The sequence below is a fragment of the Plantibacter sp. VKM Ac-2876 genome (assembly GCF_015350715.1).
In the GTDB taxonomy this organism is placed as follows: domain Bacteria; phylum Actinomycetota; class Actinomycetes; order Actinomycetales; family Microbacteriaceae; genus Plantibacter; species Plantibacter auratus.
Map to the genome: position 1 here is coordinate 1 of NZ_JADKSI010000002.1, position 456741 is coordinate 456741.

Annotated in this window: 413 protein-coding genes, 10 tRNA genes, 1 other RNA gene and 1 pseudogene (1 of these 425 only partly in view); 204 read left to right on the forward strand and 221 right to left on the reverse strand. The window is 69.4% G+C overall.

Annotated elements, in window-relative coordinates; translation table 11 throughout:
• Positions 1-898 precede the first annotated feature (898 nt).
• The 16 genes from ITJ62_RS06385 to der all read left to right on the forward strand — a co-directional run bounded on the left by ITJ62_RS06385 (position 899) and on the right by der (position 16374).
• Positions 899-1618 (forward strand): hypothetical protein, encoded by a 720-nt coding sequence (locus ITJ62_RS06385; RefSeq protein ID WP_228498095.1) that lies wholly within the window; start codon positions 899-901, stop codon positions 1616-1618.
• Positions 1619-1622: 4 nt separating this feature from the next.
• A complete protein-coding gene (locus tag ITJ62_RS06390; protein ID WP_370581854.1) occupies positions 1623-2624 on the forward strand; it encodes an HAD-IIA family hydrolase in 1002 nt (333 codons plus the stop codon).
• Positions 2625-2715: 91 nt separating this feature from the next.
• Positions 2716-2874 (forward strand): hypothetical protein, encoded by a 159-nt coding sequence (locus tag ITJ62_RS06395; RefSeq protein ID WP_162852287.1) that lies wholly within the window; start codon positions 2716-2718, stop codon positions 2872-2874.
• Between the two features lie 3 nt (positions 2875-2877).
• Positions 2878-3729 (forward strand): TlyA family RNA methyltransferase, encoded by an 852-nt coding sequence (locus ITJ62_RS06400; RefSeq protein ID WP_124769481.1) that lies wholly within the window; start codon positions 2878-2880, stop codon positions 3727-3729.
• 4 nt (positions 3730-3733) lie between these two features.
• Positions 3734-4744 (forward strand): NAD kinase, encoded by a 1011-nt coding sequence (locus ITJ62_RS06405; protein WP_124769480.1) that lies wholly within the window; start codon positions 3734-3736, stop codon positions 4742-4744.
• Positions 4741-6438: a DNA repair protein RecN gene (gene recN, locus ITJ62_RS06410; RefSeq protein WP_194600351.1), complete on the forward strand. Its 1698-nt coding sequence runs from the start codon at positions 4741-4743 to the stop codon at positions 6436-6438. The genes ITJ62_RS06405 and recN overlap by 4 nt, the downstream gene beginning before the upstream one ends.
• A gap of 86 nt (positions 6439-6524) precedes the next feature.
• The gene (locus ITJ62_RS06415) at positions 6525-8219 is read left to right on the forward strand and encodes a CTP synthase (RefSeq protein ID WP_194718987.1); all 1695 of its coding nucleotides are present in this window, start codon (positions 6525-6527) and stop codon (positions 8217-8219) included.
• Complete coding sequence (locus ITJ62_RS06420) at positions 8212-8850, forward strand: NUDIX hydrolase (protein WP_194600353.1); 639 nt, start codon at positions 8212-8214, stop codon at positions 8848-8850. The genes ITJ62_RS06415 and ITJ62_RS06420 overlap by 8 nt, the downstream gene beginning before the upstream one ends.
• A 3-nt stretch (positions 8851-8853) precedes the next feature.
• Positions 8854-9789 (forward strand): site-specific tyrosine recombinase XerD, encoded by a 936-nt coding sequence (xerD, locus tag ITJ62_RS06425; protein ID WP_194600355.1) that lies wholly within the window; start codon positions 8854-8856, stop codon positions 9787-9789.
• 85 nt (positions 9790-9874) lie between these two features.
• Positions 9875-10750, forward strand: a complete 876-nt coding sequence (locus ITJ62_RS06430; protein ID WP_194600357.1) for a ParA family protein — start codon at positions 9875-9877, stop codon at positions 10748-10750.
• Positions 10751-10766: 16 nt separating this feature from the next.
• Positions 10767-11621, forward strand: coding sequence for a ScpA family protein (locus ITJ62_RS06435; RefSeq protein ID WP_194600358.1), 855 nt, complete (start codon positions 10767-10769; stop codon positions 11619-11621).
• On the forward strand, positions 11614-12249 hold the full coding sequence (scpB, locus tag ITJ62_RS06440) for an SMC-Scp complex subunit ScpB (protein ID WP_194600360.1): 636 nt from the start codon (positions 11614-11616) through the stop codon (positions 12247-12249). Before ITJ62_RS06435 ends, scpB begins: the two co-directional genes overlap by 8 nt.
• Positions 12215-13036, forward strand: coding sequence for a pseudouridine synthase (locus ITJ62_RS06445; protein WP_194600362.1), 822 nt, complete (start codon positions 12215-12217; stop codon positions 13034-13036). Before scpB ends, ITJ62_RS06445 begins: the two co-directional genes overlap by 35 nt.
• Complete coding sequence (locus tag ITJ62_RS06450) at positions 13033-14133, forward strand: prephenate dehydrogenase (protein WP_194600364.1); 1101 nt, start codon at positions 13033-13035, stop codon at positions 14131-14133. The genes ITJ62_RS06445 and ITJ62_RS06450 overlap by 4 nt, the downstream gene beginning before the upstream one ends.
• Positions 14134-14141: 8 nt before the next feature.
• Positions 14142-14879 (forward strand): (d)CMP kinase, encoded by a 738-nt coding sequence (gene cmk / locus ITJ62_RS06455; protein ID WP_194600366.1) that lies wholly within the window; start codon positions 14142-14144, stop codon positions 14877-14879.
• Positions 14866-16374, forward strand: coding sequence for a ribosome biogenesis GTPase Der (gene der, locus ITJ62_RS06460; RefSeq protein WP_085514417.1), 1509 nt, complete (start codon positions 14866-14868; stop codon positions 16372-16374). The genes cmk and der overlap by 14 nt, the downstream gene beginning before the upstream one ends.
• A gap of 90 nt (positions 16375-16464) precedes the next feature.
• Here der and ITJ62_RS06465 read toward each other — a convergent pair whose 3' ends face one another.
• Positions 16465-17112, reverse strand: a complete 648-nt coding sequence (locus ITJ62_RS06465; RefSeq protein WP_194600369.1) for a TetR/AcrR family transcriptional regulator — start codon at positions 17110-17112, stop codon at positions 16465-16467.
• Positions 17113-17258: 146 nt separating this feature from the next.
• Here ITJ62_RS06465 and ITJ62_RS06470 point away from each other — a divergent pair, with 146 nt between their 5' ends.
• The 4 genes from ITJ62_RS06470 (at position 17259) to ITJ62_RS06485 (ending at position 22303) form a co-directional block, all read left to right on the forward strand.
• Positions 17259-18173 carry an NUDIX domain-containing protein gene (locus tag ITJ62_RS06470; RefSeq protein WP_194600371.1) on the forward strand — a complete coding sequence of 305 codons (915 nt, stop codon included), beginning with the start codon at positions 17259-17261 and terminating at the stop codon, positions 18171-18173.
• A 100-nt stretch (positions 18174-18273) separates the two neighbouring features.
• On the forward strand, positions 18274-18762 hold the full coding sequence (locus ITJ62_RS06475; RefSeq protein ID WP_194600373.1) for an NfeD family protein: 489 nt from the start codon (positions 18274-18276) through the stop codon (positions 18760-18762).
• A gap of 46 nt (positions 18763-18808) precedes the next feature.
• Complete coding sequence (locus ITJ62_RS06480) at positions 18809-20329, forward strand: flotillin family protein (protein WP_064295482.1); 1521 nt, start codon at positions 18809-18811, stop codon at positions 20327-20329.
• A gap of 279 nt (positions 20330-20608) precedes the next feature.
• The gene (locus tag ITJ62_RS06485; RefSeq protein WP_228498185.1) at positions 20609-22303 is read left to right on the forward strand and encodes a long-chain-fatty-acid--CoA ligase; all 1695 of its coding nucleotides are present in this window, start codon (positions 20609-20611) and stop codon (positions 22301-22303) included.
• A 78-nt stretch (positions 22304-22381) separates the two neighbouring features.
• On the opposite strand, the gene ITJ62_RS06490 is transcribed toward ITJ62_RS06485, so the two are convergent.
• Positions 22382-22582 (reverse strand): hypothetical protein, encoded by a 201-nt coding sequence (locus ITJ62_RS06490; RefSeq protein ID WP_194600376.1) that lies wholly within the window; start codon positions 22580-22582, stop codon positions 22382-22384.
• Between the two features lie 221 nt (positions 22583-22803).
• Here ITJ62_RS06490 and ITJ62_RS06495 point away from each other — a divergent pair.
• A tRNA-Pro gene (locus tag ITJ62_RS06495) sits at positions 22804-22880 on the forward strand.
• 63 nt (positions 22881-22943) lie between these two features.
• Here ITJ62_RS06495 and ITJ62_RS06500 read toward each other — a convergent pair.
• Positions 22944-23318 carry a helix-turn-helix domain-containing protein gene (locus tag ITJ62_RS06500; RefSeq protein ID WP_194600378.1) on the reverse strand — a complete coding sequence of 125 codons (375 nt, stop codon included), beginning with the start codon at positions 23316-23318 and terminating at the stop codon, positions 22944-22946.
• A 119-nt stretch (positions 23319-23437) separates the two neighbouring features.
• Here ITJ62_RS06500 and ITJ62_RS06505 point away from each other — a divergent pair, with 119 nt between their 5' ends.
• Entirely contained in the window at positions 23438-23803 is a 366-nt protein-coding gene (locus ITJ62_RS06505) for a DoxX family protein (RefSeq protein WP_194600381.1), read from the forward strand.
• 34 nt (positions 23804-23837) lie between these two features.
• Here ITJ62_RS06505 and ITJ62_RS06510 read toward each other — a convergent pair whose 3' ends face one another.
• Positions 23838-24800, reverse strand: coding sequence for a zinc-dependent alcohol dehydrogenase family protein (locus ITJ62_RS06510; protein ID WP_194600383.1), 963 nt, complete (start codon positions 24798-24800; stop codon positions 23838-23840).
• Positions 24801-24886: 86 nt separating this feature from the next.
• Between ITJ62_RS06510 and ITJ62_RS06515 the strand changes: the two genes are divergently transcribed.
• Positions 24887-25516, forward strand: a complete 630-nt coding sequence (locus ITJ62_RS06515) for a TetR/AcrR family transcriptional regulator (protein ID WP_194600385.1) — start codon at positions 24887-24889, stop codon at positions 25514-25516.
• A 15-nt stretch (positions 25517-25531) separates the two neighbouring features.
• On the opposite strand, the gene ITJ62_RS06520 is transcribed toward ITJ62_RS06515, so the two are convergent.
• The gene (locus ITJ62_RS06520) at positions 25532-25930 is read right to left on the reverse strand and encodes a glyoxalase/bleomycin resistance/extradiol dioxygenase family protein (protein ID WP_194600387.1); all 399 of its coding nucleotides are present in this window, start codon (positions 25928-25930) and stop codon (positions 25532-25534) included.
• 96 nt (positions 25931-26026) lie between these two features.
• Here ITJ62_RS06520 and ITJ62_RS06525 point away from each other — a divergent pair, with 96 nt between their 5' ends.
• Positions 26027-27019, forward strand: a complete 993-nt coding sequence (locus ITJ62_RS06525) for a YafY family protein (RefSeq protein WP_194600389.1) — start codon at positions 26027-26029, stop codon at positions 27017-27019.
• Between the two features lie 114 nt (positions 27020-27133).
• On the opposite strand, the gene ITJ62_RS06530 is transcribed toward ITJ62_RS06525, so the two are convergent.
• Positions 27134-28054, reverse strand: coding sequence for an SDR family oxidoreductase (locus tag ITJ62_RS06530; RefSeq protein WP_194600391.1), 921 nt, complete (start codon positions 28052-28054; stop codon positions 27134-27136).
• Positions 28055-28228: 174 nt separating this feature from the next.
• On the opposite strand from ITJ62_RS06530, the gene ITJ62_RS06535 reads away from it, so the two are divergent.
• Positions 28229-29086, forward strand: coding sequence for a helix-turn-helix transcriptional regulator (locus ITJ62_RS06535; RefSeq protein WP_194600393.1), 858 nt, complete (start codon positions 28229-28231; stop codon positions 29084-29086).
• A 160-nt stretch (positions 29087-29246) separates the two neighbouring features.
• Positions 29247-29807, forward strand: coding sequence for an NADPH-dependent FMN reductase (locus ITJ62_RS06540; protein WP_194600396.1), 561 nt, complete (start codon positions 29247-29249; stop codon positions 29805-29807).
• A gap of 36 nt (positions 29808-29843) precedes the next feature.
• On the opposite strand, the gene ITJ62_RS06545 is transcribed toward ITJ62_RS06540, so the two are convergent.
• Together ITJ62_RS06545 and ITJ62_RS06550 are read right to left on the reverse strand one after the other, a co-directional pair.
• Positions 29844-31232 carry an NAD(P)/FAD-dependent oxidoreductase gene (locus tag ITJ62_RS06545; protein ID WP_194602358.1) on the reverse strand — a complete coding sequence of 463 codons (1389 nt, stop codon included), beginning with the start codon at positions 31230-31232 and terminating at the stop codon, positions 29844-29846.
• Positions 31233-31252: 20 nt separating this feature from the next.
• On the reverse strand, positions 31253-31879 hold the full coding sequence (locus ITJ62_RS06550; RefSeq protein ID WP_194600398.1) for a dihydrofolate reductase family protein: 627 nt from the start codon (positions 31877-31879) through the stop codon (positions 31253-31255).
• Positions 31880-32064: 185 nt separating this feature from the next.
• Here ITJ62_RS06550 and ITJ62_RS06555 point away from each other — a divergent pair, with 185 nt between their 5' ends.
• Positions 32065-32550: a glutathione peroxidase gene (locus tag ITJ62_RS06555; RefSeq protein ID WP_056005205.1), complete on the forward strand. Its 486-nt coding sequence runs from the start codon at positions 32065-32067 to the stop codon at positions 32548-32550.
• A gap of 21 nt (positions 32551-32571) precedes the next feature.
• On the opposite strand, the gene ITJ62_RS06560 is transcribed toward ITJ62_RS06555, so the two are convergent.
• Positions 32572-33444 (reverse strand): oxidoreductase, encoded by an 873-nt coding sequence (locus ITJ62_RS06560; protein WP_194600399.1) that lies wholly within the window; start codon positions 33442-33444, stop codon positions 32572-32574.
• A 199-nt stretch (positions 33445-33643) separates the two neighbouring features.
• Here ITJ62_RS06560 and ITJ62_RS06565 point away from each other — a divergent pair, with 199 nt between their 5' ends.
• The 12 genes from ITJ62_RS06565 to ITJ62_RS06615 all read left to right on the forward strand — a co-directional run bounded on the left by ITJ62_RS06565 (position 33644) and on the right by ITJ62_RS06615 (position 47116).
• Positions 33644-34135 carry a PadR family transcriptional regulator gene (locus ITJ62_RS06565; protein WP_085514431.1) on the forward strand — a complete coding sequence of 164 codons (492 nt, stop codon included), beginning with the start codon at positions 33644-33646 and terminating at the stop codon, positions 34133-34135.
• A gap of 61 nt (positions 34136-34196) precedes the next feature.
• Complete coding sequence (locus ITJ62_RS06570; RefSeq protein ID WP_194600401.1) at positions 34197-35900, forward strand: AarF/ABC1/UbiB kinase family protein; 1704 nt, start codon at positions 34197-34199, stop codon at positions 35898-35900.
• Between the two features lie 179 nt (positions 35901-36079).
• Positions 36080-37366: a CaiB/BaiF CoA-transferase family protein gene (locus tag ITJ62_RS06575; RefSeq protein ID WP_194600403.1), complete on the forward strand. Its 1287-nt coding sequence runs from the start codon at positions 36080-36082 to the stop codon at positions 37364-37366.
• A complete protein-coding gene (locus ITJ62_RS06580) occupies positions 37366-38145 on the forward strand; it encodes an enoyl-CoA hydratase/isomerase family protein (RefSeq protein WP_194600405.1) in 780 nt (259 codons plus the stop codon). The genes ITJ62_RS06575 and ITJ62_RS06580 overlap by 1 nt, the downstream gene beginning before the upstream one ends.
• Positions 38146-38203: 58 nt before the next feature.
• The gene (locus ITJ62_RS06585) at positions 38204-40150 is read left to right on the forward strand and encodes a helix-turn-helix domain-containing protein (protein ID WP_194600407.1); all 1947 of its coding nucleotides are present in this window, start codon (positions 38204-38206) and stop codon (positions 40148-40150) included.
• Between the two features lie 145 nt (positions 40151-40295).
• Positions 40296-41456: an N-methyl-L-tryptophan oxidase gene (gene solA, locus ITJ62_RS06590; protein ID WP_194600409.1), complete on the forward strand. Its 1161-nt coding sequence runs from the start codon at positions 40296-40298 to the stop codon at positions 41454-41456.
• Between the two features lie 4 nt (positions 41457-41460).
• Positions 41461-42411 carry an ABC transporter permease gene (locus tag ITJ62_RS06595; RefSeq protein WP_071260690.1) on the forward strand — a complete coding sequence of 317 codons (951 nt, stop codon included), beginning with the start codon at positions 41461-41463 and terminating at the stop codon, positions 42409-42411.
• A complete protein-coding gene (locus tag ITJ62_RS06600) occupies positions 42408-43388 on the forward strand; it encodes an ABC transporter permease (protein WP_159878948.1) in 981 nt (326 codons plus the stop codon). The genes ITJ62_RS06595 and ITJ62_RS06600 overlap by 4 nt, the downstream gene beginning before the upstream one ends.
• Complete coding sequence (locus tag ITJ62_RS06605) at positions 43385-44956, forward strand: ABC transporter substrate-binding protein (protein WP_194600411.1); 1572 nt, start codon at positions 43385-43387, stop codon at positions 44954-44956. The genes ITJ62_RS06600 and ITJ62_RS06605 overlap by 4 nt, the downstream gene beginning before the upstream one ends.
• Positions 44957-45014: 58 nt before the next feature.
• Positions 45015-45884, forward strand: coding sequence for an ABC transporter ATP-binding protein (locus ITJ62_RS18970; protein ID WP_228498097.1), 870 nt, complete (start codon positions 45015-45017; stop codon positions 45882-45884).
• Positions 45881-46654 (forward strand): ABC transporter ATP-binding protein, encoded by a 774-nt coding sequence (locus ITJ62_RS18975; protein WP_159878942.1) that lies wholly within the window; start codon positions 45881-45883, stop codon positions 46652-46654. The genes ITJ62_RS18970 and ITJ62_RS18975 overlap by 4 nt, the downstream gene beginning before the upstream one ends.
• A gap of 36 nt (positions 46655-46690) precedes the next feature.
• Positions 46691-47116, forward strand: a complete 426-nt coding sequence (locus tag ITJ62_RS06615) for a cupin domain-containing protein (RefSeq protein ID WP_194600413.1) — start codon at positions 46691-46693, stop codon at positions 47114-47116.
• 14 nt (positions 47117-47130) lie between these two features.
• Here the strand turns inward: ITJ62_RS06615 and ITJ62_RS06620 are convergent, their stop codons facing one another.
• The gene (locus tag ITJ62_RS06620) at positions 47131-48936 is read right to left on the reverse strand and encodes a GAF domain-containing protein (RefSeq protein ID WP_370581855.1); all 1806 of its coding nucleotides are present in this window, start codon (positions 48934-48936) and stop codon (positions 47131-47133) included.
• Positions 48937-49138: 202 nt separating this feature from the next.
• On the opposite strand from ITJ62_RS06620, the gene ITJ62_RS06625 reads away from it, so the two are divergent.
• From ITJ62_RS06625 to ITJ62_RS06655, 7 genes are all read left to right on the forward strand, one after another.
• The gene (locus ITJ62_RS06625; RefSeq protein ID WP_194600415.1) at positions 49139-50413 is read left to right on the forward strand and encodes a hydroxymethylglutaryl-CoA reductase, degradative; all 1275 of its coding nucleotides are present in this window, start codon (positions 49139-49141) and stop codon (positions 50411-50413) included.
• Complete coding sequence (locus ITJ62_RS06630) at positions 50410-51390, forward strand: hydroxymethylglutaryl-CoA lyase (RefSeq protein ID WP_194600417.1); 981 nt, start codon at positions 50410-50412, stop codon at positions 51388-51390. The genes ITJ62_RS06625 and ITJ62_RS06630 overlap by 4 nt, the downstream gene beginning before the upstream one ends.
• A complete protein-coding gene (locus ITJ62_RS06635; protein WP_194600419.1) occupies positions 51387-52061 on the forward strand; it encodes an FMN-binding negative transcriptional regulator in 675 nt (224 codons plus the stop codon). Before ITJ62_RS06630 ends, ITJ62_RS06635 begins: the two co-directional genes overlap by 4 nt.
• Positions 52058-53527, forward strand: a complete 1470-nt coding sequence (locus ITJ62_RS06640) for an amidohydrolase family protein (RefSeq protein ID WP_194600421.1) — start codon at positions 52058-52060, stop codon at positions 53525-53527. Before ITJ62_RS06635 ends, ITJ62_RS06640 begins: the two co-directional genes overlap by 4 nt.
• A 32-nt stretch (positions 53528-53559) precedes the next feature.
• Entirely contained in the window at positions 53560-55197 is a 1638-nt protein-coding gene (locus ITJ62_RS06645) for an amidohydrolase (protein ID WP_194600423.1), read from the forward strand.
• Entirely contained in the window at positions 55194-56375 is a 1182-nt protein-coding gene (locus tag ITJ62_RS06650) for a M20 family metallopeptidase (RefSeq protein ID WP_194600425.1), read from the forward strand. Before ITJ62_RS06645 ends, ITJ62_RS06650 begins: the two co-directional genes overlap by 4 nt.
• 123 nt (positions 56376-56498) lie before the next feature.
• On the forward strand, positions 56499-57683 hold the full coding sequence (locus ITJ62_RS06655) for a GAF domain-containing sensor histidine kinase (protein ID WP_194600427.1): 1185 nt from the start codon (positions 56499-56501) through the stop codon (positions 57681-57683).
• On the opposite strand, the gene ITJ62_RS06660 is transcribed toward ITJ62_RS06655, so the two are convergent.
• A complete protein-coding gene (locus ITJ62_RS06660) occupies positions 57672-58217 on the reverse strand; it encodes a CGNR zinc finger domain-containing protein (protein WP_194600429.1) in 546 nt (181 codons plus the stop codon). The two genes, ITJ62_RS06655 and ITJ62_RS06660, sit on opposite strands and share 12 nt — an antisense overlap.
• A 25-nt stretch (positions 58218-58242) precedes the next feature.
• Between ITJ62_RS06660 and ITJ62_RS06665 the strand changes: the two genes are divergently transcribed.
• A complete protein-coding gene (locus ITJ62_RS06665; RefSeq protein WP_228498099.1) occupies positions 58243-58461 on the forward strand; it encodes a hypothetical protein in 219 nt (72 codons plus the stop codon).
• An 88-nt stretch (positions 58462-58549) separates the two neighbouring features.
• Entirely contained in the window at positions 58550-59014 is a 465-nt protein-coding gene (locus ITJ62_RS06670; RefSeq protein WP_079706065.1) for a carboxymuconolactone decarboxylase family protein, read from the forward strand.
• A gap of 6 nt (positions 59015-59020) precedes the next feature.
• Here the strand turns inward: ITJ62_RS06670 and ITJ62_RS06675 are convergent, their stop codons facing one another.
• Entirely contained in the window at positions 59021-59206 is a 186-nt protein-coding gene (locus tag ITJ62_RS06675) for a hypothetical protein (protein WP_086475374.1), read from the reverse strand.
• Positions 59207-59330: 124 nt separating this feature from the next.
• Between ITJ62_RS06675 and ITJ62_RS06680 the strand changes: the two genes are divergently transcribed.
• From ITJ62_RS06680 to ITJ62_RS06690, 3 genes are read left to right on the forward strand one after another with little or no spacing between them, the layout of a single operon-like run.
• Positions 59331-60008 (forward strand): response regulator transcription factor, encoded by a 678-nt coding sequence (locus ITJ62_RS06680; RefSeq protein ID WP_079706060.1) that lies wholly within the window; start codon positions 59331-59333, stop codon positions 60006-60008.
• A complete protein-coding gene (locus tag ITJ62_RS06685) occupies positions 60001-61359 on the forward strand; it encodes a HAMP domain-containing sensor histidine kinase (RefSeq protein WP_194600431.1) in 1359 nt (452 codons plus the stop codon). The genes ITJ62_RS06680 and ITJ62_RS06685 overlap by 8 nt, the downstream gene beginning before the upstream one ends.
• A 57-nt stretch (positions 61360-61416) precedes the next feature.
• Entirely contained in the window at positions 61417-61980 is a 564-nt protein-coding gene (locus tag ITJ62_RS06690) for a hypothetical protein (protein WP_194600433.1), read from the forward strand.
• Positions 61981-62063: 83 nt separating this feature from the next.
• On the opposite strand, the gene ITJ62_RS06695 is transcribed toward ITJ62_RS06690, so the two are convergent.
• Entirely contained in the window at positions 62064-63902 is a 1839-nt protein-coding gene (locus tag ITJ62_RS06695) for a DEAD/DEAH box helicase (protein WP_194600435.1), read from the reverse strand.
• A gap of 92 nt (positions 63903-63994) precedes the next feature.
• Positions 63995-64828, reverse strand: a complete 834-nt coding sequence (locus tag ITJ62_RS06700) for a DUF1206 domain-containing protein (RefSeq protein WP_194600436.1) — start codon at positions 64826-64828, stop codon at positions 63995-63997.
• A gap of 116 nt (positions 64829-64944) precedes the next feature.
• Here ITJ62_RS06700 and ITJ62_RS06705 point away from each other — a divergent pair, with 116 nt between their 5' ends.
• The 3 genes from ITJ62_RS06705 (at position 64945) to ligD (ending at position 68628) form a co-directional block, all read left to right on the forward strand.
• On the forward strand, positions 64945-65877 hold the full coding sequence (locus tag ITJ62_RS06705; RefSeq protein ID WP_194600438.1) for an alpha/beta fold hydrolase: 933 nt from the start codon (positions 64945-64947) through the stop codon (positions 65875-65877).
• Positions 65878-66050: 173 nt separating this feature from the next.
• A complete protein-coding gene (locus tag ITJ62_RS06710) occupies positions 66051-67532 on the forward strand; it encodes an MFS transporter (RefSeq protein ID WP_228498100.1) in 1482 nt (493 codons plus the stop codon).
• Between the two features lie 70 nt (positions 67533-67602).
• Complete coding sequence (gene ligD / locus ITJ62_RS06715) at positions 67603-68628, forward strand: non-homologous end-joining DNA ligase (protein ID WP_194600440.1); 1026 nt, start codon at positions 67603-67605, stop codon at positions 68626-68628.
• Between the two features lie 64 nt (positions 68629-68692).
• Here the strand turns inward: ligD and ITJ62_RS06720 are convergent, their stop codons facing one another.
• The gene (locus ITJ62_RS06720) at positions 68693-69013 is read right to left on the reverse strand and encodes a hypothetical protein (protein WP_064295440.1); all 321 of its coding nucleotides are present in this window, start codon (positions 69011-69013) and stop codon (positions 68693-68695) included.
• 259 nt (positions 69014-69272) lie between these two features.
• On the opposite strand from ITJ62_RS06720, the gene ITJ62_RS06725 reads away from it, so the two are divergent.
• Both ITJ62_RS06725 and ITJ62_RS06730 read left to right on the forward strand, forming a co-directional pair.
• Positions 69273-70316, forward strand: a complete 1044-nt coding sequence (locus ITJ62_RS06725; RefSeq protein ID WP_194600442.1) for an NAD(P)-dependent alcohol dehydrogenase — start codon at positions 69273-69275, stop codon at positions 70314-70316.
• Positions 70317-70337: 21 nt separating this feature from the next.
• On the forward strand, positions 70338-71561 hold the full coding sequence (locus tag ITJ62_RS06730) for an MFS transporter (protein WP_194600444.1): 1224 nt from the start codon (positions 70338-70340) through the stop codon (positions 71559-71561).
• On the opposite strand, the gene ITJ62_RS06735 is transcribed toward ITJ62_RS06730, so the two are convergent.
• Complete coding sequence (locus ITJ62_RS06735; protein WP_194600446.1) at positions 71558-72325, reverse strand: PIG-L family deacetylase; 768 nt, start codon at positions 72323-72325, stop codon at positions 71558-71560. The genes ITJ62_RS06730 and ITJ62_RS06735 overlap by 4 nt on opposite strands.
• Positions 72322-73554 (reverse strand): glycosyltransferase, encoded by a 1233-nt coding sequence (locus ITJ62_RS06740; protein ID WP_194600447.1) that lies wholly within the window; start codon positions 73552-73554, stop codon positions 72322-72324. Before ITJ62_RS06740 ends, ITJ62_RS06735 begins: the two co-directional genes overlap by 4 nt.
• A gap of 138 nt (positions 73555-73692) precedes the next feature.
• On the opposite strand from ITJ62_RS06740, the gene ITJ62_RS06745 reads away from it, so the two are divergent.
• The 4 genes from ITJ62_RS06745 to ITJ62_RS06760 all read left to right on the forward strand — a co-directional run bounded on the left by ITJ62_RS06745 (position 73693) and on the right by ITJ62_RS06760 (position 77232).
• Positions 73693-74115, forward strand: a complete 423-nt coding sequence (locus ITJ62_RS06745) for a VOC family protein (RefSeq protein ID WP_213014311.1) — start codon at positions 73693-73695, stop codon at positions 74113-74115.
• 273 nt (positions 74116-74388) lie between these two features.
• Complete coding sequence (locus ITJ62_RS06750) at positions 74389-75660, forward strand: HNH endonuclease signature motif containing protein (protein WP_194600449.1); 1272 nt, start codon at positions 74389-74391, stop codon at positions 75658-75660.
• A 265-nt stretch (positions 75661-75925) separates the two neighbouring features.
• Positions 75926-76651, forward strand: coding sequence for a TetR/AcrR family transcriptional regulator (locus ITJ62_RS06755; RefSeq protein WP_194600451.1), 726 nt, complete (start codon positions 75926-75928; stop codon positions 76649-76651).
• A gap of 65 nt (positions 76652-76716) precedes the next feature.
• Complete coding sequence (locus tag ITJ62_RS06760) at positions 76717-77232, forward strand: CarD family transcriptional regulator (protein ID WP_194600453.1); 516 nt, start codon at positions 76717-76719, stop codon at positions 77230-77232.
• Positions 77233-77298: 66 nt separating this feature from the next.
• Here the strand turns inward: ITJ62_RS06760 and ITJ62_RS06765 are convergent, their stop codons facing one another.
• A complete protein-coding gene (locus tag ITJ62_RS06765; RefSeq protein WP_194600455.1) occupies positions 77299-77697 on the reverse strand; it encodes a hypothetical protein in 399 nt (132 codons plus the stop codon).
• 67 nt (positions 77698-77764) lie between these two features.
• Here ITJ62_RS06765 and ITJ62_RS06770 point away from each other — a divergent pair, with 67 nt between their 5' ends.
• On the forward strand, positions 77765-78604 hold the full coding sequence (locus ITJ62_RS06770; protein ID WP_194600457.1) for a siderophore-interacting protein: 840 nt from the start codon (positions 77765-77767) through the stop codon (positions 78602-78604).
• 39 nt (positions 78605-78643) lie between these two features.
• On the opposite strand, the gene ITJ62_RS06775 is transcribed toward ITJ62_RS06770, so the two are convergent.
• Positions 78644-79642, reverse strand: coding sequence for an NAD(+)/NADH kinase (locus tag ITJ62_RS06775; RefSeq protein ID WP_370581856.1), 999 nt, complete (start codon positions 79640-79642; stop codon positions 78644-78646).
• Between the two features lie 160 nt (positions 79643-79802).
• Here ITJ62_RS06775 and ITJ62_RS06780 point away from each other — a divergent pair, with 160 nt between their 5' ends.
• Positions 79803-80576, forward strand: coding sequence for an alpha/beta hydrolase (locus ITJ62_RS06780; RefSeq protein ID WP_194600459.1), 774 nt, complete (start codon positions 79803-79805; stop codon positions 80574-80576).
• A gap of 42 nt (positions 80577-80618) precedes the next feature.
• On the opposite strand, the gene ITJ62_RS06785 is transcribed toward ITJ62_RS06780, so the two are convergent.
• Entirely contained in the window at positions 80619-81080 is a 462-nt protein-coding gene (locus tag ITJ62_RS06785; protein WP_194600461.1) for a DUF3817 domain-containing protein, read from the reverse strand.
• A gap of 197 nt (positions 81081-81277) precedes the next feature.
• Here ITJ62_RS06785 and ITJ62_RS06790 point away from each other — a divergent pair, with 197 nt between their 5' ends.
• Positions 81278-82327 (forward strand): LLM class flavin-dependent oxidoreductase, encoded by a 1050-nt coding sequence (locus ITJ62_RS06790; protein ID WP_194600463.1) that lies wholly within the window; start codon positions 81278-81280, stop codon positions 82325-82327.
• 6 nt (positions 82328-82333) lie between these two features.
• Here the strand turns inward: ITJ62_RS06790 and ITJ62_RS06795 are convergent, their stop codons facing one another.
• Positions 82334-83548 carry a sensor histidine kinase gene (locus ITJ62_RS06795; RefSeq protein ID WP_194600465.1) on the reverse strand — a complete coding sequence of 405 codons (1215 nt, stop codon included), beginning with the start codon at positions 83546-83548 and terminating at the stop codon, positions 82334-82336.
• 104 nt (positions 83549-83652) lie between these two features.
• On the opposite strand from ITJ62_RS06795, the gene ITJ62_RS06800 reads away from it, so the two are divergent.
• Positions 83653-84387 carry a response regulator transcription factor gene (locus ITJ62_RS06800; RefSeq protein WP_194600467.1) on the forward strand — a complete coding sequence of 245 codons (735 nt, stop codon included), beginning with the start codon at positions 83653-83655 and terminating at the stop codon, positions 84385-84387.
• A 27-nt stretch (positions 84388-84414) separates the two neighbouring features.
• Here the strand turns inward: ITJ62_RS06800 and ITJ62_RS06805 are convergent, their stop codons facing one another.
• The gene (locus ITJ62_RS06805) at positions 84415-86859 is read right to left on the reverse strand and encodes an ATP-dependent DNA ligase (protein ID WP_194600469.1); all 2445 of its coding nucleotides are present in this window, start codon (positions 86857-86859) and stop codon (positions 84415-84417) included.
• Positions 86860-86970: 111 nt separating this feature from the next.
• Between ITJ62_RS06805 and ITJ62_RS06810 the strand changes: the two genes are divergently transcribed.
• The 3 genes from ITJ62_RS06810 to ITJ62_RS06820 all read left to right on the forward strand — a co-directional run bounded on the left by ITJ62_RS06810 (position 86971) and on the right by ITJ62_RS06820 (position 90741).
• Positions 86971-87951 carry a Ku protein gene (locus ITJ62_RS06810; RefSeq protein WP_194600471.1) on the forward strand — a complete coding sequence of 327 codons (981 nt, stop codon included), beginning with the start codon at positions 86971-86973 and terminating at the stop codon, positions 87949-87951.
• Between the two features lie 32 nt (positions 87952-87983).
• On the forward strand, positions 87984-88466 hold the full coding sequence (locus tag ITJ62_RS06815) for a VOC family protein (protein ID WP_370581857.1): 483 nt from the start codon (positions 87984-87986) through the stop codon (positions 88464-88466).
• Positions 88467-88557: 91 nt separating this feature from the next.
• On the forward strand, positions 88558-90741 hold the full coding sequence (locus ITJ62_RS06820) for an ATP-dependent DNA helicase RecQ (protein ID WP_194600472.1): 2184 nt from the start codon (positions 88558-88560) through the stop codon (positions 90739-90741).
• Between the two features lie 7 nt (positions 90742-90748).
• Here the strand turns inward: ITJ62_RS06820 and ITJ62_RS06825 are convergent, their stop codons facing one another.
• The 7 genes from ITJ62_RS06825 to ITJ62_RS06855 form a co-directional block, all read right to left on the reverse strand.
• Entirely contained in the window at positions 90749-92251 is a 1503-nt protein-coding gene (locus tag ITJ62_RS06825; RefSeq protein WP_194600474.1) for an MFS transporter, read from the reverse strand.
• A 115-nt stretch (positions 92252-92366) separates the two neighbouring features.
• On the reverse strand, positions 92367-93149 hold the full coding sequence (locus ITJ62_RS06830; RefSeq protein WP_194600476.1) for an ABC transporter ATP-binding protein: 783 nt from the start codon (positions 93147-93149) through the stop codon (positions 92367-92369).
• On the reverse strand, positions 93146-93967 hold the full coding sequence (locus ITJ62_RS06835) for an ABC transporter ATP-binding protein (RefSeq protein WP_194600478.1): 822 nt from the start codon (positions 93965-93967) through the stop codon (positions 93146-93148). Before ITJ62_RS06835 ends, ITJ62_RS06830 begins: the two co-directional genes overlap by 4 nt.
• Positions 93964-94830 (reverse strand): ABC transporter permease, encoded by an 867-nt coding sequence (locus tag ITJ62_RS06840; protein ID WP_194600479.1) that lies wholly within the window; start codon positions 94828-94830, stop codon positions 93964-93966. The genes ITJ62_RS06835 and ITJ62_RS06840 overlap by 4 nt, the downstream gene beginning before the upstream one ends.
• Complete coding sequence (locus tag ITJ62_RS06845) at positions 94827-95795, reverse strand: ABC transporter permease (protein ID WP_079706032.1); 969 nt, start codon at positions 95793-95795, stop codon at positions 94827-94829. The genes ITJ62_RS06840 and ITJ62_RS06845 overlap by 4 nt, the downstream gene beginning before the upstream one ends.
• 62 nt (positions 95796-95857) lie before the next feature.
• Entirely contained in the window at positions 95858-97351 is a 1494-nt protein-coding gene (locus ITJ62_RS06850; RefSeq protein WP_194600482.1) for an ABC transporter substrate-binding protein, read from the reverse strand.
• A 57-nt stretch (positions 97352-97408) separates the two neighbouring features.
• Positions 97409-98173, reverse strand: a complete 765-nt coding sequence (locus ITJ62_RS06855; protein ID WP_194600484.1) for a DUF1684 domain-containing protein — start codon at positions 98171-98173, stop codon at positions 97409-97411.
• Between the two features lie 150 nt (positions 98174-98323).
• Here ITJ62_RS06855 and ITJ62_RS06860 point away from each other — a divergent pair, with 150 nt between their 5' ends.
• Positions 98324-98788, forward strand: a complete 465-nt coding sequence (locus ITJ62_RS06860) for an N-acetyltransferase (protein WP_085510980.1) — start codon at positions 98324-98326, stop codon at positions 98786-98788.
• Here ITJ62_RS06860 and ITJ62_RS06865 read toward each other — a convergent pair.
• The 3 genes from ITJ62_RS06865 to ITJ62_RS06875 form a co-directional block, all read right to left on the reverse strand.
• Positions 98785-99531, reverse strand: coding sequence for a GTP pyrophosphokinase family protein (locus ITJ62_RS06865; protein ID WP_082916274.1), 747 nt, complete (start codon positions 99529-99531; stop codon positions 98785-98787). The genes ITJ62_RS06860 and ITJ62_RS06865 overlap by 4 nt on opposite strands.
• Before the next feature lie 111 nt (positions 99532-99642).
• Positions 99643-100098, reverse strand: coding sequence for a VanZ family protein (locus ITJ62_RS06870; RefSeq protein WP_192017897.1), 456 nt, complete (start codon positions 100096-100098; stop codon positions 99643-99645).
• A gap of 97 nt (positions 100099-100195) precedes the next feature.
• Positions 100196-100567: an RNA-binding S4 domain-containing protein gene (locus ITJ62_RS06875; RefSeq protein ID WP_079002582.1), complete on the reverse strand. Its 372-nt coding sequence runs from the start codon at positions 100565-100567 to the stop codon at positions 100196-100198.
• Positions 100568-100605: 38 nt separating this feature from the next.
• Between ITJ62_RS06875 and ITJ62_RS06880 the strand changes: the two genes are divergently transcribed.
• From ITJ62_RS06880 to ITJ62_RS06895, 4 genes are all read left to right on the forward strand, one after another.
• The gene (locus ITJ62_RS06880; protein WP_194600486.1) at positions 100606-101304 is read left to right on the forward strand and encodes a CDP-alcohol phosphatidyltransferase family protein; all 699 of its coding nucleotides are present in this window, start codon (positions 100606-100608) and stop codon (positions 101302-101304) included.
• Positions 101297-101818, forward strand: coding sequence for an FHA domain-containing protein (locus ITJ62_RS19295; RefSeq protein ID WP_086473205.1), 522 nt, complete (start codon positions 101297-101299; stop codon positions 101816-101818). Before ITJ62_RS06880 ends, ITJ62_RS19295 begins: the two co-directional genes overlap by 8 nt.
• The gene (locus tag ITJ62_RS06890; protein ID WP_064297015.1) at positions 101818-102522 is read left to right on the forward strand and encodes a MerR family transcriptional regulator; all 705 of its coding nucleotides are present in this window, start codon (positions 101818-101820) and stop codon (positions 102520-102522) included. Before ITJ62_RS19295 ends, ITJ62_RS06890 begins: the two co-directional genes overlap by 1 nt.
• 202 nt (positions 102523-102724) lie before the next feature.
• Positions 102725-103273, forward strand: a complete 549-nt coding sequence (locus ITJ62_RS06895; RefSeq protein ID WP_064297014.1) for a MerR family transcriptional regulator — start codon at positions 102725-102727, stop codon at positions 103271-103273.
• Between the two features lie 219 nt (positions 103274-103492).
• Here the strand turns inward: ITJ62_RS06895 and ITJ62_RS06900 are convergent, their stop codons facing one another.
• Entirely contained in the window at positions 103493-104359 is an 867-nt protein-coding gene (locus ITJ62_RS06900; RefSeq protein WP_194602370.1) for a ParA family protein, read from the reverse strand.
• A gap of 73 nt (positions 104360-104432) precedes the next feature.
• Here ITJ62_RS06900 and ITJ62_RS06905 point away from each other — a divergent pair, with 73 nt between their 5' ends.
• Both ITJ62_RS06905 and ITJ62_RS06910 read left to right on the forward strand, forming a co-directional pair.
• The gene (locus ITJ62_RS06905) at positions 104433-107840 is read left to right on the forward strand and encodes a pyruvate carboxylase (protein ID WP_137241610.1); all 3408 of its coding nucleotides are present in this window, start codon (positions 104433-104435) and stop codon (positions 107838-107840) included.
• A gap of 89 nt (positions 107841-107929) precedes the next feature.
• Positions 107930-108421 carry a peptide deformylase gene (locus ITJ62_RS06910; protein WP_064297012.1) on the forward strand — a complete coding sequence of 164 codons (492 nt, stop codon included), beginning with the start codon at positions 107930-107932 and terminating at the stop codon, positions 108419-108421.
• A 54-nt stretch (positions 108422-108475) separates the two neighbouring features.
• Here ITJ62_RS06910 and ITJ62_RS06915 read toward each other — a convergent pair whose 3' ends face one another.
• Positions 108476-110305 carry a long-chain fatty acid--CoA ligase gene (locus ITJ62_RS06915; protein WP_194600488.1) on the reverse strand — a complete coding sequence of 610 codons (1830 nt, stop codon included), beginning with the start codon at positions 110303-110305 and terminating at the stop codon, positions 108476-108478.
• Between the two features lie 187 nt (positions 110306-110492).
• Between ITJ62_RS06915 and ITJ62_RS06920 the strand changes: the two genes are divergently transcribed.
• From ITJ62_RS06920 to ITJ62_RS06930, 3 genes are all read left to right on the forward strand, one after another.
• Positions 110493-111446 carry an ROK family glucokinase gene (locus ITJ62_RS06920; protein ID WP_064297010.1) on the forward strand — a complete coding sequence of 318 codons (954 nt, stop codon included), beginning with the start codon at positions 110493-110495 and terminating at the stop codon, positions 111444-111446.
• Between the two features lie 26 nt (positions 111447-111472).
• Positions 111473-112156 carry a 1-acyl-sn-glycerol-3-phosphate acyltransferase gene (locus ITJ62_RS06925; protein WP_064297009.1) on the forward strand — a complete coding sequence of 228 codons (684 nt, stop codon included), beginning with the start codon at positions 111473-111475 and terminating at the stop codon, positions 112154-112156.
• A gap of 119 nt (positions 112157-112275) precedes the next feature.
• Positions 112276-113622 (forward strand): class II 3-deoxy-7-phosphoheptulonate synthase, encoded by a 1347-nt coding sequence (locus ITJ62_RS06930; RefSeq protein ID WP_056005400.1) that lies wholly within the window; start codon positions 112276-112278, stop codon positions 113620-113622.
• A gap of 60 nt (positions 113623-113682) precedes the next feature.
• Here the strand turns inward: ITJ62_RS06930 and ITJ62_RS06935 are convergent, their stop codons facing one another.
• The 3 genes from ITJ62_RS06935 to pknB form a co-directional block, all read right to left on the reverse strand.
• Positions 113683-114084: a VOC family protein gene (locus ITJ62_RS06935; RefSeq protein ID WP_137241612.1), complete on the reverse strand. Its 402-nt coding sequence runs from the start codon at positions 114082-114084 to the stop codon at positions 113683-113685.
• A gap of 10 nt (positions 114085-114094) precedes the next feature.
• Positions 114095-114553, reverse strand: coding sequence for a helix-turn-helix transcriptional regulator (locus tag ITJ62_RS06940; RefSeq protein WP_192004856.1), 459 nt, complete (start codon positions 114551-114553; stop codon positions 114095-114097).
• A gap of 64 nt (positions 114554-114617) precedes the next feature.
• Positions 114618-116564, reverse strand: coding sequence for a Stk1 family PASTA domain-containing Ser/Thr kinase (gene pknB / locus ITJ62_RS06945; protein ID WP_236555473.1), 1947 nt, complete (start codon positions 116562-116564; stop codon positions 114618-114620).
• Between the two features lie 130 nt (positions 116565-116694).
• Here pknB and ITJ62_RS06950 point away from each other — a divergent pair, with 130 nt between their 5' ends.
• Positions 116695-117036, forward strand: coding sequence for an Rv2175c family DNA-binding protein (locus ITJ62_RS06950; RefSeq protein ID WP_086473210.1), 342 nt, complete (start codon positions 116695-116697; stop codon positions 117034-117036).
• A 25-nt stretch (positions 117037-117061) separates the two neighbouring features.
• Here ITJ62_RS06950 and ITJ62_RS06955 read toward each other — a convergent pair whose 3' ends face one another.
• On the reverse strand, positions 117062-118162 hold the full coding sequence (locus ITJ62_RS06955; protein ID WP_194600490.1) for a polyprenyl synthetase family protein: 1101 nt from the start codon (positions 118160-118162) through the stop codon (positions 117062-117064).
• A gap of 75 nt (positions 118163-118237) precedes the next feature.
• On the opposite strand from ITJ62_RS06955, the gene ITJ62_RS06960 reads away from it, so the two are divergent.
• From ITJ62_RS06960 to ITJ62_RS07075, 24 genes are all read left to right on the forward strand, one after another.
• Entirely contained in the window at positions 118238-118612 is a 375-nt protein-coding gene (locus ITJ62_RS06960) for a DUF3040 domain-containing protein (RefSeq protein WP_079002572.1), read from the forward strand.
• A 314-nt stretch (positions 118613-118926) separates the two neighbouring features.
• Positions 118927-119358, forward strand: a complete 432-nt coding sequence (gene mraZ / locus ITJ62_RS06965; RefSeq protein ID WP_064297003.1) for a division/cell wall cluster transcriptional repressor MraZ — start codon at positions 118927-118929, stop codon at positions 119356-119358.
• A 139-nt stretch (positions 119359-119497) separates the two neighbouring features.
• The gene (rsmH, locus tag ITJ62_RS06970; protein WP_194600492.1) at positions 119498-120451 is read left to right on the forward strand and encodes a 16S rRNA (cytosine(1402)-N(4))-methyltransferase RsmH; all 954 of its coding nucleotides are present in this window, start codon (positions 119498-119500) and stop codon (positions 120449-120451) included.
• Positions 120448-121041 carry a hypothetical protein gene (locus ITJ62_RS06975; RefSeq protein ID WP_064297001.1) on the forward strand — a complete coding sequence of 198 codons (594 nt, stop codon included), beginning with the start codon at positions 120448-120450 and terminating at the stop codon, positions 121039-121041. The genes rsmH and ITJ62_RS06975 overlap by 4 nt, the downstream gene beginning before the upstream one ends.
• A 73-nt stretch (positions 121042-121114) precedes the next feature.
• A complete protein-coding gene (locus ITJ62_RS06980; RefSeq protein ID WP_138947136.1) occupies positions 121115-122887 on the forward strand; it encodes a penicillin-binding protein 2 in 1773 nt (590 codons plus the stop codon).
• Between the two features lie 26 nt (positions 122888-122913).
• Positions 122914-124458 carry a Mur ligase family protein gene (locus tag ITJ62_RS06985; RefSeq protein ID WP_370581858.1) on the forward strand — a complete coding sequence of 515 codons (1545 nt, stop codon included), beginning with the start codon at positions 122914-122916 and terminating at the stop codon, positions 124456-124458.
• Positions 124458-125864, forward strand: coding sequence for a UDP-N-acetylmuramoyl-tripeptide--D-alanyl-D-alanine ligase (gene murF, locus ITJ62_RS06990; RefSeq protein ID WP_194600496.1), 1407 nt, complete (start codon positions 124458-124460; stop codon positions 125862-125864). The genes ITJ62_RS06985 and murF overlap by 1 nt, the downstream gene beginning before the upstream one ends.
• Positions 125861-126958 (forward strand): phospho-N-acetylmuramoyl-pentapeptide-transferase, encoded by a 1098-nt coding sequence (mraY, locus tag ITJ62_RS06995; protein ID WP_194600498.1) that lies wholly within the window; start codon positions 125861-125863, stop codon positions 126956-126958. Before murF ends, mraY begins: the two co-directional genes overlap by 4 nt.
• Entirely contained in the window at positions 126955-128466 is a 1512-nt protein-coding gene (gene murD, locus ITJ62_RS07000; protein WP_194600499.1) for a UDP-N-acetylmuramoyl-L-alanine--D-glutamate ligase, read from the forward strand. The genes mraY and murD overlap by 4 nt, the downstream gene beginning before the upstream one ends.
• Before the next feature lie 88 nt (positions 128467-128554).
• Positions 128555-129748, forward strand: a complete 1194-nt coding sequence (gene ftsW / locus ITJ62_RS07005; RefSeq protein ID WP_228498104.1) for a putative lipid II flippase FtsW — start codon at positions 128555-128557, stop codon at positions 129746-129748.
• Positions 129745-130842 (forward strand): glycosyltransferase, encoded by a 1098-nt coding sequence (locus ITJ62_RS07010; protein ID WP_194600503.1) that lies wholly within the window; start codon positions 129745-129747, stop codon positions 130840-130842. The genes ftsW and ITJ62_RS07010 overlap by 4 nt, the downstream gene beginning before the upstream one ends.
• Positions 130843-130869: 27 nt before the next feature.
• Positions 130870-132282, forward strand: coding sequence for a UDP-N-acetylmuramate--L-alanine ligase (gene murC, locus ITJ62_RS07015; protein WP_137241622.1), 1413 nt, complete (start codon positions 130870-130872; stop codon positions 132280-132282).
• Positions 132283-132292: 10 nt separating this feature from the next.
• Positions 132293-133387 carry an FtsQ-type POTRA domain-containing protein gene (locus ITJ62_RS19300; protein WP_194600505.1) on the forward strand — a complete coding sequence of 365 codons (1095 nt, stop codon included), beginning with the start codon at positions 132293-132295 and terminating at the stop codon, positions 133385-133387.
• A 159-nt stretch (positions 133388-133546) separates the two neighbouring features.
• Positions 133547-134803, forward strand: coding sequence for a cell division protein FtsZ (gene ftsZ / locus ITJ62_RS07025; protein ID WP_194600507.1), 1257 nt, complete (start codon positions 133547-133549; stop codon positions 134801-134803).
• Positions 134803-135516: a YggS family pyridoxal phosphate-dependent enzyme gene (locus ITJ62_RS07030; protein ID WP_370581859.1), complete on the forward strand. Its 714-nt coding sequence runs from the start codon at positions 134803-134805 to the stop codon at positions 135514-135516. Before ftsZ ends, ITJ62_RS07030 begins: the two co-directional genes overlap by 1 nt.
• A 44-nt stretch (positions 135517-135560) precedes the next feature.
• Complete coding sequence (locus ITJ62_RS07035) at positions 135561-136076, forward strand: cell division protein SepF (RefSeq protein WP_194600509.1); 516 nt, start codon at positions 135561-135563, stop codon at positions 136074-136076.
• Positions 136077-136083: 7 nt separating this feature from the next.
• The gene (locus tag ITJ62_RS07040) at positions 136084-136380 is read left to right on the forward strand and encodes a YggT family protein (protein ID WP_064296991.1); all 297 of its coding nucleotides are present in this window, start codon (positions 136084-136086) and stop codon (positions 136378-136380) included.
• A 174-nt stretch (positions 136381-136554) separates the two neighbouring features.
• Positions 136555-137196 (forward strand): DivIVA domain-containing protein, encoded by a 642-nt coding sequence (locus ITJ62_RS07045; RefSeq protein ID WP_079706011.1) that lies wholly within the window; start codon positions 136555-136557, stop codon positions 137194-137196.
• Positions 137197-137209: 13 nt separating this feature from the next.
• Positions 137210-137836: a signal peptidase II gene (gene lspA, locus ITJ62_RS07050; protein WP_194600511.1), complete on the forward strand. Its 627-nt coding sequence runs from the start codon at positions 137210-137212 to the stop codon at positions 137834-137836.
• A complete protein-coding gene (locus ITJ62_RS07055) occupies positions 137833-138756 on the forward strand; it encodes an RluA family pseudouridine synthase (RefSeq protein ID WP_159878867.1) in 924 nt (307 codons plus the stop codon). Before lspA ends, ITJ62_RS07055 begins: the two co-directional genes overlap by 4 nt.
• 191 nt (positions 138757-138947) lie before the next feature.
• A complete protein-coding gene (gene dnaE, locus ITJ62_RS07060) occupies positions 138948-142412 on the forward strand; it encodes a DNA polymerase III subunit alpha (RefSeq protein ID WP_199862116.1) in 3465 nt (1154 codons plus the stop codon).
• 61 nt (positions 142413-142473) lie between these two features.
• Positions 142474-143844: a histidinol dehydrogenase gene (gene hisD / locus ITJ62_RS07065; RefSeq protein WP_194600513.1), complete on the forward strand. Its 1371-nt coding sequence runs from the start codon at positions 142474-142476 to the stop codon at positions 143842-143844.
• Entirely contained in the window at positions 143844-144326 is a 483-nt protein-coding gene (gene nrdR / locus ITJ62_RS07070) for a transcriptional regulator NrdR (protein WP_064296987.1), read from the forward strand. The genes hisD and nrdR overlap by 1 nt, the downstream gene beginning before the upstream one ends.
• Positions 144327-144329: 3 nt before the next feature.
• Positions 144330-145367, forward strand: a complete 1038-nt coding sequence (locus ITJ62_RS07075; RefSeq protein WP_194600515.1) for a quinone-dependent dihydroorotate dehydrogenase — start codon at positions 144330-144332, stop codon at positions 145365-145367.
• 69 nt (positions 145368-145436) lie between these two features.
• On the opposite strand, the gene ITJ62_RS07080 is transcribed toward ITJ62_RS07075, so the two are convergent.
• The gene (locus ITJ62_RS07080; RefSeq protein WP_064296985.1) at positions 145437-146036 is read right to left on the reverse strand and encodes a DUF3043 domain-containing protein; all 600 of its coding nucleotides are present in this window, start codon (positions 146034-146036) and stop codon (positions 145437-145439) included.
• 43 nt (positions 146037-146079) lie between these two features.
• Between ITJ62_RS07080 and ITJ62_RS07085 the strand changes: the two genes are divergently transcribed.
• From ITJ62_RS07085 to ITJ62_RS07110, 6 genes are all read left to right on the forward strand, one after another.
• The gene (locus ITJ62_RS07085) at positions 146080-147525 is read left to right on the forward strand and encodes a dipeptidase (RefSeq protein ID WP_079706004.1); all 1446 of its coding nucleotides are present in this window, start codon (positions 146080-146082) and stop codon (positions 147523-147525) included.
• Between the two features lie 106 nt (positions 147526-147631).
• Positions 147632-147997 (forward strand): iron-sulfur cluster insertion protein ErpA, encoded by a 366-nt coding sequence (gene erpA, locus ITJ62_RS07090; RefSeq protein WP_064296983.1) that lies wholly within the window; start codon positions 147632-147634, stop codon positions 147995-147997.
• Positions 147998-148159: 162 nt separating this feature from the next.
• Positions 148160-149062 (forward strand): cytochrome c oxidase subunit II, encoded by a 903-nt coding sequence (coxB, locus tag ITJ62_RS07095; RefSeq protein ID WP_079706003.1) that lies wholly within the window; start codon positions 148160-148162, stop codon positions 149060-149062.
• The gene (gene ctaD, locus ITJ62_RS07100) at positions 149059-150786 is read left to right on the forward strand and encodes a cytochrome c oxidase subunit I (RefSeq protein ID WP_064296981.1); all 1728 of its coding nucleotides are present in this window, start codon (positions 149059-149061) and stop codon (positions 150784-150786) included. The genes coxB and ctaD overlap by 4 nt, the downstream gene beginning before the upstream one ends.
• A gap of 5 nt (positions 150787-150791) precedes the next feature.
• Positions 150792-151214, forward strand: coding sequence for a cytochrome c oxidase subunit 4 (locus ITJ62_RS07105; RefSeq protein ID WP_064296980.1), 423 nt, complete (start codon positions 150792-150794; stop codon positions 151212-151214).
• Positions 151214-151666, forward strand: a complete 453-nt coding sequence (locus ITJ62_RS07110) for a GNAT family N-acetyltransferase (RefSeq protein ID WP_064296979.1) — start codon at positions 151214-151216, stop codon at positions 151664-151666. The genes ITJ62_RS07105 and ITJ62_RS07110 overlap by 1 nt, the downstream gene beginning before the upstream one ends.
• A 646-nt stretch (positions 151667-152312) precedes the next feature.
• Here the strand turns inward: ITJ62_RS07110 and ITJ62_RS07115 are convergent.
• From ITJ62_RS07115 to ITJ62_RS07130, 4 genes are read right to left on the reverse strand one after another with little or no spacing between them, the layout of a single operon-like run.
• On the reverse strand, positions 152313-153947 hold the full coding sequence (locus ITJ62_RS07115) for a ubiquinol-cytochrome c reductase cytochrome b subunit (RefSeq protein WP_064296978.1): 1635 nt from the start codon (positions 153945-153947) through the stop codon (positions 152313-152315).
• The gene (locus tag ITJ62_RS07120) at positions 153944-155029 is read right to left on the reverse strand and encodes a ubiquinol-cytochrome c reductase iron-sulfur subunit (protein WP_064296977.1); all 1086 of its coding nucleotides are present in this window, start codon (positions 155027-155029) and stop codon (positions 153944-153946) included. The genes ITJ62_RS07115 and ITJ62_RS07120 overlap by 4 nt, the downstream gene beginning before the upstream one ends.
• Positions 155030-155064: 35 nt before the next feature.
• Positions 155065-155910 carry a cytochrome c gene (locus ITJ62_RS07125; RefSeq protein WP_138947123.1) on the reverse strand — a complete coding sequence of 282 codons (846 nt, stop codon included), beginning with the start codon at positions 155908-155910 and terminating at the stop codon, positions 155065-155067.
• Positions 155911-155928: 18 nt separating this feature from the next.
• Positions 155929-156597 (reverse strand): heme-copper oxidase subunit III, encoded by a 669-nt coding sequence (locus ITJ62_RS07130; protein ID WP_085510949.1) that lies wholly within the window; start codon positions 156595-156597, stop codon positions 155929-155931.
• A gap of 144 nt (positions 156598-156741) precedes the next feature.
• On the opposite strand from ITJ62_RS07130, the gene trpD reads away from it, so the two are divergent.
• The 5 genes from trpD to ITJ62_RS07155 all read left to right on the forward strand — a co-directional run bounded on the left by trpD (position 156742) and on the right by ITJ62_RS07155 (position 160586).
• Positions 156742-157803: an anthranilate phosphoribosyltransferase gene (gene trpD / locus ITJ62_RS07135; protein ID WP_194600518.1), complete on the forward strand. Its 1062-nt coding sequence runs from the start codon at positions 156742-156744 to the stop codon at positions 157801-157803.
• A gap of 116 nt (positions 157804-157919) precedes the next feature.
• A complete protein-coding gene (gene dhaK / locus ITJ62_RS07140; protein ID WP_194600520.1) occupies positions 157920-158921 on the forward strand; it encodes a dihydroxyacetone kinase subunit DhaK in 1002 nt (333 codons plus the stop codon).
• A 4-nt stretch (positions 158922-158925) separates the two neighbouring features.
• The gene (gene dhaL / locus ITJ62_RS07145) at positions 158926-159570 is read left to right on the forward strand and encodes a dihydroxyacetone kinase subunit DhaL (RefSeq protein ID WP_194600523.1); all 645 of its coding nucleotides are present in this window, start codon (positions 158926-158928) and stop codon (positions 159568-159570) included.
• Positions 159567-160277: a dihydroxyacetone kinase phosphoryl donor subunit DhaM gene (gene dhaM / locus ITJ62_RS07150; protein WP_194600526.1), complete on the forward strand. Its 711-nt coding sequence runs from the start codon at positions 159567-159569 to the stop codon at positions 160275-160277. Before dhaL ends, dhaM begins: the two co-directional genes overlap by 4 nt.
• 84 nt (positions 160278-160361) lie before the next feature.
• Entirely contained in the window at positions 160362-160586 is a 225-nt protein-coding gene (locus ITJ62_RS07155) for a hypothetical protein (protein WP_124769389.1), read from the forward strand.
• A 21-nt stretch (positions 160587-160607) separates the two neighbouring features.
• Here the strand turns inward: ITJ62_RS07155 and ITJ62_RS18985 are convergent, their stop codons facing one another.
• On the reverse strand, positions 160608-161186 hold the full coding sequence (locus ITJ62_RS18985; RefSeq protein WP_228498106.1) for a TetR/AcrR family transcriptional regulator: 579 nt from the start codon (positions 161184-161186) through the stop codon (positions 160608-160610).
• A 262-nt stretch (positions 161187-161448) separates the two neighbouring features.
• Here ITJ62_RS18985 and ITJ62_RS07165 point away from each other — a divergent pair, with 262 nt between their 5' ends.
• From ITJ62_RS07165 to ITJ62_RS07180, 4 genes are all read left to right on the forward strand, one after another.
• Positions 161449-162351 (forward strand): ABC transporter ATP-binding protein, encoded by a 903-nt coding sequence (locus tag ITJ62_RS07165; protein WP_194600529.1) that lies wholly within the window; start codon positions 161449-161451, stop codon positions 162349-162351.
• A 32-nt stretch (positions 162352-162383) separates the two neighbouring features.
• Positions 162384-163205 (forward strand): ABC transporter permease subunit, encoded by an 822-nt coding sequence (locus ITJ62_RS07170; RefSeq protein WP_194600532.1) that lies wholly within the window; start codon positions 162384-162386, stop codon positions 163203-163205.
• Positions 163206-163268: 63 nt separating this feature from the next.
• Entirely contained in the window at positions 163269-164480 is a 1212-nt protein-coding gene (locus ITJ62_RS07175; protein WP_194600535.1) for a sensor histidine kinase, read from the forward strand.
• A gap of 2 nt (positions 164481-164482) precedes the next feature.
• Positions 164483-165181, forward strand: a complete 699-nt coding sequence (locus ITJ62_RS07180; protein ID WP_194602376.1) for a response regulator transcription factor — start codon at positions 164483-164485, stop codon at positions 165179-165181.
• Positions 165182-165292: 111 nt separating this feature from the next.
• Here ITJ62_RS07180 and ITJ62_RS07185 read toward each other — a convergent pair whose 3' ends face one another.
• Complete coding sequence (locus ITJ62_RS07185) at positions 165293-167689, reverse strand: excinuclease ABC subunit UvrA (protein WP_228498108.1); 2397 nt, start codon at positions 167687-167689, stop codon at positions 165293-165295.
• Between the two features lie 142 nt (positions 167690-167831).
• Between ITJ62_RS07185 and ITJ62_RS07190 the strand changes: the two genes are divergently transcribed.
• Positions 167832-168425 (forward strand): HdeD family acid-resistance protein, encoded by a 594-nt coding sequence (locus ITJ62_RS07190; protein WP_194600541.1) that lies wholly within the window; start codon positions 167832-167834, stop codon positions 168423-168425.
• 70 nt (positions 168426-168495) lie between these two features.
• Here ITJ62_RS07190 and ITJ62_RS07195 read toward each other — a convergent pair whose 3' ends face one another.
• A complete protein-coding gene (locus tag ITJ62_RS07195) occupies positions 168496-169260 on the reverse strand; it encodes an SDR family oxidoreductase (RefSeq protein ID WP_079002548.1) in 765 nt (254 codons plus the stop codon).
• A gap of 194 nt (positions 169261-169454) precedes the next feature.
• Between ITJ62_RS07195 and ITJ62_RS07200 the strand changes: the two genes are divergently transcribed.
• From ITJ62_RS07200 to ITJ62_RS07215, 4 genes are all read left to right on the forward strand, one after another.
• Complete coding sequence (locus ITJ62_RS07200; RefSeq protein ID WP_194600544.1) at positions 169455-169946, forward strand: NfeD family protein; 492 nt, start codon at positions 169455-169457, stop codon at positions 169944-169946.
• Between the two features lie 2 nt (positions 169947-169948).
• Positions 169949-170968: an SPFH domain-containing protein gene (locus ITJ62_RS07205; protein WP_194600547.1), complete on the forward strand. Its 1020-nt coding sequence runs from the start codon at positions 169949-169951 to the stop codon at positions 170966-170968.
• Positions 170969-170975: 7 nt separating this feature from the next.
• Complete coding sequence (locus ITJ62_RS07210) at positions 170976-171755, forward strand: glycerophosphodiester phosphodiesterase family protein (RefSeq protein ID WP_194600550.1); 780 nt, start codon at positions 170976-170978, stop codon at positions 171753-171755.
• 127 nt (positions 171756-171882) lie between these two features.
• Positions 171883-172245, forward strand: coding sequence for an RNA polymerase-binding protein RbpA (locus ITJ62_RS07215; protein ID WP_064296965.1), 363 nt, complete (start codon positions 171883-171885; stop codon positions 172243-172245).
• A 60-nt stretch (positions 172246-172305) separates the two neighbouring features.
• Here ITJ62_RS07215 and lnt read toward each other — a convergent pair whose 3' ends face one another.
• From lnt to ITJ62_RS07260, 9 genes are all read right to left on the reverse strand, one after another.
• Positions 172306-173889 carry an apolipoprotein N-acyltransferase gene (gene lnt / locus ITJ62_RS07220; protein ID WP_194600553.1) on the reverse strand — a complete coding sequence of 528 codons (1584 nt, stop codon included), beginning with the start codon at positions 173887-173889 and terminating at the stop codon, positions 172306-172308.
• Positions 173886-176306 carry an RNA helicase gene (locus tag ITJ62_RS07225; protein WP_194600556.1) on the reverse strand — a complete coding sequence of 807 codons (2421 nt, stop codon included), beginning with the start codon at positions 176304-176306 and terminating at the stop codon, positions 173886-173888. The genes lnt and ITJ62_RS07225 overlap by 4 nt, the downstream gene beginning before the upstream one ends.
• Complete coding sequence (gene tatC / locus ITJ62_RS07230; RefSeq protein ID WP_071260381.1) at positions 176303-177064, reverse strand: twin-arginine translocase subunit TatC; 762 nt, start codon at positions 177062-177064, stop codon at positions 176303-176305. Before tatC ends, ITJ62_RS07225 begins: the two co-directional genes overlap by 4 nt.
• Positions 177065-177202: 138 nt before the next feature.
• Complete coding sequence (tatA, locus tag ITJ62_RS07235; RefSeq protein WP_194600559.1) at positions 177203-177472, reverse strand: Sec-independent protein translocase subunit TatA; 270 nt, start codon at positions 177470-177472, stop codon at positions 177203-177205.
• A gap of 81 nt (positions 177473-177553) precedes the next feature.
• Entirely contained in the window at positions 177554-178564 is a 1011-nt protein-coding gene (locus tag ITJ62_RS07240; protein ID WP_194600562.1) for a WYL domain-containing protein, read from the reverse strand.
• Positions 178557-179597, reverse strand: a complete 1041-nt coding sequence (locus tag ITJ62_RS07245; protein WP_079705985.1) for a YafY family protein — start codon at positions 179595-179597, stop codon at positions 178557-178559. The genes ITJ62_RS07240 and ITJ62_RS07245 overlap by 8 nt, the downstream gene beginning before the upstream one ends.
• Positions 179598-179675: 78 nt before the next feature.
• A complete protein-coding gene (locus ITJ62_RS07250; protein ID WP_194600565.1) occupies positions 179676-180632 on the reverse strand; it encodes an FKBP-type peptidyl-prolyl cis-trans isomerase in 957 nt (318 codons plus the stop codon).
• A gap of 71 nt (positions 180633-180703) precedes the next feature.
• Positions 180704-181768: a tRNA (adenine-N1)-methyltransferase gene (locus ITJ62_RS07255; RefSeq protein WP_194600568.1), complete on the reverse strand. Its 1065-nt coding sequence runs from the start codon at positions 181766-181768 to the stop codon at positions 180704-180706.
• Positions 181765-182469, reverse strand: a complete 705-nt coding sequence (locus ITJ62_RS07260; RefSeq protein ID WP_370581860.1) for an HAD family hydrolase — start codon at positions 182467-182469, stop codon at positions 181765-181767. Before ITJ62_RS07260 ends, ITJ62_RS07255 begins: the two co-directional genes overlap by 4 nt.
• 81 nt (positions 182470-182550) lie before the next feature.
• Between ITJ62_RS07260 and ITJ62_RS07265 the strand changes: the two genes are divergently transcribed.
• Positions 182551-183477, forward strand: coding sequence for a PAC2 family protein (locus ITJ62_RS07265; RefSeq protein ID WP_194600571.1), 927 nt, complete (start codon positions 182551-182553; stop codon positions 183475-183477).
• A 46-nt stretch (positions 183478-183523) separates the two neighbouring features.
• Here ITJ62_RS07265 and mshC read toward each other — a convergent pair whose 3' ends face one another.
• From mshC to ITJ62_RS07280, 3 genes are all read right to left on the reverse strand, one after another.
• A complete protein-coding gene (mshC, locus tag ITJ62_RS07270; RefSeq protein WP_194600575.1) occupies positions 183524-184762 on the reverse strand; it encodes a cysteine--1-D-myo-inosityl 2-amino-2-deoxy-alpha-D-glucopyranoside ligase in 1239 nt (412 codons plus the stop codon).
• Positions 184759-185583, reverse strand: coding sequence for an undecaprenyl-diphosphate phosphatase (locus ITJ62_RS07275; protein ID WP_194600577.1), 825 nt, complete (start codon positions 185581-185583; stop codon positions 184759-184761). The genes mshC and ITJ62_RS07275 overlap by 4 nt, the downstream gene beginning before the upstream one ends.
• A gap of 114 nt (positions 185584-185697) precedes the next feature.
• Positions 185698-187017 (reverse strand): M20/M25/M40 family metallo-hydrolase, encoded by a 1320-nt coding sequence (locus tag ITJ62_RS07280; RefSeq protein WP_194600578.1) that lies wholly within the window; start codon positions 187015-187017, stop codon positions 185698-185700.
• 176 nt (positions 187018-187193) lie between these two features.
• Between ITJ62_RS07280 and ITJ62_RS07285 the strand changes: the two genes are divergently transcribed.
• Positions 187194-187277, forward strand: a tRNA-Leu gene (locus ITJ62_RS07285).
• Between the two features lie 226 nt (positions 187278-187503).
• On the opposite strand, the gene ITJ62_RS07290 is transcribed toward ITJ62_RS07285, so the two are convergent.
• Complete coding sequence (locus tag ITJ62_RS07290; RefSeq protein ID WP_240043850.1) at positions 187504-189321, reverse strand: DEAD/DEAH box helicase; 1818 nt, start codon at positions 189319-189321, stop codon at positions 187504-187506.
• A gap of 148 nt (positions 189322-189469) precedes the next feature.
• Between ITJ62_RS07290 and ITJ62_RS07295 the strand changes: the two genes are divergently transcribed.
• Positions 189470-190279: an SGNH/GDSL hydrolase family protein gene (locus ITJ62_RS07295; RefSeq protein ID WP_079705978.1), complete on the forward strand. Its 810-nt coding sequence runs from the start codon at positions 189470-189472 to the stop codon at positions 190277-190279.
• Between the two features lie 39 nt (positions 190280-190318).
• Here the strand turns inward: ITJ62_RS07295 and ITJ62_RS07300 are convergent, their stop codons facing one another.
• Positions 190319-191563: a D-alanyl-D-alanine carboxypeptidase gene (locus tag ITJ62_RS07300; protein ID WP_194600581.1), complete on the reverse strand. Its 1245-nt coding sequence runs from the start codon at positions 191561-191563 to the stop codon at positions 190319-190321.
• A gap of 85 nt (positions 191564-191648) precedes the next feature.
• Positions 191649-192452 (reverse strand): RNA methyltransferase, encoded by an 804-nt coding sequence (locus ITJ62_RS07305; RefSeq protein ID WP_194600583.1) that lies wholly within the window; start codon positions 192450-192452, stop codon positions 191649-191651.
• Positions 192453-192590: 138 nt separating this feature from the next.
• Here ITJ62_RS07305 and ITJ62_RS07310 point away from each other — a divergent pair, with 138 nt between their 5' ends.
• On the forward strand, positions 192591-193493 hold the full coding sequence (locus tag ITJ62_RS07310) for a Sir2 family NAD-dependent protein deacetylase (RefSeq protein WP_085510927.1): 903 nt from the start codon (positions 192591-192593) through the stop codon (positions 193491-193493).
• A 4-nt stretch (positions 193494-193497) separates the two neighbouring features.
• Here the strand turns inward: ITJ62_RS07310 and ITJ62_RS07315 are convergent, their stop codons facing one another.
• Positions 193498-194400: an alpha/beta fold hydrolase gene (locus ITJ62_RS07315; protein ID WP_194600584.1), complete on the reverse strand. Its 903-nt coding sequence runs from the start codon at positions 194398-194400 to the stop codon at positions 193498-193500.
• A gap of 104 nt (positions 194401-194504) precedes the next feature.
• Between ITJ62_RS07315 and ITJ62_RS07320 the strand changes: the two genes are divergently transcribed.
• A complete protein-coding gene (locus ITJ62_RS07320) occupies positions 194505-195278 on the forward strand; it encodes a 3'-5' exonuclease (protein WP_194600586.1) in 774 nt (257 codons plus the stop codon).
• A gap of 72 nt (positions 195279-195350) precedes the next feature.
• Here ITJ62_RS07320 and ITJ62_RS07325 read toward each other — a convergent pair whose 3' ends face one another.
• From ITJ62_RS07325 to glgA, 3 genes are all read right to left on the reverse strand, one after another.
• A complete protein-coding gene (locus ITJ62_RS07325) occupies positions 195351-195599 on the reverse strand; it encodes a type B 50S ribosomal protein L31 (protein ID WP_056005588.1) in 249 nt (82 codons plus the stop codon).
• A 157-nt stretch (positions 195600-195756) separates the two neighbouring features.
• Positions 195757-196569, reverse strand: a complete 813-nt coding sequence (locus ITJ62_RS07330) for an ABC transporter ATP-binding protein (RefSeq protein WP_194600588.1) — start codon at positions 196567-196569, stop codon at positions 195757-195759.
• Between the two features lie 63 nt (positions 196570-196632).
• Positions 196633-197814, reverse strand: a complete 1182-nt coding sequence (glgA, locus tag ITJ62_RS07335) for a glycogen synthase (RefSeq protein ID WP_194600591.1) — start codon at positions 197812-197814, stop codon at positions 196633-196635.
• A gap of 45 nt (positions 197815-197859) precedes the next feature.
• Between glgA and ITJ62_RS07340 the strand changes: the two genes are divergently transcribed.
• Both ITJ62_RS07340 and serB read left to right on the forward strand, forming a co-directional pair.
• Positions 197860-199104: a glucose-1-phosphate adenylyltransferase gene (locus ITJ62_RS07340; RefSeq protein ID WP_064296946.1), complete on the forward strand. Its 1245-nt coding sequence runs from the start codon at positions 197860-197862 to the stop codon at positions 199102-199104.
• Complete coding sequence (gene serB / locus ITJ62_RS07345; RefSeq protein WP_194600592.1) at positions 199101-199796, forward strand: phosphoserine phosphatase SerB; 696 nt, start codon at positions 199101-199103, stop codon at positions 199794-199796. The genes ITJ62_RS07340 and serB overlap by 4 nt, the downstream gene beginning before the upstream one ends.
• A 58-nt stretch (positions 199797-199854) precedes the next feature.
• Here serB and fabG read toward each other — a convergent pair whose 3' ends face one another.
• On the reverse strand, positions 199855-200565 hold the full coding sequence (gene fabG, locus ITJ62_RS07350; protein WP_079705970.1) for a 3-oxoacyl-ACP reductase FabG: 711 nt from the start codon (positions 200563-200565) through the stop codon (positions 199855-199857).
• Positions 200566-200726: 161 nt separating this feature from the next.
• Between fabG and ITJ62_RS07355 the strand changes: the two genes are divergently transcribed.
• From ITJ62_RS07355 to ITJ62_RS07365, 3 genes are read left to right on the forward strand one after another with little or no spacing between them, the layout of a single operon-like run.
• On the forward strand, positions 200727-201035 hold the full coding sequence (locus ITJ62_RS07355; RefSeq protein WP_086473255.1) for a DUF3099 domain-containing protein: 309 nt from the start codon (positions 200727-200729) through the stop codon (positions 201033-201035).
• Positions 201032-201256, forward strand: coding sequence for a hypothetical protein (locus ITJ62_RS07360; RefSeq protein WP_079705968.1), 225 nt, complete (start codon positions 201032-201034; stop codon positions 201254-201256). Before ITJ62_RS07355 ends, ITJ62_RS07360 begins: the two co-directional genes overlap by 4 nt.
• Positions 201253-202101, forward strand: a complete 849-nt coding sequence (locus ITJ62_RS07365) for an SURF1 family protein (protein WP_071260209.1) — start codon at positions 201253-201255, stop codon at positions 202099-202101. Before ITJ62_RS07360 ends, ITJ62_RS07365 begins: the two co-directional genes overlap by 4 nt.
• 80 nt (positions 202102-202181) lie before the next feature.
• On the opposite strand, the gene abc-f is transcribed toward ITJ62_RS07365, so the two are convergent.
• From abc-f to sufB, 7 genes are all read right to left on the reverse strand, one after another.
• Positions 202182-203780 carry a ribosomal protection-like ABC-F family protein gene (gene abc-f / locus ITJ62_RS07370; RefSeq protein WP_056005615.1) on the reverse strand — a complete coding sequence of 533 codons (1599 nt, stop codon included), beginning with the start codon at positions 203778-203780 and terminating at the stop codon, positions 202182-202184.
• A gap of 120 nt (positions 203781-203900) precedes the next feature.
• Positions 203901-205067 (reverse strand): MalY/PatB family protein, encoded by a 1167-nt coding sequence (locus ITJ62_RS07375; RefSeq protein WP_194600595.1) that lies wholly within the window; start codon positions 205065-205067, stop codon positions 203901-203903.
• A gap of 93 nt (positions 205068-205160) precedes the next feature.
• The gene (locus ITJ62_RS07380) at positions 205161-205490 is read right to left on the reverse strand and encodes a metal-sulfur cluster assembly factor (RefSeq protein WP_056005622.1); all 330 of its coding nucleotides are present in this window, start codon (positions 205488-205490) and stop codon (positions 205161-205163) included.
• Positions 205491-205518: 28 nt separating this feature from the next.
• Entirely contained in the window at positions 205519-206295 is a 777-nt protein-coding gene (gene sufC, locus ITJ62_RS07385; protein ID WP_194600598.1) for a Fe-S cluster assembly ATPase SufC, read from the reverse strand.
• Between the two features lie 4 nt (positions 206296-206299).
• Positions 206300-206623, reverse strand: coding sequence for a non-heme iron oxygenase ferredoxin subunit (locus ITJ62_RS07390; protein WP_064296937.1), 324 nt, complete (start codon positions 206621-206623; stop codon positions 206300-206302).
• Entirely contained in the window at positions 206623-207831 is a 1209-nt protein-coding gene (sufD, locus tag ITJ62_RS07395; RefSeq protein ID WP_064296936.1) for a Fe-S cluster assembly protein SufD, read from the reverse strand. Before sufD ends, ITJ62_RS07390 begins: the two co-directional genes overlap by 1 nt.
• Complete coding sequence (gene sufB / locus ITJ62_RS07400) at positions 207831-209249, reverse strand: Fe-S cluster assembly protein SufB (protein ID WP_079705963.1); 1419 nt, start codon at positions 209247-209249, stop codon at positions 207831-207833. The genes sufD and sufB overlap by 1 nt, the downstream gene beginning before the upstream one ends.
• Before the next feature lie 307 nt (positions 209250-209556).
• Here sufB and ITJ62_RS07405 point away from each other — a divergent pair, with 307 nt between their 5' ends.
• Positions 209557-210528, forward strand: coding sequence for a COX15/CtaA family protein (locus ITJ62_RS07405; protein WP_194602382.1), 972 nt, complete (start codon positions 209557-209559; stop codon positions 210526-210528).
• Positions 210529-210595: 67 nt separating this feature from the next.
• On the opposite strand, the gene ITJ62_RS07410 is transcribed toward ITJ62_RS07405, so the two are convergent.
• The gene (locus ITJ62_RS07410) at positions 210596-213145 is read right to left on the reverse strand and encodes an RNA helicase (RefSeq protein WP_137241659.1); all 2550 of its coding nucleotides are present in this window, start codon (positions 213143-213145) and stop codon (positions 210596-210598) included.
• A gap of 4 nt (positions 213146-213149) precedes the next feature.
• Positions 213150-214070: a heme o synthase gene (locus tag ITJ62_RS07415; protein ID WP_064296933.1), complete on the reverse strand. Its 921-nt coding sequence runs from the start codon at positions 214068-214070 to the stop codon at positions 213150-213152.
• A 377-nt stretch (positions 214071-214447) separates the two neighbouring features.
• Between ITJ62_RS07415 and tkt the strand changes: the two genes are divergently transcribed.
• From tkt to pgl, 6 genes are read left to right on the forward strand one after another with little or no spacing between them, the layout of a single operon-like run.
• Positions 214448-216538, forward strand: coding sequence for a transketolase (gene tkt, locus ITJ62_RS07420; protein ID WP_194600601.1), 2091 nt, complete (start codon positions 214448-214450; stop codon positions 216536-216538).
• A 24-nt stretch (positions 216539-216562) separates the two neighbouring features.
• Positions 216563-217672, forward strand: coding sequence for a transaldolase (tal, locus tag ITJ62_RS07425; RefSeq protein ID WP_159878827.1), 1110 nt, complete (start codon positions 216563-216565; stop codon positions 217670-217672).
• Entirely contained in the window at positions 217669-219282 is a 1614-nt protein-coding gene (locus tag ITJ62_RS07430) for a glucose-6-phosphate isomerase (protein ID WP_064296930.1), read from the forward strand. The genes tal and ITJ62_RS07430 overlap by 4 nt, the downstream gene beginning before the upstream one ends.
• Positions 219283-219305: 23 nt before the next feature.
• Complete coding sequence (gene zwf / locus ITJ62_RS07435) at positions 219306-220850, forward strand: glucose-6-phosphate dehydrogenase (protein ID WP_064296929.1); 1545 nt, start codon at positions 219306-219308, stop codon at positions 220848-220850.
• Positions 220847-221809, forward strand: a complete 963-nt coding sequence (locus ITJ62_RS07440) for a glucose-6-phosphate dehydrogenase assembly protein OpcA (RefSeq protein WP_079705959.1) — start codon at positions 220847-220849, stop codon at positions 221807-221809. The genes zwf and ITJ62_RS07440 overlap by 4 nt, the downstream gene beginning before the upstream one ends.
• Entirely contained in the window at positions 221809-222597 is a 789-nt protein-coding gene (gene pgl / locus ITJ62_RS07445; protein ID WP_079705958.1) for a 6-phosphogluconolactonase, read from the forward strand. The genes ITJ62_RS07440 and pgl overlap by 1 nt, the downstream gene beginning before the upstream one ends.
• Before the next feature lie 84 nt (positions 222598-222681).
• Here the strand turns inward: pgl and ITJ62_RS07450 are convergent, their stop codons facing one another.
• From ITJ62_RS07450 to polA, 16 genes are all read right to left on the reverse strand, one after another.
• Complete coding sequence (locus ITJ62_RS07450) at positions 222682-223044, reverse strand: RNA polymerase-binding protein RbpA (protein WP_064296926.1); 363 nt, start codon at positions 223042-223044, stop codon at positions 222682-222684.
• A gap of 86 nt (positions 223045-223130) precedes the next feature.
• Positions 223131-223379, reverse strand: a complete 249-nt coding sequence (secG, locus tag ITJ62_RS07455) for a preprotein translocase subunit SecG (protein ID WP_056005661.1) — start codon at positions 223377-223379, stop codon at positions 223131-223133.
• A 135-nt stretch (positions 223380-223514) separates the two neighbouring features.
• Positions 223515-224318, reverse strand: coding sequence for a triose-phosphate isomerase (gene tpiA, locus ITJ62_RS07460; RefSeq protein ID WP_194600604.1), 804 nt, complete (start codon positions 224316-224318; stop codon positions 223515-223517).
• Positions 224306-225523, reverse strand: a complete 1218-nt coding sequence (pgk, locus tag ITJ62_RS07465; RefSeq protein ID WP_079705956.1) for a phosphoglycerate kinase — start codon at positions 225521-225523, stop codon at positions 224306-224308. The genes tpiA and pgk overlap by 13 nt, the downstream gene beginning before the upstream one ends.
• Before the next feature lie 136 nt (positions 225524-225659).
• The gene (gap, locus tag ITJ62_RS07470; protein WP_064296923.1) at positions 225660-226667 is read right to left on the reverse strand and encodes a type I glyceraldehyde-3-phosphate dehydrogenase; all 1008 of its coding nucleotides are present in this window, start codon (positions 226665-226667) and stop codon (positions 225660-225662) included.
• Between the two features lie 124 nt (positions 226668-226791).
• A complete protein-coding gene (locus tag ITJ62_RS07475) occupies positions 226792-227418 on the reverse strand; it encodes a superoxide dismutase (protein ID WP_064296922.1) in 627 nt (208 codons plus the stop codon).
• Between the two features lie 155 nt (positions 227419-227573).
• Positions 227574-228551 carry a DNA-binding protein WhiA gene (whiA, locus tag ITJ62_RS07480; protein WP_064296921.1) on the reverse strand — a complete coding sequence of 326 codons (978 nt, stop codon included), beginning with the start codon at positions 228549-228551 and terminating at the stop codon, positions 227574-227576.
• A 124-nt stretch (positions 228552-228675) separates the two neighbouring features.
• A complete protein-coding gene (gene rapZ / locus ITJ62_RS07485; protein WP_064296920.1) occupies positions 228676-229557 on the reverse strand; it encodes an RNase adapter RapZ in 882 nt (293 codons plus the stop codon).
• Between the two features lie 34 nt (positions 229558-229591).
• Complete coding sequence (gene uvrC, locus ITJ62_RS07490) at positions 229592-231517, reverse strand: excinuclease ABC subunit UvrC (protein WP_370581861.1); 1926 nt, start codon at positions 231515-231517, stop codon at positions 229592-229594.
• Position 231518: 1 nt separating this feature from the next.
• Positions 231519-234410 (reverse strand): excinuclease ABC subunit UvrA, encoded by a 2892-nt coding sequence (gene uvrA / locus ITJ62_RS07495; RefSeq protein WP_137241663.1) that lies wholly within the window; start codon positions 234408-234410, stop codon positions 231519-231521.
• A gap of 79 nt (positions 234411-234489) precedes the next feature.
• Positions 234490-236556, reverse strand: coding sequence for an excinuclease ABC subunit UvrB (gene uvrB, locus ITJ62_RS07500; protein WP_056777426.1), 2067 nt, complete (start codon positions 236554-236556; stop codon positions 234490-234492).
• 68 nt (positions 236557-236624) lie between these two features.
• Positions 236625-237254: a dephospho-CoA kinase gene (gene coaE / locus ITJ62_RS07505; protein ID WP_194600607.1), complete on the reverse strand. Its 630-nt coding sequence runs from the start codon at positions 237252-237254 to the stop codon at positions 236625-236627.
• Between the two features lie 121 nt (positions 237255-237375).
• The gene (gene rpsA, locus ITJ62_RS07510; protein WP_056005690.1) at positions 237376-238833 is read right to left on the reverse strand and encodes a 30S ribosomal protein S1; all 1458 of its coding nucleotides are present in this window, start codon (positions 238831-238833) and stop codon (positions 237376-237378) included.
• Positions 238834-239007: 174 nt separating this feature from the next.
• Positions 239008-239994: an epimerase gene (locus tag ITJ62_RS07515; RefSeq protein ID WP_194600609.1), complete on the reverse strand. Its 987-nt coding sequence runs from the start codon at positions 239992-239994 to the stop codon at positions 239008-239010.
• Positions 239991-241667 carry a DUF885 domain-containing protein gene (locus tag ITJ62_RS07520; protein ID WP_194600612.1) on the reverse strand — a complete coding sequence of 559 codons (1677 nt, stop codon included), beginning with the start codon at positions 241665-241667 and terminating at the stop codon, positions 239991-239993. Before ITJ62_RS07520 ends, ITJ62_RS07515 begins: the two co-directional genes overlap by 4 nt.
• Before the next feature lie 55 nt (positions 241668-241722).
• A complete protein-coding gene (polA, locus tag ITJ62_RS07525; RefSeq protein ID WP_194600615.1) occupies positions 241723-244383 on the reverse strand; it encodes a DNA polymerase I in 2661 nt (886 codons plus the stop codon).
• Positions 244384-244438: 55 nt separating this feature from the next.
• Here polA and ITJ62_RS07530 point away from each other — a divergent pair, with 55 nt between their 5' ends.
• Positions 244439-244861, forward strand: coding sequence for a hotdog fold thioesterase (locus ITJ62_RS07530; protein WP_124769356.1), 423 nt, complete (start codon positions 244439-244441; stop codon positions 244859-244861).
• Between the two features lie 74 nt (positions 244862-244935).
• Here ITJ62_RS07530 and ITJ62_RS07535 read toward each other — a convergent pair whose 3' ends face one another.
• Positions 244936-245541 carry an ANTAR domain-containing response regulator gene (locus ITJ62_RS07535; RefSeq protein WP_064296913.1) on the reverse strand — a complete coding sequence of 202 codons (606 nt, stop codon included), beginning with the start codon at positions 245539-245541 and terminating at the stop codon, positions 244936-244938.
• A 54-nt stretch (positions 245542-245595) separates the two neighbouring features.
• On the opposite strand from ITJ62_RS07535, the gene ITJ62_RS07540 reads away from it, so the two are divergent.
• Together ITJ62_RS07540 and ITJ62_RS07545 are read left to right on the forward strand one after the other, a co-directional pair.
• Positions 245596-245676, forward strand: a tRNA-Leu gene (locus tag ITJ62_RS07540).
• Between the two features lie 142 nt (positions 245677-245818).
• Entirely contained in the window at positions 245819-246091 is a 273-nt protein-coding gene (locus ITJ62_RS07545) for a hypothetical protein (RefSeq protein ID WP_124769355.1), read from the forward strand.
• Here the strand turns inward: ITJ62_RS07545 and ITJ62_RS07550 are convergent, their stop codons facing one another.
• The 43 genes and pseudogenes from ITJ62_RS07550 to ITJ62_RS07760 all read right to left on the reverse strand — a co-directional run bounded on the left by ITJ62_RS07550 (position 246092) and on the right by ITJ62_RS07760 (position 293166).
• Positions 246092-246754: a histidine phosphatase family protein gene (locus ITJ62_RS07550; RefSeq protein ID WP_194600618.1), complete on the reverse strand. Its 663-nt coding sequence runs from the start codon at positions 246752-246754 to the stop codon at positions 246092-246094.
• Positions 246755-246814: 60 nt separating this feature from the next.
• Complete coding sequence (locus tag ITJ62_RS07555) at positions 246815-248155, reverse strand: CoA transferase (RefSeq protein ID WP_194600621.1); 1341 nt, start codon at positions 248153-248155, stop codon at positions 246815-246817.
• A 114-nt stretch (positions 248156-248269) separates the two neighbouring features.
• Positions 248270-249685: a pyruvate kinase gene (pyk, locus tag ITJ62_RS07560; protein ID WP_064296910.1), complete on the reverse strand. Its 1416-nt coding sequence runs from the start codon at positions 249683-249685 to the stop codon at positions 248270-248272.
• Between the two features lie 92 nt (positions 249686-249777).
• Complete coding sequence (locus ITJ62_RS07565; RefSeq protein ID WP_138947089.1) at positions 249778-251235, reverse strand: glutamate synthase subunit beta; 1458 nt, start codon at positions 251233-251235, stop codon at positions 249778-249780.
• Positions 251228-255790 (reverse strand): glutamate synthase large subunit, encoded by a 4563-nt coding sequence (gene gltB, locus ITJ62_RS07570; protein ID WP_194600624.1) that lies wholly within the window; start codon positions 255788-255790, stop codon positions 251228-251230. The genes ITJ62_RS07565 and gltB overlap by 8 nt, the downstream gene beginning before the upstream one ends.
• A 118-nt stretch (positions 255791-255908) precedes the next feature.
• Positions 255909-256922, reverse strand: a complete 1014-nt coding sequence (gene lgt, locus ITJ62_RS07575; RefSeq protein ID WP_194600627.1) for a prolipoprotein diacylglyceryl transferase — start codon at positions 256920-256922, stop codon at positions 255909-255911.
• 75 nt (positions 256923-256997) lie between these two features.
• Positions 256998-257810 carry a tryptophan synthase subunit alpha gene (gene trpA, locus ITJ62_RS07580; protein ID WP_194600630.1) on the reverse strand — a complete coding sequence of 271 codons (813 nt, stop codon included), beginning with the start codon at positions 257808-257810 and terminating at the stop codon, positions 256998-257000.
• Positions 257807-259057 (reverse strand): tryptophan synthase subunit beta, encoded by a 1251-nt coding sequence (gene trpB, locus ITJ62_RS07585; protein WP_370281926.1) that lies wholly within the window; start codon positions 259055-259057, stop codon positions 257807-257809. Before trpB ends, trpA begins: the two co-directional genes overlap by 4 nt.
• Positions 259054-259830 (reverse strand): indole-3-glycerol phosphate synthase TrpC, encoded by a 777-nt coding sequence (gene trpC / locus ITJ62_RS07590; protein WP_194600633.1) that lies wholly within the window; start codon positions 259828-259830, stop codon positions 259054-259056. The genes trpB and trpC overlap by 4 nt, the downstream gene beginning before the upstream one ends.
• A 2-nt stretch (positions 259831-259832) precedes the next feature.
• Positions 259833-260063, reverse strand: coding sequence for a DUF6704 family protein (locus ITJ62_RS07595; protein ID WP_079705940.1), 231 nt, complete (start codon positions 260061-260063; stop codon positions 259833-259835).
• A 115-nt stretch (positions 260064-260178) separates the two neighbouring features.
• Positions 260179-260871 (reverse strand): Trp biosynthesis-associated membrane protein, encoded by a 693-nt coding sequence (locus ITJ62_RS07600; protein WP_194600635.1) that lies wholly within the window; start codon positions 260869-260871, stop codon positions 260179-260181.
• 13 nt (positions 260872-260884) lie between these two features.
• On the reverse strand, positions 260885-261274 hold the full coding sequence (gene hisI / locus ITJ62_RS07605) for a phosphoribosyl-AMP cyclohydrolase (protein ID WP_194600638.1): 390 nt from the start codon (positions 261272-261274) through the stop codon (positions 260885-260887).
• The gene (gene hisF, locus ITJ62_RS07610) at positions 261271-262035 is read right to left on the reverse strand and encodes an imidazole glycerol phosphate synthase subunit HisF (RefSeq protein WP_079002513.1); all 765 of its coding nucleotides are present in this window, start codon (positions 262033-262035) and stop codon (positions 261271-261273) included. The genes hisI and hisF overlap by 4 nt, the downstream gene beginning before the upstream one ends.
• A gap of 47 nt (positions 262036-262082) precedes the next feature.
• Positions 262083-262922: an ATP phosphoribosyltransferase gene (gene hisG / locus ITJ62_RS07615; RefSeq protein WP_064293848.1), complete on the reverse strand. Its 840-nt coding sequence runs from the start codon at positions 262920-262922 to the stop codon at positions 262083-262085.
• Positions 262923-262998: 76 nt separating this feature from the next.
• Positions 262999-263262: a phosphoribosyl-ATP diphosphatase gene (locus tag ITJ62_RS07620; protein ID WP_064293847.1), complete on the reverse strand. Its 264-nt coding sequence runs from the start codon at positions 263260-263262 to the stop codon at positions 262999-263001.
• Between the two features lie 65 nt (positions 263263-263327).
• Positions 263328-263996: a ribulose-phosphate 3-epimerase gene (rpe, locus tag ITJ62_RS07625; RefSeq protein ID WP_137241677.1), complete on the reverse strand. Its 669-nt coding sequence runs from the start codon at positions 263994-263996 to the stop codon at positions 263328-263330.
• Between the two features lie 10 nt (positions 263997-264006).
• Positions 264007-265494 (reverse strand): RsmB/NOP family class I SAM-dependent RNA methyltransferase, encoded by a 1488-nt coding sequence (locus tag ITJ62_RS07630; RefSeq protein WP_370581862.1) that lies wholly within the window; start codon positions 265492-265494, stop codon positions 264007-264009.
• Positions 265491-266420 carry a methionyl-tRNA formyltransferase gene (gene fmt, locus ITJ62_RS07635; RefSeq protein ID WP_194600641.1) on the reverse strand — a complete coding sequence of 310 codons (930 nt, stop codon included), beginning with the start codon at positions 266418-266420 and terminating at the stop codon, positions 265491-265493. Before fmt ends, ITJ62_RS07630 begins: the two co-directional genes overlap by 4 nt.
• A 28-nt stretch (positions 266421-266448) precedes the next feature.
• The gene (locus ITJ62_RS07640) at positions 266449-268383 is read right to left on the reverse strand and encodes a primosomal protein N' (protein ID WP_370581863.1); all 1935 of its coding nucleotides are present in this window, start codon (positions 268381-268383) and stop codon (positions 266449-266451) included.
• A gap of 26 nt (positions 268384-268409) precedes the next feature.
• A complete protein-coding gene (gene metK / locus ITJ62_RS07645) occupies positions 268410-269603 on the reverse strand; it encodes a methionine adenosyltransferase (protein WP_064293843.1) in 1194 nt (397 codons plus the stop codon).
• A gap of 201 nt (positions 269604-269804) precedes the next feature.
• Positions 269805-270062 carry a DNA-directed RNA polymerase subunit omega gene (rpoZ, locus tag ITJ62_RS07650; RefSeq protein ID WP_056005756.1) on the reverse strand — a complete coding sequence of 86 codons (258 nt, stop codon included), beginning with the start codon at positions 270060-270062 and terminating at the stop codon, positions 269805-269807.
• Between the two features lie 68 nt (positions 270063-270130).
• Positions 270131-271009 (reverse strand): guanylate kinase, encoded by an 879-nt coding sequence (gene gmk / locus ITJ62_RS07655; protein ID WP_064293842.1) that lies wholly within the window; start codon positions 271007-271009, stop codon positions 270131-270133.
• Between the two features lie 28 nt (positions 271010-271037).
• Entirely contained in the window at positions 271038-271883 is an 846-nt protein-coding gene (gene pyrF / locus ITJ62_RS07660; protein ID WP_194600647.1) for an orotidine-5'-phosphate decarboxylase, read from the reverse strand.
• Positions 271880-275170 carry a carbamoyl-phosphate synthase large subunit gene (gene carB, locus ITJ62_RS07665; RefSeq protein WP_138947079.1) on the reverse strand — a complete coding sequence of 1097 codons (3291 nt, stop codon included), beginning with the start codon at positions 275168-275170 and terminating at the stop codon, positions 271880-271882. The genes pyrF and carB overlap by 4 nt, the downstream gene beginning before the upstream one ends.
• The gene (gene carA / locus ITJ62_RS07670) at positions 275170-276336 is read right to left on the reverse strand and encodes a glutamine-hydrolyzing carbamoyl-phosphate synthase small subunit (RefSeq protein ID WP_194600665.1); all 1167 of its coding nucleotides are present in this window, start codon (positions 276334-276336) and stop codon (positions 275170-275172) included. The genes carB and carA overlap by 1 nt, the downstream gene beginning before the upstream one ends.
• Before the next feature lie 2 nt (positions 276337-276338).
• Entirely contained in the window at positions 276339-276926 is a 588-nt protein-coding gene (locus tag ITJ62_RS07675) for a hypothetical protein (RefSeq protein ID WP_194600667.1), read from the reverse strand.
• Positions 276926-278293 (reverse strand): dihydroorotase, encoded by a 1368-nt coding sequence (locus ITJ62_RS07680; RefSeq protein ID WP_370581864.1) that lies wholly within the window; start codon positions 278291-278293, stop codon positions 276926-276928. The genes ITJ62_RS07675 and ITJ62_RS07680 overlap by 1 nt, the downstream gene beginning before the upstream one ends.
• Positions 278286-279245 (reverse strand): aspartate carbamoyltransferase catalytic subunit, encoded by a 960-nt coding sequence (locus tag ITJ62_RS07685; protein WP_071260160.1) that lies wholly within the window; start codon positions 279243-279245, stop codon positions 278286-278288. Before ITJ62_RS07685 ends, ITJ62_RS07680 begins: the two co-directional genes overlap by 8 nt.
• Positions 279242-279787: pseudogene (pyrR, locus tag ITJ62_RS07690) on the reverse strand (bifunctional pyr operon transcriptional regulator/uracil phosphoribosyltransferase PyrR); the annotation flags it as partial. The gene ITJ62_RS07685 and the pseudogene pyrR, both read right to left, overlap by 4 nt.
• A 68-nt stretch (positions 279788-279855) precedes the next feature.
• Positions 279856-280266 (reverse strand): VOC family protein, encoded by a 411-nt coding sequence (locus tag ITJ62_RS07695; RefSeq protein ID WP_194600670.1) that lies wholly within the window; start codon positions 280264-280266, stop codon positions 279856-279858.
• Positions 280267-280268: 2 nt separating this feature from the next.
• The gene (gene nusB / locus ITJ62_RS07700) at positions 280269-280685 is read right to left on the reverse strand and encodes a transcription antitermination factor NusB (RefSeq protein WP_064293834.1); all 417 of its coding nucleotides are present in this window, start codon (positions 280683-280685) and stop codon (positions 280269-280271) included.
• A complete protein-coding gene (gene efp, locus ITJ62_RS07705) occupies positions 280682-281245 on the reverse strand; it encodes an elongation factor P (protein ID WP_056005785.1) in 564 nt (187 codons plus the stop codon). The genes nusB and efp overlap by 4 nt, the downstream gene beginning before the upstream one ends.
• A gap of 116 nt (positions 281246-281361) precedes the next feature.
• On the reverse strand, positions 281362-281805 hold the full coding sequence (locus ITJ62_RS07710) for a type II 3-dehydroquinate dehydratase (protein ID WP_194600672.1): 444 nt from the start codon (positions 281803-281805) through the stop codon (positions 281362-281364).
• Positions 281806-281857: 52 nt separating this feature from the next.
• Positions 281858-282955 (reverse strand): 3-dehydroquinate synthase, encoded by a 1098-nt coding sequence (gene aroB / locus ITJ62_RS07715; RefSeq protein WP_194600674.1) that lies wholly within the window; start codon positions 282953-282955, stop codon positions 281858-281860.
• A complete protein-coding gene (locus ITJ62_RS07720; protein ID WP_194600676.1) occupies positions 282952-283470 on the reverse strand; it encodes a shikimate kinase in 519 nt (172 codons plus the stop codon). The genes aroB and ITJ62_RS07720 overlap by 4 nt, the downstream gene beginning before the upstream one ends.
• Positions 283463-284677 (reverse strand): chorismate synthase, encoded by a 1215-nt coding sequence (gene aroC, locus ITJ62_RS07725; RefSeq protein WP_064293830.1) that lies wholly within the window; start codon positions 284675-284677, stop codon positions 283463-283465. The genes ITJ62_RS07720 and aroC overlap by 8 nt, the downstream gene beginning before the upstream one ends.
• A gap of 94 nt (positions 284678-284771) precedes the next feature.
• Positions 284772-285671 carry a shikimate dehydrogenase gene (locus tag ITJ62_RS07730; protein ID WP_194600678.1) on the reverse strand — a complete coding sequence of 300 codons (900 nt, stop codon included), beginning with the start codon at positions 285669-285671 and terminating at the stop codon, positions 284772-284774.
• Positions 285672-285687: 16 nt separating this feature from the next.
• Complete coding sequence (mltG, locus tag ITJ62_RS07735; protein WP_370581865.1) at positions 285688-287169, reverse strand: endolytic transglycosylase MltG; 1482 nt, start codon at positions 287167-287169, stop codon at positions 285688-285690.
• Between the two features lie 103 nt (positions 287170-287272).
• Positions 287273-287743: a Holliday junction resolvase RuvX gene (gene ruvX, locus ITJ62_RS07740; RefSeq protein ID WP_138947071.1), complete on the reverse strand. Its 471-nt coding sequence runs from the start codon at positions 287741-287743 to the stop codon at positions 287273-287275.
• 1 nt (position 287744) lies between these two features.
• Positions 287745-290399: an alanine--tRNA ligase gene (gene alaS / locus ITJ62_RS07745; RefSeq protein ID WP_194600682.1), complete on the reverse strand. Its 2655-nt coding sequence runs from the start codon at positions 290397-290399 to the stop codon at positions 287745-287747.
• 69 nt (positions 290400-290468) lie between these two features.
• A complete protein-coding gene (locus ITJ62_RS07750) occupies positions 290469-290702 on the reverse strand; it encodes a hypothetical protein (RefSeq protein WP_079002498.1) in 234 nt (77 codons plus the stop codon).
• Positions 290703-290862: 160 nt separating this feature from the next.
• Positions 290863-291492 (reverse strand): 30S ribosomal protein S4, encoded by a 630-nt coding sequence (gene rpsD, locus ITJ62_RS07755; RefSeq protein ID WP_064293825.1) that lies wholly within the window; start codon positions 291490-291492, stop codon positions 290863-290865.
• 222 nt (positions 291493-291714) lie between these two features.
• Entirely contained in the window at positions 291715-293166 is a 1452-nt protein-coding gene (locus ITJ62_RS07760; protein ID WP_082915828.1) for a replication-associated recombination protein A, read from the reverse strand.
• Between the two features lie 184 nt (positions 293167-293350).
• On the opposite strand from ITJ62_RS07760, the gene ITJ62_RS07765 reads away from it, so the two are divergent.
• From ITJ62_RS07765 to ITJ62_RS07775, 3 genes are all read left to right on the forward strand, one after another.
• Positions 293351-294157 (forward strand): peptidylprolyl isomerase, encoded by an 807-nt coding sequence (locus ITJ62_RS07765; protein WP_194600684.1) that lies wholly within the window; start codon positions 293351-293353, stop codon positions 294155-294157.
• A gap of 133 nt (positions 294158-294290) precedes the next feature.
• Positions 294291-295520 (forward strand): DUF349 domain-containing protein, encoded by a 1230-nt coding sequence (locus tag ITJ62_RS07770; protein ID WP_369808437.1) that lies wholly within the window; start codon positions 294291-294293, stop codon positions 295518-295520.
• 94 nt (positions 295521-295614) lie between these two features.
• A complete protein-coding gene (locus ITJ62_RS07775) occupies positions 295615-296292 on the forward strand; it encodes a hypothetical protein (RefSeq protein WP_194600687.1) in 678 nt (225 codons plus the stop codon).
• Here the strand turns inward: ITJ62_RS07775 and ITJ62_RS07780 are convergent.
• From ITJ62_RS07780 to thrS, 12 genes are all read right to left on the reverse strand, one after another.
• Complete coding sequence (locus ITJ62_RS07780) at positions 296279-298534, reverse strand: bifunctional (p)ppGpp synthetase/guanosine-3',5'-bis(diphosphate) 3'-pyrophosphohydrolase (protein WP_079705918.1); 2256 nt, start codon at positions 298532-298534, stop codon at positions 296279-296281. The genes ITJ62_RS07775 and ITJ62_RS07780 overlap by 14 nt on opposite strands.
• A 48-nt stretch (positions 298535-298582) precedes the next feature.
• A complete protein-coding gene (gene secF, locus ITJ62_RS07785) occupies positions 298583-299623 on the reverse strand; it encodes a protein translocase subunit SecF (RefSeq protein WP_079705917.1) in 1041 nt (346 codons plus the stop codon).
• Positions 299623-301374 carry a protein translocase subunit SecD gene (secD, locus tag ITJ62_RS07790; RefSeq protein WP_064293819.1) on the reverse strand — a complete coding sequence of 584 codons (1752 nt, stop codon included), beginning with the start codon at positions 301372-301374 and terminating at the stop codon, positions 299623-299625. The genes secF and secD overlap by 1 nt, the downstream gene beginning before the upstream one ends.
• Positions 301375-301438: 64 nt before the next feature.
• Positions 301439-301822 (reverse strand): preprotein translocase subunit YajC, encoded by a 384-nt coding sequence (yajC, locus tag ITJ62_RS07795; protein ID WP_064293818.1) that lies wholly within the window; start codon positions 301820-301822, stop codon positions 301439-301441.
• Positions 301823-301894: 72 nt separating this feature from the next.
• Complete coding sequence (gene ruvB, locus ITJ62_RS07800; RefSeq protein WP_079705916.1) at positions 301895-302926, reverse strand: Holliday junction branch migration DNA helicase RuvB; 1032 nt, start codon at positions 302924-302926, stop codon at positions 301895-301897.
• Entirely contained in the window at positions 302923-303549 is a 627-nt protein-coding gene (ruvA, locus tag ITJ62_RS07805; protein WP_079002492.1) for a Holliday junction branch migration protein RuvA, read from the reverse strand. Before ruvA ends, ruvB begins: the two co-directional genes overlap by 4 nt.
• The gene (gene ruvC, locus ITJ62_RS07810; RefSeq protein WP_194600690.1) at positions 303546-304178 is read right to left on the reverse strand and encodes a crossover junction endodeoxyribonuclease RuvC; all 633 of its coding nucleotides are present in this window, start codon (positions 304176-304178) and stop codon (positions 303546-303548) included. Before ruvC ends, ruvA begins: the two co-directional genes overlap by 4 nt.
• A gap of 96 nt (positions 304179-304274) precedes the next feature.
• Positions 304275-305036, reverse strand: coding sequence for a YebC/PmpR family DNA-binding transcriptional regulator (locus ITJ62_RS07815; protein ID WP_085510866.1), 762 nt, complete (start codon positions 305034-305036; stop codon positions 304275-304277).
• Between the two features lie 99 nt (positions 305037-305135).
• A complete protein-coding gene (gene pdxT / locus ITJ62_RS07820; protein WP_137241690.1) occupies positions 305136-305732 on the reverse strand; it encodes a pyridoxal 5'-phosphate synthase glutaminase subunit PdxT in 597 nt (198 codons plus the stop codon).
• A gap of 30 nt (positions 305733-305762) precedes the next feature.
• Positions 305763-306668, reverse strand: coding sequence for a pyridoxal 5'-phosphate synthase lyase subunit PdxS (gene pdxS / locus ITJ62_RS07825; protein ID WP_079705912.1), 906 nt, complete (start codon positions 306666-306668; stop codon positions 305763-305765).
• Between the two features lie 98 nt (positions 306669-306766).
• On the reverse strand, positions 306767-307327 hold the full coding sequence (locus ITJ62_RS07830) for an HIT domain-containing protein (RefSeq protein WP_079705911.1): 561 nt from the start codon (positions 307325-307327) through the stop codon (positions 306767-306769).
• Positions 307324-309246 carry a threonine--tRNA ligase gene (gene thrS, locus ITJ62_RS07835; RefSeq protein WP_199862131.1) on the reverse strand — a complete coding sequence of 641 codons (1923 nt, stop codon included), beginning with the start codon at positions 309244-309246 and terminating at the stop codon, positions 307324-307326. Before thrS ends, ITJ62_RS07830 begins: the two co-directional genes overlap by 4 nt.
• A gap of 194 nt (positions 309247-309440) precedes the next feature.
• On the opposite strand from thrS, the gene ITJ62_RS07840 reads away from it, so the two are divergent.
• Positions 309441-310124, forward strand: a complete 684-nt coding sequence (locus ITJ62_RS07840; RefSeq protein WP_194600692.1) for a lysoplasmalogenase — start codon at positions 309441-309443, stop codon at positions 310122-310124.
• Between the two features lie 99 nt (positions 310125-310223).
• Here the strand turns inward: ITJ62_RS07840 and ITJ62_RS07845 are convergent.
• The 7 genes from ITJ62_RS07845 to ITJ62_RS07875 all read right to left on the reverse strand — a co-directional run bounded on the left by ITJ62_RS07845 (position 310224) and on the right by ITJ62_RS07875 (position 312667).
• Positions 310224-310295 (reverse strand) — tRNA-Val (locus ITJ62_RS07845).
• A gap of 21 nt (positions 310296-310316) precedes the next feature.
• Positions 310317-310387 (reverse strand) — tRNA-Cys (locus tag ITJ62_RS07850).
• Between the two features lie 56 nt (positions 310388-310443).
• Positions 310444-310515: transfer RNA gene (locus ITJ62_RS07855), tRNA-Gly, on the reverse strand.
• A 309-nt stretch (positions 310516-310824) separates the two neighbouring features.
• Positions 310825-312096: an HNH endonuclease signature motif containing protein gene (locus ITJ62_RS07860; RefSeq protein ID WP_194600695.1), complete on the reverse strand. Its 1272-nt coding sequence runs from the start codon at positions 312094-312096 to the stop codon at positions 310825-310827.
• Between the two features lie 235 nt (positions 312097-312331).
• A tRNA-Val gene (locus tag ITJ62_RS07865) sits at positions 312332-312406 on the reverse strand.
• Between the two features lie 58 nt (positions 312407-312464).
• Positions 312465-312535 (reverse strand) — tRNA-Cys (locus ITJ62_RS07870).
• A gap of 60 nt (positions 312536-312595) precedes the next feature.
• Positions 312596-312667 (reverse strand) — tRNA-Gly (locus tag ITJ62_RS07875).
• Between the two features lie 168 nt (positions 312668-312835).
• Between ITJ62_RS07875 and ITJ62_RS07880 the strand changes: the two genes are divergently transcribed.
• Positions 312836-312908: transfer RNA gene (locus tag ITJ62_RS07880), tRNA-Val, on the forward strand.
• Between the two features lie 45 nt (positions 312909-312953).
• Here the strand turns inward: ITJ62_RS07880 and ITJ62_RS07885 are convergent.
• On the reverse strand, positions 312954-314594 hold the full coding sequence (locus tag ITJ62_RS07885) for an MFS transporter (RefSeq protein WP_194600698.1): 1641 nt from the start codon (positions 314592-314594) through the stop codon (positions 312954-312956).
• Between the two features lie 165 nt (positions 314595-314759).
• Between ITJ62_RS07885 and ITJ62_RS07890 the strand changes: the two genes are divergently transcribed.
• Positions 314760-315500, forward strand: a complete 741-nt coding sequence (locus tag ITJ62_RS07890; RefSeq protein WP_194600701.1) for a histidine phosphatase family protein — start codon at positions 314760-314762, stop codon at positions 315498-315500.
• The gene (locus tag ITJ62_RS07895) at positions 315487-316368 is read left to right on the forward strand and encodes an ADP/ATP-dependent (S)-NAD(P)H-hydrate dehydratase (RefSeq protein WP_194600704.1); all 882 of its coding nucleotides are present in this window, start codon (positions 315487-315489) and stop codon (positions 316366-316368) included. The genes ITJ62_RS07890 and ITJ62_RS07895 overlap by 14 nt, the downstream gene beginning before the upstream one ends.
• Here ITJ62_RS07895 and ITJ62_RS07900 read toward each other — a convergent pair.
• Together ITJ62_RS07900 and ITJ62_RS07905 are read right to left on the reverse strand one after the other, a co-directional pair.
• The gene (locus ITJ62_RS07900) at positions 316365-318791 is read right to left on the reverse strand and encodes a phosphoketolase (protein WP_194600707.1); all 2427 of its coding nucleotides are present in this window, start codon (positions 318789-318791) and stop codon (positions 316365-316367) included. The genes ITJ62_RS07895 and ITJ62_RS07900 overlap by 4 nt on opposite strands.
• Before the next feature lie 62 nt (positions 318792-318853).
• Positions 318854-319972, reverse strand: a complete 1119-nt coding sequence (locus ITJ62_RS07905) for a hypothetical protein (RefSeq protein ID WP_228498110.1) — start codon at positions 319970-319972, stop codon at positions 318854-318856.
• A gap of 106 nt (positions 319973-320078) precedes the next feature.
• Between ITJ62_RS07905 and ITJ62_RS07910 the strand changes: the two genes are divergently transcribed.
• The 4 genes from ITJ62_RS07910 to ITJ62_RS07925 are packed head-to-tail and all read left to right on the forward strand — an operon-like array spanning position 320079 to position 324263.
• Positions 320079-321215, forward strand: coding sequence for a hypothetical protein (locus tag ITJ62_RS07910; RefSeq protein WP_194600708.1), 1137 nt, complete (start codon positions 320079-320081; stop codon positions 321213-321215).
• Positions 321212-322354, forward strand: coding sequence for a glycosyltransferase (locus tag ITJ62_RS07915; protein ID WP_194600711.1), 1143 nt, complete (start codon positions 321212-321214; stop codon positions 322352-322354). The genes ITJ62_RS07910 and ITJ62_RS07915 overlap by 4 nt, the downstream gene beginning before the upstream one ends.
• Positions 322355-322398: 44 nt before the next feature.
• Positions 322399-323385: a glycosyltransferase gene (locus ITJ62_RS07920; RefSeq protein WP_370581866.1), complete on the forward strand. Its 987-nt coding sequence runs from the start codon at positions 322399-322401 to the stop codon at positions 323383-323385.
• Positions 323382-324263, forward strand: a complete 882-nt coding sequence (locus ITJ62_RS07925) for a glycosyltransferase family 2 protein (protein ID WP_194600717.1) — start codon at positions 323382-323384, stop codon at positions 324261-324263. Before ITJ62_RS07920 ends, ITJ62_RS07925 begins: the two co-directional genes overlap by 4 nt.
• On the opposite strand, the gene ITJ62_RS07930 is transcribed toward ITJ62_RS07925, so the two are convergent.
• The 3 genes from ITJ62_RS07930 to ITJ62_RS07940 are packed head-to-tail and all read right to left on the reverse strand — an operon-like array spanning position 324194 to position 327785.
• A complete protein-coding gene (locus tag ITJ62_RS07930) occupies positions 324194-325414 on the reverse strand; it encodes a glycosyltransferase family 4 protein (RefSeq protein WP_194600720.1) in 1221 nt (406 codons plus the stop codon). The two genes, ITJ62_RS07925 and ITJ62_RS07930, sit on opposite strands and share 70 nt — an antisense overlap.
• Complete coding sequence (locus tag ITJ62_RS07935; protein ID WP_194600722.1) at positions 325411-327108, reverse strand: ATP-grasp fold amidoligase family protein; 1698 nt, start codon at positions 327106-327108, stop codon at positions 325411-325413. The genes ITJ62_RS07930 and ITJ62_RS07935 overlap by 4 nt, the downstream gene beginning before the upstream one ends.
• Positions 327105-327785 (reverse strand): alpha/beta hydrolase, encoded by a 681-nt coding sequence (locus ITJ62_RS07940; protein WP_194602396.1) that lies wholly within the window; start codon positions 327783-327785, stop codon positions 327105-327107. The genes ITJ62_RS07935 and ITJ62_RS07940 overlap by 4 nt, the downstream gene beginning before the upstream one ends.
• Positions 327786-328033: 248 nt before the next feature.
• Here ITJ62_RS07940 and ITJ62_RS07945 point away from each other — a divergent pair, with 248 nt between their 5' ends.
• The 4 genes from ITJ62_RS07945 to ITJ62_RS07960 all read left to right on the forward strand — a co-directional run bounded on the left by ITJ62_RS07945 (position 328034) and on the right by ITJ62_RS07960 (position 334201).
• Positions 328034-329581 carry a DUF3375 domain-containing protein gene (locus ITJ62_RS07945; protein WP_194600726.1) on the forward strand — a complete coding sequence of 516 codons (1548 nt, stop codon included), beginning with the start codon at positions 328034-328036 and terminating at the stop codon, positions 329579-329581.
• A 1-nt stretch (position 329582) separates the two neighbouring features.
• A complete protein-coding gene (locus ITJ62_RS07950) occupies positions 329583-330428 on the forward strand; it encodes a DUF4194 domain-containing protein (RefSeq protein WP_194600729.1) in 846 nt (281 codons plus the stop codon).
• Entirely contained in the window at positions 330425-333805 is a 3381-nt protein-coding gene (locus ITJ62_RS07955) for an ATP-binding protein (protein ID WP_194600732.1), read from the forward strand. Before ITJ62_RS07950 ends, ITJ62_RS07955 begins: the two co-directional genes overlap by 4 nt.
• Before the next feature lie 72 nt (positions 333806-333877).
• Positions 333878-334201 (forward strand): hypothetical protein, encoded by a 324-nt coding sequence (locus ITJ62_RS07960; RefSeq protein ID WP_194600735.1) that lies wholly within the window; start codon positions 333878-333880, stop codon positions 334199-334201.
• A gap of 19 nt (positions 334202-334220) precedes the next feature.
• On the opposite strand, the gene ITJ62_RS07965 is transcribed toward ITJ62_RS07960, so the two are convergent.
• The 3 genes from ITJ62_RS07965 to zapE all read right to left on the reverse strand — a co-directional run bounded on the left by ITJ62_RS07965 (position 334221) and on the right by zapE (position 337354).
• Positions 334221-334766 (reverse strand): type II toxin-antitoxin system PemK/MazF family toxin, encoded by a 546-nt coding sequence (locus tag ITJ62_RS07965; protein WP_370581867.1) that lies wholly within the window; start codon positions 334764-334766, stop codon positions 334221-334223.
• A 98-nt stretch (positions 334767-334864) separates the two neighbouring features.
• A complete protein-coding gene (locus tag ITJ62_RS07970; protein WP_194600738.1) occupies positions 334865-336094 on the reverse strand; it encodes an ammonium transporter in 1230 nt (409 codons plus the stop codon).
• Between the two features lie 198 nt (positions 336095-336292).
• The gene (gene zapE / locus ITJ62_RS07975; RefSeq protein ID WP_138947040.1) at positions 336293-337354 is read right to left on the reverse strand and encodes a cell division protein ZapE; all 1062 of its coding nucleotides are present in this window, start codon (positions 337352-337354) and stop codon (positions 336293-336295) included.
• A gap of 136 nt (positions 337355-337490) precedes the next feature.
• Here zapE and ITJ62_RS07980 point away from each other — a divergent pair, with 136 nt between their 5' ends.
• Positions 337491-338393, forward strand: a complete 903-nt coding sequence (locus ITJ62_RS07980) for a sulfurtransferase (RefSeq protein WP_194600740.1) — start codon at positions 337491-337493, stop codon at positions 338391-338393.
• Positions 338394-338476: 83 nt separating this feature from the next.
• A complete protein-coding gene (locus ITJ62_RS07985; RefSeq protein ID WP_194600744.1) occupies positions 338477-338911 on the forward strand; it encodes a SufE family protein in 435 nt (144 codons plus the stop codon).
• Positions 338912-338927: 16 nt separating this feature from the next.
• Here ITJ62_RS07985 and ITJ62_RS07990 read toward each other — a convergent pair whose 3' ends face one another.
• Positions 338928-340184 carry a S9 family peptidase gene (locus ITJ62_RS07990; protein WP_079705892.1) on the reverse strand — a complete coding sequence of 419 codons (1257 nt, stop codon included), beginning with the start codon at positions 340182-340184 and terminating at the stop codon, positions 338928-338930.
• 25 nt (positions 340185-340209) lie between these two features.
• Here ITJ62_RS07990 and ITJ62_RS07995 point away from each other — a divergent pair, with 25 nt between their 5' ends.
• The 4 genes from ITJ62_RS07995 (at position 340210) to ITJ62_RS08010 (ending at position 345468) form a co-directional block, all read left to right on the forward strand.
• Positions 340210-340806, forward strand: a complete 597-nt coding sequence (locus ITJ62_RS07995) for a DUF3000 domain-containing protein (protein ID WP_194600747.1) — start codon at positions 340210-340212, stop codon at positions 340804-340806.
• Positions 340799-342046, forward strand: coding sequence for an HRDC domain-containing protein (locus ITJ62_RS08000; RefSeq protein WP_192017970.1), 1248 nt, complete (start codon positions 340799-340801; stop codon positions 342044-342046). Before ITJ62_RS07995 ends, ITJ62_RS08000 begins: the two co-directional genes overlap by 8 nt.
• Positions 342047-342120: 74 nt before the next feature.
• On the forward strand, positions 342121-343326 hold the full coding sequence (locus ITJ62_RS08005; protein WP_194600750.1) for a thiolase family protein: 1206 nt from the start codon (positions 342121-342123) through the stop codon (positions 343324-343326).
• On the forward strand, positions 343327-345468 hold the full coding sequence (locus ITJ62_RS08010) for a 3-hydroxyacyl-CoA dehydrogenase NAD-binding domain-containing protein (RefSeq protein ID WP_194600753.1): 2142 nt from the start codon (positions 343327-343329) through the stop codon (positions 345466-345468).
• Between the two features lie 122 nt (positions 345469-345590).
• Here the strand turns inward: ITJ62_RS08010 and ITJ62_RS08015 are convergent, their stop codons facing one another.
• The 7 genes from ITJ62_RS08015 to dut all read right to left on the reverse strand — a co-directional run bounded on the left by ITJ62_RS08015 (position 345591) and on the right by dut (position 354099).
• Positions 345591-346568 (reverse strand): aldo/keto reductase, encoded by a 978-nt coding sequence (locus tag ITJ62_RS08015; protein WP_194600756.1) that lies wholly within the window; start codon positions 346566-346568, stop codon positions 345591-345593.
• The gene (locus ITJ62_RS08020; protein ID WP_124769309.1) at positions 346565-346948 is read right to left on the reverse strand and encodes a MerR family transcriptional regulator; all 384 of its coding nucleotides are present in this window, start codon (positions 346946-346948) and stop codon (positions 346565-346567) included. The genes ITJ62_RS08015 and ITJ62_RS08020 overlap by 4 nt, the downstream gene beginning before the upstream one ends.
• A gap of 55 nt (positions 346949-347003) precedes the next feature.
• Positions 347004-348968, reverse strand: coding sequence for a 1-deoxy-D-xylulose-5-phosphate synthase (gene dxs / locus ITJ62_RS08025; RefSeq protein WP_194600758.1), 1965 nt, complete (start codon positions 348966-348968; stop codon positions 347004-347006).
• A gap of 143 nt (positions 348969-349111) precedes the next feature.
• On the reverse strand, positions 349112-351931 hold the full coding sequence (locus tag ITJ62_RS08030; RefSeq protein WP_194600760.1) for an aconitate hydratase: 2820 nt from the start codon (positions 351929-351931) through the stop codon (positions 349112-349114).
• A gap of 246 nt (positions 351932-352177) precedes the next feature.
• Complete coding sequence (locus ITJ62_RS08035) at positions 352178-352969, reverse strand: DUF3159 domain-containing protein (RefSeq protein WP_228498116.1); 792 nt, start codon at positions 352967-352969, stop codon at positions 352178-352180.
• Between the two features lie 3 nt (positions 352970-352972).
• Positions 352973-353593 (reverse strand): DUF3710 domain-containing protein, encoded by a 621-nt coding sequence (locus tag ITJ62_RS08040; RefSeq protein WP_086473327.1) that lies wholly within the window; start codon positions 353591-353593, stop codon positions 352973-352975.
• Positions 353590-354099: a dUTP diphosphatase gene (gene dut / locus ITJ62_RS08045; RefSeq protein ID WP_194600763.1), complete on the reverse strand. Its 510-nt coding sequence runs from the start codon at positions 354097-354099 to the stop codon at positions 353590-353592. The genes ITJ62_RS08040 and dut overlap by 4 nt, the downstream gene beginning before the upstream one ends.
• 38 nt (positions 354100-354137) lie before the next feature.
• On the opposite strand from dut, the gene ITJ62_RS08050 reads away from it, so the two are divergent.
• The gene (locus ITJ62_RS08050) at positions 354138-354584 is read left to right on the forward strand and encodes a DUF3093 domain-containing protein (protein WP_079705884.1); all 447 of its coding nucleotides are present in this window, start codon (positions 354138-354140) and stop codon (positions 354582-354584) included.
• An 87-nt stretch (positions 354585-354671) separates the two neighbouring features.
• Here ITJ62_RS08050 and ITJ62_RS08055 read toward each other — a convergent pair whose 3' ends face one another.
• The gene (locus tag ITJ62_RS08055; protein WP_056005937.1) at positions 354672-354965 is read right to left on the reverse strand and encodes a DUF4193 domain-containing protein; all 294 of its coding nucleotides are present in this window, start codon (positions 354963-354965) and stop codon (positions 354672-354674) included.
• Between the two features lie 199 nt (positions 354966-355164).
• Here ITJ62_RS08055 and sepH point away from each other — a divergent pair, with 199 nt between their 5' ends.
• Positions 355165-356283 carry a septation protein SepH gene (sepH, locus tag ITJ62_RS08060; RefSeq protein WP_194600766.1) on the forward strand — a complete coding sequence of 373 codons (1119 nt, stop codon included), beginning with the start codon at positions 355165-355167 and terminating at the stop codon, positions 356281-356283.
• A gap of 12 nt (positions 356284-356295) precedes the next feature.
• On the opposite strand, the gene ITJ62_RS08065 is transcribed toward sepH, so the two are convergent.
• The gene (locus tag ITJ62_RS08065; protein ID WP_228498119.1) at positions 356296-357438 is read right to left on the reverse strand and encodes an alkaline phosphatase family protein; all 1143 of its coding nucleotides are present in this window, start codon (positions 357436-357438) and stop codon (positions 356296-356298) included.
• Between the two features lie 87 nt (positions 357439-357525).
• Here ITJ62_RS08065 and ITJ62_RS08070 point away from each other — a divergent pair, with 87 nt between their 5' ends.
• On the forward strand, positions 357526-360033 hold the full coding sequence (locus tag ITJ62_RS08070) for a DNA topoisomerase (ATP-hydrolyzing) subunit A (protein WP_194600770.1): 2508 nt from the start codon (positions 357526-357528) through the stop codon (positions 360031-360033).
• An 88-nt stretch (positions 360034-360121) separates the two neighbouring features.
• Here the strand turns inward: ITJ62_RS08070 and ITJ62_RS08075 are convergent, their stop codons facing one another.
• The gene (locus ITJ62_RS08075) at positions 360122-362200 is read right to left on the reverse strand and encodes a type IIA DNA topoisomerase subunit B (protein ID WP_229938850.1); all 2079 of its coding nucleotides are present in this window, start codon (positions 362198-362200) and stop codon (positions 360122-360124) included.
• 231 nt (positions 362201-362431) lie between these two features.
• Here ITJ62_RS08075 and ITJ62_RS08080 point away from each other — a divergent pair, with 231 nt between their 5' ends.
• Positions 362432-362662: a hypothetical protein gene (locus tag ITJ62_RS08080; RefSeq protein ID WP_079705880.1), complete on the forward strand. Its 231-nt coding sequence runs from the start codon at positions 362432-362434 to the stop codon at positions 362660-362662.
• Between the two features lie 91 nt (positions 362663-362753).
• On the opposite strand, the gene ITJ62_RS08085 is transcribed toward ITJ62_RS08080, so the two are convergent.
• The 5 genes from ITJ62_RS08085 to ITJ62_RS08105 form a co-directional block, all read right to left on the reverse strand.
• Entirely contained in the window at positions 362754-363503 is a 750-nt protein-coding gene (locus ITJ62_RS08085) for a hypothetical protein (RefSeq protein ID WP_194600775.1), read from the reverse strand.
• Positions 363500-364762, reverse strand: a complete 1263-nt coding sequence (locus ITJ62_RS08090) for a MurT ligase domain-containing protein (RefSeq protein WP_194600778.1) — start codon at positions 364760-364762, stop codon at positions 363500-363502. Before ITJ62_RS08090 ends, ITJ62_RS08085 begins: the two co-directional genes overlap by 4 nt.
• Positions 364763-364766: 4 nt before the next feature.
• Entirely contained in the window at positions 364767-366089 is a 1323-nt protein-coding gene (locus ITJ62_RS08095; protein ID WP_194600781.1) for an RNA polymerase sigma factor, read from the reverse strand.
• 185 nt (positions 366090-366274) lie between these two features.
• Complete coding sequence (locus tag ITJ62_RS08100) at positions 366275-367582, reverse strand: MFS transporter (protein WP_194600784.1); 1308 nt, start codon at positions 367580-367582, stop codon at positions 366275-366277.
• Positions 367583-367591: 9 nt separating this feature from the next.
• On the reverse strand, positions 367592-368515 hold the full coding sequence (locus ITJ62_RS08105) for a proteasome assembly chaperone family protein (RefSeq protein ID WP_079705876.1): 924 nt from the start codon (positions 368513-368515) through the stop codon (positions 367592-367594).
• A gap of 120 nt (positions 368516-368635) precedes the next feature.
• Between ITJ62_RS08105 and ITJ62_RS08110 the strand changes: the two genes are divergently transcribed.
• The 3 genes from ITJ62_RS08110 (at position 368636) to ITJ62_RS08120 (ending at position 373132) form a co-directional block, all read left to right on the forward strand.
• Positions 368636-370138 carry a leucyl aminopeptidase gene (locus tag ITJ62_RS08110; RefSeq protein WP_194600788.1) on the forward strand — a complete coding sequence of 501 codons (1503 nt, stop codon included), beginning with the start codon at positions 368636-368638 and terminating at the stop codon, positions 370136-370138.
• 95 nt (positions 370139-370233) lie between these two features.
• On the forward strand, positions 370234-371607 hold the full coding sequence (lpdA, locus tag ITJ62_RS08115) for a dihydrolipoyl dehydrogenase (protein ID WP_064293772.1): 1374 nt from the start codon (positions 370234-370236) through the stop codon (positions 371605-371607).
• A 61-nt stretch (positions 371608-371668) separates the two neighbouring features.
• Complete coding sequence (locus tag ITJ62_RS08120) at positions 371669-373132, forward strand: 2-oxo acid dehydrogenase subunit E2 (protein ID WP_194600791.1); 1464 nt, start codon at positions 371669-371671, stop codon at positions 373130-373132.
• A 30-nt stretch (positions 373133-373162) separates the two neighbouring features.
• On the opposite strand, the gene ITJ62_RS08125 is transcribed toward ITJ62_RS08120, so the two are convergent.
• Positions 373163-374680 (reverse strand): hypothetical protein, encoded by a 1518-nt coding sequence (locus tag ITJ62_RS08125; RefSeq protein WP_194600794.1) that lies wholly within the window; start codon positions 374678-374680, stop codon positions 373163-373165.
• A 131-nt stretch (positions 374681-374811) separates the two neighbouring features.
• Here ITJ62_RS08125 and ITJ62_RS08130 point away from each other — a divergent pair, with 131 nt between their 5' ends.
• Complete coding sequence (locus ITJ62_RS08130) at positions 374812-375516, forward strand: DUF4191 domain-containing protein (RefSeq protein ID WP_064293769.1); 705 nt, start codon at positions 374812-374814, stop codon at positions 375514-375516.
• 88 nt (positions 375517-375604) lie between these two features.
• Here the strand turns inward: ITJ62_RS08130 and ITJ62_RS08135 are convergent, their stop codons facing one another.
• Positions 375605-376036 carry an RDD family protein gene (locus ITJ62_RS08135; protein ID WP_191941307.1) on the reverse strand — a complete coding sequence of 144 codons (432 nt, stop codon included), beginning with the start codon at positions 376034-376036 and terminating at the stop codon, positions 375605-375607.
• A 139-nt stretch (positions 376037-376175) separates the two neighbouring features.
• Here ITJ62_RS08135 and glnA point away from each other — a divergent pair, with 139 nt between their 5' ends.
• On the forward strand, positions 376176-377600 hold the full coding sequence (gene glnA / locus ITJ62_RS08140; RefSeq protein WP_056005986.1) for a type I glutamate--ammonia ligase: 1425 nt from the start codon (positions 376176-376178) through the stop codon (positions 377598-377600).
• Positions 377601-377675: 75 nt separating this feature from the next.
• On the opposite strand, the gene ITJ62_RS08145 is transcribed toward glnA, so the two are convergent.
• The 4 genes from ITJ62_RS08145 to ITJ62_RS08160 form a co-directional block, all read right to left on the reverse strand.
• Positions 377676-380669 carry a bifunctional [glutamine synthetase] adenylyltransferase/[glutamine synthetase]-adenylyl-L-tyrosine phosphorylase gene (locus ITJ62_RS08145; RefSeq protein ID WP_194600797.1) on the reverse strand — a complete coding sequence of 998 codons (2994 nt, stop codon included), beginning with the start codon at positions 380667-380669 and terminating at the stop codon, positions 377676-377678.
• Between the two features lie 21 nt (positions 380670-380690).
• Positions 380691-382046 (reverse strand): glutamine synthetase family protein, encoded by a 1356-nt coding sequence (locus tag ITJ62_RS08150; RefSeq protein ID WP_079705870.1) that lies wholly within the window; start codon positions 382044-382046, stop codon positions 380691-380693.
• A 97-nt stretch (positions 382047-382143) separates the two neighbouring features.
• A complete protein-coding gene (locus ITJ62_RS08155) occupies positions 382144-384111 on the reverse strand; it encodes a hypothetical protein (RefSeq protein ID WP_194600800.1) in 1968 nt (655 codons plus the stop codon).
• Positions 384112-384215: 104 nt separating this feature from the next.
• Complete coding sequence (locus ITJ62_RS08160; protein WP_064293764.1) at positions 384216-384401, reverse strand: hypothetical protein; 186 nt, start codon at positions 384399-384401, stop codon at positions 384216-384218.
• Between the two features lie 34 nt (positions 384402-384435).
• On the opposite strand from ITJ62_RS08160, the gene map reads away from it, so the two are divergent.
• On the forward strand, positions 384436-385338 hold the full coding sequence (gene map, locus ITJ62_RS08165; protein ID WP_194600803.1) for a type I methionyl aminopeptidase: 903 nt from the start codon (positions 384436-384438) through the stop codon (positions 385336-385338).
• 9 nt (positions 385339-385347) lie between these two features.
• Entirely contained in the window at positions 385348-386124 is a 777-nt protein-coding gene (gene ppgK / locus ITJ62_RS08170; RefSeq protein ID WP_085510829.1) for a polyphosphate--glucose phosphotransferase, read from the forward strand.
• Between the two features lie 69 nt (positions 386125-386193).
• On the opposite strand, the gene rnpB is transcribed toward ppgK, so the two are convergent.
• The 4 genes from rnpB to ITJ62_RS08190 form a co-directional block, all read right to left on the reverse strand.
• An RNA gene (rnpB, locus tag ITJ62_RS08175) (RNase P RNA component class A) lies at positions 386194-386560 on the reverse strand.
• A 71-nt stretch (positions 386561-386631) separates the two neighbouring features.
• Positions 386632-387369, reverse strand: a complete 738-nt coding sequence (locus ITJ62_RS08180; protein ID WP_194600805.1) for a C4-type zinc ribbon domain-containing protein — start codon at positions 387367-387369, stop codon at positions 386632-386634.
• A gap of 44 nt (positions 387370-387413) precedes the next feature.
• Positions 387414-388229, reverse strand: a complete 816-nt coding sequence (locus ITJ62_RS08185) for a Nif3-like dinuclear metal center hexameric protein (protein WP_194600826.1) — start codon at positions 388227-388229, stop codon at positions 387414-387416.
• A 36-nt stretch (positions 388230-388265) separates the two neighbouring features.
• Positions 388266-388883 carry a LysE/ArgO family amino acid transporter gene (locus ITJ62_RS08190; RefSeq protein ID WP_194600830.1) on the reverse strand — a complete coding sequence of 206 codons (618 nt, stop codon included), beginning with the start codon at positions 388881-388883 and terminating at the stop codon, positions 388266-388268.
• Between the two features lie 68 nt (positions 388884-388951).
• Here ITJ62_RS08190 and ITJ62_RS08195 point away from each other — a divergent pair, with 68 nt between their 5' ends.
• From ITJ62_RS08195 to ITJ62_RS08205, 3 genes are all read left to right on the forward strand, one after another.
• On the forward strand, positions 388952-389851 hold the full coding sequence (locus ITJ62_RS08195; RefSeq protein ID WP_194600832.1) for a LysR family transcriptional regulator ArgP: 900 nt from the start codon (positions 388952-388954) through the stop codon (positions 389849-389851).
• Positions 389852-389914: 63 nt separating this feature from the next.
• A complete protein-coding gene (locus ITJ62_RS08200) occupies positions 389915-390334 on the forward strand; it encodes an organic hydroperoxide resistance protein (RefSeq protein ID WP_064293757.1) in 420 nt (139 codons plus the stop codon).
• 80 nt (positions 390335-390414) lie between these two features.
• Positions 390415-390579 carry a hypothetical protein gene (locus ITJ62_RS08205; protein WP_194600836.1) on the forward strand — a complete coding sequence of 55 codons (165 nt, stop codon included), beginning with the start codon at positions 390415-390417 and terminating at the stop codon, positions 390577-390579.
• Between the two features lie 14 nt (positions 390580-390593).
• Here ITJ62_RS08205 and ITJ62_RS08210 read toward each other — a convergent pair whose 3' ends face one another.
• From ITJ62_RS08210 to ITJ62_RS08220, 3 genes are all read right to left on the reverse strand, one after another.
• Entirely contained in the window at positions 390594-390833 is a 240-nt protein-coding gene (locus tag ITJ62_RS08210; RefSeq protein WP_194600839.1) for a hypothetical protein, read from the reverse strand.
• Between the two features lie 133 nt (positions 390834-390966).
• Positions 390967-391893, reverse strand: a complete 927-nt coding sequence (locus ITJ62_RS08215) for an aldose 1-epimerase family protein (protein ID WP_194600842.1) — start codon at positions 391891-391893, stop codon at positions 390967-390969.
• 10 nt (positions 391894-391903) lie between these two features.
• Complete coding sequence (locus ITJ62_RS08220) at positions 391904-393202, reverse strand: kynureninase (RefSeq protein WP_194600845.1); 1299 nt, start codon at positions 393200-393202, stop codon at positions 391904-391906.
• A gap of 71 nt (positions 393203-393273) precedes the next feature.
• Here ITJ62_RS08220 and ITJ62_RS08225 point away from each other — a divergent pair, with 71 nt between their 5' ends.
• The gene (locus ITJ62_RS08225) at positions 393274-393918 is read left to right on the forward strand and encodes an FMN-dependent NADH-azoreductase (protein ID WP_194600848.1); all 645 of its coding nucleotides are present in this window, start codon (positions 393274-393276) and stop codon (positions 393916-393918) included.
• 89 nt (positions 393919-394007) lie between these two features.
• Positions 394008-395579, forward strand: a complete 1572-nt coding sequence (locus tag ITJ62_RS08230; RefSeq protein WP_194600851.1) for a molybdopterin-dependent oxidoreductase — start codon at positions 394008-394010, stop codon at positions 395577-395579.
• A gap of 25 nt (positions 395580-395604) precedes the next feature.
• Here ITJ62_RS08230 and ITJ62_RS08235 read toward each other — a convergent pair whose 3' ends face one another.
• The 4 genes from ITJ62_RS08235 to ITJ62_RS08250 form a co-directional block, all read right to left on the reverse strand.
• Entirely contained in the window at positions 395605-396381 is a 777-nt protein-coding gene (locus ITJ62_RS08235) for an SGNH/GDSL hydrolase family protein (RefSeq protein WP_194600854.1), read from the reverse strand.
• Between the two features lie 45 nt (positions 396382-396426).
• Positions 396427-397470: an LLM class flavin-dependent oxidoreductase gene (locus ITJ62_RS08240; RefSeq protein WP_194600857.1), complete on the reverse strand. Its 1044-nt coding sequence runs from the start codon at positions 397468-397470 to the stop codon at positions 396427-396429.
• 69 nt (positions 397471-397539) lie between these two features.
• Positions 397540-397890, reverse strand: coding sequence for a hypothetical protein (locus ITJ62_RS08245; RefSeq protein ID WP_064293749.1), 351 nt, complete (start codon positions 397888-397890; stop codon positions 397540-397542).
• A 177-nt stretch (positions 397891-398067) separates the two neighbouring features.
• Entirely contained in the window at positions 398068-398727 is a 660-nt protein-coding gene (locus ITJ62_RS08250; protein ID WP_194600860.1) for a ThuA domain-containing protein, read from the reverse strand.
• Between the two features lie 210 nt (positions 398728-398937).
• On the opposite strand from ITJ62_RS08250, the gene ITJ62_RS08255 reads away from it, so the two are divergent.
• Together ITJ62_RS08255 and ITJ62_RS08260 are read left to right on the forward strand one after the other, a co-directional pair.
• Complete coding sequence (locus ITJ62_RS08255; RefSeq protein WP_194600863.1) at positions 398938-400293, forward strand: O-acetylhomoserine aminocarboxypropyltransferase/cysteine synthase family protein; 1356 nt, start codon at positions 398938-398940, stop codon at positions 400291-400293.
• Complete coding sequence (locus tag ITJ62_RS08260; RefSeq protein WP_194600866.1) at positions 400290-401621, forward strand: LLM class flavin-dependent oxidoreductase; 1332 nt, start codon at positions 400290-400292, stop codon at positions 401619-401621. The genes ITJ62_RS08255 and ITJ62_RS08260 overlap by 4 nt, the downstream gene beginning before the upstream one ends.
• A gap of 12 nt (positions 401622-401633) precedes the next feature.
• Here the strand turns inward: ITJ62_RS08260 and ITJ62_RS08265 are convergent, their stop codons facing one another.
• Positions 401634-402620 carry an NAD(P)-dependent oxidoreductase gene (locus ITJ62_RS08265; protein ID WP_194600869.1) on the reverse strand — a complete coding sequence of 329 codons (987 nt, stop codon included), beginning with the start codon at positions 402618-402620 and terminating at the stop codon, positions 401634-401636.
• A gap of 111 nt (positions 402621-402731) precedes the next feature.
• On the reverse strand, positions 402732-403154 hold the full coding sequence (arfB, locus tag ITJ62_RS08270) for an alternative ribosome rescue aminoacyl-tRNA hydrolase ArfB (protein WP_159878673.1): 423 nt from the start codon (positions 403152-403154) through the stop codon (positions 402732-402734).
• A 79-nt stretch (positions 403155-403233) separates the two neighbouring features.
• Between arfB and ITJ62_RS08275 the strand changes: the two genes are divergently transcribed.
• The gene (locus ITJ62_RS08275; protein ID WP_370581868.1) at positions 403234-404241 is read left to right on the forward strand and encodes a diacylglycerol kinase family protein; all 1008 of its coding nucleotides are present in this window, start codon (positions 403234-403236) and stop codon (positions 404239-404241) included.
• A gap of 7 nt (positions 404242-404248) precedes the next feature.
• On the opposite strand, the gene ITJ62_RS08280 is transcribed toward ITJ62_RS08275, so the two are convergent.
• The 7 genes from ITJ62_RS08280 to ITJ62_RS08310 all read right to left on the reverse strand — a co-directional run bounded on the left by ITJ62_RS08280 (position 404249) and on the right by ITJ62_RS08310 (position 413844).
• Positions 404249-404953: a cyclodeaminase/cyclohydrolase family protein gene (locus ITJ62_RS08280; protein WP_194600876.1), complete on the reverse strand. Its 705-nt coding sequence runs from the start codon at positions 404951-404953 to the stop codon at positions 404249-404251.
• A gap of 24 nt (positions 404954-404977) precedes the next feature.
• Complete coding sequence (locus tag ITJ62_RS08285; RefSeq protein WP_194600878.1) at positions 404978-405988, reverse strand: LacI family DNA-binding transcriptional regulator; 1011 nt, start codon at positions 405986-405988, stop codon at positions 404978-404980.
• A gap of 49 nt (positions 405989-406037) precedes the next feature.
• Positions 406038-408290 (reverse strand): glycoside hydrolase family 127 protein, encoded by a 2253-nt coding sequence (locus ITJ62_RS08290; RefSeq protein WP_194600881.1) that lies wholly within the window; start codon positions 408288-408290, stop codon positions 406038-406040.
• Positions 408291-408292: 2 nt separating this feature from the next.
• The gene (locus tag ITJ62_RS08295; protein ID WP_194600884.1) at positions 408293-410653 is read right to left on the reverse strand and encodes a beta-glucosidase; all 2361 of its coding nucleotides are present in this window, start codon (positions 410651-410653) and stop codon (positions 408293-408295) included.
• Positions 410650-411543 carry a carbohydrate ABC transporter permease gene (locus ITJ62_RS08300; protein ID WP_079002436.1) on the reverse strand — a complete coding sequence of 298 codons (894 nt, stop codon included), beginning with the start codon at positions 411541-411543 and terminating at the stop codon, positions 410650-410652. The genes ITJ62_RS08295 and ITJ62_RS08300 overlap by 4 nt, the downstream gene beginning before the upstream one ends.
• Complete coding sequence (locus ITJ62_RS08305) at positions 411543-412502, reverse strand: carbohydrate ABC transporter permease (protein ID WP_079705845.1); 960 nt, start codon at positions 412500-412502, stop codon at positions 411543-411545. Before ITJ62_RS08305 ends, ITJ62_RS08300 begins: the two co-directional genes overlap by 1 nt.
• Positions 412503-412584: 82 nt before the next feature.
• Complete coding sequence (locus ITJ62_RS08310) at positions 412585-413844, reverse strand: ABC transporter substrate-binding protein (protein ID WP_167374535.1); 1260 nt, start codon at positions 413842-413844, stop codon at positions 412585-412587.
• Positions 413845-414102: 258 nt separating this feature from the next.
• Between ITJ62_RS08310 and ITJ62_RS08315 the strand changes: the two genes are divergently transcribed.
• The 5 genes from ITJ62_RS08315 to ITJ62_RS08335 are packed head-to-tail and all read left to right on the forward strand — an operon-like array spanning position 414103 to position 422622.
• A complete protein-coding gene (locus ITJ62_RS08315; RefSeq protein WP_124769272.1) occupies positions 414103-415101 on the forward strand; it encodes a LacI family DNA-binding transcriptional regulator in 999 nt (332 codons plus the stop codon).
• A 52-nt stretch (positions 415102-415153) separates the two neighbouring features.
• On the forward strand, positions 415154-417364 hold the full coding sequence (locus ITJ62_RS08320) for an alpha-galactosidase (protein WP_194600887.1): 2211 nt from the start codon (positions 415154-415156) through the stop codon (positions 417362-417364).
• A gap of 37 nt (positions 417365-417401) precedes the next feature.
• Entirely contained in the window at positions 417402-418937 is a 1536-nt protein-coding gene (locus ITJ62_RS08325) for an alpha-N-arabinofuranosidase (protein WP_124769270.1), read from the forward strand.
• A complete protein-coding gene (locus tag ITJ62_RS08330) occupies positions 418934-420232 on the forward strand; it encodes a glycoside hydrolase family 27 protein (RefSeq protein ID WP_228498123.1) in 1299 nt (432 codons plus the stop codon). The genes ITJ62_RS08325 and ITJ62_RS08330 overlap by 4 nt, the downstream gene beginning before the upstream one ends.
• The gene (locus ITJ62_RS08335) at positions 420232-422622 is read left to right on the forward strand and encodes a glycoside hydrolase N-terminal domain-containing protein (protein ID WP_194600889.1); all 2391 of its coding nucleotides are present in this window, start codon (positions 420232-420234) and stop codon (positions 422620-422622) included. Before ITJ62_RS08330 ends, ITJ62_RS08335 begins: the two co-directional genes overlap by 1 nt.
• 20 nt (positions 422623-422642) lie before the next feature.
• Here the strand turns inward: ITJ62_RS08335 and trxA are convergent, their stop codons facing one another.
• Together trxA and ITJ62_RS08345 are read right to left on the reverse strand one after the other, a co-directional pair.
• Positions 422643-423020: a thioredoxin gene (gene trxA / locus ITJ62_RS08340; protein ID WP_056006082.1), complete on the reverse strand. Its 378-nt coding sequence runs from the start codon at positions 423018-423020 to the stop codon at positions 422643-422645.
• Between the two features lie 115 nt (positions 423021-423135).
• Entirely contained in the window at positions 423136-423927 is a 792-nt protein-coding gene (locus ITJ62_RS08345; RefSeq protein ID WP_124769268.1) for a DeoR/GlpR family DNA-binding transcription regulator, read from the reverse strand.
• 91 nt (positions 423928-424018) lie between these two features.
• Here ITJ62_RS08345 and ITJ62_RS08350 point away from each other — a divergent pair, with 91 nt between their 5' ends.
• From ITJ62_RS08350 to ITJ62_RS08360, 3 genes are read left to right on the forward strand one after another with little or no spacing between them, the layout of a single operon-like run.
• Positions 424019-424666: a bifunctional 4-hydroxy-2-oxoglutarate aldolase/2-dehydro-3-deoxy-phosphogluconate aldolase gene (locus ITJ62_RS08350; protein WP_079705839.1), complete on the forward strand. Its 648-nt coding sequence runs from the start codon at positions 424019-424021 to the stop codon at positions 424664-424666.
• 60 nt (positions 424667-424726) lie between these two features.
• Entirely contained in the window at positions 424727-426025 is a 1299-nt protein-coding gene (locus tag ITJ62_RS08355) for an MFS transporter (protein WP_194600892.1), read from the forward strand.
• 9 nt (positions 426026-426034) lie between these two features.
• A complete protein-coding gene (locus ITJ62_RS08360) occupies positions 426035-426613 on the forward strand; it encodes an AAA family ATPase (protein ID WP_079705837.1) in 579 nt (192 codons plus the stop codon).
• Between the two features lie 8 nt (positions 426614-426621).
• Here ITJ62_RS08360 and ITJ62_RS08365 read toward each other — a convergent pair whose 3' ends face one another.
• Entirely contained in the window at positions 426622-427506 is an 885-nt protein-coding gene (locus tag ITJ62_RS08365; protein WP_194600895.1) for a DUF2510 domain-containing protein, read from the reverse strand.
• A gap of 143 nt (positions 427507-427649) precedes the next feature.
• On the opposite strand from ITJ62_RS08365, the gene ITJ62_RS08370 reads away from it, so the two are divergent.
• The 9 genes from ITJ62_RS08370 to ITJ62_RS08410 all read left to right on the forward strand — a co-directional run bounded on the left by ITJ62_RS08370 (position 427650) and on the right by ITJ62_RS08410 (position 437382).
• On the forward strand, positions 427650-428030 hold the full coding sequence (locus tag ITJ62_RS08370) for a hypothetical protein (RefSeq protein ID WP_194600898.1): 381 nt from the start codon (positions 427650-427652) through the stop codon (positions 428028-428030).
• Positions 428027-428869, forward strand: coding sequence for an AraC family transcriptional regulator (locus ITJ62_RS08375; RefSeq protein ID WP_194600902.1), 843 nt, complete (start codon positions 428027-428029; stop codon positions 428867-428869). The genes ITJ62_RS08370 and ITJ62_RS08375 overlap by 4 nt, the downstream gene beginning before the upstream one ends.
• A gap of 162 nt (positions 428870-429031) precedes the next feature.
• Complete coding sequence (locus ITJ62_RS08380; RefSeq protein ID WP_194600905.1) at positions 429032-430093, forward strand: ABC transporter substrate-binding protein; 1062 nt, start codon at positions 429032-429034, stop codon at positions 430091-430093.
• A gap of 8 nt (positions 430094-430101) precedes the next feature.
• On the forward strand, positions 430102-431199 hold the full coding sequence (locus ITJ62_RS08385) for an iron ABC transporter permease (protein WP_194600908.1): 1098 nt from the start codon (positions 430102-430104) through the stop codon (positions 431197-431199).
• Entirely contained in the window at positions 431196-432242 is a 1047-nt protein-coding gene (locus tag ITJ62_RS08390; RefSeq protein WP_194600911.1) for an iron chelate uptake ABC transporter family permease subunit, read from the forward strand. Before ITJ62_RS08385 ends, ITJ62_RS08390 begins: the two co-directional genes overlap by 4 nt.
• Before the next feature lie 11 nt (positions 432243-432253).
• Positions 432254-433042, forward strand: coding sequence for an ABC transporter ATP-binding protein (locus ITJ62_RS08395; RefSeq protein WP_194600914.1), 789 nt, complete (start codon positions 432254-432256; stop codon positions 433040-433042).
• On the forward strand, positions 433039-434691 hold the full coding sequence (locus ITJ62_RS08400) for an ABC transporter transmembrane domain-containing protein (RefSeq protein WP_370581869.1): 1653 nt from the start codon (positions 433039-433041) through the stop codon (positions 434689-434691). The genes ITJ62_RS08395 and ITJ62_RS08400 overlap by 4 nt, the downstream gene beginning before the upstream one ends.
• A complete protein-coding gene (locus tag ITJ62_RS08405) occupies positions 434684-436495 on the forward strand; it encodes an ABC transporter ATP-binding protein (protein ID WP_194600917.1) in 1812 nt (603 codons plus the stop codon). Before ITJ62_RS08400 ends, ITJ62_RS08405 begins: the two co-directional genes overlap by 8 nt.
• Positions 436492-437382 carry a siderophore-interacting protein gene (locus ITJ62_RS08410; protein ID WP_194600921.1) on the forward strand — a complete coding sequence of 297 codons (891 nt, stop codon included), beginning with the start codon at positions 436492-436494 and terminating at the stop codon, positions 437380-437382. The genes ITJ62_RS08405 and ITJ62_RS08410 overlap by 4 nt, the downstream gene beginning before the upstream one ends.
• 30 nt (positions 437383-437412) lie before the next feature.
• On the opposite strand, the gene ITJ62_RS08415 is transcribed toward ITJ62_RS08410, so the two are convergent.
• The 4 genes from ITJ62_RS08415 to ITJ62_RS08430 all read right to left on the reverse strand — a co-directional run bounded on the left by ITJ62_RS08415 (position 437413) and on the right by ITJ62_RS08430 (position 442284).
• On the reverse strand, positions 437413-439119 hold the full coding sequence (locus ITJ62_RS08415; RefSeq protein WP_194600923.1) for a glycoside hydrolase family 13 protein: 1707 nt from the start codon (positions 439117-439119) through the stop codon (positions 437413-437415).
• A 65-nt stretch (positions 439120-439184) separates the two neighbouring features.
• Positions 439185-440078 (reverse strand): carbohydrate ABC transporter permease, encoded by an 894-nt coding sequence (locus ITJ62_RS08420; RefSeq protein ID WP_194600926.1) that lies wholly within the window; start codon positions 440076-440078, stop codon positions 439185-439187.
• Positions 440078-440989, reverse strand: a complete 912-nt coding sequence (locus ITJ62_RS08425) for a carbohydrate ABC transporter permease (protein WP_079002413.1) — start codon at positions 440987-440989, stop codon at positions 440078-440080. The genes ITJ62_RS08420 and ITJ62_RS08425 overlap by 1 nt, the downstream gene beginning before the upstream one ends.
• Positions 440986-442284, reverse strand: coding sequence for an extracellular solute-binding protein (locus tag ITJ62_RS08430; protein WP_064293872.1), 1299 nt, complete (start codon positions 442282-442284; stop codon positions 440986-440988). Before ITJ62_RS08430 ends, ITJ62_RS08425 begins: the two co-directional genes overlap by 4 nt.
• 226 nt (positions 442285-442510) lie before the next feature.
• On the opposite strand from ITJ62_RS08430, the gene ITJ62_RS08435 reads away from it, so the two are divergent.
• Both ITJ62_RS08435 and ITJ62_RS08440 read left to right on the forward strand, forming a co-directional pair.
• The gene (locus ITJ62_RS08435) at positions 442511-443716 is read left to right on the forward strand and encodes an ROK family protein (RefSeq protein ID WP_194600929.1); all 1206 of its coding nucleotides are present in this window, start codon (positions 442511-442513) and stop codon (positions 443714-443716) included.
• A 26-nt stretch (positions 443717-443742) separates the two neighbouring features.
• A complete protein-coding gene (locus ITJ62_RS08440) occupies positions 443743-444639 on the forward strand; it encodes a triacylglycerol lipase (RefSeq protein ID WP_194600932.1) in 897 nt (298 codons plus the stop codon).
• Positions 444640-444762: 123 nt separating this feature from the next.
• Here the strand turns inward: ITJ62_RS08440 and ITJ62_RS08445 are convergent, their stop codons facing one another.
• From ITJ62_RS08445 to ITJ62_RS08465, 5 genes are all read right to left on the reverse strand, one after another.
• On the reverse strand, positions 444763-445404 hold the full coding sequence (locus ITJ62_RS08445) for an HAD family hydrolase (protein ID WP_194600935.1): 642 nt from the start codon (positions 445402-445404) through the stop codon (positions 444763-444765).
• An 80-nt stretch (positions 445405-445484) separates the two neighbouring features.
• Entirely contained in the window at positions 445485-446717 is a 1233-nt protein-coding gene (locus tag ITJ62_RS08450; protein WP_194600938.1) for an allantoate amidohydrolase, read from the reverse strand.
• The gene (locus ITJ62_RS08455) at positions 446714-447868 is read right to left on the reverse strand and encodes an FAD-dependent oxidoreductase (protein ID WP_194600941.1); all 1155 of its coding nucleotides are present in this window, start codon (positions 447866-447868) and stop codon (positions 446714-446716) included. The genes ITJ62_RS08450 and ITJ62_RS08455 overlap by 4 nt, the downstream gene beginning before the upstream one ends.
• The gene (locus tag ITJ62_RS08460) at positions 447865-449124 is read right to left on the reverse strand and encodes an ammonium transporter (protein WP_194600944.1); all 1260 of its coding nucleotides are present in this window, start codon (positions 449122-449124) and stop codon (positions 447865-447867) included. The genes ITJ62_RS08455 and ITJ62_RS08460 overlap by 4 nt, the downstream gene beginning before the upstream one ends.
• Before the next feature lie 93 nt (positions 449125-449217).
• Positions 449218-450372, reverse strand: coding sequence for a tyramine oxidase subunit B (locus ITJ62_RS08465; RefSeq protein ID WP_240043873.1), 1155 nt, complete (start codon positions 450370-450372; stop codon positions 449218-449220).
• Positions 450373-450521: 149 nt separating this feature from the next.
• Between ITJ62_RS08465 and ITJ62_RS08470 the strand changes: the two genes are divergently transcribed.
• On the forward strand, positions 450522-451427 hold the full coding sequence (locus ITJ62_RS08470; RefSeq protein WP_194600947.1) for a LysR family transcriptional regulator: 906 nt from the start codon (positions 450522-450524) through the stop codon (positions 451425-451427).
• 37 nt (positions 451428-451464) lie between these two features.
• Here the strand turns inward: ITJ62_RS08470 and ITJ62_RS08475 are convergent, their stop codons facing one another.
• Positions 451465-452073, reverse strand: coding sequence for a phosphatase PAP2 family protein (locus ITJ62_RS08475; RefSeq protein ID WP_194600950.1), 609 nt, complete (start codon positions 452071-452073; stop codon positions 451465-451467).
• 153 nt (positions 452074-452226) lie between these two features.
• Between ITJ62_RS08475 and ITJ62_RS08480 the strand changes: the two genes are divergently transcribed.
• Both ITJ62_RS08480 and ITJ62_RS08485 read left to right on the forward strand, forming a co-directional pair.
• Complete coding sequence (locus ITJ62_RS08480; protein WP_194600953.1) at positions 452227-452988, forward strand: SDR family NAD(P)-dependent oxidoreductase; 762 nt, start codon at positions 452227-452229, stop codon at positions 452986-452988.
• 94 nt (positions 452989-453082) lie between these two features.
• Entirely contained in the window at positions 453083-454027 is a 945-nt protein-coding gene (locus tag ITJ62_RS08485; RefSeq protein ID WP_194600956.1) for a GNAT family N-acetyltransferase, read from the forward strand.
• A gap of 66 nt (positions 454028-454093) precedes the next feature.
• Here the strand turns inward: ITJ62_RS08485 and ITJ62_RS08490 are convergent, their stop codons facing one another.
• From ITJ62_RS08490 to ITJ62_RS08500, 3 genes are all read right to left on the reverse strand, one after another.
• The gene (locus ITJ62_RS08490; protein WP_137241764.1) at positions 454094-454792 is read right to left on the reverse strand and encodes a hypothetical protein; all 699 of its coding nucleotides are present in this window, start codon (positions 454790-454792) and stop codon (positions 454094-454096) included.
• Between the two features lie 175 nt (positions 454793-454967).
• Positions 454968-456515 (reverse strand): GMC family oxidoreductase, encoded by a 1548-nt coding sequence (locus ITJ62_RS08495; protein WP_370581870.1) that lies wholly within the window; start codon positions 456513-456515, stop codon positions 454968-454970.
• On the reverse strand, positions 456512-456741 hold the end of the coding sequence (locus ITJ62_RS08500) for an alpha/beta fold hydrolase (RefSeq protein WP_194600960.1). Its footprint extends 1171 nt past the window's final position; the window shows 230 of its 1401 coding nt (coding positions 1172-1401); its start codon lies off the right edge, out of view; the stop codon is at positions 456512-456514. The genes ITJ62_RS08495 and ITJ62_RS08500 overlap by 4 nt, the downstream gene beginning before the upstream one ends.

Below are 456741 nucleotides of genomic sequence, written 5' to 3' on the forward strand. Positions count from 1 at the left end.
GGACTTCTTCGTTGAAATGGCCACCCAAGGTTCTTGGGTGGCCATTTTGCGTTAACACGCTTTGTGCGTGAAGTCGTCGTTTCGCGGGTACCGTGGGACAAGAATTCAACAGTAGGTTGACGCCGGGTGACGGCGTCCGAGCACCGTGGAGATCATCGTGAGTGACCAGTCAGCAGACCAGCCCGACAAGGGTGAGCGACGTCCTCCGAGATCTTCCGGTGACAACCGCGGGAACGGTGGTGCTCCACGGCGCGATGATCGTGCTCGCGGCGCTGACCGCCCGCAGCGGTCCGATGCGCCCAGGAGCGATCGTCCACGTACGGATCGTCCGCAGCGTTCCGACCGTCCAGCACGGAGTGGTGACCGTCCGTCATCGGGTGACCGTCCGTCATCGGGGGATCGTCCGCAGCGTTCGGATCGTCCTGCTTGGCAGAAAGATCGTCCGGCGTCCGGCGACCGCCCGCAGCGCTCTGATCGTCCCGCGTGGCAGAAGGATCGTCCAGCGTCCGGCGACCGTCCGCAACGGTCGGACCGTCCCGCCTGGCAGCAGGACCGGCCGTCGTCCGGGAATCGTCCGCAGCGGTCCGACCGTCCCGCACGGAGCGGTGACCGCCCGTCGTCAGGCGATCGTCCGGACCGTGGAAACCGGACCGACCGTGGACACTCCTCTGAGCGTGGTGGCCGTCCCGACCGCGGGCGCGACAGCGGTGGACGCGAGCTGTGGACGCGCGATGCCGCTCCGGCCCGCGGGGACCGCGACGCGTTCCGACGCGAGCGCGAGCTGACCGAGGAAGAGCGCATCGCCTTCGAGCTCAAGTCGATCCGTCCGCGCCACGACGACCCGGAGATCCCTGACGACGTCACGCCGCAGGACCTCGACAAGGGTGCGCGGAACGAGTTGAAGACCCTGAGCAAGGAGAACGCCGACGGCGTCGCCCAGCACCTGGCGATGGCGGCGCGACTGATCGACAGCGATCCTGCGTTGGCCCACCTCCACGCGATGTCCGCTGCCCGTCGGGCCGGCCGGATCGCGATGGTCCGCGAGACCCTCGCCATCACCGCGTACGAGACCGGCGACTACGCCCTCGCGCTTCGCGAGCTGCGGACCTATCGCCGTATCTCCGGCAAGGACGACCAGTTGCCGCTCATGGTCGACAGTGAACGCGGCGTCGGCCGACCGGAGCGTGCCTTGGAACTCGGACGGTCCGTCGATCGCTCGACCCTCGACGTGCCGGTCCGCGTCGCCCTCGCGATCGCGATGTCGGGTGCCCGGCTCGACCTCGGGCAGACCGAGGACGCGCTACTCGAGCTCCAGATCCCGCAGCTCGACCCGAAGCGTGCGTTCTCCTACAGCCCGGCGCTGTTCAACGCGTACGCCGAGACCCTCGAGGTCCTCGGTCGTGAGGAGGAGGCGGCCGTCTGGCACGACCGGGCGATGATCGCCTCCGAGGCGCTCGAGCAGTCCGCTGCGGACGACGAGGGCGAGACGATGGTGGTCGTGGAGGAGTTCCTCGAGTTCGACGACGAACCCGAGTCGCCCACGGCTGTTGCCCCTGAATCCGACGATCAGCCCGGGGAGGAGCCGTCCGGTGAGTCCGCTACTGACGAGAAGGCCTAAGCCCGTGACCCCGCTCGACGGCGTCGATGTAGTCCTCGCGGATCTGGACGGCGTGGTCTACGCCGGCCCGAATCCGATCCCGCACGCAGTCGAGTCGCTGAACCTGGCGGCGGAACACGTTCGCGTCGGATACATCACGAACAACGCTTCCCGGACGGACGCCTCCGTCGCGCAGCACCTGACCGAGCTCGGTCTCAGTGTCGCGCCGGCAGAGGTCGTCACGAGCCCTCAGGCCGCGGTCCGGCTGCTGGCCGGCCTGGTGCCCGCCGGGTCGACGATCCTGGTCGTCGGTGGTGCCGGACTCGTCGACGAGGTCGAGAAGGGTGGCTTCGTCGTCACCCGCTCGGCTGAGGACTCGCCGGCTGCGGTGATCCAGGGCTTCGCTCCCGAGGTCGGCTGGTCACAGCTGGCCGAAGCGGCGTTCGCACTGCAGACGCCGACCGCCGACGGTTCCGAGCTGCCGTGGGTCGCGACGAACACGGACTGGACCATCCCTCAGGCTCGTGGGGTCGCTCCGGGAAACGGCACGCTGGTGTCGGCCGTCCACACGGCGGTCGGCCGTCTGGCGACTGTCGCCGGGAAGCCGGAGGTACCGATCTTCGACGAGGCGAAGGTGCGTTTCGGCGCATCGAAGCCGCTCTTCATCGGAGACCGACTCGACACCGACATCCTCGGCGCGAACCGCGCCGGGATCGCGTCAGCTCTCGTCCTGACCGGCATCGATCGAGCCAAGCACGTCCTCGCGGCTGACCAGCACTCCCGGCCGACCTTCATCCTCGAGGACCTGCGGCAGCTGCACGAGCCCTATCCGGCCACCACCATGTCGCGCGACGGCAAGGCGGCGACGGTCGGTGCGGCCACGGTGCGGATCCGTGGGAACGACGTCGTGGTGGAGTCGGACGGCCCGTCCCGGATCGACCTGTTGCGCGCCGCGTGTGCCGCGATCTGGGCGTCCGGCCGTGCCATCTACGGGCTCAACGTCCCGGAGCACCTGTACGCGGAGTGATGCCCACCCCTCGGCAGGCGCGGGTCGCCAGCGGTGTTCGCCCACAGCGGTTCCCGGGGGCGGCGACGGCGGCGGCCGGTAGGGTTGCCCTGTGACGAACGAACCGGAGCACCCGACCGACGGCCTCGTGTCCCGCGTCCACCTCATCGACGAGCAACCGCTCGAGGAGCGGGCCGCCGCGTACAGCCAGCTCGTCGACGAACTGCGGGCGACGCTCGAGGGGAGCGACTCGCCGAAGACCTCGGCGTAGCGCATGGAGAACACACCCGAACCGCCGGCTGCAGCCGATTCGCCGGACGCCGCCGCGCAGCCCGCCCGCCTCGACGCCGCCCTCGCCGCGCGCGGACTCGCCCGCTCCAGGACCCATGCGGCCCAGCTCATCGCCGACGGGCTCGTGAGCGTCGACGACCGCACGATCGTGAAGGCCTCCCACCGGGTCCACCCGGATGCTCGGGTCGTCGTCGCCGGCGCCGACCACTACGTGAGTCGCGCCGCCCACAAGTTGCTCGCCGCCCTGGACGCCTTCCCGGTCGTGGTCGACGACGCACTCGTCCTCGACGCCGGCGCCTCCACCGGCGGATTCACCCAGGTCCTGCTCGAGCGTGGAGCGCGTCGGGTGATCGCCCTCGACGTCGGGCACGACCAGCTCGTGCCGCAGCTCCGAGACGACGAGCGGGTGCGAGTCGTCGAGGGGTGCAACGTCCGCTTCCTGACGCCGGAGCAGCTCAGCGAGCTCACCGGCCTGGACGAGCGTCCGTCGCTCGTGGTCGGCGACCTGTCGTTCATCTCCCTCACCCAGGTGCTCCCGGCACTCGTGTCGGTCGTCGCGTCCCCGGCGGAACTCGTCCTGCTCGTCAAACCGCAGTTCGAGGTCGGTCGTGGTGGCGTCCGTGAGGGCGTCGTCACCGATCCCGCGCTCCGTGCCGACGCCGTCGCAGGCGTCCTGTGGGCGGCCTGGGACCTCGGTCTCGGGACGGCCGGGCTCATCCCGTCGCCGATCGTCGGCACCCACGGCAACCGCGAGTACGTGGTGTGGATATCGGCGGAGCACGGAACCAATCCGACAGAATGGATGCAGCAGATCACCTCGATGGCTGGAGCGTAACCCGATGGCACATTCCACCGATCCTGCGGTCGCGGCGAGGAACATCCTGATCGTCGCGCACACCGGCCGCGACGACTCGCGCGACGCCGCCGTGCTCGTGTCCAGGCTGCTCCTGGAGGCGGGCGTCCGCCCGGTCCTCAGCGCGCTCGAGCGGGCCGATCTCATCGCCGTCGACCCGGAGCTCGACGTCGTCTCCATCCTCGACGAGGAGGTCTCCCTCGGCGACATCGAGCTGGCGATCGTCCTCGGCGGCGACGGCACGATCCTGCGAGCGGCCGAGGTCACGCGAGGATCGGCGGCGCCGCTGCTCGGGGTGAACCTCGGTCACATCGGCTTCCTCGCCGAGAGCGAGCGCGACGACCTCGCCGAGACGGTCGAACGGGTCGTGCGTCGCGACTACTTCGTGGAGGAGCGCATGACGCTCTCCGTCCGGGTCAAGGTCGGCGCGGAGGTCGTCTACGAGACGTGGGCGCTCAACGAGGCCACGGTCGAGAAGGCGAGCCGGGAACGCATGCTCGAGGTCGTGATCGAGGTCGATCAGCGTCCGCTCTCCTCCTTCGGGTGCGACGGGGTGGTCATCTCGACGCCGACCGGCTCCACCGCCTACAACTTCTCCGCGGGCGGGCCGGTCGTGTGGCCGTCGGTGGAGGCCATCACCCTCGTCCCGCTCAGCGCGCACGCCCTGTTCGCGAAGCCGCTCGTGGTCGGCCCGGAGTCGTCCCTCGCGGTCGAGGTGCTTGAACGCACCGACGGCCTCGGCGTGCTCTGGTGCGACGGCCGCCGGGCCAAGGACCTCCAGCCGGGCGCCCGGGTGGTCGTCAGACGCTCCTCGGTGCCGGTCCGCCTCGCGCGCCTCCACGAGAGCACCTTCACCGATCGACTCGTCAACAAGTTCCGGCTGCCGGTCACCGGTTGGCGTGGCCCCGTCGGACGCGAGGAGCCGATGACCGGCACGATCCACCTCCCGGCCTCCACGGCCACCCGACACCACAGCGATCAGGAGGGCACCGCATGATCGAGGAGATCGAGATCCGCGACCTCGGCGTCATCGCGTCCGGGACGCTCCCACTCGGACCCGGTTTCACCGCCGTGACGGGTGAGACCGGTGCAGGCAAGACGATGGTGGTCACCGCCCTCGGGCTGCTCCTCGGTCAGCGGTCGGACAGCGGCGTCGTGCGAGCAGGCCAGAAGCAGACGAGTGTCCAGGGACGCTGGTTGGTGCCGGGCGACGGCTCGGTCGCCGAGCGCGTCCGCGAGGCCGGGGGAGACCTCGATCCCGCGGGTGATGCGGCAGAGCTGCTGCTCGGCCGGATCGTGACCGCCGAGGGCCGCGGCCGCGCGATCGTCGGTGGCCGGACGGCGCCCATCGGTATCCTCTCCGAACTCGGCGAGCAGCTCGTCGTCGTGCACGGGCAGTCCGATCAGATCCGTCTGCGGGCCGCGCCGGCCCAGCGGGACGCCCTCGACCGCTTCGCCGGTGAACCGCTCCAACTGGCCCTCGGTGACTACCAGCGGCGCTACACGGAGCTCCTGGAGCTGCGGACGGAACTCGAGACCCTGACGAACGAGCGCGACACGCGACTCCTCGAGGCCGAGCAACTGCGCGTCGCGCTCGCCGACATCGAGCAGGCCGACCCGCAGCCCGGCGAGGACGCCGAGCTGGCAGAGCGCGCCGATCGACTGACCAACCTCGAAGAGCTCCGTCTCTCGGCTGCCGGCGCCCGAGAACTCGTCTCGGCCGAGGCCGGCGAGGAGAGCGACGTCGTCGGACTCCTCGAAGGCGCGAGGCGGCAGCTCGACCGGGCCTCGGTGCACGATCCCGCCCTCGGTGCGATCGCCGCGAGCGTCGCCAACGCGAGCTACCTGGCCGCTGAGATCGCCGCCGAGCTCTCGAGCTACCTCGCCGGACTCGACGAGGACGGCGCTCGCGAACTCGAGGTCGTCCAGGAGCGCCGCGCGACCCTCGCGACCCTCGCCCGGAAGTACGGGCCGACGCCTGAGGACGTCCTGCACCTGCTCGAGACGGGCAGCACCCGCCTGATGGAACTCGACGGCGACTCCGACCGCATCACCCAGCTCGAGGGCGACGTCGAACGACTCTCCGGGGAGGTCGACGCCGCTGCCGCGACGTTGAGCGCCGTCCGGGTCGAAGCCGCCGCTCGACTCGGTGCAGCCGCGAGCGCGGAACTGCGCTCGCTCGCGATGGCCGAGGCGGAGCTGGTCGTCGAGGTGTCCGATCGCGACGACCTCACGCTGCACGGCAAGGACGTGATCGCCTTCCTCCTCCGACCGCACGCCGGTGCCGAGCCCCGACCACTCGGCAAGGGCGCCTCGGGCGGAGAGCTGTCCCGCGTGATGCTCGCCCTCGAGGTCGTCATCGCCGGCGCGGACCCCGTGCCCACCTTCGTGTTCGACGAGGTCGACGCCGGTGTCGGCGGAGCCGCAGCGATCGAGATCGGGCGTCGCCTCGCGGCTCTCGCCGAGCGCTCGCAGGTGATCGTCGTCACCCACCTCGCGCAGGTCGCGGCCTTCGCCAACAACCACCTGAGCGTGGTCAAGGGCGGCGACGGTTCGGTGACCGCGTCGAGCGTGCGCCAGCTCGTCGGCGCCGAGCGGGAGGCGGAGATGGCGCGGCTGCTCTCCGGACTCGCGGAGTCCGACAGCGGCCTCGCCCACGCCCGCGAACTGCTCGCCCTCGCAGCCTCGTGACGACGAGAACGCCAAGGAAGCGACACATGAACCCGAACTGGATGGTAGGATAAAAGCCCGTGGTGAATACTTCTGAAGCGGGCAACCTGAACTCTCCGATCGACGGCATCGTCTCGGGCTCCAACGGCACGACCAAGCACATCTTCGTGACTGGTGGTGTCGTTTCTTCGTTGGGCAAGGGGCTCACCGCAGCCAGCCTCGGCAACCTGCTGACGGCGCGCGGGCTCCGGGTGGTCATGCAGAAGCTCGACCCCTACCTCAACGTCGACCCGGGCACGATGAACCCGTTCCAGCACGGCGAGGTCTTCGTGACCGACGACGGCGCCGAGACCGACCTCGACATCGGCCACTACGAGCGGTTCCTCGACATCGAGCTGAGCCAGGCCGCGAACGTGACGACCGGTCAGATCTACTCGACCGTCATCGCCAAGGAGCGTCGAGGCGAGTACCTCGGCGACACCGTGCAGGTGATCCCGCACATCACGGACGAGATCAAGCGCCGCATGCGCCTGCAGGCGTCCGAGACGCCCCAGCCCGACGTGATCATCACCGAGATCGGTGGCACGGTCGGCGACATCGAGTCGCAGCCGTTCATCGAGTCGGCTCGCCAGATCCGCCACGAGCTCGGCCGGAACAACGTGTTCTTCGTCCACGTCTCGCTCGTGCCGTACATGGGCGCCTCCGGTGAGCAGAAGACGAAGCCGACGCAGCACTCGGTCGCGGCCCTCCGGTCCATCGGCATCCAGCCCGACGCACTCGTGCTCCGCAGCGACCGTCCGGTGACCGAGAGCAACAAGCGCAAGATCGCGCTCATGTGCGACGTCGACGAGGACGCGGTCGTGAACGCGGTCGACGTCCCGAGCATCTACGACATCCCCACCATGCTGAACGACCAGGGTCTCGACGCCTACATCGCCGACCGCCTGGGTCTCGTCACCAACGAGGTCGACTGGAGCGGCTGGGCCGACCTCCTCGAGGCCGTCCACCACCCGAAGCACGCCGTCACCATCGGCCTCGTCGGCAAGTACATCGACCTGCCCGACGCCTACCTGTCGGTGACCGAGGCGCTCAAGGCCGGCGGCTTCGCCCACGACACCAAGGTCAGCATCCGTTGGATCCCGTCCGACGACTGCGAGACCGTCGAAGGAGCGATCAAGGCGCTCGCCGACGTCGACGGCATCTGCGTCCCCGGTGGCTTCGGCATCCGCGGTATCGAGGGCAAGCTCGGCGCCCTGAAGTTCGCCCGCGAGAACGGCATCCCGGTGCTCGGCCTCTGCCTCGGCCTGCAGTGCATGGTCATCGAGTACGCCAGGAACGTCGTCGGGCTCGAGGGCGCCAGCTCCTCCGAGTTCGACCCCGACACGCAGTTCCCCGTCATCGCGACGATGGCCGAGCAGGTCGAGATCATCGCCGGCGGCGACCTCGGCGGCACGATGCGACTCGGTCTGTACGCGGCGAAGCTCGACGAGGGCTCGATCGTCGCCGAGCTGTACGGTGCGGACGAGGTGTCCGAGCGTCACCGTCACCGCTACGAGGTGAACAACGGCTACCGCCAGCAGATCGCGGACGCCGGCCTCCAGTTCTCCGGCCTGTCGCCCGACGGCACGCTCGTCGAGTACGTCGAGCTGCCGCGCGAGGTGCACCCGTTCTACGTCGCGACCCAGGCGCACCCCGAGCTGCGGTCGCGCCCGAACCACGCGCACCCGCTGTTCGCCGGCCTCGTCGGCGCGTCGCTCGAGCGCCAGCAGGCGAGCCGCCTGTTCGACGTCGCCAATGGTTGAGTCGGTCGGCGACGCCGCGTCGTTGCGCGATCAGTCGCACCCCGTCCAGGTGGTGTCCTCCGAGCGCGCGTTCGCGGGCAAGGTCTGGGACATCCGTCGGGAGACGTTCCGCTACGGCGACGGCGAGGTCGTGCGCGAGTTCGTCGACCACACCGGGGCGGTCGCGGTCTTGGCGCTCGACGCTGACGAGCGCGTCCTGCTCATCCAGCAGTACCGCCACCCGATCGGTGAGCGCGACTGGGAGCTGCCGGCCGGCCTGCTCGACATCGCGGGGGAGGACCCGGCCGTGGCCGCGGGCCGCGAGCTGGAGGAGGAGGCCGATCTCGTCGCCGGTTCGCTCCAGCTGCTGACGGAGTTCTACACGACGCCCGGTGGCAGCAACGAGTCGATCCGCATCTACCTCGCGCGTGACCTCACCGCGACCGCCGAGGCCTTCGCCCGTGCTGAGGAGGAGGCGGACATCCTCGTGGAGTGGGTGCCCCTCGACGACGCCGTGGCCGCGGTGCTCGATGGCCGGCTCCACAACTCGATCCTGATGCTCGGTGTCCTCACGGCCGCCGCGGCTCGCGATCGCGGGTGGTCGACGCTGCGCGACAGCGGCGACTCCACGATCGGGCCGGGCGGAGCCTGAGGCGTGGCGCTCGATCGCGCGGTCGCCGACTACCTGCGGCACATCGCGATCGAGCGCGGCCTGTCGGCCAACACCCAGGCCGCCTACCGGCGGGATCTCGAGGGCTACCTCGCCTGGCTCGGCGCGCACGGTGTCGACGAGGCACCGGCCGTCACCGCTGCGCACGTGTCGGAGTACACGGCGTCGCTCCGGACACCGGAGGGTCAGCCGGTGCGCGCGTCCTCGCTCGCCAGGGTGCTGTCGTCCATCCGCGGACTCCACCGCTTCCTGCTCGACGAACAGCTCGTCGAGGTCGACGTCGCGCGCGAGGTCCGCCCGCCGAAGCTCCCGGGGCGGCTCCCGAAGGCGATCACGATCGACCAGGTCCGCGCGCTGCTCGAGACGACCGACGGCGACGACCTGATCGCCGTCCGCGACAAGGCGCTCCTCGAACTGCTCTACGCGACGGGTGCCCGCGTCTCCGAGGCCGTCGGGCTGAACGTCGACGACGTCATCGACACCGACATCGTCCGGCTCCTCGGCAAGGGCGGCAAGCAGCGGATCGTGCCGCTCGGCAGCTTCGCCCGTGACGCCGTCGACCGCTACCTCGTTCGTGTCCGGCCGGTCTTCTCCGGCCTCGGCCGGTCCACGCCGGCGCTCTTCCTCGGGCAGCGCGGTGCGCGGCTGTCCCGGCAGAGCGCGTGGCTCGTGCTCCAACGCGCCGCCGAGCGCGCAGGACTCGAATCGCACGTCTCGCCGCACACCCTCCGACACTCCTTCGCGACGCACCTGTTGCAGGGCGGAGCCGACGTCCGGGTCGTGCAGGAACTCCTCGGTCACTCCTCGGTGGCGACGACGCAGCTGTACACGCTGGTGACGGTCGACAACCTCCGCGACGTGTACACGCAGTCCCATCCCCGGGCCAGATGGACCACGGGCGGAGCGGCACCGCAGGCCTGACCCGTGGCCCGGTAGACTCGTCACTCGAACGACAGCAAGCGGGAGCGAGGCAACACCGGTGGCCGGTACGAAGCACACGAGCGCAGTGCAGGATTCTGCGCGCAAGACCGCCGCCGAACTGAACCCGAACGGCCCGACCGGCCGCCCGCGTCGTGAGTTCGCGGTGCCGCCCACGCTGGCGCAGCACGGTCCGGCACGCATCATCTCGCTCTGCAACCAGAAGGGTGGCGTCGGCAAGACGACGACCACCATCAGTCTGTCCGCCGCGCTGGCCGAATACGGCCGCCGGGTGCTCGTCGTCGACTTCGACCCTCAGGGTGCGCTGTCCGCCGGTCTCGGCATCTCCACCCACGACTCCAACACTGTCTACGACCTGCTGCTCGGCACCGTGAAGGACCCGGCCGAGGTCATCCAGCACACCGCCATCAAGGGTCTCGACGTGCTCCCGGCCAACATCGACCTCTCGGCCGCCGAGGTCCACCTCGTCAACGAGGTCGCGCGCGAGACGATCCTGGCCCGGGTGCTCCGCAAGGTGTCAGACGACTACGACGTCATCCTGATCGACTGCCAGCCCTCGCTCGGCCTGCTCACGGTGAACGCCCTCACCGCCAGCCACGGGGTCCTCATCCCGCTCGAGTGCGAGTTCTTCGCGCTCCGCGGTGTCGCGCTGCTCATCGAGACCATCGACAAGGTGCGCGACCGCCTCAACCCGGCGATCGAGCTCGACGGCATCCTCGCCACCATGTACGACTCCCGGACCCTGCACTCGCGTGAGGTCCTCGAGCGCGTCGTCGACGCGTTCGGCGAGAAGGTCCTCGAGACGGTCATCGGACGGACCGTGAAGTTCCCCGACGCGAGCGTCGCCGGAACCCCGATCACCGAGTTCGCACCGGAGCACGCCGCCGCGAAGGCCTACCGTCAGCTCGCGAGAGAGCTCATCTCCCGTGGCGCGATCGCCTGATCCCGCGCGGACGCCCGTGGCCGTCCTCCCTCCGGCCGGCGACACCGGCTCGCGCTCCGCTGAGGCGACGACCGTCGACCCCGCACCGGCTCCGTCGTTCCGGGTGTCGTTCGAGGGCTTCGAAGGGCCCTTCGACCTCCTGCTGACCCTCATCGGCAAGCACGAACTCGACATCACCGAGGTCTCGCTCAGCCGCGTGACCGACGAGTTCATCGCCTACCTTCGCACGCTCGAGGCCGACGACGAACTCGACCAGGCGAGCGAGTTCCTCGTCGTCGCGGCCACCCTGCTCGACCTCAAGATCGCGGGGCTGCTGCCGCAGGGTGAGCTCGTCGACGCGGAGGACGTCGCCCTGCTGGAGGCGCGAGACCTGCTGTTCGCGCGCCTGCTGCAGTACCGCGCGTTCAAGCAGGCGTCGGCGTGGTTCGCGGAGCGCCTCGACCTGGAGGCGGCGCGCCACTTCCGGGCGGTCCGGCTGGAGGAGCAGTACCGTCAGCAGACCCCGGAACTCGTCTGGACGCTGACCGCGCAGGACTTCGGCGCACTCGCGACGCTCGCCTTCACGCCGCGCGAGGTGCCGACCGTGGGCCTCGACCACCTGCACGCACCGCTCGTGAGCATCCGGGAGCAGGCGGCGCACGTCGTCGCCATCCTGCGCCGCGGCGGGTCCCACACCTTCCGCGAGCTCGTGGCCGGTGCGGAGCTGAAGGGCGTGGTCATTGCGCGCTTCATCGCCGTGCTCGAACTGTACCGACACGCCGCGCTGTCCTTCGAGCAGATAGAGCCGCTCGGCGAGCTCACGCTCCGCTGGACCGCCGAGACCTGGAACGACGACAGCCTCGCCAACCTGGGAGCCGATTACGATGCCTGACGCGACACCCGAGTCGATCGAGCGGCCGGCGGACGCCGCCCAGGGCCTGCCGGCCGAGCCCGCGCCGGTGCCCGCACCGGACGTCCCGAGGGCGCTCGAGGCGATCCTCATGGTCGCCGACGAACCGCAGAGCCTCGTGAACCTCGCTGCCGCCGTGCACGTCCCGGTCGGGGCCGTCCGACGGGCCATCGCCGAACTCGTCGCCGACTACGACGGCGAACGCGGTGGCGTCCGACGCGGGTTCGAACTCCGCGAGGTCGGCGGCGGCTGGCGGATCTACGTCCGAGCCGACTACGACGCGCTCGTCACCGACTACGTCGTGACCCAGAACCCGACGAAGCTGTCGCAGGCGGCGCTCGAGACCCTGGCCGTGATCGCCTACAAGCAGCCGATCAGCCGCGGCGCGATCGCCTCGATCCGCGCCGTCAACGTCGACTCCGTCGTCCGCACCCTCCTCGGGCGCGGACTCATCACGGAGATGTTCACCGACAGTGAGACGGGTGCCATCAACTACGGCACCACCGATCTCCTGCTCACCCAACTTGGTATCAACGCCATCGAGGAGCTGCCGCGGATCTCGCCGTTGCTCGACGATGGCCGGGAAGGATTCGACAGTGACCAGCACTGAATCAGAGGGCATCCGCTTGCAGAAGGTGCTGGCGAACGCCGGCGTCGCCTCGAGGCGCGTGTCTGAGCAACTCATCGAGGACGGCCGTGTGGAGGTGAACGGTGTCGTCGTCACCGAGCTCGGCTCGCGGATCGATCCGGAGCACGACCTCGTGTCCGTCGACGGCAGCGCCATCCAGCTCGACGCCTCGAAGCGCTACCTCATGCTCAACAAGCCGGTGGGCATCTACAGCTCGCTGAAGGACGACCGCGGTCGCCCCGACCTGCGCCGCTTCACCGAGCAGTACGAGGAACGGCTGTTCAACGTCGGCCGCCTCGACGCCGAGACGAGCGGTCTGCTGATCCTCACCAACGACGGCGACCTCGCGCACGTGCTCGCGCACCCGTCGTTCGGTGTGCAGAAGACGTACATCGCGAAGGTCACCGGCAAGGTGACCCCGCAGGTCCTCGCGAAGCTGACCGCGGGCATCGAGCTCGAGGACGGACCGATCTCCGCGGACAAGGCCCGCCTGCTCGGCACCGAGGACGGCTTCAGCCTCGTGGAGCTCACGCTGCACTCCGGGCGGAACCGCATCGTCCGTCGTATGCTCGACGCGGTCGGCCACCCGGTCGTCGACCTCGTGCGTCGTCAGTTCGGCCCCCTGCACCTCGGGACCCTCGGATCCGGCCAGCTGCGCGAGCTCAGCAAGGACGAACTCGGCGCCATCCTGACCATCGCCCGCGCTCACGGTCCTGAAGCCCGCGCGGCCGACGGCACGGCAGCGGAGGCGTCGGAGCCGACGGCATGAGCGACCTGAGTTCCGCGCCCGCGCGCGTGCAGGGGTCGGTCCGCATCGTCGGAGCCGGCCTCCTCGGCGCGAGCATCGGACTCGCGCTGCGCGCCAAGGGCGTCGACATCATCCTCGACGACGCGTCGCCCAGCCAGTTGCGCCTCGCCATCGACTACGGCGCGGGTCGTGCGGCGGAACCCACCGACGACCCGTCCGTCGTCGTCATCTGCGTCCCGCCGGACGTCACCGCCCGCGTCATCGAGACCGAACTCGCCGCGTTCCCGCGCGCCGTCGTGACCGACGTCGCGAGCGTGAAGCTCGAACCGTACCGGGCACTGCTCGAGCGCGGCGTCGACCTCACCCGGTACATCGGTTCCCACCCGCTCGCCGGCCGTGAGCGTGGGGGAGCGATCTCCGCCAGGGCCGACCTCTTCCTCGGCCGCCCCTGGGTGATCTGCCGCGACGCCGAGACACCCGCCTGGGCGCTGTCGCAGGTGGAGGGCCTCGCGCTGGATCTCGGCACCATCCCGATGGAGATGACGCCCGACGAGCACGACCGCTTCGTCGCGCTCGTCTCGCACACGCCGCAACTCGTCGCGAGCCTTCTGGCCGCCCAGTTGCAGGACGCCGAGGAGGGCGCCATCCAGCTCGCCGGACAGGGCCTGCGCGACACCGTCCGCATCGCCTCGAGCGCACCGGAGCTCTGGGTGCAGATCCTCAGCGCCAACCACGCCGAGGTCCTCCCGGTGCTGGAGCAGCTGTCCACCGACCTGGCGTCGGTCATCTCGGCGCTCCGGGATCCGGAGGTGCCGGGAGCTCGCCGCACGATCGCGGACACGATCGCGGCCGGCAACACCGGCGTCGCACGGCTCCCCGGCAAGCACGGCCAGAACCGCCGGTTCGCCAGCATCGTCGTCCTCCTCGACGACCGCCCCGGCCAGCTGGGCGCCCTGTTCACGGAGCTCGGCGAGATCGGCGTCAACATCGAGGACCTGCGTCTGGAGCACTCGCCCGGCGCGAACATCGGTCTCGCGGAGGTCCAGGTCCTCCCCGAGGTGAAGCAGCGCACCGTCGACGACCTCGAGTCGCGCGGCTGGCGCATCGCGGAAGTATAGGAAGAGACATGACCGAACAGCACCCCACCAGCACCGATGCATCGACGACGCCGGACGCACCCGTCGTGGTCGCGATCGACGGACCGGCCGGCAGCGGCAAGTCCAGCGTGAGCAAGGCCGTCGCCCGTCGGCTCGGCTACCGCTACCTCGACACGGGCGCCTGGTACCGCGCGCTCGCGCTCCACACGCTCGATGCGGACGTCGACCCCGAGGACTCGGCGGCGGTGATCGGCTCGCTCGACGCGTTCGGTGGCGCCTTCACCGTCTCCCTCGACCCGGACGTGACCGCGTTCTCGCTCGGGGATCGCGACGTCACCGACGAGATCAGGGGCCCTCGCGTGACGGCCGTCGTATCCGCCGTCGCCCGTGTCCCGGAGGTGCGTGCGTGGATCAACGAGACCTTCCGATCGCTCATCGCCGACGTCGACCGCCCGGGCATCGTCGTCGAGGGACGCGACATCACCACGGTGGTCGCACCGGATGCTCAGGCACGGATCCTGCTCACGGCATCCGAAGCGGCTAGAATGGCCAGGCGTTCAGCGGAATTCGAGAGCCACCCTGCCGGCGACGTCGCGGAACAACTGCAGCGGCGTGATCGGGCGGACTCCAGGGTCGTCGACTTCATGAACGCGGCGGACGGAGTGACCACGGTCGACTCCACGCACATCGACTTCGACGAGACGGTCGACGCGGTCGTCCGCGTCACCGAATCCCTCACAGCAAGGAACTCCCATGGCTCACGATGACGAGCAGTTCGACGGAGGCCCCGACGACCTCGCGGACCGCCTCCAGGACATGGACGAGGAGCTCGCTACCCAGCGGGCCGCGTCCCTCCGCTCCGGCCTGGCCGACTACGACCTCGAGGGCGACGACCTCGACATCCTCGACGGCGCGACGGAGGATCCGGACGAGATCCGCTTCCTGCCGGCGCTGCCCGTCGTGGCGATCGTCGGTCGCCCGAACGTGGGCAAGTCCGCGCTGGTGAACCGCATCCTCGGTCGTCGTGAGGCCGTCGTGGAGGACACCCCCGGTGTCACCCGCGACCGCGTCAACTACAAGGCTGAGTGGAACGACCGTCGCTTCACGGTCGTCGACACCGGTGGGTGGGAACCCGACGCCAAGGGGATCGACGCGTCCGTCGCGGCCCAGGCCGAGATCGCCATCGACCTCTCCGACGTCGTGATCTTCGTGGTCGACGCCATGGTCGGCGCCACGGCGACCGACGAGCAGGTCGTCAAGCTGCTCCGCAAGACCGGACGCCCCGTCTTCCTCGTCGCCAACAAGGTCGACGACGCCCGTCAGGAGCCGGAGGCCGCGGCGCTCTGGAACCTCGGTCTCGGCGAGCCCCACCCGGTCTCCGCGATCCACGGTCGTGGTGTCGCCGACCTCCTCGACAAGATCCTCAAGGTCCTCCCGCAGGTCTCGGCCGTCGCGAAGGACGAGTTCGGCGGCCCCCGCCGCGTCGCGATCCTCGGACGCCCGAACGTCGGCAAGTCCAGCCTGCTCAACAAGACCGCAGGCGAGGAGCGGGTCGTCGTCAACGACCTCGCCGGTACCACCCGCGACCCGGTCGACGAGCAGATCGAGCTCGGCGGCAAGATCTGGCGCTTCGTCGACACCGCGGGCATCCGTCGTCGCGTGCACCTGTCGCAGGGTGCCGACTTCTACGCGTCGCTCCGCACGAGCACGGCGCTCGAGAAGGCCGAGGTGGCCGTCGTCCTCATCGACGTCACCGAGGTGATCAGCGAGCAGGACGTGCGCATCATCGACCTCGTCCTCGAGAGCGGTCGCGCCCTCGTGCTCGCCTTCAACAAGTGGGACCAGCTCGACGACGAACGCCGGAAGTACTTGGAGCGCGAGATCGAACAGGACCTCTCGCACGTGTCGTGGGCGCCGCGCGTCAACATCTCCGCGCGGACGGGCCGTCACCTGGAGCGTCTCGTCCCGGCCCTCGAGGTCGCACTCGAGTCGTGGGACATGCGTATCCCCACCGGCAAGTTCAACGCCTTCCTCGCTGAGCTCACGGCGGCGCACCCGCACCCGCTGCGTGGTGGCAAGCAGCCCCGCATCCTGTTCGGCACGCAGGCCGCGAGCCGCCCGCCGACCTTCGTGCTCTTCACGACCGGATTCCTCGACCCCGGTTACCGTCGCTACGTGATCCGTCGCCTGCGCGAGATCTGGGGCTTCGAGGGCACGCCGATCAACGTCAACATGCGCGTCCGCGAGAAGCGCCAGCGCTGATCTCCCGCGTCCGTCTGCCGGACGGCGACGACGAAGGCCCGGGACCACTCCATGGAGTGGTCCCGGGCCTTCGTCGTGGTCGAGGCGGGTTCAGCGGCGCTCAGATGCGGCCTCTGCCGCCGGCGCGAGGGCGGATGCGGGCTCGGCTTCGAACGGCCACCAGCTCGGGAGCAGCTCGCGGATGACCCCGAGGAACGATTCGATGTCGCGCGGAGCGGGGGTGTCGAGCCACACGCGGAAGGTCGCCACCGACCCTGCGGCGACGAAGTGCGCCGCGGACCGCATGAAGAGGTCGCGCTGCTCCTCACCCAGGCATTCGGCGTGGGGGAGGGTGATCGCCCCGCGCTCGAAGATGTCGAGCACGGTGGATGTGAACACCCGGTTGAGCATCGGCTGGAGACTCGCACCGAGGAGGTCGTCGCCGAGCCCGACCCGGTAGATGTCGGCTCGTTCGTCGAGGTGGCGGAGCGCGGCGACCGTGGCCCGCGTGATCGCCGCTGGGGCGTCGTCCGCGGAGACGGTCGCCAAGTGGGTCACGCTCAGTTCCGTGAGCTCCTCGGCGAGGACCGATTCGAGCAGCTCGCACGGCGCCGCCGCGTGCTGGTAGAAGGTCGATCGGTTGATGCCGGCGCGTGCGGCGATCTCCGAGACGGAGATCTCGGAGGTGGGGCGTTCTGCGGCGAGCTGCAGGATCGTGCGCGCGAGCCGTGCCCGCGTCCGGCGTTGACGTGCATCCATGAGGGTCCTTCGCGTGGGTTCGGTGCGGCGGGCGCGAGCGCGGCCAATGCAATACTTGCGTTCAATATATAACATATTCTGCACGTGCTGGGGATGTCTGCACGTCCGAGGGCGTGGCGCACACCGTTTCGTGCCAGGCTGGTCCAATGACTGATGCGCATCCTCCCGGCGGCCCCGTCCGGGACGCCGGGGATGCCTGGGTCGAATCCGGGGACGGCCGCAAGTTCTGGGGGAGGTTCGGTGCAGCCGGACTCCTCGTGCACGATCGGGCGCGCGGCGTGCTGTTGCAGCACCGGGCCGGTTGGAGCCACTTCGGCGGCACCTGGGGCATCCCGGGAGGCGCTCGTCATCAGTTCGAGAGCGCTGTCGACGGTGCGGTCCGCGAGTCGCACGAGGAGGCGGGTGTCCCCGCCGAGTCGATCGAGCTACGGTTCGACTCCGTGCTCGATCTCGGGTTCTGGTCGTACACGACGGTGATCGTCGAGGCGGTCGAGCCGTTCGAACCCGTGGTGTCTGACCCGGAGAGCATCGCCCTCGCCTGGGTGCCGCTCGCCGAGGTCGAGACGTTGCCCCTGCACCCCGGCTTCGCCGATTCGTGGCCGGGCCTGCGGTCGCAGCTCGAGCGCCGCGTCACGGTCGTCGTCGACGTCGCGAACGTCGTCGGCTCACGTCCGGACGGATGGTGGAAGGACCGTGCCGGAGCCGCGCAGCGTTTCGTCGCGCGACTCGGCCGTCTCGCGCACGAGGGACTCGACGCCCAGGCGCTCGACCTCGACTTCAACCGCTGGTGGCCGGCCTACGTCGCCGTCGTCGAAGGACAGGCCCGTGGCGTCCACACCGATGACGACGTGCACGAGCCCGGGCACGAGCTGCGGGCGGGCGTCTCGGTCGTCGATGCGGCCGGGAGTGGCGACGACGCCATCGTGGACGTCGTCCAGGAGCTCGACGGGGCGGTCGTCGTGGTCACCTCGGACCGCGGATTGCGCGAACGCGTCGAGCGTCTGGGCGCGACGACGCGCGGTGCCGGCTGGCTGACGGACCTGCTCGACGCGGTGAACTGAGGGCCTCCGCAGTCGCTCCACAGGAGCCTGCAGCCCGTCGGCGCCGTCACGGGAGACCGCTTTCCCGCACGCCGCCTGGGCGTTCAGTAGGGTTGGTGCCATGACCCTGTTCATCATCGTCGGCGCCGTCGGTCTCGTGATCGTCCTCATCTCCCTGGTCTTCGGTGAGATCTTCGACTTCCTGGACGGGGCCGTCTCGGCCACCGCGCTCGGGAGCGCGTTCACCGTCTTCGGTGCGGTCGGCGCGATCGTGCTCGCGAACGGGCTACCTCCCTGGTCCGCGTATGTCATCTCGGCCGTCATCGGTGTCCTCGTGCTCGTCGGCGTCCAGCTGATGATCCGGAGTTTCAAGCGCTCGGAGGACGGCACGCCGAGTTCACCGCTCGGCCTCTACGGGGTCGCCCGGTCGACCATCTCGGCTTCCTTCGGCGAAGTCAGCCTCGACGGTCCGCACGAGATCGAGACGCGCCTCGCGTTCTCCGACACCCGGATCGAGACCGGCAGTCGGATCCGCGTGGTCGAGCTCCAGGGTTCCCGCGTGAAGGTCGAACCCGCGTCGAGCGGAGCCGCTGCCGGCACGCAGCCCTGATTCCATCCATCCACCAGCACGCCCTCGAGGGGAAGGCACCTGCCCTATGGACTTCATCACCACCAACATCACGGTGATCGCCGTGATCGCACTCGTCGTGGTGGCGCTCGCGATCGTCGCGTTCGTCGCCGGACGGATCAAGCGCGTACCGCCGAACCAGGCGCTCGTCATCGTCGGTCGGGGGGCCGGCGCCAAGACGGGTGAGCCCGATGGCGGTCAGCGCGTCGTCATCGGTGGGCGGGTGTTCATCTGGCCGATCCTGCAGCAGGGCTTCCCGATCTCGCTCGAGCAGCGCCAGATCGGCATCGTCGTGGAGGGCGTCGACACCAACTTCATCAAGGTCGCCATCCAGGCGAGCGTGAACTTCAAGGTGTCCGGCACGCCGGAGGGTGTGCGCCGTGCTGCGCAGCGCTTCCTCTCGCAGCAGGGGTCGCTGACACAGATCATCCAGCAGTCCCTCGAAGGTTCGCTGCGTTCCATCATCGGCAACATGCCGATCAAGGAGATCATCTCCAACCGCAACGCCCTGTCTGAAGCGGTGGTCGAGGCGACCAAGACGGATCTCGCCGAGCAGGGCCTCCAGGTCGACCTGCTGAACATCTCCGACATCTCGACGCCGGGCACCAACTACCTCGCCGACCTCGGTCGAGCGGAGAACGCGCTCGCCCGGCAGAACGCGGAGATCAAGGAGGCCGAGACCGCTCGTGCGTCCGAGTTCGCGCGGATCGAAGCGGCGGAGCAGGTCGCGGAGCGCCAGAAGGCCCTGAGCCTCAAGCAGGCGACCATCAAGGCGGAGACCGACCGCGCGAACGCCGAGGCCGAAGCCTCCGGTCAGCTCGCCACGGCGCAGCAGGACCGCCTGGTCGCGGAGCAGGAGCGTGAGGCGCTCGCCGAGAAGGCGAAGGTGGAGCAGGAGCGCCTCGACATCGAGGTGCGCAAGCCGGCCGAAGCCGACGCGTACGCGACGGTCCAGCGCGCGCAGGCGGCCCGAGATGCGGCCAATGCCGCAACGGAAGCCGACGCGTTCAAGCGCAAGACCATCGCCGAGGCGAACAAGGTCGCGGCGGTGCAGGACGCCCAGGCGGCTGCGGAGTCCGTGCGTCTCGCCGGTACCGCTGAGCGCGACAAGCAGATCGCGCTGGCCGAGGGTATCCGTGCCCAGGGTGACGCGAAGGCGTCGGCTGTGGCCGCGGAGGGTCTGGCGGAGGCCGAGGCGATCGACGCGAAGGCGGAGGCACTGAAGAAGTACGGTGAGGCCGGGCTCGCGTCCGAGATCATCGCCCGTCTGCCTGAGATCACGCGCGCCGTGTCCGAGCCGCTCGGCAACATCTCGAACCTCACGGTCATCTCGACCGAGGGCGCGTCCGCCGTCACGAAGACGGTCGGCCAGGTGGTCAGCGAGGTTCCGAAGGTGGTCAAGGACATCACCGGGCTCGACCTGTCCGCCCTCCTGGGCGGGGTCGCCGGTGGCGCGCTGGGGGAGAACCTCCAGCAGGCGATGTCCGACAACGCGGCTGCGGCCGCGAAGCGTCAGCCGAAGACGCCCGCGTCACCCGACGCCGTCTGAGTCGCCGTATCATCGGGAGCCGGTCGCCTTCGGGTGGCCGGCTTCTGGCGTTGTCCGACGACTCCTCGGGCGATTCACTGGTGTCGCTTTGGAGCTTGTCAAGCGGTCCGGTCGCATCCCCGGTCGGGCATACGCGCCCGCCTAGGGTGGAGGCATGCGTGCGGTGCGCGCGGTGTCATCTGGAGGATCGTCGTGGACCATCGAGGAAACACAGCCGAGCAGCGTGAGGGCGAGCAGTCGTCGGAGCCGACCGAGGCCGGCGAGGCCCAGCGTCAGCGTCTGGCCGAGCGGCCGTGGCTGTCCTCCTACGCCAGTGGCGTGCCCGCCGACATCGACGAGGTCACCGAGACGCTCGTCGACCTGCTCGACACCTCGGTGAAGCGCTTCGGTGATCGCATCGCCCTGGAGTTCTTCGGTGCCGAGACGAGCTACAGCGAGCTCGGCGAACAGGTCGCGCGAGCGGCCGAAGGGCTCCGCAAGCTCGGCGTGAAGCCGGGCGACCGCGTGGCGCTCGTGCTACCGAACTGCCCGCAGCACGTCGTCGCGTTCTATGCGGCGCTCCGGCTCGGTGCGACGGTCATCGAGCACAACCCGCTCTACACGGCTCGCGAGCTGCGGCATCAGTTCGAGGACCACGGCGCGCACGTCGCGATCGTGTGGGACAAGGTCTACGACCTCGTCGCCGACCTCCCGGCCGACGTGATGCGCGGCCGGATCGTGTCCGTCGACATCACGCAGGCCCTGCCGTTGTCGAAACGTCTGGCGCTCCGGCTGCCGGTGAAGCGTGCGCGTGAGTCGCGTGCGGCGATGACGGCCACGCCGTCAGCCAAGCACGTACTCCCGTGGGAGCGGTTGATCGGCGGACGGAAGCTGTCGAAGCGGGTCGTGCGTCCGACGCTCGACGACACCGCGCTCCTGCAGTACACGAGTGGGACGACCGGGGCACCGAAGGGCGCCATCCTGACCCATCGCAACCTGCGGGCCAACGCGGCTCAGGGTCGCGCCTGGGTGCCTGGGCTGAGCGAGGGCGGCGAGGTCTTCTACGGGGTGCTGCCGCTGTTCCACGCCTATGGCATGACGCTGTGCCTGACGTTCGCGATGAGCATCGGGGCGCGGCTCGTGCTGTTCCCGAAGTTCGACCTGGAGCTGGTGCTCACGGCGGCGAAGAAGTCCCCGCCGACGTTCCTGCCGGCGGTGCCGCCCATCTACGACGCGCTGTCGCGTGCTTCGAGCCGCAAGGGCGTCGACCTGACGAGTGTCCGCTTCGCGATCTCCGGTGCGATGAGCCTCCCGGTGTCGACGGTCACGCGGTGGGAGGAGGCGACCGGCGGTCTGCTCGTCGAGGGCTACGGGATGACGGAGTCGTCGCCGGTGGCGCTCGGCAACCCGATCGGTCCGTCGCGTCGGCCGGGCACCGTGGGTGTGCCGTTCCCGAGCACCGAGATCCGCGTCGTCGATCCCGAGAACCCGACGGTCGACCGTGCGGCGGGGGAGTCGGGTGAGTTGCTGCTCCGTGGTCCGCAGGTCTTCCAGGGCTACTGGGGTCGTCCGGACGAGTCGCGCGAGGCGTTGCTCGAGGGCGGCTGGTTGCGGACCGGTGACATCGTGACGGTGTCGGCGGACGGCTTCGTGACGGTCATCGACCGGGTGAAGGAGCTCATCATCACCGGTGGGTTCAACGTCAGCCCGTCCGAGGTGGAGGAGACGCTCCTGTCGCACCCGGACGTCGAGTCGGCCGCCGTGGTCGGCCTGCCGCGCGACTCCGGTGGCGAGGACGTGACGGCCGCGGTGGTCATGCGTGCCGGGACGGTGTTCGACGCCGGCTCGCTGCGCGACTACTGCCGGACCCGCCTCACGGCGTACAAGGTGCCGAAGCGGGTCGTGCAGCTCGACGAGTTGCCGACGTCGCTCATCGGAAAGGTGCTGCGCCGCAAGGTGCGCGACCAGCTCGTCGCGGATCGCAAGGCCGAGTAGCGCCTGTCCGGGCACCTGCCCGGACCTCCCGGCACGTCGAGGGATGCGTCCTGGAGATGCCTCGTCGTGTCGCGGTGGTCAGCCGCGGGACTCGGGGTGCAGCCAGTGGCGCACGACGGGGATGAGCAGTGACAGCGCGATGAAGGTGATGGCGCCGCCGATGATGGCGTCGTCGATCGGCGTGTTGCGGCTGACCTGCACGATGCCGGAGACGATCGCGACGGGCAGAGCGGTGAGGGCCGCGACGCGGACCTCTTTCCAGTAGTGGCTGTAGCGCATGGTGGTCCTTCGTCGGGTGACCGGATCGGTCGGTTCGTCCTGTCACGCGGGCGCGGACGAGTCACGGTAGCGTGCCCCGTGCGGGGGTGGGCAGGGGAGACCTCCCGCCCGACGAGCACGGCTTGTTTGGGCAGGGCCGTGGTCGCCGGAGCCGTGTCACGGAGCGCCCTCGGAATCCGCTAGACTGTTCGAGTTGTCTTCTCCGCCCGCGGAGATGGCATCGGGCTGTGGCGCAGCTTGGTAGCGCACTTGACTGGGGGTCAAGGGGTCGCAGGTTCAAATCCTGTCAGCCCGACCATGAAGTCCCGGAAACCATCTGGTTTCCGGGACTTTTTCGTTGGCCCGCAGCGCGGGCAGGCGGTCAGGACCGCTCGTCGTATGCCGTTCGACTCGCTTCGATCACGGGGACGTGCTCGCCGGCCCACTCGGCGAGTGCCACCGCATGGGGGATGAGCGACTGCGCGAGGTCTGTCAGCTCGTACTCGACCCGCGGCGGCACTTCGGCGAAGGTGGTGCGGATGACGAGCCCGTCGCGCTCCAGGTTCCTGAGGGTGAGGGTGAGCATGCGTCGGGAGATGCCCGGGATGCGCTGCTCGAGCTCGGTGAACCGGAATGGGCCGTCATGGAGCGTCGCGATGAGGAGGAGCGCCCACTTGTCGGCGATGCGGTCCAGGAGTGAGCGGATGGCCTTGCCCTGGTCGCCCCGGACGGAACACAGCCTCTGGTAGCGGAACACGGCACCCCTCGCGGCTCGGTCACACGCGTGTGCCTTTTGTACGCCGGTCCGATCCGGTTCACACTTGCGTCGGTTACCCATCGTAACCATCAACGCACACACGCACTCGGAGGTTGCACATGGTCATCGCCTATTGGATCGTCGCAGGACTGCTCGCGGTCCTGTACCTGTACTCGGGCGGCATGAAGCTCGTCCGCTCTGCAGAGCAGCTCCGCCCGATGATGGCGTGGGTCGACGGCATGCCGCTCTCGGCGGTTCGAGTGATCGGACTGCTCGAAGTGCTGGGCGTGGTCGGCCTCATCCTGCCCCCGCTCGTGGGCGTCCTCACCTGGTTGACCGTCGCTGCGGCGGTCGGGCTGGTGCTGGTGCAGATCGGTGGTATCACCCTGCATGTGCGTCGCGGCGAGATCCGGGTCCTCGGGCTGAACGTCGCCCTGCTGGTGCTCGCCGCCGTCGAGATCTGGCTGGCGACGATCTGGCTGTAGTGGTGGCGGATCTGTGCCTGCCTCGTCAGCCGACTCAGGGGACGAGCACGATGCGCCCGAACACGTCCCCGGCGTCCATGAGACGGTGCGCCTCGGCTGCGTCGCTCAGCGGCAAGGTGTCGTGGACCACCGACGTGAGCGCGCCTCGGAGGGCGTCGTCGAACACCTCGGCTCGCACCCGGGCGAGTTCCTCGCGCGGCACGGTGTCGAGGCTCAGGGTCCCGAAGGTGATCGATCGGCGGAAGCCGGCCAGGAGAGCCGTGCCGAAGTCGGCGGGCGGGAACCCGCCCACCACGCCCACGGCGATCAGGCGGCCGTTCGGCGAGAGCCGCTCGATGAACCGGGGGAGGTCGGGACCGCCGACGATGTCGAGGATGACGTCGAACTCCGCCGGGGCGTCCGCATCGCCTGCGCCGGAGCGGTCGAGCACGTGGGTTGCACCGAACGCCCGCAGGCGTTCCCCGCGTTCGGAGGACGAGGTGGTGACGGCGATGACGCCGGCGCGGGCACGAGCGGCCAGCTCGACGCCGGCCAGGCCGATACTCCCGGCGGCCCCGCGCACGAGGACGGATTCGCCCTCGGCCAGGCGAGCGCGTTCGAGCGCGAAGTGCGCGACCGGGAACGCGCTGCCCAGCGTCACCGCCTGGACGGACGTCAGGTCGGATGGCAGCTCGACGACCTCATCGGCTCGCGTGATCACGTACTCGGCGTACGCGCCTGAGGTCCCTGTGAACGCCCACACCCGTCGACCGACCCACGCGGGGTCGACGTCGGGCCCGGTCGCGGTGATGACGCCGGCTGCTTCACTCCCCGGGATCATCCCCGAGTCCCGGGCGGCTTCGGCGATCCCGCCCCGGCGGATCACGACGTCGACCCCGCCGACGCCTGCGGCCTCCGTTCGAACGAGGACCTCACCGGCCCCGGGCGTGGGGACGGGCAGGTCCGCCACCTCCATCCCACTCGGGTCGCCGAAGGTCCGGATGATCACTGCACGCATGGGTGCACTCCGTTTCGCGGCGGGGGATCTGACCCGCCTCCCGAAACGTAACGGACGCACCCGTCCACTTGAGTAATGTGAGACACATGCCCGCGACACTGCCTCAGAACCTGCGTTCCGACGCCCAGGAGAACCGTGACCGCGTCCTCGCGGCAGCCCGCGAACTGTTCGGGACCGACGGCCTCCACGTGACGATGCGAGAGATCGCCCGCCGAGCCGGTGTCGGGCCGGCCACCCTGTACCGACGGTTCCCGACCAAAGCCGATCTCGTCAGAGCCGCATTCGTGGACGAGCTCGACGACTGCCGCTCGATCGTGGTCGACGCCCTCGCGGACGTCGACCCCTGGCGTGGATTCCGCAGCATCATCGAGGAGGTTTTGGTCCTCAACGCGCGGAACCAGGGGTTCACGGACGCGTTCCTCGCCGCCTACCCCGATGCCGTCGACTTCCGGACCCAGCGTGAACAGGCCGTGCGTGCGATCACCGCCGTCGCTCAGAGTGCCATCGACGTGGGTGCGCTGCGCGCGGACTTCGTCCTCGACGACTTCCTCGTGGTCCTGCTCGCGGCTCGCGGACTCTCGAGTACGACGGAGACGGAGCGCGTCCGAGCTGCGCGACGCTACGCCGCACTCGTGATCGACGGACTGCGCGCGTCCGACCGGCACGGACCGCTCCCTCCAGCGCCGCGACTCATCCCGAGCGTCATCCCGGCGTAGGCCGCACGTCCAGGTTCACAATGCGACCCGCTTGCTCGCGTCAGCGTTGGTCGGGGTGAAGACGTTGACGAGGTTGCCGTCGGGGTCGCGGAACAGCAGCGACCGGTTGCCCCACGGCATGGTCGTCGGCTCGTTCACGAACGTCTCCACGACGCCCTGGAGCGTCGCATAGATCGCGTCGACGTCATCGACGAGCAGATCGAGGATGACGGATCGGTTGGCACGCGGTGCGGCGGCGTCCTCGCCCAACAGCGGGATGGTTGCTGAACTGGCGATGGCGAGCGTGCCGGTGTCGGTGCGCACCTCGGCGAACTGTGGGTGCAATCGTGTCGCGGTCGCACCGGTGACCCGCTCGTAGAACGTGACCAGGGTGTCGACGTCGTCTGTGATGATCCGGGTGGCTGCGAGTTGCATGCGTGTCTCCTTGGCTGGTGGTGTTTCCCCACAGGTGCGGGGCGGTGACGACGATAGAGCCAATACCGGACCGTTTCCGCCCGGTATTCTCAGGAGATGGGACATGCCAGCTCGCCGACTGCTCGAGCGCTGCAGTTGCTCGAGCTGCTGCAGTCTGCGGAGATCCGCAGCGTGCCAGAGCTCGCCGAGCGGTTGGGCGTCGATGAGCGGACCGTGCGCCGCTCCGTGCAGCGTCTCGTAGACATGGATGTCCCGATCGATTCGGTGCGCGGTCGCTACGGCGGGTACCGCCTCGCCGTCGGCCGACGGGTGTCGCCGATCATGCTCACTGACGAGGAAGCGGTCGCCGTCTTCCTCGGCTTGAGTGAAGCTCAATCGTCCTCGGACTCCCCGGACGTCGCAGCGCAGATCGCCCTCGCGAAGGTCCGGCGTTCCCTCCCGGCCGCATCCGCGGAACGCGTCGAGGCGGTCATGCAGGCCACAGTGCTGAGCCCGTCGCGCGTCCACGTGCCCGACGCCGGCGTCCTGCTCACCGTGTCGGATGCGCTCCGAGCAAGACGTCCCTTGGAGCTGCGCTACCGCGACGCGGAGGACACGCCATCGCGTCGCACCGTGCATCCGTTCGACCTGCTCGTCCATGCCGGTCGTTGGTACCTGGACGCGTTCGACGTCGAGCGAGCGGAGGAGCGCACCTTCCGGGTCGACCGCATCCGATCGGCGCGCGCGCTGCCCGGCGTCTTCCCAGACCCGGTCACTCGAGCCGAGCGCCCTCGACTCGTCGACCGCTTCGCAGGGGCGGACTACCGATGGCACGTCCGGTTGCGCATCCAGGCGAGCGTCCCGCAGATACGGGCCCACTTCCCGGAGAGCGTGGCCGTCGTGGAGTCGATCGAGGACGCACCCGGCTGGCATCGGGTCTCGATCCAAGCCAAACGCCTCGACTGGCTTCCAGCGGTGATCGCCGGGATGGGAGATCACGCGGTCATCATCGACGAGCCTGAGGATCTCCGTGAACTCCTCCGCGCGACAGCGACGCGGATGCTCCGCATCGCGTGCGGCGCGGACGGGGCGCCGTCCATCCCTGAGTAGCGCGCGAGCCTCCGGATCACCTCGGTGCCGGCCACCGGTGGGCGGTGGTGGCGGCCATCGTCACGAGTTCCGGCGGGCGTCCTCGGATCATCGACCGGTCGACGGTCGTGCGCTTCACCGTCGGATGAGCCGCTCGGATTCGTCCCAGAGCCGGCGGGCGTCGTCCAGGTCCCGCATCGGCGGCCACAGGGTCGGGAGGAGCGCGGGTCGGCCACCGATGGTCCTCACCGGGCCGTAGAACTCGTCGCCTCGCGCGGTCGAAGCCGTTGCGGCCATGAGCGCGGGCTGAGCGGCGCTCGACACCGAGCCTGCGACGCCGAGGCGTGAGAGCAAGCGGACCACGCGACGGGCTCCGGTGTCCCGCTGCCGGCCCATGCCCGGTTGGGCGGCCAACAGGTTGGTGGGGGAGACGCCAGGGTGGGACAGGTTGCTGGAGACACCCCAGCCGCCGGCGCTGCTGCGGGCATCGAGTTCGCGGGCGAACAATGCCACGGCGATCTTGGACTGCTGATAGGCCCGCATCCCGTCGTAGCTGCTCTTCCAGTCGAGGTCGTCCCAGTTGATCGAGCCGCTCCGGGCGGCGATGCTCGTCTGGTGCGTGACGCGTGCCCCGCCGACCTTGAGCAGCGGCAGCAGGCCGAGGGTGAGCGCGAAGTGGCCGAGGTGGTTGACGCCGAACTGGAGTTCGAAGCCGTCGCGCGTCTCCTGCCGCTCCGGTGGCGTCATGACGCCCGCGTTGTTGACGAGCAGGTCGATCGGGCGACCCTCCGCTGAGAGCTGGTCGACGAGCGCGGAGACGGACTCCAAGGAGGCGAGGTCCAGACTGCGGACCGACACCCTCGCGCCCGGAACAGCAGCACGGATGCCGTCGGCGACGTGCTCGCCCTTCGTCGTCGAGCGCACGGGCAGGACGACTTCGGCACCCGCCCGGGCGAGGTCGGTTGCGATGACCCGTCCGAGGCCGTCGCTCGCGCCGGTGACGACGGCGAACGACCCGGTCAGGTCGGGGATGGTGAACGTGGGTGTCCGAGGCATGGGTGGTCCTTCGTCGTGGGTGTCGCCGTGGTCCGGCGTGTGGGAACCACTCTCGACGGCCGGCCTCGGCCGGTCCAGGACCGGCTCATCCACTGATCGGCGATCCGTGGCTGGCGCCGCTCCCGCACGATAGAAAGGAGGTCCACGGACCGCCGCACGGCGAGGAGAGACGACATGATCGATCGGCCGGGTCTGGCGACCTTCCTCAGTCATCGTCGCCACCTCCTCCAGCCTGAGGACGTCGGGCTGCCGCGCGGTCCACGGCGCCGGACGGACGGCCTCCGCCGGGAGGAGGTCGCGGCGCTCTGCAACATGTCGACCGACTACTACGCCCGTCTGGAGCGCGGGGTGGGGCCGCAACCGTCCGAACAGATGATCGCCTCGATCGCCCAGGGCCTGCATCTCTCCCTCGACGAACGGGACCACCTCTTCCGGCTGGCCGGGCGCACTCCTCCCGCGCGGGGAGCGCACGGCGACCATGTCGGACCCGGTCTGTTGCGGATCCTCGACCGCTTGCAGGACACCCCCGCCGAGATCATCAACGAACTCGGCGAGACGCTTCGCCAGACCCCGATGGCCGTCGCACTCAACGGCGACGCTTCCCGATTCACCGGCGACGACCGGAGCCTGGGCTACCGGTGGTTCACCGACCCGACCGCGAGCGCGGCCTACGCGCCCGCCGATCGCCTGCTGCTCTCGCGCGTGTACGCCGCCGGGCTGCGGGAGGTCGTCACGATGCGCGGTCCCGGATCGCGTGCGGAACGACTCGCGAACGCACTGCTGGAACGGAGCGAGAACTTCCGCGAGTTGTGGGCCGCGCAGGAGGTCGGTCTCCGGCCGACGGAGGTCAAGCGGTTCCTCCACCCCGAGGTCGGCGAACTGGAACTGCACTGCCAGACGCTGCTGGACCCCGATCAGTCCCACCGGCTGCTCGTCTACACCGCCGAGCCGGGGAGCGAGAGCGCCGAGAAACTTCGACTCCTCGCCGTCATCGGCGCACAATCCCTGCCGGGGCGGCCGGCGGCCTCCTGATCCTGACGCCGGGCCTCGCCGCTCCAGCACGCCCGGAGCCCTTCGGCAAGCCCCACCCCGGACGCGGGCGCCTGCCAAGCCACCCGGCTACAGTGCGAGCCAGGCACCACCACGTCCCGTGACTCGCGGGACGGGCACGCACATCGAAGGAGCACACCCCATGTCAGACCTCCGTATCGCCATCATCCTCGGCAGCACCCGCCCCGGCCGCAACGGCAAGGCCGTCGCCGACTGGGTCGTCGAGCAGGCCGCCGGTCGGGCTGCGAGCTACGAGCTCATCGACCTGCTCGACCACCCGCTGCCGCTCCTCGACGAGCCGACGCCGCCGTCGTTCGGGGCATACGAGAACGAGCACACGAAGGCCTGGGCGGCGACGATCGCGCCCTACGACGGGTTCGTCTTCGTCACGCCCGAGTACAACCACTCCACGTCCGCTGTCTTGAAGAACGCCATCGACTACCTCTACGCCGAGTGGAACAACAAGGCCGCCGGGTTCGTGGCATGGGGCAGCCTCGGCGGTGCCCGCGCGATCGAACATCTCCGCGGCATCAGCGCCGAGCTGCAGATCGCGGACGTGCGGCAGCAGCTGAGCTTCTCACTGTTCGCCGACTTCGAGGACTTCAGCACCTTCACGCCCGGACCGCAGCACACCGAAGCCGCCGGGGTGCTGTTCGACCAGCTCGAAGCGTGGGCAGGTGCACTGAAGCCGCTCCGCGCCTGATCGCCTCCGGCAACGGCGAGAGCGCACTCGTGGTCGTTATCGGACCGGGTTGACGACCGGTACTGCGTTCTCGTCGCGCCAGAGGGTCTCGATCGGGATCGACTGACCAAGGATGCGTTCCGCCGCCCGATGGCCGGAGTGGAATGCCGCCGTCACCGTCGCGGGGTCGTCGGTCCAGGTCGCCTCGCCCGCGAGGTGCAGGACGCCACCGACCGGGCTCGCGAGGGCGTCATGGTCGTCGGTCGTCGAGCCGACGGTCATGTAGGCGTAGGACCCGCGGGAGAACGGATCGTCCTGCCAGCGCGTGACGTGCACCTCCGTCGGCTCCTCGACGCGGTCGCCGTACAGGCGCCGCAGCTGCTCGAGGTTCGACTCCACGACGCGCGATTCGTCCCAGTCCCGGATCTCCACGGCCGTCGGGCCGGCGGCGAACGTGAGCAGCGTCGGCGATCCGTGCGCCGTCGTGAGGTCGTACCAGGAGTGCCAGCGTCGACTCTCCGGGCCCTGCTGCCGGATGGCGTAGACGTCGTCGTCCCAGAACCTCCGCTCGAACCGCAGGAACACCTTCTCGAACGCGTTCATCCGCAACCGCGAGAGTGCGCCGGCGAGCGGCTCCGGCAGCGGGGGATCGATCACGAACTCCTCCGACTGCAACACCCCGACCGGCACCGTCACCACCACTGAGCCCGCATGCAGCACCACCTCGCCCATCGGTCCCTGCGCGCTGACCTCGACGCCGTCCGCGGACCACCGCACGTTCGTCACCACGTGCTCCAGGCGCACGTCGAGCCCCTCGGCCAGCCTCCGGGGGAGCACGTCGTACCCGTCGGGGAAGACGACCTCATCACCGTCGATCGCGTCGTCGTCGAGCCCGTGGGCCGCGAGGTCTTCGATCCATGCGCCGTATTGCTCCTCCGAACGATGCTCCAGGTACTCGCGGACCCGCTGCACCCGCTCGGCGTCCCAGTCCTGGAGCGCGAGCGCCGCCTCGGTCACGTCACGGTAGGACGCGTCCGATGCGGACTCGGCGACGACACCGAGTAGCGTGGCGTCGAGGGCGTGGACATCCTCGGCGAAGCCGCGAGCCTCGGCGCCCGACAGGCGCTCGCCGTCGGGACCGTAGTACGCGATCGGCCGGCTGTCCGGCTGGTAGCCGCCGACGGTGAACTCGACCGTCCGCATTCCGAACGCGTCGGCCGCCGCGGCCACCGCGCTGTCATTCACCCCGTGCACCCACGACGCGCCGAGATCGGTCACCTGACCGTCGCGACGCTCGGTCGACACCCGCCCGCCGACCCGGTCACGGGCCTCGACCACGACCACCGTTCGTCCGGCGGCCGCGAGGAGTCGTGCGGCGACGAGCCCGGCGACGCCGGCACCGACGACGACCGTGTCGAGGCGGGTATCAGTTTCGGGCGACTTCATCGACGCCTCGTCTGATGCGCTCATCGCGGGTCGCCCATGTCGCCGGTGGCCGGTGTGCCGTCGATCCGTTCGTACCTGAGGTGGACCGTCCCTGCGGGGGAGGTGGTCGCCGGGCCGAGCAGGCGCAGCGAGGACGGCACGGTGCCGGTGGCGAACACGCGCTTCCCGGTGCCGAGCGTGATCGGGTACACCCAGAGGTTCAGCTGATCGAAGAGTGCCTCAGCGAGCAGGGTCTGCACGAGGTCGAGGCTGCCGATGACGTGGATCTGTGAGTGACGCTCGCACAGCGCTCGAACAGCTTGGGGGAGGTCCGGTCCGAGCTGCGTCGAGTTCGCCCACCCCAGCTCCCGCGGCTCGCGTGACGCGACGTACTTCGGCAGTCGGTTGAAGAGCCGGGCGATGCCGTCGTCCTGGCCGCCCTCCTGATACGGCCAGTACCCGGCGAAGATGTCGTAGGTCCGGCGCCCGAGCAGGAGGGCGTCCATGCCCACCATGCCGGCGTCGATCTGCTCCCCGTCGACCTCGTCGATGAGCGGCGCCTGCCAGCCGCCGAACGCGAACCCGTCGCTGGGGTCCTCCTCGGGCCCGCCGGGCGCCTGCGCGACGCCGTCGAGGGTCATGAAGAGGTCGATGTGGATGCGTCCCATGTCCTGCTCCGATCTGCTGCACTCACGATCCACCGGCGGGCAGACGGTGTCAACGGCTGTCGGCTGGGAACGCCCTGCCGAAAGGGCGTCGGCCGTGTCCTGGGCGAGTAGCGTTCGGAGTGGATCCGCTTGCGCACACCAGTGCACGGGCAGGACGTCGTTCGACAGATGAGAGGCATCACACCATGACCGATCTGGACACCATCCCCGTCACCACCCTCGACGGCCGGGACACGACCCTCGCGGAGTGGGACGGGAAGGCCAAACTCGTGGTCAACGTCGCGAGCCGCTGCGGCCTCGCACCGCAGTATGAGAAGCTCGAGGCGCTCCAGAAGGAGTACGCCGACCGCGGCTTCACGGTGATCGGGTTCCCGAGCAACCAGTTCCTGCAGGAGCTCGGCGACAACGAGAAGATCGCCGAGTACTGCTCGGCCACCTGGGGCGTCACCTTCCCGATGATGGACAAGGTGAAGGTCAACGGCCGCAACCGGCACCCGCTCTACCAGGAGCTCGTGAAGACCGCCGACGCGAACGGCAAGGCCGGCAACGTCAAGTGGAACTTCGAGAAGTTCCTCATCGCACCCGACGGCACCGTGCACCGCTTCCGTCCGACGACCGAGCCGGACGCCCCCGAAGTCATCGCCGCGATCGAGGAGAGCCTTCCCGCGTGACGCCGCGACGGCCGGACGCGCTCACCGGTAGGTGACTCCGGTGAGCGCCTCGGCCGTCGTCCAGAGTTCGGCGGCGACGTGCTCGTCGCGGGCCGCCGAGGTCCGGCCGACGGGCTTCGGGGCACCGCGCATCTCGCCGAAGCCGCTCGGACCGTAGTAGCCGCCGGGCTCGACGTCGGGCGACGTCGCCGCGTAGAGCGTCGGAAGCGCGCCCATCTCCGCGCTCTGACCGAGAAGCCGGGTTCCCCAGGCGAGGAGCGGACCCTGCGCGGACTCGGTGTGGGACTGGAGTTCGGTCGACGCGAAGCCGGGGTGTGCGGCCACGGACAGCACCGAGGAACCCTCCGCCGTGAGGCGTCGCTGCAACTCGGCCGAGAACATGAGGTCGGCGAGCTTCGACTGGCCGTAGGCGGACCAGCGCCGATACGTGCGGTTGCGCCAGTTGAGATCGGCCAGGTCGATCTTGCCGGCACGGTGCGCAGCACTCGACAGCGTCACGACTCGCGTGGAGATGCGGTCGATCAGCAGGCCGGTGAGGGCGAAGGGCCCGAGGAAGTTCGTGCCGATCTGCATCTCGAAGCCGTCGGCCGTGCGTCGCTCGGGAACCGCCATGACGCCCGCGTTGTTCACCAGCACGTCGACCCGCTCGACACCGTCGGCGAATCGGCGGACGGACGCCAGGTCGGCGAGATCCAGCTGCCGCACCTCGACGTCGCCGGTCATCGTCGCCGCCGCACGCGCGCCCTTGTCCGTGTCGCGGCAGGCGAGGATCACGGCGGCACCGTGGGCGGCGAGCTCGCGGGCCGTGACCGCGCCGATCCCGCTGTTCGCGCCGGTCACGATCGCGACGCGGCCGTGCTGATCGGGGATGTCTGCTGCGGTCCAGGGGCTCATGAGGGCGACGTTACGCCATCACGATCTTCCGATTACACATATCGTTCACAGCTTCACCGATATATCGTTGAGCATCGTTCACGTACGACGAAGGAGAGCAATCATGGGTGGATTCCCAAGCGGTGGCGCAGGATTCGGTGGCGCAGGGTTCGGTAACGGTGGAGGCTTCGGCAACGGAGCCGGCTTCGGTACCGACGGCATGTGGCAGATGATGGAGCAGCTGCGTTCGAAGTTCGAGAAGAGCGCCGGATCGCGCGTCGGCCGAGGCGACGTCCGCTCCGCCGTGCTGGCCCTCCTGGCTGAGCAGCCGATGCACGGCTACCAGATCATCCGCGAGATCGAGGAGCGCAGCGGCGGCTCCTGGAAGCCGAGCGCAGGCTCCGTCTACCCGACGCTGCAGCTCCTCTCCGACGAGGGCATCATCACGGCCGAGGAGTCCGGCGGCCGTAAGACCTACGCGCTGACCGAGGCCGGTCGCGACGAGGTCGCCGAGTCCGGCGCATCCGCTCCGTGGCAGAACGCCGAGTCGTCCGAGCACCCCGGCTTCACCGCCCTGCCGAAGGCCGGCGTCGAGCTGGCCCAGGCCGCAGCCCAGGTCGGCCGCACCGGAACGCCCGAGCAGGTCCAGCAGGCTGTCACCATCCTCGACGACGCTCGCAAGCGCCTCTACGCGATCCTCGCCCAGGACTGACCGAGTGTCGTCGACCGGCGGGACGCCCAGCGACTCGGCGTCCCGTTTCGGCGAGCTCCCCATGAGCGGGCGGACCGGCGTTCCTGCCGGTCCGCCCGCTCACGGGCGCGCCCGGTACCGTCGCATCCTCCGCTTCGCGAGCTGGCACCTGGCCGCCGCCTGGTGGTTCGAGATCGTCCTGCCGCGGTTCGGGCTCATCAAGCTGACGGAGCGGACCCGCACGCGCCGCATGCAGAAGTTCGCACGACGGTTCCACGTGCTCGCCGTCGACCTCGGCGGCCTCATGATCAAGGTCGGCCAGTTCATGTCGTCGCGCCTCGACGTCCTCCCGCCGGAGATCACGAAGGAGCTCGAAGGCCTCCAGGACGAAGTCCCGCCCGTAGCCTTCCCGCGAATCCGCGCGCTCGCCGAGTCGGAACTCCGCGTGCCGCTCTCGCAGGTCTTCGCCGGCATCGATGAACGCCCCGTCGCAGCGGCCTCGCTCGGCCAGGCGCACCGCGCCCTGCTCGCTCCGGCGCTCGCCGCGGACACGGGGCTCGACGCCGTGGTGCTCAAGGTCCAGCGCCCGGGCATCGACGAGATCGTCACCGTCGACCTCGCCGCCCTGCGCAAGGTGGGCGGCTGGTTGCGCCGCGTCCGGCTCGTCTCCGACCGCGTCGACATGCCCGCACTCGTCGAGGAGTTCGCCGCGACGAGCCTCGAGGAGATCGACTACCTCCATGAGGCCTCGAGTTCCGAGCGGTTCGCCGCAGACTTCGCGGGCGACGACCGCGTCTCCGTACCCGCGGTGGTGTGGGAGCGCACGACCCAGCGCGTCCTGACGCTCGAAGACGTCACCGCCATCAAGATCACCGACGCGGACGCTCTGCGCGCCGCCGGCATCGATCCGGTCGACGTGGCACCCGTGTTCGCGGCCGTCATGTTCGACCAGCTCTTCACCAACGGGTTCTTCCACGCCGACCCGCATCCCGGCAACATCTTCGTGACGCCGGTCGACGCAGCCCCGGGCGAGCGGCCCTGGAAGCTGACCTTCATCGACTTCGGGATGATGGGCGAGGTCCCGCCGACCACGAGGCGCGGCCTCCGGAAACTCCTGATCGCCGCCGCATCGCGCGACGGCAAGGGCCTGGTCGACGCGATCCGCGACCTCGGCGTCCTCCTGCCCTCTGCCGACACGACCGAGCTCGAGCGGGCCATGACCGCGCTGTTCGGACGCTTCGGCGGTATGGGGTTCGCGGAACTGCGCGACGTCGACCCGAAGGAGTTCCGCGACTTCGGCAACCAGTTCAGCGAGGTCATCCGCACGCTGCCGTTCCAGCTCCCCGAGAACTTCCTGCTCATCATCCGCGCGATCTCGCTCACCTCCGGTGTCTGCAGCGCCCTCGACCCCGAGTTCAACCTCTGGGACTCCGTGGAGCCCTACGCGGCGCAGCTGCTGCGCGACGAGCGTGGCAACGTCGTCCAGGACCTCGGTCGCGAGGCACTCGACATCGCCACGGTCGCCGTCCGCCTGCCGAAGCGTCTCGACGCGGTCATCACGCGGGTCGAAGCCGGCACGGTCGCGACCACCAACCCGAGACTGGAACAGCGGATCGCGCGGCTCGACCGCACGACGGGCCGGGTCGTCTCGGCCGTGTTGTTCGCCGCGCTGCTCGTCGGGGGTGCCGTCCTCCGTGCCGACGACGCGGTGCTCGGCACCGTCTTCATGGTGGTCTCCGTCCTGCCGCTCCTCCACGCACTCTTCTCGGGGCGACGCGGGCGCTGACCGATCCGGCATGTGTCGTGGCCGTCCCTGAGGCCGCGGATGTGGTCCAGACGGACATGTCCGCGCCGTCGACAGCGGTGACAGGATCGCCACGCACGATCGGGACCGTTCCGAAGTGCAGAGCGGAGCGACATGCGCAGGCGGCCGGATCACACCACTTCGACGACGGGTGCCACCCGATGATCGACGATGACCTGCGTATCCGCCTCGCCGACCTCGGCGGGTTCGACACGGCACGCGGCTCGCTCGCGGGCGTGGTGGTCGTCGACGTCACCAGAGTCGTCGCCGGCCCGTACTGTTCGATGGTCCTCGCCGACCTCGGGGCCACCGTCATCAAGGTCGAGCACCCGGACGAACCCGACTACACCCGGGCCTTCCCGCCGTTGCTCGCGGCGGAGGACGACTCCGGCGACCCGGTGGGCGAAGACCGACTGAGCGGGTTCTTCGCGCAGTACAACCGCAACAAGCTCGGCGTCACCGCCAACCTCCGGCATCCCTCGGGTGCCGCACTGCTCGAGCATCTGGTGGCTCGCGCCGACGTGCTCGTCGAGAACTTCCGTCCGGGCACGATGGACCGCCTCGGCCTGGGTCACGAGCACCTGCGGACGATCAACCCGCGCCTCGTGTACGCCGCCCTCAGCGGCTACGGTCAGACCGGACCGTACCGTGCTCGACCGGCCTACGACAACAGCGCCCAGGCGACCGGCGGTCTGTGGTCGATGAACGGCCCGGCCGGTGGACCTCCGACGAGGGTCGGCACCATCATCGGCGACCTCGCAGCGAGCCTGTACGGGACGATCGGCGTCCTCGCAGCGCTCCGGCACGCCGACACCACGGGGTACGGGCAGCTCGTCGACATCTCGCAACAGGACTCGGTCCTCACCCTGACCGAGAACGCGGTCGTCGCCTACACCACCGAGGGCACGGTGCCGGTCCCGCTCGGGAACGCCCATCCCTTCGTGCGCCCCTACGAGGCGTTCCCCTGCCGAGACGGTTTCGTCTTCTTCGGCGGCTACACCGACAAGTTCTGGCGGATCTCCTGCGAGTTGTTCGGAGCCCCGGGGGAGTACGAGGCCCACCCCGAGCTCCACGCGATGGGTGACCGGTTCGACGAGGGGGTCTACGAGGGCGCGGTCCGTCCCCTCGTCGAACGCTGGTTCGCCGGCCGCACCAAGGCGGAGCTCGAGGCGCTCGCCGGGGACCTCGTCCCGCTGAGCGCGGTGAAGGACATCGGCGAAGTGGTGGCCGACCCGCAGATCGCGGCGCGGGACATGGTCGTCGAGACCGCCTATCCCGGGTTCGGCGCACTCCGGACCTTCGGCTCACCCGTCAAGCTCGACGCGACCCCGCCGCGGACGAACGGCCCAGCGCCGTCGACGGGGGCCCACACGGCCGCGGTGCTCCGGGAGCTCCTCGACTACGACGAGGCCGCCATCGACGAGCTGCGGGCGGAGGGGACCATCTGATGGGCGGAGTCCGACTGGACCGGTCCGGGGCGACCGCCGTCATCACGATCGACCGCCCAGGCAAACTCAACGCGCTGACCCTCGCGATGTACGACCAGCTCGGCGAAGCGTTCGCCGAGGTCCGCGACGACCCGCGCATCGGTGTCGCGATCCTGACCGGTGCCGGTGACCGGGCGTTCTGCGTCGGAGCGGACCTCAGCGAGTCGATACCGGCCCTGGCCGACGGCCGGTTCGACATCAGTGAGTGGGACGACGCGCATCAGAAGCACACCCGTCTCGACAAGCCGGTGATCGGCGCGGTCAACGGGCTCTGCCTCGGGGGCGGGTTCGAGATCCTGCTGTCCACCGACATCCGCATCGCCGCCGAGCACGCGGGGTTCGCGCTCCCGGAGACGGGTGTCGGCGTCGTGCCCGCGGGAGGCACGCTGAGTCGTCTGGTCCGCCAGATCCCGTACGCCTTCGCGATGGACCTCATGTTGCGCGGCGGTCGCATCGACACGGCGACCGCCCTCCGGTACGGCGTCGTCAACCGCGTCGTCCCGGCCACTGAGCTCATGGACACCGCGCACGACATCGCCGACGAGCTGCTCACGAAGAGTCGCACCGCCGTCGCCGCCGTCAAACGGGCGGTCCGCGAACTCTCGGACCTGCCTCTCGAGCAGGCCTTCCGCCGTGAGGCGGTCCTCGGTCAGGAGGCCTTCACCAGCGAGGACGCCCGCGAGGGGCTCGCCGCGTTCGCCGCCCGCACTCCGCCCGTGTTCCCCTCGCACGACTCCTAGACTGAGGCCATCCTGCCCGAGGCGGTCGTGTCCCGCCCCCCACGCTGATGGAGTCCGCATGAGTCCGTCGATCGGCTCCGACGAACCGCGCCCGAGCGTCGACGCTGCGAGGTCGGGAGCATCACTGGCGCTCGACCTCCTCGCGACGTCCCGCGACGAGCCCGGGCGTCCCGGCGCAGGTGTCCGGGACCTGCTCGCCCGGGCCGGTGTCGCCGGAGCCGAGGCGGAGGCGGTGGTCGAGTCCGTGCGCGAGTCGCAACTGCGTGGTGCACGGTTGCGGCGCCGGGCGAACGAGCTCGAGGCGCTCTTCTCGACCGCGCGAGAGCTCGTCCGCCTGCAGGACGTCGACGAAGTCCTACGCCGCCTGGTCGAGCGTGCGCACCAGCTCATGGGCACCGACGTCACCTATCTCTCCGAGGTCGAGAACGTCCGCGGAGACCTCCGGGTGCGGCACTCCGTCGGGACGGTGACGCCCGGGTTCCGAGACCTGGCCGTCCCGGCCGGGGTCGGGCTCGCCAGTCTGGTCGCCGGGACGCGTGAGCCCGCCTGGGTCGCGCGGTACGAGACGATGACCGAGGTCGGCCACGACGACCGCATCGACGCCGCCGTTCGGGCGGAGGGACTCGTGTCGTTCCTCGGTGTCCCGCTCGCGGTCGGGGACGAGGTGCTCGGCGCACTCTTCGCGTGCAACCGGTTCGGGTACGACTACACGCCGGACGACGTCCTCCTGCTCTCGGCGTTCGCCGACCACGCCGCGGCCGTCCTGCACACGGCGCGGGCGCTTGCGGAGCGGGCGGCAGCCGTCGTCCGCGCCGAGGAGGCCTACCGCGAGCTCGAACGTCACCTCGCCGCGACGGAGCTCGCGAGCGGAATCCATGAGGAGCTCACCTCGGCGGCGATGTCCGGCGGTACGGTGGTGGACCTCGTCGTGACCCTCTCCCAACGACTCGGACGACGGGTCTGGGCGTTGGACGACCAGGCGAGACTCCTCGACGGCGGTGGTGAGCTGCCGAGCAGACCGGTGCTCCGCGACGCGGTCGGTCGGAGCCAGCTGAGCGGGCACGCCGAGCTCGTGGAAGCCCGAGGGCACCGTTGGCTCGTCGTGGCGATCGTCGGAGCCGACCGCGTCCTCGGGTCGATCGTCGCGGAGGCCGGTTCCGGTCCCGACGACAGCGTCCTCCGCCGCACGCTGGAGCGGGCCGCCCAGGTGGCCGCGTTGGTCTCCTTCAAGCGCGACGCGGTGATCGCGTTGCGAGCCGAGCGTCGAGCGCGCTGGCTGCTGGCGGTCGTCGACGGTGCGGACGATGTCCTCTCGGCGGACGTCGAACCCTCGCTGCAAGCCATGGCGCCGGGAGCCTGCGCGGTCGTCGACGTCCTCGAGCGGGACGTCGCCGACGCGGCGTTCGTCGCCGCGGGTGCCGTCGGTGAGAACGGCGTGGTCGCCCGGCGCGATCACCGGGTGATCGTCGCCTGGTCGGTCGCGGACCCCGTCGCCGAGACGGAGCGGCTGCGTCGGCTGCTGGCCGACCGGCTGCACGAGTCGGCGCTCACCGCGGTGGTCTGCACCGGCCTCGGCGGATGGGCGGATCTCGGCCCGGCCGTCGAACGAGCGACGGCCGACCTGCGGTTCCTCCACCCACTCGGCATCGAGGCCGCAACGGTGGCCTCCGACAGTCTCGCGCCGTATCACGCGCTCACCTCGGGCGAGCCGACGGCGGTGATCCGCTTCGTCGACGAACTCCTCGGGCCGGTCCTCGCCTGGGATGGACGACGTGGCACCGCCCTGTTCGACACGCTGGCCGGTTTCTTCGATGACGGCGAGAGCCGACACGCGGTGGCGAGACGCCTCCGCATCCATCCGAACACGGTGCAACAGCGTCTCGACCGCATCCGCTCGCTCCTCGACGGTGACTGGGACGACAGCGAGTTCCGATTCCGGGTGCAGGCCGCTGCGCGACTCGAGCGACTCCGGCGGTCCCTGCGCGATGCGCACCCGGCCGGCTGAAGCCGCGCGGGCCGCCGCTCGGTGCCATCGGTCGTTCCGACACACTGTCAGCGCGGAAACATGGGTGCTCGGTCCATAGGCCGGTCTCCGGTGCTCCAGCACACTTGCCTGAATCGATCGGGCAAGCATGAGGGAGCACCACCGGATGGAATCGTTCGACGTCGCGGTTGTCGGCATGGGAGCTCTCGGCAGTGCCGCCGCCTACCACCTCGCCCGTCGGGGCGCGAAGGTCGTCGCCTTCGAGCAGTTCGAACTCGGGCACGTCCGCGGTGCCTCGCACGACACCTCGCGGATCGTCCGGACGTCGTACGGCGCACCGCAGTACGTGCGACTCGCGCAGTCGGCGTACCGCGACTGGGCCGACCTCGAGCAGGAGTCGGGCGAACGGTTGCTCACCATCACCGGCGGTGTCATCTTCCTGCCGGTCGACGGCCCCTACTCGGCCACCGACTTCACCGCGGCACTGGAGGAGTGCGGGGTCCCGCACGAGCTGCTGACGCCGGCCGAGGTGCAGGCACGGTGGCCGCAGTTCCGGATCCCCGAGAACGTGGAGACGGTCTACACCGCCGACACCGGCATCGCGCACGCCGCGCGCACCGTCGCGACGCTGCAGCTCCGAGCCCGCGCGCTCGGTGCGGACATCCGCGACCGCACCCGCGTCGACGCGCTGACCCCCGATGGCGCCGGCGTCGTGGTGCAGACCTCCAGCGGCCCGGTGCGCGCCGGCAAGGTCGTCCTCGCCGCCGACGCGTGGGCCAACGAGCTGCTCGAACCCCTCGGTGCGGCGATCCCACTCGACGTGATGCAGGAGCAGGTCACCTACTTCCGTCCGGCCGACGCCGAGCAGCTCGATCGTGAGCGGTTCCCGGTGTGGATCTGGGAGGACGAGGAGTGTTACTACGGCTTCCCGACCTTCGGGGAACCGACCGTGAAGGCCGCACGCGACGTCTCGGAGAACCGCATGTCGCCGGCGGAGCGCACCTTCGTCCCGTCGCCGGAGCTCACCGGGCAGCTGGCCGACTTCATGGCGGACCTCGTGCCGGCGTCGGGCGCCGAGCTCCGCACGGTGACCTGCCAGTACGCGCTCACCCCGGACCGGAACTTCGTCCTCGGCCCGCTCGAGGAGCACCCGGACGTCATCGTCGCCCTCGCCGCCGGTCACGGCTTCAAGTTCACGCCGGCGTTCGGACGCATCCTCGCGGAGCTCGCGCTCGACGGGGAGACGAGCGACGACATCGCGAGCTTCGCCCCGTCCCATGCCCGCGGCGCCGACCGCGTCTCACCGATGCCGACCTCCGCGAGCTGATCCCATGGCGCGATACATCGTCTCCCGGGTCCTGTCGTCGCTCTTCGTCCTGTTCGTCCTGTCGGTCCTCGTCTTCTCGATGGTCCGGGTGATCCCGGGCGACCCCCTGTCGGCGTTCGCGGACCCCTCGAACCCCGACCCGGCCGCGCTCGACGCGCTCCGCACGGAACTCGGCCTCGACCGACCCTGGCTGACGCAGTACCTCGCGTGGCTCCTCGGCGTCCTGCAGGGGGACTTCGGACGAGCCATCACCGTCCCCAACGAGGTGTCCAACCTCATCGCCCAGCGCCTCCCGCTCAGCCTCACCCTCGCCGTCATGGCGACCCTGTTCGGGACCGTCCTCGGCATCCCGGCCGGTGTCCTCGCAGCGACCCGGTGGCGTCGGGCCCCCGACAACGCGGTGCGCGGGCTGTCCTTCGTGCTCCTCGCGACCCCGCCGTTCGTGCTCGGCACCGTCCTCATCCTCGTGAACTCACTCACCCTGCGCCTGCCGCTCGTGGGTACCGCGGGGGCGAGCGGGGATCCGCTGCGACTCGTCGGGGTGCTCGTCCTGCCGGCGCTCCTCATCGGTCTCGTCCTCGCGGCCATCGTCGCCAGGTACACCCGCGGCACCCTGCTCGACACGCTCGGACAGGACTTCGTCCGCACGGCGCGGGCCAAGGGGGCGTCACCGTCCCGACTGGTCGGGCGGCACGCGCTGCGCAACGCCCTCATCCCCGTCACGACCGTGATCGGCATCGAACTCGCCGCGCTCGTCGGCGGGACGGTCGTCATCGAGACCGTGTTCGCGCTCCCCGGGATGGGCTCGCTCCTCCTCACCGGCATCCGCTCGTCCGACTACCCGATCATCCAGGCGACCGTGCTGCTCATCGGCGCGGTCTACGTGCTCATCAACTTCATCGTCGATCTGATCTACCCGCTGATCGACCCACGAGTGAGGGTCCACACGTCATGACGGTCACCCGCGCCATCGCGCTCGCGAAGATCGACGGCCGTCGCCGTCGCAACGGGTTCGGTCCCGCCTTCTGGAGTGGGTCCGGCATCCTCGTCGGCATCCTCCTGCTCGCCGGATGGATGACCCTCGCGCCGCCCTACGACCCGTTCGCCGCCTCCGGACCGGCCCTCGCCGCGCCGAGCCTCGACCACCTGCTCGGCACCGACAACCTCGGCCGCGACAACCTCACCCGCCTGGCGCTCGCCGCCCGGACGAGTCTGCTCATCTCGGGCGCCGCCGCCCTGCTCGGCGCCGTCATCGGTACGGCCCTGGGACTGGTGGCCGGGTACCTCGGCGGCTGGGTCGACGCGATCATCATGCGGATCGTGGACGCGGCGCTCGCCCTGCCGGCGATCCTCGTCGCGCTCGTCGTCGGTGTCGTCATCGGCACCGGGCCGTGGCCGCTCATCATCGCCCTCGGCCTCGTGTTCGCTCCGGGCTTCGCCCGTGTCATGCGAGCCCCGGTCATCGCCCTGCGCGAACGGGACTTCGTCCTCGCAGCGACGCTCAGTGGCGTGCGGGGACATCGGGTGATCGTCGAGCACCTGCTGCCGAACGTCCTGACGCCACTGTTCGTGCAGTTCGCGTCCGTCGCCTCGCAGGTGGTCCTCATCGAAGCCGCGCTCAGCTACCTCGGTCAGGGTGTCCAGGCGCCCGAACCCTCGGCCGGCCGCATGATCAGCGAGTTCACGCGCTTCATGCAGGTGCAGCCCCTCCTCATCGTCCTGCCCTCCCTCGTGATCATCCTGCTCTCGGCGGCCTGGAACCTCCTCGCCGACGGGCTCCAGGACCACTTCGCCCCGAGGCGGGAGCCCGCGTTCTCGCTCGGCCGCCCGCGCGGGCGCCGGGGAGCGGCAGCGGCGCACCACGGCACGTCATCCCGCACCACCATCGACGCGGCGTCCACGGACGACGCTCCAGAGAAGAGGCAGCAATGAAGACACGCATCCTCGCGGGGACGGTCGCCATCGTGGCGGCGTCCCTCGCGCTCAGCGGCTGTGCGCCCGGCGGATCCACGGCCGACGCGGGCGGCGACCCGGTCGCCGGTGGCACCCTGCACTGGGGTGTCCCGGCCGAGCCGTCGGCCGGCGGTCTCGACCCGATGGCCGCCAGCGCGATCGCCGCCGAGGTCATCAACGCCGTCGCGTACGACACGCTGCTCGCGAAGGACGACGACGGCGAGGTCATCCCGGCGCTCGCCACCGAGTGGTCGCAACCGGACGAGCTCACCTGGGTCTTCCAGCTGCGGGACGACGTCACCTTCGCCGACGGCAGCGCGTTCAGCGCCGACGACGTCGTCTACTCCTTCAACCTGATGAAGGAGGCGACCACCTCGGCGAGCACCTACCTCGCGAACGTGTCGAGCATCGAGAAGACCGGTGAGACCGAGGTCACGTTCCGGTTCAGCGCGCCGGACGGTACCTTCGTGGACGCGGTCTCCGCCCGACAGACGTTCTTCATCGTGAGCGAGGAGGGCTATGGCGCAGCGACCCCGGATGAGCGGCAGCGGACCACCTTCGGGACCGGCGCGTTCCAGGTGACCGATTGGAGCGACGGCGTCAGCGTCACGATGGAGAAGAACGAGAACGCCTGGCAGGACACGAAGCCGTATCTCGACGAGATCGTCTTCGATTTCATCCCCGACGAGTCCGCACGCCTCGCAGCGCTGCAGCAGGGCAGCATCCAGGCCGCGTACTTCACGGACGGGAGCCTCGCCGACCAGGCGGTCCAGGCCGGATTCACCCTCGGGGAGGCCTCCTACCGTCAGAACCTCGCGATCTACATCAACCCGGAGACCGGGCCGCTCGCCGACATCGACGTCCGTCGGGCCGTCGCGTTGTCCCTCGACCGCCAGGCCCTCGTCGACACGGCGATGCTCGGCTACGCCGCGCTGTCGTTCGTGCCACCGGCCGGTGACCCCGGCGCGCTCGACCCGGAGGGTCTGCCGTACTACGAGCGCGACGTCAGCCGCGCGAAGGAACTCCTCGCGGACGCCGGCCAGCCGAACCCGACGATCACGCTCAGCTACATGGGCGACGTCGCGCAGTCGCACCACCCCGTCTACGAGATGATGCAGCAGCAGCTCGCCGAAGCGGGCATCACTCTGAAGCTCGACGCGAAGCCGCTGTCGGAGATCGCCCCGGTCTTCACGACCGGTGAGAGTTGGACCGATCTCGTCGCCATCCCGGGCAGCCCTCGTGCTGCGTCGCTGTTCTACTACGACCCCGTGCTCGTCGACGGCGGTGTCTACAACCACTGGGAGGGGAACCCCGAGGCGGATGCGGCTCGAGCGCTGTTCCAGCAGGCGAAGCGTGAGTCGGATCCGGCCGAGTACGCCAAGCTCGTCGACCAGCTGGCAGCGGAAGCGGCCGAGCAGGTGCTCGAGATCGTGCCGGTCGCGGTCCCGGTCTACTTCGAGGTCTGGGACAGCGCCAAGCTGCACGACTACCAGAGCGACGCGTACTACTCGCGGTACCGGCTCGACGAGGCCTGGCTGAGCCAGTAGTCCTGTCGTCCACCCCACCGTCCCTCCCGCACCACTCGAGCGAAAGCTGGTCTGACCCATGGATCGAGACGTCGACGCCCTTCACGTGGAGGGGCTGAGCATCGCCTACGGTGGCGCTGCGCCATCGGTGCAGGACGTGTCCCTGCGCGTCGGTCCGGGGGAGATCGTCGGGGTGATCGGCGAGTCCGGGAGCGGCAAGTCCAGCATCGCCCTCGCGATGATGGGGCTGCTGCCGGACTCGGCGACGGTCACGGCGTCCCGACTCGACGTCGCGGGGACCGACATGCAGGGCGCCACGGAACGGGACTGGTCGGGGCTCCGCGGTACGCGCGCCTCGATGGTGTTCCAGGAGCCGATGTCCGCCCTCAACCCGTGCATGCGGATCGGGGCGCAGATCGCCGAGGTCCTCCGCATCCACGGGGTCGCCGACAAACGGCAGGCCCGGGCGCGGGCGTTGGAGATCCTCCACCTCGTGCGGATGCCCGACGCGGAACGACGGCTCGGCTACTACCCCCACCAGCTGTCCGGCGGTCAACGCCAGCGAGTCGTGATCGCCATCGCGGTGGCCGCCGGACCGACCCTGCTCGTCGCGGACGAGCCCACGACCGCGCTCGACGTGACGGTGCAGGCGCAGATCCTGGAGCTGTTGCGGACCCTGCGCGACGAGACGGGGATGGGCGTGCTGTTCATCAGCCACGACCTCGGCGTCATCGGGCAGCTCTGCGAACGGGTCGCCGTGATGTACCGCGGGCGCATCGTCGAGACCGGTCGCGCCGAGCGGGTCCTCGCGGACCCGCAGCATCCGTACACCCGGGCGCTCCTCGAGAGCATTCCGCGACCGTCGGTGCCGGTGCGGTCACCGTTGGCGGTCATCCCCGTCGACAACGACTTCGCCGAGGCGCCGGCGGTCTTGGAGGAGGTCCGATGAGTGACACCCTGCTCCGCGTCGACGGCGTCACGCAACGGTTCGGCCACGGTGAGCATGCGACGCTCGCGCTCGACGACGTGTCGCTCGAGGTGCGTCGGGGCGAGACGCTCGGACTCGTCGGAGAATCCGGCTCCGGGAAGAGCACCCTCGCCCGGGCGATCCTCCTGATGCGGCGACCGAGCTCGGGCCGCATCGAGTTCGACGGTGGCGACGTCTCGCGGCTCCGCGGGTCGGCGCTGCGGACGCACCGGCGGCGGGTGCAGATGGTGTTCCAGGACCCCAACGACTCCCTCGACCCGCGCTTCACGGTGGCACGTTCGATCGCCGAACCGCTCGTCGCCGCGGGGATGGGCGCGGCCGCGCGTCGAGCCCGGGTCGTCGAGTCGCTCCACCAGGTGGGGTTGCCAGGGGACGCCGCGGGGCGCTTCCCTCACGAGTTCTCCGGCGGGCAACGGCAGCGCATCGCGATCGCCCGGGCCATGGCGGCGAAGCCGGAGTTCGTCGTCCTGGACGAGCCGACCTCGGCCCTCGACGTCTCCGTGCAGGCGCAGGTGCTCAATCTGCTCGTCCGCCTCCAGGAGGAGACGGGCGTGACCTACCTCTTCATCACCCACAACCTGGCGGTCGTCCATCACGTCGCACATCGGGTGGCGGTGATGCGCAACGGCCGCGTCGTGGAGGAGGGGACGGGGGAGCAGGTCATGACCCGGCCTCAGGACGCCTACACGCGCGAACTCCTCGAGTCGATGCCCGTCCTCTACCGGACCTGATCCCACCACCGATCGACGACCACCAGGAGGAACCGGATGCGCGTGCAACGACTCGGCGACAACGCTCACGAGGTGGCGCTGTACGAGGGCCCGGGCCGGATCGAGCTGGAGTGGTACTTCCAGCAGACCACGGCCCTGCCGTCATCGGTCATGCGGTATCGCCTCGAACCCGGAGCGGCCGAGGGCGAGCACCTCCACCTGGAGGGGGACGACGCGAGTTGTTCGCCGAACAGCTCCGACGAACTGTACGTCGTCACCGCGGGTGAACTCGTCGTGACCTCGGGTGAGCACCGGAGGCTGTTGCGATCCGGCGACGCGTTCTACGCGCCGGCCGGGCTCGTCCACGGTGTCCGCAACGAGTCCGACGCCGTCGCCGAGATGATCCTCGTCTTCGGCTCGCCGACGGGGAACCCGTTCCCGCAATCGGGCGAGGAGACCTTCTCCATGGACTCGGACCGCTGAACCGGCGACCTCGCCTACCGTCCGGCCTGCAACTGCTCGCGGAGCTCGTCGAGGCGGACGGCGATGCCGAGCCGGAACATGCGCTCGTCCTCGCGCCAGGAGGCTCCGAGGACCTGGTCGAGCCGGTCGAGGCGCTGCAGGATCGTGTTCGTGTGGAAGTTCAAGGCGCGCGCCGTGCGGGTGGGGCTCGCGTTGTTCCGCACGAACGCGCGGAGCGTCCCGAGCAGGTCGGCGTTCCGCTCGGCGTCGTAGCGCCGGACGAGTCCGATGGTGTCGCGCAGGAAGTCGGCGAGCGCCCGCGCATCGGTGTCGAAGATCGCCGAGTAGGGCAGGAAGTCGTCGGTCGATGCGGTGAGGTCCGAGAGTTCCAGTGCGGCGATGAGTCTGGCGGTGCGCATCGCGCTGGTGAACGCGGAGGTGAGGGCGTCGGGGGCGGTGCGGGGCACGACGGCGACGACGGGCTGCTGGATGCTGCCGGCGACGTGTCGGCGGACGGCGTCGGCGTCGAGCGGCCGACGGCCGGAGGAGTGTGCGGCGACGACGTACCCGCGGTACTCGCCGACGAGCGCATGGTCGTCGAGTCGGCGGCCGAGCGCTCGGGCGGCGGTGGTCTGCTGGTCTCCGGGGACGGCGAGGAGGAGCAGGGAGTCGAGTTCGTGCAGGTCGATGCCGAGGCGCCTGGCTCGTCGTTCGACGTCGGATCGGCGTTCGGGCACGTCGTCGAGGAGGTCGGCGATGAGTTCGCTGCGGACCCGGTGGTCCGCGCCTGAAGCCGCCTCCTGCTGCAGTTCGAGGAGTGCCGCGACCTGCGCCGCGCGTTCGACGGTGCGGAGGTCCACTGCGCCGAGCTCGAAGTCGCCGTCACCGAGGATGAGGGCGCCGAAGTGCTGGCTGCCGGCGGACAGGGCGGCGACCGCTCCGACACCGCCGCTCGCGACCAGGACGCAGTGGCCCGAGCGACGGCTGTCGGTGATGGCCGCGCGCGTGACGTCGTCGAGGTCGAGCATGCCGGGGGAGAGCGGGAGCCCGGCTGCCGCGATCACCCGGTCCTGCGCGTCGGTCACGGCGACCGCACGGCCGAGTGCGGTGGCGAGTGTGTCCGCGACGGGTGCGAATCCGCCCCCGGCGAGGACCGCCTGGACGAGTTCCTGGTGGACGGTGTTCGCCCGGTCGCGTTCGACGAGGTGGGCGGTGAGGTCCGCGAGGTTCCGACGGCTGGCGTCCTCGGAGTCCTGCAGGTCGCGGAGGGTCTGCGTGGTCTGGAGGATTACCGAGGCGTGGTCCGCGAGCGCCGCCAGGAGCGCGACCTCGTCGGGGGAGAAGTCCTTCCGGTCGCGGTTGCCGACGAAGAGGACGCCGAGGACGTCATCGCTCGTGAGCATCGGCACGCCGAGCAGGGAGACGAGCCCCTCCGCTGCGACGGCGTCGTCGATGCCGCGCTCGTGTCGATCGGTCGAGTAGTCGGAGTAGTCCGCGACCCACTGGGCCGTGCGCGATTCGACGACGACGCTCGCGAGCCCGCGCCCGGGAGGGACGCGGAGCGTCTGGAACGACGGACTGACGGAGCCACTCGTCTCGCGGACCCGCAACTCGTGGGTGACCGGGTCGAACTCGGACAGGTAGGCCAGATCGACGCCCATCATCTGGTGGGCGCGCTGGACGAGTCTGGCGAGCACGGCGTCGCTGTCGCGGAGCTCGGCCAGTTCGCGGGCGCTCGAGAACAGGGCTGAGAGCTCGTGTTCGCGGCGTCGCAGCCGGATCAGCTCCCGCTCGGTGTCGTGGACGGGTTCGGCGTCGACGAGGTCGGTGGCCGTTCGCACGTCGGCAGGCTCTCGCATCGGGTCTCCTGACTGGTCCCTCAGGAGTCTAAAGCGACGGCCGGTCCAGCGGGGTGTGGGATCCACCCACACGATCGCCGATCCGCTGAGTCATCCACCCATCGTCGTCGGCGATCACCGCTCCTAGGGTCGTCTTGACCGCAGCACCGAGGATCCGGTGTCTGCCTGTACCGAAGGGCGACCCATGCCGAGAAACAGCCGAATCCAGGGGCTGCGCGACCACACGCCGGACGAGCGGCTCGACCTCGTCGCCGAGGGGGCCGGGATCGCGGCGGAGGCGCTCGCCGCACTGCGACCCGATGCCGGCCTGTCGATCGCCCAGGCGGACCACCTCGTGGAGAACGTCGTCGGCGTCATCGCCGTCCCGGTGGGCGTCGCGACGAACTTCACCATCGACGGCGAGGACCGTCTCGTCCCCATGGCGACCGAGGAGCCGAGCGTCGTCGCCGCGGCTTCCAACGCCGCCCGCATCGCGCGCGTGCACGGCGGTTTCCGGACGTCGTCGTCGGGCGACGTCATGATCGCGCAGATCCAGATCCTCGATGCGGTCGACCCGCACGCCGCGCGGCTCCGTGTCCTCGAGGCGAGAGACGAGCTACTCGCCCTCGCGAACGAGCTCGACCCGATCCTCGTCTCCTTCGGCGGTGGCGCCCGGGACATCGACGTCCGGATCCTGCCGACGCGCGCGGGGACGCAGGTCATCGTCCATCTCCACGTCGACGTCCGCGACGCCATGGGCGCGAACGCCGTGAACACGATGGCCGAGGCGATCGCGCCCCGCACCGCCGAGATCGCCGGATCGCGGACCCTCCTGCGGATCCTCACGAACAAGGCCGATCAGCGCATCACCCGTGCCAGGGCGGTGTTCGACGCCGACCTCCTCGGTGGTGCGCAGGTCGTCGCCGACATCGTCGCCGCGAGCGCGTTCGCCGAGGCCGATCCGTACCGGGCGGCCACCCACAACAAGGGCATCATGAACGGCATCACGGCCGTCGTCCTCGCCACGGGCAACGACACCCGGGCGGTCGAGGCCGGCTGCCACTCCCACGCGGCGCGGTCCGGTCGCTATTCGGCGCTGTCGCAGTTCGAGCAGGACGCCGACGGGAACCTCGTCGGCACGATCGAGGTCCCACTGGCCGTCGGACTCGTCGGTGGAGCGACGAAGGCACACCCGACGGCGCAGGCGGGCGTGACCCTCCTCGGCGTCGAGACGGCCCGGGAACTCGCGGCCGTCATCGCCTCGGTGGGCCTCGCCCAGAACCTGGCCGCGTGTCGGGCGCTCGCCGCCGAGGGCATCCAGCGCGGCCACATGACCCTGCACGCCCGGACGATCGCGGCGAGCGCCGGCGCCACCGTGGACGAGATCGGGGCGGTTGCGGCGAGGATCGTCGCAGACCGTCGGATCCGGGTCGAGTATGCGCGCGAGGTGCTCGACGAGCTCCGGGCGACGTCGGCATGAGCGGCCTGCCGCAGCCGCGGATGGAACCGGTGGACGGCCTCCCGACGCGGGTGCGCGTCTACGAGGTGGCTCCGCGCGACGGGCTGCAGGCCGAGACGGACATCCTGCCGACGGCGGTGAAGGCGGAGCTCTGTCGGCGCCTGTACGAGGCGGGCTCGCGGGACCTCGAGGTGACGAGTTTCGTGCCGGCCACCTGGATCCCGCAGTTCGCGGATGCGGAACGGCTCGTCGCGGGACTCGAGGTGCCGACGGGTGCGCGAGCGGTCGGCCTCGTGCCGAACCTCCGCGGCCTGCATCGGGCGATCGAGGCGGGTGTCCGGGAGGTCTCCGTCGTCGTGAGCGCGTCGGAGTCGTTCGCCAGGGCCAACCTCAACACCTCGCGCGAGGGTGCCGTCGAACGGGCCGAGGAGGTCGTCGCCGCCGCGATCGCGAAGGGCGTGCCGGTGCGCGGCTACGTGTCGATGGCGTTCGGGGACCCCTGGGAGGGTGCGGTCGATCCGGCGACGGTCGTCGAGGCCGCCGTCCGGCTGTACCGCGCCGGGTGTTCGACGGTCGCCGTCAGCGACACGATCGGGGTGGGGACGCCCGGGCTCACGACCCGGGTCGTCCGGGACGTGCTCGCCGCCGGGATCCCGGTCGAGGCGGTCGCGCTGCATCTGCACGACACCTACGGGCAGGGACTCGCCAACGTGTACGCGGCGCTCTCGCTGGGCGTCGCCGAGTTCGACTCATCCGTGGGTGGCCTGGGTCGCTGCCCGTACGCGAAGGGCGCCACCGGTAACCTCGCAACCGAGGACCTCGTGTGGATGCTCCACGGACTCGGGATCGAGACCGGGCTCGACCTCGGGGCCCTCGCCGCGACGACCGCCTGGTTGGCGCGCGTCCGGGGCGTCGGAGCCCCCTCGAACGTGGCGACGGCCCTGGCGGCCGCAGCGTCCGCGGTCGACACCCCGAGCACCGCAGGAGGCGGCAGATGAGGCACACCACCGAGTACGTCCAGGGCGACGTCGAAGCGGTCCGCGCACTCGTGCGCGAGTACCCCTGGGCGACGGTCGTCAGTCACGTCCCCGGTCGTGGGCTCGTCTCGTCGCACTATCCGGTCCTGCTCGAGGAGGACGAGGACGGGATCGTGCTCCTCAGCCACGTCGGGCGGCCGGATGAGCGACTGCATGAGCTCGGCCAGCACGAGGCCATGGTGATCGTCTACGGCCCCCAGGGGTACGTGTCGCCGAGCTGGTACGACACGTCGCCGGCCGTCCCCACCTGGAACTTCGCGGTCGCGCACCTGTACGGGGTGCCCGAACTGCTCTCGGACGAGGAGAACCTGCAGGTGCTCGACCGCCTCGTCGCTCACTTCGAGCGCGTGCTGCCCGAGCCGTACCTCATGAACGGGACGATCGCGAACAGCGAGTACGCGGCACGCATCGTCCATGGGACGGTCGGATTCCGAATGCGAGTGACCCGGTTCGAGGCCAAGGAGAAGATGAGCCAGGACAAACCGGCCGAGGTCGTCGAACGGGTCGTCACGGCGCTCGGGGAGCCGGGTCCGTACCAGAACCCGAGCCTCGCCGCCCGCATGGCGGCCCTCCACGGGCTCCACGCAGGGACAGCTGCGCCGACCACCGACGACGGGACACCGGCACGGTGACCGCGACCGACCTCACGCTCCGGAACGCACGGCCCTCCGGCGGCGAGCCCGTCGACATCCTCGTCCGCGACGGTCGGATCGCCGGGATCCGACCGGCCGGGACGGCCCCGGTGTCCGGCGAGGTCGTGGACGTCGCCGGACGCACGATCGGACCGGGGCTCTGGGACGCCCACGTCCACATGACCCAGTGGGTGATCCAGCGGCGACGGATCGACCTGACCGCCACCGCCAGCGCGGCCGACGTCCTCGCGGCCGTCCGTCGCGCGGTCGACACCGGTGCGCCCCTCACCGACGGGCTCCTCATGGGGTACGGCTTCCGCGACGGCCTGTGGCCGCAGCCGGCGACGCTCGCCGCGCTGGAGGCCACCGAATCGGACGTACCCGTCGTCCTCGTCAGCGGCGACCTCCACTGCGCCTGGATGAACACGCGCGCCGCGCGACGACTCGGCCTGGACCTCGACGCGAGCGGGGTCGTCGCCGAAGCACCGTGGATCGAGGCGCTGCAGCGGATCGACCAGCACTCGGGGCTTGCCGCGCACGCCTACCGGGACGCCTCCGACGCGGCAGCCCGACGCGGCGTCGTCGGGGTCGTCGAGTTCGAGAACACCGACAATCTCGGCGAATGGTCCGAGCGCATCGCGGACGGCGCGACGAGCCTGCGGATCGAAGCCGCCGCGTGGCCCGACCGCTTGGAGTCCGTCATCGCGGCGGGACTCCGCACCGGCGACGCGATCGACCCGGCCGGACTCCTCACCATGGGGCGACTCAAGGTCGTCGTCGACGGTTCCCTCAACACGAGGACCGCCTGGTGCTGGGACCCGTATCCGGGCGTCGACCCGTCGAGTGCGCACGCCTGCGGTGTCGAGAGCGTCTCGGTCGACGAGCTCCGCCGACTGCTGGAACGAGCGAGGGGCGCCGGGATCGAGGCGGCCGTCCACGCGATCGGCGACCGAGCCAACACCGAGGTCCTCGACACCTTCGAAGCGCTCGGGATGCGCGGCGTCATCGAGCACGCCCAGCTCGTGCGCGAGCAGGACTTCGCCCGGTTCGCGAGTCTCGGGCTCATCGCGAGCGTGCAGCCCGAGCACGCGATGGACGACCGGGACGTCGCCGACCGCCACTGGAGCGGCCGCACGGGTCGCGCGTTCGCGTTCGGATCCCTGCATCGCGCAGGCGTCGGCCTCCGACTCGGCTCGGATGCTCCGGTCTCGCCCCTCGACCCGTGGCAGGCGATCGCCTCCGCGACGAGCCGGAGTCGCGACGGCCGCGACGCCTGGCACCCCGAGCAACGGCTCCCGCTGGACGTGGCGATGGAAGCGAGCGTCCGGACGTCGATCGCGGTCGGGCAACCCGCCGACCTCGTCATCACGGACCTCGACCCGCTCGACGCCGACGCCGAACGGCTGCGGTCGATGCCGGTCGCCGCGACCCTGCTCGGCGGTCGCTTCACCTGGCGCGCGATCTGATGGCAGCTGAGACCGAGACGGATACCCCCACCATGACGCAGACCGACACCGCGACACCGACCCACTCGCAGCTCTTCACGAACGCCCGGGTGTTCACCGGCACCGACGAGACGGACGGCGCCTCCGCGTTCCGCATCGTCGACGGCCGCTTCGACTGGGTGGGAGAGGCGTCCGCGGTCGCGGGGGAACCCTCGGTCGACCTCGGCGGACGCACCGTGCTCCCCGGCCTCATCGACAGCCACACCCACCCGGCGCTCATGGCCGCCACCGCCGTGGCCGCCGAGTGCTTCCCGCCGTCGGTGGTCTCGATCGACGGACTCGTGGAGCGGCTGCGAGAGCATCAGGCGACGCTGACCGCGCCGAGCGCCTGGGTGCTCGGCCGCGGGTTCGACGACACGAAGTTCCCCGAGGGACGGATGCCGACCACGGCCGACCTCGACGCGGTGTCCGCAGAACGCCCCGTCCTCGTCTGGCGCTGCGACGCCCACTCCGCCGTCTGCAACACCGCGGCGCTCCGCCTCGCGGGCATCACGGCCGCCACGCCCGACCCGGCCGGTGCGCGTTTCGAACGCGGACCGGACGGCGAGCCGAACGGTGTCCTCACCGAGATCGCCGCGGTCGACGCGGTCGCCAGGTTCATCCCGGTGCCCGAACGCGACGAGCAGGTCGCCTCGCTCGTCGCGATCGGCGAGGAACTGGCCTCGCGAGGGATCGTCGCCGTGTGCGACCTGCTGTCCAACCGACTGCACGACCCCCTCGACGCCTTCCGCGCCGCTGCCGCCAAGGGGCTCCGCACCCGCGTCGCCCTCTACCCGGGCTGGGACCCCTCCGCGCCACTCGCCGAGCTGACTCCGGACGATCGCGAGGGGCGGATCCGCATCGGTGGGGTGAAGGTCGTCCTCGACGGGGCCTACTCGAACCGCACCGCCTGGGTCGCCGAACCGTATCCCGAATCCTGCGACCACGGACTCCGACTCGTCGAGGACGACGACGTCCTCGCAGCCGGCGCCTGGGCTCGCCGCAACGGCGTCCAGCTCGCGGTGCACGCCATGGGCGACCGCGCCCTCGACCGCGTCGCGAGCCTCTTCGAAGACCAGGAGCCCTGGCTCGACGGCATCCCCTCCGTCCGCATCGAGCACGCGACCATCATCAGCGAGGAGTACGCCGAACGGCTCCGCTCCGCGCGCATGACGTTCGGGATCGCCACCCACACCGTGTTCTTCTTCGCCGAATACGATGGCTACGAGCTCGCCCTCCGCGCCGAACAGGTCCCCGACGCCTACCCGATCGCCCGGTTGTTCCGCACCATCGGGCCGCTCGCGCTCTCCTCCGACCGCCCGGCCACCGCCTGGAGCGGCGCCGACGACGTCATGCTCTCCGTCGAGGCCGCCGTCCGACGCCAGGCCTACAACGGTGCCGACTTCGTCCCCGAGGAGGCCATCAGCGTCGCCCAGGCGCTCCTGCTGTACACGGGACGAGCCGGCCTGCTCTCGCCGCTCGACAGCGTCGGTCGGATCGCCACGGGATACGACGGCAGCTTCGCCGTCCTCGACCGCGACGTCTTCTCCGTCCCCGCGGACGAGATCGCCACCGTCCGGGTGGCCGAGACGTGGATCCGCGGCGAGCAGGTGTACCGGCGCTCGCCGCAGGACGACGGGGTGCGCTCGTGACCGGCTTCCAGGAGGACGCGACCGCGTTGCGCGACGAACTGATCGCCGTCCGGCGCGAACTGCACCACGCCGTCGAGGTCGGCCTCGACCTGCCCGGAACCCAGCGGATCATCCTGCGCGAACTCGAGGGCCTCGGCCTGGAGGTCACGACGGGCACCGCACTCTCCTCGGTCGTCGCCGTCCTCCGGGGCGGCGCCCCGGGCCCCACCGTGCTGCTCCGTGCCGACATGGACGGTCTGCCGGTCACCGAGGCGACCGGGCTGCCGTTCGCGTCGACCTCCGGGGCCATGCACGCCTGCGGCCACGACCTCCACATGGCGGGTCTCCTCGGTGCCGTCAGGCTGCTCGTCGCCCGTCGCGACGACCTCGCCGGCACGGTCGTGTTCATGTTCCAGCCCGGGGAGGAGGGCCAGGCCGGCGCGCGGATCATGCTCGAGGAGGATCTGCTCGACATCGCCGGAGAGCGACCCGTCGCGGCGTACGCGCTGCACGTCGACTGCAGCACCCCACGCGGTCAGCTCGTCACGCGGGAGGGCGCGATGATGGCGAGTGCCAACGCGTTGCAGCTCACCGTCCGCGGGACGGGCGGTCACGCGGCGTTCCCGCACCTCGCCGTCGATCCGGTGCCGGTCGCCGCACACCTCATCCTCGCCGTGCAGACCTTCGCGGCCCGTCGGCTTCCGGCCACCGACCAGGCCGTCATCTCCATCACCCGGCTGAGCAGCGACTCCGAGGCCAGCAACGTGCTCGCCTCGGCCGTCAGCCTGGAGGCGAACATCCGCACGCTGTCGAAGGCGACGCTCGAGACGGTGCGCGAGCAGCTGCCTGAGCTGCTGACCGCGATCGCCGAGGCGCACGGCTGCACCCTCGAGTCGACGTTCATCGCGTCCTACCCCGTCACCGTCAACGACCCGGAGGAGACGCGGTTCGTGCTCAGCACGCTCGACTCACTCGTAGGGCCCGACCGGGTCATCCGCCAGGAGGTGCCGTCGATGGCGTCGGAGGACTTCGCCTACATCCTCGACGAGGTCCCCGGCACGCTCGTCTTCGTCGGCGCCGCCCCCGACGAGGGATCCGTCGCCCTGCACTCCGAACGCGCGGTGTTCGATGACGGCGTCCTCGACCTGCAGGCCGCGGTGCTCGCCGAACTCGCCTGGAGGCGCCTCCAGCTCGAGTGAGCGACGGTCGACCGTCCGGGTAGCGAGTGGCACATCTCGGACGTATCCGACAGCCGGGGCAGTGCACGTGCCCTGGATGGGTAGCATGGACACGTTCCGGATTCCGACGACGAAAGGGCGCGCGTGATCACCGCAGAGGACATCACGAGGCGCTCCGCGATCGCCGAGTACCAGGTCGTCGGTCGTCCGCCCGAGACGGACCTCGAGAGTCTCGTCCACCTCGCCGCGGCCATGTGCGACGTGCCGACCGCCGTGATCAACATCATCGACGACCGGTTCCAGCACCAGATCGCCGCGGTCGGGTTGGAACCGGCGAGCTGCTCGCGCGAGGACTCGATGTGCGCGGTCGTGTTCCAACAGCGGGTGCGGACGATCGTCTCGGACGCTCGGCAGGACCCACGCTTCGCGGCGAACCCCTTCGTCACCGGTGAGCTCGCCAACGTCCGCTTCTACGCGTCGAGCCCGCTCATCACCCCCGACGGCGTCCCGATCGGCACCCTGTGCATCTTCGACGACCGTGTCCGAGAGCTGTCCCCGGAACAGGGCAAAGCCCTGGACCTCCTCGCGAGGCAGGTCGTCGACGTCCTCGAGCTGCTCCGCCTGACGCACGAGCTCGGCCAGTCCAACGAACAGCTCGCCCAGTTCGCCGGGCAGGTGAGCCACGACCTGCGCAACCCGCTCATGGCGGTCTCCGGGTTCCTCGAGCTCGCGACCGACAGCCCGGAGATGGTGAACGCGCCACACGCGGCGAAGGCGCTCGCGCGAGCCGAGTCCGCCGCCGACCGGATGGCGGCGATGATCACCGACCTGCTCGACTTCGCACGGATCGGTGGCGCCCGTCCGCGACGCGTCCCGATCGACCTCGAGCCGCTCGTGTCCTCCGTGGTCGAGGACCTCGACGCGACCATCACCTCGACCGGCGCGACCGTCGAGGTCGACACGCGCCTCCAGGTGCACGGCGACGAGACGCTGCTGCGAGCCCTGCTGCAGAACCTGATCGCGAACGCCGTGAAGTTCAGTGCGGCCGCCGGAGTCGTCCCGCACGTGCTCGTCCAGGCCGAGCGGGTCTCCGCCGGCGTGCTGGTCGCGGTCGAGGACAACGGTCCCGGCGTCGCTCCGGAGCAGCGTGAGCGCGTCTTCGACCTCATGGAACGCGCGGCGGGGAGCGAGGTCGCCGGCCTGGGCATCGGCCTCTCGACCTGCCGACGCATCGTCGAGGCGCACGGTGGCCGGATCGAGATCGACGAGTCGGGGCTCGGGGGAGCGAGCGTCTGGTTCCTGTTGCCCGACGCCCGGTCAGCGGGCTGAGCCGCCCGCGCGTGCGCGGTGCCTGCGGACTCCCGACCGGTTGGCGCACCGCACCGAGCAGTAGCGCTGACGGCCGTTGCGGGTGACGTCGACGACGACCCGCCGGCACGTGTCGCCGGGTTCGGTCCCCGCGGCACACCGACCGAGACGCTGCATCCCCCTCGTCGTCAGGTGGAGGGCGGTCCCGACGCTGATCACCGCGGCCAGGACTTCGGGGAGCGCCTGATGCTCGTCGCGGTAGTGCAGGTGCCACCCCTCGCCGTCGTGGTCCGTCAGCCGCGGGAACGCGGCGGCGGAAGCCATCTGGCGGTTGAGCGCGGACGCCCTGGCGTGATCGTCTGCCGCATCGACGACGGTCAGCCACTCGTCGACGACCTGGCGGACGCGGGCGTGGTCACGGGCCACCTCCGCGAAGGGCATCGTCATCCCGTGTTCGCGGGTGCGGGCGACGATGCCGTCCCCGTCGTCGGGCCAGTCGTTCGCCAGCGACGCGGCCAGGAGGACGGCGTACGAACCGTAAGGGTTGAGATGCATAACGCCATTACATCATGGTGGAGTCATGACCATCCTCGACGCACCCCCGCAGTCCTCCGAACCCTCGCCGAACGCCCTCGACGCCTGCCGGCACACCTGGGCGACGGAGTCGGCGCACACCACCTCGGAGGGGTCGCTGCGCTATCTCCGGTGTACCGCCTGCGGCAGTCGTCGGATGGAACTGCGACCCCACGACGACGCACCAGCGGTCCCGGTCACGCGTCAGGACATCCCGCCGCGGTGACACAGCACGGTGACGTCCTCGAGCCACGCGCGTTAGCGTGGACGAGTGGTGTGCGGGATCGCGCCCGCCCAGTGACGAGAGGAACCCCATGAGCGCCGACGTCTGGCTCGACAAGGAATCACCCGAGGTCTATCAGGCGCTCGTCGAGACCGGTCGTGCCGCGGGTCGCGCGGCACTCGACGCCGGCATCGACAAGCGGCTCATCGAGCTGATCCGCATCCGGGCCTCGCAGATCAACGGTTGCGCGTACTGCCTGCGTCTCCACGTCGCTGACGCGATCGCGCTCGGCGAGACCACGGAACGCCTCGCCATCCTGTCCGCCTGGCGCGACAGCGAGTACTTCAGCCCGGTGGAGCAGGCCGCACTCGCGATCACCGAGGACGTCACCCTCATCGCGGACGTGCAGCACCGCCGGCGCCTGCCGGACGACGACCTGTCGACGCTCACGAACGGTCAGATCGCCGCGGTCCGGTGGCTGGCGATCGTCATCAACGCCTTCAACCGCGTCTCGATCACGAGCCACTACCCGGTGCACCCGGAGCAGGCGGACTGACGGCGGTCAGTCCTTCCGGCGCCTCGCGCCACGGAACCACGCTGCGACGCGGGTGCCCAGTCCGTCGGAGTACTCGTTCGACAGGTCGAGCGTCTCCTTGCCGAGATCGCCGCCGTTCCTGATCGACTCGAGCGCACGCAGCGCCCGGGCCTCCTGCTCGGCTGCTCGCTTCCTGCGGTCCTCATCACCCATGCGCCCAGCCTAGACGCGGGTCCACGCCGGACCGTCCCGCTTCAGCGCTGCTTCAGCTTGTCCGCGCCAGACTGGGACGCGCCGCTCGACCGTCGATCGGCACGGAGCCTGGAGGTCGCACCGGATGCGGATACTCGTCGTGGACGATGAGGTGCGACTCGCCGACGGTGTTCGGAGGGGGCTCGAAGCGGAGGGCTTCGCGGTGGACGTCGCTGCGAACGGGGTCGACGGCCTCTGGATGGCCGGTGAGCATCGCTACGACGCCATCATCCTCGACATCATGATGCCGGGCCTCAGCGGCTACCGCGTCTGTCAGCAGCTCCGCGACGCGGGCGACTGGACCCCGATCCTCATGCTCACGGCGAAGGACGGCGACTGGGACCAGGTCGAAGCCCTCGACACCGGTGCCGACGACTTCCTGAGCAAACCCTTCTCCTTCGCGGTGCTCGTCGCGCGGATCCGCTCACTCGTCCGACGTGGATCGCGGGAGCGGCCGGCGGTGCTCGAGGTCGGCGAGCTGCGGCTCGACCCGGCGTCGAAGCAGGTCCACCGGGGCGACGTCCCGATCGACCTCACCTCGCGCGAGTTCGCGGTCCTCGAGTTCCTCATGCGACGCGGGGGCGAGGTGGTGTCGAAGCGCGAGGTCCTGCAGAACGTCTGGGACGACGACTTCGAGGGCGACCCCAACATCGTCGAGGTCTACGTCGGGCATCTCCGCAACAAGGTGGACCGCCCCTTCGAGCGCGCCTCGATCGAGACGGTGCGCGGGTTCGGGTACCGGTTGGCGGGCGGGCGTGGCTGACGTCGGGCCGCACGGAACGGTCGCGCCCCGACGGCGGCTGTGGCGTTCGGTCCGAGCCCGCGCGGCACTGGGATCGGTGCTCGCGGTCGGACTGTTCCTCGGGGTCGGCTCCGTGGCGTTCGTCGGCCTGTTCTCCGCGGCCCTCCGTTCCGGGGTCGAACAGAGCGCGTCGGCCGAGGCGGAGAGCGCCTCGGCGCAGCTGGTCGCGGCGGACGCGACGACGCTGCCCGAGGACGACGGTCGACTCCTGGTCCTCGTCGAGGACGGGCGCGTCGTGGACCGGACGGATGACGAGATCGAGCTCCCGACGCCGATCCCGGACGGTGACGTGTTCGTCTCGGTCGTCGACGACGAGCCGGTGGTGTTCGCCGGCGACGACGTCGACGTCGACGGCCGTGACCTGGTCGTCCTCGCGGGCCGTTCCCTCGAGGAGACCGACGACGCCGTCGGACTCGTGTCGATGCTCCTGCTCGTCGCTGTCCCCGTGCTCGTCGCCCTCGTCGGCGGGCTGACCTGGCTGCTCGTCGGGCGTGCGCTGGCGCCGGTGGAGCGGATCCGCCGCGAGGTCTCGGAACTGGGGGCCGGTGAACTGCATCGACGGATCGAGGTCCCCGCCACTGGCGACGAGATCGGTCGCCTGGCCGGGACGATGAACGGGATGCTCGAGCGGCTCGAGGACGCCCAGACGGCGCAGCGGCGGTTCGTGTCGGACGCCTCCCACGAGCTCCGCTCACCGCTTGCGGTGATCAGACAGTACGCCGAGGTTGCGGCGCTCCACCCGGACCGGATCGACCCGGCCGAGCTGTCCTCGACGGTCCTCGAGGAGGGCGCCAGGATGCAGGGGCTCGTCGAGTCGCTCCTGCTGCTCGCGAAGCTCGACGAAGGGGCGACGGGCACCGCACGGCGCACGGTCGACGTCGACGACCTCCTGCTGGCGGAGGCTGCTCGTCTCCGATCCGCCGGTGAACTGCGCGTCGAGTCGGCCGCCGTCGCGGCGGCGAGGGTCGACGGCGACGACGTCCTGCTCGCCCGGGTGGTGCGGAACCTCGTCGACAATGCCGTGCGGCATGCGCGCTCGGTGGTCCGACTGGGATCCGTTACCGACGGTCGGTTCGTCAGGATCTCCGTGGAGGACGACGGCCCCGGTGTGCCGGTCGAGTCCCGCGCACACGTGTTCGAACGGTTCGTCCGCCTCGACGAGAGCCGTTCGCGCGACGCCGGCGGATCGGGCCTGGGCCTGGCGATCGTGGCCGACGTCGTGCGGCTGCACGGCGGCTCGATCGAACTCGTCGACAGCGCGCTCGGCGGGGCGGCGTTCATCGTCACGCTCCCGGCGTCGTCCGCTTCCTGAACGCGGCTTCAGCTCGCTTCAGGTCCGCTTCAGCGCTCCTCGGACAGTCTGGGGCACATGAACGAGAACACCGCCTCCCAGCCCACCGATCCCACGCAGCCCAACGCAGCCACCGAGCGCATCGAGCCCATCGACCGTGTCGAGACGACCGATCACACCGCCATCCCCGCGACCCCGGCGACCACCGGGAAGCCGGCCTTCTGGCGCCGGAAGCCCGTGTGGATCACCGCGATCGTCGTGGGGGCCCTCGCCCTCGGTGGAGCTGGCGCCGCCTACGCCGTGGACGAGTTCGGGGACGCCGACGACGACCGCGTCACGGCGGCGTCGAACACCGACCGCGACGGCGGCACCGCCATCGACGACGGTGACACCACGGCGGCCACCGATGACCGCGACGCCCGTGACGCCGACGACGTGCCGCTGACCGACACGGAGTTCGACGCGGCCTCGAAGGCGGCGCTCGCCGAGGCGAAGGGCGGTACCGTGACCGACGTCGACCGCAGCGACGACCCGGGTGAGGCGTTCGAGGTCGACGTCCTCCTCGAGAACGGCGACGAGCTCGAGATCGCGCTCGACGCGGACTACGCCGTCGTCACGAGCGTGCTCGACCCGCGCGACTGACGGACGCACCCCGCCGGGTGCGGAACGACGAGGGCCGGACGGAATCCCAGGATTCCGTCCGGCCCTCGTCGTGTGTGTGCGAGCTAGGAACGCGGCTTGCGGTCGTACGAGCCGCCGCCCGTGCCGCCCTCGTCGTCGCGTCGGCGGGCCGGGCCGCCGCGGTCGGGACGGAGCTCGATGAGCTTGCCGCTGATGCGGGTGTTCTCGAGACGGTCGAAGACGTCGTTGCCGAGGCTCGCCGGCAGTTCGACGATCGAGAAGTCCGGCTTGATCTGGATCGCGCCGAAGTCCTCGCGCTTCAGGCCGCCCTCGTTCGCGAGCGCGCCCACGATCTGGCGCGGGTCGACCTTCTGGCGACGACCCACCGCGATGCGGTACGGGGCCATCGGTCCGCTGGACGGACGGCTGCGACGCTCGGGACGGTCGCCCTGTTCTCCACGGTCGCTACGGTCGCCGCGGTCGAAGCGCGAGCCACGGTCACCGGAGTCGCGACGGTCGCGACCGGCGCGGTCGTTGCCACGGTTGGTGCTGTCGAACTCCTCGCGGCGGCGGCGCTCGTCCTCCGCGGAGAGGAGCAGCGGCGTCTCGCCCTGGGAGACGACGGCCAGCGCCGCGGCGACATCGGCCTCGGGGACGTCGTGGTGGGAGACGTAGTGGCCGATGATCTCGCGGAACCGCTCGATGCGGTCGGTCTGGCCGAGCGCTTCGGTGATCGCGTCGTCGAAGCGGGTGAGGCGGGTGGCGTTGACGTCGTCGACGCTCGGCAGCTGCATCTGCGTGAGCGGCTGACGGGTGGCCCGCTCGATGGCCTTCAGCAGGTGGCGCTCGCGCGGCGTGACGAAGCTGATCGCGTCGCCCGTGCGTCCTGCGCGGCCGGTGCGGCCGATGCGGTGCACGTAGGACTCGGTGTCGACGGGGATGTCGTAGTTGACGACGTGGCTGATGCGCTCGACGTCGAGACCGCGCGCGGCGACGTCGGTCGCGACGAGGATGTCGAGCTTGCCGGCCTTCAGCTGGTTGACGGTGCGCTCGCGCTGCACCTGGGCGACGTCGCCGTTGATGGCGGCCGCCGAGTAACCGCGCGCCCGGAGCTTCTCCGCGAGCGTCTCGGTCTCGTTCTTCGTGCGCGTGAAGATGATCATCGCGCTGAAGTTCTCGGTCTCGAGGATGCGGGTCAGCGCGTCCACCTTCTGCGGGTACGACACCGTCAGGTAGCGCTGTGTGATGCTGGCCGAGGTCGTGGTCTTCGTCTTGACCGTGATCTCTTCCGGGTTGTTCAGGTACTTCGCGGAGATGCGACGGATGGACGACGGCATCGTCGCGGAGAACAGTGCGACCTGCTTGTCCTTCGGGGTGTCGGCCAGGATCGTCTCGACGTCCTCGGCGAAGCCCATCTTCAGCATCTCGTCGGCCTCGTCGAGCACGAGATACTTGAGCTCCGTGAGGTCGAGGGTGCCCTTCTCCAAGTGGTCCATGATGCGACCCGGCGTGCCGACGACGATGTGGACGCCGCGACGGAGGGCCGACAGCTGGACGCCGTAGCCCTGGCCGCCGTAGACGGGAAGGACGTGGACGCCGCGCAGATGGGTGGCGTACTTCTCGAACGCTTCGCAGACCTGGAGGGCGAGCTCACGGGTCGGTGCGAGGACGAGCGCCTGCGGCGTCTTCTGCGTGATGTCGAGGCGGGACAGGATCGGCAGGGCGAACGCTGCGGTCTTGCCGGTGCCCGTCTGTGCGAGGCCGACGACGTCGCGTCCCTCGAGCAGCAGCGGGATGGTGGCCGCCTGGATGGCGGACGGGGTCTCGTAGCCGACGTCCTTGAGCACCTTGAGCACCGCGTCGTCGAGGCCGAGGTCGGAGAAGGTCTGCGTAGCGCCGGCGGGTTCCGCCTCGGGCTGCGTCGTGGAATCAGAAGACGTCATACTCCTAACGGTAGTCGCAACGCAAGCGTTTGCAGGACATGGTCTGGAGCCGACCTGTCCGCGTCGTCGCCCGAGGCGCCCGCCGCACCGTCCTAGAGGCTGCCCCAGCGCGCCCGGGCACCGCAGAAGAGTCCGTAGGCGATGAGCCCGACGCCGACCACGAGCAGGATCACGACACCGAACGGGAGCGCGGCCAGTGCCGAGATGGCGCCGTCCATGCCGGAGGCCTTCTCGGGGTCCTGGGTGGCGGCCGCGACGAGGAACAGGATGCCGACGGTGATCAGCGCGATCCCCTTGGCGACCCACCCGACGATCCCGAGGACGACGACGGCGCGCTTCGTCGTGCCGGTGGGCGGGTGCACGTCCTCGAGGAACTTCTGCGTGACGCCCTTGAAGACGAAGAAGCCGCCGATGCCGATGACCACGAGGCCGACGACGATGACGACGAACACCCCACCGGGGGAGGACAGGAGGGTCGCCGTGAGGCCCTGGCTGGACTGCGAGGAGTCCTGGCTGCCACCGAGGGCGAAGGTCAGCGCGGTCGATCCGACGGCGAAGTAGGCGATCGCGCGTCCGGCGGTCGAGATCCGCTTGCTCCACCGCCTGCGGGTGTCGGATTCGCGCACGAGGAAGGCGGAGATCGCCGTCCAGAGACCGAGGGCGAACAGGCCGACGGCGACGACCCAGATGATGACGATCCCGCCGGGCGTGCCTGCAAGCGTCTTGAGCGCACCCGACTGGTCCGCGTCGCCGCCGCCGGATCCACCGCTCGCGCCGGACAGGGCGATGGAGATCGCGATCCCGCCGATGAGGACGTGGAGCAACCCGTTGACGGCGTGGCCGGTGCGGGCGAGGGTACGGAGGGCCGTGCTGTTCTGTGCGGTTCCAGCGGCTTGGTCTGCGGCGGCGCGTGCGTTCTCAGGCATCAGACCACGGTAGCGGCCGGGTTCCCGACCGGCAGGGGGGTTGCGCGCCGTGCCGGTGGACCGGCGTCGTCGATCGAGCACCGATCCGAGCGGCACCTCGTTTCCGAATGACACGCATGCCCGTGAACTCCTCGCGTCCTACCCCGGCGGACGACCCCTCCGTGATCACCGCCGATGCGACCGCGCTCGGCCTGGGACGCGTCACGGTGGACACGGACATCGGACCGGTCACCGTCCGGGCGGGTCGCGAAGCGGGCGGACCGGCAACGATCCTGCTGCACGGCGCCGCCGGTTCCTGGACCACCTGGTCGCCGCTCCTCCGAGCCGACGACGAGCGGGGCGCGGTCGTCGACGACGTCATCGCCGTGGACCTCCCGGGGTGGGGTGAATCGGCGCTTCCCACGGCCGAACCGGTGACGGTCGGAGACCTCTCCGCAGCCGTCGCGACGGTCGCCCGCTCGCTCGGCTACCGGTCCTGGCGCGTCGTCGGGCACTCGCTCGGCGGGTTCGTCGCGCTCGACCTCGCGGTCCGCGAGCCCGAGGCGACGATCCGGGTCGACCTCGTCTCGCCGACGGGGATCGGCGTCGTCGAGGCGATCCGCCAGCCGGTCGGTGGCGGCGCCCGGCTCCCGTGGTTCGCGGGCATGCTCCTCGGGATGCGCGTGCTGCAGGCACTCGGCGAACGCGGGCCCGGGCTCGTCCGCATGCTGAACCGGATCGGCCTGCTCGCACCGCTCATGTCGCCCCTGTTCGGACGACGCCGGGACCTCGACCGATCGGTCGTCGACGCGCTCGCAGCCGACGTCCGGCCGGCATCGTTCCTCCTGGCTGCCCGAGCGGCCGGCGCCTACGACCTGCACGTCTGGCGCGGCGTGCGGTGTCCCGTCCGCTGCATGATGGGCGACCGCGACGTCTTCATCGGGCCCGACGATGCGGCCGTCCTCGTCGCCCTCGTCCCGGACCTCCGACTGCGCACCCTGCCGGCGACCGGGCACTTCGCGGCGGTGGAACACCCGGAGGCCGTCCTGGAGCTCGTCACCTCGGAGTGATCCGCGTGGCCTCACGGGTGCAGCGACGTCGGCATCCGCTATCCTGGTCCTCTGCCCGACTTCGTGGTTGGGGTGGTTGATCGTCCGCACCGTGCTGCACTCGCGCCGTGTGTCGAGCATCGATCTGGGGCTGGAAACCCCCAGCACCCACACCCCTCGCACGGAGGTCCTCCTTGTCTGCATCCGCAGCCACCGCATCGCATCCCACCACAGCACCGTCCGGTTCCCCGGCCCGCCGCTGGTGGGTCCTCGTCGTCCTCGCGATGACGCAGCTCATCGTCGTCCTCGACGGCACGATCGTGAACATCGCCCTTCCGGCGGCCCAGCAGGAGCTCGAGCTGTCCGACACGCAGCGTCAGTGGGTCGTCACGGCCTACGCGCTCGCGTTCGGCGCGCTGCTGCTGCTCGGTGGCCGTATCGCCGACTACTGGGGTCGGAAGCGCACCTACCTGGTCGGCATGGTCGGCTTCGGCGCCGCGTCGGCCTTCGGCGGGTTCGCCCAGAGCGGGACCGAGCTCATCATCGCCCGCGGATTGCAGGGCGTGTTCGCCGCGCTCATGGCACCTGCCGCACTCGCGCTCCTCACCGTCACCTTCTCCCACGGACGCGACCGCAACACGGCCTTCGCCGTCTTCGGGACCGTCGCCGGTGCGGGAGCGGCCGTCGGCCTGATCCTCGGCGGCGTGCTCACCGAGTTCGTCGACTGGCGCTGGTGCCTCCTCGTCAACGTGCCGTTCGTGATCGTCGGACTCATCGCCGGCCTCATCCTCGTGACCGAGAGCAAGGCCGAGGGGGACAACCGCTACGACTGGCTCGGCGCGATCACGGTCATCCTGGGCCTCGGCTCCCTCGTCTACGGCTTCACGCTCGCCGAGGGCGGCTGGGGGAGCGCCGACACCATCGGCTTCCTCGCGCTCGGTGCGGGACTCCTCTCCCTTTTCGTCTTCATCGAGATGCGCGTTGCACAGCCCCTGCTTCCGCTGCGCATCGTGGCGGACCGGGTCCGCGGCGGTGCCTTCCTCATGCAGATGATCGTCGGCAGCGTCATGATCGGGGCCCTGCTCTACCTGACGTTCCACCTGCAGATCGTGCTCGGCTTCCCGCCGCTCGAGGCGGGCATCGCGACCCTCCCGATGACCGTCGCGATCATGATCGTCGCCCCGATCGCCACGAAGCTCCTGCCGGCCATCGGCCCGCGCCCGCTGCTCATCGTCGGTCCGCTCATCGCGGCGGCCGCCCTCGTGTACCTCAGCCGCATCACGGCTGACGGCGACTACTTCGTCCAGGTGCTGCCGGCGCTCCTCGTGCTCGGGATCGGCATGGCGATGATCTTCGTCCCGATGCAGAACCTCGCCCTGACGGGTGTCGCCCCGCACGACGCCGGTGCGGCCTCCGCCACGGCGAACGCCTCCATGCAGATCGGTGGGTCGATCGGCCTGTCGGTCTTCACCACGGTCTACGCGAGTGTCACCGACCAGGCGACGGTCACCGATCAGGCGTCACAGCTCGTGGCGTTCACCCAGGGTTACTCGGCGGCGTTCATCGCGGCTGCGGTCGGCCTCGTGATCGCGAGCGTCATCGCCATCGTCTGCATCCGCGGTCGCAAGGAGGACCTCCTGCCCTCGGGCGACCAGCAGGCCGTCCACCTGGGCTGAGCGGGACGGCCTTGCCTCGTCGAGCGCAAGCCTCCTGACAGCAGGGTGCCGTCGGCGTACGGTGTCCGACATGGCCAGCACCGCGATCGTCCTCACCGTCCCCGGACCGCACGGCGACCGCGAGGTGCGTCTCTCCAGTCCCGACCGCGTGCTCTGGGAGGAGTCCGGTGTCACGAAGCGGGAGCTCGCGGAATACCTCATCGAGGTCGCGCCGGCCTTCCTCGCCGCCAACGGCGACCGCCCGGTGTCCCTCCAGCGGTTCCCGGGCGGTGTGGACGGTGAGTGGTTCTTCTCGAAGAACCCGCCGAAAGGAGCACCCGAGTACGTCCGGGCGGTCGAGGTCGTGTATCCGAGTGGCCGGCGGCATCCGCAACTCGTCCTCGACGAGGCGGCTGCGGTCGTCTGGGCTGCGCAGATGAACACGGTCGTGTTCCACCCGTGGCCGTCACGGGCATCGGACACCGACCACCCCGACGAACTGCGGATCGACCTCGACCCGCAGCCGGGAACCGACTTCGCCGACGCCGTGCGCGTTGCGGGCTCACTGCGGGAGCTGCTGACGGAGGTCGGACTGACGGCGTTCGTGAAGACCTCCGGCAACCGAGGTGTTCACGTCTTCGCGCCCATCGTGCCGGAGCACGAGTTCCTCGACGTCCGGCACGCCGTGATCGCGGCGGCTCGGGAACTGGAGCGACGGGATCCCGACCGTGTCACGACCTCGTGGTGGAAGGAGGAGCGCGGTGAACGCATCTTCGTCGACTACAACCAGGCGAACCGCGACCGGACGATGGCCGGAGCCTACAGCCCGCGTGCGCTGGCCTCGGCGACCGTCTCATGTCCGGTGACCTGGGACGAACTCCCCGAGATCGACCCGGGCGCCTTCACGGTGCGGACCGTCCCGGAGCGACTCCGGACGACAGGAGACCCGTGGGCCGGCATGCACGACACCGCCGGGCGCATCGACGTCCTCCTGCAGTGGTGGGAGCGGGACCTCGAGCAAGGACTGGGGGAGCTCCCGTTCCCTCCCGACTTCCCGAAGATGCCGGGCGAGCCGCCGCGGGTGCAGCCGAGTCGCGCCAAACACTCCGAGGACTGACCCCGCGCGGACACACGAACGCCCGGTGATCGTGGATCACCGGGCGTTCTGCGGACTCAGGGCGCTATTCGGCCTTGCCGAGGGCGAAGCGGACGCCGCCCTGCTCGTCGATCTGCGCGTCGAGGACCGCGTCGCTCAGGGCGACGGCTGCGGACTCCTCGAGGAAGACGGTCGCTCCGGCGCTCTCGATGACCTGGTCAGCCTCGTGCGGCGTCGCCGTCATGGTGACTTCGAAGTTGTTGTCGTCGGAGCTGCTGCTGATGCGCAGTCCGGCGCCGTGCGTGAGCGACGACGCGTCGTCCGGGACGACCAGTCCCGGGGTGAGTGGTGCGTTCTCGGCGAGGGTCTTGACGACTCGGCCGGCGTTCTCGGTCAGGGTGAGCATGTGTGTTCTCCGTTCCGTTCGCGAATACGAGTTCCCCACCATGCTCCGGTTCGCGGCAGGATGCCACCCCGAGGCCGATCCTCTGCGGGAACTGCCAAGCAACTCTGCAGGGATTCACACCTCGGCGCCGCTCGTAGCACAGCTCGGGTGATCATCCCTTGGGGTCCGACCGGGGGAGTGGGCTGCTAGCGTCGAACGTGCTGTCCGGCGCGTGCATCCCGCCCCACGGCACCCCCAACACCCCAGCCCGAGGAGTCCTATGACCACCGTCGCCGCCATCATCAAGCCCACCGCCGACGCGCCTTTCGAGGTCGGCACCATCGAGCGCCGTGCGCCGCGCGCCAACGATGTCGTCATCGACGTCCACTACGCCGGCATCTGCCACAGCGACATCCACCAGGCCCGTGAGGAATGGGGCAAGGCCATCTTCCCGATGGTCCCCGGCCACGAGATCGCCGGCGTCGTCACCGAGGTCGGCGACGCGGTCACCAAGCACCAGGTCGGCGACCGCGTCGGCATCGGCTGCTTCGTCGACTCCTGCCGCGAGTGCGAGAACTGCCTCGCCGGCGAGGAGCAGTTCTGCCTGAAGGGCAACGTCGCCACCTACAACGGCCGTGAGTACGACGGCGAGCCCACCTACGGCGGCTACAGCAAGCAGATCGTCGCCGACGAGAACTACGTGCTGAGCATCCCTGAGGGCATCGAGCTCGACGTCGCGGCACCCCTGCTGTGCGCCGGCATCACCACCTACTCGCCGTTGAAGCACTGGGGCGCCGGTCCCGGCAAGCAGGTCGCGATCGTCGGGATGGGTGGCCTCGGTCACATGGGCGTCAAGATCGCCCACGCCCTCGGCGCAGAGGTGACCGTGCTCAGCCAGACGACCTCGAAGGAGGAGGACGGCAAGCGCTTCGGGGCCGACCACTACTACGCGACCGGCGAAGAGGGCACCCTGAAGTCGCTCCGCGGACGCTTCGACCTCATCATCAACACGGTCTCCGCCGACCTGGACATCGACGCCTACCTGTCGACCCTCAAGCTCAACGGCTCGATGGTCTTCGTCGGACTGCCAGAGAACACGCAGCAGTTCCGGGTGTTCTCGCTCGTCGGTGGCCGCCGCTCGCTCGCCGGCTCGAACATCGGCGGCATCCGCGAGACGCAGGAGATGCTCGACTTCTGCGCCGAGCACGGCATCGGCTCGCAGATCGAGCTCATCGGTGCCGACGAGGTCGAGGGCGCCTACGACCGCGTGGTCCGCAGCGACGTCCGCTACCGCTTCGTCATCGACACGGCGACGATCGGCTGATCGCACCGATACCCTGAGAGCATGATCCGGCTCCCGTTCCGTCGTCCAGGCGGAGCGGGAGCCGTTCCTCGTGAGCCCCTCGGCCGCGAGGTCCTCGTCCTCGGCGGTGTCGCGTTCTTCGTGATGCTCGGGTTCGGTGTCGTGATCCCGGTCCTGCCCGTGTACGTGCGCAGCTTCGGCGTCGGCTACCTCGAGGTCGGGGCGGTCGTATCCGTCTTCGCGCTCATGCGGCTCATCGCGAACCCGTTCGTGGGTGCGCTCGTCGATCGGATCGGCGAGCGGGTGGTGCTGGCCACCGGCATCGGAATCGTCGCGGTGTCGAGCGCGCTCGTCGGGCTCGCCGCGGACTACCCGCAGCTGCTCCTGCTCCGCGGGGTGGGAGGGATCGGCTCGGCGATGTTCTCCGTCGCCGCGATGACGCTGCTGCTGCGCACCACCCCTCCGCACCGTCGTGGGCGGGCGGTCGGGTTCTACCAGGGCGGGTTCCTCGTCGGCGGCATGGCCGGACCGGCCGTCGGTGGCCTGCTCGCGACCATCTCGCTCACGGCACCCTTCTTCTTCTACGCCGGGACCCTCGCGGTCGCCGGCGTCCTCGGACTCGTGATGCTGCGCGGCAGTCGGATCGCCGCGCCGGTCGAGACCGCCACGCAGGCCGAGCCGTTCCGCACGGTCCTCGCCGATCGCCGGTACCAGGCGGCGCTCCTCGCGAACTTCGCCAACGGGTGGGCGTCGATGGGTGTCCGAGGCGCACTGGTGCCGGTCCTCGTTGTGGAGGCGCTCCACGAGGAGGCCGCCTGGACCGGGATCGCCTTCGCGATCGCCGCTGTCGCGCAGACGATCGCACTCGGTCCCGCCGGTCGCTTCGTCGACACCGTCGGACGGCGACCCGCGATGCTCGTCGCGTTCCCGGTCGCGGCGGCGGCGCTGCTCGCCATGCCGTTCGTCGGCGAGCTCTGGCTGCTGGTCGTCGCCCTGTGCGTCTACGGTGTCGCGGCGGCCTTCCTCGGGACCGCTCCGGCGGCGGCCGTCGGAGACGCCGCGGGTGGCCGGGGTGGTCGGGCCGTCGCGGTCTTCCAGGCGACGTCCGACCTCGGCGCCATCGTCGGCCCGCTGGTCGCCGGCGCACTGCTCGACGCCTTCTCGTTCCCCGCGGCCTTCGGTTCCGCGGTCGTGCTCATGCTGCTCGTCCCCGTGCTCGCGGCCCGCATGCCGCGGGAGCACCGGAACCAGCCGGCGACCGCCTAGCGGGACCGGAGTCGCAGGCCCACCGAGGTGGTGATGTCCTCACGCTGACCGCCGGAGTGGACGAGCTGCTCGCCGTCGACCGTCAGCTGGCTGGCGTGTTCCGCCAGCGCTGCGGCGACGGTCGGGAGGCGGTGCCCGAGTGGGAACCACACGGCGTCGTCGCCCAGCGGTTCCAGATCGGTGCGGTGGTGCACGAGTTCCGCGAACGACACTCCGCTCCTCCGTGCCGCGACGATCGCGGCCTCGTGCATCCGGAGGTGGTCCGGGTGCCCGTACCCGCCGCCGTGGTCGTAGCTGATGACCAGGTCCGGCGAGACATGTTCGATGAGTGCGACGAGGTCGTCGGCGACGTCGTCGAGCGGAGCGAGTGAGAACGCGCCGGGGGAGACGTCGTCAGCGGGGCCGGCGAGTCCCTCGCGCACCCACCGCATGCCCGAGTCCACGTACCGCGTCGACGTCCCCGGCCGGGCCGCCGGACCCGTCCCCAACCAGAACTGCTCGGACACGCCGAGCGTCCGGCAGGCGGCGGCGAGCTCCGATTCACGGTGGGACGCGAGTGCAGCGGTGCCGGCGAGAGACCGGAGCGGGCCGTCGACGACCTCGCCGCGCTCGCCTCGCGTGGCCGTCACGAGGACGACGCGAGCACCGTGGTCCACGAGTTCGGCGATGAGCGCACCCGAGGCGAGGGTCTCGTCATCGGGGTGCGCGTGGGCGAACAGGACCGTGCGCCCGCTGCCGACGAGCGGGAGGAGTCCGCGGTTCACGAGGCGGAGGTCGCCGGGGCGGTGACGACGGCCGGAATGGTGTCGAGCAGGGTCCGGTAGACGTCGACGAGGGCGTCTCCCGAGCGCTGCCAGTCGAACCGCTCCGCCCGACGTCGAGCTGCCGAGCCGAGCTGCGCGAGCCGCTCCGGGGCGCCGAGGATGGACGCGACCGCAGCACCCCAGACCTGCGGGTCGCGGGAGTCGATGACGATGCCCGTCTCACCGTCGACGACGGCCTCCCGCAAGCCGCCCGAGGCGGCCACGACGGTCGGAACACCGCTCGCCGCGGCTTCCAGCGCGACGAGACCGTACGTCTCCGAGTGGGAGGGGACGAGCACGAGCGTGCTTTCGCGGAACAGCGTGGCGAGCCCGACGCGCGACTGCGGCCCGACGAAGCGGACGTCGTCGGCGACGCCGAGGTCGCGGGCGAGCGCGGCCAGTTCCTCGGCGTAGCGGTCGTAGTCGACCGAGACGTCCCCGGCGATGACGAGTTCGGGGCGGAGCTCGGGCGCGACCGCGGCGATGGTCTCGATGGCGAGGTCGAAGCCCTTCAGCGGGTGCAGGCGGCCGGCGACCACCGCGGTCGGACGACCGGACCGGGTGCCGTCGAGCGGATGGAACAGCGTCCCGTCGACACCGGGTGGCACGATCGACACCCGATCGGCGCGGGCTCCGAGCCGGGTGATCGCGGTGTCGGCCTCGGCTGCACTGATCGCGACGACCGCGTCCGACTCCGCGGCGAGCCGTGCCTCGCCGGCCAGGCGCCCAGGGGACTCGGCGCGCTCGCCGTGCGAGAGCGGCGTGGTGGACTCGGCGGCGATGCTGTGGAAGCTCTGCACGTGCGGGATCCCCAGCTCCCGCGCGAGGGGGAGTGCGGCCATGCCGGAGAACCAGTGGTGGGCGTGCAGGACGTCGTATCGCGGCAGTCGGGCGAGTTCGGAGCGGAAGTCCTCGACGAACTCCTCATGCCGACCCTTCGCCACCGGCTCAGCGGGACCGGCGTCGAGGAAGCGCAGGGTCACGCCGGGGGCGAGGGATGCGGCGGACGGCTGGTCGGCCGAAGAACGCCGGGTGATGACGTCGACCTCGTGGCCCGCTGCACCCATCGCGACGGCCTGATGACGGACCACGACGTTCATCCCGCCGGCGTCACCGGAACCCGGCTCGTCACCGGGACTGGTGTGGAGCGAGATCATCGCGATGCGGAGGGGCTGGGGTTGCGAGGGCACCAGACGAGCCTAGTAGCCGTGGGCGTCCCGGCCCCTCGTGACGGAGACGACAGAACATGCTCGCGCATCCGACGCCGGAGCGTGAGAATGATCGCGAGACGAGCGCGACGATGCGCCCGTCAGGCGAAAGGGACGATCATGACGACGCTCAACCCGTACCTCGGCTTCCGCGGGACAGCCCGCGAGGCGATGGAGTTCTATCAGGGGGTCTTCGGTGGCGAACTGACGGTGTCGACGTTCGGCGACTTCGGTGCCGCGGTCGAACCGGATGAGGTCGATCTGGTGATGCACTCCCAGCTGACCGGTGACGCCGGGGTCGTCTTCATGGGGTCGGACACGCCGAAGCACATGGATTACCGCGAGGGCAGCAACTTCTCGATGTCGCTGAGCGGGTCGGACACCGACGAGACCCAACTGCGCGAGTACTTCGAGCGGCTCTCGGATGGCGGCACCGTCCAGCAGCCGCTGAGCGTGGCCCCCTGGGGCGACTCCTTCGGCATGGTGCAGGACCGCTTCGGAATCACCTGGCTGGTGAACATCGCCGCCCCGGCAGCCGCGTAGCCGGGGAACACTTCCGCCTGGACAAACCCGGCGAGGGGGAGCGGTCTGCCCGAAAGGCGCTCGGTCCCTGAGCTTGTCGACGGGTCCACAGCGAACCCAACGATCCCGGCATACCTCCTCCGGTCCCTGAGCCCGTCGAAGGGCACACCAGAGACCCCGCGAAGCCGGTATCTCTCCTCCGGTCCCGGAGCTTGTCGAAGGGCGCCCGAGAAACTTCCACAATCGGCGCGACTCGTCATCTGGAATGTCAGTGGTCCATGGTGGACTGGTTCCATGACCGAGACCACCCGCACCGCGACCCGCGTCGGCGACGAATACGCCGCGCAGTTGGCGGAGTTCTCAGACGAGTGGGCGGAGATCCACCGGCAGCAGGCCACGTTGGACGCACGCAAGGCACGCCTCCTGGCCCGCTCGGCCGCCTATGCCGACGCCTTCGCCGAAGCCACGGTCCCGGCGATCTTCCCGCCGGCTGAACGACGGGCACTCTCCCGACGATCCACCTGCGCGGCCTTTGCGATGGCGACCCGGACACCGGAACGAACGGTGCAGCGAGCGACCAACGACGCCGAACGCCTCGTCAACGAAGCACCCGCCGTGCTCGAATCACTCGAGGCCGGCCGCATCTCCGCCCGGCACGCCCAGGTGATCACCGACCAGCTCTGCGACGTCCCTGCTGCTGGGCGGGCGGTGTTCCTCGAACAGGTTCTCGTCGTCGCCGGGCGCACCACTGTCGCTGGCCTCCGCACGAGCGCCCGCGTCCTGCGCGAGCGCCTCCACCCCGAATCCATGACGACACGCGCCGTCCGATCAGAGGCCGACCGCCGCGTCGAGTTCGAACCGGCCGCCGACGGCATGGCGTGGGTGCACCTCTTCACCACCGCCCCCATTGCGCAGGGCATCCTCGAGCGCGTCGAAGCGGCGGCGGCGGAGTCACGCAAGGCCGGTGACACCCGCACCTGCGCCCAGCTGCAGGCAGACGCCCTCGCAGCCCTCGCCCTCACCGGCGTGACCCCGGCAGACGTCATGACGAGCCCTGTCCTCCCGCACCCGATCGAGGTGCAGGAGCACATCAAGCCGACCGTGCAGATCACGGTGCCGGCGCTGAGCATGGCCGGCGTCTCGGATGCCCCGGCCACCCTCGATGGCTACGGTCCGATCGACCCGGAGACCGCGGCACGCATCGCGGTGAACGCACCCAGCTTCACCCGGATCCTCGTCCAGCCGGAAACCGGAGCAGTCCTTTCCGTCGGGCGGAATCAATACCGGGTTCCGGCCGATCTGCAGCGCGCGGTGCGGCTGCGGGACGGCACCTGTCGGGCGCCGGGCTGCGGCAGGCGCGCCAGGGCCTGCGATCTCGACCATTCGGTCGCGTGGGACGACGGCGGGACGACGGATGTCGGCAACCTTGCTTGCCTGTGTCGACATCATCACCGGATGAAGCACCTCCCCGGGTGGAACCTCGACCACGAGCCCGGCGGGGTCCTCGACTGGACGACACCCGACGGCAAACACCACCGGACCGAACCGGACCCCGCACCGTTCTGACTTGCCTCGACGTACTCAGATCGAAGGGTTCCTCGTGGGCACTTCGACAAGCTCAGTGACCGGAAGAGGTCCACCGGGAACGTTTCGGTCCCTGAGCCTGTCGAAGGGTACTCGGGTCGCGCTGCCTCGGTGAGCGGGAGAGGTGTGCCCGGATGGACCCGGTTGCTGAGCTGCACCGCACAGAGTCCGTCGCATGATGACTGGCTCAGAGCCGACAGGTGCTGTCTCGGACAGCTGTCCGAGAAGTCGTGGTACACTGGTGGGAATGCCTCGCACATCAGGAGTTCCCGCCCTCGGTGTCGAGCAGTCCACCACTGAACGTTCCGCTCCGCCGTCGCGCGTCGAGCGCTTCGCTCCCGTCCTCAGAGTGACGGGCGACCCACGTGCCGAGCGCACCAGGCAGACGATCTTCGACGCCGTCGCCACCATCCTCGCCGGCCGGCCTGAACGCGTGTCCGTCGGCGACATCGTCCGCGTCGCCGGCATCAGCCGAAGCTCGTTCTACGCCCACTTCTCCAGCCTCGACGACCTCACCGCGGCCTACCTGCGGCTGCAGTTCGCGGGCCTCGCCGCATCCGGCGCTTCAGTGCGTCCCGCGGGGGAGTCCCTGGGCAGCGCCGAGCGGGCTCGCGAAGCCTATCGGCGTTTGGTCGCCCAGCTCCTCGAAGACGCACCGCTCTACTCGAGTGTGCTCGAGCTCCCCGTGGCCCGCAGCGCGTTCGACGACCTCGTCGGTGAGCACGCCGACCACCTCATCGGCTCGCTGCTCGAGCGCACCGAGGTCCCGGTCGGCATCCCGGCGGGCCTGGTGTCCGCCTATGTCGCCGGTGGCACGCTCTCCCTCGTCGACGGCTGGCGCCGCGGACGCATCGACGTCTCGGACGACGAACTGGTCGAAGCCCTGGTCGCTCTGCTGCCCGCCTGGCTGCTCGACGAACGACCCGTCGGCGCGTCACCGCCATCACCGACCCCCGAACCATCCGGCCGCTGAACCGCCGGAGCACGACGACGCCGGTGCGCGAGTACCGGTGACGACCTGAGAAGAGAAGAGGAACCATGCAGTTCATCGTTGGAGAGACCCTGGTCTACCCGCACCACGGAGCGGTCACCATCACCGAGTTGTCGAAGGTGACGATCAAGGGTGTCGAGCAGGACGTCATGACGCTTCGCGTGCACACGTCCGAGCTCACCATCAAGCTGCCGATCGCGAACGCCGACCTCGTTGGTGTGCGCGACGTCATCGACCACGACGGCGTCCAGGCCGTCTACGGCGTGCTCCGCGAGCCGTTCGTCGAGGAGCCCGGCAACTGGTCGCGTCGATACAAGGCCAACCAGGAGAAGATGGCCAGTGGCAACGTCCACCGCGTCGGCGAGGTCGTCCGCGACCTGTGGCGTCGCGACCAGGACAGCGGCGTGTCGGCCGGCGAGAAGCGCATGCTCCAGAAGGCGCGCCAGGTGCTCGTCTCCGAACTCGCGCTCGCGCAGTCGATGACCGACGAAGAGGCGTCCGCGGGCCTCGACGAGGTGCTCGCCTCGTCGATCGCGGCCCCCGAAGCCGTCGCAGCCAAGTAGGACCCATGCCGACGAAGAGCGCCCCGCCGGTTCGGCGGGGCGCTCTTCGTCGTCGTGGAGGGTGCCTCAGCCCCCGGTGTTGCCGCTGACGATCGCCAGCACACCGACGACCGCGATGGCGACGATGGGACCGAACGACAGGGCGGCCTTGGTGATCGTCCAGGCGCGGCTCTCGCGTTCCGGTGCAGGCAGTTCGGCGGGCGACACGTAGACCGGGGCCTGCCCGCCGTCGCCGGACGCGCCGCCGCTGAGCTGCAACACCCGCGTGTCCGTCCACGCTCGTCCGTCGAAGTGGACCTGGCGTTCCTCGTCGGTCGGGTGCGGGTACCAGCCCGCGGCGTCGGCCTGCGACGGCTTGTCCCGCTGGAACCGCAGCACCCTCGAGTCGCCCCAGGTCTCGCCGTCGAAGTGGAGTTCCTTCGTCGGGTCGTCGGGGTGCGGGTACCAGCCTGCGGTCGTAGCCATCCCTCAAGTATGACAGCGGGATCGGGGCTGCCGAGACCGTCCGATGGGCGGCAGAATGGAGACAATCATGACGACGACACCGCGACCTCGAGCCCCACGTCCGCAGATCATCCTCGAGGTGGTCCGTAGTTCCTGGGTCACACCGCACCTCGTGCGCCTCACCCTCGGCGGTCCGGGCTTCGCCGACTTCCAGCCCAAGGACGCCACCGACAGCTACGTGAAGATCTCCTTCGCCAAGCCCGAACTCGGCCTCGAGCCGCCCTACGACATCGCGGCACTCCGCGAGACGCTGGCACCCGCCGACCTCCCGGTCACCCGCACCTACACGGTGCGACGCGTGGACCAGGCGGCGGGCACCATCGACATCGACTTCGTGGTGCACGGCGATGAGGGGATCGCCGGCCCATGGGCCGCTGCGGCTCAGCCGGGAGACCGCGTCGTGCTCGCCGGCCCCGGCGGTGCCTACCGGCCCGACCCGACCGCCGACTGGCACCTCTTCGCGGGCGACGAGTCGGCGATCCCCGCGATCGCCGCCGCCCTCGAGGCACTCCCGGCGGACGCGAAGGGGCTCGCGTTCCTCGAGATCGGTGGCCGGGACGACCTCGTCGACCTCGACCACCCGGCCGGGGTGCAGCTCATCTGGGTCGGACGTGCGGCCCGCGACGAATCGACGGCCGCGCTCCTCGCGACCGCCATCACCGGACACCCGTGGCCCGACGGACGCGTGCAGGTCTTCGCCCATGGCGAGCGGGAGTCGATGAAAGCACTGCGCGAGGTGTTCCTCACCCAGCGCGGGCTCGACCGCAGTCAGCTCTCACTCTCCGGGTACTGGGCCTACGGACGCACCGAAGACCGCTTCCAGGCGGAGAAGCGCGAACCGATCGGGGTCGTCCTGCCGGCCTCGTGACGGCCCGCCCCGGCATCGCGCAGCGGGTGGGCGCGGGACTCAGTGCGAGGGGTCGGCCGGCTTGCTGCGCGTCCGGCGGACCCGCGACGGACGCTCGACGCGCGCGCGGATGTCCGGTGGAACGAGGTCGAGCAGCTGATCGCGACGCAACGGGAGGTCGAGCAGGCTGAGCTTCATCCGGCCCTTGCGCGAGTGCCGGCTCGGGTCGAGTCGCACGACGTTGGCTGCGTCTCGCACGAGCCGGACGGTCACGACCGCGCCGCTCGCGACATCGGCGAGGACCTGGCCGTCGATCTCGACGGCGGCCTGCTTGGTCGCCGTCCCGATCGAGAACTGCAGACGCTCCGCCGGCCCGAGGATGAACGAGCGGTCGATGCCCGACATCGGGGCGACCGGCGTCACGACGGTGGCGGCGACGGCGGGGGAGAGCACCGGCCCGCCGGCCGCGTAGTTGTAGGCCGTCGATCCGGTCGGGGTGGCGATCACGATCGCATCGGCTTTGAAGTACCCGTAGGCGGTGCCGTCCACGGCGAGGTCGGCCATGACCACGCCGGTTCCCGGGCGCCGGGCGATGGAGACGTCGTTGAAGGCGAGGAGATGGGCTACCTGCTCGCCGGTGGTGATCGTCACCTCGAGGCCGTGGTGCGGTTCGAGGGAGAACTCGTTGTCGCTGACCCGTTGGAGCGCCTCCGCTAGTGCGGCCGGCTCGACCTCGACGAGGAAGCCGACGTTGCCGTAGTTGACGCCGAGCACCGGTGCGGACCGGCCGGCGAGCAGCCGCATCGCCCCGAGCATCGTGCCGTCGCCGCCCATGGCCACGGCGACGTCGACCGACGACGCGAAGGCGTCCTCGTCGAGCAGTTCGACGTCGTCGCCGAGCCGGTTGGCCTCCGCGCGGAGTCCGACGAGGCGCGCGCCGTGTTCGAGCTGCCATGAGCGGAGGATGCGGACGGAGTCGTCGATGTTCTTCGTCGGGTGCGTGATGAGGCCGATCGTCATCGACGGCCCGGCGGGGTGCTTCGTGCGAGTGGTGGTCACCCGTCGAGCATAGGCCGATCGCCTGACAGCGCGACCGGGACCCGGGCAGCCAGCGGGCAGCGGCGTGCCCTGCGTCCGACGCGCGCCGGGCCGCGTTTGGGATACTGGAAGGAGCCGGTCCGCCGTGATCCTCGCGGGGCGCTGAGCGTGGAGGAACGACATGAGCGATGTGACCGAGCACCCTGGCCCACCACGGCGGGCGGGGCGGCTGAAGCCGATCCTCATCGGGATCCTCGGCGCGGTGCTCGTCGTGGTCCTCGGGTTCGTCGTCTGGACCCAGATCGTCATGCAGGGCACTCGTCCCGCCGCACTCGCGGTGTGGGAGGACCCCGCGGTCTCCGTCACCGACGTCGGCGACGCGGTGGTCCTCGCCCCGACCGCGGACGCCGAGCACCCGGCCTCCGGTACCGGTCTCGTCTTCATCCCCGGGGCGAAGGTCGACCCCTACGCCTACCTGTACAAGTTGTCCGGCGTCGTCGAGGAGGCCGGCGTGACCGTGGTCATCACGAAGCCGACGCTGAACCTGGCGTTCTTCGACCAACGGCCGCTGGAGACGTTCACCGCCGCCGCCCCGGACGTCGACACCTGGTTCGTCGGTGGCCACTCACTCGGTGGGGTGCGCGCCTGCCAGCTCGCGGAGGATCCCGCAGTGACGGGCCTCGTCCTGTTCGGGAGTTACTGCGCGAACGACCTCTCCGACTCGGCCCTCGAGGTGCTGAGCCTCGCGGGGAGCGACGATGGACTGAGTACCCCGGAGAAGGTCGCCGACGCGCGCGTCCGGCTGCCCGCTGACGCGACGATGATCGAGATCGACGGGGCGAACCACGCGAGCTTCGGTGACTACGGAGTGCAGCCCGGTGATGGGTCGGCGACGATCTCCAGCGATGAGGCCCGCTCCGAGATCACGCGGGATCTGGTCGAGCTGCTCGGCTGAGCGGAGGGGGTGGGCCCCAGTGTTCAGCAGGGACCCTGATGATCAGCCCTTCGGGACCGGCGGCCCGACGACGAGCAGGGCCGTGAAGACGGCGACGACCACGAGGCCGCCGACGACCACGAGCAGGATCGGGTGTCGGACGAGCCAGCGCGTCAGGCGGTCGAGGACCCGCTGGTCGCGCGGGTCGGCCCCCGCCTCACGGCGCCACGCCCCGTCGAGTCGGCCGGTGCGGTCCGCCCAGAGGTCGAAGGGGATGGTCGCGTACGGGACGACGGCACTCGCGAGGCCCACGAGGATCGTGCCGATGGGCCAGCGCTGGTTGATCCCGATGAGCAGGACCGTCGCGCCGTAGACGAGGAACACGAAGCCGTGCAGCGCGCCACCGATGCTCACGCCGACGTCGGTCGTCTTCGTGACGTACTTGAGGATCATCCCGATGATGAGGAGGGTCCAGGTGATCGCCTCGGCGATCGCGATCAGGCGGAAGAGGCGGCGCGGCGACACAGGGGCTCCAAGGCTCGGGGTGCAGATCTTCCAGCTTGCCAGGGACGGCTGAGAGGGTGCTCCCAGCGGGCGCCCGGTTCTGCCACCCTGGGTGGATCGGGAATACCCGTCGGAGCGACGGGGTTCACCGATATGTATGCAAACACATACAATCGCCGTGATAGCCCGCGGTGAGCCACACGACGTTGGAGAACCCCATGACCACACCCCTCGAGTTCGGCATCGACACCTTCGGTGACGTCACGGTCGACGCCGACGGCGCACCACTGTCCCAGGCGCAGGTCCTGCGCAACGTGGTGGAGCAGGGCGTCCACGCCGAGGCGGTCGGCCTCGACTTCATCGGGGTGGGGGAGCACCACCGTGAGGACTTCGCGGTCTCGTCACCCGAGGTCGTGCTGGCGGCGATCGCGGCCCGCACCGAGCGCATCCATCTCGGATCCGCGGTCACGGTGCTGAGCTCCGACGACCCGGTGCGCGTCTACCAGCGGTTCGCGACGCTCGACGGCATCTCGGGCGGGCGGGCCGAGGCCATCCTGGGCCGCGGATCCTTCACCGAGTCCTTCCCGCTCTTCGGGTACGAGCTCTCGCAGTACGAGGAGCTCTTCGAGGAGAAGCTCGAGCTGTTCGTCGCCCTCCTCGAGCAGGAACCGGTCACCTGGTCGGGCAAGACGCGCGCGCCGCTCCGGGAGCAGTCGGTCTACCCCCGGGTGGAGCACGGGAAGCTGAAGACGTGGGTCGGTGTCGGCGGAAGCCCCGAGTCGGTCGTGCGGACCGCTCGGTACGGCCTGCCGATGATGCTGGCCGTGATCGGCGGTGGACCGCTGCGGTTCGCCCCCTTCGTCGACCTCTACCACCGCGCACTCGCGCAGTTCCAGCTGCCGACCCAGCCCGTCGGCATGCACTCGCCGGCCCACATCGCCGAGACCGATGAGCTGGCGCAGGAGCAGCTCTGGCCGCACTACCGGGCGATGATGGACCGGATCGGCCGCGAGCGGGGCTGGAGCCCGATGACGCGTGGGCACTTCGAGCAGGAGGCCGGCCCAGAGGGTGCGCTGTTCGTCGGTTCGCCCGAGACGGTCGCACGGAAGGTCGCGACCGCGGTCGACGGCTTGGGGCTGTCCCGCGTGGATCTGAAGATCAGCAACGGTTCGCTGTCGCACGAGCACCTCATGGACAGCATCGGTCTGTACGGCTCCGCGGTCGTCCCGCGCGTCCGCGAACTGCTGACCGAGACCTCGACCGCCTGATCCGGTTCAGCGGATCGCCGGCGAGCGGTAGGGCATCGTCAGCGTCAGGACGGTGCCGCCGGTCTCGTCGTCGGCTGCCGGGCCGACCCTGAGGGACCCGCCGAACGCGCCTGCCCGTCGATCCAGCTGCAGCAGGCCGCCGGACGGTTCGGCGTCGTCGCGGAGACCGGAGCCGTTGTCGACGACGCGCAGCTCGACGGCGCCCGCAATCGTCCCTCGCCGCTCGGTGGCGGGCGACGAGACCCGGAGGTCCACGACGAGTCGATCGGCCGCCCCGTGGGTCAGCGCGTTCGTCACGCCCTCCTCGAGCGTGCGGACGACGACCGCGCGCTCCGCGGTCGTGAAGACGTTGTCGATCGGGTCGTCGAGGAGCCGGAACTCCGAAGAGACGTCGAGACTGGTGGTGATCGACGGGGGCAGCCGTTGCAGGATCGCGCGGATGCTCGGGGCGATCCCGACCTCGAGCAGCGGCGGTGACAGGAGCCGGCTGAGTTCCCGCACGTCGCGCTCGCGCACGGTGCGGAGTTCCTCGCCGAGCGATCGCAGGGTCCTGGCCGCATCCGACCCGACGTCCGGGCCGCCCTGTTCGAGTGCTGTCGTGACGGACGCGAGCTGGGCGCTGATCAGGACGAGGTGCTGCTGCAGGGTGCCGTGCAGGCCTTCCGCGACCTCCCGCTTCACCCGCAGCTCCTCGCCCTGCAGGGACTGGAGGGCGAGGTCGGCCCGGTGTCGCTGATCCGCGTGCGCTCGCTCCTCCTCGCGGGCGCGTCGCCGGGCCGCACTGAGGCTGAACCCGAACGTCGCGCAGACCGCCAGGGCGAGCGTCGTCGTCCCGGCCTCGACGAGGACCGTCTGCAGGCTCGGATCGCGGTACACGCCCAGCAGGAGCTGGAGTCCGCTTCGCAGCAGCCCCGTCAGCATCGCCACGAGGAGGACGCCCGCGAGCACCTTCGGGCGCCACCATTCGTGGAGCGACGGTCCCCACCTCGACCACAGCAGGAGTGCGAGCACGAGGATCGCCGCGCTCAACGAGACGAGGTTCGCGGTGACCCGTTCGGCGAGCATGCCACGCGTCCCGCCCGGGGCGACCCAGGTGTAGATGTAGACGCTCTGGAAGGACACCGCGAGCCCGAAGACCGCGGCCATGGCGCCACTGGCCGTGATGAACGCCCGGCTGTCGCTCCAGCGCTCAGCGCGAGCGGTCCGGGCCTCCTGGGTCATGGCTCCATTCTGACCTGCCGTGCGCGCCACCGCCGACATCGACGTGCGGTCGCTCGGGAGCTTCCCCCTCGGTCGTTCCCCGGTCGATCCGGGATACTCGGAACATGCACCACCAGTCGCACTCCGACCCCTCGTCCGCCGCGCTGTCCACGGTCGGTGACGCGACGACGGACGCCGCGACCACCAGGCCGCTGCGTGTCGGCGTGATCGAGGATCAACCACTGCTCGGCGGCATGCTCGCCGAGCTGCTCGACGGGGCGCCAGGCGTGGAGTTCGTCGGGCGTGCCGGTACGGTCGCCGAGGCCCGCAGGCTGTTCCTCCCGGGAACGGTGGACGTGCTGACCATGGACATCGAGCTCCCCGACGGCAACGGGGTGAGCCTCGGCGTCTCCCTCCGCCGGGCGCAACCCGGCCTCGGTGTCGTCCTGCTGTCCGCCTACGACCTCATGGACATGCTGCTCGAGATGCCGGCGGATGTCCGTGACGGCTGGAGCTACCTGTCGAAGACCTCGTCACTCACGCGCGAGATCCTCCTTGAGGCCATCCGGGTCTCCGCTCGTGGCGAGACGATGCTCGATCCCGAACTCATCGACCGGACCCGGCCCAGAGCGGGGTCGAGTCTCGAGTCGCTGACCGACCGGCAGTACGCCGTGCTGCAGCTGCTCGCGACCGGTCGTTCGAACACCGGGATCGCGACCAGGCTCGGGATCGCGGAGAAGTCCGTCCAGAACCACCTCACGGCGATCTACGCGGCGCTCGGGATCGAGCACGACACCTCGAGCAACCCACGGGTGTCGGCCGTCCTCGCCCTCCTCGCCGAATCCGGTCGCTTGTCCTGACGGGACGTCCGCGGTCGATGCGCGGGCTCAGCGTCCGCGGTCCGGCGCTTCGAGGTCGTCCACCGTCCGATCGGGGCGCCACCCGCGCCAGACCGGATGCCTGAACCGCCCGTCCGGTGTCCACTCGCTGAAGCGGACCTCCCCGATGAGGACCGGTTCCACCCAGTTGGCGTCGGCCGCATCGGCCGGCGGGACACCCACGAGTGTCGTCGACGCCCGACCCAGCCGTTCGAAGCGGAGCGCGGTCGCCGCCAACTCCCGGTCGCTGAAACCGCTTCCGACCCGCCCCGCGTAGTGCAGCAGCCCGTCCGAGCCTGGCACCCCGAGCAGGAGCGACCCGATCCCACCCGAGCGCCCGCCCCGACCGGGACGCCAGCCGGCCACGACGACCTCCTCCATGCGTTCGTGCTTGAACTTGACCCAGGTGCTGCTGCGCCGACCCGGCCGGTAGCGGCCGTCGAGCTCCTTCGCCATCACCCCCTCCAACCGCAACCCGCGACTCACCTCGAGCGCGTCGTCGAGCGAGCCGTCGATCGTCGGCGGCACCTGGACGACGGTCCCGGATCCGATCGTCCGCTCGAGCAGCTCGCGACGCTCACGGTAGGGCAGCTCCGTCCGATCCGTGTCGTCCAGCGCGAGCAGGTCGAACAGCAGCAGCCGGACCGGCGTCCGTCGGCGCTCCCGTTCGACGTCCCGCTCCGCGGTGAGCTGCATCCGACGCTGCAGCAGCGAGAAATCGGGACGGCCGTCAGGTCCCGACGCCACGATCTCGCCGTCGAGGACGATCGCACGGCCGGCGAGCGACGCCGCGAGCTCCTCGACCACCTCCGGGTACGCCGCCGTGAGGTCCTTGCCGTTCCGGCTCGACAACCGCACCCGCCCCGTCGAGCCGTCGACGCTCGCGATCGCACGGATGCCGTCCCACTTCATCTCGAACGCCCAGGAACCGTCGTCGACCAGCTCGCCGGGTGCCGCGACACTCGCGAGCATGGGGGTGGGGATCCCACGAGGCCGTGCGACCGGTGGAGCCGGCGGGTCACCCGGGGCTCGCATCCGGTGGATGAGCCACGACGGCGCCTCCCGTCCCGTCCCGCCCGCGGTCCGGATGAGCGCGAACCTCATCGGCCCGCCGAGCGCGCCTCCCGCCCGGCCGTGCAGGGTCCCGATGACCTCGTCGTCGCGCCACTTCTCCAGCTCGTAGGTGCCCGCGTCCCAGATGGTCACCTCGCCGGCCCCGTACTCCCCGGCGGGGATCGTGCCCTCGAAACTGCCGTACTCGATGGGGTGGTCCTCCGTGCGCACCGCCAGATGGTTGCTGCTCGGATCCGTCGGCACCCCCTTCGGCAGGGCCCACGACACCAGCACGCCGTCGTGCTCGAGTCGGAAGTCATGGTGGAGTTTCCGGGCGTCGTGTCGCTGGATCACGAACGAGGGCGGTGTCCCGGCAGCGGCAGGCGACGGCGGTCCGTCCGGGACGGGCTCGGGCGTCCGCTCCGCGTCCCGCTTCCGTCGGTACTCCGCCAGCCGGTCCTCGTGCTCCGACGGGCGGATCGTGATCGACGGACGCGGGTCGCCGAGCACCCGCAACGGGTCCTCACCGTCCGCCAGACGCTCGAGCACCGCAGGGAACTCCAGCTGCGCCAGCCCGGGATCGTCGAGCTCCTCCCACCGGCGGGGAGCCGCCACCGTCGGCCGTGACCGACCCCGCAACGAGAACGGCGCGATCGTCGTCTTCGACCCGTTGTTCTGACTCCAGTCGACGAAGACCCTCCCCGTGCGTCGCTGCTTCGACATCTCGCTCACCACGAGGCCCGGCTCGTCCGCGGCCAGCGCCCGCGCGAGCTCATGCGCCACGAGCGACACCTCCGCGGAACTCTGCCGACCGTCCAACGCCGCATACAGGTGGATCCCCTTGCTCCCACTCGTGAGCGGAACCGGATCCAACCCCATGTCCACCAACACCGCCCGCGCCAGGCCCGCGACCCCAGCGCACTCGGCGAGGGACACCCCCTCACCCGGATCGAGGTCGAGGACGAGACGGTCGGGCGGACGGCGCTCGCCGGATCGGTCGAACCGCCACTGCGGCACGTGCAGCTCGAGCGCACCCAGTTGCGCCAGCCACGTGAGTGTCGCGAGATCGTCGACGATCGGGTACTCGTTCGTGTGATCGCTGTGCTCGATGGGGAGCCGTTGCACCCAGTCGGGAGCCGAGGCGCCCAGGTCCTTCTGGAAGAACCCGGACTCCGGCGACGCATCCGTCCCGACGCCGTGCACCCAGCGTTTCCGGGTCACCGGCCGATCGGCGAGGTGGGGGATGAGGTGTTCGGCGACCGCGGCGTAGTAGGCGAGGACCTCGGCCTTCGTCGTGCCGGTCTCGGGGTACAGCACCTTGTCGAGATGGGTGAGTTGGATCCGGCGTCCGTCGACGTCGACCCACTGCGTCTGCGCGCCGCCACCGCTCGTCCTCGCCATGGCGATCAGCCTGCCGCCCACGGGCGTCAAGGGCTAGCCCTTGACGATGTTCCGGGTGTCTACTGGTCACCACGACAGCGCGGGCGGATCCGCCGGCGGACGGGAGCGGTCATGCGCGCGATCTGGAAGGGTGCGGTCACCTTCGGCCTGGTGAACGTCCCGGTGAAGGTGTACAGCGCCACGGAGGACCACGACCTCTCGTTGCACCAGGTTCACGACGCCGACGGCGGGCGCATCCGGTATCAGCGCAAGTGCGAGGTCTGCGGCAAGGTCGTCACCTACGACCACATCGACAAGGCCTACCAGGACGGCGAGCAGACGGTGGTCCTCACCGCCGACGACCTGGCGTCACTCCCCGAGGAACGCAGCCGCGAGATCGAGGTCGTCGAGTTCGTGCCGAGCGACGACCTCGACCCGATCATGTTCGACCGCAGTTACTTCCTCGAACCGGACTCCTCCTCGTCGAAGGCCTACGTCCTCCTCCGGCGGACGCTCGAGGAGACCGACCGCACGGCCATCGTCCGGTTCGCCCTCCGCCAGAAGACGCGACTCGGCGCTCTCCGGGTGCGTGAGGACGTCATCCTCCTGCAGACACTGCTCTGGGAGGACGAGGTCCGCGAGGTGCGGTTCCCGGCCCTCGAGGAACGCGTCCGCATCTCCGCCAAGGAACTCGAGATGTCTGAGGCGCTCGTCGAGTCCTTCTCGTCCCGCTTCCGCCCGGACGCGTTCGTCGACGAATACCAGGCACAGCTCCGGAAGCTCATCGACGCGAAACTCGAGCAGGGCGACGCACTCGACACCGCCGCCACCTTCGGCGAGCAGCCCGAACCCGACGACGACACGGGCGCTGAGCCGATCGACCTCATGGAGGTGCTGCAACGCAGCATCGAACGGCAGCGCGGCACGACCGGCGCGAAGACGGCGAGTGGAGCGAAACGGTCCGGCACCGCCAAGCCCGCCGCGACGAGCAGCTCGGCGAAGACCGGTACAGCGAAGACGGGTACCGCCAAGACGAGTGGCGCGAAGACCGCTACCGCCAAGACCGCGGCGTCGAAGCCGTCGACCGCGACGAAACGCAAGAAGAGCGCCTGAGCGACGGAGCACGGGCTGAGAGGGAGCACGACATGATGGAGCACCGCATCACCCCGTTCCTCTGGTACGACTCGCAGGCCGAGGAGGCGGCGACCTTCTACGTGTCACTGTTCCCCGACTCCCGGATCACCTCGGTGAGCCGCTACCCGGAGGGCGGACCCATGCCGGCGGGCCAGGCGATGGTCGTCGAGTTCGAGCTCGAAGGACTGCCCGTCAGCGCGATGAACGCCGGGCCCATCTTCTCGTTCACCGAGGCGTTCTCCTTCTCCGTCAGAGCCGACACCCAGGACGAGATCGACCGGCTCTGGGACGCCCTCATCGCCGACGGCGGTGCCCCGAGCCAATGCGGCTGGCTCAAGGACCGCTGGGGACTGTCCTGGCAGATCGTGCCCGGCATCCTCGCCGAACTGCAGAACGACCCCGACCGGGGACGCGCGGCACGAGCCATGCAATGCATGATGGGGCAGACCAAGCTCGTCATCGCCGAACTCGTCGCCGCTGCGGACGGTCGGTAGCGGCTCCTCCACAGCCGACCGACCGACGGGACACCGCCCCTCCGGGACGCCGGCGCAGTCCACCGTCAGCAGCTCCTGACAGACTTGCCGCATGTCCCACCCCAGTGCTCCCACCCCCGCCCACCTCGAACCAGCCCCCACCGGATCGGTCGCCGAGGCGACGGCGGCGCTCGCCGCACTCACGGGCGTTCCGGGGGCCACGTTCCACGACGGTCAGCTCGAGGCGATCCTTGCGCTCGTCGACGAACATCGTCGTGCGCTCGTCGTCCAGCGCACCGGTTGGGGCAAGTCCGCCGTCTACTTCATCGCGACCGCCCTCCTGCGCCGACGGGGCGCCGGGCCGACGCTGCTGGTCTCGCCGTTGCTCGCGCTCATGCGCGACCAGGTGGCGGCTGCCGAGCGCGCCGGCGTGCGCGCGGTGGCGATCAACTCGGCGAACGCACACGAATGGGACGACGTCCGGGCGCGCCTGGAGGCCGACGAGGTCGACGTCCTGCTCGTGTCACCCGAGCGGCTCAACAATCCGCGCTTCCGCGATGAACAGCTCCCGACCCTCGTGGCCCGCACGGGCATGCTGGTGGTGGACGAGGCGCACTGCATCTCCGACTGGGGACACGACTTCCGACCCGACTACCGGCGGCTCGCCGAACTGATCGGGCGCCTCCCGGCCGAGGTCCCGGTCCTGGCGACCACCGCGACGGCCAATGCACGCGTCGTCCGCGACATCGCCGAGCAGCTCACCGCACCCGGCGCCGCAGGCTCCCACGGAGCCGAGGTGCTCACCATCCGCGGCTCGCTCGCGAGGGCGTCCCTCCGGCTCGGCGTGCTCCGGCTGCCGGAGTCACGGGACCGCCTCACCTGGCTGCTCAGCCACCTCGGCGGGCTCACCGGGTCCGGCATCATCTACACGCTCACGGTGTCCGCCGCGGAGGACACCGCGCGGCTGCTGCGCGAGGCCGGTCATGAGGTCCGGGCCTACACCGGCCGGACCGATCCCGACGAACGCGAGGAGTCCGAGCGACTCCTCAAGGAGAACCGCTTGAAGGCGCTGGTCGCGACGAGCGCGCTCGGCATGGGGTTCGACAAACCGGACCTCGGGTTCGTCGTGCATCTCGGAGCTCCGTCCTCGCCGGTCGCGTACTACCAGCAGGTAGGCCGTGCGGGCCGCGCCACCGAGCACGCAGACGTCCTGCTCCTGCCCGGAGCGGAGGACGAGGAGATCTGGCAGTACTTCGCGACCGCGTCGATGCCGGACGAAGCGCGGGCCACCGCGGTCCTCGACGCACTCGACAGCCAGCCGCGGTCCACGCCCGCGCTCGAGGCGCTCGTCAACCTGCGCCGCACACCCCTCGAACTCCTCCTCAAGGTGCTCGACGTCGACGGCGCGGTCCAGCGGGTGGCCGGGGGATGGGTGTCGACCGGCCAGCCGTGGGTCTACGACCGGGACCGGTACCGGCGGATCGCCGAGGCCAGGGTGGCGGAGCAACAGGCGATGCTGGCCTACGAACGGGGCGACGAGTGCCGGATGCTCGTGCTGCAACGTGAGCTCGACGACGCGAGCGCAGTGCCCTGTGGCCGATGCGACCGGTGCGCCGGGCCGTGGTTCCCCACCGAACTCGACAGTGCGGCGGCCGCCTCCGCTTCGGAGGCGCTCGGACGGGTCGGCGTCGAGCTCGAACCGCGAGCGCAGTGGCCCACGGGAGCCGACCGCCTCGGCGTCACCGCCGACGGCACAGCAGTGAAGGGACGCATCGCGCTCGACGACCGCCTCGAGGCCGGGCGCGCGCTCGCTCGGCTCACCGACCTCGGCTGGGGCGGTGTCCTCCGCGAACTCTTCGCCGCGGGCGCACCTGATGCTCCCGCCTCCCGTGCGGTCATCGACGCGAGCGTCCGCGTTCTGGCGGATTGGCCGTGGACGCAACGACCGGCCGCCGTGGTCAGTGTGCCGTCACGGTCGCGTCCGCAGCTCGTCGACTCCGTGGCGAGGGGCATCGCGTCGCTCGGGCGACTGCCCTACCTCGGGGAGCTCGACCTCGTCGGCGACGGCCCGCGCGGTGGTCCGGGCGGCAACAGCGCCTACCGGCTGGCCGGGGTCTGGGACGCCTTCACCGTCGGATCCGAACTCCGGGCGCAGCTCGCAGCGTTGGAGGGTGCGCCGGTCCTGCTCGTCGACGACCGCGCCGACAGTCGGTGGACGCTCACCGTCGCCGGTCGCGCGCTCCGCCGCGCCGGATCCGGACCGGTCCTCCCGTTCGCGCTCGGGATCGTGGGCTGATCGCCCGTCAGCCCTCGTGGAGGCTGGAGCGGGTGTCCTTGGACAGGTGCCGCGGCAGCAGGATCGTGCAGACGAGTCCGACGACGGCTGCTGCAGCGCAGATCGCGAAGCTCAGGCGGAAGGCGTCCGCACTGGGTGTCGTGACAGCTCCGTCGGTCACGACCTGGGAGGCCAGGATGGCGCCGATCACCGCACTCGCGATCGTGGAACCGAGCGTCCGCATGACGGAGTTGAGTCCGTTGGACGCCGCCGTCTCGCTGGGCGGGACGGCACCCATGATGAGCGTCGGCATGGCGGCGTAGGCGAACCCCACCCCGAAGCCGACCGCGGTGGCTGTGAGCACGGTGTGCCAGACCTCGGTCATGAGTCCGATCGCGATCGCGTAGCCGACCGCGATGATCGCGATGCCGATCAGCAGGCTCAACCGGGCACCCTTGGCCGCGGTCAGTCGAGCGGCGACCGGCGACATCGCCCACATGATGAGACCGCTGGGCATGAGGCAGAGGCTCGCGATGAGCATGTTCTGCCCGAGACCGACCCCGGTGCCGACCGGCGCCTCGAGGATGCCCGGGAGGACGACCGTGCTGCCGAAGAAGGCGAAGCCGACCGTGATGGATGCGAGGTTCGTGAAGAGCACCGTCCGCCTGGCGGCGATGCGCAGGTCGACGAGCGGACTGGCGGACCGTACCTCGAACCATCCCCAGAGCAGGAGCACGACGACGCCGCCGATCAAGCAGCTGAGGGTCCCGACGCTCGTCCAACCCCACTCGTTGCCCTTCGAGACGGCGAGGAGGATGGGGACGAGTCCCGCGGCGAGACCGATCGCGCCGATCCAGTCGAAACCGCCTTCGCTCCGGAGCGTGCTCACCGGGACGAAACGCGCGACGAGGACGAAGCCGATGAGGCCGAGGGCACCCGCGACCCAGAACAGCACGTGCCAGTCCAAGTACTGCGAGATCACGGCGGAGATCGGCAGGCCGACGGCACCACCGATGCCGAGCGTGGCACTCACGAGGGCGACCGCGGGGCCGAGCCGCTTCGCATGGAGCACGTCGCGCAGGATGCTGATGCCGAGCGGGATCACGCCCATCGCCATCCCCTGGAGGGCCCGGGCGACGATGAGCGGGACGATCGTGGACGAGAAGGCGGCGAGCACCGAACCGGCCATCATGATCCCGAGCAGGACGAGCACCATCCGTCGTTTGCCGTAGAGGTCGCCGAGCCGACCGGCGATCGGGGTCGCGACCGCGGCCGACAGGAGCGTCGCCGTCACGACCCACATGCTGTCGGAGGCGTGTACGCCGAGGATCGTCGGGAGCGACGGCACGAGCGGGGTGACGAGCGTCATCATGAACGCCGCGACGAGACCGGTGAAGGCGAGGCTCGTGACGACCGCCCGCTCCGGAAGTGGCTTGCTGAGTGCCGCGCGCTCCTCGTCGCTGAGCCAGGACTGCTCGGCCCCGGCCTGGTCCTCGTCGTGGTCGTCGGGCTGTGCTGAATCCTGCGTCACGGGTCCTGTTCCTGTGGAGAGTCGATGCGGCCGAGGCCACTCGGAGTCGAACACCGTCCGTCGGTGCGGTATTCCCGGCTCGTCCGGGCCGATGTCGTCCGGCCTCGTCGCCGACTCAGCGCGGGAGGCGGGGGATCGCCGCGATGAGCTGCTTCGTGTAGGCCTCGGCGGGATCGTGGAGGATCTGCGCGGTGGAGCCGGCCTCGACGACCTGCCCGTGTCGGAGCACCATCGTGCGTTCACACAGCGCTGCCACCGTGCCGAGGTCGTGCGAGACCATGACGAGCGCCAGACCGTTCGAGGCCCGCAGCTCGGCGAGGAGCTCGATGATCTGGATCCGGGTGCTCATGTCGAGGGCACTGACGGGCTCGTCGGCGAGGAGGAGTCGGGGGTTCGGGACGATCGCGCGGGCGATGGCGATCCGCTGCCGCTGGCCGCCCGAGAACTCGTGCGGGAACCGCGACGCCGCGTCGGCGGGCAGTCCCACCGCCTCGAGCGCCTCGGACGCGCGGACGGCCGCCTGCTCGGTCGTCGCCAGCCGGAGGGATCGCAATGGTTCGGCCACGATGCGTCCGATGCGCTGCCGCGGGTCGAGCGAGGAGTACGGATCCTGGAAGACGGCCTGCACCGATGCGCGGAACCGGCGGACCCGTGTCCGGTCGCGGGGGTCCAGAGCGCCACCGTCGAACCGGACCGAGCCCGTGGTCGGCCGGTCGAGGCCGAGCAGCAGCCGGAGGAGGGTGCTCTTGCCGGCGCCGGACTGACCGACGATCCCGACGGCCTCGCCTGCGCCGACGGCGAGCGACACGTCGTCCAGGGCCTCCTGGCCGCCGCGGTACCGGAAACCGACCGCGTCCAGCTCGAGGATTGGCGTCGCCGTGATCGGTGCATCGGTCATCGTGGGTCCTCCAGCGCGTCGTCGAGCGCGCGTGCGCTGGCGACCAGGCGACGGGTGTCGTCGTGCTGCGGTGCCGTCAGCACCTGCGCCACCGGGCCGCGCTCGACGGCACGACCCTCGCTCAGCACGACGACCTCGTCGACCATGGCCGACACGACGGCGAGATCGTGACTGATGAACAGGAGCGCCATGCCGCGTTCCCGGACGAGACGGTCGATGAGCGCGAGCACCTCCGCCTGGACGGTCACGTCGAGGGCCGTCGTCGGCTCGTCCGCGATCAGGAGCTGCGGGCGACCGGCGAGCGCGATGGCGATCGCGATGCGCTGCCGCTGCCCGCCGGACAGCTCGTGGGGGTAGGAGGCGGCGATGCGCGCGGTGTCGGTGAGGGACACCTCGACGAGGGCTGCTTCGACGGCCTCCTCGAGCCGTTCGCCCCGGAGTCCCAGATGGCGACGCAGGGGCTCGGCGAGCTGGGCGCCGACCCGCATGAGCGGGTCGAGTGCGGTCAGCGGTTCCTGGAAGACGAGCCCCGCCACCCGACCGCGGAGCGGCCGCAGCGCGCGGTCCGGGGCGCCGATCACCTGGGTGCCGGCCAGTTCGACGCTGCCGCTCGCGCACAGCTGGTCGCCGAGCAGCCCGATCACCGCGAGGGAGGTCAAGGACTTCCCGGACCCGGAACCGCCGATGAGGCCGAGCCGACCCCCGGCGGCGATGGTCAGGTCCAGCCCGTCGAGGAGCGGCCGGTCAGCGCCGTCGGGAGCACCGCGCCGGGTGCCCCGGGTGATGGTCAGGGCGGAGATGTCGAGGAGATCGCTCATGCGCCGCGCCTCCTCGTCGGATCGCCGAGGTCCCGCAGGCCGTCCGCGATGAAGTTCACGCCCACCACGAGCATCACCACGGCGACACCGGGAGCGATCGCACCGATCGGTGCCGTCGTGACGGTGGCCTGGGCCTCCTGCAGCAGGCGCCCCCAGGAGGCGTTCGGCGGCGGCGCACCGAGGCCGAGGTACGACAGGCTCGCTTCGGCGAGGACGGCGATGCCGAACTGCAGCGCGAGGTTGACGCTCAGGGTGGGCCAGATGTTCGGGAGCACGTGCTGGCCGATGACACCGGCCCAGCTCGTCCCGGCGGTCCTGGCCGCGACCACGTACTGCTCGCTGAGGACCCGCTTGGTGAGGATCCGGGTCAGGCGGGCCACGATGGCCGACATGGCGAGTCCGATCGCGATGATCGCGGTGCCGAGTGACGCGCCCTGGGCGGCCACGATGAGCATGGCGAGCAGGAGCACCGGGAAGGCGATCACGACGTCGAGCGCGGCGGAGATCGTGTCATCCAGCCAGGCCGATGCGAAGGCCGCGGCGAGTCCCACGGCGATCCCGATGACCGCCCCGACCGCGACGGCCCCGGCGCCGGTCGCGAGCGCGATGCGCGCGCCGATCATGAGCTGGGTCATGAGGTCACGACCGAGCTTGTCCGTACCGAGCCAGTGGATGCCGCTCGGCCCCTCGAGGCGACCGCCGGAGGTGTCCGTGGGGGCGAAGGGCAACCACACGAGCGAGACGGCCGCCAGGACGGCGATGACGCCGACGAGGACGAGTCCGACGGTCAGCGTCGCGGACCGGGCGCGGCGCCGCACGGGGCGCCGGTCGGCGAGCGCGGTCTGGGCGTCGACGGCGCTCATCGGAGCCCGTTCCCAGAGATCGAGGTGCGCAGACGCGGATCGATGAGCCGCTGCGCGATGTCGGCGACGAAGCCCGTCAGGAGGACGACGAGGGTCGAGACGAGGAGGATGCCCTGGATGTTCGGGTAGTCGTGCTGCTGGATCGCCGTCAGGAGCATCGATCCGAGGCCAGGCAGGCTGAAGACGCTCTCGACCACGACGGCTCCGAGGAAGGTGGTGGCGAGCTCGATGCCGAGGATCGCCACGACGGGCACCGCGGCGTTCCGGGCGCCGTGCCGGAGCAGGGCCTCGCCGAAGCCGGCTCCCTGCGCCCGGGCGGAGCGCAGATAGTCGCTCCCGACCACGTCGAGCGTGGCGGAACGGACGTATCGGGTGATGGACGCACTCATGACGATGGCGATGGTGATGACCGGGAGGGCGAGGCTTGTGAGCGCCGCGGCAGGATCGGCCCAGTCGTCGCGCGGGAAGCCGCCGGACGGGAACAGCCGGAGCGTCACCGCGAACACGCTGACGAGCAGGATGCCGACCCAGAACACCGGCACGGCGATACCGAGCTGCGAGAGGCCGGACAACGCGATGCCGTACCAGCGGTCGGCCCGGAGCGCGGACACGACACCGGCCACGAGGGCGAGCACCACGGCGAGGAGGAACGCGAGGAGCGTCAGCGGCACGGTCACCTGGAGACGCGATGCGATCTCGGGTCCGACTGGGAGCGAACTCACGAACGAGGAACCGAGGTCGAGGGTGAGGACGCCGCCGAACCAGGCGGCGAACTGCTCGCCGAGCGGTCGGTCGGCTCCCACCTGCTCGCGTGCCGCGTCGATCTGCTCCTGCGTGGCGTTCACCGAGAGCAGGGCGTTCGACGGGTCGCCCGGCAGTAGCCGGAGCAACACGAACAGCACGGTCATGGCGACGAGGAACGACACCACGAGGAACGCGGATCGGCGCAGCAGGTAAGCGAGCATGGTGGACCTCAGCGTAGCGAGGCCCGGGCCGACCGGGCGGTTCCGGTCGGCCCGGGCGACGACTACTTGCGGACGATGTCCGCCACGAAGAACTGCGAGTTCAGGCCGTTGACGCCGTACCCCGAGACGTCGCTCGCGGCGACGACGATCTGCGGGTAGAGGTAGAGCCACACGCTCGCGGCGTCCTCGGCGATCTGCTCGTTGACCAGCTTCAGCTTCGCCGTCTGTTCCTCGGTGGTCGTCGCCTGTTCGGCCTCCGACACCCACTGGGTCACCTCGGGGTTGTCGTAGCCCCAGTAGAAGTCCGGGTTGCCGTACCAGACGACGTCGCGGTCGTTCACGTGCTCCTGGAGGGTCGCCTGGAAGTCGCGTTCCTTGAACACCTTCGAGTACCACTCGTCCGCGCTGATCGTGTTGATCTCGACCGTGATGCCGACCTTCGCGAGTTCACTCTGGAGGAACTCGGCGACGGCCGGGTGCGGGTCGTAGCTCGGGGTGTCGAGGGTGAAGGTGAAGCCGTCGGCGAAGCCCGCTTCGGCGAGCTGCTGCTTGGCGAGCTCGGGGTCGTACGGGTTCACCTGCGTGAGGTCCTCGTACCAGGGGTCCGTCGGCGGGACCATCGATCCGATGAGCGTGCCGTAGTCGCCCCAGATGGACGAGAGCAGCTTCTTGGTGTCGATCGCGGAGTACACGGCCTTGCGGACGAGCGCCTGGTCGAACGGGGCGACCCGGTCGTTGAAGGCGAGCAGCTCCTTCGTCGTGGAGTCGCCGTCGGAGACGACGTAGTCCGCGTTGTCGGTGAACTGGCTCAGCTGGTCGGGGCTCTGCACGCTCGTGATGATGTCGATCTGCTTCGTGACGAGCGCATTGCTGAGCGCGGTCGCGTCGGTGAAGTAGGTGAAGACCACCTCCGCGTTCTTGGCGGGCTCACCCCAGTAGTCGTCCCAGCGCTCGAGGCTCAGGGTGCTGCCGCGCTTCCAGTCGCCGAGCGTGTACGGACCCGTGCCGTCCTCGGTGGTCTTGAGGTCCTTCGCCGCGTCGTTGACGATCCAGACGTAGCTCAGGTTGTAGATGAAGGAGATGGAGCGCTCGGAGAGGGTGATGACGACCGTCTTGTCGTCGGGGGTTGCGATGTCGGAGATCACCGCGAAGCTGCTCTTCCGCGCCGACTGCGAGTCCTCGGCGGTCACAGCTTCGATGCTCGACTTCACGTCCGCCGAGGTGAGCGGGTCGCCGGAGTGGAAGGTGACGCCGTCCTTGAGGGTGAAGGTGTACGTCAGGCCGTCGTCGCTCACCGCGCTGTCCGCGGCGAGCACCGGTTCGACCTCGCCGTCGTCCGTGAGGCGGTACAGGCCCTCGTACACGTTGCCGGTGAAGGCCTCCGTGACGCCCTGGCCGCCGCCGCCGGTGTTGCTGAGGTTCTGCGGCTCGTAGAGCGAGCCGACGGCGATGGTCGCGTCGTCGCCCGTCGCCGAACTGCCACCACCACCGGCGCAGCCGGCGAGGGCGACGGCGGCGGCGACGGACAGGGCGACGAGCCCGATGGTTCTCTTCACGGATACTCCTGTGGTGTGGGGGTGATGATGCTGGTGCAGGCTGTGGGGTGCTGGGGGTCAGACGGCGTAGAGGTCGAAGCCCTCGCGGAACCGGACGATCCGTTCCCCGGCGAGGACGTCTCCGGTGAACCGGTTCTGCGGCGGCGGCATCGGACAGTTGTACTGCACGGAGAAGCCGCAGGGCGGTACGAACGCGCGGTTGAAGTCGAGGACGACCTCACCCGCCGTACCGAAGCCGCCGTCGTCGGTCCGCTGCACGAACAGGAACCGACCGGCGCCGTAGGTGCCCGACTCGCCATCGCGGCCGTTCGTCGCATCGCCGAAGACGAGGAGGAGCGTGCCGCCGTCGTCGAAGGCGCTCATCGTGTACTCGACGCCGTCCCGCGTGAACACGATGTCGCCGGGGACGACGAGCTCCCGTGATCCGCCGTTGTCTCGGATGTGCTCGAACGGGACGGTCCGCGACCCGTCGACGGGGGTGAACCGCGCCGTCTGGACCCAGGCGGCGTCGTACGGGAACACCTCGATGCCGTCGAACGCGCGGATGGCGGGTGCGTTCGCGTCCCATCGGCGGATGCCGACCTCGTCCTGGCCGGTGTCGAGGTGGGTGCGGCGGAGCGTCGTCACCGTGATGCCGCTGGGCTGCTCGGCGGCGATGGCCGCTGCGGCCTCGTCGACGGTGGCCGGCGTCTCCTCCGGGAGCCACCGTGTCTCGACGAGGGCGAGGTTGCCGAGCGGCGCGGTCACGGCGGCTCGACGCTCGTCGCGCCAGGCATCGTGCTCGGCGATCGCGTTCGGCTGCGGGGCGGTGTGGATCGGCATGTCTCGATTCTCCGGATGACGACGGGCGGGTCCCAATCGTGTGTCCTTCGGAGTCCAGCTCGTTTCGGGCGGGAACTATTCCCGAGCCCGGCGACGACCCTGCGCGGGACGGCGAGCGACGGGGTCGCGACGTTCTGGGAGGATGTCCTCATGAACGCCACGCTCGTCCGCATGCCCGCCGATCGATTGCGGGGGTGGATGCTCGCCGCGAACGCGCAGTACCGCCTCGAACGCATCGAGGCGGGGGAGACCGAGGCAGAGGCCACGGCGAAGGCGGCGCAGTCGCTCGCCGAGACGTTCCCGGCCGGTCGGCTCCAGGTCGGACACCTCGTCTTCGAGGTGGTCCTCGACGAAGCCGCGGTCGGCGTGCTCTGGATCGGACCGCGGAGCACGAGCCACCCGGACGAGTGGTGGATCTGGGACGTGGAGATCGACGAGTCGTTCCGCGGACGTGGGCTCGGCCGGCAGGCCATGCAGCTCGCCGAGACGGCGGCCAAGGAGCAGGGCGCGAAGACCCTCGGGCTGAACGTCTTCGGATTCAACCGGATCGCGCGCGGCCTGTACGAGTCGCTCGGCTACGAGACGATGGCCGTGCAGATGCGCAAGGCGCTCTAACGCGGGTCCAGCCCGTCGATCAGCTCGGTCATGACCCGGTCAGCGAGTGACGGAGGCTTCGGGTGCCCGTCGGCGGTGGTCCGCGAGGTGGTCGCCCGGTCGAGCGCGAGGACCTCGCCGTGGAGGTGCTCCATCTTCGCGTCGAGCCTCGAGGCCGCCTCGGCGGCGTGCTTGAGCTCGGCGAGCAGGCTGTCCGGCACGGCCTTGTCGTACTTGTAGTAGATCTTGTGTTCGAGGCTCGCCCAGAAGTCCATGGCGATCGTCCGGAACTGGATCTCGACGGGCACCTGCACGACGCCGTCGGACATGAACACCGGCACCTCGACGATCACGTGGAGGCTCTGGTAGCCGTTCGGCTTCGGATTCGCGATGTAGTCCTTGACCTTCACCACGGTGATGTCCTGCTGGCTCGTCAGGAGTTCGAAGACCTTGTACGTGTCGGAGATGAAGCTGCAGGTGACGCGGATACCGGCGATGTCCGTGATGTGTTCGCGGATGTCGTCGATGTCCTGCCCGTACTGCTTGCGTTCGATCTTGCCGATGATGCTCTCCGGCGACTTCAACCGCGAGCTGATGTGCTCGATCGGGTTGTAGTCGTGGATCTGCGTGAACTCCTCCTTGAGGATGTTGAGCTTCGTGGTGATCTCGTCGATGCCGAACTTGTACAGCATCATGAACCGCGTGAACTCGTCCTTGAGGCGCTTCAGCTCCTCGAGGTTGTCCGACGACGTTGGTCCGGTCATGGGCGTGCACTCCAGCTCTGTCTCCGACGGGCCGACGGCCCGCTCGCACTCTACTGAAGCGGCCTTGGAACGCCTCTCAGCCTCCTGTGAATCAGGACCGCGCCGGGCCGTTCAGTGCTGCAGGGCCGCACGGCGGCGTGACGAGGCCTGGAGCCGGCGGGCGCGCCCGGCGGTCAGCATCAGGCCGAGGACGACCCCGGCGACGGCACCCGACGTGTTCGCGAGGAGGTCGCGGGGGTCGCTCACGCGTCCGGGGATCGCGAGCTGCGCGGCCTCGATGCCGACCGTCAGCGTGGCTGCGACGAGGATGGCGAGCCACCAGCGCCGTCGTCCGAGCAGGAGGAGGAAGAAGACGCCGATCGGGACGAACATGGCGATGTTCGCGCCGAACTCGAGGCGCTCGTAGGTGACCCACGCCGTCGACTCCCACCGGGCGAGGATGTCGACGAGTCGGTACACGAGGGACTCGGTCCGGCCGTCGAAGGGCCGTGGGCCGAGGGTGATGGCCGCCACGAGCGCGAGGTACACCACGGTGAGGGTGCTGAGCACGGGATGGCGGCGGAACATCGGCCCAGCCTGCCCGAGTCACCTTGGCGGCGCTTGAGTGTTCCCTGGACGGGGACGATGCGTCGCCGATGAGGCCGGGAGGGTCGTCAGCTGCGCGTCAGCGCCCCCGCAATCGCTCGATGTCGCGACGTTCACGCTTCGTCGGTCGACCGGCGCCGCGGTCTCGGACGGCCACGACCTGCCGTTCCGCCGGCGTCGGCAGCGGGGGAGAACGGTCGATGAGACATTCCGCCGCGACGTCCGCGCCGACCCGTTTCGCGATGAGGCGTCGTACCTCGACGATCCGGTCGAAGCCCGCCACGCGGAGCCGGACCTCGTCGCCGATCCTGACGGCCTGTGCCGGCTTCGCCCGGTCGCCGTTGACCCGGACGTGGCCGGCTCGGCAGGCGGTCGCGCCGGCGGACCGGGTCTTCGTCAGCCGGACCGCCCAGATCCATGCGTCGACGCGTACGCTCGACGGGCTGTCCATCCTCCGATGGTAGAGCAGCCCATCGGTAGACTCGACCCGTGACTGACGGGGCGGGGCGCGGGGCTCGACGGACCGGTGAAGACCGCGTCGTCACCCTCCCCAACGCGCTCAGCGTCTTCCGGATCCTCCTCGTCCCGGTCTTCCTGGTCCTCCTCGTGCAGGGGCAGGATCTCTGGGCCCTCGCGACGCTCGCGTTCTCCGGCGTCACCGACCTGCTCGACGGGTGGATCGCGCGACGGTTCGACCAGATGACGAAGCTCGGTCGACAACTCGATCCGGCCGCCGATCGCCTCTACATCCTCGCGGCGTTGATCGGTCTCGCGGCCCGCGGACTCATCCCGTGGTGGTTGCTCATCGTCGTCTTCGCCCGCGACCTGCTGCTCGTCGGGCTCGCCGTCGTCCTCCACCGGTCCGGTACGGGCGTGCTGCCCGTCATCCGCGTGGGGAAGTGGGGCACGGCACTCCTCTTCACCGGACTCCCGGTCCTCATGCTCGGTCAGGCGTTCCCCGCCGTCGCGATGATCGCGACGCCGCTTGGTTGGGTGTCGGCGATCGCCGGAGCGACGCTCTACTGGTGGGCCGGCATCCTCTACCTGCTGCAGACCGTGCGCATCTCGGGGGATGCCCGTTCGAAGCAGCGGGAACGGGCCGGATCCGGCGGATCACCCTCGACCGGGCGGCTCGACAGTGACGCCACATCGGATACGCTTGACGGAGAGGAGGTCGACGGTGGCTGAGCACGATGAGAAGTATCCCGCGACCGGGGCGTACACGCCGGGAGCCGTCGACGACGGTGCCCCGACGAGCGGCTCGGGCGATCGGGAAGTCGACACGACACTCACCTTCGGTGAAGACCTCGGAGCGGCCCTCGCGGCGATCGACTCCGACGTCACCGCCGAGGAGCACGAGGCGATCGCGGCCCTGCCGTCCGGCTCCGCGCTGCTGATCGTCCGTCGTGGTCCGAACGCCGGTGCACGGTTCCTCCTCGACGCCGACGTCACCACCGTCGGACGTCACCCCGAGGCCGACATCTTCCTCGACGACGTCACGGTGTCGCGTCGGCACACCGAGTTCCACCGTCACGGGACCGCGTTCGAGATCCGCGACCTCAACTCCCTGAACGGCACGTACTTCGACGGCGTCCGCATCGACAAGGCGATCCTGCGCGACGCCGCCGAGGTGCAGATCGGCAAGTTCCGCCTCACCTTCTACGCGTCGCGGATCGACCTCGCCTCCCAGCTGGGAAGCTAGTGGCGGCAGCCAGCGCGAACGCGCGAAGCGACGGCGCTCCGCTGCTGAGCATCGGGCAGGTCCTCGCACGCCTCACTCCGGAGTTCCCCGAGCTGAGTAATTCGAAGCTCCGGTTCCTCGAGGAGCAGGGGCTGGTGTCCCCGGCGCGGACGAAGTCCGGCTACCGGAAGTTCTCGAGCGAGGACCTCGAACGCCTGCGATTGATCCTGTCGATGCAGCGCGACCACTACTTCCCCCTCAAGGTCATCCGTACCTATCTCGTCGAGGTCGACGCGGGACGTTCGCCGCTGTTCCCGGGCAGTGGGCAAGCCGTCGGCGCGCCGTCGATCCATCCCGGGGTCCGCAGGTTCTCGCGGAACGAATTGATCCGCGAAGCCGGCGCCACCCCGATGCTCTTCAACGACGCCGTGAGCGCGTCGCTGATCCTGCCCGCCGAGAACTACGGCGAGGACGTCGCGTCCCTCCTGCGGATCCTCGTGGAGCTGCAGCGCTCCGGCATCGAACCACGGCACCTCCGCGGGTTCCGGGCCTCGATCGAGCGCGAGGTCGGGCTCATCGAGAGCGCGTTGAGCGCCGTCGCCAAGCGGAACGACGCGGCCGGCCGGGCGCGTACCGCCGACCGGGCGCTGGAGATCGCCGCACAGCTCGAGGGTGTGCGGTCGAACCTCGTCCGCTCCGCACTCGAGCGACACCAATCCTCCTGATCGACCGCCCAGGGCGTAGACTGCCCTCATCCATCACGGCCAGGTCACAGTTCGATCACTCGTCACGACACGCCGTCCGTTTCGAACGGATGTCGCAGCGTTGACCGGGGCGGATCGGTAGCGTGGTGGGAGCGGTCAAGCCGGCTCGACGCCCCCGTCGAGACCGTACCGACCGTGCAGCGAACATCGAGGAGAAGCAGACATGAGTGAACTCAGTCGCGACGGGGCGTCACGGTACGGTGACCTCGGGCTGCTGTTCACCGACGGGCTTCCAGAACTCGAAGAGGGCCAGGGCTACCGCGGAGCGGTCGCCGCCCGTGCAGCCGGCATCAGCTACCGCCAGCTCGACTACTGGGCCCGGACGGGTCTGGTCGAACCGACCGTGCGCGGTGCATCCGGATCCGGAACGCAGCGTCTCTACGGCTTCCGCGACATCCTCGTCCTCAAGCTCGTCAAGCGCCTGCTCGACACGGGCATCTCCCTGCAGCAGATCCGCACGGCTGTCGACCAGCTCCGCGAAGCGGGCATCGTCGACCTCGCCCAGACTACGCTCATGAGCGACGGCGCCAGTGTCTACCTCTGCACCTCCAACGACGAGGTCATCGACCTCGTCAGCCGCGGACAGGGCGTCTTCGGCATCGCCGTCGGCAAGGTGCTGCGCGAGGTGGAGTCCACGCTCATCGAGTTCGACGCACAATCGGCCGACCCCATGGACGAGCTCGCAGCACGTCGCTCCGCTCGTAGCGCCTGACCCGAGAGTCGAGGGCGCCGGTCCCTGAGTCTTTCGAAGGGCCGCTCCCTGAGCTTGTCGAAGGGCTCACCGACGCTCGCCACACGTTCCCTGAGCACCGATCCCCGGTCCCTGGTGCTCCTGCCGGTCCCTGACGCGCCTGCCGGTCCCTGAGCCTGTCGAAGGGCGACCTGAGCGAGCACCTGGTCCGTGAGTCGGCCGAACGGTCTCGCCGCGACCTCAGCTGTCGGTGGAGGGCGCCTCGACGGCGGTGGGGCTGGTGACGACAGCCGGCTCCGGGGGAGTGCCGTCGGCGTACTCGCCGACGCGGCCCGTGCGCAGCACGCGGTCGAGGAGGGAGTCGAAGTTCTTCGCCATCTCCTGCGCCGTGTCGCCCGGCCACACGTGGACGGGCTTGGCGGCACCCTGCGCCTGCTGGAGGGACGTGCGCTCCAACAGCTGAGGGTTGAGGATGAGGGGACCGAACATGTCGCGCAATTCCTTGATGCGGAACTGGTGCTCCATCGACTGCGGACGCACCCGGTTGACGATGATGCCGAGCGGCTGCAGCCGGGGGCTCAGGCCGCGACGGATCTCCTCGACGGCGCGGAGGGCGCGGTCGGCGGCGGAGACCGAGAACAGGCCCGGTTCCGTGACGACGGCGACGCGGTCGCTCGCCGCCCAGGCGGTGCGGGTGAGTGCGTTGAGCGAGGGGGCGCTGTCGATGAGGACGAGGTCGTACTCCTCCTCGACGTGCGCGAGTGCCTCTTCCAGGCGCCAGATGTCGCGGATGCTGGGGTGCGGGCCGTCGAAGTTGATCGCAGACGGGCTGCCGATCATGACGTCCATCTTGCCCGGGTGGATCTTCGTCCAGCCGCTCGCCACGATCGCCTGCTCGACGATCTTCTTCTTCGGCGAGGTCAGCACATCCGTCACCGTGAGGTGCCCTGCGACGTCGACGGCCATGCCGGTCGAGACGTCGGATTGGGGGTCGAGATCCACGACCAGCGTGCGGATGTCCTTCGAGAACGCGGCGGAAGCCAGGCCAAGGGTGACGGTGGTCTTGCCGACGCCCCCCTTCAGGGAGCTAACGCTGAGTACATGCACAAGGCTCAACGTTACCGTGACTAGGCTAGGGAATCTCAACGTTTGCTGAGTTGGCTGTTGTGGGAAGGGTTCCATGTTCAGGAAGATTCTTGTCGCCAATCGCGGAGAGATCGCCATCCGGGCGTTCCGTGCCGCGTACGAGCTGGGGGCGAAGACGGTTGCGGTGTTCCCCTATGAGGACCGCAACTCGATGCATCGGCTGAAGGCCGATGAGGCTTACCAGATCGGCACGGAGGGTCATCCGGTGCGCGCCTACCTCGACGTCTCGGAGATCATCCGCGTCGCGAAGGAGTCGGGCGCCGACGCGATCTACCCCGGGTACGGCTTCCTCTCCGAGAATCCGGAGCTGGCCGAGGCCGCCCGAGCAGCCGGCATCACCTTCATCGGTCCGCCGTCCTCCGTCCTGGAGATGGCCGGCAACAAGGTGACCGCCAAGGAGCACGCCATCGCGGCCGGGGTCCCGGTCCTGAAGTCGACGCCGGCCAGCCGCGACATCGAAGAGCTGCTCGCCGGTGCCGCCGACATCGGGTTCCCGATCTTCGCGAAGGCGGTCGCCGGTGGCGGCGGCCGTGGCATGCGCCGCGTCGACAACGCCGAGGACCTCCGTGGCGCCCTCGAGGCCGCCATGCGCGAGGCGGACAGCGCCTTCGGCGACCCGACGATGTTCCTCGAGCAGGCTGTCGTCCGTCCCCGCCACATCGAGGTCCAGATCCTGGCGAGCGCCGACGGCGAGACCATCCACCTCTTCGAGCGCGACTGCTCGGTGCAGCGCCGGCACCAGAAGGTCGTCGAGATCGCGCCGGCCCCGAACCTCGACGAGGACACCCGTCAGGCGATGTACCGCGACGCCATCGCGTTCGCCAAGTCGATCGGCTACGTCAACGCCGGGACGGTCGAGTTCCTCCTCGACACCGCGGGGGAGCGCGCCGGTCAGCACGTGTTCATCGAGATGAACCCGCGCATCCAGGTCGAGCACACCGTGACCGAGGAGGTCACGGACGTCGACCTCGTCCAGTCGCAGATGCGCATCGCCGCCGGCGAGTCGCTCGGCGACCTCGGCCTCACGCAGGAGTCCCTGCACCTCCGCGGCTTCGCCCTCCAGTGCCGCATCACCACCGAGGACCCCACGGCGGGCTTCCGTCCCGACACCGGGAAGATCACGACCTACCGCTCTCCGGGCGGCGGCGGCATCCGGCTCGACGGCGGTACGGTCGCCTCCGGCGCACAGATCAGCCCCCACTTCGACTCGATGCTCGCGAAGCTCACCTGCCGCGGCCGCACGTTCGAGGCGGCCGTCACGCGCGCCAAGCGTGCCCTCGCCGAGTTCCGCATCCGCGGCGTCTCCACGAACATCCCCTTCCTGCAGGCCGTCCTCGAAGACGCCTCGTTCGTGGCCGGCGACCTCAGCACCTCGTTCATCGACGAGCGTCCGCAGCTCCTGCGCGGGCACGTCTCGAAGGACCGCGGGACGAAGATCGTCAACTGGCTCGCCGACGTCACGGTCAACCAGCCCAACGGCTCGCGTCCGTCCGGAGCGGACCCGGTCGACAAGCTGCCCGCGATCGACATCACGACCGACGCGCCGGCCGGCTCGCGTCAGCGCCTGCTCGAGCTCGGCCCGAAGGGCTTCGCTGACGCGCTCCGCGCCCAGACCGCCCTCGCCGTGACCGAGACCACCTTCCGTGACGCCCACCAGTCACTCCTGGCCACGCGCGTCCGGACGAAGGACCTGCTCGCGGTCGCACCGTTCGTCTCCCGGCTCACCCCCGAACTGCTGTCCGTCGAGGCCTGGGGCGGCGCGACGTACGACGTTGCCCTCCGCTTCCTCGGTGAGGAGCCGTGGGAGCGGCTGGCCTCGCTGCGTCAGGCGATGCCGAACATCGCGATCCAGATGCTGCTGCGCGGCCGGAACACCGTCGGCTACACGCCCTATCCCACGGAGGTGACGAACGCCTTCGTGCGGGAGGCCGCCGACACCGGGATCGACATCTTCCGGATCTTCGACGCCCTCAACGACGTGTCGCAGATGCGCCCGGCCATCGACGCGGTGCTGGAGACGGGGACGACCGTCGCGGAGGTCGCCGTCTGCTACACCGGCGACCTGCTGAACCCGGCCGAGGACCTCTACACCCTCGACTACTACCTCCGTCTCGCCGAGAAGATCGTCGAGTCCGGTGCCCACGTGCTCGCCATCAAGGACATGGCGGGGCTCCTCCGTCCGTCCGCGGCGGCCAAGCTCGTCGCGGCGTTCCGCGAGCGGTTCGACCTGCCGGTCCACGTGCACACGCACGACACCCCCGGTGGACAGCTGGCGACCCTCCTCGCGGCGAGCAACGCGGGCGCCGACGCCGTCGACGTCGCGAGCGCGCCGATGGCCGGCACGACGAGTCAGCCGTCCGCTTCCTCGCTGGTCGCCGCGTTGGCCCACACGGAGCGCGACACCGGCATCTCCCTGCAGGGGATCGCCGACCTCGAGCCCTACTGGGAGGCCGTCCGCGCGATGTACCGGCCGTTCGAGTCGGGACTCGCGGGCCCGACCGGTCGCGTGTACACGCATGAGATCCCGGGCGGTCAGCTGTCGAACCTCCGCCAGCAGGCGATCGCCCTGGGGCTCGCGGACCACTTCGAGCTCATCGAGGACATGTACGCGGCCTCCAACAAGATCCTCGGTCGGGTGCCCAAGGTGACCCCGTCGAGCAAGGTCGTCGGCGACCTCGCCCTCCACCTCGCCGCCGTCAAGGCGGATCCGGCCGACTTCGAGGCCAACCCCGACAAGTACGACGTCCCGGACTCCGTCGTGGGGTTCATGGCGGGCGAACTCGGGGAGCTCCCGGGCGGATGGCCTGAGCCGTTCCGCTCGAAGGTCCTCGCCGGTCGCTCGGTCGACATCGGGATCACGCCGATCTCCGCTGAGGACCAGGCCTCGCTCGACGGCGAGTCCGCCGAGCGCCGCTCGACCCTCAACCGGCTGTTGTTCCCGGCGCCGACCAAGCAGTTCGAGCAGCAGCGCGACCTGTACGGCGACCTCTCCGTCGTCGACACCGCCGACTACCTGTACGGCCTCGAGCCGGGCATGGAGCACGTCGTCGAGATCGACAAGGGCGTCCGGCTGTTCGTCGGGCTCGAAGCGATCGGCGCGGCCGACGAGAAGGGCATGCGGACCGTCATGGCGACCCTCAACGGTCAGTTGCGTCCGGTGTTCGTCCGCGACCGCAGCATCGAGGTCGACTCCCGCGCTGCTGAGAAGGCCGACACCTCCGTCCCTGGCCAGGTGGCCGCGCCGTTCTCCGGCGTCGTGACCGTCAAGGTCGCCGTCGGCGACCGCGTCGAGGCCGGCCAGCCGGTCGCCTCGATCGAGGCCATGAAGATGGAGGCGGCGATCACGACCGCCGTCGCCGGCGTCGTCGAGCGCCTCGCCATCCCGGCGACCCAGCAGGTCGAGGCGGGCGACCTGCTCGTCGTCGTGAAGCCGAGCGCCTGACCCTCCTGAGACCGGCCGCGTCCCTCCTCGAGGCGACGCGGCCGGTCTCCGCGTCCACCACACCTGTCCCGCCCGGAAGGATCCAACCCGTGACGACACGACCCATCAGACACTTCGGCGACCCGGTCCTGAAGGCTCCGACGGCCGAGGTCGTCACGATCGACGACGACATCCGCAGCCTCGTCCGCGATCTCGTGGACAGCGTGGAGCTCCCCGGTCGCGCCGGCGTCGCCGCGACGCAGATCGGCGTCGGACTCCGCGTGTTCAGCTACAACGTCGACGGCGTCATCGGGTACCTCATCAACCCGAAGCTCGTCGAGGTGCGCGGCGAACTCGAGGAGATCGGCGAGGGCTGCCTGTCGGTGCCCGGGCTCTGGTTCCCGACGCCGCGCCATCCCTACGCCCGTGCCGTCGGCATCGACCTCGACGGGCAGGAGCTGGTCGTCGAGGGTGAAGGACTCCTCGCCCAGGCGCTGCAGCACGAGACCGATCACCTCGACGGCATGCTCTACCTCGACCGACTGTCAAAGGAGCACCGCCGCGAGGCGATGAAGCAGGTCCGCGAGAGCGACTGGTTCTAGACGCCGGTCGACGGGCCCGGCGGTCCTCGACCGACCGCCGAGCCCGTCGAGGCGCTACTTCAGGGACATCCCCTGGGTCTCGGGCGAACCCGCTCCGAGGTACATGCCCTCGATCGTCTCCGCGAAGTCCTTGAGGATCACGTTCCGCTTGATGCTGAGCTTCGGCGTGAGGTGACCGCTCGCCTCCGTGAGCTCGTCGTCGAGGATGACGAACTTGCGGATCGACTCCGCGCGGGACACCTTGGTGTTGGCCTCGTCGATGGCGCGCTGGACGGCGGCGAGCACCGCGGGGTTCCGAGCAGCCTCGGCGGCGCTCATCGACGCGTCCTGGCCGTTGTTGGCGAGCCATGACGGCAGCATCTCGGTGTCGAGCGTGATGAGGGCGCTGATGAACGGCTTCTGGTCGCCGACGACGACGACCTGGCCGACGACCGGGGTCGCGCGGATCGGGTCCTCGAGCGCCGCCGGGGCGACGTTCTTCCCGCCGGCGGTGACGATGATCTCCTTCTTCCGCCCGGTGATCGTGAGGAAGCCGTCGGCGTCGAAGGACCCGATGTCGCCGGTGCGGAACCAGCCGTCGTCGAAGGCCTCCGCCGTCGCCTCGGGGTTCTGCCAGTACTCCTTGAAGACGTTGATGCCGCGCACCTCGACCTCGCCGTCGTCGGCGATGCGGAGGGAGACACCGGGGAGTGCCGGTCCGACCGTCCCGATCTTCGACTTCTGGGCGAGGTTGACCGTTGCAGGCGCGGTGGTCTCGGTGAGGCCGTAGCCCTCGAGGATCACGATGCCGAGCGCGTGGAAGAAATGACCGAGTCGCGGACCGAGTGGAGCGCTCCCGGAGACCGCGTACCGCACCCGGCCGCCCATGGCCGTGCGGATCTTCGACAGCACGAGGCGGTCGAGGACCCGGAACTTCACCTTCAGGCCGAACGGCACGGAACCGCTCTCGAGGGCCTTCGAGTAGGCGATCCCGGTCTCGGCGGCTGCACGGAAGATCTTGCCCTTGCCGCCGGCCTCCGCCTTCTGCTCGGAGGAGTTGTAGACCTTCTCGAAGACCCGGGGGACCGCGAGGAGGAACGTCGGCTTGAAGGTGCCGAGCGAGGGGAGCAGCTGCTTCGTGTCGGGCTGGTGGCCCGTCTTCACGCCGGAGTGCACGCACAGCACGGCGATGAAGCGCGCGAAGATGTGCGCCGTCGTGATGAAGAGGAGGGTGGAGGCACCGGGAGCGGACACGACGTCCTTGAGCGCGACGGCCGAGTTCCGCGACAGCTCGACGAAGTTCGAGTGGGTGAGGACGCACCCCTTCGGCCGACCGGTCGAGCCGGAGGTGTAGATGAGGGTCGCCATGTCGGAACCCACCGCCAGGTTGCGGCGGCGTTCGATCTCCTCGTCGGGGACGTCGACGCCTCCGGCCGCGATCTTGTCGAGGTCACCGAGGTCGATCTGCCAGACCCGCGCCACATCGGGGAGGTCGCCGTGCACCTCGTCGAAGCGGGCGAACTGGTCGGGCGTCTCGACCAGTACGCTCGTCGCTCCCGAGTCGCTGAGGATCCACTGCACCTGGCTCGGCGAGCTCGTCTCGTAGATCGGGACGAGGAGTGCTCCGGCGAACCAGACGGCGAAGTCGATGAGGGTCCACTCGTACCGGGTCTTGCACATGAGCCCGATCTTGTCGCCGGGTTCGATCCCCGCGGCGACGAGCCCCTTCGCCAGGGCGACGACCTGCGCGTGGAACTCGGCGGTGGTCACGTCCACCCACTCGGACCCGCGGGGAACGGCGAACAGCGCGGCGTCGGGCGCAGCAGCCAGGCGCTTCACGAGCAGATCGGTCGCATTGGCGGATGGGTCTGCTGCGACGACTGCAGGGACGTCGAACTGTTCCACGGCAACTCCTTCGGTACCAGGTCGGCAAGATGTTGCTCCATCCTAGAGCACGGGTGTTTGCGCGGTTTCTGTGGCGCGCACACGCTCAGTAGACTCGACTGCGGCGCGCGGGCGACCGACTCGGCTGAGGGCCGGCCGCACGCCACTGCCGGTATCGGCGACATCAGGACAGGGAGACGGCACCGTTATGGCAAACGCGATCGGCATCGACATCGGCGGGACGAAGATCGCGGGCGGGGTCGTCGACGACGACGGCCGGATCCTCGCGGCCGGGCGCACGCCGACGCAGGCCTCCGATCCCGACGCCATCATCGACGACGTCGTGGCCATGGTCCGATCCTTGGACGACGGCAGCATCTCGAGCGTCGGTGTCGCAGCCCCCGGGTTCTTCGACGCCACGCGCTCGACCGTCTACTACTCGCCGAACATCGCCTGGCGGAACGAGCCCCTGCAGGCCCGGCTGGCCGCGCGGTTGCCAGACAAGGTCGTGACGATCGAGAACGACGCGAACGCCGCGGGTTGGGCCGAGTTCCGGTTCGGTGCGGGGCGCGAGGAACGCAGCATGGTCATGGTGACGATCGGCACGGGTGTCGGCGGAGCGATCGTCCTCGACGACCGGCTCCTCACTGGTGGCTTCGGCAGCGGTGCGGAACTGGGACACATGCGCCTCATCCCGGACGGGCTGCCCTGCGGCTGCGGCGCGCGTGGCTGCGTCGAGCAGTACTGCTCGGGGAACGCGTTGCTCCGACTCGCGAACGAGGCAGCGGACGCCGGTGGCGACGGTGCCGCCCTCGCCCGAGCCCGTGCCGCGGCCGGCGGGCTGCTGAACGGACACCACGTCTCCGCCCTGCTCGAGTCCGGTGATCCCGGCGCCCTCCGGTGCCTCAACGAGCTCGCCGATCTGCTGGGGCAGGCCCTCGCGAGCATGTCGGCCATCCTCGACCCCAACATCTTCGTGATCGGCGGCGGCGTCGCCCAGGCCGGCGACCTCCTCCTGGACCCCGTTCGTGAGGCGTTCCTGACGCACCTCCCGGCGCGCGGATTCCACCCGGAGCCGTCCTTCAGCATCGCGCAGCTCGTGAACGACGCCGGTGTCATCGGCGCCGGCGATCTCGCCAGGAGCGCCCTCGTCCTCGGCTGACGACGACGGCAAGACGGAGGAGCACGATGTTCTACTGGTTCATGAAGTACCTGGTCGCCGGACCGATCCTCAAGTCGATCTTCCGGCCGTGGGTGATCGGCGCCGAGAACATCCCGGAGCACGGCGGCGCGATCATCGCCAGCAACCACCTGTCCTTCATCGACTCGGTGATCCTCCCGCTGTGCGTCGATCGGAGGATCTCCTTCCTGGCCAAGAGCGAGTACTTCCGCGGCAAGGGATTCGGTGGCTGGGCCACGAAGACCTTCATGCTCGGCACGGGGCAGCTCCCGATCGACCGGTCGGGCGGCAAGGCCTCCGAAGCCTCCCTCAACACCGGGCTCGCGGTCCTCGGCGGCGGTCACCTGCTGGGGATCTACCCGGAGGGCACCCGCAGTCCCGACGGGACGATGTACCGCGGCCGAACCGGCGTCGCGCGGATGGTGCTCGAGGCCGGGGTCCCCATCGTCCCCGTCGCGATGATCGACACCGAGAAGGTCATGCCCATCGGCACGAAGCTGCCCCGGATCCGCCGGATCGGGATCGTCATCGGCAAGCCGCTCGACTTCTCACGGTTCGAGGGCATGGAGGGGGACCGCTTCATCCTCCGCAGCGTCACGGACGAGTTGATGGTCGAGCTCCGCAAGCTGTCGGGCCAGGACTATCGCGACGTCTACGCCACGAGCGTCAAGGAGCGCGCCGCGTCGGCGTGACGCTAAGCTGAAAAACCGGGCCGCGATCGCGGTCCGTTCCCCCTTCCGGGCGGGCTCCGGAGCGCGTCCGGTCGAAGAGAAACAGGAAATCCGTGTCCCACGCTACAGAACCAGTCGTCATGGCCGAACCCTCGGTGATCGCCGGACTGGACTATTGGCGTGAGCTGCCGATCAAGCAGCAGCCGTCATGGCCGGACCAGGCCGCGGTGGCGCGGGCCTCCGCCGAACTCGCGACCCTCCCTCCGCTGGTGTTCGCCGGCGAGGTCGACATCCTGCGCGACCGGTTGGCCCGGGCGGCGAGCGGCAACGCGTTCCTGCTCCAGGGCGGCGACTGCGCGGAGACCTTCGCCGGTGCGACGGCCGAGCAGATCCGCAACCGCGTGAAGACGGTCCTGCAGATGGCCGTCGTGCTCACGTACGGTGCGTCGATGCCGGTCGTCAAGATGGGCCGGATGGCCGGGCAATTCGCCAAGCCGCGCTCCAACGACTCCGAGACGCGGGGCGACGTCACCCTGCCCGCCTACCGCGGCGACATCGTCAACGGCTACGACTTCACCCCGGAGTCGCGCACGGCCGACCCCGCTCGGCTCGTCAAGGGGTACCACACCTCCGCATCGACGCTGAACCTCATCCGGGCGTTCACCCAGGGCGGGTTCGCCGACCTCCGCGAGGTCCACAGCTGGAACAAGGGGTTCGCCGCCAACCCGGTGAACCATCGATACGAGGGACTGGCGCGCGACATCGACCGTGCGATCAAGTTCATGGAGGCGGCCGGAGCCGACTTCGACCAGCTGCGCGGTGTCGAGTTCTACTCGAGCCACGAGGCGCTGCTCATGGACTACGAGCGACCGATGACGCGGATCGACTCGCGGACCGGCACACCGTACAACACCTCCGCCCACTTCGTGTGGATCGGGGAGCGGACCCGCGAGCTCGACGGCGCGCACGTCGACTTCCTGTCGCGCGTCCGCAACCCGATCGGCGTGAAGCTCGGCCCCACCACCTCGGCCGACGACATGCTGCGTCTCATCGACAAGCTCGACCCCGAGCGCGAGCCCGGGCGCCTGACGTTCATCACGCGGATGGGTGCGGGCAAGATCAGGGACGCCCTGCCTCCGCTGCTCGAGGCGATCAAGGGTGCCGACGCGACGCCGCTCTGGGTCACCGATCCGATGCACGGCAACGGACTCACGACGCCCACCGGCTACAAGACGCGTCGCTTCGACGACGTCGTGGACGAGGTCAAGGGGTTCTTCGAAGCCCACCGCGCCGCAGGGACGCACCCCGGCGGCATCCACGTCGAGCTCACCGGCGACGACGTCACCGAGTGCCTGGGCGGCTCCGAGCAGATCGACGAGGCCACCCTGGCGACGCGGTACGAGTCGCTGTGCGATCCTCGCCTCAACCACATGCAGTCGCTGGAGCTCGCCTTCCTCGTGGCGGAGGAACTCGCCGCCGCGAAGTAGGCCCGGCACCACGAAGCGCCCATGCCGGGTTCGGCATGGGCGCTTCGTCGTCCGCGTCACCTACGCCTGGGAGATCCTGACCAGGTTGCCCGACGGGTCGCGGAACGCGCAGTCGCGCGCGCCCCAGCCCATCTCCTTCGGTTCCTGGAGCACGTCTGCGCCGGACGCGCGGACCCGTTCGAACGTGGCGTCGAGGTCGTCGGCTCGGAAGACGAGCATCGGCAGCACCCCCTTCGTGAGGAGGGCCTGCAGCGCGTCCCCGTCAGCCTGCGAACGACCCGCGTGCGGTTCGGAGACGACGATGTCGAGGCCGGGCTGCGCGTCGCTGCCGAGCGTCACCCATCGGAAGCCGCCGTTGGCGACGTCGTTCCGGACCTCGAGTCCGAGTGCGTCGGCGTAGAAGGCGATGGCCTCGTCCACGTCGTTCACCGTGATGTTGCAGTACTGGAGTGAGATCGTCATGACGACGACGTTACGCCGGGCGTTGGAGGCCCGCTTCTCCGATCCTGCTCGATCCACTCGGACCGGACACCCGGCGATGGGCAGGCCTCGTGGTCGTCTTGGCGACGCAGTCCGGCATCGCGTCGACCGCATGATGTTCGCGCCGACGGTACGCGCTCGGCGTCTCGCCCGTGATGGCGGTGAAGGCCGAGCTGAACGATCCGAGCGAGGTGGCCCCGACGGCCAGAGCGGCGTCCGTCACCGAGCTCCCCGCCCGGAGGAGCGCCATCGCCCGTTCGATCCGCCGGGTCATGAGGTGGCCGTACGGCGTCTCGCCGTAGACGGCACGGAACCGCCTCGCGAAGTGCGACGGTGACATGAGCGCGGTCGACGCCATCAGCGGCACGTCGAGCGGTTCGGCGTAGTCGCGGTCGATCAGGTCGCGCGCCCGTCGGAGGCAGGCGAGTTCAGCGAGGTCCTCCGGGCTCATGCGGCGAGCGTAGCAGGACGGCGACGGCTCGTTCCGACGAGCGGACGAGCGCCGTCCGACCGGGTCACAGACCGAAGTCGGTGATGTTGACGGTCGAGCCCTTCTTGACGGACTTGCCTGCCGGGGGATCGGTCTTCTTCACCTTGAAGATGTCGCGGAAGGCCTCTGCCACGGCGATGTCGCCGACGGTGAATCCGGCGTCCTGGAGTGTCGTGATGGCCTGATTGATCGTCTGGCCGGTGGTGTCGGGGACGGCGACCAACTCGACGCCCTTCGACACGATCAACGTCACGTCGTCGCCCGGGATGAACGCCGTCTCGTTCCCGTCAGCATCGGTCTTGGCCTGGATGCCGATGACCTGCCCCGCGGGGATCGTGTCGTCGAACGCCTCGTCCGAGGCACCCACGCCGAGCCCGACGGATTCGAGGGCGTCGCGCGCCTGGTCCGGCGTCATCCCCGAGACCGAGGGCACCTGTCCGGCCGACACGAGCAACGTCACCGTGGAGCCTTGGAAGGACGGCCCGCCCTGGCTGTAGTCGGCGCCCGAGGTCGCGTCGGTCGCCGCGAGCACGATGTCCTTCGCGATACTCGGGTCGAACTGCTGGTTCACGGTGCCGACGGCGACGCCGAGCGCGTCCAACTGCTGTTCGGCGTCGGACTGTGCGAGCCCGGCGAGGACCGGGATGTCCACCGGCTGCGGTCCCTGGGAGACGAGGACCGTGACGGAGCTGCCCTTGTCGATCTTCGACCCGGACGGCGGATCGCTGCCGGCGACCGTGCCGGCCGGGACGGTGAGGCTGAACGTCGCCCCTTCGACGGGCACGAAGCCCAGCTCCACGAGTTTGGCGGACGCTTGGTCGAAACTCCCGTCGGCGACGTTCGGGACCTCGACGAGCGAGCCCGGGCCCTGGCCGAAGTACCATCCGGTCCCGCCGGCGAGCGCGGCGAGCATGAGGACGATCGTGAACAGCGCGACGCCCACGCGGCTGCGCTTGCGCGCCTTCGTGGCGAGCTTGCCCGGACCGTCCGTTGCGTCGGCGCGCACCGGGACTTGCTGCGGTTTGGTGTTGCGGCCGATGACCTGGGTGACGTCGTCGGCGTGCTCGCTCGAGTAGGAGGCCGGCATGACGATCGTGGGCTGCGCCCCGGTGGCGACCGAGGTGAACCCGAGACTGGACTCGATGGACCGCAGGCGCTCGAGCATCTCGCCGGCGTTCGACGGACGATCGTCCGGTTCGCGCTCGGTGGCCCAGAAGACGAGGTCGTCGAGTTCCTTCGGGACGGCGGGGTTCTTGGCGCTCGGTGCGGGGACCGACTCGTTGGCGTGCTGGTAGGCGATCTGCATCGGCTGCTCGCCCTTGTAGGGCTGCTCGCCGGTGAGCATCTCGTAGAGCATGATCCCGAGCGCGTAGATGTCGCTTCGCGCGTCGGCCTGTCCACGGGTGACGAGTTCGGGGGAGAGGTAGGCGATCGTGCCGAGGAGCGCTTGGCCGGTGGCCGTGTTCGCGCTCGCGGCTCTCGCGAGGCCGAAGTCGCCGATCTTGATTCGTCCGTCATCGGCGAGGAGGACGTTCTCCGGCTTGACGTCGCGGTGGACGATGCCGGCGCGGTGCGCGGCGGCGAGTCCGGACAGCACGGCGTCGAGGATGTCGGCCGCCTGCCGAGGGGTCAGCGTGCCGTTGTCGCGGATGAGGTCGCGGAGGGTGATCCCCGGCAGATGCTCCATGACGAGGTACGCCATGTCGGAGTCCTGGCCCTGGTCGAACACGCTGACGACGTGCGGGTTCGCGAGCCGCGCGGCGGAGCGCGCCTCCTGGATGAAGCGGTTCTTGAACGTCGTGTCGTCCGAGAGGTGGCCGTGCATGACCTTGATCGCGACGCGCCGTTCCAGCCGGAGGTCCGTGGCGAGGTAGACCGTCGCCATGCCGCCACGGGCGATGCGTGAGCGCACCTGATATCTCCCGTCGAGGAGACGGCCGATCATCGGATCGGTCTGCTGGTTGCTACTCACCAGTCGAGTGTATGGAACGTCGAGCGCGAAGAGCTGTCAACACCCCGGGAGGGCGGCGAGGCGCCTGGATCGTTACCCGAACGCGATCCGACGGCGCCGAGCGGAGCGCGGTCGTGGCAGACTGCTGTGCGTGACTGAGCAGAATTCCGAACTCGTGTGGTTCACCCTTCCCGATCTGGCGACCGAACTCGGGCTGCCGATCCGCCGCATCCGTCAGTACCTCGAGGAGCGCGACCTCCTCGCCGTCCGACGTGACGGCGTGCTGCAGGTGCCGTCGTCGTTCATCGCGGACGGCGGGCCGGTGCACAACCTGCGCGGCACGCTCACGCTGCTGTCCGACAACGGCTTCGACGATGAGGCCGCAATGGTCTGGATGCTCGAGGACGACGACGCGATCGGGACCTCGCCGATCGAAGCCCTCCGCGAGGGACGTCGGTCCGAGGTTCGCCGGGTGGCTCAGGCGCTGGCCTGATCCCACGCCGTCCGAGCCGGACCGCTCAGGTCTCGCGGCGTGCGACCGCGACCGCGAGGCCGCGCAGGTGGGCCCGGGCGTCGTCGTTGATCGGAGCCTCGCCCAATGCGGAGAGCGCCCGTGCGACGTGGTCCTGGATGAGCTTCTCCACCTGGTCGACGGCCCCGCTGTCGCGGATGGTCGCCTGGAGCAGACCGATCTGGTCGTCGTCGAGTTCGGGATCTCCGAGCAGTTCGTCGAGGATGGCGCGCGCGCCCGGCTGAAGGGCCTCCCTCGTGAGCGCGATGAGGATGGTTCGCTTCCCCTCGCGGAGGTCGTCGCCACTCGGCTTGCCGGTCATGGCGGGATCGCCGTAGACGCCGAGGAGGTCGTCGCGCAGCTGGAAGGCGATGCCGAGGGGGAGGCCGTACCCGCGGAGCGACGCGAGCTGCTGCTCGTTCCCGCCGCCGAGGAGCGCCCCGAGCGCGAGCGGGGACTCGATGCTGTACTTGGCCGATTTGAAGATCAGGACGCGCTCGGCCCGGCGGCGCTGTTCGTCGTCGGCGGCGTCGCGCCAGGCGCGCTCCTCGAGGATGTCGAGGTACTGGCCGGCCGTGACCTCGGTCCGCATCCGGTTGAACTCGGCCCGCGCTGCGCGAGCGGCGGCGCGGTCGTCCAGCTGATCGAGTCCGTCGTCGAGGAGTTCGTCGCTCCAGCCGAGGAGCAGGTCCCCGAGGAGCGTGGCGGCTCCGGTGCCGAAGGTGGTCGGGTCGCCGTCCCATCGGCTGCGACGGTGCAACTCCGCGAAGGAGACGTGAGCCGACGGTGCACCCCGGCGGGTGTCGGAGTTGTCGATGATGTCGTCGTGGACGAGCGCTGCGGCGTGGAACAGCTCGAGTGCTCCGCAGGTCGCGATGACGGTCTCGAGGCCGCCCTGACCACTGGCGTGCCTCCCGGTGGAGACGGCCTGCCAGCCCCGGAAACAGAACTGTGCTCGGAACCGCTTCCCACCGCTGAGAAATTCCCGGGAGAAGTCGAGGAACGGGGAGAGCTCCGGGCCGATCTGCGCGACAATGGAGCTTCGCGAGGAGAGAAAGTCGGAGAGCCCGCGGCCCACCAGGGTGGCGAGTTCATTGCTTTCGATCACGCACCTAGCCTAGTCATGCTTCGGTGGCTAGACTCGATCAACAACGTCGCGTCGTGTGACCTTGAGGGGAATCAGATGCCACTTTCAGAGCAGGAGCAACGGCTCCTCGATGAGATGGAACGCCACCTCTACCGCAGCGATGCCGATTTCGTCTCCAAGGTCAGCGCTGGCGCGGGCAAACCGAGTTACCGCGGAATCGCGCTCGGCTCCCTCATCGCGGTGGTCGGGGCGATCGGCCTCGTGCTGGGAGTCGTGATCCAGCAGCCCATCGTCGGTCTGCTCGGGTTCGCGATCATGCTCACGGGCGTGCTCGTGGCGACCAAGCCGACCCGAGCTCCACTCGAACAGCCGCGTCCTCGTCAAGCTGCTCCGGCCGGCCAGAAGTCCTCGCGTCTGATGGACCGCTTCAACGACCGCTGGGACAAGCGTCAGTCGGGCGACGAGCAGTAACGATGCCAGGTCTCCCGGTCGCTCCGCGGCCGGCCACTTGACTCCACCTCCCTCCCTCGCGGCGCCGCCGCACCACGACTCCAAACGGGGCCGATCTTCGGATCGGCCCCGTTTCGTCGTTTCAGGTCCTCCCTGATCGTCCCGGGTATGGCAAAACTCCTCCATTTCCCTCCACCCCGCAGAGTCTTGACTTTGCGGGGTTTTTTCATGGGCAAATGGTCCAAAGTGGGAGAATGTGCTGCACGGGTGGTGCAAAGTGGAGTAAAGTGGAGCCCAACCAAGATGTTGGCCAGAACGATTGGGGGCGGGGGCGTATGTTCCTCGGTAGTCACGCCCCCAAACTCGACGAAAAAGGCCGCATCATCCTGCCGGCGAAGTTCCGCGATGAGCTCTCCGGCGGGGTCGTCATGACTCGAGGCCAGGAGCACTGCATCTACGTCTTCAGCACGCGGGAGTTCGAGGCGCTCCACGAGAAGATCCGCCAGGCTCCGGTCACCAGCAAGCAGGCCCGCGACTACCTGCGCGTGTTCCTCTCTGGAGCGAGCGCCGAGACCCCCGACAAGCAGCACCGCGTGACCATTCCGTCCAACCTCCGCCAGTACGCCGGGCTCAGCCGCGACCTCGTGGTCATCGGCGCCGGCAGCCGCGCGGAGATCTGGGACGCCGAGGCATGGGAGTCCTACCTCGCCGAACAGGAGAGCGTCTTCTCCGAGACCGCCGAGGAGGTGATCCCCGGACTCTTCTAGTGCCCTGCCCCCTGACTCCCAGCCGTCCCGCCCTGACACACTTCCCCGGTGCCAGGTCGGAGCCCGCCCTGACACACTTCCCCGGTGCCAGGTCGGAACGGATGGGGATCAGGGGTCAGGGACCGTCCGGATTACGCATATGGCCATCAACGACATCCACACCCCGGTCCTCCTCGAGCGATGCATCGAGTTGCTCGCCCCCGCCGTGTCCCACGAGGGCGCGGTCCTCATCGACGCCACGCTCGGCATGGCGGGCCACGCCGAAGCCATACTCGAGCGGTTCCCGCAGTTGACCCTCATCGGGCTCGACCGCGACCTCGAAGCACTCGACATCGCTCAGGAGCGGCTCGAGCGCTTCGGGTCGCGAGCCCGGTTCGTCAAAGCCGTCTACGACGACATCGACGAGGCGGCCGAGGAGCTCGGGTTCCCACAGGTGGACGGGATCCTGTTCGACCTCGGTGTCTCCTCGCTGCAACTCGATCGGACCGAACGCGGCTTCTCGTACTCGCAGGACGCGCCCCTCGACATGCGGATGGACGCCTCGAGCGAGCTGACGGCGGAGACGATCCTCGCCACCTACGACGAGGTCGCGCTTCGGAAGATCTTCTGGGAGTACGGCGACGAGAAGTTGGCGCAGCGCTATGCACGCCGCATCGTCGAGGAACGCCAGCAGCGACCGCTGACGAGTTCCGGTCAGCTCGTCGAGCTCATCGATCGGGCCACTCCGGCGGCCGCACGACGCACCGGCCACCCGGCCAAGCGGGTCTTCCAGGCGCTGCGCATCGAGGTCAACGCGGAGCTGTCGGTCCTCGAGTCCGCCGTGCCCCGCGCGCTCGACCTGCTTCGGGTCGGAGGCCGGATCGTGTTCCTGTCCTACCAGTCGCTCGAGGACCGGATCGTCAAGCGCGAGCTTCAGGCGCGAGCGAAGTCGACCACGCCGGCGGGGCTGCCCGTCGAGCTCCCGGAGCACAGCGCGGAGCTGAAGCTCCTCGTCAAGGGCGCCGAACTCGCCACCGAGGCCGAGATCGACGAGAACCCCAGAGCGAAACCCGTGCGACTCCGCGCGGCCGAACGGCTGAGGAGGCCAGCATGAGCGGAGCGACCGCAGCACTCGATCTCGCACCCGAACGGCTCGGACGCGCTCGGCCACAGCCGACCCGGACGGCTCCCGAACGGCAGCACATCCGTGCGGTCACGACCGGGGCGCGCTCGAAGCTCCGACCACGGCCGATGTACGCGGTCATCGTCGTCGGTGCGGTCGTCGCCATCGTCGTCGGCCAGCTGCTGCTCAGCGTCGGGTTGAGCCAGGGTGCTTACCAGATCCAGCAGCTCGAGGGGAAGCAGGTCGAACTCGGCCGCACCTCGGCCGCGCTGGCCGAGGACCTCGACCGCCTGGCCTCCCCGCAGTACCTCGCCGTGAACGCGCAGGCGCTCGGCATGGTGGGCAACTCGCTCCCGACCTACCTCCGGCTCTCCGACGGTGCCGTGCTGGGGACGCCCACGCCGGCGTCGGCGAGCACGAGTCCGATCTTCAACGCCGCCCTCGTGCCGAACGCGCAGGCCGCGACGCTCCCGCTCGTCGGCGGACAGAACGCCGCCGCCGCAGACGGCGCGTCGAGCCAGGAAGCGGTCACCCCGCCCGTACCGTTGCAGGACGGGCTGCCGTCGCCGACCACACGATGACCGGACGGCTCACGGTGGAGGACGACGCCCTGCTCGGAGGTGCGACGTCGGGAGAGGACGCGGTGCGGGCATCATGGTGAGACACACGAAGACCACGCGCCGACGCCTCGCGTTCACCATCGTCGCGGTCTCCATCGTGATGACGCTCTTCGTCCTCCGCCTGGTCGACATCCAGGTGGTCCGCGCGAGTGCCTTGAGCGCCGAATCACTCGAGAAGACCGAGACGGGCGACACGATCCTCGCCACCCGCGGCAACATCCTCGCCTCCGACGGTTCGGTGCTCGCCGAAGCGGTCATGCGGTACAGCATGGCGGCATCTCCGAAGGACGCCGGTCCGTTCGAACGCGAGGTCGACGGCGCCGAGCAGACGATCACCCTCGAGCAGGCGACGAACGAGATCGGCGCGATCATCGGGAAGCCCGGTCCGGAGGTCCTCGCGCTCATCACGGACGCCCTCGCCGCGGACAAGGACTCGCTCTACGCCCTCATCGCGAAGAAACTCACCCTCGACCAGCTCCGAGCGCTCAAGGCGCTGGAGATCCCGTGGACGACCTTCAAGGAAGAGCCCTACCGGGTGTACCCGAACGGTGCTGTCGCCGGCAACATCGTCGGCTTCGTGGGCGAGGAGGGCGAGGCCCAGGCGGGCGTCGAACTCATGGAGAACTCCTGCCTCGCCGGCAAGGACGGTCGCACGACGTACGAGAAGGGCAGCGGCGGTCTCCCGCTCCCCGGCACCACGGTGACGAAGCCGGCGAAGGACGGTGGCGACGTCGTGCTCACGCTCGACAAGGACATCCAGTGGTTCTCGCAGCAGTCGCTCGCCGCGCAGGCCGAAGCGGTCGGTGCGAGCTGGGGCGTCGTCACGGTGATGGAGGTCAAGACCGGCAAGCTCCTCGCCGTCGCCGAGTACCCGGCCGTCGACCCCGGCAACGTCAGCGCGACGCCGTCCGAAGACCGAGGCTCACGGGCCTTCGCCGCGCCGTTCGAACCGGGATCGACGTACAAGTCGCTCACCGCCGCGGCGCTCATCGACCAGGGTGTCGCGAACCCGAACTCCCAGGTGGTCGCTCCGTTCCGGTACAAGCCTTCGAACGGTGCCGACATCAACGACAGCGAGTTCCACGCGGATCTGAACCTCACCCTGTCGGGTGTCATGGTCGAATCGTCCAACACGGGGATCTCGCAGTTCGGCGAGAAGATGAGTGCGGACACCCGCTACGCCTACTTCCAGAAGTTCGGTCAGCTGCAGAAGACCGAGGTCGGGTTCCCGAGCGAGTCCGGTGGCCTCATGGCGGACCCTGCGGACTGGGACAGCCAGACGGACTACGCGACCATGTTCGGTCAGGGCTTCTCGACGACCGCGATCCAGGGCGCCAGCCTGTACCAGACGATCGCGAACGGCGGTGTCCGCATGCCCGTCCAGTTGGTCGAGGGGTGCCGGAACGCCGACGGAACCATGACCGACGTCCCCGACGCGACCGGAACCCAGGTCGTCTCCGCCGACGCGGCGAAGCAGGTCAGCGACATGCTCGAGATGGTCGACCAGGAGAGCTGGGTCGCCAAGAATGTCGACGTCCCCGGCTACCGGGTGGCCATGAAGACCGGTACCGCACAGCAGCCCGACGGCGACGGCGGTTACAGCTCGAGCTACCTCGTCTCGATGGCCGGTTTCGCTCCTGCAGAGGCGCCGCAGTTCGTCGTTTCGGTGAACTTGGCCGACCCGGTTAAGATGAATTCATCGGCTGCAGTCGCTCCCATCTTCCGGGATGTGACCACCCAGGTGCTGAAGAGCAGGGGAGTGCAGCCGTCCACGGAGCCGGCACCGAACCTGCCGCTCAGTTTTTGAACGACCTCATGAAGGATGGGCTCAGCGTGAACAATCAGGGCCCGATCAGCCTCAGGCCGGAACATCCGCAACGGCGGGCGCTCTCGCAGCTGGTGACCGAATTCGACCTCGACCTGCACGGCTCGGCCGACGGCGTGGAGATCAGCGGTGTCAGCCTGAGCTCCGGTGCCGTCGAGCCCGGTGACCTCTACATCGGCATGCCGGGTGTCCGCGCCCACGGTGCCGCATACGCCGAGCAGGCGAAGGAACGCGGCGCGGTCGCCGTGCTCACCGACGACGCCGGACGAGACCTGGCCGCAGCGGCCGGCTTGCCGATCATCGTCGTGCCCGAGCCGCGTGCCGCCCTCGGGCACCTCGCAGCCTGGGTGTACCGCACCGCCGAGGAGCCGCCGACGCTGTTCGGGGTGACCGGCACCAACGGCAAGACGAGCGTGGTCTACCTCCTGAGCGGCATGCTCGCGCAACTCGGGATCGTCTCCGGGCTGAGCTCCACTGCGGAGCGGCGCATCGGCGACCTCGCGGTGACGAGCTCCCTCACCACGCCGGAGGCCAGTGAGCTGCACGCGCTACTCGCACGCATGCGCGAGTCCGAAGTGCGCGCGGTCGCCATCGAGGTCTCCGCCCAGGCGCTGACCAGGCACCGCGTCGACGGCATCGTCTTCGACGTCGTCGGCTTCACCAACCTCAGTCACGACCACTTCGACGACTACGGCGACTTCGACGAGTACTTCGCGGCCAAGCGGGAGCTGTTCGAACCCGATCGCGCACGACGTGGTGTCGTCACGATCGATTCCGAGTGGGGCGGCCGACTCGTCGAGCAGAGCCGGATCCCGGTGACGACCCTGACGACCCGCCCAGAGGTCGACGCCGACTGGCGCATGACGATCCTCGAGGAGACCGCCGGCTCCACGACGTTCCGACTCGACGGCCCCGGCGACCGGGTGCTCGTGACGAGCGTGCCCCTGCTCGGCTGGTTCATGGCGGCGAACGCCGCGCTCGCGATCGTGATGCTCGTCGAGTCCGGCGTGGAGTTCGACATGATCGCCCAGGCCCTCGAACGGGACGGTGGGATCGACGCCTACATCCCCGGGCGGGCCGAGCGGATCAGTGGCGACCGCGGCCCGGTCGTGTACATCGACTACGGGCACAGTCCCGACGCGTTCCTCAACACCCTCGCAGCCATCCGCGCCGTCACGCCGGGCCGCGTGATCATGGTGTTCGGCGCCGACGGAGACCGCGACACGACGAAGCGTCGCGACATGGGTGCGATCGCCGCACGGGGCGCCGACGTCGTGGTGGTCACCGACTTCCACCCACGGAGCGAGGACCCGGCGTCGATCCGACGCGTGCTCCTCGAGGCCGCCCGCGAAGCCGCGCCGGACGGCGAGCTGCACGAGGTCGCCGATCCGGCGACCGCCTTCCGCACGGCGCTGGCGCTGGCCGGTCAGGGCGACACCATCCTGTACGCCGGACCCGGGCATGAGGACTACCACGAGGTCGCCGGTGTGAAGCTCCCGTACTCGGCGCGCGACGACTCGCGTGAGGCGCTGCGAGAGGCAGGGTGGCTCTGATGATCGACCTGACCCTCACCGAGATCGCTGCTGCGACCGACGGTCGACTGATCCCCGGTTCGGCGGACCCCGGCGTCGTCGTGTCCGGCGTCGCCGACACCGACTCCCGACTCATCACGCCCGGCGACATCTTCGTCGCGAAGCCCGGCGAGGAGACCGACGGACACCTGTTCGCGGATGCGGCGGTCGCGAACGGCGCCGCCCTGCTCATCGTCGAACGGGAACTGGCCGTCGCCGTGCCGCAGATCGTCGTCGAGCACTCCGTGACCGCGCTCGGCGCCCTCGCCACCGAGGTCATCTCGAGGGTGCGCGCGCTCGGACGACTCCGGATCGTCGGCATCACCGGATCCAACGGCAAGACCACGACCAAGAACCTCCTCGCCGCGGTCCTCGAGCGGGTCGGCGAGACGGTCAGCCCGAAGGCCTCCTTCAACAACGAGGTCGGTGCACCGATCACCATGCTGCGCGTGACGAACGACACACGGTTCCTCGTCGCGGAGATGGGTGCCAGCGGCATCGGCGAGATCGCCCGACTCATCCGCATGGCGAAGCCCGACATCGGGGTCGTCCTGAAGGTCGGACTCGCGCACGCGGGGGAGTTCGGCGGGATCGAAGCGACCGTCACGGCGAAGACCGAGATGGTGTCCGAGCTGCTCCCGGAGGACGTCGCCGTCCTCAACCTCGACGATCCACGGGTGGCGGGCATGGCCGACGCCACCCGGGCACGCGTGCTCTGGTTCGGCCTCGACGATCGCGCCGCCGTTCGCGCGACCGACATCGTCGCGACGGCGTCCGGAACCGCGTTCACGCTGCACCTGCCCGACGGCTCCTCTGCGCCCGTCCGGTTCAAGGTGCTCGGTGAGCACCACGTCATGAACGCCCTCGCCGCGGCCGCAGCCGCCCACGAACTCGGTGTGGAGATCGACCTCATCGTCGACGCCCTCGCGAGCGTGAGCCGGGCGGAGCGCTGGCGGATGGAGCCCCTCGGCGGACGCGACGACGTGTCCATCATCAACGACGCCTACAACGCGAGCCCCGACTCGATGTCGGCCGCGATCCGGACCCTCGCCCAGATCGGTGCTGAACGCGGCCGGACCATCGCGGTCCTCGGCGCCATGAGCGAACTGGGCGACTGGGCGGGCGAGGAACACGACCGGATCGGGCTCCAGGTCGTCCGGCTCGGCATCGGCCGCCTCGTCGTGGTCGGCCCCGAGGCCCGCCGCATGCACATCACCGCGATCAACGAAGGGTCGTGGGACGGGGAGTCGGTGTACTTCGCGACCGCGGACGAGGCGTTCGCGTACTTGAGCGCGGAGATCGCCCCGGGCGACACCGTGCTCGTCAAATCGTCCAACGCGGCCGGACTCCGGTTGCTGGGCGATCGACTGGGGGAGTTGTACGCATGAGAGTCCTGTTGGCCGCGGGAGCGATCTCGCTGGCGTTCTCCCTCTTCCTGACCCCGCTCTTCATCAGGGCGTTCCGCAAGCTGGCCTGGGGCCAGTTCATCCGTGACGACGGACCACAGAGCCACCACACGAAGCGCGGGACCGCGACGATGGGTGGCGTCATCATCATCGTCGGCACCCTCGTCGGCTTCTTCGCGAGCTATCTGGTCTTCCAGGAACAGGTCGGCGTCTCGGCGCTCCTGGTCCTCTTGATGATGGTCGGTCTCGGCATCGTCGGGTTCATCGACGACTTCCTGAAGGTGCGGAAGAAGCAGAGCCTCGGCCTCGGCGGGTGGGCGAAGGTCGCCGGACAGCTCATCGTCGCGACGGTCTTCGCCGTCCTCGCGATCAACTTCCCGAACACCGAGGGGTTCACCCCGGCGTCGACCAACATCTCGATCATCCGCGACATCCCGATCAACTTCATGGCGATCGGCATCCCGGTGATCGGCATCCTGCTCTACATCCTCTGGACCTCGGTGATCGTGGCTGCGACGTCGAACGGCGTGAACGTCACCGACGGGCTCGACGGGCTGGCCACCGGCGCCTCGATCCTCGCGATCGGCTCGTACATCATCATCGGGTTCTGGCAGTTCAACCAGTCGTGCTTCAGCTCCTCGCTCGCCTCCGACGTGGCCTACAAGTGCTACGACGTCAGGGATCCACTCGACCTCGCCGTTGTCGCCGCGGCGATCGTGGGTGCGCTCATCGGATTCCTCTGGTGGAACACCTCGCCGGCACAGATCTTCATGGGTGACAGCGGTTCGTTGGCGCTCGGTGGAGCGCTCGCGGCTCTGGCCATCCTCAGCAAGACCGAGCTCCTCCTGGTGCTCGTCGGTGGGCTGTTCGTGATCGAGGCCGGTTCGGTGATCGTGCAGCGCGCCTACTTCAAGGTGACCCACGGCAAGCGCATCTTCCTCATGAGCCCCATCCACCACCACTTCGAACTCAAGGGTTGGGCCGAGGTCACCGTCGTCGTCCGATTCTGGATCATCGGTGGTCTGCTCGTCGCCGCGGGTGTGGGTTCCTTCTACCTCGAGTGGTTGAGCCGTTGAGCGCCGAGCGCCTCGACGGACTCCGGAGCTGGCACGCCGACTGGCGGGGACTCCGGGTCGCCGTCCTGGGGCTCGGGATGACCGGGTTCTCCGTCGCCGACACGCTCACCGAGCTCGGCTCGGAGGTACTGGTCCTGGCAGGCGAGGCCGCGGACGAACGCGCCGAACTCGTCGGCGTCATCGGTGCGCGGCTCATCCAGCGGGACCTGTCGACCGTTCCGTCCGAGCTCGTCGAGTTCGCTCCGGAACTCGTCGTCGTCTCACCCGGATTCCACCCCGACCACCCCGTCGTCGCCTGGGCGCAGGCGACAGGCGTCGCCGTCTGGGGCGATATCGAGCTCGCCTGGCGGGTCCGCGACAAGGTCGGCACCCCGGCCGAGTGGATCTGCGTCACCGGCACGAACGGCAAGACCACGACCGTTCAGCTGACGGCGTCGATGCTCGTCGAGGCGGGCTTCCGGGCGGCGCCCTGCGGCAACATCGGTGTCCCGGTCCTCGACGCCGTCCGTGATCCGCAGGGCTTCGACTTCTTCGTCGTCGAGCTCTCGAGTTACCAGTTGCACACCCTCGGCCTGCAGGGCGGTCGGAGCATCGTCTCACCGCTCGCCAGCGTCTGCCTGAACCTCGCCGACGACCACCTCGACTGGCACGGCTCCGCCGAGGCGTACCGGGCGGCGAAGGCCGTGGTGTACGAGAACACGAAGGTCGCGTGCGTCTACAACCGCGCTGACGCGGCGACGATGTCGATGGTCGAGGAGGCCGAGGTCGTCGATGGCGCCCGCGCCGTCGGGTTCGGCCTCGACGTCCCCGGACCGAGTGACTTCGGCGTCGTGGACGGCATCCTGGTCGACCGCGCGTTCCTCGACGACCGTCGGACGAGCGCCCTCGAGATCACGACGGTCGAAGCGCTCGCCCAGCGCGGGCTCGCCGCCCCGCACATCGTCGCCAACATCCTGGCGGCAGCGGCACTCGCCCGGGCCGCCGGCATCACGGTCGAGGCCGTGCGCGACACCCTGCTGTCGTTCGGTCTGGACGCGCACCGGATCCAGCTCATCGCGCGGAGACTCGAGGTGGACTGGATCGACGACTCGAAGGCCACGAACCCGCACGCCGCCGACGCATCGCTCGCCGCCTACCGCTCGGTGGTGTGGATCGTCGGAGGCCTGTTGAAGGGCGTCTCGATCGATCATCTGGTGGAGCGGCACGCCGACCACCTGCGCGCGGCCGTCGTGATCGGCGCCGACCGCTCGGAGGTCCTCGCGGCATTCGCGCGACACGCGCCGACGCTGACCGTCATCGAGGTCGACGCAGCGGAGACTGAACACGTCATGCCGGAGGCCGTTCGCCGGGCCGCCGAGGTCGCGCAGGCAGGGGACACCGTGCTCCTCGCTCCTGCAGCCGCCTCGATGGACCAGTTCACGGACTACGGACACCGTGGTCGCCTGTTCCAGGCCGCCGTCGAAGCAGAGCTGGGAGGTGAGGCGGATGATCGATCCGCCTCGCGCTGACCCGCGCCGCGTGCGGTCGTCGTCGCCCCGGATGACGACGACCGCCTCAGGTAGTGGGACACCCGACGCGCCGACGTCGCCGAGAGGCATGTCGAGTGCGCGGATCTCGCTGGGCAAGGTGCTGCGTCCGGAGTCGAAGAACTACTTCCTCCTGCTGGGTGTCACCCTCTTCCTCGTCGGGCTCGGGCTCGTCATGGTGCTGTCCTCGTCCTCCGTCGAGTCCTACGAGGCCGGCGACGGATATTTCGGGCTGTTCTGGCGCCAGGCGACGTTCGCGATGATCGGTGTCCCGCTCATGCTCATCGTGAGCCGCTTCCCGGCACGGTTCTGGAAGAAGTGGGCGTGGGTGTTCCTCCTCGTCGCCATGGGCCTGCAACTGCTCGTCTTCACACCGCTCGGCTACGAGATCGGCGGCAACCGCAACTGGATCGAGATCGGCGGCTTCACCGCGCAGCCCTCGGAAGCGGTCAAGCTCGCGCTGGTCGTGTGGCTCGGGCTCGTGCTGACGATCAAGCAGCCGCGCCTCCTCGAGTGGAAGCACGCCCTGATCCCGGTCATCCCCTTCGCCGGTCTCTCCATCGGTCTCGTCCTGCTCGGTGGCGACCTCGGTACCGTCGTGATCATGGCCCTGATCGTGTTCTCGGCGCTGTACTTCGCCGGGGTGCGACTGCGCTACATCGCGATCCCGGTGGTCGCAGGGGCCGTGCTGTTCCTCATCATGGCCGTCACGAGCGCCAACCGCATGCAGCGCATCATGGCGTTCTTCGGCGACGGCAAGGGCGACTACGAGAACGCCGACTGGCAGTCGACCCACGGCACGTGGGCGCTGGCGAACGGCGGCCTCTGGGGCGTCGGTCTCGGCAACTCGCGCGCGAAGTACGGGTGGCTGCCGGCGATCTCGAACGACTTCATCTTCGCGGCGATCGGCGAGGAGCTGGGCCTCATCGGCGCCGTCCTCGTCCTCGGGCTGTTCGTCTTCCTCGCCGTCATGTTCATCCGGGTGATCCGTACCAGCGACGACTCCTTCGTCCGGATCACCACCGGCGCCATCATGGCCTGGATCATCGGCCAGGCACTCGTGAACATCGGCGTCGTTCTCGGAGTCCTCCCGGTGCTCGGCGTGCCGTTACCGCTCCTGTCCTCGGGCGGCACGGCGCTGCTCACCACCCTCGTCGCGATCGGGATCGTCCTGTCGTTCGCCCGGGAGCGGGGGCGCCCCGCGTCCCAGCAGTCCCGTCGGTCACCCGCTCGACGTCCCCAATCCTCCGGAGTCACCCGATGACCACCTACCTCCTCGCCGGCGGCGGCACCGCCGGCCATGTCAATCCGCTGTTGGCGGTGGCCGACGGACTCCGCGCCAGAGACCCCGAAGCGACGATCCTTGTCGTCGGCACGGCGGAGGGCCTCGAGGCTCGACTCGTCCCGGAACGCGGTTACGAGTTGCTCACGATCCCCAAACTGCCCTTCCCCCGCCGTCCGAACATCGACGCACTCCGCTTCCCCGGTCGCCTCCGCCGGGCGGTTGCAGCCGTGGTCGCGATGATCCGGGAGCACCGCGTGGACGTCGTGATCGGTTTCGGTGGCTACGCGGCCGCGCCGGCGTACACGGCGGCCAGGCGCGCCGGTGTCCCGCTGGTCATCCACGAAGCGAACGCGCGTCCAGGCCTCGCGAACCGGCTCGGCGCGAGGTGCACGCCCTACGTCGGTGTCGCCTTCCACCACACGCCCATCCGCAACGCACGCTTCGTCGGCATGCCGCTGCGGCGCGAGATCGAGGAGTTGGACCGCGAGGCGCTCCGGCCGGTGGCCCTCGCCGAGTTCGGCCTCGTGGCGGACCGACCGCTGCTGCTCGTCACCGGCGGTTCGCTCGGCGCGAGACGGATCAACGCGACGATGAGCCAGAGTGCCGAAGACGTCGTCGCGGCCGGCTGGCAGGTACTCCACATCACGGGTGCGAAGAGCGAGATCTCGGATCCGGGTGTCGACCACTACCACCTGCTCGAGTACTGCTCCCGGATGGAGCTCGCCATCGCCGCAGCCGACTTCGCGGTGTCGCGTGCTGGTAGCGCCACCGTCAGCGAGCTGTGTGCGGTCGGGCTCCCGGCCGTCTACGTGCCCTACCCGGTCGGCAACGGTGAGCAGCGCTTCAACGCCGCCGACGTCGTGCGGGCCGGGGGAGCGGTTATGGTAGATGACGCGCAGTTCGTGCCGGCCTGGGTGCATGAGCACCTCGTCCCGTTGCTGAGCGATCGGCACCGGGTCGACGACCTGGCCGCCCAATCCAAGAGCGTCGGTGTCTCCGACGGCACGGCTCGCGTCATCGCCCTCATCGATGAGGCGCTCCAACCATCGGTGCAGCGCGTGCGCGGCCGGTGATCCAGTCTTCCCAGAAAGCGTGACACCGTGATCAAGCCAGACCCCACCGTCGAGATCCCCGCCGACCTCGGCGTCGTGCACTTCGTCGGCATCGGCGGCAGCGGGATGAGCGGCATCGCGCGGTTGTTCGTGAGCGCCGGATCACGCGTGACCGGCTCGGACGTGCGCGAGTCGAAGAACATCGACGCCCTGCGCGAGCTCGGCGTCCCCGTCGCCATCGGCCACGATGCACAGAACGTCGGCGACGCGGACACCCTCGTCGTGACCGGGGCGCTGTGGGCGGACAACCCCGAGTACCTGCTCGCGAAGGAACGGGGTCTGACGATCCTGCACCGGTCGCAGGCGCTCGCGTGGCTGACCTCCGGGACGCGACTCATCTCCGTCGCGGGGGCCCACGGGAAGACGACGTCGACCGGCATGATCATCACGGCGCTCCTGGAGCTCGGTGCCGATCCCAGCTTCGTCAACGGTGGCGTGATCGAGTCCCTCGGGCTGAGCTCTGCCCGCGGCGCCGGAGAACTGTTCGTCGTCGAGGCGGACGAGTCCGACGGTTCGTTCCTGCTCTACGACACGGCCGTCGCGCTCATCACGAACATCGACCCCGACCACTTGGACCACTACGGCTCGCTCGAAGCGTTCGAGCAGGCGTTCGTGACCTTCGCCCAGCAGGCTCGCGAGCTCGTCGTCATCTCCTCGGACGACGCCGGCGCGGTCCGGATCACCCCGGCGCTCCGCGCGGCCGCCGACGGCAAGCGCGTGCTGACCTTCGGAGAGGCCGCCGACGCGGACGTCCGACTGCACGACGTCGGCTCCACCGGCCCGGTCTCGTTCCAGCTCAGCTACGAGGGCACCAGCTACGCGGCGACCCTCCGCGTACCCGGGCGCCACAACGCCATCAACGCGGCCGGCGCCTTCGCGGTCCTCGTCGGTGTCGGGTTCGACCCGGCGGACGCGCTCCGAGGCATCACCGCCTTCGGCGGGACGCAGCGTCGATTCGAACTGCACGGTGTCGTCGACGGTGTGAGCGTCTACGACGACTACGCGCACCACCCCACCGAGGTCGCCGCCGCCCTCGCCGCAGCGCGCACGGTGGTCGGCGACGGACGCATCATCGCGGTCCACCAGCCGCACCTGTACAGCCGGACCCGCCTGTTCGCCCAGGAGTTCGCCGACGCCCTCGAACGGTACGCCGACCACACGGTCGTGCTCGAGGTCTACGGCGCGCGCGAGGACCCCGAGCCCGGTGTGACCGGTGCGACCGTGTCGACCCGGTTCTCCGACGCGGACCGCGTCGCGTACATCGACGACTGGCAGCGCGCCGCGGACTACACGGCGACGGTCGTGCGACCCGGCGACTTCGTCATCACGCTCGGATGTGGCGACGTCTACCGGATCGTGCCGCAGCTCCTCGAGGCCATCGCCGGTCGCGAGTCCGTCTGATGGGCGTCCGGTGAAACGCCCGGACGGCTTCGACCCCGCGGCCGGCCCGCGCCCCGAGCGTCAGACGCGACCGTCGGCGTCCGCGCCGGTCGACCGCGCCGTCGCGCCTGCCGAGCCCGTCGCCGAGCAGGAGACGGACGTCATCGAGCTGGACGCCGCGCGGCTCCGGCCGAAGCGGTCGGGTGCGGGCGCACCTTCCCAGCCGTCGGGCCCGAAGTCGAAGGCGAAGTCGAAGTCGGCCTCATCGACGCCGGCGGCATCGTCGAAGGTCGACGCGAAACCGGCGGCGACGTCCTCCGCCTCGGCGACGGCGACCCTGGAGCGCCCGGACGAACCTGGCGACGAGGCGTTCCTCACCCCGCGTGAGGCCGCCAAGCTGCGACGTCGTCACGAACGCCAGGAGATCCGTCGGTTCACGGCCCGCAAGCGCGGCCGCCACCGTCCTTGGGTGATCGCGGCCGCGATCCTCGGCGTCCTGATCGTCGTCTCGCTCGCCGGAGCCTATTCGCCGCTGCTGGCCGTCCGGTCCATCGAGGTCGTCGGTGCGAGCCGGGTGAACCAGGCCGAGATCACCGAGGCGCTCAGCGACCAGCTGGGTCGCCCACTCGCACTGGTCGACGCGGGAGCCGTCAAGGCGGTGCTCGTCGGATACCCGCTCATCGCGAGTTACTCCCTCGAATCCCAGCCTCCGAGCACACTCGTCGTGCGGATCGTCGAACGCGAGCCGGTGGGTGTGCTGCAGTCCGGATCGGTGTACACCCTGGTCGACGCCGCCGGGGTCACGATCGAGCGCAGCGACCAGCCGATCGCCGGGTATCCGACGCTCATGGTCACCGGCGGCCCGACCTCCAAGGGCTTCGTCGCCGCGGCCGCCGTGATCCGGGCGCTCCCGACGGATCTCCGCGCCCGCGTGGCGTCGGTTTCGGCGTCGACCGCGGACGACGTCACCCTCACGCTCGTGGACTCGCCCGCCGAGGTCGTGTGGGGGAGTGCAGAGGACTCGGTGCTGAAAGCGCGGATCCTCGCGACCACGATGGCGGCCACCGACCCGTCCCAGGTGAACCAGTACGACGTGTCGTCGCCGTCCGCCGCGATCGTCCGCTGAGGAAGCGCACCGGGATATTCCCGTCGATGTGCCGACACGCCCGGAAGCGTCCCGACACGGTCGGGGCTGGGCCCTAACGTCGTGCTCAGGACAGAAAATGCATACGCAGCATAACTTTAAACCTTAACTAGAGGTTGAGAGTTCTCACGGAGGCCTGAAGTGACTACAAACCAGAACTACCTCGCCGTCATCAAGGTCGTCGGTATCGGCGGCGGCGGTGTCAACGCGGTCAACCGCATGATCGAGCTCGGCCTCCGAGGCGTGGAATTCATCGCCATCAACACGGACGCGCAAGCGCTGCTGATGAGCGATGCCGACGTCAAGCTCGACGTCGGCCGCGAGATCACCCGCGGCCTCGGCGCCGGTGCCGACCCTGAGGTCGGACGCCGTGCGGCGGAGGATCACGCTGAGGAGATCGAAGAGGCAATCGCCGGCGCCGACATGGTGTTCGTCACCGCCGGCGAGGGTGGCGGTACCGGAACCGGTGGCGCACCCGTCGTGGCGCGGATCGCGAAGTCGATCGGTGCGCTGACCATCGGTGTCGTCACGAAGCCGTTCGGCTTCGAGGGTCGTCGCCGTCAGGCCCAGGCCGAGCTCGGCGTCGCCCGCCTGAAGGAGGAGGTCGACACGCTCATCGTCGTGCCGAACGACCGCCTGCTGGAGATCAGCGACCGCGGCATCAGCATGCTCGAGGCGTTCGCGACCGCCGACCAGGTGCTCCTCGCCGGTGTCCAGGGGATCACCGACCTCATCACCACCCCAGGCCTCATCAACCTCGACTTCGCCGACGTCAAGTCGGTCATGCAGGGGGCCGGCTCCGCCCTCATGGGTATCGGCTCCTCGCGTGGCGCGGATCGCGCCATCAAGGCGGCTGAACTCGCCGTAGCCTCCCCGCTACTCGAAGCGAGCATCGAGGGTGCCCACGGTGTCCTGCTGTCCATCCAGGGTGGCTCGAACCTCGGCATCTTCGAGATCAACGACGCCGCCAAGCTCGTCCAGGAGGCCGTGCACCCCGAAGCGAACATCATCTTCGGTGCGGTCGTCGACGACACCCTCGGCGACGAGGTGCGCGTAACGGTCATCGCCGCCGGATTCGACGGTGGTGAGCCCCTCACCAGGACGGCGGCCTCGCCGGCCGACGCGGTCATCTCCGGCGGCGTCATGAGTACCTCGGACGAGGCGCCCAGCGCTCCGATCAGCACCTCGGCCAACACGACCTCCGAGTCGTCCGAGCACCGCTCGGCTCCTGCTGCGGCACCGGTCGCCTCGGGTGGCGACTGGGGCTCCAGGCAGAACGCGTCTTCGCCCTTCTCCGGTGCGACGCACCGTCAGCCCGAGGCGGTCGTCGAGACCGCCGTCGTCGACCCCTCGTTCGACGACGAGGGTGAGCTGGACATCCCCGACTTCCTGAAGTAGTGGGCGGCGACACGATCACCCCGGCCGGGTCGGGCTCTTCGGAGCCCGATCCGGCTCTGCTCGATCGCCTCGCCGCGATCCGCGGGCGCGTCGCGGACGCTGCCCGTGCGGCCGGTCGCATCCACGAGCCGACGCTCATCGTCGTGACGAAGTTCCATCCGGTCGCACTCGTGCAGCAGCTCGCGGCCGCGGGGGTCACCGACGTGGGGGAGAACCGCCACCCGGAGGCCCGCGACAAGGCCGAGGCGGTCGCCGGACTCGGGTTGCGGTGGCACTTCATCGGCCAGTTGCAGACGAACAAGGCGAAGCAGGTGCGTCGATACGTCGACGCCGTGCACTCGGTGGACCGACCCGAACTCCTGCGCGCGCTGTCATCACCGGACCGCCTTCTCGAGGTGTTCCTCCAGGTGAACCTGACCGACGACCCGGGTCGCGGCGGTGTGGTCGGCGATGCGGCGCTGGAAGCGCTCGCCACGGAGACGCTCGAGGCCGAGGGTGTCGTCCTGCGAGGCGTCATGGCTGTCGCACCGCTCGACGAGCCGCCGGCCGCCGCGTTCGCGCGGGTCGTCGCGGCGTCCGCTCGGGTGCGATCCCTCGCTCCGCAGGCCGACGGCCTGTCGATCGGGATGAGCCACGACTACGTCGAGGCGATCGAAGCAGGCGCGACACACCTACGCATCGGCACGGCAATCACCGGGAATCGTCCGGTGTGACGTTAATCTCGAAGGTGCAAGGACCGCAGATCACGGAGGAAACGATGTCGAACCCACTGAAGAAGACCATGGTGTACCTCGGGCTCGCCGACGATGATCTCGAGTACGAGCAGCAGCACGCTGCCCAGGCCGAGCCCACGCAGCAGGCCGAGCCTCGCCGGGCAGAACGTCCCGAGCGCACAGAGCGGGTCGAGCGCGTCGAGAAGGCCGCTCCCGTGACCCCGCTGCGCAAGCCGGTCCCGGTCCGCCAGCCGGTCGCCCCGAGCTCGGACCTCAACGAGATCCTCACGGTGCACCCCAAGCAGTACCGCGACGCTCAGATCATCGCCGAGAGCTTCCGTGACGGTGTCCCGGTCATCATCAACCTCTCCCAGATGAGCGACGGCGACGCCCGACGCCTCATCGACTTCGCCAGTGGCCTCTCGCAGGGCCTCTACGGGAAGATCGAGCGAGTGACGAGCAAGGTCTTCCTGCTCTCGCCCGAGCACGTCGCCGTTTCCGGCGATAACGGGCAGGGCGCACCGGAAGCGACCGAGGCTACCTTCTTCGCTCAGTCATAATCGAGGGGTGGCTTCTCTCATCTCCGTGATCGGCACGATCCTCTATCTCGCGCTGCTCCTGTACTTCTTCGTCCTCTGGGCGCGGTTCATCCTCGACCTGGCTCGGGTCCTCCGCCCGCAGTGGCGACCGTCGGGCGTCGGCCTGGTCCTCGCCGAGCTCAGTTTCACGGTCACCGACCCACCGATCCGGTTCTTCCGCCGCGTCCTGCCGCGCGTCGCGGTCGGTCCCGTCGCGCTCGACTTCGGTTGGACGCTGACGATGCTGTGCTGCATCATCGCGATGACGCTCGTCCAGCTCCTTTAGCCGCCGACGTCGGTGCCCGCGCAGGGTTCACGACGATTGTGCGGCTACGATAGAACGCCCGTCACCTGACGGGAAGCTCCGACGCTGACAACATGTCTCACCCACTGGGTCAGACTTTGCTAGCGTGGGGGCGTTGTACACAGATTTTCGATTCGACAGTGAAGGTGGTTCGCTATGGCGCTCACTCCCGAAGACGTGGTCCAGAAGCGGTTTCAGCAGACCAAGTTCCGCGAAGGCTACGACCAGGACGAGGTGGACGACTTCCTCGACGAGGTCGTCGTCGAACTGCGTCGCCTCATCCAGGAGAAGGACGAGGTCCAGCAGAAGCTGACCGCGGCCGAGGCCAAGGTCGCCGAGCTGCAGAAGGGCGGCTCCTCCGCTCCCGCCGCGCTCGCAAAGGCTGAGCCCGCTCCCGCACCGGCTCCGGTCGTCGCACCCGCAGCGGCTCCTGCCGCCGAGTCGACCGACAACACGGCCGAGAGCTCCAACAACCTCCTGCAGCTGGCCCGCCGCCTGCACGACGAGCACGTCGCAGAGGGCGCTCAGCGTCGCGACGCACTCATCGCCGAAGGTCACGCGACCGCGGCACGTGTCGTCGCCGAGGCCGAGGCCAAGCAGCGCGCACAGATGCAGATCCTCGAGCAGGAGCGCTCCGTGCTGGAGCACAAGATCGACGAGCTGCGCAACTTCGAGCGTGAGTACCGCTCGCAGCTCCGCGGCTACATCGAGGGTCAGCTGAAGGACCTCGACGCCTCGTCGTCGAGTTCCGCACCCGATGCGAAGTCCGGCGTGACCGCCGACAGCGCAGCGGTCTAGCGCAGACACCCGGTTGTCTCCCGCATCACCGTCGAAGGCCAGCGCCAGGACTCTTGCAGTCCTGGCGCTGGTTGCCGTCGTGGCCTATTCGGCCGATCAGTTCACGAAGTTCCTCGTCACCACCAACCTGACGGTCGGTGAGTCCGTCCCCGTCTTCGGACAAGCGCTGGTCCTGTACTTCGTCAAGAACTCGGGTGCCGCCTTCTCGCTGGGGGCCGGCTACACCTGGATCTTCTCGATCCTCGCCGCGGTCGTCGTGGTCGTCATCGTCTGGTTCGCGCGCCGCATCCGTTCGCGTGCGTGGGCGATCGTCTTCGGTCTGCTCCTCGGCGGCGTGCTCGGTAACCTGACCGACCGCCTCTTCCGAGAGCCGTCCTTCGGCCTCGGCCACGTCGTCGACTTCATCTCGACGCCCTGGATGCTCCCCGCGATCTACAACGTGGCCGACATCTGCATCGTGGTCAGCATGGCGCTGTTCATCCTCCTGACGCTCTTCGGTGTCAACCTCGACGGCACGCGCACGACGCGAGCGAGTGAACGGGCCGCCCAGGAGGCGGAGGACCGCGAGGCTGCAGCCGACGCGGCCACCCTCGATCCTGCGGAGCCTGGCGACGCGAGCCCGGACGCAGGTCGCCCGTGAACGAGTCCCGCAGCCTGTACGTCCCCGACGGACTCGACGGCGAGCGCGTCGACGCCGGACTCGCCAAGCTCCTGGGCTTCTCGCGCAGCTACGCAGCCGAGGTGGCCTTGGCCGGCGGTGTCACCATGAACGGGAAGTCGGTCGACAAGTCCGATCGCCTGCTCGGCGGCGCCTGGCTCGAGATCGAATGGACGCCTCGACGGGAGGCCGTGATCGTCCCGATCGCCGTCCCCGACCTCGGCATCGTCCACGACGACGACGAGATCGTCGTCGTCGACAAGCCCGCGGGCGTCGCGGCGCATCCCTCGGTCGGTTGGGAGGGCCCGACGGTGCTCGGTGCCCTCGCGGCGGCGGGCTTCCGCATCTCGACCTCGGGAGCCGCCGAGCGCGCGGGCATCGTCCATCGGCTGGACGCCGGGACGAGCGGCCTCATGGTCGTCGCGAAGACCGAGCGGGCCTACACCTGGCTCAAGCGGGCCTTCCACGACCGCGAGGTCGAGAAGATCTACCGTGCGGTCGTGCAGGGGCATCCCGATCCACTCGCCGGCACCATCGACGGACCGATCGGCCGCCATCCGCGTCACGACTGGCGGTTCGCCGTGACCGCCGACGGCAAGCCGTCGATCACGCACTACGAGACGCTCGAGGCGTTCCCGTACGCCTCGCTGCTCGAGGTGCACCTGGAGACCGGCCGCACCCACCAGATCCGCGTGCACATGGCGGCCCAGCGGCACCCCTGCGTCGGTGACACGATGTACGGAGCAGACGCTGCGCTCTCAGCGCGGTTGGGGCTCACCCGCCAGTGGCTCCACGCCACGAAGCTCGGGTTCGCCCACCCGGCCACGGGGGAGTTCGTGCGGTTCGAGGCTGCCTATCCGGCGGACCTCCAGCACGCCCTGTCCGTGCTCGAACTCGACTGAGCCGACGCCAAGCCCTCCCGTCGCCATCCGTGACGACGTCGCAGGAGCCGACCGTCAGCGGTGACGGTTAGGCTGGATCACAGACCACCTCGGCGTCCGCGCCGAACCCCACAGCACGATCCCCGGAGGCGCCGTCCGTGCCCACGTCCACCGATTCGTTCGTCCATCTGCACGTCCACAGCGAGTATTCGATGCTCGACGGAGCAGCCCGCGTGAAGCCGCTCATCCAGGCCGCGGTCGAGCAGGGCATGCCCGCCGTCGCCGTGACCGACCACGGCAACATGTTCGGTGCCTTCGACTTCTGGCGCACGGCGACCGATGCCGGAATCAAGCCGATCATCGGGACCGAGGCGTACATCACCCCGGGGACCGCGCGCGGTGACCGGACGCGGATCAAGTGGGGCGACGGCGGGGGAGATGACGTCTCCGGCGCCGGCGCATACACGCACATGACCTTGCTCTCGGAGACGACAGAGGGGATGCACAACCTCTTCCGGCTCTCGTCGAAGGCGTCGATCGAGGGGTACTACTTCAAGCCGCGCATGGACCGGGAGATCCTGAGCCAGTACAGCGCCGGCCTCATCGCGACGACCGGCTGCCCGAGCGGCGAGGTGCAGACGAGACTCCGTCTCGGCCAGTACGACGAGGCGGTCAAGGCCGCTGCGGACTTCCGCGACATCTTCGGCGCGGAGAACTACTTCTGCGAGATCATGGACCACGGGCTCGGGATCGAGCGCCGGATCATGGCCGACCTCATCAGGCTGTCGAAAGACCTCGGTCTCCCGCTCCTCGCGACGAACGACCTCCACTACACGCACGCCGCGGACGCCAAAGCGCACGCCGCCCTCCTCTGCGTGCAGTCCGGTTCCACGCTCAACGACCCGAACCGCTTCAAGTTCGACGCCGACGAGTTCTACCTGAAGTCCGCGGACGAGATGCGCCGGCTGTTCCGCGAGTACCCCGAGGCGTGCGACAACACCCTCGCGATCGCCGAGCGATGCGACGTCGCCTTCGACACCTCGGCCAACTACATGCCGCGCTTCCCCGTGCCGGAGGGGGAGAACGAGGAGAGCTGGTTCATCAAAGAGGTCGAGACCGGGCTGAACCTGCGGTACCCGAACGGGATCCCCGCCGACGTCCGCGAGCGCGCGAACTACGAGACGCGCGTCATCGTGCAGATGGGCTTCCCCGGGTACTTCCTCGTCGTCGCCGACTTCATCCAGTGGTCGAAGCGCAACGGCATCCGCGTCGGGCCCGGTCGTGGTTCCGGAGCGGGTTCCATGGCGGCGTACGCGATGCAGATCACCGATCTCGACCCACTCCGCCACGGGCTCATCTTCGAGCGGTTCCTCAACCCCGACCGCGTCTCGATGCCCGACTTCGACGTCGACTTCGACGACCGCCGCCGCGGCGAGGTCATCAAGTACGTCACCGAGAAGTACGGCGACGAGCGCGTCGCGCAGATCGTCACGTACGGCACCATCAAGGCCAAGCAGGCGCTCAAGGACTCGTCGCGCGTCCTCGGCTTCCCGTTCGGCATGGGCGACAAGCTGACGAAGGCCATGCCGCCGGCGGTCATGGGCAAGGACATCCCGCTCGAGGGCATCCTCGACACCAAGCACCCGCGGTACAAGGAGGCGGTCGACCTCCGCGGCATACTCGACACCGATCCGGAGGCGCGGACCGTCTTCGAGACCGCGCTCGGCATCGAGAACCTGAAGCGCCAGTGGGGTGTCCACGCGGCCGGCGTGATCATGTCGAGCGACCCGCTCATCGACATCATCCCGATCATGAAGCGCGAGCAGGACGGCCAGATCGTCACGCAGTTCGACTACCCGGCGTGCGAGTCCCTCGGATTGATCAAGATGGACTTCCTCGGGTTGCGCAACCTGACGATCATCAACGACGCCCTCGACAACATCAAGAGCAACCGCGACATCGAGCTCGTCCTCGAAGACCTCGAACTCGACGACCGCGGTGCGTACGAACTCCTGTCCCGAGGCGACACCCTCGGGGTGTTCCAGCTCGACGGCGGACCGATGCGCGCGCTGCTGCGCCTCATGAAGCCCGACAACTTCGAGGACATCTCGGCGCTGATCGCCCTGTACCGGCCCGGGCCGATGGGCGCGAACTCGCACACGAACTACGCGCTGCGGAAGAACGGCCTGCAGGAGATCACCCCGATCCATCCGCAGCTCGAGGAACCGCTCTCCGAGATCCTGTCGACGAGCTACGGCCTCATCATCTACCAGGAGCAGGTGATGGCGATCGCGCAGAAGGTCGCCGGCTTCTCCCTCGGGCAGGCCGACATCCTCCGTCGTGCGATGGGTAAGAAGAAGAAGTCCGAACTGGACAAGCAGTTCGAGGGCTTCTCCGGCGGCATGGTCGCGAACGGCTTCTCGATGGAGGCCGTCAACAAGCTGTGGGAGATCCTCCTCCCGTTCTCGGACTACGCGTTCAACAAAGCGCACTCCGCCGCCTACGGGGTCATCTCCTACTGGACGGCGTACCTCAAGGCGCACTACCCGGCCGAGTACATGGCCGGTCTGCTGACGAGTGTCGGCGACTCCAAGGACAAGATGGCGCTCTACCTCAACGAGTGCCGCCGCATGGGGATCCAGGTCCTGCCGCCCGACGTCAACGAGTCCATCGGGTTCTTCGCCGCAGTCGGGGAGGACATCCGGTTCGGTCTGGGAGCCGTCCGCAACGTCGGTTCGAACGTCGTGGAGCTCATCCGGCAGGCACGCGAGCGCGAGGGCCGGTTCACCTCCTTCCACGACTTCCTCCGCAAGGTGCCGCTGCCGGTGGCGAACAAGCGGACCATCGAGTCGCTCATCAAGGCCGGCGCGTTCGACTCCATGGGCGACAGCAGACGTGCGCTCTACGAGATCCACGAGGACGCCGTCGACTCCGTCGTGAAGGACAAGCGTGCCGAGGCGTCCGGGAGCATCGGCTTCGACTTCGACAGCCTGTTCGCCGAGGTCGGCGAGGTTCCGCTCGCGAGCGTCCCCGCGCGTCCCGACTGGAGCAAGCGCGACAAACTCAACTTCGAACGGGAGATGCTGGGGCTGTACGTCTCGGACCACCCGCTGGCCGGACTCGAGATCGAGTTGGCGAAGCACGCCACCACGACCATCACCGACCTCATGACCTCCGAGGGCATGGACGGCGAGACCGTCGTGATCTCGGGGCTCGTCACGAGTGTCCAGCACCGGATCGCCAAGGCCTCCGGCAACCAGTACGGGATGATCCAGGTCGAGGACTTCGGCGGCGAGATGACCGCCATGTTCATGGGCAAGGCGTATCAGGAGTTCGCCTCCGAACTCGTCGGCGACTCGATCGTGGTGGTCCGCGGACGGGTCAGTGTCCGAGACGACGGGATGAACCTCCACGCGTACAGCATCTTCTCGCCCGAACTGCCCGAGGCCGGTGCCGACCGCATGCTCCAGCTGTCGATGGCGGACGCCCGGGCGACGACCGAGACCGTGACCACGCTCAGCGACGTGCTGACGCGGCACGCGGGATCGACCGAGGTGCGGTTGAAGCTCGTCCGAGGCGAGATCGCGCGGGTGTTCGAGCTACCCCATCGCGTCAGCCTCTCGTCCGGACTCTTCGGCGAGCTGAAGTCCCTGCTCGGCCCGAACTGTCTCGGCTGACCTCGCTCGGGCGCGGGCGGCAGCCGGGACGGACCGCTGCGGACGATAGGCTGTGACGGCCATGATCACCACCATTGACCTCAGGGGAGTGCGGCCGAGCCGCACCGAGCTCCTGGACATGCTGCCCCGTCCCGTCGTCGACATCACCGCGGCAGCGCATGCCGCTCAGGCGCTGATCGATGATGTCCGATCGGAGGGTTCCGAGGCGCTTCTGACGCAGGCGGACCGGTTCGACGGGGGACGACCTGAGCGGATCCGCGTCCCACAGGCCGAGATCGACGCGGCCGTCACGGCACTCGAGCCCGCCGTGCGCGCCGCGCTCGTGGAGGCCATCGACCGCGTCCGGACCGCCACCAGAGCGCAGGTCCCGCCGGAGCGCACGACCGAGCTCGGCGACGGCGCGACCGTCGTGCAGCGCTGGGCACCGGTCGGTCGTGTCGGCCTCTACGTCCCGGGCGGGAAGGCCGTCTACCCGTCGAGTGTCGTCATGAACGTCGTGCCGGCCCAGGAGGCCGGCGTCGGCTCCGTGGCGCTCGCTTCGCCCCCGCAGCGCGAGTTCGGCGGCCGTGTCCACCCGACGATCCTCGGCGCCGCCGGGCTGCTCGGGGTGACCGAGGTCTACGCCATGGGCGGCGCCGGAGCGATCGGTGCGTTCGCCTACGGGGTACCCGACCTCGCCCTCGACCCGGTGGACGTCGTGACCGGCCCGGGCAACATCTTCGTGGCGGCCGCCAAGCGCCTCGTGAAAGGGCAGGTGGGGATCGACGCCGAAGCCGGGACCACCGAGATCCTGGTCATCGCGGACGCCGGCGCCGATGCCCGGCTCGTCGCAGCCGACCTCGTCAGCCAGGCGGAACACGACGAGGCGGCGGCATCGCTGCTCGTCACCGACAGCGCGGCGCTCGCGACCGCGGTGGAGGAGTGGCTGCAGCGGTACGCCGCGGGCACCCGTCACGGAGCGCGCGTCGTCGAGGCCCTGGGCGGGCCGCAGTCGGCGATCGTGCTCGTGGACGACCTCGAGGCGGCCGTGGCGTTCAGCAACGCGTACGGGCCCGAGCACCTCGAGGTGCAGACCCGCGACCCCGAGCCGCTCCTCGGCGCCATCACGAACGCCGGCGCGATCTTCCTCGGTGACCACACCCCGGTGAGCCTCGGAGACTATCTGGCCGGGTCGAACCACGTCCTCCCGACGGGCGGCCAGGCACGGTTCTCCTCGGGCCTCGGAGCGTTCACCTTCCTCCGGCCGCAGCAGGTCGTCCGGTACGACGAACCGGCGCTCCGTCAGGTCTCGGCCCACATCGTCGCCCTCTCGGGCTCGGAGGACCTGCCGGCGCACGGCGAGGCGGTGACGGCCCGCTTCGGGCTCGTCGATGCCGAGATCCGTGCGGCGGACGACACCACCGCCCCCACCACCCCCGAGGGAGCCCGCTGATGTACTGCCCGTTCTGCCGCCACCCGGATTCCCGGGTGATCGACTCACGCACCAGCGACGACGGACTCGCCATCCGCCGACGCCGGCAGTGCCCCGAGTGCGGGAGGCGCTTCAGCACCATGGAGACCTCGAGTCTCGGCGTGATCAAGCGTTCGGGCGTGGTGGAGCCCTTCAGCCGGGAAAAGGTCGTGAGCGGTGTCCGCAAGGCCTGCCAGGGTCGCCCGGTGACGGACTCCGACCTCGCCGTCCTGGCTCAGCGGGTGGAGGAGTCCATCCGGGCCACCGGCGCGTCGCAGATCGACGCGAACGACATCGGTCTGGCGATCCTCGCACCGCTGCGGGAGCTGGACGAGGTCGCGTACCTCCGCTTTGCCAGTGTGTACCAGGCATTCGAATCGCTCGACGACTTCGAGTCCGCGATCGCGCTGCTCCGCGTCGAGCACGCTTCGGGCGCCGCCCCCGTCCCGTCCGAGGAGCTCTGAGCCGTGTACCGCCTCCTCTTCTCCCAGGTGCTGTCCAAGCTCGATCCCGAACGCGCACACCACCTGGCCTTCGACGTCATCCGCGCGCTTCCCGCGACCGGCCTCGGCCCCGCCATCAGGCGCTGGACGCTGCCGCGACTCGACCAGTCGGTGGAGACGCTGGGGCTGCGGTTCGAGACCCCGTTCGGTGTCGCCGCCGGCTTCGACAAGGACGGCAAGGGCGTCCTCGGCCTCGGACTGCTCGGGTTCGGCCATGTCGAGGTGGGCACGATCACGGCGATCCCGCAGCCAGGTAATCCCAAGCCCCGACTGTTCCGACTCATCGCCGATCGGGCGGTCGTCAACCGCATGGGCTTCAACAACGGGGGAGCCGACCAGGCCAGGCGTCGGCTCGAACGGACCGCGCGGGTGAGCCGCCGACCCGTCCTCGGCGTGAACATCGGCAAGAGCCGTGTCGTGGACGTCGCCGACGCCACGGCCGACTACGTCCGGAGCGCGACGCTCCTCGCGCCCGTGGCCGACTACCTCGTGGTCAACGTCAGCTCGCCGAACACCCCTGGGCTCCGCGGCCTCCAGGAGCTCGACCAGCTCGCGCCGCTGCTCGAGGCCGTCCGCGGCGCCGCCGGTTCGACGCCGTTGCTCGTCAAGATCGCACCCGACCTCAGCGATGCGGAGGTCGACCGCATCGCAGAGCTGGTCGTGGAACTCGGCCTGGACGGCGTCATCGCGACGAACACGACCATCTCGCGCGACGGACTGACCACCGATCCCGCCATCGTCGAGGCGGCCGGGGCCGGTGGACTGTCCGGAGCACCGCTGGCCGCCCGCTCGCTCGTCGTCCTGCGGCGCATCCGGGCCATCGTGCCCCCGGAGTTGTGCGTCATCTCGGTCGGGGGCGTCGACACCGCCGAAGACGTCCAGGAGCGCTTGGACGCAGGAGCAACCCTCGTGCAGGGCTACACGGCGTTCCTCTACCGCGGGCCGCTCTGGGCGAGGCACATCAATCGCGGGCTCGACCGGCTGGCCCGAACCGGCCGCTGAGCGGCACCACGCGCTGTCGACGACGAACGCCCGCCGGTCCGGGACCGGCGGGCGTTCGTGGTTCGGGGACTACTTGTTGGGGAACTGGCCGCGCTTGACCTGCGGCTTCGGCAGACGGAGCGGGCGCAGCTGCAGCGCTCGCATGGCGGCGTACCAGCGCACGCCGCGCTCGTCCTGCCCGAACTTCGCCCGCAGCGCCTTCCGGACGCGGAAGCCGAGGAAGAAGCAGTCGGCGATCGCGATGATGAAGAACACCCAGAGGGTGAGCATGCCGTAGACCTGGATCTCCGGCACCGGCATGAAGGTGAGGATGATCACGAGGAACATCACCGGGATCATGAACTCACCGATGTTGAACCGGGCGTCGACGTAGTCGCGGACGAACTTCTTCTGCGGGCCGCGCTCGCGTGCCGGGAGGAACTTGTCGTCGCCGGCGGCCATGCCGGCCTGCGCCCGCCGCCGTGCCTCGGCCTGCTGCGCCTTCGCCGCCTTCGAGGCCTCCTTGCGGTCGGAGGGGACGAGTGGACGCTTGTTCTGCGCCTCGCGTTCCGCCCGGGACGGGGTCGGTCGACCCTTCGCCTCCTTGGCGCCGCGGGCGAGGCGCTCAGCCGTCTGCGCTGCGGTCTCGACGATCGGCTCTGATGCCGGGGTGCTCTGCTGTTTGGCCACGATGGAACGTCCTTGATTCGGGGATTCCCTTAAGATTACTCGCATGACGACAGGTACCACGACGGAATCGACCCAAGACCCACGCAACGACCAGGAAGTCCTCGATCGGCTGCGCGAATCCGTCGCCGGTGCGTTGCCGTCGTCGATCGCCGATCTGTCGGCGCTCGTCCGCATCCCCTCGGTGTCGTGGTCGGCGTTCGACGCGGCCGAGGTGGCGCGGAGTGCCGAGGCGGTCGCGGAGCTCGCCCGCGGTCTCGGTGTCTTCGACGAGGTCTCGGTGCGCCGGTCCGCCATCGACGGCGGAGCGGAGCTCGGACAGCCCGCCGTGCTGGCCCGCCGCGAACCACGGAACGGCCGACCGACCGTGCTGCTCTACGCGCACCACGACGTCCAGCCCCCCGGAAGCGACGACAAGTGGGACTCGCCGCCGTTCGAGCCGACCGTCCGCGACGGCCGCATCTACGGACGGGGCGCGGCTGACGACAAGGCCGGCGTCATGTCCCACATCGCCGCGATCCGAGCCGTCACCGAGGTCCTCGGCTCCGACCTCGACCTCGGTATCGTGCTGTTCATCGAGGGCGAGGAGGAGTTCGGCTCGCGGTCCTTCGGTTCCTTCCTGGAGGAGCACCGCGACACCCTCGCTGCGGACGTGATCGTCGTCGCCGACAGCGACAACTGGGACGAGCGGACGCCGGCGCTGACGATCGGTCTGCGCGGCAACGTCACGTTCCGGCTGCGCGTGAAGACCCTCGACCACGCCTCCCACTCAGGGATGCTCGGGGGAGCGGTGCCGGACGCGATGCTGGCCACGGTCACCCTGCTCGCGACCCTGTGGGACGCGGACGGTTCGGTGGCGGTCGACGGACTCACCTCGCACGACGCCGTCACCCCGGAGTTCGACGAGGCGCAGCTCCGCGCCGAGTCCGGACTGTCCGAAGGCGTCTCGCCCATCGGCCGCGGCTCCATCCTCAGCCGGATCTGGTCGCAGCCCGCGATCACCGTCACGGGCATCGACGCACCGTCGGTGGCCAACGCCTCGAACACGCTCATCCCGGAGGTGTCGGTGCGCATCAGTGCGCGGATCGCCCCCGGGCAGGATCCGGCCGAGGCCTACCGTGCACTCGAGGCCCACCTCCTCGCCAACAGCCCGTTCGGCGCACAGCTGACGATCGACGAGGTCGACCAGGGGAGCCCGTTCCTCGTGGACACGAGCGGTTGGGCCGTCGCCGAGGCGAAGCGCGCCATGGCCGACGCCTGGGAGGTCGAGCCAGTGGAGACGGGTGTCGGCGGATCGATCCCGTTCATCGCCGACCTCGTCCGGGTCTTCCCGGACGCCCAGATCCTCGTCACCGGTGTCGAAGACCCGCACTCGCGTGCCCACAGCCCGAACGAGTCGCTGCACCTCGGGGTCTTCCAGAAGGCGATCCTCACGGAGGCGGTGCTCCTCGCCCGCCTGGCGGCCGCACCCCGCCCGTCCTCCGACGCGTAGTCGGCGCCGGACGCGCCGCCGGAACCACGGGGTGCGTCCGGCGCGGCAGGCGGTAGAATCTCACACAGGCGTCGACCCGGCGCCGCCAGACCTCGCGAGGAGCATCATGAGCGACACCATCCTGACCGAGACCAAGATCGACGCGGCTCACGGCGTCGGCCTGTCCGACACGGCGGCGCAGAAGGTCAAGAGCCTCCTCGAGCAGGAGGGTCGCGACGACCTCCGTCTCCGCGTGGCCGTCCAGCCGGGTGGGTGCTCGGGCCTCATCTACCAGCTGTACTTCGACGAGCGCATGCTCGACGGCGACGCCACGGTCGACTTCGACGGTGTCGAGGTGATCGTCGACAAGATGAGCGTCCCCTACCTCGACGGCGCCAAGATCGACTTCGAGGACACCATCCAGAAGCAGGGGTTCACCATCGACAACCCCAATGCCGAGGGCAGCTGCGCCTGCGGCGACAGCTTCCACTGAGCCAGATTCTTCCTGAAGGGGAAATTACCCGGTCGCGGATGGTTTCCCCTTCGTCATTCCGGTCACGATCCCGCACCGCGGACGCGAATGGTCCGGCGTTCACCGCCCATCCCCACTAGACTGGGGGGCGATCCACAGGTGTGTATTCGAAAGGTTTCAGAGGTGCGCTCGACTCGTCGTCTCAGATGGGCTGCCATTCCGGTCGCAGCCACACTCGCCATAGTCCTGGCGGGTTGTACGCAGGCGGAACTGCATGGTTACCTGCCGGGATTCGTCGAGGGCGAATCTCCCGTCACGAACCACACGGACCGCATCGCGGGCCTGTGGGTGACGGCATGGCTGGTGCTGCTCGCAGTCGGTGTCATCACGTGGGGGCTCATCATCTGGGCCGTCATCGTGTACCGACGCCGCAAGGGGCAGACCGGTCTCCCGGTCCAGCTGCGGTACAACATGCCGATCGAGATCTTCTACACGATCGTCCCGCTCATCCTGGTCCTCGGCTTCTTCGCCTTCACGGCACGCGACCAGAACGCGATCGAGACCCAGTACGAGGATCCCGACGTGGCCATCGAGGTCTTCGCCAAGCAGTGGGCGTGGGACTTCGTGTACGACGAGGCCGTCAACGGCCAGGACGTCTGGACCGCAGGCGTGCAGGCCGATGAGAAGCCCGGTGGCGTCATCGACCAGGACGCACTCCCCACGCTCTACCTGCCCGTCGGCAAGACGGTGAAGATCGCGCTGCAGTCGCGCGACGTCATCCACTCCTTCTGGGTCATCGACTTCCTCTACAAGAAGGACATGATCCCGGGCAAGACGAACTACATGTCCTTCACCCCTGAGCGCGAGGGCACGTACGCCGGCAAGTGCGCCGAGCTCTGTGGCGAGTACCACTCGCTCATGCTCTTCAACGTGAAGGTCGTCTCGCAGGCCGAGTACGACAAGCACCTCGAAGACCTGGCCGAGTCGGGCAACATCGGCGACTACGGCACGGAATACGATCGCAACAGCAACCTCCCCGGCACCAAGGCGCCGGCAGGTCTCGAAGAGCACGGAGACGGGGAATGACCTCCACCACGCTTCCCGCAGGCCAGGCGAGCGTCGTCGGACGCACCTCGGTCGAGCGCAAGGGCAACATCCTGGTCAAGTGGATCACCTCCACCGACCACAAGACCATCGGGTACATGTACCTGATCGCCTCGTTCATCTTCTTCTGCCTCGGCGGTGTGATGGCGCTCATCATCCGCGCCCAGCTCTTCGAGCCCGGCGGCACGATCGTGGAGACGAAGGAGCAGTACAACCAGCTCTTCACGATGCACGGCACGATCATGCTCCTCATGTTCGCGACGCCGCTCTTCGCCGGGTTCGCGAACGCGCTCATGCCGCTGCAGATCGGTGCACCGGACGTCGCCTTCCCACGTCTGAACGCCTTCGCGTTCTGGCTCTACGCCTTCGGTAGCCTCATCGCCGTCGGTGGCTTCCTCACCCCGCAGGGTGCCGCCGCCTTCGGCTGGTTCGCCTATGCGCCACTGTCGAGTACGACGTTCTCGCCAGGGCTCGGAGGCAATCTCTGGGTCCTCGGACTGGCGCTCAGCGGCTTCGGCACCATCCTCGGTGGCGTCAACTTCATCACCACGATCATCACGATGCGCGCCCCCGGCATGACGATGTTCCGCATGCCGATCTTCACGTGGAACGTCCTCGTGACGTCCATCCTCGTCCTGATGGCGTTCCCGGTGCTCGCCGCGGCCCTCTTCGGCCTCGCGGCGGACCGCGTGTTCGACGCCCACATCTACGACGCGGCCAACGGCGGGGTCATCCTGTGGCAGCACCTGTTCTGGTTCTTCGGGCACCCCGAGGTCTACATCATCGCGCTGCCGTTCTTCGGCATCGTGTCCGAGATCTTCCCGGTGTTCAGCCGCAAGCCGATCTTCGGCTACAAGACCCTGATCTACGCGACGATCGCGATCGCGGCCCTCTCCGTGACGGTGTGGGCACACCACATGTACGTCACCGGATCGGTGCTCCTGCCGTTCTTCGCCCTCATGACGATGCTCATCGCGGTTCCGACCGGCGTGAAGATCTTCAACTGGCTGGGCACGATGTGGCGCGGTTCGGTCACCTTCGAGACCCCGATGCTCTGGTCGATCGGCTTCCTGATCACCTTCGTCTTCGGTGGACTCACCGGTGTCATCCTCGCTTCGCCGCCGCTCGACTTCCACGTCTCCGACTCCTACTTCGTCGTGGCGCACTTCCACTACGTCGTGTTCGGCACGGTCGTGTTCGCCATGTTCGCCGGCTTCTACTTCTGGTGGCCGAAGTGGACGGGCAAGATGCTCAACGAGAAGCTCGGCTACTGGCACTTCTGGCTGCTCTTCATCGGCTTCCACACGACGTTCCTCATCCAGCACTGGTTGGGCGTCATCGGGTTCCCGCGCCGCTACGCGACGTACTCGCCCGAGGATGGCTTCACCTGGATGAACCAGCTGTCGACCGTGGGTTCGTTCATCCTCGCCATCTCGCTGCTGCCCTTCTTCCTGAACGTGTACATCACGATCCGGAAGGCTCCTCGAGTCACCGAGGACGACCCGTGGGGTTACGGTGGATCGCTCGAGTGGGCGACCAGCTCGCCCCCGCCGCGTCACAACTTCGTCTCCATCCCGCGCATCCGCTCGGAGCGCCCGGCCTTCGACCTCCATCACCCCGAGGTCGGTATCCCGGTCGGCGTCGGTCCCGCGAAGGACGCGCCTGACGCACCCACGCTCGACATCGACGCCGGAAAGGTGAAGTAGCCGCCATGCGCGCCAATATCATCCTCTTCACGATCCTGACGGTGTTCTGCGCCCTCCTCTGCGCGGTCTACACGGTGTGGTCGCTCGTCGACCCGCTCCACGGCCGGGTCGAATGGGTCGGCACGGTCACCCTGGCTCTCGCCGCGATCCTGAGCGCCTTCCTCGGCTTCTACCTCAGCCGGGTGCACAAGAGCCAGGGCGCCGAGCTCCCCGAGGACACGCTGACGGCGAACATCGACGACGGCGACCCGGAGATCGGGCACTTCAGCCCGTGGAGCTGGTGGCCCATCATCCTCGCCGGTGCGTGCGGTCTGCTCGTACTCGGTCTGGCGGTCGGGTTCTGGATCGCGATCATCGGCATCCCGCTGGTCGTCATCGCGGTCGTCGGTTGGAACTACGAGTACTACCGCGGATACTTCGCACGCTGATGGTCGCCTCGTTCAGCATCCGTCGCGGTCAGCCCGACGACCGTTCAGCCGTCTTCGCGCTGGCCGGCCAGCTGATCACCGGGTCCATCCCGCCTGCTGCGGACGACTTCATGGCGGCGTACAACAACGTCATGCGCCCTCGTGAAGACGAGACCAACGTGCTGTACGTCGCGGTCGACGAAGCGAACCGCGTTGTCGGATACACCCTGATGACGGTGTCGCGGCTGCTGCACGCGGCCGGCCTGACCGCCCACCTGCAGGAGCTCGTCGTCGACGAGACCGCCCGCGGCGCCGGCATCGGATCGGCCCTCGTCGAGGCGAATGAGCACTATGCCGTCGAACGCGGTGCACGCCAGCTGACGATGTCCACTTCTCGAGCCGGCGACTTCTACCGTCGTCTCGGCTACAACGTGACTGCGGAGTTCTACAAGAAGATCCTTCCGCTGGGCTGATCCCCAAGCTGTCATCGAAGAGCCCCCGAGCCACCGCTCGGGGGCTCTTTCGTGTTCTGGTGCTCGCCTGGACACGGAGAACAATCAAGCCGGCATTGGGGCGCGCACCCGCCCCCGAAGATCGCGATCGTCACCCGTCCGTCCGGCGAGGCTGCTCCCGGTGGGCAGCCGTACTGGTGACGCCTCCTCATGCCTGATAGACCGGGGGAGCGCCCACCGGTCTCTGAGGCTGTCGAGGGGCACACTCCGCCCGCAAAGGACTCAGTGTGCGTACGAAGAGACCTGGGCGCAGGCATTCGTGTCCCTGAGCCCGTCGATGGGCAGCTGTAGTCCTCTGTCTCCTCGGTACGGCCCCGATCACCCTGGGGCGGGAACGTCGCCCCCGGGGCCGGTCGACCGGCTCCCATCGTCTGCTGTCACTCAGGCATGCCGGTGAAGCGCGGTGAGCGAACTCGGGTCCCTGAGCTTGTCGAAGGGCTCGCCGCCGCATCCGCAGCGGCGTTCGGCGCCCGGAGAACGGGGGAGAGGGGCTGCTCGGACGTTCGCTACCACACGCGTCTGGTCGCGGCGCAGTTCGGCGATCCCGCCCTCAACGACGAAAGCCCCGCAGTCCGTCAGGACTGCGGGGCTTTCCCAGGGGATCCGCCTAGTGGTGGTCGCCGTGGGAACGTTCGATCTCCGTGTTCGTGACCGGAGCGATCCGATCCTCGAAGAACCAGCGGGACATCGCGGCGCGAGCCTTCTGGACACCGGTGATCTTGCCCTTGGCGTTCGGACGGATCATCAACGGCTTGTGGTCGTCGTAGCTCGCGAGGCGCCAGCGCTCGTACTCGTCGACGGGCTCGTGGACCTCGATGAACTCGCCACCGGGGAGGCGGACGATGCGCCCGGTCTCGTAGCCGTGGAGGAGGATCTCGCGATCCTTCTTCTGTAGCGCCAGGCAGGTGCGCTTCGCGATGAAGTAGGCGATGAACGGTCCGAGGATGAGGATCGCCTGCAGCGTGTGGATCACGCCCTCCATCGTCACCTTGAAGTGGGTGGCGATGATGTCCGAGCTCGCAGCAGCCCAGAGGGCGGCGTAGAAGGTGACACCGGCAGCGCCGATGGCGGTGCGGGTCGGCGCGTTGCGCGGACGGTCGAGGATGTGGTGCTCGCGCTTGTCACCCGTGATCCACGCCTCGACGAACGGGTAGATGAACACCGTGACGATGAACAGACCCAGGACGAGGACGGGAAGGATGATGTTGAACGAGAACGTGTGATCCCAGAGGACGAACTCGAGGTGCGGCGGAACCAGCCGGAGCGCGCCGTCGGCGAACCCGATGTACCAGTCAGGCTGCGTACCCGCCGAGACCGGGGAGGGATCGTACGGTCCGTAGTTCCAGATCGGGTTGATCGTGAACAGCGAGGCGATGAGCATCACGACACCGAAGACGATGAAGAAGAAGCCACCGGCCTTCGCCGCGTAGACGGGGAGGACGGGGAACCCGACCACGTTCTGCTCGGTGCGACCGGCGCCCGGGAACTGCGTGTGCTTGTGCACGACGACGAACACCAGGTGCAGGGCGATGAAGAGCAGCACCAGCGCCGGCAGGAGCAGGATGTGGAGCGTGTAGAGGCGGCCGACGATGTCGGTGCCCGGGAACTCTCCACCGAACAGCAGGAAGGTCGTCCACGTACCGATGATGGGCAGGCCCTTGACCATGCCGTCGATGATCCGCAGACCGTTACCGGAGAGCAGGTCGTCGGGCAGCGAGTACCCGGTGAAGCCCTCGGCCATGGCCAGGATGAATAGGACGAAACCGATCACCCAGTTCAGCTCACGCGGCTTGCGGAACGCACCGGTGAAGAAGATGCGCAGCATGTGCAGGCCAATGGACGCCACGAACAGCAGGGCCGCCCAGTGGTGCACCTGACGCATCAGGAGGCCGCCGCGGATGTCGAAGGAGATGTCGAGCGTCGACGCCATGGCGACGGACATCTCGATGTTCTTCAGCGGGACGAAGGACCCGTCGTAGTGGACCTCCGCCATCGATGCCTGGAAGAAGAAGGTGAGGAAGGAGCCCGACAGCAGGATGATGACGAAGCTGTAGAGCGCGACCTCGCCCAGGAGGAACGACCAGTGGTCGGGGAAGATCTTGCGGCCGAACTCCTTGACGGCGACCGAGATGGACGTCCGCTCTTCGAGGTAGTTCGCTGCGGCGCCGGTGAAACCACCGGAGCTCTTCGCCGGAGCGGCCTTGGCCTGCTCAGGGGCGCGTGTTGCGGTCGAGGTGCTCAATGACGCTCCCAGAAGCTCGGGCCGACAGGTTCGTGGAAGTCGCTCCGCGCGACGAGGTAGCCCTCGTCGTCGACGGTGATCGGCAGCTGCGGAAGCGGCCGGGCGGCCGGTCCGAAGATGACCGCGCAGTGGTTCGTGACATCGAACTGCGACTGGTGGCAGGGGCAGAGGAGGTGGTGCGTCTGCTGCTCGTAGAGCGCGACAGGGCAACCGACGTGCGTGCACACCTTGGAGTAGGCGACGATGCCGTCGTAGGACCAGTCCTTCTTGGACTCCTCCTCGACAAGGTCTTCGGGCTTGAGCCGCATGAGCAGCACGATCGCCTTCGCCTTCTCGTTGAGGACGTGATCGGCCTCGTGGAGGTTCTCGGGGATCACATGGAACGCGCTGCCGAGGGTCACGTCGGACGCCTTGATGGGCGTACCGGACGGGTCACGGGCGAGGCGCGTGCCTTCCTTCCACATCGTGTGCTGCATGAGCTCGACGGGGTCTTCGTCGTACGGCGCGAGACCGCGGAACAGCGCGATGCCCGGGAGCGGGAAGACGATGAGGGAGCCGATGAGGCTGTTGCGGATGAGCGCGCGTCGTCCGATGCCGGACTCGACGTTCGCCTGGTGCATGATCTCCACCGCGCGATCGCGGCTGACTTGGTTGCCGCCGACCTTGTGACGGTAGTCGATGCCCTCTTCGTCGTGCATGAGGGCCTTGCCCCAGTGCACGGCGCCGATACCGATCGCGAGCAGGGCCAACGCCATGCCGAGACCGATGAACAGGTTGTTCAGGCGGACCGAGGCGATGTCCTCGGGCTCGATCGGGAACGCCATGTAGGCGGCGACCGCCCAGACGCTGCCGGCGATCGACAGGTAGAAGAGGGTGTAGACGGCGCGCTCGGCCCGCTTGTCCTTCTTGGGGTCGAGGTCCGTCACGCGCTTCCGGTGCGGAGGCAAGCCGGGGTCGACGACGGCGTCGCGGGAGATGACCCCGGTACCGGTCGCGACCTGCAGCTCCTGCCCGTGGGCGGACGGATCGGCAGACGAGTCGGCGGCTGGGTGACCCGAGCCGCTCGAGTTGTCGTGAGCCATGGTGCTCCTTCTTACGTGTTGTCGATCCGCGTCGGTCAGTTCGACTTCGCGGTGATCCAGACGGTGAGGGCCACGATCGAGCCGAGGCCGAAGATCCAGAGGAACAGGCCCTCGGAGACGGGGCCGAGCGAGCCGAGGTCGTTGCCGCCCGGTGACGGGTTCTTCTCCATGAACTTGAGCGCGGTGATGATGTCGCGCTTGTCCTCGGGGGAGAGGTTCATGTCGTTGAAGACGGGCATGTTCTGCGGGCCGGTGATCATGGCCTCGTAGATGTGGGCGGCGCTGACGCCGACGAGCGAGGGCGCGTACTTGCCCTCGGTCAAGGCGCCACCGGCGGCTGCGACGTTGTGGCACATCGCGCAGTTGATGCGGAAGAGCTGTGCGCCGTTGGAGGCGTCGCCCTCGCCGTCGAGGTACTGCTCCTCGGGGATCTCCGGGCCGGGTGCGACCGAGGCGACGTACGCCGCGAGGGAGGAGATCTGCTCCTCGGTGAACTGCACGGGCTTCTCCGGGGCCTGCGGGCCCTGGTTCTGCAGCGGCATCCGGCCGGTGCCGACCTGGAAGTCGACGGCGGCGGCACCGACGCCGAGGAGGCTCGGTCCGGCGGTCGTGCCCTGCATGTCGAGGCCGTGGCAGGTGGCGCAGTTCGCGGAGAAGAGCTTCTCGCCCTCGTCGACGGAGGCCTGCGACTTGGCGGCGGCGACGGGCTCTGCGCTGGCCGTGCTGACGCTGACGGCTGCGTAGGCGCCACCGGTCACGAGGAGGCCGATCGCGAGCAGTGCCGCCGAGGCGAACGGGCTGCGGCGGCCGCTCTTGCGCGAGGCGCGGGCGGCCTTCTTGGACGCCTTGGTGGTCGTCGTCTGGGTGGGGTCAGTCTTCATGGAGTCAGTCATTCCGGGTCAGCGCAGGATGTAGATGACGAAGTAGAGGCCGATCCACACGACGTCGACGAAGTGCCAGTAGTACGAGACGACGATGGCGCTCGTCGCCTCCTTGTGGCCGAATCGTTTGACGGCGTAGGCACGGCCGATCACGAGGAGGAAGGCGATGAGGCCACCGGTCACGTGCAGGCCGTGGAAGCCGGTCGTGAGGTAGAACGCCGAGCCGTACGCGTTCGAGCTGAGGGAGATGCCCTCGCTGACGAGCGTCGCGTACTCGAGGATCTGGCCGGAGACGAACACGGCGCCCAGGGCGTAGGTGAGGAAGAACCACTCGACCATGCCCCACTTGCGCGGGCTCCAGCCCGTCATGCGGGGCTGCATGCGCTCCGCTGCGAAGACGCCGAACTGGCACGTGAACGACGAGGACACGAGGATGATCGTGTTGATCGTCGAGTACGGGACGTTCAGGCGACCGGCTTCGGCCGCCCACAGCTCGGGAGCCATCGATCGCAGCGTGAAGTAGATCGCGAAGAGGCCGGCGAAGAACATGACCTCGCTGCCCAGCCAGACGATCGTTCCAACCGCGACCGTGTTCGGTCGGTTGATCCGGGGCGCGCTCGGCGCAAGGTTGATTGAGGTGCTCGTCACCCCTCCATTATGGCCGAAAGCCGGAGCGGTTTTTCGCATTTCGGGGGCGGCGAGCACGCTCGGATCAGTAAGGCTAGCCTTATTTCCTGACCGGAATCTTCGGTTCTGCTGCGGGATTCATGTGATCTTCGCCTCCACAGGCCGCTCGAGGCGTCGGCGAGTCGCGCTTGTAAGATCGTCGACATGCCTCTCACGACCTGGCCGACGCTCATCGGTGACCTGCTCGCCGGAACCGATCTCAGTGTGTCCGAGTCGACGTGGGCGATGGAACGGATCATGACCGGCCAGGTGACGGACGCCCAGCTCGCCGGCTTCCTCATCGCGTTGCGGCGGAAGGGGGAGACGGTGGACGAGATCGTCGGGTTCCGCGACGCGATCCTCGACCACGCGAAGCCGCTCGTCGCCCCGTCCCGGGCCCTCGACATCGTCGGCACCGGCGGCGACCGCTTCGGCACGGTCAACATCTCGACAACCGCGTCCATCGTCGCGGCCGCGACGGGCATCCCCGTCATCAAGCACGGCAACCGCGCGGCGAGCTCCGCCTCGGGATCGAGTGACGTGCTCTCGGCGCTCGGCGTCGACCTCGCCCTGCCGACGGACCTGGTGGGGGAGGTGCTGGCGTCGACGGGCATCACCTTCGCGTACGCGGCGGCGTTCCACCCCGGTTTCGGCCACGCAGGGGCTGTCCGTGCGGAGCTCGGCGTGCCGACGGTCTTCAACTTCCTGGGCCCGCTCGTCAACCCGGCCCGCCCGGAGGCGTCGGCGGTCGGCGTCGCGCACGCCGACCGCATCCCGTTGTTCGTGGGCGTCTTCCAGACGCGCGGGGCGACCGCCCTCGTCTTCCGGGGCGACGACGGACTCGACGAACTGACGACGACGGGACACAGCCACCTCTGGGAGATCACCCGCGGAGCCGTCACCGAGCACGACCTGGATCCCCGGGAACTCGGCATCCGCCGTGCGTCGATCGACGATCTGATCGGCGGCGACGCCCAGCACAACGCCGGTGTCGTGCGCGCCACGCTCGCCGGCGAGGATGGGCCGGTCCGCGACATCGTCCTGCTGAACGCGGCGGCCGGGATCGTGGCGTTCGAGCTGTCGGAGGATCCGACGCAGGCCCAGCGGCCGATCCTCGAGCGGTTCGCCGTAGCGCTCGTGTCCGCCGCGGCCGTCATCGACTCGGGTGCGGCGACCGCGACACTCGACGCCTGGGTGGACGCCACCCGCACGCTCGGCTCGCGCTGATCCGCGCCGTGGCCGGGTCTTCCGGCCCTACCGGCGGTGGGCCGCAGCGCGTAGGTTGAGACCCGATGCCGGCGTACCCGGTCGGCGGACCCGAACCGATCTTGCAGGAGGATTCAATGAAGAAGCTCATCAATGATCCCAAGGACGTCGTCGTCGAGGCGGTGGCCGGCTTCGGCGCCGCGCACCCCGATCTCGTCACCGTGTCGCTCGACCCGGTGTTCATCGCCCGAGCCGATGCGCCGGTCGCCGGGAAGGTGGGGATCGTGAGCGGCGGCGGTAGCGGGCACGAGCCCCTCCACGGCGGGTTCGTCGGATTCGGGATGCTCGACGCCGCCGTACCCGGCCCGGTGTTCACTTCGCCCACTCCAGACCCCATCCTCGCCGCCACGAAGGCGGTGGACGGTGGTGCCGGCGTCCTGCACATCGTCAAGAACTACACGGGCGACGTCCTCAACTTCGAGACCGCGGCCGACCTCGCGCTGGCCGAGGGCATCGAGGTGCGCTCGGTCATCGTCGACGACGACGTCGCGGTGAAGGACTCGCTCTACACGGCGGGGCGACGGGGTGTCGCCGGCACCGTCCTCGTGGAGAAGCTCGCCGGCGCACGTGCCGAGGCCGGGGGAGGACTCGACGAGGTCGCCGACCTCGCGACGAAGGTCAACGAGCGCACCCGCACGATGGGCGTGGCACTCACCCCGTGCGTCGTCCCGCACGCGGGCGAGCCGAGTTTCACCCTGGCCGACGACGAGATCGAGATCGGCATCGGGATCCACGGTGAGCCCGGCCGTGAGCGCATCCCGCTGGAGCCCGCCGACCGGATCGTCGACCGCCTGCTCGCCGCCATCCTCGAAGACCTTCCGTACGCCTCGGGCGAGCGGGCCCTCGTCTTGGTGAACGGGATGGGCGGGACGCCGCAGGTCGAGCTCTTCATCGTCTTCCGCCGCGTGGCCGAGGCGCTCGCGGAGCGCGGGATCGAGATGGCACGGTCGCTCGTGGGGAACTACACGACCAGCCTCGAGATGCAGGGTGTGTCGATCACCCTCCTGAAACTCGACGACGAACTGATCGAATTGTGGGACGCCCCGGTGCAGACCGCGGCGCTCCGGTGGGGACGGTAGACGGATGGGATTGGACGGAACCTGGGCGATCGCCTGGATGCGGGGGAGTGCGGCGGTCGTCGCAGAGCATCGGGTGGAGCTGATCACCCTCGACCGTGACATCGGGGACGGCGACCACGGCGAGAACCTCGACCGCGGGTTCTCGGCGATCCTGCCGAAGCTCGACGAGCAGCCTGCCGACGCGACGCCCGCCGACATCCTCAAGCTCGCCGCGACGACGCTCATCTCGACCGTCGGAGGCGCGAGCGGCCCGTTGTACGGCACCGCGCTGCTCAAGGCGTCGATCGCCGTGGCCGGCCAGGAGGACCTCGACGCCGATGCCGTCGTCGCCCTGCTGGCGGCGGCGCGCGACGGGATCGTGCTCCGTGGCAAGGCCGAGGTCGGGGACAAGACCATGATCGACGCGTGGACACCCGCCGTGGACGCTGCATCCGCAGCGGCGGCGGCGGGGGAGTCGCCGGCACGGGTACTGGCCGCAGCCGCGGAGGCCGCGTGGGGTGGCGCCGCCGCGACCGAACCGCTCGTCGCCCGCAAGGGGCGTGCCAGCTACCTCGGTGAACGGGCCATCGGGCACCGCGACCCCGGGGCGCAGTCCACCTCCTTCCTCCTGCAAGCGGCGGCTGCCGCCGCTGGGGAGGGTGCCGCATGAGCGAGGAAGCCGTCGGCCTCGTCTTCGTCTCGCACAGCTCGCTGATCGCGGAGGGGCTCATCGCCCTGGCGCGCCAGATGGCGCCCGACGCGGCCCTCGCCGCAGCCGGTGGTACCGATGAGGGAGGGATCGGCACGAGCTTCGAGCTGGTCTCCGCCGGGATCGCCGCCGTGGACTCCGGGGCCGGGGTGGTGGTGCTGTGCGATCTGGGATCGGCGATCCTGACCGCTGAGACGGCACTCGACTTCCTCGACGACGACGTCCGAGGCCGGGTACGCATCGTCGACGCCCCGCTCGTCGAAGGCGGGGTCGCCGCAGCCGTGGCCGCGCAGACCGGCGCGTCGCTCGACGAGGTCGTGGCCGCCGCGCGGTCTGCAGCCGGCGGTGACCATGCCCAGCACGGCGCCGACGAGGCGACTCCGGCCGGTGGGTCCGACGACCCGACAGCGTCCCACGCCGCAGCCTCGGTGACCCTGCGGAACAAGGACGGGCTCCACGCTCGACCCGCTGCGGAGTTCGTGAAGCTGGCGAGCACGTTCGCGGCCAAGGTGGTCGTGAACGGGAAGGACGCCAAGAGCCTGCTCGGGATCATGTCACTGGGCCTCGTCAAGGGGGCGGTCGTGGAGCTGCAGGCGGACGGTCCGGACGCGGAGGATGCCATCGGAGCACTGGCGTCGCTCATCGAATCCGGCTTCGGAGAGGTCTGACGGGTCGCGCTCGGGACGGAAGCAGGTCGGCGTCCCGGGCGCAACGGGGTGGTCGACCCCGACGGTCGGCGTAGCATGACCCGCATGAACGAGCAGACGAAGACGTCGGACACCGAAGACCGCCAGTGCACGGTCTGTGGCCATCCGCTCGCCGAGCACACCTTCGACCGTTCCTCCGGGCACGATCACTTCATGACCTGCCCGACGGGGGAGCGGCTACCGGATCCGGCGCAGTCCGCCATCCCGGTCAACGAGTTCGGGATGCCGCTCTGGGACCAGGACCCCGATCGACCTGCTCCGTCGGCCTGACGACCCCGGTGGCCTGCGCCGTCATCCGAGGAGGAGCAACGACCGGACGGCGACGCTGACACCCGTTGCGCGCGATGCCGGCGTCTCGTGCAGTGCGCTGCCGTCGATGAGCCAGCGCACCCATCGGACGAGCTGCTCAGGCGTCGCGTCGGAGCGGGCTGCACTGGTGCGAACCGCCTCGGTGATGTGGTCGAGGAGGAAGCGGTCGACCATGTCCCGCTCGACGTCGAGGACGGCCGCCACGGCGTGGAGATGCGCCATGCCCTGGACCGCGCGAGCGAAACCGACCGTCTGGTCGGCCGCCCGTTGACGATCGAGTGCGCCGAGATAGGTGGTCAAGGCAGGGCGGCCTGGCCCGGCGCGCGTGGCGAGGTGCAGTTGCTCCTCGGTCCAGGCGGCGCTCACCCGCAGCAGCGTGACCAGGATGTCGAGTTTGGTGGGGAAGTAGTGGAACAGGGTCCCCGAGGAGATGTCCGCCGCTCGGCAGATGTCCGCCGTCGAGGTGGTCTCATACCCTTCGGTGGCGAAACAGCGGTAGGCCGCAGCGAGGATCGCGGTCTGGCGCGCGGTGAACCGCTGTGGGTCGACGATTCTCGGCATGACTGCTCCCGTATTCCTAGAGCACTTACTCTAGAGCAGACACTCTACCAATTCGGTCCAGGTCAGAGGCGACTTCCCGGCTGAGCGATCATGTCGCGCAGCTCGGAGCGCAAGGCGGTGCTCCCTCACGGTCGAACGCTCGGCGGTCAGCTCGCCGCTGAGTCCGATGATGACGATCAACCCCTGGTTGGCAGTCGCCGACGCACACGCGTCCGTAGCGTCGATGGCACGAGTCAACCGCTACCAGCAGGAGGAAGACGCCATGACGATCGACGTGGAGGGGCTGACCAAGGCCTACCGAGGCACGTACGCGGTGCGCGATGTGAGTTTCAGTGTCCGATCGGGCAAGGTCACCGGATTCCTGGGGCCGAACGGCGCCGGCAAGTCCACGACGATGCGATCGATCGTCGGGCTCGACCGTCCCACTGCTGGTCGTGCACGTATCGACGGCTCTGAGTACCGAGCGTTCGCCGCGCCGCTGCGCGAGGTCGGTGCTCTGCTGGACGCGAGGGCGGCGCACCGGTCGCGCTCGGCGCTGAACCACCTCGCCTCGATTGCGGCGACGCACCGCATTCCGCGCTCGCGCGTCGACGAGGTGCTCGAGGCGACGGGTCTCAGCGCGGTCGCCAGGAAGAAGGTCGGCGGGTTCTCCCTGGGGATGGGTCAGCGCTTGGGGATCGCCGCAGCACTGCTGGGCGATCCGGGCACGCTCATCCTCGACGAGCCGGTCAACGGCCTGGACCCCGAGGGCGTGACCTGGGTCCGGGAGCTCCTGGCCCGGCTGGCGGCCGAGGGGCGGACGGTGTTCCTGTCCTCGCACCTCCTGAACGAGCTCGCGCTCATCGCGGACCACGTGATCATCATCGGTCGCGGCGAGATCATCGCGGACGCTCCCATCGGTTCGCTCACCGAGCAGGGAGACGGTCGTGTCCGTGTTCGCACCCTCGATGCGCCTGCACTCACTCGCCGGATCACCTCAGCGGGGGCGAACGTCGCGTCGAGCGAGCCGGGCGTGCTGGAGGTGGAGGGCCTGTCCGCGGAGCAGATCGCCCGTGCCGCGCACGAGGCGGGAGTGCTGATCACTGAGCTGACGCCCCTGCGCCAGACCCTCGAAGAGGCCTACAACCGACTCACCCGCGACGCGCAGGAGTTCGTCTCCGCCTGATGTCGCGTCCCCCTCGAAAGGACACCATCCTCATGAGCACCACCACCGGCATGGCCGCAGCACCCGTCGTGCGGCGCTTCTCCGCAAGCGATGTCAGCCTCGGCGGCACCATCGTCTCCGAATGGATCAAGTTCCGTGGACTCGCCTCGAACCACGTCCTCGCAGGATTCGCGTTCCTGCTGCTGACCGCGAACGGGATCGCGATGCCCTGGGCGTACGTCTTCCGCGACCGCGGGTCACCGAAGGCGAACTACGACGCGTACCCCGAGATGATCGTCGACAAGACCGGCTACGTCGGCATCGTCCTCGCGGTGCTCGCCGTCCTGATGATCACGAACGAGTACCGGTCCGCTCAGATCGGCACGACACTACTCGCGGTTCCGCGTCGGACGGCGGTGCTCGTCGCGAAGGCCTCGATCATCGCGGGTGTCTCGTTCCTCGTCGGTGTCGTCAGCTCAGCCGTCGCGTTCGCGCTCGCGCCTGTCATCCTGGCAGGGGGCGGATACGGCTATGTGCTGGAGACACCCGACCTGGCGCGGTTGGTGCTCGGATCCGGGCTCTACCTGGCCACCATCAGCATCCTCGGAATCGCACTCGGCACCATCATCCGCAACGTCGTCGCCGCGGTGCTCGCGACGATCGTGCTCCTCCTCATCGTGCCGGTGATCCCGCAGATGTTCTCCGAATACGGCACCGAGATCACCCGCTTCTTCCCGATCCAGGCCGGCTCCCTGCTCCTCGCCCCGACCGGTACGGACCCGATGGGACCGTGGACCGGGTATGCCGTTCTGCTGATCTGGACGCTGGCTTCGTTCGTCGTCGCAGCGATCACGTTCCTGCGCCGGGACGCCTGAACGGTGCTCACGAGGGGCGCGAGGGAGAATGAGAGCCGAGCTCAGCGTGGAGGTGGCAAGGGTATGAGTGCGATCCGGCCGGTCGTGGACGCCGCGGAGGTCGACCGTGTCCTCGGCACACGCGTGCTGCGCTGGTTCAGCGCCCACCAGCGTGTGGTCGACGCACTGGTCGCTGTGACCTGTCTCCTGGTCCAGGCGCTCGGGCTGGTCCTGCCGGGTGCGCAACCGCTCTGGCCGGGGTTGCCGTTGGTGATCCTCTCGAGCGTGCTCCTGTTGTGGCGGCGTCGGTATCCGCGGGCGATCCTCGTCGCCGCCGCGCTCGCGAACACGGCGGGTGTGCTCCTGCCCGCCCCCGTCGCACCGTTGACGCTGCCCGCCGCCGTCGCACTGTATTCGGTAGCCGCCATGCTGCCCACCAGAACCGCGCTGTCGGGCTACGCGGTCCTCGTGGGACTCCCTGCGGCGGGACTGCTCGTCCGTCTGCTCATGACGGGGTCGACCCAGGCCCCGTCGTTGCTGGAACCGCTGGCGCTGCTCGCTCTTGCCGCAGGTGTCGCCGCCCGCGGTGTGACGCAGCGCCGAGCGGCCCTCACGCAACTCGTGAACCAACGACTCACCACGGCGCGGGTGGTGGAGCGGCAGCGGATCGCCGCGGAGATGCACGATGTCGTCGCCCACTCGCTGTCGACGATGATCTCCCTCGCGGACGGGGCGTCCAGCGGCTGGGAACGGCACCCCGAGCGGTCGGCCCGAGCGCTCGCGCAGCTGGGTGGTGTCGGGCGCAGCGCGCTGGGCGAGATGAACCGCGTCCTGCAGGTACTCCGAGAGGGGGATGCGGTGCTGGATCGGCGCCTGCAGCGGTCGGGACACTACGTCTCCGACGTGCAGGAGGTCGTCGAAATCTTTCGCAGCACCGGCATGCCCGTCACGCTCACCCGCTCCGGCGGGGCCATGCCGGAGCAGCCCGCTCTGGTGACGACGATCTACCGGATCGTCCAAGAGTCGCTCACCAACGTGTTGCGGTACGCCGTCGACCCCACGCGAGTCGAGGTCGGCATCGACGTGGCGCCCGGCACCGTCGCGGTGCGGGTCACCGACGACGGCCGCATCGACACCCACCGAACTCGAGCTCCGAGCCAGGGGAGTGGGCAGGGGCTCCCGGGTATCGCCGCTCGAGCCGCGGCGTACGGCGGCACGAGCGAAGCAGGGCCGTGCGCGGGCGGGGGCTGGTCGACGAGCGCGACGCTGCACATCGACCGAGGAGCAGCGACGTGAGCATGCCCAGTCCCTCGATCATCAGCGTGCTGGTGGTGGACGACCAGGAACTCGTCCGGGTGGGCAGCGCGCTGACCCTGGATTCCGCGCCCGACATCGAGGTCGTGGGGGAGGCGGCGACAGGTGAGGAGGCGATTCGGCGTGCACGGGAACTGCGACCGGACGTCGTCCTCATGGATGTGCGGATGCCCGGCATGGGCGGCGTCGAAGCGACCAGGATCATCACCACGGTCCACCCGGCCACACGCGTCCTCATCCTCACCACCTTCGACATCGACGCGTACGCGTTCGGAGGCCTCGACGCCGGCGCCAGCGCCTTCCTGCTGAAGAGCACCCCACCAGACCGGTTGCAGGAGGCTGTTCGGACGATCCATGCCGGCGAAGCCGTCGTCGAACCCAGGATCACGAAGCGACTCATCGAGCACTATGCCTCCGGTGGACGGTCGCGCGAGCACGGGGGAGCAGGTGAGACAGCCCATCCGCTGGACCCGCTCAGCCCGCGCGAGCTCGACGTGTTCGGATGCATCGTCGCCGGGCTGTCGAATCGTGAGATCTCAGACGCACTCCACCTGTCGCCGTCCACGGTCAAGACGCACGTCAACCGCATCTTCGCCAAGTTGCACCTCCGCGACCGGGTCCACGCGGTGATCCTGGGCCAGGACCTCCGAACCCGAGCCGCGGGGCAGGCCAGATTCGACTGAGTTGACATAATGTGCATTATCAGCTCTTTCCAACCCGCCGCGAGCGGGGTCGCATCGGGTCACGTGGGCCTGCATCACCGACATGAGGACCGCGGCGACGACCGGGGCGCGTCAGGAGCCGATGTACCGAGCGAGATGTTCTCCGGTCAGCGTCGAGCGATCGGCGACGAGCTCGGCGGGTGTCCCGCTGAACACCAGGCGTCCGCCGTCATGACCTGCGCCGGGTCCGAGGTCGACGATCCAGTCCGCATGTGCCATGACCGCCTGATGGTGCTCGATGACGATGACCGACTTCCCGGAGTCCACCAAGCGGTCCAGGAGTCCGAGCAGGTTCTCCACGTCGGCGAGGTGCAGGCCCGTCGTCGGCTCGTCCAGGATGTAGACCTCGCCCGAATCGGCCATCTGCGTCGCCAGCTTCAGTCGCTGTCGTTCGCCTCCTGACAGGGTCGTCAACGGCTGTCCGAGGCTGAGATAGCCGAGCCCGACGTCGGCGAGTCGCGCCAGGATGACGTGCGCGGCTGGCGTCCGGGCCGGCCCGTCGGCGAAGAAGGCCTCGGCCTCCGTCACCGACATCGCGAGCACCTCGCTGATGTCCCGCTCCCCCAACTGATATTCCAGAACGGAAGCATCGAACCGGCGACCCTCGCACACCTCGCAGACGGTCGAGACGCTCGCCATGACGCCGAGATCGGTGAAGACGACACCTGCGCCGTTGCAGTTCGGGCAGGCTCCCGCCGAGTTCGAGCTGAACAGCGCCGGCTTGACCCCGTTGGCCTTCGCGAACGCCTTGCGGATGGGCTCGAGCAGACCCGTGTACGTCGCCGGGTTACTGCGACGCGAGCCGCGGATCGGGCTCTGGTCGACCGTCACCACGCCGGGACGCCCGGTGACGGAGCCGTGGATGAGCGAGCTCTTGCCCGAGCCGGCGACTCCCGTGACGACCACGAGGACGCCGAGCGGCACGTCGACGTCGACGCCCTGCAGGTTGTGCCGGTCGGCGCCGCGGATCTCGATGACACCTGTCGGTCGACGCAACGCCGGGTTGAGCGCGGCGCGGTCGTCGAAGTGGCGTCCGGTGAGCGTGTCGCTCGCTCGGAGGCCGTCCACACTCCCCTGGAACGTCACCTGTCCCCCGCCGGTCCCGGCTCCGGGGCCGAGGTCGACGACGTGGTCGGCGATCGTGATCGTCTCCGGCTTGTGCTCCACGACGAGGACGGTGTTCCCCTTGTCGCGGAGCCGCAGGAGCAGTTCGTTCATCCGCTGGATGTCATGCGGGTGCAGTCCGACGGTCGGCTCGTCGAACACGTAGGTCACGTCGGTGAGCGACGACCCCAGATGGCGGATCATCTTCGTCCGCTGCGCCTCCCCACCCGAGAGGGTGCCCGTCGTGCGGTCGAGTGACAGGTACCCCAGCCCGATGGCGACGAAGGAGTCCAGCGTCTCCTGGAGGACCGTCAGGAGTGGGCGCACCGACGGTTCATCGAGCGCCCGGGTCCACGTCGCGAGGTCGCTGATCTGCATCGCGCACAGTTCGGCGATGTTCCGACCGGCGATGCGCGAACTCCGCGCGCCCTCACTCAGCCGGGTCCCGTCGCACGCCGGACACGTGGTGAAGGTGACGGCGCGGTCGACGAATGCGCGGATGTGCGGCTGCATCGCCTCACGGTCCTTCGAGAGGAACGACTTCTGCACCTTCGGGATCAGGCCCTCGTAGGTCATGTTGATGTCGCCGACCTTGACCTTCACCGGCTCCTTGTGGAGGAAGTCGTGGAGCTCCCGCTCCGTGTAGTCCTGGATGGGCTTGTCCGCGTCGAGGAATCCGGATCCGGTGAAGATCCGCACGCCCCAGCCGTCGGGTGTGTAGCCGGGGATCGTGAGCGCGCCCTGGTTGAGCGACTTCGTGGCGTCGTAGAGCTGGGAACGGTCGATGTCGTTCACCGTGCCCATGCCCTCGCACCGCGGGCACATGCCGCCGGTGATCGAGAAGCTCCGCCGCTCCTTCGTGCTCTGTCCCCCGCGTTCGATGGTCACCGCTCCGGCGCCGCTGATCGAGGCGACGTTGAAGGAGAAGGCCTGTGGAGACCCGATGGACGGGTCTCCGATCCGACTGAAGAGGATGCGCAGCATGGTGTTCGCGTCGGTCGCCGTGCCCACCGTCGAACGCGAGTTCGCGCCCATCCGCTCCTGGTCGACGATGATCGCCGTGGTGAGTCCCTCGAGCACGTCGACGTCGGGCCGCGCCTGCGACGGCATGAAGCCCTGGACGAACGCGCTGTAGGTCTCGTTGATCATCCGCTGTGACTCGGCGGCGATCGTCCCGAAGACGAGGGAGCTCTTCCCCGAGCCGGACACGCCCGTGAACACGGTGAGGCGGCGCTTGGGGAGGTCGACGTCGACGTCGCGCAGATTGTGCTCGCGGGCACCCCTGACCCGGATGACGTCGTGGCTGTCGGCTGCCCTGGTGTGCATCGGCGTCTCGGTCATGGCGATCAGCGTATCCGTCGTCATCGGCTGGCGTCTCGCCTCGATCGACACTGATCCGCGCGACATGGAAGGTCATGCTGTGAAACACCTGTGTGAATGCGTCACACTGGTGGAACGCACCCGGTCTGCTCGGGAGCGCCGCACTGTCCACCGTCAGGAGCCGACCATGTCCGAACCATCCGCCACCACCTACACGCTGAACTCCGCCAAGCTGACCGCGAGCCAGATCTCCGGTGTCCGATGGGCCTTCGCCGTCGGAGGGATCCTCACGATCCTCTTGGGTGTCTTCCTGCTGGTCGCGCCGAAGGCCTCACTGGTCGCCGTCGCGTGGATCTTCGCCGTCTACTTCCTGGTCGCCGGGATCGCCCGCATCACGCGTGGCGTCGTAGCTCGGGAGCACGGCGGACTCTGGCGGGTCCTCACGATCGTGTTCGGTGTGCTGCTGCTCGCCGCCGGCGTCTACATCTTCATCGATCCGCTGCTCGGCATCGGCGCACTCGTCTTCGTGATCGGTGTCTCCTGGATCGTCGAGGGCGTGGCCTCGCTGTTCGACTCGGCACCGGACGTGTCGCGGTGGATCACCATCCTCTACGGCGTCATCAGCGTCGTCGCCGGCGTGTTCGTCCTCGCGAACCCGTTGCTCGCCGCCGTGACCCTCCTGCTCGTCACCGCGTTCTTCCTCATCGCGGCCGGCGTCGTCGAGATCATCCAGGCGATCACCTTCGGCAAGCAGGTGAAGCGGGCCGGTCTCGCCGGCTGACCCCGGGTGGCAGGACGACGAACGCCCGGCCCCTCGAGGGACCGGGCGTTCGTCGTGTCAGGATCGTCGACTACTCGGCGATGAAGTCGCTCGTGTCCCCCACGTAGCGGGTGTGGTCCTCGGGGATCGGGTCCACGGCGGCCGAGGCGACCTCGGCCGCGAACTCGCCCACGTTGTAGAGACGACCGGCCGACTCCTTGCGGGAGCTGATCGCTCCGGGGTTGGCGCGTTCGAGCAGGGTCGCGGTGATGGTCCCCTCGATCATGTCGCCCGAGACGACCACGAACTCGACACCGGCCGCGTCGAACTGGTCCTGCTTGGCGCGGAGCGCATCCTCGCCCGCGCGCTTGGAGGTCGCGACCGGCACGTACTCGGGCATCGTCGGCGTGGTCCGGATGAAGTGCGCCTGGTGGCTCGTGACGAACACGATCCGCGAGCCGGGGCGGAGCAGCGGGAGGGCGTGTTCGACGACGCTCACCTGTGCGTCCCGGTTGAGCTGCATCGCGTAATCCTCGGCCATGCCGCTCTCCATCCCTCCGGAGGCGTTCAGCACCAGGACGTCGAGGTCGCCGAGTTCGGCCTTCGTCGTCGCGAACATCGCGGCGACCGAGGCGGGGTCGGTGAGGTCGGCCCCGACCACCACGGCCTGCACACCGAGGGCTCGCACCTCGTCGGCGAGCTTGACGGCGCGAGCCTCCTTGTTCCGGTAGTTGATCACGACGTTGGCGCCGGCACCGGCGAAGTACCGGATGGTGTCGGCACCGATGCCGCGGGACGAGCCCGTCACGAGGACGTTCTTCCCGGAGAGGGATCCGGCGGCCAGGGGGTTCGTCACGTGAGGGCTCCTTCAGATCTGGGGCCGCTCATCGGCGGCTGGTTCCAGCCAACGACCTTACCAACAACCGGCAGACGGATCCGGTTCGGTGGTCCGCCCAGCTGATAGCGTTGAACCCGACCGGCGCACCGTCTCGCGCTCCCCCGGACTGCGAGGCGGCAGACGCGAGAGCCGATCCGGGAGGAATCCGCACCATGGACGTCATCACCGAGTACGCCTGGATCGCCTGGTTGGTCCTGATCCTCGTGTTCGTCATCATCGAGATCCTGTCGCTCGAGTTCACCTTCCTCATGCTCGCGCTCGGCGGCGCCGTCGGGCTGCTCTCCGGCCTCCTCGGCGCTCCGTGGTGGCTCCAGCTGCTCATCGCAGCCGCTGCCGCCCTCCTGCTCCTGTTGGCCGTCAGGCCGCCGCTGCTCCGAGCGCTGCAACGCGGCGCGGACCCGGCGAAGAGCAACGTCGACGCGCTCCTCGGCATGCCGGGGCTCGTGCTCTCGACGGTCACCCCGCACGGTGGCCAGGTGAAGCTCGGCAACGGCGAGGTCTGGACCGCCAGGACCCCGCACGACTCCCCCGCGTCGTCCCTCGAGCCCGGCACGCGCATCGTCCTGTCCGTCGTCGACGGTGCCACCGCCGTCGTCGTCCCCGTCCCAACCCACCCGGCACCGCTGGGCGAGCAGAAGGAGTAGTCGTGAACGACATCTCATCAGGAGCGATCATCGGCTGGGTGATCGCGGCCATCGTCGTCATCTTCGTGCTGGTGGTGCTGTTCCGATCCATCCGCATCATCCCGCAGGCGAGCGCCGGCGTGGTCGAGCGGCTCGGCAAGTACCACAAGACCCTCTTGCCGGGTCTGAACCTGCTCATCCCCTTCATCGACCGGTTGCGGCCGCTCATCGATCTGCGCGAGACCGTCGTCTCCTTCCCGCCGCAGCCGGTGATCACCGAAGACAACCTCGTCGTCTCGATCGACACGGTCGTCTACTTCCAGGTGACCGACGCCCGAGCCGCGACGTATGAGATCGCGAACTACCTGGGTGCCGTCGAGCAGCTGACCACGACGACGCTCCGAAACGTCGTCGGTGGGCTGAACCTCGAGGAGGCGCTGACGAGCCGCGACGAGATCAACAGCAAGCTCCGCATCGTGCTCGACGAGGCGACCGGTAAATGGGGGATCCGCGTCGGACGCGTCGAGCTCAAGGCGATCGACCCGCCGCTCTCCATCCAGGACTCCATGGAGAAGCAGATGCGGGCCGAGCGCGACCGTCGAGCCCTCATCCTCACCGCTGAGGGAACCAAGCAGTCGGCCATCCTCACGGCCGAGGGTGCGCGGCAGGCAGAGATCCTCCGCGCCGAGGGTGATGCCCAGGCAGCCGTGCTCCGTGCTCAGGGTGAGGCGTCCGCCATCCAGACGGTGTTCAAGGCCATCCACGACGGCGACCCCGACGAGAAGCTCCTGGGCTACCAGTACCTGCAGATGCTCCCGAAGCTCGCGGAAGGCCAGGCGAACAAGCTCTGGGTCATCCCGAGCGAACTGACCGAGGCGCTCAAGGGCATCGGCTCCGCCTTCGGGCCGGGCAACACCCGCGACCCTGCCGCCACGGCACGGGCGGCGGCCGCAGCTGCGCAGACGCCCTCCTTCACCACAGCGCCGGCCGCGTCACCCCAGACGCCATCGGCGCCGACGACCCCCGTCCAGCCCGAGGGCTGAGCACGCGGTGACGACAGCGGTCCTCCCCTACTTCCGTCCGGCCCGCCCTCGGGTCCTCGCCCATCGAGGGCTGGCCGGGCCGGGGGTCCCCGAGAACACGCTGTCGTCCTTCCGCCGTGCCCTGGCGGCCGGCGCCGAGTACGTCGAGACCGACGCGCACTGCACGCGCGACGGACATGCCGTCCTTTTCCATGACCCGACCCTGCGCCGCATCACCGGCGATCCGAGACCGATCGCGGATCTCGAACTCGTGGAACTCCAGCGGATCGACCTCGGCGGTGATCGCATCCCGACGTTGTCGGAGGCGCTGGCCGACTTCCCCGGGGCACGCTTCAACCTCGACATCAAGGCCGCGGCCGCGGCTGCACCGGCGGCTGCCGCGATCATCGGTGCCGGTGCCGCCGATCGGGTGCTCGTCACCTCCTTCGACGAGGGCAGACGTTCCGCGATCGTGCGGGCCGTGGGACGGGAGGCGGGCGCCGACTCCGTGGCTTCCTCGGCGTCGGCCCGGATCCTGCTCCGCGTCCTCCCCGCAGCCGCCCTCGGGCTCCGTGGAGCACTCCGTCGGTCGCTCGACGGTGTCCAGGCGCTCCAGGTGCCCGAACGGTTCCGCGGCGTACCCGTCGTGACGAAGCGCCTCCTCGCACAGATGCACGCCCTCGGTGTGGAAGTGCACGTGTGGACGGTCAATGACCCCGCCGACATGCGACGACTGCTGGATCTCGGCGTCGACGGCCTCGTCACCGACCGCTGTGATCTCGCGCTCGACGTGGTCCGCTCGCGCTGACGGCTCAGCTCTCCGCATCCGGCGTGGCTGCAGCTGGGCATGAGCTGATAGCCAGATGGGTGAACGGAACAGTTTACCCAGCTTGTGGGTTTATAACTGTGGATGCCGAGCGAGAGGAGACCACACAATGGCAGATCGCAGTTTGCGCGGAATGCGCCTGGGCGCCCAGAGTCTACAAACGGAAGAGGGCGTCATATTCTCGGCGCGGAGCAACCACATCTACCGGTGTCAGAGTTGCGAGCGCGAGACCACCATGACCTTCGCCGCCGATGCGGAAGTCCCCGAACTGTGGGAGTGCCGGCACTGCGGTGCGGAGGCTGTCCTCCTCGTCGACTCGAAGCCCGTCGTCGTCGACCGCGGTGACGTGAAGACGCCCCGCAGCCACTGGGACATGCTGCTCGAGCGCCGCTCGCGCGATGAGCTCGAGGAGCTGCTCGAAGAGCGCCTCTCATATCTCCGGGCCCGTCGCGGCCAGCAGAAGAGCGCGTGACACCGAGCCCCTGACAGGCCTCCCCTCGATCGGCTGATCCGGTATCGGATCAGCCGATCGTCATGTCCGGGGACGGTTCGAGATGCGCCGAGGCCTGGCGGCGAACCCGGCGAGGACCAGCGAGGCGAGTCCCATGCCACCGATGAACATCTCGAGCTGGTGACCGAAGGCCATCGACGGCGTGACCGTGTCCGCGAGCGGCACCTCGGAGACCATCGATCCGGGGCGGAAGGCCGGGATGCTGTCGATCGTCGAGCCGTCTGGCCCGATGATCTGGCTGGTCCCCACCGTGGAGATGTTCACTACGGACCGAGCCGATTCGATCGCCCGGAGCCGTGCGATCGCCAGCTGTTGCTGGTTCTCGTCCGTTTGCCCGAAGTCCGCGTTGTTGGTCTGGGCGAACACGATCCGCGCGCCGCCCGCCACCGCGTCGCGGGTGAGCTGGTCGTCGGCGATGTCGAAGCAGATGCTGATCCCTGTGAGCACGCCGTCGATGTCGAAGACGTTGTCCTTCGTACCCGGGGTGTACTCGCGCTGGATGAGGCCGATGAGGTCGGGTGCGAACGGCTCCCAGAACTTCCGGTCCGGGACGTATTCACCGAACGGGACCGGGTGCTTCTTGTCGTAGACGTCGCGGACGCCGTCCGCGGCGTCCCAAAGGAGTGACGAGTTGTAGTAGCGGTCGCCGCGTTGGGAGATCGCACCGACGACGAACGGTGCGTCCATGCGGCGGCTCAACGCGTCAAGGGCTGCCGCCGATTGGGGAACCCGCTGCGGGTCGAGGTCTGCGCTGCCCTCGGGCCAGACCACGACGTCGACGTCCGCGTCGAGCACCTGCAGCGTCTCGTCGATCTGGGTCTGCATGACGGTGCCGGGTGCTGCGGCGTCGAAGTAGCCGGCGGGGCCGTTGCCCTGGATGGCAGCCACCCGCATGCTCCCGGTCGTCGCCGTCGGCCATGCCGGCACGACGAGCACTGCGATGACCGCGAGGACCGCGGTACCGACCCGGCTGACCGTCGGGAGCTCCGCGGTCGCGGCGAGCTGCAGGGCGAGTGCCACGAGCAGCACCATGAGGAACGACAGCCCCGAGAACCCGACCCAGGCGACAAGCGGCGCGAACGGGCTCTCGGACTGGCTGAGCGCCATCCTCGCCCACGGGAATCCGCCGTAGGGCCAGGTGCTCACGAGTGTCTCGCGCGCGGTCCACAGGGCTGCGACGACCGCGGCGGTCAACCAGACGCGTCCCCCGATCCCGGGGAAGGCGCGCGGCACCCAGCGGTACGCCAGGGTGATGAGCACGGCCCCGAGCGCGAAGAAGATGGCCTCGAGCGTCGACAGTGCCGCCCACGGGACGGGACCCAGGTAGGCGGTCGCCCACTCGATGTGGATGAGGTAGAACGACTCCCCCGCCAGGAAGCCGACGAGGAGCGCACCGCCGACGCTGCGCCCCATGAGGGTGAGGAGGACGAGGGCGATGCCGACGAACGTCAGGGGCCAGACCCCGCGGTCCGGGAAGCCGGCGTCGAGGACCGGGCCGGCGGCGATGGCCACGACAGCCGCGAGCCAGAGCGGGAGCGGCGGACGACGGTCGACCAGCGCGTCGGCCGGTCGGAGCCGGTCGCTCCGACGGTGCAGGGACCTCACAGCGAGCTGTACGCGACGATGCCGCGTCGGATCGAGTCCAGCGCCTCACGCGAATGACGGCCCACCGGTCCGTCGACGACGCGGAGCTGATCGAGCAGGTCGATGGTCTGCTTGCACCACCGCACGAAGTCGCCGGCGGCGAGTTCCGCCTCGATGAGCACCGTGTCGAGGTTCGCACCCTTGGCCCACTGGTGCATCGCGAGGGAGAGGCCGGTCGAGATCGGGTTGCTCCCCGGGAGACGGTGCTCCCGTTCGCTGTCGTCGAGCCGACTCCAGAGGTCCTGCGTCCGTTCGAGCGCGGAGCGGAACGGGCCGCGGGGCAGGAAGCGCTCCGGGGTGTTCTGCTCCTCACGCCGTGGTTCGTACACGATCGCGGCGGCCATCGCCGCGAGGGACGCGGCATCGAGGTCGTTCCAGGCACCGGTGCGCAGGCATTCCGCCACGAGGAGGTCCCGTTCTCCGTAGATGCGCTTCAAGGTGCGTCCGGGTGCCGCGACGACGACCGCGCCGTGCTCGTCGCGTGCCAGGTACTCGTACTCGAGCAGGACGTCGACGACCCGGTCGAACACGCGCGCGACCGCGCCCGTCCGCGTCTGGATCTGCTGTCGCAGCTGGTCGGTCTGCTTCTTGAGCTTGAACCATCGTTCCGCCCAACGAGCGTGGTCCTCGCGGTGCGGGCAGACGTGGCAGGCGTGAGCCCGCATCCGCTTGCGGAGTTCGGCGAGCTTGCGTTGGCGACGGTCCTTCGACGCGCGCGAGCCGTTCGGCTCGCCCTTGCGTTCGAGGTCCGTGAGCTCGCGCCGGATGCCCGCGTACTCGACGAAGTTCCCGAGGTGGCAGGCCATGGACTTCTCGTAGCCGGCGAGCGAGGACTCCTGCTCGCGCACCTTCCTGGCGATCCCGACGACGGCCCGGTCCGCCTGGAACTGCGCGAAGGACGACTCGAGGATCTGACGGGTGCGTTGACGGCCGAACTGGTCGATCAGGTTGACCGCCATGTTGTAGGTCGGGCGGAAGCTGGAGTTGAGCGGGTAGGTGCGTCGGGAGGCCAGCGAGGCGACGGACTGCGGGTGCAGCCCCTCGGTCCACTGGATCACGGCGTGGCCCTCGACGTCGATGCCACGGCGTCCGGCACGCCCGGTGATCTGGGTGTACTCCCCCGGGGTGATCGGGACGCGTGCCTCACCGTTGAACTTCTCGAGTTTCTCGAGGACGACCGTCCTGGCCGGCATGTTGATGCCGAGCGCGAGGGTCTCGGTCGCGAAGACGACCTTCACGAGCTTCCGCCGGAAGAGCTCCTCGACGACCTCCTTGAACGCCGGCAGGAGACCGGCGTGGTGAGCTGCGACGCCCCGCTCCAGACCGTCGAGCCACTCCCAGTATCCGAGGACGGCGAGGTCCTCGTCGAGCAGGGTCCGGCAGTGCTCGTCGACGATCTGACGGATCTCGTCGCGTTCGTGCGCCTCGGTCAGCCTGATGCCCGAGCGCAGGACCTGCTTGACCGCTTGATCGCACCCGACGCGGCTGAAGACGAAGAAGATCGCCGGGAGCAGGTGGTGGTCGTCGAGCATCTGGACGAAATGCCCGCGGTCGAGCTTCTCGGCCCGATGCGGGGCTCGTCGCTGGTTGTAGCGGCTGATGTCCTTGTACTGACGACTGTTCGGCGCTCGGCCGCCGAACTGGGCCATCCGGACGAGCTCCGGGTTGACCTGGTGGGTGTCGGCGAGGCTCGGCGCGGCGAACAGGTCGATGAGTTTGTTCCGCATCAGCACGTGCTGGGTGAGGGGCACCGGGCGTTCCTCGGACACGATGACGGCGGTGTCGCCGCGGACGGCCTGCAGCCAGTCACCGAACTCCTCGGCGTTCGACACGGTCGCGCTCAGCGACACCATCCGGACGGCCTGCGGGAGGTGGATGATGACCTCCTCCCACACCGCTCCGCGGAACCGGTCCGCCAGGTAGTGCACCTCGTCCATGATGACGAAGGCGAGATCGGTCAGCGCGTCGGAGTCCGCGTACAGCATGTTGCGGAGGACCTCGGTCGTCATGACGACGATGCGGGCGTTGCCGTTCACGTTCGTGTCGCCCGTGAGCAGGCCGACGTGCTCGGACCCGTACTCGGCGGTGAGCTCCTGGAACTTCTGGTTGCTGAGCGCCTTCATCGGCGTGGTGTAGAAGACCTTGCCGCGGTCGCCGTGCATTGCGAGGGCGATCGCGAACTCGGCGACGATGGTCTTGCCGGCACCCGTCGGAGCTGCGACGAGGACACTGCTGCCGTTCTCGATCCGCTCGCACGCCTCGAGTTGGAACGCGTCGAGGTCGAAACGCTGCCTCGCGCGGAACTCCTGGAGCCTCGGTGTCGCGTTCCGGACCGCCGCTGCCCGATACCGCTCGGCAGGCGAAGCGGTGTCGCTCATGCGAGCCCCGCGCTACCGAGTTCGGCGTCGATGCGTCGCTGCCGCTTGGCCGCACTGCGGTCGTGGAGGACGGCGACGCCGTAGGCCGCGAAGTACAACAGGACCATCGGGATCGCCAGGACGAACATCGACACGATGTCGGCGGCGGGCGTGGCGATGGCCGTGAAGAGCACGATGACGAGGATCGCGACCCGCCACGCCTTGATGATCGCCGCTGCGGAGAGCACACCGACGAAGTTCAACAGGACGAGGAACACCGGCAGGACGAAGGCGACACCGACCGCGAGCACCAGCTTCAGGACGAAGTCGTAATAGGTGGTGGCGTCGAGGAAGTTGGCCGCCGCCGTCGGGGTGAAGCCGAGCATGAGCTCGACGATGTGCGGCAACACGAACCAGCCCGCGTAGCAGCCCGCGAGGAACAACGGCACGGCGGTCGCGAAGAACCCGATCGCGTACTTCAGCTCCTTGCGCGTCAGGCCGGGCACGAGGAACGCCCAGATCTGGTAGAGCCACACCGGGCTGGACAGCACGACGCCGGCGGTGAGCGCGATCTTCATCCGTAGGTCGAAGGCGCTCGTGACGTTGGTGAAGTTCAGGAACGCCTGCCCGCGATCGTCGGCGATGACGAGGATGGGAGCGCTCATCGCCTCGATGATCCACTCGGAGGCGATGAAGCCCGCGACCATGCCGACGATGATGCCGATGGCGGAGTAGAACAGCCGCTTCCGCAACTCGACGAGGTGCTCGCCGAGGGACATCCGCCCTTCGCGGTTCTGTTTCTTGGGACGCTTCTCAGTCAGGGCCACGGCGACATCGTCCGTTCCTGAGCAGCGTGTTCGAGGCGCACTCGTCGGGGGCCAGGTGCTGGCGTCATCGGGCTCGGGTGGTCCTCAGGGTTACGGCTTGACCGGCGGGTCGGTCGGCTTCTGCGGGGCCGTCGCGGCCGGAGTCGGGTCGGCGGGCGTCGCACTCGCGGGCGGAACCGTGCCCGTCGCGTCGGGCGAGGCGGGCTCGTCGTCGCGCATGCTCTTGACCTCGCTCTTGAAGATCCGCATCGACTGGCCGACGCTGCGGGCGAGACCCGGGAGCTTCGGTGCTCCGAACAGCAGCAGGACGATGAGGAGGATGATGACGAGGTGCCACCCGGTGAATGCGTTGCCGAACATAGTCTTCGTTCCTGATCTTCGAGGTCGAGGTCCACTCACTCTACCCTGCATCTCCCGCTCGACCGCCGGGAGTCTCGGGAGTCAGCTCCCGGATGTCGTGCGGTACTGCGCGAGACCGGCGGCCGCCCAATCGGCGACCGCGTCGCGCGCGTCCGCCGGGCCGAGCACGGTGATGAGCCCGGGGTGTGCGGCGACCAGTCGTTTGAGGCCGTGATGGTGCGCGAGGCGCAGGGTCGCGGTCACCTCGGCGTCGCTGTCCTCGCGGGCTGCGGAGCCGCCCGGCGCGCTGTCGACGGCGACCACGTAGTCGTCGATGAGCTGCAGGACCGAGCGTCGGACGAGCACGGTGACGTTGCGGTCGGAGTCGCTCGGCTCGAACAACGCGGTCGGGACGACGACGTCCGCTTCCCGGAACACGACCTCGGCGTCGGTCTCCCGGAGCTCGGTCATCCGATCGAGACGGAAGCGACGCGTCGCCTCGCGCAGGTGGCACCACCCGTAGAGGTACCAGTCCTGGTCCTGGGACTCGAGACGCAGCGGGTCCACCAGCCTCGCCTCGGTCGCCCCACTCGCGTCGACGTAGTCGAACGCGACGCTGTGGCCGGCGGCCAGAGCCGATCGGATGATGCCGACCGCGTTCGCGGAGTAGGACTCGGTGACCGCGAGCTGCCCCGGAGCCGACGACGCCCCGCGGGCGAGCTTCGCCATGACGCCCCCGATGACGTCGCTGTCGACGAATTCGGGAAGGCGCTGGAGCGACTGCAGGCCGGCGATGAGGGCCGAGGCCTCGCGGGCTGAGAAGCGAGGACTGTCGTCGAGGGCGACCCGGTGGGTGAGGACGATCTCGTCGTCCTCCTCGAAGCTGCCCCAGTCGATGTCGAAGAGGTCGCCGGCGAGGTACTGCCGGGTGTCGCCAGGCACGCCGGACACCGTCAAGAGCTCGACCGCTTCTCGGATCTGGCGCGGGGACAGGCCGAAGTGCCGCGCGGCCTCGTCGACCGTGACCCGCTCGCGGTCGATGAGGTACGGCACGAGCGAGAGGAGGAAGATCAGCTTGTCCTGGGCGCGGGGCGCCGCCGGTCGCTTAGCCACGGGCGGTCTCCTCGGGGTGGGGTGCGTCGTCGGTCGCGCGGTGGCGGGCGACGACCAGCTCGAGTCTGGACGCCACGGCCTCGACGAGCGCCGGAGGGTCGAGGACGACGACCTCCGGGCCGAACCCGGCGAGCTCGTCGGCGAGGATGTGGTGGTCGAGGTACGGGATGGTGAGTTCCGTGCGCTCCGTGTCGCTGACGCCGTAGCGGTTGCCGAGGCGGGCCGCGGCGTCGGTCCCGGGCCGGACACGGACGAGGGCGCGCTGTGACGAGGACACGCGGCGCAGGCCGTCGATCGCGTCGGCGGCGTGGTCGCGGTCGTCGGCGGGGAACGACTCCCCCGTCGGCTTGACCGGACCGACGATCCGCGAGAGGAGGAACGTCCGGGGCTCGTCCACCGTCCGGTCGGTCGCGTAGAGGTGCCAGCGACCCTCGTGCTGGACGAGCGCCAACGGCGCGACGGTGCGGACGCGTGGCCGCGCCTCGCCGGGCTTCAGGTACGGGAAGGCGACCACGGACCGACGTTCGAGCGCCGCGTCGAGGGGTTCGAACGAGGCCTCCCGGGTGCGCAGTCTCGGCGCGTATCCGATGATCGGTTCGTCGGGCTCGATGCCGAGCGACCGCAACTTCGTCATCGCTCGCTGCGACTGGCCGGAGAGCGACCCCTCACGCCACACGGTGGCCGCGAGCGACAGCAGTGACAGCTCCGCCGGGGTGAACCGGACGTCGGTGGGGAGCTCGTAGGCGCCCTTCGGGATCCGATAGCGCATCGACTGGTTGTTGCCGGGTTCGCCCGGCTGCTCGATCGTCTCGAGCGGGACGCCGAGTTCGCGGATGTTGTCCTTGTCGCGCTCGAACTGTCGCTCGAGGCTGGCGTTGCCGCCGCCACTCGAATACTGCTGGCGGTACCCCTGGACCGTCGACAGGATCTCGTTCTTCGTCAGGCCGGTCTGCGTGGCGAGGAGCGCGAGCACGAGGCTGAAGAGTCGCTCCTCCACCGGGACCGGCTTCGGGGACTCGCGGGCTGAGGACACCGGTCCAGTCTACCGACGGACGGCCCGTCCCCCACCCGCGACGCGGGCGTGGGACGGGCCGTCTCCGAGGCGTGTCGGTTACTGCGCCGCGTGCTGGGTGCCGAGCACGTCGATGACGAACACGAGCGTCGCCCCTCCGGGGACGCCGGTCGTACCCTGGTCCCCGTATCCGTCCTTCGGCGCCACGACGAGGACGATCTGCGAGCCGACCTTCGCGCCGACGACCGCGTCGTTGAAGGCCTTGATCGTCTGCCCGCTGCCCGCCGTGAAGGGGTAGGGTTTACCCTTCTCCCAGGTGCTGTCGAAGACGCTCTTCTGATCCCAGAGCACGCCGGTGTAGTTGACGATGACCTGGTCGCCGGCCTTGACCGTGGCGCCGTCGCCGACGCGGGACAGGGTGTGCTTCGTCTCGGTCGGGGCGGGGGCCGCCGGGATGGTGATACCGGGCTGGCCGCTCGGAGCGGTCACGACGGACGGGAACCCTGACGGGATCGGGCGCTCGGCGCCGTCGGCCTTGGGCAGCGCCGCACCCTGGATGTCGGCGACGAGGATGATCGCGTCGTCCTTCTTAATGCCGTTCGCCTCGCTGCCACCGGTCGGGCCGAAGGCGTCCTCGGGTGAGATCGCCGCGACGACACGGGATCCGACCGTCGTGCAGGCGAACGCCTTCGCGAAGCCGGGGAGGCTTCCGGACAGGGCGATGAGGGTGCTCGCGGGCCCGTTGAAGTCCGTCTGCTGCAGGACGTCGCCCGTGCGTCCGTTGAGGAGCATCAGGTTGAGGTTGACGGTGCCGTCGGCCGAGACCTGCTGACCGTCGCCCTGGATGACGACCTGGCGCTCCGTCGTCTTCGTGTACAGCGGCGTCGGGAGGTCCACCTTCGGGGTGGATCCGAAGTCACCGGACACGCTGACGAGCTTCGTCGCGTCGCCGGCGGACGCCGCGGTGTCGCAGGAGGCCGAGCCCGGCGCGGTGCACCCGGTGAGGGAGACGAGCAGGAGGCCTGCTGCGGCGATGAGAGCTGGTGCAGTGCGCACGGATCCTCGTTTCGGTGGTACGGGTGGGACGGCAGGTCGCCGTCGCACAGTTTAGTCGACGTGAACCGGGGTCAACGATCGTCGCCGTGAGCCGGCTCAGCGGTGGATGGTTCGATCGACTCGTCCGGCCCCACGCTGTCGCCGTCGAGGCCCCGTGCCCGGGAGAGCTCGGCGCTCGCCCCGGCGCTCCGGGCGCGCTTCCGCAGGATCTTCGCACTCGCGGAACGTTCCCCGAGGGCGCCCGGGGTCCACAGCTCGACGTCCTCGGCGCTGAAGTCGCTCTTCGAGGCGCGTCGCTTCAGCTCGGGCAGGACCGTGCCGGGCGCGAGCTTCCGGGCGGTGATGAGGAAGCCCGTGTGTCCGATCATGCGGTGGTCCGGTCGCACGGCGAGCCCCTCGACGTGCCACCCGCGCATCATCGTCTCGTTCGACTGCGGGTTCGTGAAGCCGCCCGTCCCTCGGATCGCCTCGGCGACCCGGGACAGCTGGGTGACGGTGGCGACGTAGCAGAGGATCACTCCGCCGGGCTTCAGCGCCTCCCAGGCGACGTCGAGGCACTCCCACGGTGCGAGCATGTCGAGCACCACGCGGTCGACGGATTCGGCGGGCATCGTGTCGGGCAGGGTCTCCTGGAGGTCGCCGACCGTGACCGACCAGTTCTGCGGGTCGTAGCCGAAGAAGGTCGCGACGTTGCCTCGCGCGACGTCGGCGAACTCGTCCCGACGCTCGAAGGAGGCCAGCCTGCCCGACGGTCCGATGGCCCGGAGGAGCCAGAGGGAGAGCGCGCCGGAACCGACACCGGCCTCGACGACCGTCGCGCCGGGGAAGATGTCCGCCTGGCCGATGATCTCGGCCGCGTCCTTCGGGTAGATGATGGCGGCACCGCGAGGCATCGACATCACGAAGTCGACCAGCAGCGGCCGGAGCGCGAGGTGCTCGATGCCCTCGGTGTTGGCGACGACGCTGCCGTCCGGCAGACCGATGATCGTGGTGTGCTCGATCATCCCGCGGTGCGTGTGGAAGACCTTGCCGGCCTCCAGTGTGATGGTGTTCTTCCGCCCCTTCGGTCCGGTCAGCTGCACGCGGTCGCCCTCGCGGAAGGGGCCGCTGTTCGCCGGCTGGTGGTTCGCGCTCATCGCTGTGCTGCCTCTGTCTCGGGGTGGTGGGTGGTGCCGCTCGCGGTCGAGCGCAGCTCGGCGAGGTCGGCGACGGAGCGCCCGGCGAGGGTGTCCCAGGTGGTGTAGTGCGGGCCCTCCGGGATCGGCACGATGTGCGGGACCGATACGGCGATGGTCCCAGCCGCGAGTGCGGACGCGAGACCGGTGGCGGAGTCCTCGATCGCGATGCACTCACGAGGGTCGACGCCGAGTGCCTCAGCGGCCCTGAGGTAGGGGTCCGGATGGGGCTTGGGGTGCTCGACCTCGTCGCCGGCGACGATGAGGTCGAACGCGTCGAACGGGATGCCGCCCGCGATGTCCTCGGCCATGGACCGGATCGACATGGTGACGAGCGCGGTCGGCACGCCGGCCTCCCGGAGCTCGTGGAGCAGCTCCTGGGCGCCGGGACGGAACGGGACGCCGCGTTCCTGGATGAGGCGCCGCACGTGGTCCGTGAGGTGGGCGACGATCGTGTCCGCGTCCAGCGCGACTCCGCGGCCCTGGAGCACGGCGGCGGAGTCCCAGAGCCCGTTCCCGACGAGCAGGAGCCCGTCCTCATGGGTCCAGGTGCCACCGTGGGCCGCGACCAGCTCGGTCTCGGCCTCCATCCAGTAGGGCTCGGTGTCGACGACGGTGCCGTCCATGTCCCAGAGGACTGCGGCAGGGAGGAGAGTGGTCACGGGGTGCCATGCTACCGGGTGGTGAAGCGCCTATCCTGGATGGATGGTCGCGGAAGGTCCCCGTGCACCGAGGAGTGAGACGTGACGGAAGACACCAAGGAGCCGCTGGGCGGTCGCCTGCTCGTCGTGGCGTTCGAGGGTTGGAACGATGCCGGCGAGGCGGCGAGCGGCGCGGTGCGCGTGCTTCGCGACTCGCTCGCCCTCCGCCCGCTGCTCGAGATCGACCCGGAGCCCTACTACGACTACCAGTTCAACCGGCCGACGGTCGGCGTCGACGAGGACGGCAAACGGTCCCTGACCTGGCCCGGTACCACGATCTCGGGGCCCGACCCTGAAGCGGCGAAGCCTGCGACCCCCCTGGCGGAGGACGCCGCGCTCCGGGTCAGCGAGGGCGGCGGCGACAACGTCTACGTGTTGCTCGGTGCCGAGCCCTCGCGCGGCTGGAAGGCGTTCGTCGACGAGATCCTCGCCGTGATCACCGAGCATCGCATCACCGGCATGGTGATGCTCGGTGCGATGCTCGCCGACGTCCCGCACACGCGGCCCATCTCGGTCTTCGCCTCGAGCGAGAACGCTGAGCTGCGGCAGGCCCTGCAGCTCGAGCGCAGCACGTACGAAGGGCCGGTCGGCATCCTCAGCGTGCTGGCCGACGCCGCCGAGCGGCAGGGCGTCCAGAGTCTGTCGGTCTGGGCCTCGGTCCCCCACTACGTGCACAGCGCGCCCTCCCCGAAAGCCGTCCTGGCGCTGATCGACAAGCTCGAGGAGCTCATCGACGTCGTCATCCCCCGCGGAGCCCTCGTCGAGGAGTCCGGCGAGTGGCAGAGCGGGATCGACACGCTCGCCGCCGAAGACGAGGACATGGCCGCCTACATCCAGCAGTTGGAGCAGGCGCGCGACACCGTCGAGTCACCCGAGGCGAGCGGCGAGGCCATCGCCAAGGAGTTCGAGCGGTACCTGCGCCGGGACGAGGGCAAGGGCGACGAGCCCTGGCGGAAGGACCGCGAGTAGCCCGGTCCCATCGCGGTGGTGCGACTCCGGTGAGCCGCCGTCCTGCTCAGCGCACGCCGAGGAGCGCGTCGACGGCCGACCGCGCGAGGTCGGCGTCGTCGACGCCGGTCGTCGCTGCGGCGTCGACGAGTGCGATGGCACCCGGGGTGTCGAGGTCGTCCGCCAGTCGGACCCGCATCGCCCGCAGCAGCTCGACGGCGGACGCTCCACTCGCGGCGTCCGTCGCGAAGGCCGAACGCCAGGTCCCGAGCCGACGATCGGCCAGGACGAGGTGCTCGTCGTGCCACTCCCAGTCGCTGCGGTAGTGGTTCGCGAGGATCGCGAGTCGGATGGCCGAGGGGTCTGCTCCGTCGGCGGCCAAGCGTGAGACGAGGACGAGGTTGCCGAGGGACTTGGACATCTTGGTGCCCTCGTAGGCGACCATGCCGGCGTGGCTGAACACCTTGGCGAGCGGGCGACCGGACAGCGCTGCGGCGTGCCCGGCGCTCAGGTCGTGGTGCGGGAAGACGAGGTCGGAGCCGCCACCCTGGACCGTGAAGTCGGATCCGAGGTGCTGGAGGGCGATGACCGAGCACTCGATGTGCCAACCGGGGCGTCCTTGGCCGACGGGTGACTCCCAGCTCGGCTCGCCGTCGCGCGCCGCCCGCCAGAGCAGTGGATCGAAGGCATCGCGTTTCCCGGCGCGGTCGGGGTCTCCCCCGCGCTCGGCGAAGAACGCGGCCATCGTCGCCTCGTCGAGCCCGCTCTCCGCGCCGAGGTGCCAGACGTCGTCGGCCGCGGCGCGCACGTCGAAGTAGACGTCGTCTCCGGCGGCACTGTCCGGGGTGTCGACCCTGTAGGCGACACCGCGCTCGATGAGCAGCGCGACGGCGTCGGCGATCGGTCCGATGACCTCGGTGACCGCGACGTAGTCCTCGGGTGGCAGGATGCTGAGGCGTTCCATGTCGCTTCGGAAGAGTTCGACCTGGCTCGCTGCGAGTTCGATCCAGTCGACGCCGGTCGCGTTGGCCCGCTCGAGCAGCGGGTCGTCCACGTCGGTGACGTTCTGGGCGTAGTGCACCTCGTAGCCGGCGTCCAGCCAGACGCGCTGCAGGGTGTCGTAGGCGAGGTAGCTCGACGCGTGGCCGAGGTGGGTCGCGTCGTACGGGGTGATGCCGCAGACGTACAGCCGCGCCGTACGTTCGGCGGAGGCCTCGATGAGACCGGCGCTCGGGGTGTCCCAGAGACACGGGGCCGTGCCGGAGCCGGGCAGCTTCGGGACGACCGGGGCGGACCAGGCCCTCACGCGTTGATCACGCCCGTGCCGAGCAGCACCAGCAGGACGACGCCGAGCACGATGCGGTAGACGACGAAGGGCAGGAAGCTGCGCTTCGAGATGTAGCTCATGAAGAAGGCGATGACCGCGAGGCCGACGACGAACGCGATGATGGTGGCCACGAGCGTCTCGACCGGTCCGTACGGGCTCGGCTCGCCGATGCTCTTGAAGACCTGGTAGAAGCCACTGCCGAACACCGCGGGGATCGCGAGCAGGAAGGCGTACCGCGCCGCAGCACGGCGCTCGTAGCCCATGAACAGCCCCGCCGTGATCGTGCCGCCGGAGCGGGAGACACCGGGGATGAGGGCGAGCGCCTGGGCGCCTCCGAAGATCGCGCCGTCGCGGTAGGTCAGGCTCTTCAGGCGTCGCTTCTTCGCTCCGACGGCGTCGGCGACACCGAGCAGGATGCCGAACACGATGAGCATGATCGCGACGATCCACAGTGAGCGGAAGGTCGTCTCGATCTCGTCCTGGAACAACAGGCCGAGCACGACGATGGGGACGCTGCCGATGATGATCAGCCACCCCATGCGGGCGTCGGCGTCATCCCTCGGGATCTTGCCGACGAGGGCCTTGCACCAGGAGGAGATGATGCGGACGATGTCGCGCCAGAAGAACACCACGACGGCGGCCTCGGTACCGATCTGGGTGATCGCGGTGAACGCCGCGCCAGGGTCCTTCGCCCCCGGGAGGAACTCGCCGAGGATGCGCAGGTGCGCACTCGAGGAGATCGGGAGGAACTCGGTGAGCCCCTGGACGAGTCCGAGGATGATGGCGTTGATGAGGTCCACAGGGCACCTTTCTGCAGCCGGATGGCTGGTGTTCGGCCGGATCCGGCAGTCGTCGGCGGGGCGGCTCCTGGAGCGTCTCGCGGCGCGGAGGGCGCGGAGACGGACCGTGGGAAGTCAGTAGTCGAGGAGGAGGTCCGTGAGGACCTGCTTGCCAAACCCTAGCGCGTCGAGCGGCACGCGCTCGTCGACTCCGTGGAACATCGCGGGGAAGTCCAGGTGTTCCGGCAGGCGCAGCGGAGCGAAGCCGTACCCGGTGATGCCGAGGAGCGAGAGCGCCTTGTTGTCGGTACCGCCGGAGAGCATGTACGGGAGCACCGGGGCGCCGGGGTCATGGCGCCCGAGGGTCTCGACGACCGCGTCGACGAGCGGACCCGAGAACGGTGTCTCGAGGCCGATGTCGCGGTGCATGACGACGATCTCGATGTCCTCACCGACGATCTCCGCGACGCGCGCGAGCACGGCGTCCTCCTCGCCGGGCAGGGTGCGGATGTCGACGAGCGCCTCGGCGCGATCGGGGATCACGTTGTGCTTGTATCCGGCCTGCAGCAGGGTCGGGTTGCTCGTCGTGCGGAGCGAGGCCTGGATGAAGCCGGAGGCCGTACCCGTCGCGAGGGCGAGCTCGTCCGGGCCGAGCCGTTCGGGCGTGGTGCCGAGGATGGTGGCGATCTCACGGAGCAGCTGCTCGGTGGTGTCGGTGAGTCGGACGGGCCACTCGGTGCGTCCGATGGCCGCCACCGCTTCCGAGAGGCGGGTGACGGCGTTGTCCTGCACGTAGCGGGATCCGTGGGCCGCTCGTCCGGTCGCGACCAGTTTGATCCAGACGAGGGCCTTCTCCGAGGTCTGGAGGAGGTAGGAGCGGCGTCCGCCGAACGTGATCGAGTACCCGCCGACCTCGCTGATCGCCTCGGTCGCGCCGGCGAAGAGCTCCGGTCGTTCCGTCACGAGGTGGTGCGAGCCGAACACGCCGCCGTTCTCCTCGTCCGAGAACATCGCGATCACGAGGTCGCGTTCCGGCCGACGGCCGCTGCCGAGGATCTCGCGGAGCGACGCGAGGATCATCGCGTCCATGTTCTTCATGTCGACGGCCCCGCGTCCCCACAGCAGGCCGTCCTTGATCTCGCCGCCGAAGGGGTCCACCGACCAGTTCGCAGGATCGGCGGGCACCACGTCGAGGTGCCCGTGCACGACGAGCGCCGGCTTCTCGGGGTTCGCACCGGCGACCCGTGCGACCACGCTGGTCCGGCCCGGAGCGGCGTCGATCAGCTCCGGCTCCAGACCGAGGTCGCGGAGGCACGCCTCGACGTACTCGGCGGCCTCCGTCTCGCCGTTGGAGCGGCCCTCACCGTAGTTCGTCGTGTCCATGCGGATGAGGTCCCGCGCGATCCGCGTGGTCTCGTCGAGCGTGAGGTCGGATGCGTCTGAGCCGGAGGTCATGGTTCCACGCTACCCGTCGGCCCTGACCGCTGCACCTCTCCCCCGTTCTGCGCGGTCGGCGCACGGCCGGAAGCCGTCGAGAAGATCCTCTGGCGGTACGAGGTGGTGAACGGCTGTCGAAATCCGTGCTAGAGTTTCTTCTCGTGCCCAGCGAAAGCCGGACACGATCACAACACGCGCGGGTGGCGGAAATGGCAGACGCGCTAGCTTGAGGTGCTAGTGCCCTTACGGGCGTGGGGGTTCAAGTCCCCCTTCGCGCACACCGTGTTGAGACGGCGAACGGCCGGAGCGAAAGCTCCGGCCGTTCTTGTTTTCCCGCCGGACTCCACGACACGCCGACACCCGAGATCGTCTTCGGCCAGAGCGAATTCCGGCGCACCTCCGCCGGTCCCTGAGCCTGCACCGCCTGTCCCTGAGCCTGTCGAAGGGCAGCTCCGGCGGACCGACCGCGAAGCAGGCGAACGCGCGCGAGTAGAGGTGCTGTCCTCAGTGCCCGTGGCCGAGGCGCCGACGGAGCAGGTCGATGCGCGACTGCAGCTGCGTCACGCTCGCCTGTGCCACGGCGGGTCCGCCGCAGACGCGTCGCAGTTCGGCGTGCACGAGTCCGTGCGGCTCCTTCGTGTGCTTGGCGTAGAGACCGACCAGGGTGTTGAGCACCTGGCGCTGCTCCTTGAGGGTGCGGTAGAGCGGAGCGGGGATGTCCGCCTGCGGACTCGGCGAGGCGGCATTTTTGTCGACGAATGCCCCGCGCTTCGCCTGGCGGCTCTGGCGCTGCACGAGCAGCTCGTGCACCTGTTCAGGCTCGAGGAGCCCGGGGAACCCGATGAAGTCGAACTCCTCCTCGGTGCCCGGCTGGGCGAGCTCGCCGAACTCGTCGCCGTCGAACACCACCCGGTCGAAGTGCGCGTCCGAGGAGACGGCCTGCCAGGTGAACTCCTCGAGGAGTGAGTCGGAAGCCTTGTCCTCGCGCTCCGCGGCCGCCATCATCGCGTCCTCCGGGTTGAAGAGGTCGCCCTCCGCGTCCGGGTCGCTCGGGCGGTCGAGTGCGTGGTCGCGCTCGAGCTCGAGCTTCTCCGCGAGGGCCATCAGGTTCGGCACGTTCGGGAGGAAGATGCTCGCGATCTCGCCGCGTCGTCTGGCTCGGACGAATCGTCCGATCGCCTGCGCGAAGAACAGCGGCGTGGCGGACGACGTCGCGTAGACGCCGACGGCGAGTCGTGGGACGTCCACGCCTTCCGACACCATGCGGACCGCGACCATCCAGCGCTTGGTGTTCCCCGAGAAGTCGGCGATCCGGTCGCTGGCCTCCTTCTCGTCGGAGAGGACGATCGTGGGCTGCTCCCCCGTCAGCTCGTGCAGGATGGCGGCGTAGGCTCGCGCGGTCGTCTGGTCGGTGGCGATCACGAGTCCGCCGGCGTCCGGGACCGCTTGACGGACCTCGGACAGTCGGAGGTCGGCGGACTTCAGGACCGCCGGGATCCAGTCACCCTGCGGGTCGAGGGCGGTGCGCCAGGCCGCGGAGGTGATGTCCTTCGTGTTGCCCTCGCCGAGGCGGGCCTCCATCTCGTCGCCGGCCTTGGTCCGCCAGCGCATGTGACCGGCGTAGACCATGAAGAGCACCGGACGGACGACCCCGTCCTGGAGCGCGCGGCCGTACCCGTAGTTGTAGTCGGTGACGGACGTCCGGATGCCCTGGTGGTCCGGCTGGTAGACCACGAACGGGATCGGAGCCGTGTCGGACCGGAACGGGGTCCCGGTCAGCGACAGCCGACGGGTGGCCCGTGAGAAGGCCTCGTGGATGCCGTCGCCCCAGCTCAGGGCGTCGCCGCCGTGGTGGACCTCGTCGAGGATGACGAGGGTGCGACCCGAATCGGTCGTGCGCTGATGCACGGGCGGGTTCGCCGCGACCTGGGCGTAGGTGACCGCGACACCGTGGTAGTGGCGGCCGAAGACCTGATCGCGGTTCGCGAAGTTCGGGTCGAGGCGGATGCCGACCCGGCTCGCGGCCTCGGCCCACTGGCGCTTCAGATGATCGGTCGGGGCGACGACCGTGATGCGGTCGATCGTTCCGCGATGGAGGAGTTCGGAGGCGAGCCGCAGCGCGAACGTCGTCTTGCCTGCGCCCGGTGTCGCCGCCGCGAGGAAGTCACGGGGTTCGGTCGTGAAGTACTGCTCGAGCGCCTCGGCCTGCCAGGCTCGAAGTTTGCTCGCCGTGCCCCACGCTGCGCGTTCCGGGAAGGCCGGTGAGAGGTGTTCGGCTGCGGACCCGCCCAGGTGCTGGGTCGAAGAGATTTCCGCGTTCACTGGAGACCACTGTACCCGGCCGCACCGACACCGCCGACCATCGTGTGCGTCCCCGACACCCATCCGGATGTCCGACTCGCGACTGATCCGCCAGCCGAGGGGCGGGCGTACGCTGGAGGTTCCGGATGCACAGCAGGAGGAACCACCCATGACCGAACAGCACCATCCCTGGTCGCGGTACGTCGCCATCGGCGACTCGTTCACGGAGGGGATCGGCGATCCCGAGCCGGGGGCGCCGGGCGGGCACCGCGGATGGGCCGATCGCGTCGCCGAGGTGCTGGCCGCGCAGAACTCGGACTTCGCCTACGCCAACCTCGCGGTGCGCGGCAAGCTCGCTCAGCAGATCCTCGACGACCAGGTGGAGCCGGCCCTGGAGCTGCACCCGGACCTCATCACGATCTCGGCGGGCGGCAACGACGTGATCCGGCCCGGCACCGACCCCGACGACATCGCCAGACGACTCGAGCAGGCGATCATCCGACTCCGGAGCGACGGAGCGACGGTCGTGCTGTTCACCGGCGTGGACGTCGGCTTCTCCCCCGTCTTCCGGAGCATCCGCGGCAAGGTCGCGATCTACAACGAGAACCTGCGGGCCATCGCCGCCCGACACGACTGCATCATCGCCGACCAGTGGGCCCTCCAGGCGATCCAGGATCCGCGGATGTGGGCACCGGACCGCCTGCACCTGAACGCGCTCGGCCACCACGAGGTCGCCCGCCTCGTCCTGCACGCGCTGAACGTCGAGAACGACCTCAAGCCGCTGCAGCCGGAGCCGCTCCCCGTCAGGCGTTGGCGTCAGGCCCGGACCGAGGACTTCGCCTGGGCGCGTGAGTACCTCGTGCCGTGGGTGCTCCGTCGGGTGCGGCACCAGTCGTCCGGCGACCACATCACCGCCAAGCGACCGCTCGCCGGCCCGTTCCTCACGGTCGCAGCGCAGGACCAGGAACTCGACGTCTGACCGTCCGGCCGATCACCCGGGCTCCGGCGTCTGCTGCGGTCACGGGTTGGTCAGGCGCCACCAGGGCGTGACCGGCGTGACGTCCGCGTCGAGGGCCAGCGGGACGTCGATCGTCGCCGCGCCGCCCTCCGCGCCCGCCCCCACGGTGTAGCTGAGCTTCCCGACCGTCGAACCGGCGGCACCCGCGTCGATGGCTCTGGCGCGGCTCTCGACCGTGATCGGGGTGTCCTGCCAGACGAGCACGGAGGCGTCGGAGGCCACGACGACCTTCGCGGCCTGGTCCCACGCGGTCGAGTAGGAGCCGACCGACTGCCCGGCGGTGGCGAGCTGGACCTGGTGGAATCCGGCCGGCACGCTCTGCAACAGGGAGACCACGGCCTCGTTGAGCACGGTGTGGTCGTCGGCACCGAGGATGACGCCGACGACGGTCACCGTCCGCCCCGCCACCTGGAGGTCGGCGGAGAACAGCAGGCAGGCGCCCGAGGCGTCGTCGGTCCCCGTCTTCATACCGGTCACCCCGTACTGGCCGAGGAGGGCGTTCGTGTTCTCGACCTCGCCGATGGCGGGCAGCACCGCCGTGGGCTCCTTGACGATCGACGAGAGCACCGGGTCGGCGAGCACGAGCTTGCCGATGGTCACGAGGTCGCTCGGGGTGCTGACGTTCGTCTCGCCCAGGCCGCTCGTGTTCGTGACGGTCGTGCCCGTCAGCCCACGTGCATCGAGCCAGGCGCGCGCCGCGTCGAGGTACGCGTCGACCGAACCGAAGGCCCAGACGGCGAGCGAGATGCTGTAGTTGTTCGCCGACGGGAGGAGCAGCGCTTCGAGCATCTGCCGCTGGGTGAACACCGACCCGGCGACGACGGGTGCCGCTGAACCGTTCTCCGCGATGGTGTCGTAGTAGAACCCGACGTCGGCGTCGGTCAGCGTGATGGACGGGCCCTGGTCCCCCGCGGCGAGCGGCTTGGCCTCCAGCACGACGAGGGAGGTGATCGTCTTCGTGATGCTCGCGATGGGGAACGGTGTCTGTTCACCACTCGAACTCAGCACGCCGTCGAACCCGACGGCACCGATGGCGCCCCGCCCGAATCCGGGCCAGGCGACCGGCGTCGTCTGCTGGACGAGCGAGGTGGTGAGGGCGCCGCTGGATTCGAGCGTCGCAGCCGCGGCCGGCACCGGTCGGAGCAGCGCGCCTGCGCTGTACCCGAACACCCCGATGAGGATGGCGAGGACACCGAAGACGGCGAGACGGCGGCGGCGGTAGATCTGTCGTCTCGTGAGTGGCACCCGGTCATGCTACCCGGCGCTCCTGCGCGTACCCTGTCGCGACGTGCCGCTCACCGGGTGGTCGCCGGGCAGCGTGCGACCGTGGTCAGCGGACCCGGAGCTCCCAGAGGGCGACGGCACTGGCCGACGCGACGTTCAGCGAGTCGACGCCGTGGAGCATCGGGATGGTCACGATCGTGTCGGCGGCGGCGAGGGCCGAGGCACTCAGGCCGTCACCCTCGGCGCCGAGCACGATGGCGAGCCGTTCCGGCGCGGTCCGAGCATAGGTGTCGAGGTCCACGGCATCGTCGGCCAAGGCCAGGGCGGCCGTCTCGAAGCCGGCATCCCGCAGGACGCCGGATGCGACGTCCCATTCCGGCAGGCGGGTCCACGGCACCTGCAGGACCGTGCCCATGCTGACGCGGACGCTTCGACGGTACAGCGGGTCGGCGCAGCGCGGGGTGATCAGGACCGCGTCGGCACCGAGGCCGGCGACGGAGCGGAAGATGGCGCCGACATTGGTGTGGTCGACGATGTCCTCGAGGATGACCACCCGGCGGGCGTCGGCGAGGAGTTCGGCGGGGTCGGCGAGCGGTGGGCGGTGCATGGCCGCGAGCGCTCCCCGGTGCAGGTGGAAGCCCGTCAGCTGCTCGAGGAGTGCGGGCTCCCCGACGAAGACCGGGACGTCGTGGTCCTCGAGGAGTGGCGAGACGTCCTCGAGCCACTTCTCCTGCAGCAGGACCGATCGTGGTCGGTGCCCGGCGCGGAGCGCACGTTCCATGACCTTCGTCGACTCGGCGATGTACAGGCCACCCGCGGGTTCGGACACCCGACGGAGGGCGACGTCCGTCAGTCGCGCGTAGTCGTCGAGTCGTCCGTCGTCGATATCGGTGATCCGGATGACCTGCATGGGAGACGTCCTCTCGACGCGATGTTCGACCTCCACCTTGCCAGAGTGGGAACACGATCGAAAACGAGGCCGTTTAGACTCAGGGGAAGCGATGGCCCGGAGCACTCCGATCATCGCGGACGGATGGACGGAGCAGGCATGAGCACGCTGATCGCAGCAGGGGATCCCGCTGACGAGACGGCCGAGGCCGGGCTCGAACGGGCGATCGAGCTGCTCGCGGACCGACGTGTCGCCTTCCTCACCGGGGCCGGCGTGAGCACGGACTCCGGGATCCCCGACTACCGGGGCCAGGGCGCTCCGGTCCGGACCCCGATGACGGTCGACCAGTTCCTGTCCAACGACGACGCCGCGCGCAAACGCTACTGGGCCGGCAGCCACCTCGGCTGGAAGCGGTTCGACGGCGCTCGCCCGAACGCCGGCCACCGGGCGATCGCGCTCCTCGAAGAGGCCGGCATCGCCGACGGCGTCATCACGCAGAACGTCGACGGCCTCCACGTCAGGGCCGGCTCGCGCCGCGTCGTCGATCTGCACGGATCGATGGACCGCGTCAGCTGTCTCTCCTGTGGGCAGAGCTACGCCAGGTCGAGCATCGCGGAGCGCATGACGGCCCTGAACCCGTGGCTCGACACCGAGACGGACGTGACGATCAACCCGGACGGCGATGCCGAGGTCGGGCGCGTGGACGAGATCGTCGTCCCCGTGTGCACGGTCTGCGGTGGCATGTTGAAGCCGGACGTGGTCTTCTTCGGCGAGTTCATCCCGACGGAGAAGTACGCCGAGGCGGCAGCACTTGTGCGCGGCGCCGACGCACTCGTGATCGCCGGGTCGTCGCTCGTGGTCAACTCGGGGATCCGGCTCCTCGAACTCGCCCGCCGGAAGCGGTTGCCGATCGTCGTCATCAACCGCGGCGTCACGAAGGCGGACGGCCGCGCGGACGTGAAGCTCGACGCGGGTGCCAGTGAGACGCTCACCGGGATCGCCGCTCGCCTGGTCCCGTCCGCCTTCACGAGCGTCGTCTCGCAGGAGGCGACCGACGCCTGACGCCTCAGGCGTCGGTGCGGTCGTCCGCCAGGAACGCGGTGAGGCGCTGCGCCGCGTCGAGCGGCTCCTCGTAGTGGATGAGGTGTCCGACGCCCGGGATGACGTGCAGCTGCGCGTCGGCGAACCGCTTCGCGAGCGCGTACTGCGCGGCCACGGGCGTGATGTCGTCACGCTCGGCGGCGACGAGCAGCGTGCGGCTCGGGATCCGGTCGGCGTACTCGCTGACGTCGTGGCTGACCGAGGCGGTGAACGACTCGAGGACGACCTCCCGGTCGGCGAAGGCGCTGAAGTACTGGTCGTGCTGGGCGTGGATCCACCGACGGAGCGTCGGGTCCTTCGTCTTCGACATCGCGACGCTCATGATGCGCACGACACCCTTGTTCCGGAGGAAGGCGAATCCCAGGCGTTTCGGGAGCTTCGCGGACGACCAGTAGTAGAAGACCGCGAGCCTCGTCAGGACACCTCGAGGGCCCTGGAGCGCCGGGGCGGCGATCGGGTTCACGAGGATGAGGTCATCCGGTCGGAGTCCCCCGGCGACGGCGGCGCTCGACACGATCGAGCCGAACGAGTGCCCGAGCAGGACGACACGGCCGGTCAGGTGCAGTTCCTCGATGAACCGTCCCAGCCAGGCGGCGTACCCCTCGACGGAGTGGGTGGCCTCGGGGAAGGGAGCCGAGCTGCCGAAGCCGGGGAGGTCCGGAGCGATGATCCGGAACCCGGAGAGCTGCGCGACGACCGGTTCGAGGCCGTGGTGGTCGCCCCGGAACCCGTGCACCATGACGATCGTCGTCGACGCCTCGTGGTCGCCGTAGTCCCAGAACCGGGTCTCGGCTCCGTCCACGATGAGCGAGCGCTCCCGGACGGGGATGCGGTCGAGCTGGTCGGCGTACGGTGATTCGACGGGCATCCACTCAGTCTAGGCAGTCCGGCTCCGCGTTCACCCGACGACGCGGACCGTGCCGCCCCGGCGTGGCACAGGACCCTGTCGGAGGTGCGTCATAGGGTGAAGGCGTGAACACGGTCGATGCGAATCCCCACTGGACGGACCGCCTGGCGGTCTTCGATCTCGAGACGACGGGCATCGAGGTGGAGACGAGTCGCATCGTGACCGCCTTCGTCGGTGTCATCACCGCGGACGGTTCGGTCGACCGTTCGTGGTCGTGGATGGCCGATCCCGGGGTCGAGATCCCCGCTCGCGCCGCCGAGATCCACGGCGTCACGACGGAGCGGGCCCGGGCGGAGGGGCGTCCGGCGCCGGCCGTCGTCGGAGAGATCGTCGCCGTCCTCACCGAGCTGTTCGCCGCGCGGACCCCGGTGGTCGCCTACAACGCTCCTTACGATTTCTCCCTCCTGCACTTCGAGGCGGAGCGACACGGGGTGACGTCGATCACCGACCCGTCCCCCGTCGTCGACCCGCTGATCCTCGACCGGCGGCTCGACACCTTCCGGCGCGGCAAGCGGACGCTCGAGGTCGTCGCCGCCCTACACGGCGTTCCGCTCGAGGGTGCGCATGACGCGGGGGTGGACGCCGTCGCCGCCGGACGCGTCGCTCAAGCCATCGGTCGGCTTCATGCCGACGCCCTGCCGACGAGCGTCGACGAGTTGCACGAGGCCCAGCGGACCTGGTCGCTCGAGCAGGCGGAGAGCTTCCAGTCCTACATGCGCCGCGTGCGCGATCCCGAGTTCGTCGCCGACGGTGCTTGGCCCATCCGCACCGGACGCCCTGCCGCCCGACCCGAGGCGCCGATCATCGTCCCAGCGGACCAGCTGCCCATCGGCATCTGAGCTGTACGGCTCGGCACGACGACGAACGCCCCGATCCGAGGATCGGGGCGTTCGTGTATTCCAGCTGAAGGACTACTTGCCGAAGCCCTTGAAGCGCTGGTTGAACTTCTCGACGCGACCGGCGGAGTCCATGATGCGCTGCTTGCCCGTGTAGAACGGGTGCGACTCGGACGAGATCTCCACGTCGATCACCGGGTAGGTGACGCCGTCGAGGTCGATCGTCTTGCCCGACGAGACCGTCGAGCGCGTGAGGAACGTCGCGCCGGAGGCGAGGTCGCGGAAGACGACGGCTTCGTACGTGGGGTGGATGTCAGATTTCATCAGCAGTCCTTGTTGAGTGGATGGTGTGGGTAGTACCCGCGCTCGGAACTCCAGGCACGAGGCAGAAAGCTCTTGGCTCCGCGAGCCAAAGGTCGACTTTACCAGACTCGGCGCGCGTCTGCTCGCCAGCCGAGGACGACTCGCCGAGGCATGGCGGTCAGGAGGGGGCGACGGCCGAGCGTCCGGCGCGGGCGGAGCGGGCGTGGAAGCGGCCGTCCTCCTCGGTCAGTTCGATCGGGAGGTCGAAGGTCTCGCTGAGGTGCTCGGCCGTGAGCGTCTCGGCGATCGGGCCGGCGGCGACGATGGCGCCGTCGCGCACGAGCAGGACGTGGGTGAAGCCGACGGGGATCTCCTCGACGTGGTGGGTCACCATGATGATCGCCGGTGAGTCGTCGGCGCTCGCGTAGCCACCGAGCAGCTCGACGAGCTCCTCGCGCGTGCCGAGGTCGAGGCTCGCGGCCGGCTCGTCGAGCAGGAGGAGTTCGGGGTCCGTCATGATGGCCCGCGCGATCTGCACGCGCTTCTGCTCGCCGTCGCTCAGTGTGCCGAAGCGGCGGTCGGCGAGGTGGTCGAGCTTCCATTCCGCGAGGACCCGCGACGCGCGCTTCACGTCGATGTCCTCGTACTGCTCGACCCACCGCCCGGTGACCGAGTAGGCCGCCGTGAGCACGACGTCCAGGACGGTCTCCTCGGGCGGCACCCGCTTCGCGAGGGCGGAGGACGCGAAGCCGATGCGCGGGCGCAATTCGAAGACGTCGACCCGGCCGAGCGTCTCGTCGAGCACGGAGACCGTGCCCTTCGAGGGGTGGATGAGCGTCGCCGCGAGCTGCAGGAGGGTCGTCTTGCCGGCGCCGTTCGGGCCGAGGACGATCCATCGCTGGTCGCCCGTCACCGTCCAGTCGACGCCATTCAGGATGGGGTTGAGATTGCGGACGACGGACACATCGGAGAACTGCAACACGCTCGGCATGGTCCTAGCCTATCCGCCAAGACTCGTCGCGCGTCGCCGTCCTCCGAGGTGTCCGCAGGTGGTTCAGACCAGGCTGCGGTACAGCTCCGCCGTCTGGGTGGCGATGCGCGACCAGCTGAAGTCGGACTCCGCGCGTCGGCGACCAGCGGCCCCATAGGCCCTCGCCTGGGCGGGATCCTGGACGACCTCGGTGAGGGTGGCGGCGAGGTCGGCGACGAAACGCTCCGGGTCGAGCGGGGTGCCGGTGCCGTCGGACGCCTGCGCGAGCGGGACGATCCTGCCGGTCACACCGTCCTGCACGACCTCCGGGATGCCGCCGGTCCCCGTCCCGACCACGGCGGCACCGCAGGCCATCGCCTCGAGGTTGACGATGCCGAGCGGCTCGTAGATCGACGGGCACACGAAGGTCGTGGCGGCGGTGAGGACGGTGCACAGCTCGTGACGCGGGAGGAGTCGTTCGATCCACACGACCCCGGTGCGCTCGCGCTGCAGCTCCTCGACGAGCCCCTTGACCTCGGCGAGGATATCGGGGGTGTCGGGAGCGCCGGCGCACAGGATGAGCTGCACGTCGGGTGGCAGCAATCGCGCCGCGCGGAGCAGGTACGGCAGCCCCTTCTGACGGGTGATCCGACCGACGAAGACGACGGAGGGACGGGACGGGTCGATGCCGAGGGACCGCAGCAGCTCGTCGTCCACGCGTGGTTGCCAGTCGGTCAGGTCGATGCCGTTGTAGATGACCTGCACCTTGGCCGGGTCGAGGCTCGGGTACGAGCGCAGGATGTCGCGACGCATGCCGTCGCTGACCGCCACGACGGCCGCGGCGCCTTCGTAGGCGGACTGCTCGATCCAGCTGGACACGCGGTACCCGCCGCCGAGCTGCTCGGCCTTCCACGGGCGGAGCGGCTCCAGACTGTGCGCGGTCACGACATGCGGGATTCCGTGCAGCAGCGACGCGAGGTGACCGGCGCCGTTCGCGTACCAGGTGTGCGAATGCACGAGGTCGGCCCCGGCGACGTCCTGGGCGATCAGGAGGTCCGTCCCGAGTGTCGTGAGGGCGCCGTTCGCCCCTTCGAGCTCGGCCGGGACACCGTACGCGACGGTGTCGGCCTCGTCGCGTGGCGCGCCGAAGCAGCGCACGGTCACGTCGATGTCGCTGCGGAGGGATTTCACCAGCTCCGACACGTGGACGCCTGCGCCGCCGTAGATCTCCGGCGGGTACTCCTTTGTCACAAGATCAACTCGCATGTCTAGACGCTAGTACAGGTCTCGTCCGGCATCTATTGTGAAGCCATGGCCGCCTCAAAGAAGATCTTCGGAATCGTCCTCGCTGGTGGGGAAGGGAAGCGGTTGATGCCGCTGACCGCAGACCGCGCGAAACCGGCCGTACCGTTCGGCGGGCAGTACCGCCTGATCGATTTCGCGCTGTCGAACCTCATCAACTCCGGACTCACCCAGATCGTCGTCCTCACCCAGTACAAGTCCCACAGCCTCGACCGCCACGTCTCGCAGACCTGGCGGTTGTCCGGCCTGCTCGACTCCTATGTCGCGTCCGTGCCGGCGCAGCAGCGTCTCGGGAAGCGCTGGTTCAGCGGATCCGCCGACGCGATCCTGCAGAGCCTCAACCTGATCCGCGACGAGAAGCCCGACATCGTCGTGGTCGTCGGCGCCGACCACGTCTACCGCATGGACTTCGCGCAGATGATCGAGGCGCACATCGCCTCGGGCAAGAAGGCGACGGTCGCCGCGATCCGTCAGCCCATCTCCCTCGCCGACCAGTTCGGCGTCATCGACGTCGACGCGGACGACCCGACGACCATCGCCCGCTTCCTCGAGAAGCCGCTCGACGCGCCGGGCCTGCCCGACTCCCCCGGTGAAGTGCTCGCCTCGATGGGCAACTACGTCTTCGACGCCGACGCACTCATGCAGGCGGTCATCGACGACGGCGAGGTGACGAGCTCGAACCACGACATGGGTGGCGACATCGTCCCGTACTTCGTCGATCGCGGCGAGGCCGGCGTCTACGACCTCCAGCGGAACGATGTACCCGGATCGACGGATCGCGATCGCTACTACTGGCGCGACGTGGGGACGATCGAGTCGTTCTACGAGGCCCATCAGGACCTCATCTCGACGCTCCCGATCTTCAACCTGTACAACCGCGACTGGCCGATCTTCAGTTCGCAGCTGAACTCGCCGCCGGCGAAGTTCGTGCGGGACGCGAAGGGCAACCTCGGCCAGACCATCGACTCGATCGTCTCCCTCGGTTCGCTGCTGTCCGGTGCCCACATCGAGCGCAGTGTCCTCGGGCCGTGGGCGCTCGTGGAATCCGGTGCCCACGTCTCTGACTCGGTCGTGTTCGACAAGGTCCACATCGAACCGGACGCCGTCGTCAAGCGGGCTATCCTGGACAAGGATGTGGTGGTCACCTCCGGCGCGAGCGTCGGTGTCGACCACGACCGTGACCGCGCTCGCGGTTTCACCGTCACCGAATCCGGTCTCACCGTGGTTGGCAAGGGAGTACGCGTCGTTCCATGAGTACCGAGCGTTCGGCAGTGGCGGATCCCGAGGCAGCACTCCCCCCACAGGCCGGACGAGGCGTCCGGTTCCTCGCGGTCCTCGACGCCGACTCGACGCTCATCGAGAACGAGGTGATCGAGCTGCTCGCCGAGGAGGTCGGCAGCCTCCCCGAGGTCGCCGCCATCACCGAGCGCGCCATGCGCGGTGACCTCGACTTCGCCGACAGCCTCCGGGCCCGGGTCGCGACGCTCGCGGGCCTGCCCGTCGACCGGATCCCGGTGATCGCCGAACGGATCCGGACGACGACCGGCCTGGGGACGCTGATCGGCCGGCTGCATGCGCACGGGTCACGGATCGGTGTCGTGTCGGGCGGGTTCCATGAACTGCTCGACCCACTCGCCGAGGCACTCGGCCTCGACCATGTGCGGGCGAACCGCCTCGAGGTCGCCGACGGTCGGTTGACGGGAGGCCTCAATGGTCCCATCATCGACGCGGCGGCGAAGGCGGCCGCGCTGCAGGAGTGGGCCGACGAGGACGGCGTGCCGTTGGCACGGACGATCGCGATCGGCGACGGAGCCAACGACCTCGAGATGATGGCCGTCGCCGGGCTCTCGGTCGCATTCAACGCGAAGCCGATCGTCCGCCGCCATGCCGACGTCGTCGCCGGGCGGGTCGACCTCGCCGGCGTCCTCCCGCTCCTCGGGCTCTGATCCGCGCGTCGGGGTCAGCGCCCGAGGTCGGGTTCTGCTCGGTGCGGTGCTGCCCGGGTCAGTGACCCATGCCGAGGCCGCCGTCGACCGGGATCACGGCGCCGGAGATGTAGCCCGCGTCGTCACCGGCGATCCACGTGACGACCTTCGCGACCTCGTTCGCACTCGCGAAACGCGCTGCCGGGATGCTCTTCTTGTACTCGGCCTGGGTCTCGGCGGGCAGTTCGGCGGTCATGTCGGTCTCGATGAACCCCGGGGCGATCACGTTCGCCGTGATCCCACGTGCACCGAGCTCGCGGGTGATGGATCGCGCCATGCCGATGAGGCCGCTCTTCGAGGCCGCGTAGTTGACCTGTCCGGCGGACCCGTAGAGGCCCACGACGCTGGAGATGAGCACGATGCGTCCGAAGCGTGCCTTGAGCATGCCCTTGGACGCGCGCTTGACGACGCGGAAGGAGCCGCCGAGGTTCGTGTCGACCACCTGGTCGAAGTCGTCCTCGCTCATCCGCATGAGCAGGGTGTCCTTCGTGATGCCCGCGTTCGCGACGAGCACCTCGACCGGCCCGAGCTCCGACTCGATCTCGGTGAACGCCGCGTCGACGGAGGCGGCGTCGGTGACGTCCGCGCGGACCGTCAACGTGCCCGCGGGGCCCTCGCCGGATCGTGCGGTGACGGCGACGCGGTGACCCTGCGCGACGAACTCCTCGGCGATGGCGAAGCCGATCCCCCGGTTGCCTCCGGTGACGAGTACGGTGCGTGGTGCGGTCATGGTCGATTCCTCTCCTGCGGCGATACCGGCCGACTCGTGCGGCGGCCGTCGGGGCGCGCGGCGTTCCGGCCGCGGACCCGTACCAGCATATGGGGGTACTCCCGTTCTCCCGGTGATTTGGGGGCTTCGCCCACCCGCCGAGCGCGTAGGCTGGTCATGGCATGAAGCAGCAGAGCATCACCTCCCTCCCACCGGCTCCCGAACAGGAGCGCCGGCAGCGGCTCATCAAGTACTCGATCACCATGGGTGTCCGGTTGCTTTGCCTCGCTGCGCTCCCGTTCGTCCAGGGCGGCTGGATGTTCGCGGTCGCAGCCGGTGCCATCTTCCTGCCGTACGTCGCCGTGATCATCGCGAACGCCGGGTCGCTGCCGTCGCAGGGGGCAATCGAGCGCCCCACCGGTGTCGTCGTGTCCCAGCGGCCGATCATCGTCGACGACTCGGTTCCGCCTCGTCCGGCCGACCAGGCATGATCGGGTTCGGCGCCGAGCCCGACGGCGTGATCTGCTCCCGGGCCGGCTGCCGCGCGGCGGCGAGCTGGCGGATCGAGTGGCGCAATCCGAAGATCCACGCGGAGGACCGCGTGAAGGTCTGGACCGCCTGCGACGAGCACGTCGACTTCTTGGAGGCCTTCCTCGAAGCCCGCTCCTTCCCGCTCGAGCGGCGTCCGCTGGCGTCGGCGGTCGGCTCATGAGCGCGGGTTGGCGGTTCGCCTTCAGCCGCCGTTGGCTCGGCTACCTCGGTGTCGCGATCGTGTTCGCGATCGTGTGCGTCCTCCTCTCCAACTGGCAGCTCGCCCGGGCGAGCGAGAAGGAGGAGGAGGTCCAGCGCATCGAGACCAACTGGGACGCGACTCCGATCCCGCTCGACGAAGCGCTGCCCTCGCTCGACTCCTTCAGCGTGGCCGACGAATGGCATCCGGTGTCGATGAGCGGTACCTACCTGCCTGACGAACAGCTGCTGGTGCGGAACCGTCCCCGGAACAACCAGGCGGGCTTCAACGTCCTCACACCGCTCCGACTTGCCGACGGAGACGTGTTCATCGTCGACCGTGGCTGGGTCGCTGCGAACGATTCACTCGAAGCACCCGAGTCGGTCCCGGCGCCTCCGAGCGGGGAGGTCTCGGTCGTCGTCCGCATCCGACCCGGCGAACCGACGCTCCCGGGCCGCGGGGCCGCCGACGGCCAGGTGGCCACGATCAACCTCCCGCAGATCGCCGAACTCCGCGGCGAGACGCTCTACTCCGGTGCGTACGGCATGCTCCTCTCGGAGAGCCCGGCGCCTGCCGAGGCGGCACCGCTCGGTCCGATCAAACCCGAGCCGAACGAGGGGATGCACCTCTCGTACGCGCTGCAATGGGTGGTCTTCGCGCTGATGGGCTTCATCTTCCTCGCCTATGCCATCCGTCAGGAGTACCGCATCCTGAACTCCGACGACCCGAAGGAGCAACGGCGTGCGGCTGCGCGCGCCGAACGGCTCGCCGCGAAGGCACGGTCCGACGCCGACATCGAGGATGAGATCCTCGAAGCGAGCCGCTGACCCGACTGCCCCGAGCCGTCGACGGACGGGGCATACCCGGCCCGTGATGCTCACGGGCCGGGCGCGCTGGCCCGCTGGCGCTAGGCCAGGCTGACGAGGTCCTGGTAGTCCTTGTTCCAGTGGTCCTCGACGCCGTCGGGCAGGATGAGCACCCGCTCGGGGTTGAGCGCCTCGACGGCGCCCTCATCGTGACTCACGAGCACGACGGCACCCTCGTAGTGGGCGAGCGCGTCGAGGATCTCCAGACGGCTGGCCGGGTCGAGGTTGTTGGTCGGTTCGTCCAGAAGAAGCATGTTCGCGCCCGAGACGACGATCATCGCGAGAGCGAGTCTCGTCTTCTCGCCACCGGACAGCACGCCCGCGAGCTTGTTGGAGTCGTCGCCGGTGAACAGGAACGAGCCGAGGACCTTGCGCGCTTCCATCTCGGTGATGTTCGGCGACGAGGAGACCATGTTCTCGAGCACGCTGCGCTTCACGTCGATCGTCTCGTGCTCCTGCGCGTAGTAGCCGATCCGCAGGCCGTGCCCGGGCTCGAGCTGCCCGGTGTCGGGCTGGTCCACTCCGGCGAGGATCCGCAGCAGGGTCGTCTTGCCCGCACCGTTGAATCCGAGGATGACGACCTTCGAGCCACGATCGATCGCGAGGTCGACGGCCGTGAAGATCTCGAGCGAGCCGTAGCTCTTCGACAGGTTGCTCGCCATGAGCGGCGTCCGGCCACAGGGCGCCGGGGTCGGGAACCGCAGCTTGGCCACGCGGTCTTGCGCGCGGACCTCTTCGAGCCCGGAGAGCATTCGTTCGGCGCGAGCCACCATTTGGTGGGCTGCGGCCGCCTTGCTGGCCTTCGCACCGAACTTGGCCGCCTGGAGCTGCAGCGCCGTCGCCTTCTTCTCGACGTTGGTGCGCTCCTTCTTCCGGCGCTCTTCGTCGGCCTCGCGCTGACGCTGGTAGTTCTTCCAGTTCATGTTGTAGATGTCGATGACGGTGCGGTTCGCATCGAGGTAGAAGACCCGGTTGACCGTCTCGCCGACGAGCTCGATGTCGTGCGAGATCACGATGAACCCGCCCTTGTACTGCTTGAGGAACTCACGCAGCCAGACGACGGAGTCGGCGTCGAGGTGGTTGGTCGGCTCGTCGAGGATGAGCGTCTCGGCGTCGGAGAAGAGGATGCGCGCGAGTTCGATGCGGCGGCGCTGTCCACCCGAGAGCGTCTTCAGCTGCTGATCGAGGATGCGGTCGGGCAGGTTCAGGTTCGATGCGATCGAGGCCGCCTCGGCCTCTGCGGCGTACCCGCCGAGCGCGTTGAACCGGTCGGTGAGGTTGCCGTACTTCTTCATGGCGGCTTCCGCCACCTTCGGGTCGTCGCTCGCCATGGCCATGCTCGACTCGTGCATGCCGAGCGCGAGCTGGCCGAGACCGCGCGCATCGAGGATGCGGGTGCGGGCGAGGTCCTCCGGGTTGCCGGAGCGCGGGTCCTGCGGCAAGTACCCGATCTCGCCACCGCGATCGATCTTGCCGTTCGTCGGGAGGGTCTCCCCCGCCAGCGTCTTGGTCAGGGTCGTCTTACCGGCACCGTTACGGCCGACGAGGCCGATCTTGTCGCCGGCGGACACGCGGAAGTTCACGTGCTCCATGAGCACGCGTGCCCCCACGCGGATCTCGAGGTCGTGCACACTCAGCACAGGCATAGTCCATTTCTTCGGGTGCGTTTCGACAACGCGGAGGGTGGGGGTCAGCCTCCCAGTATAAATCGTGAATCCGATGCTCAGCACCGCGGCCGTTCCGGCGCAGCCGGACGACCGTCAACGCAGGGCGGAGATCCGTCCGACCGCCTCGGTGAGGAGCTCGGGTGAGCAGGCCAGGTTGAGTCGTGCGTGGCCGACGCCTCCGGGCCCGAACGGGGCTCCCTCCTGCAGGGCGACGCGCGCCTCGCGCAGGATGCGCCGCGCCGGGGGCTCGGTCCAACCGAGCGCGGTGCAGTCCAGCCAGGCGAGGTACCCGGCGGCAGGCGGACGGTAGCCGACCTCTGGCAACTCGGTGCCCAGCAGCTCACCGAGCAGCCGCCGGTTGCCGTCGAGCAACCCGAGGAGCCCGTCCAACCAGGGCTCTCCGGCCTCGAAGGCGGCGACCGAAGCCAGCACACCGAACTGGCCCGTCCGCCAGAACACCTCGACCGGCATCCCCGCGACCACGCTCCGTGGCCCGGGGCCGGCGGTGACCATCACCGCGCACTTCAGGCCGGCGAGGTTCCAGGCCTTGCTCGCCGACAGGACGGCGTACCCGTGTTCGGCGGCTTCGTCGGACACGCTGAGATAGGGGACGAACCGCTCGCCCGGCTGGGTGAGCGGAGCGTGGATCTCATCGCTCACGACCGTGACCCCGTACCGCGCGGCCAGCGCGGCGACGGAGCGGAGTTCGTCGACCGTGTGCGGCCGCCCGATCGGGTTGTGCGGGTTGCAGAGCAGGAACGCCTTCGCGCCGTTGCGGAAGGCGGCTTCGAGACCGTCCAGGTCGAGCCGCCAGCCTCCGGCGGGATCGTCGGCGCGGCTGGACCCGAGCAAGGGGGCGTCCACCACGACTCCCCCGGCCTCGGTGACGAGGTCGAAGAACGGAGGGTAGACCGGCGAGGTGATCACGACGCCCTCGCCGGGCGAGATGACGCGACGCAGGATCTCGACGATGCCCATGCTGACGTCGGCGGTGGTGAACACGGAGCCGGGATCGACGTCCCATCCCCAGCGTCGCGCTGCGAAGTCGGCGAACGCCTGTGGGAGCCGTGTGCGGCTCGCGACATACCCGGCGTCACCGCGGTCGATCGCCGCATGCAGGGCATCGCGGATCACGGGTGCCAGCGGGACGTCCATCTCGGCGACGAACATGGGCAGGACGTCGTCGGGGTACTCGGACCACTTCTCGCTCGTCCGGCTGCGGAGGACGTCGAGGGGGTCTGCGGACACGATCTCGGTCATGCCTCGACCCTATCCGGGATCAGCCGGACGACGCTGCCCGGAACAGGACGACGGACGGCTGCAATGCAGCCGTCCGTCGTCGTGGAGGTTCGATCAGATCGAGAAGCCGAGGGCACGCATCATGTCGCGCCCGTCGTCCGTGATGCGCTCCGGGCCCCACGGCGGCATCCACACCCAGTTGATGCGGAAGGCGTCGACGATGCCGTCGAGCGCTTGACCCGTCTGCTCCTCGAGGACGTCCGTGAGCGGACATCCAGCGGAGGTCAGGGTCATGTGGATGATGAGCGCGTCGTTCTCGTCATCCCAACCCAGGTCGTAGATGAGACCGAGGTCGACCACGTTCACCCCGAGCTCGGGGTCCATGACGTCCTTGAGCGCCTCTTCGACCTCGTCGAATCGTTGCGGACTGAGCGTTGTTACCATGTCGTTATCTTAGACCGCTCGCGCGGCTTCAGGCACCTTCCGGGGCGACGACGGCGTCGACGAGGAAACGGTCGTAGCCTTCGTTCTCGAGTCGGTCGGCGAGCTCGGGACCGCCCTGCTCAGCGATCTTGCCGGCGACGAAGACGTGCACGAAGTCCGGCTTGATGTAGCGCAGGATGCGCGTGTAGTGCGTGATGAGCAGGACGCCGAGGCCCGTGTTCTCCTTGGCGCGGTTGACGCCCTCGGACACGATCTTGAGGGCGTCGACGTCGAGGCCGGAGTCGGTCTCGTCGAGGACTGCGAACTGCGGCTTTAGCAGCTCGAGCTGGAGGATCTCGTGACGCTTCTTCTCGCCACCGGAGAAGCCCTCGTTGACGTTGCGCTCGGCGAAGGACGGCTCCATGCGCAGGTTCTTCATCGACTCGCGGACGTCCTTGATCCAGCCGCGGATCGCGGGCGCCTCGCCGTCGACGGCGGTCTTCGCCGTGCGGAGGAAGTTCGTGACCGTGACACCGGGGATCTCGACGGGGTACTGCATCGCGAGGAAGAGTCCGGCACGGGCGCGCTCGTCGACGCTCATCGCGAGGACGTCCTCGCCGTCCAGCGTGATGGATCCGCTGTCGACGGTGTACTTCGGGTGGCCGGCGATCGTGTACGCGAGCGTGGACTTGCCCGAACCGTTCGGACCCATGATCGCGTGGGTCTCGCCCTTCCGAATGGTGAGGTCGACGCCACGCAGGATCGGCTTGGTGCCCTGTTCGGTTTCGACGCTGACGTGCAGGTCGCGGATTTCGAGGACTGACATGGTGCTAGATCTCTTTCGTTGCGGTCGGGTCGATGTAGATGTCGCCGTCGATGAGCTCGACGGTGTAGACGGGGACCGGCTCGTAGGCCGGAAGGGTGAGCGGCTTGCCCGTCGTGAGCGAGAACTGCGAGCCGTGTGCCCAGCATTCGAGGTTGCCGTCCTCGACGAAGCCTTCGGACAGCGAGATGTCGCCGTGGGTGCAGACGTCGCCGATCGCGAACAGTTCGTCCGATGCGTCGCGCACGAGGGCGATCGGCACGCCGTCCACCACGACCCGCTTGGCCTGGTTGACGGCGAGCTCGTCGAACGAGCACACCTTCGTCGCCATTAGTGCTGCGCTCCGCCGGTGCCCTGTCCGTCGGCGCCGAGCAGTTCGGCCTCGATGGCCGCCGAGAGGCGCTCCTGCAGCTCGGTGTCGCCGATCTGCTGGATGATCTCCACGAGGAAGCCGCGGACGACGAGTCGTCGTGCCTCGTCCTCAGGGATGCCTCGAGCCTGCAGGTAGAACAGCTGCTCGTCGTCGAAGCGTCCGGTCGCGCTCGCGTGACCGGCACCGGCGATGTCGCCGGTCTCGATCTCGAGGTTCGGCACGGAGTCGGCACGGGTGCCGTCTGAGAGGACCAGGTTGCGGTTCTGCTCGTAGCTGTCGGTGCCGACGGCACGGTTGCTGATGAGGACGTCGCCGATCCACACGGACCGCGCACCCTCGCCCTGCAGTGCGCCCTTGTAGGTCACGCGCCCGCGGGTGTTCGGTGCGTCGTGGTGCATGTAGACCTGCTGCTCGAGGTGCTGACCCGCGTCGGAGAAGTACACGCCGAGCGAGTCGAGGTCCGAGCCCTGACCGGCGAGGTGCAGGGTCGGGTTCACCCGGACGACCTTGCCGCCGAGCGACACCACGACGTGCTTGAGGTGGGCGTCGCGACCGATGGACGCGAAGTGGCTGGCGAGGTGCACGGCGTCGTCGTCCCACCACTGCACGGTCACGACGGTCACGTCGGCCTGCTCGCCGACGACGATCTCGACGTTCTCGGTGAGGCGGGCGTCGCCCGCGTTCTCGATGATGATGAGGCCGCGGCTGAACGGTGCGGCGGTGATGACGGTGTGCGCAGCGCGGGCGCCGTCGCCGAGCCCGCTCCGCTCGAGGCGCAGGGTCTTGGACTCCTCGCCCGTGACCGAGATCGCCAGCGCCTGGTCGAAGCTCGACCAGGCGTTCGCGGAGGCGCGCTCCTCCGGCACGCCGGCGGAGCCGACGCGGGCGTCGTCGCGACTGATCCACTCGACGCTGAAGCCGTCGACGTCGTCGTGCGTGATCGGGGTGGGCGAGCCGTCGAGCTCCCCCGCGGTGAGGTCGGTGAACTGCGCGACCGGGCTGAGCTTCCAGACCGCCTCGCGTCCCGTCACCGCTGGGAAGTCGGCGACATCATAGGAGCTGAAGCGCTCCGATCGGGTCTGCACCGGGATGACGCGTCCTGCGCCGTCGCTGTGTGCCGTGATGCCGTGCTGTCCTTCGGTCTGAGTCGGTGCTGCAGTCGTCATTAACCGACGGATCCTTCCATGCCCATCTCGATGAGCTTGTTGAGTTCGAGTGCGTACTCCATGGGCAGTTCGCGGGCGATCGGCTCGATGAAGCCGCGGACGATCATCGCCATGGCCTCGTCTTCCGGCATGCCGCGGCTCATGAGGTAGAAGAGCTGCTCCTCGCTGACCTTGGACACCGTCGCCTCGTGTCCGAGCTGGACGTCGTCCACACGGATGTCGATCGCCGGGTACGTGTCGCTCCGAGAGATGGTGTCGACCAGGAGCGCGTCGCAGCGCACGGTGTTGGCCGAGTGATGGGCGTTGGCGTCCACCCGGACCTCGCCGCGGTAGCCCGCTCGTCCGCCGCCTCGGGCGATCGACTTGGAGACGATGGACGACTGCGTGTACGGAGCCATGTGGATCATCTTCGCGCCGGCGTCCTGGTGCTGGCCGGGACCGGCGAACGCGACGGACAGGGTCTCGCCCTTGGCGTGCTCGCCCATGAGGTAGATGGACGGGTACTTCATCGTGACCTTGGATCCGATGTTGCCGTCGATCCACTCCATGGTCGCGCCTTCGGCGGCCGTGGCTCGCTTCGTGACCAGGTTGTAGACGTTGTTCGACCAGTTCTGGATCGTCGTGTAGCGGACGCGGGCGTTCTTCTTGACGATGATCTCGACGACCGCGGAGTGCAGCGAGTCAGACTTGTAGATCGGCGCGGTGCAGCCCTCGATGTAGTGCACGTAGCTGCCCTCGTCGGCGATGATCAGCGTGCGCTCGAACTGACCCATGTTCTCGGTGTTGATCCGGAAGTAGGCCTGTAGCGGAATTTCGACGTGCACGCCGGGCGGCACGTAGACGAAGGAGCCACCCGACCACACGGCGGTGTTCAGCGCGGCGAACTTGTTGTCGCCGGACGGGATGACCGTGCCGAAGTACTCCTCGAAGAACTCGGGGTGCTCGCGCAACGCGGTGTCGGTGTCCATGAAGATGACACCCTGCGCCTCGAGCTCCTCGTTGATCTGGTGGTAGACCACCTCGGACTCGTACTGCGCGGCGACGCCGGAGACGAGGCGCTGGCGCTCCGCCTCGGGGATGCCGAGCTTCTCGTAGGTGTTCTTGATGTCGTCCGGCAGGTCCTCCCAGGTCTGAGCCTGCTTCTCGGTGGACCGGACGAAGTACTTGATGTTCTCGAAGTCGATCTCGGAGAGGTCGGCGCCCCACGTCGGCATGGGCTTGCGCTCGAACAGCTGCAGGGCCTTGAGGCGGCGCTGCAGCATCCAGTCCGGTTCGTTCTTCAGTGCGGAGATGTCGGCCACGACCTCCGTGGAGATGCCGCGGCGCGCTGAAGCGCCGGCGACGTCGCCGTCGTGCCATCCGAACTCGTATTGGCCGAGTCCGGCGAGCTCCGGGCGATCGATCAGGATGTCTGACATGTGTCCCTCTTTCCTCCCTGGAGACAACCACCGGCTGGAGGTCGTCATTCCCTCCCATGGCACGCGCCTGATCGGAGCGGATTGGGGAGGGGATGTGCGGGCGGCTTCTTCGCGAACCTACAATGTTCATGAACCATGGCGCTTCTCGCGCGCACCGTGAACCTCATAATCCTACAGCTTCCTGTGGGTTGTGGGTGAGGACGGTGGATACCGCAGCCGTGGCCACCGCGAACCGAAGGATCGACCCGTGTCACACCACTCCAAGACCGCCGGTCGACCGACGCCGGCACCGTCCCTTCCCGACCGGGTGCGGGCCACCCGGTTCTGGCAGTGGTTGCCGACGACGATCGACAAGCGCGTACGGGTCGTCGCCTGGCTCTCGTTCGCCTTCCAACTGGTCCTCATCGGGACCGGGGGCGCCGTGCGTCTGACGGCCTCCGGGCTCGGGTGCCCGACGTGGCCTCGCTGCACGGACGACTCCTTCGTCAACACGCCGGAGATGGGCATCCACGGCTTCATCGAGTTCGGCAACCGACTCCTGACCTTCGTCCTCGCGGCCATCGTGATCGCCGCGTTCCTCGCGGTGATCCGCATGCGTCGGCAGCGCCCCGACCTCTTCCGACTGACCCTGCTCCAGGGCCTGTCGATCCCCGCGCAGGCGGTCCTCGGCGGCATCACCGTCCTCACCGGGCTGAACCCGTACGTGGTCGGGCTGCACTTCGTCATCTCGATCGTCCTGGTCGCCCTCGCGACGATGCTCGTCCATCGGGTCTACCGAGGCCCTCGCGGTGCGGTGAAGGGCATGCCCGGCTGGTACCTCGGCGTCGTCCACCTGACGAGCCTCTTCGTCGCCGTCACCGTCGTTTTCGGCATCCTGACGACGGGCTCGGGCCCGCACGCCGGCGACAACTCGAAGGAGGTGCCGGCGCCGCGCAACGGGTTCGACCCCGAGTTCCTCCAGCACCTGCACAGCTGGCCCGCCTACGCGACGCTCGCCGGCACCATCGTGCTGCTCGTCGGCGCGATCGCGCTCGGTGCCCGCCGCGGGTCGCGCGGGGTGCGCACCGCGGTCTCCACGCTGCTCGCGGTCGAAGTGGTGCAGATCATCGTGGGGCTCACCCAGGCCCGCCTCGGACTCCCCGAGGTGCTCGTCGGGCTGCACATGGTGCTCGCCGGACTGCTCGTCGCCGCGATGACCTGGGTCGTGCTGCAGCAGCGGATCCCGGTCCGGACCGCGTCACGCGTCGAGGAGTCGGCATCCCTCAGCGTCTCTCGCTGACGGCTCAGACGCTCTCCCGCTGACGGGTCAGCGGGCCTGCTGACGGCTCACTGCACCTGCTGACGACTCAGAGCATCCCGACCGCGGTCACGCGGACGACCGCGGTCCCGGTCTCGTCGGAGGCGTCGAGGTCGATGACCGCGCTGATCCCCCAGTCATGGTCGCCGGCCGGATCGGCGAACACCTGACGCACCCGCCAGACGCCGCCCGTGTCGCCGACGGGGCGCTCGTCCTCGTCGTCGACGACGAGCAGCGCCGGGCTCCGTGCTGCAGCACCGGTCGGGAGTTCTCCGTGCTCCTCGAAGTACGGATCCATGGCGTCCGCCCAGGTGTCTGCGTCGAATCCGGCCGACGCGTCGAGCTCGCCGAGCGCGTCGTAGTGCTCCAGCGACGCGAGCTGGACCCGGCGGAAGAGTTCGTTCCGGACGAGGACGGTGAACGCCCGGCGGTTGGCGAGGACGCTCCGTGGCGTGGGCGGGAGTGACCGACTCGCCTCCGCATGGCGTTCGGGGTCCGGGTGGGACAGTTCCTCCCACTCGTCGAGCAGACTCGAATCGACCTGTCGGACGAGTTCGCCGAGCCACTCGATGAGGTCCTGGAGCTCCTCGTCCTTGAACTCGTCCGGCACGCTCTGCCGGATCGCCCGGAAGGCGTCGGAGAGGTACCGCAGGACGAGTCCCTCGGACCTCGAGAGACTGTAGAACGAGACGAACTCGCTGAAGTTCAGTGCGCGCTCGATGAAGTCGCGGACGACCGCCTTCGGGCGGAGCTCGAGGTCGAGTGCCCACGGCTGCGCGGCGGTGTAGCTCGTGAACGCCGCCTCGAGGAGTTCCGCCAGCGGTCTCGGATGGGTGACCGCCTCGAGGAGCTCCATGCGCTGGTCGTACTCGATCCCCTCGGCCTTCATCGCCTGCACGGCCTCGCCCCTGGCGAGGTGCTGCTGGGCCATGACGATCTGGCGCGGATCGTCGAGCGTCGACTCGACGACCGAGATGACGTCGAGGGCGAAGCCGGGCTCCGCGGGGTCCAAGAGCTCGAACGCGGCGAGGGCGAAGGGCGACAGCGGAGCGTTGAGCGCGAAGTTCGGCTGTAGCTCGACCGTGAGGCCGATGACGACCTCACCCGTCTCGGGGTCGATCGTCTGGGTGATGACGCCTGCCGTGCGGAGGGTGCGGTAGATCTCGAGCGCGCGCCTGGCCAGGGCGAAGCGTCTCGCCCGAGGCTCGTGGTTGTCGAAGACGAGGGAGCGGATGGTGCCGAAGCTGTCACCGCCGCGTGCGATGACGCTGAGCATCATCGCGTGGGTGAGCTGCATGTGGCTGGTCAGCGTTTCAGGCTCGGCCGCGACGAGGCGCTGGAAGCTCGGCTCCCCCCAGGACACGAACCCCTCCGGCGCCTTCTTCCGGATGATCTTGCGGCGCTTCTTCGGGTCGTCGCCGGCCTTCTCGATGAGCTTGAGGTTCTCGGTCTCGTGCTCGGGAGCCTGGACGACGACGGTGCCCGCGGTGTCGTAGCCGGCCCGACCCGCACGACCGGCGATCTGGTGGAACTCCCGGGCGTTCACCTGGCGCATCTTCGTGCCGTCGTACTTCGTGAGCGCCGTGAACAGGACCGTGCGGATCGGGACGTTGATCCCGACGCCGAGGGTGTCCGTCCCGCAGATGACGCGGAGGAGACCACGTTGGGCCAGCTGCTCCACGAGGCGTCGGTACTTCGGCAGCATGCCGGCGTGGTGCACGCCGATCCCGCTGCGGACGAGCCGGGACAGCGTCGTGCCGAACGCGGTGCTGAACCGGAAGTCGCCGATGGCGTCGGCGATCTCGTCGCGTTGCTCGCGGGTGACGACCTTGAGGCTGGTCAACGCCTGGGCCCGCTCGAGCGCCGCCGCCTGCGCGAAGTGGACGATGTAGATCGGAGCCTGTCCCGTGTGGAGGAGGTCTTCCACGGTCTCGTGGATCGGTGTGGTCGCGTAGGAGAAGTGGAGCGGGACCGGTCGTTCGACACCGGTCACGATGGCGGTCTCGCGGCCGGTCCGGCGTTCGAGGTCGCGCGCGAGGTCGCCGACGTCGCCGAGGGTCGCGGACATGAGGATGAACTGCGTGTCCGGGAGGGTGAGGAGCGGCACCTGCCACGCCCACCCGCGGTCGGGGTCGGCGTAGAAGTGGAACTCGTCCATCACGACCTGGTCGATGCCGGCGTCCTCGCCGTGCCGGAGCGCCAGGTTGGCGACGATCTCCGCGGTGCAGCAGACGATCGGCGCGTCGGCGTTCACCGAGGAGTCCCCGGTGACCATCCCGACGTTCTCCGCGCCGAACATCTCGACGAGTGCGAAGAACTTCTCGCTGACGAGCGCCTTGATCGGGGCCGTGTAGTAGCTGCGGCGACCGGAGCTCAGCGCCGCGAAGTGTGCGCCGGCGGCGACGAGGCTCTTGCCAGTTCCCGTCGGGGTGGAGAGGATGACGTTGGCGCCGTCGACGATGCCGATGAGCGCCTCCTCCTGCGCCGGGTACAGGCTGAGTCCGCCGGCCTCGGCCCAGGAGACGAACCGGTCGAAGACGATGTCGGGGCTCTCCCCCGTCGCAGCTATCAGCCGGCCGCGTTCCGCTGCGTCAGCCACCGGGTCAGAACGGGAGCAACGGGTCGATGCCGACGGCGAGGAACAGGAGGGTCAGGTAGGTGATCGACCCGTGGAAGACGCGCATCGGCGAGACGTGCTCGTGGCGGATCGCGAGGTTGTAGAGGCGGTGGGTCTCGTAGACGAACCAGCCGCCGGACAGGAGGGCGACGGCGCTGTACAGCAGCCCCATGTCGGCCACCGGTATGAGCAGGAGCGAGCAGACGACCGTCGCCCACGCGTACAGGATGACCTGGAGGCCGACCTGCGCGCGACCGCGGACGACGGCGAGCATCGGCACGCCGACGGCCTGGTAGTCACTGCGGTACTTCATGGACAGCGGCCAGTAGTGGGGCGGCGTCCAGAGGAACACGACCGCGAAGAGGATGATCGGTGCCCACGAGAGCGAACCGGTGACGGCGGCCCAGCCGATGACGACGGGGAAGCAGCCCGCGATGCCACCCCAGATGATGTTCTGCTGGGTGCGTCGCTTCAGCCACAGCGTGTACACGAAGACGTAGAAGAGGATCGCGCCGACGGACAGCGCGGCGGCGAGCCAGTTGGTGGTGGCGAGGAGCCAGACCGTCGAGACGACACCGAGCGTCCACGCGAACACGAGTGCCTCGCGCGGCGTGAGCTCGCCGGTGACGAGAGGGCGCTTCTTCGTGCGATCCATGACCGCGTCGATGTCGCGGTCGATGTAGCAGTTGAACGCCGCCGCGGAGCCGGCGCTCAACGACCCGCCGATGACGGTCGCGATGACGAGCCACCAGTCGGGCAGACCGCCCTTCGCGAGGATCATGACGGGGATCGTCGTCACGAGCAGCAGTTCCATGACCCGCGGCTTGGTGAGGGCGATGTACGCCTTCGCCTTGCGTCGGAAACCGAGCTTGGGGCTCGACACACGTTCTGCTACAGCGACGTCCATTGCTCCTCTAACGTTCGGTTCACCACGCACTGCTCGCCCGGTGCGCGGTCCGCAGACGATTCTACGACACGCGCGGGCGGCTCCCTACTCACGGTGCGCAGGCGCACGGTCTCTCATCGGGTGACGCCTGTCTTGCAAGCTCTGCGACGATCCGTGACGTCGCGTGTTCGCGCTCGTCGAACATCGACCCTCGGCTGCAGGGGTTCGCTATGCTGGGAAGTGCTCGCCAGCCACTGTGCACGCGTGCGCCCCCCTTCACCCAGTTCGAAGAGCGGTGTCGTGTGCTCGGACGCCGAAGACGACGTGGGCCGCGAACGCACAGAAGAAGGCTCGACCGCTCGTCGGCCTCCTGTTCCGATGAGAAGGGTCAGTATTCAGTGGCAGATCTGCAGTGGGAAAGCATTGACAGCAAAGCAGTCGACACGGCGCGCATCCTCGCCGCCGACGCGGTGGAGAAGGTCGGCAACGGCCACCCGGGAACGGCGATGAGTCTCGCCCCCGCCGCCTACCTGCTGTTCCAGAAGGTCATGCGACGCGATCCGAAGGACCAGGACTGGCTCGGACGCGACCGCTTCGTCCTGTCGGTCGGGCACAGCTCGCTGACCCAGTACGTCCAGCTCTACCTGGGCGGTTATGGTCTGGAACTCTCCGACCTCGAGGCGCTCCGCACCTGGGGCTCGCTCACGCCGGGTCACCCGGAGTACGGCCACACCGACGGCGTCGAGATCACCACCGGTCCCCTCGGCCAGGGGCTCGCCTCCGCCGTGGGCTTCGCGTACGCGTCCCGCTTCGAGCGTGGCCTGTTCGACCCCGAGGCCGAGGCCGGCACGAGCCCGTTCGACCACTTCGTCTACGTCGTCGCCGGTGACGGCGACCTGCAGGAAGGCGTCACGAGCGAGGCCTCCTCGCTCGCCGGTCACCAGCAGCTCGGCAACCTCATCGCGATCTACGACTCCAACCAGATCTCGATCGAGGACGACACTAACATCGCCTTCACCGAGGACGTCAAGGCCCGCTACGAGGCCTACCACTGGCACGTCCAGGTCGTCGACTGGAAGAAGACGGGCGAGTACGTCGAGGACGTCCACGCGCTCAACGACGCGATCGAGGCCGCGAAGGCAGAGACCGACAAGCCGTCGCTCATCATCCTCAAGACCATCATCGGTTGGCCGGCTCCCAAGAAGCAGAACTCCGGCAAGATCCACGGTTCGGCGCTGGGCGCCGAGGAGCTCGCGGCCGTCAAGGAGGTGCTCGGCTTCGACCCCGAGCAGAACTTCTTCGTCGCCGACGAGGTCATCGAGCACACCCGCAAGGCGATCGACCGCGGCGCCGAGGCACGCGCCGAGTGGCAGCAGACGTTCGACGCCTGGGCCGCGGCCAACCCGGAGCGCGCTGCGCTGCTCGAGCGTCTCGAGGCCGGCGAACTCCCCGAGGGTGTCGAGTCGGCGCTGCCCGTGTTCGAGGCCGGCAAGGACGTCTCGACCCGCGCCGCATCCGGCAAGGTGCTCAACGCCCTCGGCCCGGTCATCCCGGAGCTCTGGGGCGGTTCGGCCGACCTCGCCGAGTCGAACAACACGACGATCGAGGGCGGTGCGTCGTTCATCCCGAGCGAGCACTCCACCCACGAGTGGACCGGTAACCCCTACGGTCGCGTCCTGCACTTCGGCATCCGCGAGCACGCCATGGCCGCGATCCTCAACGGCATCGTCCTGCACGGCCCGACCCGCGCGTTCGGTGGCACCTTCCTCATCTTCAGCGACTACATGCGTCCGGCCGTCCGTCTCGCCGCGCTCATGAACGTGCCGTCCATCTTCGTGTGGACCCACGACTCCGTCGCCCTCGGTGAGGACGGCCCCACGCACCAGCCGATCGAGCAGCTCGCCTCGCTCCGTGCCATCCCGAACCTCGCCGTCGTGCGACCGGGTGACGCGAACGAGGTGGCCTACGCCTGGCTCGAGATCCTCAAGCGTCGCGGCGGCCCGACCGGTATCGCGCTGACCCGTCAGAACATCCCGGTGTTCGAGCGCGGCACGGGCGACGCCACCGGCGAGACCTTCGCTGCAGCGTCGAACGTCGCCAAGGGTGCGTACATCCTCGCCGAGGCGCCCGGCGGCACGCCGGACGTCATCCTCATCGCGACGGGATCCGAGCTCCAGCTCGCCGTCGAGGCCCGCGAGGTCCTGCGCGGCGAGGGCGTCAACGCCCGCGTCGTCTCGGTGCCCGCACTCGAGTGGTTCGAGGAGCAGTCCGCCGAGTACCGCGAGTCCGTCCTCCCGAAGGCCGTCACCGCACGCGTCTCCGTCGAGGCGGGTCTCGGCCTGACCTGGAAGAGCATCGTCGGCGACGCCGGCCGGACCGTGTCGATCGAGCACTTCGGTGCGTCCGCCGACTACAAGACGCTGTTCCGTGAGTTCGGCATCACCACGGAGGCAGTCGTCTCCGCAGCACACGAGACGCTCGGCAAGTAGCCCGGGCGAAGGAGACAGAAGAACATGACTGAAACCCCAACCGCCCAGCTGTCCGCCGCCGGCGTCAGCATCTGGCTCGACGACCTTTCCCGCGGACGCATCCAGTCCGGTGGGCTGGAGCAGCTCATCGCCGACCGCAACGTCGTCGGTGTCACGACGAACCCGACGATCTTCGCGTCCGCGCTCAGCAACGGCGACGTCTACGCCGAGCAGGTCGCCCAGCTCGCCGCCGAAGGCAAGGACGTCACCGAGGCGGTCTTCGAGATCACCACCGACGACGTGGCCGCGGCATCGAAGATCTTCCGTGGCGTCTACGACTCCTCCAACGGGTACGACGGCCGCGTGTCGATCGAGGTCGAGCCGGGCTTCGCGCACGACGCAGCCTCGACGATCGACCAGGCCAAGCAGCTCTGGGCCAAGGTCAACCAGCCCAACGCGATGATCAAGATCCCCGCGACGGTCGAAGGCCTCGAGGCCATCACCGCGGTCATCGGCGCCGGCATCAGCGTCAACGTCACGTTGATCTTCAGCCTCACCCGCTACCGCGAGGTCATCAACGCGTTCCTCACCGGTCTCGAGCAGGCCAAGGCCGCGGGCCACGACCTCTCGACGATCCACTCGGTCGCCTCGTTCTTCGTGTCGCGGGTCGACACCGAGATCGACAAGCGTCTCGACGCGATCGGCAGCCCCGAGGCGACCGCGCTGAAGAGCAAGGCCGGCGTCGCGAACGCCCAGCTCGCCTACCAGGTCTTCGAGCAGGAGTTCGCGAGCGAGCGTGCCACCGCGCTCCTCGAGGCCGGCGCCAACAAGCAGCGTCCGCTCTGGGCCTCGACGGGCGTCAAGTCCGCCGACCTCCCCGACACGCTCTACGTGACCGAGCTCGTCGCCGACGGCGTGGTCAACACCATGCCGGAGAAGACCCTCGAGGCGACCTTCGACCACGGCGTCATCACCGGCGACACCGTCACCGGCTCCTACGCGGCTGCGAACGAGGTCCTCGACGCCATCGCCGCACTCGGCGTGTCCTACGACGAGGTGACGGCGCTGCTCGAGCGTGAGGGCGTCGAGAAGTTCATCGTGTCCTGGGACGAGCTGCTCGAGACCGTGAAGACGGCTCTGGAGGCCTCCAAGTGAGCTTCAAGATCCGCGTGAGCGGCGCGGCGGAAGCCGCTGTCGCATCGGTGGTCCCCACGCTCGTCAGCGACCTCGTCGCGTCGCGCATCACGGACCAGGACCCCACGCTGTGGGGTCCTGCGGCCGAGGCCGAGGCGTCCAAGCGCCTCGGCTGGGTCCAGGCGGTCTCCATCTCCCGCCCGCTGGTCGAGCCGATCCTCGCGCTCCGTGAGCAGTTCAACGACGAGGGCATCGACCACATCGTGCTCGCGGGCATGGGCGGCTCCTCGCTCGCACCCGAGGTCATCACGAACACGCTGGGCGGCAACCTCACCGTCCTCGACTCGACCGCTCCCGGTCAGGTCCTCGCGGCCCTGGCGGACCGGCTCGAGACCTCGGTGCTCGTCGTCTCCTCGAAGTCCGGCTCCACGGTCGAGACCGACAGCCAGCGCCGCGCCTACGAGGCCGCGTTCACGGCTGCGGGGATCGACCCCGCCGGTCGCATCGTCATCGTCACCGACCCGGGCTCCCCGCTCGAGGCGGCGGCGAACGAGGCCGGCTACCGGGTCTTCAACGCCGACCCCAACGTCGGCGGTCGCTACAGTGCGCTCACCGCCTTCGGTCTCGTGCCGTCCGGCCTCGCCGGTGTCGACATCGGCGCCCTGCTCGACGAGGCCGACGCGGTGCTCGGGGAACTCGCGATCGACGACGCGTCGAACCCGGGACTCATCCTGGGTGCGGCGATCGGCGGCACCGTTCCGCTGCGCGACAAGGTCGGTCTCATCACTGACGGGACGCACATCGTCGGATTCCCGGACTGGGCCGAACAGCTCATCGCCGAATCGACCGGTAAGTCCGGTCGCGGCCTGCTGCCCGTCGTGCTCAACCCGCTCGCTCCCGAGCTCGAGTCGAAGCCGGCCGACCTCCAGATCGTCCGCATCGTCGACGACGCCCACGAGTTCCACCTGCTGCGCCACGACCGCCACGAGGGCGAGATCCTCGTCAGCGGCAGCCTCGGCGCGATGATGCTGGTGTGGGAGTACGCGACCGTCGTCGCCGGGCGCCTCATCGGCATCGACCCGTTCGACCAGCCGGACGTCGAGTCCGCGAAGGTCGCCACCCGTGGTCTGCTCGACAACCGTCCGGAGCCTGAGGCACCCGCCTTCGTCGCCGACGGTGTCGAGGTCCGCGGCTCGGCCGGTCTGCTCGACGGCGTGACCACCCTGTCCGGCGCCGTCGAGGCACTGCTCGCGCAGCTCCCCTCCGACGGCTACGTCGCGATCCAGGGCTACGTCGACCGTCTCGCCTCCCCGCAGCTCGAGAGCATCCGCGACCTCGTCGCGGCGAAGGCGGCACGACCCACGACCTTCGGGTGGGGTCCGCGCTTCCTGCACTCGACGGGTCAGTACCACAAGGGCGGCCCCGCGAACGGCGTGTTCCTGCAGATCACCGAGACGGCCCCCGTCGACCTGGAGATCCCCGAGCGCCCGTTCACCTTCGGCCAGCTCATCGAGGCCCAGGCAGGCGGCGACGCCCGCGTCCTCGCCGAGCACGGTCGTCCGGTCCTCACGCTGACCCTCACGTCGCCGGACCAGAACATCGTCACCCTCTTCGACGCCGTCAACGACTAGCGCGTCACTGCACAAGGAGCTTCATGTCCCCGGTGGAAATCACCCCGGAGTCCAACCCGCTGCGGGTGGACACCGACCGACGCCTCAATCGGATCGCCGGTCCGAGCGGCCTCATCATCTTCGGCGTGACAGGCGACCTGTCCCGCAAGAAGCTGATGCCGGCCGTGTACGACCTGGCGAACCGGGGCCTCCTGCCCCCTGGCTTCTCTCTCGTCGGGTTCGCCCGACGGGACTGGGAGGACCAGGACTTCATGGAGGTCGTCCACGAATCCGTCAAGCAGTACGCCCGGACCGAGTTCCGCGAGGACGTCTGGAACCAGCTCGCCCAGGGCATCCGGTTCGTCCCCGGTGAATTCGGTGACGACGCGGCGTTCGAGAAGCTGAAAGAGACCATCGAGGAGCTCGATGCGGATCGCGGGACGATGGGCAACCACGCGTTCTACCTCTCGATCCCACCGAAGGCGTTCCCGCAGGTCACCGAGCAGCTCCGTCGCTCGGGACTCGCGGAACCCGCTGACGGTCAGTGGCGCCGGGTGGTCATCGAGAAGCCGTTCGGCAGCGACCTCAAGACGGCTCGCGAGCTGAACGACATCGTGCAGTCGGTCTTCCCGTCGGACTCGATCTTCCGGATCGACCACTACCTCGGCAAGGAGACCGTCCAGAACATCCTGGCGCTCCGGTTCGCGAACCAGCTGTACGAGCCCATCTGGAACGCCAATTACGTCGACCACGTGCAGATCACCATGGCCGAGGACATCGGCGTCGGCGGTCGTGCCGGGTACTACGACGGCATCGGAGCGGCGCGCGACGTCATCCAGAACCACCTGCTGCAGCTCCTCGCCCTCACGGCGATGGAGGAACCGATCTCCTTCAACGCCGCAGACCTGCGCGCGGAGAAGGAGAAGGTCCTAGCGGCCGTCCGCCTCCCCGACGACCTCGGGGCCGCGACGGCCCGTGGGCAGTACGCCGGTGGTTGGCAGGGCGGCGAGCACGTGCTGGGCTTCCTCGACGAGGACGGGATGAACCCGGAGTCGACGACCGAGACCTACGCGGCCATGCGGCTCGACATCAACACGCGTCGGTGGGCCGGCGTGCCGTTCTACCTGCGTGCCGGGAAGCGCCTCGGACGCCGCGTCACCGAGATCGCGGTCGTCTTCAAGCGTGCTCCGCAGTACCTGTTCGCGGAGAGCCAGACCTCGGCGCTCGGACAGAACGCCTTGGTCATCCGGGTCCAGCCCGACGAGGGTGTCACCATCCGCTTCGGTTCGAAGGTCCCGGGTGCCGGCACCCAGGTCCGCGACGTCACGATGGACTTCGGTTACGGCCACGCCTTCACCGAGGCGAGCCCCGAGGCGTACGAACGTCTCATCCTCGACGTCCTGCTGGGCGACCCGCCCCTCTTCCCCCGTCACGAGGAGGTCGAGCTCTCCTGGAAGATCCTCGACCCGATCGAGGAGTACTGGGCCGCTCAGGACACGCCGCTCGAGCAGTACGCTCCCGGCACCTGGGGCCCGTCCTCGGCCGACGACCTCATGAACCGCGACGGACGCACCTGGAGACGACCATGATCGTAGACCTGCCAGACACGACCACGAGCAAGCTCTCGAAGGCGCTCGTGACCATCCGCGAGGACGGCGGCGCCGTCGCCCTGGGTCGCGTGCTCACCTTGGTGATCTCGACGCGGCTCGGAGCCGAGGAGGAGGCCATCGAGGCCGCCAACGAGGCCTCCCGCGAGCACCCCATGCGGGTCATCGTCCTCTCCACGGAGCACGACGACCAGCACTCCTCCATCGGAGACCGGCTCGATGCCCAGATCCGCGTCGGCGGCGACGCCGGAGCGAGCGAGGTGGTCATTCTGCGCGCTTACGGTGCGGTCGCCGAGAACGAGGAGAGCCTCGTGACCGGTCTGCTCCTGCCCGACGCGCCCGTGGTCGCCTGGTGGCCGGGAGAGGCACCGGAACGCGTCTCGACGTCACCGATCGGCCGCATCGCCCAGCGTCGCATCACCGACGCGTCCGCGGCGGCGGACACCCACGCCGCCCTCCGCGGTCGCGCGGCGAACTACGCCCCCGGAGATACGGACTTCGCGTGGACCAGGCTCACGCTCTGGCGTGCACAGCTCGCGGCGGTGCTCGACCAGCCGCCGTACGAGCCCGTCACGGCGATCGAGGTGTCCGGGGCATCGGACTCCCCGTCGACCGAGCTGCTCGCCGCCTGGCTCCAGCTGCAGTTGCAGGTCGACGTGACCCACGAGCTCAGCATGGCGCACGGGTCGAGCGGCATCCACGGTGTCCGCCTCACGCGGGCGTCCGGCAACGTCGTCCTCGAGCGTCCCGTTCCCGACATCGCGACGCTGATCCAGCCCGGACAGCCGACGCACGACCTCTCGCTCCCCCGTCGTAGTCTGCGCGACTGCCTCGCCGAGGAGCTGCGCACACTCGACCCGGACGTCCTGTACGGACAGGTCATCACCGTGGGCCTCCCCGGCCTCGGCGAGCCGGTCACGCTCCGCGCTCGGACCAGCTGATGCCGACAGAGCGACGCGTCCTCGTCTACCAGGACCGCGACCAACTGACGACTTCGGTCGCCAAGCGGTTCCTCTCCCGAACCCGCGAACTGCTCGAGTCGCAGGAGACGGTCCACGTCGTCCTGACCGGCGGTACCGTCGGGACGGGGACGCTCGCCGCCGTGGCCGCGTCGAAGGACCGCGACCGGGTGGACTGGTCCCGGGTGCACCTCTGGTGGGGGGACGAGCGCTGGGTCGCTCGGGACGACGCCGATCGGAACGAGTTGCAGGCACGCGAGGCATTGCTGGAGACCCTGCTAGCGCTTCCGGAGCGTGGTCTCGTCGCCGAACACGTGCACGGATACCCGGCGCCGGAGGACGGCATCGACCTTGACGCCGCCGCGGTGCGCTACGCGGACGAGCTCCGTCGGTTCGCGCGGCCCGGCGAGGACCACCCGCGGTTCGACATCACGTTCCTGGGTGTCGGTCCCGACGGTCACGTCGCATCGCTCTTCCCGGAGCGGGCCGAGGTCTCGGTCACCGACACCTCGGTGGTCCCGGTGCGGAACTCCCCCAAGCCGCCGTCGGAACGACTCAGCCTGACGCGGCCGGCCATCAACTCCTCCGTGCGGGTCTGGCTCGTCCTCGCCGGCACCGATAAGGCGTCGGCACTCGGCCTCGCCCTCGCGGGTGCCAGCTACAACGAGGTCCCCGCCGCCGGGGCCAAGGGACGCAAACGGACGGTGTTCTTCGTCGACCAGGATGCTGCCGCCGAGGTTCCGGATTCGTTGATCCTGCCGGAGTACTAGCGGAGGCCGGCCGCCGAGCCGGTGCCAGCATGCAGAAAGGCCGTTCCCCGAGGGGAACGGCCTTTTCGCATGTGGTGCTGCCGGCTACTTCGCTGCCGTACCGCGTCGTGCACGGAGCTGCTGGAGTGCTTCTTCGAGCAGCTGCTCGGCCTCTTCCTCCGTGCGCCGTTCCTTCACGTAAGCGAGGTGGGTCTTGTACGGCTCGAGCTTCGCGACCTCCGGCGGGTTCGCCTTGTCGCGACCGGCCGGCAGACCGGACGTGGGGCAGTCGATCGTCTCCGGGATCTCCTCGTCGGGGACGTTCGCCGCGAAGTGGCGGACCGTCTCGTTGCCGAGGGCGTCCCAGTAGGAGATGGCGATGCGGTCCGCGTGGTAGCCGTGGTCCTGCTCGCCCATGGGACCGGCGCCGACGCGTGATCCCCTGATAGCGCTTCCGCCTGATGCCATGGTGTTTCCTCTTTCTCGTACTGTCGAGAGTGGTTCGGGTGTGGTGCGTCGAGTTGCGTCCCCGGGATCGGGGCTTCGCGGCCGGTCTAGGCGGCGGCGAACTTCGTCAGGAGCCCGATCACGACGATGCAGGCACCCCAGGTCAGGCCGAGGATGACGGTGAAGCGGTTGAGGTTGCGCTCGGCGACCCCTGACGAACCGAGGTTGCTGGAGGAGCCGCCACCGAACATGTCGGACAGGCCGCCGCCGCGGCCCTTGTGCAGCAGGATCAGGAAGGTGAGCAGGAGGCTGGTGATGCCGAGCAGCACCTGCAGGATGACCTGGAGAATCTCCACGTGAGACCTTTCGCATTCGCGTTCAGAGGGGCTGAACCGCCGTCCAGTATACCTCGACGGTTCAGCGGACACGGCTCGGCCCGCGGCTGGCGCCGCGGGCCGAGCCGTGTCGGTGCTGCTGGTGCAGCAGGTCGGTCAGAGCCCGACGTGCTGCGAGAAGCGGGCGATCCCGGCGAACTCCTCGGCGAGCAGGCTCGCGCCACCGACGAGGGCACCGTCGACGTCGGGTTCGCGCATGAAACCGGCGATGTTCGAGGCTTTCACCGAGCCGCCGTAGAGGATCCGCGTACGCTGCGCCGCCTCGTCGCCGAGGACCTCGGCGAGCGTGCTGCGGAGAGCGGCTGCGACCTGCTGCGCCTGGTCGGGCGTCGCCGCCTGACCGGAACCGATGGCCCACACCGGCTCATAGGCCACGACGATGTCCGCGTCCGGGGCGAGCCCGTCGATGGCAGCCTTGAGCTGTGCCACGGGCACTGCCGACGGGCCGTGTTCCTCGAGGTCTTCGGCGGTCTCGCCGATGCAGATGACGGGGACGAGGCCGTGTCGTACGGCTGCGGCCGTCTTCGCCTGGACGACCTCGTCGGTCTCGTTGTGCAGGGTCCGGCGCTCGGAGTGTCCGACGAGCACGTAGCGGCAGTCGAGCTTCGCGAGGAATGCTCCGGAGATCTCACCGGTGTAGGCGCCAGAGTCGTGCTGCGACAGGTCCTGCGCGCCGTAGGCCAGCTTGAGCTTGTCGGCGGCGACGATCGTCTGGACCGATCGGAGATCCGTGAACGGCGGGAAGATGGCCACCTCGGCGTCGGCGTAGTCGTGCTTGCCGTCCTTGAGCGTCCAATCGAGCTTCTGGACGAGGGCGATCGCCTGGAGGTGGTCCAGGTTGAGCTTCCAGTTGCCGGCGATCAGGGGCACACGCGTGCGCCCGGGGGTTACTGCTGCCATCCGAGGACCTCCAGTCCAGGCAGACGCTTGCCCTCGAGGAACTCGAGGCTGGCGCCGCCACCAGTTGAGATGTGACCGAACTGGTCATCATCGAAGCCGAGCGCACGAACCGCTGCGGCCGAGTCACCGCCACCGACGACGCTCAGGCCGTCCGTGCGGGTGAGTGCTTCAGCGACCGCGCGCGTACCGGCGGCGAAGGGCGCGAGTTCGAACACACCCATCGGGCCGTTCCAGAACACCGTCTTGGACGCGGCCACGATCTCGGCGAACGCTGCAGCCGTGTCCGGTCCGATGTCGAGTCCGAGTCCGGAGGCACCGAACGGGGTGTCCTCGATGGCGTCGGCCGGGCGCACGACGTGCTCGGCGTCGGCACCGAACGCCGAGGCGACGACGACGTCGGTCGGCAGGACGATGGTCACGCCGAGCTCGTCGGCCTTCGCGAGGTACCCGCGGACGGTCTCGATCTGGTCCGCTTCGAGCAGGCTCGAACCGACGGCGTGCCCCTGGGCGGCGAGGAAGGTGAACAGCATGCCACCGCCGATGAGCAGCGAGTCGACGCGCGGCAGCAGGTGGCCGATGACGCCCAGCTTGTCGGAGACCTTCGAGCCGCCGAGGACGACCGTGTAGGGGCGCTCCGGGGTCTCGGTGAGACGGTCGAGGACCTCGAGCTCGGCGGCGATGAGCAGCCCGGCAGCGCTCGGGAGCAGCTTCGCGAGCTCGTACACGCTCGCCTGCTTCCGGTGGACGACACCGAAGCCGTCGGAGACGACGACGTCGCCGAAGGCGGCGAGCTTGGCGGCGAACGCCTCGCGTTCGCCGGCGTCCTTGCTGGTCTCGGCCGAGTTGAAGCGCAGGTTCTCGAGCAGCACGACGTCGCCGTCGGTCTGTGCGGCGACGGCGTCGGTCGCGGCGCTGCCGACGGTGTCGGCGGCGAAGGTCACGGGCTTGCCGAGGAGTTCGGACAGCCGCTGCGCGACGGGCGCAAGGCTGTACTTCGCGTCGGGTGTGCCGTCGGGGCGGCCGAGGTGCGAGACGATGACGACACGCGCACCCTGGTTGATGAGCGCGTTGAGGGTGGGGAGTGCCGCGCGGATGCGGCCGTCGTCGGTGATGACGCCGTCCTTGAGCGGAACATTGAGGTCGAGGCGGACGACGGCTCTGCGACCGCTGAGGTCGCCCAGCGAGTCGAGGGTGCGGAGGGTCATGAGGAGGGTCTTTCTCTGCGCTGAGCCACGACCACCGACGAAGCCAAACGGGCGCCCTGAAGATGATTCAGGACGCCCGTTCGGACCATGCGGTGTCTGGCTGCTCGGGTGAGGAGTGCGGCAGACAGCCGGTTGGTTAGAGGCGGTCCGCGACGTACTCGGTGAGGTCGACGAGGCGGTTCGAGTAGCCCCACTCGTTGTCGTACCACGAGGCGACCTTGACCTGCGAGCCGATGACCTTGGTGAGCCCGGCGTCGAAGATCGAGGAGTGCGGGTCGGTCACGATGTCGCTCGAGACGATCGGGTCCTCGGTGTACTTCAGGATGCCCTTGAGGGGGCCCTCGGCGGCAGCCTTGTACGCGGCGTTGATCTCCTCGACCGTGGCCGGGTTGGTCAGCTCGACCGTGAGGTCGGTGATCGAACCGGTCGGGACCGGGACGCGCAGGGCGTAGCCGTCGAGCTTGCCGACGAGCTCCGGGATGACCAGGCCGAGTGCCTTGGCTGCACCGGTGGAGGTCGGGATGATGTTGACGGCGGCGGCGCGGGCGCGACGGAGGTCGCTGTGCGGGCCGTCCTGCAGGTTCTGGTCGGCGGTGTAGGCGTGGACCGTGGTCATGAGGCCACGCTCGATGCCGAAGTTGTCGAGCAGGACCTTGGCGAGCGGCGCGAGGCAGTTCGTCGTGCAGGACGCGTTCGAGATGATGTCGTGCGTCGCGGCGTCGTAGGTGCCCTCGTTGACGCCGAGGACGATCGTGGCGACGTCGCTGCCCGTGGCGGGAGCGGACACGAGGACCTTCTTGGCGCCGGCGGTGATGTGCTTGCGGGCGTCGTCGGACTTCGTGAAGCGACCGGTCGACTCGATGACGATGTCGACGCCGAGCTCGCCCCAGGGGAGGTCGGCGGGGTCGCGCTCCGCGAGCACGATGATGGGCTTGCCGTTGACGATGATCTTGTCGCCGTCGAGCTCGACCGTCGCGTCCAGACGACCCGTGATGGAGTCGTACTTCAGGAGGTGGGCGAGCGCCTTGTTGTCGGTGAGGTCGTTGACAGCGACGATCTCGAGGTCGCTGCCCTTGGCGAGGGCGGCGCGGAAGAAGTTGCGGCCGATGCGGCCGAAGCCGTTGATGCCGATCTTGACGGACACAGATGACTCCTGATACTGAGGCGCCAGACGGCGCGATTGTACGGTCTGCTCGGAGTGAGCGCCCTCCCCGAGTGAGGAGGAAGGTGGTCCGTCCCGGCCCGTGGGACCGGGACGGACCGGTCAACTACGACAGTACCAGCAGGCCGTTGGTCTGCTTGCGCGCGACCTCGAAGCGTGCCTGGACGTCGGCCCAGTTGACGATGTTCCAGAACGCCTTGACGTAGTCGGCGCGGACGTTCTTGTAGTCGAGGTAGTAGGCGTGCTCCCAGACGTCGAGCAGCAGCAGCGGGACGGTGCCGGCCGGGAAGTTGCCCTGCTGGTCGAAGAACTGCTGGATGTTGATGCGCTGACCGAGGGTGTCCCAGGTGAGCGCGGCCCATCCGGATCCCTGCACGCCGAGCGCGGCGGCGGTGAAGTGCGCCTGGAACTTGTCGAAGCTGCCGAAGTACTCGTCGACGGCCGACTCGAGCTCACCGGTCGGCTTGTCGCCGCCGTCCGGGGAGAGGTTGTTCCACCAGATGGTGTGGTTGACGTGACCGCCGAGGTTGAACGCGAGGTCCTTCTCGAGCTTGTTGACGTTCGTGAAGTCGTTGGCGTCGCGGGCCTCAGCGAGCTTCTCGAGGGCCGTGTTCGCGCCGGCCACGTAGGTGGCGTGGTGCTTGTCGTGGTGGAGCTCGGTGATGGTCGCACTGATGTGCGGCTCGAGCGCACTGTAGTCGTACGGCAATTCGGGCAGTGAGTAAACAGCCATTCTTCGTGATCTCCTCGTGTTGTCCCGTGCGCTGTCTGCACACGGCTCTGAGCGTCATCACCCAGTCTAGTGAGCGGCAACCGTCGGGAGTCGGGGCTTGTTCCCAGCATGACGAACCGCGACGATGGCGGGTCGGCGAGGATTCACGAGCTGTTTCAGTCCTCGTAATCCGCCGGGAGGTTGGCGTCGGTGCCCGGGATGCCGAGATCGCTCGCGTGCTTGTCCGCCATGGCGAGCAGGCGCCGGATACGGCCGGCGATGGCGTCCTTCGTCATCGGAGGGTCGGCGAAGTGGCCCAGTTCGTCGAGGCTGGCCTCACGGTGGTCGAGGCGCAGGGCACCGGCGTACTGCAGGTGGTCGGGCACCTCGTCGCCCAGGATCTCGAGGGCGCGCTCGACGCGCGCGCAGGCCGCGACGGCCGCCTGGGCGGAGCGGCGCAGGTTGGCGTCGTCGAAGTTGACGAGGCGGTTCGCGGTCGCCCGGACCTCCTTGCGCTGCCGCATCTCCTCCCAGGAGGTGACGGTGCCGGTGGCACCCATGAGCGACAGCATGCCGCTGATCGCGTCGCCCTCGCGGATGACGACACGATGGATGCCGCGGACCTCGCGCGCCTTCGCGGAGACACCGATGCGGCCGGCGGCACCGACGAGCGCCATCGCGGACTCGTTGCCGGGGCACACGACGTCCAGTGACGCCGATCGGCCGGGGTCGGTGAGGGACCCGGTGGCGAGGAACGCCCCCCGCCAGACGGCGGCGAGTTCGTCGCGCGACCCGGTGGTCAGCCGGTTCGGCAGCCCGCGGACCGCACGCCGACGGGCGTCGAGGAGTCCGGTCTGCCGGGCGAGGGTCTCGCCGCCCTCGATGACGCGCACCACGAACAGGCTCGGCTTGCCCGAGCTGCCTGGGTTCTGCACCAGGATCTCGCTGCGGATCCCGTAGAGCTCGCCGATGTCGCGCCGCACCCGCTGCGCGAGGGTCGGACTGTCGAGTTCGGCTTCGATCGCCACGCGTCCGGAGATCGTGTGGAGTCCGCCGGAGAAGCGGAGCAGGGACGCGAGTTCGGCCGCTCGGACCGAGTTGCGGGTCTCGCGGACGAGCGCCAGTTCGTTCTTGACGTCGGCGGTGAGGGCCACGGTGGTTCCTATCTGTCGTGATCGCGCCGTCGGAGTGCGGCGTCGATCCTGCATGTTCGCGATCCGGAGGCGTGGTGCCTCGGACCGTTCGGGCTCCGCCGCGGCTGCGTCGGGCCCGTGGGCGTCATTCGCGCCCGAGGTCTCGGTGCCGGACGTGCACGGCGACGCCGGACTGGTTCCGCAGCCGGTCGGCGAGTTCGAGGGCGACCGCGACCGAGCGGTGCTTGCCCCCCGTGCAGCCGACGGCGATGGTGACGTGACGCTTGTTCTCACGCTGGTACCCGGCGAGGACGGGTTCGAGGGCGTGGGCGTAGCTCTCGAGGAACTCGGCGGCTCCGGTCTGCGAGAGCACGTACTCACTGACCTCGGGGTCCTGACCGCTCAACGCACGCAGCTCCGGAACCCAGAACGGGTTCGGGAGGAACCGCATGTCGGCGACGAGGTCCGCATCAGGCGGCAGGCCGTACTTGAACCCGAAGCTCAGCACGGTGACCTGGACACCCGGTGTCTCCGCGCCGGCGAAGAGCTCACGTGTGGTCGTGGCGAGCTGGTGGATGTTGAGGTCGCTCGTGTCGATGATGACGTCGCTCGACTCACGGATCTCGCTCAGTCGGTGACGCTCCGCCACGATGCCGTCGAGGATCGTTCCCTCGCCCTGCAGCGGGTGTGGCCTGCGGACGGCTTCGAACCGGCGGACGAGCGCCGCGTCGGTCGCCTCCAGGAAGATCATGCGGAGGTGCGTCCCGCCCCGGAGCGCCGGCACGATCTCCTGCAGCTCGCTGAAGAAGTCGCGGCCGCGGACGTCGACCACCGCGGCGATCCGCGGCAGACGTGATCCGGCGCGCTCGGCGAGGTCGACGAGGGGGCGGAGCATCTGCGGGGGCAGGTTGTCGACGACGTACCAGCCGAGATCCTCGAGCGCGTTCGCGACGGTGGAGCGTCCGGCGCCGGACATCCCCGTGACGATGAGGACTTCCTGCTGGTGCTGCGGCTGGCCCGGGGTCATCGACACGCTTTCCTCGAAGGTCTGAAGTCCCAGCCTACCCATTCCGCGAGGCCTGCGAGGGCTGTGCGGAGCCGGAGGTCAACGCCTCGTGCACCGTGGCCGCCAGTTTGTCGCCGATGCCCTTGACCTCGGTGATCTCGGCCGGCGTCGCGGTCTTCAAGCGGGCGACGGATCCGAAGTGCTTGAGCAACTCACGGACCTTCGCCGGACCGAGCCCCGGGATCTCGCCGAGGACGGTCGAGATGTCGCGCTTCCGCTTTTGGCGCTGGAAGCTGATGGCGAACCGGTGCGCCTCGTCGCGGACCCGCTGGAGGAGGAACAGCGCTTCGCTCCCCCGCGGCAGGATCACCGGATACGGGTCGTCGGGCAGCCAGATCTCCTCCAGTCGCTTCGCCAGTCCGCACAGCGTGATCCCGGTCAGGCCGGACTCCTCCAGTGCACGCGCGGCGGCGGCGACCTGCGGTTGCCCGCCGTCGACGATGAGGAGCTGCGGCGGATAGGTGAACTTCCGGCGCTTGCGCTCCCCCGTGGTCTCGTCGACCGTCTCGACGGGCTCGGACGACGTGAGGTGTGCGAGTCGCCGGGAGACGACCTGGTAGATCGAGTCGGTGTCGTCGGTGGACTCGGCGACGCCGAAGCGACGGTACTCGTCCTTGCGGGACAGCCCGTCCTCGAAGACCACCATCGACGCGACGATGTTGGTACCGCTCAGGTGCGACACGTCGAAGCACTCGATCCGCAGCGGCGCCTCGGGCATCCCGAGCGCATCGCGGATGTCCTCGAGCGCCTGCGTCCGGGCGACGAAGTCGGAGCTGCGCCGGGTCTTGTAGAGCATGAGCGCCTGCTTGGCGTTGACGACCGCGGTCTCCATGAGCGTCGCCTTCTCGCCGCGCTGGGCGACGCGGAGGGCGACCTTCGAGCCGCGGCGTTCGGCCAGCCAGTCCTCGAGGCTCTCGGCGTCGTCCGGCAGTTCCGGGACGAGCACCTCTCGCGGGACCTCGGTCCCGCTCGCGGCGGCGTACACCCGTTGGACGACGCTGTCGACGAGCTCGGCGGTCGACATGTCGAGCTCCTTGTCGACGGTCCACGACCGCACACCGCGGATGCGGCCGCCACGGACGATGAACTGCTGCACCGACGCGGCGAGCTCGTCGTGGTCGATGCCGAACAGGTCGGCGTCCACGGCGTCGCGCAGGACGACCGCGCTCTTCGCGAGCACCTGGTCGAGCGCCTGGAGCTGATCCCGGTAGACGGCCGCGGACTCGTAGTCCTGGCGGGCCGCGGCGGCCTTCATGTCGGCGGTGATGCGCGTCGTGAACCGGCGGTCGTTGCCGACCATGAACGAGACGAAGTCGTCGACGATCACGCGGTGTTCCTCGATGGTGACCTTGCCGGAGCACGGGCCGCCGCACCGCCCGATCTGCCCGGGGAAACAGGGCTTCCCCGAGGCCATGGCCCGCTTGTACGCCGAGTCGGAGCAGGTGCGGATCGGGAAGACCTTGATCATGAGGTCGACCGTGTCGTGGACGGCCCAGATCTTCGGGTACGGGCCGAAGTACTTGGCCCCCGGGATCCGGGTGTTCCGGGTGACCATGACGCGCGGTGCCTCGTCACCGAGGGTGACCGCGAGGTACGGGTACGACTTGTCGTCGCGGAACTTGACGTTGAACGGCGGGTCGTACTCCTTGATCCACGTGTACTCGAGCTGCAGCGCCTCGACGTCGCTGCCGACCGTCGTCCAGGTGACCCCGGTCGCGGTCGTCACCATGCGGCGTGTACGCTCGTGCAGCGTGTGCAGGGGCGCGAAGTAGTTGCTGAGCCTCGCGCGGAGGTTCATCGCCTTGCCGACGTAGAGCACCCGGCCCGAGTCGTCGCTGAAGCGGTACACGCCGGGCATGGTGGGGATCTCCCCCGCCTTCGGCCGGTACGCCAGACCACTTCCGCCGCGGACGGCCGCCACGTCAGCCCGCCTTGCGGCTGCCGCCGGCCTCTGCCTCGAACAGTTCGTTCAGGAAGAAGCCCGTGTGGCTGCCGGGGACCGTCGCGAGGTGCTCGGGTGTTCCCGTGGCGAGGACCGTCCCGCCACCGGCTCCACCCTCGGGGCCCATGTCGATGAGCCAGTCGGCGGACTTGATGACGTCGAGGTTGTGCTCGATCACGATGACCGTGTTGCCCTTGTCGACGAGCCCGCCGAGGACGAGCAGCAGCTTCCGGACGTCTTCGAAGTGCAGACCCGTGGTCGGCTCGTCGAGGACGTAGACACTGCGCCCGTTGCTCCGCCGCTGCAACTCCGTCGCGAGCTTGACGCGCTGGGCCTCGCCGCCGGACAGCGTCGTGGCGCTCTGGCCGAGACGGACGTAGCCCAGGCCGACCTCGACGAGCGTCTTCAGGAACCGGTGGATCGAGGAGATCGGCTCGAAGAAGTCGGCAGCCTCGGCGATCGGCATGTCGAGGACCTCGGCGATGTTCTTGCCCTTGTAGTGGATGGTCAGGGTGTCGCGGTTGTACCGCGCTCCCCCGCACACCTCGCAGGCGACGTAGACGTCGGGCAGGAAGTTCATCTCGATCTTGATCGTGCCGTCGCCCGAGCAGGCCTCACAGCGGCCGCCCTTGACGTTGAAGCTGAACCGCCCGGCGAGGTAGCCGCGGACCTTGGCCTCCTGCGTCTCCGCGAAGAGGTTGCGGATCTTGTCGAAGACGCCGGTGTACGTGGCGGGGTTCGAGCGAGGGGTGCGGCCGATGGGCGCCTGGTCGACGTGGACCACCTTGTCGAGGTGCTCCAGACCCGTGACCCTGGTGTGCTTGCCGGGCAGCTTGCGCGCGCCGTTCAGCTTGTTCGCCAGGACCCGGTACAGGACGTCGTTGACGAGCGAGGACTTCCCGGAGCCGCTCACGCCGGTGACGGCGGTGAGGACTCCGAGCGGGAAGTCCGCGCTGACCTTCTTCAGGTTGTTGGCCTGCGCTCCGATCACCTGGATCTGACGCTTCGTGTCGATCGGACGACGCTTCGCCGGGATCTCGATGGCCTTGCGGCCGGAGAGGTAGTCGCCGGTGAGGGACTCGGTGTTGGCCTCGAGCGCCTCGTACGACCCGGAGTGCACGACGCGGCCGCCGTTGACGCCCGCGCCGGGACCGATGTCGACGATCCAGTCGGCGGTGCGGATGGTGTCCTCGTCGTGTTCGACGACGATCAGCGTGTTGCCGAGGTCGCGTAGGGCCACGAGGGTCTCGATGAGGCGGCGGTTGTCGCGCTGGTGCAGGCCGATGCTCGGTTCGTCGAGGACGTAGAGCACGCCGGTGAGTCCCGAGCCGATCTGCGTCGCGAGGCGGATGCGCTGCGCCTCGCCGCCCGAGAGGGAGCCGGCGGTCCGGGCCAGATCGAGGTAGTTGAGTCCGACCTGGATGAGGAAGTCGAGTCGGACCTTGATCTCGCGCAGCACCTGCGCGGCGATGTGGGCCTCGCGGTCGCTCAGCTCGAGGCGGTCCATGAACGCACGGGCGTCGGAGAGGCTCAGCTCGGCGACCTCGGCGATGTTGTGGTCGTGGATCAGGACGGAGAGGACCTCCGGCTTCAGGCGACGACCGCCGCAGACCTGGCACGGGACTTCGCGCAGGTACTCCGACCAGCGCACGCGCTGGCTGTCGGTGTCGGCCTGGAGGTACTGACGCTCGATGTACGGGATGACACCCTCGAAGCCCGAGGAGTAGCTCATCTCGCGGCCGAAGCGGTTCTTCCACTTGACCTTCACCTTGAAGTTGTCGCCGCGGAGCACCGCCTCCTGGACTTTGGAAGGCAGGTCGCGCCAGGGGGTGTCGAGCGAGAAGTCGAGGTCGCGGGCCAGCCCGTCGAGCAGTTTCTCGTAGTACTGGTAGAGCCCCTTGCCCTGGGTGGTCCACGGGACGATGACGCCCTCGTTGATGCTGAGTTCCTCGTCGCCGAGGAGCAGCTCCGCGTCGACCGACATGCGCGTGCCGAGGCCCGAGCACTCCGGGCAGGCACCGAACGGTGCGTTGAACGAGAACGTCCGCGGCTCGATCTCGGTCAGCTGCAACGGGTGGTTGTTCGGGCAGGAGAGCTTCTCGGAGAAGGTGCGCCAGGCGTCGTCGCCCTCCTCGTCGACGAAGTTGATCGTCACGAGGCCGTCGGTGAGCTGCAGTGCCGTCTCGAGGGAGTCGGTCAGGCGACCGAGGATCTCGGGCCCGGCGACGAGGCGGTCGACGACGACCGCGATGTCGTGCTTGACCTGCTTCTTGAGGGTCGGCGGTTCCGCGAGCTGGATCGCCTCGCCGTCGACGATGGCGCGCGCGAAGCCCTTGGCCGAGAGCTCCTTGAAGAGGTCGACGAACTCGCCCTTCTTCTGGCTCACGACGGGGGCGACGATCTGGTAGCGGCGTCGCTCCTCGAGCTCCATCAGCTGGTCGGCGATCTGCTGCACCGTCTGGCGCTGGATGACCTCGCCGCAGACCGGGCAGTGCGGGACGCCGATGCGCGCCCAGAGCAGCCGCATGTAGTCGTAGACCTCGGTGATCGTCCCGACGGTCGACCGGGGGTTGCGGTTCGTGGACTTCTGGTCGATCGAGACCGCGGGGCTCAGGCCCTCGATGAAGTCGACGTCCGGGCGGTCGACCTGGCCGAGGAACTGGCGGGCGTACGCCGAGAGCGACTCGACGTAGCGTCGCTGGCCCTCGGCGAAGATCGTGTCGAAGGCGAGTGAGGACTTTCCCGAGCCCGAGAGACCCGTGAAGACGACGAGCGAGTCGCGAGGGATCTCGAGGTCGACGTTCTGAAGATTGTGGACGCGGGCACCGCGGACGCTGAGCGTGGAGTGGTGATCTACCTTGGCAATTGACACCCTTCGAGTCTACGCAGCACCACCGACACCGGACTCCCGAGCGGTGTCTGTGGTACTGCGCTCTCAGCGAAGCGGCGGACTAGATGTGCCCGGCCTTGGCCATCTGCCGCAGTTCCTGCTTGAGTTCGGAGACCTCGTCGCGGAGACGGCCGGCGAGTTCGAACTTGAGCTCGGCCGCGGCGGCCAGCATCTGCGCGTTGAGGTCGGCGATGATCGACTCGAGGTCGTTCGCACCCTCGGCGGCGATGCCCTCCCGACGAAGGTTCGGCGTCGGGCTCTTCTTCTTGCCGTTGTCGCGTCCGGCGAGCAGGGCCGCGGTGTCCGCGCCTTCCCGGGCGAGCGCCTCGGTGATGTCTGCGATCCGCTTGCGCAGCGGCTGCGGATCGATCCCGCGCTCCTCGTTGTAGGCGACCTGCTTCTCGCGGCGGCGGTCCGTCTCCTCGATCGCGCGCTTCATCGAGTCGGTCAGGACGTCGGCGTACATGTGGACCTCACCGGACACGTTGCGGGCGGCACGACCGATGGTCTGGATGAGCGAGGTCGACGAGCGGAGGAAGCCCTCCTTGTCGGCGTCGAGGATCGCCACGAGCGAGACCTCCGGGAGGTCGAGCCCCTCGCGCAGCAGGTTGATGCCGATGAGGACGTCGTAGACGCCCTGCCGGAGTTCACTCAACAGCTCGACCCGCCGGAGGGTGTCGACGTCGGAGTGCAGGTAGCGGACGCGCACGCCGGCCTCGGTCAGGAAGTCGGTGAGCTCCTCCGCCATCTTCTTGGTGAGGGTGGTCACGAGGACGCGTTCGTCGCGCTCGGCGCGGACCCGGATCTCCTCGAGGAGGTCGTCGATCTGGCCGTTGGAGGGCTTCACGATGATCGCCGGGTCGACGAGGCCGGTCGGGCGGATGATCTGCTCGACGATGCCGTCCGCGATGCCCATCTCGTACTTGCCCGGCGTCGCCGAGAGGTACACCGTCTGGCCGACGCGGTTCTTGAACTCGTCCCACCGGAGCGGGCGGTTGTCCATCGCACTCGGGAGTCGGAACCCGTGCTCGACGAGGGTGCGCTTGCGGGAGGCGTCGCCCTCGAACATCGCGCCGATCTGGGGGACGGTGACATGCGATTCGTCGATGACGGTGAGGAAGTCGTCGGGGAAGTAGTCGAGGAGGCAGTTCGGTGCCTCGCCGGCCGAGCGGCCGTCGATGTGGCGCGAGTAGTTCTCGATGCCGGAGCAGAAGCCGATCTGCTGCATCATCTCGAGGTCGAAGGTGGTGCGCATGCGGAGCCGCTGGGCCTCGAGGAGCTTGCCCTCGCGTTCGAGCGACTGGAGCCGCTCCGCCAGCTCCTCCTGGATGGTGCCGATGGCGCGCTGGATCGTCTGCGGGCTGGCGGCGTAGTGGGAGGCCGGGAACACCGACACCGCGTCGAGCTTCTTCACGACGTCGCCGGTGAGCGGGTGCAGGGCGTAGAGGGCCTCGATCTCGTCGCCGAAGAACTCGATGCGGATCGCGAGCTCCTCGTAGACCGGGATGATCTCGATGGTGTCGCCGCGCACACGGAAGTTGCCGCGCGAGAAGTCGACGTCGTTGCGGTTGTACTGCATGCCGACGAACTTGCGGATGAGGCGGTCGCGCCCGATGTTCTGCCCGACCTGCAGCGCCGCCATCGCCTCCAGGTACTCCTCCGCCGCACCGAGACCGTAGATGCACGACACCGTCGACACGACGATGACGTCGCGACGGCTCAGCAGCGAGTTGGTGGTCGAGTGCCGCAGCCGCTCGACCTCGGCGTTGATCGACGAGTCCTTCTCGATGAAGGTGTCGGTCTGTGGGACGTACGCCTCGGGCTGGTAGTAGTCGTAGTAGGAGACGAAGTACTCGACCGCGTTGTTCGGCATGAGCTCACGGAACTCGTTCGCCAGCTGGGCCGCGAGCGTCTTGTTGTGCGCCAGGACGAGCGTCGGGCGCTGGACGGCTTCGATGAGCCAGGCGGTCGTCGCGGACTTACCGGTACCCGTGGCGCCCAACAGGACGACGTCGGTCTCGCCGGCGTTGATGCGCCCGGACAGCTGCTCGATGGCGGCGGGCTGGTCGCCGCTCGGCTCGTACTCGCTGATCACCTCGAAGGGGCGGACGGCGCGTGTTGGTTCCATGCTCCGAGTCTACGGAGGACCACCGACACCACTGCCCCGCTTCGCCCACAGCGGAGCGGGTGAAGCGCTCAGACGCCGTCCTGACGGTCGGGCGCCGGTACAGCGGCCGCGGCGGCGCGGTGCCAGACCGCGTCGACCTGGCTGAGGGTGTGCTCGAGCGAGCCGGCGGTGTCGATCACCACGTCGGCGACGGCGGCGCGCTGCTCCTCGGTCGCCTGGGCCGCGATCCTTCGTTCCGCCTCGCCCCGGTCGAGCCCGCGGAGGTCGACGAGCCGACGGGCGCGCTCCCCCTCCGGAGCTGCGGCGACGACCACGAGGTCGAACTCGTCTGCGCGGCCGGTCTCGACGAGCAGCGGGACGTCGTAGACGACGACGGCACCGGGGTCGCTCGAGGCTTCGGCGATCCGGGCCTGTGAACGCCGCTTGACCTCCGGGTGCACGATGGCGTTGAGGTCGGCCCGCGCCTGGTCGTCGGCGAAGACGATGGAGCCGAGCGCAGCGCGGTCGAGTGCTCCGTCGGGCCCGATCACGTCGGCACCGAAGCGCTCCGCGATGGCGGCCAGTCCCGGGGTCCCCGGCTCGACGGCCTCTCGTGAGAGGACGTCCGCGTCGATGACGACGGCGCCGTGTTCAGCGAGCCGGGCCGCGATGGTCGATTTGCCGGAGGCGATCCCGCCGGTGAGGCCGATGAGGTACATGTCAGCCAGCGTACCCGCGGAGCGTGCAGCGCCTTCGACGAGCGCCCCTCGCACAACGCAGCAGGGGGCCGCCCGAAGGCGACCCCCTGCTGGACACCGACGCTGGTCGGTGCTGGTGGGACTAGTTGCTCGAGAGCTTCTCGCGGAGGGCCGCGAGGGACTCGTCGTCAGCGAGCGTGCCGCCGCCGGCGGAGTCGCTCGAGAACGAGGAACCGGCCGACGAGGACGCGGTCGACGAGGAAGCCTGGTTGGCCTCTTCGACGGCTGCGGCAGCGACCTGCTTCTTGTGCGCTTCCCAACGAGCCTGGGCGGCAGCGTAGTCCTGCTCCCACTTCTCGCGCTCGGCGTCGAAGCCTTCCTTCCACTCCTGCGTCTCGGCGTCGAAGCCCTCGGGGTACTTGTAGTTCCCGAGCTCGTCGTACTCCGTGAGCATGCCGTAGAGGGCCGGGTCGAACTCGGTGCCCTCGGGGTCGACACCCTCGTTGGCCTGCTTGAGGCTCAACGAGATGCGGCGACGCTCGAGGTCGATGTCGATGACCTTGACGAAGACCTCTTCGCCGACCGACACGACCTGCTCGGCGAGCTCGACGTGCTTGCCGGAGAGCTCCGAGATGTGCACGAGGCCCTCGATGCCGTCGGCGACGCGGACGAACGCACCGAACGGGACGAGCTTGGTGACCTTACCCGGTGCAACCTGGCCGATGGCGTGGGTGCGGGCGAAGACCTGCCACGGGTCCTCCTGGGTCGCCTTGAGCGACAGCGAGACGCGCTCGCGGTCCAGGTCGACCTCGAGGATCTCGACGGTGACTTCCTGACCGACCTCGACGACCTCGCTGGCGTGCTCGATGTGCTTCCAGCTGAGCTCGGAGACGTGGACGAGACCGTCGACGCCGCCGAGGTCGACGAACGCGCCGAAGTTGACGATCGAGGAGACGACGCCCTTGCGGACCTGTCCCTTCTGGAGGTTGTTGAGGAAGGTGGTGCGGCTCTCGGACTGCGTCTGCTCGAGGAGCGCACGGCGCGACAGGACCACGTTGTTGCGGTTCTTGTCGAGCTCGAGGATCTTCGCCTCGATCTCCTGGCCGAGGTACGGCGTGAGGTCGCGGACGCGGCGCAGCTCGATGAGCGAAGCCGGGAGGAAGCCACGGAGGCCGATGTCGACGATGAGGCCGCCCTTGACGACCTCGATGACCGAACCGGTGACGACGCCGTCGGATTCCTTGATCTTCTCCACGTCGCCCCAAGCACGCTCGTACTGCGCGCGCTTCTTCGACAGGATCAGACGGCCTTCCTTGTCCTCCTTCTGGAGAACGAGAGCCTCGATCGTGTCGCCGACGTTGACGACCTCGGAGGGGTCGACGTCGTGCTTGATGGAGAGTTCACGCGAGGGGATGACACCCTCGGTCTTGTAGCCGACGTCGAGGAGGACCTCGTCGCGGTCGATCTTCACGACGGTGCCCTCGATGAGGTCGCCGTCGTTGAAGAACTTCAGAGTCTTTTCGACCGCTGCGAGGAAGTCCTCAGCAGATCCGATGTCGTTGATTGCGACCTGCTTGGGGGCGGTCGTTGCGCTTGTCATGTAGTAATTGCTCCAGGTGGACAATGATTCAGGCCGGCCTCGCGCACGGCTCCGGACCCGTGGATGACCACGGACGTTGATCGAAGCGATGCTGTTGTGTGAACCGATCCGGGGATCGGTGTCGCTCTGCGAGACGGGCAGGCGGATAGGACGTCACAATTGTGACAGTCCAGTCTAGCGATTTTCCGGGTGTGCAGGCAAGCCGCGGTCGGAGAGGATGTCCCGCAGTGCTGGATCGAGCGTCGGGTGCTCGAACCGGTAGCCCGCTTGCAGCAACCGCTCCGGCATCGCCCAGCGACTCTTCAGGACCAGCTCGCTCTCGGTCCGCAGGACGGACATCCCGATCTCCAGCAACCAGCGGGGTGCCGGGAGGCCGACCGGCATCCCGAGCACGTACCGCACGGTCCGCATGAATCCGCGGTTGTCGGTGGGGTTCGGGGACGTCACGTTGACGACGCCGTCGAGTTCGGGATGGCCACGGAGGAACCGGACGATGCCGACGACGTCGTCCAGATGGATCCAGCTGAACCGCTGCCGCCCGCCCGGCGTCCCGAAGCGGTGATCCGTGCCGGCGGCACGACGCGATCGGGAACGGGGCCAGTGACCGTCCAGTTGGGGTCCGCCGAGGCCGAGACGCGCCAACCACTTGAGCGGGGTGAGTGCTCCGCCGTCGCCCAGGACGATCGCGATGCGGAGGGCGACCCGTCGTGTCCCGGGCAGCTCGTCCGCGAAGAACGCCTGCTCCCAGGCGGTCGCGACGTCGACGGAGAACCCGGAACCGATCTCACCGTCGGCCTCCGTCATCGGGCGGTCGTCGGCGTGGCGGTAGATCGTGGCGGTCGACGAATTGATCCAGAGCGGCGGAGGCGAAGCGGCTGCACGCACCGCCCGCGCCAGCTCCGTCGTCGTGTCCACGCGGGACCGGAGGATCTCGGCGCGGTTCGACGGGGTGTAGCGACAGTTCACGCTCTTCCCGGCGAGGTTGACCAAGAGGTCCGCGCCGTCGACCAGCCGGGCGATGCCCGTGTGGTCACCCCACCGCGCGTCGGGGGAACCGCGCCCGATGACGGACACGGTGGCGCCGTCGGCCCGGAACGACTCGACCAGACGACGCCCGATGAACCCGGACGCGCCGGCGACGACGATCCGTTCGGCCGTCATTCGAGCATCGCCGACCGCAGCGTGTCGAGCCCGACGCCACCGAGGTCCAGTGCACGACGGTGGAAGTCCTTGATGTCGAAGGCGTCCCCGGCGCGGCGGGCCGCGTCGTCGCGGAGCTGTTCCCAGATGCGCTGGCCGATCTTGTACGACGGCGCCTGGCCGGGCCAACCGAGGTACCGGTTGACCTCGAACCGGACGAACTCCGGCGACATGTTGACGTTGCGACCCATGAAGTCGAAGGCGTACTCGGCGGTCCAGGTCCCGCTGCCGTCCGGCAGCGGCTTGCCGAGGTGCACGCCGATGTCGAGGACGACGCGGGCCGCGCGCATCCGCTGACCGTCGAGCATGCCCAGACGGTCCGCCGGGTCGTCGAGGTATCCGAGCTGTTCCATCAGGCGCTCGGCGTATAGGGCCCAGCCCTCGGCGTGGCCGGAGGTGCCGGCGAGCTGTCGACGCCAGAGGTTGAGCGTCTTCCGGTTGACGACGGCCTGCCCGATCTGCAGGTGATGTCCTGGCACACCCTCGTGGTAGACGGTCGTGAGCTCGCGCCACGTGTCGAACTCGGTGACGCCGGCGGGGACGGACCACCACATGCGGCCAGGGCGTGAGAAGTCGTCCGTCGGGCCGGTGTAGTAGATCCCGCCCTCCTGCGTCGGCGCGATCATGCACTCGAGCGCGCGGATCTCCTGCGGGATGTCGAAGTGCGTGCGCCCCAGCTCCTCGACCGCACGGTCACTCGTCTCCTGCATCCACCGCTGGAGCGCGTCGGTGCCGTGCAGCTTGCGTGCCGGATCCTGTTCGAGGAAGGCGACCGCCTCCTCGACGGACGCCCCGGGGAGGATCTCGTTCGCGATCGCCTCCTGCTCCGACACCATGCGCGCCAGTTCCTCGATGCCCCACTCGTAGCTCTCGTCGAGGTCGACCGTCGCGCCGAGGAATCGGCGGGACTGCAGTGCGTAGAGCTCGCGGCCGATGGCGTCCTCCTGGGTCGCAGCAGGCAGCAGTTCGTGCGCGAGGAAGTCCGCCAGACGGTTGTAGGCGACGGCTGCGGCGCCGGCACCCGTCGAGAGTTCGGCGGCGAGGGACGCCGGGAGCTGGCCGTCCGCCGGTCCGGCGTTGGCGGCGAAGCCGATGAAGAACCCGTCGTCGGCGCCGGTGCGGAGGACCTGCTCGTACACCTCGGCCACCTGGCGGCGTGCCGGGGTGATCCCCCGGGCGATGCCCTCGCGCAGGGTCTCGATGTACCCGTCGACCGCGTCCGGCAACGCGCCGAGGCGGGTCCGGATGGTGCTCCAGTCCTCGACCGTCGCGGTCGGCATCAGGTCGAAGACGTCGCGCAGTTCCTGCGACGGCGACGCGATCACGTTGAGGTCGCGGTACTGGAGACCGGCCTCCGACGAGGCGAGGTCGAGCTCCAGTTCCGCCGAGAGGTCGGTCTGGGTGACGCGATCGACGGCGTCGACCGGTGCGGCCGACCGCAGCTCGCGAAGCGTGCGCGATGCCGCTTCGATGTAGGCCTCGTGGCCGGCAGGCGAGTAGTCGCCGTACCGTCCGCCGACATCGGTGCGGCCGATGTAGGTGCCGACCTCCGGTTTCAGCTGGACGAGGGTCTCCACCCAGCTCTCGGCGATGGCGTCGATCGGTGTGCTCTGACGAGGTTCTTCGTGGGACATGACGTCGAGCCTAGTCCGCACCCGTCCGGCGCCCGGGTGCGGACCCGCAGGGCGCTCAGTGGGCTGCGGCGTCCCAGTCGTGGCCGCGGCCGATCTGGACCTCCAGCGGTACCGACAGCTCGGCGGCACCGGCCATCTGCGCTCGGACGATGCGCTCCAGGGCGTCCCACTCCCCCTCGGCGACCTCGAAGATCAGTTCGTCGTGCACCTGCAGCATCATCTGCGAGCTGAGGGATTCGGAGCGCAGCTCTGACTCGATGCCGATCATGGCGCGCTTCATGATGTCGGCGGCCGAACCCTGGATCGGGGCGTTCAGCGCCTGACGTTCGGCGTTCTCCCTGACCAGTCGGTTGGGGCTCGAGAGCTCGGGGAAGAGCCTGCGACGACCGAAGATCGTCTCGGTGTAGCCGTCGAGCTTCGCCTGCTCGACGACGTTGCGCAGGTAGTCGCGGACCGCACCGAAGCGCTCGAAGTAGTCGACCATGAGCTGCTTCGCCTCAGCGCTCGAGATCCGCAGCTGCTTCGAGAGCCCGAACGCGCTCAGACCGTAGGCGAGTCCGTACGACATCGCCTTGACCTTGTTGCGCATCGCGGGGGTCACGTCCTCGGCTGCGACGCCGAAGATGCGCGCGCCGACGAAGCGGTGGAGGTCCTCGCCGGACTTGAACGCCTCGATGAGGCCGGCATCGCCGGAGAGGTGCGCCATGATCCGCATCTCGATCTGCGAGTAGTCGGCGGTCAGCAGGGTCTCGTACCCGGAGCCGGCTTGGAAGGCGGCGCGGATGCGGCGTCCTTCCTCGGTGCGCACGGGGATGTTCTGCAGGTTCGGGTCGGTCGAGGAGATCCGACCGGTGCTGGTCCCGATCTGCACGTACGTCGTGTGGATGCGGCCGTCGGGAGTGATCGCCTTGTCGAGCGTCTCCACGATCTGGCGGAGCTTCGTCGCATCGCGGTGCTCGAGGAGGAGCCCGAGGAACGGGTGCGGGCTCTTCTCCTGGAGATCGGCCAGGGCGCCGGCGTCGGTCGAGAAGCCCGTCTTGTTGGCGCGTGTCTTCGGCATGGCGAGCTGGGCGAAGAGGACCTCCTGCAGCTGCTTCGGTGATCCGAGGTTGACCTCGCGGCCGATCTCCGCATACGCGTTGCTCGCGAGCTCCGCCGCCCGGTTCCCGAGCTGCTCGGACAGGCCGCTCAGGATGTCGTGGTCGACCGTCACCCCGGTCAGCTCCATGTGGGCCAGCACCTGGAGGACCGGCAGTTCCATGTCGAGCAGCACGCCGAGCGACCCGGCGTCGAGTGCCGCGCGGGTCGCCTCGGCGACACGGAGGGCGTACCAGGCGGTGCCGCCGACCCCCACGGGGTCGGTCTCGGGGACGAGCTGGTTCGGGTCGGCGACCGGCATCGTCTCGTCGAGATAGCGCGTGATGAGGTCGGCGATCGTCTTGTCGCCACCGCTCGGACGCAGGAGCCAGCCGGCGACCGCGGTGTCGTAGCCGAGACCGCCGACCGTCAGGCCGGCGCGCGTGACCGCCTGGAGCTGCGGCTTGGCGTCGTGCATGATCTTCGGGGCGTCGCTCGCCAACCACGCCTCGAGCGGCGCGTAGTCGGCCTCACCGGGACGCCAGGCGAGCGAGACGATCTCCGTGGGCGTCGCGAGGCCGGCTGCGACCGGGAGGCCTCCGTCGAGGTCGAGGTGGAGACCGATCCCGGCGGGATGTGCGGCGACGGCACGGGTGATCCACGCCTCGAGCTCTTCGTCGAGCAGCTCCTTCTGCGGTGGCATGACCACGCCGCCCGCCTGCGGTGCGGACACGTCCGTGTTGGCCTCGAGTCCGTCGAGTTTGAGGACCCGATCGAGCAGCGTGCGGAACTCGAGCCGCCCGAAGACGGCCGCCACCGCGTCCGCGTCGATCGGTCGGCGTTCGAGGTCCTTCGGTCCGACGGGCAGTTCGACGTCGGTGAGGAGCCGGTTGAGTCGGCGGTTGCGGACCGCGTTCTCCTTGTGCTCGCGGAGGCTCTCCCCCACCTTGCCGGTGATCTCGTCGGCGCGCTCGAGGATCTGCTCCAGGGAGCCGAACTGGTTGAGCCACTTCACGGCGGTCTTCTCGCCGACCTTTGGGATGCCCGGGAGGTTGTCGCTCGTCTCGCCGACGAGCGCCGCGATCTCCGGGTACTGCTCCGGCCGGATGCCGTAGCGCTCGAAGACCTTGGCTCCGTCGTACCGGGTGAGCGCTGAGACGCCCTGGCTCGACGGGTACAACAGGGTGACGTCGTCGGTGACGAGCTGGATGGTGTCGCGGTCGCCGGAGACGACCAAGACCCGGAAGCCCTCCTCAGCGCCCTGCTTGGCGAGGGTGGCGAGGATGTCGTCGGCCTCGTAATCCTCTTTGCTGATCGTCGTGATGTTCATCGCCTTGAGCGCCTCTTCGAGCAGCGGCACCTGCCCCTTGAACTCCGCCGGGGTCTCACCGCGCGTGCCCTTGTACTCGGGGTACTCGCGGGTGCGGAAGGAACGGCGCGAGATGTCGAACGCCACGGCGATGTGGCTCGGGTTCTCGTTCTTGAGCAGGCTGATCAGCATGGAGATGAAGCCGTGGATGGCGTTCGTGTGCTGACCGTCGCGGGTTTGGAAGCTGTCGACCGGCAGGGCGTAGAACGCCCGGAATGCGAGCGAGTGGCCGTCGACGACGAGGAGGGTAGGCTTTTCTGATTCCGACACGCGCCCAGCCTACAAGCCGGTGCCGACACGGCTCAGGCCCGATCCGAAGGTGGACATGACGAACGAGACCGACGACGCACTCGAGTTCCTGCGGACGAGGGGCAGCGGCGCACTCGCCGCCAAGATGGGCATCGAGTTCACCGAGTTCACGGTGCAGCGATCCGTCGCCACCATGCCCGTCGAGGGCAACACCCAACCCGCGATGCTGCTGCACGGCGGGGCGTACGTCGTGCTCGGCGAGTCCCTCGGCTCGATGGCCGCCAACCTCTTCGCGGGCCCAGGCAAGCTCGCCGTCGGCATCGACATCAACGCGACGCACACCAGGTCCGCCACGGAGGGCCTCGTGACGGGTGTCTGCACCCCGATCCACCTCGGCCGCTCGCTCACCGTGCACGAGATCGCCGTCACCGACGAGCAGGGACGACGGTGCTCCACGATCCGCATCACGAACCTCATCAAGGACGCACCGACCGGCTGACGAGCCCGGCACCGGGCACAGCAGAGCGGCCCGCCCCCGAGGGGACGGGCCGCTCTTGCGACGAGGGAGGAGCGCTACTTCTTGGCGCTGAGCTGCTCGATGATGGCCTGCGCGACATCGTGCATGGTGAGGCGACGGTCCATGGAGGCCTTCTGGATCCAGCGGAACGCCTCGGGCTCGGTGAGGCCCATCTTCTCGTTGAGGAGGCCCTTCGCCCGGTCGACGAGCTTGCGGGTCTCGAAGCGCTCGACCATGTCGGCGACCTCGGCCTCGAGGGTGATGATCTGCTGGTAGCGCGAGAGGGCGATCTCGATCGCGGGAAGGAGGTCGTTCGGCGTGAACGGCTTCACGACGTAGGCGAGGGCGCCTGCCTCGCTCGCCCGCTCGACGAGCTCCTTCTGGCTGAAGGCCGTGAGGAGGACCACCGGGGCGATGTGCGCCTTACCGATGCGCTCGGCCGCGGAGATGCCGTCGAGCTGAGGCATCTTGACGTCCATGATCACGAGATCCGGACGGAGTTCCGTCGCGAGGGCGACAGCGGTCTCGCCGTCGCCGGCCTCGCCGACGACCTCGAAACCGTTGTCGCGGAGGATCTCGACGATGTCGAGGCGGATGAGGGATTCGTCCTCAGCGACGACGACGCGCCGTGGGGCTGCGGGAGGGGTCTCTTGCTCGGTCACCCTCAAATCCTACGGTACTCTGATGCAGGTTGCTGTTCGCCGTGCGGCGGACGCGCCGGTGTGGCGGAATGGCAGACGCGGAGCACTCAAAATGCTTTGTCGAAAGACGTGTGGGTTCGAGTCCCACCACCGGTACTCTCCCCAGCCAGTTCAGGCTCCGACGACTCGTGAACCGCCCTCGATCGTCAAGCCCCTGCGGGAGGTGTCGGCGACGCCGTAGCGTACCGTCGAGAGCACGGCGTACCTCACGTCGTCCGACACGATGGGACCCGACACCATGACCGCAGAGCACACCGACCCGCGCCAGGACGTCCACGACGCCAGCACCGACGACCGGCTCCAGGGCATCCTCGTGCAGGTCGCAGCAGACCGGTCCCTCACCCCGGACCTCGACGTCCGGGCAGCGCTGGCGGACCGTCTCAGCGACCAGGGCATCGACGTCGACGCCGCCGAGCTCGACCGTCTCGTCGGCTCACTGCCGGGTCAGCCCGGCGAAGAGCCCGGACCGTTCCTCACGGACGGCGCGACCTCGGCCGACGACGCGAACTGATCAGAAGCCGCGCTCGACGGCGGCGGCCGGACCATCGGCCTCCGTCGTCAGCTCCGGTCCGCCGACGGCGTCGCCCGTCCAGGTGTCGACCCGCCAACCGGTCGTCGTGTCCCCGTCGACGATGATGACGCCCGTATTCGTGATGGGGTGCGTGCCGATGAAGTGTCCGTCGACGTTCGCCCCGCGCAGCCCGAGCCAGGACCGGAGCATCGCTCCATGGCTCACGACCACCACGCTCTCCAGTCCGGAGCCCTCGAGCTCCTCGATCACGGCGTCGAAGCGCGCGAACACCTCGTGGCCGTTCTCGCCGCCCGGCATCCGGGTGTCGAGGTCGCCCATCGCCCACGCCACGATGGTGTCGATGTAGACCTGGACGGCCTCGGGTGACCCGAGCATCTCGTTGTCGCCGGCGCTGATCTCCCGGAGTCCGTCACGGACGACCACGGGAAGCCCGCTGACTTCGGCGACAGGTCCGGCGGTCTGTTGCGCCCGCACCGCGGTGGAGGCGTAGACCGCGTCGATCCGCTCCCCCACGAGCGCTTTGGGGAGGGCGGCCGCCTGCGTCTCGCCGAGTTCGGTGAGGACGGCCCCGGGGATCGCGGTGTCGAGCAGGCCGGCGACGTTGGACGAGGTCTGACCGTGTCTGATGAGGATGAGGCGCATACCTCCAGGGTAGGTGAGCGACCGGACGGCGGTCATCTCCCGGTGCGGAGTGTGCCGGGATCAGCTGCGCGGGGTCCACTGCGGTTCGGCGCTCCCCAGGACCGCCGCCGGGGACGCGTGGTCGTCGAAGGCGCTGAGCGCGGGGCGGGCCGTCGTCACCGCACCGTGGGTCACCAGGCACCGCGCTCCCGGGAGATCGGACGGCGGGCGTTCCTCGGATCGTGGCAGTCGCTGGAGCGCCGCACCGACGCGCGCGAGCGACACCGACGACCGGCCGGCATCACCGCCGCCGACGACCCTCGCCACGTCGTCGACGATGGCCGCCGCCAGCAGGTATCCCGCGCTGTGGTCGAGCGCCTGAGCCGGCAGGGCATCCGGGGCGCCGTCCTCGCCCTCGACCAGCGCGATGCCCGTGGCGGCCTGGACCAGGCTGTCGAAACCGCGACGATCACCCCAGGGCCCCGTCGTACCCCAGGCGTCGACGGAGCCGGTGACCAGACCGTCGCGACCTCGCAGACCGAGGCGCTCGAGGGCGTGTGGTCGGTACCCCGTCACCAGGATGTCGGCCTCGTCGCTCAGCGTCTGCAGTGTCGCGAGGCCGCGCGGTGTCGACGCGTCGAGGGTCGCCGTCCGCTTCCCCTGGCCGCTGTCGGTGTGCTGCCACGGGATCTCGGGGACCTGCGGTGGATCCACGCGCAGGACGTCCGCGCCGAGAAGCGCGAGGGTCCTCGTGGACACCGGACCGGCGATCACCCGCGTCAGGTCGAGGACGCGGAGGCCGCGCAAGGGTTGTCTCCTCGTCGGCCGCACCCACGAGGCGATCGTCGAGCCGACGGAGCCGCCATGACGCCTGACGAGCGGTCCATCACCGACGGCGGCCTGTGGTGTGGACGACCACTCGGCAGCGCTCCGGACGGCGACGAGGAGTGCGCCGACTCCCCCGGCCTCCTGTTCCAAGTCGAGAGCCGAGCGGGAGGCGATCGCCGAGGCGAGCTCTGCGCGGGTGGCCTCATCGCCGATCCCGAGCATGGCGCTCAGGCGGCGACGATGGTGCGGGTAGTTCGCGTGCGTGCGCACCCAGCCGTCTGCCGCGGCGAAGAAGCCGGACAGTGGCGCGAACGCGTCCACGGCTGCTCCGTCGATCCGCAACAGGCGGTCGCTCTGGTAGGCCGCGGCGATCCGCTCGAGGTCGAGAGCCGTGTGCAACGGCTCGTATCCGAGGGCGATGCGGAGTCGGTCGGCGGCATCCTCCACGGCGCCGACGGCGACCGCGGCGAGCTCCAGGACGGTGAATCGGGAGGCCAGGAGTCCCGCCGCACCGGTCGCCTCACGGTCGACGCCTCCCGGCTCCAGGCCCACTGCGCTGCGGAGGGTGTCGTCGACGAGGACGGAACGGTTCATGGGCATCAGGCTAGACCCACGGCGTCCGGAATCGCGGTGCCACCGCACACCCGGCGGACGACGAAGGCCGTGGTCCCCGTACGGGAGGACCACGGCCTTCGCTGCTGTCGACGACTAGAGGACGTCGCCCACCTTGTGGACGCGGATGTCGTTCGTCGTCCCGGGGATGCCGGGAGGGGAACCGGAGATGATGATGACCGGCTCGCCGACGGCGGCCTTGCCCGTGGCGACGAGGACCTCGTCCACCTGGGCGACCATCTGGTCGGTGTGCGTCACGCGCTCGACGACGAAGGACTCGACGCCCCAGTTCAGCGCCATCCGACGACGGATGGCCGGGTCGGGCGTGAACGCCAGGATCGGGATCCGGTTGCGGAGACGGGCCATGCGGCGGACCGACTCCCCCGACTCCGTGAAGACGCAGAGGAACTTCGCCTCGACGAAGTCCGCCACCTCGACGGCCGCCAACGTGATCGCTCCTGCCTGGGTGCGCGGCTTCGTGCCGAGCGGCGGAACGCGGTCGAGACCGTGGATCTCGGTCGACTCGACGATACGGGCCATGGTCTGGACCGTGATCACCGGGTAGGCGCCGACACTCGTCTCGCCACTGAGCATGACCGCGTCAGCACCGTCGAGCACCGCGTTCGCGACGTCGGAGGTCTCCGCGCGGGTCGGGATGGGGCTGGAGATCATTGACTCGAGCATCTGCGTCGCGACGATGACCGGCTTCGCCATGCGGCGAGCGAGCTCCACCGCGCGCTTCTGCACGATCGGGACGGCCTCGAGCGGGAGCTCGACACCGAGGTCGCCACGGGCGACCATGATCGCGTCGAACGCCTCGACGATGCCCTCGAGGTTCTCGACGGCCTGCGGCTTCTCGATCTTGGCGATCACGGGGACCTTGCGGCCCTCCTCCGCCATGATCTCGTGGACACGGTCGATGTCTGCCGCGTCGCGCACGAACGACAGTGCGATGAGGTCGGCGCCGAGACGCAGTCCCCAGCGGAGGTCCGCTTCATCCTTCTCGCTGAGCGCGGGGACGTTGACGGCGACACCGGGGAGGTTGATGCCCTTGTTGTTCGACACGGGGCCGGCGACGATGACGCGCGTGGTCACGACGGTGTCGTCCGCTTCAACGACCTCGACCTTGACCTTGCCGTCGTCGATCAGGAGGAAGTCGCCCGGCTTGACGTCCTGGGGCAGGCCCTTGAACGTCGTCGAGGAGATCTCCTTGGTGCCGAGGATGTCCTCGGTCGTGATCTTGAAGATGTCGCCGACGGCGAGGTCGTACGGGCCGCCCTCGAACTTGCCGAGGCGGATCTTCGGGCCCTGCAGGTCGACCAGGACGGCGACGGCACGGCCGGAGTCCTCGGTGGCCTTGCGCACGTTGGCGTAGATGGCCTCGTGCACGTCGTAGCTGCCGTGGCTCAGGTTCATCCGGGTGACATCGACCCCCGCATCGATGATGGCCCGGATGTTCTCATAGCTGGAGACTGCAGGCCCCAGCGTTGCGACGATCTTGGCTCGTCTCATGTGTGTGTGTTCTCCATGATTTCTGCGCGCGAGGCGCTTCGGTACTCACTGCTCGGCATGATGCGTCCGACGCTTGTCGTCCGCTTGAAAGCCTAGAGGGAGATGGGCTGGTCCGTGGGACGGACCGGGAAGGGAAGCTGGGTCTCGCCCTCGAGGTACTGGTCGACGGCCGCGGCCGCAGCGCGGCCCTCGGCGATCGCCCACACGATGAGGGACTGGCCACGACCGGCGTCGCCCGCGACGAACACGCCGGGCTGGTTGGTCTGGTAATCATGCTCCCGTGCCACGTTGCCGCGCCCGGTGAAGGGGAGCTGGAACTGCGACTCGAGGGTCTCGCCCTCCGGGCCCGTGAATCCGAGCGCGAGGAGCACGAGGTCGGCCGGGATCTCACGTTCGGTGCCGCTCTTCGGCACGCGACGGCCGTCGACGAACTCCGTCTCGGCGACGCGGATCGCCCGCACCTCGCCGGCCTCGTTGGCGAGGAACTCGACGGTCGACACCAGGTACTCGCGGTTGCCGCCCTCTTCGTGCGCACTCGCGACCTCGAAGAGCGTCGGCATCATGGGCCACGGCTGGTGCTCGGGCCGCTCCCCCGCCGGCTGCGTGCCGATGGCGAGGTTCGTGACGGAAGCGGCACCCTGACGGTGCGCCGTGCCGATGCAGTCGGCACCGGTGTCGCCGCCGCCGAGGACCACCACGTGCTTGTCCTCCGCCGTGATCTGGTCGGAGACCATGTCGCCGGCGCCGACGCGGTTGGCCTGCACGAGGTACTCCATCGCGAAGTGGACCCCGGAGAAGTCACGACCGGGGATCGGGAGGTCGCGCGGCACCATGGCACCGGTGGCGATGACGACGGCGTCGTAGCGGGCGCGAAGCTCGTCCCAGCTGATGTCGACCCCGATGTTCACGCCGGCGCGGAACCGGGTGCCCTCGTCCTGCATCTGCTTCAGCCGGATGTCGAGGTGCTTCTTCTCCATCTTGAAGTCGGGGATGCCGTAGCGCAGCAGACCACCGATGCGGTCGTCGCGCTCGTAGACCGCGACCGTGTGCCCCGCACGCGTCAGCTGCTGGGCTGCGGCGAGACCGGCCGGACCGGAACCGACGACGGCGACCGTCTTGCCGGTCAGCCGCTCCGGCGGGTGGGACTCGACCCAACCGTTGGCGAACGCCTGATCGATGATCGACACCTCGACCTGCTTGATGGTCACGGCGGGCTGGTTGATGCCCAGCACGCACGAACTCTCGCACGGCGCCGGGCAGAGACGACCCGTGAACTCCGGGAAGTTGTTCGTGGCGTGCAGCCGCTCGATGGCCGAGCGTCCCTCGCCTCGCCACATGAGGTCGTTCCACTCCGGGATGAGGTTGCCCAGTGGGCAGCCCTGGTGGCAGAACGGGATGCCGCAGTCCATGCAGCGACCAGCCTGCTTGCGGACGGTCGCGGGGTCGCTCTGCTCGTACACCTCTTTCCAGTCCATGATGCGGACCGGCACGGGCCGGCGCTTCGGGAGCTCGCGCTCCGGTACCTTCAGGAATCCCTTGGGATCAGCCACCGGTCACCTCCAGGATTCGGTTCCATACGATGTCGCCGTCGGGGTCGAGCCCCTCGTCGAGTGCGGTCTGTCGGGTCGCCAGGACTGCCGCGTAGTCACGCGGCAGGACCTTGACGAAGCGGGCGAGTGAGTCCTCGATGTCGGCGAGCAGGCGGCCGGCCAGCGGAGAACCGGTCTCCACGACGTGCCGCTCGAGGAGGTCGCGGACGATCTCGGCGTCGGCACTGTCGAGTTCGGACAGGGTGAGCTCCCCCGATGCGAGGGAGTCGCGGTTGACCTGGTCGCGTTCGAGGTCGAACACGTAGGCCGTGCCGCCGGACATGCCCGCGCCGAGGTTCCGGCCGGTCTGACCCAGGATGACGGCGAGACCACCCGTCATGTACTCGAGCGCGTGGTCACCGACGCCTTCGACGACCGCCGTGGCGCCGGAGTTGCGCACCAGGAACCGCTCGCCGACGATCCCGCTCAGGAACATGGTGCCCTGGGTCGCGCCGTAGCCGATGACGTTGCCGGCGATCACGTTCTCCTCGGGCGCGAAGGCTGCGCGCTCGGATGGCCGGACGACGATCTGTCCACCGGACAGGCCCTTGCCGACGTAGTCGTTCGAGTCGCCGATGAGCCGCAGGGCGATGCCGCCGGGGAGGAACGCACCGAAGGACTGCCCGGCCGAGCCGCGCAGGGTGATGTCGATGCTCCCTGCCGGGAGCCCGTTCTCGCCGTGTCGTCTGGTGACCTCGTGGCCGAGCATGGTGCCGACCGCCCGCTCCGTGTTGCGGATGGGCAGGTCGACAGAGAAGTGGCCGCCGTGTTCGAGGACGTCCGAGGCGGCCGTGATGAGCTGCTGGTCGAAGTGCTTCTCGAGCTCGTGCTCCTGCGGGCGGCGGTTGATCCGCGGCTCGTCGTCGGCGAAGACGGGACCCACGAGGACCGGGGCCAGGTCGAGCCCGGACGCCTTCCAGTGGTCGATCGCCCGGTCGGCGTCGATCAGTTCGTTGTGGCCGATCGCCTCCTCGAGCGTCCGGAACCCGAGCTCGGCGAGGTACTCGCGCACCTCCTGGGCGATGAACTCGAAGAAGTTCACGACGAACTCCGGCTTGCCGGTGAACCGCTCGCGCAGCACCGGGTTCTGCGTCGCGACGCCGACCGGGCAGGTGTCGAGGTGGCACACGCGCATCATGACGCACCCGGAGACGACGAGCGGTGCCGTGGCGAAGCCGAACTCCTCGGCGCCGAGGAGGGCGCCGATGACGACGTCGCGTCCGGTCTTCATCTGACCGTCGACCTGCACCACGACGCGGTCGCGCATGTTGTTGAGCATGAGCGTCTGCTGCGTCTCAGCGAGACCCAGCTCCCACGGCGTCCCGGCGTGCTTCAGGGAGTTCAACGGGCTCGCACCGGTTCCGCCGTCGTGACCGGAGACGAGGATCACGTCCGAGAGCGCCTTCGCGACGCCCGCGGCCACCGCACCGATGCCGGACTGGCTCACCAGCTTGGTGTGGATCCGGGCCTTCGGGTTCGCACGCTTCAGGTCGAAGATGAGCTGCTTGAGGTCTTCGATGGAGTAGATGTCGTGGTGCGGCGGCGGCGAGATGAGGCCGACGCCCGCCGTGGCGTGCCGCGTCCGCGCCACCCACGGGTAGACCTTCGTGGGCGGCAACTGCCCGCCCTCGCCGGGCTTCGCACCCTGGGCGAGCTTGATCTGGATGTCGTCGGCATGCGTCAGGTACATGCTCGTCACGCCGAAACGGCCGGAGGCGACCTGCTTGATCGCGCTGCGGCGCGTCGGGTCGAGGAGACGATCGACGTCCTCGCCGCCCTCACCCGTGTTCGACTTGGCACCGATGCTGTTCATCGCGATCGCCAGCGTCTCGTGCGCCTCGCGCGAGATGGAGCCGTAGCTCATCGCGCCGGTCGAGAACCGCTTCACGATCGAGGCGACCGACTCGACCTCGTCGAGCGGGACGGGCGGCCGCACACCGGCGCGGAGCGTGAACATCCCGCGCAGGGTCATGAGCTGCGCCGCCTGGGAGTCGACCATGTGGGTGTACTCGCGGAAGATGTCGTACCGGCGCGTCTTGGTCGCGTGTTGGAGCTTGAAGACCGTCTCCGGGTTGAAGAGGTGCGGCGAACCGTCGCGACGCCACTGGTACTCGCCGCCGGACTGCAGGCGCTCGTGGGCCGTCGATGCTGCGTCCTCGGGGTAGGCGTACCGGTGACGCTTCGCGTTCTCCTCGGCGATCACCTCGATGCCGACACCGCCGAGCTTCGTCTCCGTACCGGTGAAGTAGCTGTCGACGAGCTGCTGGCTCAGGCCGACGGCCTCGAAGGCCTGTGCTCCGGCATAGGAGGACACCGTGGAGATGCCCATCTTCGACATGATCTTGAGCACGCCCTTGCCGAGCGCCTTGATGACGTTCTTGACGGCCTGCTCACGCGTGACGCCCTGGATGAGGCCGCTGCGGACGAGGTCCTCGCAGCTCTCCATGGCCAGGTACGGGTTGATCGCGGAGGCGCCGTAGCCGATGAGCAGCGCGACGTGGTGGACCTCGCGCACGTCCCCGGCCTCGACGACGAGCCCGACCTTCATCCGGTTCTCGGCGCGGATGAGGTGGTGGTGCACGGCGGCGAGCGAGAGCAGCGAGGGGATCGGCGCGAGGTCGGAGTTCGAGTCACGGTCGCTCAGGACGATGAACTCGGAGCCGGCGAGGATCGCCTGGTCGACCTCGTCGCACATCTCGCGCAGGCGCGTCTCGAGTCCGGCCGAGCCGTCCTCGACGCGGTAGAGCGCCTTGACGGTCGTCGTCAGCGGGCTCGCCGGGTTCGGGTCGATGTGCTGGATCTTGGCGAGCTCGTCGTTGTCGATGACCGGGAAGTCGAGGACGACCTGCTTGGCGTGCTCCGGGCCCCACGAGAGGAGGTTGCGCTCCGGGCCGAGCCCGAGCTTCAGCGAGGTGACGACCTCCTCGCGGATCGAGTCGAGCGGCGGGTTGGTGACCTGGGCGAACTGCTGCACGAAGTAGTCGAACAGGAGCCGCGGGCGGTCGGAGAGCACCGCGATCGGGGTGTCCGACCCCATCGCGCCGAGCGGCTCCGCACCGTTCTGGCCCATGGGCTGCAGGAGGATGCGCACCTCCTCTTCGGTGTACCCGAAGGTCCGCTGGCGGCGGGTGACGGATGCCGGCGTGTGCACGATGTGCTCGCGCTCCGGCAGGTCGCTCAGGTTGATGCGTCCGGCGTCGAGCCAGTCGCCCCAAGGTGCCGAAGCCGAGAGCTCGTCCTTGATCTCGTCGTCCTCGATGATCCGCCCGGCCTCGGTGTCGACGAGGAACATCTTCCCGGGGCGCAGGCGGCCCTTGCGCTTGACCCGGCTCGGGTCGACGTCGAGGACGCCGATCTCGCTACCCAGCACGACGAGACCGTCGGTCGTCTCCAGCCAGCGACCGGGACGCAGGCCGTTCCGGTCCAGGGTCGCGCCGACGAGTGAGCCGTCCGTGAAGGTGAGGGCGGCCGGACCGTCCCACGGCTCCATCTGCATGGAGTTGAACTCGTAGAAGTCGCGTCGCTCCTGCGACAGCCCGGTCTGCTTCTCCCAGGCCTCGGGCACCATCATCATCATGGCGTGCGGGAGGGACCGTCCGGTCAGCGTCAGCAGCTCGAGGACCTCGTCGAAGGAGGCGGAGTCGCTCGCTCCGGGCGTGATGATGGGGAGCAGCGGGCGGATGTCGCCGATGAGCTCGGACTCGAGCTGCGACTGCCGCGCGCGCATCCAGTTGCGGTTGCCCTCGACGGTGTTGATCTCGCCGTTGTGCGCCATCATGCGCAGCGGCTGGGCGAGCGGCCAGGACGGGAACGTGTTGGTGGAGTACCGCGAGTGGACGATGGCGAGCTTGGTCGCGAACCGCTCGTCGGACAGGTCGGGGTAGAACGGTTCGAGCTGGAGCGTCGTGACCATGCCCTTGTAGACGAGCGTGCGGCTCGACAGGGAGATGAAGTACGCACCGAGCTCGCGCTCCGCCCGCTTCCGGAGCCGGAAGGCGAGTCGGTCGAGCGCGATCCCGGTCGGCGTCGACGCGCCGGACCCGGTGACGAACAGTTGCTCGAACGCCGGCATGGCCGCACGGGCGAGCTTCCCCAACTCGTCGGGGTCGACCGGCACCTCGCGCCAGCCGAGGACGGTGAGTTCCTCCTCGGCGGCGATTGCGGCGATGCGCGTCTGGAGCTGTGCGCGCTCGGAGGCGTCGGTGGGCAGGAAGGCGATGCCCACGGCGTACGCACCGAGCGGCGGCAGGTCGAATCCGGCGACGCCGCGCAGGAAGGCGTCGGGCATCTGGGTGAGGATGCCCGCGCCGTCGCCGGTCCCGGCGTCGGAACCGATCGCGCCGCGGTGCTCCAGGTTGCGGAGCGAACCGAGGGCCGCGTCGATGATGCTGTGCGAGGCCTCGCCCGTCAGGGTCGCGACCATCGCCAGGCCGCAGGCGTCCTTCTCGTTCGCCGGGTCGTACATGCCCTGCTTGGGCGGAACCGAGCTGAACGAAGCGTACGGTGCATGCGCCATGGAATTACCGTCCTCACGAAAGGGGATCAGAAGGGGGACGTCGCTGGCCCTGGGACGAAACGGGTGATGGATCCCCTGCTGAGCCGGGATCCACCGGGCCGACGAGGGTGCGTTCAGCCTAGGAGTGAGAGCCGGTCTTGCTTGTGGCGACCGTGGCTTCGGACGACGGAGTGGATGACGCAGTGCGGTCTGATCCGTCGGCATCGTCGTCGGCGGAGGCACTGCGCAGCCCCAGGTTCTCCGCGTCGGTGTCGTAGTAGTCTACCGCAGCCTTCGGATCGGCCCAGGAACGACCGGGGACGTACGCCGACGGCTCGGCGCCCGTGTGACGGCGGGACTGCACGACGATGATCGCGAGACCGACGACGATCGCGAGGATCGCGGCCCAGACGTTGGCGCGGATGCCGAACAGGTACTCGCTCGGGTCGATCCGAATGGTCTCCCAGACCGTGCGACCGGCGCCGTACCAGATGAGGTAGACACCGAACAGGCGGCCCCACTGCGGGTTGAAGCGGTGTCCGATCCAGAGGATGACGGCCACCCCCAGCAGGTTCCAGATGATCTCGTACAGGAACGTGGGGTGGAACAGCGTGCCGGCGGGCAGACCGATCGGGAACGCTGGGTTGCTGGCCTCGATCTCGAGGCCCCAGGGCAGGTCCGTGGGGAGCCCGTAGAGCTCGTGGTTGAAGTAGTTGCCGAGGCGACCGAAGGCTTGGGCGAGCAGCAGGCCGGGCGCGAGGGCGTCGGCGAAGGTCCAGAACCGGATCCCCGTCATGCGGCAGCCGATGTAGGCGCCGACCGCTCCGCCGATGAGCGAACCGAAGATCGCGATGCCGCCCTCCCAGATGTAGAGCGTCCGCAGGAGGTCGGCACCCGGGTAGAAGTAGTCGCCGGGGTGGGTCAGGACGTGGAAGACCCGCGCACCGACGATCCCGAGCGGGATGGCCCACAGGATGATGTCGAGCACGATGCCCGGCTCGGCACCGCGCTTCGTCAGCCGGCGGGAGGTGAGGATGGTGGCGGCGATGATCCCGGCGATGATGCAGAGCGCATACATGTGCACCGTGAACGGGCCCACGCTGAAGGTCGCGATGTCCGGGTTCGGGCTCGGGATGCTGAGGGGTGCAATCACTGCAGTGGTCGCCTTTCGTTACGAACTCTGATCGAGTGTACGGCTTTCAGCATCGCGGACGTGGTGAGGATACCCTCAGCGGGCGGTGCCGGCCGCGAGTGAACGGGCGACCTCGGTGATCGCCGGGACGCCGCCGTCGGCGAGAGCCTTGACGAAGACGGAGCCGACGATGGCTCCGTCGGCGTACTCGAGGACCGAGCGCACCTGGTCGGCGGTCGAGATGCCGATGCCGACGCACGCGTGCTGCGCCCCCGCCGTGCGGAGTCGGCCGACGAGGGTCTTCGCGGCGGCGTCGAGGTCCTGCCGAGCACCGGTGATGCCCATCGTGGAGACGGTGTAGACGAAGCCGCGGGAGCGTTCGGTCACCAGCGACAGGCGCTCGTCGCTCGACGTCGGAGCTGCGAGGAAGACCCGGTCGAGGCCGTGTCGTTCACTGGCATCGAGCCAGTCCGCGGCGGCGTCGGGGGTGATGTCGGGCGTGATGAGCCCGGCTCCGCCGGCCGCTGCGAGGTCGGAGGCGAACCGTTCGACGCCGTACTGCAGCACCGGGTTCCAGTACGTCATGACGAGGACCGGGACGTCCACGGCGGCGCGGATGGCGCTGATCGCCGTGAAGACGTCGCTCAATCGGAACCCCTCTGAGAGGGCGGTCATGGTCGCGGCCTGGATGACCGCTCCGTCCATGACGGGGTCGGAGTAGGGCACGCCGAGCTCGAGGACGTCGACGCCGTTCTGCGCGAGCGCGATGGCGGCGTCGATGCTGGTCTGGAGGTCGGGGAACCCGACGGGGAGGTACCCGATGAGGGCTCCGCGGCGGTCCACGGAGGCCGCGTCGATCGCCGATGCGACCGGTGAGACCGTGGAGTGGTCGGTGGCCGGGGCGGTCATGCGTTCCGCCCGGCTTCGTCGAGGAGCCCGAAGTAGGTGGCAGCCGTCTCGACGTCCTTGTCTCCGCGCCCGGAGAGGTTGATCAGGATGGTCGCCTCGGGGCCCAGCTCCTTGCCGAGGACGATGGCCCCTGCCAGTGCATGGGCGGACTCGATCGCCGGGATGATCCCCTCGGTGCGGCTCAGGAGCCGGAAGGCCTCCATCGCCTCGGCGTCCGTCGCGGGGACGTACGTCGCCCGCCCGGTGTCGGCGAGCCAGGCGTGCTCCGGTCCGACGCCCGGGTAGTCGAGGCCTGCGGAGATGGAATGGGACTCGACGGTCTGGCCGTCGTCGTCCTGGAGGACGAAGGTTCGCGCACCGTGCAGGACACCCGGACGACCGCGGCCGATGGACGCGGCGTGCCGTGGGGTGTCGACGCCGTCGCCGGCAGCCTCGACCCCGTAGAGCGCGACGTCCGCGTCGTCGAGGAAGGCGTGGAAGATGCCGATGGCGTTGGAGCCGCCACCGACGCAGGCGACGACCGCGTCGGGAAGTGAGCCGTTCAGCTCGAGGAGCTGTGCGCGGGCCTCTTCGCCGATGATCTTCTGGAAATCGCGGACCATGACCGGGAACGGGTGTGGGCCCGCCGCGGTGCCGAAGATGTAGTTCGTGGTCTCGACCGACGCGACCCAGTCACGGTACGCCTCGTTGATGGCGTCCTTGAGGGTCCGGGAGCCCGTCGTCACGGGGATGACGGTCGCGCCGAGGAGTCGCATGCGGGCGACGTTGAGCGCCTGGCGCTCGGTGTCGACCTCGCCCATGTAGATCGTGCAGTCGAGGCCGAAGAGTGCGGCCGCGGTGGCTGTGGCCACACCGTGCTGACCGGCCCCCGTCTCGGCGATGACGCGGGTCTTGCCGATGCGCTTCGTGAGGAGCGCCTGGCCCAGGACGTTGTTGATCTTGTGCGAGCCGGTGTGGTTGAGGTCCTCGCGCTTGAGGAAGATGCGCGCACCGCCCGCCGATGCGGCGAAGCGTGGCACCTCGGTGATGATCGACGGGCGGCCGGCGTAGTCGCGGAGCAGCGTCGTCAGCTCGGCCTGGAAGCTCTCGTCGGCCTTGGCGGCCTCGTAGGCCGTCGCGAGTTCATCGACCGCGGCGATGAGTGCCTCGGGCATGTAGCGTCCGCCGAAGTCGCCGAAGAACGGACCGGCTTCGTCTCGGAGGTGCGTCGGTTCCGCGTGGGCGGGGGTGGCTGGTGACATGGTCATGCGGTGGCTCCCAGGAACTGTTCGAGGGTGGCGACGGGGTCGCCGGTGACGAGCGCCTCGCCGACCAGGACGACGTCGGCGCCGTCACGTCGGTAGGCGGCGACGTCGGCGGCGCGGAGCACAGCTGACTCGGCCACCTTGACGGCGTCGGCGGGGAAACGGTCGGTCAACGACCCGAAGAGGTGTTGATCGAGTTCGAAGGTGCTGAGGTTCCGCGCGTTGACGCCGATGAGCCGGGCGCCGATGTCGCTCGCCCTGGCCAGCTCCTCGGCGGAATGGGTCTCGACCAGTGGGGTCATGCCGAGCTGCAGGACGAGTTCGTGCAGCGACGACAGCGTGGCCTGGTCGAGTCCGGCGACGATCAGGAGGACCAGGTCGGCGCCGGATGCGCGGGCTTCGAGCACCTGGTACGGCAGGGAGATGAAGTCCTTGCGTAGGACCGGGATGCGGATCGCGGTCCGGACGGCCTCGAGGTCCCGCAGCGAACCGCCGAACTTGCGGCCCTCGGTCAGCACGCTGACCGCGCTGGCGCCGCCCTGCTCGTAGAGCGAGGCGAGGAGCGCCGGGTCGGGGATGTCGGCCAACGCGCCGCGTGACGGGCTGGACCGTTTGACCTCGGCGATGATCTTGACCTGGTCGGCCGGGGCGAGCGCAGCGAGGGCGTCGATGGCCGGAGGGGCCTCGACGGCAGCGGCTTCGACGACTGCAGCCGGACGGCCCGCGAGGCGCCCGAGAGCGTCCTCCTTCGCGCCGGCCATCAGGTCGGCGAGCATGTTCAGTGCTCTTTCGCCACGGTCTTGGACCCGCCGACGCCGTATCCCGCCTTGGCGAGGACACCGCCCGTGATCCACCCGAGGAGGAGGACGCCGGCGGAGGCCCAGACGAGGACGGGCATGTCGAGCCAGAAGAAGACCGTACCGGCGGCGAACGCGACCAACATGATGATCACGGCCGTCCAGGCGGCGGGCGAGTGTCCGTGGCCGGGGTCCGAGGGGTCGGTGCTCATGGTTCTCCTTCTGTGCGAGTGCGGGTTCCAGTGTACCGGCAAGCGGTGGGCGGTTCCGTGCGTGGGCCACGAGTTCCCAGGTGGCCCGGGGTGCCGTCGTGGTTCGGCGGAGCGGTCAGCGCGTCGGGTCGTCGCCGCGGCTGAGGTCGTCCCAGGCGCCCACCGGGTCGGCGCTCGGGGCCGTCTCGACCTGCGTGAACCGGACGGTCTGGTACTTCTTCGATGGACCGGGCCACCGGCGGTGGGTGAGCACGGTCGCGAGCCCGGCGAGTCCGAGCACGACGCCGAGCACCAGGGTGATCGCCGGCCAGGCGGTGAGCGTGGTCGCCGCGACAAGGTCGATGGTCGACTGGCTTCCGGCGACGCCCGTGGCCTCGGTGACGGCCGCCGCGCCTGCGGTCGCCGGCGAGGCGAGCACCGCGATCGACGAGATCATGACGCAGGCGCCGATCACGGCCTCCAGCAGGCCGAGGATGATGCGGAACACCGGCCCGGCGATGGCCAGCGCCGCGACGAGGGCGAGACCGGCAAGCGCGAGTGCGGACAGGGCGGGAGCGGCGACGGAGCCGACGACGTCGAGCGCGCCGGAGTGCGGGCCGACGCCCACGAGGCTGATCGAGAGCCAGGTCTGGGTCCACGCTGCGAGGATGAGCGCGTCGGCGAGGACGGCGGTGACGAGGAGCAGGGTCTTCAGGCGGCGCTGACGACTGCGGAGAGCCCTGGACTCGAGCTCGTCAGTCTCGGACGGTTCGTCGGGCCTCGGCGGCTCCACCGGTCCGGACTGGGGTGCTGCAGTGCTCTCGGTCATGCTCCAACTCGATTCATGGTGTCGGCGTCGGTGCTGCGACGACGTCGAGGCCCCGGCCGTCGAAACAGCTGCGCGTACCCGTGTGGCAGGCGGCACCGTGCTGATCGACCTCCACCAACAGGGTATCCCCGTCGCAGTCGTAGGCGAGCGCCCGGACGAACTGCACGTGGCCGGAGGTGTCCCCCTTGCGCCAGTACTCCTGTCGTGACCGGGACCAGTAGGTGACCCGCCCCTCGGTCATCGTCCGGCGGACGGCCTCGGCGTCCATCCACCCGAGCATGAGGACCTCGCGTGAGTCCCACTGCTGCACGATCGCGGGAAGCAGGCCCCGCGCGTCGAAGGTGAGCTGGCCGATCGCGGTCTCCGGGTCGGCGCCCACCGGGATGGTGATGTCCGCGCTCATGCCCGCACCGTCCAACCGGCGTCGGCGAGTTCCTGTTTGACCTGGCCGATCGTCAACTCGCCGTTGTGGAAGACGCTCGCGGCGAGGACGGCGTCTGCACCCGCGGCGATCGCGGGTGGGAAGTCGGCGAGGCGGCCTGCTCCCCCGGACGCGATGACCGGAACCCGGCTGATCTCGCGCATGGCGCTGATGAGCTCGGTGTCGAACCCGGCCTTGGTGCCGTCGGCGTCGATCGAGTTCACCAACAGCTCGCCCGCACCGCGTTCGATCGCCTCGGTCGCCCAGGCGAGCGCGTCGAGCTCGGTCTCACGTCGGCCGCCGTGTGTCGTGACGATCCATCCGGATGCGCTGCCGGCGTGTCGCTTCACGTCCAGGGAGAGGACGAGGACCTGAGCGCCGAAGCGGTCGGCGATCTCCCCCAGCAACTCCGGCCGGGCGATCGCGGCGCTGTTCACGCCGACCTTGTCCGCTCCGCTGGCCAGCAGCCGGGAGACGTCCTGGGTCGAGCGGACCCCGCCGCCGACCGTGAGCGGGATGAAGACCTGCTCGGCGGTGCGGCTGACGAGGTCGTAGGTGGTGTCGCGTTCGGCCACTGTGGCCGTGACGTCGAGGAAGGTCAGTTCATCGGCGCCCTGCTCGGCGTAGCGCTTCGCGAGCTCGACCGGATCGCCGGCATCGCGGAGGTCGAGGAAGTTGACGCCCTTCACGACGCGCCCGTCGGCGACGTCGAGACAGGGGATGACTCGGGTGGCGAGTGACACGGAGGCCTCCGCAATGCGACTGGGACGGGTGATGATGGAGGGGCGACTCAGAGTCGGGCGGCGTGGATGGCCGTGACGAGGATGGCGCGTGCGCCGAGCTCGTAGAGGCGGTCCATGACGTCGTTCGCGTCGCCGCGAGGGATCATGACCCGGACCGCCACCCACTCGGGGTCGCGGAGCGGCGAGATCGTCGGCGACTCGATGCCACCGGCGACGGCGGTCGCCTGCTCGAGCAGCCGGACCGGGAGATCGTAGTCGACGAGCACGTACTGCCGCGCGACGAGGACGCCCTGCAATCGGCGGATGAGCGTCGCGGTGGTGGGCTTCGTCTCCGGCGACGCGATGAGCACGGCGGTGGAGTCGAGGATCACCGGGCCGAAGATGCCGAGGCCGGCCTTCCGGAGGGTCGTGCCGGTGGACACGACGTCGGCCACCGCGTCCGCGACCCCGAGCTGGACGGCCGACTCGACCGCACCGTCGAGGTGGACGAGCGTGGCATCCACTCCGGCGTCGCGGAGGAAGTTGCCGACGAGGCCGGGGTAGCTGGTGGCGACCGTCTTCCCCGCGAGATCGGAGAGCTCGGAGAACTCGTCGGCCGGACCGGCGAAGCGGAACGTCGAGCCGCCGAAGCCCAGCTCGGCGAGTTCGGTCGCGGCGGAGTGCGAGTCCAGGAGCAGATCGCGCCCCGTGATGCCGATGTCGAGGGCGCCGGAACCGACGTAGGTCGCGATGTCGCGCGGACGGAGGTAGAAGAACTCGACGTCGTTCCGTGCGTCGACGACGTGGAGCTCCTTGGTGTCGCGACGGGTCGCGTAGCCGGCCTCCTGCAGCATCTCGACGGCGGTCTCGGACAGCGAGCCCTTGTTGGGCACGGCGACTCTCAGCATGGGGTGACTTTCGTGTTGTGCGATGGTGTCTCGACAGGGTGATCAGGAGGCGCGGCGGATGCGCCGCGACGTGCTCCTACAGATGTCGGTAGACGTCGGCGGGGGTGAGCCCCTTCGCCACCATCATCACCTGCACGTGGTAGAGCAGCTGCGAGATCTCCTCGGCCGTCTCGGTGTCGCTCTGGTACTCGGCCGCCATCCAGACCTCGGCGGCCTCCTCGACGATCTTCTTCCCGATGCCGTGCACGCCCGTGTCCAGTTCGCGGACGGTGCCGGAACCCTCCGGCCGGGTCTCGGCCTTCAGGCGCAGCTCGTCGAACAGCTCGTCGAAGGTTTTCACGTGCTCCAGGGTACCGGTTCCAGGCGGCGGCGCGCACCGCGGGGGCGCTCGACCGGCCCGCCGGGTCAGTGAGTGTGCGTCGACGCCTCGGCTGCGGCCCGGAGGAGCGCGATGTTCGAGGCAGGATCGGAACCGCTGTAGACGGCCGACCCCGCGACGAAGGTGTCGGCACCCGCGGCGGCCGCGATCCCGATCGTGTCCGCGGAGATCCCGCCGTCGACCTGGAGCCAGACGTCGAGACCGGTGCGCGCGACCTCGGCTGACAGCGCCTGCAGCTTCGGCATGGTCTCCGGCATGAACGACTGTCCGCCGAACCCCGGCTCGACCGTCATGACGAGCACCTGGTCGAACTCCGGCAGGAGTTCCAGGTACGGCTCGATGGGCGTGCCGGGCTTCACGGCGATCCCGGCACGTGCCCCGATGGAACGCAGGCGTCTGGCGAGGGCGACAGGGTCGCTGGTGGCCTCGGCGTGGAACGTCACCGAGAACGCCCCGAGCTCGGCGTAGCCGGGAGCCCATCGATCGACGTCCGAGATCATGAGGTGGACGTCGAGCGGGACCGGAGACACGTCCTGGATGCGACCGACCATCTGCGGACCGAACGTGAGGTTCGGGACGAAATGGTTGTCCATCACGTCGACGTGGACGAGGTCGGCGCTCGCGATCCGCTCCAGGTCGGCCTGGAGGTTCACGAAATCGGCGGACAGGATGCTCGGGTTGATGCGCGCGGACATGTGCTCGAGCCTAGCGATCGACAGCGGATCCGGCCGACTCCGCGGGCTTGCGGAGCAGCGCGATGTACATGGCGTCGGTGCCCTGGCGGTGCGGCCAGAGCTGGACCGCGCCACCGGGCGCCGCGGCGTCGAGCGGTTCGGTCGTGACCTGGTCGAGCACCGCGGAGGTGTCGAGCCGCTCCATCCCGGGATGGGCTCGCAGGGCGCTCTCCACGATCAGTGCCGTCTCGCCGACGTGTGGTGAACACGTCACGTACGCCACGATCCCGCCGGGAGCGAGCGCGGTGATGGCGGCATCGAGCAGTGAGCCCTGCAGTCGCGTCAGTTCGGAGACGTCCTTCGGCGTCTTCCGCCACCGCGCCTCCGGTCGTCGTCGCAGCGCGCCGAGCCCGGTGCACGGGGCATCGAGGAGGATGCGGTCGTAGGTTCCGGGATGCGCCGCCGCGAGCGTCGTGCCGTCGGCGGTCGAGACCGACACGTCGAGCGGGACACCTGCGAGGGCGCGCTCCACGAGACGGGCCCTGGCGGGGACCAGTTCGTTCGCGTCGAGGCGCGCTCCGCCGGCGAGGGCCTCGGCGGCCAGCAGCGCCGCCTTGCCACCCGGCCCCGCACAGAGGTCGAGCCATCGCTCGCCTGACCGGACCGGTACCGCGCGGGTCAGTGCGAGTGCGGCGAGCTGCGAGCCCTCGTCTTGGACGCGGAGGCGCCCGCCGCCGGTCCCGACGAGTTGCACCGGGTCGCCGCCGGCGCTGCGGAAGCCGTACGGCGAGAACCGGTTCGGTTCGGCGTCCTCGGGCCGGTCGGCGAGCCCCGGGAGTGCGATGAGGTTCACCTGCGGAGCGAGGTTGTCCGCGGCCAGCGCGTCCTCGAGTTCGTCGCCGCGGTCCTGCAGGTCGAGCGCCTGCCTGATGGCCCGAACGACCCACGACGGGTGGGCGGTGCTCACGGCCAGGCGATCGGTGTCGTTCGTGACCTCACCGAGCAGGATCCGCTCCCACTCGGCCGGTTCGGTCCGCGAGATGGTGCGGAGGACACCGTTGGTGAAGCCGGCCGCGGACCGTGACCCGGCGGACCGGGCGAGCTCGACCGACTCGTTCACGGCGGCGTGGCCTGGGACGCGCATGGAGAGTAGCTGATGGGCACCGAGCCGTAGGACGTCGAGGATCGCGTCGTCGATCTCGGTCACGGGACGCTTGGCCGCGTGCGCGATGACCCGGTCGTAGTACCCGCGTCGGCGGAGGGTGCCGTACGTCAGCTCGGTCGCGAGGCCGGCGTCCGCCGGACTCAACTTCGCCTCGGCCAGCCGGTGCGGCAGGAGGAGGTTCGCGTAGGCGTCCGAGGTGCTGACGGCGTGGATGACGTCGAAGGCCACTCGGCGTGCCGGCTGCACGGTCGCCGAGTCACGCGGACGCGTGGGACGCTGGCGTCCGCGTCGGGGTTCCTCGTCGCGGGGCCGTCGGTCGCGGCGTCGCTGGCCCTCTGGCTGCTGGCCGCTCACGCGGTGACCAGCCGATCGGTTCCAGCGGACGCACCGCGCCACCAGTCGGCGGCTGGCATCGCCGTGCGCCCGGCCGGCTGCACCTGCAGGAGTTGCAACGGTGTGTCCGCCGTGCCGACCAGGACGAGGCCGTCGACGGACACGATCGTCCCGGGCGCCGGTGGGTCCGTCGGCATCGTCGACACGGGGGCGGCACGGTGCACCTTCAGCCGTGCCTCGTCGAGAAGGGTGAACGCGCCCGGCTCAGGGGTCACCCCGCGGATCTGCGACCACACGTCGGCTACGGGGCGGTCCCAGACGATCCGACCGTCCTGGCCGTCGAGCTTCGGCGCGAGCGACACCTCGCCCTGCTGCGGGGCCGCGACCGCGGTGCCGGCGGCTATGGCGGCGACGACCTCCGCCGTGAGCGGTGCGCCGAGCTCGGCGAGGCGGTCGAGGAGCTCCCCCGAGGTCTCGCCCTCGCCGATCGGCGTCTCCACGGTCGCGAAGACGTCTCCGGCGTCGAGAGCCGGCACGAGCCGGAAGACCGACGCACCGGTGACCGCGTCTCCGGCCATCACGGAACGCTGGACGGGCGCCGCGCCGCGCCAGGCCGGCAGCAATGAGAAGTGCAGATTGATCCAACCGTGTGCCGGCGCGGACAGGAGGGGTTCACGGACGAGCCCGCCGTACGCGACGATCACGCCGAGTTCCGCACGGAGCGCGACGATCCGCGCGGTCGCGTCGTCGTCGAGACGTGCAGCGCGGATGACCGGGAGCCCGAGCCGTTCGGCGGCCGCTGCCACGGGCGACGGGGTCAGGACCCGCTTGCGGCCGAGCGGGGCGTCGGGTCGGGTCACGACGGCCGCGATCTCGTGCCCGGCCGAGACGAGGGCGTCGAGCGTCGGGACGGCGACGGCGGGGGTGCCGGCGAAGACCAGCCTCATGCGGTTCGGACTTCGTGGACGGGGTGGATCATGACAGCATCTCCGGATCGTCGAATCGTACTCTGAGTGTAGGCGGGGCTTTCGGTGCCCGCCTGCCGGGCGTCGGCCGTCGACGCTTCGCCGCCTGCGCGACCACGGTCGCCCGCAACTGCTCGGCGACCGCCCTGGCGTGGCCGTAGTCGACCCGCAGGATCGCGACGCTGTCCCCCGCTTCGTCGACGGTCGGGCCGAGCACGCGGCTTCGGTACTCGGCGGGCAGCGCAGTGAGAGCGGCGTCGACGGCGTCGCGGGTGCCGGTGAGGGTCGCGCTCCGGACCGCGGGAGGGAACCCGAGCTCTCGGCGCTCGGCGAGCTCCTCGCTCGCGAACCGCGGTTGCTGCCAGAGGGCGAAGGCGTTCGCCACGGGGGCCTCGACGCCGATCAGGAGCACCGGCGCGCGTGGAGCGGCCAGGGCTGCGGCGTTCGACCACCACCGCAGGCAGTCCTCGGCGACACGGAGCGACTCCCGCGCCAGCATGCGGTCTGCGTCGACCAGGAGGACGGCGGCGTAGCCGCCCGCTGCGACGGGCTCCGCGCCGCGGGTCGCGATCACCAGCGCCGGCTCCGGGCCGACCTCGAACTTGGGGGCGTCGCCGTCCGACACCACGACCCGGTACCGGGGGAATGCCCGGCCCAGTTCCTCGGCGGTCCGGCCGGTGCCGGCGGCCGTGACGCGGAACGCGGTGTCGTGGCAGGTCTCGCACGACCACCCTGCCGCGAGGTGACCGCACCACCGGCAGGAGGGCTGCGAACGGGCTGTGGCGAGTTGGAGTGGACCGTGGCACACAGAGCAGTGGGCCCTCGTCCCGCACCGTCGACAGGCGAGGTGCGGCGCGTACCCCGGCCGCGCGACCTGGACCAGCACGGGTCCGTGATGCAGCGCCTCGTCGACCGCGCGCCAGGCGCTCGACGGGATCCTCGCCTGGCTCGTCATGGCGTCGTCGCCGCTCGCCCGGGACACGACGACTCTCGGTCGTACCGGCGGGGTCGGTCCGACCTCGCGCAGCCAGCCGAGTTCGACGAGTCGCTGGGTCTCGGTGCTGCGCGAGTGCGCGGCGAAGACGAGTGCGGAGCCGCTCATCTCTTGCCGGGTCAGCGCGACGTCGCGAGCGTGCACATAGGGGGCGAGCTGTTCCTGGTGGAGGGTGTCGCCGTCGTCCCAGAGGGCGATGAGTCCGAGGTCGTGCGCCGGTGCGTAGACGGCCGACCGGTTGCCGACGACGATCCGGGGCACCGGATGCAGTCCGTCCAGGTAGGCGCGGTAGCGAGCAGCCGGGGTCTGCTTCGCGTCGGCTCTCGCGACCGCGGCACCGACACCGAGGTCGTCGAGCGCCGCAAGGAGGTGTTCGACGTCCCGGTAGTCGGGGACGCACAGGATCGCACTCCTCCCCTCGGCCAGCTGGTTCACGGCGAGAGCCGCCAGCGTGAAGGACCAGTCGGGGAGCCAGACGCCCGCGCTCGTCGCGGTCAGGGTGGGGATCGCGCTGATCGCGTACCGCTCCCCCGGCGCGAGACGGTCGAGGGTGCCGGGGGCGAACCCCGGGACGGTGCGCCGCTCGACCGACGGAGGCTCCGGCGGGGTCGCGGCGGTCCAGGTCTTCTCCACCCGGACCTGTCGCGGCGGAATGGCGAGACGCAGGACGTCCATCGCGCTCCCGGCGCTGCGATCCGCGACACGGCGTGCGAGCGTCCACAGGGTCGGGGTCAGGACCGGTACCGACGACACGACCGAGCTCAGCGGGCTGAGCGCTCCGCCGAACTCGCTCGATTCGGCGAGGTCCACGATGAACCCGTTCGCCGACCGCCCGGCCGAGCGCAACGGGACCGAGACGCGCGCGCCGAGTACGGCGTCGTCGGTCAGTTCGTCGGGGATGGCGTAGTCGAACAGGTGGTCGAGCTGTGGCAACGGGGAGTCGAGCACCACCCTGGCGACCCTCGCGCCGACCACGGCTACAGCCCGGCTGCTGACCGCAACGCCTCCACCCGGTCGAGACGCTCCCACGTGAAGTCGGGGAGCTCGCGGCCGAAGTGCCCGTACGCCGCCGTGGCGGCGTAGATGGGGCGGATGAGGTCGAGGTCGGCGATGATCGCGGCCGGACGGAGGTCGAAGACGTCGCGGATCGCGCGCGTGATGTCCGCCTCCGGCACATGGGCCGTCCCGAAGGTCTCGACGTAGAGTCCGACCGGCGCGGCCTTGCCGATGGCGTAGGCGACCTGCACCTCGAGACGTTCGGCGAATCCGGCGGCGACCGCGTTCTTCGCCACCCAGCGCATGGCGTATGCGGCCGAGCGGTCCACCTTCGACGGGTCCTTCCCGCTGAAGGCCCCACCGCCGTGTCGAGCCGCTCCGCCGTAGGTGTCGATGATGATCTTGCGTCCGGTGAGCCCGGCGTCGCCCATCGGGCCACCGACGACGAAGATGCCGGTCGGGTTGATCAGGTGCGTCACGTTCGAGCTGTCGAGCTCGACCGTCGCGAGGACCGGTTCGATGACGTGACGCTGGACGTCGCGGCGCAGCTGCTCCGTGGAGACACCCGGATTGTGCTGCGTGGAGACCACGACCGTCTCCACGGTCTTCGGGAGGAAGCCGTCGTACCCGATGGTGACCTGGGTCTTGCCGTCCGGGCGCAGGTAGTCGAGCTGGCCGGACTTGCGGACCTCGGCGAGTCGCTCTGCGAGACGGTGCGCGATCCAGCTGGGCAGCGGCATGTACTGCGGCGTCTCGGTGGTCGCGAACCCGAACATGATGCCCTGGTCGCCGGCGCCCTGGAGGTCGTAGGCGTCGACACTGGACTGCTCGCGGGACTCGAAGGCATGGTCGACTCCGGCGGCGATGTCGGCGGACTGTGAGCCGATCGACACGCTCACGCCGCAGGAGTCGCCGTCGAATCCGATGTCGGACGAGGTGTAGCCGATGGACCGGATGCGCTCGCGGACGATCGTCGGGATGTCGACGTAGCCGCTCGTGGAGACCTCACCGGCGACATGGACCAGCCCGGTGGTCACGAGCGTCTCGACGGCGACTCGACTGCGCGGATCCACCTCGAGGAGCGCGTCGAGGATGCTGTCCGAGATCTGGTCGCAGATCTTGTCGGGGTGCCCCTCGGTCACGGATTCGGAGGTGAACAGGCGCAGCTCGGTCATGCGGTCTCCCGTCGGAAGTGGTGATGCGATGGTGGAGGGATCGGCCGTCGTGGTGTTCCGGGGCCCGACCGTTGATCACTCTAGTCGAGGCCTCGGACACGTCGTCCGCCTGTGACGCAGGGCGTCGCGGTGGTCGGAACGGGCCCGACACGACGAATCCGCCGGTCGTCTGGCGCCCGGCGGATTCGTCGTGGTGAAGCGTTATTCGGCGATCGGCTTGATCTGGAGCTTGTCCTCGTTGATCTCGTGCATCGCGATCGAGAGCGGCTTGTCCTCGACGGACGAGTCGACCAGCGGCCCGACGTTGTCGAACAGGCTGCCCTCGTGGAGGTCGGCGTAGTAGTCGTTGATCTGGCGCGCGCGCTTGGACGCGAAGATCACGAGTGCGTACTTGGACTCGACCTTGGTGAGCAGGGAGTCGATGGGCGGGTCGATGATGCCCTTGAGCTTGTCAGCCATGCAGGTTCACACTCCTCGTGTGGTTGTGTTCGGGGAAGATCGGATCGATGCGGGGTGCGCGTCGGACGTCAATCCCCGTGAATCTTCATCAAGTCTACGACCTCTTGGGCCGCGCGGGCCACGTCGTCGTTGACGACACGGTGGTCGAACTCGTCCGCGGCGGCCAGTTCGACCTTCGCAGTACGCAGTCGGCGCTCCCGTTCCTCCTCGTCCTCGGTGCCCCGTCCGACGAGTCGACGGACCAGTTCGTCCCAGCTCGGCGGCAGCAGGAACACCAGGGTCGCCTCCGGCATCGCCTCCCGGACCTGCCTGGCGCCCTGGATGTCGATCTCGAGCAGCGCGCTGTCGCCGGCGGCGAGCGCACGCTCGATCGGCTCGCGTGGCGTGCCGTAGCGGTACGCGTTGTGGACCGTGGCGTGCTCGAGCAGGCGGTCGCCCTCGATGAGGCCGTCGAACTCGTCGTCGGTCACGAAGTAGTAGTTCACCTCGTGCTGCTCCCCAGGCCGCGGCTTGCGCGTCGTGGCCGAGACGGAGAGGTGCACCTCCGGGTAGTGGTCGCGGATGTACGCGGCCACCGTCCCCTTGCCGACGGCCGTCGGACCGGCGAGCACGACGAGTCGGCTGCGCGCCGTGCCCGGGTAGCGCTCTGCGATGAAGGCGCGGAGGCGATCCCGCTGCAGTCGACCGAGACCGCCGAGGCGCTTGACCGAGGAGATGCCGAGCGATTCGAGGATCCGCCCGAGTTTGGTGACGCCGACACTCGGGATGCTGAGGAGGTATTCGGTGATGCGGATGCCGCCCTCGATGCCGTCCGGATCGGCGGTCGCGGCGTCGAGCACCTCCAACGGTGTACGGGCGCCGGAGGCGATGGAGGCCTTGACGGTCGCGCGGGCGCGACGTTTGCGAACGGCCTCGCGTGAGGCGGCGGCCCGATCGACCTCCGGCATGTTCCTGCTGGGCTGGTCCTGCTCCCGGTCAACCACGGGCGCTCCTCACGGCTGCGACGGAGCGTTCGACGGCGTCCGCGATGCCCGAGGGGCCGGCGGCGAGGATGCTCCGGGACTCGGAGACGATGACGCCCGGTGCGAGGTCGCCGTAGATGGATCCGAGGTCGGCGACCGAGGCCCCCTGGTGGCCGAATCCGGGCGCGAGGATCGGGATCGTCGTCGTCGGCGGTACCGCCGTCAGGCCGAACTCCTCGAGACGGAGCGTGGCACCGATGACCGCACCGATCGAACCGGTCGACCCGGGGTGGTGCCGTGCGTTCCAGTGGTCGATCTCGTCGAGCATCGACGCCGCGACGGTGAGGCCGGCGCCGTCCTCGGCGCGCTGGACGTCGCGACCCTCCGGGTTCGAGGTCGCGGTCAGCACGAACACTCCCTTGCCGTGCTGCTCGGCGAGGTCGAGCGCCGGCTGCAGTGAGCCGAAGCCGAGGTAGGGGTTCACGGTGATGGCGTCGACCTCCAGCGGTGAACCGGGGGTCAGCCATGCCTCGGCATAGCCCTCCATGCTCGTCCCGATCTCGCCGCGCTTCGCGTCGCCGATCACGAGGAGCCCGGCGTCGCGTGCGGCGGCGAGGACCCCTTCGAGGGCGATGTACCCGGCCGATCCGAACCGTTCGAAGAACGCCACCTGCGGCTTGACGATCCCGGCGCGACCGGCTGCGGCCTCGACGACGGCGAGCCCGAAGGTCCCCGCGCCGGCGGCGGTGTCGGGTAGTCCCCACGCCTCGAGCAGGAAGCGGTGCGGATCGATGCCCACGCAGAGCCGGCCCGACCGGACGAAGACCTCGTCCAGTCGGGTTCCGAACGAAGCCGTCACGAGCGCGCAGCCCGATCGAGTGCGTACTCCTGGAGCGAGCGGACCTCGAAGCCCCCGCCGAGCGCCTCGAAGGAGCCGACCGCGGCGGTGAGCTGTGCGATCGTCGTGAAGAGCGGCTTGTCGGCCGCGACGGCGGCTGCGCGGATCTCGTAGCCGTCCGCGCGAGCCGACCGGCCACTCGGGGTGTTGATGACCATGTCGACCTCGTCGCGGTTGATCAGGTCGACGATCGAGTCGTCCTCACCCGCGGCCGTGGTCTCGCTGTACTTGCGCACCGTCCGGGCACTGATGCCGTTCCGGTTCAGCACCTCGGCCGTGCCGTCGGTCGCGAGGATGTCGAACCCGAGCTGCTGGAGGCGCAGCACCGGCAGGATGATCGAACGCTTGTCGCGGTCGGAGACCGAGACGAACACCGTTCCGCTCGACGGCAGGCCGCCGTAGGCCGCCTCCTGGCTCTTCGCGAACGCGCGCGGGAAGTCCTTGTCGATGCCCATCACCTCGCCGGTGGAGCGCATCTCCGGGCCGAGCACGCTGTCGACGATCTGGCCGTCCTTCGTGCGGAAGCGCTTGAAGGGCAACACGGCCTCCTTGACCGACACCGGGGAGTCGATCGGGACCCGGGATCCGTCGACCGGGGGCAGGAGCCCCGAGTCCTTGAGCTCGGCGACCGTCGCGCCGGTCATGATCAGTGATGCGGCCTTCGCCAGCGGGATGCCGAGCGCCTTCGACACGAACGGCACGGTGCGGGACGCACGCGGGTTCGCCTCGATGACGTAGAGGATGCCGGCGCCGATCGCGAACTGGACGTTCAGGAGACCACGCACGCCGATCCCCTGGGCGATCGCGAGCGTCGCGTTCCGCACGCGGTCGATCTCGGCACGACCGAGCGAGACGGGCGGCAAGGTGCAGCTCGAGTCGCCCGAGTGGATCCCGGCCTCCTCGATGTGCTCCATGACGCCGCCGATGTAGAGCTCCTCGCCGTCGAACAGGGCGTCGACGTCGATCTCGATCGCGTCGTCGAGGAAGTGGTCGACGAGCAGCGGCTGGGCCGGGCCCACGATGCCCTGGTCCTCGATGCGCACGAAGTAGTCCGTGAGCGAGGCGCTGTCGTAGATGATCTCCATGCCGCGTCCGCCGAGCACGAAGCTCGGGCGGACGAGGACCGGGTAGCCGATCTCCTCGGCGACGCGCAGCGCACCCTCGATCTCCACCGCGGTGCCGTTCTTCGGCGCGACGAGGCCGGCGGCGTCCAGGATCTCCTGGAACTGGCCGCGCTCCTCGGCGAGGTCGATGGCGGTCGGCGTGGTGCCGAGGATCGGGACGCCTGCGGCCTCGAGACCCTTCGCGAGCCCGAGCGCCGTCTGGCCACCGAGCTGGACGACGACACCGACGAGTTCGCCCGACTCGCTCTCGGCGTGGATGACCTCGAGGACGTCCTCGAGCGTGAGCGGCTCGAAGTAGAGCCGGTCGCTCGTGTCGTAGTCCGTCGAGACGGTCTCCGGGTTGCAGTTGATCATGATCGTCTCGAATCCGGCGGCCTGCAGCGCGAAGGACGCGTGCACGCAGGAGTAGTCGAACTCGATGCCCTGGCCGATGCGGTTCGGGCCGGACCCGAGGATGACCACCTTGCGGCGGTCGCTCGCGACCACCTCGGTCTCCGTGTCGTAGCTCGAGTAGTGGTACGGGGTGAGCGCCGGGAACTCGCCGGCGCACGTGTCGACGGTCTTGTAGACCGGGCGGACACCGAGGATGTGGCGGACCTCGCGCACCTCCTGCTCGCCGAACCCGCGCAGCTGACCGATCTGCGCGTCCGAGAAGCCGTGGTTCTTCGCGGTCCGGAGCACCTCCGTGTCGAGGCGCTCCGCCCCGGCGATCCAGTCGGCGACGTCGTTGATGAGGACGATCTGGTCGATGAACCAGGGGTCGATCTTGGTTGCCTCGAAGACCTGCTCGGCGGTGGCACCCTTACGGAGCGCCTGCTGCACGACGACGATGCGGCCGTCGGTCGGGGTCTTCATGACCTCGAGCAGCTCCTCGACGCTGCGGGACTCGTCGCCCCAGTGGAAGCTGGAACCGCGCTTCTCGAGCGACCGCAGCGCCTTCTGCAGGGCCGTGGCGTAGTTGCGTCCGATGGCCATCGCCTCACCCACCGACTTCATGGTGGTCGTGAGCGTCGGGTCGGCGGCGGGGAACTTCTCGAACGCGAAGCGCGGGACCTTCACGACGACGTAGTCGAGCGTGGGCTCGAAGCTCGCGGGCGTGACCTTCGTGATGTCGTTCGGGATCTCGTCGAGACGGTACCCGATGGCCAGCTTCGCCGCGATCTTCGCGATCGGGAAGCCGGTCGCCTTCGAGGCGAGGGCACTCGAACGCGAGACGCGCGGGTTCATCTCGATGACGATGATGCGGCCGTCGGCCGGGTCGACCGCGAACTGGATGTTGCAGCCGCCGGTGTCGACGCCGACCGCGCGGATGATGTCGATACCGATGTCGCGGAGCTTCTGGTACTCGCGGTCCGTCAGCGTCAGGGCGGGGGCCACCGTGATGGAGTCCCCGGTGTGCACACCGACCGGGTCGACGTTCTCGATCGAGCAGACGACGACGGTGTTGTCGGCCGTGTCGCGCATGAGCTCGAGCTCGTACTCCTTCCAGCCGAGGATCGACTCCTCGAGGAGCACCTCGGTGGTCGGGCTCTGGTGGAGGCCGTCGCCGACGATCCGGCGGAGCTCCGTCTCGGTGTACGCGAAGCCCGAGCCGAGGCCGCCCATCGTGAACGAGGGGCGGACGACCAGCGGGTAGCCGAGGTCCTCGGCGTAGCCGACGGCCTCCTCGACCGTGTGGGCGATGTAGGAGCGGGCCACGTCCGCGCCCGCGTCGAGCACGAGCTGCTTGAAGATCTGGCGGTCCTCGCCCTTGTTGATCGCCTCGAAGTTCGCGCCGATGAGCTCGACGTCGTACTTCTCGAGGATGCCGTGCTCGTGCAGCTGGATCGCGGCGTTCAACGCCGTCTGGCCGCCGAGGGTCGGCAGGATCGCGTCGGGCTTCTCCTTCGCGATGATCGTCTCGATGACCTGCCAGGTGATCGGCTCGACGTAGGTCGCGTCGGCGAAGTCGGGGTCGGTCATGATGGTCGCCGGGTTCGAGTTGACGAGGATGACGCGGACGCCCTCCTCGCGCAGCACGCGGCACGCCTGGGTGCCCGAGTAGTCGAACTCGGCGGCCTGCCCGATGACGATCGGCCCGGAGCCGATGACGAGGACGCTGTTGATGTCGTCGCGCTTGGGCACTAGTTGTTCTCCTTGGTGCTGGAAGTGGTGGCGTGGCCGGTCACGAGGTCGCGGAACCGGTCGAACAGGTAGACCGCGTCGTGCGGACCCGAGGCGGACTCGGGGTGGTACTGGACCGAGAACGCGGGGATGTCGATGCAGTTGATGCCCTCGACGACCTCGTCGTTCAGGCTGTAGTGGCTGACCTCGGCGAGGCCGAACCCGGCGGGCGTCTCGTGACGGCCCTCGATCGGCAGGTCGACCGCGAAGCCGTGGTTCTGCGAGGTGATCTCCACCCGACCGGTCGCCTTGTCGAGGACCGGCTGGTTGATCCCGCGGTGACCGAACGGCAGCTTGTAGGTCTCGAAGCCGAGCGCGCGGCCGAGCAGCTGGTTGCCGAAGCAGATGCCGAAGTACGGCACTCCCGCGCGGAGCACGTCCTGCAGGAGGGCGACGTGCGCGTCGCTCGCAGCCGGGTCACCGGGGCCGTTGGAGAAGAACAGGGCGGACGGCTCGAGCGCGAGGACCTCGGCCGAGGTCACCGACTGCGGCAGCACCACGACGTCGAAGCCGCGAGCGGCGAGGTGGTTGAGCGTCGACGTCTTGACGCCGAGGTCGAGCACTGCGACGGAACCGACGCGCTCGCCCACCGCCGGCACGGTGTACTGCTCGGTCGTGGAGACCTGGCTCGACAGGTTCAGACCGGCCATCTGCGCGCCGGCCCGGACGAGACTGAGCTGCTCGGCGCCGGACAACTCGAAGTCCTCGCCGGAGAACACGCCGCCGCGCATGGAACCGGCGGAACGGATGTGTCGGGTCACCGCTCGGGTGTCGATGCCGCTGATGCCCACGACGCCGTCCTGGACGAGTTCGTCGTCGAGCGAGCGGTCCGCTCGGAAGTTCGAGACGATGCGCGACGCATCGCGCACCACGTATCCGGCGACCCAGACGCGGGCGGACTCCATGTCCTCGCGGTTGACGCCGGTGTTGCCGATGTGCGGCGCGGTCATCAGGACGATCTGTCCGGCGTAGGACGGGTCGGTCAGCGTCTCCTGGTAGCCGGTCATGCCGGTGGCGAAGACGACCTCGCCGAGCGTGCGGCCGGTCGCGCCGTAGGCGTGCCCGACGTAGCGGTTGCCGTCCTCGAGGACGAGTACCGCTGGACTGGGTGGGGTGAAGGAGGTCATGGTCAAGCCCTCTCGTGAGGCGGTGGGGTGGAGTCGTCGGCCGAGGTGGTGTCGGTGACGGTGTCTGGGGTGCCCGTCGGCCGGAGTCCGGCGTCCGCGGCGGGGATGAGGCTCGTGACGGTGTCGATGATGCGGGCGCGGTCCGCCTGCTCGAGGACGCGGAAGGTGCTGTCCGCGATCACCGTCGGGACGGGGCGCCAGCTCAGACGGATGAGCCCGCCCGGCTCGACGACCCGGTCGATCGTGAGGTTGGTCTGGTCGACGCCGACGATGCTCGTCGCCGGGATGAACGTCGGCCGCTCCCCCGGGACGTCGACGACGACTCCGGCGGCTCCGAGTTCGAGCGTGACCCGGGATCGGTAGCGCAGTCCCTGCAACGCCAGCCGTTCGAGCGGCTGGTCGTGCTTCGACGTCGCGACGTAGAGGACCTCGACCGTCAGTGACGGGACCGGCCGCGGGTCGGGGAGCTCCGCGAGAGGACCGACCTGGGCGTCGCGCGCGACGCGGCGTCGCCAGGCGAAGGCCATGAGGGTGAGGATGCCGAGGAGGACGAGGGCGACGAGGACGGCCGCGAGGATCCGCCCATCCATCAGTGCTCGACCTCCGCGGATCGCGCGGCGCGGCGTGCTGCGGTCGCGACCTGCTCCGTCGGGAGCACGACGCCGTCCAGGACGGTCGCGTAGCCCCGGTGGAAGGTGGCGACGACGCGGCCGGGCAGCTCCAGGCCGAGGTAGGGCGAGTTCACGCCCTTGCCGGCCAGGTCGGCCGTGCCGAACGGACGGGTGGCGGCGGTGTCGTAGAGCACGACCTCCGCCGGAGCGCCGGCCTCGATCGAAGCCCCCTGCCCGGTGATCCGTCCGATCCTCGCCGGCGTCGCCGAGAGCACCCGGGCGACGTCGTTCCAGTCCAGGAGCCCGGTCGCGACCATCGACGCGTGCACGACGGAGAGAGCGGACTCGAGGCCCACCATGCCGTTCGCGGCGGCGTCCCACTCGCAGTCCTTGGCCTCGACCGGGTGCGGTGCGTGGTCCGTGGCGACGATGTCGATCGTGCCGTCCGCGAGGGCCTCGCGCAGCGCCTGGACGTCCTCCGCGCGTCGCAGGGGCGGGTTCACCTTGTACCGGGCGTCGTAGCTGGACACCAGCTCCTCGGTGAGGAGCAGGTGGTGTGGCGTGACCTCGGCCGTGACGGGGATGCCCCGGGCCTTCGCCCAGCGGATGACGTCGACGGAACCGGCCGTCGAGACGTGGCAGATGTGGAGGCGGGAACCCACGTGCTCGGCGAGGAGCACGTCGCGGGCGATGATCGACTCCTCGGCGACCGCCGGCCACCCGGTGAGCCCGAGTTCGCCGGAGAGGGCGCCCTCGTTCATCTGCGCGCCGACGGTGAGCCGGGGCTCCTGCGCGTGCTGGGCGATCACGCCGTCGAAGGCCTTCACGTACTCCAGCGCGCGGCGCATGAGCAGCGGGTCGGACACGCAGAGGCCGTCGTCCGAGAAGACCCGGACCTTGGCACGCGAGGAGGCCATGGCGCCGAGTTCGGCGAGTCGTTCCCCGGCCAGTCCGACCGTCACGGCACCGATCGGCTGCACCGTGGCGTAGCCGGCGCGTTCACCGAGCGACTGCTCCTGCTCGACGACCCCGGCCGTGTCGGCCACCGGCGAGGTGTTGGCCATCGCGAACACCGCAGTGAAGCCGCCGGCGGCCGCAGCGCGCGTGCCGGTGAGCACGGTCTCGCTCTGTTCGAATCCGGGTTCCCGCAGATGCGTGTGGAGGTCGACGAGCCCGGGCAGCGCGAGGAGGCCGTCCGCGTCGACGACGGTCGCTCCGGCGGCACTCAGTCCGGAGCCGCGTTCCGCGATCCGTCCATCGCGCAGGAGGAGGTCGGTGCGCGTCCCGTCGGCGAGCGTCGCTCCGGTGATCAGCGTGACGTCGTGGTTCGAAGTGGGCTCAGACACGGGTGGATTCCTCTCGATCGCCGGACAACAGCAGGTATAACGCGGCCATCCGGACCGACACCCCGTTGGCGACCTGTTCGAGGACGGTCGACCGGGGTGAGTCGGCTGCCCCGGACGAGATCTCCAGACCGCGGTTCATCGGCCCGGGGTGCATGACAATGCTAGCCGGATCGAGGCGGGCGAGCCGCTCGTCGTCGAGCCCCCAGCGCCTGGAATACTCCCGGCTGTTGGGGAAAAAGGCGGCGTGCATGCGTTCGGACTGGATCCGGAGCATCATCAGCACGTCGGGACGCTGGGCGATCGCGTCGTCCAGGTCGTAGCGGACGGTGGCCGGCCAGGGACCGAGGTCCACCGGGAGCAGCGTCGGCGGAGCGACGAGGGTCACCTCGGCGCCGAGCGTGTCGAGCAGCCAGACGTTCGAGCGGGCGACCCGGGAATGCAGGATGTCGCCGACGATCGTCACCGCCACCCCGTCGAGCGCGCGACCGCGGGACCGCTCGCCGTGGAGGCGCTTGCGCATCGTGAACGCGTCCAGGAGGGCCTGCGTCGGGTGCTCGTGCGTCCCGTCCCCCGCATTCAGGATGCCGGCGTCGATCCACCCGCTGTCGGCGAGGGTCTGCGGCGCTCCGGACGCGGAGTGTCGGATCACGACGGCGTCGGCATGCATCGCGGCGAGGGTCTGCGCGGTGTCCTTCAGGCTTTCACCCTTCGAGACGCTCGACCCCTTCGCGCTGAAGGTGATGACGTCTGCGGACAGCCGTTTTGCGGCAGCCTCGAACGAGATGCGCGTGCGGGTCGAGTCCTCGAAGAAGAGGTTGACGACCGTCTTCCCACGGAGGGTCGGGAGCTTGCGGACCTCACGGAACTGCGTCTCGGCCATGTCCTCCGCGACGTCGAGGATCTCGATCGCCTCGTCGCGGGTGAGGGTCTTCGTCGACAGCAGATGCCTCATTCGCCGCTCCCCTCGATCGTTACCGAGTCGTCGCCGTCGAACTCCGTGAGCCGGACGAAGATGCGCTCCGCCTGCGAGGAGGGCAGGTTCTTCCCCACGAAGTCGGGTCGGATCGGGAGCTCGCGGTGCCCGCGGTCGACGAGCGCGGCGAGCCGTACGACGCGCGGGCGGCCCAGGTCGGTCAGCGCGTCGAGGGCGGCGCGGATCGTGCGGCCCGAGTACAGGACGTCGTCGACGAGGACGACCGTGCGCCCGTCGATCCCCTGCGGCGGCAGCGTCGTGGGCTGTGGTGCACGGGTCGGGTGTTTCGCCAGGTCGTCGCGGTACATCGTGACGTCGAGTGCACCCGAGACGATGGTCGCGCCCGAGATCGAGGAGATCGTGGCGGCGATCCGCTTCGCGAGGATGACCCCGCGTGTCGGGATGCCGAGGATCACGAGGTCGTCTGCTCCGCGGTTGGACTCGAGGATCTCGTGGGAGATCCGAGTCAACGCCCGCGCGATGTCAGCTTCGTGCAGCACGGTACGTGCGCTCATCGCCGACTCCCTTCTCCGCCTCTCTGGACGGTCTTAAAGGTTGTCTTGGTCAACACCCGAGCCTAGCAGTCGGATCAGGCCTCGTAGAGCTCCAACGGGAGGCCGTCGGGATCGAAGAAGAACAGCATCTTGCGCGAGGTGTGCGGGTCGATCCGGACGTCTTCGACGCGGACCCCCAGCTCCACCAGACGGGCGTGGCCGGCGTCGACGTCGTCGACGGCGAAGGCGAGGTGCCGCAGTCCGAGCGCTTCGGGTCCGGATGCGCGTGCCGGCGTGTCCGGGAAGGAGAACAGCTCGATGAGGTACTCACCGTTCAGTGCGAGGTCGCCCATCCAGGAGTCCCGCTCGGCCCGGTACACCTCGGTGATCAGCTCACAGCCGAGCACCGAGGTGTAGAAGCGCTTGGAGGCCTCGTAGTCGCTGGCGATGATCGCGATGTGGTGCACGCGCTTCAACGGCAGGGCCGGACCGGTCTCGTCGCTCATCGTCACCGCGGGTTGATCTGCGAGATCTTGCCGAGCAGGCCGTTGATGAAGCCGGCCGAGTCGTCGGTCGACAGCGTCTTGGCCGCCTCGACCGCTTCGTCGATGGCGACGCCGTGCGGCACCTCGTCGTTGAACAGGATCTCCCAGATCGCGATCCGGAGGATGGCACGGTCGACCGTGGGCATCCGCGCGAGCGTCCAGCCCTGCGCGTACGTCTCGATCTGTTCGTCGATCTCCTCGGCGTGGTCGCCGACGCCGTCGACGATCTCCCGCGCGTACAACCACGAGGCCTGGCGGTCGGGCTCGCTGACGGCGCGAGACGCTTCCGCGGACAGGACTTCAGCGAGGGTCTGCTGACGGACGTCGGCCTGGTACAGCAGATCGAGGGCGCGCTTGCGCGCCTTGGTACGAGCGCTCACTCGTTGACGCGACCGAGGTAGTCGCCCGTGCGGGTGTCGACCTTGACCTTGGTGCCGGTCTCGAGGAACAGGGGGACCTGGATCTCGTAGCCGGTCTCGACGGTCGCCGGCTTCGTGCCACCGGTCGAGCGGTCGCCCTGGAGCCCGGGCTCCGTGTATGTGACCTCGAGGATGACCGACGCGGGGAGCTCGACATACAGCGGGTTGCCGTTGTTGAGCGCGACCGTGACGTCCTGGTTCTCGAGGAGGAAGTTCTTGGTGTCGCCGACGACGACGGCGGGGATGGTGATCTGGTCGTAGTCGCTCTTGTCCATGAAGACGAAGGAGTCGCCGTCCGCGTACAGGTAGGTGAAGTCGCGGCGGTCGACGTTCTCGACGTCGATCTTCGTGCCGGCGTTGTACGTCTTGTCGACGACCTTGCCGGTCATGATGTTCTTCATCTTGGTGCGGACGAACGCGCCACCCTTGCCCGGCTTGACGTGCTGGAACTCGATCACCGTCCAGAGCTGCCCGTCGATGTTCAGGACGATGCCGTTCTTGATGTCAGCGGTAGAAGCCATGCGCGAGAATGTCCGTTCGTGGAAAGTGTGCGGCCGGATACGACCCAACGAACGAGTGTAACCGCTGCGAGGACCCGTGACCAACGCGCCCGTGGTGGATCAGGGCGCCGCGCACGTCACTCGGCGCTGCAGCGCACCACGAGGTTGAGGGCGAGGCGGTACGAGTCGAAGCCGAAACCGGCGATCACGCCGGTCGCGACACCGGAGATCACGCTCGTGTGACGGAAGGCCTCGCGGGCGTGCGGATTCGAGAGGTGCACCTCGACGAGCAGGAGGCCGGCCTTCGTGACCATGGCCGCCGCGTCGCGGAGCCCGTAGCTGTAGTGGGTGAACGCCGCGGGGTTGAGGATCACGGACGTCCCGGAGTCGACGGCCTCGTGGAGCCAGCCGATCAGCTCGCCTTCGTCGTCCGTCTGACGCAGGTCGATCCGCGTCCCGTCGCCCGCGTCGGCCTCGAGCACGGTGCGCAGCGCATCGAGGTCGGCCGAGCCGTAGACGTCGGGTTCACGGCTGCCGAGGCGTCCGAGGTTCGGTCCGTTGAGGACGAGCACGGTGGTCATGAGTCGAGGGTATCCGTTCGGGTCGAGCGCTCACGGAGCGCGACGGCGTCGGTCAGGAGCCGATCTCCTGGTAGGCGGCGAAGAGCAGCGAGGTCTCGGGCCCCTGGAGGACGGTCGGCTTGGCGAGGTCGTCGAGCACGATGAACCGCAACATCGAACCACGCGTCTTCTTGTCGCGCTGCATCGTCGCGAGCAGGGTGTTCCAGCGACCCACCGGATAGGCGATCGGCAGGCTGAGGAGCTCCAGGACGCGACGGTGGCGGTCGACGACCTCGTCCGACAGTCGGCCGGCGAGGCGGGACAGCTCGGCGACGTACATCATGCCGATCGCCACCGCGGCACCGTGTCGCCACTGATACCGTTCGGCGTGCTCGATGGCGTGCCCCAGCGTGTGCCCGTAGTTGAGGATCTCGCGGAGGCCCTGCTCGGTGAAGTCCTCGCTGACGACGTCGGCCTTCATCCGGATCGCGAGCTCGATGCAGCGGCGGAAGGCGGGCGTGTCGGGGTCGGTCGCGGCGTCGACGTCGGCCTCGATGAGGTCGAGGATCTCCGGGTAGCGGATGAACCCGGCCTTGGCCACCTCGGCGAACCCGGCGAGGATCTCGTTCTTCGGGAGGGTGTCGAGCGTGTCGAGATCGCAGACGACGGCGGCCGGGGCGTAGAAGGCGCCGACGAGGTTCTTGCCTTCCGCGGTGTTGATGCCCGTCTTCCCGCCCACGGCCGCGTCGACCATGCCGAGGACCGTCGTGGGGACCTGCACGAGCCGGACGCCGCGCAGCCAGGTGGCGGCGACGAAGCCGGCGAGGTCGGTGACGGCGCCACCGCCGAAGCCGATGACCGCGTCGGAGCGCGTGAAGTCGGCCTGCCCGAGGACTCCCCAGCAGAACGCGGCGACCTCGACCCGTTTCCCCGCCTCGGCGTCGGGCACCTCGGCGAGCAGCACCTGGTACCGGTCGCTCAGGGTCTCGCGCAGCTTGGCCGCCTTCTCGCCCAGCGTCGCGGGGTGGACGATGAGGACCCGCTGCACGCCGGTCCCGAGGGCGTCGACGAGCACGTCCTCCAGCCCTCTCCCGATCGTGATGGGGTACGGCGAGGATCCCGTCACCTCGATGACGGTCCGCTCGGTCGAGGTGGTCGGTTCGGTGCTCATGCAGGCTCCTTCACCCAGGCGACGAGCTCGTCGACGATGCCTGAGATGGGTCGGTGCGAGGTGTCGAAGGTGACATCCGCGAGTCGTTCGTACACGGGACGCCGGGCGGCGGCGATGCGCGACCACGCGCCGGGGTCGTCGCGGAGGAGTGGACGCTTGTCGAGGTTGGCCCGTGCCAGCACGGCCTCCTCGGTGACCGTCAGGAGCACGACGCGTGCATCGGCGAGCTCACGCTGCGTGTCCTCGTCGAGGACCGCTCCCCCGCCGAGTGAGACGATCGCCGGCTGTTCGAGGGCAGTGGCGACCGCCGCACGCTCCAGGGCACGGAAGTGCGCCTCGCCGTGTCGCTCGAAGATGCGCGCGATCGCGCCGTGCTCGCCGGACACGACGTTGTCGGTGTCGACGAACGGCACTCCCAGGCGCTTCGCCAACTGCTTGCCGACCCGGCTCTTCCCCGACCCCATCGGTCCGATGAGGACGACGGGGAGCCGGAGATCGGCGGCCTGCTCAGGCATCGGCGCTGGAGGCGTGGTCGCCTCGCGTGCGCAGGTTCGACGGGATCGCTGCCAGGTATCCGTCGAGGTTGCGCTTCGTCTCGGGGACGGAGTCGCCACCGAACTTCTCGAGCACCGCTTCGGCGAGGACCAGGGCCACCATCGCCTCGGCCACGACACCCGAGGCCGGGACCGCGCAGACGTCCGAGCGCTGGTGGTGCGCGGTGGCGGCCTCGCTCGTCGCGACGTCGACCGTGCGGAGCGAGTGCGGGACGGTCGCGATCGGCTTCATGCCGGCGCGGACGCGGAGGACGGTACCGGTGGTCATGCCACCCTCGGTGCCGCCGGCGCGGTCGCTCTGTCGGGCGATGCCGTCGCTCTCCTGGACGAGCTCGTCGTGGGCCGCGGAACCGCGACGCGTCGTCGTGAGGAAGCCGTCGCCGACTTCCACACCCTTGATGGCCTGGATGCCCATGAGTGCTGCCGCGAGCCGTGCGTCGAGTCGGCGGTCCCAGTGGACGTAGGAGCCGAGCCCCGGTGGGAGTCCGTAGGCCAGGACCTCGACGATGCCGCCGAGGGTGTCGCCGTCCTTCTTGGCCGCGTCGACCTCGGCGACCATGCGCTCCGAGGTCGCCTTGTCGAAGCAGCGCAGCGGATCGGCGTCCAGCGCGTCGACGTCGGCCGGCACCGGCAGCGGGCTGTCTTCGGGAACGCGCACAGGGCCGATCGACAGCGTGTGGCTGACGAGGGTGATGCCCAGCTCGCCGAGGAAGGAGCGCGCGACGGCACCCAGGGCGACGCGCGCAGCGGTCTCGCGTGCGCTGGCGCGTTCGAGCACGGGACGCGCCTCGTCGAAGCCGTACTTCTGCATGCCCGTCAGGTCGGCGTGGCCGGGACGCGGACGGGTGAGCGCGGCGCTGCGGCCGCGAGACTTGTCGGAGATCTCGGTCGGCTCGGGGCTCATGACCTCGGCCCACTTCGGCCATTCGGTGTTGCCGATACGGATCGCGATCGGGCTGCCCATGGAGAAGCCGTGGCGGACGCCACCGGACAGGTTGAGCTCGTCCTCCTCGAACTTCATGCGGGACCCTCGGCCGTAGCCGAGCTTCCGTCGGGCGAGGTCGGCGCGGACGCCGTCCATGGAGATGGGGACGCCGGACGGGAGTCCCTCGAGGACGGCGATGAGTTCCGGGCCGTGAGACTCTCCGGCAGTGAGCCAACGAAGCATGGTCCTATCCTTCCATAGAGCCGGGACGCGACCGTGCGCCTTCGTCCGACGGCCCGGCGGGTGTGCAGGTGGGCGACGGATGCGTCCGAAGCGGTCAGTGCGACGCGACCGGTGCTCCGGTGTGATCGAGGTGGACCGTGTCGAGCATCGCCCGGAGCACCGTCGCCTCGTCCTCGAGTGGGAGGAGCGGATCGTCGAGGACGAAGATCCGGACCTGGAGCAACGCCTGGTGCACGAGCATCGACAGCCCGCTGAGGACCGACCCGCCGGCCTGCGACCACGCCTCCGCGAGCACACTCGGCCACGGGTCGTACGCGACGTCGAGGAGGAGCGCGCCCGGGGCATGGGACAGGACCGGACCCGGTTCGGTGAGGGCGCCGCCGGGAAGGGTGCTGATCACGAGTGGTGCGTCAGGCGTCTCACCGTCGAGCGGCCCTGAGGCGAACCGCAGCCCCAGCCGGCCGGCGAGGTCCTCGAGTGGTCGCGCCTGGGCCGGTCGTCGAAGCGCCACGTGGACGTGTTCGGCACCGAGGTCCGCCGCCGCCATGATCGCCGAGGAGGCCGTCGCTCCCCCGCCCAGGACGACCGCGGACGCGATCGTGTCGACGCCGGCCGCCCCGATCGCGCGGACGATGCCGCCGACGTCGGTGTTGAACCCCTCGATCCGACGGGATCCGTCTTCGGCTCGGCGGAGACGCAACGTGTTGACCGCCCCGGTCTCGGTTGCGGCGCGGTCGGCCACGTCGGCCAGCTCGAGCGCGCGATGCTTCAGGGGCATGGTCAGCGAGAGTCCCCGCCAGTCCGAGCCGAGGTCGTCGAGGAAGGCCGAGAGGTCGGCCGCCTCGAGTTCATGGCGACCGTAGTCCCAGTCAAGCCCCAGCACCCGGTAGGCGGCCTCGTGCAGTGCCGGGGACTTGGAGTGGGCGATGGGCGCGCCGAGCACGGCGAGCCGCGGCTGCCCGTCCTCGCCGTGACCCGGCCCTGGTCCACTCATGTGCGCCACGCTTCCGCTACTGGTACTCGGGGTGCTCGTCCATCCAGGACAGCCACTTGTCGACCGCGGCCTCGTGCTCCTCCTGGGTGGTGGAGAAGATCGTCTCGCCGGAGTCGAGGTTCCACGTGACGAAGTAGAGCCAGGGTCCGTCGGCCGGGTGCAGCGCGGCGTCGATCGCGAGGTCACCCGGGTTCGAGATCGGTCGTACGACCATGCCCGGGTGGACGTAGGTGTTGTACGGGTTCGAAGCGTCGGCGCGCTCGGCGTCCGTGGTCGACACCCGGTGGGTGTTGCCCGTCCCGTACGCGACCGTGGCGTCGGACTGCAGCAGACCGCTCTCCCACTGGGCCGGGTCCAGCCGGTTGAGGAAGACCCGAGACACCTTGTAGTAGTCGTCGCGGAGGCCCGCCTCCTTCTGGATGAGCGAGGCCAGGACGATGGTCTTCCAGCGGTCCTCGGGCTTCACCCCGGCGTCGTCGAGCGCCTGGAACGACCGGTTCACGAGGGTCTGGAGGACGGCGTGCGCATCGCCGCCGTCGGGGAGGCTGTAGGTCGCCGGGAAGAGGAACCCCTCGAGCGAGGTCGCCTCGGCGGGGAGACCGAAGGACGCGACGTCGGCGGCCGCCGCCTGGAGTTCCTCCAGCGGGATGCCGGTGCCCTCCGCGATCGACGGCAGTGCGTCCTGCTCCGCGGTGCCCTCGGGGATGACGAAGGTGTCCTCCATGCGGTTCGCCTCATCGGTCAGTGCCGCAAGGGCGGACTCGGCGCTCATCTTGAGCTTCAGTTTGTAGGCGCCAGGGAAGAACTCCGGCTGGGTGGGCTGTGCGAGGAGGAGGTCGTAGAAGGCGTCGAACGACTTCGTGACCCCAGCGTCGTGCAGGCTCGTCGCGATGTCCTCACCGATGTCGCCCTCGTTGACCATGACGACGGCCTCGCCGCTGCCGGCGCCCTCGTAGTCGTTGGGCTCCTCCCAGCCGAGGACCTTGCGGATCTGCGGCTCGTAGCTCGTCCACACGACCGCGGCACAGGCGACGAGACCCCCGACGACGACGATCGACACGATGAGTGCGATGAGCCCGCGTCGACCACGTCGGCGCTTCGGCGGTTCCCCACCGGCCAGCGCACGACGGCGCCCCCGATGGATCGGCTGCGGCCCGCTGTCGTTGGCCGTGTCGTCCTCAGCGAGCAGGTCCTCGAACGCGGGGATGGTCGCGGTCCTGGCGCGGGACGCCGAGGATTCGGTGTCGTCCGACTCGGGCGCACGTGGGGTCGGCGCGCTCACGGGTGTGTCGTTCCTGGCCGGCTCGCTGACGCCGGGGTCACCCGACGACGCGGCGGTCGAGGGGGCGTCGACCGATGAGGCGTCGACCGACGCGGCGCCGGTCGGGGCCGGTGCGGCCGTGTCGCTCGCGGCGTCGTCATCGACGGGCTCGGGCGGCGTCGAGGCGGCTTCCGCGGCCTCACGCTGCTGACGTGCCTCTCGTCGGGACAATGGCACCGGCTGCTCCCCCGCGGCGTTCCGTTCGGACGTGAAGAGGTCTGCGAGCGGATCGTCTGCTGGGTTGTTCTGAGGTGTCAGATTCGACACAGGCACGTCCTGTTCACGGGTCGACGGGGCTTCCGGGGGGTCGCCCCGAACCGCGTTCGGCGTCGAGGGCGTACTGCAAGAGTATGACGGCCGCCACCTGATCGACAATCGAGCGGGTCTGCTTCTGTCGTTTCCCAGCGGAGCGCAAGGCGCTGTGGGCGGTCACCGTCGTCAGCCGCTCGTCGACGAGACGGGCCGGGACACCGGTGATCGACCTGAGCCGGGCCGCGAACTCCCGGGCGTCCTGCGTGGACGCAGTGTCCTTCCCCGACAGGGCGATCGGGAGACCGACGACGAGCTCCACCGCGCCGAGTTCTTCGGCGATGACTGCGATCGCCCGGATGTCGGCGTCACCGCCGAGGTCCCGTGGGACCGTCTCAACCGGTGTGGCCAACAGGCCGTCGGGATCGCTTCTCGCGACTCCGACCCTGGCCTTCCCGACGTCGATCCCGAGTCGGACTCCGCGACGGAACCCGTCCGTCATGTCAGGCGATCTCGCGGGCGATCGCAGCGAGGGCGTCGCCGAGCGCGGTGGCGTCGACGCCGCCACCCTGTGCGAGGTCGTCCTTCCCGCCACCGTTGCCGCCGAGGACACCGGCCGCGACCCGGACGAGGACGCCTGCCTTGAGTCCGGCGTCGCGGGCACCCTGGTTCGTCGCGACGACGATCGCGGGCTTCCCGCCGACGACCGCGCCCAGGGCGACGACCGCCGGGCTCGCGCCGAGCTGCTCGCGGAGCTGCGTGACGAGCGTCCTGACGTCGTTCGGTGACCCGAGCTCGCCCAGGTGCTCGGCGACGAGCGACACCGGGCCGACGCGGTGAGCGGTCAGCGCCAGTGCCGGGAGACGTTCGCTCAGCCCACGGGCTTCGAACGCGGCGATCTTCTTCTCAGCGGCCTTGAGGTTCGCGACGAGTTCGGCGATGCGGTCGGGCAGCTGCTCCTTCGGCGTCTTGAGGCTGCCGGAGAGCTGTGACACGAGCGCCCGCTCGGCGGCGAGGTCGCGGAAGGCCTCGAGTCCGACGAGCGACTCCACCCGACGGTTCGTCGAGCCGACGGACGACTCGCTGACGAGGTTGATCAACCCGATCTCGGCGCTGGAGCTGACGTGCGTGCCCGCACACAGCTCACGCGACCACGGCCCGCCGATGTCGACGACGCGGACGGTCTCGCCGTACTTCTCGCCGAACAGCGCCATGGCGCCGAGCGCCTTCGCGTCGTCGAGCGCCATCTCGCGGGTGCTCACCTGCAGGTTGTCGCGGATGGCGTTGTTGGAGATCTCCTCGATCTCCGACTTCGTCGCCGGTGACAGCGGCTGGTTCCAGGTGAAGTCGAGCCGGAGATAGCCTGCCTTGTTCGACGAACCGGACTGGTGGGCACTGTCGCCCAACACCTGTCGCAGGGCGGCGTGGATGATGTGCGTACCGGAGTGCGCCTGCTGCGCGCCGCGGCGGTAGCTCGCGTCGACGATGGTCGTCGCCGGTGCGTCAACGCCCACCTCGCCCTGGCTCACCTGCACCTTGTGCGCGATGAGACCCTTGACCGGCTTCTGGACGTCGAGCACCTCGAGCTCGTATCCGGGACCGACGATGACGCCCTGGTCGGCCTCCTGCCCGCCGGACTCGGCGTACAACGAGGTCTCCGCCAGGATCACCTCGGCGATGTCGCCGGCGACCGCGCGCTGCACCGGGTGGCCGCCAACGATGATGCCGAGGATGCGGCTCTCGGTCTCGAGCTCGGTGTAGCCGGTGAACACGGTCTCGCCCTTGGCGCGGATGTCGCTGTAGACCGAGAGGTCGGCGAGGACGCTCTTCTTCGCCTTCGCGTCGGCCTTCGCCCGCTGGCGCTGCGCGGTCATGAGCGAATCGAACGCGTCGCGATCGACGGAGAGGCCTGCCTCCTCCGCGATCTCGAGGGTCAGGTCGATGGGGAACCCATAGGTGTCGTGCAGCAGGAACGCGGAGTCGCCGGCGAGGGCCGTCCGACCCGTGCCCTTGGTCTGCTCGAGCGCGAGGTCGAGGATGGTCGTTCCGCTGGCCAGTGTCCGGAGGAAGGTCTCCTCCTCAGCGTAGGCGCTCTGCGAGATCCGGCCGAAGTCGGTCTCGACCTCGGGGTAGGCGGCCTTCATGGCGTCGCGCGAGGCGGAGAACAGCTCGGGGAACGTCGCGGTGTCGACGCCGAGGAGGCGCATCGCACGGACGGTCCGTCGCATGAGGCGGCGGAGGATGTATCCGCGTCCCTCGTTCGACGGCGTGATGCCGTCGCTCATGAGCATGAGCGAGGAACGCACGTGGTCGGCGATGACGCGCATTCGGACGTCGTCGTCGTGGTCGGCACCGTAGCGACGGCCGCTCAACTCGGCGGCGCGATCGAGGACCGGCCGCACCTGGTCGATCTCGTACATGTTCTCGACGCCCTGCTTGAGGAAGGCGACCCGCTCGAGCCCCATGCCGGTGTCGATGTTCTTCTTCGGGAGTTCGCCGACGATGTCGAAGTCGACCTTGCCGCGGACGTTCTCGATCAGGTACTGCATGAAGACGAGGTTCCAGATCTCGACGTACCGGTCGTCGTCGGTCGCCGGTCCGCCGTCGGCTCCGTACGCGGGACCGCGGTCGAAGAAGATCTCCGAGCACGGGCCGGCCGGTCCGGGCTGACCCGTCGACCAGTAGTTCGTGTCCTTGTCGAGCCGCTGGATGCGGTGCTCGGGGAGCCCTGCGACGCGCTTCCAGAGGTCGATCGCCTCGTCGTCGTCCTTGTACACGGTGACCCAGAGGTCCTTCTCGTCGAAGGCGAGGCCGCCGCTCGACTCACTGCCGGTCAGGAGCTCCCACGCGTAGGTGATCGCCCCCTCCTTGAAGTAGTCGCCGAAGGAGAAGTTGCCGTTCATCTGGAAGAAGGTGCCGTGCCGGGGCGTCTTGCCCACCTCTTCGATGTCGTTGGTGCGGATGCACTTCTGGACGCTCGTGGCGCGGTTGAACGGCGCGGGGACGACGCCGGTGAGGTACGGCACGAACGGCACCATGCCGGCGACCGTGAAGAGGAGCGAGGGGTCGTCGCTGACGAGGGAGGCGGAGGGGACGACGGTGTGCCCCCGATCGCCGAAGAAGGTGAGCCAGCGGGAGCGGATGTCAGCGGTGTCCATGGTGTCCGTACGTCAGGGGTGTGCGTGTCGATGTTCGTGCGCTGCGGCGATGCCCGTCCGGGCGTGCCGCTACGGCTTGGTGAGGTCTTCTGCGGCGTCCTCGACGCGCGCGACGACGGACTCCGCCGTGTCGCGCAGCTGCGCCTCGCGCTCCTTGTAGGCGTCGCCGACGGTGTCGGTGAACTCCCTGACGCGTGAGTCCAGCTCGGAGAAGAACCGCTTGCCGGACTGTGTCTTGTTGATCTCGTGGGCGACGACGAAGCCGGCGCCGATGCCGACGATCAGCCAGAACACGTTCTTCATGGGGAACTCCTCATCTGCGGTGCGACCACCCGGGCGTCGCCGGGCGTACCAAGCATCCATCGTAGTCGAGCGCGGTGGACCGTTGGCGTCGTACAACGACGAAGAGGCACCGGCCGGAGCCGATGCCTCTTCGTGTGGTGCCCTGAGCCGGGCCGCAGTCCTAGCGGGCTGCGTAGTACTCGACGACGAGCTGCACTTCACAGGTCACGGGGACCTCGGCGCGCTTCGGGCGACGCTCGAGACGTGCCTGGAGCTTGTCGAGCTCGACCGAGAGGTACGCGGGCACCTTCGGCAGGACGTCGACGTGACCGCCGGCAGCGGCGACCTGGAAGGGCTCGGTGCCCTCGGAGCGCGGCTTGACGTGGATGAGCTGGCCCGGCTTCACGCGGAAGGACGGGCGGTCGACGAGCTGGCCGTCGACCATGATGTGGCGGTGCACGACCATCTGGCGAGCCTGAGCCGTGGTGCGGGCGAAGCCGGCACGGAGGACGAGCGCGTCGAGACGGGTCTCGAGGATCTCGACGAGGTTCTCACCCGTCAGGCCCTGGGTGCGACGTGCCTCCTGGAAGGCGATCTTGAGCTGAGCCTCGCGGATGCCGTACTGGGCGCGCAGACGCTGCTTCTCGCGCAGACGGACGGCGTAGTCGCTGTCGGCCTTGCGCTTGGTGCGGCCGTGCTCACCGGGAGCGTAGGGACGCTTCTCGAGGTACTTGGCGGCCTTCGGGGTGAGGGCGATGCCGAGTGCCCGCGAGAGGCGGGTCTTGCTGCGGGTACGTGACTTGGTAGACACGGTTTCCTTTCGATGAAGTCTCAAACGATGAATGACCGGCGCGAAGACGCGTCGGTGATCCGGAATCACACCGGACAAAGTCAGAGGGGTCCGCCGGGGCTGTTCGGCTACAGAACACGCCCGTCGAACACGGTGATCGAGCAGCCGCGCAGTCACACCGGTTCTAGGCGGATCAATACTAGCACGACGTGCCCCGGTCGCCGGGCCGCCGCGACCCGACGATCACTCGCCCCGGACGATCTTCCGGAGTTTGTCCAACCGTGCCGAGATGTCACGCTCGTGGCCGTGGTCGGTGGGTTGGTAGTACCGGACGTCGCGGAGCTCGTCGGGCAGGTACTGCTGGGCGACGACACCGATCGGGTGGTCGTGCGGGTAGCGGTAGCCCTTGCCGTGTCCGAGGCGCTTGGCGCCCGCGTAGTGGGCGTCGCGCATCGGCTTCGGTACGCGTCCGAAGGCTCCGGCCCTGACGTCGGCGATGGCCTGGTCGATGGCGACGTAGGCCGCGTTCGACTTGGCGGCGGTGGCCAGGTACACCACGGCCTCGGCCAGCGGGATGCGCCCCTCGGGCATGCCGATGAACTGGACGGCGTCGGCGGCCGCCACGGCGATGGGCAGCGCCTGCGGGTCGGCGATGCCGATGTCCTCGGCCGCGGAGATGATGATGCGGCGGGCGATGAAGCGCGGGTCCTCCCCCGCCTCGATCATCCGAGCGAGGTAGTGCAGCGCGGCGTCGACGTCGGACCCGCGGATGCTCTTGATGAACGCGCTGATGACGTCGTAGTGCTCGTCGCCGTTGCGGTCGTATCGGAGCAGGGCGCGGTCGACCGCCTGCGAGACGAGCTCATCGGTGATGACGGGACCGCGGGGCGCCCGCGTCGCGGTGTCGGAGTCGTCGTCCACCCCGTCTTCGTCGTCTTCGTCGTCCTCATCGCCGACGTCGAGGAGGCCCGCGTCGTCGAGATCGAGCTCGTCGGGGTCGACCGGAGCGCCGAGATCGGAGTCGGCTGCGATCGCGGCCGCCTCGAGCGCCGTCAGGGCGCGTCGGGCATCGCCGGATGACAACTGGATGATCGCGGCGCGGGCCTCAGGCGTCACGGTGAAGCGACCGGCCAGGCCACGCGGGTCGGTCACGGCCCGGTCGATGAGGATGCCGAGGTCGTCGTCGCTCAGCTGTTCGAGCGTGAGCAGCAGCGAACGCGACAGCAGCGGGGAGATGACGGAGAAGGACGGGTTCTCGGTCGTCGCGGCGACCAGGATGACCCAGCCGTTCTCCACGCCGGGGAGCAGGGCGTCCTGCTGTGCCTTCGTGAACCGGTGGATCTCGTCGAGGAAGAGGACGGTCGAGCTGCCGTAGAGGTCGCGGCTCGACATCGCCTCCTCCATGACCTGCCGGACGTCCTTGACGCCCGCCGTCACGGCCGAGAGCTCGACGAACCGGCGACCGGAGCTGTGCGCGATGGCCTGCGCGAGCGTCGTCTTCCCGGTGCCCGGTGGGCCCCAGAGGATGACGGACACGGCCGCCTGCGTCCCCTCGTTGTCGCTCGCCAGGCGGACGAGCGGCGAGCCGGGGCGGAGCAGGTGCTGCTGGCCGGCGACCTCCTCGAGGCTGCGGGGCCGCATGCGCACGGCGAGCGGGACCGGTGCGCCGGCGATGCCGGGTCCTCGACTGAACATTCCACCAGGCTAGCCGCAGCCTGCGACACGCGGACCCGCTGCAGAACGGGGTCGCCGCCGTCGTGCGCCGTTTGGTCCGCGCGGAGCGCTCCCCGTAAGGTTCTCCTGGGCAGTCCGCCGCGGGCGTGGTGCCAGATGACAGCGCGATGCCGCCGCTCGGCCGACGGCACCTGGAGGGAACGACGTGGCAACGAGCAAGGGTCCGGACAAAGAGGCACGCGCAGCACGCGCACGGCTGCGCGCCTACAACGCCCGGCGCACCGTGCACGAGCACCGCTCCAAGCGCCGCGTCCGCGACAACGTGATCGCCGCTGCGGCGCTCGTCGTCATCCTCGCCGGTGCCACGGCTGCGCAGGTGTTCTTCTTCGCCGGCGGTCCGGGCACCCCGGTCGCGACGCCCACCGCCTCCGCCGAGGCCGGGGCCTGCGGTGTCACCGGGGCCACCGACGGCGCGAACACCGGCGAAGTCCCCGCGAGCACGATCGCCGAGGACCGCGACTGGAGCGGTGAGATGACGATCAACGACGTCGTCATGAACCTCACTCTCGACGGAGGCTGCGCGCCGCAGGGCGTCTCCTCCTTCATCTCCCTCGCCCAGTCCGGCTTCTACGACGGCGTCACCTGCCACCGCCTCACGACGAGCGGCATCTACGTCCTGCAGTGCGGCGACCCCGACGGCACCGGCACCGGCGGCCCCGGGTACAGCTACGGCCCGGTCGAGAACGCACCGACGGACGACGTCTACCCGGCCGGCACCATCGCCATGGCACGCCAGGGAGGGAACGGCTACAGCAACGGTTCGCAGTTCTTCCTCGTGTACCAGGACTCGACCATCCCGTCCGACGCCGCCGGCGGCTACACCGTGCTCGGCCAGATCACGAGCGGTCTCGACCAGCTCGTCTCGAGTGTCGTGTCCGGCGGTGTCGCAGACGGCAGCGGTGACGGTGCTCCAGCGGTCCCCGCCACCATCACCTCGGTGACGGTCCAGTAGCGCGTGCAGTAACCTGCACCAGACGGAACCGACCGGCGCAAGCGGTCGCCCCGAGCAGGACTCGGGGTAATAGGCTTGTGGATCGATCACGATCGCCACGAACGGCGGTCAACACACAGCAAGGGTGATGCGCGTGACCAGTCCAGAGATCGAACCGTGGGGTCGTGTCGACGACGACGGCACCGTCTACGTCCGTGAGGCCGACGGTGAACGAGCGGTCGGACAGTACCCCGACGGTTCCAAGGAGGAGGCGCTCGCGTACTTCGAGCGCAAGTTCACGGACCTCGCCGGACAGGTGACGCTCCTCGAGCAGCGCGCGAAGCGCGGTGCACCGGCGACGGACGTCGCGAAGGCAGTGAAGTCGATCACCAAGCAGGTCGAGTCCGCCAACGCGGTCGGCAACCTCCAGGCGCTCCTGACCCGCCTCGCGGCGCTCGACGGCACCGTGAGCGAGCTGACCGAGGCGCAGAGCCAGGAGACCAAGGCAGCGCTCGAGGAAGCGGCACGCGCGCGTCTCGCGATCGTCGAGGAAGCCGAGCAGCTCGCGCAGCAGGATCCGGCACGGGTGCAGTGGAAGCAGACCTCGGCGCGACTCGACGAACTCTTCGCCGAGTGGCAGCGCCAGCAGCACGACGGTCCGCGTCTCGCGAAGAACGACGCCAACGACCTCTGGAAGCGGTTCCGGACGGCGCGCGCGACGATCGAGCAGCACCGTCGTGCGTTCTACACGGAGCTGGACTCGGTCCACAAGGAGGCCCGCGCGATCAAGCAGAAGCTCGTCGAGCGTGCCGAGGCCCTCATCGCTAAGGGCGCCGAAGGCATCCCCGCCTACCGCAGCCTGCTCGACGAGTGGAAGGCCTCCCCGCGTGCCGGGAAGCGCCAGGATGACGCGCTCTGGGCGAAGTTCAAGGCCGCAGGCGACGCGATCTACGGCGCGAAGGCCGAGATCGACGCGCGCGACAACGAGGAGTTCCAGGGCAACCTGGATTTGAAGCTCGCGGTGTTGGCGGATGCCGAGCCGATCCTGGCCGACACGAATCGGGACTCGGCGCGCAAGGCGCTCACCGACATCCAGCGTCGGTGGGACGAGATCGGCAAGGTCCCGCGCGAGCAGGTCCGCGTCGTCGAAGACCGTCTGCGCAAGATCGAGACCCACGTCAAGCAGCTCGAGGACGAGCACTGGAAGCGCAACAACCCCGAGACGAAGGCTCGTACCGAGGGGCTCGCGAGCCAGCTCGCCGACGCCATCGCCAAGCTCGAGGACGAGGTCGAGGCGGCACGAGCCTCCGGTGACGCCGACCGGCTGACCGCCGCCATCGAGGCGCTGGATGCTCGCAAGGCGTGGCTCGGGGCGATCCGCTAGGCGGATCCGCTCCACCAACCGCGTGACGGACGCGGTTCTCCACAGATCCGTCGACGATCCTCCTGCTGCCGGACGGCTGCAGGAGGATCGTCGTATGTCCACGGCACTCCAGACGTCCTCCCCCACCGAGCCACACTGCACGACGGATCCCTCGGCCTCCACGAGCCGCCTCCCCGCCTACCTCCAGCCGCCTGAGCTCTCCGTCGCTGAGTTCGCCGCCGCGCGGCTCGACGGCGAGGTCTTCGCCTTCGAAGACGGCTACTGCAGTGTCGACGAACCCGACACCGTCAGGCTGCGTGCGGCGGTCCTCGAACAGCTGCCCGGGCTGGCCGGCGCAGTCATCGCCGAGACGAGTGCTGCCTGGCTGCACGGCGCGGCGCTCATCGCACCGAGGGTCCACACGGGCTTCGTGTCGATTGAACGGCGAAGCGCGCGTTCGCCCCGGTTGCGTCTGCGTCAGGTGTCACTCCGCGCCGACGACAGCGAACGGTGCGGCGCACTGCGGGTCACGACCCCCACGCGCACGGTAGCGGACCTGGCGCGGCGCACCGGGGCCGACACGGAGGAGGCCATGTCGACGATCCGCAACTACTTCCTGCTCGGGCTCACCAGCCCTGAGGAGGTCGTCGCGTGGGTCCGCTCCGTCCCACGGGTCCTCGGCGGCACACGGATCGTCCGTGTCGTGTCGAGTGCCACCGAGGTGATGCTCCCCGGCCTCGAGCCGACTCGGAGCGAACTGGCGTCCTGGTCGCTCCCGCTCAGCCGCCGTTGACCCGGTAGACGTCGTAGACGGTGTCGATCCGCCGGACCGCGTTCAACACGCGGTCGAGGTGGGTGGTGTCCCCCATCTCGAACACGAAGCGGCTGATGGCCAGGCGGTCGCTCGAGGTGTTCACCGTCGCCGACAGGATGTTGACGTGGTACTCGGACAGCACCCGCGTGACATCCGACAACAGTCCGGCTCGATCGAGTGCCTCGACCTGGATCTGGACGAGGAACACGCTCTTCGACGACGGAGCCCACTCCACATCGATCATGCGCTCGGGCTCCTGCAGGAGGCCTTGGACGTTGTGGCAGTCCGAACGGTGGACGGAGACGCCGGAGCCCCGCGTGACGAACCCGACGATCTCATCACCCGGGACCGGGGTACAGCACTTCGCGAGCTTGACCAGGATGTCGGGAGCACCGAGCACGAGGACCCCGGAGTCGCTGTTCTGCAGCCGCTCACGGCGGCTCCCGCGGACCGGGACGGTGTACTCGGCGTGCTCGCTGTCGGCGTCCTTCTGCAGGAGCGCGACGACCTTCTCGAGCACGGACTGCGTCGAGACGTGGCCCTCGCCGACGGCCGCGTAGAGCGCCGTGACGTCCTCGTAGCGCAGCTGCGCCGCGACCTCGGCGAACGAGTCCTGGTTCATGAGCTTCTGGAGCGGCAGGTTCTGCTTGCGCATCGCCCGCGCGATCGCGTCACGGCCCTGCTCGATGGCCTCGTCGCGTCGCTCTTTCGTGAACCACTGGCGGATCTTGTTCCGCGCCCGAGGGCTCTTGACGAAGTTCAACCAGTCCTGGCTCGGACCGGAGTCGGGGTTCTTCGAGGTGAAGACCTCCACCACGTCGCCCGTGTTGAGCGAACTCTCCAGCGGCACGAGCCGCCCGTTGACCCGGGCGCCCATCGTCCGGTGGCCGACCTCCGTGTGGACGGCGTAGGCGAAGTCGACCGGCGTCGCGCCGGCGGGCAGGCCGACGACACGCCCCTTCGGGGTGAAGACGTAGACCTCCTTCGCGCCGATCTCGAACCGCAACGAGTCGAGGAACTCCCCCGGGTCCGCCGTCTCCGCCTGCCAGTCGGAGATGTGGGCGAGCCAGGCCATCGAGCTGTCGGGCTCGGCGGAGGACGCGGTCTTCCCGCTGTTCATCCGCTCCTTGTACTTCCAGTGCGCGGCGACACCGAACTCGGCCCGCTGGTGCATCTCGTTCGTGCGGATCTGGATCTCGACGGGCTTCCCGCCCGGTCCGACGACGGTGGTGTGCAGCGACTGGTACAGGTTGAACTTCGGCGTGGCGATGTAGTCCTTGAAGCGCCCCGGGACGGGCGTCCACCGTGCGTGGATCGACCCGAGGACCGCGTAGCAGTCGCGCAGCGAGTTGACGAGGACGCGGATGCCGACGAGGTCGTAGATGTCGTCGAACTCGCGGCCGCGGACGACCATCTTCTGGTAGATCGAGTAGTACTGCTTCGGGCGACCGGCGACCTTGCCGCGGATCTTCTGCGCCTTGAGGTCCTCGTTCACCGCGTCGATGACGTGCTGCACGTATTCCTCGCGCTGCGGTGTCCGCTGCTTGACGAGCGATTCGATCTCGGCGTAGAGCTTCGGGTACAACACGGCGAAGGACAGGTCTTCGAGCTCCCACTTGATCGCCTGGATCCCGAGGCGGTGCGCGAGCGGTGCGTAGATCTCGAGGGTCTCCGTGGCCTTCTTCGCCGCCTTCTCGGCCGGGACGAATCCCCAGGTCCGTGCGTTGTGCAGCCGGTCGGCGAGCTTGATGATGAGGACGCGGATGTCCTTCGACATCGCGACGATCATCTTCCGGACCGTCTCGGCCTGGGCGCTGTCGCCGTACTTGACCTTGTCGAGCTTCGTGACGCCGTCGACGAGCATGGCGACCTCGTCGCCGAAGTCGGCGTGGAGTTGGTCGAGCGAGTAGTCGGTGTCCTCGACGGTGTCGTGGAGGAGGGCGGCGACGATCGTCTTCGGTCCGATGCCGAGGTCGGCCAGGATCTGGGAGACGGCGACCGGGTGCGTGATGTACGGTTCGCCGCTCTGGCGCTTCTGGCCGGAGTGGGCCCGCTCGGCGACCGTGTACGCACGTTCGATGAGCGCCAGGTCGGCCTTGGGATGGTGCTGCCGCACCGTCCGCATCAGGGTGTCGACGGCGCCGGCCGGCTGTGCCTTCGAGAAGATCCGTGGGACGAGACGGCGCAGGGAGGCCGTCGAGGATGTCGTGGTGTCCGCCATCTCAGGCCTCCCTGCGCTCGTGCACGCGGTTGTCGGTCGCTGTCGGGGTCAACGCGCCAGCGGCGCGTCTGCTTCCGTGCGTTCGCCCTCGGCGTCATCCGAGGTCTGAGCGCGCTCGCGCGCCTGCAGCACGCGCTTGTCGTGCTTGGCGATGCGGGGCTCGTTGTGCCGGAAGTTCGCGTAGAGCGGTGCGGCGACGAAGATCGTCGAGTACGTGCCGACGAGGATACCGACGAGCAGGGCGAGCGAGATGTCGCGCAGCGTGTCGGCACCGAGGACGAAGGCACCGAAGAACAGGATCGCCGCGACCGGGAGCGCCGCCACGACGCCGGTGTTGATCGAGCGCACCAGGGTCTGGTTGACCGCGAGGTTGACCGACTCCCCGAACGTCCGGGCCGCGCCGTCGGCGTCGAGCGTCGTGTTCTCGCGGATCTTGTCGAACACCACGACGGTGTCGTACAGCGAGAAGCCGAGGATGGTGAGGAAGCCGATCATGGCGGCCGGCGTGATCTCCCAGCCCGTCGCGGCGTAGACACCGGCCGTGATGATGAGGTCGTGCATGAGGGAGAGCAGCGCGGCCGCGGACATCTTCCAGGTTCGGAAGTACAGGGCCATGAGGATCGCCGCGAGCACGAGGAACACGATGAGGCCGACGATCGCCTGCTTGGAGACGTCCTGACCCCATGACGGGCCGATGAACGAACTCGTGATGTCGGACTGTTCGACGCCGTAGGCCTCGGCCAAGGCTGCCGACACCTGCTGGGTGACCTTGTCGTTCTTCAGCTGGTCGGTCTGCACGCGGACCGAGTTGCCTCCGACGACGGTGACGTGGGTGGTCGCGCCGCTGACGACGGACGCGACCGCGTCTTCGGCCAGCGTCTGATCGGTGCTCTTGACGTCGGCGATCTGGAACTGCGAACCACCGCGGAACTCGATGCCGAAGTTGAATCCGCCCTTGACGACCGGGATCAACACGGAGAGGACGACCGCGACGATGGCGATCGTGTACCAGATCTTGCGCTTGCCGACGAAGTCGTAGGAGCGCTTCCCGGTGTAGAGCTCGTTTCCGAACCGTGCGAACGCACCCATCAGGAGTCCTTCCCATCGGTCGGCAGATCGTCTGCTCTGGTGTCGGAGCCGCCTCCGACGAGGGCCGCCTGCTTGCGCTCGGCGATCGTCTGGCGCTTGGCCGCCTCGCGGCTGCTGGACGCGGCCTTGGCGCCGGGCACCGAGACGGGCTTCCGGAACTCCGCGCGACCACGGTAGATGGCGCCGAGCGCCGACGGGTCGAGACCGGTGAACGGCTTGCCGCTGTTGAAGAGCTTCGTCTGGCCGAGGAGCTGCATCATCGGGTGCGTGAACAGCAGCACGACGATGACGTCGATGATCGTGGTCACGCCGAGGGTGAGGGCGAAGCCGCGGACGTTGCCGATCGCGAGGACGTACAGCACCACGGCGGACAGGAGGTTGACACCCTTCGCCGCATAGATGGTGCGCTTGGCGCGCTTCCAGCCGGCTTCGACGGCGGACTCCAGACCGCGGCCGTCGCGGAGTTCGTCCTTGATGCGTTCGAAGTACACGATGAACGAGTCCGCGGTGAAACCGATGGCCACGATGAGGCCCGCTATCCCGGCGAGGGAGAGCCGGAAGCCCTGGCGCCAGGACATCAGCAGGATCACCACATACGTGAGCACCGCAGCCGCGACGAGCGAGGCGATGGTCACGGTTCCGAGGAGCCGGTACTGGAACAGCGTGTAGATGACGACCAGGATGAGCCCGATCAGACCGGCGATGAGGCCGCTCTCCAGCTGCGTCGAACCGAGGGTCGCCGAGATGGTGTCCTGGCTCTGCACGACGAAGCTGATCGGTAGGGCACCGAACTTGAGCTGGTCGGCGAGGGTCTTGGCGGACTCCTCGGTGAAGGAGCCGCTGATCTCGGGCTTGCCGTCCGAGATGACGGCGAGCGACTGCGGTGCGGAGATGACGTTGCCGTCGAGCACGATCGCGAACTGGTTCTGCGGGCTCTGCAGCGAGGTCAGGCGGCCGGTGACATCGGCGAAGAGCGCGGTGCCCTTCTCGTTGAAGACCGGATACACCGCCCACTCGCCCGTGCTCGCACCCGAGGACGTGGTCTTGATGCCGGCGCTCGCGTCGGACAGGTCTTCTCCGGACACCTCGACCGGGCCGAGGACGTACTTGAACGTGCCGTCGACGTCGCAGGTGATGAGCGGGTCGGCGGCGGGCGCTGCGGTGGCGTCGAGCGAGTCCGCGTTCGCGGCGCAGTCGTAGGCCTGGAAGGCGGCGTACAGCGCGGGCGTCACCTGCGACAGGTCGCTCGCGTTGGTCGGCGACGCGGTCGGTGTGCTCTCGAGGCCTGGATCCGGCGTCGGATACGGGGTCGAGGCGCCGTCTTCACCGATGAAGGTGTTGGACGGCTGACCGGGAGTCAGCTGCTGTGAGGTGAGGACCGGACGGAACTCGAGCTTCGCGGAACTCTCGATGCGGTTCAGCGTCGCTTCGTCGGGGGTTCCCGGGATCGAGACGACGACGTTCTGACCCTGCGTCGTGATCTCCGCCTCCGAGACGCCGGACGCGTCGACGCGCTGGCGGATGATCGCCACGGCCTGGTTCAGCTGTTCGTTGGAGACCGTCTGGCCGGACTCCAGCTTCGGCGCGAGGATGATCTGGGTGCCACCCTCGAGGTCGAGGGCCAGCTTGGGCGCCCAAGAGCTGTTCCCCCAGAGGACCCCGGCCGCGTTGATCGCGAACAAACCGATGAGGATTACGCCAAGCCAGGTGAGCGAACGCCACGCTTTCTTGACCGGAGTCGACTTTGCCAAACTCGGAACTCAGCTTTCTCTGCCGGCGGTGGCACGACGGCCCCCGCCCGGGAAGGGGTTGGGACTAGTCGTCGCTCTTCTGCGGCTTCGAGGTGTCCTCGACGCGCTGGCCGAATTCGGGCTTGGAGAGGTCGAGCGATGAGGCGTCGTCGGGGATCGACTCGACGACCGGGGCCTCCTCCGCGGTCTCGGCGACCGTCGGGGCGACGACCGCACCCGCGTAGCGGGGGTCGATGGTGACGATGACGCCGGGGGCGATCTCGACATCGGCCTTGCGGGAGTCGCGGTCCATCGAGATGAGGGTGCCGTAGACACCGAAGCCGGTGAGCACCTCGGCGCCGGGGACGAGCTTCTGCTCGGTCTCCGCGGCTTGCTTCTTCCGCTTGTTGTTGCTCACCATCATGAACACGATCATGACGCCGGCGAGGCCGAACAGGACGAGGGTCATTGCATCCACGATGGGAACCTTCCAGAGGAGATTGAGGGCGGGAGACGTTGGGAACGCACCGCCAAAGGGAAATTATAGGCCATCGAGGGTCGAGCCGTGCTGGGAAGGTGTTCTGCCGAAGTGCCGCCAGGCGGCCGGGGTCGCCACGCGGCCCCGTGGCGTGCGCGTGATGAGGCCGATCCGGACGAGGAACGGCTCGACGACGGACTCGATCGTCTCCGCTTCCTCGCCGACCGAGACCGCGAGTGTGCTGAGCCCGACCGGGCCTCCGGCGAAGCGGTCGAGCATGCCCTCCATGACCGACCGGTCGAGTCGGTCGAGACCGAGGGCGTCGACGTCGTAGAGCTCGAGCGCGGCCTGGACGGTCTCCAGGTCGGCGCGGCCACCGTGCACGAGTGCGTAGTCCCTGACGCGGCGGAGCAGGCGGTTGGCGATGCGCGGCGTACCCCGACAGCGTCCGGCGATCTCGGCGACGGCCCGTCCGTCGATGTCGAGCCCGAGCATGTCGGCGGTGCGGTGCAGCACCTGCTGCAGTTCCGGCTCGTCGTAGAACTCGAGATGGGCGGTGAACCCGAAGCGGTCGCGGAGCGGGTTCGGCAGCAGACCGGAGCGGGTGGTCGCTCCGACCAGGGTGAACGGTGCCAGCTCGAGGGGAATGCTCGTCGCGCCGGCACCCTTGCCCACCATGATGTCGATGCGGAAGTCCTCCATGGCGAGGTACAACATCTCCTCGGCAGGGCGGGCCATGCGGTGGATCTCGTCGATGAACAGGACTTCACCCGGGGTCAGCGACGACAGGACCGCTGCGAGGTCGCCGGCGTGCTGGATGGCCGGACCGCTCGTGAGCCGGAGCGGCTTCCCGGTCTCGTGCGCCACGATCATCGCGAGGGTCGTCTTGCCGAGTCCAGGAGGGCCGGCCAGCAGGATGTGGTCGGGGGTGCGGTTCTGCATCCCGGCGGCCGTGATCAGGAGTTGCAACTGACCACGGGCCTTCGACTGACCGACGAACTCGGAGAGCGACCGCGGACGGAGTGCCCCCTCGAACGCCAGTTCCGCGTCGGACTCGGCGGCTGGATTGGTGAGGTCTTCTGGAGCGTCCGTCACGAGGTACGGCCTCCGGCGTGCGCCGGGCCGAGTCTGCCGAGGGCCAGGCGGATGAGCGACGGCACGGTAGAGAGGTCGGCCGCACTTGCGGAGGCGGAGGCCTCCACGACCGCCTGCGTCGCCGTCTTCTCCGGCCAACCGAGTCCGATGAGCGCCGTCACGACCTGATCGGCGATCGCGGCGGCGTTCACGGTGGTCGCCGGAGCTTCAGGCGTCGTCCTGGTGACGCGGAGCTTGCCGGCGAGCGAGACGGTGATGAGCTTCGCCGTCTTCGGCCCGATCCCGGAGACCTTTCGGAACGGGGCGTCGTCGTCCGCGGAGATGGCGGCGGCGATCTGCTCCGGCGTCAACGCCTCCAGGACGCCGAGTGCCGATTTCGGGCCGACCCCGGTGACGCTCACCAGGAGCTCGAACACGGACAGCTCCTCAGCGGATCGGAACCCGAACAGGGAGAGCGAGTCCTCCCGCACGATCAGTGTCGTCGAGAGGAGCGCTTCGGTGCCGACCCGGAGTGAGAGTGCATGGGCCGGCGTGACCTGGACGGCGAATCCGACGCCGCCCACCTCGATCACGACGAGGTTGCCGACCGCGCTCAGGACGGTGCCGCGGAGGGAGGAGATCATGCTTCCAGCCTAGGGCTCCGCGCTGCCCGGGCCCGGACGGCCGCCTCGCGCGGAGCGCCGCCGCGTTCCGCCGCCGCCCACGCACGCTGGGCCGGGGTGAGTGCTCCACTCCCCTGCGGCGTTGCGCCGACGGGTGTCGCCGCCGTCGACACGACGGGTCGCCAGGCGTGGCAGATCGCGAGCGCGAGCGCATCGGCGGCGTCAGCGGGCTTCGGGAGTTCGTCGAGACCGAGGATCCGGGCGACCATGGTCTGCACCTGGAGCTTGTCCGCCCGGCCGTATCCGGTCACCGCGGCCTTGACCTCGCTCGGGGTGTGCAGGCCGACGGGGATCCCGTTCGCGGCCGCAGCGTGCAAGGCGAGCCCACTCGCCTGGGCGGTACCCATGACCGTCCGGACATTGTGTTGAGCGAACACCCGCTCGACGGCCATCGCGGTCGGTGAGGTGCGCTCGATCGCCTCGGCGATGCCCTGCGCGATCATGAGGAGGCGCTGCTCGAGTGGGGCGTGCGCGTCCGTCCGGATGACGCCGTACTCGACCATCGTGGCCTGTCGTCCGGGCAGGACGTCGACGACCCCCACCCCGCATCGGGTCAGGCCGGGATCGATGCCGAGGACGCGCAGAGTCATGTTCCGACCCTAGGCGTGGCCGAAGCTCCGAACGCTCCGGCAGGACGGAGTGTCGTACATCCGTTCGAATGAGCTTCGCTCGGCACGGGTGCCGGATTACTCGTCGTCGGCCTCGAGCTCGGCCTGCACCTCGGGGGTGAGGTCGAAGTTGCTGTAGATGTTCTGGACGTCGTCGTTGTCCTCGAGGGCGTCGATCAGCTTGAAGACCTTGCGCGCAGTGTCGGCGTCGATCTCGACCTTGAGGTTCGGGACGAAGGCGACGTCGGCGGAGTCGTAGTCGATACCGGCCTCTTGCAGGGCGGTCCGGGTCGCGACCATGTCGCTCGGCTCGGTGACGACCTCGAAGGTCTCGCCCTCGGTGTTCACCTCTTCTGCGCCAGCATCGAGGACGGCGCCGAGAACGTCGTCCTCGGTGGTCCCCTCGGATTGCACGACGATGAGGCCCTTGCGCTGGAAGTTGTAGGCGACCGAGCCCGGGTCGGCCATGGTGCCGCCGTTGCGGGACATGAGCGTCCGGACATCGGCTGCTGCACGGTTCTTGTTGTCGGTGAGGCACTCGACGAGCAGCGCGACGCCGTTCGGACCGTAGCCCTCGTACATGATCGTGGTGTAGTCGACGACCTCACCGGTGAGGCCGGCACCGCGCTTGACGGCGCGGTCGATGTTGTCGTTCGGGACCGAGGTCTTCTTCGCCTTCTGGATGGCGTCCTGCAGCGTCGGGTTGCCCGCGAGGTCTGCGCCGCCCATCTTGGCCGCGACCTCGATGTTCTTGATGAGCTTGGCGAACGACTTCGCGCGGCGGCCGTCGATGACCGCCTTCTTGTGCTTGGTCGTCGCCCACTTGGAGTGTCCGGACATGTGCTCCCTAACTGCGTGAAAAGAACCTGACCAGTCTAGGCCAGCGGCCCGGAACTCGCGATCACGCCGGGACGGGTGGCGGGAGCAGGCAACGATGCCTCAGCGGGATCGCTCGACCTTGTCGAGGAAGTAGGCGTGGAAGCGGGTGTCGCCGGTGACCTCGGGGTGGAAGGACGTGCCGAGGAGGTTCCCCTGCTCGACGGCGACCATCCGACCGTCGGGCAGCGAGGCGAGAGGTGTCACCGCCGGCCCGGCGGCCTCGACCACCGGCGCGCGGATGAACACCGCGTGCACGGGCGGGTCGCCGAGGACCGGGATCGAGAGGTCCGTCTCGAAGGAGTCGAGCTGCGACCCGAAGGCGTTGCGCCGGACGGAGACGTCGAGCCCGCCGAGACTCTGCTGGCCGGCGATCCCATCGAGGATCCGGTCGGCCAGGAGGATGAGTCCGGCGCAGGTGCCGTACACGGGCAACCCGGCGGTGATCGCTTCGCGTAACGGTCCGGCGAGGTCGAAGGAGCGAGCGAGCTTGTCCATCACGCTCGACTCCCCGCCGGGGAGGACGAGTCCGTCGATGCCGGTCAGTTCCGAGGGACGCCTGATGAGGCTGACGTCCGCCCCGAGGCCGGTGAGGACGGCCGCATGCTCGCGGAAGTCCCCTTGCAGGGCGAGGACGCCGACGCGTGCCGACCCGGTCACGACGTCACCTGGTTCAGGCCGGACGCGGGGCTACCAGCCACGCTCGGCGAGGCGGTGCGGTGCCGCGAGGTCGGCGACGTTGATGCCGACCATCGCCTCACCGAGACCACGGGACACCTCGGCGATGACCTGAGGGTCGTCGAAGAAGGTCGTCGCCTTGACGACGGCCGCCGCCCGCTGAGCCGGGTTGCCGGACTTGAAGATGCCGGATCCGACGAACACGCCGTCGGCACCCAGCTGCATCATCATCGCGGCGTCGGCCGGCGTCGCCACACCCCCGGCGGTGAACAACACGACCGGGAGCTTGCCGGTCTCGGCGATCTCCACGACGAGGTCGTACGGAGCCTGGAGCTCCTTCGCCGCGACGTACAGCTCGTCCTTCGACATCGACGACAGGTGCGCGATCTCCGAGCGGATCTTGCGGATGTGCTTGGTCGCCTCGGACACGTCGCCGGTGCCGGCCTCACCCTTCGAGCGGATCATCGCGGCACCCTCGTTGATACGCCGCAGCGCCTCTCCCAGGTTGGTGGCACCGCACACGAACGGGACGTCGAAGCCCCACTTGTCGATGTGGTTCACGTAGTCGGCCGGGCTCAGGACCTCGGACTCGTCGATGTAGTCGACGTCGAGCGCCTGGAGGACCTGGGCTTCGACGAAGTGTCCGATGCGAGCCTTCGCCATGACGGGGATGGACACCTCGGCGATGATGGATTCGATGAGGTCAGGATCGCTCATCCGAGCCACGCCGCCCTGGGACCGGATGTCCGCCGGGACGCGCTCGAGGGCCATCACGGCGACGGCTCCGGCGTCCTCCGCGATACGGGCCTGCTCGGCGGTGACGACGTCCATGATGACGCCGCCCTTGAGCATCTCCGCGAGTCCGCGCTTCACGCGGTTCGAGCCGTGCTGTCCAGTGGTCGTGCTGCTCTCGGTCATGATGGCGAGCGTACCGCCGGGTGGCCTGACGGTGCTCCGTCCACAGGCCGGAAATTGGACTTGGGTGGACCGGTCCAGATGGACCGGCCCACGACGGATCAGGCCGAGGTCGGCCAGGCGTCCGCGATCGCCTGTCGGACATCGCCGAGCAGCTGCGGGAGCGCCTTGGTCTGGGCGATGATCGGGAAGAAGTTGGCGTCCGTCGCCCAGCGCGGGACGATGTGCTGGTGCAGGTGCGCCGCGATCCCGGCGCCGGCCACGGCACCCTGGTTCATCCCGAGGTTGAAGCCGTCGTTCCTCGAGACGGACCGGACGACCCGCATCGCCGTTTGCGTCAGGGCGCCGATCTCGGCGACCTCCTCCGTCGTCGCGTCGTCGTACATCGCGACGTGGCGGTACGGGCAGACGAGCAGGTGCCCGGAGTTGTACGGGAAGAGGTTCAGCAGCACGAAGGCGTGCTCGCCCCGATGCACGATGAGCGCCGACTCGTCGTCGAGCGTCGGCGCGATGCAGAACGGACAACCGTCGTCGGATGGCTGTCCTTGCTTGATGTAGACCATCCGGTGGGGCGTCCAGAGACGCTGGAACGCGTCCGGGACGCCCACCAGGTGGGAGGTGTCGATCGACTCGAACGACTCCGGTTCGGTGCCCGGGGTCATGCCGGCAGATCCGCTGCGGTGTTCACCTGCAGTTTCGCGGCGATGGCGGCGCGGATCCGGCGCACGGCGTCGGCCACGGGGACACCGTTCTCCTGGGTGCCGTCGCGGAATCGGAAGCTCACCGCGCCGTTGGCCTGATCCTCCTCGCCGACGATCAGCTGCAGCGGGGTCTTCGCCTTCGTGTGATTGCGGATCTTCTTCTGCATCCGATCGTCGGAGGCGTCCAGTTCCGCGCGGACCCCCGACGAGCGCAGCTCGGCGACGACACCGCCGAGGAACTCCTCGTACTGCTCGGAGACGGGGATGCCGACGACCTGCACGGGGGCGAGCCACACCGGGAAGGCACCCGCGTAGTGCTCGAGCAGGATCGCGAAGAAGCGCTCGATCGAGCCGAGGAGTGCGCGGTGGATCATCGCCGGACGCTTGCGCGTGCCGTCAGCGGCCGTGTACTCCAGCTCGAACAACTCGGGCAGGTTGAAGTCGAGCTGCACGGTGGACAGCTGCCACGTCCGGCCGATCGCGTCGCGCGCCTGCACCGAGATCTTCGGACCGTAGAAGGCTGCGCCGGCGGGGTCGAGAACGAGCTCGAGACCGGACTCGACCGCCACCTGGCGGAGGGTCTCGGTCGCTTCGTCCCAGACCTCGTCGGTGCCGACGTACTTGTCGGGGTCCTTCGTCGAGAGCTCCAGGTAGAAGTCGTCGAGACCGTAGCCGCGGAGGGTCTCCAAGACGAACTGCAGCTGGCGGCCGACCTCGTCCTTGACCTGGTCGTCGGTCACGTAGATGTGGGCGTCGTCCTGCGTGAGGCCACGGACGCGTGTGAGCCCGGAGAGGGTGCCGCTCTTCTCGTACCGGTAGACCGTGCCGAACTCGGCGAGACGCAGCGGCAGTTCGCGGTAGCTGCGCCCTCGAGCTCGGTAGATCAGGTTGTGCATCGGGCAGTTCATCGGCTTCAGGTAGTAGTCCTGGCCCTGACGGGTGACGTGGCCGTCGGCGTCGACCTCCTGGTCGAGGTGCATCGCCGGGAACATGCCGTCCTTGTACCAGGCCAGGTGCTGGCTGACCTCGAACAGGTGCCCCTTCGTGATGTGCGGGGTGTTCACCAGCTCGTAGCCGGAAGCGAGCAGGCGCTCGCGCATGTAGTTCTCGATCTCGTTGCGGATGATGCCGCCCTTGGGGTGGAACACCGCGAGACCCGAGCCGATCTCCTCGGGGAAGCTGAAGAGGTCGAGCTCGGCACCGAGCTTGCGGTGGTCGCGCTTGGCCGCCTCCTCGATCCGCGTCTGGTAGGCGCGCAGCTCGTCCTTGGTCGCCCAAGCGGTGCCGTAGATCCGCTGCAGCTGCGGGTTCTTCTCGCTCCCCCGCCAGTACGCCGCGGCGAGACGCGTCAAGGCCCAGCCGTTGCCGATCATGCGCGTGTTCGGCAGGTGCGGACCGCGGCAGAGGTCCTTCCAGACCGTCTCCCCCGTCTTCGGGTCGACGTTGTCGTAGATGGTCAGCTCCGCGCCGCCCACCTCGACGTTCTCGTCGTCGGCTGCGGACCCGCCCTTGAGGCCGATCAGCTCGAGCTTGTAGGGCTCCCCCGCCAGTTCCGCGCGAGCCTCGTCCTCGGTGACGACGCGTCGCACGAAGCGCTGGCCCTGGCGGATGATGCGGTCCATCGTCTTCTGCAGCACCTTGAGCGCCTCAGGCGTGAACGGTGCGGCGACGTCGAAGTCGTAGTAGAAGCCGTCGGTGACCGGCGGACCGATGCCGAGGTTCGCGTGCGGGTCGACCTGCTGCACGGCCTGCGCGAGCACGTGGGCTGCGGAGTGGCGGAGGATGTTGAGACCGTCGGGCGAGTCGAGGTGCACCGGCTCGACGGTGTCCGTCTCCGTCACCGTGGCGGCGAGGTCCTTCAGTTCGCCGTTGACGCGCATGGCGACCACGGATCGGTCGGTGAACAGTGCGAACCCGTCACTCACGGATGATCTCTCTTTCTCAGGTGAAACCTTGGCCGTGCAAGCCTATCGTCGTCCACGACGAGGAGACGCTGCCGTCGGTCGGCGGCCATGGTCCGTGCTCGGTCGCATCGCTAGAGTGAAGGCCTACGGACGTGACGGGGGTGGCGCTGATGACGGCTGTGCAGAGGAGCGGGGCTGCGACGGCGCTGTTCGCCGCGCTGCCCGCGGTCGCACTCGTGCACATCATCGCCCTCGCCTCCGGTCAGGAGTGGCTGTCGCTCCTCACCAAGCCGTTCATCATGCTGGTCCTCGCGCTGGCGCTCGTGTGGTCGGTCCGACGGCTGTCGGTCGCTGCGGTCACCGCGCTCGTCTCGATCATGTGCAGCTGGCTGGGCGACGTCGCCCTCATGGTTCCGGGCGAACTCGCGTTCGGCGTGGGGATCCTGTTCTTCATGCTCGCTCAGGCCGGCTATGTCGTACTCTTCGTGCGGCATCTGCGCACCAGGCAGCGCCCGCCGGTGTGGGCTCTCGTGTACCTGGTGTGGCTCGTCGCCGGCGTCGCGCTCCTCAGTCAGCAGGACATGGGGGCGCTGTATCCGGCGGTCATCCTCTATGCCGTCGTGATCGGGGCCATGGCCGCGTCATCGACGATGACGACGCCGACGATCGCCGTCGGCGGTGCGCTGTTCCTGGTCTCCGACTCGTTGATCGGGCTCGACCGCTTCGTGCCTGCCGTGACGATCTGGGCGGCTGACGAGATCATCATGGCGACGTACGCCGCGGGTCAAGGCCTCATCGTGTGGGGCGTCGCGGAGGTCCTGCGTCGCCGGGAGCGGGCGGTCCTCGCCGTCTGAGCGGACGACCGGGGCGTGCGACGAGTGGGGTCAGCGCAATGGGTGATCCATGCAAGGACGAAGGGCCCGAGCTGTTCGCTCGGGCCCTTCGTGTTCCTGTGGGCGATACTGGGATCGAACCAGTGACCTCTTCCGTGTCAGGGAAGCGCGCTACCGCTGCGCCAATCGCCCAGGTGAGTGGTGTTGCCAGCGAGGTGGCGACGGGATTCGAACCCGTGTGGACGGCTTTGCAGGCCGCTGCCTAGCCTCTCGGCCACGCCACCACGTGTGATGAAACACACTGTCGAGCGGAACGCTTGCACGTTCTCACTGACACTCGAGCGGATGACGAGATTCGAACTCGCGACCCTCACCTTGGCAAGGTGATGCGCTACCACTGCGCCACATCCGCATTGCATTCCGTTTCCGGGTGCTTGGAAACTCTAGCCGATGTTGACGGCACTCGTTGACACCTCGGCGCGGGCGATTCGGCCGAACCCTTGATGTTCCGCGGAAAATCGGGCTGAAAATCCATCTTCCTCGGCGCGTCGGCCCGTGACGACGTCCGGAGCGGCGGCTTCCAGGGCCGAGCCACCCTTCGTCAGGCTCAAGGACCGGAGTGGTCGGGGTGCACTCCCCCGGTCGCTGGGTTGTTCCTGGTCACTGAGCTTGTCGAAGTGCCCACAAGGAACCCTTCGACAGGTTCAGGGACCGGAAATGGTCAGAACGGCGCGGGATCAGGTTCGGTCAGATACTGCTTCCCGTCGGGTGTCGTCCACTCGAGCACCCCGCCCGGTCCATGGGCGAGGTTCCATCCCGGGAGGTGCTTCATTCTGTGGTGATGTCGGCAGAGACAGGCGAGGTTCCCGACATCCGTGGTGCCGCCGTCTTCCCACGCGACCGAGTGGTCGAGGTCGCAGGCTCTGGCGCGCCTGCCGCAGCCCGGTGCCCGACAAGTGCCGTCCCGGAGGCGCACTGCCCGTTGGAGGTCGGCCGGGACCCGGTACTGGTTGCGGCCGACGGAGAGGACCGCGCCGGTTTCCGGCTGGATGAGGATCCGGGTGAAGCTGGGGGCGTTCACCGCGATGCGTGCGGCGGTCTCCGGGTCGATCGGCCCGTATCCGTCGAGCGTGGCCGGGGCGTCGTTGACGCCGGCCATGCTGAGCGCCGGGACGGTGATCTGCACGGTGGGCTTGATGTGCTCCTGGACCTCGATGGGGTGCGGCAGGACCGGGCTCGACGCCACGTCTTCCGGGGTTACTCCGGTGAGGGCGAGGGCCGCGAGGGCGTCTGCCTGCAGCTGCGCGCAGGTGCGAGTATCGCCGGCGGCGCGCGACTCCGCTGCCGCCGCCTCGACCCGCTCGATGATGCCCTGCGCGATGGGTGCGGTGGTGAAGAGGTGCACCCAGGCCATACCGTCTGCTGCGGGCTCGAACTCCGCCCGACGGTCGGCCTCGGAGCGGGTTGCGCGTGCGGTGATGGACTCGGGGTGGAGGCGCTCCCGCAGGACGCGGGCGCGGCTCTTGAGCCCTGCGGCGGTTATGCGCTCCGCTTCTGGAAGGACCTGGTCGAGAAACACCGCCCGCCCAGCAGCAGGGACGTCGCAGAGTTGGTCGGTGATCACGTGCGCATGCCGCGCCGAGATCCGGCCGGCCTCCAGCGACGCCAGCACGGCCGGTGCGTCATTGACGAGACGTTCGGCGTCGTTCGTCGCAAGCTGGACCGTCCGCTCCGGCATCCGGGTCGCCATCGCGAGGGCCGCACACGTCGACCGGCGGGACAGCGCCCGACGCTCAGCCGGCGGAAAGCTTGCCGGGACCGTGACGTCCGCGAAGGCATCGGCATAGGCGGCGGAGCGGGCCAGCAGACGCGCTTTCCGTGCGTCGAGGACGGCTTGCTGCCGGTGGATCTCAGTCCACTCGTCCGAGAACTCCGCGAGGCGCGCGGCGTACTCGTCGCCCGCGCGGGTCGCGGCGGCGGTGGTCTCGGTCATGGAACAAGTCCACCATGGACCACTGACATTCCAGATGACGAGTCGTGCCCGTCGGGGAAGTTTCTCGTGTGCCCTTCGACAAGCTCCGGGACCGAAGGGGGTTGCTCAGAGGCAGGAAGGGTGCCCGCGGGCTCTGCGACTGGCGGAACTATGGCGTCCTCGCGGGCCAGTTGAAGCAGACCGGGAAAGACGCGCGCAAATGACGAAAGCCCCCGGGGGTCCGGGGGCTTTCTGGTGGTGGGCGATACTGGGATCGAACCAGTGACCTCTTCCGTGTCAGGGAAGCGCGCTACCGCTGCGCCAATCGCCCAGGTGGCGTGTGAGACACGACGCCGGGATGTTGCTGGTGGAACTGTGTTGCTGAGGTGAGGTGGCGACGGGATTCGAACCCGTGTGGACGGCTTTGCAGGCCGCTGCCTAGCCTCTCGGCCACGCCACCATGTGTGACCGAACACACTGCCGAGTAGGGTTCCTGCCGGAACAACACCACTGACACTCGAGCGGATGACGAGATTCGAACTCGCGACCCTCACCTTGGCAAGGTGATGCGCTACCACTGCGCCACATCCGCATTGCCCGCATCACTGCGTGCTCGAACGACTCTAGCCGAAACCGGGACCGATGTTCAAACCGGCGCACGTACTGGGTCGACAGCGTTGCGGATGTGCGTTCGTCCCCCGGCATCGGCTAGTATCGTGACTCGCGGCTGTTCGGCACCTCTCCGGTGCGGACGACCTGCGGGCGATTGGCGCAGTTGGTAGCGCGCTTCCTTCACACGGAAGAGGTCATCGGTTCGAGTCCGGTATCGCCCACATCATCCACCATCGCCCGGGGTGTTCCACCTCCACGGCGGCGACTCACTCCGCGGGATCAGGACGTTCCGCCCTGGCAGACCCGGTCCGGCGGGCATCGCTCGGGAAGAAGTGTCGTTCGACGGGTTCACCGGCGGCGTGCGCCAGCGCTGCAGCGCGGATGTCGCGGTCTCGGCCGGTCAGACGCTGCGTCTCCTGTCGTCGGAACTCGCCCCACGACGGCACCATGAAGGTCTCCAACTGCACGTCGGACTCCTCGCCACTCCGGTACAGGGCCCATCTCGAGGCGCCGGTCCGGCGACGAGAGGACTCGACACGACCCATCGCTGTCTGGAACGCGGCGAGCGAGTCGGGATGGACCGTGTAGGAGATCTGCACGAGGACCGGCCCGTCGGTCGGCTGCGGCTCGAACACCAGCGTGGGTGTGGGCCAGGACATCGAGATGCTGCGGTCGACGGTTCCGGTTCCGGGGAGCAGGGGCAGCACCCGAACACTGGCCGCCACCAGCAGGAGCAGGACGGCCGAAGCGCTGTACGCGAGCGGCGTGCCGAGTCCCTGTGCAGCCACGCCCCAGCTGATCGAGCCGATGGCCATCGCGCCCATGAAGACGAGGATGTATATCGAGGCTCCGCGGGACCGCACCCACTGCGGCAGGGTGAGCTGCAGCGCGGCGTTCAGCACCGTGAGGGTGCCGATCCAGGCCAGCCCCGCGAACACGAGGAGCAGCAGGGTCGGCGCGAAGGGCAGGAACGCCGCTGCGAGCGACCCGGCGGCGAAGAGCACCGCACTCCCGGCGATGACGGTGTTGTCGGAGAACCGACGCCGAGCGAGCGGAAGGGCGAAGATGCCCAGCACGGCACCCACACCGAGAGCACCGAGCAGGAGACCGTATCCGCTCGAGTCGAGGTGGAGGCGCTTCGCCGTGAGGGGCAGCAGCGCCCAGAGGGCACTTGCAGGTAGCGCGAAGAGTGCGGAACGCAGCAGGATCCGGCGGACGAGGTGCGCGGACACGACGTACCGGACCCCCGCTCGCAACGCTGCCCCGAACGGCTCGCGGTCGTCGAGACCGGTCTGCGAGGGTCGCTTCCACCAGACGAGGGCGATCACGGCCACGACGAAGCTCAGCGCGTTGACACCGAACACGACGGGAGCACCGAAGGCCGACAGGACGACACCGGCCAGGGCTGGACCGACCGCACGGGCTCCGTTCACGGTGACACCGCCGAGCGCCGACGAAGCCGCGATCAGGTTGCGGGGCACGAGCTCCGGCTGGATCGCCTGCCATGCGGGTGAGGTCAGGGTGGAGGTGATGCCGAGCAGGAAGGTGAAGGCCAGGATCGTCCACGGCGTCAACGCACCGACCGCCGCCACAACGGTGAGCGCGGCTGCGAGGACCGCACTCGCCGCCGATCCCCAGATGAGCAGCCGTCGCCGGTCGAGTGAGTCCGCGAGGACGCCTGCTGGCAGGGCGACCAGGATGGCGGGCGCGAGGCTCGCGGTCTGCACGAGGGCGATGACCGCTGCGCCTGCGGCGGCCTCGACCAGGACCCACTGGGCTCCCACGGTCTGCATCCAGGTGCCGATGTTGCTCCCCAGCTGGGCGAACCAGAGCACCCTGAAGGCGGTGATCGCCATGGGCGCCCACGCCGACGGTTGCGACGACGGGATTGCTGAGGGTGAAGACATGGTCGAACGATAGGACGCCGTCGCGGCCCGGGCATCGTCGTTTTGTCGCAATCATCGAGCGGTGCCATCACCGTCGAGGGCCGGCCGGCGGCGTCGCCCTATGGAGGATCATCGCCGGATCGTCAAGCTCTCCGTGCACCGAATCGTGCTGGCTACCGTGGATGCATGGCCATCACGGAACTGATCCTCGTCCGCCACGGTGAAAGCGCCGGGAACCTCGCCGCGTTGGAAGCCGATCGTGCCGGATCCCACCGCATCGCCGTCCCCCAACGTGACGCCGATGTACCCCTCTCGGCCCTCGGCGTCGAGCAGGCAGCCGCGGTGGGCGCTCGGCTCGCCACCCTCGCTCCCGCCGACCGCCCCGACATCGTGTTCAGCTCGCCCTATCGACGAGCGCACGAGACGGCCGTGGTCGCGCTCCGGACCGCCGCGTTCGACGCCGATGAGCTTCGGCCGGTCGTCGACGAACGGCTGCGCGATCGCGAACTCGGGATCCTCGACACCTTCACCTCGGTCGGCGTCGATGCGGAGTTCCCGGAGGAGGCCGCTCGACGACGGTCCCTCGGCAAGTTCTACTACCGACCGCCGGGAGGTGAGGCCTGGACGGATGTGGCCCTCCGCCTCCGCTCGTTCATCGGGGACCTGGACCGGCACACCGACCGCACGCGGGCCCTGGTGGTCTGTCACGACGCCGTCATCTCGCTCTTCCGCTACATCTGCGAGGGGTGGGATGAGCGTCGTGTCCTGGAGGAGGCCGCTCTCCGTCCGACACCGAACGCCTCCTTCACCCACCTCGTCCACGACGGACGGGCCTGGAGAGCACGCACGGCGAATGCGACCGCACACCTCGAGCAGGCGCAGGTCGCGGTCACCGAGCACTCGGGGGCGACCGATGTCCGAAGCTGACCCCACCATGCTCACGCCTGAGGTCCTCGCCGACTGGCCGCTCCCCGATCCCGGATCGTCGAAGGACGATCGTGGGTCGACGCTCGTCGTCGGTGGCGCGCGGATGACGCCCGGGGCGGTCGCCTTGGCGGGCCTGGCCGTCCTCAGGGTCGGCGCGGGTCGGATCACGCTCGCGGTCGGTGCGTCGGCATCGTCAGCACTCGCGATCGCCTTCCCCGAGGCCGGCGTCATCGGGTTGGCCGAAACCAGCGGCGGAGCCGTCCGGGGTGACGAGGCCGGCCGCCTCGAGGACGTCCTGGACGTCGACTGTCTGCTGCTCGGTCCGGGCCTCGACGACGCGCACGAAGCCGTGGCACTCCTCCACGGGGTGCGCCCGCTCCTGGGCGCCGACACCGTCGTGGTCCTCGACGCCTTCGCGCTCGGTGCCCTGTCACACGCTCCCGACTTCTCGAAGGGGCTGGAGGGTCGCCTCGTGTTCACCCCGAACGTGGCCGAGGCCGCGATCCTCCTCGACGTGGACGAGGCCGACCCGGACACGGCGGCGCTCGAGCTGGCGCGACGGTACGGAGCCGTCGTCACCTGTCAGGGCAGGGTCTCCGACGGTGAGCGGGACTTCATCGCGCCCGGCGGGAGTCCGGCCCTCGGGACGGCGGGGAGCGGTGACGTCCTGGCCGGTGCGATCGCCGGGCTCGCGGCACGCGGACTCTCCCCGCTCGCGGCGAGCTGCTGGGGTACCGTGCTGCACGCCGCCTCCGGCGATCGGCTCGCCGACCGGATCGGCCCTCTCGGAGCCCTCGCCCGCGAGTTCGCGGACGAGTTCCCGACGCTCCTCCGTGAGCTCGATCGACCCGTCACGGGGCGGTCTTAACCGACAGCGGGCCAGCGCCAGCCGGTGATCTCGGGTGCATCCTCGCCGAACTCCCTGGTGTGCGCTCGGGCTCGGAGCCGGGCGTCCTGCATCTCCTGACGGAGACCCGCGAACCGCTCACCGAGCCCCGGCGTCCGGTCGATCGCGTCGCACACGAGCGAGAACCGGTCGATCTCGTTGAGCATGACCATGTCGAACGGTGTCGTGGTCGTCCCGTTCTCGAGGTACCCGCGGACGTGCAGCTGATCGTGCCCGTGGCGCTTGTACGTCAGCCGATGGATGAGCCACGGGTACCCGTGGTAGGCGAAGACGACCGGACGGTCCGTCGTGAACACGCTGTCGTACTCGGCGTCGGAGAGGCCGTGCGGATGCTGATCCTCGCCCATGAGTCGCATGAGGTCGACCACGTTCACGACCCGGACGGACAGCTCCGGGATGCGTTCGCGCAGGATGCTCACGGCGGCCAGCGTCTCGAGCGTGGGGACATCCCCGGCACAGGCCATGACGAGGTCCGGGCGCTCCCCCGCACGCTCCGAACCGGCGAAGGGCAGGATGCCGAGCCCGCGGGCGCAGTGCGCGCGAGCGTCGTCGATGCCGAGCCACACGGGTTCCTGATCCTTGCCCGCGACGATGACGTTGATCTCGTCCGTGCTCTGCAGGCAGTGCTCCGAGACAGCCAGGAGGGTGTTCGCATCGAACGGCAGATACACCCGGATGACATCGGGCTTCTTGTTCACGACGTGGTCGATGAACCCGGGATCCTGGTGGCTGAAGCCGTTGTGGTCCTGACGCCAGACGTGGCTCGTGAGGAGGTAGTTGAGGCTCGCCACCGGGCGCCGCCACGGCAACTCACGTGAACCGTTCAGCCACTTCGCGTGCTGGTTGAACATGGAGTCGACGATGTGGATGAAGGCCTCGTAGCAGGTGAACAGGCCGTGCCGACCGGTGAGCAGGTAGCCCTCCAACCAGCCCTGGCACTGGTGCTCGCTGAGCATCTCCATGACCCGGCCGGCGCGGGCGAGATGCTCGTCGTCCGGGACGGTCTCGGCGTTCCACTGCCGTTCGGTCACCTCGAAGACCGCCTGGAGTCGGTTACTGGCGAGTTCGTCGGGAGCGAAGATCCGGAAGGTGGTCGGGTTACGCCGGATCACCTCCGTGAGCCACGACCCCAGGACACCCGTCGCCCCGGCGTCGCGACCACCCGGGGCTTCCACCACGACGGCGGCGTCGTCGATCGCGGGGAGGTCGAGCTCCGTGCGCAGCAGACCTCCGTTGGCGTGCGGGGTCGCGCTCATCCGGGCCTCCCCGAGCGGAGCGAGTTCCCGCACGAGTGGAACCACCGCGCCATGTTCGTCGAAGAGCTCCTCAGGCCGGTAGCTCCGCATCCAGGACTCCAGGATCCGCGTGTGCTCCTCGGTGTCCCGAGCGTCGGCGAGCGGGACCTGATGCGCGTGGAACGTCCCCTCGACCCGGACGCCGTCGATCACCTCGGGGCAGGTCCAGCCCTTCGGTGTGCGCAGCACGATCATGGGCCACACCGGCCGTCCGATGTCTCCGGAGGCGGCCCGGGACTTGATGGCCGCGATGCGGTCGAGCACGACGTCGAGGACCTCGGCGAACCTGCGGTGGACCTCCATCGGATCCTCGCCGTCGAACCCGCCCTCGACGAAGAACGGTTCGTGTCCGTATCCGCGGAGGAGACTCTCGAGTTCGGAGCGTGGGATGCGAGCCAGGACCGTCGGGTTCGCGATCTTGTAGCCGTTCAGGTGCAGGATGGGCAGGACGACGCCGTCCTGGACCGGGTCGATGAACTTGTTGGAGTGCCAGCTGGTCGCGAGCGGTCCGGTCTCCGCTTCACCGTCGCCGACGACCGCCGCCACGAGGAGATCTGGATTGTCGAAGGCTGCGCCGTACGCGTGGCTCAGGACGTACCCCAGCTCGCCACCCTCATGGATGCTGCCTGGCGTCTCGGGCGCCGCGTGACTCGGTACCCCGCCGGGGAAGCTGAACTGACGGAAGAACCGGGTCAACCCTGCTTCGGTCTCGGCGACGTCAGGGTAGATCTCGCTGTAGGTGCCGTCCAGGTAGGCGCTCGCCAGGATCGCCGGCCCGCCGTGCCCGGGCCCGGCGATGAACATCGCCGACTGGTGGCGCTCCGCGATCACGCGGTTGAGATGCGCGTAGGTCAGATTCAACCCCGGAGCTGTCCCCCAATGGCCGAGGAGCCGGCGCTTCACATGAGCGGCTTCGAGCGGGCGGCGGAGGAGCGGGTTGTCGAGCAGGTAGATCTGCCCGACGGACAGGTAGTTCGCGGCGCGCCACCAGGCGTCGACCTGTTCGATGCTCCGCTCGAACACCGGCCCGCTCGTGCCGCGAGGCCGCCAGCTGTCCGTCGTCGACCCGTCCGGTGCTTTGTGCGTCATCGTCCCAAGATCCCAGGTCGAGCGACCGGAGGCCAGGGTGGTGCGTCGCTCCTGCGAGCGTGCTAGAGCGTCGGCGGGCGGTGCCGACCGGTACCGGCCGTCGCGCCCCACCAGTCGAGGTACGCGCTCGCGGTGTCCGGCAGCGCCGGGCGGAGGCTGCGACCGGCGGGCAGGCGCGTCCGCGAGGGGTCCAGCCAGGCCGCCGCCAACTCGGTGTGCAGCGTCGACGGGTCGTACCGGACCATCGTCTCCGGCCGCAACTGTTCCATCTCCGCCGCGTAGCGCGAGTCGACGACGAGCGGCCGGCGGCCTGCCTCGACCCAGTCGAGCATCGATCGCGACGCGGAGACATGGCCGTGCGCGGCGAGCGGGATGCCAGGAAGCGAGATCTGCGCGGCGAACGCCGCATCGTCGAGATATCCGGTCACCTCGAACGAGACCTCGGCGGCACGTGCTTCCGCCTCGAGGTCGAGCACGTCGTCCTCATGGCCGGCCGAGGGGGCACCGATGGCACGGACGACGACATCGGCGATCGGGTGACCGGTGGCACGGAGATCCTCCGCCGCTCTCGATGCCGCCTGGATCGCCGCTGCGTGGCCCTTCCCCGGGTAGATGAACCCGGCGATGAGGACGGTGAGTGGACGGGCCGCTCCGGGCTGCGACGCATCGTCCACGGTGGCCGGAGCGGATGCGATCCGGGAGCCGAGCGGGATGGCGTATGGAACGACCGAGGCACTGACACCGAGGAACTCCTCGGCGAGCGCCTGCTCGTGCCGGCTGTTGACGGCCGTCGCGTGGGCGGCTGCGATGAACCGTGCGTAGGCGGCGATGCGGCGGTCCAGCATCCTGCCGTCCGAGGTCTGCGGGATGTCGTGGAGGGTGACGGTCAATTCGGTGGCGTCTGCGAGGCGCTCGACGGCTTCCGCCGCCTCCTCGGGCGACCGGCCGAACAGGCGGTCGGTGACGTGGACGTGTGCTCGGTCCACGCCCTCGAGCAGGTGCACGGCGTCGGACGGGGTCTGGGCGTCCAAACGTTCCGCGCGAGGGTCGGTGGCGACCACGGCGTCGGCGACGTCGATCGCGTACTGGACGACGCCGTGGTGCTGTGGGCCGACCATGAGGAGACGGGGTGGGGCTGCGATCACCTGCGTCATGGTGGTGCAGTGGGGGGCCTGCGTCAAGGGTCGCGGGCACTCTCGTCATCGGACCTATGTTCGGAGGACGGCGCGCGCATCGCGCCGACCCGTCCGCGCGTCTCGCGCCCGCATCCGTACAGGGGATCCCGCCATGCAGTCGACCGCGACGCCGCACGCCACCGCTCGAGTCGCCGACCCGGCGTCTCGCCCGATCCGTGTCGTCTCGATCCCGGCCGCGCACCCCTACGTCGGTCGGGTCTCCGCCTCACCCGAGATCGACGTCCTGGACGATCCGCCGGTCGAGGGAGCGCCATCGGGCGTCTGGTGGCCCCCCGTGGCCCTCGATCCGAGCTGGATCCGCGACCACGCCGCCGATGCCGATCTCCTGCACATCCACTTCGGCACGGAGTCGTTCCCACCCGGACACGTGACCGCTTGCCTCGAGGCCGCGCACGAGGTCGGCTGGTCGGTCGTCTACACGGTGCACGACCTCGAGCACCCGCAGCTCGAGCACCAGGGGGCGTACGAGGCGCAGCTCGACGAGCTCGTCCGCGGCGCCGACGCGCTGGTCACGCTGACCCCCGGCGCCGCCGAGGGGATCCGGGAACGCTGGGGTCGCGAGGCGATCGTCATCGCTCATCCGTCACTCCTCTCGGACGACGTCGACGTCCCGCTCGTGCTGCCGTCGGCCGGGTCTCGGGTCGGCGTCCATCTGAAGGACCTGCGCCCCAATGTGGACGCGGTCGGTGCCGTCACCACCCTCATCGACGCGGTCGAACGCCTGCGTCGCCGTGGAGCGGACGTCGTCGCAGAGATCCGGATGCACCACGTGGTCCGCGATCCGGAGGCCCGCGACGCCGTCCGACGGCTTGTCGGCAGATCGGAAGCGGCGCTCCTCATCGAGCACGAGCGTCTCGACGACCTCGGACTCTCCATCGCACTCAGCCGCCTGGACGTCTGCTTGCTCCCCTACCGGCACGGCACCCACTCGGGTTGGCTCGAACTCTGCTGGGATCTCGGCGTGTCCGTCGCCGTCCCGTCCGGGATCGGTGCGTACCTCGAGCAGCATCCCGACGACACGGTCTCCGCGTATGACCTCGGGGACGGAGCCTCACTCGAGCGTGCCGTCGGCGAGCTCCTCGCAGCGGATGGCGCCACCCGAGCCGGTTCCGCCGATCGGAGCGCTACCGTCGCCGAGCGCCGCGCCCGTCGCGTCGTCGACGACGCCGTCGGTGCAGTAGCGCACGCCGAGCTGTACCGCCGAGTCATCGCCGAGCGCGCCTCGTGACGGCCGGTCCACGACTGCGCGTCGTCGTCGTCGCCCCGCTGCGCTTCCCCATCCGTCGTCCACACGCCGGCGGGCTCGAATCCGCCGTGTGGTCGGAGGTCACCGCGCTTCGCGCACGAGGCCACGAGGTGACGTTCATCGGCGTCCGCGGGTCCGACTTCGTCGAGCGCGGCAGCGTCTTCGAACTGCCGGAGTTGCGGTGGCCACGCTGGTCCTCCCCTGATGACGAGCGGTATCCCCCGGACCACGCGACCCGGTCCGTCCCGGCATTGCGTCGCGCTCTCGAAGCGATCGCCGCTCGTCCTGGGCGGTATGACGTCGTGTCGAACCACTGCCTGGACGCACTCCCGGTGGAACTCGCGCCTGAGCTGGGTGTCCCGATGATCACCACTCTGCACACGCCGGTCGACGAGGCCGTCGCCGCTGCTGCGAACCGCGCCGGTTCCGACGGGAGCAGGTTCCTGGCGGTCAGCGAGTTCACGAAGCGCACCTGGGCGACGGCCGGCGTCGAGTCCGAGGTGCTCCTGAACGGCATCGATCCGGATGCCTGGCGGGCCGGCCGGGGCGGTGACGACCTGGTGTGGTTCGGGCGGGTCGTCGCGGAGAAGGCTCCACATCTCGCGGTCGACGTCGCCCGCCGACTGGGGCGACGCCTCGTCATCGCCGGCCGCGTGGGCGATCCGGTGTACGCCGAGCGCGTGCTGTCGCCGCTGCTGGGACGCGACGTCCGACATGTCGGGCCGCTCGATCCGGCGCGACTCGCCACGCTCGTGGGGCGGAGCGCGGCAGCGGTCTCGACGCCGGCGTGGGCCGAGCCGTTCGGTCTCGTCGCGCCGGAGGCGCTGATGACCGGCACACCGGTGGTCAGTTTCGCCGTCGGCGGTGTGCCCGAGATCGCCCAGGCCAGCGTCGGGATGCAGGTCGTCGAGCCAGGAGACCTGGCCGCCATGGCGGACCGCGTGGACGGGTTGATCCGGCAGTCGGAGCTGGACCGAGGGTTCCGCGCCTCGATCCGGGCATCCGCCCTCGCCCGGTTCTCGCTCGACGCCAGGGTGGGCCGGCTCGAGGAGCACTTCGCCGCGCTCCTCGGCGACTCCCCCGTGCTCGGTTCCGGTCGCGTCGACGAGTTCAGCTCGTGAGGCCCCGCATCGGTTGGTACGTGCACCACCACGGACGGGGACACGTGACGCGTCTGCTCGCCGTCGCACCCCACCTCGACGCCGACATCGTCTGCTTCAGCTCGTTCCCCGAGCCGGTGGGACTCCCTTCGAACTGTTCCTGGGTCGTGCTCGACTGGGACGACGACGTGCCGGACGGCGCGTCTCCCCCGGACGACTGCGATCCGACCGCGGAGGGGCTGCTGCACTGGGCGCCAATCGGCCATGCCGGTCACCGTGCTCGTCTTGCGACCATCGCCGCCGCTCTCGCGCAGCAGCAGATGGACGCGATGGTGGTGGACGTCTCCGTCGAGGTGGTGCTCCTCGCACGCCTGCTCGGTGTCCCCACCGTCGTCATGGCACAGCCGGGCCACCGCGACGACGAGCCGCACGCGCTTGCATTCCGTGCGGCGTCGACGATCATCGCCCCATGGCCACACGGGCTCCTGGACCTCGAGCACCTCCGTCCTGTGCGGGACAAGGTGGTGTACACCGGCGGCATCAGTCGCTTCGAGGGACGCGAGCGGACGTCCGCGGAAGCCGGGCGCAGCGGGGTGCTCCTCCTCGCCGGCGCCGGGGGTTCCACGGTGTCGCGGGATGCCGTGGAGGAAGCCGTACGCGCCAGCGGTCGCGATTGGACCTCACTCGGCACCGGTGCCGGGTCCGTCTGGACCGACGACCCGTGGGACGCGCTCTGCCGGGCGGAGGTGGTGGTGTCGTGGGCCGGTCAGAACGCGATCGCCGATCTCGCCGCGGCCGGCGTCACGGCCGTCGTGGTCCCACAGGAACGCCCGTTCGACGAGCAGATGTCCACCGCCCGTGCACTCGAAGCCAACGAGCTGGCGGTCGTGCGGGCGTCCTGGCCCGACGCTGCGGACTGGCCGGCCGTCCTCGAGCAGGCTGCGGAGCTCGACCCCGACTGGTCGCGCTGGCAGGTGGCGGGCGCCGCCCGACGGGCAGCTGAGGCGATCGAGGCGGTCGCGGCCGGCGATCCTGCAGGGGGTGGACGATGAGGACATCGGTCGTGACCCTGTGCTCGCGCCCCAGGCTCGGACACCTCGAGCGGCAGCTCGAGGCCGTCGGGGCGTCCAGGTCGACGTCGGGTGACGTGGTGGAACGACTCGTCGTGTGGATCGGCGACGACGCACCACCGACCCTCGACGCGGAGCTGACGGTCCACCTCCCACCTGGGCCCGACGGGCTCCGTCTCGCGGCAGGTCGGAACCTCGGCGCCGCGCTGGCCGTCGAGCGCGGCGCCGACCTCATCGTGTTCCTCGACGCGGACTGCGTCCCCGGACCCGCGCTGCTCGACCGGTACCGCGAAGCGTCAGCTCGCCATCCGGGGGCCATCCTCTGCGGACCGGTGACCTATCTGCAGCCCGGCGTGGACGTCACCGACCACCACACGTTGGCAGCGGCGACGGCACCACATGCCGCGAGACCGAACCCGGAAGACGGCGCGGAGCGTGTCGCCTCCGAGGACGAGTACCCGCTGTTCTGGTCGTTGTCGTTCGCGACGACTCGCTCGACGTGGTCCCGCACCGGAGGCTTCGACGAGGGGTACGAGGGGTACGGCGGTGAGGACACCGATTTCGCGTTCGCCCTGAGCGCCGCGGGGACGCCCCTCGTGTGGGTCGGAGGCGCCCACGCCTATCACCAGCACCACGAGACACAGCGCCCGCCATGGCAGCACTTCGACGACATCCTCCGGAACGGCGCACGGTTCGCCGACCGCTGGGGAACCTGGCCGATGACCGGTTGGCTGGAGGCGTTCGCTCAGGCCGGCGCGGTCCGGCGGGCGGGTGACGACTGGGTCCGCGTTCAGCCGACCGGCCCGAACAGCCCGTCGACCGCGGCCACCAGCGCCGCGGCGACGGGGTCCGGCGCGTAACGGGCTACGGTGTCACGGGCGGTTCCCGCCCGTGCCCGGGCGCGCGACGGAGCGTCCAGGACGTCGCGGAGAGCAGCTGCGAGCGCCCGGTGGTCGCCCGGAGGCACCATGAGGCAGTCGACTCCGTCCGTGCAGAAGTCGTCGTACCCGCTCCCGGTGGTGACGATGAGCGGGGTCCCGATCGTCTTCACCTCGAGCGCGGCGTTGCCGAACCCCTCCCAGCGCGAGGGGCACATGACCACCGTCGCGGCGTCGACGGACCGATAGAGCTCGTCTCCCGGCACATGCCCGAGCCACACGACCCGGTCCCGTGCCGACTCGGGCAGCAGCGACACCAGTGCCGACACGTCCGGTTCGAACCGCCGGTCACCGCTGGAACCGGCGAGGACGAGCCGAGCACCCGGAACCTGCCGGACGAGCAGCGCGAACGCCTGGAACGCCTCCACCACTCCCTTCCGTCGCTCGAGACGGCCGAGGAACAGGACGACCGGTTCCGCGCCGGTCGGCCATCGCGCCGGGAGTCCGGCGGTCGACGCGGCTGCGCGGACGGCTTCGACGTCGATGCAGTTGCGCACGACGGCGGTCGGCGGCAGGGCACCGAGCAGACCCCTCGTGCGAGCGAGCATCGCGGTCGAGATCGCGACGAGCGCGGCGGAGCGTCTGATCTGTCGGGTCTCGAGGGCGTCCTGGACGCCGACCGCGATGCGTCCGGCGACCGGCAGGTCACCGAGGCGGAGTCCCGAGACGCGGTTGGAGAGACGCACGCTCGTCGCGAGATTCGTCACGAGCGGGGCCGAACGTGGCAGTGCCGATCCGAGGGCGCCCCATTCGGGGAGGAAGACCCGGTCGTACGAACCGCGTCGGAACACCCGGCGGACGGCTCGGGCGTCGAGGAGCATCCGGAGGACGCGCGGTGTTCGGCTGCCGTGCCGCACGGCCTCGGCGAGTCGGACACCGTCGAGGTCCGCGCCGGCGCGCAGCTCGTCGTCCGAGCACACGACGAGGTCGACCTCGATTCCCGAACGGACGAGGGCGGGAAGGAGCGCGGCGTAGTGCCGTCCGATACCGCCCGTGTAGCTCGTGAGCCCCGCGTACTCGTTCGTGGCCACGAGCCAGCGCTGCCGTGGCGAACCCCGCGGGACGTCACTCACCGGTATCGCCTCGGCACCGTCCACCAGGAGCCGAACTCAGCGTTGTACCGCTCCGGGTCGAACGGGCTCTCGCCACCGGCGGGGTAGCTCGTCAGCTCGCCGAACACGATGCGGTCGCCGAGGTCGTACAGGTCCACGCGGACGAAGTCGGTGCCGGCGGCCAGCCGCTCGGCCAGGTCGATCATCTCGTCGAGCCGCTCGGGCACCGACGGTTCCGGGGCGGCCCACGAGGGTCCGCCGCTCAGGGGCAGGTGCCGCCAGTCCGGTCGGAAGAAGTCCTGGGTCCGGCGTCCGAACCGGCCGGAGTCGAGCTGGATGTACCGGCAGCGCCCATGGAAGACGAAGAACTTGAGGTCGTCGGGGATTCCGCCGTCCGGTCCCGCCAGCAGCTCCTCGACGATGATCCTGCGCGGGACCCGTCCATACGCCCACTCGCGGTTCGGTCCCTGACCGTACAACTGGGACACCCAGCCGCCCGCGAGTTCGACGAGTCGATCGCGATCCACCGTCTCCGGTCGGACGTGCCGGTACTCCCAGCTCCCCGCCTCGGTCGGCAGACGGGCATCGGGTCGGGCGGACGACGAGACGACGATGGCCGCCCCGCTGCCGTGCGTGGGCTTGACGACGTAGGACTCCGGGAGCTCCAGGTCCCGCAGCTCGCGCGGGTCGTCGAGGATCCCGTACACGCGCGGGAGCAGGTGCGGACCGATCCGCGAAGCCACGAGGTCCCGCACGGCGGCCTTGTCCGCGAAGGTGACGATGAGCGGACGACGGTCGCGGAGCATCTTGTACCGGACCTTCTCCCGGAAGGTCACCGGCCGGCGCGTCCGCCAGAGCCGGACGGCGCGCACCAGCCGGCTCCGCTCCCGCCACGGCACCGTCCGCGGCGCGCTCGTCGCATCGGGGAGGATGGCGCGCAGACGGCGGCTGCGATGGAACCATCGGACGGCGGGCAGGTCTTCCGGCCAGTGCACACGCAGGGTGGTCCAGCCCCGACGCATCCGGAGGGCGAGCGAACCGGCATCGGTGAACGGGCGCATCGAGATCCCCATCCCGAGCGACCGGTCGTAGCGCACGCGTCGGTGGAGACCCAGGTGTGTCGACACGTCCAGATCGTCGTGCAGTTCCGCATCCTCGCGGTGCACCGTCTCGGCGATCTGCTCCCACGTCTCGCGTCGGATCGCACAGTTGGACCCGAAGATCGGGACCTGGGCGAGGGCGGCCCCGACGAAGAGCCGGTACGCGCCGAGGTAGAGGCCGGCGAGCGGTGCTCGGAGCGGGCGGGGACCGTCGATGAAGACGGCGGGGCCGGTGAGCGCCTCCAGCTCCGGGTCCGTCGCGAACGCCTCGGTGATCCGGGTCAACCAGTCCGGCGGCGGCACGCAGTCCGCGTCGAGTCTCGCGACGATCGTCGCCGTCGCATGGTCGAAGCCTGCTGCGTTCGCCGCGGGGATGCCGGGCATCGGCTCATCGATGAGGACCGCGCCGTACCGCTCGGCGATGGCCGCGACCTCGGCGCGATCGCGGCTGCCGTTGTCGACGACGATGATCGATGCGGGTCCGGTGTGCTGCGCGCGCAGTGAGCGCAGACAGCGGCGCAGAAGCGCGGCGTCGTCCTTCACCGGAACGACCACGTCCACGGTCACGAGCGGGTGGGACCCGGTCTCGAGCGTCTCGAGCGTCTCGACCGTCATGCGTCCCGCCCGTCCGCCAGCAGCTGTGCCTCCGCGAACACGCGCGGGTGGGCGAGGATCCGGAAGTGGCCGCCCGTGTCGAGTTCCACGTTCTTGGCACCGTCGAGTCGGCTGCCGCCCGGGATGTGCGGATCGAAGCGCCCGTACACGGAGACGATCCTCGGGTTGACGGTCGCCTCCCGGGAGAGCGCGAGGATCGTCGGGTCGTCGGGGGTGAAGATGCGCAGGCTCGGGAGGATCATGAGCCTCGCATACCGCGATCCGGCGAACGGTGCGGCGACGGCGAGCATCCCGGAGATCCGGGCTCCCCCGCCGCCGAGCGACATGACGTACTTGCCGACGAGCCCGCCCTTGCTGTGCGCGAGGAGGACGACGTCGCCGAGCCCGTTCGCCTCGAGGTAGTCGGCGACGAGTCGTGCCGCCACCGGGACCGCGCGGTCGTTGCGCCCGAGCGGGTCGATCACGTGCACCGGGTGCCCGTCGTCGTGGAGTCGGCGGATGAGCGGCTCGAGGAACCGCCAGGTCTCGTAGACGCCCGGGAGGACGACGATCGGCGACCGGTCGCCGGACAGGAAGTCATGCGGATCGGTGCGGCTGACGAACGCCCGGAGCTGCCAGACGAGCGCGTAAGCGTAGTCGCGCGCCCACCAGCCGAGTGTCCGCAGCGCGGACCGGATCACCGGTGATCACCGTTCGCGTGGCTCAACCGTCTCCCCGCAGGACCTGGGGGCATCGCTCTGTTCCCATGTCCTCACCGTAACCGGACCGCCCGGCCTCACCCTGGACCTTGACAGCGGCCGGACCGGACCCGGGCTGATCGGGACCTACGATGCTCGGCGTGGCTCACCACGGGTGCGGTGCGCTGATAATCTGGCAGCTGCGGTGGCCTCGGGGTGTTCGTGTGCCCGGACGATCGAGGAGTGCAGTGGGAGAGATCGACGCAGAGTTCGGCCGCGTCCGGGACGCGCTGGAGCGTCCCGCGATCCGGCTGCTGAGCCGACCGACCGCACCCGCGGTGGTCGCGATCTTTCGGACCACGTTCGGCCGAGACGTCCAGTTCGTCGCAGCGGACCGCTTCCACCTGCAGGTCGAGGAGTACCTCGGCGAACTCGCGGCGCGCGGTGCGCGGATCCCGGCCGGCGGCGATGAACGCGGTGGCGGGCGGTCCCTCTGCCGGGAGTGGGTCCACGACCAGTGGCTCGTCCGGACCAGCACCGACGACGGCGAGGAACAGTACTCGCTCACCTCGCACGCGCTCGAAGCGGTCTCGCTCGTCGACGGACTCGCACACGACCGCGCCCTCATCAGTGAGTCGCGCCTGACCATGATCCTCGACTCCGTGCGCCGATGGGCGCTGCAGGCCGACCCTGACCGTGACGAGCATCTGCGTCGCATCGACGCGCAGCTCGCCGAGCTCCAGGCGGAGCGCGAACGGGTCGCGGCCGGCGGCACCGTCGTCGCGGCGAGCGACGACCGCATGCAGGACGGCTACGCGAACATCGCCGACCTCATCCGTCAGCTCCCGAGCGACTTCCGCCGGGTCGAGGAGTCGGTCATCGCGATGCACCGGCGGATCGTCGAGGACTTCCGGAACGACACCCGTCCGATCGGCGAGATCCTCGACGACTACCTCCGGCGCACCGACGAGCTCATGACGGCGACGGCCGAGGGCCGGGCTTTCGAGGGCGCTTTCGAGCTCCTCCGCAACGACGATCTGCTCCAGGACCTCAAGCGCGACCTCTCCACGATCCTCGACCACCCCTTCTCGTCCAGGCTCGGGCCCGCGGAGCTCCGTGGCTTCCGGGGTGCCGTCGGGATCATCCGACAGGGGATCGACGACGTCCTCGCGCAGCGTCGGCGGCTCACCGCGACGCTCCGCGACCACATCGTGCATCACGACGTCGTGCAGGACCGCGAACTCGACACGACCCTGCGTGCACTGAACCAGCGCCTCGGCATCTGGATGCGGACCGCGGGGCCACGCGCCACCGTCGACCTGCCGCTCCTCCCCGAGACCATCGACATCGAGCACCTGCGCGAGCGGTTCTACGATCCGGACGTCGAGGTCGCACCGCCGCCGATCGCGACCGCCGTCGAACGGATCGACGGCGCGGCGATGTCGCTCGACACCCTCCGATCGCAGGGTGGTCCGCTCCTCGACGAGCTCCGAGCCGGACTCCTCGATGCGGTGACCTCCGGTGCCGAGGACGCCCATGCGGCGTTCTCCGCGCTCGATCCGGAACTCCGACGACCTGTGGAGCTCTTCGGCCTCGTCCACCTCATGACCCAGCTGGGCACGTACGACGAGCAGGCACCACGCCGTCGCTACGAAACGGTCCGTCCGGACGGGACGACCACCGCGTTCGAACTCCCGGCCTTCCCACTGGGTGAGGCCGGTGTCGCAGCGCTGACGCGAGCCACGACGACCACGACGACTGCTCCGGCCGACCAGGCCGGGCGCGGAACGGAATGACATGACCTCCGAGACGGATCCCACCGTGGCGGCGACGACCGATTCGACGTCGGACGACCTGACGACGGACGGCCCCGACGCCGTCGCACCCGCCGAGGCGCCGCTCGCCGGCCCGGACGACGACTCGTTCGCCCTCTTCGAAGGGGACGAGGGACGCCTCGACGCCGCTCAACGTCGTGCGCTGGTCGCTCTGCTGAAGCACCGCTACGTCAGCCCCGCGCTCCAGCCTGCCGAGTGGCGGACGGTCCTCGAGTCCGAGTCGCTGCTGCGGTCCCGCCTCAACGAGCTGTTCCTGGAGCTCGAGGTGGACCGCTCGGCCGAGGTCGCCTTCAAGCGCCAGGCGGGCTCGGAGAGCGGGCGGCGTCCCTTCCCGACCCTGCTGCACGACACCAGCTACAGCCGCGAGGAGACGATCCTGCTCGTCTACCTGCGGACGCGTCTCCGGACCGAACTGGCCAACGGTGCACGGGCCGCGATCGTCGAACACGACGAGCTGCTCGGCTTCGTCGCGAGCTTCCGCCCCGAGCACGCCACCGACCGCGCCCGTGACGACGGACGCGTCGAACGTGCGATCGACAAGCTGCTGACCGCGCGGGTCCTGCTGCGGACCAAGGACGCCCGCCGCCACCGGATCGCGTCGGTGGTGGAGACGCTCCTCCCCCTCGAGCGCCTCCAGGAGCTCCTGGAGTGGCTCGAGACGCAGACCGCGACGGTCGATCCGGCGTCTGAGCAGCCGCGACCCGATGCCGACGCGGACTCGGACGACGAGTCCGACGGCACCGCAGCCGAGTCGCAGGACTCCCCCGACGACCAGACCCAGCCACCAGCAGCAGAGGACGACCGATGAGCCGCTCCACGGACACCGACACCCTGCTGGACCTCGTCGAGCAGTGGCGCATCGAACGGATGCAGGTCATCAACTGGGGTGGGTTCGACGGGTACCGATCGGTCGACTTCGCCTCCCGCGCGACGCTCATCTCCGGCGCCTCCGGCACCGGGAAGAGCTCGCTCATGGACGCGTACCTCGCGGTCATGATGCCATCGGACGTGCCGTTCAACGGAGCCTCCAACGACGCGGCGGTCGGACGGGCGCGGAATCCCGACCAGCGCAACCTGCTCACCTATCTCCGCGGCAAGGTCGACTCGGCACGGGACCCGCAGACCGGGGCGATGCGCGACATCAACCTGCGCGGCACGGATCAGCTCACCTGGGGTGCAGTGGCGGTGACGTTCCTCAACGACGACGACCGTCGCTTCACAGTCGTGCGCGCCTACCTCGTCCCCCGACGTGCACTGCGCACCGGTGACCTGTCGATGACGATGTCGACCGTCGACGGGCCGTTCGAGCTCACGGACCTCGAGGCGTTCGTGCCGAAGCGGTTCGACGCCGGTGAGCTCCAGGGTCGCATCCCCGGATTCGTCGTCCGCGACACCTACGCGGAGCTGTCGTACACGCTGCACACCCGTCTCGGCATCGGTGCCGGTGGCGACGGTGGTCGGGCGATGCGTCTGCTGGCCCGGATCCAGGCGGGCCAGCACCTGCCGACGGTCGACGGCCTGTACAAGTCGATGGTGCTGGAGCGTCCGAGCACGTACGACGCGGCCGACCGGGCGCTGTCGCACTTCGAGGCGCTCGACGAGGCGTACCTCGCGATGGAGACCGAGAGCCGCAAGGCTCGGGTGCTCGAGCGGCTCGGTGAACTGCGTCGCGACTACGAGGACGGGCACCGGGCGGCGGCCGACCTCGAGCGCCTCGGCTTCACCGAGGACGGCACGACCCCGTTCACCGTCTGGCGCAGTCGCGCACACGAGGCTCTGCTCGATGAAGCGGTCTCCCGGAATCGGCGGGAGAAGCTCGAGGCCGGGGCCACGTTGGAGGCGGCACGGGCACGAGCTGCTGCCGCGGGTGTCCGCGTCCGTGAACTCGAGCGTCAGGTGTCGGAGCAGGGCGGGAGCGCGCTGCGGCGTGCCGAGGAACGCCGTGAGGCCGCGGAGGCGACGCACGCCGAGGTGGCACGAGCCAGGTCGCTGTTCGACGAGCGCACCGAGGTGCTCGACGATCCGATCGAGGACGAAGCCTCGTTCCGGCGTGCGCTCGGCCGCAGCGAGGACTTCCTCGCTGACGACGACACCGCGCTCGACGCCATCGAGACCGATCGCGCCCTGCTGCATCGCGAAGCGTTCCCTCTCGAGGAGCGCAACACCGAGCTCCGCCGTGAGCTGCAGTCGCTTCGCGGCCGTGACGGCGCGGTCCCCGATCGACTCCACCGGGCGAGGCTCGCCCTCGCCGAGGCGGCCGGACTCGATCCCGAACAGCTGCCGTTCGTGGCCGAGCTCATCGACGTCGCTCCCGCCTATGCCGCCTGGCGTCCCGCGATCGAGGTCACCCTGCACGGTCTCGCGAGGACGGTCCTCGTCGACGAGGAACACCTCGACGCGTTCGGCCGCGCGATCGACGCCGTCCGGATCCCGGTCCGCCTGCAGTTCGAGGGTGTCCCGCTGCATGAGCCGTCCTCCCCCGATGCGGGTGACCCCGCGTTCATCTCCGGCCGCGTCACGTACCGCACCTCCCCGTTCAGCACGTGGATCGAGCAGCGCGTCACCTCGGACCGGATCGACGCGCGGTGTGTGGAGACACCGTCGGAGCTCTCGGGCGGAGGTCGCCGCGTGACCGTGAACGGCCAGCTGCGTGACGGCCGCCGCGGCTCCCACGGCGACACGGGCGGCGCACCGATCCTCGGCTTCACCAATGAGGCGCGGATCGCGTCGATCGAGGCGGAGACGGCCGAGATCCGCGGGCGACTCGAGCTCATCGCCGGTCGACAGGCCGGCATCCAGCAGCGGCTGTCGCGTCGTGAGGCCGAGCGGGCCGCCCACCGGTACCGACTCGACACCGAGTGGGCCAGGATCGACGTCGCCGGTGCTGCGGCGCATCGTGACGCCGCCGCGGCCGAGCTGGAGCGTCTGCTCTACGCCAGTGACGTCCTGCAGGAGCTCCAGGGCTCGGTGGCGGCCGCCCAACGTGAACTCGACGCCGCGAACGCCGAGCGGTTCCCGGCCGAGGACCGTGTCAGACGCCTCGACGAGGAGCATGGGGTCCTCGTCGATCAGCAGGACGCGGCGACGACGGTCATCGACCGCTTCGAGCGCTCCGAGGTGGAGGAGGTCTCCCCCGCCGACGTCGATCGGATCGAAGCCGCCCTCACGGCGGTGGGCGGCGTGCCGTCACTCAGCGGGTTCGGCGACGCGATGAAGCGGCTCCGCGCCCGGCTCGGTGACGAGTTGTCGTCGGCCGTCCGCCAGGCGGAGCAGGCCGCGCTCGCACAGGTGCACGTGTTCGAGCAGTACCAGTCGATCTGGCACGACCCCAACCTCGGCACGACGCTCGAGTCCTACGGCGACTACCGGGCGATCCTCGACGGCATCCTCGGCACCGGTCTCCCCGAGCGCCGTCAGGAGTGGCGCCGCCGGTTGTCCCAGTGGAGCGGGGAGGATCTGGTCCCCCTCAGCAGCGCGTTCGACAGCGCCGTCGAGGAGATCGAGGACCGCCTGGTCCCGGTCAACGACATCCTGCGCGACCTGCCGTTCGGACCGGCGCACGATCGTCTGAAGATCGTCCTCCGCCGGGTGCATCGCGAGGAGGCCTCCGCCTTCCGGCGCGAGCTTCGGGCGCTGTCGAGCGAAGTCACCGCGAACCTCGACGACGACGAGTTGGAGGCCCGCTTCCAGCGGCTCCGCCGGTTCATGGAGTCGATGCGCGACACGGGTGCCGGGTCCCAGTCGACCCGCGACCAGGTGCTCGACGTGCGCCGTCACGTCGAGATCACCGCCGTGCGCTTCGACACGTCTGGTCAGGACGTCAGCGTCTACTCCTCGCTCGGCGACAAGAGCGGTGGCGAGACCCAGGAGCTCGTCGCGTTCATCGTCGGTGCCGCCCTGCGCTACCAGCTCGGTGACGAGGACCGCCCGCGTCCGAGGTTCGCGCCGGTGCTGCTCGACGAGGGCTTCATCAAGGCGGACTCGGAGTTCGCCGGTCGCGCGGTGGTCGCCTGGCTGCGGCTCGGCTTCCAGCTCGTGATCGGGGCCCCGCTCGACAAGGTGACGGCGCTCGAGCCCTACATGGACCGTCTCCTGTCGATCCGGAAGGATCCGGAGACCCGACACGCCTGGGTCGCCGAGATCGAACGGTCGGCTCCGGTCGAGGCGCTCGACCGCGTCGGATAGCGTCTGATCCGTCGATCATTCCCGGTCACGGTGTGACTTGACACAACGCTCGTTCGAACATATGTTCGAATCATGTCCGACCGGCCCGCTGCCCCGCCGATCCGCATCGGCGAGGCCGAGTGGATCGTGATGCGGGAGGTGCCCGACCGGCCGGCCGGTCTCGTGAAGTACTTCGCGCCGAGCGGTGCGCCGGCCTACTTCCGCTGCGTCACGTGGGCTCCGCGGTCAGAGGACCGCCGACTGATCGGTCGGTTCGCGACGCTCGCCGAGGCGGAGCGTGCCGTGCCGGGTGGACGCCGGTCCGCCGCACCGGCAACTCCTCGCTCCGCTGACGCCTGGGAGCACGGGCAGGTGCCGTGGGATGCCGCGCCGCGACGGAGTGACCGGTATGCCTGAGCGACCGGTCGCTGGTCGGTCAGCGCCACCCGTACCGCGAACGGAGCCCAGTGGCGACTCGGGCGAAGCGATCACGCGGGACCTGAGCCGCCTCCCGTCGCATCCCGTCGGGATGCACACGGAAGACGCGGTCGAGGTTCGCCCAACTCGGACGGCCGGCATTGTCCCATCCGCCGGTGCCGAGCGGCACGAACTCACCGTCCTGCGAATGATCCTTGCTCGTCAGCTGCACCGCCAGCACCCAGCCTCCGGTCGAGCGCGCCACGATGAGCACCGGACGGTCCTTGCCACGTCCATCACGCTCCTCGTACGGCACCCAGGTCCAGACGATCTCGCCGGGATCGGGATCGCCGTCGACGGCCGGGGCGTAGTCGATGGACACGGCGCCGACCGCCCGCGGATCGACCTCGACCGTCGCCGTCCGGCCTGAGCGTCCGGGTGAAGCGGCGGTGGTGGTCGGTGGCGTCGCGAGGCCGGCGGTGCGCACCGCACTGGAGGCGGCGCGAGTCGAGGGGCCCAGGAGTGCGTTCGCGACGCGGCGGATGATCGAGGTGAAGGTTGACACGCCGTCACCCTATCGTCCGCGGCTCCCACCGCAGGGAACGCCGAACGGGCGCCGTCCTGGTGGACGACGCCCGTTCGGCGAATCGGGGGCGGTCGAGGTCAGTCGACGAGGGCGTACCCCTCTTCGCCGTGCACGGAGGTGTCGACGCCGGCGATCTCGTCCTCGTTCTTGACGCGGAAGCCGATCGTCTTCTCGATCGCGAAGCCGATGACGAAGGCCACGATGAAGGAGTAGATGAGGACGGCGAAGGCGGCGATGGCCTGGACCGCGAGCTGCTCGATGCCGCCGCCGACGAAGAGGCCGGTCTCGGTCGCGAAGAAGCCGAGGTACAGGGTGCCGATGAGGCCACCGACGAGGTGGATGCCCACGACGTCGAGCGAGTCGTCGAAGCCGAGCTTGAACTTCAGCTCGACGGCGATGGCGCAGACGGCGCCGGCCACGATGCCGAGGAGCAGCGCCCAACCCGGAGTGAGGTTCGCGCACGCCGGGGTGATGGCGACGAGACCAGCGACGGCACCGGAGGCGGCGCCCACCGAGGTCGCCTTGCCGTCCTTGAACTTCTCGACGACGATCCAGCCGATGATGGCGGCAGCGGTGGCCCCGACGGTGTTGACGACGATGAGTCCGACGTTCGCGAGCTCGTTCAGCCACTCGGCGCCGGCGTTGAAGCCGAACCAGCCGAACCACAGGATGGCGGCTCCGAGGAGGGTGAGCGGCACGTTGTGCGGCTTCGTGATTCCCTTCTGGAAGCCGATGCGCTTACCGAGCACCAGTGCGAGGGCGAGTGCTGCGGCTCCGGCGTTGATGTGCACCGCGGTTCCACCCGCGTAGTCGATGACGCCGATGCCGGCATCCTCACCGAACAGCGTGGTGCCGAGGTTCATGATCCAGCCGCCGCCCCAGACCCACGCGGCGATCGGGAAGTACGCGATGGTCGCGAAGAGGCCCGCGAAGATCATCCAGGAGCCGAACTTCGCACGGTCGGCGATGGCGCCGGAGATCAGCGCGATCGTGATGATCGCGAAGGTGGCACCGTAGGTCGCTCCCACCAGGTCGGTGTTCGCGGTCTCGCCGCTCGCGAGTGCGGTCATCCCGAAGTCGGAGAACGGGTTGCCCGCGAACTCCAGCGGGCTGCCGACGGCCGACATGTTGGAGCCGTAGAGGATCCACAGCACGCTGATGAGGCCCAGTGCGCCGAAGCTCATCATCATCATGCTGACGACGCTCTTCGCCTTCACGAGGCCGCCGTAGAAGAATGCGACGCCGGGGGTCATGAACAGCACCAGAGCGGTTGCCGTGACTCCCCAAGCGATACTGCCTGTATCCATTGGATCTTCCTCACACATCGTGGTCTTGCAACGGGTGCCCGAGATGGTGAGGACTGGCTGAGCTCGGCCTCGCCGTCCGACTCGGTACAGCGACCAGTCTGGGGAACGGAGGTTTCCGCACGACTGTCAACGTGTTTCCGACGTGTTACGCGAGTGCCGCCCAGGTAAACAGCGTGTTTCGTGACCAGGTGGGGCCGGTCAGTCCATCGAGGTGAGGGCGATCATGCGCGACATCGCGCGCAGGTACTTCTTGCGGTATCCACCGTTGAGCATGTCGCCACCGAACACCTCGTCGAGGGCCGTGCCGGTCGTGACCACGGGGATCTGTGCGTCGTACACCCGGTCGATGAACGCGACGAGCCGGAGCGCCTGGCCCTGGTCGGTCAACTCGTGGACGTCGCGGAGCGCGATCAGGTCGACGCCGTCGAGGAGTCCGATGAACCGTGAAGGGTGGACGGCGGCGAGGTGGGTGATGAGACCGTCGAAGGTGTCGACCGTGACGTCACGGTCGGCGGCCGCCGCCTCCGCGGTGCGGGCGTCGAAACGCTCCTCGGAGCTCACTACGGCGTGTCCCTCGATGCTGCGGCGGCGGTAGTCGGTGCCGTCGATGCGGAGGGTCTCGAAGTTGGCGCTCATCGCCTGGATCTCGCGGAGGAAGTCGGCTGCGGCGAAGCGGCCCTCCCCCAGGGCGTTCGGCGGCGTGTTGGAGGTCGCCGCGATCCTCGTCCCGGTCGCGACGAGTTCCCCGAGCAGTCGGGTCATGACCATCGTGTCGCCCGGGTCGTCGAGCTCGAACTCGTCGATGCAGATGAGCGTCGCGCCGGTCAGCTGCGCGACCGCCGCCGCGTAGCCGAGCGCACCGACGAGGGCCGTGTACTCGATGAAGGTGCCGAAGTACTTCTTCCGACCGGGAGCGTCGTGCCAGAGCGCGGCCAGGAGGTGGGTCTTGCCGACGCCGAAGCCACCGTCCAGGTAGATGCCCGGCTTGGCCGCCGGCGCCTTGGACTTCCGCCGGCCGAAGAAGCCGCCGCCACCACCGGCCTGGGGCGCGAAGAAGCCGCGGAGCTTCTCGACCGCGGCCGCCTGGCCCGGGAAGTCGGGATCCGGACGGTACGAGTCGAAGCTCGCCTGCTCGAACTGCCGGGGCGGCGTCAGGCTTGCGACGATCTCGGCGCCACTGACCGTGGGGACACGGTCGGTGAGGCTGCGGAATCCGGTCGGGACGGAAGGCGTGGTCACGGCAAACCTCTGGCTCTGCATGGGTGCTGGGTTACGGCGTCTGACGCATCGGTGCGGTTCGGTGGTGCGGACGGCGTACTGTCGAAGGGACAGGCTTCCAGCCTAGATGCACGACACCCGAGCCCCACCGCAGCCAGCTGCACGACCGGAGGTACCCATGACCGTCGACGCCGATTCGACCTCGACCAAGTTCACCGCCTACGCCCACCCCGAGCGCCTCGTCACGGCGGAGTGGCTCGAAGCGCACCTGGGTGAACCCGGTCTCGTCGTCGTCGAGTCCGATGAGGACGTCCTCCTCTACGAGACCGGCCACATCCCCGGCTCGGTGAAGGTCGACTGGCACACCGACCTCAACGACCCGGTCGAGCGCGACTACATCGACGGAGCCGCGTTCGCCGCGCTGCTCGGGTCCAAGGGGATCTCGCGAGACGACACCGTCGTCATCTACGGCGACAAGAACAACTGGTGGGCCGCCTACGCCCTGTGGGTCTTCAGCCTCTTCGGACACGAGGACGTCCGACTGCTCGACGGTGGACGCGACAAGTGGATCGCGGACGGCCGGGCGATCACCCGCGACGCCACGGAGCGCGAAGCCGTCGAGTACCCCGTAGTGGAGCGCGACGACACGGCCCTCCGCGCCTACAAGGACGACGTGCTCGCCCACCTCGGCAAGCCGCTCATCGACGTCCGCTCCCCCGAGGAGTACAGCGGTGAACGCACCACGGCGCCCGCCTACCCCGAAGAGGGTGCGCTCCGCGCCGGTCACATCCCGAGTGCGCAGAGCGTCCCGTGGGGCAAGGCGGTCGCCGAGGACGGCACCTTCCGGCCGGCCGAGGAGCTGGACGCGATCTACCGCGACGGTGCGGGCCTCGCCGAGGGCGTCGAGGTGATCGCCTACTGCCGCATCGGCGAGCGGTCGAGCCACACGTGGTTCGTCCTGCAGCACCTGCTCGGGTTCGACAACGTCCGCAACTACGACGGGTCCTGGACGGAGTGGGGCAGCGCCGTGCGCGTGCCGATCGTGCAGGGCGCCGAGCCGGGCGACGCACCGACGCGCTGAGCTCGTCCACCCACCGCCCTTCCGCACGGCCTCACTGCGCGGGAGGGCGGTCCGCTGTTCCCGGCTGCGATACTGGAGTGACCATGACCGATTCCCTCCTCGCCCCGAACCTCGCCGAGATCCGAGATGAGTTCCTCGCCGTCGAGGAACGCTCACGGCTGCAGCTGCTCCTCGAATTCAGCGACGAGCTGCCGGACCTCCCGGAGCGCTACCGCGACCACCCCGATCTCATGGAGCGGGTGCTCGAGTGCCAGGCGCCCGTGTTCTTCTTCGTCGAGATCGACGAGGACGGCATCGTGCACCTGTTCGCCACGGCTCCCGAGGAAGCGCCGACCACTCGCGGCTTCGCGAGCATCCTCGTCCAGGGGCTCGCCGGACTCACCGTCGATGAGGTCCTCGCCGTCCCCGACGACTTCCCGCAGATGATCGGACTCTCCCGGGCGGTGTCGCCACTGCGACTGCGCGGGATGTCGGCGCTGCTCGGCCGGACGAAGCGCCGCCTCCGCGAACTCGCCTGAGTCGTCGGCCCGTCGGTCAGTGCCCGGGCGGTAGCGGCACGAGCTCGTCGAGCCAGTCCGAGACCGCGGCGGTCCAACGCTCCGGGTCGTAGTTCCAGAGCTTCGTGTGACGGGCGACGGTGAACGGGACGAACGTCACGATGTCCGGTCGTGCGAGGGCGAGCGCCCGCGACGGCCCTGCCGGGACGTAACCGTCGTCGTCACTGTGCATCAGCAGGATCGGCAAGGCGAGGTCGGCGGCGTTGGCGACGTAGTCGAGCCGACCGAGATCGATGCTCGTCGCCTGCCCGGTCAGGAGGCGTCCCCACCGGCGGCTGATGGCGAGCAGGGCGACCCGACCGACCACGCTCGGGATCCGGTTCTCGCGGGCCTGGTGCTGCAGGACGTCCACCCAGTCGATGACCGGCGAATCGAGCGCGACGGCGCGGAGGAGTTCGGGGTGCGTCGTCCGCCGTGAGGCCTGGAGCACGATCGCTCCGCCCATGGACCAGCCCATGAGCACGACGTCGGCGGCGCCCTGTTCACGCACCCAACCGATCGCGGCGTCCACGTCGCGCCACTCCTCGTCGCCGAGCGCGTAGCGGAAGTCCAGCGCAGGCGGAGCGTCGCCGTCGTTGCGGTAGGAGACGAGCAGGCACGAGTACCCGGCGTTGCGGAAGCTCGGCACCGCTCGGAGCGCTTCGGATCGCGTGGTCCCCCGGCCGTGCACCAGGACGGCCCAGCGGGTGGACGGTCCGTCCTCCGGGTGGATCGCCCACGCCGGCGCCGGCCCGAGCGGGGTCGGGACGAGCACGTCCTCGTGGGCGAGGCCCAGTTCCTCCGGGCGGCGGAAGAACCACCCGCTGAACTCGGCCTCCTGGCCGACGCGGAGTGCGTCGACGTCGCCGCCGAGGAGCGTCCGGACCACGGTGTGCTGCCGCACCTCGAGGATGTCACCCAGCTGCACGTAGGCGGCCCGTCTCGTCACCCAGCTGCCGTAGCGGCCGGGGACGATCGTGTCCGGGGACGCGACGAGTTCGACCGTCCCGCCGGCACGGTCCAACCCGACGATGCGAGCCTCACTCGGACGGTCCCGAGCCGGGACCACCACCTTGCGGGCGATGGTCGCGACGACGGCGAGTCCGAGGGCGCCGACGGCGGCAGCGGCTCCACCGGCGATGACGATCGCATCCGTCGCCGAACCCCGCCGTCGGATGCCGGTGCTCGCCGCTCCTCGACCGCCTGCCTGCGACCCGGGTCCGCGTCTCCGCCCGGCGTGCCTCTGCCCATTCATCGGGATGTAACTCTAGTCTTCACTCGTGGTAGAGAGTCCGACGACGGCAAAGGTTCCCGAAGAGTTCGCCCGAGCGGTGGACGCTGTTCGCGCTGCAGCCGTCCGGCCCGATCTGAGAGTCACTGAGATCCCCGCGCCGAGCAATCTCGCGCCGTTCGCCATCGCCCTCGCGGCCGACGTCTCGCCGAGTCGCCACGATGCCGACTCCGACCTCGGTACGGGGCGGTTCGTCCTCCTCTATGACCCGGACGGCTCTGACGCCTGGGGAGGAAGTTTCCGCGTCGTCTGCTTCGCCCAGGCCCCCCTGGAGACCGAGATCGGACTCGACCCGTTCCTTGCCGAGGTCGCCTGGTCCTGGCTCGTGGACGCCCTCGACACCCGCGGCGCCTCCTACCAGGCAGCGTCCGGTACCGCGACGAAGATCATCTCGAGTGGTTTCGGGGAGCTCGCCCGGCAGGGCGACGGCGCACAGATCGAGCTTCGAGCGTCGTGGACACCGCTGGAGAGCGACGTCGCGGCGCACGTGGAAGGATGGGGAGAGCTGCTGTGCATGCTCGCCGGCTTGCCTCCGACCACCGAAGGGGTCTCCCTGTTGTCCGTCAAACGAGCTCACCGTGAGTGACGCGGCGCCTGAATCAGCACCGCTCCTCCCCCCGCCCGCGCCCACCGCACCACGGGTCGTCACCGACACCCGCGAGGCCTACCTCGCCTCACTCGAGGTGCTCGCCGCGGGTCACGGACCGTTCGCGCTCGACGCCGAACGTGCGTCGGGCTACCGCTACTCCCAGCGGGCCTACCTGATCCAGGTCTACCGTCGCGGTGCCGGGGTCTTCCTGTACGACCCGCCCGCCATCGGCTCCATGGCCGAACTCGGCGCCCTGATCCAGGGTGAGCGGTCGATCCTGCATGCGGCCAGCCAGGACCTCGCCTGTCTGCGCGAAGTGGGCATCGACCCGAGCGAGCTCTTCGACACCGAACTGGGGGCCCGTCTGCTCGGGCTGCCGCGTGTCGGGCTGGGTGCCGTGGTCGAGGAACTGTTGGGCATCCACCTGGCGAAGGAGCACTCCGCCGCCGACTGGTCGACCCGCCCGCTCCCCGCCTCCTGGCTCGAATACGCGGCGCTCGACGTCGAACTGCTCGTCGACGCCGCGGAGGAGCTGGCAGCCCGCATCGAGGATGCCGGGAAGAGTGACATCGCGCGCCAGGAGTTCCAGGCGACGCTGGCCCGGGAGGCGAAGGCACCCCGCGCCGAGCCCTGGCGCCGGCTCTCCGGACTCCACGCCGTGCGCGGGCAACGCAACCTCGCCGTCGCTCGCGAGCTCTGGGTCGCGCGTGACGAACTCGCGCAGCGCCGCGACACCGCCCCCGGGCGACTCATCCCCGACGCCTCGATCACCGCGGCCGCGAAGGCAAACCCCAGCTCGAAGCGCGACCTCGCAGCGCTCTCGGACTTCCGTGGGCGCGCGAGCCGCACCGAACTCGACCTCTGGTGGAACGCGATCCACACCGGCCAGACCACCGAGGACCTCCCCGGTGCCCGACCGGCGAGCGATACGCTGCCACCCCCGCGCAGCTGGTCCGACAAGAATCCGGACGCGCACGCCAGGTACACCGCGGCACGGACGAAGATCCTCGCGACGGCGGAGTTCCTGACGATGCCGGTCGAGAACCTGCTCACGCCGGAGACGCTGCGCCGACTGGCCTGGACGCCGCCCGAACCACTCACCGTCGAGACGGTCGCCGCGGCACTCGCCGAGCACGAGGCACGCCCCTGGCAGATCGACGCGACCGCCCGGGCGATCACCGACGCCTTTGTCGAGTCGGCCCAATCCCCGGTAGAGCCTGACCCGGACGCTTCGTAGGAAGCGCTGCACCCGGGTGTCCACCCGTGTCTGCCGCCTAGGATCGGGGCGTACCCCGAGAATGAGGAGGCAACGTGGCCGAACAAGCCGACGTCGTATTCGTTGATGGAGTCCGGACACCGTTCGGACGAGCCGGCGAAAAGGGCATGTACTGGAACACCCGGGCTGACGACCTGATCGTCAAGGCGATCATCGGACTGCTCGAACGTCATCCCGGTCTGCCGCTCGACCGCATCGACGAGGTCGCCATCGCGGCGACGACCCAGCAGGGCGACCAGGGGCTGACGCTCGGCCGCACCGCCGCGCTGCTCGCCGGCCTCCCGAAGTCCGTCCCCGGATTCGCGATCGACCGCATGTGCGCCGGAGCGATGACCTCGGTCACGACGCTCGGCAGCGGCATCGCATTCGGCGCCTACGACCTCGTCCTCGCCGGTGGCGTCGAGCACATGGGGCGTCACCCCATGGGGCTGGACGCCGACCCGAACCCGCGGTTCCTCGCCGAGCGCCTCGTCAGTGAGGACGCGCTGAACATGGGCAAGACGGCCGAGCGCATCCACGACCGGTTCCCGCAGCTCACGAAGGAACGCTCCGACCGCTTCGGTATGCGCAGCCAGCAGAAGGTCGCGGCCGCCTACGAAGCCGGACGGATCCAGCCCGACCTCGTCCCGGTCGCGCTCCGGAGCGACAGTGGATGGGGACTCGCCACCGGCGACGAAGGGCTCCGCCCCGAGACCACGATGGAGGGGCTCGCCGGACTGAAGACGCCGTTCCGGCCCCACGGCCGTGTCACCGCAGGCAACGCCTCGCCGCTGACCGACGGTGCCACGGTGAGTCTGCTCGCCAGCGCCTCGGCGGCGAAGGAACTCGGCCTCACGCCGAAGATGCGCCTCGTCAGCTTCGCGTTCGCGGGCGTCGAGCCCGAGATCATGGGCATCGGTCCAGTCCCCTCCACGGAGAAGGCCCTGCGGAAGGCGGGCCTGTCGATCGAGGACATCGGTCTGTTCGAACTGAACGAGGCCTTCGCCGTGCAGGTGCTCTCCTTCCTCGACCACTTCGGCATCGACGACGAGGACCCGCGGGTGAACCCGTGGGGTGGCGCGATCGCGGTCGGGCACCCGCTCGCGGCATCCGGCGTCCGACTCATGATCCAGCTCGCGGCGCAGTTCGCCGAGCACCCCGAGGTGCGCTACGGCCTCACGGCGATGTGCGTCGGCCTCGGCCAGGGCGGCACCGTGCTCTGGGAGAACCCGTACTTCACCGGCAAGAAGGGACGCAAGTAGATGACCGACTACACGACCATCGACTTCTCGGAGCTCGTCGCGATCAGCGGCGACGACGAGGTCGTGACGCGCTCCTTCGTCAAGGACGTCACCACGGCGAGCGGCCGCACGATCGCGCTCATCACCCTCGACAACGGACGCGACCACACGAGGCCGAACACCCTCGGCCCGGTCACGCTGCTCGAGCTCGACGGCGTCCTCGAGGCGCAACGGACCCGTGCCGCGTCCGGCGAGATCGACGGTGTCGCCATCACGGGCAAGCCGTTCATCCTGGCGGCCGGCGCCGACCTGAGCAAGGTCGGCGACATCCCCTCCCGTGAGGTCGCGACCAAGCTCGCGCAGCTCGGCCACCACGTCTTCGGCAAGCTCGAGGACCTCGGCGTACCGACCTTCGTCTTCATCAACGGACTCGCGCTCGGTGGCGGACTCGAGATCGGCCTCAACGCGAACTACCGGACCGTCGACGCCTCGGCGCCCGCGATCGCGCTCCCCGAGGTGTTCCTCGGACTCATCCCGGGCTGGGGTGGCGCCTACCTGCTCCCGAACCTGATCGGCATCGAGAACGCACTCAACGTCGTCATCTCGAACCCGCTCAAGAACAACCGGATGCTCAAGGCGCAGGACGCGCTCGCCTACGGCATCGCGGACGTCATGTTCCCGTCCGCCAACTTCCTCGAGGACTCGTTGCGCTGGGCCGACGGGGTGCTCGGTGGCACGGTGACCGTGCAGCGCAAGAACGTGCCGGGCAAGGTGGAGCGGACGATCAAGTGGCCGCTCGCCATCAGTACCGCCCGCAAGATGCTCGAGAGCAAGATCGGCACGGTCGCGAAGTCGCCCTATGCGGCCCTCGAGCTGCTTGAGGCCGCCCGCAGCGGCACGAAGGCACAGGGGTTCGAGCGAGAGGACCGGGCGCTGTCCGAGCTCATCGTCGGCGACCAGTTCCAGGCGAGCATGTACGCGTTCGACCTCGTGCAGAAGCGCGCCAAGCGCCCGGCGGGAGCGCCCGACAAGCAGCTCGCCCGACGGGTCACGAAGGTCGGCATCATCGGTGCCGGGCTCATGGCGAGCCAGTTCGCGCTGCTCTTCCTCCGGCGGCTCCAGGTGCCGGTGGTCATCACCGACCTCGACCAGGGCCACGTCGACGCCGGCGTCGCCCGGATCCACGGCGAGATCGACACCCTCCGAGGGAAGGGGCGCATCTCCCCCGACGAGTCGAACCGCCTGAAGGCGCTGCTGTCCGGCACCACGGACAAGGCCGACTTCGCGGACTGCGACTGGGTCATCGAGGCCGTCTTCGAAGAGGTCGGCGTCAAGCAGAGCGTCTTTGCCGAGGTTGAGCAGTACGTCTCGGAGCAGGCTGTCCTCGCGACGAACACCTCCTCGCTCTCCGTCGAGGAGATCGGCGCGAAGCTCGCGCACCCCGAGCGGCTCGTCGGCTTCCACTTCTTCAACCCGGTCGCCGTCATGCCGTTGCTCGAGGTCGTCCGTACACCCCAGACGGACGACGAGACGCTCGCGACGGCCTTCGCCACCGCGGCGAAGCTGAAGAAGAGCGCCATCCTCACCGCCGACGCTCCCGGCTTCATCGTCAACCGGCTCCTGGCGAAGGTCATGGGTGAGGCGGCGCACGCCCTGGACGCCGGCACCCCGCTGCTGACGGTCGAACGTGCCTTCGCGCCCATCGGCCTGCCGATGACGCCCTTCCAGCTCATCGACCTCGTCGGTTGGAAGGTCGCCGCGCACGTGCAGGACACGATGGTCGGGAAGTTCCCCGACCGGTTCTTCGCGTCGGAGAACCTCCACCGGCTCGCCAGCCTGGACTCGGTGGTCGAGAAGGACAAGGGCGGGAAGGTGACCGGCTTCACGAAGCAGGCCCAGAAGGTGCTCGTCACGGGCGACAGCCCGCTCAGCGAGGACGAGATCCTGCGACGGGTCGAGGACGGCCTCGCCTCGGAGATCAAGCTCATGTTGGACGAGGGCGTCGTCTCAGCCGCCCAGGACATCGACCTCGGGCTCATCCTCGGTGCGGGTTGGCCGTTCCAGGACGGCGGAGCGACGCCGTACCTGGACCGCGTCGGTGCGAGCGAGCGTGCCTTCGGCGACACCTTCCACCACCCGCCCATCCGGGGCGTCCAGGCGTAGTCTGCGCGGTGTCGCGAGAGCGGGGTGTCCTCCACCATCGGTGGACGGCACCCCGCTCTCGTCGTTGAGCCTCGAGCGACGCCGGCCCTCAGCGCCTGCCGGAGCTCAGCGCCTGCCGGAGCTCAGCGGTTGACGGTGCTCATGTCCGGATACCGGTCGCCGGCCGGGAGACGGAGTGCGTCGAGTCGAGCGAGCGCGTCGGCCGACAGGGAGAGCTCGTCGGCGCCGAGGTTCTCCTCGAGATACGGGATCCGCTTCGTGCCGGGGATCGGCGCGATGTCGTCACCCTGGGCCAGCAACCAGGCGAGCGCCACCTGGGCCGGTGTCGCATCGAGCGACGCGGCGATCCGGTCGACCTCTTCGACGATCGCGATGTTCGCAGCGAGGTTGTCCCCCGTGAAGCGCGGGTTGGCGCGACGGAAGTCGGTCTCGTCGAGCACGTCGAGCGATCGGATCGTGCCGGTGAGGAACCCACGACCGAGCGGCGAGTACGGGACGAAGCCGATGCCCAACTCACGGACGGTCGGCAGGATCTCCGCCTCGGGGTCGCGGCTCCAGAGCGAGTACTCGGTCTGCAGAGCGGTGATCGGGTGCACGGCGTGTGCACGCCGGATCGTGTCCGGAGCCGCCTGCGACAGACCGATGTACCGGATCTTGCCCTCGGTGACGAGTTCCGAGAGTGCACCCACCGTCTCCTCGATGGGCACGCCCGGATCCACGCGGTGGAGGTAGTAGAGGTCCACGACGTCGGTCCCGAGCCGGCGCAGCGATCCCTCGATCGACAGGCGCACGTTCGCGGCGCTGCCATCGGCGCCGAACTGTCCGTCACTGGAATTGCGGATCGTCCCGAACTTGGTCGCGAGGGTCACCTCGTCCCGGCGTGACCCGAGTGCAGTTCCGAGCAGTTCCTCGTTGAGGTAGGGACCGTACATCTCAGCGGTGTCGAAGAAGGTGACGCCGAGGTCCAGGGCACGGTGGATCGTCGCTGTCGATGCCACGTCGTCGAGGGCGGCACCGGTGTAGAACGCCGACATCCCCATGCAGCCGAGGCCGATCCGGGCGATGTCTGGTCCGGCTGTGCCGAGTGTGATGTGCTTCATCGTGTTGCCACCTGTTCTGTGTAGAGTTCGATCTTGCGATCGATGACCTTCAGCGACTGCTGCATCTCCTCGAGGCGGGCCAGGAACGAGATCCGATGCCGCAGGAGCAGCTCGAGCCTCGCCTCGGCGGTGTCGTCACCGCGCTGAGCCAACTCCGTGTACTCGCGGAGCGTCGCGATCGGCATGCCCGTCGAGCGGAGCCTCGTGAGGAACACGACCCAGGACACGTCGCCCTCGCTGTAGCGGCGGTGCGTCGACGAGCTGCGACCGATCGGACGTGGCATGAGCCCTGCGCGCTCGTAGTAGCGAAGCGTATGGACGCTCAGTCCGGTCTGTTCGGCGACGTCGGAGATGGCATAGCCCTCGTGGAGAGTGGTCATGTCCACACGATACGACTTCGAGTGCACTCGAAGTCAAGCGCGCCACAGCCCGCGGTCAGGCGCCGTGCGGCCTCGTCGTGCTCCGCTCCGAAGACGTGTCCTGCTCGACGCGGTCGTCAGGCAGTGGGCGGGCGACGGGGATCCGGCTGCCGAGGACCTGTGCCACGACGTCTCGGGCGATCTGCTGGGCCGTGAGGCCCGCATCCTCGAGGATCTGCTCGCGGGACGCGTGGTCGATGAACTCGTCCGGCACGCCGAGCTCGTCGACGGCCGTGTCGACGCTGGCCTCGCGGAGCGTCTGCCTGATGCGGGTGCCGATACCTCCGACGCGGATGCCGTCCTCGATGGTGATCACGAGCCGGTGCGCGGCGGCGAGCTCGACGAGCGATCCGGCGACGGGGACCACCCAGCGGGGGTCGACGACGGTCGCGCCGATGCCCTGCTGGGCGAGTCGGTCCGCCACGTCGATCGCGATGGGCGCCATCGGGCCGACGGCGACGATGAGGACGTCCGGCTGCTCGGTCGTCCGGAGGACATCGACACCGTCGTGGAGACGCTCGACGGCCGGGAGCTCGGCGGGGGCGCTGCCCTTCGGGAACCGGATGACAGTCGGGGCGTCGTCGATCGACACGGCCTCGCGCAGTTCCTCGCGCAGCCGCTCGCCGTCACGCGGTGCCGCGATCCGGATACCCGGGACGACCTGCAGGATCGCGAGGTCCCAGATGCCGTGGTGGCTCGGTCCGTCGGGGCCGGTCACGCCGGCGCGGTCGAGGACGACCGTGACGCCCGCACGGTGCAACGCGACGTCCATGAGCAGTTGGTCGAAGGCACGGTTCACGAACGTCGCGTACACGGCCACCACCGGGTGCAGTCCACCGAAGGCGAGCCCGGCCGCCGAGGTGAAGGCGTGCTGCTCGGCGATGCCGACGTCGTGCACCCGCTCGGGGAAGCGTTCGGCGAAGGCGTGGAGCCCGACCGGTCGCAGCATGGCGGCGGTGATGGCGACGACGCGGTCGTCGGCCTCGGCCACCGCGAGCATCTCCTCGCTGAAGACGGCCGTCCAGGACGGGCGGGAGGCCGCCCCGACGGGCTCCCCGGTCTCGGGATCGATCACCCCGACGGCATGGAACTGATCGGCGTCGTCGTCCCGTGCCGGCTGGAACCCACGACCCTTCTCCGTGATCGCGTGGACGATCACCGGTGCGCCGTAGTGCTTCGCCTGGGTCAGGGCCTCCTCCATCGCGTGGATGTCGTGTCCGTCGACCGGCCCGATGTACTTGATGTCGAGGTTGGAGTAGAGCGCCTCGTTGTTCGTGAGGCGGGACAGGAACCCGTGGGCACCTCCGCGGACGCCCCGATAGAGCGCGCGTCCCGGACCGCCGAGGAGGTTGAAGGCCCGCTGGCTGCGCTCGCGCAGGTCGCGATAGCTCCGGCGGGTCCGCACACCGCTCAGGAACCGCGCCATACCGCCGATGGTCGGTGCGTAGGACCGGCCGTTGTCGTTGACGATGATGACGAGCCGGCGGGTGTTGTCGTCGCTAATGTTGTTGAGCGCCTCCCACGTCATGCCGCCCGTCAGTGCGCCGTCGCCGACAACCGCCACCACATGTCGCTCGTCCTGCCCGGTCATCTGGAAGGCGCGGGAGATGCCGTCCGCCCAGCTGAGCGAGCTCGAGGCGTGCGAACTCTCGACGATGTCGTGCTCGGATTCGGAACGCTGCGGGTAGCCGGCGAGACCGCCGCGGGTCCGGAGCCCGGAGAACTCCTGACGGCCGGTCAGGAGTTTGTGGACGTAGGACTGGTGACCGGTGTCGAACACCATCGGATCCGTCGGGGAGTCGAACACCCGGTGCATCGCGATCGTGAGCTCGACGACGCCGAGGTTCGGACCGAGGTGTCCACCCGTCTTCGAGACGTTCGCGATGAGGAAGGCGCGGATGTCGCCGGCGAGTTCGACGAGTTCCGCCTCGGAGAGGCCGTCGAGGTCCCGGGGTCCGTTCACCTGATCGAGCACTGTCACGCTGTCGTCCCTCCACCGTGGGCCGACCGATCGCTCGGAGCCCGTCTTTCGAGTGTACGCGTCGTGGGCGGGGTGGGCGGCGAACGCCGCAGGCCGGCCCCGACGGTTGCTGTCGGGACCGGCCTGGTGGTAGAGCCTCGTCGTCAGACGAGGCTGCGGAGCACGTACTGCAGGATGCCGCCGTTGCGGTAGTAGTCGGCTTCACCTGGCGTGTCGATGCGGACGACCGCGTCGAACTCGACCGGCTCCTTGCCGGGAGCCGAGTGCTCACTCGGGACGGCGCTCACGCGGACCGTCTTCGGCGTGGTGCCGTTGTTGAGCTCCTCGAGACCGGCGATCGACACGATCTCCGTGCCGTCGAGTCCGAGGGAGGCCCAGCTCTCGCCTTCCGGGAACTGCAGCGGGACGACGCCCATGCCGATGAGGTTCGAGCGGTGGATGCGCTCGAAGCTCTCGGTGATGACCGCCTTGACACCGAGGAGGCTCGTGCCCTTGGCCGCCCAGTCGCGGGAGGAACCGGAGCCGTACTCCTTGCCACCGAAGATGACGAGGGGCGTGCCCTCGGCCTGGTAGTTCTGCGACGCGTCGTAGATGAACGACTGCGGTGCATCGGCCTGCGTGAAGTCGCGGGTGTAGCCGCCCTCAACGCCGTCGAGCAGCTGGTTCTTCAGTCGGATGTTCGCGAACGTGCCGCGGATCATGACCTCGTGGTTGCCGCGGCGCGAGCCGTAGGAGTTGTAGTCCTTGCGGCCGACGCCGTGCTCGTCGAGGTACCGGCCTGCGGGCGAGTCGGCCTTGATGTTGCCGGCCGGGCTGATGTGGTCGGTCGTGACCGAGTCGCCGAGCTTGGCGAGGACGCGGGCACCGACGATGTCGGAGACGGGGGTCGTCTCCATGGTCATGCCGTCGAAGTACGGGGGCTTCCGCACGTACGTCGACTCCTCGTCCCACTCGAAGGTCGAGCCCTCGGGGGTCTGGAGCGAACGCCAGCGCTCGTCGCCGTCGAAGACGCCGCTGTACTCGTGGTCGAACATCTCCTTGTTGATGGAGGAGTCGATCGTGTCCTGGACCTCTGCCGCGTCGGGCCAGATGTCCTTCAGGAAGATGTCGTTGCCGTCGGCGTCGACACCGAGGGCGTCGACCTCGAAGTCGAAGTTCATCGACCCCGCGAGGGCGTAGGCGATGACCAGCGGCGGGCTCGCCAGGTAGTTCATCTTGACGTCCGGGTTGATCCGGCCCTCAAAGTTGCGGTTGCCCGAGAGGACGGCCGTGACGGCGAGGTCGTTGTCCTGGACGGCGGTCGAGATCTCGTCGAGCAGCGGACCGGAGTTGCCGATGCAGGTCGTGCAGCCGTAGCCGACCGTGTAGAAGCCGAGGTCCTCGAGGTACTCGGTGAGACCGGCCTTCGCGTAGTAGTCGGTGACGACCTTGGAACCCGGAGCGAGCGTGGTCTTGACCCACGGCTTCGCCTTCAGGCCCTTCTTGCTGGCGTTCCGGGCCAGGAGGCCTGCGGCCAGCATGACCGACGGGTTCGAGGTGTTCGTGCACGAGGTGATCGCGGCGATCGCGACGGCGCCGTGGTCGAGGGTGAAGTCGACCCCGTTCTCCTCGAGGGTGACCTGGGTCGGCTTCGAGAGGGACGCCGGAGCGTGGCTGCGGTGCGTGTGGTGGTGGTGGTTGTTCTCGTCCTCGTCCTGCGGCGTGGTGCCTGCGGGGTCGGAGGCGGGGAAGGAACCGGCACCCACGAGGTCGACGATGTCGTGCTCGACCGTCGCGTAGTCGACGAGGTCGCGCTCGAACTGGGCCTTCGCGTCCGTGAGCTCGATGCGGTCCTGCGGACGCTTCGGGCCGGCGATCGACGGGACGACGGTGGCGAGGTCGAGCTCGAGGTACTCGCTGAAGACCGGCTCCTGGTCGGCGTCGTGCCACAGCTTCTGGGTCTTGGCGTAGGCCTCGACCAGCGCGATCTGCTCGTCGCTGCGACCGGTGAGGCGCAGGTAGTCGAGCGTGACGTCGTCGATCGGGAACATGGCGGCCGTCGAGCCGAATTCGGGGCTCATGTTGCCGATGGTGGCGCGGTTCGCGAGCGGCACCTCGGCGACGCCTGCTCCGTAGAACTCGACGAACTTGCCGACGACGCCGTGCTTGCGGAGCATCTGGGTGATGGTGAGGACGACGTCCGTCGCGGTGACACCCGTCGGGATGGAGCCGTTCAGCTTGAAGCCGACGACCTTCGGGATGAGCATCGAGACGGGCTGGCCGAGCATGGCGGCCTCCGCCTCGATACCGCCGACGCCCCAGCCGAGCACGCCCAGGCCGTTGACCATGGTCGTGTGCGAGTCGGTGCCGACACAGGTGTCGGGGTAGGCGCGCAGGACGCCGCCGACCTCGCGCGTCATGGTGACGCGGGCGAGGTACTCGATGTTGACCTGGTGCACGATGCCGGTTCCCGGCGGGACGACCTTGAAGTCGTCGAACGCCGTCTGGCCCCAGCGGAGGAACTGGTACCGCTCGCCGTTGCGCTCGTACTCGAGCTCGACGTTGCGCTCGAGCGCGTTCTCGCTGCCGAAGAGGTCGGCGATGACCGAGTGGTCGATGACCATCTCGGCCGGGGCGAGCGGGTTGATCTTGTCGGCGGAGCCGCCGAGTGCCTCGACCGCTTCGCGCATGGTGGCGAGGTCGACGATGCACGGCACGCCGGTGAAGTCCTGCATGACGACACGAGCCGGGGTGAATTGGATCTCGGTGTCGGGGTCCGCGGTCGGAACCCAGTCGCCGATCGCGCGGATGTGCGCCTCGGTGATGTTGGCACCGTCCTCGGTGCGCAGCAGGTTCTCGAGGAGCACCTTGAGGCTGAACGGCAGCTTCTCGTGACCCTCCACCGTGTCGATGCGATAGATCTCGTAGTCGGTCGTCCCGACAGTCAGGGTGTCTTTCGCCCCGAAGCTGTTCACGGTGGACATATCGTCTTCTCCTTCGTTGGCGGCGGCGAGTGCTCACTCACGTGCGTTCCGACCAATCTTGCTGCTGGCGGGTGCTCCGCGGCTAGCAAGGCTTGCCTAACTACAGGCTGGGGCGCGTCGTGTCATCTCGGCATCGCTCATCTATCTTGATGTCGAGACAATTCTAGCATCGAGGATCGGGTCCTCCCGACATGACGAGAGCCCGGTCCGAGACACGCTGAAGCGTCGGGCCGGGCTCTCGGCGGATCACTCGGTGGATGCCTGCGGCGCTTTCGGGAACACGGCGCGGACGACGAGCCAGCTGAGGACGAGCAGTGGTGCGTAGAGCGGGATGCCCATGAGGAGCCGAAGCGTCCCGAGGAGTTCGACGTTCCCACTGAAGTAGAGGGGCAGCTGCACGAGGAGTCGTGCGGCGAACATGGCCACCCACACCAGCGTGAGCCACCGCATGGCGCGTCGTTGTCCGGGGTGGGAGCGCCAACTCGTGCCGCTGCCCATGAGGTAGCCGGCCACGAGTCCGACGACGGGCCACCCGACGAGCACCGAGACGAGGAGGGCCACGGCGTAGGCGCCGTTGGTCCAGAACCCGACGACGTAGAAGTCCTCAGCGCGCCCGGACAGCAGGGCCAGGGCTGCTGAGAGTGCGATGCCGAGGAGGCCGCCGACGGCCTGCGTGACCGGCTGCCGCTGAACGAGGCGTGCAATGGAGAAGAGGACCCCGAGTGCGACCGGAGCGATGATCGACGGGAGCAGGTCGAGGGTCAGCGTGTAGACGACGAGGAACAGGAGTCCGGGCAGGATCGCCTCGACGATGCCGCGCACGCCGCCCATGGCGCGCAGCAGTGCCTTGCCGGTGGGGGCGTCGCCCTCGGCCATCGCGCCCAGACCGGACTTGCGTGCGGCGGCACCGAACGCCGCGGACATCGATTCACCGAGCCGCTGCCGATCCGCATCACCCGTGGCATCAGGGGAACCCGACGCGTCACGGCGCTCGACCGGGTCGACTCCGTGGGGCTCCGGTTCTCGTGCGTCCGTCATCGACTACGCGCTCGTGGCCGTCGGCATGCGCAGCGGGATGAGGTCGCGCGGTGGCATGGGCGAGTTGCCCCGGACGACGACGAGGCTGCGGAAGAGGTCGTCCACGAGCGCGGCGGCGTCCGGCTTCGACGCGCCCTCCCCCGCGACGACGCCGCGGAGGAACCAGCGCGGACCGTCGACGCCGATGAAGCGTGCCAGGTGGGTCGCGTCGGTGCCTGCGGCACCACCGGTCGGCACCTCGGCGACGAGCTCCGGGCCGAACTCGCCCTCGCGCTCGGTCACGGTGCCGCCCTGCTGGGCGATCTGCTCGGCGATCTGCGACCGGGTCTCGTTCCACAGACCGGTCGACCGCGGGGCGGCGAACGGCTGGACCTGCAGGGTGGAACCGGCGTAGTCGAGGCCGACCGCGACGACGCGCTTCGTCGCCTCCTCCACCTCGAGACGGAGGTTCAGTCCTTCGCGAGGCAGCACCTTGACGCCACCGAGGTCGATGTAGGGGCGGACGGGGTTCGCCTCGCTCTCGTCGAACGGGCCGGCGGTCTCGCGGTCCTCGGGTGCGGACTTCGCGTCGTCGGGCAGCTCCGCGTCGAGGTCGAGGTCTGGGAGGTCTTCGAGTTCGCTCATGCGAGGGTTCCTGTCTGCGCGGCACCGTCGGTGCTGATGGTTGGGTCGGTGGCGGCCGGTGTCGTGGCGAGCGAACCGACGCCGGTCGAACCGAAGCCTCCGGCTCCTCGTGCACTGCCTGGCAGTCGCTCCACCGGGATGAAGTTGGCGCGGGACACCGGCATCACGATGAGCTGGGCGATGCGGTCGCCCGGCTCGACGGTGAAGGAGGTGTGACGGTCGGTGTTGAGGAGCGTGACCTTGATCTCGCCGCGATACCCGGCGTCGACCGTGCCCGGCGCGTTGACGACGGTGATGCCGTGTTTCGCCGCGAGACCGCTTCGTGGGACGACGAACGCGGCATGGCCGTCGGGCAGGGCGATCGAGACGCCGGTGCCGACGAGGGCGCGCTCACCCGGTTCGAGCACGACGTGCTCGGCGGACACGAGATCCGCACCCGCATCGCCGGGGTGTGCATAGCCGGGCAGATCCGGCGCGATAATGAGTACGTCAACGCTTTCGGTCACGAATCGAGGGTAGTGCAGTTCTCTGAGACAAGGCAGACATGCAGCCGTACCGTGAAACCCTCTGGCCCAGTCCCTGGGTCATCATCGCCCTCGCCCTCGTGGTGCCGGCGACCATGCTCGTCCTCGCGCCCGTTTCGCTCGCGGCGGGGATCGTCGGGGCGGTGGTGCTGTACGGCGGGTGCCTTGCGCTGGCGTTCGGGACGGCGCCGAGGATCCAGGTCTCCGAGTCGAGCTTGTCGGTCGGGAAGGCGTCGATCCCGCTCGGGTTCATCGGTGAGGTCGTGGTGTACACCGGGACGGACGCGACCGCGCAGCTCCGCACCAAGCTCGATGCACGCGCCTGGCTCATGATCCGCGGGTGGGTGCACAGCCTCGTGAAAGTGGAGATCGTCGACCCCGCCGACCCGACGCCGTACTGGCTGCTGTCGTCCCGTCGGCCGCAAGCCCTGGCGGATGCGATCGCCGCCGCGCGCACGCACGCCTGAGGCGGCCACCGCTCGAAGCCGCAACGACAGAACCCCTCCGGATCGTGATCCGGAGGGGTTCTGTGTGCCGCTCGCGCGGCGGTGCTTTCAGGCTGCGCACTCCGCGCAGATCGGGCCGAACTTGCCCTCGTGGTCGAGCTGCGAGCGGTGCTTCACGAGGAAGCACTCCATGCAGGTGAACTCGTCCGCCTGGGGCGGGAGCACGACGACGTCGAGGTCGAGGTCGGAGAGGTCGGATCCACCCAGGTTGTAGTCACCCGGGTTGTCAGCGTCTTCGGAGTCGACGACTCCGGACAGCTTGTCTGGAACGCGCTCCTTCAGGGCCTCGATCGACTCGGAATCGTCGTCGGTCTTGCGGGGAGCGTCGTAATCAGTTGCCATGCCTATCCACTTCTCGATGCCGTCGGAACAAAATCGGCGGGCACAGTTTGCATCAGTTCCGCATGAATTGCAAACCGTGTTCGGGAGGGTGTGCGGAACCTTCCCGTGCAACTGACGGCACGCCCGGCGTATTCCCCGAATACGCCCGTGATCCGTGAGAACGTGGGTCAATCACGTGGCACGCTGAGAGGCATTCATCATGCAGGAATTGAAGGTAGTCGGAGCGGAGCTCGGCGCTCTGATCGTTGCAGATCGGAACGAGGAGGAATACCGCCTCATCGTCGACGATTCGTTCCACGTCCACCTGCGGCGGGCGAAGCCGGCCGGTGCGCCGATCGGTGGGAACACCAAGATCTCCCCGAGGGAAGTGCAGGCGCACATCCGCAGCGGTCTTTCCGCCGAGGACGTCGCAGCGGTCACCGGTGCCTCACTGGAGTACGTGCAGCGGTTCGAGGGTCCGGTGATGGCGGAGCGTGAGCACATCGTCGGCACCGCCCTCGGCGTCGCCGTCCTGCCGACGACCGACACGTCGGCCGACGACATCGAGGCCACCTTCGGGAACGTCATCCGGGCTCGACTCGAGAAGCTTGGCGCGACCGACGAACGGTGGACGAGCTGGAAGGAACCCGAGGGCGGCTGGATCGTCAAGCTGTCCTTCACGGCCGACCAGGTCGACCACGACGCCCGCTGGGCGTTCGAGCCGAAGAAGCTCGCCCTCACGCCCATCGGCAGTGAGGCCACGACCCTCTCGCGTCAGGGCGACCTGCCGGCCGCGCTGATCCCCCGCTTGCGTGCGGTCGACACCGACGACTCCCCCGACACCTCACGCTTCGACAGCGGCGCGTTCTCCCTGGACCGCGTGTCGACGCCGCAGCAGACCGAGACCGACCGTCCCGCCGAGACGCGTCCGATCGAGCCGTTGCCGTTCGCGGCCGACACGGGCTTCGGCCGTGCACCGTCCTCGAAGGCTGCGACGCAGGCCGCGATCAACCGTGAGGCGTCGAGCCCCGAGCAGCACAACCAGACCGCCGACCTGTTGGAGGCCCTCCGCAAGCGCCGTGGCGAGCGGGAGGCCGCCCCCAGCGAGCCCGAACCTGCCGAGCGCCCCAGTGCGCCGCACACCGTCCCGGATCAGCAGACGCCGCTGGCGGTGTTCGACACCGGTGAGTTCGAGGCGGCGCAGCAGCGACGCGCGGGCGATGCCGAGTCCTCCGATGGCGGCACGCCGTCCGGGGCCAAGGCGCGCCGCGGCCGAGCGTCGATGCCGTCCTGGGACGAGATCGTGTTCGGTGCGAAGTCCGACGACGACCCGGTCTGATCGGTCAGGGCTTCAGCGCTCGTAACGACCGAGGCCGAGGAGCGGTATCCGGCGTTCGTCGTCGGTGAGCGATCCGTGCTGTCCGATCATGTCTCTCGCGCTCTGATCGGCGGGACGTGAGTCGTAGTAGGCGATGCGCTTCCGGGCTGCGACGATGACGTCGCCGATCCGTGGCAGCACCTCAGGGTCGACCTCGCCGTACCAGCCGTGGTCGACCGCCTGCTCGCGTGTCGCGATCCAGGCGCGGCCGCCTTCCTCGGCTCGCCAGGCCCCAGCTAGGCGCTCCCGATCCGCTGGACCCGCATCGGCGTCGAGATAGAGGTGGAGGCATCGCGGCTCCCCGCCGATGTGGCGGACACCGGCGACCAGCTCGGGGACCTGGTCGAAGAGCACGTGCTGATGGGGTGCGACGTCGATCACCCCGTGGTCGGCGGTGATGAGCGCGCCGGTCGACGCGGGGAGGCGGGACGACCACCGCTTGAGATCGCCGTCGAGCTCCTCGAGGAGCGCCGTCCAGCGTCCCGACTCCCACCCGTACTCGTGCGCCGCCTGATCGAGCTCGGGGACGTACACGTAGCTGAGTGTGGGGCCGGCGGTCGTGGACGCGATCTCTCGGGCCGCGTCGAGGCGGTCGGCCATCGAGCGTCCGGCCCGGTAGTCCGCCCCTCGGAGCACGGCTCGGGTGAAGCCCGAATTGCGGTATCGCTCCTGACCGATCACCGTCGTGGTGACGCCCTCGGCTCTCGCTCGCTCGAACACGGTCGGGAGGCGCTGCCAGGTCTCCGGCACCATGCCGGCGTCCCAGCCGCTGAGTTGGTTCACGACCCGGTCCCCCGCCACGTCCCGTGCTCGGTAGCTGACGAGGCCGTGCCGGCCCGGCAACGAGCCGGTGGTCAGCGTCGCGATCCCGGCCGCGGTCGTCGACGGGAACGCCGACGTCGTGGTGGAGCGCGGACCGAGGCGCGGCGCGAGGAACCGAGCGTGGGCGGCTGCTCCACGGAGGTTCGCGGCGCCGAGGCCGTCGACGAGGACGACGACGGCATGGTCGGCCCGGGGCAGCGATCCACCGCCCACCGTCAGGGATGCGAGGCAATCCGGGAGGACACCGGCAAGGCTGCGTGACTCCGGATCGACCGTCGGTAGCATGGTGGTCATCGGGCTCAGTCTCGCACACCGCGCTGACGACCACGCCCCGCCATCCTCGCCGAGCACCGGCTCGACTCCCCTCAGCAGAGACACGGAATGACCCGCCAACAGCAGACCCCGCCGACGGAGACCAGTGGCGAGCGCATCGAGGACATCGATGTCTCGTCGGAGATGCAGACCTCCTTCCTGGAGTACGCCTATTCGGTCATCTACGCCCGTGCCCTCCCCGACGCGCGCGACGGCCTGAAGCCGGTGCAGCGCCGCATCCTCTATCAGATGACCGAGATGGGCCTGCGCCCGGATCGGGGCCACGTGAAGTCGGCCCGCGTCGTCGGCGAAGTGATGGGGAAGCTGCACCCGCACGGCGACACGGCGATCTACGATGCACTCGTCCGCCTCGCACAGCCCTTCACGCTCCGCGTCCCGCTCATCGACGGGCACGGGAACTTCGGCTCGCTCGACGACGGGCCCGCTGCGCCGCGGTACACGGAGGCCCGGCTGGACGCCGCCGCGCTCGCCCTGACGGCCGACCTCGACGAGGACGTCGTCGACTTCGTCCCGAACTACGACAACCAGTTCATGCAGCCCGAGGTCCTCCCGGCCGCGTTCCCGAACCTCCTCGTGAACGGTGCCAGCGGCATCGCGGTCGGCATGGCCACCAACATGGCGCCGCACAACCTCGTCGAGGTGATCGGTGCGGCTCGGCACCTCATCGCGCATCCTCAGGCCACCCTCGAGGACCTGATGGAGTTCGTCCCGGGTCCCGACCTCCCCTCGGGCGGCACGATCGTCGGTCTGGACGGCATCAAGGACGCCTACGCCACCGGTCGCGGCTCCTTCAAGACCCGCGCGAAGGTCTCCGTCGAGCCGGTCACCGCGCGGAAGACCGGTCTGGTCATCACCGAACTGCCCTACCTGGTCGGTCCGGAGAAGATCATCGAGAAGATCAAGGACGGTGTCAGCTCCAAGAAGCTCAACGGCATCTCCGACGTCACCGACCTGACGGACCGCATCCACGGGCTCCGCCTCGTGATCGGCATCAAGACCGGCTTCTCCCCCGAAGCCGTCCTGGAGCAGCTCTACCGCTACACGCCCCTCGAGGACTCCTTCAGCATCAACAACGTCGCGCTCGTCGACGGCGGCCCGCAGACGCTCGGCCTCCGGGACCTGCTGCAGGTGTACGTCGACCACCGCATCAGCGTGGTCACCCGCCGGAGCCGGTTCCGGTTGGCGAGACGCAAGGAACGCCTCCACCTGGTGGAGGGTCTCCTCATCGCCATCCTCGACATCGACGAGGTCATCCAGGTCATCCGCGCGAGCGACGACTCCGAACAGGCGCGCGCGAGGCTCATCGAGGTCTTCGACCTCTCGCAGCTGCAGGCCGAGTACATCCTCGAACTCCGTCTCCGACGACTCACCAAGTTCTCGCGGATCGAGCTCGAGGCGGAGCGCGACAAGCTGCTGGCCGAGATCGCCGAACTCGAGCGGTTGCTCGGGAGCCAACGACTCATCCGTGCCGCGGTCTCCGCAGAGCTCGCCGCTGCGGCCGAGCAGTTCGGCACACCGCGCCGGACCATGCTGACGAACGCGAAGCCGAGCGTCGCGACGACCGGTCGAGGGAAGAGCGCCCCGGTGCTCGAGCTCGCCGACACCCCGTGCCGCGTCTACCTCAGCGCGACCGGACGGGCGCTCCGCGTCGACCTCGAGCAGGACGCACCCGCACCACGACCCGGTCGGCGGAGCAAGCACGATGCGATCCTGAGTGTCGTCGAGACCACGAGCCGCACCGAACTCGGTGCGGTCACCAGCCTCGGTCGCGTCATCCGGTTCACCCCGCTCGACCTCCCGGCGGTGCCGGCGGCGTCCATCCAGCTCGCGGCCGGAGTTCGCATGGGCGAGTACCTGTCGCTCCCGAACCGTGACGAGCGCGTGCTGGCGATCGTCTCGCTGACCTCGGAGCAGCCGATCGTGCTGGGAACCGAGACCGGCGTCGTCAAGCGGGTCATCCCCGGCGACCTGCCGAACAAGCCGGACTTCGAGGTCATCACGCTCAAGCCGCGCGACCACGTCGTCGGGGCGACGCAGGTCGGCGACGACGCGGAACTCGTCTTCGTCGCCTCCGATGCACAACTGCTCCGTTTCGCCGCGACGTCCGTCCGTCCGCAAGGGCGGGCCGCGGGTGGCATGGCCGGCATCAACCTGGCGGCCGGTGCGAAGGTCATCTCGTTCACGGCGGTCCTGCCCACCGACGACGTCGTCGTCGTGACCGTCGCGACCAATTCGCTGACGCTCGCCGGAACGGACACCGGGAGCGCGAAGGTGTCGGAGTTCTCCGAGTTCCCCGCCAAGGGTCGAGCGACCGGCGGTGTCCGGTCGCAGCGCTTCCTGAAGGGCGAGGACCAGCTGGCCGTCGCGTGGGTCGGCGCCGCTCCGGCGCACGCCGTCGGGACGGACGGGACACCGCGGACGCTCCCGGAGGTCGGTGCGAAACGGGATGCCTCAGGGGTGCCGCTCGACGCCCCCGTCGGGTTCATCGGCGGCGCGATCACCGCACCGGCAGCACCGGCGACGGACGACGCGGTAGCGAGCGACGAATCGTCCTGACCGGAGCTGCGCACTGACGAAGGCCCGGATCGAGCGCACTGCTCGATCCGGGCCTTCGTCGTCGGTCCTGCTTCTCGGTGGACGACGATCAGACGTCGATGCTCTCCCGCGACAGCCGGTCGGAGCTGTCGACGATGAACTCCTTGCGCGGGGCGACGTCGTTGCCCATGAGGAGTTCGAAGATCCGTCCGGCCGACTCCGCATCCTCGACCCGGACACGGCGCAGCGTCCGGTGACGGCGGTCCATGGTGGTCGTGGCCAGCTGGTCGGCGTCCATCTCCCCCAGGCCCTTGTAGCGCTGGATCGGTTCCTGGTGCTTCTTGCCGGTGCGCTTGAGGTCGCTGAGCACCGCGTGCAGTTCGGCTTCGGAGTAGGTGTAGATCGTCTCGTTCGGCTTGGAGCCGGGATTGATGACGATGACGCGGTGGAGCGGCGGTACCGCGGCGAACACGCGACCCGCTTCGATCAGCGGCCGCATGTACCGGAAGAAGAGCGTGAGCAGGAGCGTCCGGATGTGGGCGCCGTCGACGTCAGCGTCGCTCATGAGGATGATCTTGCCGTAGCGGGCGGCGTCGAGATCGAACGATCGTCCGGAACCCGCGCCGATGACCTGGATAATGGACGCGCACTCCGCGTTCGACAACATGTCGGAGACGGAGGCCTTCTGCACGTTGAGGATCTTGCCTCGGATCGGGAGCAGCGCCTGGTAGGAGCTGTCTCGGGCGAGCTTCGCCGTGCCCAGTGCCGAGTCGCCCTCGACGATGAAGAGTTCGCTGGACTCGAGGTTGCCTGAGCGGCAGTCGACCAGCTTGGCCGGCAGCGACGAGTTCTCGAGCGCGTTCTTGCGGCGTTGCGTCTCCTTGTGGGTCCGCGCGGAGATCCGGGACTTCATCTCCGACACGATCTTCTCGAGCACGAGCGCGGTCTGCGCCTTGTCGTCGCGCTTGGTCGAGGCGAACCGCTCCTTGAGCTCCTTCGTGACGACGTTGGCGACGATGGCGCGGACGGCCGGCGTGCCGAGGATCTCCTTCGTCTGGCCCTCGAACTGCGGCTCCGCGAGGCGCACCGTCAGCACCGCTGTGAGGCCGGCGAGGACGTCGTCCTTCTCGAGCTTGTCCGTGCCGACCTTGAGTCGACGGGCGTTCTGCTCGACCTGGGCGCGGAGGAACTTCAGGAGGCCCTGATCGAATCCGAGTTGATGCGTGCCGCCCTTCGGCGTGGCGATGATGTTGACGAAGCTGCGCATGACCGTCTCGTACCCGGTACCCCACCGCAGCGCGATGTCGACCTCTGCCTCGCGCTCCACCTCGGTGGCGACCATGGTGCCCGACGGCGACAGCACCGGGACGGTCTCGGTGAACGTGCCGCTGCCGGTGAGGCGCCAGGTGTCGGTGAGTGCGGTGTCGCCCGCGAGGTAGTCGACGAACTCGGAGATGCCGCCCTCGTAGCGGAACATCGCCTCGGTCGGCTCCTCGACGGTCTCGTCGCGGATGTGGATGCCGAGCCCCTTGATGAGGAAGGCGGTCTGGCGTGCGCGGCCGAGGAGCTCCTCGGCCTGGAACTGGGCGCCCTTCGTGAAGATCTGGCGGTCGGCCCAGTAGCGGATCCGGGTGCCGGTCACGCCGCGCTTCGTCTTGCCGATGACGCGGAGCTCGCTCTGCTTCTCGAACGGCGTGAAGGGTGCGTCCGGTGTCGGCTCCCCCGTGTCGGCGAAGATCCCCGGCTCACCGCGGTGGAACGACATGGCGTAGGTCTTGCCGCCACGATCGACCTCGACGTCGAGTCGCTCGGACAGGGCGTTGACGACGGATGCGCCGACGCCGTGCAGCCCGCCGGACGCGGCGTACGAACCGCCGCCGAACTTCCCGCCGGCGTGGAGCTTGGTGAAGACGACCTCGACACCGGAGAGGCCGGTCTTCGGTTCGATGTCCACCGGGATACCACGTGCGTGGTCGCGCACCTCGACGCTCTGATCGGCGTGGAGGACGATCTCGATCTGATCGCCGTACCCGCCGAGGGCCTCGTCGACGGAGTTGTCGATGATCTCCCAGAGGCAGTGCATGAGGCCACGCGAGTCGGTGGAACCGATGTACATGCCCGGTCGCTTGCGCACCGCCTCGAGGCCTTCGAGGACGGAGAGATGCCTGGCGGAGTAGTCGCTGCTCACGCTTCCCAGCGTAGTCGTCGGCACCGACACGCCGAGGGAGACACTCGGCGCGCGATCGTCCGGACCCGCGCGACGGCGCGTTCCCGCGGGCGGTCGACCCATCCGGCTGCACGGTTGATCCGAATCATCTACGCGCACAGCGAAAAGAACACGGAATGGGACCCCGTTGTGACAATCGCGTGCTTTCATGAGTACTACGAGTTTCGTAGCCGCCCGAGTCAGGAGGAGCACATGTCACAGACTGCTACCGAGAGCACGCCGAGTGACCTCGACGCCCAGCAACTGACTGCCGCCGATCGTTGCGATCTGTGCGGAGCACAGGCCTACATCCGCGTGCAGATGAACAGCGGTGAGCTGCTGTTCTGCGCGCACCACGGCAAGAAGTACCAGGAGAAGCTGACGCAGGTCGCGACCGACTGGCACGACGAGTCCGCGCGACTCTTCAATGAGCAGCGCGCCTAGTCCACCGGCATCACGATGAAGGGCCCCGGATCCGAGATCCGGGGCCCTTCGTCATGTCATCGAGGAAGCGCGGAGTCGAGAACGCACGTACTCAGGCGAGCGCCGAGACGATCTGCGCTCTCGCGTTGGCGGCGATCTCGTCGAGGGCGTGGAGTTCCGGTGATTCGTCGAGCATCGAGGTGCCCCCGGCGACCGTGATCGCCAGACGGAGCAGCCGATCGGCCAGTTCCGGGTTCTTGGCGAGGACGGGACCGTGCAGGTGGGTTCCGACGAAGGGTCCGACCAGTGCACCCTCCGTGCCGTCGCCGTTGCCTCGTCCGTGCTGCACGGAGCCGATCGACTCGACGCCCGTCCCGGCTCGGAAGTCCCGCCCGTGGTTCTCGTACCCGACGAGCACCGGGGCGTCGAGCTCGAGGCCGCTGCTCGGCACGACGACGAGGTCGTCACTCGCCCGCGTGCGCCGCAACGGGGCGTCGCCCTCGATGATGGCGAGGCCCTCGACCCAGCTCCCCGGTACCAGCTCGAGCCGGCGAGTGAGGAGCTTCCAGCCGTTGGCGACCGCGAGGACGGGCACGCCGGCCTCCACCCAGGCGATGAACGCGTCGCGGAACGGGCGGAGCGCCTCCAGCACCTGTGGCGCCGACGGGTCGTCGCACGACCCGAGGACGACCGCGTGGACCGTGCTCGGGAGCTCGGCGACCGATTCGACGGGGACGAGCTCGACGGCGAGGCCACGCGCGCGGGCCCGGCGAGCGAGGACCGCGCCGTTCTCGGCGTCGCCGTTCACATTGCAGCTCGAGGGCAGGAGGACGGCGATGGTGATCGTCGGCTCGGTCGTCATGCGTCGTCCTGATCGTTCGAGGCGAGGCCGAGGTGCGCGCGGGTACGGCGCATCGAGTCGGCGGTGAAGATCACGGTCTTCCGACCGTGCGCGGGCGCAGGGAGGGCGAGGAACGCGTCCAACGCCGTGCCGAGGTCCGGTTCGATCCGGTCGATCTCGACGCCGTCGTAGCCCAGCTGCAGCGCGGCCTCCCAGGCCTTGGACCCCGACACGAGCGCCACACGACCGAGCCTGGACGTGTCGACCGGCCAGAGGTACGAGGGATCGCGGACGTCGCTCCCGACGGCGACCAGGATCTGCTCCGTGTCGGCCGCCAGGCTGTCGACGTTGAGCTGATAGCTCGCGGGGTTCTGGACGAGGACGAACTCGACCTCGACACCGCGGACGGTCGTCACCTCGCCGCGGCCGAACACCGGCGTGAGCGCGCGGAACGACTCCGCCGCGGTGGTGAGCTGGAACTCGGGGCCGAGGATCGCGGCGGCGCCGGAGAGGGCTGCAGCCGCATCCACGGCGTAGTGCACGCCGCGAGCCGGCAGACGGAACCGGACGGTCTCGCCGCGGTGGGTGATGGACACCAGGTCGCCGTCGAGGGCTTCGACGACGGTTCCGGAACCGGGATCGACCCGATCGGACGAGGTGGTGCTGTACCCGAGGCCGCGTGAGCTGGCGCCGAGCACGGCCGTCGAGACGCCGTACCGCCATCGCGTCGCGTCGCTGCCTGGCGCGACGGCGTCGACGAGCGCGTCATCGCCGTTCAGGACGAGCGACGTGCTCGATCGGGCAGCGATCGCGTCGAGCATGCGCGCCACCATGGCGGCGTCGTGGAAGCGGTCGATCTGGTCGACGGACACGTTGGTCAGGATGACGTGGGCGGGTGCGAGTCGCGGCGCGATGAGGGCGCCGTGTCCTTCGTCCATCTCGAGCACCCCGAGTTCGGCGTCGATCCGGCCGCGGAGGTCGGCTCGTTCGAGGAGGGCAGAGGTGAGCCCCTGCGAGATGTTCGCCGTCGACGGGTTCGTGAAGACCGACACGCCGTGGGCACGCAGGATGCCGACGAGCATCTTGGTCGTCGTCGACTTCCCGCTCGAGCCGCTCACGATCACGAGACCACGCGGGAAGGCGTTCAACGTGTCGGGGAGGAACCCGGGCGCGATGCGGTTGACCACGAGGCCGGGAACGGCCGATCCCCCGCCCGGCTTGCGCAGCCTGGCGAGGAATCGGACGGCACGACCGGCGAGGATGGCCGGGGCGTAGCGCATGCTCCTACTCGAGGTAGTCGCGGAGCGACTGGGATCGGCTCGGGTGACGCAGCTTCGCCATGGTCTTCGACTCGATCTGCCGGATGCGCTCACGGGTGACCCCGAAGGTGTCGCCGATCTGGTCGAGCGTCTTGGGCATGCCGTCGCCGAGGCCGAAGCGCATCCGGATGACACCCGCTTCCCGCTCGGAGAGCGAGTCGAGGAGCGACTCCAGCTGCTTCTGCAGCATGGTGAAGCTGACGGCGTCGGCCGGCACGACCGCCTCGGTGTCCTCGATGAGGTCGCCGAACTCGCTGTCGCCGTCCTCGCCGAGGGGCGTGTGCAGCGAGATGGGCTCGCGGCCGTACTTCTGGACCTCGATGACCTTCTCAGGCGTCATGTCGAGTTCGCGGCTGAGCTCCTCGGGCGTGGGCTCGCGGCCCAGGTCCTGCAGCATCTGCCGCTGGACGCGGGCGAGCTTGTTGATGACCTCGACCATGTGCACCGGGATGCGGATGGTGCGTGCCTGGTCGGCCATGGCGCGCGTGATGGCCTGACGGATCCACCAGGTCGCGTAGGTGGAGAACTTGAAGCCCTTGGTGTAGTCGAACTTCTCGACCGCACGGATGAGGCCCAGGTTGCCCTCCTGGATGAGGTCGAGGAACTGCATGCCGCGGCCCGTGTAGCGCTTGGCGAGGCTCACGACGAGACGGAGGTTCGCCCCGAGGAGGTGGCTCTTGGCGCGGGCGCCGTCCTTCGCGACCCACTGGAGCTCACGACCGACCCGCGAGCGCTTCTCGAGGTCGGAGAGCGGGGCGAGCTTGTCCTCGGCGAAGAGGCCCGCCTCGATGCGCATCGCGAGTTCGACCTCTTCGGCCGCGTTGAGGAGCGCGACCTTACCGATCTGCTTGAGGTAGTCCTTGACCGGGTCGGCGGTGGCGCCGGTGATCGCAGCGGAGTACACCGGGATCTCGTCGTCGTCGCTGTTGGAGAGCACGAGTGCGTCGGTGGGGAGGGTGATCTCCGGCACGGACTTGTCGTCCTCCTCCTCGACCGCCTCGGTCGCGTCGCCTGCGGGCGCGTCGACCACGGCGTCGTCGGCGACGACCTCGACGACGACGTCCTCGTCGTCCGTGCCCTCATCGGGCTCAGTGCTCGACTTCGTACCCGCCTTGGCGCGGGTGGCCTTCTTGGGAGCAGCCTTCGCTCGGGTCGTGGTGGCCTTGGTGGTCCGAGCCTTCGCTGCGGGAGCCTCCGTGGCCTCGTCTGCTGGCGCTGCTTCGTCTGCGCGAGCCGTCTTGGTGGCCATAGCTGCACCTTCCTGTTCGGACCCGGCATGGACAGTCATCGCCGGATCGTCCGTGATTTCGGACATTACGAGGACCCATGTCAAGTCTTGGTGCAGTGCAACCCGAAAAGGGCCGCCGACATTCCGAGAGGTGAACGGGTCCGTGTTCCATTATAGCGCGCGCCGGAAGACCTCAGAGCCACAGGCCGTTTGTCAAGGGTGGGATCGGGGGACGAAGCGAACGCTCAGCGACGGCGCCCAAGCCTGGCACGGACTGCGATCCACAGCGGTCCGACGGCGATGCCCTCGTCCTCGGCGAAGCGTCTCCGCGTGCGGGACCGGGCGACGAGCAGCATCCCGACCCCGAACCCGACCACCAGGTACTGCACGGAGAAGGCGATCCGGAAGCTGTCCATGGAGTAGTCGGCACGGGATCCCCCGCTGACCGCATCGATGATGAGACCGATGAGGAACATCATGACGAAGCTCGCGAGGAACCCACCGACGTTCACGATGCCGTTCGCCCCGCCGAGCGCGCGGATGGGGTTGAAGGTGCGGGCGAAGTCGAACCCGATGAGTGAACCGGGGCCACCGACCCCGACCACGACGAACAGGACGATCACGAGCCACATCGGTGGGACGCCCGGCCAGAGGAGGAGTGCGGCCCAGGCGACGCCCATGACCGTGACGATCCCGAGCACGAGGTTGCTCCGCCGGTAGGGGAATCGGGCGGTGAGCACCCCGAGGATGGGTCCGGCGACCATGCCGGAGACCACGATCACGATGAGCAACGATGCGGCGAGGGGCTGCGGGTAGCCGAGGGCGTAGACCATGAACGGGAAGCCCCAGAGGAGTGTGAGGACGGTACCGGAGGACTGGGTGACGAAGTGCGACCAGAACCCGAGACGCGTCCCTGGCCGACGCAGACTGATGACGACCTCGCGGACGACGTGGCCCCAGGTCTCGGGGCGCGGCGCCTCGTCGGAACCGGACGGCCGGTCGCGGACGACGATCAACACCCCGACGAGCGCCAGGAGGACGAGTCCGGCCGCACTGAGGAACGCCGGCGACCAGCCGAAGGCGTGCAGGACGAAGGAGAACGGCACCGCCGAGAGGATCTGTCCGATCTGCCCGATGTTGCCGACCCACTGCGAGACGATCGGCACCCGACGGGTGGGGAACCAGGAGTTCACGAGCCGCAACACGGAGGTGAACACCGCGGCGTCGCCGAGGCCGACCAGCATCCGGCCGATGATCGCGCCGCCGAGTTCGGTCGTGAGGCCCAGCCAGATCTGGCCCGCCATGACGACCGTCAGCCCCGCGATGATCAGGACGCGAGGTCCGAGGCGGTCGATCAGCACTCCGACCGGGACCTGCATGGCGGCGTACACGATGAGCTGCGCGACCGCGAGGGTCGACAGCGCGGCGGCGTCGATCTGGAACCGCTCAGTGGCGTCCACTGCTGCCACGCCGAGCGTCGACCGCTGCATGACGGTGATGAGGTAGGCGAACACTCCGACGCCGAACACCCACCAGACGCGTCGAGATCCCACCGATCCAGCTTAGGTGGTCGAGCGGTCCTCGTCGCCGTGGCGCCGGCTCGCGAGGAACTTCTCGAGTTCCGCGGCGATCTCATCGGCCGTCGGGAGCGCCCCGTCGATGTCGGTGAGCGGCGATTTCGGCGAGTTGTCGGCCATGTAGGCGTCGTACCGCTCCTCGAGCGTCGTGACCAGCTGGCCGAGCTCGTGGTTGGTCCCGACCTGCTCGTCGATCTTGACGAGGAAGTCGCGGCTGTCCTCGCGGAGGCGGTCCGTGGGGAAGATGAGCCCGGTCGCCGCGCTGAGGCTCTCGATCGCCGTGATCGCCGCGGCCGGGAACTCCGTGTCGGCGAGGTAATGCGGCACGAGGAGCACGAAGGCCGCGATGCTGTCGCCGCGCTCGTAGAGGCGGTACTCGAGGAGGTGGAGCACGTTTGACGGCACCTGGGTGCGGGGGCGCCAGACCGAGAGCGACTCGATGAGGTCGAACCGGTTGCCGCTGACGGTGACGCCGATCGGCCTGGTGTGCGGGACCGGCATCGGGATGGCGTGCACCCACGTGGTGTCGCTGACCCGGAATCGGTCGACGAGCTCGAGCACGGCCGCGACGAAGCGGTCCCAGAGGAAGTCGGGCTCGAAACCGGTGAGCAGCAGGAACGGCGACCCGAGCTCGTCGTGGGCGAGCGACAGGGTCAGCCGGGGTGGTCGGTACTCCGTCAGGTGGTCCTGGTCGAACGAGATGATCGGCCGGCGGGCCCGGTAGTCGAGCAGGACGTCGGCGTCGAACTCGGCGATGACCGTCGTGTCGAGGACGTCGTCGAGGTAGGCGTTCAACTGCCCGACCGCGCCGCCGGCGTCGGAGAACCCGGTGAGCCCTGCGACGAGGTGGAGGCCGGCGGGGATGTCGATCTCCGGGTGCACCTCGTAGAGGTCGTCAGGCGTAGGCATGCTTCAACTCTAAACGGGGGTGTCGCAGCGCCCTTCCCCTCCGAGCGTCGGCGGTACCGCCGAGAGCGAACACCGGCGGCCCCGCCTCGGACCGGAACGGCACGTGCCTACGATGGAGGCATGACGATCCCTGTGCTCTCCGTGTTGTCCGCCGCCGTCGAGGGAGTCGAGGCCGAACTGCTCGTCCTCGCGGTGAGGAAGGGCGACGACGGACCGGAGCTCCTGGCGCCCGACGTCTACGCGCCGCTCGCGGACGAGCTGCGCGCCTCCGGGGTCACGGGGTCCGAAGACCAGGTGCGACGCCTCCCCGACCGGTTCGGCGCGGCCTCCGGTCTCGTGCTGGTCAGCCTCGGTCCGGATGCGGACGACGCGGCCTTCCGACGAGCCGCGGGTGCAGTGACCAGGACGATCGACGGCCAGGCCTCGATCGCGTTCGCGTTGACGAAGGAGACGGCCGCCGCCGCCGAAGCCGTCCTCGAGGGGGCGGCCATCGGCGCCTACCGCTACACCGCGTCGCGCGGTGTCGGATCCGCGCAGCCACCGACACCGCTCGAGCAGATCACCGTCGTCGTCCCGTCGACCGTGGACGCACCGGATGCCGGGCTCGCGGAGCACGCCACCGCGGTCGCCGAGGCCATCGCGCTCGTGAAGGACTTGGTCAACACGCCGCCGAACGAGCTCTACCCGGCGACCTTCGCCGACGCGGCCCGAGCAGCGGTCGACGGCCTCGACGTCGGGGTGGAGGAATGGGACGAGACCCGCTTGGCCGAGGACGGCTTCGGCGGCATCCTCGGCGTCGGACAGGGTTCCTCGCGACCTCCGCGACTCGTGAAGCTGAGCTACCACCCGGAGGCCGCCAGGAGCCACCTGGCCCTCGTCGGGAAGGGCATCACCTTCGACAGCGGCGGTCTCTCCCTGAAGCCGCCGGTCTCGATGGTCGGCATGAAGTACGACATGACCGGCGCGGCGACCGTGCTCGCCGTCCTGGCCGCTGCCGCGCGTCTCGGGGTGCCCACCAGGCTGACCGCTTGGCTCTGCCTCGCCGAGAACCTCCCGTCGGGCACGGCGATCCGGCCGAACGACGTCCTCACCATCCGGGGTGGACGCACGGTCGAGGTCACCAACACCGACGCCGAGGGCCGGCTGGTCCTCGCCGACGGACTCGTCGCTGCAGGCGAGGAGGGCCCGGACGCCATCATCGACGTGGCGACCCTCACGGGAGCGGCCGTGGTCGCGCTCGGCAACCGCTACACGGGCGTCATGGGCGACGCGTCGTTCGTCACCGACCTCATCGCGACTGGTTCCGGTGCGGACGAACTGTTCTGGCCGATGCCGTTCCCCGCGGAGCTGCGCAAGGTCCTCGACTCCGACGTCGCCGACCTCGCCAACGCGAAGCCCGGGACCACCGCGGGCGGCATGCTCGTCGCAGGCACGTTCCTCCAGGAGTTCATCGCCGACCGCACCGACGAGGAGGGCGTCACCACCCGCATCCCGTGGGCCCACCTGGACATCGCCGGGAGCGCGATGAACGGCGACGCCCCCTACGGCTTCACCGCTAAGGGCCCGACCGGCGTCGCAGTCCGCACCCTCCTCGCAATGGCCGAGGAGATTAGCCACCCGTAGTAAGGTCGGTGGGGGCGGTTCGACCCGCCTCGACGCCGCCGAACACACCACGACGGTTTCCGATCGACCACGAAGCACACACAAGGAGCAACGGAGTGTCCGAGCAGAATTTTGACCTGGTAGTCCTGGGAGGCGGAAGCGGCGGATACGCTGCGGCGTTGCGCGCTTCGCAGCTCGGCCTCACCGTCGGCATGATCGAGAAGGACAAGGTCGGCGGCACCTGCCTCCACCGCGGTTGCATCCCGACGAAGGCGCTGCTGCACTCCGCCGAGGTCGCGGACGCATCGCGCGAGTCGGAAAAGTACGGCGTCAAGTCCACCTTCGAAGGCATCGACATCGAGGGCGTCACGAAGTACCGCGAGGGCATCGTCGCGAAGAAGTACAAGGGACTCCAGGGCCTCGTCAAGGCCCGCGGCATCACCACCATCGAGGGTGAGGGCCGTCTGGTCTCCCCGACGAGCGTGCAGGTCGGCGACGACCTCATCACCGGCAAGAACGTGATCCTCGCGACGGGCTCCTACAGCCGCTCGCTCCCCGGTCTCGAGATCGGTGGCCGCGTCATCACGAGCGAGCAGGCGCTGCAGCTCGACTTCGTGCCGAAGAAGGTCGCCGTCCTCGGCGGCGGCGTGATCGGCGTCGAGTTCGCGAGTGTCTGGAAGTCGTTCGGGACCGAGGTCACGATCATCGAGGCGCTCCCCCACCTCGTCCCCAACGAGGACGAGTCGATCAGCAAGGCCCTCGAGCGCGCGTTCCGCAAGCGCGGCATCGAGTACTCGCTCGGCGTGCGGTTCCAAGGCGTCACCCAGGACGACTCGGGCGTGCACATCACGCTCGAGGACGGCAAGACGATCGACGCGGAGCTGCTGCTCGTCGCCGTCGGCCGTGGCCCGTCGACCGCCGGACTCGGCTTCGAGGAGGTCGGTGTCACCATCGACCGCGGCTTCGTCATCACCAACGACCGTCTCGAGACGAACATCCCCGGCCTCTACGCCGTGGGCGACATCGTCCCCGGCCTGCAGCTCGCGCACCGCGGCTTCCAGCAGGGCATCTTCGTGGCCGAGGAGATCGCCGGTCTCAAGCCGGTCATCATCGAGGACGTCAACATCCCGAAGGTCACCTACAGCGACCCCGAGATCGCGTCCGTCGGTCTGAGCGAGGCCAAGGCGGCCGAGCAGTACGGCGCCGACAACATCACGAGCTACGACTTCAACCTCGCCGGAAACGGCAAGAGCGAGATCATCGGCACGAGCGGAAACGTCAAGGTCATCCGGGTCAACGACGGCCCCGTCATCGGTGTGCACATGATCGGCGCCCGCGTCGGTGAGCTCATCGCCGAAGGCCAGCTCGCCGTCAACTGGGAGGCCTACCCCGAGGACATCGCGCCGCTGATCCACGCGCACCCCACGCAGAACGAGGCGCTCGGCGAAGCATTCCTCGCGCTCGCAGGCAAGCCCCTGCACGCGCTGTGACGCATTCCGAACACCCCAATAAGCTAGTGAACACACAACAGGTTTCAAAGGAGACAAGGTCATGAGCGAATCCGTCAGCCTCCCGGCACTCGGCGAGAGTGTCACCGAGGGTACGGTCACCCGCTGGCTGAAGAATGTCGGCGACACCGTGGAGGTCGACGAGCCACTGCTCGAAGTGTCGACCGACAAGGTCGACACCGAGATCCCTTCGCCCGTCGCGGGTGTCATCGAAGCGATCCTCGTCCAGGAGGACGAGACCGTCGAGGTCGGCACCGCTCTCGTGACCATCGGTGATGGTTCGGGTGCGGCTGCGGCCGAGGAGCCCGCGCCCGCCGCGGAACCGGCTGCTGCCGAGCCCGCTCCGGCCGAGCCCGCTCCCGCGGCCGAGCCCGAGCCGGCACCTGCTGCCGCGCCGGCTCCCGCTGCTGCTCCGGCTCCGGCACCTGCTGCAGCTCCGGCACCTGCCGCAGCTCCGGCTCCCGCCGCCGCGCCTGCTCCGGCACCTGCTGCAGCTCCGGCTCCCGCCGCCGCGCCTGCTGCTGCTCCGGCTCCGGCGCCCGCCGCTGCACCTGCTGCTGCTCCGGCACCAGCTGCTGCGCCTGCCGCTTCGACGCCTGCCGCCGGCGGGGTCGTCAACTCCGGTTACGTCACGCCGCTGGTGCGTCGTCTCGCCAACCAGCACGGGGTCGACCTCAGCACGGTCACCGGCACCGGTGTCGGCGGACGTATCCGCAAGGAAGACGTCCTGCAGGCTCAGAGCGCCGGTGGAGCCACGGAGTCGCCCGCTGCTCCGACCGTCCAGGTCTCCGAGCTGCGTGGCACGAGCAAGGCCATGTCGCGTCTGCGCAAGGTCGTCGCCGAGCGCGCCGTCGCTTCGATGCAGGGCACCGCCCAGCTGACGAGCGTCGTCGAGGTCGACGTCACGAAGGTCGCGGCACTCCGCACGGCCGTCAAGGACGAGTTCCTCGCCAAGACCGGCAACAAGCTGTCGTTCCTGCCGTTCTTCGCCCTTGCTGCCAGCGAGGCGCTCCAGACGTACCCGATCATCAACGCCACCGTCGACGGCGACCAGATCGTGTACCCGGAGACGGAGAACCTCGCGATCGCCGTGGACACCGAGCGTGGCCTGCTGACGCCGGTCATCCGCAACTCGGGCTCCAAGTCGATCGCCGAGCTCGGCGCCGAGATCGCCGATCTCGCGCAGCGCACCCGCGACAACAAGCTGCAGCCCGATGAGCTGTCGGGCGGCACCTTCACGCTGACCAACACCGGTTCGCGCGGCGCCCTGTTCGACACCCCGATCGTGTTCCTGCCGCAGTCGGCGATCCTCGGTACGGGTATCGTCACGAAGAAGCCGGTCGTCGTGACGGTCGACGGTGCAGACGCGATCGCGATCCGTTCGACGGTCTACCTCGCGCTGAGCTACGACCACCGCATCATCGACGGCGCGGACGCTGCACGCTTCCTCGTCCAGGTGAAGAACCGCCTCGAAGCAGGCGACTTCCGCGGCTCGCTCGGGATCTGATCCCGAATCGACCGCGCTGTGTCCACCACCTCATCCGGCGGTGAACACCTCCCGCAGACGCCAGCCCGTCTCGCCCCTCACCACGAGGAGCGTGACGGGCTGTCGTCGTCCTGCGCCGGCTTCGTCCGTCTCGGACGGCTCGGCCGTGCCGCGGAGGACCGCCGCGTCGCCCTGCCGGTCGACGAGGTCGAGGCTCGCCGCATCGATCGATCCGATCCCGACACCGAGGTGCTCGTCGTCGTCGAACGGGGACCCTCGTTCGACGGAGTCCCAGACGCACCCCTCCTCCCCCGTCGTGCGGCACTGATCCCGTCGGCGGACGAGCTCGCGGGCCGCGGCCGCGGGATCGTCACCGGTGACCACGTCGACGGCGTCAGCTTCGTCCGCCGGTGACGTCGGCGTCTCCACCGGCGGCGCAGTACCCGTGACCGGTTCGGGCGCCGGGCCGACCGAACCGGCCGGCGTCGGCGCGATCGCGGTGCTCGGGTCTTCGGACGGCAGGAACACCATCGCAGCCGACACCAGTGCGGCTGCCGCGCCTGCCGCTCCGATCACGAGTCGACGCCGTCTCGGGGCGCCGTCGACGGACGGCGTCGAGCGCGCGGCGGCCGCTACCCGTGTGCCTCGACCGGGTCGCCAGGCCAGACGACGACGCAGCGACGACGCGGGATGTCGTGACCGACGCCTCGATTCGACCGCGGCTCGTCGGGTCGGCGGGAGCGGAGCGGTCCGCTGCGCGTGATCGGCGGAAGCACGGATGGCATCGGCGGGTGATGCGGACGACGGGTCGACGCGGTCGAGCAGGACCGGGAGCGGTCGTGCCAGGGCGTGGATCCGCTGTTGCAGTCGGTTGGCGATCTCGTGGTCGGCGAGTTCAGGCACGACGTCGGCCCAGGCCACGGTCGATGGGGTCTCATCGCGGTCGGTCGCCTGCAGGACACCGTCCATGAGCCCCGCGAACGCCGTCCAATCGGCAGCGAACGCCGGAGCTGTGCGGCCGAGCCCACCATCGATGGTCTTGTGGTCGACGGGAGCTGCGCCCGACCAGCCGGAGAGGACCGGCCGGCCGTCGTCGGCGAAGCGCACGGCCGAAGCGCTGATCGACCCGTGACTGATCCCGGAGAGGTGCGCCGCGCGGATGGCGTCGACCAGCGGTGCCAGGATCGTGACGGCCTCACCGGGAGCGATCGACTTCCGGCGGCGCAGCAGTTCTCCCAACGTGCCGCCGGCGAGCCGCTCGACCAGCAGGCACGGGAGGCCGGCGGGATCCTCGGCGACGTCGACGAGTCTCACGATGTGCGGGTGGTCGAGTCGGGACAGGATGGCCGCGCGACGCCAGAGGTCGCGTTCGGCGGCGTCCGCCCTCGCTCGGAGCAGCACTGCGTCGCCCGCCGGGGCGGCCTGGTCGGTACGCCCGCCGTGCGCGGAGCCGGGGTGGGCGAGTACCGTCGAGTAGGCCGTCCACTCCCGGCCCTCACCCAGGCGACGGACGAGACGACGGCCTGCCACTCGGGTTGTGGTGGCGGACGGGTCTGGCAGTGTTTCCATAGCTCGATCCTCCGACGCGGAGCCCCATCCGGCGCCGTCGGCGCACGCCGCTGTGGACAAGGTCCCCGCGCCGCCGGCCTGTGGAGGAGAACGCAGCATCAGGACACTCCGTCACCGGCTATCCTGGGAGCATGGCTCAGAAGGACGCGCCCCCGGCGGCGCAGAAGGAACCAGGGCGGATCAAGCAGCTCTGGCAGGTGTTCCAGCTCACCCGTCGCCACGACAAGGCAGCGCAGTGGTTGATGCTCGGCGGCTTCATCCTGCCGGTGCTCATCGGTGTCGCGGTCGCGCTGCTGTTCTCGGCGGGCAACATCTTCGCGCTCGTCATGTGGATCATCGCGGGTGTGCTCGCGGGTATCCTCGCGGCCCTGTTCATCCTCACCCGGCGCGCGGACAAGGTCGTCTACACGCAGATCGAGGGTCGGCCGGGCGCGGTGGGCCAGGTGCTCCGCGCTGCGCCGCGCTCGTGGCAGACCAGCGAGATGCCCGTCGCCGTGAACCCGAAGACCCAGGACGCGATCTACCGGGCCGTGGGCCGTGGTGGCGTCGCCCTGATCGCCGAAGGACCCCGATCGCGGACCTCACGCCTGCTCGAGGACGAGAAGCGCAAGGTCAGCCGCATCCTCCCGAACGTGCCGATCACGGTCTTTCACGTCGGCCCCGACGCCGACTCGGTGCAGCTCCGTCAGCTCTCCGGCGCCCTCCGGAAGGTCAAGAAGTCCCTGACCAACCCCGAGGTGCTCGCGGTCAGCAACCGTCTGTCCTCGTTCGGTACGCAGCTCCCCATCCCGAAGGGCGTCGACCCGATGCGAGTCCGCCCGCAGCGCGCGCGCTGACCCACCGACACCGCTCGGAACACCTCGCGGTACGGAAACGACGGCCGCCCTCCTGACGGAGGGCGGCCGTTCGCGTTTCCAGCTGTGTTCAGCGCACCCGCAGGAGCACCGTGCCCGCGACCTTGTCGTGGAAGCCGCGCTGGTCCGAATCCCAGACGAGTGCTGGGACGACCACGCAGAGGAGCACGGTTCGCACGGCCGGCCGCCAGAGCCCGACCCACCCGCCGGTCAACGGCATGAGACGCATCCCGCAGAGGCGATGGCCGAGACTGCCGCCGATGGTCGGGATGAACACGAATTGCATGATGGCGAAGATAACGAGCGTCGCGGTGGCGTCGTAGGCGAAGAACGCGACGGAGAGGACGACCGCCAAGGCCCAGTCGATGACGAGGGCGGTGATCCGCCGACCGACCCGCGCGACCGACCTGACGCCGCTCTCCGGGAGTCCCAGGCGTTCACCGGGGAAGGCGCTGGGAGGAAGCTCTCCGAAGGTCCGTGGATTCTGCGGGGTGTGGGGCACTGTGCCATTCTATTCGGGCGGGGATTCTCGTAACATCCACGAAACATGGGTGTCATGGCGGGGTAACCCCCTCCCCGTAGTCTCACAGATGGCTGCGCTGTGCAGCCTCCCTGTACCAACCCCATTTGGAGCCATTCACATGTTCAGTGATTCTTCCGAAGTGCTCAAGTTCATCAAGGACACCGATGTCAAGTTCCTCGACATCCGCTTCACGGACCTTCCCGGCGTGCAGCAGCACTTCAACATCCCGGCCAGCACCGTCGACGAGGAGTTCTTCACCGTCGGCCAGCTCTTCGATGGTTCGTCCATCCGTGGCTTCGCCAACATCCACGAGTCGGACATGCAGCTCATCCCGGATGTCTCCACCGCTTACATCGACGCCTTCCGTGCCGAGCGCACGCTCATCATGGTGTTCGACATCTACAACCCCCGCAACGGCGAGATCTACTCCAAGGACCCGCGTCAGGTCGCCAAGAAGGCTGAGAAGTACCTCGCCTCGACCGGCATCGCCGACACCGCGTTCTTCGCGCCCGAGGCAGAGTTCTACATCTTCGACGACGTCCGATACGAGGTGAACCAGCACTCGAGCTTCTACTCGGTGGACTCCGAAGAGGGAGCCTGGAACACCGGTCGCGCCGAAGAGGGCGGCAACCTCGGCAACAAGACGCCGTACAAGGGTGGCTACTTCCCCGTCAGCCCCGTCGACAAGCAGGCCGACCTCCGCGACGACATCAGCCTCAAGCTGATCGACGCCGGCCTCATCCTCGAGCGCGCGCACCACGAGGTGGGCACCGGCGGCCAGGCCGAGATCAACTACCGCTTCGACACCATGGTCGCCGCGGCGGACGACATCCTCAAGTTCAAGTACATCGTGAAGAACACGGCCGAGCTGTGGGGCAAGACCGCGACCTTCATGCCGAAGCCGCTCTTCGGCGACAACGGCTCGGGCATGCACACGCACCAGTCGCTGTGGAGCGACGGCAAGCCGCTCTTCTACGACGAGAACGGCTACGGCGGTCTCTCCGACCTCGCCCGCTGGTACATCGGTGGTCTGCTGAAGCACGCCCCCGCCGTCCTGGCGTTCACGAACCCGACGGTGAACTCCTACCACCGCCTGGTCCCCGGCTTCGAGGCTCCCGTCAACCTGGTCTACTCGGCCGGTAACCGCTCGGCGTCGATCCGTATCCCGATCACGGGCACGAACCCGAAGGCCAAGCGCATCGAGTTCCGCGCGCCCGACGCGTCCGGCAACCCGTACCTCGCGTTCGCCGCTCAGCTGATGGCCGGCCTCGACGGCATCAAGAACCGCATCGAGCCGCACGAGCCCGTCGACAAGGACCTCTACGAGCTTCCCCCCGAGGAGGCCAAGAACATCCCGCAGGTGCCCGCATCGCTCGGCGCTGCGCTCGAGGCGCTCGAGGCGGACCACGAGTTCCTCCTCGCCGGCAACGTCTTCACGCCGGAGCTCATCGAGACCTGGATCCAGTACAAGCGCGAGAACGAGATCAAGCCGCTGGCCCAGCGCCCGCACCCGTTCGAGTTCGAGCTGTACTACGGCGTCTGACGACACCTGCTGCACCGCGAACCGCCCGTCATCCTCTCGGATGGCGGGCGGTTCCGTATGGTCGAGGCGATCGGCTCAGATGCCGTAGAAGCCGTGCTCGAAGACCGTCCGGGCGCGCCGGGTGGCCGCGAGGTAGTCCTGTTCCAGGAGACTCGCCGATCCGGTCGGGTACTCCAGGAGTCGCGCCACGCCTTCGAGCTGTTGTCGATCGCTCGGCAGTACGTCCTGCGTCTTGTTCAACCACAGCGTCATGGCCGAGCGGATCCGCGACGCGAGGATCCAGGCCTCACGGAGTCGTTCGGCGGATTCTCGATCGACGAGATCCGCCTCCACCGCCGCGTCGAGCGCCTGGAGCGTCGAGGTGGTGCGCAACGACGGCACCGCCGCGCCGTGCTCGAGCTGGAGGAGCTGCACGAACCACTCGACGTCGCTGAGCGAGCCGCGCCCGAGCTTCAGGTGTCTCGTCGGATCGGCGCCCTGCGGCAGTCGCTCGTTCTCGACACGTGCCTTGATCCGTTTGACCTCGCGGACGGACTGCTCGCTGATCGCGGCGGGGTAGCGGACCGTGTCCGCCACCTCGGTGAACGCCTCGATGAGCTCGGTGTCGCCCACGACTCCGGCGGCGCGGAGCAGCGCCTGCGCCTCCCAGGTGAGGGACCAGCGCGCGTAGTAGTTGCGGTAGGAGTCGAGGGAGCGCACGAGCGGACCGTTCTTCCCCTCGGGACGGAGGTCGAGGTCGAGGTCGAGCGGGAGCCGGGCGTCCTCGCTCAGACGCTTGAGCTCTGCGGCGATCGCTCCGGCCTGGCGCTGTGCATCCTGGGTGTCGACTCCGTCCTTCGGCCGGAACACGTAGAGGACGTCAAGGTCCGATCCGAGTCCGAGCTCAGCGCCGCCGTAGCGGCCCATGGCGATGACGGCGAACTCGATGTCCGCGCCGAGGCCGCCGATGCGTCTGACGGCGCCGAGGAGCCCTGCGAGCGTCGCCGTCGACACGTCCGTCAATCCGGCGGCGAGGCCCTGCACGTCCAGCATGCCGACGGTCGACGACATCGCCAGCCGGAGGACTTCGCGTCGCCGTACCGCGCGGATTGCGGCGGCTGCGGTGTCCGGTGAGTCGTGTCGTCTGAGGATGGCGGCGATCTCCTCGCCGAGCGCGGTCGACGATCGCGGGAGGAGGTCCTCGTCCCCCGCGAGCCAAGCGGCCGACTCGGGGATGCGGTCCATGAGCTCGCCGATGAACCGGGACCCCGAGAGGACCCGAGTGAGCCGCTCGGCCGCTCCTGAGGAGTCGCGGAGCATCCGCAGGAACCAGTGCGACTCGCCGAGGGACTCGCTGAGCCGCCGGAACGCGAGCAATCCGTAGTCGGGATCGGCGCCGTCCGCGAACCAGCCGAGCATGACGGGGAGCAGATGCCGCTGGATGTTGGCGCGCCGTGACACGCCGGCGGTGAGCGCCCCGATGTGGGCGAGCGCGCCGCGGGGGTCGACGAAGCCGATCGCCGCGAGCCGCGCCTCCGCCTGACCGCTCGTCAGACTCAGACCGCTCTCGGGCAAGGCCGCGACCGCCGAGAGCAACGGCCGGTAGAACAACCGCTCGTGCAGCTGCCGGACACCGTGCTTCGTGGCCTCCCAGCGCGTGACGAGGGCCTGTGCGGTCGTCGCGAGCATGCTCGACCGGGCCAGGGAGCGGAGCGACGGCTCGTCGCGCGGCATCATGTGCGTGCGCTGCAGGCGCGTCAGCTGCAGGCGGTGTTCGAGCACCCGCAGCAGGCGGTAGTCGTGCGCGAACTCCTGCGCCTCGGCGCGACCGATGTACCCGGCGGTCGCGAGGCCGTCGAGGGCGGCGAGGGTTCCGCGTTGATGCACGGAGTCGTCGAGCTGTCCGTGGACGAGCTGGAGCAGTTGCACCGTGAACTCGATGTCGCGGAGCCCGCCCGGGCCGAGCTTCAGTTGGTAGTGGACGTCCTCCGCCGGGATGTGTTCGGTGACCCGTTCGCGCATGCGCTGGACCGATTCGACGAACCCCTCGCGGGACGCACTCCCCCACACCTTCGGCTGCACCGCCTCGATGTAACGGGCACCGAGCTCGGGATCGCCGGCGAGGGCCCGTGCTTTGAGGAGCGCCTGGAACTCCCAGCTCTTCGCCCAGCGGTCGTAGTACACGAGATGCGACTCGAGCGTGCGGACGAGGGCGCCGGCCTTCCCCTCCGGGCGGAGGTTCGGATCGACCTCCCACAGGCTCGGCTCGAGACCCGCCTGTCCGAGACCGCGCATGGTGAGGACCGCGAGCCGGGTGGCGATCTCGACGGCACGCCCGTTGTCGAGCCCGTCCTCGCCGTCGCCCGAACCCTCACCGACGAAGATGACGTCGACGTCGGAGACGTAGTTCAGCTCCCGTGCGCCCGCCTTGCCCATGCCGATGATGGCGAACCGGGTGGCCGCGACCTCCTCGCGCGGGTACACGCCGGGACCCCTCGGGCCGCTCGTCTGCGTGCGTGCGACGGCGATGGAGGCCTCCAACGCACCGGCAGCGAGGTCGGAGAGGGCACTGGTGACCCGGTCGAGCACGACGATCGGATCCGGGGCGCAGAGGTCGAAGAGGGCGACCTCGGCCAGCAGTCGGCGGTAGACCACGCGGATCGCGTCCCAGGCAGGCTCCTCGACGATCGCGGCGAAGCCGTCCTCGGCACCGACGCTCGCGAGCAGTTCGTCGCGCGCCTCCTGCAGCGTCGGGACGCGGGTGACCGGCAACTCGAACACCGACAGCTGGTCCGGGTGGCGGAGGAAGAAGTCGATGAACCCCTGCGAGGCACCGAACAGTCGGAACAGTCGCTCGGCCGAGGCCTGGTCCGCCAGGAGCGCCGACAGCTCGTCGGGTGACTTCCGACCGATCATCAGCACACCGACCAGCGCGGCGTCGGGGTCGGCCGCGACGGCGAAGGACGGCGACAGCGACGCCGGGTCGAGCTGGACGAGCTCGGCGAGCTCGTCCAGCCGGTCCCTGGCCTCACCCAGACCGGTGAACCCAAGTCGGGCGAGCGTGCTCAGGGAGATGTTCTCGCGGACCATGCGACCGACCGGTCCCCTCGTCTAGAGCATCTCCAGGTTGCTGGCCAACTCGAATGGGGTCACCTGGGCCCGGTACTCGTGCCACTCCTGTCGCTTGTTCAGCAGGACGTAGTTGAAGACCTGCTCCCCGAGCGTCTCCGCCACGAGCTCGGAACCCTCCATGAGGCTGACCGCGCGATCGAGGCTGGCGGGCAGCGCGTTGTATCCCAGCGCCCGACGCTCGGTGTCGGAGAGCGTCCAGACGTTGTCCTCGGCCTCCGGCGGGAGCTCGTAGCCCTCCTCGATGCCCTTCAACCCAGCGGCGAGCATGAGCGAGAAGGCGAGGTACGGGTTGGCGGCGGAGTCGATGGCGCGGTACTCGACCCGAGCGCTCTGCCCCTTGTTGGGCTTGTAGAGCGGCACGCGCACGAGTGCCGAGCGGTTGTTGTGGCCCCAGCAGACGAAGCTCGGAGCCTCGGACAGCTTGTTCGGCCCGACGCCACCCCAGAGTCGCTTGTAGGAGTTCACGAACTGGTTCGTCACCGCGGTGATCTCCGGAGCGTGCGTCAGGAGTCCGGCGATGAACTGCCGGCCCGTCTTCGAGAGCTGGTACTGCGCACCCGCCTCGTAGAAGGCGTTCGAGTCACCCTCGAACAACGACATGTGCGTGTGCATGCCGCTGCCGGGCTGGTGGACGAGCGGCTTCGGCATGAACGTCGCGTAGACGCCCTGCTCGATCGCCACCTCCTTCACGACGGTGCGGAAGGTCATGATGTTGTCGGCCGTCGTCAGGGCGTCGGCGTATCGCAGGTCGATCTCGTTCTGGCCGGGGCCCGCCTCGTGGTGGCTGAACTCGACGGAGATCCCGAGGTCTTCGAGCATCCGGACGGAACGTCGACGGAAGTCGTGAGCGGTGCCACCGGGGACGTTGTCGAAGTAGCCCGCGGAGTCGACCGGTTCCGGTCCGTCGACGCCGTACTGCGAGGACTTCAGCAGGTAGAACTCGATCTCGGGGTGCGTGTAGAACGTGAACCCCATGTCGGCGGCCTTCGCCAGGGTGCGCTTCAAGACGTTCCGCGGGTCGGCGACGGCGGGCTGGCCGTCGGGCGTCGTGATGTCGCAGAACATGCGCGCCGTCGGGTCGATCTCGCCGCGCCACGGCAGGATCTGGAAGGTCGTCGGATCGGGGTGGGCCAGGAGGTCCGACTCGTAGGAGCGGCTGAGCCCCTCGATCGCCGATCCGTCGAAGCCGAGGCCCTCGGAGAACGCGCCTTCCACTTCGGCCGGGGCGATCGCGACGGACTTGAGGGTCCCGACGACATCGGTGAACCACAGCCGGACGAACTTGACGCCCCGCTCCTCGATCGTGCGGAGAACGAAGTCGCGCTGCTTATCCATCTGCCCCTCTTCCTTCGGCCGGCGGCCCGTGTCTAGGCTACTGGCTCCGTCCCCGTTCCCGCTCATCAGCGCGCGCCGGGCGTGGGCGATCCACGGCTCACCACCAGGCGAGGACGAAGAGTGCGGTCCAGCCGGCCGTCGCCGCCCACAGCAGTGAGAGTGCGGCGATCCGCAGCCGTGATCCACGGTGGGCCCCTTGCCAGACGGGCACCAACCCGAGGCAACTCACGAGGAGGGCGATGGAGAGCCACGGCAAGGCGGCGGGCACCCCGACGAGAGCGATCGCCGGACTCGAGGCAGCCGCACGGACGAGCACGACGGCTCCGCCGATCGCCCACGTCGCTCCGAACACCGGAGCGATCCCCAGCAGGAGACCGTCCTGCACCGGCTGGCGCCGAAGCGCCTGGGTGATCAGCCGGTAGCCCCACGCCACGGACCATCCGATGGCCACGAGCCCGAACAGGCTGGGCAGCACCAGTAGCAACCACCTGCCGCCGGCGTCCGACGAGGTCTGCTGGGCCCACCGTGGGCTCGCCGCGACATCGGCTCGATCGACGACGGCGACGGCCGCGTCGTCGGTGTCGCAGAGTGCCGCCCGATAGCTCGCCGGATCGCTGAGCCACGCACGCATCGCGACCCGTGCGCACGCACTGCTGACCGATGGGACGGCTCCCGACCCGGGGAAGACCGCCACGAGGGCGTTCGCCGTGCCACCGGCGACGGGGACGGCGAGGGCGGCGGCCTGTTCCGGGGCGCCGAGCACGAGGACCGACGTCCCGATCGCTCCCGGCGGCGGCGTCGCACTCACGGCGAACGAGGAGCAGGCAGCGGCCGCGACGTCCTCCAACAGCGTCGGCGTGGTGACCTCCGCGTCCGAGCGTTCGATCGCCCCAGGCCAGCCGGTCGTCGAACACCCGAGCACGCGGTCGAGGATGCCACCGGAGTCGGCCAGCTGGGCGGTCGCATCGTTCGCCACGGGATCCAGCACCGTGCTGTCGCCGTCCGCGACCGAGCTCAGGAGCACCGGGAGTGCCGCCTGGGCGGTGGGTTCGGACAACGCGTGTGAGGCGATCGCCAAGAGCGCGTCGCCACCGAGGGTGATCGGGCGCGGTCCGGAGGTGCGGTGCGGTTCGGCGATGAGCTCATCGGTGGCGGCGGTGAGGATCCCGGCCGAACGTGCGACCTCGGTCGGCGCGGTGTCCGGGGTCGCGGACTCCGGGTGCTCAGCGGCGGCGGCCTGTGGTGCCGCCGGCGGGGACGGAACGGGACCCTGCGGCTCCTCGCCGCGCGCACGGACGACGGCCAGGGCGGCCGCCACACCGCCCGCGGAGACGATCCCGGGTGCACCCAGGTCGGGGCCGTCGAGGACGACACCGTCGACACCACCCGGATCGACGTCGGACGCCGCGAGGGCCACGCCGGCCGACGAGCCCACGGCCAGGATGGTCCACCGGTCGTAACCGAGCTGCTGCCGGAGGTCGCGGAGGTCGGCCGCTGCAGGCGCGACGCCGAAGTCGCTCGGCACGACGCCGTCCTCCTGCCAGGCCGCGGTGCAGGAGGCGAAGGCCGCGCCGACCGCGGCGACGCGGGTTGCACGGTCCCCATCAGCGCCGAGCGAGGCGCGGATGGCCGCGGTCGCCGGCGCACAGTCGAGCGACGGCGTGGCGTCGCGACCGCCCCGGCGTTCGACGAACACCACGTCGCGGTCGGAGGCCAGCCCGCCCTCGACCGCGAGCTGCTGGATGTCGAGCGTCGAGAGCGCCGACCCGCCGGCGAGGTAGACGAGCGGCGGTCGCCCGGTCTCCAGGGCGGCCGGTACGAGCACGTACGGCAGGGTCGCCTCCGCCGAGTCCGGCGCCGCGCGCGACAGGGGCACCGTCAACACGCCGCAGCGGGAACCACCGGGGACCGCGGTGACGCACTCGGCCGCGCTGACCTCCGCGGCGACCATCGGCGCTGCAGCGGCGGGCGACGCCGGCATGAGGAGGAGTCCGAGGGCGAGGGCCGCGACGGCACCTCGTCCGACGGCGATCGGTCGCCTCCGCGGACGGTCGATCCTGTCCATGTTCCCCCCGCTCGAGCTTCATCGCTCGGCCCATCCTGGCGGATCACACCACGCCTGCGGAAGAGGGCTGACCCGCAATCCGCTCGCGTCGCGACCCGGGTGGCTCAGTCCTCGGCAGCCTCGTCGGCGTCCCACTTCGCGCTGTTGGCGCGCAGTCGCTCGAGCGCGTGCGAGGCCTCCGCAGCCGTCTCGAATGGACCGACGCGGTCGACGACACTCGACTCGAAGCCGAACTCGACCTGACCGGTCTTCGTGTTGTACCAGTACTGCTCGGATGGTTCCTTCGCCACGGCGCGTCTCCCCTGCTCGGTTAGGCTTGATCCTATGCCTTTCGACACCGCAGGTCACCTGATCCCCGGTCGCGTCGGCCGCCCCCGATCGGTGCCGGAGACGATCGTCCGCCCCGAGTACGTCGGCCGCGCCGCACCGGCCACCGACACCCGGGGCGATCTGTATTCGGCTGAGGAGATCGAACGCATCCGGGTCGCCGGGACCATCGCCGCCGATGCGATCCAGGCCGTCGGCGCGGCGGTCCGTCCCGGGGTGACCACCGATGAACTGGACGCCATCGGACACGCGTTCGTCATCGGTGAGGGCGCCTATCCGTCGACGCTCGGGTACCGCGGCTACCCCAAGTCGATCTGCAGTTCGGTCAACGAGGTCGTCTGCCACGGCATCCCCGACGACACCGCCTTGCGCGAGGGTGACCTCGTGAACATCGACATCACCGCCTACCTCGACGGCGTGCACGGCGACAGCAACGTGACCTTCCTCGTCGGCGACGTCGCCGACGACACCCGTCTCCTCGTCGAGCGCACCCGGGAAGCCCTCAACCGAGGTATCAAGGCCGTCGCCCCCGGCCGGCAGATCAACGTCATCGGTCGTGCGATCGAGTCCTACGCGAAGCGGTTCGGGTACGGCGTCGTCCGCGACTTCACGGGCCACGGTGTCGGCCGGTCCTTCCACTCGGGGCTGATCGTCCCCCACTACGACGCCGCGCCGCTGTACGACACGGTGATGGAGCCGGGCATGGTGTTCACGATCGAGCCGATGCTCACGATCGGCTCCCAGGACTGGGAGCAGTGGGACGACGACTGGACGGTCACGACCCGCGACCGGTTGTTGACCGCGCAGTTCGAGCACACGCTCGTCGTCACCGAACGCGGGGCCGAGGTCTTGACCCTTCCGAGCACGATCGACACCGCCGCAGCGCCCGCGGCGCTCTAGGCTGGACGCATGACGAACGCAGCTCCCCGGTCCGCCGTCGGCATCGATATCGGAGGGACCGGCATCAAAGGTGCGGTCGTCGATCTCACGACGGGTGCCCTCCTCACCGATCGGGTGAAGATCCCCACGCCGAAGGGTGGCGAGCCGAAGGACATCGTCGTGACGGTGCGGGAGGTGCTCGAGCAGCTGTCCCCGGCCTCCGACGGACTCCCGCTCGGCGTCTGCTTCCCCGCGATCGTCCGCAACGGCCGGACGATGTCCGCGGCGAACGTCTCCGACGCCTGGATCGGCCTCGAAGCCGAGCAGCTGTTCGAGCAGGGCCTCGGGCGGGAGATCACCTTCGTGAACGACGCCGACGCGGCCGGGTACGCCGAGACCGAGTTCGGGGCAGCCAAGGGCGCAAGCGGTCTCACGATCCTGACGACCCTCGGCACCGGCATCGGCACAGCGCTCATCTACAACCGCACGTTGATCCCGAACGCGGAACTCGGGCACCTGGAGATCGACGGCAAGGACGCCGAGACGCGGGCGTCCTACGCGGTCAAGGAGCGCGAGGACCTGAGCTGGGAGAAGTGGGCCAAGCGCCTCCAGAAGTACTACGAGCGCCTCGAGTTCCTCTTCTCGCCCGATCAGTTCGTGGTGGGCGGCGGCGTGTCCAAGCACGCGGACCACTTCCTGCCGCTCCTGAAGCTCGACACCCCGATCATCCCCGCCGTGCACCGTAACAACGCGGGCATCCTCGGCGCAGCCGCGCTCGCCGCCGGCCCCGCCGAACGCATCGCCTGAGCACTGCGGGGCGCGCTGCGGCGGTTCCGTCGCCGGTTCCGCCGCAGCGCGAGAAGCGGGCATTGGGTGTGAACGGGTCGACCGGTACGCCGGGTTCTGTCCCACGCTTTCGCGTTTGGACGGCCATCTCTCTCGGGACGACGTTGCCGCCGCCCTCTAGCGGTCTACCCGGGAACTTGGCGAGCAGCCTCAGCGTTCCCTGTTGACCTTGCTCCGGACGAGGTTTACCGAGCCGACCGGGTCACCCCGGTCGCTGGTGGGCTCTTACCCCACCGTTTCACCCTGACCGTGGTCGCCCACGGCGGTCTGTTCTCTGTGGCACTGTCTCGCGGGTCACCCCGGGTGGGTGTTACCCACCGCCCTGCTCTGTGGAGCCCGGACGTTCCTCGGCACCGACACCCGGAGGTCTCGGTGACGCGACCGTCTAGCCGGCCCGTTCACGGAGACGAGTCTACCGGCCCGTGACAGCGGCCGCGGACCGCCGGTGTCGTTGAGCCAGCGTCCGGCTCAGATGAGGCCGGACTCGTCCGTCCGGACGACGATCGCGGCGCACTCAGGGCACTGCACGACCTCTTCGGACGGTGCGGCGCGGACGGCCTGGAGGTCGTTGCCGGTGAGCGACATCTTGCATGCTCCGCAGGTGCCGGCGCGGAACAGTGCTGCACCGATGCCGCCGCGGGCGCGGCGCTGGTCGTAGAGCGCCAGGAGGTCGGCGGGGATGCCGGGTGCGAGAGACTCGCGGTCGGCGGTGAGTCGTGCCCGTTCGGCCTCGAGTTCGACGAGTTCTGCGTCGCGCTTGGCGACGACCTCGTCGAGGAGTTCCTGGAGTCCGGCGCGCTCGGCGTCGACCTGGGCGACGGCGTCCTCCGCGGCCTCCACCCGCTCCATGACGTTCAGCTGGATCTCCTCGAGGTTGCTCTGCCGGTTCTGCAACGAGGCGATCTCGCTCTGCAGCGCCTCGACGTCCTTGACGGAGGTCGACGACTGGAGACGGTCGGCGTCGCGCTTCATGCGGGCCGCGACGACGGCGACGTCGGACTCGATGCGCCCGAGCTCGGTCTGTGCGTCGTCGCGGACGCCGACCCGCTCCAGACGACGGAGGCGGACGGTCTCGATCTCGGCCTGGAGCTGCGCGATGCGCGCGGCCTCGGGGAGGTTCGCCGCGCGGTGGGCGGTGCGCTGCACGCCGGTGTCGATGCTCTGCAGGGTGAGCAACGTCTTCTGGTCTGCTGGGCTGGCTTTCACGTCTGTTCCAAACTCTCGACTCATCACCCTACCGGCCGCGCCGACTACTGGGTGACGACGAAGTCCCACGGGTCGGTACGCAGCTCGCTGACCCGGACGTCGAGTCCCGGGAGCTCTCGTCGGAGCGCGTCGGCGGCCCCCTCCAGCCACAGCCACTCGCTCGCCCAGTGGGAGACGTCGACGAGGGCCGGCCCGCCGCCGAGGAGTGCCTGTTCCCGGGCCTCGGACGCCGGATGGTGGCGGAGGTCGGCCGTGATGTACACGTCGGCCGCGCGGACCGCGGGTTGGGACAGGAGCGAGTCCCCCGCTCCCCCGCAGAGTGCGATCCTCCGGACGGCCTGGTCGTAGTCGCCGGAGGCACGGACCCCGGTGGCGGTCGCCGGCAGGATCTCGGCGAGGGCACGTGCGATCGCGCCGAGCGTCGTCTCCTCCGGGAGGTCGCCGACCCGACCCAGCCCGGTCAGGCCGTCGGCGGCAGGGACGATCGGAGCCGGGTCGTGGAGGCCGAGACGCTGGGCGAGGACGTCCGAGGTCCCGTCGACGACGACGTCGGCGTTGGTGTGTGCGGCGATGAGTCCGGCGCCGCCACGGATCAGGCGCGTGATGAGCGACCCCTTGTACCGGTCACCCGCCACGGTCGTGACACCACGCATCAGCAGCGGGTGGTGGACCAGCAGCAGACCGTCGGGGCGCTCGAGCACCTCGTCGACGGTCACGCCGACCGCGTCGACCGCAAGGAGCACATGCCCGACCGGCTGGTCCGGGTCGCCGACGAGGAGCCCCGGGGCGTCCCAGTCCTCGGCTCCGGACAGTGGCCAGAGGCGCTCGACGACCGTGTTGACCTCACGCAGGGTTCTCATCACCCGGCAATCCTAACCAGGCACCCGCGAGCACGCTCAGGGGCGCAGGACGAGCATGATCGCGAGGGCGATCATGACGACCGCGATCGCGACGTCGAGGATGCGCCAGGCCACAGGCTTCGCGAAGACCCCGCGGAGCAACCGAGCGCCGTACCCCAGCGCGGTGAACCACAGGATGCTCCCGAGCACAGCGCCTGCGGCGAACCACCAGCGTCCGACCTCGCCGTGCGTGTTCGCGATCGAGCCGAGGAGGAGCACGGTGTCGAGGTACACGTGGGGGTTCAGCCAGGTGAGGCCGATGACGGTGAGCACCGCCGCCCTGAGCGAGAGGCTGTTGCCACCACGGTCGGCGGCGAGACCGGACGGGGCGAGCGCACGGCGTGCGGCCAGGAGACCGTAGCCGAGCAGGAAGGCGGCCCCGGCCCAACGGAGGACGACGAGGACCACGGGGAACCGCTCCACGACGAAGCCGATGCCACTGACACCGGCGATGATGAGCACCGCGTCGGAGAGTGCGCACACGAGGACGACCGGCAGGACGTGCTCGCGCCGGATGCCCTGCCGGAGGACGAAGGCGTTCTGGGCGCCGATTGCCACGATGAGTGAGAGGCCGAGGCCGAGGCCCGCGATCGCGGCCTGCAGTGCAGAGGTCATCCTCCGACCGTAGGAGGCAGAGCATCATGAAGCCAGTTCAATATTCTGATGAATCGTAAGATCGTCTTATGATGGATTTCCACTTCGAGCAACTGCGGGCCTTCGTCGCCGCCGTCGACCACGGGACCTTCGAGTCGGCCGCCCGGGAGCTGATGATCACGCCGTCGGCGATCAGTCAACGGATCAAAGCGCTCGAGCAGAGTGTCGGACGGGTCCTCCTGCTCCGAACGAAACCGATCACCACCACCCCATCCGGCGAGATCGTGCTCCGCCTCGGTCGCGCGGTGCACCTGCTCGGTCACGACGCGGCGCTGGAGTTGCACGCCGACGACGCGCTTACGCCGGCCACCCCGGCGGTGATCCCGATCGTCGTGAACGCGGACTCCCTCGCCACCTGGCTGCTGCCGGTGCTGGCGGACGTCGCCGCCCGGGAGTCGGTCGTCTTCGACCTCGCTCGCGAGGACCAGGACCATTCGACGGACCTCCTCCGTGCGGGCAGCGTTATGGCCGCGGTAACCTCGAACGCCGAGCCCGTCCAGGGGTGTACGGTGCGGCTCCTCGGTCGGATGCGCTACCGACCGATGGCGTCACCCGCGTTCGCGACGCGCTGGTTCGAGGACGGTGCGACCGCTCAGGCGCTCACCGCCGCGCCGGTCGTCGTCTTCGATCGGAAGGACGATCTCCAGGACGCCTACCTCCGACGACGGGGCGTCGACCCCGCCGAGCCGCCGCGACACCATGTTCCGGCCTCGGCGGACTTCGCGACCGCCGTCGGCCTCGGTCTCGGCTGGGGCATGCTCCCGGACGCGCAGTCCGACGCGCCGCTGCGCAAGGGCGAGCTCGTCGTGCTCGACGAGACGGGCGGCGTCGACGTCCCGCTGTTCTGGCAGCAGTGGCGACTCCACTCCCGGCTGCTCGAGCTCGTCACGGCGGCGGTGGTCGACGCGGCCCGATCCACGCTGCACTGAACGACTGCCGAGAGGTCCCGGAGAAGGTGCACCGGGCACGCACGACGGTGCAAGGATGGAGCAATGGATATCGCGTACACAGCAGTTGCCCATGCCACCGGAGGCGGACGAGACGGACACGTCCGCAGTGAGGACGACCTCCTCGACTTCGACACCCGTCCCCCGAAGGAACTCGGCGGCAGCGGCGAGGGCACCAACCCCGAGCAGTTGTTCGCCGCCGGCTTCGCCGCGTGCTTCCTCAGCGCCCTCCACGCCGTCGGGCGCACCGCGAAGCTCGACACGAAGGACGCCGAGGTGTCGGCGAGCGTCGGCATCGGATCGAACGGTGAGGGCGGTTTCGGCCTGGCCGTCGAGCTCGACGTCTACGTGCCGAACGTGACGCACGACGAAGCCCAGCAGCTGGCCGACCAGGCGCACCAGGTGTGCCCCTACTCGAACGCCACACGCGGCAACATCGACGTGACGGTGTCGATCGTCGACTGACGAAGCTCCCGCCCGCAAGGGCTGTCGTTCGTCGTGTCCGCTGGTTACGCTGGCGGGCACGACGATCGAGAGGAAGCATCATGTCTGATTTCGGAGCGGTCGAAGGCATCCGAGACGAGGGCGCCGCAGCCATGCTGCCTGGGCTCCCGGACGCCGTGGTCGAGGACGAGGCGCTGGACGATGACGCGCCCACTGTGGACGCAGCGGACGAGTCCGGAACGGGTCTCGCCGGTTCAGGTGCCTGACGCGCGGATCGAGCTCAGCGCATCAGCGACGCGGCGATGACGCCGACGATGCCGAGTTGCAGTGCGAGCACGATGCCGATCGTGACGAAGAGCGTGCTCCAGAGGACGATGTTCCCCAGGAGGACGCCCACGAAGGCGCCGAATCGTCCGCGCGGTCGAGCCGTCGACCGCGCCACCTGAAGCCGCTCGGTCTGCGCGACCCGGGGCGTGGACAGGGTGAAGAGATTCGGGCTGGTGTCCAGGTGCGTGGTCATGCCACCAGTGTCCGTCGACACCCGGGGGCGGCACATCGGACGCAGGGGCGATCATCGTCCCCGCGGCGTCATCCTCTGAGCTGATCCTCCTCCGCCCGTGGGACGGTCGACCGTCCGCCGAACGGCGTGCCGGTCACACCTGCGTGAGTCGGATCCCCCAGGACAGCGACCACCGCTCGTCGGGCTCCAACCACCGGAGTCCGGTCCCGCTGTTCAGCGCGTCGGCGGGGGCCGTCATGGGCTCGATGGCGATGGCCTGCGTCGGTCCGTCTGCCGCCGGGAAGTTCTTCGGCGTGTAGACCTGGACGAACCGGAAGTCGTCGTCCGCCCAGAGTTCGACGGTGTCGCCGTCCGGTGCAGTGAGCCGGTGTCGGACGGCACCGTCGACCTGCTGGACCGAACCCAGGCCGACGTCGATCGAGAGGTCGCCCACGCGAGCACCCGAGCGCAGGTCGTACGGGGTCCCGTCGACGGGGCGGGAGGCGACCGGGATGCGCTGCTCGTCCGTCTCGAACCAGGTGTCGGCGGCCACCGTCACGGTGAGGTCGGCGGTCGGTACGTCGCCGAGCGCCAGGTAGGGGTGAGCGCCGACGGCGACCGGCGCGGGGCGACTCGACCGGTTCACGATGGTGTGGGTCACCCGGAGGCCGTCGTCGTCCAAGGTGTAGGCGACCGAGGTGTCGAGGCGGAACGGGTAGCCGTGCTGCGGGAACACCGAGGCGAGCAGGGTCACCGCGTGATCGGTGTGATCCCCCGCCCGGTATCCCGTGTTGCGCAGGAGACCATGGGAGGCGTTCCCGGTCGCCGCCTCGGTGACGTCGAGCTGCTGTGGTTCACCGTCGAGCGTCCACCGGGCATCCCGGACGCGGTTGGGCCACGGCACGAGCACCATCCCGCACCCCATCGGGGCGACGACGTCCTCACCGAATGACTGCACGAGGGTGCGTCCGCCGACGGTCAGTTCGCGCAGTCCGGCGGCGAGTTCGGTGACCGTCGCTCGCACCTCGCCCTGCGGACCGGCGCGGTGGAGACGGTACTGGGTTCCAGAGGCAGCGGGCATGCCGCCAAGCCTACGACGGACCTCCGCCAGGCGGGGTGGAGCCGTGTGACGCCGTCCACCGGTGGACTGCCTCGGCGATCCGGATCAGCCCGAGTTCGAGCTCGGCGAAGCCGGAGCTCAGGGGTGCGACCCCGATGCGGAGACCGTCCGGGTGCCGGAAGTCGGGGATCACACCAGCATTCCAGAGCAGCGGGGTGATCTCGCGGAACGACGGGTGACCGAGCGTCACATGACCACCGCGACGCGCCGCGTCACGAGGGGTCATCACCCTGACGCCGGAGCCTGCGAGGTGCTCGTCGGCCCAGGAGATCGCGAACGTGGTGAGCGCGACGGACTTCGCCCGGATGGCGGCGACCCCGGCGGACTCGATGAGCGTCAGCGAGTCCTCGAGCGGCAGCATGCCCACGATCGGCGGCGTCCCGCTGAGGAACCGGCGCATCCCGACGGCCGGCTGATAGGCGTCGGCCATGGCGAAGACGTCGGCGGCGCCCATCCACCCCTGGATGGGCTGGAGGAGCCGGTCCTGATGGCGCGCCGCGACGTAGGCGAACGCCGGAGCACCGGGCCCGCCACCGAGGTACTTGTAGGAGCAGCCCACCGCGAGGTCCACGCCCCACTCGTCGAGCTCGATCGGGACCGCACCGGCGGAGTGGCACAGGTCCCAGAGGACGAGTGCTCCCGCCTGATGCGCGATCGCGGTCAGCTCCTCGACGTCGAGCAGCGCTCCGGACCGGTAGTCGACCTGGCTGAGCACGACGAGTGCGGTCCGCTCGTGGACCACCTCGCGCAGCTGGTGCGCGGCGACACCGTGGACCGGGTCGGCGTCGATCCATCGGACGCGCAGACCCCGTTCAGCGGCGATCCCCTCGATCACGAAGCGGTCGGTCGGGAAGTTCCCCGCATCGATCACGAGCTCGTCGCGCGGAGCGGCCCCTCCGGCGGAGGACGTCGCGTCGACCGCCGCGCGGATCAGCTTGTACAGCAGCACGGTCGTCGAGTCGGCGACGACCGTCTGGCCGGGTGCGGCACCGAGCACGACCGATCCCAGGCGGTCGCCGAGCGTCAGCGGCAGCTCGAACCAGCGGTCGTCCCACGAGCGGATGAGCCTCGTCCCCCATTCCTCCGCGATGAACGACTGCAGCCGCTCCGCCGTGGCCCGCAACGGCCGCCCCAGGGAGTTCCCGTCGAGATAGGCGACGACGCCCTCGGCCGGGACGAAGGCCGCGCGGTGTCCCGCGAGCGGGTCGGTCTCGTCGAGGACGCGTGCGTCCTGGCGGGCGGACGTGGTGGGGATTGGGGCGGTGACCATCCTGTGACGGTAACCGCCACCGGTGCGTGCCGCAAGGAAGCGGACGGGACCCGGCTTGCTAGCGTTGCCGCATGCCCACCCTCCTGCACCTCGACTCCTCCGCCGATCTCGACACCTCCCGGTCCCGCCGGATCTCGCAGGCCGTCGTGGACGCCTGGTCGACCGCCGACCCCACCGGCGTCGTCGTCCGTCGCGACCTGCACCTGGATCCGGTCCCCCACCTCGCCGACGCGAGTCTCCACTGGGCGCCGACCGACCGCCGCCCCGGTGCGAACCCGCCCGCCGAAGCCGAGACGCTCCAGCGCGTCCTGCTCGACGAGCTGCTCGGTGCCGACATCGTCGTGATCGGCGCGCCGCTGTACAACTTCTCGATCCCGTCGTCGCTCAAAGCGTGGATCGACCACATCCACGTGCCGGGTGTCACCTCCGCGGACACGGGAGCGCTCGCCGGCCGGCCGGTCGTCATCGCCACCAGCCGTGGGATCGCCTACGACGCGGGCAGCCCGACCGAGGGTTGGGATCACGAGGTGCCGGCGCTGCGGACGCTGTTCGGCGGAGCCCTCGGCATGGACGTCCACGTCATCACGACGAGTCTGACCCTCGCCGACCGTGATCCGGCGCTCGCAGCGCAGCTCGAACGGAGCGAGCAGGAGTTCGCCGAGGCCCTCCGGCTGGCGTCCGAGACGGGACTGCGGCTGGCCGTCTCGACGGCCTGAAGCCGAGACGACGGGCGGACGGCGGATCCGACCCGTCTGATCCGGGCAGTGCTCCGAACTCCTGTCGAGCCACGATCAGGGAGTAGCACATGCCATCGAAGCACCAGACCGGCACCACACGGGGCGGACGACGTCTCGTCTGGTTCGCGGCAGCACTGTCCGGCATCGTCGCAGCAGCGGTGTTCCTCGCGATCGCCGAGCTGGCGGCGCTGTTGTTCGCCCGAGGCAGCAGTCCCCTCCTCACCGTCGGGTCGTTCGTCATCGACATCGTCCCGCGGTGGGCGAAGGAGTTCGCGATCGAGACCTTCGGCAGCAACGACAAGATCTTCCTGTTGGTGAGCCTCGGGGTCGCCGTCCTGATCGCCGCGGCGATCGCCGGAGTCCTGCAGCAGATCCGTCCACCGCTCGGGGTCGTGGTCCTCGTCGCGGCCGGCGTCTTCGCCGGTGCGACGACCGTCACCCGCGCCGGTGCCACTCCGCTCGCCGTCGTCCCGGTGATCCTCGGTCTGGCGGCCGGTGTCGTGATCCTCGTCCTCCTGAGTCGTCGCCTGCCGAAGCGGGCCGCGGACGGCTCGGACGACGAGCGCGCGGCGTTCGACCGCCGAGGCTTCTTCCGCGTGGCCGGCATCGCGGCGGCCGGTGCCGTCGTCGTCGGCGTGGGCGCACGCCTCGTGAACGTCACCACCTCGTCGATCACGGCCGTCCGTGACGCCCTCAAGCTCCCGGCGCCGAAGTCGACCGTCACGATCCCCGACGGAGCCGAGGCGGACGTCGACGGCCTCAGCCCGCTCTTCACACCGAACGACAAGTTCTACCGCGTCGACACCGCGCTGACCGTGCCGACGGTCGACCCGGCCACCTGGACGCTCACGATCGACGGCATGGTCGGCGAGCAGGTGCAGATCACCTTCGAGGAACTCCTCGCCATGGGTCTCGATGAATACGTCATCACCATGACCTGCGTCTCGAACGAGGTGGGCGGCAACCTCCTGGGCAACGCGAAGTGGCTCGGTATCCCCGTGCGCGACGTCCTCAAGCGGGCGATGCCGGACTCGAAGGCCGACATGGTCCTGTCCACGAGCGTCGACGGGTTCACGGCGAGCACGCCGCTCGAGTCGCTCACCGACCCGAACCTGGACGCGATCCTCGCCGTGGCGATGAACGGCGAGCCGCTGCCGCTCGAGCACGGTTTCCCCGTGCGCATGGTCGTCCCTGGCCTCTACGGCTACGTGTCGGCGACGAAGTGGCTGACGAAGCTGACGGTCACGACCTTCGAGAAGGACGAGGCCTACTGGACCCCGCGCGGCTACGACGCGAAGGCGCCCATCAAACTCTCCTCGCGGATCGACACGCCCCGGATCGACAAGCAGGTGCCGGCGGGTCCTGCCAAGATCGCGGGCGTCGCCTGGGCGCAGACCGTCGGGATCGCCAAGGTCGAGGTCAGCATCGACAACGGCGACTGGCAGAGCGTCAACCTCACGACCGCCATCAACGACGACACCTGGGTGCAGTGGTGGATGGACTGGGAGGCGACCGCCGGCACGCACTACGTCGCCGTCCGCGCGACCGATAAGGCCGGGAACCTCCAGATCGAGAAGCAGGCGCCGATCGCTCCCAACGGATCCTCCGGCTGGCAGCGGACGCTCGTCCGCGTCGGCTGACCGACCCGCGGCTGACCAGTGCCGGTCAGCCCTGGGTGTCGACCGGCTGCAGCTGGGCGATCTTCGGTTCGCGGCCGTCACCGGAGGAACGTCCGGTCAGGCGGCGCCCGATCCAGGGCAGCACGTGCTCGCGGTAATAGGCCGCGGTGCGACGTTGACGCGGACCGGGCGGCGCAGCAGCGACGTCGTCGATCCCCCACTCCTCCGGGACCGGCACGTCGAGCGCCGTCAGCACGTTGCTCGCCACCCGGGCATGGCCGAGGGCGTTGAGGTGCAGGCGGTCCACGGACCAGTACCGGAGGTCGGCGAGCGTCCGATCGGCCCAGTTGTCGACGAAGGTCACCCCGTCACGCGGATACCGCACCCGCACGGCCTGGGCCAGCTGCTCGCCGCGGCGGGCGAGGAGCGAACCCATCGGGATGTGCGCGGAAGGGTTCGCCCCGCTCAACAGCAGCACGTGGGCTCCCCCGGCACGCAGACGATCGACCGCACCGTCCAAGCGGTCGGCGACGCCGTCGATCGACACCCGCGGGCGCATGATGTCGTTGCCGCCGCCGTTGAAGCTGACGAGGTCCGGACCCATCGCGATCGCTCGATGGAGTTGTTCGTCGAGGATCGGCAGGAGCTTCCGCCCACGGATGGCGAGGTTCGCGTAGCTGACGGTCTCCGTGGACGCCCGGGCGAGGCCGAGGGCCACGAAGTCGGCCCACCCGCGAAGGGTGCCGTCCTCCCGGAGATCCCCGTAGCCCTCACTGAAGCTGTCGCCGATGGCCACGTACCGTCTGAACCCGTGCTGCGTCATACCTGCACTGTACGCGCGACCGGAAGCCGTCTCCGACCGGTCCGCTCAGGCCGGACGGGACTCCCCGTCCGCGGCCGGTCGCCAGCCGAGGGCGGGGCCGAGCGCGCCGGCGATGTCGGTGAGCAGCTGCGTGTAGTCGTCCGGTTCGAGCGTGAACGGGAGCGCGAAGGCGACCTCGTCGACCTCCTGGAATCCGGCGTGCTCGTGCAGCCGCTCCGCGATCTCCGCACTGCTGCCGACGAGGTCCTCCGCGAAGAGCATCCGCCGCGGGCCATGGGCGACACCGACCCGGTGCCGTCTCGAGTCGACGTACTCGTGGTACCGGGCTCGTTGGGACGCGGTCGCGGAGTCCGTCGGGATGACCACGAGCCCCTGTGACACGCGGGCCCGCTCACCCGCCGGGTGGAGTTCTCGGAACCGACGCACCTGGGCGGCCTGGTTCGCGGCGAAGTCGGTCGTGCCGTCCTCGGCGGCGATGACGCTGCTCGTGAGCAGGTTGAAGGACTGCTCACCGGCCCAACCGGCCGACCGCAGGCTGCCGGCTCCGTACCAGAGCCGCTCCGCCAGACCGTCGGCATGCGGCTCGACCCGTGAGGAGTAGTCCTCCTGGCCCTCACGACCGGCGGTGTCGCTGACGACGTCACCGCGGATGAAGGAGCGGAGGCGCAGGACACGGTCGTAGCCGAGGTCCTCCTGGTCGAGCGTCGACGGATAGATCGCGTGCTTGAACGCGTCGAAGCGCATCGGCTCCCCGGTGCTGAAGCCGGGAAGCAGCCTGCCGCCCGAGAGGACGTCGACCGTGCCCAGGTCCTCTGCGAGCCGGAAGGGGTTCTCCGCGCCGAGCGGTGTGACCGCGGTACCGAGCGCGATGCGCTTCGTGCGCTGCGTCGCCGCCGCGAGGACGGCGACCGGCGAGGAGATGCCGAACTGCAGGTGCCGGTGCCGCAACCAGGCGCTGTCGAACCCCAGGCGTTCACCGAGCTCGATGAGCTGCAGGGTCGCCTCGTGCCCGGCCGCCGGCTCCTCGGGGTCGAACAGGCCCATCGTGAGGAACCCGAGTCTGCGGAGCGGTGCTGAGGATCTGGCCATGCATCGACTCTACGACGCCGTTCCGACGCGACGACGCCGCAGGAGCTGGACGTGCCCGCGCCGCGGGTGTCAGCTCGGCGAGCCGGCCAGCACGGTGAACATGGCGCCGATGCTTCCGAGGATGAAGAGCATCGTTCCGAGCTGCATGGTCAGCGACTTGTTCCGGGACGCCGTCGGGACGTCCACCTCCAGGATCGGACAGCCGGACCAACCCAGCAGACCGATGCTCAAACCGACGATGACCGAGCAGCACCACCAGACCACGCGGAGTCCCTCGGCGAGGACCGCCGGTCGCCAACCTGAGCTGAGGAGGAGCCCGAGGACGATCGCGGTGCTCCCGACCGCGACGCCGAACCAGACGGTTCCGGTGCGCATGATGCGCTGGACGTTGTTCTCGGGTGACATGAGGTCCTGTGACACGTGGTGCGGCTTTCTCGAGGTTCCGATTCCTGACGCGGGCTGCATCCGGCCGTCATGGTCGCTCGCAGCCCCGAACAGGAGCATAGACCCGGTCGTGAGGCGCGACTCCCGTTCGACGGGGGCTTGCGCCGACGAGGGTCGCGACACAGACGAAGCCCATCGAGGATCCGTGACGGATCACGCAGACGGCGCCCGGGCCACCCACCGTGCCAGCGTCGCGAGCAGCGCACGGTGCTCCGCCGAGGCGTAGGACCGCCCGTCGTGTCCGAGTGCGTCGACGGCGACGCGCGAGGGCCCCACCTCGCGGACCCACACCGCAGGGAACCGCTCGCCGTCGACGTCGTGCTCGGCGACGGTGGTGCTCCGACCGACGGGTTGCAGCCGCAGGTACTGTTCGTCGTCCACCGGGATGTCGCCGAGCGCTCCGCCGTCGGGCGATGCCAGGCCGCGGACGACGGTCGGGCCCATCGGCGGATGCCAGGACACGCCGGGCAGCCACAGCGCCCCGATCGTCGGAGCCCAGTCCGGGTAGTCGCGGAGCGAGGCGAGCGCCGCATGCATCGCGAGGACACCGATCCCCCGACCGAGTGCCTCCGCGAAGCCGTCGATCGCGGCAGCAGGCGCTCGGCCCTGATCCTCGGACCGCCACGGGTCGCCGGCGTTGACCACCAGGAGCTCCACGCCCTCGAGTCGCGTCATCGCACGGTCGACGTCCTCGTCGATCTCGACCGCGAAGCCGGCCGTCTCCAGGACCTCCGCGATGAGCGGGCTCGTCTGCGCGTACGGGTGCCACGGATCCGCGTACCGACCGCTCCCCGATGCGATGAGTGCTTTCACGGTTCCCCCTCGTCCGATCCGTCTGCGCCGGCCAGCGTGTCCGCGGCCGACCTCCCCCAGGGTACGGGGCCTCCCCCGACGGCGGCGTCGCCGGCCGATTGTGTCCGCGCATGTCGTCGTCACCTGCGCCCGTCCCGGTCCCGACCGTAGAGTGCCTGTCACCGACGCCGGGGTGTCGACGACGGCCGAGCTGACGGAGAGGACGAGGCGATGTACGAGCGGGACCGAGGGGGCTTCAGCACCCGACAGCTGCACGCCGGTGGTGCACCCGACGCGCCGCTCCAGCCGCGGGCACTGCCGATCTACGCGAGTGCCGGGTTCGTGTTCACGGACTTCGACGAGGCGGAGCGGCGGTTCGGTCCGGACCCTGGTGGATACAGCTACAGCCGGGTCGGCAATCCGACGATCGACGCCGTCGAGCGCCGTCTCGCCGCACTGGAGGGCGGTGTGGACGCGCTACTCCTCGGCTCCGGACAGGCGGCCGTCGGCGTCGCCCTGCTCTCACTGCTCGAGACCGGCGACCACCTGCTCACCGCGCCGAGTCTGTACGAGGGCTCGCGCAGCCTCTTCACGGAGAACTTCGGCCGGCTGGGAATCATGACGAGCGAGGTCGCCGATCCGCTCGACGCCGACGCCTGGGCGCGCGCCATCCGACCCGAGACGCGCGCGATCTTCGTCGAGTCCATCCCGAACCCCCGCAACGACCTCACGGACCTCCGTCTCGTCGCCGACGTCGCCCACGCGCACGGGGTCCCGCTCGTCGTCGACAACACCTTCGCCACGCCCTACCTCCTGCGTCCCATCGAGCACGGCGCCGACATCGTCGTCCATTCGGCCAGCAAGTTCCTGGCGGGCCACGGCACCGTGCTGGGCGGGGTCGTCATCGACGGCGGCACGTTCGACTGGACCGCTCGCGCAGACCGCTACCGACACCTCACCTCGCCGCTCGCCGCGCTCGGCGGGCTCAGCCACGTCGAGGCGGACGGGCGTGCCGCTCTCGCCGCATACGCACGGGCATCGGTCGCGCTGCGTCTCGGCCCGACGCCGTCGCCGTTCAACGCGTTCCTCATCGCACAGGGCATCGAGACGCTGTCACTCCGCGTCCAACGGCAGAGCGAGAACGCCCTCGCCCTCGCGACGTGGCTGGCGGGACGGACCGAAGTGGCCTCGGTCGACTACTCGGGGCTCAGCGACAGTCCGTTCCGAGGCCTGGCGGATCGGTACCTGCCGGATGGACAGGGATCGGTGTTCTCGTTCACCCTGCACGGCGGACGGGACGCAGCACGGACGGTCATCGACCACGTCGGCCTGTTCACGCGGATGACGAACCTCGGTGACGTCCGGTCGCTGATCCTCCACCCGGCCTCGACCACGCACGCCCAGCGTTCGGCCGAGCAGCTCGCGGCGAGCGGCATCGGCCAAGGACTCGTGCGGATCTCCGTCGGCATCGAAGACGTCGCCGACCTCATCGCGGACCTCGCCTCGGCGTTCGACGCGCTCCCGGTCCGGGAACCGTCGACGAGCACCGGCACGAGCGTCACGGCGGACGAGGCGGTCGCCGCATGAGCGCCCGGCAACGCTTCGGCTGGTTCCTGTCGCGTGGGTTCGGTCCGCACGGTTGGGGGCATCCGTACCTCGACTGGGACTACCGCTGGCAGGAGCCCGCGCTCTACCAGCAGGCCGTCCGCGAGCTCGAGCAGGCGGGCCTGGACCTCCTGATCATCGAGGACGCCCTCTCGCTGGGGAACCCCGAGACGCTCGACCTCCGCATCCGCGGCGCCTACGGCGGGCCGAAGCACGACCCGCTGAGCCTCGCCCCGTTCCTCTTCGCGGTGACGGAGCGCATCGGCATCATCCCGACCGTGAACCCGTTGCAACTGCCGCCGTACCAGGCTGCACGGCAGTTCGCGACCCTGCAGCACCTCAGCCGCGGACGGTTCGGGGTGAACGTGGTGACCGACGTCGGCAGCAGCCGTCACTTCGGCGAGCCGGTCGTGCCGCACGACATCGCCTACGAACGGGCGGAGGAGTGGCTGGACGGCGTGCGCGCGCTCTGGCGGAGCTGGCGACCTGGCGCGTACGTGGGCGACACCGCCTCCGGACGCTTCGCCGACGGCCGCCACCTCGACCGCGTCGAGCATCGCGGCGCACACTACGACTTCGACGGGCCACTCAACGCCCTCCCCTTCGACGAGGACTCCGGTGGGGAGCCCGTCATCGTGTCGCCGGGCTCCTCGCCGCGGGGGCTCGCCTTCACCGGACGACAGTCGGACGTCCAGCTCGCCCTTGCACCGCTCGACATCGCGAGCCTCCGTGCGTACCGGAGGCGGGTCCTCGACGCGTCGGCTGCCGTCGGTCGGGACACCCCTCCCGCGATCCTGTTCGTGTTCAAGCCCGTCATCGTGTCGAGCAGTGCCGAGGCCGACCGTCTCGTCGCCGCTTCGGAACAGCCGGACGATGAGACGCTGCGCTCTGTCGCACTCGCGTGGTCGAGCGACCTGGAGACGGACCTCACCGCGCTCGACCTCGACCGACCGGTGGACCCGGCCGTCTTCGGCGACCACGTGTCGCGCGGCAGCCTCGACGCGTTGCGCGGCCAGCACGAGTCCTTCGCGGCAGCGACGCTCCGGGAGCTGCTCGTGCCGAAGGCACGACTCGGGCGGATCACCGACGGCAGCGGTGTCGTCGGCACGGCGGCCGAGGTGGCCGACCACATCGAACGCGCCGGCAGTGAAGCGGACAACGACGGGTTCATCTTCTCGGGTGACCTCCACCCGGTGACGGTGCACCGCATGCTCGACGAACTCGTACCGCTCCTCCGGCGCCGCGGGATCCTTCAGCGTCCGAAGGTCGACGCACCGCGCGGACTCCGGAGCTCGTTGCAGACCCCCTGAAGGATCGCGTCGTCAGCGGATCGTGTTCAGGGCTGCTCGTGGTTCGGGCAGGTCCAACTCCCCGCGGGCGACGAGCGAACGGAGGGACTCGAGGACCGCCTCCGTCGAGGTGTAGGCGGGCTCGTATCCGAGCAGCGACCGTGCCTTGTCGATCGACGCGCAATGGCTCCGCACCAGGTGCTCCCAGGTGGTGTCGGCGTGCTCCGTCGGTGTCTCGGCTCGGAAGTGCTCCCAGGTCACCGACTCGAGCTCGGCCGAGCGTCCGAACCAGCCGGCGACGACGTCGGCGTAGCCACGGACGGTCACCGCGGCGGCTGACGTCACGTTGAGGTCCTCGCCGGCGACACGATCCCGGTTCGCGACGGCGAGCTCGAACGCCTGCGCGACGTCGTCGGCGTGCACGTGGTGCAGCAGCTCGGCACCGAGTCCGGGGACGCGCAGCGGTGAACCGAGTGCGAGGGTCCGCCAGACCCCGGGGTCGAGGTTGCCAAGCGGGTTGATGGGCGCCCACCCAGGTCCGACGATGTGCCCGGGATGCAGGGAGGTCGTCACCAGTCCTCCGTCGGCGGTCTCCTGCTGGAGCAGCCGGGCGATCTGGTCCTTCTGGACGCCGTAGTCGCCGAACGGCGCCGTCCCGGAGCCCTCGACGATGGGGACGGACGCGCTGGGACCGTAGCGCCAGATCGATCCGCAGTGGAGCAGCTGGCCAGTGTTGCCGCGCAGTCCCTCGACGAGTGCCGTCGCCGAGGCGACCGTGAAGCAGACCAGATCGATGACGACGTCCGGACCGAGGTTCGCGATGTGTCGCGCGAAGACACCGTCCCGGTCCTCGGCCTCCCGATCGGCCCGGACCCGCTCGACCTGGTCCCACTCGAGAACCTCCGTGTACGGCGACCGATCCCCGCGGCTCACGCTCACGACCTCGTGGCCGGCCCGGACGAGTCGCGGGACGAGGAAGGAGCCGATGTGGCCGGTCCCGCCGATGACGACGATGCGCATGGTGTTCCTCCGTTCGCGCACGACGACGGCGTCGACGGGTGCGCTCTCCGGGAACGCTAATGGACCGGACCGTCCGACGCACGCCCTTGCGGGAGGCGATGGTGTGACCCGCTAGTCGTCGGAGGGACGTCGCCGTTGCTGTTTGGTGGCGCTCCGCTGCTGTTTCGCTGCGAGGTGGCGTCGCGCCGATCCGCGGGTCGGCCGCGTGGGCCGGCGCGTCGGCGCCGGCGGCGCGAGGGCCGACCTGATGCGTGTCGCGAGCGCTTCGAGTGCGAGTTCGCGGTTGCGGAGCTGCGATCGCTCGCGGGAGACGGTCACGGTGATGGCACCGCCGACCAGCCGGGCGCCGAGCCGCTCGAGCAGTCGGTCTCGTTGCTCGTCGGTGAGGACGGTCGACTCGGCCACACTCCACGTCAACTGGACACGGCTGTCGGAGGTGTTCACGTGCTGTCCGCCCGGGCCGGACGACCGGGAGAAACGCCACTGCAGCTCGGCTGCTGGGATCGTCAGTCCGGGCGACACCTCGAGGTCCATGGGGAAAGCGTCTCACGAACCCGCGGCACGGCTCGCGTCCACCGCTGGTTCCGAGCCGGTGCCTCCTATCCTTGACGCTGTGAACGATGCACCAGCCGAACGCGGACGTCGACGCGCAGCCGTCGTCGTCAATCCCTCCAAGGTCGACATCAAGGTCCTCCGCTCGGTGGTCGCAGCCGCTGAATCGACGCACGGACTGGCACCCTCCACCTGGCACGAGACGAGCGCGGACGACGACGGCCGGGGTGCGTCCGCGGCCGCGATCGCCGCGTCACCCTCGGTCATCCTGGTCGCGGGAGGCGATGGGACACTGCGGGTCGTCGCCGAGGCCATCGCATCCACCGGCATCCCCCTCGGGCTGGTCCCGGCCGGAACGGGGAACCTCTTCGCCCGAGCGCTCGGCCTGCCGTTGGGCGACCTCAAGCGGTCGGTCGACATCGCCTGTTCAGGGCGTGACCAGGTGGTCGACGTCGGTCAGGTCAGTCTCGGGCGCAGCGACGGCACGAACCGGGACGAGGTCTTCCTCGTCATGGCCGGCATCGGCCTGGACGCACACATGGCCGGCCACACAAATGAGCGGCTGAAGCGACGGATCGGCTGGCTCGCCTACTCCGATCCGATCGCGCGGAGCATCATCGGCAACCGGCAGTTCGACCTGCACTATCGACTCGACGACCGTCCGGAGGCGGCTGCCCGAGCGCACACGATCATCGTCGGGAACTCCGGAACGCTCACCGGTGGGGTCCTGCTGCTCCCCGAGGCCGTCGTGGACGACGGCCTGCTCGATGCCGTCATGCTGCGCCCTGGCAAGGGTCCGGGTTGGGGGAACATCGGCTACCGCCTGACGTTCAACCGGATGCTGCACCGCACGCGGTTCGGCCGGTTGGTCGGACGATTCTCGCCGAAGGCACGCGCGATCAGCTACGCACAGGCGCGGACGATGCACCTCAGACTCGAGGAGCCGCAGGAGATACAACTGGACGGCGACTCGCACGGTTCGGTGATCTCGGTCTCGCTGACGAACCTGCACCATGCCCTGATCGTCCGGGTTCCGAGCGGCCCGGCTGCGCGCCCCGGCGGGCGCTGACCACCGGCTACGACGCCGCGTCGGTGGGAGCGGCCTCGGGGTCGATCGACGCCGCGAGCCGGTCGATCCGCTCGAGGGCGCGGTCGAACACGGGGACGAGTTCCCACAGGCGCGGCTCGTCGGCGCGGATCTCCTCGAGGGAGCCGTGTGCGCTGCGGACCGAACCGAGATCGAAGCTGACGTTGGTCCGCGCTCCCGTGATCGCGGCGCGGAGTGCGCCGATCGCCACCGCCACGTCGGCGATCAGCGCCGGGTTGCCGTGCTCGGTCAGCCAGGCGAGATCGTCGATCGCGTCGACGGCATGCTCCCCCAGCCGCGCGGAGGCCGCGGCCGCCTCGATGGACGCAGCACGGATCGCCTCGTCGCGCTCGACGCCGGCCGGCAGATGGAAGGCACTGCCGAACGCCCGCGAGGCATGGGCGTCCTCGTCGGCCAGACGCAGCGCCAGTTCGGAGCGTGCCTCAGCGCGAGCGCGGAGTGCGGCGATCGTCGCCTCGGCCTCGGTCGTGTCCCGCCCGCTCGCGTCCTCGGTGGCGTGCGTGGCTCGGGTGTAGCCGGCGACCATCGCGGTGAGGCCGGCGGCGATCGCCAGCATGAGTCCGGATGCGGCCCCGCCGCCGGGGTTCCCGGTGGCCGTGCCGAGCGCCTGCATCCACGTCGACACGCTCGAGTGCTCCGTCGACACCTCGTCGGTGTCCGATGATCCCGTCATGGCGACCATTCTCCCGCGTCCGCGTCAGCTCGAGGCGCGGACGATGAGTTCGGTCGGGAACTCCGCCCGGTCCCCCGGGTCCGTCCCGGGCTCCGCCTCGAGGACGAGCTGGACCGCACGCGCGGCCATCGCGCGCATCGGCTGTCGCACGGTCGTCATCGGCGGCGGCATCAACCTGGACTGCGGGAGATCGTCGAAGCCGACGACCCGGATGTCGTCGGGGATGCGGAGCTGCAGCTCCTCAGCGGCGCGGTAGACGCCGTAGGCCATCTCGTCGTTGCAGCTGAAGACGCCGATCGGGAGCCCGCCCTGCCTGAGCAGCTTGCGCACGGAGACGAAGGCGCTCTCCGAGGACCACGGCGACGAGATCTCCTCGACCGTCGCTCCGGCGGCGTGCCTTTCGACCGCAGCTCGGAAACCTGCCTCCCTCGCACGACCGAACCGGTACTTCGGCCGGCCGGTGATGATGAGGAACCGACGTGTCCCCCGCCGGGCGAGATGCCGACCCGCGTCGAAGCCGCCCTGCCAGTCGGTGGACCCGACGCTCGGCAGACTCCGCGCCGGCTCCGCACGCGGATCGAGGAGCGCGACGGGGATGTTGGCCGAGGCGAGGATGTCGAGCTGGGAGACGTTGGGACGGATGAGGCACACGACGACACCGGCCGATCCCCGCGCACGTGCCCGACTGGGCCAGTCGTCGACCATCGACTCGCTCTCCGGCGTGAGCACCAGGTCGTAGTTCGCCGCAGCGGCCGCCCGCCGCACACTCGTCACGACCGTGTTCGCCCAGGGGTCGTCCCACTGACTCATCGCCAGGTCGAGCAGGCGCGGGACCGAGCGAGGTCGGCCGCGCCGTTGTGCTGCGCGGTCGTAGCCGAGGTCGTGCGCTGCGGCGAGGATGCGGTCCCGGGTGTCCGGGGATGCATGGCGCTTCCCGGCGAGCACCCGGGAGACGAGCGAGACCGAGCACCCCGACCTCGCGGCGACGTCCGCGAGCGTCACGCTGAGATCGTCCCGCTCCGGCGTCGTCGTCATGACTCCATCGTCCCGCATCCCGGGGTGCTGCGCGTGCCCGCCCCGGTGGTCAGGCGCCCTCAGCGGTCAGCACTCGGAGCTCGGTGCATCGCGGGGTCTCGCGATCCGGCTGCGCGACGAGCGCGAACCGCCGGACACCCCACCCGGCGCTGGTGGGCGTCAGCGGGTACTCCGCCCACTCCAGGTCGTCGTCTCGCCCGCCCTCCTGCGGAGCGACCGGGGTGCCGTCGATCTCCAGGGTGAAACCGCGGCCCGCCTGGTCGTGCAGCCAGGTCACTCTGACGACCCGGCCGAGGAGATGCGGGTCGACGAGCGTCACGGACAGACGATCGGCCGTGCTCCGCCAGCGGACACCACGCACCGCGCCGCTGGCGCTGGCCACCCCCTCGAACCCGTGATCCGCCTCGGGCTGCTGCTCGCCCAGAGCGACCCGGTCGACCGTCCGTCCGTCGATGCTCGCGGCGCGTCGGTCCCGCTCGACCAAGGCGGTGCGGCGCCGAGCGACGGCGTCCTCGTCCGCCGTCGACGCCACGGGGAACGTGACGGTGTACCGCGCGTCGTGCAGGCCGGCGAAGGGTTCCAACCGGATCGGTCCTCGGTCGGAGTCGATCCGGAGTCGCCCGTCGGCGTCCCGGTAGGGCACGGCCGACCGCGGGACGATCGGTGCCGAGGCGAGCGGGGTGAGCGGGCCGACGGCGGTATGCGGGGCGTGGGCGCGGCCGGCCAACACCACGTCGGTCGGCAGCGACTCGCCACGGGCGGCCAGGACGGACGGACCCCAGAGGAGCGAGGTCCAGTTCGAGCCGTCCGGGTACGGTTCCGCACGACCGCCCATGGGGAGCTCGAACGACACGGTGTCGCCGTCGCTCCACTCGCGATCCACGACGAGATGGCCGCGTTCGAGTCCGGCGGTCACCGGAGCGCCGTTGACGAACAACTCGGGTGTCGGAACACTCCACCCGGGGACTCGGACGCGGAGCCGGAACCGCCGCGGACCGGCGAGCCCGAGGGTGAGTCCGACCACGCCGTCGGAGGGGAAGGCCGTCCGTTGCTCCAGCTCGAGACCGAGTTCCGGGATCCGCACGACGGAGGGCGCGAAGAGCTCGACCGACACCGTGTCGTCGTCGAACCGGTACAGCGACTCGCCGTGTTTCGCGTGGCTCTCCAGACCAGTCCCGACGCAGCACCAGAAGCTGTGCTCCGGCGAGGAGTAGACGCGGTAGTGGTCGGGTCGCATCGAGGTGAAGTACACGAGCCCACCGTGCTCGGGGTGCTGCGATGACAGGAGGTGGTTGAAGAGGATCCGTTCGAGCGCGTCGGCGATCGCCGGGTCGGACTCGTCGGCACTGAGCCGTCGGCCCAGCTTGATCAGGTTGTAGCTGTTGCAGGTCTCCGGGCCCTCCCGGTCCTCGGTCATCGGGGTGAAGTCGTCGATGGCATGGAAGTGCTCCCGGACACTGTTGCCGCCGATCGCGACCGTGCGCCGCGTCAGGATCGTCTCCCAGGCGAACCGGGCCGCGCGGGCGAGGGCCGGATCAGCACCCCGAGCGGCGAGGGCGGCGAACCCGACGAACTGCGGGATGCGGGTGTTGGCATGCAGGCCGGTCAGTTCGTCGGACCGGCGCGACAGCGGTTCGCTGAGGGCAGTGGCGGTGAAGCGGGTTGCCATCGCAAGATGGCGAGGGTCGCCCGTGAGGTCGAAGAGGTCGACGTACGCCTCGTTCATCCCGCCGATCTCGGTCTCGAGCATGAGCTGGAAGTGCTCGTCGTCGATCCCGGCGGCGAGCTCCTCCCACCAGGTGGCGAGGCGCAGGACGACATCGCGTGCCATGTGGTTCCCGGTCAATCGGGCCGCGTCGATGAGACCGGCGTACAGCTTGTGCAGGTTGTACCAGGGCACCCAGCGGCCGGCGCGGAACGTCGATTCGGTGATCCCCGCTGCGACCTCGGCCCAGAGCTCGGCACTCCGAGGGACTCCACCGACGTATCCGGTCCCCAGATGATCCTGCGCGCGGGCCAGTTCGGCGACCGTGTACTCCAGTCGGGAGCGCAGGACGTCGTCGCCGGTGGAGGCGACCATCAGGGAGCAGGCAGAGAGGTAGTGTCCGGCGGTATGGCCATCGAGTCCGCGCACCTCCCAGTCGTCGTAGGACGGAGCCCGGGGCTCCAGGCCCGCCTCACGGAGGAACGGGGCGAGCAGACGATCGGGTTCGAGGACTCGCAGGTAGGCACGGTCGGCCTCCTGCGCCTGGAACAGCGGCCCACCCGTGAGCGTGACCTGGGAGATCGGGACGAACGGCATGGTCAGGCCTTACTCGCGACCGCGTCGACACGCCGCCAGTCCACGCGGAGCTCGCGCGGCCCGACCAGCTCCCGCCTGCTGCCGGCCACCTCGATCGTGTGGGTGAGCGGACGCTCGAGTGCCGACGGCCCGGCGGACAGGACGTACGTCCCCGGTTCGACCACCCGACGGCCGTCGACCCCGGTGAAGGACAAGCGGTCGGCCGACACCGAGAAACGCACCGTGGCCGGCGTCCCGGCAGCGACCGTGAGGCGTGCGAACGCGAGCAGCTCGACCGACGGGCGCACGACCGAGGCCACCGGATCCGTGCCGTAGAGCTGGATCACCTCGACGGCGTCCTCGACACCCATGTTCTCGACGGTGACGTCGACGAGGACCTCACCGTCGACGGCGAGCTCCGCTGCACTCGTGAGCGATCGGTAGCGGACGTCCCCGGCGGTGAGGCCGTGACCGAACGGGAAGAGCGGCGTGGGGTCGAGCACGCTGATCCCGCGGGACGCCAGACCGAGCGGCGGCTGCAGGTAGGTGCCCGGCATGGCCGGTGAACGAGGGATCTGCACCGGGAGCCGTCCGCTCGGCCGAACGCGGCCGGACAGCAGCCCCGCGACGGCCGCCGCGCCCTCCTGGCCGGGGAAGAAGGCCTGGACCAGTGCATCGGCCCGGTCGTAGTCCCCCAGCGCGTAGGGTCGCCCGGACAGCACGGTCAGGACGACAGGCGTCCCGGTCGCGAGGACGGCGAGCACGAGGTCGTGCTGGCCCCCGGGGAGGCGCAGGTCCTCGGCGTCGCAGCCTTCTCCCGACGTGCCATCGCCGAACAGGCCCGCGATGTCACCCACGGCCAGCACGACGACGTCGGCCGAACGGGCGGCCTCGACCGCGGCCGGAACGTCCTCCCGACCGGTTTGGGTGATGCTGCATCCCGGTTCGACGACGATGTCAGCCGCGGGGAACTCGGTACGAACCGCGTCCAGGATCGTCGGGATGCTGATGCCGAGATCGTGCCCGGGGTGTTTCGACAGCACGTGGTTGGGGAACGCGTAGCAGCCCACGAGACTGCGGAACTGGTCGGCCGCCGGCCCGATCACGGCGATGCGCGCGGTGGTCCGGAGCGGGAGAACTGTGCGGTTCCTGAGGAGGACGACCGACTCCTCGGCCAGACGCGTCGCGATGGCTCGGTTGCCGGGGCTGTCGAGATCGGTCGATGCGGCGTGCTCCGGCACGAGCGGGCCCCCGTCGAGCAGGCCGAGCTCGATCTTCTGCCGCAAGTGCCGGAGCACGGCTCGGTCGACCAGCCGCCCGTCGAGCGCCCCGTCCTGGACGAGCCTGACGAGGCCGGCGCCGTAGCCGGCGGTCTCCGGGAGCTCGACGTCGATCCCGGCGGTGAGGGCGAGCGCGCCGGCTTCCGCCGCACCACTCGCGACGTGGTGCATGGTCGCGAGGAACGGGATCGCCCAGTAGTCGGCGACGACGGTGCCGTCGAAACCCCAGTCGTCGCGCAGGATGTCGGTGAGCAATTCGACACTGGCACCGGCGGGGACGCCGTCGAGATCGGTGTAGGCGTTCATCACGCTTCGCGCTCCCCCGAGTCGGATCGCCGTCTCGAACGGCGGCAGGACGACATCGGCGAGTTCACGCCGACCCATACTCACCGGGGCATGGTTCTTCGCACTTCGGGACGCGGCGTAGCCGGCGAAGTGCTTGAGCGTCGCCACGACCCCGGACCGCTCGAGCCCACGCACGTACGCGGCGCCGAGCTGGCCGACGAGGTAGGGGTCCTCCCCCAGCGTCTCCTCGACCCGGCCCCAGCGGTAGTCCCGGACGACGTCGAGGACCGGCGCGAGTCCCTGATGGACACCGACCGAACGGAGGTCGTCTCCGATCGCCTCAGCCATCCGCTCCACGAGCTCCTCGTCGAACGAGGCGGCCCAGGCGAGCGGCGTCGGAAAGGCGGTCGCACCGTACGCGGCGAACCCTGTCAGACACTCCTCGTGCGCGATCGCGGGGATGCCGAACCGGTTGCCGGCCACGACCTGCCGTTGCCGTTCCCGCAGGCGATCGACGCCCTCGGCCACCGTCACCGGTTCGGTCCCGAAGATGCGCGTCAACTGCCCGAGGCCACCCGTGAAGTCACCGGTGGGCGCCGATGTCGGCGCAGCCGGGTCGTCGGAGCCGTCCACGCTCGGCGCGAAGTCGCCCGCCGTGTCGGTGAACCAGACCGAACCGAGCTGACCGACCTTCTCCTCGAGGGTCATCTCATCGAGGAGTGCTCGCGCCCGCTCGTCGGGTGACGCCCGTCGGTCGTTCCAGACGCCGCGGACGATGCCCGACGTGGTCGGCGTGACGCCGTCGTGTTGCAGGGTCATCCCTTGAACGCTCCGTCCATGATCCCCGTCACCATGCGCTTGCCGACGAAGATGAACGCGATGAGCAGCGGGATGGTGGCCAGGAACGACCCGGCCATCGCCAGGCCGAGGTCGATCGACCGCTGCGACTGCAGGGCCTTGATCGCGATCTGGACCGTGTACATCTCCGGCGACTTCAGGACGATGAACGGCCAGAGGAAGTCGTTCCACGATCCGACGAAGCCGAGCAGTCCCAGGACGAACGCCGCCGGTCGGATGACCGGGAAGACGATCCGCCAGAAGATCTGCCAGGTGTTGGCACCATCGAGTCTCGCCGCTTGGAGCAGCTCGTCGCTCACGGAACTCGAGATGTGCTGACGCATCCAGAAGATGCCGAACGCGCTCGCGAGGCCGGGGACGATGAGTGCCTGCAGGGTGTCCACCCAGTCGAGCGCGGAGATGATCAGGTACTGCGGGATCACGCTCAACTGCGTCGGCACGGTCATGGTGAGGACCACGAGGATGAACAGCGCATTGCGGCCGCGGAACTCCAGTTTCGCGAAGGCGAACCCGGCCAGGGCGCAGAGCAGGGCCGATCCGACGCCGATCGACAGCGCGACGATGAGACTGTTGATCATCGATTGGATGAACGGCACGGTCTCGAGCACGAGCCCCACGAGGTGGAACAGGTTGTCGCCCGGGTACAGCCGCGGTGGCAGGGTGGTCGCCGTCGCCGAGTCCGTGGTCGCGACGACGAACATGAAGTACAGCGGGAACATGCTCACGACGACGGCGCACACGAGGAGGACGTAGGTGTACCAGGGGATGCGACCGATGCGGCCGCCGTTCCGTTTCCGGCCGGCGGAGGTCGCGCTCGCCATCAGCTGGGTGGAGTTGAGCGTCTCGGACATCAGCGTCCTCCTCGGGTGCGGGTGGACAGGAAGAAGTTCAGCAGGGCGACGAGGACGACGATCACGAACAGCGCGACGCCGATCGCCGAGCCGTATCCGAACTCGAACTGGCCGAAGCCCTGCTCGTAGAGGAACAGCGTGAGCGTCTGGCACTGTCGTGCCGCACCGCAGGTGAGGCCGGTGGCCGGGTTCACCAGCAGTGGTTCGGTGAACACCTGGAGCCCGCCGATCGTCGAGGTGACGATCGTGAACACGATGATGGGACGCAACGACGGGATGGTGATGTAGACGAACTGCTTCCAACCGCCGGCACCGTCGACGGCGGCCGCCTCGTACACGTCGCGAGGGATCGCCTGCAGTGCCGCCAGGTAGAGCAGCGTCGTGTAGCCCGTCCACCGCCAGACGACCATGAGCGCGACGAGGAACCACGAGCCGACCTTGTCGTTGAGGAAGTCGACGTGATCACCGCCGAAGAAGCTGATGAGGTAGTTGAAGAGCCCGTAGTCACGGTCGAACAGCTGGGCGAACACGATCGTGGTCGCGGCGACCGAGGTGATGTACGGCACGAGCATCGCCATCCGGAACCCGGTGGCGAAGCGCAGGCGGACGTGGTTCAGCAGATGGGCGAGGCCCAGGGCGATGACCAGCTGCGGCACCGTGGAGATGATGAAGATCGCGAAGGTGTTGAGCATCGCGTTCCAGAACCGCGGGTCGGCCGCGAGCCTGGTGAAGTTGTCGAAGCCGATGAAGGTCTGCTGACCGATCGGGTTCCAGTCGAAGAGGGACACCACGAAGGTGAACAGGAGCGGGATCAGGCCGAAGACGGCGAAGATCAGGAAGAACGGGGCGATGTAGACGTAGGGGGCGAAGCGTTCCGGCAGGGTGTTGCGGATCCGCGTCCCGATACCGGGTGGCGACTGTTTCGGCAGCAGCCGAGGTGGGGCGATGTGCGTGGTCACGATGATCCTTCAGGGGCGTTCCGGCGTGTTGCTCGGCCGGAACGCCCCGGGTCGGAGCGGACGGGTGGACTGGGTCGTCGGGTCAGCCGCCGAGGGCGTCCTTCACAGCCTTCATCGCGACGTCCCAGGCCTTGTCCGGTGGGGTGTTGCCGGCTTCGACGTCCGTCACGGTGTTGATCATCGCGGAGCCGATCGTCGCCGTCTCCGGACCGTTGAAGAACGGCTTGAACTCCTGCAAGGACTTGCCGAGCACGGCACCGATCTTCGAGTCGCCGAAGAACGGGTCGGTGTAGTCGGCGATCGCCGTGGACTCGTACGCGGAGACCGTGCTGGGCAGGGCGCCGGTGTCGGTGAAGTTCTGCAGCTGCGACTCGGGTGACTGCATCTCCTTGATGTAGGCCCACGCCGCCTCCGGGTTCGCCGCGCGTTTCGGGATGGCGAGGTAGCTGCCACCCCAGTTGCCGGCGACCTTGGGCACCGTCGTCACGCGCCACTGGCCCGAGGTGTCGGGCGCATCCGTCTTGATGCTCTTCAGCATCCAGGAGGGAGCTGCCATCGCGGCGAAGGCGCCGTTGGTCTTGCCGGTGCTCCAGCCGGTGGAGAAGGCGGGGACGTTCGCGGTGATGCCGGCCTCGATCGCCTTGATCGAGATGTCGAACGCCTCCTTCACCTGCGGATTCGTGTCGTACACGAGCTCACCCTCGGGCGTGTAGTACTTCTCGTCGACCTGGTTCACGGTCTGGAAGAAGACCGAGGTGCCGGCGTTGTCGAGGAACGGCTTCCCGGTGGCGGCGACGTACTGCTGGCCGACGGAGATGAAGTCGTCCCAGGTGGGCCAGAGCGCCGCGACCGCGTCCGGTTCCGACGGCAGGCCGGCGGCCTCGAAGAGGTCGGCGCGGTACGCCATCGACATCCCGCCCACATCGGTCGGTACCCCGATGACGGCGTCGTTCTGGGCCACGGCCTGGTCCCAGACCCACGGCAGGTAGTCCCCGGAGATGTCGTCGGCACCCATCGTGCTCAGGTCGACGAAGTTGTCGGGGTTCGCGACGAAGTTGGGCATGTCGTCCCCCTGGATGAGGACCAGGTCGGGGACCTTACCGCCGGCCAACGCTGCGGTGAGCGCCTGGGCGGTCTCCTGCGTGCTGCCGACCTCGGTGAGTTTGACAGTGATGTCGGGGTGCGCTTCCTTGTACTTCTCGACATCGGCCTTCTGGTTGATGCCCGTGAAGGACCAGAACTGGAAGGTCTTGTCATCGCCGCCGCCGGACCCGGAACAACCGGTGACCAGGGCGCCGACCATGACGGCGACGGTTGCTGCTGCTGCAAGACGGAATTTCACTGGAAATCCCCCTCCTATGCGGGATCGTGTTCCGCGGTGTCGCGCTACGTTGCGGTCACCGGCCGGAGATCGCTCTCCGGCTCGCGCCGATGTCGACTGGATCGGGGAGCATCCGGACCGTTCGGGCGTGGTGATCACCATAGGCAGCGGGGTTCCGGGGCGCCAGGGCAATATTGCGCAACTCGGAGACCGCTCTCTCGGATTCTGCGATGCTCGTTGCCAGACCACCGGCAGGTGGACGATCGCAAAGGAGCGAGGATGCGCAAACCGACCCTGGTCGACGTCGCCCGAGAGGCCGGCGTCTCCCGAGCGACCGCGTCGCGGGTCCTCGCCGGTGCCTCGACGGTCGACGCCTCGATGGTCGTCGCAGTGCGCGAAGCGGCCGCGAGACTGGCCTACCGCACGAACGTCGCAGCCCGGTCGCTCGCCGGAGGCAGGACGGGCGCCGTCGCGATCGTCCTCGCGGCGGGCGAGCTCGAACCGTTCTCCGGATCGTTCGTCGCGGCACCGCTGAAGGGCGCCACCGCCGCGCTCCTGTCGGCAGCCCAGCAGCCCGCGCTCTTCCTCGCCGACCCGCGCCAACTCGACGCGCTCGTCGCCTACCTGGCGGCGCACTACGTGGACGGGGCGGTGGTGATCCTGCAGCACGAGATCAGCACCATCACCCAGGCGCTCGCCTCGGTGGACCTCCCCATCGTCTTCGTCGGCCGCCCGATGGGTGAGCACACGGAGGACGTCACCTTCGTCGACTCCGACAACTACGCCGGCGGTCGGCTCGCGGCCGAACACCTGATCGCGCTCGGCCGCACGCGGATCGGCGTCATCTCGGGCCCCGCCGACATGGCCGCGTCCAGCGACCGTGTCCGAGGCTGGCGAGACGTCCTCACCGAACGCGGCCTCGACACCCGTGCGGTCGCCCGAGGCGACTTCACCATGCCGAGCGGGTCGTCGGCCATGGCACGGTTGCTCTCCCGGTACCCGGACCTCGACGCCGTCTTCGCGGGCTCCGACCTCATGGCGGTCGGCGCGATGCGCGTCCTCGAGGCCAGTGGCCGGACGGTCCCGGACGACATCGCGCTCGTCGGATTCGACGACACGGTCGTCGCGGCAACCGCGGAGCCACCGCTGACCTCGGTCCGTCAGCCGTTGGAGCAGATGGGCAGGGTCGCCGCGGAACTCGTCATGGAGCTCATCGCCGGCCGGACGACCGCTCCGCGCTGGCTCGACACCACGCTCGTCGTCCGGGACTCAGCCTGACCTTCGGCCCACCGGCCGTCATACCCGCCTCACCGACCGCTTCGGAGGAACCATGTCCGACCTCTCAGCGACGCTCGAACACCGCGTCGTCCATCTGCAGTGCGAAGGCGTCTCCGTCGTCCTCGTCCAGCACAGGACCCGCCTCCCGACGATCGCGCACTGGGGTGCCGCCGTCGATGCCGACGACCTCGAGTGGCTTGCTGCGGCCACAGCCACCGTGCGCGGCGACCTCGTCGACGGATCGGACGCGCCGTACGAGCCGAGCCTGTTGCCCGAGCACGCGTCGGGCTGGTCGGGTCTCCCCGGCCTCCGGACACATCGCGCCGGGACGGCCTGGTCGTCGCGCTTCGACGTGGCCTCGGTCGAGGTCGACGGAGCGGCTCTCCCGGCCGGCGAGGTGCGGCAGTGCGGCGCCGCACTGGTCGAGGTGACCGCGGTCGACGACCAGACCGGCATCGCTCTCCTCGTGGCGATCGAACTGACACCGAGTGGCCTGCTGCGCACGCGCGTGACGGTCACGAACCGGGGCGACGACCTCCTGGAGATCGAGGGTGTCGTGCCGGCCCTCCCGATCCCGACGTCGGCTCGGGAGATCCTCGACTTCGCCGGTCGGTGGGGCAACGAGAAGCTGCCGCAGCGGCTTCCGGTCACGACCGGGACACACCTCCGCGAGTCGCGGCACGGTCGCCCCGGTCTCGACGCCACCGGGGTCACCGCGATCGGAACACCGGGGTTCGACAGCCGGACCGGTGACGTCTGGCTGTGCCACGTCGGTTGGAGCGGCAACCACACGATCGGCGTCGAACGCACCGACGGACACCTCACGTTCCGTGGCGGCGAGCTGCTCCTGCCCGGCGAGGTCCGACTCGGCCCTGGCGAGGACCACCGGACTCCATGGGTGTACGGGGCCTACGGCGTCGGCCTCGATGCCGCCTCGTCGCGGTACCACCGTCACCTGCGCTCGACCTCGCGGGCGGCTCGGCGTCCGCGCCCCGTCACCCTGAACGTCTGGGAGGCGGTCCTGTTCGATCACGACCTCGACGTCCTCTCCGAGTTGGCGACCCGGGCCGCGGCCATCGGCGTCGAGCGCTACGTGCTCGACGACGGATGGTTCCGCGGACGTCGCGACGACACCCGCGGCCTCGGCGACTGGACACCGGACCCCGAGCGTTGGCCGGACGGTCTCGCGCCGCTCGCCGACCGGGTGCGATCACTCGGTATGGAGTTCGGGCTGTGGTTCGAACCCGAGATGATCAACGAGGACTCCGACCTCGCACGCGAGCACCCGGACTGGATCCTGCGGGCGAGGGACGAGCTCCCGTCGCCCGTCCGGCACCAGCAGGTGCTCGATCTCGGCAATCCGGCGGCCTTCGACCACATCCTGCAGGCCATCGACACGCTGGTCGTCGAGCTGGGGATCGCATACCTGAAGTGGGACCACAACCGCGACCTCGTCGATGCCGGCCATCCGTCGACCGGGCGGGCGGCCGTGCACGACCAGACTGAAGCCCTCTACCGGCTGCTCGATGAGCTCCGATCGCGGCACCCGCACCTCGAGATCGAGAGCTGCGCCTCCGGTGGAGGCCGCATCGACCTCGGCATCCTCGAACGGTCCGATCGCGTCCACACCTCCGACAACCACGACCCGATCGAGCGGGCCCGGATGCTCCGGTGGACGGGGCTCCTCGTCCCGCCCGAGATGCTCGGGTCGCACGTGGCCTCGGCCAGATCAGCCACGACCGGACGCACGCACCCGCTCCACACCCGGTGCGCGGTCGCCCTCCTCGGGCACTTCGGCGTGGAGTGGGATCTGCGCGAGCTCGACGATACGGATCGGACGACCCTCGCCAGATGGATCACCGTGTTCACGCGTCATCGCGGACTCATCGCCACCGGCCGCGTCGTCGGCGACGGCGAGTGGGACGACGACGCTCCGACCCTCCGCGGGGTCGTCGCGGAGGACGGCACCACCGCGCTGTACACCCTCGTGACTCCCCCGAGGTCGGCCGACTCCCGTCGACGGGTCCGCTTTCCCGGACTTCGCCCGGACGGTCACTACCGCCTCGCCGTCGCGCAGGACGATTCCCTCGGCCCCCGCTGGGTGATCCCCCAGTGGCTCCGGGATGCGCCGCCACTCGACGCCGACCCGGCCACGCTCGCGGCGGCGCCCGTGCTGAGCGGTGGCCAGCTCGCCGTGATCGGCCTCGACCTCCCCACCTTCCAGCCCGACCGCGCGATCACGATCCTCGTGACCGCCGTCTGACCCACGACCCGCTGTACAGAACAGGACCACATCACCCATGGACTCCACTGCGACCGTCACCGTCGACCTCGACCGGCCGGGCCCCACGATCAGTCGACACGTCTACGGCCACTTCGCGGAACACCTCGGGCGCGGGATCTACGACGGCTTCTGGGTCGGCGAGGACTCGCCCGTGCCGAACGTCGGCGGCATCCGGCTCGACGTCGTGGAGGCGCTCCGCGAACTGCGCATCCCGAACCTCCGCTGGCCGGGCGGCTGCTTCGCTGACCGCTATCACTGGACGAGCGGCATCGGACCTCGTGAGGACCGCCCGAAGCTCGTCAACACGCAATGGGGCGGGACGAGCGAGACCAACGCGTTCGGCACCCACGAGTTCATGGAGCTGTGCGAGCTCCTCGGTGCCGACGCCTACGTCTCGGGCAACCTCGGCTCGGGCACCGTGCAGGAGATGGCCGACTGGATCGAGTACCTGACCGGTGCCGGGGAGACCCCGATGGCCGAGTTGCGTCGGGCGAACGGCCGGGAGGAGCCCTGGGACGTCCCGTTCTGGGGCTTGGGCAACGAGCCCTGGGGGTGCGGCGGCAACCTGCGCGCCGGCGCCTACGCGGACCTCGCACGCCAGTTCGGCACCTTCTGCGAGAGCGGCGGGAAGGTCCCGCTCTACCGGGTCGCCGCCGGCGCCGACGGGTTCGACGTGGCCTGGACCAAGACGCTGATGGAGGTCGTCGCCGACGTGGCCACCCACCCGTTCTCGGCGACCCCCTGGGAAGCCGTCTCGGTGCACTACTACACGATCGGCGGCAGCTGGAAGGCGAAGGGCAGCGCGACCGGGTTCGACGCTGCGGAGTACTGGAGCACGATCACCGCAGCACAGGGCGTCGAGCAGCTGCTGTCGTCGCACGCCGCCGTCATGGACGTGTACGACCCGGAGGAACGGTTCGGCATGGTGCTCGACGAGTGGGGCACCTGGTGGGACGTCGAGCCGGGCACGCACCCCGGGCATCTGTTCCAGCAGAACACCATCCGCGACGCCATGGTGGCCGCCTGGCACTTCGACGTGTTCCACCGCTTCGCGGGTCGGCTGCGCATGGCGAACATCGCCCAGACGGTCAACGTCCTTCAGGCGATGCTCCTGACCGATCCCGACGGCGGCGAGATGGTCCGGACGCCCACCTTCCACGTCTTCGAGATGAACAGCCCGCACCAGGACGCCACGTCCCTCCCGACGCACGTGGTCGGGCCGGTCCGCGACGCCGACGCCGCACACGCGGGTGGCATCCCGACCGTCTCCGCCTCGGCGAGCGTCAAGGACGGCGTCCTCCACTGTTCACTGACGAATGTCGACCTCGACGCACCGCTCGTCATCGAGGTCGACGTCCGTGGCGGATCCGTGGTCGAGCCACACGGCCGACTGCTCACCGCTGCGCGGCCCGACGCCCACAACCGTCCCGGTGAGACCGACGCCGTGTCACCGCGACCACTCACGGGTCTCGACGTCACACCGACGGGTCTCCGCGTCACGCTCCCACCGCACTCGTTCGCAACGATCACGGCTCAGGTCGTCGCGCCATGAGCGAGGTGGAGATCGCGGTCACCGCGGTGCGTGCAGCACGTCGGGCGCGGGCGGACCGCCCGCCGATGGGCTGGAACAGCTGGGACTGCTTCGGAGGGTCCGTCACGGAGGCCGAGGTACTTGCCAACGCCGTGTTCCTGGCCGAGCACCTGCTGCCCGCCGGCTGGGACACGGTGGTCGTCGACATCCAGTGGTACGAACCGGCGCCCGGCGTCGGCGACTACGAGCGCGTCTCCCAGCCGACGCTCGACGCCTGGGGCCGACCGCAACCCGCGCCGAACCGGTTCCCGTCTGCGGCGTCGGGCGGCTTCCGCGCGCTCGCCGACCGCGTGCACGCGCTCGGGCTCCGCTTCGGGGTGCACCTCATGCGTGGCGTGCCGCGTCTGGCCGTCGACCTCGACCTACCGATCCTCGGTTCGACCGCCCGCTGCGGGGAGATCGCCGATCCGTCCAACGTCTGCCCGTGGAACCCCGACAACGTCGGCGTCGACATGACCGCCCCGGGCGCCCAGGCCTACTACGACTCGGTCATGGCACAGCTCGCGGGCTGGGGTGTCGACCTCATCAAGCTCGACGATGTGCTCTACCCACCAATCCAGACCGCCGAGATCGAGGCCATCTCGCGGGCGATCGACGCGACCGGTCGACCGATGGTGCTCAGCCTGTCCCCGGGGAAGCGACTCTCGACCGAGCACCTCGACACCCTTCGATCGACGGCGCAACTGTGGCGGATCTCCGACGACCTCTGGGACGACTGGTCGGCGGTGCTCGAACAGTTCCAGCGCCTGGCCCGCTGGGCGCCCCTCCAGCGTCCGGGGGCGTGGGCCGATGCCGACATGCTCCCGCTCGGGCGGATCGGCATCCGGGCCCACGTCGGTTCGGACCGGCTGAGTCGCCTCACCCTGGACGAACAACGGACGCTCATGACCCTCTGGTGCATCGGCCGGTCGCCGCTCTTCTTCGGCGGCCACCTCCCGGACACCCCGGCGCACACGCTCGCGCTCCTGACCAACCCGGACGTGCTCGCAATGCTCGGCAGCGACGGGAGCCGGGAGATCATCCGCGACGGCGACCTCGTCGTCTGGGCGGCTGAGCTCGGCGAGACCCGGTGGCGCGCGGTGTTCTGGCTCGGTGATGCGGACACCGGGATGCGGGTGCACCTGGCCGATCTCGGTTGCGCCGATCGATCGTCCGTCACCGAGCTGTGGAGTGGTCGGCCGTTGCCGGTCGTCGACGGCGCCGTCGACACGTCCCTGCCCGCGCACGGTGCAGTGCTGCTCCGACTCGACCACTGATGGATGACCGACAGCAGCGCGTCGAGCGTCATCGAATCGAACTCGACGGACCGGCCACCCGGTTCGTCGATCGGTTCCCCATCGGGAACGGGACGTTGGGCGCGGCGCTCGACGGTGTGCCCGGACGGGAGGGCATCGACCTCTCCCTGGACACGTTGTGGTCGGGAGGTCCGCGACGTCCGGGCGGTGGGCTGGCACTCCGCCCGCGTCCCAGTCCGCTGGAGGCCGTGCGCCGGGCGATTACCGACGGCGACCCCGTCGCGGCCGATGCCCGTGCGGCTGCACTGCGCGGGAGCACGTTCACCGAGTCCTTCCAGCCGCTCGGCCGCCTCACGGTCGAGTACGCGTCGCCCGACGACGGTTCGCGCTCGACACGGACCTCCGATCTCGCGCGCGGCGTCGTCGAGACGACGTCCACGAGCGGTGGCGAGGCGGTCACGCTCCACGCGTTCGTGTCGGCGGTGGACGACGTGCTGGTCGTCGAGCTGCTGGGTGACGGTGTCCGTGAACCGAGGGTCGGCTTCGCGACGCCGCACCCGTCGACGACGGAGGAGCGCACGGTCGGCGACACCCGATGGTGGTCGGTGACCGGCCGTGCGCCGGCGAGCGTGCGACCCTCGTATCTCGGCGGTGACGATGACGAGACCATCCGGTACCCGACCGACGTCCCGGATGCCGACGGTCTCGTCGACGCCGGCATGGCCTGGGCGCTGTCGATCGCGGTGCAGCCGATCCCGGGCGGGTTCCGCCTCGTCGCCGGTGCGCGTTCCGGACACCGCGGGTGGCAAGATCGACCGCTGGGTGACCCGTCGACGCTGCTGGAGCGCACCCAGGCGACGGTCTCGCGTGCGTTGCGGCGAACCGGGCAAGCGCTGCTCGATCGGCACGTCGCCGACCACCGGTCGCTCTTCGACCGCGTCGACCTGGATCTCTCGGCATCGGCGTCCGCGTCGGCCGACCTCGCGGAGCGGTACTTCGACCTCGGACGGGCGCTCCTCATCGGCAGCTCCCGACCGGGGACCGAACCGGCGAACCTCCAGGGGGTCTGGAACGATCAGGTCAGGCCACCCTGGAGCGCGAACTTCACCACCAACATCAACCTCCAGATGAACTACTGGCCGGCGGAGAGCACCGGCCTGGGTGACCTGGTCGAGCCACTCACCCGGTTCATCGGCGAACTGGTGGACGCCGGGCGGCGCACCGCCGGCGAGTCCTACGGCCTCGACGGGGCGGCAGCCCACCACAACAGCGACCTCTGGAGGCACACGGACGCCGTGCCGCTCGACGCGCACTGGGCGAACTGGCCGAGCGCGCTCCCCTGGCTCGTCGCGCACCTCCACCGCCGTCTGGACGACGGCGGTGCTGATCACGCCGCGCGCGTCGCCGTCCTGCAGACCGTCGAGCCGGTGGTCTCGTTCGTCCTGGGAATGGTCGTCACGGATGCCGACGGATCGCTGGTCGTGAGTCCGTCGACCTCGCCGGAGAACCGGTTCGTGGTCGACGCGGATCACACGGCGGCGGTGACGGCCGGTGCGGCGATGGACCAGGAGCTGGTGCACGAGTGCCTCCGCGAGTACCTCGCCCTCGCGGAGCGGGTCGGCGACGGCATCGCGGACGTCGGGCTCCTGGCTCGAGCACGCGACACCGTGGCCACCCTCCGACCGCCGCAGGTCGGCGCGGACGGAACGCTCCTGGAGTGGGCCGAGGAGCGGGAGCCGACCGAGCCCGGCCACCGGCACCTCTCCCACCTGTACGGTCTGTACCCGGGGACCCGGATCACCGAATCGGACACGCCCGAGCACTTCGACGCAGCCCGACGCGCACTGCGACGGAGACTCGAGAACGGCGGTGGCGGAACCGGGTGGAGCATGGCCTGGTTCCTCTGCCTGGCTGCACGACTCCGTGATCCAGGGCTCGCGTCCGAGGCGCTCCACACGCTGCTCGGTCCGCTGTCATCGGCCTCGCTGCTCGACCTGCACCCGATGGGCGACCTCGACGACGTGTTCCAGATCGACGGCAACCTGGGTGGGACGGCCGGTGTCGTCGAGCTGCTCGTCCAGGGGCACGGCGGTGTCCTGTCGCTGCTGCCGACCCTCCCGGCCGAGTGGTCGGCGGGACGGTTCCGAGGGTTCCGGGTCCGGGGTGGACACGTCGTGGATGTCGAGTGGAGCCGTCATCGCCCCATCGCGGCGACCCTGCGTCTCACGGCCGGCGGCGTGCTCGTCGAGCTGCCGGACGACGGCTCGATGATCGCCATCACGGGCCCTGGCGGCGCACTGCCGACCCGGTTGGAGGACGGCGGGCCGGCCGGGCGGCGGCGGATCAGGCTCGATGAGCCTGGCATCCACCGGCTCGGGTTCGCACGTCCGCCCGGCCACCCGGAGGACTGACCGCGTATCCCGGATGCGGGCTACTCGGCCTGTGCCTCGGCCTTCGCCGCGGCGATGGCGGCGTGCACCTCGGACATGTCGAGACCGCGCACCTGCGAGATGAGGTCCTCGAGTGCCGGCGCGGGGAGGGCACCGGCCTGGGAGAAGACGAGCACACCGTCGCGGAACGCCATGAGCGTCGGGATCGACGTGATCTGCATCCCGCTCGCGAGCTCCTGGTTCGCCTCCGTGTCGACCTTGGTGAACACGACGTCCTGGTGCTGCTCGCTCGACTGCTCGAAGACGGGGCCGAAGGCCTTGCACGGGCCACACCACTCGGCCCAGAAATCGACCAGGACGATGCCTTCGGCCGACACGGTGTCCTCGAAGTTCGAGATGGTCAGTTCCTGCGTGGTCATCGTGTGCCCTTCGGATCGGTGGTCGGACGCGTCGCATCCGACTGACGAGCCTACCCGCGGACGACGGGCCGTCCTCCCCTACCGCAGCGGAGTCGGTGGTATGACGATCGTGACGTCAGACGGCGGCGAGGCGCAGGTCGAGCCCGATGTCGGTGAGCGACTCGGCGACGTCCTCGGGCAGATCGGTGTCGGAGACGACCGCGTCGAGCCCGTCGAGTGGAGTCACGTTGAAGCGCTCGAACGTCCCGAACTTCGTGCTGTCGGCGAGCAGCACGCAGCTCGACCCGGCGGCCATCGCCGCCTGCTTCAGCACCACCTTGTCGGACACCGGCGTCGTGACGCCGTGCGCGAGATCCCAGGTCCCCGTGCTGAGGAAGACGACGTCGAGGTTGACGGCGCCCAGGGTCGCCGCGGCGAGGGCCCCGCTGGACGATCCGCTGGAGACGTCGACGACGCCCCCTGTATGGATGGTCTCGATCCCCGGGTGGTCGAGGAGTGTCGTGACCACCAGGAAGTCGTTCGTGACGACGGTGAGGTTCCGTCGGTCGGCGAGGAACGGGACGACGGCCTCGCACGTGGTGCCGGCGTCGAGGAACAGGACCATGTCGTCCTCTACCAGGCCGGCGGCGAGTTCGGCGATCGCACGCTTCCGCGGCAGTTCGAGCCCCGCTCTCGACGCCCGCTCCCGGGGTGGTTCCGATCCGCTCCGTTCGCTCAGTCGGACGCCGCCCTGCACCGAGACGACCTGACCGCCCTCCTCCAATGCGGCGATGTCGCGACGCACCGTCATGTGGGAGACACCGAGGAGCTCGACGATGTGCCGGATGCTCAACACGCCCGCGCTCCGCAACAGGCGGAGGATCTCCTGGTGGCGTTGCTCCGGGATCAGGGGCGAGGAGGAACTCATGTCGCGAGCCTATCGGTCCGCAGAGATCGATCGTCGTGATTTTGAGACGATATGTGAATCTGTGTGAATCCATGGGGTAATGTGATCCGCGATGCTTACCAAATACGACGTCCTCCGCACGATCCACGAGACCGGCGCGATCCTCATCCTGCGCCTCGACAGCACCGACGAGGCGATCCAGGTCGCGCGGGCGGCGATCGCCGGCGGCTTCCGCGCCCTCGAGATCACGCTGTCCGTCCCCGACGCCCTGGGCGCCATCCGCACCCTCTCCGAGGAGTACGCCGATCAGGGTGTCGCCATCGGCGCCGGGACCGTCCTCGACGCCGAAGCCGCATTCGCCTGCATCCAGGCCGGCGCCCGGATCCTCGTGAGTCCCAACCTCGACGAAGGCATGATCCGCACCGCAGCGCGCTACCAGGCCGTCTCGATCAGCGGGGCGTTCACACCGACCGAGATCGTCGACACGATGTCCGCCGGCGCCGACATCGTCAAGCTCTTCCCCACCGAGATCGCCGGACCCGAGTACCTCAAGACGGTCCGGGCGCCATTGGCGCAGGCACCGATCCTCCCCGCGGGCGGAGCCACACCCGAGAACGTCGGGACCTGGTTCGCCGCCGGTGCCGTCGCCGTGGGCGTCGGCAGCGCGGTCACGAAGGCGGCGCGCGCCGACGGCGATTACGGCAAGGTCACCCGGGCCGCAGAGGAGTTCCTCGCGGCGATCGCCGCCGCTCGGGCCTGAGACCCGTTCCTCGCGCCCTGCGCGACGCAGTACCCACCACCACACGAAGGAGTGCATGGCATGAGCCAGATCGACAGCGAGGCACCGGTCCTCACCAAGGCCGAGAAGAAGAGCGTCCGGATCCGCTGGTTCCTGGTCGGGTTCCTCGTCCTCGGCGGGGTGGTGAACTACCTCGATCGATCCACGCTGAGCGTGGCGAACACGACGATCGCTCAGGAGTTCGGGCTCGACGCCTTCCAGATGGGGCTGCTGCTGTCGGCGTTCTCCTGGCCCTATGCGATCGCGAACCTGCCGGCGGGCTTCCTCGTCGACAAGTTCGGTCCGAAGAAGATGTTCGCGTTCGCAGCCGGTGCGTGGTCGCTCGTCTCGATGGTGACCGCCGCCGCGAACTCGTTCGGCTTCCTGTACGCGGCGCGCGTCGCGCTCGGCATCGCCGAGTCACCGTTCTTCACCTCCGCACTGAAGGTCAATGAGCGCTGGTTCAACAAGTCGGAGCGGGCGCTCCCGGTGTCCCTCGTGAACACGGGCTCGCAGATCGCCAACGCGATCGCCCCGCCCCTCCTCACCTTCCTCCTGCTCACGATGAGCTGGCGGGGCATGTTCATCATCGTCGGCGCGTTCGGCATCGTCATCGCGCTCGTCTGGCTCCGCATCTACCGCGATCCGACGCTCAAGGAACAGTCGATGATCAAGGGCGCCGAGGCCGAGGCCCGCGTGGTCGCCACGGTGGAGCAGGTTGCCTGGGGCCAGCTGTTCAAGCACCGCAACACCTGGTTCATGGTGCTCGGAGCCTTCGGCATCTTCTACACCGTCTGGGTCTACCTCACCTGGCTCCCCAGCTACCTCCAGACCGCCCGCGGCTTCAGCCTCGCCGACAGTGGATGGTTGGCTTCGCTCCCGTTCCTCTGCGGCATCATCGGCGTGGTCTTCGGCGGATGGCTCTCGAGCCGGCTGGTGCAGCGGGGCGTCGGTACCGTCCGCGCCCGGAAGATCCCGATCGTCGGCGGCGCGCTGCTCGCAGCCGCGAGCGTGCTCCCCGTCGCCTACGTGGACAACACCGCCCTCGCCGTCGCTCTGCTGTCCGTCGGGTACTTCGCGTCGCAGGTCCCCATCGGCTGCCTGTGGACCCTGGCCTCGGACATCGCCCCGTCCAACCAAGTCGCCTCGCTCGGCGCGATCCAGAACTTCGGCGGATTCATGGGGGCGGCCGTCGCACCCGTCGTCACCGGTGCGATCCTCACGGCGACGGACGGCAACTACACCCTCGTCTTCCTCATCGGCGGCGTGCTCCTCCTGGTCGGCGCGCTGTCGTACGGACTGTTCGTCAAGGAACGTCCGGCCGCGGCCGTGACGGCGTAGCGTGACCCGATGAGTCCGAAACTCTATTTCGTCATCGGCCCCGCGGGGTCAGGGAAGTCGACGGTGAGCACGCTCATCGCCGAGCGGGTGTCGGCGGCCTACCTCGACAAGGACTCGGTGGCGACCTTCTTCACCGAGACCCTCCTCGAGGCCGCCGGCACCGACAAGCACGAACGGGACAACAACGAGTACTACCAGCGGGTCGTGATGGACCTCGAGTACCGGACCCTCCTCCGGCTCGCCGGAGACAACCTCAGACTCGGCATGTCGGTCGTCCTCGACGCACCGTTCGTGCGGTACTTCCCGCAGAGTGGGTTCCTCGAGGAGGCGGCGAGCGAGCACTCGTGGCCGCAGGAGGTCGACATCGTCGTCGTGCACGTGACCGTCGACGGCACCCGCGTCAAGGATCGCGTGCACGCCAGAGGCTACGAGCGGGACACCTGGAAACTGGCGAACTGGGACGAGTTCTGGGCGACCGCGCAGGCGGCTGAGTGCCGATGGCGCGGAGCCCACCACATCCTGTTCGACAACAGCGCCGACGGCGAAGCAGCTGAACGCCTCGACGAAGCGCTCGCCGCCCTGGCGTGACGCGCCCGTCAGCGCCCGGGCGGCTGCTCCGGGAGGAGCAGGAGCCGGCGCTGTATCCGCGACATGATCAGGAGCACCCCGCCGAGGACCGCGAACAGGACGCCACCACCGACGACGATGCCGCCGATGAACCCTCCGAGGAAGCCGTAGCCGTCGCCGCTGCTGTTGATGAGGATGACCACACCGACGATCAAGGCGAGCACACCGATCCCGAGGACGACCCAGGACATGACGAGATAGGTGCGGAACGCGCGCGCTCCATGGAACGTCGGCCGGATGCCGTACTGGGTTCCGACGTACTGGGCCCAGCGTGAGCCGGTCCACCACCTCGTCGCCCGCGGCGACACGGAGTACCAACCGGCACCGGGACCGTCCTGCTCACCCGGCAATGGACGGACCACGTCGATGACCACGGGGGCGCCGACCGGCTGCGGGATCCGCCGCACCGCGGTCGTCTGGGCGGCGATACCGAACCAGAGCAGCGTCAGGAAAAGCATCGGGAATCCGTTGAACGACAGGTGGCTGGACAGCGCGCCGAGACTGAACTGCGCGATCGCGAGGACGAGGAAGACCGAGCCGAACACCCAGGCCAAGCTCGGCTGCTCGGTGGTCGCCCAATCGGTCCCGGGCTTCCCGTTCTTGACCCTGAGCCCCGTCCAGTGCGAGCCGTCCCACCATCGGAGCTGATCCGGCCCCGTCGGATACCAGCCCAGCTGCGGTCCGGACGGCAGCTGCGACGGCGACACCATGGGAGTCGGCGCCAGCGGTGCGACCGGCATCTGCTGCTGCACCGGCGGCGCGGCGTCGGCCTCCTGAGCAGTCCACTGCGTTCCATCCCACCAGCGCAGCTTGCCCGGCGTCCCCGCCTCGTACCATCCCGGTGCAGCGGTCATCGCTGCTCCTTCCCCCGAAGATCACGCTCATGACGTCCATGCAGCGACCCCAGTGTCCCGTCTGCGAGTCATCGCGGCAAGCCGCCGTTGTCGAACATCGTGCGAGCCAGGTAGTTTGACGGCGACGCGATGAAGGGACCACCGTGGCCAGACGCAAGACGCCGGAGCAGATCGCCGACGAGGAACGTCGCTACGAGCTCGCGAGATCGGCAATCACGTTCGAGGAGTTCTCCGTCCTCGCGAACGACCCCAATCAGGCGATCCGCGCCGCTGCGGCGCACAACCCGGCAGCCGACCCAGCGGCGTTGGAGCTCTTCCTCAAGGACCGCTTCTGGGGTGCGCGCATCGAGATCGCGCTGCACCCGAACGCGACCGACGAGCTCCTGCTCCGTCTCCTCGAAGCCGATCCGCGCAAGCGCGGCGTCGTCCACCACGAGGCGGAACGCCGGCTGGCCGCGAAAGGCGTCCGCTTCGACGACGACGGCCTCCCGCTGATCGACGACGCCGGCACGAGCGCTCGTTGAGCCCGTACAGCCAGGTCGACTGGGACGCGAGCCCCGAGCATCCGTCATCCGTCGCCGAACCGTATCTGATGGGCACCGGCGTCGTCACCGACGAGGACACCGGGAGTCGACCGCTCTCGCCACCGCACCGTCATCCGGACGCCATGCTCGCCTGGTGCTACCGCGGCACCGTGTGGGTGCACCTCCCGAACGCGATGTGGCGCCTCGCACCGGGTCAGGGCGTCTGGATCCCAGCACACACGCCGCACACCGCGCACCACGAGCGCGACTCCACCGGGTGCTACACCTACCTCCCCGCCACCTCGCTGATCGCGCCCGTCGAGACCGTCACGCAGGTCCTGGTCCCGCGTGCGGTGCAGGAGATGTTGCTCCACCTGGGGATCAACGACATGCCGACCGACCTGCGTGTCCGAGCGCAGGCGGTCCTCATCGAGATGTTGCAGCAACCGGCGTCAGACACGGCGGACGGCTGGGGCGAGATCCCGATGCCGTCCGACGACCGTGTCCGTCCGCTCGTCCGTGCGATCCTCGCCGACCCGGGTGACCTCCGGGGCGCGCGCGAGCTGTTCGACGTGCACGGCCTCCACGAGCGCACCGTGCTGCGGATCTTCCAGCACGACACCGGGATGAGTTTCGCCCGGTGGCGGACGGGTGTACGGATGACGCTCGCGGCGCGGCTGATCATCGACGGCATGCCGATCGGGGCGGCAGCGCACCGGTGCGGGTACGCGTCCTCGAGCGCCTTCTCCGCGAGCTTCCGAGCCCGGTTCGGCGTGACCCCGCGGGAGTACGTGGAACGGGTGCAGGCGGACCCCGCCCATCAGCTCTACTGGCGCTGATCCACCCAGGCACGCATCGTCGTGTCGGATCGGCGACAGAACTCGTCGGTTCCTCGACACTGTCACGCCGTGAAGCGCCCTACGATCGTTCTGTTAGGACATGCTTACCTAACTTCTGGATCGCCAGCGGTGATCCCACTCCCCCCTCTTCAAAGGAGCCCCATGCCGCACGCTTTCGCGCGCCCGAACGTCCGCCGAGGATCCAGCCTCCTCGCCGCCGTCATCGCCGCCGCTCTCGCCCTCGCCGGATGTTCGGCCGCCACCGGCGACACCGGATCGACGACGGCATCGACCGACGGCGTCGTCATCGAACACGCCCACGGTGAGACCGTCATCCCGGAGAAGCCGGAACGGATCGTGGCCCTCGGGTGGATGACGCCCGACATCGTCGCCGCCCTCGGCACCAACCCCGTCGGCATCGAAGAGGTCTGGGGTGCCGGTGAGAGCGGCTACCAGCCCTGGTTCGAAGACTACGTCTCCGAGGCGTACGGCGAGATGCCCGAGATCATCCCCTTCACGGATGACGGCCCGAACTACGAGGCGATCAAGTCCCTGAAGCCCGACCTGATCCTCAGTCTCTACTCCGGTGTCACCGACATCGAATACGAGCGGCTCACCGAGATCGCCCCGACCGTCCCCTACATCGAGGGCCCCTGGAACCCGGGCACCTGGGAGGGCATGACCCGCACCGTCGGGAAGGCGATGTCGGAGGAGGCCAAGGCCGAGGAGCTGATCGGCGAGACCGAGGACCTCATCACCTCCCTCGCCGACGCGCACCCCGAGTTCGACGACAAGAGCTTCGTCTGGGGCCTCACGCTGAACGAGGGCGGGACGGACCTCGGCGTCTACCTCGAGTACGACCCGCGGGTCCGCATCACCGAAGCACTCGGTTTCACCTCGACGTCGGCGATGGACAGCTTCCTCGCGAGCGCCGAGGGCGACAACTGGTACACCGGCGTCAGCCTCGAGCAGCTCTACGACGTGGACGCCGACCTGTTCGCCGCGTGGGGCGGAAGCGCCGAGGAAGGGACGTACACGGTCGAGAACGCCGTGGTGTCGCGCTGGGCGCCGATCGCCGCCGGGTCCTACGTGATCTACGCCGACGCCGCCAAGGCCTCGGCGATCAGCGCGCCGACCGTCCTGTCCCTGCAGTACGTCCTGCCCGGCTACGTCGACGACCTCGCAGCGGCGCTGCAGGGCGAGCCGACCATCGACGGCAAGTGACGTCGGAGATGTCCCGGTCCGCCGCCCCGTCAGCAGCGCAGGCTGCGGGCGGGGCGGCGGACGTCCCGACGCCCGGTGGGGCCGGACGCGCGGACGTCTCACCCCACCGCACCAGGACCCTCGCCGCCGGGCTCCTCGTCGCCATCGTGGTGCTGATCGCCGCAGCCGTCGCCTCGCTCGCCATCGGCAATCGGGCCATCGATCCACTGACCGTCGTCCGTGCGCTCGTCGCCTACGACGACGCGAACCCCCTGCACCTCATGGTCATGGAGCTGCGCGTCCCACGGACGCTGCTCGGCATCCTGGTCGGCGCGGCGCTCGCCGTGTGCGGCGGGCTCATCCAGGCCTTCACCCGCAACCCGCTCGCCGACCCGGGCATCCTCGGTGTGAACGCCGGCGCATCGTTCGCCGTGACCTTCGCGGTCGGTGTCCTGGGACTGACGACTCCCGGCACCTACGTCCCGTTCGCCCTGGCGGGTGCGTTCATCCTCACGGTGATCGTCTACACGCTCGGATCCGTCGGGGCCTCGGGTGCGACCCCGATGAAACTGACCCTCGCGGGTGTCGCCCTCGGTGCCGCCTGCACCGGTTTCACCACCGCGATCGTGCTGCGGGACGAAGGCACCCTCCAGGTCATGCGCTTCTGGAGCGTGGGATCCATCGGGGGCCGCACCCTCGACCAGCTCACGTGGGCTGCTCCGCTGATCGTCGCGGGTCTCGTGATCGGTCTGCTCTGCGCCCGGTCGCTGAACGCGCTGACCCTGGGAGACGAGCTCGCCCAGGCGCTCGGTGCGCGAGTGCGCAGCACCCGGGTGTGGGTCGTCGTCGCCGTCACCCTCCTGGCGGGTACGGGCGTCGCAGCCGCCGGCCCCATCGCCTTCGTCGGACTCATGATCCCCCATGTCGTGCGGTGGTTCACGGGCCCCGACCAACGCTGGGTGCTGACGTACTCGATGGTGATCGGCCCCGCGTTCCTGCTGCTCGCAGACGTCCTCGGCCGGATCGTGCTGCCGTCCGGAGAGCTCCGGGTGGGGATCGTAACGGCGCTCCTCGGCGCTCCCATCCTGATCATGCTGGTGCGTCGGAAGCGGGTGAGCGGACTGTGAGCGTCATCGACCATGGACGACGGCTGATCCGCCTGGAGACCGCGCACATCGCGACGCTCGTACCCGTGCGGTCCGTCCTCGTGTGCCTCGCTCTCGTCGTGGTGATCATCGGCGCAGGGCTGTTCGCGACGACGATCGGTGCGTACGAGATCGGCTTCGACGCGGTGATCCGGGCGATCATCGACCCCGCATCCGACCCGGACGTCCGCCAGGTCGTGACCGAGTGGCGCCTGCCGCGGGTGCTGTTCGCGGTGCTCTGCGGAGCGGCACTCGCGCTCTCCGGAGGCATCTTCCAATCGCTCACCCGCAACCCGCTCGGCTCACCGGACATCATCGGGTTCGGTGTCGGCGCGCAGTTCGGCGTCACGCTGACGATGCTCGTCCTCGGGCTCAACACCTACCTGTTCAAAGCCGCCGGGGCACTCGTCGGCGGCCTGCTGACCGCCTTACTGGTCGCCCTCCTCGCGAACCGCCACACCATGTCGTCCTTCCGGCTGATCATCGTCGGCATCGGCGTCTCGGCCGGGCTCGGCTCCCTCACCTCCTGGATCCTCATCTCCGTCAGCGTCGAGCAGGCGATGATGGCGGCGACCTGGGGGGCCGGATCCCTCGCCTCGCTCGGCTTCGACCAGCTGCTCCCCGCAGCAACGGCCTTCGTCATGTTCGCCCTGCTGGCGCGGCCACTTCGACGATCGCTCCCCGTGCTCGAGATGGGCGACGACACCGCCATGGCCCTCGGAGTGCGCCCTGGACGCACCCGGCTGATCGCCATGGTGGTCGGTGTGGCCCTCGTGGCGCTCGTCACCGCCGCCGCCGGCCCGATCTCGTTCATCGCCTTGGCCGCCCCGCAGATCGCTCAACGGCTCACCCGCTCGAACACCCCGATGGGCCTCGCGCCGGTGATGCTCACCGGAGCCGCCCTGGTCGTCGTCTCCGACGCCATCGCCCAGCTGCTCGCCGTCCCGGTCGGCGTGGTGACGCTCTCGGTCGGTGGCATCTATCTGACCTGCCTGCTGGCCGCCCAGTTCGTGCGCCGCACGTGAAAGGAACTCCCATGACCACGTCGCTCCTCGCCCGCGACCTCACCCTGGGCTACGGCGATGCTCCGATCCTCTCCGAGCTGTCGCTCGAGGTGCCGGACGACTCGTTCACGATCATCATCGGACCGAACGCCTGCGGCAAGTCGACCCTGCTCCGCGGACTCGCACGGCTTCTGCGCCCGACCGCCGGTGCCGTCCTCCTCGACGGGGCGGACATCCGCGCGTCGAAGCCGAAGGACACCGCTCGCCGACTCGGGCTCCTCCCCCAATCCGCCATCGCCCCCGACGGGATCACCGTCGCCGACCTCGTCGGGCGTGGGCGGTTCCCGCACCAGAGCGCGATGCGGACGTGGAGCAGCGCCGACGAAGCGGCTGTCTCGGAGGCGATGGCCGCGACCGGGGTCACGGAGCTTTCCCGCCGGCTGGTCGACGAGCTCTCGGGCGGACAGCGGCAACGTGTCTGGGTCGCGATGGCACTCGCCCAGCAGACGAAGCACCTGCTGCTCGACGAGCCGACGACCTTCCTCGACATCGCGCACCAGATCGAGCTGATGGAGCTGTTCACGGATCTGCACCGCATCGGCACCACCCTCGTCGCGGTCCTCCACGACCTCAACCACGCCGCCCGCTACGCGACCCATCTCGTCGCGATGCGCGACGGCGCGATCGTCGCCCAGGGCGATCCGCAGGAGATCATCACCGCCGACCTCGTGGAGGCCGTGTACGACCTGCCGTGCCGGGTCATCACCGACCCCGTCTCCGGTACCCCGCTGGTGCTCCCGCTCGGACGGCGGAGCCGGTGAGCGGGACCACGACGAGTACGCCGCAGCGCCTCTTCGGCATCGCGCTGGGAGCGGACGGTCGCGGCGCCATGCTCGTCGCCGCGACCGGCCTCCTCATCGTGCACGCCCTGTCGGAGGCGGCGATCCCCGTGATCATCGGGGCGACCATCGACCGCGCGGTGGTGCCGTCCGATCCGGTCGCCCTCGGGGTCTGGATCGGGATCCTGGTCGGAACCTTCCTCGTCCTGACGGTGAGCTACCAGTCGGCGTCGCGGCTCATGGTGTCGATCTACGGGCACGGCGAACAGGCGCTCCGGCACCTCACGCTCTCCCGGATGCTTCGGCCGCAACTCTCACGACAGAACCTCTCGGCGGGTGAGGCCCTGACGGTCGTCACGTCCGACACCTACCGGGTGGCCGGCGTCGCCTGGTCGGTCGCGCAGCAGTCGGCGACCATCGCGGCGATCATCGGAGCCGCCCTGGCGATGTCGGTGATCTCGCCCGTGGCGACGATCGTGGTGTTCGTGTCGACCATCGGGATGATGCTCGTCATGCGCGTCGTGTCACGCCCGCTGGAGCGCCGCGGGTTCGCCGAGCAACGGGCGGCGACCGAGGCCGGAGCGGTGGCCGCCGACTTCATGAGCGGGTTCCGAGTGCTCGTGGGCATCGGCGGGCGGGCTGAGGCCGTGCACCGGTATGACGCCGCCAGCGACGTCTCACGACGCGCAGCGACGGCCGCCGGGCGGTCCCTCGCCCTCTTCGACGCCGTGAGCGGCACGCTGGCGGCGTTCGTCATGGCGGCACTCGTCGGCCTGTCCGCCTGGTTCGCCGCGGACGGGCGGATCAGCATCGGCGAACTCGTGACGGTGCTCGGCCTCGCGCAGTTCATCAGCGGATACCTCGCACAGGCGGGTTCCTTCCCCTCGAACTGGATCCACAAGCTCGCGTCCGCCAAACGCCTGGCAGCGGTCGTCGACGCCGACGACCTGCTCCAGGCGAGCGGTCGGCTGGGCGGGCCATCCGGCTTGGGCCCGGCGACGGACATCGTGCTGTCCTTCCGCCCCGAACACCAGGACCGACCGGTGGACGTCCGTGCAGGTGAACTGCTCGGCGTCCGGCCGCCCGACAGCGACACGGCCCGCGCCCTCTCCCGTCTGCTCGGCATGCGGACCCCCGCGGAGCGCGGCAGCGTCTCGCTCGCCGTCGACGGCAGGCTGGTCGACCAGCTGGACCTCGACCCGGTGGCGTACCGCCGTCGTGTGGTCGCGCCACCGCACGGCCAACGCATCATGAGCGGCACCCTGGCGGAGGCGGTCCGCGGTCATGACGCGACCGGCGACCCGGATGCGGTGTTCGTGGGCATGGCGGCGCTCGACGACGCGGTCGTGCAGCTCGGCGGCTGGTCGTCACCGGTCGGTGAAGCGGGCAGACGGCTCTCCGGCGGGCAGCGCCAGCGCGTCGGCATCGCCAGGGCGCTCCATGCCGGTGCGGACGTGCTCGTCCTCGACGAACCGACGTCGGCCGTCGACGTCCTCACGGAGACCCGCATCGCCCGAGCACTCGCGGCGCACGAGGGCACCGTCGTCGTCATCACCACCTCGCCGGTCCTGTTGAACGCCTGCGACCGGGTCGTCGAGCTCACTCCCGGTTCGGAGACCCGCCATGACTGATCCCGCCATGGAGCCCACCACCGCCGAGATGCTCCCCGTCGCCGACGGCTCCCGCGTCCGAACCGTCGTCGGTGCCCTCCTCCGACGCCACCGCGGACGGACCGCCGCCGTGGTGGTCCTCTTCCTCGCAGCCGCCGCACTGGGCGTCGTGATGCCCGCGTGTCTCGGGCGGATCGTGGACGCCGTCGCTTCCGATGCCGGGCTGAGCGTCGTCTCAGGCTGGGTGGCCGCAGCCGCGGTCGGCGCTGTCGGGGCCGTCGCGGTGACGCTGTGGGCGACTCGGGTGCTCACGGGGCTGGTGCAGGACCTCCTCGCCGAACTGCGCGAGGACGTGTTCGCCTCGGCCATGCGGCTCCCGGTGAGCACCGTCGACGACGGTGAGCGTGCCGATCTCCTGTCCCGGGTCACCGGCGACGTCGACGCGGTCGCGGAGGCCGGCGGGAACGTCGCCCCGACACTGCTCTCCGCCGGGTTCGCGATCGGGGTGTCGGCCGTCGCCCTGGCAGCCGTCGACCCATGGCTTGCGGTCGCCGGTCTCGCCTCGGCGCCGTGCTACGTCCTCGGGACCCGTGCGTTCCTCCGGCGATCCCGAGTGGTGTTCCGCGCGGTCCGGATCCGCGAGGCATCGCGTAGTCAGGCCGTGCTGGACGCGGTCGACGGCGCGGAGACCCTCGCCGCGTTCGTGGGCACGGACCACGCGCTCGAACGTGTCCGGGAACGCGCGGCCGCCTCCATCGACGCGCAGATCGAGGGCGTGCGGGTCGCGAACCGCTTGTTCCGATGGATCAACTCGGGTGAGCTCGTCGGACTGTCCGCGATCCTCGCGACCGGCTTCCTCCTCAACCTGCAGGGAACGATCACCGTCGGGCTCGTGACCACCGCCGCGCTCCTGTTCCACCGGCTGTTCGATCCGGTCGGCCGGCTCATCTTCGGGCTCGACGACATCCAGCGGGCCACGGTCGGGCTGGCTCGGCTCGTCGGGGTCATCGACCTCGCAGCAGCGTCCTCCGCGATGCCGGAGTCGCCCTCACCCGTCGGCGGTGCCGCAGACGGTGTCACCGCACCGCCCGGGATCCGAGTGCGCGACCTGACGTTCCGGTATCCGACCACGGACCGTGGGATCGCGGAGGTCACCATCGACGTACCGCCCGGCACGACCACGGCGCTCGTCGGCACGTCCGGCTCGGGCAAGAGCACCCTGGCGCGGGTCGTCGCTGGACACCATCCCCCGACGGCGGGCCGTGTGCTCGTCGGCCACACCCCGTACTACCTGTCGCAGGAGCTCCACCACTTCCGTGGCTCGATCGCCGACAACCTCAGGCTCGGCGCGCCGGACGCCAGCCGGGACGAGATGGTCTCGGCGCTCCGTGCCGTCGGAGCCGAGTGGGCGGTCGCCGCGTTGCAGGACGACCCGGCGGCGGACCCGACCGGATCGACACAGTCGCCCGTGCCGCTGGATGAGGGGCGTATCCAGCAACTCGCGGTCGCTCGGGCGTTCCTGGCGGACCCGGCGATCGTGATCCTCGATGAGGCGACGGCCGACGTCGGGTTGCACCATCGCGACGCCGTCGAAGCGGCGATCGCCGTCCTCCGGACGGACCGGACCGCGCTGCTGATCGCGCACCGGTTGGAGCAGGCCGCCACCGCCGACCGGATCGCGGTCTTCGCGGACGGTCGGATCGTCCAACACGGCACGCACGCGGAGCTCCTCGCCTCCCCCGGCCCCTACCGCGAGTCCTGGCTCGCGCACAGCCCGCATCCGACCCATCACACCGAACCGACCCGAGAGGCCGAGACGCCATGAAGATCCATCGCGGCATCGTGACCGCAGCGACACCCCTGAGTCCGAACCTGATCCGCATCGCCCTCGGCGGTCCGGGCGTCGAGGACTTCGTCAGCACCGGCACGGGCGATGAGTACGTCCGCGTCTTCTTCCCCCACGGCGCCGACCAGACGGACGTCTCACTCCCGGTGCCCGCAGATGACTGGTGGGAGACGCCGGAGGGCTCCCCGCAGGCACCGATGCGGACCTACACGATCAGCGCCGTGCGGCAGGACCCCGTCGAGATCGACATCGACTTCGTCGTGCACGAGGCCGGCGTCGCGGGGCCGTGGGCGGCTCGCGCCCAGCCCGGGCACGTGCTCGGCCTGAACTCGCCCACCGGTCTGTACGCGCCGCCCGCCGACATTGGTTGGCAGGTGCTCGTCGCGGACCTCACCGGCCTTCCCGCAGTCAGGCGCATCGTCGCACAGACTCCGCGAGGACTGCGGACCCGCGTGGTGCTCGAGGTACCGAGCGAGCAGGATCGGATCGCGGTCGAGACGAACGACGACGTGACGGTCACCTGGGTGGTGGGCGGTAACGGACACGGACCGAGTGCGCTGGGCCGACTCGTCCGGAGCGTCGTGGACGAGCGCCTCCCGCTCAACCGGGGTTACATCTGGGTGGCGGGTGAGACGGTGGCCCTCCGCGACGTGCGGAGATATCTGCGCAAGGAACTCGGGCTACCGGCCACCCGGTTCAAGGTCGTCGGCTACTGGACGCCGATCGCCGCGTGGGACGAGAAGTTCGCCGCCCTCCCGGCGTCCGTCCAACAGGAGCTCGACGCGATCTGGAGCACCGAGGATGACGCCGAGCCGGAGGACGTGCAGATCCGGTTCGAGGAGCAGCTCGAGCGCCTCGGCCTCTGACCGCGGTGGGGCGTGTGCCCACGGCCACCATCACCCCAGCAGGCCTCCCGGCGCGAGCCACACCGTGGACTCCCCCGGAACCGCGCCGGCTTGGAGGGCGCCCAGGACGACGGCATCGTGCTCCGCCTCCAGCGGGAACGGCTCAGTGCCGAAGTTGGTCAGGACCTGCCAACCGTTCGGCCGCACGAATCGGATGACGTCCGTCCGCCCCGTCTCGACCCACTCGAGGTGCTCCCCGGTCTGAAGCAGCCTCCGCAGTCGGAGCGCCTCGCGGTAGAGCGAGAGCGTCGAGGCCGGATCCGAAGCCTCCACGTCGACCGCGTACTCGGCGAACCAGGCCGGTTGCGGCAGGTGCGCGACCGCACCTCCGAAGCCGAAGGCCGGTCGGTCCGCAGACCACGGCAGCGGCACGCGGCAACCGTCGCGACCCAGCCCGTCGTACTCGCCGCCACGGAAGAACGCGGGGTCCTGACGCTGCTCCGCCGTGATCGCGGCGACCTCCTGCAGGCCGAGCTCCTCACCCTGGTAGAGGTAGGTGCTCCCGGGAAGCCCGAGGAGCAGGAGCGTCGCCGCTCTGGCGCGTCTGAGCCCCTGGTCGCGATCGATGTCGGACTCGGGACCACCCGCCGCGACCCACTCGGTGCCCTGCTTCACCGGTCGCCCGGCCAGGGGCGGGAGTCCGTATCGCGTGGCGTGACGGGTCACATCGTGGTTGGACAGCACCCACGTCGTCGACGACCCCGTCTCCGCCGCCTGCGCCAGGTTGTCGGTGATGACCGTGCGGAACTCGGCGGCGTCGAAGTCCGCCTCGAGCAGGTCGAAGTTGAAGGCTTGGCCGAGCCCCTCCGCCGAGGCGTACTTCGCCCGGCGCTCCGGTGAACTCACCCAGGCTTCGGCGACCGCGGTACGCGGCGGGTCGTACTCCTCGAACACCCGCCGCCACTCGGCGTACACCTCGTGCACGTCGTCGCGGTCGAGGAGCGGATGGTTGCCATCCTGCGGCATCAGTTCCAGTTCAGCACGACTCGGCAGTGGCTCGGTGAGGTCCTTCGTGAGCATGTGCGCGACGTCGATCCGGAAGCCGTCCACGCCCCGATCCGACCAGAACCGCAACGTCTTCAGGAAGTCGGCGCGGACCTCGGGGTGGTCCCAGTTGAGGTCCGGCTGCTCGGTGGCGAAGTTGTGGAAGTACCACTGGCCGTCCGAGACCCGCTCCCAAGCGGGGCCGCCGAAGACCGACTCCCAGTCGGTGGGCGGTTCCTCCCCCGATGCGCCCTTCCCCTCACGGAAGACGTACCGGTCGCGAGCCGCCGACCCGCGGCCTGCGGCGATCGCCTCCTGGAACCACTCGTGCAGATCCGAGGTGTGGTTCGGCACGATGTCGACGATGACCCGGATACCGCGCTCGTGCAGTGCGGCGATCAGCTCGTCGAAGTCCTCCAGCGTGCCGAGCCGCGGGTCGACGTCGCGGTAGTCCGCGACGTCGTACCCGCCGTCGGCCAGCGCCGAGGGGTAGAACGGACTGAGCCAGATCGCGTCGATCCCGAGCTCGGCGAGGTAGTCGACCCGGGAACGGATGCCCGGCAGGTCGCCGAGACCGTCCCCGTCCGCGTCGGCGAAGCTCCGCGGGTAGATCTGGTACACGGCGGCCTGACGCCACCAGGTGGCGTCGGCCGTCCGCTGGGCGTCGGCGGACTCGGTGTCGGTGTCGGTGTCGACGAGTAGTGCGTCGGTCATGACGGCGTGGTCCTCGGTTTCTCTGGTGGTGGATGGATCTGGTGTCGTTCCGTGGGTCGGACGGGTCACCCCTTGACGGCACCCTGGGTGACGCCCGACATCACCCAACGCTGCGCGAACAGGTAGGCGATGATCGCGGGGGCCATCGCCATCAGGTACGAGGCGAAGGCGACGTTGTAATTGCTGCTGAACTGGGTCTGGAAGAGGTTCTGCCGCACCGGGAGGGTCTGGAGTCCCGCGTCCGAGATGATGAGCGACGGCATCATGAAGTCGTTCCAGGCGTAGAGGAACGCGAAGATGCCGACCGTGGCGCTCATGGGAGCCAGCAGCGGGAAGATCAGCTTCCAGAACGTCTGCCAGGTGCTCGCACCGTCGATGCGCGCACTCTCCTCGAGTTCGATCGGGATCGATCGCAGGAACGCCGTGAACAGCAGCACGCTGAAGCTCAGCTGGAACATCGTGGCGAGGATGATCACCCCGAACGGGTTGTCGAGTCCGACGCGACCGGTCAGTTGGATCTGCGGCAGTGCGACGACCGGGAACGGGATGAACATCGCGGCGAGCAGGTAGAAGAACGAGAAGCGGAACAGGCGGCGATCCCAGTTGCGCACGATGGCGTACGCGGCGAAGGAGGCGAGGATGATGGTCGCGACCACGGTCCCTGCCGTGACGAGGAGCGACATCGCGAAGCCGACCGGGAACTTCGTGAGGGTCCACGCCTGGACGAAGCCGTCGATGCTGAACGGTGCCGGGAGTGAGAAGGCGTTGCCGTCGACCGACTGGGTGTCGGTCTTGAACGCCATCGAGATCGTCACGTAGAGCGGCAGCAGGACGGTCACGGCGCAGAGCAGCAGGATGATCGTCGTCGACCAGCTCACCCGCTCTCCCCTGGTCCGCTGCTTCGTGGTGGCGTTCGCCGTGGTGATGGACTGGGTGCTGAGCACGGTTGGTGTGGCCATCAGAGTGCGTTCCTTCCGCGCGTCGCCGAGAGTTGCACGAGGGCGATGATGATCGTGATGATGAAGAACAGGGTGGCCGTGGCCATCTGGTAGGCGTAGTCACCCGTCTGGAACCCGCGGATGATCGTCATCGAGATGCTCCGCGTGGAGGTGCCCGGGCCACCGTTGGTCAGGCCGACGATGATGTCGTAGGCGTTCAGGTAGTTCTTGAAGCCGAGGATCACGTTGATCACGACGTATCCCATCACCAGCGGCAGGGTGATCCGCAGCAGCTGCTGGCGCTTGTTCGCGCCGTCGAGCGACGCCGCCTCGTAGACGTCACCGGGGACCGCGAGGAGACCCGCGATGTAGATGAGCAGCGTGCCCGGGATCGACTGCCAGGCCGTCACGATCACGATGCCGAGCCAGGCGAGGTCCGGGTTGGAGAGGATGCTCGTCTCGAGGAACGGGATCCCGAGCGCCGAGCCGGCCGCCGGTACCGAGTTCATGAAGAGGAACTGGAACACGTAGGCGATGATGATGCCCGAGATGACCATCGGGATGACGAAGATCCCGCGGAGCCCCATCTTGAAACGGATCTTCGCGGTCAGGCCGACCGCGAGCAGGAACGCGATGACGTTCACCGCGATGACCGTCACGAGCGAGAACCCGAAGGTGAAGAGGAAGCTCGTGAGGATGGCCGGGTCGCTGAACGCGGCGATGTAGTTCGTGAAGCCGATGAACTCCCAATCGCCGATCCCGATGGAGTCGGTGAAGCTGAAGAAGATGCCGACGACGCCGGGGAGCGTGATCGCGAGCGTGAAGAGGATGACGGCTGGGAAGAGGAAGAAGTAGTAGATCGGCTCGACCCGCTTGGTGCTGCGTCGGACCTTCGGGTTGCCCCCGGTCACGATCGATGTGGTGGCGCTCATTCGGAACCCTCCTTGCTCGCGACGGGCGGCTGTCGGAACGCGAGTCGGGCCCAGTCCGCGTCCATGGTGCGAAGCATCGACGCCGCGTTGGTGCCGAGGACCAGCGACTGCGCGTAGTTCTCGGTCGGGATGGCGCGGGGGTTGAGCACGCCCGGCCCCTGGTAGAACGCGCCGGCGTCGTAGTACGGGATCATGCCCGCGACGCGCGGGTCGTCGGGAGCCTTGCCGTCGTCCGTCGGGACGAACCCGAGCTGCGACTCGTTGTAGGCCTGGATGACCTCCGGCTGGAAGAGGTACTCGAGGAAGTCGCGGGCACCCTCCGGGTTCTTCGCCTCCTCGGGGATGATGGTGACGAGGTCGAGGTTCACCCGGACCTTGAGGTCTTTCGGGTCTTCGGTCATCGGCAGCGGGAACGTCCCGAGGTCGAGATCGGGTGCGGTGAGTGCGATCTGGCTGAACGCCCACGGGCCCTGCAGGTACATGGCGCCCTTGCCCTCGGCGAAGGCGACGTTGCCGGCGTCGTAGGTGCGACTCGGCGCATCGGCCTGCGTGTACTCCTTGGCGAGCAGCTGCATCTTCTCGACAGGCTCCAGGAAGTCCTTCTCGAAGGAGACCGGAGCATCCGGTCCCACCTCGGTGCCTTCCTCTGCGAGCCGGTCGTAGAAGTCCGGGATGTCGACGGCGCCACCGACCGAGTAGTCGAACCAACCCTGGTTGGCGGTCCAGGCATCGGCGAACGTCGCGTAGAACGGCGCCACGCCGGCCGCCTTCAGCGTGTCGGAGACGGCGATGAGTTCACTCCACGTCGTCGGCACCTCGAGGCCGTACTCGGCGAAGATCGTCTTGTTGTAGATGACGGAAGCGGCCATCACCGAGTAGGGCAGCGCGCTCGTGCGTCCCTCGCAGACGCCGTACTGGTCGAGCAACGGCTGGAGGTCGTCGCGGATGGACGCCGCCGCCGTCGTGTCGGACAGGTCGGAGAGCGCGCACCGTTCGACGAAACGCGACACCTCGTGGTTGTAGTTCGAGAGCATGAGGTCCGGCGGGTTGCCACGGACGAAGCTCGCCGCGAGCGGATCGGGCCCCGAGGTGTCCATGACGACCTCGTACTGCTGCTGCGATGCGTTGTAGTCGGCGACGGCCTGGTTCATGAACGTGAACGCCTCACGCTTGCTGAATGTGAAGTGGATGGTCTCCCGGCCATCACTCGAGCAGCCGACGAGGACGCTGGCCAGGAGCGCCACACCCGCCACTCCGGCCGTGGCGCGTATCGCGCGTTTCAGTGGGTTCGACATCATTGTCCTTCCGCGGAGCCCTCGATGGATCCGCTGACTAAATACAGAGAGTAAATCAACTGATGACGGAAACTCTGCCATCCGTTCGACGTCTGGTCAAGCACCGGTTCCATCACGACATCCACGGGTCGGACACCGTGATCGTTCACGGTTCTGCGCGCGGTGCAGTGCCTCCCCGGCTCGGCATCCGCGCGCGGCCTTCGGATCGTGGATATCGTTGTCGGTCATGGAAGCGACGACGACGGAGCGGGCACCGGAGCCGCGCTCCTCAAGCATCACCGCCGTCCTTGATCACGCCTGGGCGACGTCCGCGTTCACCGCGGCCGACGTCATCACCGCCACCGGGTTGTCACGATCGACGGCGATCACACTCTCCGACGAACTCATCGGACTGGGTTGGCTGACGGAGCTCGACGACGCACGTCAGGCTGGTGCCGCCTATCGGAAAGGTCGCCCCGCCCGCCGCTACGAGCTGCGCATCGACGCCGGGATCGTCGTCGGTGTCGACGCCGGAGCCCACTCCATCACCGCCATCGCTGCAGACCTGCGCGGTCGGGAACTCGCGAGGTCGCACCACACCATCGATCCGGCGGCCACCGCTGAGGCACGGGTCGACGCCGTCGATGCGGCGATCGACGAGGCCCTGCGGCAGTGCGGCCCGAAGCCGCCGCTCTGCATCGTGCTCGGCGTCCCGGCCCCCATCGACGCACTCGGGCGGTCACCCGAGGGCAACGTCTTCTGGGATCGGATGAACCCTCGGCTCGGTGAGCGCATCCGCGACCACGGCTGCGCGGTCGTCACCGACAACGACGCCAACCTCGCCGCCGTCGCCGAAGGTGCGATCGGCGCCGGTGTCGGCGTGGAGTCCTACATCACGGTCGTCACCGGTGAGCGACTCGGCGCCGGATACGTCGTCGACGGTCGTCTCGTGCGCGGTCGCGGTCGGGCGGGCGAGCTGCACCTCCTCGACCTCGTCGACGGCGTCGGTTCGTCGCGAGGCATCGCCGCGCTCCTGCGCGACTGGGGTCGCGAGTACCGCGAGAGCGGCGGACTTCCGGAGAGCAGCCCGCTCAGCCGCATACCGGTCTCGCAGGTGGACGCGCAGTCGGTCCTCGCTGCGGCGGACCAGGGCGACACCGTCGCACTCGACCTGGTGCGCCGGATGGGTGATCGTATCGCGCGGATGAGCGCCATCCTGGGCGGGTTGCTCGACGTGGAGCGCATCGTGTTCGCCGGTGGGATCTCCCCGTCGATGTCGCAGCTGCTCGAGGTCGCGTCGGAGCGCATCCCCGGCTACATGAGCGCTGAACCACCCCAGCTCGTCGCGTCGGAACTCGGCGCCGACATGGTGGCGCAGGGCGCGGTCGCGAGCGCGATCGACGACGTGCGTCGGAATGCGCTGCGGATCGATCTCGCCCGACCAGTACGCTGACGTCGTAGCCAGCCGGAAGGAGCACCATGGCCGATGCGATCGTCCTCGTGTCAGGGGGTGCGGCCGTGACCCCGTTCACGGGTCCGGACCATGCCGCCGGCTCCGGCCTCGCCGCCGGGAACACCCTCACCGCACTGAGAGCGCACCTGCTCGGGCGGGAGGTCCCGGTCTTCACCGCTCCGGCACGGATCGGTGCCGGGGAGGTGCACGAGGACACGGGTTGGCAGGGGTTCGCCGACGTCCCGATCGTGCTGCCCGCCGAGGTGACCGTCAACGCCGTCGGTGGGATCGACGCCGGCGGAGCCGGCCTGGCCGCGTTCCTGCGGTGGCTGTCCGACGAACACGGCTTCGCGAGTATCGACCTCGTCGCCCACTCCATGGGCGGTCTCTTCTCTCGTGCCGCGATCCGCGAGTTGCGCGGCGCCGGCCCGTCGATCGGCCGGCTCGTCACCCTCGGCACCCCATGGGAGGGATCGCTCCTCGGCGACGTGCTCACCGGTGAGGTCTCGGTCCACGACGCCCACGGTGACGAGGGGACCACGACGATCCTCGCGCGCTCGAGCGGCTATGCCGCCGAGCACTCACAGGGCGCTGCCGACGAGGTCTCGCGCCGGTTCCTACGCGAGTGGAACACGACACAGCGAGGGTTCCTCGATGACGTCGCCGTCACCGCAGTCGGGGCGGGTCACTTCCACACGGCAGCCGAACCCCGGCAGCTGTGGCCACACGACGGTCTGGTGGCCCTGCGAAGCGCCCGAGCCGATGACGTCCCGGTCGACGTCCTCCCCCGCGTGGTCCGCCGTTCCTTCGAGGACGACGTCCACAGCATCTTCTTCGCCGACGCCTTCGACCTCCCGTGGGAGCGCGCGCTCACCTGGGATCCCGAGGTCTTCGCCGTGGTCGACGAGGCGCTCAACTCCTGAGCCGACCGAGGCCTTCGTCCCTCGGATCCTGTCGAAGTCCTCACCATCCTGACCAACGACGGGCAGCACGCCCACCTGCCGGACTGAGACAGCTCGGTGCGCCAGGCGGGCGCAATGCCGAGATCACCGTCGCGAGCGGGTGAGTCTGTCGACGACCTCGTCCAGTCGGTCGATGACCGGATGACGTCGGTGCAAGGGTGGGTCCTGGTGTCCGCTACCGAACCGGAGGAACCGCACGTGGAGTGCTTCGGCGATCTCCTCGTCGTGATTGGTGTCGCCGACCATCATCACGCGCCGGGGATCATGGCCCGAGTCCTCCAACCACGCCGTCACGACATGCTCCTTCGACGCCGCATAGACATCGGTGATGCCGTGGACGTGTGCGAAGTGACGGTGCAGCGAGTGGGGAGCCAGCTGACGCTCGAGGGTGGCCTCCGGGGTCGCCGAGATGAGGACCTGCTCGATGCCGAGCACGTCGATCGCCGCAAGGGTCTCGCGCGCTTCGGGTTGGAGCGACGCCGATCCCACACCGGCCGCGAACAGCGCGAGGTATTCGTCGGCCGCCTCCAGGAAGTCGGCTGCATCGACACCGAGCCGGGCGTAGAAACCCCGGATGGGGAAGCCGAACACGGCCCGATACGCCTCCTGGTCGGATATCTCGGCAAGACCCCGCTGCCGGAGAACGGTGTTCATCGCGGCAAGCGCCACATCGACGTCGTCGAGGAGCGTGCCGTTCCAGTCCCAGCACACCGCGTCGATGGTCATGGATACGTTCTCGTGCACGAGATCGAGTCTCACACGGTCGGCCGACATCGGCCGGATCCGACGAGGCCGGTGGCTCCCGCTCAAGTGGGCCCGACGCCGACCGCCAGTCCCTCCAGGACGTCCGCGAGTGCCACGGCACCGGCCTCGGCATCGGCGTCCTCGGCGTACTCCTCCGGCGAATGGGAGACGCCGGTCGGGTTCCGGACGAAGAGCATCGCGGTCGGCACGTGCGACCCGAGCACTCCGGCGTCGTGCCCCGCTCCGGTACCGAGCACGGGCGCCTCCGGCAGCATGCGTTCGAGGCGCCCGCGGAGGAACGGGTCGAAGTCGGTCGTGGCACTGAACGACTCCTCGGTGATCGCGGCCACGCATCCCTCCTCCGCTGCGACCAGCGACAGGCGTTCGGTGATCGCCGCCACGATCGCGGCGGTCACGACGTCGTCGGGATGACGGACGTCGATCCAGAAGTCCACGCTCGACGCGATCACGTTCGTGCCTCCCGGCAACGGGAGCACCCGGCCGACGGTCGCCCGAGCGCCCGGCGTCGCCCGTCCGATCCTGCGGATCTCGGTGATCATCCGCGCTGCCGCGACGAGCGGGTCCCGTCGATCCGGCATGAGGGTCGTCCCCGCATGGTTCCCTTCACCGCGGATCGACACCCGCCACCGTCCATGCCCCAGGATGCTCGAGCCGATCGCGACCGGGCGTTCGAGGTCGACCAGCGCCCGACCCTGCTCGACGTGGAGCTCGACGAACGCGTCGATCGCTCCGAGCCCGGCGGGATCTGGACCAACACCCCGCGGATCGACACCATTACGGGCGAGGACCTCGGCGAACGTGTCCCCCTCCACGTCGCGCAGGGCCAGCGCCCGCTCCTGACTGATCGCACCGGTGAGGAGACGCGAGCCGAGGCATGCGACCCCGAAGCGCGAGCCCTCCTCCTCCGGGAAGACCGCGACGACGATAGGTTGGGTCGGCTCGAAGCCTCGCGAGCGCAGACGATCGATCGCGACCAACGCCGATGCGACCCCGAGTGGTCCGTCGTAGGCGCCTCCGCCGGGAACCGAGTCGAGGTGACTCCCGGTGACCACCGCACCCGTCGTCGAACGTGACGGCACGTGCCACCAGGCGCGGATGACCCCGTTGCCGTCGATGTCCACGTCGAGGCCACGGCGCTCGGCCTGACCGACGAACCACTCCCGCAGCTCGAGTTCGGCGGTGGAGTAGACAGGCCTCGAGTAGCCTCCCCGACGCTGATCCCGACCGATCCCCGCGATCTCGTCCAGGAGCGAGACCACGGTGTCGCGGGTCACCGGACGGCTGCCAGGCTCGGACGGAACATCGCCGGCACAGCGTCTCGGCCCTCGATCAGCGCGAGGGCGTATTCGCCGATGAGCGGGGCGAACTTGGCACCGTGGCCGGAGCAGGGCGCCAGGACCGTGATCCCGTCGACACGGTCGATGACGAAGTCCTCCGTCGGGGTGTTCGTGAACAGGCAGGTCGTCTCCGCATACGGTTCCGGGACGAGGCTCGGGAGGAACTCGCGGACGTACGCGACGACCCGTCGGCGGTTCGCGTCGTCGACGACGCCGTCGTGATCGGCGGCCGAGGGGATGCGCCTGCCACCGTTGTACTCGGCGACCTTCTGACCACGCCAATCGGCGTCACGCCCTCCGGGGAGTCCGTAGACCTGCATCCGCTCGGACTTGTGGATGAAGGTGGGCCACACTGAACCGGATCGCGCCGGGTCTTCCACGTCGACGCCGATCCGGTCCTGATACGGGAAGTGGTACGCCTGCTCCTGGCGGACCTCGAGCGCCGGGAACGCGTCGAGGAACCCACCCGGCAGCGCGAGGTCGCCGAGGAGGTCCGGAAGCCAGCCGCCGGCTGCGACCACCACCTGCTCCGCATCGAACGCACTCCCCTGATACCCGAGCACCCGGTACCCGGTGGCAGTCCGCTCGACCCGCTCGACCGGCCGATCGTTCAGGACCGTGGCCCCGGCGCGGACGGCGGATTCGAGCATCGCCATCACCGCCTGTTCCGCGTCGATCACGCCGGCTCCCGGATGCCACAGGGTGGGCGTGTCGAAGCCGATGTCCCAACGGGCTCTGGCTTCGTCTCGCGACAGCAGCTCGTGATCGATGCCGTGCTCGGCCAGCACCGACGCGAGGTGCTCCGGGCGACGGGTCGTCCCGAAGTCGAGCGCCCCCGTCGGCGTGATCAGTGGACGCCCGTGCTCCAGGCCGAGCTCGTCCCACCCAGATGCCGCCGCGAGGACGAGACGGGTGTACGACGCCTCCGGGTAGGCGTAGCGGAAGATCCGGGCTGATCCGTGGGACGATCCCCACTCGTTGGCCGGGCGACTCCGCTCGAGGACGGTGACGTCGTGCCCGGCCTGGGCGAGGCGCCAGGCCGCCGCAGCACCGGCGAGCCCGGCTCCGACGACGATGACGCTCGTCATGCGCGTGCTTCCAGGTCTTCGTCCTCGTAGGCGCGCTCGGCGTGGGCGTGCTCGTCGATCCCGGCGACCTCGTGCTCCTCGGGGATCCGCAGACCGATGGTGATCTGGATCAGCTTCGCGATCGCCCAGGTGACGATGAACGAATAGGCGAGGACCGCGACGGTCGCGATCGTCTGCACGCCGAGCAGTTCGAACCCGCCGCCGTAGAGCAGGCCGGAGCGTCCGTTCGGTGCCGCATCCGTCGCGAACACCCCGATGAGGAGCGTCCCGATGATGCCGCCGACGAGGTGGACACCGACGACGTCGAGGGAGTCGTCGAACCCGAGCCGGAACTTCCACTCGATGGCGAGGCAGCAGACGACGCCCGCAATGGCCCCGATGATGATGGCACCGATGGGCGAGACGGCGCCGCAGGCGGGGGTGATCGCCACGAGGGCGGCGATGATCCCCGATGCGCTGCCGAGGCTCGTGACCGCTCCGTGGCGGAGTCGATCGACGATGGACCAGCCGATGAGGCCGGCACAGGCGGCGACGGTGGTGTTGAGGAACACGACGCTCGCCGCATTGCCGGCTGCCAGCGCCGAGCCGGCGTTGAATCCGTACCAGCCGATCCAGAGCAACCCGGCGCCGACGAGGACGAGCGGGCGGTTGTGCGGACGGAGCTTGCCACCCCAGTCCTTGCTCTTGCCGAGCACCAGGGCCAGTGCGAGCGCCGCGACGCCGGCGTTCATGTGCACGGCCGTCCCGCCGGCGAAGTCGACGGCACCGAGGGTGTTCGCGATCCATCCACCGGTCGCCGTGTCGTTCGAGAAGGCGAACACCCAGTGCGCGACCGGGAAGTACACGAGCGTCGCCCAGAGCCCGGCGAACAACAACCACGCGCCGTACTTCATGCGACCGGCGGCAGCACCGGCGACGAGTGCCGTCGTCACTCCGGCGAACAGCAGTTGGAATGCCGCGAAGAGTGCGAGGGGAATGCCGGCATCGGGGTCGTCGACGAGTGCCTGGTCGAGCCCCGCGAACTCGAACGGGTTCCCGATGAGTCCGAGCCCGCCGACGGAGTCACCGAAGACGAGCGAGTACCCGAAGGCCACCCAGAGCAGCGCGACGAGGCTGGCCCCGCCGAAGCACATGATCATCATGTTGAGGATGCGGCGGGACGAGACCATCCCGCCGTAGAACAGAGCCAGGGCCGGGATCATGAGGGCGACAAGAGCCGAGCTCGTCAGGATCCAGGCGACGTTTCCAGCGTCCACAAATCACTCCATCGTTCGAGGTGCACAGCGGCCGGGCGGCCACAGCGTCGGGTTCGGGTGGAACAGGTGTCGGTGCTCGGTGCCGGTCGGCGGTCAGGCCAGGTCTGGGGCTTCCCAGAGGTTGAGCTTCGTGCCGATCCCCTGCTCGACGGCGTTCTCGTAGATCGTCTTCGCCCACGCGACGTCCTCGACGCCCATCCCACCGACGCTGAAGAGCACCGGCTGCTCGGGGAACTCGCGCCCGACGGCGTTCCCGTCGAAGACGTCTCCGATGTTGACCACGCGGGACTCGTCGAGCTCGCCGGTCCCGATGAGGTCCTGCCAGTAGAGGCCGATCATCCCGAACGCGGTCTCGTGCGACGGCGCAGGGTACTCCTCGGCCCACGCCTCGTAGATCTTCTTCGCGTCGGCGATGAGGCGCGCCTTGCCGGAGAGGGTGTACTCCTTGTCCATGCGCAGATTGGCGGGCAGGCTGAGGAACGCGCCGGGCTTGATCCAGTCGCCGTCGATGAACGGGTAGTTCTCCGACCCGACCAGGCCGGTGACGGCTTCGGAGACGATGTCCGAGTCACGCACGGCGGCCTCGACCGTCTCGGCGATCTCGATCGTCGTGAACTGCGGGTAGTGCTCGCGGACGTAGTCGGCGAACGCCTCGGAGGTCGACCGTCGGCGCCCGTGGATGCGGATGGTGTCGAGCGAGGGACGGGCGGTGGTCATGGCGTGCAGGGCGCTCTTGTTCATGGCGCCGGGCCCGATGATGCCGAGCGACTTGGCGTCCACCGGCGCCAGGAGCTTCGCGGCGGCTCCCGGCACGGCAGCGGTGCGGTAGGCGCTCTCGAGGTTGCCGGACATGATCGCGTAGGGCGCACCGGTGTCCTTGTCGTTGAGCACGATGAGGTGGATGGAGCGCGGGAGGCCCCGCTCGCGGTTGTCGACGTTCGAGCCGTACCACTTGACGCCGGCGGTGTCGAAGCGTCCGCCGAGGTAGGCGGGCATCGCCATGAACCGGCGGTCTGCGGCATCGAGTGGCATACCGGGGAACGGTGAGGTGGCGGGGAACCCGATCGGTGCTCCGTGCGAGTTGGCGGTCGGGCCGGCCATCCGGTAGTCACCCTTCGCGACGAGCACCAACACCTCCTCCATGACCTCCATGCAGTGGGCCATGTCCTTCATGCCGGCGGCGATGACCTCCGGTTCGCTCAGGTAGAGCATGTCGATCCGGGTGTTCGGGGAAGCGTCTGCGGTCACGGGAGGTCCTCCAGGTCGGGGTCTGTGGTCCTCAGCGAACACGGTCGCGATCCTCCTGGTCAAATACCGATTCGAACCTCGATTGAGAGCGTTTCGCTCGCAATCTGGACGAAACAGCGCGGTAATACGAGGGTCGTATCGTCGATGGGATGGAGCTCCGCCAGCTGCGCTACTTCCTCGCCGTCGCCGAGGAGCTCCACTTCGGTCGCGCCGCCCGACGGCTGCACATGTCGCAGCCACCGCTGAGCGTCCAGGTCGCACGACTCGAGCAGGAGGTCGGCACCGCACTGTTCGACCGTTCGACGAGGCGGGTGGCGCTGACCCCCGCTGGACGACATCTCCAGGCGCGGGCACGACACATCGTCGAGGAGCTCGACACGGTCCGGGGTGAGATGCGCGACTTCGTCGACGGTCTCGCCGGGGAGCTCACCGCGGGGTTCGTGAGTTCGGCCAACTACACGGTCCTCCCCGGCGTCGTGCAGCTGTTCCGGGCGAGCCGCCCCGGGGTGACGCTGCGCCTGGTGCCGTTGACCTCAGGAGAGCAGTTCGACCGGCTCCGCGACGGCACGCTCGACGTCGGGATCGTCCGTGACGAGGTCCCGCAGACGCCATCCGACAGCTCCCCCGCGCTCACGACCGAGGTCGTCTTCGAGGAGCGTCTCGTGGCGTGCCTCCCGGTCGGTCATGCACTGGCGGGCCGACCCGAGGTCACCGCGCACGAGCTCATGGAGGTCCCGATGATCTCCTACCCGCGGGCGCTCATGCCGGGATTCGTGGACCGCGTCGCGGAGATCCTCGGCACGTCGAGTCGGACCCAGGTGGTCGAGGAGGTCGTCCATCAGGAGACCGCCCTCGGATTCGTCGCGGCCGGCGTCGGTACGACGATCCTGCCCGAGTCGGTGCGGCAGCTGGTGCCGCCGTCGATCGTCGTCGTGCCGCTCGCCGGGTCGCCGACGACACGCCTGCTGGCCGCTCGTCAGGAACGGGCGGACGAGAGCCCGGTCCACGACGCGTTCATCGCGTGTCTCCGCGACGCGGCCGCCCAGCTCGGGTGAAGGGCAGCCCGGTCCCGGGACTCTGCGAGCGACGGATCTACCCCGCCAAGGCGGCGAGGATCGGCAGGTAGCAGAGGAACACGGCGACGCCGCTCACGTACCCGGCGAGGACCTGGAGCGGGGTGTGCGCTCTCTCCCTGACACGGGCCCATCCGACGGCCGCAGGCACCAGCAGCAGCATCGTCGCGATGGGAGCCGGGAAGCAGCTGAACTGCAGGACGCCGACGAAGGCCGCGATGGCGGAGTGGATCGAGAGCTTCCAGACGAGGTTCACCGCGGTCACGACCAACAGGCCGATGATCGAGGCGATACCGACCGCCAACAGCTGGGCGCCGGCGCCGAGCCACACCAGCAGCGAGACGCCGAGCACGACCGACGCCAGCACGCAGGCGAGGATCGGTCCTCGCTGCCGCCGATCGGCGACGAACCTTCCGCTCACCCGGCCGGTCCGTGCCAGCAGGATGAGCGCCGCGTAGGGCAGCACGGCGATGAGCAGCGCTCCGAGCAGAGCCGTCCAGAGGCCCCGCACGCCGGTGGTGATGCCGGCTTGGACGAGCGCGAACGTGAGGAGCGGCGCCGGGCCGAAGACCTCGGATATCACCTGGGCCAGACGGAGGCTGCGGTTGGGATGCGACGGCGACTGCACCCCATGACAGTAGTGCCCGCGGCCCGCAGGATGCAGACAGGTATCCTCGTGAACGCGTGGGAACCGGATGCATTCACGCGTGCCGTGGCCACCCGCAACATCGATCAGCCGGCGTTCGTGTTCCAGCACGCACGCCATCAGCAGAGGAACGGTATGACGTCACTCGCGTTCGCAGGACAACGGGTCGCATTGGTGACCGGTGCTTCCAGAGGCCTCGGCGCGGGGATCGCCCGGCGACTCGGGTCCGAGGGCTATTTCGTCGCCGTGAACTACCGCTCCGGGGCGGACCAGGCCGCGAAGGTCGTCGAGTCCATCCGCCAGGCCGGCGGTGCCGCCGACGCGTTCAGCGCGGACGTGACGGACGAGGAAGCCGTCGCCTCACTCGTCGGACACATCACGGGAACCGCGGGTCCGATCGCGGTCCTGGTCGCCAACGCCACCGGGCCGCAACCGACGGTGGCGATCGACGACCTCGACTGGGACGACCACCTCGCCCAGTTGGACTTCTTCGTCAAGAGCCCGACACTGCTGGTGCGGGCGGCCGTCCCACACATGCGCGAGCAACGATTCGGCCGGATCATCCAGATCGGATCCGACATGTTCGAGCGGGCCCTGCCGGGGATGTCCGCCTACGTCGCGGCGAAGGGGGCGCAGCTCGGCCTGACCCGTTCGTGGGCTCGGGAACTCGGACCGTCCGGGATCACCGTGAACCTGGTCGCACCCGGGTGGATCCCCGTCGAACGCCACGCCGGTGCCTCGCCACAGGAGATCGCCGCCTACCTGGCCGAGGTGCCGATGGGGCGGATGGGCACCATCGACGACATCGCCGAGACCGTCGCCTTCCTCGCCTCGGACCGGACCGGCTTCATCACCGGCCAGCGGATCACCGTCAACGGCGGCCACACCATCGACTAGGCGGCGCACCTTTCGCGTTCCGCCGCCCGCGATGCCGCTCCGGTGTTCAGGCAGAACCTGGACAAACGAGTCGACCCTGTCCAAGCTGGAACCGATGACCGACACCCGCGACGACTTCACCATCCGCCGAGCCACCCCGGACGACGTCGCCCTCCTGCAGGAGTGGAGCTGCGACGAACCTGTCGCTTGGGTCGATCCGGAGCGGCTGACCGCCGAACTCGCGAGTCGGAACTATCGACCGGAATGGTCGTGGATCGCCGAGCAGGACGGTCGCCCGGTGGCGCGAGCACTCTGGTGGGGCCAAGGGGACGCGAACCGACCCGCCACGCTCGACTGCCTCACCACCACGGTCGAAGTCGCGGAGCCCGAACGTGTCGGCGCTGCGCTCATTCGCGCTGGACTGGACGCCTTCGGCGCAGGTCCCGCACTGGAGTTCAACGTCGACGTCTCCCCTGCCTGGGCGGATGACGCTGCGAGCGTGGAGGCGGTGCGGTGGCGCCACGAGGCCGCACGCGCCGGTGGGTTCTCGCGCACGACCGAGCGGGTCAGCTTCGCGAGGTCCAGCTCCGATCCGGTGCCGGCACGATCGCAGCGCCTTCGTTTCGTCGCCGCCGCGGACGACGCGTTCCACGAGCTGTTCGCCCTGGTCGCGACCGGCACCCTCGATGCGCACACGCAGGACATGGTCGCGCGCGAAGGACTCGAGGCGCTCGCGGACGACGACCTGGCGTTCTACCGTTCGCTCCCCGGCGAACGGGACGCATGGCGGGTCGCAGAGCTGCTCGACGGGACGATGGTCGGGTTCATCATCCCGACGAGGACGGCGTACGACGCGAGTATCAGCTACCTGGGTGTGCTCCCCGAGCATCGCGGACACGGGTACGTGCACGACCTCCTGGCGGAGATGGTCCACATGCACCACGGGTCGGGGCAGGACCGGATCGTCGGCACCACGGACGCCGCGAACACCCCGATGCGCGGCGCCTTCGATCGAGCCGGTTTCTCGGTCACGCGCGTTCGGATCGTTCACGAGCAGTAGGTTCGCCCCGGGCTCGGTTCCGACCGAGTCAGCTGAGCACCGCGACACGGTCGACCGTCGCGCTCGTCAGACCCGCGACGACCGCAGTACGCGGACGACCCCGGCGCAGACCGCGAGCCAGATGATCGCTTGCAGGACCGCAGCGACGACGAGTGGCAGCACGAACGACCCGCCTTCGGCGGAGGACAGCCAGAAGGCCTCACCGACCGTGCAGGCGATCCCGACCCCCGAGACCGTCAGGAAGAGGGCGCGCAACGCCACCGACTCCCGACGATCGACGGCGTCCGCCACTTTGGTGGGGGCCTCCGGCTTGCCGGCGGTCTGCGGTGTCGCACCGGACCACGCCGCGATGGAACGGGTCATTCGGTACCCGGAGACCTGCAGCAGGAGCAAAACGATGGCGCTCGGCAACACGAAGACCAGTCCGATGAAAAGCACGATGCCCAGGCTGCCAGCCCCTGCCTCCGCCGAGTACGAATTCAAGACCGTCACGGTCGCCACGGACAGGGTGGCGGAAACGACGAACGTCACGGCGGCGGCGAGGCCGAGGAGCAAGCGCGCAGGTCGCTCGTACTCCCGGAGCAGGACCTCCAGTGCGACGTCGGAGACTTCGGGCTGTCGTCGTCCTTGTTCCGAGGCACTGATCCACGCCCTCGCCTCGGCTCGAAGCAGGAAGGCGTTCCAGGCTGCCGCCGTGGATGACGCGGCCGGCGGCCTCGATGGTGCTCGCCGCCCGGCCGGCTGGCGGGTTCGCTCGGGGTGCATAAGCCGACCTTACGCCGACCGCGGGCCAGGGGAAGGCGACACGGCCGCCCAGAACCGTCCGCACGGCCTCATCTCACTGCGCATCGATGAAGGTGCGAAGCGCCTCGGCCCACTGCTCGTGCGCGTCAAGGCGCCACAGCACGGTCCGGCTCCTCGCCGAGCCGTGCTGTGGCGGCTACCGGGCCGCGAGCATCCGGTCGGCCGTGCGCAGCGACAACGCCATCTGCGCGAGGCCCGGGTTCGCGGAGAGCGCGCTCGGGAACGTGGAGTTGTCGCAGATCCACAGGTTGTCGATGTCGTGCGATCGACCATCCCCGTCGACCACGCCGTCACCCGGATCGTCGCTCATCCGGCACGTGCCGAGCGTGTGCGCCGTGCGCGCGAGGACCCTGGTGCTCCGCGCACCGGCCGCGGTGAGGATGTCCGTCATCGTGCGGATGGCGTGGCGGTCGATGGCCTGCTCGTTGTCGCCGGGCGAGAACGAGATGGTCGCACGCGGCAGACCCCATTCGTCCTCCTCCGACGACAGCTCGAGCCGGTTGCCGTCGGCGGGCAGACACTCGGCGTTCATCCCGATGCCGGCGTTGTACCGTGACGCGTCGAGCTCGTCGACCAGCTCGGTGCCCCAGAGCCCGCCTCCGCGCACGAGGGTCGTCGCGTAGTTGAACGGCATGACGCCGAGGCTCTGCAACAGATACCCTCCGGCGAAGTCAGCACCGTCAGGGCGGACGAAGTCCTCGGTGATGAGCGCAGACGGGTAGCCGCGGTAGCCGCGGATCTGCTCGTCGAACCGCCCCCACACCTGCACCGCACCATGGGCGAGGAAGTTCCGGCCGACCTGACCGCTGGCGTTCGCGAGGTCGTTGTGCAGCAGGAGCCGAGGGGTCTCCACCCCGCCGCCGGCCAACACGAGCACCTCGCAGCGTTGCCGCTTGTCGACGCCGTCCTGGCGATAGACGACGCCGGTCACCCGACCGCGGGCATCCCGCTCGATGGTGTGCACGACGGCGTCCGGACGGATCTCCGCTCCCGCCGCGACCGCCGCCGGCAGGTAGGTGATGGCGGTCGTCGCCTTCGCACCGTGGCGTTCGCCCTGGTGGATGGAGCCGACGTTCGTCGTGGCGCGTCGGAGGCCGTGGTGCGGCTGATCGCGGTCGCGGGTGATGATCGCGGCGGGTGCGTCGGTCGCGCGGATGCCGAGCGACTCTGCGCCCTTCGCCATGAGGTCAGCCGGGGCGTTCCGCTTCGGCGGCGCGTACAGGTAGGTGCGCGACGGGTCCCACGGATACGGCGTCGGCCCGGAGACACCGATGGTCGCCTCGACCTCTTCGACGTAGCGGGTGAACTCCGCATGGTCGACGGGCCAGTCGCGCCCGAGACCGGTCTCGCTGCGCAGACGCAGGTCCCGGGCGTCCGGCCGGGGCGTGAACGCGCCCCAGTGGACGGTGCCACCGCCGACGCCGAACCCGCTGTTGTTCGGGCCGAACGCCGTCGGAGCGTCCCCGCCGCTGAACCGGCTGGACATCCAGTTGATCGTCGTCGCGTCGACCTCGTCCGGCGTGGACTCCGCGGGGTCGTGATTTGGCCCTGCCTCGAGAGCGACGACGCGCAGCCCCGCCTCAGCGAGTCGCGCTAGCAGTGGTGCGCCACCCGCACCGGTACCGACCACCACGACGTCGACGCTGTCGTCGAGGTCGTAGGTCTTCATCGCGTCCAGGTTCACGCTGCGTCCTCCTGTTGCTGTGCGGGCGTGGGGGCGGGTGCGGCACCGAGGTCGGAGGGCTCCCAATCGTCTCTGGTGTCGGCACCCAACTCGCGGTAGCCGGCGAAGTCGACGTCCTCAGCGCCGGTCGCGAATCCGTCGTACCCGACCCGGGCCAACGACGCGGGGTGGATGAGCCACTCCCGCGTGACGTCCACGCGCAGGTCTTCGAACCAGCGCCGGAGAT

Excerpts from the sequence above, each read along its gene's own strand:
- ITJ62_RS06400 (WP_124769481.1), top strand. The coding sequence starts at position 2,878 with ATGGAGAACACACCCGAACCGCCGGCTGCAGCCGATTCGCCGGACGCC.
- ITJ62_RS06405 (WP_124769480.1), top strand. The coding sequence starts at position 3,734 with ATGGCACATTCCACCGATCCTGCGGTCGCGGCGAGGAACATCCTGATC.
- recN (WP_194600351.1), top strand. The coding sequence starts at position 4,741 with ATGATCGAGGAGATCGAGATCCGCGACCTCGGCGTCATCGCGTCCGGG.
- ITJ62_RS06420 (WP_194600353.1), top strand. The coding sequence starts at position 8,212 with ATGGTTGAGTCGGTCGGCGACGCCGCGTCGTTGCGCGATCAGTCGCAC.
- scpB (WP_194600360.1), top strand. The coding sequence starts at position 11,614 with ATGCCTGACGCGACACCCGAGTCGATCGAGCGGCCGGCGGACGCCGCC.
- ITJ62_RS06445 (WP_194600362.1), top strand. The coding sequence starts at position 12,215 with ATGGCCGGGAAGGATTCGACAGTGACCAGCACTGAATCAGAGGGCATC.
- ITJ62_RS06450 (WP_194600364.1), top strand. The coding sequence starts at position 13,033 with ATGAGCGACCTGAGTTCCGCGCCCGCGCGCGTGCAGGGGTCGGTCCGC.
- cmk (WP_194600366.1), top strand. The coding sequence starts at position 14,142 with ATGACCGAACAGCACCCCACCAGCACCGATGCATCGACGACGCCGGAC.
- der (WP_085514417.1), top strand. The coding sequence starts at position 14,866 with ATGGCTCACGATGACGAGCAGTTCGACGGAGGCCCCGACGACCTCGCG.
- ITJ62_RS06465 (WP_194600369.1), bottom strand. The coding sequence starts at position 17,112 with ATGGATGCACGTCAACGCCGGACGCGGGCACGGCTCGCGCGCACGATC.
- ITJ62_RS06470 (WP_194600371.1), top strand. The coding sequence starts at position 17,259 with ATGACTGATGCGCATCCTCCCGGCGGCCCCGTCCGGGACGCCGGGGAT.
- ITJ62_RS06475 (WP_194600373.1), top strand. The coding sequence starts at position 18,274 with ATGACCCTGTTCATCATCGTCGGCGCCGTCGGTCTCGTGATCGTCCTC.
- ITJ62_RS06480 (WP_064295482.1), top strand. The coding sequence starts at position 18,809 with ATGGACTTCATCACCACCAACATCACGGTGATCGCCGTGATCGCACTC.
- ITJ62_RS06490 (WP_194600376.1), bottom strand. The coding sequence starts at position 22,582 with ATGCGCTACAGCCACTACTGGAAAGAGGTCCGCGTCGCGGCCCTCACC.
- ITJ62_RS06505 (WP_194600381.1), top strand. The coding sequence starts at position 23,438 with ATGGTCATCGCCTATTGGATCGTCGCAGGACTGCTCGCGGTCCTGTAC.
- ITJ62_RS06510 (WP_194600383.1), bottom strand. The coding sequence starts at position 24,800 with ATGCGTGCAGTGATCATCCGGACCTTCGGCGACCCGAGTGGGATGGAG.
- ITJ62_RS06515 (WP_194600385.1), top strand. The coding sequence starts at position 24,887 with ATGCCCGCGACACTGCCTCAGAACCTGCGTTCCGACGCCCAGGAGAAC.
- ITJ62_RS06520 (WP_194600387.1), bottom strand. The coding sequence starts at position 25,930 with ATGCAACTCGCAGCCACCCGGATCATCACAGACGACGTCGACACCCTG.
- ITJ62_RS06525 (WP_194600389.1), top strand. The coding sequence starts at position 26,027 with ATGGGACATGCCAGCTCGCCGACTGCTCGAGCGCTGCAGTTGCTCGAG.
- ITJ62_RS06530 (WP_194600391.1), bottom strand. The coding sequence starts at position 28,054 with ATGCCTCGGACACCCACGTTCACCATCCCCGACCTGACCGGGTCGTTC.
- ITJ62_RS06535 (WP_194600393.1), top strand. The coding sequence starts at position 28,229 with ATGATCGATCGGCCGGGTCTGGCGACCTTCCTCAGTCATCGTCGCCAC.
- ITJ62_RS06540 (WP_194600396.1), top strand. The coding sequence starts at position 29,247 with ATGTCAGACCTCCGTATCGCCATCATCCTCGGCAGCACCCGCCCCGGC.
- ITJ62_RS06545 (WP_194602358.1), bottom strand. The coding sequence starts at position 31,232 with ATGAAGTCGCCCGAAACTGATACCCGCCTCGACACGGTCGTCGTCGGT.
- ITJ62_RS06550 (WP_194600398.1), bottom strand. The coding sequence starts at position 31,879 with ATGGGACGCATCCACATCGACCTCTTCATGACCCTCGACGGCGTCGCG.
- ITJ62_RS06555 (WP_056005205.1), top strand. The coding sequence starts at position 32,065 with ATGACCGATCTGGACACCATCCCCGTCACCACCCTCGACGGCCGGGAC.
- ITJ62_RS06560 (WP_194600399.1), bottom strand. The coding sequence starts at position 33,444 with ATGAGCCCCTGGACCGCAGCAGACATCCCCGATCAGCACGGCCGCGTC.
- ITJ62_RS06565 (WP_085514431.1), top strand. The coding sequence starts at position 33,644 with ATGTGGCAGATGATGGAGCAGCTGCGTTCGAAGTTCGAGAAGAGCGCC.
- ITJ62_RS06570 (WP_194600401.1), top strand. The coding sequence starts at position 34,197 with ATGAGCGGGCGGACCGGCGTTCCTGCCGGTCCGCCCGCTCACGGGCGC.
- ITJ62_RS06575 (WP_194600403.1), top strand. The coding sequence starts at position 36,080 with ATGATCGACGATGACCTGCGTATCCGCCTCGCCGACCTCGGCGGGTTC.
- ITJ62_RS06580 (WP_194600405.1), top strand. The coding sequence starts at position 37,366 with ATGGGCGGAGTCCGACTGGACCGGTCCGGGGCGACCGCCGTCATCACG.
- ITJ62_RS06585 (WP_194600407.1), top strand. The coding sequence starts at position 38,204 with ATGAGTCCGTCGATCGGCTCCGACGAACCGCGCCCGAGCGTCGACGCT.
- solA (WP_194600409.1), top strand. The coding sequence starts at position 40,296 with ATGGAATCGTTCGACGTCGCGGTTGTCGGCATGGGAGCTCTCGGCAGT.
- ITJ62_RS06595 (WP_071260690.1), top strand. The coding sequence starts at position 41,461 with ATGGCGCGATACATCGTCTCCCGGGTCCTGTCGTCGCTCTTCGTCCTG.
- ITJ62_RS06600 (WP_159878948.1), top strand. The coding sequence starts at position 42,408 with ATGACGGTCACCCGCGCCATCGCGCTCGCGAAGATCGACGGCCGTCGC.
- ITJ62_RS06605 (WP_194600411.1), top strand. The coding sequence starts at position 43,385 with ATGAAGACACGCATCCTCGCGGGGACGGTCGCCATCGTGGCGGCGTCC.
- ITJ62_RS18970 (WP_228498097.1), top strand. The coding sequence starts at position 45,015 with ATGGATCGAGACGTCGACGCCCTTCACGTGGAGGGGCTGAGCATCGCC.
- ITJ62_RS18975 (WP_159878942.1), top strand. The coding sequence starts at position 45,881 with ATGAGTGACACCCTGCTCCGCGTCGACGGCGTCACGCAACGGTTCGGC.
- ITJ62_RS06615 (WP_194600413.1), top strand. The coding sequence starts at position 46,691 with ATGCGCGTGCAACGACTCGGCGACAACGCTCACGAGGTGGCGCTGTAC.
- ITJ62_RS06625 (WP_194600415.1), top strand. The coding sequence starts at position 49,139 with ATGCCGAGAAACAGCCGAATCCAGGGGCTGCGCGACCACACGCCGGAC.
- ITJ62_RS06630 (WP_194600417.1), top strand. The coding sequence starts at position 50,410 with ATGAGCGGCCTGCCGCAGCCGCGGATGGAACCGGTGGACGGCCTCCCG.
- ITJ62_RS06635 (WP_194600419.1), top strand. The coding sequence starts at position 51,387 with ATGAGGCACACCACCGAGTACGTCCAGGGCGACGTCGAAGCGGTCCGC.
- ITJ62_RS06645 (WP_194600423.1), top strand. The coding sequence starts at position 53,560 with ATGACGCAGACCGACACCGCGACACCGACCCACTCGCAGCTCTTCACG.
- ITJ62_RS06660 (WP_194600429.1), bottom strand. The coding sequence starts at position 58,217 with ATGCATCTCAACCCTTACGGTTCGTACGCCGTCCTCCTGGCCGCGTCG.
- ITJ62_RS06665 (WP_228498099.1), top strand. The coding sequence starts at position 58,243 with ATGACCATCCTCGACGCACCCCCGCAGTCCTCCGAACCCTCGCCGAAC.
- ITJ62_RS06670 (WP_079706065.1), top strand. The coding sequence starts at position 58,550 with ATGAGCGCCGACGTCTGGCTCGACAAGGAATCACCCGAGGTCTATCAG.
- ITJ62_RS06675 (WP_086475374.1), bottom strand. The coding sequence starts at position 59,206 with ATGGGTGATGAGGACCGCAGGAAGCGAGCAGCCGAGCAGGAGGCCCGG.
- ITJ62_RS06680 (WP_079706060.1), top strand. The coding sequence starts at position 59,331 with ATGCGGATACTCGTCGTGGACGATGAGGTGCGACTCGCCGACGGTGTT.
- ITJ62_RS06690 (WP_194600433.1), top strand. The coding sequence starts at position 61,417 with ATGAACGAGAACACCGCCTCCCAGCCCACCGATCCCACGCAGCCCAAC.
- ITJ62_RS06695 (WP_194600435.1), bottom strand. The coding sequence starts at position 63,902 with ATGACGTCTTCTGATTCCACGACGCAGCCCGAGGCGGAACCCGCCGGC.
- ITJ62_RS06700 (WP_194600436.1), bottom strand. The coding sequence starts at position 64,828 with ATGCCTGAGAACGCACGCGCCGCCGCAGACCAAGCCGCTGGAACCGCA.
- ITJ62_RS06705 (WP_194600438.1), top strand. The coding sequence starts at position 64,945 with ATGCCCGTGAACTCCTCGCGTCCTACCCCGGCGGACGACCCCTCCGTG.
- ligD (WP_194600440.1), top strand. The coding sequence starts at position 67,603 with ATGGCCAGCACCGCGATCGTCCTCACCGTCCCCGGACCGCACGGCGAC.
- ITJ62_RS06720 (WP_064295440.1), bottom strand. The coding sequence starts at position 69,013 with ATGCTCACCCTGACCGAGAACGCCGGCCGAGTCGTCAAGACCCTCGCC.
- ITJ62_RS06725 (WP_194600442.1), top strand. The coding sequence starts at position 69,273 with ATGACCACCGTCGCCGCCATCATCAAGCCCACCGCCGACGCGCCTTTC.
- ITJ62_RS06730 (WP_194600444.1), top strand. The coding sequence starts at position 70,338 with ATGATCCGGCTCCCGTTCCGTCGTCCAGGCGGAGCGGGAGCCGTTCCT.
- ITJ62_RS06745 (WP_213014311.1), top strand. The coding sequence starts at position 73,693 with ATGACGACGCTCAACCCGTACCTCGGCTTCCGCGGGACAGCCCGCGAG.
- ITJ62_RS06750 (WP_194600449.1), top strand. The coding sequence starts at position 74,389 with ATGACCGAGACCACCCGCACCGCGACCCGCGTCGGCGACGAATACGCC.
- ITJ62_RS06755 (WP_194600451.1), top strand. The coding sequence starts at position 75,926 with ATGCCTCGCACATCAGGAGTTCCCGCCCTCGGTGTCGAGCAGTCCACC.
- ITJ62_RS06760 (WP_194600453.1), top strand. The coding sequence starts at position 76,717 with ATGCAGTTCATCGTTGGAGAGACCCTGGTCTACCCGCACCACGGAGCG.
- ITJ62_RS06765 (WP_194600455.1), bottom strand. The coding sequence starts at position 77,697 with ATGGCTACGACCGCAGGCTGGTACCCGCACCCCGACGACCCGACGAAG.
- ITJ62_RS06770 (WP_194600457.1), top strand. The coding sequence starts at position 77,765 with ATGACGACGACACCGCGACCTCGAGCCCCACGTCCGCAGATCATCCTC.
- ITJ62_RS06780 (WP_194600459.1), top strand. The coding sequence starts at position 79,803 with ATGAGCGATGTGACCGAGCACCCTGGCCCACCACGGCGGGCGGGGCGG.
- ITJ62_RS06790 (WP_194600463.1), top strand. The coding sequence starts at position 81,278 with ATGACCACACCCCTCGAGTTCGGCATCGACACCTTCGGTGACGTCACG.
- ITJ62_RS06795 (WP_194600465.1), bottom strand. The coding sequence starts at position 83,548 with ATGACCCAGGAGGCCCGGACCGCTCGCGCTGAGCGCTGGAGCGACAGC.
- ITJ62_RS06800 (WP_194600467.1), top strand. The coding sequence starts at position 83,653 with ATGCACCACCAGTCGCACTCCGACCCCTCGTCCGCCGCGCTGTCCACG.
- ITJ62_RS06805 (WP_194600469.1), bottom strand. The coding sequence starts at position 86,859 with ATGGCGAGGACGAGCGGTGGCGGCGCGCAGACGCAGTGGGTCGACGTC.
- ITJ62_RS06810 (WP_194600471.1), top strand. The coding sequence starts at position 86,971 with ATGCGCGCGATCTGGAAGGGTGCGGTCACCTTCGGCCTGGTGAACGTC.
- ITJ62_RS06815 (WP_370581857.1), top strand. The coding sequence starts at position 87,984 with ATGATGGAGCACCGCATCACCCCGTTCCTCTGGTACGACTCGCAGGCC.
- ITJ62_RS06820 (WP_194600472.1), top strand. The coding sequence starts at position 88,558 with ATGTCCCACCCCAGTGCTCCCACCCCCGCCCACCTCGAACCAGCCCCC.
- ITJ62_RS06830 (WP_194600476.1), bottom strand. The coding sequence starts at position 93,149 with ATGACCGATGCACCGATCACGGCGACGCCAATCCTCGAGCTGGACGCG.
- ITJ62_RS06835 (WP_194600478.1), bottom strand. The coding sequence starts at position 93,967 with ATGAGCGATCTCCTCGACATCTCCGCCCTGACCATCACCCGGGGCACC.
- ITJ62_RS06840 (WP_194600479.1), bottom strand. The coding sequence starts at position 94,830 with ATGAGCGCCGTCGACGCCCAGACCGCGCTCGCCGACCGGCGCCCCGTG.
- ITJ62_RS06845 (WP_079706032.1), bottom strand. The coding sequence starts at position 95,795 with ATGCTCGCTTACCTGCTGCGCCGATCCGCGTTCCTCGTGGTGTCGTTC.
- ITJ62_RS06855 (WP_194600484.1), bottom strand. The coding sequence starts at position 98,173 with ATGCCGATCCACACCGCCCCGCAGCCGAACGCGATCGCCGAGCACGAT.
- ITJ62_RS06860 (WP_085510980.1), top strand. The coding sequence starts at position 98,324 with ATGAACGCCACGCTCGTCCGCATGCCCGCCGATCGATTGCGGGGGTGG.
- ITJ62_RS06865 (WP_082916274.1), bottom strand. The coding sequence starts at position 99,531 with ATGACCGGACCAACGTCGTCGGACAACCTCGAGGAGCTGAAGCGCCTC.
- ITJ62_RS06870 (WP_192017897.1), bottom strand. The coding sequence starts at position 100,098 with ATGTTCCGCCGCCATCCCGTGCTCAGCACCCTCACCGTGGTGTACCTC.
- ITJ62_RS06875 (WP_079002582.1), bottom strand. The coding sequence starts at position 100,567 with ATGGACAGCCCGTCGAGCGTACGCGTCGACGCATGGATCTGGGCGGTC.
- ITJ62_RS06895 (WP_064297014.1), top strand. The coding sequence starts at position 102,725 with ATGAGTGAACTCAGTCGCGACGGGGCGTCACGGTACGGTGACCTCGGG.
- ITJ62_RS06905 (WP_137241610.1), top strand. The coding sequence starts at position 104,433 with ATGTTCAGGAAGATTCTTGTCGCCAATCGCGGAGAGATCGCCATCCGG.
- ITJ62_RS06920 (WP_064297010.1), top strand. The coding sequence starts at position 110,493 with ATGGCAAACGCGATCGGCATCGACATCGGCGGGACGAAGATCGCGGGC.
- ITJ62_RS06925 (WP_064297009.1), top strand. The coding sequence starts at position 111,473 with ATGTTCTACTGGTTCATGAAGTACCTGGTCGCCGGACCGATCCTCAAG.
- ITJ62_RS06930 (WP_056005400.1), top strand. The coding sequence starts at position 112,276 with ATGGCCGAACCCTCGGTGATCGCCGGACTGGACTATTGGCGTGAGCTG.
- ITJ62_RS06935 (WP_137241612.1), bottom strand. The coding sequence starts at position 114,084 with ATGACGATCTCACTCCAGTACTGCAACATCACGGTGAACGACGTGGAC.
- ITJ62_RS06940 (WP_192004856.1), bottom strand. The coding sequence starts at position 114,553 with ATGAGCCCGGAGGACCTCGCTGAACTCGCCTGCCTCCGACGGGCGCGC.
- ITJ62_RS06960 (WP_079002572.1), top strand. The coding sequence starts at position 118,238 with ATGCCACTTTCAGAGCAGGAGCAACGGCTCCTCGATGAGATGGAACGC.
- mraZ (WP_064297003.1), top strand. The coding sequence starts at position 118,927 with ATGTTCCTCGGTAGTCACGCCCCCAAACTCGACGAAAAAGGCCGCATC.
- rsmH (WP_194600492.1), top strand. The coding sequence starts at position 119,498 with ATGGCCATCAACGACATCCACACCCCGGTCCTCCTCGAGCGATGCATC.
- ITJ62_RS06975 (WP_064297001.1), top strand. The coding sequence starts at position 120,448 with ATGAGCGGAGCGACCGCAGCACTCGATCTCGCACCCGAACGGCTCGGA.
- ITJ62_RS06980 (WP_138947136.1), top strand. The coding sequence starts at position 121,115 with ATGGTGAGACACACGAAGACCACGCGCCGACGCCTCGCGTTCACCATC.
- murF (WP_194600496.1), top strand. The coding sequence starts at position 124,458 with ATGATCGACCTGACCCTCACCGAGATCGCTGCTGCGACCGACGGTCGA.
- mraY (WP_194600498.1), top strand. The coding sequence starts at position 125,861 with ATGAGAGTCCTGTTGGCCGCGGGAGCGATCTCGCTGGCGTTCTCCCTC.
- ftsW (WP_228498104.1), top strand. The coding sequence starts at position 128,555 with ATGTCGAGTGCGCGGATCTCGCTGGGCAAGGTGCTGCGTCCGGAGTCG.
- ITJ62_RS07010 (WP_194600503.1), top strand. The coding sequence starts at position 129,745 with ATGACCACCTACCTCCTCGCCGGCGGCGGCACCGCCGGCCATGTCAAT.
- ITJ62_RS07035 (WP_194600509.1), top strand. The coding sequence starts at position 135,561 with ATGTCGAACCCACTGAAGAAGACCATGGTGTACCTCGGGCTCGCCGAC.
- ITJ62_RS07045 (WP_079706011.1), top strand. The coding sequence starts at position 136,555 with ATGGCGCTCACTCCCGAAGACGTGGTCCAGAAGCGGTTTCAGCAGACC.
- dnaE (WP_199862116.1), top strand. The coding sequence starts at position 138,948 with ATGCTCGACGGAGCAGCCCGCGTGAAGCCGCTCATCCAGGCCGCGGTC.
- hisD (WP_194600513.1), top strand. The coding sequence starts at position 142,474 with ATGATCACCACCATTGACCTCAGGGGAGTGCGGCCGAGCCGCACCGAG.
- nrdR (WP_064296987.1), top strand. The coding sequence starts at position 143,844 with ATGTACTGCCCGTTCTGCCGCCACCCGGATTCCCGGGTGATCGACTCA.
- ITJ62_RS07085 (WP_079706004.1), top strand. The coding sequence starts at position 146,080 with ATGACGACAGGTACCACGACGGAATCGACCCAAGACCCACGCAACGAC.
- erpA (WP_064296983.1), top strand. The coding sequence starts at position 147,632 with ATGAGCGACACCATCCTGACCGAGACCAAGATCGACGCGGCTCACGGC.
- ctaD (WP_064296981.1), top strand. The coding sequence starts at position 149,059 with ATGACCTCCACCACGCTTCCCGCAGGCCAGGCGAGCGTCGTCGGACGC.
- ITJ62_RS07105 (WP_064296980.1), top strand. The coding sequence starts at position 150,792 with ATGCGCGCCAATATCATCCTCTTCACGATCCTGACGGTGTTCTGCGCC.
- ITJ62_RS07110 (WP_064296979.1), top strand. The coding sequence starts at position 151,214 with ATGGTCGCCTCGTTCAGCATCCGTCGCGGTCAGCCCGACGACCGTTCA.
- ITJ62_RS07120 (WP_064296977.1), bottom strand. The coding sequence starts at position 155,029 with ATGGCTCACGACAACTCGAGCGGCTCGGGTCACCCAGCCGCCGACTCG.
- ITJ62_RS07125 (WP_138947123.1), bottom strand. The coding sequence starts at position 155,910 with ATGAAGACTGACCCCACCCAGACGACGACCACCAAGGCGTCCAAGAAG.
- ITJ62_RS07130 (WP_085510949.1), bottom strand. The coding sequence starts at position 156,597 with ATGCGAAAAACCGCTCCGGCTTTCGGCCATAATGGAGGGGTGACGAGC.
- trpD (WP_194600518.1), top strand. The coding sequence starts at position 156,742 with ATGCCTCTCACGACCTGGCCGACGCTCATCGGTGACCTGCTCGCCGGA.
- dhaK (WP_194600520.1), top strand. The coding sequence starts at position 157,920 with ATGAAGAAGCTCATCAATGATCCCAAGGACGTCGTCGTCGAGGCGGTG.
- dhaL (WP_194600523.1), top strand. The coding sequence starts at position 158,926 with ATGGGATTGGACGGAACCTGGGCGATCGCCTGGATGCGGGGGAGTGCG.
- dhaM (WP_194600526.1), top strand. The coding sequence starts at position 159,567 with ATGAGCGAGGAAGCCGTCGGCCTCGTCTTCGTCTCGCACAGCTCGCTG.
- ITJ62_RS07155 (WP_124769389.1), top strand. The coding sequence starts at position 160,362 with ATGAACGAGCAGACGAAGACGTCGGACACCGAAGACCGCCAGTGCACG.
- ITJ62_RS18985 (WP_228498106.1), bottom strand. The coding sequence starts at position 161,186 with ATGCCGAGAATCGTCGACCCACAGCGGTTCACCGCGCGCCAGACCGCG.
- ITJ62_RS07165 (WP_194600529.1), top strand. The coding sequence starts at position 161,449 with ATGACGATCGACGTGGAGGGGCTGACCAAGGCCTACCGAGGCACGTAC.
- ITJ62_RS07170 (WP_194600532.1), top strand. The coding sequence starts at position 162,384 with ATGAGCACCACCACCGGCATGGCCGCAGCACCCGTCGTGCGGCGCTTC.
- ITJ62_RS07175 (WP_194600535.1), top strand. The coding sequence starts at position 163,269 with ATGAGTGCGATCCGGCCGGTCGTGGACGCCGCGGAGGTCGACCGTGTC.
- ITJ62_RS07180 (WP_194602376.1), top strand. The coding sequence starts at position 164,483 with ATGCCCAGTCCCTCGATCATCAGCGTGCTGGTGGTGGACGACCAGGAA.
- ITJ62_RS07185 (WP_228498108.1), bottom strand. The coding sequence starts at position 167,689 with ATGACGACGGATACGCTGATCGCCATGACCGAGACGCCGATGCACACC.
- ITJ62_RS07190 (WP_194600541.1), top strand. The coding sequence starts at position 167,832 with ATGTCCGAACCATCCGCCACCACCTACACGCTGAACTCCGCCAAGCTG.
- ITJ62_RS07200 (WP_194600544.1), top strand. The coding sequence starts at position 169,455 with ATGGACGTCATCACCGAGTACGCCTGGATCGCCTGGTTGGTCCTGATC.
- ITJ62_RS07215 (WP_064296965.1), top strand. The coding sequence starts at position 171,883 with ATGGCAGATCGCAGTTTGCGCGGAATGCGCCTGGGCGCCCAGAGTCTA.
- ITJ62_RS07225 (WP_194600556.1), bottom strand. The coding sequence starts at position 176,306 with ATGAGCGACACCGCTTCGCCTGCCGAGCGGTATCGGGCAGCGGCGGTC.
- tatC (WP_071260381.1), bottom strand. The coding sequence starts at position 177,064 with ATGTCCCTCGGCGAGCACCTCGTCGAGTTGCGGAAGCGGCTGTTCTAC.
- tatA (WP_194600559.1), bottom strand. The coding sequence starts at position 177,472 with ATGTTCGGCAACGCATTCACCGGGTGGCACCTCGTCATCATCCTCCTC.
- ITJ62_RS07255 (WP_194600568.1), bottom strand. The coding sequence starts at position 181,768 with ATGAGCGCGAACCACCAGCCGGCGAACAGCGGCCCCTTCCGCGAGGGC.
- ITJ62_RS07280 (WP_194600578.1), bottom strand. The coding sequence starts at position 187,017 with ATGACCTCCGGCTCAGACGCATCCGACCTCACGCTCGACGAGACCACG.
- ITJ62_RS07295 (WP_079705978.1), top strand. The coding sequence starts at position 189,470 with ATGACCGAACAGCACCATCCCTGGTCGCGGTACGTCGCCATCGGCGAC.
- ITJ62_RS07305 (WP_194600583.1), bottom strand. The coding sequence starts at position 192,452 with ATGCAGGTCATCCGGATCACCGATATCGACGACGGACGACTCGACGAC.
- ITJ62_RS07310 (WP_085510927.1), top strand. The coding sequence starts at position 192,591 with ATGAGCACGCTGATCGCAGCAGGGGATCCCGCTGACGAGACGGCCGAG.
- ITJ62_RS07315 (WP_194600584.1), bottom strand. The coding sequence starts at position 194,400 with ATGCCCGTCGAATCACCGTACGCCGACCAGCTCGACCGCATCCCCGTC.
- ITJ62_RS07325 (WP_056005588.1), bottom strand. The coding sequence starts at position 195,599 with ATGAAATCTGACATCCACCCCACGTACGAAGCCGTCGTCTTCCGCGAC.
- ITJ62_RS07330 (WP_194600588.1), bottom strand. The coding sequence starts at position 196,569 with ATGCCGAGCGTGTTGCAGTTCTCCGATGTGTCCGTCGTCCGCAATCTC.
- glgA (WP_194600591.1), bottom strand. The coding sequence starts at position 197,814 with ATGCGAGTTGATCTTGTGACAAAGGAGTACCCGCCGGAGATCTACGGC.
- ITJ62_RS07340 (WP_064296946.1), top strand. The coding sequence starts at position 197,860 with ATGGCCGCCTCAAAGAAGATCTTCGGAATCGTCCTCGCTGGTGGGGAA.
- serB (WP_194600592.1), top strand. The coding sequence starts at position 199,101 with ATGAGTACCGAGCGTTCGGCAGTGGCGGATCCCGAGGCAGCACTCCCC.
- fabG (WP_079705970.1), bottom strand. The coding sequence starts at position 200,565 with ATGACCGCACCACGCACCGTACTCGTCACCGGAGGCAACCGGGGGATC.
- ITJ62_RS07355 (WP_086473255.1), top strand. The coding sequence starts at position 200,727 with ATGAAGCAGCAGAGCATCACCTCCCTCCCACCGGCTCCCGAACAGGAG.
- ITJ62_RS07360 (WP_079705968.1), top strand. The coding sequence starts at position 201,032 with ATGATCGGGTTCGGCGCCGAGCCCGACGGCGTGATCTGCTCCCGGGCC.
- ITJ62_RS07365 (WP_071260209.1), top strand. The coding sequence starts at position 201,253 with ATGAGCGCGGGTTGGCGGTTCGCCTTCAGCCGCCGTTGGCTCGGCTAC.
- ITJ62_RS07375 (WP_194600595.1), bottom strand. The coding sequence starts at position 205,067 with ATGACCGAGATCGTGTCCGCAGACCCCCTCGACGTCCTCCGCAGCCGG.
- ITJ62_RS07380 (WP_056005622.1), bottom strand. The coding sequence starts at position 205,490 with ATGGTAACAACGCTCAGTCCGCAACGATTCGACGAGGTCGAAGAGGCG.
- sufC (WP_194600598.1), bottom strand. The coding sequence starts at position 206,295 with ATGTCAGTCCTCGAAATCCGCGACCTGCACGTCAGCGTCGAAACCGAA.
- ITJ62_RS07390 (WP_064296937.1), bottom strand. The coding sequence starts at position 206,623 with ATGGCGACGAAGGTGTGCTCGTTCGACGAGCTCGCCGTCAACCAGGCC.
- sufD (WP_064296936.1), bottom strand. The coding sequence starts at position 207,831 with ATGACGACTGCAGCACCGACTCAGACCGAAGGACAGCACGGCATCACG.
- sufB (WP_079705963.1), bottom strand. The coding sequence starts at position 209,249 with ATGTCAGACATCCTGATCGATCGCCCGGAGCTCGCCGGACTCGGCCAA.
- ITJ62_RS07415 (WP_064296933.1), bottom strand. The coding sequence starts at position 214,070 with ATGGACGTCGCTGTAGCAGAACGTGTGTCGAGCCCCAAGCTCGGTTTC.
- tal (WP_159878827.1), top strand. The coding sequence starts at position 216,563 with ATGACTGAAACCCCAACCGCCCAGCTGTCCGCCGCCGGCGTCAGCATC.
- zwf (WP_064296929.1), top strand. The coding sequence starts at position 219,306 with ATGTCCCCGGTGGAAATCACCCCGGAGTCCAACCCGCTGCGGGTGGAC.
- ITJ62_RS07440 (WP_079705959.1), top strand. The coding sequence starts at position 220,847 with ATGATCGTAGACCTGCCAGACACGACCACGAGCAAGCTCTCGAAGGCG.
- pgl (WP_079705958.1), top strand. The coding sequence starts at position 221,809 with ATGCCGACAGAGCGACGCGTCCTCGTCTACCAGGACCGCGACCAACTG.
- ITJ62_RS07450 (WP_064296926.1), bottom strand. The coding sequence starts at position 223,044 with ATGGCATCAGGCGGAAGCGCTATCAGGGGATCACGCGTCGGCGCCGGT.
- tpiA (WP_194600604.1), bottom strand. The coding sequence starts at position 224,318 with ATGGCAGCAGTAACCCCCGGGCGCACGCGTGTGCCCCTGATCGCCGGC.
- pgk (WP_079705956.1), bottom strand. The coding sequence starts at position 225,523 with ATGACCCTCCGCACCCTCGACTCGCTGGGCGACCTCAGCGGTCGCAGA.
- ITJ62_RS07475 (WP_064296922.1), bottom strand. The coding sequence starts at position 227,418 with ATGGCTGTTTACTCACTGCCCGAATTGCCGTACGACTACAGTGCGCTC.
- rapZ (WP_064296920.1), bottom strand. The coding sequence starts at position 229,557 with ATGACCCCGGGCCAGCCGCAGCACCAGCAGGAAGTCCTCATCGTCACG.
- uvrB (WP_056777426.1), bottom strand. The coding sequence starts at position 236,556 with ATGGAACCAACACGCGCCGTCCGCCCCTTCGAGGTGATCAGCGAGTAC.
- coaE (WP_194600607.1), bottom strand. The coding sequence starts at position 237,254 with ATGTACCTCATCGGCCTCACCGGCGGGATCGCCTCCGGCAAATCGACC.
- rpsA (WP_056005690.1), bottom strand. The coding sequence starts at position 238,833 with ATGACAAGCGCAACGACCGCCCCCAAGCAGGTCGCAATCAACGACATC.
- ITJ62_RS07515 (WP_194600609.1), bottom strand. The coding sequence starts at position 239,994 with ATGACGGCCGAACGGATCGTCGTCGCCGGCGCGTCCGGGTTCATCGGG.
- ITJ62_RS07520 (WP_194600612.1), bottom strand. The coding sequence starts at position 241,667 with ATGTCCCACGAAGAACCTCGTCAGAGCACACCGATCGACGCCATCGCC.
- ITJ62_RS07530 (WP_124769356.1), top strand. The coding sequence starts at position 244,439 with ATGACGAACGAGACCGACGACGCACTCGAGTTCCTGCGGACGAGGGGC.
- ITJ62_RS07545 (WP_124769355.1), top strand. The coding sequence starts at position 245,819 with ATGACCGCAGAGCACACCGACCCGCGCCAGGACGTCCACGACGCCAGC.
- ITJ62_RS07550 (WP_194600618.1), bottom strand. The coding sequence starts at position 246,754 with ATGCGCCTCATCCTCATCAGACACGGTCAGACCTCGTCCAACGTCGCC.
- ITJ62_RS07555 (WP_194600621.1), bottom strand. The coding sequence starts at position 248,155 with ATGAACCGTTCCGTCCTCGTCGACGACACCCTCCGCAGCGCAGTGGGC.
- pyk (WP_064296910.1), bottom strand. The coding sequence starts at position 249,685 with ATGAGACGAGCCAAGATCGTCGCAACGCTGGGGCCTGCAGTCTCCAGC.
- gltB (WP_194600624.1), bottom strand. The coding sequence starts at position 255,790 with ATGGCGCATGCACCGTACGCTTCGTTCAGCTCGGTTCCGCCCAAGCAG.
- trpA (WP_194600630.1), bottom strand. The coding sequence starts at position 257,810 with ATGACCGCCCCGGCCACCGACCACTCCACGGTCTCACCGGTCGCATCG.
- trpB (WP_370281926.1), bottom strand. The coding sequence starts at position 259,057 with ATGACCATGTCACCAGCCACCCCCGCCCACGCGGAACCGACGCACCTC.
- trpC (WP_194600633.1), bottom strand. The coding sequence starts at position 259,830 with ATGCTCGCCGACCTGATGGCCGGCGCGAAGGAGGACGCTCTCGGGCGC.
- ITJ62_RS07595 (WP_079705940.1), bottom strand. The coding sequence starts at position 260,063 with ATGAGCACCGACCCCTCGGACCCCGGCCACGGACACTCGCCCGCCGCC.
- ITJ62_RS07600 (WP_194600635.1), bottom strand. The coding sequence starts at position 260,871 with ATGACCGAGAGCACTGCAGCACCCCAGTCCGGACCGGTGGAGCCGCCG.
- hisI (WP_194600638.1), bottom strand. The coding sequence starts at position 261,274 with ATGAGCGCGGACATCACCATCCCGGTGGGCGCCGACCCGGAGACCGCG.
- hisG (WP_064293848.1), bottom strand. The coding sequence starts at position 262,922 with ATGCTGAGAGTCGCCGTGCCCAACAAGGGCTCGCTGTCCGAGACCGCC.
- rpe (WP_137241677.1), bottom strand. The coding sequence starts at position 263,996 with ATGTCCGCGCGCATCAACCCGAGCATCCTGTCCGCCGATTTCGTGAAC.
- fmt (WP_194600641.1), bottom strand. The coding sequence starts at position 266,420 with ATGAGGCTGGTCTTCGCCGGCACCCCCGCCGTCGCCGTCCCGACGCTC.
- metK (WP_064293843.1), bottom strand. The coding sequence starts at position 269,603 with ATGACCGAGCTGCGCCTGTTCACCTCCGAATCCGTGACCGAGGGGCAC.
- rpoZ (WP_056005756.1), bottom strand. The coding sequence starts at position 270,062 with ATGGCTGACAAGCTCAAGGGCATCATCGACCCGCCCATCGACTCCCTG.
- gmk (WP_064293842.1), bottom strand. The coding sequence starts at position 271,009 with ATGCCGGAGGTCGATCGGGCCGCCGCCTCACGCGAGGCCGTTCGCAAA.
- carA (WP_194600665.1), bottom strand. The coding sequence starts at position 276,336 with ATGACCTCCTTCACCCCACCCAGTCCAGCGGTACTCGTCCTCGAGGAC.
- ITJ62_RS07675 (WP_194600667.1), bottom strand. The coding sequence starts at position 276,926 with ATGGATGGGCGGATCCTCGCGGCCGTCCTCGTCGCCCTCGTCCTCCTC.
- ITJ62_RS07685 (WP_071260160.1), bottom strand. The coding sequence starts at position 279,245 with ATGAGGCATCTGCTGTCGACGAAGACCCTCACCCGCGACGAGGCGATC.
- ITJ62_RS07695 (WP_194600670.1), bottom strand. The coding sequence starts at position 280,266 with ATGAGCGACGAGACCGGTCCGGCCCTGCCGTTGAAGCGCGTGCACCAC.
- efp (WP_056005785.1), bottom strand. The coding sequence starts at position 281,245 with ATGGCTTCTACCGCTGACATCAAGAACGGCATCGTCCTGAACATCGAC.
- ITJ62_RS07710 (WP_194600672.1), bottom strand. The coding sequence starts at position 281,805 with ATGACCACCGTGCTCGTCCTCAACGGACCGAACCTCGGACGCCTCGGC.
- aroB (WP_194600674.1), bottom strand. The coding sequence starts at position 282,955 with ATGAGCACCGAACCGACCACCTCGACCGAGCGGACCGTCATCGAGGTG.
- ITJ62_RS07720 (WP_194600676.1), bottom strand. The coding sequence starts at position 283,470 with ATGCCTGAGCAGGCCGCCGATCTCCGGCTCCCCGTCGTCCTCATCGGA.
- aroC (WP_064293830.1), bottom strand. The coding sequence starts at position 284,677 with ATGCTTCGTTGGCTCACTGCCGGAGAGTCTCACGGCCCGGAACTCATC.
- ITJ62_RS07730 (WP_194600678.1), bottom strand. The coding sequence starts at position 285,671 with ATGAGTGGACCAGGGCCGGGTCACGGCGAGGACGGGCAGCCGCGGCTC.
- ruvX (WP_138947071.1), bottom strand. The coding sequence starts at position 287,743 with ATGACGGACGGGTTCCGTCGCGGAGTCCGACTCGGGATCGACGTCGGG.
- alaS (WP_194600682.1), bottom strand. The coding sequence starts at position 290,399 with ATGGACACCGCTGACATCCGCTCCCGCTGGCTCACCTTCTTCGGCGAT.
- ITJ62_RS07750 (WP_079002498.1), bottom strand. The coding sequence starts at position 290,702 with ATGAAGAACGTGTTCTGGCTGATCGTCGGCATCGGCGCCGGCTTCGTC.
- ITJ62_RS07760 (WP_082915828.1), bottom strand. The coding sequence starts at position 293,166 with ATGTTCAGTCGAGGACCCGGCATCGCCGGCGCACCGGTCCCGCTCGCC.
- ITJ62_RS07775 (WP_194600687.1), top strand. The coding sequence starts at position 295,615 with ATGTCCACGGCACTCCAGACGTCCTCCCCCACCGAGCCACACTGCACG.
- ITJ62_RS07780 (WP_079705918.1), bottom strand. The coding sequence starts at position 298,534 with ATGGCGGACACCACGACATCCTCGACGGCCTCCCTGCGCCGTCTCGTC.
- secF (WP_079705917.1), bottom strand. The coding sequence starts at position 299,623 with ATGGGTGCGTTCGCACGGTTCGGAAACGAGCTCTACACCGGGAAGCGC.
- yajC (WP_064293818.1), bottom strand. The coding sequence starts at position 301,822 with ATGACCCTCGTCCTGTTCGGCCTCGCCGGCGTCATGATCGTGTTCATG.
- ruvA (WP_079002492.1), bottom strand. The coding sequence starts at position 303,549 with ATGATCTCCTCCCTCCGCGGCACCGTCCTGAGCGCGGTCGGCAACCTC.
- ruvC (WP_194600690.1), bottom strand. The coding sequence starts at position 304,178 with ATGACTCTGCGCGTCCTCGGCATCGATCCCGGCCTGACCCGATGCGGG.
- ITJ62_RS07815 (WP_085510866.1), bottom strand. The coding sequence starts at position 305,036 with ATGTCCGGACACTCCAAGTGGGCGACGACCAAGCACAAGAAGGCGGTC.
- pdxS (WP_079705912.1), bottom strand. The coding sequence starts at position 306,668 with ATGACCGAGAGCAGCACGACCACTGGACAGCACGGCTCGAACCGCGTG.
- ITJ62_RS07830 (WP_079705911.1), bottom strand. The coding sequence starts at position 307,327 with ATGACCCCGGGCACCGAACCGGAGTCGTTCGAGTCGATCGACACCTCC.
- thrS (WP_199862131.1), bottom strand. The coding sequence starts at position 309,246 with ATGCGCGTCAACGGCGAACTGAAGGACCTCGCCGCCACGGTGACGGAG.
- ITJ62_RS07840 (WP_194600692.1), top strand. The coding sequence starts at position 309,441 with ATGACGGCTGTGCAGAGGAGCGGGGCTGCGACGGCGCTGTTCGCCGCG.
- ITJ62_RS07860 (WP_194600695.1), bottom strand. The coding sequence starts at position 312,096 with ATGACCGAGACCACCGCCGCCGCGACCCGCGCGGGCGACGAGTACGCC.
- ITJ62_RS07885 (WP_194600698.1), bottom strand. The coding sequence starts at position 314,594 with ATGTCTTCACCCTCAGCAATCCCGTCGTCGCAACCGTCGGCGTGGGCG.
- ITJ62_RS07890 (WP_194600701.1), top strand. The coding sequence starts at position 314,760 with ATGGCCATCACGGAACTGATCCTCGTCCGCCACGGTGAAAGCGCCGGG.
- ITJ62_RS07895 (WP_194600704.1), top strand. The coding sequence starts at position 315,487 with ATGTCCGAAGCTGACCCCACCATGCTCACGCCTGAGGTCCTCGCCGAC.
- ITJ62_RS07900 (WP_194600707.1), bottom strand. The coding sequence starts at position 318,791 with ATGACGCACAAAGCACCGGACGGGTCGACGACGGACAGCTGGCGGCCT.
- ITJ62_RS07910 (WP_194600708.1), top strand. The coding sequence starts at position 320,079 with ATGCAGTCGACCGCGACGCCGCACGCCACCGCTCGAGTCGCCGACCCG.
- ITJ62_RS07925 (WP_194600717.1), top strand. The coding sequence starts at position 323,382 with ATGAGGACATCGGTCGTGACCCTGTGCTCGCGCCCCAGGCTCGGACAC.
- ITJ62_RS07935 (WP_194600722.1), bottom strand. The coding sequence starts at position 327,108 with ATGACGGTCGAGACGCTCGAGACGCTCGAGACCGGGTCCCACCCGCTC.
- ITJ62_RS07950 (WP_194600729.1), top strand. The coding sequence starts at position 329,583 with ATGACCTCCGAGACGGATCCCACCGTGGCGGCGACGACCGATTCGACG.
- ITJ62_RS07955 (WP_194600732.1), top strand. The coding sequence starts at position 330,425 with ATGAGCCGCTCCACGGACACCGACACCCTGCTGGACCTCGTCGAGCAG.
- ITJ62_RS07960 (WP_194600735.1), top strand. The coding sequence starts at position 333,878 with ATGTCCGACCGGCCCGCTGCCCCGCCGATCCGCATCGGCGAGGCCGAG.
- ITJ62_RS07970 (WP_194600738.1), bottom strand. The coding sequence starts at position 336,094 with ATGGATACAGGCAGTATCGCTTGGGGAGTCACGGCAACCGCTCTGGTG.
- zapE (WP_138947040.1), bottom strand. The coding sequence starts at position 337,354 with ATGCAGAGCCAGAGGTTTGCCGTGACCACGCCTTCCGTCCCGACCGGA.
- ITJ62_RS07980 (WP_194600740.1), top strand. The coding sequence starts at position 337,491 with ATGACCGTCGACGCCGATTCGACCTCGACCAAGTTCACCGCCTACGCC.
- ITJ62_RS07985 (WP_194600744.1), top strand. The coding sequence starts at position 338,477 with ATGACCGATTCCCTCCTCGCCCCGAACCTCGCCGAGATCCGAGATGAG.
- ITJ62_RS07990 (WP_079705892.1), bottom strand. The coding sequence starts at position 340,184 with ATGAATGGGCAGAGGCACGCCGGGCGGAGACGCGGACCCGGGTCGCAG.
- ITJ62_RS08010 (WP_194600753.1), top strand. The coding sequence starts at position 343,327 with ATGACCGACTACACGACCATCGACTTCTCGGAGCTCGTCGCGATCAGC.
- ITJ62_RS08015 (WP_194600756.1), bottom strand. The coding sequence starts at position 346,568 with ATGAAGCACATCACACTCGGCACAGCCGGACCAGACATCGCCCGGATC.
- ITJ62_RS08020 (WP_124769309.1), bottom strand. The coding sequence starts at position 346,948 with ATGACCACTCTCCACGAGGGCTATGCCATCTCCGACGTCGCCGAACAG.
- ITJ62_RS08030 (WP_194600760.1), bottom strand. The coding sequence starts at position 351,931 with ATGTCCACCGTGAACAGCTTCGGGGCGAAAGACACCCTGACTGTCGGG.
- ITJ62_RS08035 (WP_228498116.1), bottom strand. The coding sequence starts at position 352,969 with ATGACGGACGCACGAGAACCGGAGCCCCACGGAGTCGACCCGGTCGAG.
- ITJ62_RS08040 (WP_086473327.1), bottom strand. The coding sequence starts at position 353,593 with ATGAGCGAACTCGAAGACCTCCCAGACCTCGACCTCGACGCGGAGCTG.
- ITJ62_RS08050 (WP_079705884.1), top strand. The coding sequence starts at position 354,138 with ATGCAGCCGTACCGTGAAACCCTCTGGCCCAGTCCCTGGGTCATCATC.
- ITJ62_RS08055 (WP_056005937.1), bottom strand. The coding sequence starts at position 354,965 with ATGGCAACTGATTACGACGCTCCCCGCAAGACCGACGACGATTCCGAG.
- sepH (WP_194600766.1), top strand. The coding sequence starts at position 355,165 with ATGCAGGAATTGAAGGTAGTCGGAGCGGAGCTCGGCGCTCTGATCGTT.
- ITJ62_RS08065 (WP_228498119.1), bottom strand. The coding sequence starts at position 357,438 with ATGACCACCATGCTACCGACGGTCGATCCGGAGTCACGCAGCCTTGCC.
- ITJ62_RS08070 (WP_194600770.1), top strand. The coding sequence starts at position 357,526 with ATGACCCGCCAACAGCAGACCCCGCCGACGGAGACCAGTGGCGAGCGC.
- ITJ62_RS08080 (WP_079705880.1), top strand. The coding sequence starts at position 362,432 with ATGTCACAGACTGCTACCGAGAGCACGCCGAGTGACCTCGACGCCCAG.
- ITJ62_RS08085 (WP_194600775.1), bottom strand. The coding sequence starts at position 363,503 with ATGACGACCGAGCCGACGATCACCATCGCCGTCCTCCTGCCCTCGAGC.
- ITJ62_RS08090 (WP_194600778.1), bottom strand. The coding sequence starts at position 364,762 with ATGCGCTACGCCCCGGCCATCCTCGCCGGTCGTGCCGTCCGATTCCTC.
- ITJ62_RS08095 (WP_194600781.1), bottom strand. The coding sequence starts at position 366,089 with ATGACTGTCCATGCCGGGTCCGAACAGGAAGGTGCAGCTATGGCCACC.
- ITJ62_RS08105 (WP_079705876.1), bottom strand. The coding sequence starts at position 368,515 with ATGCCTACGCCTGACGACCTCTACGAGGTGCACCCGGAGATCGACATC.
- ITJ62_RS08110 (WP_194600788.1), top strand. The coding sequence starts at position 368,636 with ATGACGATCCCTGTGCTCTCCGTGTTGTCCGCCGCCGTCGAGGGAGTC.
- ITJ62_RS08120 (WP_194600791.1), top strand. The coding sequence starts at position 371,669 with ATGAGCGAATCCGTCAGCCTCCCGGCACTCGGCGAGAGTGTCACCGAG.
- ITJ62_RS08125 (WP_194600794.1), bottom strand. The coding sequence starts at position 374,680 with ATGGAAACACTGCCAGACCCGTCCGCCACCACAACCCGAGTGGCAGGC.
- ITJ62_RS08130 (WP_064293769.1), top strand. The coding sequence starts at position 374,812 with ATGGCTCAGAAGGACGCGCCCCCGGCGGCGCAGAAGGAACCAGGGCGG.
- glnA (WP_056005986.1), top strand. The coding sequence starts at position 376,176 with ATGTTCAGTGATTCTTCCGAAGTGCTCAAGTTCATCAAGGACACCGAT.
- ITJ62_RS08145 (WP_194600797.1), bottom strand. The coding sequence starts at position 380,669 with ATGGTCCGCGAGAACATCTCCCTGAGCACGCTCGCCCGACTTGGGTTC.
- ITJ62_RS08150 (WP_079705870.1), bottom strand. The coding sequence starts at position 382,046 with ATGGATAAGCAGCGCGACTTCGTTCTCCGCACGATCGAGGAGCGGGGC.
- ITJ62_RS08155 (WP_194600800.1), bottom strand. The coding sequence starts at position 384,111 with ATGGACAGGATCGACCGTCCGCGGAGGCGACCGATCGCCGTCGGACGA.
- map (WP_194600803.1), top strand. The coding sequence starts at position 384,436 with ATGCCTTTCGACACCGCAGGTCACCTGATCCCCGGTCGCGTCGGCCGC.
- ppgK (WP_085510829.1), top strand. The coding sequence starts at position 385,348 with ATGACGAACGCAGCTCCCCGGTCCGCCGTCGGCATCGATATCGGAGGG.
- ITJ62_RS08185 (WP_194600826.1), bottom strand. The coding sequence starts at position 388,229 with ATGAGAACCCTGCGTGAGGTCAACACGGTCGTCGAGCGCCTCTGGCCA.
- ITJ62_RS08190 (WP_194600830.1), bottom strand. The coding sequence starts at position 388,883 with ATGACCTCTGCACTGCAGGCCGCGATCGCGGGCCTCGGCCTCGGCCTC.
- ITJ62_RS08195 (WP_194600832.1), top strand. The coding sequence starts at position 388,952 with ATGATGGATTTCCACTTCGAGCAACTGCGGGCCTTCGTCGCCGCCGTC.
- ITJ62_RS08200 (WP_064293757.1), top strand. The coding sequence starts at position 389,915 with ATGGATATCGCGTACACAGCAGTTGCCCATGCCACCGGAGGCGGACGA.
- ITJ62_RS08205 (WP_194600836.1), top strand. The coding sequence starts at position 390,415 with ATGTCTGATTTCGGAGCGGTCGAAGGCATCCGAGACGAGGGCGCCGCA.
- ITJ62_RS08210 (WP_194600839.1), bottom strand. The coding sequence starts at position 390,833 with ATGACCACGCACCTGGACACCAGCCCGAATCTCTTCACCCTGTCCACG.
- ITJ62_RS08215 (WP_194600842.1), bottom strand. The coding sequence starts at position 391,893 with ATGCCCGCTGCCTCTGGAACCCAGTACCGTCTCCACCGCGCCGGTCCG.
- ITJ62_RS08220 (WP_194600845.1), bottom strand. The coding sequence starts at position 393,202 with ATGGTCACCGCCCCAATCCCCACCACGTCCGCCCGCCAGGACGCACGC.
- ITJ62_RS08225 (WP_194600848.1), top strand. The coding sequence starts at position 393,274 with ATGCCCACCCTCCTGCACCTCGACTCCTCCGCCGATCTCGACACCTCC.
- ITJ62_RS08230 (WP_194600851.1), top strand. The coding sequence starts at position 394,008 with ATGCCATCGAAGCACCAGACCGGCACCACACGGGGCGGACGACGTCTC.
- ITJ62_RS08235 (WP_194600854.1), bottom strand. The coding sequence starts at position 396,381 with ATGACGCAGCACGGGTTCAGACGGTACGTGGCCATCGGCGACAGCTTC.
- ITJ62_RS08240 (WP_194600857.1), bottom strand. The coding sequence starts at position 397,470 with ATGGCCAGATCCTCAGCACCGCTCCGCAGACTCGGGTTCCTCACGATG.
- ITJ62_RS08255 (WP_194600863.1), top strand. The coding sequence starts at position 398,938 with ATGTACGAGCGGGACCGAGGGGGCTTCAGCACCCGACAGCTGCACGCC.
- ITJ62_RS08260 (WP_194600866.1), top strand. The coding sequence starts at position 400,290 with ATGAGCGCCCGGCAACGCTTCGGCTGGTTCCTGTCGCGTGGGTTCGGT.
- ITJ62_RS08265 (WP_194600869.1), bottom strand. The coding sequence starts at position 402,620 with ATGCGCATCGTCGTCATCGGCGGGACCGGCCACATCGGCTCCTTCCTC.
- arfB (WP_159878673.1), bottom strand. The coding sequence starts at position 403,154 with ATGGACCTCGAGGTGTCGCCCGGACTGACGATCCCAGCAGCCGAGCTG.
- ITJ62_RS08280 (WP_194600876.1), bottom strand. The coding sequence starts at position 404,953 with ATGACGGGATCATCGGACACCGACGAGGTGTCGACGGAGCACTCGAGC.
- ITJ62_RS08285 (WP_194600878.1), bottom strand. The coding sequence starts at position 405,988 with ATGACGACGACGCCGGAGCGGGACGATCTCAGCGTGACGCTCGCGGAC.
- ITJ62_RS08290 (WP_194600881.1), bottom strand. The coding sequence starts at position 408,290 with ATGCCGTTCGTCCCGATCTCCCAGGTCACGCTCACGGGTGGGCCGCTG.
- ITJ62_RS08295 (WP_194600884.1), bottom strand. The coding sequence starts at position 410,653 with ATGACCCTGCAACACGACGGCGTCACGCCGACCACGTCGGGCATCGTC.
- ITJ62_RS08300 (WP_079002436.1), bottom strand. The coding sequence starts at position 411,543 with ATGTCCGAGACGCTCAACTCCACCCAGCTGATGGCGAGCGCGACCTCC.
- ITJ62_RS08315 (WP_124769272.1), top strand. The coding sequence starts at position 414,103 with ATGCGCAAACCGACCCTGGTCGACGTCGCCCGAGAGGCCGGCGTCTCC.
- ITJ62_RS08320 (WP_194600887.1), top strand. The coding sequence starts at position 415,154 with ATGTCCGACCTCTCAGCGACGCTCGAACACCGCGTCGTCCATCTGCAG.
- ITJ62_RS08325 (WP_124769270.1), top strand. The coding sequence starts at position 417,402 with ATGGACTCCACTGCGACCGTCACCGTCGACCTCGACCGGCCGGGCCCC.
- ITJ62_RS08330 (WP_228498123.1), top strand. The coding sequence starts at position 418,934 with ATGAGCGAGGTGGAGATCGCGGTCACCGCGGTGCGTGCAGCACGTCGG.
- ITJ62_RS08335 (WP_194600889.1), top strand. The coding sequence starts at position 420,232 with ATGGATGACCGACAGCAGCGCGTCGAGCGTCATCGAATCGAACTCGAC.
- trxA (WP_056006082.1), bottom strand. The coding sequence starts at position 423,020 with ATGACCACGCAGGAACTGACCATCTCGAACTTCGAGGACACCGTGTCG.
- ITJ62_RS08345 (WP_124769268.1), bottom strand. The coding sequence starts at position 423,927 with ATGAGTTCCTCCTCGCCCCTGATCCCGGAGCAACGCCACCAGGAGATC.
- ITJ62_RS08350 (WP_079705839.1), top strand. The coding sequence starts at position 424,019 with ATGCTTACCAAATACGACGTCCTCCGCACGATCCACGAGACCGGCGCG.
- ITJ62_RS08355 (WP_194600892.1), top strand. The coding sequence starts at position 424,727 with ATGAGCCAGATCGACAGCGAGGCACCGGTCCTCACCAAGGCCGAGAAG.
- ITJ62_RS08360 (WP_079705837.1), top strand. The coding sequence starts at position 426,035 with ATGAGTCCGAAACTCTATTTCGTCATCGGCCCCGCGGGGTCAGGGAAG.
- ITJ62_RS08365 (WP_194600895.1), bottom strand. The coding sequence starts at position 427,506 with ATGACCGCTGCACCGGGATGGTACGAGGCGGGGACGCCGGGCAAGCTG.
- ITJ62_RS08380 (WP_194600905.1), top strand. The coding sequence starts at position 429,032 with ATGCCGCACGCTTTCGCGCGCCCGAACGTCCGCCGAGGATCCAGCCTC.
- ITJ62_RS08385 (WP_194600908.1), top strand. The coding sequence starts at position 430,102 with ATGTCCCGGTCCGCCGCCCCGTCAGCAGCGCAGGCTGCGGGCGGGGCG.
- ITJ62_RS08395 (WP_194600914.1), top strand. The coding sequence starts at position 432,254 with ATGACCACGTCGCTCCTCGCCCGCGACCTCACCCTGGGCTACGGCGAT.
- ITJ62_RS08405 (WP_194600917.1), top strand. The coding sequence starts at position 434,684 with ATGACTGATCCCGCCATGGAGCCCACCACCGCCGAGATGCTCCCCGTC.
- ITJ62_RS08410 (WP_194600921.1), top strand. The coding sequence starts at position 436,492 with ATGAAGATCCATCGCGGCATCGTGACCGCAGCGACACCCCTGAGTCCG.
- ITJ62_RS08415 (WP_194600923.1), bottom strand. The coding sequence starts at position 439,119 with ATGACCGACGCACTACTCGTCGACACCGACACCGACACCGAGTCCGCC.
- ITJ62_RS08420 (WP_194600926.1), bottom strand. The coding sequence starts at position 440,078 with ATGGCCACACCAACCGTGCTCAGCACCCAGTCCATCACCACGGCGAAC.
- ITJ62_RS08425 (WP_079002413.1), bottom strand. The coding sequence starts at position 440,989 with ATGAGCGCCACCACATCGATCGTGACCGGGGGCAACCCGAAGGTCCGA.
- ITJ62_RS08430 (WP_064293872.1), bottom strand. The coding sequence starts at position 442,284 with ATGTCGAACCCACTGAAACGCGCGATACGCGCCACGGCCGGAGTGGCG.
- ITJ62_RS08435 (WP_194600929.1), top strand. The coding sequence starts at position 442,511 with ATGGAAGCGACGACGACGGAGCGGGCACCGGAGCCGCGCTCCTCAAGC.
- ITJ62_RS08440 (WP_194600932.1), top strand. The coding sequence starts at position 443,743 with ATGGCCGATGCGATCGTCCTCGTGTCAGGGGGTGCGGCCGTGACCCCG.
- ITJ62_RS08445 (WP_194600935.1), bottom strand. The coding sequence starts at position 445,404 with ATGACCATCGACGCGGTGTGCTGGGACTGGAACGGCACGCTCCTCGAC.
- ITJ62_RS08455 (WP_194600941.1), bottom strand. The coding sequence starts at position 447,868 with ATGACGAGCGTCATCGTCGTCGGAGCCGGGCTCGCCGGTGCTGCGGCG.
- ITJ62_RS08470 (WP_194600947.1), top strand. The coding sequence starts at position 450,522 with ATGGAGCTCCGCCAGCTGCGCTACTTCCTCGCCGTCGCCGAGGAGCTC.
- ITJ62_RS08480 (WP_194600953.1), top strand. The coding sequence starts at position 452,227 with ATGACGTCACTCGCGTTCGCAGGACAACGGGTCGCATTGGTGACCGGT.
- ITJ62_RS08485 (WP_194600956.1), top strand. The coding sequence starts at position 453,083 with ATGACCGACACCCGCGACGACTTCACCATCCGCCGAGCCACCCCGGAC.
- ITJ62_RS08490 (WP_137241764.1), bottom strand. The coding sequence starts at position 454,792 with ATGCACCCCGAGCGAACCCGCCAGCCGGCCGGGCGGCGAGCACCATCG.